General features: G+C 69.4%; 405 protein-coding genes, 4 tRNA genes, 40 pseudogenes and 2 riboswitches (2 of these 451 cut by a window edge). Of the genes and pseudogenes, 295 read left to right on the forward strand and 154 right to left on the reverse strand.

Annotated elements, in window-relative coordinates; translation table 11 throughout:
• Positions 1 to 449: the 3' portion of a dihydrofolate reductase family protein gene (locus BTZ20_RS04340; protein ID WP_077040510.1), read on the forward strand. 148 nt of this gene lie to the left of the window's left edge; 449 of the gene's 597 nt are visible here — the last part of the coding sequence; the start codon falls outside the window, past its left edge; it ends in the stop codon at positions 447 to 449.
• A gap of 48 nt (positions 450 to 497) precedes the next feature.
• On the opposite strand, the gene BTZ20_RS04345 is transcribed toward BTZ20_RS04340, so the two are convergent.
• From BTZ20_RS04345 to BTZ20_RS04355, 3 genes are all read right to left on the reverse strand, one after another.
• Complete coding sequence (locus BTZ20_RS04345; RefSeq protein ID WP_189636589.1) at positions 498 to 2870, reverse strand: serine/threonine-protein kinase; 2373 nt, start codon at positions 2868 to 2870, stop codon at positions 498 to 500.
• Between the two features lie 11 nt (positions 2871 to 2881).
• Positions 2882 to 3817: a glutamate ABC transporter substrate-binding protein gene (locus BTZ20_RS04350; protein ID WP_077040511.1), complete on the reverse strand. Its 936-nt coding sequence runs from the start codon at positions 3815 to 3817 to the stop codon at positions 2882 to 2884.
• An 89-nt stretch (positions 3818 to 3906) separates the two neighbouring features.
• Positions 3907 to 5262: a hypothetical protein gene (locus tag BTZ20_RS04355; RefSeq protein WP_223263629.1), complete on the reverse strand. Its 1356-nt coding sequence runs from the start codon at positions 5260 to 5262 to the stop codon at positions 3907 to 3909.
• Between the two features lie 168 nt (positions 5263 to 5430).
• Between BTZ20_RS04355 and BTZ20_RS04360 the strand changes: the two genes are divergently transcribed.
• On the forward strand, positions 5431 to 6324 hold the full coding sequence (locus BTZ20_RS04360; protein ID WP_077040513.1) for an NUDIX domain-containing protein: 894 nt from the start codon (positions 5431 to 5433) through the stop codon (positions 6322 to 6324).
• Positions 6325 to 6450: 126 nt separating this feature from the next.
• Positions 6451 to 7206, forward strand: coding sequence for a CPBP family intramembrane glutamic endopeptidase (locus BTZ20_RS04365; protein ID WP_083742519.1), 756 nt, complete (start codon positions 6451 to 6453; stop codon positions 7204 to 7206).
• Between the two features lie 8 nt (positions 7207 to 7214).
• Here BTZ20_RS04365 and thiE read toward each other — a convergent pair whose 3' ends face one another.
• Positions 7215 to 7922, reverse strand: coding sequence for a thiamine phosphate synthase (thiE, locus tag BTZ20_RS04370; RefSeq protein ID WP_077040514.1), 708 nt, complete (start codon positions 7920 to 7922; stop codon positions 7215 to 7217).
• Between the two features lie 26 nt (positions 7923 to 7948).
• Positions 7949 to 8059, forward strand: a riboswitch (TPP riboswitch).
• Here thiE and thiO point away from each other — a divergent pair.
• The 8 genes from thiO (at position 8056) to BTZ20_RS04410 (ending at position 14704) form a co-directional block, all read left to right on the forward strand.
• Positions 8056 to 9123, forward strand: a complete 1068-nt coding sequence (gene thiO, locus BTZ20_RS04375; protein ID WP_077040515.1) for a glycine oxidase ThiO — start codon at positions 8056 to 8058, stop codon at positions 9121 to 9123. (Overlaps the previous riboswitch by 4 nt.)
• Positions 9124 to 9130: 7 nt before the next feature.
• Positions 9131 to 9349 (forward strand): sulfur carrier protein ThiS, encoded by a 219-nt coding sequence (gene thiS / locus BTZ20_RS04380; RefSeq protein WP_027501293.1) that lies wholly within the window; start codon positions 9131 to 9133, stop codon positions 9347 to 9349.
• A complete protein-coding gene (locus BTZ20_RS04385) occupies positions 9342 to 10112 on the forward strand; it encodes a thiazole synthase (RefSeq protein ID WP_077040516.1) in 771 nt (256 codons plus the stop codon). Before thiS ends, BTZ20_RS04385 begins: the two co-directional genes overlap by 8 nt.
• Positions 10113 to 10220: 108 nt before the next feature.
• A complete protein-coding gene (locus BTZ20_RS04390; RefSeq protein WP_077040517.1) occupies positions 10221 to 11165 on the forward strand; it encodes an ABC transporter ATP-binding protein in 945 nt (314 codons plus the stop codon).
• Positions 11165 to 11959 carry an ABC transporter permease gene (locus BTZ20_RS04395; protein WP_077040518.1) on the forward strand — a complete coding sequence of 265 codons (795 nt, stop codon included), beginning with the start codon at positions 11165 to 11167 and terminating at the stop codon, positions 11957 to 11959. Before BTZ20_RS04390 ends, BTZ20_RS04395 begins: the two co-directional genes overlap by 1 nt.
• Before the next feature lie 108 nt (positions 11960 to 12067).
• A complete protein-coding gene (locus BTZ20_RS04400; RefSeq protein WP_077040519.1) occupies positions 12068 to 13549 on the forward strand; it encodes a M28 family peptidase in 1482 nt (493 codons plus the stop codon).
• A 39-nt stretch (positions 13550 to 13588) separates the two neighbouring features.
• The gene (locus BTZ20_RS04405; RefSeq protein ID WP_077040520.1) at positions 13589 to 14479 is read left to right on the forward strand and encodes an adenylate/guanylate cyclase domain-containing protein; all 891 of its coding nucleotides are present in this window, start codon (positions 13589 to 13591) and stop codon (positions 14477 to 14479) included.
• A gap of 45 nt (positions 14480 to 14524) precedes the next feature.
• A complete protein-coding gene (locus tag BTZ20_RS04410; protein ID WP_077040521.1) occupies positions 14525 to 14704 on the forward strand; it encodes a hypothetical protein in 180 nt (59 codons plus the stop codon).
• 57 nt (positions 14705 to 14761) lie between these two features.
• Here the strand turns inward: BTZ20_RS04410 and thiD are convergent, their stop codons facing one another.
• Positions 14762 to 15601: a bifunctional hydroxymethylpyrimidine kinase/phosphomethylpyrimidine kinase gene (gene thiD, locus BTZ20_RS04415; RefSeq protein WP_077040522.1), complete on the reverse strand. Its 840-nt coding sequence runs from the start codon at positions 15599 to 15601 to the stop codon at positions 14762 to 14764.
• Between the two features lie 10 nt (positions 15602 to 15611).
• The gene (gene thiC / locus BTZ20_RS04420) at positions 15612 to 17303 is read right to left on the reverse strand and encodes a phosphomethylpyrimidine synthase ThiC (RefSeq protein ID WP_077040523.1); all 1692 of its coding nucleotides are present in this window, start codon (positions 17301 to 17303) and stop codon (positions 15612 to 15614) included.
• A riboswitch (TPP riboswitch) is annotated at positions 17295 to 17402 on the reverse strand. Its footprint overlaps the gene before it by 9 nt.
• Before the next feature lie 155 nt (positions 17403 to 17557).
• Between thiC and BTZ20_RS04425 the strand changes: the two genes are divergently transcribed.
• From BTZ20_RS04425 to BTZ20_RS04435, 3 genes are all read left to right on the forward strand, one after another.
• Entirely contained in the window at positions 17558 to 17890 is a 333-nt protein-coding gene (locus BTZ20_RS04425) for a GNAT family N-acetyltransferase (protein WP_077040524.1), read from the forward strand.
• Positions 17891 to 18214: 324 nt separating this feature from the next.
• Positions 18215 to 18415 (forward strand): GNAT family N-acetyltransferase, encoded by a 201-nt coding sequence (locus BTZ20_RS29670; RefSeq protein ID WP_411269104.1) that lies wholly within the window; start codon positions 18215 to 18217, stop codon positions 18413 to 18415.
• 161 nt (positions 18416 to 18576) lie between these two features.
• The gene (locus BTZ20_RS04435; RefSeq protein ID WP_077040525.1) at positions 18577 to 19236 is read left to right on the forward strand and encodes a hypothetical protein; all 660 of its coding nucleotides are present in this window, start codon (positions 18577 to 18579) and stop codon (positions 19234 to 19236) included.
• A gap of 19 nt (positions 19237 to 19255) precedes the next feature.
• Here BTZ20_RS04435 and BTZ20_RS04440 read toward each other — a convergent pair whose 3' ends face one another.
• The gene (locus BTZ20_RS04440) at positions 19256 to 20428 is read right to left on the reverse strand and encodes a methyltransferase (protein WP_077040526.1); all 1173 of its coding nucleotides are present in this window, start codon (positions 20426 to 20428) and stop codon (positions 19256 to 19258) included.
• A 265-nt stretch (positions 20429 to 20693) separates the two neighbouring features.
• On the opposite strand from BTZ20_RS04440, the gene BTZ20_RS04445 reads away from it, so the two are divergent.
• The gene (locus tag BTZ20_RS04445) at positions 20694 to 21293 is read left to right on the forward strand and encodes a hypothetical protein (protein WP_077040527.1); all 600 of its coding nucleotides are present in this window, start codon (positions 20694 to 20696) and stop codon (positions 21291 to 21293) included.
• Here the strand turns inward: BTZ20_RS04445 and BTZ20_RS04450 are convergent.
• From BTZ20_RS04450 to BTZ20_RS04460, 3 genes are all read right to left on the reverse strand, one after another.
• Entirely contained in the window at positions 21290 to 22105 is an 816-nt protein-coding gene (locus tag BTZ20_RS04450) for an exodeoxyribonuclease III (protein ID WP_077040528.1), read from the reverse strand. The genes BTZ20_RS04445 and BTZ20_RS04450 overlap by 4 nt on opposite strands.
• A 78-nt stretch (positions 22106 to 22183) precedes the next feature.
• Complete coding sequence (locus BTZ20_RS04455) at positions 22184 to 23143, reverse strand: GNAT family N-acetyltransferase (RefSeq protein WP_077040529.1); 960 nt, start codon at positions 23141 to 23143, stop codon at positions 22184 to 22186.
• Complete coding sequence (locus tag BTZ20_RS04460; RefSeq protein WP_077040530.1) at positions 23136 to 23726, reverse strand: peptide deformylase; 591 nt, start codon at positions 23724 to 23726, stop codon at positions 23136 to 23138. The genes BTZ20_RS04455 and BTZ20_RS04460 overlap by 8 nt, the downstream gene beginning before the upstream one ends.
• A 214-nt stretch (positions 23727 to 23940) precedes the next feature.
• On the opposite strand from BTZ20_RS04460, the gene BTZ20_RS04465 reads away from it, so the two are divergent.
• From BTZ20_RS04465 to BTZ20_RS27090, 6 genes are all read left to right on the forward strand, one after another.
• The gene (locus tag BTZ20_RS04465) at positions 23941 to 24267 is read left to right on the forward strand and encodes a DUF3263 domain-containing protein (RefSeq protein WP_027501275.1); all 327 of its coding nucleotides are present in this window, start codon (positions 23941 to 23943) and stop codon (positions 24265 to 24267) included.
• Between the two features lie 38 nt (positions 24268 to 24305).
• Positions 24306 to 24875: a LytR C-terminal domain-containing protein gene (locus BTZ20_RS04470; protein WP_077040531.1), complete on the forward strand. Its 570-nt coding sequence runs from the start codon at positions 24306 to 24308 to the stop codon at positions 24873 to 24875.
• Positions 24876 to 24955: 80 nt separating this feature from the next.
• Entirely contained in the window at positions 24956 to 25696 is a 741-nt protein-coding gene (sodC, locus tag BTZ20_RS04475) for a superoxide dismutase[Cu-Zn] (RefSeq protein ID WP_077040532.1), read from the forward strand.
• A gap of 112 nt (positions 25697 to 25808) precedes the next feature.
• Positions 25809 to 26933, forward strand: a complete 1125-nt coding sequence (locus BTZ20_RS04480) for a glutamate--cysteine ligase (RefSeq protein WP_077040533.1) — start codon at positions 25809 to 25811, stop codon at positions 26931 to 26933.
• A gap of 77 nt (positions 26934 to 27010) precedes the next feature.
• Complete coding sequence (locus tag BTZ20_RS04485) at positions 27011 to 28297, forward strand: DUF5933 domain-containing protein (protein WP_411269139.1); 1287 nt, start codon at positions 27011 to 27013, stop codon at positions 28295 to 28297.
• Between the two features lie 183 nt (positions 28298 to 28480).
• Complete coding sequence (locus BTZ20_RS27090) at positions 28481 to 29629, forward strand: hypothetical protein (protein ID WP_189636590.1); 1149 nt, start codon at positions 28481 to 28483, stop codon at positions 29627 to 29629.
• Between the two features lie 73 nt (positions 29630 to 29702).
• On the opposite strand, the gene BTZ20_RS04495 is transcribed toward BTZ20_RS27090, so the two are convergent.
• On the reverse strand, positions 29703 to 30695 hold the full coding sequence (locus BTZ20_RS04495; RefSeq protein ID WP_077040536.1) for an ABC transporter substrate-binding protein: 993 nt from the start codon (positions 30693 to 30695) through the stop codon (positions 29703 to 29705).
• Between the two features lie 139 nt (positions 30696 to 30834).
• On the opposite strand from BTZ20_RS04495, the gene BTZ20_RS04500 reads away from it, so the two are divergent.
• Positions 30835 to 31146 carry a DUF6191 domain-containing protein gene (locus BTZ20_RS04500; RefSeq protein WP_077040537.1) on the forward strand — a complete coding sequence of 104 codons (312 nt, stop codon included), beginning with the start codon at positions 30835 to 30837 and terminating at the stop codon, positions 31144 to 31146.
• A 1-nt stretch (position 31147) separates the two neighbouring features.
• Here the strand turns inward: BTZ20_RS04500 and mnhG are convergent, their stop codons facing one another.
• From mnhG to BTZ20_RS04530, 6 genes are read right to left on the reverse strand one after another with little or no spacing between them, the layout of a single operon-like run.
• A complete protein-coding gene (gene mnhG, locus BTZ20_RS04505; RefSeq protein ID WP_077040538.1) occupies positions 31148 to 31489 on the reverse strand; it encodes a monovalent cation/H(+) antiporter subunit G in 342 nt (113 codons plus the stop codon).
• Complete coding sequence (locus BTZ20_RS04510; protein ID WP_027501268.1) at positions 31486 to 31746, reverse strand: monovalent cation/H+ antiporter complex subunit F; 261 nt, start codon at positions 31744 to 31746, stop codon at positions 31486 to 31488. Before BTZ20_RS04510 ends, mnhG begins: the two co-directional genes overlap by 4 nt.
• Entirely contained in the window at positions 31743 to 32330 is a 588-nt protein-coding gene (locus BTZ20_RS04515; RefSeq protein WP_077040539.1) for a Na+/H+ antiporter subunit E, read from the reverse strand. Before BTZ20_RS04515 ends, BTZ20_RS04510 begins: the two co-directional genes overlap by 4 nt.
• Complete coding sequence (locus tag BTZ20_RS04520; protein WP_077040540.1) at positions 32327 to 33955, reverse strand: Na+/H+ antiporter subunit D; 1629 nt, start codon at positions 33953 to 33955, stop codon at positions 32327 to 32329. The genes BTZ20_RS04515 and BTZ20_RS04520 overlap by 4 nt, the downstream gene beginning before the upstream one ends.
• The gene (locus BTZ20_RS04525; RefSeq protein ID WP_077040541.1) at positions 33952 to 34536 is read right to left on the reverse strand and encodes a Na(+)/H(+) antiporter subunit C; all 585 of its coding nucleotides are present in this window, start codon (positions 34534 to 34536) and stop codon (positions 33952 to 33954) included. The genes BTZ20_RS04520 and BTZ20_RS04525 overlap by 4 nt, the downstream gene beginning before the upstream one ends.
• Positions 34533 to 37361 carry a Na+/H+ antiporter subunit A gene (locus tag BTZ20_RS04530; RefSeq protein WP_077040542.1) on the reverse strand — a complete coding sequence of 943 codons (2829 nt, stop codon included), beginning with the start codon at positions 37359 to 37361 and terminating at the stop codon, positions 34533 to 34535. Before BTZ20_RS04530 ends, BTZ20_RS04525 begins: the two co-directional genes overlap by 4 nt.
• Before the next feature lie 188 nt (positions 37362 to 37549).
• Here BTZ20_RS04530 and BTZ20_RS04535 point away from each other — a divergent pair, with 188 nt between their 5' ends.
• The 6 genes and pseudogenes from BTZ20_RS04535 to BTZ20_RS04555 all read left to right on the forward strand — a co-directional run bounded on the left by BTZ20_RS04535 (position 37550) and on the right by BTZ20_RS04555 (position 42109).
• Complete coding sequence (locus BTZ20_RS04535) at positions 37550 to 37957, forward strand: NUDIX hydrolase (protein WP_027501263.1); 408 nt, start codon at positions 37550 to 37552, stop codon at positions 37955 to 37957.
• A 3-nt stretch (positions 37958 to 37960) separates the two neighbouring features.
• Positions 37961 to 38551 carry a hypothetical protein gene (locus BTZ20_RS04540; RefSeq protein ID WP_077040543.1) on the forward strand — a complete coding sequence of 197 codons (591 nt, stop codon included), beginning with the start codon at positions 37961 to 37963 and terminating at the stop codon, positions 38549 to 38551.
• Positions 38552 to 38735: 184 nt separating this feature from the next.
• A pseudogene (locus tag BTZ20_RS27690) lies at positions 38736 to 38908 on the forward strand (alcohol dehydrogenase); the annotation flags it as partial.
• 201 nt (positions 38909 to 39109) lie between these two features.
• On the forward strand, positions 39110 to 39382 hold the full coding sequence (locus BTZ20_RS04545; RefSeq protein WP_145982209.1) for a hypothetical protein: 273 nt from the start codon (positions 39110 to 39112) through the stop codon (positions 39380 to 39382).
• Between the two features lie 215 nt (positions 39383 to 39597).
• Positions 39598 to 41217, forward strand: coding sequence for a GMC oxidoreductase (locus BTZ20_RS04550; protein WP_077040545.1), 1620 nt, complete (start codon positions 39598 to 39600; stop codon positions 41215 to 41217).
• Positions 41218 to 41284: 67 nt separating this feature from the next.
• Positions 41285 to 42109, forward strand: a complete 825-nt coding sequence (locus BTZ20_RS04555) for an O-methyltransferase (protein WP_083742522.1) — start codon at positions 41285 to 41287, stop codon at positions 42107 to 42109.
• A 23-nt stretch (positions 42110 to 42132) separates the two neighbouring features.
• Here the strand turns inward: BTZ20_RS04555 and BTZ20_RS04560 are convergent, their stop codons facing one another.
• The 3 genes from BTZ20_RS04560 to BTZ20_RS04570 form a co-directional block, all read right to left on the reverse strand.
• Positions 42133 to 42918: a patatin-like phospholipase family protein gene (locus tag BTZ20_RS04560; RefSeq protein ID WP_077040546.1), complete on the reverse strand. Its 786-nt coding sequence runs from the start codon at positions 42916 to 42918 to the stop codon at positions 42133 to 42135.
• Positions 42919 to 43003: 85 nt separating this feature from the next.
• Positions 43004 to 43771 carry an SDR family NAD(P)-dependent oxidoreductase gene (locus BTZ20_RS04565; RefSeq protein WP_262982542.1) on the reverse strand — a complete coding sequence of 256 codons (768 nt, stop codon included), beginning with the start codon at positions 43769 to 43771 and terminating at the stop codon, positions 43004 to 43006.
• A 162-nt stretch (positions 43772 to 43933) separates the two neighbouring features.
• Positions 43934 to 45430: an MFS transporter gene (locus tag BTZ20_RS04570; protein ID WP_077040547.1), complete on the reverse strand. Its 1497-nt coding sequence runs from the start codon at positions 45428 to 45430 to the stop codon at positions 43934 to 43936.
• 157 nt (positions 45431 to 45587) lie between these two features.
• On the opposite strand from BTZ20_RS04570, the gene BTZ20_RS04575 reads away from it, so the two are divergent.
• The 3 genes from BTZ20_RS04575 (at position 45588) to BTZ20_RS04585 (ending at position 47622) form a co-directional block, all read left to right on the forward strand.
• Entirely contained in the window at positions 45588 to 46244 is a 657-nt protein-coding gene (locus tag BTZ20_RS04575; RefSeq protein WP_223263631.1) for a TetR/AcrR family transcriptional regulator, read from the forward strand.
• Between the two features lie 618 nt (positions 46245 to 46862).
• Positions 46863 to 47222: a CorA family divalent cation transporter gene (locus tag BTZ20_RS04580; RefSeq protein WP_077040549.1), complete on the forward strand. Its 360-nt coding sequence runs from the start codon at positions 46863 to 46865 to the stop codon at positions 47220 to 47222.
• A 31-nt stretch (positions 47223 to 47253) separates the two neighbouring features.
• On the forward strand, positions 47254 to 47622 hold the full coding sequence (locus BTZ20_RS04585) for a hypothetical protein (protein WP_077040550.1): 369 nt from the start codon (positions 47254 to 47256) through the stop codon (positions 47620 to 47622).
• A 102-nt stretch (positions 47623 to 47724) separates the two neighbouring features.
• Here BTZ20_RS04585 and BTZ20_RS04590 read toward each other — a convergent pair whose 3' ends face one another.
• Genes BTZ20_RS04590 through BTZ20_RS04600 form a run of 3 tightly spaced genes read right to left on the reverse strand, consistent with a single transcriptional unit; the run spans position 47725 to position 50425 of the window.
• Positions 47725 to 49029 (reverse strand): DUF3488 domain-containing protein, encoded by a 1305-nt coding sequence (locus BTZ20_RS04590; RefSeq protein WP_077040551.1) that lies wholly within the window; start codon positions 49027 to 49029, stop codon positions 47725 to 47727.
• Complete coding sequence (locus tag BTZ20_RS04595; protein WP_077040552.1) at positions 49026 to 50081, reverse strand: hypothetical protein; 1056 nt, start codon at positions 50079 to 50081, stop codon at positions 49026 to 49028. The genes BTZ20_RS04590 and BTZ20_RS04595 overlap by 4 nt, the downstream gene beginning before the upstream one ends.
• On the reverse strand, positions 50078 to 50425 hold the full coding sequence (locus BTZ20_RS04600) for a hypothetical protein (protein WP_077040553.1): 348 nt from the start codon (positions 50423 to 50425) through the stop codon (positions 50078 to 50080). Before BTZ20_RS04600 ends, BTZ20_RS04595 begins: the two co-directional genes overlap by 4 nt.
• Before the next feature lie 102 nt (positions 50426 to 50527).
• On the opposite strand from BTZ20_RS04600, the pseudogene BTZ20_RS04605 reads away from it, so the two are divergent.
• Positions 50528 to 51279: pseudogene (locus tag BTZ20_RS04605) on the forward strand (isocitrate lyase/phosphoenolpyruvate mutase family protein).
• Positions 51280 to 51370: 91 nt separating this feature from the next.
• On the opposite strand, the gene BTZ20_RS04610 reads toward BTZ20_RS04605, so the two are convergent.
• The 8 genes and pseudogenes from BTZ20_RS04610 to BTZ20_RS04645 form a co-directional block, all read right to left on the reverse strand.
• Positions 51371 to 51742, reverse strand: a complete 372-nt coding sequence (locus BTZ20_RS04610; RefSeq protein ID WP_077040554.1) for a DUF1801 domain-containing protein — start codon at positions 51740 to 51742, stop codon at positions 51371 to 51373.
• Between the two features lie 84 nt (positions 51743 to 51826).
• Positions 51827 to 52864, reverse strand: a complete 1038-nt coding sequence (locus BTZ20_RS04615) for a DUF3089 domain-containing protein (protein WP_077040555.1) — start codon at positions 52862 to 52864, stop codon at positions 51827 to 51829.
• A gap of 40 nt (positions 52865 to 52904) precedes the next feature.
• Positions 52905 to 55108 (reverse strand): annotated as a pseudogene (locus BTZ20_RS04620) (AAA family ATPase).
• A gap of 166 nt (positions 55109 to 55274) precedes the next feature.
• A pseudogene (locus tag BTZ20_RS04625) lies at positions 55275 to 56086 on the reverse strand (CDP-alcohol phosphatidyltransferase family protein).
• Between the two features lie 59 nt (positions 56087 to 56145).
• Entirely contained in the window at positions 56146 to 56859 is a 714-nt protein-coding gene (locus BTZ20_RS04630) for a phosphatidylserine decarboxylase (RefSeq protein WP_077040556.1), read from the reverse strand.
• A 155-nt stretch (positions 56860 to 57014) separates the two neighbouring features.
• Positions 57015 to 57476 (reverse strand): hypothetical protein, encoded by a 462-nt coding sequence (locus BTZ20_RS04635; protein ID WP_189636592.1) that lies wholly within the window; start codon positions 57474 to 57476, stop codon positions 57015 to 57017.
• Between the two features lie 58 nt (positions 57477 to 57534).
• The gene (locus tag BTZ20_RS04640; RefSeq protein ID WP_077040557.1) at positions 57535 to 58161 is read right to left on the reverse strand and encodes a response regulator; all 627 of its coding nucleotides are present in this window, start codon (positions 58159 to 58161) and stop codon (positions 57535 to 57537) included.
• A complete protein-coding gene (locus tag BTZ20_RS04645; protein ID WP_077040558.1) occupies positions 58158 to 59348 on the reverse strand; it encodes a sensor histidine kinase in 1191 nt (396 codons plus the stop codon). Before BTZ20_RS04645 ends, BTZ20_RS04640 begins: the two co-directional genes overlap by 4 nt.
• Positions 59349 to 59510: 162 nt before the next feature.
• Here BTZ20_RS04645 and BTZ20_RS04650 point away from each other — a divergent pair, with 162 nt between their 5' ends.
• Both BTZ20_RS04650 and BTZ20_RS04655 read left to right on the forward strand, forming a co-directional pair.
• Entirely contained in the window at positions 59511 to 60101 is a 591-nt protein-coding gene (locus tag BTZ20_RS04650) for a GlcG/HbpS family heme-binding protein (protein WP_077040559.1), read from the forward strand.
• 14 nt (positions 60102 to 60115) lie between these two features.
• Positions 60116 to 60868, forward strand: coding sequence for an ankyrin repeat domain-containing protein (locus BTZ20_RS04655; protein ID WP_077043482.1), 753 nt, complete (start codon positions 60116 to 60118; stop codon positions 60866 to 60868).
• Between the two features lie 3 nt (positions 60869 to 60871).
• On the opposite strand, the gene BTZ20_RS04660 is transcribed toward BTZ20_RS04655, so the two are convergent.
• Together BTZ20_RS04660 and BTZ20_RS04665 are read right to left on the reverse strand one after the other, a co-directional pair.
• Positions 60872 to 61339: an SRPBCC family protein gene (locus BTZ20_RS04660; protein WP_077040560.1), complete on the reverse strand. Its 468-nt coding sequence runs from the start codon at positions 61337 to 61339 to the stop codon at positions 60872 to 60874.
• A gap of 100 nt (positions 61340 to 61439) precedes the next feature.
• A complete protein-coding gene (locus tag BTZ20_RS04665; protein WP_077040561.1) occupies positions 61440 to 62606 on the reverse strand; it encodes a PQQ-dependent sugar dehydrogenase in 1167 nt (388 codons plus the stop codon).
• A gap of 204 nt (positions 62607 to 62810) precedes the next feature.
• On the opposite strand from BTZ20_RS04665, the gene BTZ20_RS27100 reads away from it, so the two are divergent.
• The 9 genes from BTZ20_RS27100 (at position 62811) to BTZ20_RS04705 (ending at position 70519) form a co-directional block, all read left to right on the forward strand.
• Entirely contained in the window at positions 62811 to 62969 is a 159-nt protein-coding gene (locus BTZ20_RS27100) for a hypothetical protein (RefSeq protein WP_189636711.1), read from the forward strand.
• 118 nt (positions 62970 to 63087) lie between these two features.
• Positions 63088 to 63438, forward strand: a complete 351-nt coding sequence (locus BTZ20_RS04670) for a GntR family transcriptional regulator (RefSeq protein WP_077040562.1) — start codon at positions 63088 to 63090, stop codon at positions 63436 to 63438.
• Positions 63435 to 64436, forward strand: a complete 1002-nt coding sequence (locus BTZ20_RS04675) for a DUF1648 domain-containing protein (RefSeq protein WP_077040563.1) — start codon at positions 63435 to 63437, stop codon at positions 64434 to 64436. Before BTZ20_RS04670 ends, BTZ20_RS04675 begins: the two co-directional genes overlap by 4 nt.
• Positions 64437 to 64492: 56 nt before the next feature.
• Positions 64493 to 64840 carry a UBP-type zinc finger domain-containing protein gene (locus tag BTZ20_RS26585; protein ID WP_077040564.1) on the forward strand — a complete coding sequence of 116 codons (348 nt, stop codon included), beginning with the start codon at positions 64493 to 64495 and terminating at the stop codon, positions 64838 to 64840.
• 52 nt (positions 64841 to 64892) lie between these two features.
• The gene (locus tag BTZ20_RS04685; protein ID WP_077040565.1) at positions 64893 to 65669 is read left to right on the forward strand and encodes a methyltransferase domain-containing protein; all 777 of its coding nucleotides are present in this window, start codon (positions 64893 to 64895) and stop codon (positions 65667 to 65669) included.
• 3 nt (positions 65670 to 65672) lie between these two features.
• The gene (locus tag BTZ20_RS04690) at positions 65673 to 66449 is read left to right on the forward strand and encodes an HAD-IIA family hydrolase (RefSeq protein WP_077040566.1); all 777 of its coding nucleotides are present in this window, start codon (positions 65673 to 65675) and stop codon (positions 66447 to 66449) included.
• Positions 66450 to 66611: 162 nt separating this feature from the next.
• The gene (locus BTZ20_RS04695) at positions 66612 to 67112 is read left to right on the forward strand and encodes a DUF6764 family protein (RefSeq protein ID WP_077043483.1); all 501 of its coding nucleotides are present in this window, start codon (positions 66612 to 66614) and stop codon (positions 67110 to 67112) included.
• Positions 67113 to 67334: 222 nt separating this feature from the next.
• Positions 67335 to 68960, forward strand: coding sequence for a chaperonin GroEL (gene groL, locus BTZ20_RS04700; RefSeq protein ID WP_077040567.1), 1626 nt, complete (start codon positions 67335 to 67337; stop codon positions 68958 to 68960).
• A 539-nt stretch (positions 68961 to 69499) separates the two neighbouring features.
• A complete protein-coding gene (locus BTZ20_RS04705; protein ID WP_077040568.1) occupies positions 69500 to 70519 on the forward strand; it encodes an alpha/beta hydrolase in 1020 nt (339 codons plus the stop codon).
• 102 nt (positions 70520 to 70621) lie between these two features.
• On the opposite strand, the gene BTZ20_RS04710 is transcribed toward BTZ20_RS04705, so the two are convergent.
• Positions 70622 to 71059: a phage holin family protein gene (locus tag BTZ20_RS04710; RefSeq protein ID WP_077040569.1), complete on the reverse strand. Its 438-nt coding sequence runs from the start codon at positions 71057 to 71059 to the stop codon at positions 70622 to 70624.
• A 182-nt stretch (positions 71060 to 71241) separates the two neighbouring features.
• Between BTZ20_RS04710 and BTZ20_RS28865 the strand changes: the two genes are divergently transcribed.
• The 3 genes and pseudogenes from BTZ20_RS28865 to BTZ20_RS04720 all read left to right on the forward strand — a co-directional run bounded on the left by BTZ20_RS28865 (position 71242) and on the right by BTZ20_RS04720 (position 73589).
• Positions 71242 to 71484, forward strand: a complete 243-nt coding sequence (locus BTZ20_RS28865; RefSeq protein WP_262982622.1) for a hypothetical protein — start codon at positions 71242 to 71244, stop codon at positions 71482 to 71484.
• A pseudogene (ppk2, locus tag BTZ20_RS04715) lies at positions 71409 to 72130 on the forward strand (polyphosphate kinase 2). Before BTZ20_RS28865 ends, ppk2 begins: the two are co-directional and overlap by 76 nt.
• 112 nt (positions 72131 to 72242) lie before the next feature.
• On the forward strand, positions 72243 to 73589 hold the full coding sequence (locus tag BTZ20_RS04720; RefSeq protein ID WP_077040570.1) for an anaerobic C4-dicarboxylate transporter: 1347 nt from the start codon (positions 72243 to 72245) through the stop codon (positions 73587 to 73589).
• Between the two features lie 111 nt (positions 73590 to 73700).
• Here the strand turns inward: BTZ20_RS04720 and BTZ20_RS04725 are convergent, their stop codons facing one another.
• Positions 73701 to 74735 (reverse strand): N-formylglutamate amidohydrolase, encoded by a 1035-nt coding sequence (locus BTZ20_RS04725; RefSeq protein ID WP_223263633.1) that lies wholly within the window; start codon positions 74733 to 74735, stop codon positions 73701 to 73703.
• Positions 74736 to 74780: 45 nt separating this feature from the next.
• Here BTZ20_RS04725 and BTZ20_RS04730 point away from each other — a divergent pair, with 45 nt between their 5' ends.
• Together BTZ20_RS04730 and BTZ20_RS04735 are read left to right on the forward strand one after the other, a co-directional pair.
• Positions 74781 to 75614: an alpha/beta fold hydrolase gene (locus BTZ20_RS04730; RefSeq protein WP_077040571.1), complete on the forward strand. Its 834-nt coding sequence runs from the start codon at positions 74781 to 74783 to the stop codon at positions 75612 to 75614.
• A gap of 131 nt (positions 75615 to 75745) precedes the next feature.
• Positions 75746 to 78151, forward strand: coding sequence for a serine/threonine-protein kinase (locus BTZ20_RS04735; RefSeq protein WP_083742525.1), 2406 nt, complete (start codon positions 75746 to 75748; stop codon positions 78149 to 78151).
• Here the strand turns inward: BTZ20_RS04735 and BTZ20_RS04740 are convergent.
• Positions 78120 to 80148: pseudogene (locus BTZ20_RS04740) on the reverse strand (prolyl oligopeptidase family serine peptidase). The gene BTZ20_RS04735 and the pseudogene BTZ20_RS04740 sit on opposite strands and share 32 nt — an antisense overlap.
• A 137-nt stretch (positions 80149 to 80285) precedes the next feature.
• Between BTZ20_RS04740 and BTZ20_RS04745 the strand changes: the two are divergent.
• From BTZ20_RS04745 to BTZ20_RS04755, 3 genes are read left to right on the forward strand one after another with little or no spacing between them, the layout of a single operon-like run.
• A complete protein-coding gene (locus BTZ20_RS04745) occupies positions 80286 to 81032 on the forward strand; it encodes a PaaX family transcriptional regulator C-terminal domain-containing protein (protein ID WP_223263634.1) in 747 nt (248 codons plus the stop codon).
• Positions 81029 to 82660, forward strand: a complete 1632-nt coding sequence (locus BTZ20_RS04750) for an acyl-CoA dehydrogenase family protein (RefSeq protein WP_077040572.1) — start codon at positions 81029 to 81031, stop codon at positions 82658 to 82660. Before BTZ20_RS04745 ends, BTZ20_RS04750 begins: the two co-directional genes overlap by 4 nt.
• A gap of 31 nt (positions 82661 to 82691) precedes the next feature.
• Positions 82692 to 84200 (forward strand): class I adenylate-forming enzyme family protein, encoded by a 1509-nt coding sequence (locus BTZ20_RS04755; protein ID WP_077040573.1) that lies wholly within the window; start codon positions 82692 to 82694, stop codon positions 84198 to 84200.
• 59 nt (positions 84201 to 84259) lie between these two features.
• Here BTZ20_RS04755 and BTZ20_RS04760 read toward each other — a convergent pair whose 3' ends face one another.
• Positions 84260 to 85288: an alpha/beta hydrolase gene (locus BTZ20_RS04760; protein WP_077040574.1), complete on the reverse strand. Its 1029-nt coding sequence runs from the start codon at positions 85286 to 85288 to the stop codon at positions 84260 to 84262.
• A gap of 253 nt (positions 85289 to 85541) precedes the next feature.
• Here BTZ20_RS04760 and lpdA point away from each other — a divergent pair, with 253 nt between their 5' ends.
• The gene (gene lpdA, locus BTZ20_RS04765; RefSeq protein ID WP_077040575.1) at positions 85542 to 86948 is read left to right on the forward strand and encodes a dihydrolipoyl dehydrogenase; all 1407 of its coding nucleotides are present in this window, start codon (positions 85542 to 85544) and stop codon (positions 86946 to 86948) included.
• 75 nt (positions 86949 to 87023) lie between these two features.
• On the opposite strand, the gene BTZ20_RS04770 is transcribed toward lpdA, so the two are convergent.
• Complete coding sequence (locus BTZ20_RS04770) at positions 87024 to 87422, reverse strand: winged helix-turn-helix transcriptional regulator (RefSeq protein ID WP_077040576.1); 399 nt, start codon at positions 87420 to 87422, stop codon at positions 87024 to 87026.
• Between the two features lie 136 nt (positions 87423 to 87558).
• Here BTZ20_RS04770 and BTZ20_RS04775 point away from each other — a divergent pair, with 136 nt between their 5' ends.
• Entirely contained in the window at positions 87559 to 88425 is an 867-nt protein-coding gene (locus tag BTZ20_RS04775; protein ID WP_077040577.1) for an SDR family oxidoreductase, read from the forward strand.
• A gap of 43 nt (positions 88426 to 88468) precedes the next feature.
• Here the strand turns inward: BTZ20_RS04775 and BTZ20_RS04780 are convergent, their stop codons facing one another.
• From BTZ20_RS04780 to ramB, 10 genes are all read right to left on the reverse strand, one after another.
• Positions 88469 to 90085, reverse strand: a complete 1617-nt coding sequence (locus BTZ20_RS04780; RefSeq protein ID WP_077040578.1) for an MFS transporter — start codon at positions 90083 to 90085, stop codon at positions 88469 to 88471.
• A 166-nt stretch (positions 90086 to 90251) separates the two neighbouring features.
• Positions 90252 to 90791, reverse strand: a complete 540-nt coding sequence (locus BTZ20_RS04785; protein ID WP_077040579.1) for a carboxymuconolactone decarboxylase family protein — start codon at positions 90789 to 90791, stop codon at positions 90252 to 90254.
• A complete protein-coding gene (locus BTZ20_RS04790; RefSeq protein ID WP_077043485.1) occupies positions 90788 to 91669 on the reverse strand; it encodes an SDR family NAD(P)-dependent oxidoreductase in 882 nt (293 codons plus the stop codon). The genes BTZ20_RS04785 and BTZ20_RS04790 overlap by 4 nt, the downstream gene beginning before the upstream one ends.
• Before the next feature lie 163 nt (positions 91670 to 91832).
• The gene (locus tag BTZ20_RS04795) at positions 91833 to 92543 is read right to left on the reverse strand and encodes a GntR family transcriptional regulator (protein WP_077040580.1); all 711 of its coding nucleotides are present in this window, start codon (positions 92541 to 92543) and stop codon (positions 91833 to 91835) included.
• Between the two features lie 2 nt (positions 92544 to 92545).
• Complete coding sequence (gene urtE, locus BTZ20_RS04800) at positions 92546 to 93253, reverse strand: urea ABC transporter ATP-binding subunit UrtE (protein ID WP_077040581.1); 708 nt, start codon at positions 93251 to 93253, stop codon at positions 92546 to 92548.
• On the reverse strand, positions 93246 to 94067 hold the full coding sequence (gene urtD / locus BTZ20_RS04805) for an urea ABC transporter ATP-binding protein UrtD (protein ID WP_077040582.1): 822 nt from the start codon (positions 94065 to 94067) through the stop codon (positions 93246 to 93248). The genes urtE and urtD overlap by 8 nt, the downstream gene beginning before the upstream one ends.
• Positions 94064 to 95164 carry an urea ABC transporter permease subunit UrtC gene (gene urtC / locus BTZ20_RS04810; protein WP_077040583.1) on the reverse strand — a complete coding sequence of 367 codons (1101 nt, stop codon included), beginning with the start codon at positions 95162 to 95164 and terminating at the stop codon, positions 94064 to 94066. The genes urtD and urtC overlap by 4 nt, the downstream gene beginning before the upstream one ends.
• Positions 95161 to 96045: an urea ABC transporter permease subunit UrtB gene (urtB, locus tag BTZ20_RS04815; protein ID WP_077040584.1), complete on the reverse strand. Its 885-nt coding sequence runs from the start codon at positions 96043 to 96045 to the stop codon at positions 95161 to 95163. The genes urtC and urtB overlap by 4 nt, the downstream gene beginning before the upstream one ends.
• A gap of 48 nt (positions 96046 to 96093) precedes the next feature.
• A complete protein-coding gene (gene urtA / locus BTZ20_RS04820; RefSeq protein WP_077040585.1) occupies positions 96094 to 97368 on the reverse strand; it encodes an urea ABC transporter substrate-binding protein in 1275 nt (424 codons plus the stop codon).
• 332 nt (positions 97369 to 97700) lie between these two features.
• Positions 97701 to 99113, reverse strand: a complete 1413-nt coding sequence (gene ramB / locus BTZ20_RS04825; protein ID WP_077040586.1) for an acetate metabolism transcriptional regulator RamB — start codon at positions 99111 to 99113, stop codon at positions 97701 to 97703.
• 114 nt (positions 99114 to 99227) lie between these two features.
• On the opposite strand from ramB, the gene BTZ20_RS04830 reads away from it, so the two are divergent.
• The 5 genes from BTZ20_RS04830 (at position 99228) to BTZ20_RS04850 (ending at position 103541) form a co-directional block, all read left to right on the forward strand.
• Positions 99228 to 99905 (forward strand): hypothetical protein, encoded by a 678-nt coding sequence (locus BTZ20_RS04830; RefSeq protein WP_077040587.1) that lies wholly within the window; start codon positions 99228 to 99230, stop codon positions 99903 to 99905.
• 464 nt (positions 99906 to 100369) lie between these two features.
• On the forward strand, positions 100370 to 101602 hold the full coding sequence (locus tag BTZ20_RS04835; protein ID WP_083742526.1) for a cytochrome P450: 1233 nt from the start codon (positions 100370 to 100372) through the stop codon (positions 101600 to 101602).
• Positions 101602 to 102465, forward strand: coding sequence for an MFS transporter (locus BTZ20_RS04840; protein WP_145982211.1), 864 nt, complete (start codon positions 101602 to 101604; stop codon positions 102463 to 102465). The genes BTZ20_RS04835 and BTZ20_RS04840 overlap by 1 nt, the downstream gene beginning before the upstream one ends.
• Positions 102456 to 102785, forward strand: coding sequence for a hypothetical protein (locus BTZ20_RS04845; RefSeq protein ID WP_077040590.1), 330 nt, complete (start codon positions 102456 to 102458; stop codon positions 102783 to 102785). Before BTZ20_RS04840 ends, BTZ20_RS04845 begins: the two co-directional genes overlap by 10 nt.
• Before the next feature lie 39 nt (positions 102786 to 102824).
• Positions 102825 to 103541, forward strand: a complete 717-nt coding sequence (locus BTZ20_RS04850; RefSeq protein WP_077043486.1) for an enoyl-CoA hydratase/isomerase family protein — start codon at positions 102825 to 102827, stop codon at positions 103539 to 103541.
• Positions 103542 to 103562: 21 nt separating this feature from the next.
• Here the strand turns inward: BTZ20_RS04850 and BTZ20_RS04855 are convergent, their stop codons facing one another.
• Positions 103563 to 104477 (reverse strand): MBL fold metallo-hydrolase, encoded by a 915-nt coding sequence (locus tag BTZ20_RS04855; protein WP_077040591.1) that lies wholly within the window; start codon positions 104475 to 104477, stop codon positions 103563 to 103565.
• A gap of 442 nt (positions 104478 to 104919) precedes the next feature.
• Here BTZ20_RS04855 and aceA point away from each other — a divergent pair, with 442 nt between their 5' ends.
• The 3 genes from aceA (at position 104920) to metE (ending at position 109605) form a co-directional block, all read left to right on the forward strand.
• On the forward strand, positions 104920 to 106209 hold the full coding sequence (gene aceA, locus BTZ20_RS04860; RefSeq protein WP_077040592.1) for an isocitrate lyase: 1290 nt from the start codon (positions 104920 to 104922) through the stop codon (positions 106207 to 106209).
• A 99-nt stretch (positions 106210 to 106308) separates the two neighbouring features.
• Entirely contained in the window at positions 106309 to 107205 is an 897-nt protein-coding gene (locus BTZ20_RS04865) for a 3-hydroxybutyryl-CoA dehydrogenase (RefSeq protein ID WP_077040593.1), read from the forward strand.
• Between the two features lie 105 nt (positions 107206 to 107310).
• Positions 107311 to 109605 (forward strand): 5-methyltetrahydropteroyltriglutamate--homocysteine S-methyltransferase, encoded by a 2295-nt coding sequence (gene metE / locus BTZ20_RS04870; protein ID WP_077040594.1) that lies wholly within the window; start codon positions 107311 to 107313, stop codon positions 109603 to 109605.
• Positions 109606 to 109724: 119 nt separating this feature from the next.
• On the opposite strand, the gene BTZ20_RS04875 is transcribed toward metE, so the two are convergent.
• The 3 genes from BTZ20_RS04875 to BTZ20_RS04880 form a co-directional block, all read right to left on the reverse strand.
• Entirely contained in the window at positions 109725 to 110990 is a 1266-nt protein-coding gene (locus BTZ20_RS04875; protein ID WP_077040595.1) for a cellulase family glycosylhydrolase, read from the reverse strand.
• A gap of 56 nt (positions 110991 to 111046) precedes the next feature.
• Positions 111047 to 111262, reverse strand: a complete 216-nt coding sequence (locus BTZ20_RS27695; RefSeq protein WP_223263635.1) for a hypothetical protein — start codon at positions 111260 to 111262, stop codon at positions 111047 to 111049.
• A 155-nt stretch (positions 111263 to 111417) separates the two neighbouring features.
• Complete coding sequence (locus tag BTZ20_RS04880; RefSeq protein WP_145982212.1) at positions 111418 to 112158, reverse strand: hypothetical protein; 741 nt, start codon at positions 112156 to 112158, stop codon at positions 111418 to 111420.
• 281 nt (positions 112159 to 112439) lie between these two features.
• Here BTZ20_RS04880 and BTZ20_RS04885 point away from each other — a divergent pair.
• A pseudogene (locus BTZ20_RS04885) lies at positions 112440 to 113479 on the forward strand (NAD(P)-dependent alcohol dehydrogenase).
• Here the strand turns inward: BTZ20_RS04885 and BTZ20_RS04890 are convergent.
• Positions 113446 to 114900, reverse strand: coding sequence for an FAD-dependent oxidoreductase (locus BTZ20_RS04890; protein WP_145982213.1), 1455 nt, complete (start codon positions 114898 to 114900; stop codon positions 113446 to 113448). The pseudogene BTZ20_RS04885 and the gene BTZ20_RS04890 sit on opposite strands and share 34 nt — an antisense overlap.
• Before the next feature lie 119 nt (positions 114901 to 115019).
• Positions 115020 to 115931, reverse strand: coding sequence for a LysR family transcriptional regulator (locus BTZ20_RS04895; protein WP_077040597.1), 912 nt, complete (start codon positions 115929 to 115931; stop codon positions 115020 to 115022).
• Positions 115932 to 116032: 101 nt separating this feature from the next.
• On the opposite strand from BTZ20_RS04895, the gene BTZ20_RS04900 reads away from it, so the two are divergent.
• The 3 genes from BTZ20_RS04900 (at position 116033) to BTZ20_RS04910 (ending at position 118459) form a co-directional block, all read left to right on the forward strand.
• Positions 116033 to 117091 (forward strand): YeiH family protein, encoded by a 1059-nt coding sequence (locus tag BTZ20_RS04900; protein ID WP_077040598.1) that lies wholly within the window; start codon positions 116033 to 116035, stop codon positions 117089 to 117091.
• Between the two features lie 130 nt (positions 117092 to 117221).
• Positions 117222 to 117788, forward strand: coding sequence for a type 1 glutamine amidotransferase domain-containing protein (locus BTZ20_RS04905; RefSeq protein WP_077043488.1), 567 nt, complete (start codon positions 117222 to 117224; stop codon positions 117786 to 117788).
• Positions 117789 to 118237: 449 nt separating this feature from the next.
• Positions 118238 to 118459 (forward strand): hypothetical protein, encoded by a 222-nt coding sequence (locus tag BTZ20_RS04910; RefSeq protein WP_077043489.1) that lies wholly within the window; start codon positions 118238 to 118240, stop codon positions 118457 to 118459.
• Positions 118460 to 118476: 17 nt separating this feature from the next.
• On the opposite strand, the gene BTZ20_RS04915 is transcribed toward BTZ20_RS04910, so the two are convergent.
• Positions 118477 to 119346, reverse strand: a complete 870-nt coding sequence (locus BTZ20_RS04915; protein ID WP_077040599.1) for a polyphosphate kinase 2 family protein — start codon at positions 119344 to 119346, stop codon at positions 118477 to 118479.
• Positions 119347 to 119476: 130 nt separating this feature from the next.
• On the opposite strand from BTZ20_RS04915, the gene BTZ20_RS04920 reads away from it, so the two are divergent.
• The 3 genes from BTZ20_RS04920 (at position 119477) to BTZ20_RS04930 (ending at position 122487) form a co-directional block, all read left to right on the forward strand.
• Positions 119477 to 121024: a flavin-containing monooxygenase gene (locus BTZ20_RS04920; RefSeq protein ID WP_077040600.1), complete on the forward strand. Its 1548-nt coding sequence runs from the start codon at positions 119477 to 119479 to the stop codon at positions 121022 to 121024.
• Positions 121025 to 121144: 120 nt separating this feature from the next.
• Positions 121145 to 121849 (forward strand): TetR/AcrR family transcriptional regulator, encoded by a 705-nt coding sequence (locus tag BTZ20_RS04925; RefSeq protein ID WP_189636594.1) that lies wholly within the window; start codon positions 121145 to 121147, stop codon positions 121847 to 121849.
• An 8-nt stretch (positions 121850 to 121857) separates the two neighbouring features.
• Positions 121858 to 122487, forward strand: a complete 630-nt coding sequence (locus tag BTZ20_RS04930) for a TetR/AcrR family transcriptional regulator (protein ID WP_189636595.1) — start codon at positions 121858 to 121860, stop codon at positions 122485 to 122487.
• 90 nt (positions 122488 to 122577) lie between these two features.
• Here the strand turns inward: BTZ20_RS04930 and BTZ20_RS04935 are convergent, their stop codons facing one another.
• From BTZ20_RS04935 to BTZ20_RS04960, 6 genes are all read right to left on the reverse strand, one after another.
• The gene (locus tag BTZ20_RS04935; RefSeq protein ID WP_077040603.1) at positions 122578 to 124047 is read right to left on the reverse strand and encodes an Ig-like domain-containing protein; all 1470 of its coding nucleotides are present in this window, start codon (positions 124045 to 124047) and stop codon (positions 122578 to 122580) included.
• Positions 124048 to 124163: 116 nt separating this feature from the next.
• Positions 124164 to 124883, reverse strand: coding sequence for a hypothetical protein (locus tag BTZ20_RS04940; RefSeq protein ID WP_077040604.1), 720 nt, complete (start codon positions 124881 to 124883; stop codon positions 124164 to 124166).
• Between the two features lie 751 nt (positions 124884 to 125634).
• Positions 125635 to 126990, reverse strand: a complete 1356-nt coding sequence (locus BTZ20_RS04945; RefSeq protein WP_223263750.1) for a glycoside hydrolase family 5 protein — start codon at positions 126988 to 126990, stop codon at positions 125635 to 125637.
• A 288-nt stretch (positions 126991 to 127278) separates the two neighbouring features.
• Positions 127279 to 128235, reverse strand: coding sequence for a LysR substrate-binding domain-containing protein (locus BTZ20_RS04950; RefSeq protein ID WP_077040605.1), 957 nt, complete (start codon positions 128233 to 128235; stop codon positions 127279 to 127281).
• Between the two features lie 46 nt (positions 128236 to 128281).
• Positions 128282 to 128632, reverse strand: a complete 351-nt coding sequence (locus tag BTZ20_RS04955; RefSeq protein ID WP_077040606.1) for a DUF4873 domain-containing protein — start codon at positions 128630 to 128632, stop codon at positions 128282 to 128284.
• A 51-nt stretch (positions 128633 to 128683) separates the two neighbouring features.
• Positions 128684 to 129424 (reverse strand): TetR/AcrR family transcriptional regulator, encoded by a 741-nt coding sequence (locus tag BTZ20_RS04960; protein WP_077043490.1) that lies wholly within the window; start codon positions 129422 to 129424, stop codon positions 128684 to 128686.
• 159 nt (positions 129425 to 129583) lie between these two features.
• Here BTZ20_RS04960 and BTZ20_RS04965 point away from each other — a divergent pair, with 159 nt between their 5' ends.
• The 6 genes from BTZ20_RS04965 to BTZ20_RS04990 all read left to right on the forward strand — a co-directional run bounded on the left by BTZ20_RS04965 (position 129584) and on the right by BTZ20_RS04990 (position 134679).
• The gene (locus tag BTZ20_RS04965; RefSeq protein ID WP_083742892.1) at positions 129584 to 130795 is read left to right on the forward strand and encodes a DUF445 domain-containing protein; all 1212 of its coding nucleotides are present in this window, start codon (positions 129584 to 129586) and stop codon (positions 130793 to 130795) included.
• A gap of 83 nt (positions 130796 to 130878) precedes the next feature.
• The gene (locus BTZ20_RS04970) at positions 130879 to 131307 is read left to right on the forward strand and encodes a helix-turn-helix domain-containing protein (RefSeq protein ID WP_077040608.1); all 429 of its coding nucleotides are present in this window, start codon (positions 130879 to 130881) and stop codon (positions 131305 to 131307) included.
• Positions 131304 to 132101 (forward strand): heparin-binding hemagglutinin, encoded by a 798-nt coding sequence (locus tag BTZ20_RS04975; RefSeq protein WP_077040609.1) that lies wholly within the window; start codon positions 131304 to 131306, stop codon positions 132099 to 132101. Before BTZ20_RS04970 ends, BTZ20_RS04975 begins: the two co-directional genes overlap by 4 nt.
• Before the next feature lie 74 nt (positions 132102 to 132175).
• The gene (locus BTZ20_RS04980; RefSeq protein WP_027501186.1) at positions 132176 to 132466 is read left to right on the forward strand and encodes a DUF2516 family protein; all 291 of its coding nucleotides are present in this window, start codon (positions 132176 to 132178) and stop codon (positions 132464 to 132466) included.
• A gap of 152 nt (positions 132467 to 132618) precedes the next feature.
• On the forward strand, positions 132619 to 133554 hold the full coding sequence (locus BTZ20_RS04985) for an AurF N-oxygenase family protein (protein ID WP_077043491.1): 936 nt from the start codon (positions 132619 to 132621) through the stop codon (positions 133552 to 133554).
• A 96-nt stretch (positions 133555 to 133650) separates the two neighbouring features.
• Positions 133651 to 134679: an alpha/beta fold hydrolase gene (locus BTZ20_RS04990; RefSeq protein ID WP_077040610.1), complete on the forward strand. Its 1029-nt coding sequence runs from the start codon at positions 133651 to 133653 to the stop codon at positions 134677 to 134679.
• Positions 134680 to 134728: 49 nt separating this feature from the next.
• Here BTZ20_RS04990 and purU read toward each other — a convergent pair whose 3' ends face one another.
• From purU to BTZ20_RS05005, 3 genes are read right to left on the reverse strand one after another with little or no spacing between them, the layout of a single operon-like run.
• A complete protein-coding gene (gene purU / locus BTZ20_RS04995; protein ID WP_077040611.1) occupies positions 134729 to 135616 on the reverse strand; it encodes a formyltetrahydrofolate deformylase in 888 nt (295 codons plus the stop codon).
• A gap of 23 nt (positions 135617 to 135639) precedes the next feature.
• Complete coding sequence (locus BTZ20_RS05000; RefSeq protein ID WP_077040612.1) at positions 135640 to 136470, reverse strand: class I SAM-dependent methyltransferase; 831 nt, start codon at positions 136468 to 136470, stop codon at positions 135640 to 135642.
• Between the two features lie 36 nt (positions 136471 to 136506).
• Positions 136507 to 137040 (reverse strand): GNAT family N-acetyltransferase, encoded by a 534-nt coding sequence (locus BTZ20_RS05005; protein ID WP_077040613.1) that lies wholly within the window; start codon positions 137038 to 137040, stop codon positions 136507 to 136509.
• Between the two features lie 80 nt (positions 137041 to 137120).
• Between BTZ20_RS05005 and deoC the strand changes: the two genes are divergently transcribed.
• Entirely contained in the window at positions 137121 to 137792 is a 672-nt protein-coding gene (gene deoC / locus BTZ20_RS05010; protein WP_077040614.1) for a deoxyribose-phosphate aldolase, read from the forward strand.
• Positions 137793 to 137825: 33 nt separating this feature from the next.
• Here the strand turns inward: deoC and BTZ20_RS05015 are convergent, their stop codons facing one another.
• Positions 137826 to 138527 carry a DUF2993 domain-containing protein gene (locus BTZ20_RS05015; RefSeq protein WP_077043492.1) on the reverse strand — a complete coding sequence of 234 codons (702 nt, stop codon included), beginning with the start codon at positions 138525 to 138527 and terminating at the stop codon, positions 137826 to 137828.
• A 160-nt stretch (positions 138528 to 138687) separates the two neighbouring features.
• Between BTZ20_RS05015 and BTZ20_RS05020 the strand changes: the two genes are divergently transcribed.
• Positions 138688 to 139287: a type IV toxin-antitoxin system AbiEi family antitoxin domain-containing protein gene (locus BTZ20_RS05020; RefSeq protein WP_223263637.1), complete on the forward strand. Its 600-nt coding sequence runs from the start codon at positions 138688 to 138690 to the stop codon at positions 139285 to 139287.
• A 13-nt stretch (positions 139288 to 139300) separates the two neighbouring features.
• Here BTZ20_RS05020 and BTZ20_RS05025 read toward each other — a convergent pair.
• From BTZ20_RS05025 to BTZ20_RS05045, 5 genes and pseudogenes are all read right to left on the reverse strand, one after another.
• Positions 139301 to 141096 (reverse strand): annotated as a pseudogene (locus tag BTZ20_RS05025) (acyl-CoA dehydrogenase).
• Positions 141097 to 141136: 40 nt separating this feature from the next.
• Positions 141137 to 141940: an SAM-dependent methyltransferase gene (locus BTZ20_RS05030; protein WP_077040615.1), complete on the reverse strand. Its 804-nt coding sequence runs from the start codon at positions 141938 to 141940 to the stop codon at positions 141137 to 141139.
• Between the two features lie 11 nt (positions 141941 to 141951).
• Positions 141952 to 142452 (reverse strand): DUF2505 domain-containing protein, encoded by a 501-nt coding sequence (locus BTZ20_RS05035; RefSeq protein ID WP_077040616.1) that lies wholly within the window; start codon positions 142450 to 142452, stop codon positions 141952 to 141954.
• Positions 142453 to 142499: 47 nt separating this feature from the next.
• On the reverse strand, positions 142500 to 143003 hold the full coding sequence (locus BTZ20_RS05040) for a DUF2505 domain-containing protein (protein ID WP_077040617.1): 504 nt from the start codon (positions 143001 to 143003) through the stop codon (positions 142500 to 142502).
• 50 nt (positions 143004 to 143053) lie between these two features.
• Positions 143054 to 143600: pseudogene (locus tag BTZ20_RS05045) on the reverse strand (DUF2505 domain-containing protein).
• Positions 143601 to 143622: 22 nt separating this feature from the next.
• Between BTZ20_RS05045 and BTZ20_RS05050 the strand changes: the two are divergent.
• Together BTZ20_RS05050 and BTZ20_RS05055 are read left to right on the forward strand one after the other, a co-directional pair.
• Positions 143623 to 144668 (forward strand): annotated as a pseudogene (locus BTZ20_RS05050) (UDP-N-acetylmuramate dehydrogenase).
• 129 nt (positions 144669 to 144797) lie between these two features.
• A complete protein-coding gene (locus BTZ20_RS05055; protein WP_411269140.1) occupies positions 144798 to 145964 on the forward strand; it encodes a L,D-transpeptidase in 1167 nt (388 codons plus the stop codon).
• Here the strand turns inward: BTZ20_RS05055 and BTZ20_RS05060 are convergent.
• Both BTZ20_RS05060 and BTZ20_RS27705 read right to left on the reverse strand, forming a co-directional pair.
• On the reverse strand, positions 145957 to 146574 hold the full coding sequence (locus BTZ20_RS05060; protein WP_262982543.1) for a LysR substrate-binding domain-containing protein: 618 nt from the start codon (positions 146572 to 146574) through the stop codon (positions 145957 to 145959). The two genes, BTZ20_RS05055 and BTZ20_RS05060, sit on opposite strands and share 8 nt — an antisense overlap.
• Positions 146526 to 146861 carry a LysR family transcriptional regulator gene (locus tag BTZ20_RS27705; RefSeq protein ID WP_223263639.1) on the reverse strand — a complete coding sequence of 112 codons (336 nt, stop codon included), beginning with the start codon at positions 146859 to 146861 and terminating at the stop codon, positions 146526 to 146528. The genes BTZ20_RS05060 and BTZ20_RS27705 overlap by 49 nt, the downstream gene beginning before the upstream one ends.
• Positions 146862 to 146933: 72 nt before the next feature.
• Here BTZ20_RS27705 and dapA point away from each other — a divergent pair, with 72 nt between their 5' ends.
• From dapA to BTZ20_RS05100, 8 genes and pseudogenes are all read left to right on the forward strand, one after another.
• A complete protein-coding gene (dapA, locus tag BTZ20_RS05065) occupies positions 146934 to 147884 on the forward strand; it encodes a 4-hydroxy-tetrahydrodipicolinate synthase (RefSeq protein ID WP_077040618.1) in 951 nt (316 codons plus the stop codon).
• Positions 147885 to 147985: 101 nt separating this feature from the next.
• A pseudogene (locus BTZ20_RS29675) lies at positions 147986 to 148192 on the forward strand (YbaB/EbfC family nucleoid-associated protein); the annotation flags it as partial.
• Positions 148193 to 148406: 214 nt separating this feature from the next.
• On the forward strand, positions 148407 to 148721 hold the full coding sequence (locus BTZ20_RS05075; RefSeq protein WP_077040619.1) for a WXG100 family type VII secretion target: 315 nt from the start codon (positions 148407 to 148409) through the stop codon (positions 148719 to 148721).
• 158 nt (positions 148722 to 148879) lie between these two features.
• Positions 148880 to 150637: a TNT domain-containing protein gene (locus tag BTZ20_RS27710; protein ID WP_223263752.1), complete on the forward strand. Its 1758-nt coding sequence runs from the start codon at positions 148880 to 148882 to the stop codon at positions 150635 to 150637.
• On the forward strand, positions 150624 to 150890 hold the full coding sequence (locus tag BTZ20_RS26590) for a hypothetical protein (RefSeq protein ID WP_145982214.1): 267 nt from the start codon (positions 150624 to 150626) through the stop codon (positions 150888 to 150890). Before BTZ20_RS27710 ends, BTZ20_RS26590 begins: the two co-directional genes overlap by 14 nt.
• 589 nt (positions 150891 to 151479) lie before the next feature.
• Entirely contained in the window at positions 151480 to 152967 is a 1488-nt protein-coding gene (locus BTZ20_RS28875; protein WP_077040621.1) for a PPE domain-containing protein, read from the forward strand.
• A 7-nt stretch (positions 152968 to 152974) separates the two neighbouring features.
• Positions 152975 to 153730, forward strand: coding sequence for an ESX secretion-associated protein EspG (locus BTZ20_RS05095; RefSeq protein ID WP_077040622.1), 756 nt, complete (start codon positions 152975 to 152977; stop codon positions 153728 to 153730).
• Complete coding sequence (locus tag BTZ20_RS05100) at positions 153699 to 154034, forward strand: hypothetical protein (protein WP_223263640.1); 336 nt, start codon at positions 153699 to 153701, stop codon at positions 154032 to 154034. The genes BTZ20_RS05095 and BTZ20_RS05100 overlap by 32 nt, the downstream gene beginning before the upstream one ends.
• 2 nt (positions 154035 to 154036) lie before the next feature.
• On the opposite strand, the gene BTZ20_RS05105 is transcribed toward BTZ20_RS05100, so the two are convergent.
• The 4 genes and pseudogenes from BTZ20_RS05105 to BTZ20_RS05120 all read right to left on the reverse strand — a co-directional run bounded on the left by BTZ20_RS05105 (position 154037) and on the right by BTZ20_RS05120 (position 159173).
• Positions 154037 to 155089: a DUF2804 domain-containing protein gene (locus tag BTZ20_RS05105; protein WP_077040623.1), complete on the reverse strand. Its 1053-nt coding sequence runs from the start codon at positions 155087 to 155089 to the stop codon at positions 154037 to 154039.
• A gap of 2 nt (positions 155090 to 155091) precedes the next feature.
• Complete coding sequence (locus BTZ20_RS05110; RefSeq protein WP_077040624.1) at positions 155092 to 155835, reverse strand: SDR family NAD(P)-dependent oxidoreductase; 744 nt, start codon at positions 155833 to 155835, stop codon at positions 155092 to 155094.
• Positions 155836 to 155918: 83 nt separating this feature from the next.
• Positions 155919 to 158232, reverse strand: a pseudogene (locus tag BTZ20_RS05115) (arylsulfatase).
• Positions 158232 to 159173, reverse strand: a complete 942-nt coding sequence (locus BTZ20_RS05120) for a TauD/TfdA dioxygenase family protein (RefSeq protein WP_077040625.1) — start codon at positions 159171 to 159173, stop codon at positions 158232 to 158234. Before BTZ20_RS05120 ends, BTZ20_RS05115 begins: the two are co-directional and overlap by 1 nt.
• A 512-nt stretch (positions 159174 to 159685) precedes the next feature.
• Here BTZ20_RS05120 and BTZ20_RS05125 point away from each other — a divergent pair.
• Genes BTZ20_RS05125 through BTZ20_RS05145 form a run of 5 tightly spaced genes read left to right on the forward strand, consistent with a single transcriptional unit; the run spans position 159686 to position 166040 of the window.
• Positions 159686 to 160879, forward strand: coding sequence for an ROK family transcriptional regulator (locus BTZ20_RS05125; protein WP_189636661.1), 1194 nt, complete (start codon positions 159686 to 159688; stop codon positions 160877 to 160879).
• Positions 160876 to 162480 carry an ABC transporter substrate-binding protein gene (locus BTZ20_RS05130; RefSeq protein WP_077040626.1) on the forward strand — a complete coding sequence of 535 codons (1605 nt, stop codon included), beginning with the start codon at positions 160876 to 160878 and terminating at the stop codon, positions 162478 to 162480. Before BTZ20_RS05125 ends, BTZ20_RS05130 begins: the two co-directional genes overlap by 4 nt.
• Positions 162481 to 162507: 27 nt before the next feature.
• A complete protein-coding gene (locus BTZ20_RS05135; RefSeq protein WP_077040627.1) occupies positions 162508 to 163467 on the forward strand; it encodes an ABC transporter permease in 960 nt (319 codons plus the stop codon).
• Complete coding sequence (locus BTZ20_RS05140) at positions 163464 to 164345, forward strand: ABC transporter permease (protein ID WP_077040628.1); 882 nt, start codon at positions 163464 to 163466, stop codon at positions 164343 to 164345. Before BTZ20_RS05135 ends, BTZ20_RS05140 begins: the two co-directional genes overlap by 4 nt.
• Positions 164346 to 164372: 27 nt before the next feature.
• The gene (locus tag BTZ20_RS05145; RefSeq protein WP_077040629.1) at positions 164373 to 166040 is read left to right on the forward strand and encodes a dipeptide ABC transporter ATP-binding protein; all 1668 of its coding nucleotides are present in this window, start codon (positions 164373 to 164375) and stop codon (positions 166038 to 166040) included.
• Positions 166041 to 166056: 16 nt separating this feature from the next.
• On the opposite strand, the gene BTZ20_RS05150 is transcribed toward BTZ20_RS05145, so the two are convergent.
• Complete coding sequence (locus tag BTZ20_RS05150; RefSeq protein ID WP_077040630.1) at positions 166057 to 167091, reverse strand: tocopherol cyclase family protein; 1035 nt, start codon at positions 167089 to 167091, stop codon at positions 166057 to 166059.
• Between the two features lie 47 nt (positions 167092 to 167138).
• Positions 167139 to 167540 carry a PaaI family thioesterase gene (locus tag BTZ20_RS05155; protein ID WP_077040631.1) on the reverse strand — a complete coding sequence of 134 codons (402 nt, stop codon included), beginning with the start codon at positions 167538 to 167540 and terminating at the stop codon, positions 167139 to 167141.
• 113 nt (positions 167541 to 167653) lie between these two features.
• On the opposite strand from BTZ20_RS05155, the pseudogene BTZ20_RS29680 reads away from it, so the two are divergent.
• Positions 167654 to 168258: pseudogene (locus tag BTZ20_RS29680) on the forward strand (cysteine hydrolase family protein).
• A 48-nt stretch (positions 168259 to 168306) separates the two neighbouring features.
• On the opposite strand, the gene BTZ20_RS05165 reads toward BTZ20_RS29680, so the two are convergent.
• The 3 genes from BTZ20_RS05165 to BTZ20_RS05175 all read right to left on the reverse strand — a co-directional run bounded on the left by BTZ20_RS05165 (position 168307) and on the right by BTZ20_RS05175 (position 171358).
• Positions 168307 to 168942 carry an HNH endonuclease gene (locus BTZ20_RS05165; RefSeq protein WP_083742531.1) on the reverse strand — a complete coding sequence of 212 codons (636 nt, stop codon included), beginning with the start codon at positions 168940 to 168942 and terminating at the stop codon, positions 168307 to 168309.
• Positions 168942 to 170252 (reverse strand): AAA family ATPase, encoded by a 1311-nt coding sequence (locus BTZ20_RS05170; RefSeq protein WP_189636596.1) that lies wholly within the window; start codon positions 170250 to 170252, stop codon positions 168942 to 168944. Before BTZ20_RS05170 ends, BTZ20_RS05165 begins: the two co-directional genes overlap by 1 nt.
• A 245-nt stretch (positions 170253 to 170497) precedes the next feature.
• A complete protein-coding gene (locus BTZ20_RS05175; RefSeq protein ID WP_077040634.1) occupies positions 170498 to 171358 on the reverse strand; it encodes a class II glutamine amidotransferase in 861 nt (286 codons plus the stop codon).
• A 53-nt stretch (positions 171359 to 171411) separates the two neighbouring features.
• On the opposite strand from BTZ20_RS05175, the gene BTZ20_RS05180 reads away from it, so the two are divergent.
• From BTZ20_RS05180 to BTZ20_RS05195, 4 genes and pseudogenes are all read left to right on the forward strand, one after another.
• Complete coding sequence (locus BTZ20_RS05180; RefSeq protein WP_077043497.1) at positions 171412 to 172236, forward strand: alpha/beta fold hydrolase; 825 nt, start codon at positions 171412 to 171414, stop codon at positions 172234 to 172236.
• 77 nt (positions 172237 to 172313) lie between these two features.
• Positions 172314 to 173665, forward strand: a pseudogene (mshA, locus tag BTZ20_RS05185) (D-inositol-3-phosphate glycosyltransferase).
• A complete protein-coding gene (locus tag BTZ20_RS05190) occupies positions 173662 to 174171 on the forward strand; it encodes a YbjN domain-containing protein (RefSeq protein ID WP_077040635.1) in 510 nt (169 codons plus the stop codon). Before mshA ends, BTZ20_RS05190 begins: the two are co-directional and overlap by 4 nt.
• Positions 174172 to 174303: 132 nt before the next feature.
• Positions 174304 to 175925 (forward strand): annotated as a pseudogene (locus tag BTZ20_RS05195) (AMP-binding protein).
• A 73-nt stretch (positions 175926 to 175998) separates the two neighbouring features.
• Here BTZ20_RS05195 and BTZ20_RS05200 read toward each other — a convergent pair.
• Positions 175999 to 177059: pseudogene (locus tag BTZ20_RS05200) on the reverse strand (DNA polymerase IV).
• A 48-nt stretch (positions 177060 to 177107) separates the two neighbouring features.
• On the opposite strand from BTZ20_RS05200, the gene BTZ20_RS05205 reads away from it, so the two are divergent.
• From BTZ20_RS05205 to BTZ20_RS05260, 8 genes and pseudogenes are all read left to right on the forward strand, one after another.
• On the forward strand, positions 177108 to 177875 hold the full coding sequence (locus BTZ20_RS05205) for a phosphoglyceromutase (RefSeq protein WP_189636663.1): 768 nt from the start codon (positions 177108 to 177110) through the stop codon (positions 177873 to 177875).
• Positions 177876 to 178035: 160 nt separating this feature from the next.
• Entirely contained in the window at positions 178036 to 179355 is a 1320-nt protein-coding gene (locus BTZ20_RS05210; protein WP_083742533.1) for a sensor histidine kinase, read from the forward strand.
• Positions 179352 to 180041: a response regulator transcription factor gene (locus BTZ20_RS05215; protein WP_077040637.1), complete on the forward strand. Its 690-nt coding sequence runs from the start codon at positions 179352 to 179354 to the stop codon at positions 180039 to 180041. The genes BTZ20_RS05210 and BTZ20_RS05215 overlap by 4 nt, the downstream gene beginning before the upstream one ends.
• 335 nt (positions 180042 to 180376) lie before the next feature.
• Positions 180377 to 182743 (forward strand): annotated as a pseudogene (locus tag BTZ20_RS27720) (AMP-binding protein); the annotation flags it as partial.
• A gap of 89 nt (positions 182744 to 182832) precedes the next feature.
• Positions 182833 to 193641: an amino acid adenylation domain-containing protein gene (locus BTZ20_RS29685; RefSeq protein WP_411269141.1), complete on the forward strand. Its 10809-nt coding sequence runs from the start codon at positions 182833 to 182835 to the stop codon at positions 193639 to 193641.
• Entirely contained in the window at positions 193539 to 204206 is a 10668-nt protein-coding gene (locus tag BTZ20_RS28900; RefSeq protein ID WP_189636597.1) for a non-ribosomal peptide synthetase, read from the forward strand. The genes BTZ20_RS29685 and BTZ20_RS28900 overlap by 103 nt, the downstream gene beginning before the upstream one ends.
• Positions 204170 to 207829, forward strand: coding sequence for a non-ribosomal peptide synthetase (locus BTZ20_RS28905; protein WP_077040640.1), 3660 nt, complete (start codon positions 204170 to 204172; stop codon positions 207827 to 207829). Before BTZ20_RS28900 ends, BTZ20_RS28905 begins: the two co-directional genes overlap by 37 nt.
• A 2-nt stretch (positions 207830 to 207831) precedes the next feature.
• Complete coding sequence (locus tag BTZ20_RS05260) at positions 207832 to 208836, forward strand: alpha/beta hydrolase (RefSeq protein ID WP_077040641.1); 1005 nt, start codon at positions 207832 to 207834, stop codon at positions 208834 to 208836.
• On the opposite strand, the gene BTZ20_RS05265 is transcribed toward BTZ20_RS05260, so the two are convergent.
• Together BTZ20_RS05265 and BTZ20_RS05270 are read right to left on the reverse strand one after the other, a co-directional pair.
• Positions 208833 to 209180, reverse strand: a complete 348-nt coding sequence (locus BTZ20_RS05265; protein WP_077040642.1) for a hypothetical protein — start codon at positions 209178 to 209180, stop codon at positions 208833 to 208835. The genes BTZ20_RS05260 and BTZ20_RS05265 overlap by 4 nt on opposite strands.
• A gap of 71 nt (positions 209181 to 209251) precedes the next feature.
• Entirely contained in the window at positions 209252 to 210055 is an 804-nt protein-coding gene (locus BTZ20_RS05270; RefSeq protein WP_077040643.1) for a hypothetical protein, read from the reverse strand.
• A gap of 66 nt (positions 210056 to 210121) precedes the next feature.
• Between BTZ20_RS05270 and BTZ20_RS05275 the strand changes: the two genes are divergently transcribed.
• On the forward strand, positions 210122 to 211075 hold the full coding sequence (locus BTZ20_RS05275) for a Ppx/GppA phosphatase family protein (RefSeq protein WP_077040644.1): 954 nt from the start codon (positions 210122 to 210124) through the stop codon (positions 211073 to 211075).
• Between the two features lie 29 nt (positions 211076 to 211104).
• Here BTZ20_RS05275 and BTZ20_RS27105 read toward each other — a convergent pair whose 3' ends face one another.
• Positions 211105 to 211251: a hypothetical protein gene (locus tag BTZ20_RS27105; RefSeq protein WP_189636598.1), complete on the reverse strand. Its 147-nt coding sequence runs from the start codon at positions 211249 to 211251 to the stop codon at positions 211105 to 211107.
• A gap of 441 nt (positions 211252 to 211692) precedes the next feature.
• On the opposite strand from BTZ20_RS27105, the gene BTZ20_RS26170 reads away from it, so the two are divergent.
• Both BTZ20_RS26170 and BTZ20_RS05285 read left to right on the forward strand, forming a co-directional pair.
• Complete coding sequence (locus BTZ20_RS26170; protein WP_145982215.1) at positions 211693 to 212508, forward strand: hypothetical protein; 816 nt, start codon at positions 211693 to 211695, stop codon at positions 212506 to 212508.
• Between the two features lie 12 nt (positions 212509 to 212520).
• Positions 212521 to 213393 (forward strand): sugar phosphate isomerase/epimerase family protein, encoded by an 873-nt coding sequence (locus BTZ20_RS05285; RefSeq protein ID WP_077043498.1) that lies wholly within the window; start codon positions 212521 to 212523, stop codon positions 213391 to 213393.
• 7 nt (positions 213394 to 213400) lie between these two features.
• Here BTZ20_RS05285 and BTZ20_RS05290 read toward each other — a convergent pair whose 3' ends face one another.
• Positions 213401 to 213817, reverse strand: a complete 417-nt coding sequence (locus tag BTZ20_RS05290) for a hypothetical protein (RefSeq protein WP_077040646.1) — start codon at positions 213815 to 213817, stop codon at positions 213401 to 213403.
• A gap of 107 nt (positions 213818 to 213924) precedes the next feature.
• Here BTZ20_RS05290 and BTZ20_RS05295 point away from each other — a divergent pair, with 107 nt between their 5' ends.
• From BTZ20_RS05295 to BTZ20_RS05330, 8 genes are all read left to right on the forward strand, one after another.
• The gene (locus BTZ20_RS05295; protein ID WP_077040647.1) at positions 213925 to 214608 is read left to right on the forward strand and encodes a MerR family transcriptional regulator; all 684 of its coding nucleotides are present in this window, start codon (positions 213925 to 213927) and stop codon (positions 214606 to 214608) included.
• A complete protein-coding gene (locus BTZ20_RS05300) occupies positions 214605 to 215489 on the forward strand; it encodes a thioesterase family protein (RefSeq protein ID WP_077040648.1) in 885 nt (294 codons plus the stop codon). Before BTZ20_RS05295 ends, BTZ20_RS05300 begins: the two co-directional genes overlap by 4 nt.
• A gap of 54 nt (positions 215490 to 215543) precedes the next feature.
• On the forward strand, positions 215544 to 216359 hold the full coding sequence (proC, locus tag BTZ20_RS05305; protein WP_077040649.1) for a pyrroline-5-carboxylate reductase: 816 nt from the start codon (positions 215544 to 215546) through the stop codon (positions 216357 to 216359).
• Positions 216360 to 216484: 125 nt separating this feature from the next.
• Entirely contained in the window at positions 216485 to 216718 is a 234-nt protein-coding gene (locus tag BTZ20_RS05310; RefSeq protein WP_077040650.1) for a helix-turn-helix domain-containing protein, read from the forward strand.
• A 221-nt stretch (positions 216719 to 216939) separates the two neighbouring features.
• Positions 216940 to 217041, forward strand: a complete 102-nt coding sequence (locus tag BTZ20_RS05315) for a 30S ribosomal protein bS22 (protein WP_003402602.1) — start codon at positions 216940 to 216942, stop codon at positions 217039 to 217041.
• Positions 217042 to 217286: 245 nt separating this feature from the next.
• On the forward strand, positions 217287 to 218351 hold the full coding sequence (locus BTZ20_RS05320; protein WP_077040651.1) for an NAD-dependent epimerase/dehydratase family protein: 1065 nt from the start codon (positions 217287 to 217289) through the stop codon (positions 218349 to 218351).
• Positions 218348 to 219361, forward strand: a complete 1014-nt coding sequence (locus tag BTZ20_RS05325) for a lysophospholipid acyltransferase family protein (RefSeq protein ID WP_077040652.1) — start codon at positions 218348 to 218350, stop codon at positions 219359 to 219361. The genes BTZ20_RS05320 and BTZ20_RS05325 overlap by 4 nt, the downstream gene beginning before the upstream one ends.
• 134 nt (positions 219362 to 219495) lie before the next feature.
• A complete protein-coding gene (locus tag BTZ20_RS05330) occupies positions 219496 to 221853 on the forward strand; it encodes an arylsulfatase (RefSeq protein ID WP_077040653.1) in 2358 nt (785 codons plus the stop codon).
• A 26-nt stretch (positions 221854 to 221879) separates the two neighbouring features.
• Here the strand turns inward: BTZ20_RS05330 and BTZ20_RS05335 are convergent, their stop codons facing one another.
• Positions 221880 to 222878 carry an HAD family hydrolase gene (locus BTZ20_RS05335; protein WP_077040654.1) on the reverse strand — a complete coding sequence of 333 codons (999 nt, stop codon included), beginning with the start codon at positions 222876 to 222878 and terminating at the stop codon, positions 221880 to 221882.
• A 148-nt stretch (positions 222879 to 223026) separates the two neighbouring features.
• Between BTZ20_RS05335 and BTZ20_RS05340 the strand changes: the two genes are divergently transcribed.
• The 18 genes from BTZ20_RS05340 to BTZ20_RS26610 all read left to right on the forward strand — a co-directional run bounded on the left by BTZ20_RS05340 (position 223027) and on the right by BTZ20_RS26610 (position 239533).
• Positions 223027 to 223287: a glutaredoxin family protein gene (locus BTZ20_RS05340; RefSeq protein ID WP_077040655.1), complete on the forward strand. Its 261-nt coding sequence runs from the start codon at positions 223027 to 223029 to the stop codon at positions 223285 to 223287.
• A 168-nt stretch (positions 223288 to 223455) separates the two neighbouring features.
• Positions 223456 to 224331 carry a redox-sensing transcriptional repressor Rex gene (locus tag BTZ20_RS05345; protein ID WP_411269105.1) on the forward strand — a complete coding sequence of 292 codons (876 nt, stop codon included), beginning with the start codon at positions 223456 to 223458 and terminating at the stop codon, positions 224329 to 224331.
• On the forward strand, positions 224328 to 225725 hold the full coding sequence (locus BTZ20_RS05350) for a glutamyl-tRNA reductase (protein WP_077040656.1): 1398 nt from the start codon (positions 224328 to 224330) through the stop codon (positions 225723 to 225725). Before BTZ20_RS05345 ends, BTZ20_RS05350 begins: the two co-directional genes overlap by 4 nt.
• Positions 225722 to 226738, forward strand: coding sequence for a hydroxymethylbilane synthase (gene hemC, locus BTZ20_RS05355; RefSeq protein WP_077040657.1), 1017 nt, complete (start codon positions 225722 to 225724; stop codon positions 226736 to 226738). The genes BTZ20_RS05350 and hemC overlap by 4 nt, the downstream gene beginning before the upstream one ends.
• Before the next feature lie 90 nt (positions 226739 to 226828).
• Positions 226829 to 228400, forward strand: coding sequence for a uroporphyrinogen-III synthase (locus tag BTZ20_RS05360; RefSeq protein WP_077040658.1), 1572 nt, complete (start codon positions 226829 to 226831; stop codon positions 228398 to 228400).
• 77 nt (positions 228401 to 228477) lie between these two features.
• Positions 228478 to 229452, forward strand: coding sequence for a porphobilinogen synthase (gene hemB / locus BTZ20_RS05365; protein WP_077043500.1), 975 nt, complete (start codon positions 228478 to 228480; stop codon positions 229450 to 229452).
• A gap of 16 nt (positions 229453 to 229468) precedes the next feature.
• Positions 229469 to 230020 (forward strand): hypothetical protein, encoded by a 552-nt coding sequence (locus BTZ20_RS05370; RefSeq protein ID WP_077040659.1) that lies wholly within the window; start codon positions 229469 to 229471, stop codon positions 230018 to 230020.
• Between the two features lie 5 nt (positions 230021 to 230025).
• Positions 230026 to 230457, forward strand: a complete 432-nt coding sequence (locus tag BTZ20_RS05375) for a hypothetical protein (RefSeq protein ID WP_077040660.1) — start codon at positions 230026 to 230028, stop codon at positions 230455 to 230457.
• Positions 230450 to 230938: a hypothetical protein gene (locus BTZ20_RS05380; protein ID WP_077040661.1), complete on the forward strand. Its 489-nt coding sequence runs from the start codon at positions 230450 to 230452 to the stop codon at positions 230936 to 230938. The genes BTZ20_RS05375 and BTZ20_RS05380 overlap by 8 nt, the downstream gene beginning before the upstream one ends.
• Entirely contained in the window at positions 230935 to 231180 is a 246-nt protein-coding gene (locus tag BTZ20_RS05385; protein WP_223263641.1) for a hypothetical protein, read from the forward strand. The genes BTZ20_RS05380 and BTZ20_RS05385 overlap by 4 nt, the downstream gene beginning before the upstream one ends.
• Positions 231181 to 231236: 56 nt before the next feature.
• Entirely contained in the window at positions 231237 to 231518 is a 282-nt protein-coding gene (locus BTZ20_RS05390; protein ID WP_072842629.1) for a metal-sensitive transcriptional regulator, read from the forward strand.
• A gap of 11 nt (positions 231519 to 231529) precedes the next feature.
• Positions 231530 to 231733: a heavy-metal-associated domain-containing protein gene (locus BTZ20_RS05395; RefSeq protein WP_077040663.1), complete on the forward strand. Its 204-nt coding sequence runs from the start codon at positions 231530 to 231532 to the stop codon at positions 231731 to 231733.
• Entirely contained in the window at positions 231730 to 233940 is a 2211-nt protein-coding gene (locus tag BTZ20_RS05400) for a heavy metal translocating P-type ATPase (protein ID WP_077040664.1), read from the forward strand. The genes BTZ20_RS05395 and BTZ20_RS05400 overlap by 4 nt, the downstream gene beginning before the upstream one ends.
• Positions 233941 to 234017: 77 nt before the next feature.
• Entirely contained in the window at positions 234018 to 235493 is a 1476-nt protein-coding gene (locus tag BTZ20_RS05405) for a flavin-containing monooxygenase (RefSeq protein ID WP_223263642.1), read from the forward strand.
• Positions 235494 to 235545: 52 nt separating this feature from the next.
• Complete coding sequence (locus BTZ20_RS05410; RefSeq protein ID WP_223263643.1) at positions 235546 to 236214, forward strand: response regulator transcription factor; 669 nt, start codon at positions 235546 to 235548, stop codon at positions 236212 to 236214.
• A gap of 29 nt (positions 236215 to 236243) precedes the next feature.
• Positions 236244 to 237533 (forward strand): sensor histidine kinase, encoded by a 1290-nt coding sequence (locus BTZ20_RS05415; RefSeq protein WP_145982217.1) that lies wholly within the window; start codon positions 236244 to 236246, stop codon positions 237531 to 237533.
• Positions 237534 to 237650: 117 nt separating this feature from the next.
• The gene (locus BTZ20_RS28910; protein WP_189636599.1) at positions 237651 to 238706 is read left to right on the forward strand and encodes a glycoside hydrolase; all 1056 of its coding nucleotides are present in this window, start codon (positions 237651 to 237653) and stop codon (positions 238704 to 238706) included.
• Positions 238619 to 239533, forward strand: a complete 915-nt coding sequence (locus BTZ20_RS26610; RefSeq protein ID WP_145982219.1) for a glycoside hydrolase — start codon at positions 238619 to 238621, stop codon at positions 239531 to 239533. The genes BTZ20_RS28910 and BTZ20_RS26610 overlap by 88 nt, the downstream gene beginning before the upstream one ends.
• A gap of 25 nt (positions 239534 to 239558) precedes the next feature.
• On the opposite strand, the gene BTZ20_RS05425 is transcribed toward BTZ20_RS26610, so the two are convergent.
• Positions 239559 to 241478: an acyl-CoA dehydrogenase gene (locus BTZ20_RS05425; RefSeq protein WP_077040667.1), complete on the reverse strand. Its 1920-nt coding sequence runs from the start codon at positions 241476 to 241478 to the stop codon at positions 239559 to 239561.
• Positions 241479 to 241640: 162 nt separating this feature from the next.
• On the opposite strand from BTZ20_RS05425, the gene BTZ20_RS05430 reads away from it, so the two are divergent.
• The gene (locus tag BTZ20_RS05430) at positions 241641 to 242618 is read left to right on the forward strand and encodes a DUF389 domain-containing protein (protein WP_077040668.1); all 978 of its coding nucleotides are present in this window, start codon (positions 241641 to 241643) and stop codon (positions 242616 to 242618) included.
• 4 nt (positions 242619 to 242622) lie between these two features.
• Here the strand turns inward: BTZ20_RS05430 and fahA are convergent, their stop codons facing one another.
• The 3 genes from fahA to BTZ20_RS05445 are packed head-to-tail and all read right to left on the reverse strand — an operon-like array spanning position 242623 to position 245851.
• Complete coding sequence (gene fahA / locus BTZ20_RS05435; protein WP_077040669.1) at positions 242623 to 243786, reverse strand: fumarylacetoacetase; 1164 nt, start codon at positions 243784 to 243786, stop codon at positions 242623 to 242625.
• Complete coding sequence (locus tag BTZ20_RS05440; RefSeq protein ID WP_077040670.1) at positions 243783 to 244661, reverse strand: hypothetical protein; 879 nt, start codon at positions 244659 to 244661, stop codon at positions 243783 to 243785. Before BTZ20_RS05440 ends, fahA begins: the two co-directional genes overlap by 4 nt.
• Positions 244658 to 245851: a homogentisate 1,2-dioxygenase gene (locus BTZ20_RS05445; protein WP_077040671.1), complete on the reverse strand. Its 1194-nt coding sequence runs from the start codon at positions 245849 to 245851 to the stop codon at positions 244658 to 244660. The genes BTZ20_RS05440 and BTZ20_RS05445 overlap by 4 nt, the downstream gene beginning before the upstream one ends.
• 128 nt (positions 245852 to 245979) lie before the next feature.
• Here BTZ20_RS05445 and BTZ20_RS05450 point away from each other — a divergent pair, with 128 nt between their 5' ends.
• The 13 genes from BTZ20_RS05450 to BTZ20_RS05510 all read left to right on the forward strand — a co-directional run bounded on the left by BTZ20_RS05450 (position 245980) and on the right by BTZ20_RS05510 (position 257684).
• Positions 245980 to 246405, forward strand: a complete 426-nt coding sequence (locus tag BTZ20_RS05450; protein WP_077040672.1) for a winged helix-turn-helix transcriptional regulator — start codon at positions 245980 to 245982, stop codon at positions 246403 to 246405.
• Positions 246406 to 246482: 77 nt separating this feature from the next.
• On the forward strand, positions 246483 to 246812 hold the full coding sequence (trxA, locus tag BTZ20_RS05455; RefSeq protein WP_077040673.1) for a thioredoxin: 330 nt from the start codon (positions 246483 to 246485) through the stop codon (positions 246810 to 246812).
• Positions 246813 to 246967: 155 nt separating this feature from the next.
• The gene (locus BTZ20_RS05460; RefSeq protein ID WP_223263644.1) at positions 246968 to 247828 is read left to right on the forward strand and encodes an MlaE family ABC transporter permease; all 861 of its coding nucleotides are present in this window, start codon (positions 246968 to 246970) and stop codon (positions 247826 to 247828) included.
• A complete protein-coding gene (locus tag BTZ20_RS05465; protein WP_077040674.1) occupies positions 247828 to 248673 on the forward strand; it encodes an MlaE family ABC transporter permease in 846 nt (281 codons plus the stop codon). Before BTZ20_RS05460 ends, BTZ20_RS05465 begins: the two co-directional genes overlap by 1 nt.
• On the forward strand, positions 248670 to 249884 hold the full coding sequence (locus BTZ20_RS05470) for an MlaD family protein (protein ID WP_077040675.1): 1215 nt from the start codon (positions 248670 to 248672) through the stop codon (positions 249882 to 249884). Before BTZ20_RS05465 ends, BTZ20_RS05470 begins: the two co-directional genes overlap by 4 nt.
• Positions 249884 to 250894: an MCE family protein gene (locus BTZ20_RS05475; protein ID WP_077040676.1), complete on the forward strand. Its 1011-nt coding sequence runs from the start codon at positions 249884 to 249886 to the stop codon at positions 250892 to 250894. The genes BTZ20_RS05470 and BTZ20_RS05475 overlap by 1 nt, the downstream gene beginning before the upstream one ends.
• Entirely contained in the window at positions 250891 to 251883 is a 993-nt protein-coding gene (locus tag BTZ20_RS05480; RefSeq protein ID WP_077043503.1) for an MCE family protein, read from the forward strand. The genes BTZ20_RS05475 and BTZ20_RS05480 overlap by 4 nt, the downstream gene beginning before the upstream one ends.
• The gene (locus tag BTZ20_RS05485; protein ID WP_077040677.1) at positions 251883 to 252947 is read left to right on the forward strand and encodes an MCE family protein; all 1065 of its coding nucleotides are present in this window, start codon (positions 251883 to 251885) and stop codon (positions 252945 to 252947) included. The genes BTZ20_RS05480 and BTZ20_RS05485 overlap by 1 nt, the downstream gene beginning before the upstream one ends.
• A 24-nt stretch (positions 252948 to 252971) precedes the next feature.
• Positions 252972 to 254051, forward strand: coding sequence for an MCE family protein (locus BTZ20_RS05490; protein ID WP_077040678.1), 1080 nt, complete (start codon positions 252972 to 252974; stop codon positions 254049 to 254051).
• A complete protein-coding gene (locus tag BTZ20_RS05495) occupies positions 254048 to 255328 on the forward strand; it encodes an MlaD family protein (protein WP_077040679.1) in 1281 nt (426 codons plus the stop codon). The genes BTZ20_RS05490 and BTZ20_RS05495 overlap by 4 nt, the downstream gene beginning before the upstream one ends.
• Positions 255325 to 255876 (forward strand): hypothetical protein, encoded by a 552-nt coding sequence (locus BTZ20_RS27735; protein ID WP_077040680.1) that lies wholly within the window; start codon positions 255325 to 255327, stop codon positions 255874 to 255876. Before BTZ20_RS05495 ends, BTZ20_RS27735 begins: the two co-directional genes overlap by 4 nt.
• Before the next feature lie 26 nt (positions 255877 to 255902).
• Positions 255903 to 256244 carry a hypothetical protein gene (locus tag BTZ20_RS05505; protein WP_223263645.1) on the forward strand — a complete coding sequence of 114 codons (342 nt, stop codon included), beginning with the start codon at positions 255903 to 255905 and terminating at the stop codon, positions 256242 to 256244.
• A gap of 120 nt (positions 256245 to 256364) precedes the next feature.
• Positions 256365 to 257684 (forward strand): SAM-dependent methyltransferase, encoded by a 1320-nt coding sequence (locus BTZ20_RS05510; RefSeq protein ID WP_077040681.1) that lies wholly within the window; start codon positions 256365 to 256367, stop codon positions 257682 to 257684.
• Here BTZ20_RS05510 and BTZ20_RS05515 read toward each other — a convergent pair.
• From BTZ20_RS05515 to BTZ20_RS05525, 3 genes and pseudogenes are all read right to left on the reverse strand, one after another.
• Positions 257681 to 258709, reverse strand: coding sequence for an SDR family oxidoreductase (locus BTZ20_RS05515; protein WP_077040682.1), 1029 nt, complete (start codon positions 258707 to 258709; stop codon positions 257681 to 257683). The two genes, BTZ20_RS05510 and BTZ20_RS05515, sit on opposite strands and share 4 nt — an antisense overlap.
• On the reverse strand, positions 258706 to 259344 hold the full coding sequence (locus tag BTZ20_RS05520) for a TetR/AcrR family transcriptional regulator (RefSeq protein WP_077040683.1): 639 nt from the start codon (positions 259342 to 259344) through the stop codon (positions 258706 to 258708). The genes BTZ20_RS05515 and BTZ20_RS05520 overlap by 4 nt, the downstream gene beginning before the upstream one ends.
• Positions 259345 to 259398: 54 nt before the next feature.
• Positions 259399 to 259865: pseudogene (locus BTZ20_RS05525) on the reverse strand (Lrp/AsnC family transcriptional regulator).
• Positions 259866 to 259984: 119 nt separating this feature from the next.
• Between BTZ20_RS05525 and hppD the strand changes: the two are divergent.
• Together hppD and BTZ20_RS05535 are read left to right on the forward strand one after the other, a co-directional pair.
• Positions 259985 to 261193 (forward strand): 4-hydroxyphenylpyruvate dioxygenase, encoded by a 1209-nt coding sequence (gene hppD / locus BTZ20_RS05530; protein ID WP_077040684.1) that lies wholly within the window; start codon positions 259985 to 259987, stop codon positions 261191 to 261193.
• A 75-nt stretch (positions 261194 to 261268) separates the two neighbouring features.
• Entirely contained in the window at positions 261269 to 261628 is a 360-nt protein-coding gene (locus tag BTZ20_RS05535; RefSeq protein ID WP_077040685.1) for a hypothetical protein, read from the forward strand.
• Between the two features lie 9 nt (positions 261629 to 261637).
• On the opposite strand, the gene BTZ20_RS05540 is transcribed toward BTZ20_RS05535, so the two are convergent.
• Positions 261638 to 263176 (reverse strand): ATP-binding protein, encoded by a 1539-nt coding sequence (locus BTZ20_RS05540; protein ID WP_223263646.1) that lies wholly within the window; start codon positions 263174 to 263176, stop codon positions 261638 to 261640.
• Positions 263177 to 263389: 213 nt separating this feature from the next.
• On the opposite strand from BTZ20_RS05540, the gene hemL reads away from it, so the two are divergent.
• The 8 genes and pseudogenes from hemL (at position 263390) to BTZ20_RS05580 (ending at position 272450) form a co-directional block, all read left to right on the forward strand.
• Positions 263390 to 264646, forward strand: coding sequence for a glutamate-1-semialdehyde 2,1-aminomutase (hemL, locus tag BTZ20_RS05545; RefSeq protein ID WP_262982584.1), 1257 nt, complete (start codon positions 263390 to 263392; stop codon positions 264644 to 264646).
• Between the two features lie 34 nt (positions 264647 to 264680).
• The gene (locus tag BTZ20_RS05550; RefSeq protein ID WP_189636600.1) at positions 264681 to 265349 is read left to right on the forward strand and encodes a histidine phosphatase family protein; all 669 of its coding nucleotides are present in this window, start codon (positions 264681 to 264683) and stop codon (positions 265347 to 265349) included.
• Positions 265346 to 265939 carry a TlpA disulfide reductase family protein gene (locus BTZ20_RS05555; RefSeq protein ID WP_077040687.1) on the forward strand — a complete coding sequence of 198 codons (594 nt, stop codon included), beginning with the start codon at positions 265346 to 265348 and terminating at the stop codon, positions 265937 to 265939. Before BTZ20_RS05550 ends, BTZ20_RS05555 begins: the two co-directional genes overlap by 4 nt.
• Before the next feature lie 5 nt (positions 265940 to 265944).
• A complete protein-coding gene (locus BTZ20_RS05560) occupies positions 265945 to 266778 on the forward strand; it encodes a cytochrome c biogenesis CcdA family protein (RefSeq protein WP_077043507.1) in 834 nt (277 codons plus the stop codon).
• Positions 266775 to 268460 carry a cytochrome c biogenesis protein ResB gene (locus BTZ20_RS05565; protein ID WP_077040688.1) on the forward strand — a complete coding sequence of 562 codons (1686 nt, stop codon included), beginning with the start codon at positions 266775 to 266777 and terminating at the stop codon, positions 268458 to 268460. The genes BTZ20_RS05560 and BTZ20_RS05565 overlap by 4 nt, the downstream gene beginning before the upstream one ends.
• Before the next feature lie 16 nt (positions 268461 to 268476).
• Positions 268477 to 269487 (forward strand): c-type cytochrome biogenesis protein CcsB, encoded by a 1011-nt coding sequence (gene ccsB / locus BTZ20_RS05570; protein ID WP_077040689.1) that lies wholly within the window; start codon positions 268477 to 268479, stop codon positions 269485 to 269487.
• 138 nt (positions 269488 to 269625) lie between these two features.
• Positions 269626 to 270651: pseudogene (locus BTZ20_RS05575) on the forward strand (MinD/ParA family protein); the annotation flags it as partial.
• Between the two features lie 149 nt (positions 270652 to 270800).
• Positions 270801 to 272450, forward strand: a complete 1650-nt coding sequence (locus BTZ20_RS05580; protein ID WP_145982220.1) for an NTF2-like N-terminal transpeptidase domain-containing protein — start codon at positions 270801 to 270803, stop codon at positions 272448 to 272450.
• A gap of 30 nt (positions 272451 to 272480) precedes the next feature.
• On the opposite strand, the gene BTZ20_RS05585 is transcribed toward BTZ20_RS05580, so the two are convergent.
• The 3 genes and pseudogenes from BTZ20_RS05585 to BTZ20_RS05595 form a co-directional block, all read right to left on the reverse strand.
• A complete protein-coding gene (locus BTZ20_RS05585) occupies positions 272481 to 272684 on the reverse strand; it encodes a hypothetical protein (RefSeq protein WP_077040692.1) in 204 nt (67 codons plus the stop codon).
• 136 nt (positions 272685 to 272820) lie between these two features.
• A pseudogene (locus tag BTZ20_RS05590) lies at positions 272821 to 274025 on the reverse strand (lipid-transfer protein).
• The gene (locus BTZ20_RS05595) at positions 274022 to 274504 is read right to left on the reverse strand and encodes a Zn-ribbon domain-containing OB-fold protein (RefSeq protein ID WP_077040693.1); all 483 of its coding nucleotides are present in this window, start codon (positions 274502 to 274504) and stop codon (positions 274022 to 274024) included. The pseudogene BTZ20_RS05590 and the gene BTZ20_RS05595 overlap by 4 nt, the downstream one beginning before the upstream one ends.
• 142 nt (positions 274505 to 274646) lie before the next feature.
• On the opposite strand from BTZ20_RS05595, the gene ligD reads away from it, so the two are divergent.
• Complete coding sequence (gene ligD / locus BTZ20_RS05600; RefSeq protein WP_077040694.1) at positions 274647 to 275621, forward strand: non-homologous end-joining DNA ligase; 975 nt, start codon at positions 274647 to 274649, stop codon at positions 275619 to 275621.
• A 19-nt stretch (positions 275622 to 275640) separates the two neighbouring features.
• On the opposite strand, the gene BTZ20_RS05605 is transcribed toward ligD, so the two are convergent.
• On the reverse strand, positions 275641 to 275853 hold the full coding sequence (locus BTZ20_RS05605; RefSeq protein ID WP_077040695.1) for a BldC family transcriptional regulator: 213 nt from the start codon (positions 275851 to 275853) through the stop codon (positions 275641 to 275643).
• Positions 275854 to 276015: 162 nt separating this feature from the next.
• On the opposite strand from BTZ20_RS05605, the gene BTZ20_RS05610 reads away from it, so the two are divergent.
• Positions 276016 to 276354, forward strand: coding sequence for a DUF4229 domain-containing protein (locus tag BTZ20_RS05610; protein WP_077040696.1), 339 nt, complete (start codon positions 276016 to 276018; stop codon positions 276352 to 276354).
• Between the two features lie 8 nt (positions 276355 to 276362).
• Entirely contained in the window at positions 276363 to 277448 is a 1086-nt protein-coding gene (locus BTZ20_RS05615) for a PLP-dependent cysteine synthase family protein (protein ID WP_077043508.1), read from the forward strand.
• Between the two features lie 33 nt (positions 277449 to 277481).
• Here the strand turns inward: BTZ20_RS05615 and BTZ20_RS05620 are convergent, their stop codons facing one another.
• A complete protein-coding gene (locus tag BTZ20_RS05620; RefSeq protein ID WP_077040697.1) occupies positions 277482 to 278177 on the reverse strand; it encodes a FadR/GntR family transcriptional regulator in 696 nt (231 codons plus the stop codon).
• A 196-nt stretch (positions 278178 to 278373) separates the two neighbouring features.
• On the opposite strand from BTZ20_RS05620, the gene BTZ20_RS05625 reads away from it, so the two are divergent.
• Positions 278374 to 280035 (forward strand): 2-isopropylmalate synthase, encoded by a 1662-nt coding sequence (locus BTZ20_RS05625; protein WP_189636665.1) that lies wholly within the window; start codon positions 278374 to 278376, stop codon positions 280033 to 280035.
• Positions 280036 to 280119: 84 nt separating this feature from the next.
• Here BTZ20_RS05625 and BTZ20_RS05630 read toward each other — a convergent pair whose 3' ends face one another.
• The 3 genes from BTZ20_RS05630 to BTZ20_RS27745 form a co-directional block, all read right to left on the reverse strand.
• Positions 280120 to 282009: an ABC transporter ATP-binding protein gene (locus BTZ20_RS05630; RefSeq protein ID WP_077040699.1), complete on the reverse strand. Its 1890-nt coding sequence runs from the start codon at positions 282007 to 282009 to the stop codon at positions 280120 to 280122.
• A 144-nt stretch (positions 282010 to 282153) separates the two neighbouring features.
• On the reverse strand, positions 282154 to 282435 hold the full coding sequence (locus BTZ20_RS27740; protein WP_223263647.1) for a cupin domain-containing protein: 282 nt from the start codon (positions 282433 to 282435) through the stop codon (positions 282154 to 282156).
• Positions 282408 to 282626, reverse strand: a complete 219-nt coding sequence (locus BTZ20_RS27745) for a hypothetical protein (RefSeq protein WP_223263648.1) — start codon at positions 282624 to 282626, stop codon at positions 282408 to 282410. Before BTZ20_RS27745 ends, BTZ20_RS27740 begins: the two co-directional genes overlap by 28 nt.
• Positions 282627 to 282810: 184 nt before the next feature.
• Here BTZ20_RS27745 and BTZ20_RS05640 point away from each other — a divergent pair, with 184 nt between their 5' ends.
• Positions 282811 to 283287, forward strand: coding sequence for a hypothetical protein (locus BTZ20_RS05640; protein WP_077040700.1), 477 nt, complete (start codon positions 282811 to 282813; stop codon positions 283285 to 283287).
• Between the two features lie 39 nt (positions 283288 to 283326).
• Here the strand turns inward: BTZ20_RS05640 and BTZ20_RS05645 are convergent, their stop codons facing one another.
• The gene (locus BTZ20_RS05645; protein ID WP_077040701.1) at positions 283327 to 283629 is read right to left on the reverse strand and encodes a hypothetical protein; all 303 of its coding nucleotides are present in this window, start codon (positions 283627 to 283629) and stop codon (positions 283327 to 283329) included.
• A gap of 115 nt (positions 283630 to 283744) precedes the next feature.
• On the opposite strand from BTZ20_RS05645, the gene BTZ20_RS05650 reads away from it, so the two are divergent.
• Both BTZ20_RS05650 and BTZ20_RS05655 read left to right on the forward strand, forming a co-directional pair.
• Entirely contained in the window at positions 283745 to 283960 is a 216-nt protein-coding gene (locus BTZ20_RS05650; RefSeq protein WP_027500706.1) for a hypothetical protein, read from the forward strand.
• Between the two features lie 4 nt (positions 283961 to 283964).
• On the forward strand, positions 283965 to 284540 hold the full coding sequence (locus BTZ20_RS05655; protein ID WP_077040702.1) for a Clp protease N-terminal domain-containing protein: 576 nt from the start codon (positions 283965 to 283967) through the stop codon (positions 284538 to 284540).
• A 23-nt stretch (positions 284541 to 284563) separates the two neighbouring features.
• Here the strand turns inward: BTZ20_RS05655 and BTZ20_RS05660 are convergent, their stop codons facing one another.
• Entirely contained in the window at positions 284564 to 284869 is a 306-nt protein-coding gene (locus BTZ20_RS05660) for a hypothetical protein (protein ID WP_077040703.1), read from the reverse strand.
• A gap of 72 nt (positions 284870 to 284941) precedes the next feature.
• Positions 284942 to 285487 carry a GNAT family N-acetyltransferase gene (locus BTZ20_RS05665; protein WP_077040704.1) on the reverse strand — a complete coding sequence of 182 codons (546 nt, stop codon included), beginning with the start codon at positions 285485 to 285487 and terminating at the stop codon, positions 284942 to 284944.
• Between the two features lie 67 nt (positions 285488 to 285554).
• Between BTZ20_RS05665 and BTZ20_RS05670 the strand changes: the two are divergent.
• Positions 285555 to 285937 (forward strand): annotated as a pseudogene (locus BTZ20_RS05670) (phage holin family protein).
• A gap of 67 nt (positions 285938 to 286004) precedes the next feature.
• Positions 286005 to 286463, forward strand: a complete 459-nt coding sequence (locus BTZ20_RS05675; protein ID WP_145982221.1) for a hypothetical protein — start codon at positions 286005 to 286007, stop codon at positions 286461 to 286463.
• Positions 286464 to 286481: 18 nt separating this feature from the next.
• Here BTZ20_RS05675 and BTZ20_RS05680 read toward each other — a convergent pair whose 3' ends face one another.
• Positions 286482 to 287351, reverse strand: a complete 870-nt coding sequence (locus BTZ20_RS05680) for a 1,4-dihydroxy-2-naphthoate polyprenyltransferase (protein ID WP_077040706.1) — start codon at positions 287349 to 287351, stop codon at positions 286482 to 286484.
• Between the two features lie 122 nt (positions 287352 to 287473).
• Here BTZ20_RS05680 and BTZ20_RS27750 point away from each other — a divergent pair, with 122 nt between their 5' ends.
• Positions 287474 to 288052, forward strand: coding sequence for a winged helix-turn-helix domain-containing protein (locus BTZ20_RS27750; protein WP_262982545.1), 579 nt, complete (start codon positions 287474 to 287476; stop codon positions 288050 to 288052).
• Complete coding sequence (locus BTZ20_RS05685) at positions 288007 to 290766, forward strand: ATP-binding protein (protein WP_262982546.1); 2760 nt, start codon at positions 288007 to 288009, stop codon at positions 290764 to 290766. The genes BTZ20_RS27750 and BTZ20_RS05685 overlap by 46 nt, the downstream gene beginning before the upstream one ends.
• A gap of 39 nt (positions 290767 to 290805) precedes the next feature.
• Here BTZ20_RS05685 and BTZ20_RS05690 read toward each other — a convergent pair whose 3' ends face one another.
• The gene (locus BTZ20_RS05690; RefSeq protein WP_077040707.1) at positions 290806 to 292254 is read right to left on the reverse strand and encodes an MFS transporter; all 1449 of its coding nucleotides are present in this window, start codon (positions 292252 to 292254) and stop codon (positions 290806 to 290808) included.
• A gap of 183 nt (positions 292255 to 292437) precedes the next feature.
• Here BTZ20_RS05690 and BTZ20_RS05695 point away from each other — a divergent pair, with 183 nt between their 5' ends.
• Positions 292438 to 292929, forward strand: coding sequence for a MarR family winged helix-turn-helix transcriptional regulator (locus tag BTZ20_RS05695; protein ID WP_077040708.1), 492 nt, complete (start codon positions 292438 to 292440; stop codon positions 292927 to 292929).
• A gap of 62 nt (positions 292930 to 292991) precedes the next feature.
• On the opposite strand, the gene BTZ20_RS05700 is transcribed toward BTZ20_RS05695, so the two are convergent.
• The 4 genes from BTZ20_RS05700 to BTZ20_RS05715 form a co-directional block, all read right to left on the reverse strand.
• On the reverse strand, positions 292992 to 293825 hold the full coding sequence (locus tag BTZ20_RS05700) for an ABC transporter permease (RefSeq protein ID WP_077040709.1): 834 nt from the start codon (positions 293823 to 293825) through the stop codon (positions 292992 to 292994).
• On the reverse strand, positions 293822 to 294820 hold the full coding sequence (locus tag BTZ20_RS05705; RefSeq protein WP_077040710.1) for an ATP-binding cassette domain-containing protein: 999 nt from the start codon (positions 294818 to 294820) through the stop codon (positions 293822 to 293824). Before BTZ20_RS05705 ends, BTZ20_RS05700 begins: the two co-directional genes overlap by 4 nt.
• A gap of 193 nt (positions 294821 to 295013) precedes the next feature.
• Positions 295014 to 296174 carry an o-succinylbenzoate--CoA ligase gene (gene menE, locus BTZ20_RS05710; protein WP_411269106.1) on the reverse strand — a complete coding sequence of 387 codons (1161 nt, stop codon included), beginning with the start codon at positions 296172 to 296174 and terminating at the stop codon, positions 295014 to 295016.
• Between the two features lie 4 nt (positions 296175 to 296178).
• Positions 296179 to 296637, reverse strand: a complete 459-nt coding sequence (locus tag BTZ20_RS05715) for a MarR family winged helix-turn-helix transcriptional regulator (RefSeq protein ID WP_077040712.1) — start codon at positions 296635 to 296637, stop codon at positions 296179 to 296181.
• A gap of 90 nt (positions 296638 to 296727) precedes the next feature.
• Here BTZ20_RS05715 and BTZ20_RS05720 point away from each other — a divergent pair, with 90 nt between their 5' ends.
• The 4 genes and pseudogenes from BTZ20_RS05720 (at position 296728) to BTZ20_RS27755 (ending at position 298715) form a co-directional block, all read left to right on the forward strand.
• Complete coding sequence (locus BTZ20_RS05720) at positions 296728 to 297075, forward strand: DoxX family protein (protein WP_077040713.1); 348 nt, start codon at positions 296728 to 296730, stop codon at positions 297073 to 297075.
• Positions 297076 to 297257: 182 nt separating this feature from the next.
• A pseudogene (locus BTZ20_RS28915) lies at positions 297258 to 297809 on the forward strand (DUF222 domain-containing protein); the annotation flags it as partial.
• 67 nt (positions 297810 to 297876) lie between these two features.
• Entirely contained in the window at positions 297877 to 298362 is a 486-nt protein-coding gene (locus tag BTZ20_RS28920; protein ID WP_262982585.1) for a 13E12 repeat family protein, read from the forward strand.
• On the forward strand, positions 298296 to 298715 hold the full coding sequence (locus BTZ20_RS27755; RefSeq protein WP_223263649.1) for an HNH endonuclease signature motif containing protein: 420 nt from the start codon (positions 298296 to 298298) through the stop codon (positions 298713 to 298715). The genes BTZ20_RS28920 and BTZ20_RS27755 overlap by 67 nt, the downstream gene beginning before the upstream one ends.
• Before the next feature lie 39 nt (positions 298716 to 298754).
• Here BTZ20_RS27755 and BTZ20_RS05730 read toward each other — a convergent pair whose 3' ends face one another.
• Together BTZ20_RS05730 and BTZ20_RS05735 are read right to left on the reverse strand one after the other, a co-directional pair.
• A complete protein-coding gene (locus BTZ20_RS05730) occupies positions 298755 to 299438 on the reverse strand; it encodes an SGNH/GDSL hydrolase family protein (protein ID WP_077043509.1) in 684 nt (227 codons plus the stop codon).
• A 5-nt stretch (positions 299439 to 299443) separates the two neighbouring features.
• Positions 299444 to 300892, reverse strand: coding sequence for an MFS transporter (locus BTZ20_RS05735; RefSeq protein WP_077040714.1), 1449 nt, complete (start codon positions 300890 to 300892; stop codon positions 299444 to 299446).
• Positions 300893 to 301019: 127 nt separating this feature from the next.
• On the opposite strand from BTZ20_RS05735, the gene BTZ20_RS05740 reads away from it, so the two are divergent.
• Positions 301020 to 301625 (forward strand): TetR/AcrR family transcriptional regulator, encoded by a 606-nt coding sequence (locus BTZ20_RS05740; protein ID WP_077043510.1) that lies wholly within the window; start codon positions 301020 to 301022, stop codon positions 301623 to 301625.
• Between the two features lie 101 nt (positions 301626 to 301726).
• Here BTZ20_RS05740 and BTZ20_RS26620 read toward each other — a convergent pair.
• The 7 genes and pseudogenes from BTZ20_RS26620 to BTZ20_RS05775 form a co-directional block, all read right to left on the reverse strand.
• Positions 301727 to 302026, reverse strand: a pseudogene (locus BTZ20_RS26620) (DUF3349 domain-containing protein); the annotation flags it as partial.
• Positions 302027 to 302038: 12 nt separating this feature from the next.
• Complete coding sequence (locus BTZ20_RS26625) at positions 302039 to 302353, reverse strand: DUF3349 domain-containing protein (RefSeq protein ID WP_077040715.1); 315 nt, start codon at positions 302351 to 302353, stop codon at positions 302039 to 302041.
• Positions 302354 to 302384: 31 nt separating this feature from the next.
• Entirely contained in the window at positions 302385 to 302660 is a 276-nt protein-coding gene (locus tag BTZ20_RS05755; protein WP_077040716.1) for a hypothetical protein, read from the reverse strand.
• Between the two features lie 21 nt (positions 302661 to 302681).
• Positions 302682 to 303902 (reverse strand): inorganic phosphate transporter, encoded by a 1221-nt coding sequence (locus BTZ20_RS05760; RefSeq protein WP_083742536.1) that lies wholly within the window; start codon positions 303900 to 303902, stop codon positions 302682 to 302684.
• Between the two features lie 284 nt (positions 303903 to 304186).
• Positions 304187 to 305772, reverse strand: a pseudogene (locus BTZ20_RS05765) (MFS transporter); the annotation flags it as partial.
• 101 nt (positions 305773 to 305873) lie between these two features.
• Positions 305874 to 306263 carry a VOC family protein gene (locus BTZ20_RS05770; protein WP_077040717.1) on the reverse strand — a complete coding sequence of 130 codons (390 nt, stop codon included), beginning with the start codon at positions 306261 to 306263 and terminating at the stop codon, positions 305874 to 305876.
• A 2-nt stretch (positions 306264 to 306265) separates the two neighbouring features.
• Complete coding sequence (locus BTZ20_RS05775) at positions 306266 to 306715, reverse strand: hypothetical protein (RefSeq protein WP_077040718.1); 450 nt, start codon at positions 306713 to 306715, stop codon at positions 306266 to 306268.
• Positions 306716 to 306902: 187 nt separating this feature from the next.
• Here BTZ20_RS05775 and BTZ20_RS05780 point away from each other — a divergent pair.
• Positions 306903 to 308041: pseudogene (locus BTZ20_RS05780) on the forward strand (alpha/beta hydrolase).
• 2 nt (positions 308042 to 308043) lie between these two features.
• Here BTZ20_RS05780 and BTZ20_RS05785 read toward each other — a convergent pair.
• Positions 308044 to 308937 (reverse strand): 1,4-dihydroxy-2-naphthoyl-CoA synthase, encoded by an 894-nt coding sequence (locus tag BTZ20_RS05785; RefSeq protein ID WP_077043511.1) that lies wholly within the window; start codon positions 308935 to 308937, stop codon positions 308044 to 308046.
• A gap of 92 nt (positions 308938 to 309029) precedes the next feature.
• On the opposite strand from BTZ20_RS05785, the gene BTZ20_RS05790 reads away from it, so the two are divergent.
• The 4 genes from BTZ20_RS05790 to BTZ20_RS05805 all read left to right on the forward strand — a co-directional run bounded on the left by BTZ20_RS05790 (position 309030) and on the right by BTZ20_RS05805 (position 312774).
• The gene (locus BTZ20_RS05790; protein WP_077040719.1) at positions 309030 to 309818 is read left to right on the forward strand and encodes a 2-phosphosulfolactate phosphatase; all 789 of its coding nucleotides are present in this window, start codon (positions 309030 to 309032) and stop codon (positions 309816 to 309818) included.
• The gene (locus tag BTZ20_RS05795) at positions 309815 to 310843 is read left to right on the forward strand and encodes an o-succinylbenzoate synthase (RefSeq protein WP_077040720.1); all 1029 of its coding nucleotides are present in this window, start codon (positions 309815 to 309817) and stop codon (positions 310841 to 310843) included. Before BTZ20_RS05790 ends, BTZ20_RS05795 begins: the two co-directional genes overlap by 4 nt.
• 66 nt (positions 310844 to 310909) lie before the next feature.
• On the forward strand, positions 310910 to 311356 hold the full coding sequence (locus tag BTZ20_RS05800) for a DUF6918 family protein (RefSeq protein WP_077040721.1): 447 nt from the start codon (positions 310910 to 310912) through the stop codon (positions 311354 to 311356).
• A 236-nt stretch (positions 311357 to 311592) separates the two neighbouring features.
• Positions 311593 to 312774 carry a GDSL-type esterase/lipase family protein gene (locus tag BTZ20_RS05805; protein ID WP_223263650.1) on the forward strand — a complete coding sequence of 394 codons (1182 nt, stop codon included), beginning with the start codon at positions 311593 to 311595 and terminating at the stop codon, positions 312772 to 312774.
• A 68-nt stretch (positions 312775 to 312842) separates the two neighbouring features.
• Here BTZ20_RS05805 and BTZ20_RS05810 read toward each other — a convergent pair whose 3' ends face one another.
• Positions 312843 to 313673 (reverse strand): siderophore-interacting protein, encoded by an 831-nt coding sequence (locus tag BTZ20_RS05810; RefSeq protein WP_077040722.1) that lies wholly within the window; start codon positions 313671 to 313673, stop codon positions 312843 to 312845.
• Positions 313674 to 313772: 99 nt separating this feature from the next.
• On the opposite strand from BTZ20_RS05810, the gene menD reads away from it, so the two are divergent.
• From menD to BTZ20_RS05845, 7 genes and pseudogenes are all read left to right on the forward strand, one after another.
• On the forward strand, positions 313773 to 315395 hold the full coding sequence (gene menD, locus BTZ20_RS05815) for a 2-succinyl-5-enolpyruvyl-6-hydroxy-3-cyclohexene-1-carboxylic-acid synthase (protein WP_077040723.1): 1623 nt from the start codon (positions 313773 to 313775) through the stop codon (positions 315393 to 315395).
• The gene (locus BTZ20_RS05820; RefSeq protein ID WP_077040724.1) at positions 315392 to 315862 is read left to right on the forward strand and encodes a DUF3592 domain-containing protein; all 471 of its coding nucleotides are present in this window, start codon (positions 315392 to 315394) and stop codon (positions 315860 to 315862) included. The genes menD and BTZ20_RS05820 overlap by 4 nt, the downstream gene beginning before the upstream one ends.
• Positions 315863 to 315948: 86 nt before the next feature.
• Positions 315949 to 317090: pseudogene (locus tag BTZ20_RS05825) on the forward strand (glycosyltransferase family 4 protein).
• Between the two features lie 58 nt (positions 317091 to 317148).
• The gene (locus tag BTZ20_RS05830) at positions 317149 to 317847 is read left to right on the forward strand and encodes a demethylmenaquinone methyltransferase (RefSeq protein WP_077040725.1); all 699 of its coding nucleotides are present in this window, start codon (positions 317149 to 317151) and stop codon (positions 317845 to 317847) included.
• A gap of 87 nt (positions 317848 to 317934) precedes the next feature.
• The gene (locus BTZ20_RS05835) at positions 317935 to 320319 is read left to right on the forward strand and encodes an ATP-binding protein (protein ID WP_083742538.1); all 2385 of its coding nucleotides are present in this window, start codon (positions 317935 to 317937) and stop codon (positions 320317 to 320319) included.
• Positions 320320 to 320608: 289 nt separating this feature from the next.
• Positions 320609 to 321268 carry an alpha/beta fold hydrolase gene (locus tag BTZ20_RS05840; protein ID WP_223263755.1) on the forward strand — a complete coding sequence of 220 codons (660 nt, stop codon included), beginning with the start codon at positions 320609 to 320611 and terminating at the stop codon, positions 321266 to 321268.
• Entirely contained in the window at positions 321265 to 321666 is a 402-nt protein-coding gene (locus tag BTZ20_RS05845; RefSeq protein ID WP_083742539.1) for a Zn-ribbon domain-containing OB-fold protein, read from the forward strand. The genes BTZ20_RS05840 and BTZ20_RS05845 overlap by 4 nt, the downstream gene beginning before the upstream one ends.
• A gap of 126 nt (positions 321667 to 321792) precedes the next feature.
• Here the strand turns inward: BTZ20_RS05845 and BTZ20_RS05850 are convergent, their stop codons facing one another.
• Positions 321793 to 323061, reverse strand: coding sequence for a hypothetical protein (locus BTZ20_RS05850; RefSeq protein WP_077043514.1), 1269 nt, complete (start codon positions 323059 to 323061; stop codon positions 321793 to 321795).
• Positions 323062 to 323206: 145 nt separating this feature from the next.
• Between BTZ20_RS05850 and BTZ20_RS05855 the strand changes: the two are divergent.
• Positions 323207 to 325566: pseudogene (locus BTZ20_RS05855) on the forward strand (ATP-binding protein).
• 194 nt (positions 325567 to 325760) lie between these two features.
• On the forward strand, positions 325761 to 326138 hold the full coding sequence (locus BTZ20_RS05860) for a Zn-ribbon domain-containing OB-fold protein (RefSeq protein WP_223263651.1): 378 nt from the start codon (positions 325761 to 325763) through the stop codon (positions 326136 to 326138).
• On the opposite strand, the gene BTZ20_RS05865 is transcribed toward BTZ20_RS05860, so the two are convergent.
• A complete protein-coding gene (locus BTZ20_RS05865; protein WP_077043515.1) occupies positions 326103 to 327311 on the reverse strand; it encodes a geranylgeranyl reductase family protein in 1209 nt (402 codons plus the stop codon). The genes BTZ20_RS05860 and BTZ20_RS05865 overlap by 36 nt on opposite strands.
• 195 nt (positions 327312 to 327506) lie before the next feature.
• On the opposite strand from BTZ20_RS05865, the gene BTZ20_RS05870 reads away from it, so the two are divergent.
• Both BTZ20_RS05870 and htpX read left to right on the forward strand, forming a co-directional pair.
• The gene (locus tag BTZ20_RS05870; protein ID WP_077040727.1) at positions 327507 to 328538 is read left to right on the forward strand and encodes a polyprenyl synthetase family protein; all 1032 of its coding nucleotides are present in this window, start codon (positions 327507 to 327509) and stop codon (positions 328536 to 328538) included.
• A gap of 114 nt (positions 328539 to 328652) precedes the next feature.
• Positions 328653 to 329525, forward strand: a complete 873-nt coding sequence (gene htpX, locus BTZ20_RS05875) for a zinc metalloprotease HtpX (RefSeq protein ID WP_077040728.1) — start codon at positions 328653 to 328655, stop codon at positions 329523 to 329525.
• 142 nt (positions 329526 to 329667) lie between these two features.
• Here htpX and BTZ20_RS05880 read toward each other — a convergent pair.
• A pseudogene (locus BTZ20_RS05880) lies at positions 329668 to 330158 on the reverse strand (YajQ family cyclic di-GMP-binding protein).
• Positions 330159 to 330311: 153 nt separating this feature from the next.
• Here BTZ20_RS05880 and BTZ20_RS05885 point away from each other — a divergent pair.
• The 11 genes and pseudogenes from BTZ20_RS05885 to rplA all read left to right on the forward strand — a co-directional run bounded on the left by BTZ20_RS05885 (position 330312) and on the right by rplA (position 334735).
• Positions 330312 to 330394, forward strand: a tRNA-Tyr gene (locus BTZ20_RS05885).
• Positions 330395 to 330540: 146 nt separating this feature from the next.
• Positions 330541 to 330612: transfer RNA gene (locus BTZ20_RS05890), tRNA-Thr, on the forward strand.
• A 40-nt stretch (positions 330613 to 330652) separates the two neighbouring features.
• Positions 330653 to 330725, forward strand: a tRNA-Met gene (locus BTZ20_RS05895).
• Positions 330726 to 330791: 66 nt separating this feature from the next.
• Complete coding sequence (gene rpmG, locus BTZ20_RS05900) at positions 330792 to 330956, forward strand: 50S ribosomal protein L33 (protein ID WP_027500669.1); 165 nt, start codon at positions 330792 to 330794, stop codon at positions 330954 to 330956.
• 86 nt (positions 330957 to 331042) lie between these two features.
• Complete coding sequence (gene hadA / locus BTZ20_RS05905; protein ID WP_077040729.1) at positions 331043 to 331498, forward strand: (3R)-hydroxyacyl-ACP dehydratase subunit HadA; 456 nt, start codon at positions 331043 to 331045, stop codon at positions 331496 to 331498.
• A complete protein-coding gene (hadB, locus tag BTZ20_RS05910; protein WP_077040730.1) occupies positions 331498 to 331926 on the forward strand; it encodes a (3R)-hydroxyacyl-ACP dehydratase subunit HadB in 429 nt (142 codons plus the stop codon). The genes hadA and hadB overlap by 1 nt, the downstream gene beginning before the upstream one ends.
• Positions 331927 to 332106: 180 nt before the next feature.
• Positions 332107 to 332179 (forward strand) — tRNA-Trp (locus BTZ20_RS05915).
• Between the two features lie 31 nt (positions 332180 to 332210).
• Positions 332211 to 332615, forward strand: coding sequence for a preprotein translocase subunit SecE (gene secE / locus BTZ20_RS05920; RefSeq protein ID WP_077040731.1), 405 nt, complete (start codon positions 332211 to 332213; stop codon positions 332613 to 332615).
• Between the two features lie 15 nt (positions 332616 to 332630).
• Positions 332631 to 333458, forward strand: coding sequence for a transcription termination/antitermination protein NusG (gene nusG / locus BTZ20_RS05925; RefSeq protein ID WP_083742542.1), 828 nt, complete (start codon positions 332631 to 332633; stop codon positions 333456 to 333458).
• A 59-nt stretch (positions 333459 to 333517) separates the two neighbouring features.
• Positions 333518 to 333946: pseudogene (gene rplK / locus BTZ20_RS05930) on the forward strand (50S ribosomal protein L11); the annotation flags it as partial.
• Between the two features lie 72 nt (positions 333947 to 334018).
• A complete protein-coding gene (gene rplA, locus BTZ20_RS05935) occupies positions 334019 to 334735 on the forward strand; it encodes a 50S ribosomal protein L1 (RefSeq protein WP_077040733.1) in 717 nt (238 codons plus the stop codon).
• A 61-nt stretch (positions 334736 to 334796) separates the two neighbouring features.
• On the opposite strand, the pseudogene BTZ20_RS05940 reads toward rplA, so the two are convergent.
• Positions 334797 to 336424: pseudogene (locus BTZ20_RS05940) on the reverse strand (MFS transporter).
• Between the two features lie 415 nt (positions 336425 to 336839).
• Between BTZ20_RS05940 and rplJ the strand changes: the two are divergent.
• The 17 genes and pseudogenes from rplJ to BTZ20_RS06025 all read left to right on the forward strand — a co-directional run bounded on the left by rplJ (position 336840) and on the right by BTZ20_RS06025 (position 359889).
• Positions 336840 to 337376, forward strand: coding sequence for a 50S ribosomal protein L10 (rplJ, locus tag BTZ20_RS05945; protein WP_027500661.1), 537 nt, complete (start codon positions 336840 to 336842; stop codon positions 337374 to 337376).
• A 120-nt stretch (positions 337377 to 337496) separates the two neighbouring features.
• Positions 337497 to 337883: a 50S ribosomal protein L7/L12 gene (gene rplL, locus BTZ20_RS05950; RefSeq protein ID WP_077040734.1), complete on the forward strand. Its 387-nt coding sequence runs from the start codon at positions 337497 to 337499 to the stop codon at positions 337881 to 337883.
• Positions 337884 to 338177: 294 nt separating this feature from the next.
• Positions 338178 to 339223, forward strand: a pseudogene (locus tag BTZ20_RS05955) (ABC transporter ATP-binding protein).
• A gap of 29 nt (positions 339224 to 339252) precedes the next feature.
• Positions 339253 to 340026 carry an MlaE family ABC transporter permease gene (locus BTZ20_RS05960; protein WP_083742543.1) on the forward strand — a complete coding sequence of 258 codons (774 nt, stop codon included), beginning with the start codon at positions 339253 to 339255 and terminating at the stop codon, positions 340024 to 340026.
• A gap of 3 nt (positions 340027 to 340029) precedes the next feature.
• Positions 340030 to 340890 (forward strand): MlaE family ABC transporter permease, encoded by an 861-nt coding sequence (locus BTZ20_RS05965; RefSeq protein WP_077040736.1) that lies wholly within the window; start codon positions 340030 to 340032, stop codon positions 340888 to 340890.
• Positions 340887 to 342251 (forward strand): MCE family protein, encoded by a 1365-nt coding sequence (locus tag BTZ20_RS05970; RefSeq protein WP_077040737.1) that lies wholly within the window; start codon positions 340887 to 340889, stop codon positions 342249 to 342251. The genes BTZ20_RS05965 and BTZ20_RS05970 overlap by 4 nt, the downstream gene beginning before the upstream one ends.
• Positions 342248 to 343315 (forward strand): MCE family protein, encoded by a 1068-nt coding sequence (locus BTZ20_RS05975; protein ID WP_077040738.1) that lies wholly within the window; start codon positions 342248 to 342250, stop codon positions 343313 to 343315. Before BTZ20_RS05970 ends, BTZ20_RS05975 begins: the two co-directional genes overlap by 4 nt.
• Positions 343312 to 344307: an MCE family protein gene (locus tag BTZ20_RS05980; RefSeq protein ID WP_077043517.1), complete on the forward strand. Its 996-nt coding sequence runs from the start codon at positions 343312 to 343314 to the stop codon at positions 344305 to 344307. Before BTZ20_RS05975 ends, BTZ20_RS05980 begins: the two co-directional genes overlap by 4 nt.
• Positions 344307 to 345593 carry an MCE family protein gene (locus BTZ20_RS05985; RefSeq protein ID WP_083742544.1) on the forward strand — a complete coding sequence of 429 codons (1287 nt, stop codon included), beginning with the start codon at positions 344307 to 344309 and terminating at the stop codon, positions 345591 to 345593. Before BTZ20_RS05980 ends, BTZ20_RS05985 begins: the two co-directional genes overlap by 1 nt.
• A gap of 14 nt (positions 345594 to 345607) precedes the next feature.
• Entirely contained in the window at positions 345608 to 346876 is a 1269-nt protein-coding gene (locus BTZ20_RS05990; RefSeq protein ID WP_189636601.1) for an MCE family protein, read from the forward strand.
• Entirely contained in the window at positions 346873 to 348120 is a 1248-nt protein-coding gene (locus tag BTZ20_RS05995; RefSeq protein WP_077040739.1) for an MCE family protein, read from the forward strand. The genes BTZ20_RS05990 and BTZ20_RS05995 overlap by 4 nt, the downstream gene beginning before the upstream one ends.
• A gap of 54 nt (positions 348121 to 348174) precedes the next feature.
• The gene (locus BTZ20_RS06000) at positions 348175 to 348783 is read left to right on the forward strand and encodes a hypothetical protein (protein ID WP_077040740.1); all 609 of its coding nucleotides are present in this window, start codon (positions 348175 to 348177) and stop codon (positions 348781 to 348783) included.
• A gap of 151 nt (positions 348784 to 348934) precedes the next feature.
• Entirely contained in the window at positions 348935 to 349741 is an 807-nt protein-coding gene (locus BTZ20_RS06005; RefSeq protein WP_145982224.1) for a hypothetical protein, read from the forward strand.
• 418 nt (positions 349742 to 350159) lie between these two features.
• The gene (gene rpoB, locus BTZ20_RS06010) at positions 350160 to 353666 is read left to right on the forward strand and encodes a DNA-directed RNA polymerase subunit beta (protein WP_077043520.1); all 3507 of its coding nucleotides are present in this window, start codon (positions 350160 to 350162) and stop codon (positions 353664 to 353666) included.
• Positions 353667 to 353786: 120 nt separating this feature from the next.
• Positions 353787 to 357746 (forward strand): DNA-directed RNA polymerase subunit beta', encoded by a 3960-nt coding sequence (locus tag BTZ20_RS06015; RefSeq protein WP_077040742.1) that lies wholly within the window; start codon positions 353787 to 353789, stop codon positions 357744 to 357746.
• Positions 357747 to 357865: 119 nt separating this feature from the next.
• Positions 357866 to 358069 (forward strand): hypothetical protein, encoded by a 204-nt coding sequence (locus BTZ20_RS06020; RefSeq protein ID WP_077040743.1) that lies wholly within the window; start codon positions 357866 to 357868, stop codon positions 358067 to 358069.
• A gap of 149 nt (positions 358070 to 358218) precedes the next feature.
• Positions 358219 to 359889: a 4Fe-4S binding protein gene (locus tag BTZ20_RS06025; RefSeq protein ID WP_077040744.1), complete on the forward strand. Its 1671-nt coding sequence runs from the start codon at positions 358219 to 358221 to the stop codon at positions 359887 to 359889.
• 18 nt (positions 359890 to 359907) lie between these two features.
• Here the strand turns inward: BTZ20_RS06025 and BTZ20_RS06030 are convergent, their stop codons facing one another.
• Complete coding sequence (locus BTZ20_RS06030) at positions 359908 to 360666, reverse strand: acyl-[acyl-carrier-protein] thioesterase (RefSeq protein ID WP_077040745.1); 759 nt, start codon at positions 360664 to 360666, stop codon at positions 359908 to 359910.
• A gap of 136 nt (positions 360667 to 360802) precedes the next feature.
• Between BTZ20_RS06030 and BTZ20_RS06035 the strand changes: the two genes are divergently transcribed.
• Positions 360803 to 361768, forward strand: coding sequence for an NADPH:quinone oxidoreductase family protein (locus BTZ20_RS06035; protein ID WP_077043521.1), 966 nt, complete (start codon positions 360803 to 360805; stop codon positions 361766 to 361768).
• Positions 361769 to 361785: 17 nt separating this feature from the next.
• Here the strand turns inward: BTZ20_RS06035 and BTZ20_RS06040 are convergent, their stop codons facing one another.
• Complete coding sequence (locus tag BTZ20_RS06040) at positions 361786 to 362274, reverse strand: SixA phosphatase family protein (RefSeq protein WP_077040746.1); 489 nt, start codon at positions 362272 to 362274, stop codon at positions 361786 to 361788.
• Positions 362275 to 362486: 212 nt separating this feature from the next.
• Between BTZ20_RS06040 and BTZ20_RS06045 the strand changes: the two genes are divergently transcribed.
• Both BTZ20_RS06045 and BTZ20_RS06050 read left to right on the forward strand, forming a co-directional pair.
• Positions 362487 to 362903 carry a MarR family winged helix-turn-helix transcriptional regulator gene (locus BTZ20_RS06045; protein WP_077043522.1) on the forward strand — a complete coding sequence of 139 codons (417 nt, stop codon included), beginning with the start codon at positions 362487 to 362489 and terminating at the stop codon, positions 362901 to 362903.
• The gene (locus BTZ20_RS06050) at positions 362900 to 364423 is read left to right on the forward strand and encodes a DHA2 family efflux MFS transporter permease subunit (RefSeq protein ID WP_077040747.1); all 1524 of its coding nucleotides are present in this window, start codon (positions 362900 to 362902) and stop codon (positions 364421 to 364423) included. The genes BTZ20_RS06045 and BTZ20_RS06050 overlap by 4 nt, the downstream gene beginning before the upstream one ends.
• Positions 364424 to 364528: 105 nt before the next feature.
• Here BTZ20_RS06050 and BTZ20_RS27110 read toward each other — a convergent pair whose 3' ends face one another.
• Positions 364529 to 364669, reverse strand: a complete 141-nt coding sequence (locus tag BTZ20_RS27110; protein WP_189636602.1) for a hypothetical protein — start codon at positions 364667 to 364669, stop codon at positions 364529 to 364531.
• A 275-nt stretch (positions 364670 to 364944) separates the two neighbouring features.
• Here BTZ20_RS27110 and BTZ20_RS06055 point away from each other — a divergent pair, with 275 nt between their 5' ends.
• Positions 364945 to 366063: an LLM class flavin-dependent oxidoreductase gene (locus tag BTZ20_RS06055; protein WP_077043523.1), complete on the forward strand. Its 1119-nt coding sequence runs from the start codon at positions 364945 to 364947 to the stop codon at positions 366061 to 366063.
• Positions 366050 to 366523 (forward strand): MarR family winged helix-turn-helix transcriptional regulator, encoded by a 474-nt coding sequence (locus tag BTZ20_RS06060; RefSeq protein ID WP_083742545.1) that lies wholly within the window; start codon positions 366050 to 366052, stop codon positions 366521 to 366523. The genes BTZ20_RS06055 and BTZ20_RS06060 overlap by 14 nt, the downstream gene beginning before the upstream one ends.
• Here BTZ20_RS06060 and BTZ20_RS06065 read toward each other — a convergent pair whose 3' ends face one another.
• Together BTZ20_RS06065 and BTZ20_RS06070 are read right to left on the reverse strand one after the other, a co-directional pair.
• Positions 366524 to 367462, reverse strand: coding sequence for an FAD-dependent oxidoreductase (locus BTZ20_RS06065; RefSeq protein ID WP_077040748.1), 939 nt, complete (start codon positions 367460 to 367462; stop codon positions 366524 to 366526).
• Positions 367459 to 367890, reverse strand: coding sequence for a PaaI family thioesterase (locus tag BTZ20_RS06070; RefSeq protein WP_411269107.1), 432 nt, complete (start codon positions 367888 to 367890; stop codon positions 367459 to 367461). The genes BTZ20_RS06065 and BTZ20_RS06070 overlap by 4 nt, the downstream gene beginning before the upstream one ends.
• Positions 367891 to 368088: 198 nt before the next feature.
• Between BTZ20_RS06070 and BTZ20_RS06075 the strand changes: the two genes are divergently transcribed.
• Positions 368089 to 368478 carry a hypothetical protein gene (locus BTZ20_RS06075; RefSeq protein ID WP_077040750.1) on the forward strand — a complete coding sequence of 130 codons (390 nt, stop codon included), beginning with the start codon at positions 368089 to 368091 and terminating at the stop codon, positions 368476 to 368478.
• A 23-nt stretch (positions 368479 to 368501) separates the two neighbouring features.
• Here the strand turns inward: BTZ20_RS06075 and BTZ20_RS06080 are convergent, their stop codons facing one another.
• On the reverse strand, positions 368502 to 369101 hold the full coding sequence (locus BTZ20_RS06080) for a class I SAM-dependent methyltransferase (RefSeq protein WP_077040751.1): 600 nt from the start codon (positions 369099 to 369101) through the stop codon (positions 368502 to 368504).
• 287 nt (positions 369102 to 369388) lie between these two features.
• Between BTZ20_RS06080 and BTZ20_RS06085 the strand changes: the two are divergent.
• A pseudogene (locus BTZ20_RS06085) lies at positions 369389 to 370632 on the forward strand (acyl-CoA dehydrogenase family protein).
• 78 nt (positions 370633 to 370710) lie between these two features.
• On the opposite strand, the gene BTZ20_RS06090 reads toward BTZ20_RS06085, so the two are convergent.
• Complete coding sequence (locus tag BTZ20_RS06090; RefSeq protein ID WP_077040752.1) at positions 370711 to 371787, reverse strand: class I SAM-dependent methyltransferase; 1077 nt, start codon at positions 371785 to 371787, stop codon at positions 370711 to 370713.
• Positions 371788 to 371902: 115 nt separating this feature from the next.
• Positions 371903 to 372363, reverse strand: a pseudogene (locus BTZ20_RS06095) (SRPBCC family protein).
• Between the two features lie 115 nt (positions 372364 to 372478).
• Here BTZ20_RS06095 and BTZ20_RS06100 point away from each other — a divergent pair.
• The 8 genes and pseudogenes from BTZ20_RS06100 to BTZ20_RS06135 all read left to right on the forward strand — a co-directional run bounded on the left by BTZ20_RS06100 (position 372479) and on the right by BTZ20_RS06135 (position 383400).
• Entirely contained in the window at positions 372479 to 372961 is a 483-nt protein-coding gene (locus BTZ20_RS06100; RefSeq protein ID WP_077040753.1) for a DUF309 domain-containing protein, read from the forward strand.
• Between the two features lie 1183 nt (positions 372962 to 374144).
• Positions 374145 to 374938, forward strand: a pseudogene (locus tag BTZ20_RS06105) (TIGR03084 family metal-binding protein).
• Complete coding sequence (locus BTZ20_RS06110) at positions 374935 to 376677, forward strand: acyclic terpene utilization AtuA family protein (protein ID WP_077040754.1); 1743 nt, start codon at positions 374935 to 374937, stop codon at positions 376675 to 376677. Before BTZ20_RS06105 ends, BTZ20_RS06110 begins: the two are co-directional and overlap by 4 nt.
• A complete protein-coding gene (locus BTZ20_RS06115) occupies positions 376674 to 377822 on the forward strand; it encodes an acyl-CoA dehydrogenase family protein (protein WP_077040755.1) in 1149 nt (382 codons plus the stop codon). Before BTZ20_RS06110 ends, BTZ20_RS06115 begins: the two co-directional genes overlap by 4 nt.
• Positions 377819 to 379417: an acyl-CoA carboxylase subunit beta gene (locus BTZ20_RS06120; RefSeq protein ID WP_077040756.1), complete on the forward strand. Its 1599-nt coding sequence runs from the start codon at positions 377819 to 377821 to the stop codon at positions 379415 to 379417. Before BTZ20_RS06115 ends, BTZ20_RS06120 begins: the two co-directional genes overlap by 4 nt.
• An 11-nt stretch (positions 379418 to 379428) precedes the next feature.
• Positions 379429 to 381441, forward strand: coding sequence for an acetyl/propionyl/methylcrotonyl-CoA carboxylase subunit alpha (locus BTZ20_RS06125; protein WP_077043525.1), 2013 nt, complete (start codon positions 379429 to 379431; stop codon positions 381439 to 381441).
• Positions 381438 to 382597: pseudogene (locus tag BTZ20_RS06130) on the forward strand (acyl-CoA dehydrogenase family protein). The gene BTZ20_RS06125 and the pseudogene BTZ20_RS06130 overlap by 4 nt, the downstream one beginning before the upstream one ends.
• 2 nt (positions 382598 to 382599) lie before the next feature.
• On the forward strand, positions 382600 to 383400 hold the full coding sequence (locus tag BTZ20_RS06135) for an enoyl-CoA hydratase family protein (protein WP_077040757.1): 801 nt from the start codon (positions 382600 to 382602) through the stop codon (positions 383398 to 383400).
• Between the two features lie 93 nt (positions 383401 to 383493).
• On the opposite strand, the gene BTZ20_RS28925 is transcribed toward BTZ20_RS06135, so the two are convergent.
• Positions 383494 to 383622: a hypothetical protein gene (locus BTZ20_RS28925; protein ID WP_257017258.1), complete on the reverse strand. Its 129-nt coding sequence runs from the start codon at positions 383620 to 383622 to the stop codon at positions 383494 to 383496.
• A gap of 153 nt (positions 383623 to 383775) precedes the next feature.
• On the opposite strand from BTZ20_RS28925, the gene BTZ20_RS06140 reads away from it, so the two are divergent.
• From BTZ20_RS06140 to tuf, 5 genes are all read left to right on the forward strand, one after another.
• Positions 383776 to 384444: a TetR/AcrR family transcriptional regulator gene (locus tag BTZ20_RS06140; protein WP_083742546.1), complete on the forward strand. Its 669-nt coding sequence runs from the start codon at positions 383776 to 383778 to the stop codon at positions 384442 to 384444.
• Between the two features lie 257 nt (positions 384445 to 384701).
• The gene (rpsL, locus tag BTZ20_RS06145) at positions 384702 to 385076 is read left to right on the forward strand and encodes a 30S ribosomal protein S12 (protein ID WP_027500620.1); all 375 of its coding nucleotides are present in this window, start codon (positions 384702 to 384704) and stop codon (positions 385074 to 385076) included.
• Positions 385076 to 385546, forward strand: coding sequence for a 30S ribosomal protein S7 (rpsG, locus tag BTZ20_RS06150; RefSeq protein ID WP_027500619.1), 471 nt, complete (start codon positions 385076 to 385078; stop codon positions 385544 to 385546). The genes rpsL and rpsG overlap by 1 nt, the downstream gene beginning before the upstream one ends.
• Before the next feature lie 134 nt (positions 385547 to 385680).
• Positions 385681 to 387783 carry an elongation factor G gene (gene fusA, locus BTZ20_RS06155; protein WP_077040758.1) on the forward strand — a complete coding sequence of 701 codons (2103 nt, stop codon included), beginning with the start codon at positions 385681 to 385683 and terminating at the stop codon, positions 387781 to 387783.
• Positions 387784 to 387890: 107 nt separating this feature from the next.
• Positions 387891 to 389084 carry an elongation factor Tu gene (gene tuf, locus BTZ20_RS06160; protein WP_077040759.1) on the forward strand — a complete coding sequence of 398 codons (1194 nt, stop codon included), beginning with the start codon at positions 387891 to 387893 and terminating at the stop codon, positions 389082 to 389084.
• A gap of 215 nt (positions 389085 to 389299) precedes the next feature.
• On the opposite strand, the gene BTZ20_RS26180 is transcribed toward tuf, so the two are convergent.
• The 6 genes from BTZ20_RS26180 to BTZ20_RS06185 are packed head-to-tail and all read right to left on the reverse strand — an operon-like array spanning position 389300 to position 391792.
• Positions 389300 to 389479, reverse strand: coding sequence for a hypothetical protein (locus BTZ20_RS26180; protein WP_145982225.1), 180 nt, complete (start codon positions 389477 to 389479; stop codon positions 389300 to 389302).
• On the reverse strand, positions 389458 to 389862 hold the full coding sequence (locus BTZ20_RS06165) for a hypothetical protein (RefSeq protein ID WP_083742548.1): 405 nt from the start codon (positions 389860 to 389862) through the stop codon (positions 389458 to 389460). Before BTZ20_RS06165 ends, BTZ20_RS26180 begins: the two co-directional genes overlap by 22 nt.
• Complete coding sequence (locus BTZ20_RS06170) at positions 389859 to 390851, reverse strand: DUF6286 domain-containing Asp23/Gls24 family envelope stress response protein (RefSeq protein ID WP_077040760.1); 993 nt, start codon at positions 390849 to 390851, stop codon at positions 389859 to 389861. The genes BTZ20_RS06165 and BTZ20_RS06170 overlap by 4 nt, the downstream gene beginning before the upstream one ends.
• Positions 390844 to 391023 (reverse strand): DUF2273 domain-containing protein, encoded by a 180-nt coding sequence (locus BTZ20_RS06175; protein WP_072750969.1) that lies wholly within the window; start codon positions 391021 to 391023, stop codon positions 390844 to 390846. Before BTZ20_RS06175 ends, BTZ20_RS06170 begins: the two co-directional genes overlap by 8 nt.
• The gene (locus tag BTZ20_RS06180) at positions 391020 to 391331 is read right to left on the reverse strand and encodes an Asp23/Gls24 family envelope stress response protein (protein WP_077043526.1); all 312 of its coding nucleotides are present in this window, start codon (positions 391329 to 391331) and stop codon (positions 391020 to 391022) included. The genes BTZ20_RS06175 and BTZ20_RS06180 overlap by 4 nt, the downstream gene beginning before the upstream one ends.
• Entirely contained in the window at positions 391331 to 391792 is a 462-nt protein-coding gene (locus BTZ20_RS06185; RefSeq protein ID WP_072750968.1) for an Asp23/Gls24 family envelope stress response protein, read from the reverse strand. Before BTZ20_RS06185 ends, BTZ20_RS06180 begins: the two co-directional genes overlap by 1 nt.
• 182 nt (positions 391793 to 391974) lie before the next feature.
• Between BTZ20_RS06185 and BTZ20_RS06190 the strand changes: the two genes are divergently transcribed.
• From BTZ20_RS06190 to BTZ20_RS06215, 6 genes are all read left to right on the forward strand, one after another.
• On the forward strand, positions 391975 to 392436 hold the full coding sequence (locus BTZ20_RS06190) for a hypothetical protein (protein WP_083742549.1): 462 nt from the start codon (positions 391975 to 391977) through the stop codon (positions 392434 to 392436).
• The gene (locus BTZ20_RS06195) at positions 392433 to 392921 is read left to right on the forward strand and encodes a hypothetical protein (RefSeq protein ID WP_083742550.1); all 489 of its coding nucleotides are present in this window, start codon (positions 392433 to 392435) and stop codon (positions 392919 to 392921) included. Before BTZ20_RS06190 ends, BTZ20_RS06195 begins: the two co-directional genes overlap by 4 nt.
• Before the next feature lie 55 nt (positions 392922 to 392976).
• Positions 392977 to 393678 carry an SDR family NAD(P)-dependent oxidoreductase gene (locus BTZ20_RS06200; protein WP_077043528.1) on the forward strand — a complete coding sequence of 234 codons (702 nt, stop codon included), beginning with the start codon at positions 392977 to 392979 and terminating at the stop codon, positions 393676 to 393678.
• A 156-nt stretch (positions 393679 to 393834) separates the two neighbouring features.
• Complete coding sequence (locus BTZ20_RS06205) at positions 393835 to 395034, forward strand: NAD(P)/FAD-dependent oxidoreductase (protein WP_077040761.1); 1200 nt, start codon at positions 393835 to 393837, stop codon at positions 395032 to 395034.
• A gap of 9 nt (positions 395035 to 395043) precedes the next feature.
• On the forward strand, positions 395044 to 395499 hold the full coding sequence (locus tag BTZ20_RS06210) for a Zn-ribbon domain-containing OB-fold protein (RefSeq protein ID WP_077040762.1): 456 nt from the start codon (positions 395044 to 395046) through the stop codon (positions 395497 to 395499).
• Complete coding sequence (locus BTZ20_RS06215) at positions 395496 to 396599, forward strand: thiolase C-terminal domain-containing protein (protein ID WP_077040763.1); 1104 nt, start codon at positions 395496 to 395498, stop codon at positions 396597 to 396599. The genes BTZ20_RS06210 and BTZ20_RS06215 overlap by 4 nt, the downstream gene beginning before the upstream one ends.
• 14 nt (positions 396600 to 396613) lie before the next feature.
• Here the strand turns inward: BTZ20_RS06215 and BTZ20_RS06220 are convergent, their stop codons facing one another.
• Positions 396614 to 397471: an alpha/beta fold hydrolase gene (locus tag BTZ20_RS06220; RefSeq protein ID WP_077040764.1), complete on the reverse strand. Its 858-nt coding sequence runs from the start codon at positions 397469 to 397471 to the stop codon at positions 396614 to 396616.
• A 99-nt stretch (positions 397472 to 397570) separates the two neighbouring features.
• On the opposite strand from BTZ20_RS06220, the gene BTZ20_RS06225 reads away from it, so the two are divergent.
• Genes BTZ20_RS06225 through BTZ20_RS06235 form a run of 3 tightly spaced genes read left to right on the forward strand, consistent with a single transcriptional unit; the run spans position 397571 to position 399721 of the window.
• Positions 397571 to 398050: a MarR family winged helix-turn-helix transcriptional regulator gene (locus BTZ20_RS06225; RefSeq protein WP_077040765.1), complete on the forward strand. Its 480-nt coding sequence runs from the start codon at positions 397571 to 397573 to the stop codon at positions 398048 to 398050.
• 33 nt (positions 398051 to 398083) lie between these two features.
• Positions 398084 to 398959: an SDR family NAD(P)-dependent oxidoreductase gene (locus BTZ20_RS06230; protein ID WP_223263652.1), complete on the forward strand. Its 876-nt coding sequence runs from the start codon at positions 398084 to 398086 to the stop codon at positions 398957 to 398959.
• A gap of 9 nt (positions 398960 to 398968) precedes the next feature.
• Positions 398969 to 399721: a glutamate racemase gene (locus tag BTZ20_RS06235; RefSeq protein WP_077040766.1), complete on the forward strand. Its 753-nt coding sequence runs from the start codon at positions 398969 to 398971 to the stop codon at positions 399719 to 399721.
• 9 nt (positions 399722 to 399730) lie between these two features.
• Here the strand turns inward: BTZ20_RS06235 and BTZ20_RS06240 are convergent, their stop codons facing one another.
• Together BTZ20_RS06240 and BTZ20_RS06245 are read right to left on the reverse strand one after the other, a co-directional pair.
• Entirely contained in the window at positions 399731 to 400354 is a 624-nt protein-coding gene (locus tag BTZ20_RS06240) for a TetR/AcrR family transcriptional regulator (RefSeq protein WP_077040767.1), read from the reverse strand.
• A gap of 135 nt (positions 400355 to 400489) precedes the next feature.
• Positions 400490 to 400861 carry an SPW repeat protein gene (locus tag BTZ20_RS06245; RefSeq protein ID WP_027500601.1) on the reverse strand — a complete coding sequence of 124 codons (372 nt, stop codon included), beginning with the start codon at positions 400859 to 400861 and terminating at the stop codon, positions 400490 to 400492.
• A 122-nt stretch (positions 400862 to 400983) separates the two neighbouring features.
• Between BTZ20_RS06245 and BTZ20_RS06250 the strand changes: the two genes are divergently transcribed.
• Positions 400984 to 401721: a DNA alkylation repair protein gene (locus BTZ20_RS06250; RefSeq protein WP_077040768.1), complete on the forward strand. Its 738-nt coding sequence runs from the start codon at positions 400984 to 400986 to the stop codon at positions 401719 to 401721.
• Positions 401722 to 401772: 51 nt separating this feature from the next.
• Here the strand turns inward: BTZ20_RS06250 and BTZ20_RS06255 are convergent, their stop codons facing one another.
• Positions 401773 to 402828 carry a ferredoxin--NADP reductase gene (locus tag BTZ20_RS06255; RefSeq protein WP_077040769.1) on the reverse strand — a complete coding sequence of 352 codons (1056 nt, stop codon included), beginning with the start codon at positions 402826 to 402828 and terminating at the stop codon, positions 401773 to 401775.
• Between the two features lie 169 nt (positions 402829 to 402997).
• A complete protein-coding gene (mftR, locus tag BTZ20_RS06260) occupies positions 402998 to 403639 on the reverse strand; it encodes a mycofactocin system transcriptional regulator (protein ID WP_077040770.1) in 642 nt (213 codons plus the stop codon).
• An 89-nt stretch (positions 403640 to 403728) separates the two neighbouring features.
• On the opposite strand from mftR, the gene mftA reads away from it, so the two are divergent.
• The 6 genes from mftA to BTZ20_RS06290 are packed head-to-tail and all read left to right on the forward strand — an operon-like array spanning position 403729 to position 410506.
• On the forward strand, positions 403729 to 403827 hold the full coding sequence (gene mftA / locus BTZ20_RS06265) for a mycofactocin precursor MftA (RefSeq protein ID WP_072750957.1): 99 nt from the start codon (positions 403729 to 403731) through the stop codon (positions 403825 to 403827).
• The gene (gene mftB, locus BTZ20_RS06270; protein ID WP_072750956.1) at positions 403812 to 404102 is read left to right on the forward strand and encodes a mycofactocin biosynthesis chaperone MftB; all 291 of its coding nucleotides are present in this window, start codon (positions 403812 to 403814) and stop codon (positions 404100 to 404102) included. Before mftA ends, mftB begins: the two co-directional genes overlap by 16 nt.
• 41 nt (positions 404103 to 404143) lie before the next feature.
• Entirely contained in the window at positions 404144 to 405361 is a 1218-nt protein-coding gene (gene mftC / locus BTZ20_RS06275; RefSeq protein ID WP_077040771.1) for a mycofactocin radical SAM maturase, read from the forward strand.
• 35 nt (positions 405362 to 405396) lie between these two features.
• Complete coding sequence (gene mftD / locus BTZ20_RS06280; RefSeq protein WP_077040772.1) at positions 405397 to 406572, forward strand: pre-mycofactocin synthase MftD; 1176 nt, start codon at positions 405397 to 405399, stop codon at positions 406570 to 406572.
• A gap of 23 nt (positions 406573 to 406595) precedes the next feature.
• The gene (locus BTZ20_RS06285) at positions 406596 to 408557 is read left to right on the forward strand and encodes a mycofactocin system FadH/OYE family oxidoreductase 1 (protein ID WP_077040773.1); all 1962 of its coding nucleotides are present in this window, start codon (positions 406596 to 406598) and stop codon (positions 408555 to 408557) included.
• A complete protein-coding gene (locus BTZ20_RS06290; protein ID WP_077040774.1) occupies positions 408554 to 410506 on the forward strand; it encodes a mycofactocin system FadH/OYE family oxidoreductase 2 in 1953 nt (650 codons plus the stop codon). Before BTZ20_RS06285 ends, BTZ20_RS06290 begins: the two co-directional genes overlap by 4 nt.
• Before the next feature lie 6 nt (positions 410507 to 410512).
• Here the strand turns inward: BTZ20_RS06290 and BTZ20_RS06295 are convergent, their stop codons facing one another.
• On the reverse strand, positions 410513 to 411082 hold the full coding sequence (locus tag BTZ20_RS06295; RefSeq protein WP_077040775.1) for a histidine phosphatase family protein: 570 nt from the start codon (positions 411080 to 411082) through the stop codon (positions 410513 to 410515).
• Between the two features lie 24 nt (positions 411083 to 411106).
• The gene (locus BTZ20_RS06300) at positions 411107 to 411712 is read right to left on the reverse strand and encodes a hypothetical protein (protein ID WP_083742551.1); all 606 of its coding nucleotides are present in this window, start codon (positions 411710 to 411712) and stop codon (positions 411107 to 411109) included.
• An 84-nt stretch (positions 411713 to 411796) separates the two neighbouring features.
• On the opposite strand from BTZ20_RS06300, the gene mftE reads away from it, so the two are divergent.
• From mftE to BTZ20_RS06350, 10 genes and pseudogenes are all read left to right on the forward strand, one after another.
• The gene (gene mftE, locus BTZ20_RS06305; protein WP_077040776.1) at positions 411797 to 412483 is read left to right on the forward strand and encodes a mycofactocin biosynthesis peptidyl-dipeptidase MftE; all 687 of its coding nucleotides are present in this window, start codon (positions 411797 to 411799) and stop codon (positions 412481 to 412483) included.
• A 25-nt stretch (positions 412484 to 412508) separates the two neighbouring features.
• Positions 412509 to 413906: a mycofactocin biosynthesis glycosyltransferase MftF gene (mftF, locus tag BTZ20_RS06310; RefSeq protein WP_077040777.1), complete on the forward strand. Its 1398-nt coding sequence runs from the start codon at positions 412509 to 412511 to the stop codon at positions 413904 to 413906.
• 3 nt (positions 413907 to 413909) lie between these two features.
• The gene (gene mftG, locus BTZ20_RS06315; RefSeq protein ID WP_077040778.1) at positions 413910 to 415406 is read left to right on the forward strand and encodes a mycofactocin system GMC family oxidoreductase MftG; all 1497 of its coding nucleotides are present in this window, start codon (positions 413910 to 413912) and stop codon (positions 415404 to 415406) included.
• 114 nt (positions 415407 to 415520) lie between these two features.
• Positions 415521 to 416759 (forward strand): transcriptional regulator, encoded by a 1239-nt coding sequence (locus tag BTZ20_RS06320; RefSeq protein WP_223263756.1) that lies wholly within the window; start codon positions 415521 to 415523, stop codon positions 416757 to 416759.
• A 116-nt stretch (positions 416760 to 416875) separates the two neighbouring features.
• Positions 416876 to 418398: pseudogene (locus BTZ20_RS06325) on the forward strand (aldehyde dehydrogenase family protein).
• A gap of 163 nt (positions 418399 to 418561) precedes the next feature.
• A pseudogene (locus tag BTZ20_RS06330) lies at positions 418562 to 419100 on the forward strand (DUF779 domain-containing protein).
• Positions 419101 to 419210: 110 nt separating this feature from the next.
• On the forward strand, positions 419211 to 420644 hold the full coding sequence (gene eat, locus BTZ20_RS06335; RefSeq protein WP_077040780.1) for an ethanolamine permease: 1434 nt from the start codon (positions 419211 to 419213) through the stop codon (positions 420642 to 420644).
• A pseudogene (locus tag BTZ20_RS06340) lies at positions 420641 to 422052 on the forward strand (ethanolamine ammonia-lyase subunit EutB). Before eat ends, BTZ20_RS06340 begins: the two are co-directional and overlap by 4 nt.
• Entirely contained in the window at positions 422049 to 422846 is a 798-nt protein-coding gene (gene eutC, locus BTZ20_RS06345) for an ethanolamine ammonia-lyase subunit EutC (RefSeq protein WP_077040781.1), read from the forward strand. Before BTZ20_RS06340 ends, eutC begins: the two are co-directional and overlap by 4 nt.
• Positions 422847 to 423007: 161 nt before the next feature.
• Positions 423008 to 424252 carry a haloacid dehalogenase-like hydrolase gene (locus BTZ20_RS06350; RefSeq protein WP_317616078.1) on the forward strand — a complete coding sequence of 415 codons (1245 nt, stop codon included), beginning with the start codon at positions 423008 to 423010 and terminating at the stop codon, positions 424250 to 424252.
• A 52-nt stretch (positions 424253 to 424304) separates the two neighbouring features.
• On the opposite strand, the gene BTZ20_RS06355 is transcribed toward BTZ20_RS06350, so the two are convergent.
• The 3 genes and pseudogenes from BTZ20_RS06355 to BTZ20_RS06365 all read right to left on the reverse strand — a co-directional run bounded on the left by BTZ20_RS06355 (position 424305) and on the right by BTZ20_RS06365 (position 427264).
• Positions 424305 to 425651 (reverse strand): MFS transporter, encoded by a 1347-nt coding sequence (locus BTZ20_RS06355; protein WP_077040782.1) that lies wholly within the window; start codon positions 425649 to 425651, stop codon positions 424305 to 424307.
• A 48-nt stretch (positions 425652 to 425699) separates the two neighbouring features.
• A complete protein-coding gene (locus BTZ20_RS06360) occupies positions 425700 to 426086 on the reverse strand; it encodes a carboxymuconolactone decarboxylase family protein (RefSeq protein ID WP_077040783.1) in 387 nt (128 codons plus the stop codon).
• A 174-nt stretch (positions 426087 to 426260) separates the two neighbouring features.
• Positions 426261 to 427264: pseudogene (locus BTZ20_RS06365) on the reverse strand (AraC family transcriptional regulator ligand-binding domain-containing protein).
• A gap of 244 nt (positions 427265 to 427508) precedes the next feature.
• On the opposite strand from BTZ20_RS06365, the gene BTZ20_RS06370 reads away from it, so the two are divergent.
• The 18 genes and pseudogenes from BTZ20_RS06370 to BTZ20_RS06445 all read left to right on the forward strand — a co-directional run bounded on the left by BTZ20_RS06370 (position 427509) and on the right by BTZ20_RS06445 (position 444665).
• Complete coding sequence (locus BTZ20_RS06370; RefSeq protein ID WP_077040784.1) at positions 427509 to 428483, forward strand: quinone oxidoreductase family protein; 975 nt, start codon at positions 427509 to 427511, stop codon at positions 428481 to 428483.
• 80 nt (positions 428484 to 428563) lie between these two features.
• Positions 428564 to 429411: pseudogene (locus tag BTZ20_RS06375) on the forward strand (TauD/TfdA dioxygenase family protein).
• Between the two features lie 58 nt (positions 429412 to 429469).
• On the forward strand, positions 429470 to 430525 hold the full coding sequence (locus BTZ20_RS06380; protein ID WP_027500576.1) for a 3-keto-5-aminohexanoate cleavage protein: 1056 nt from the start codon (positions 429470 to 429472) through the stop codon (positions 430523 to 430525).
• 80 nt (positions 430526 to 430605) lie between these two features.
• The gene (locus tag BTZ20_RS06385) at positions 430606 to 431199 is read left to right on the forward strand and encodes an RBBP9/YdeN family alpha/beta hydrolase (protein WP_077040785.1); all 594 of its coding nucleotides are present in this window, start codon (positions 430606 to 430608) and stop codon (positions 431197 to 431199) included.
• Positions 431196 to 431960 (forward strand): CoA transferase subunit A, encoded by a 765-nt coding sequence (locus tag BTZ20_RS06390; RefSeq protein WP_077040786.1) that lies wholly within the window; start codon positions 431196 to 431198, stop codon positions 431958 to 431960. The genes BTZ20_RS06385 and BTZ20_RS06390 overlap by 4 nt, the downstream gene beginning before the upstream one ends.
• Positions 431961 to 432036: 76 nt before the next feature.
• On the forward strand, positions 432037 to 432684 hold the full coding sequence (locus BTZ20_RS06395; protein ID WP_077040787.1) for a 3-oxoacid CoA-transferase subunit B: 648 nt from the start codon (positions 432037 to 432039) through the stop codon (positions 432682 to 432684).
• A gap of 43 nt (positions 432685 to 432727) precedes the next feature.
• Positions 432728 to 434299 (forward strand): long-chain-fatty-acid--CoA ligase, encoded by a 1572-nt coding sequence (locus BTZ20_RS06400; protein WP_077040788.1) that lies wholly within the window; start codon positions 432728 to 432730, stop codon positions 434297 to 434299.
• A gap of 62 nt (positions 434300 to 434361) precedes the next feature.
• Positions 434362 to 434718: an alpha/beta fold hydrolase gene (locus tag BTZ20_RS27760; protein WP_223263654.1), complete on the forward strand. Its 357-nt coding sequence runs from the start codon at positions 434362 to 434364 to the stop codon at positions 434716 to 434718.
• Positions 434719 to 434965: 247 nt separating this feature from the next.
• Positions 434966 to 435214 carry an alpha/beta fold hydrolase gene (locus tag BTZ20_RS27765; RefSeq protein WP_223263655.1) on the forward strand — a complete coding sequence of 83 codons (249 nt, stop codon included), beginning with the start codon at positions 434966 to 434968 and terminating at the stop codon, positions 435212 to 435214.
• 98 nt (positions 435215 to 435312) lie between these two features.
• Positions 435313 to 435831, forward strand: a complete 519-nt coding sequence (locus BTZ20_RS06410; protein ID WP_077040789.1) for a hypothetical protein — start codon at positions 435313 to 435315, stop codon at positions 435829 to 435831.
• 126 nt (positions 435832 to 435957) lie between these two features.
• Entirely contained in the window at positions 435958 to 437292 is a 1335-nt protein-coding gene (locus BTZ20_RS06415; protein WP_077040790.1) for an MFS transporter, read from the forward strand.
• Between the two features lie 159 nt (positions 437293 to 437451).
• Positions 437452 to 439089, forward strand: coding sequence for an AMP-binding protein (locus tag BTZ20_RS06420; protein ID WP_077040791.1), 1638 nt, complete (start codon positions 437452 to 437454; stop codon positions 439087 to 439089).
• A gap of 12 nt (positions 439090 to 439101) precedes the next feature.
• The gene (locus tag BTZ20_RS29690) at positions 439102 to 440154 is read left to right on the forward strand and encodes a hypothetical protein (protein WP_411269108.1); all 1053 of its coding nucleotides are present in this window, start codon (positions 439102 to 439104) and stop codon (positions 440152 to 440154) included.
• Positions 440154 to 440768 carry a helix-turn-helix domain-containing protein gene (locus tag BTZ20_RS29695; RefSeq protein WP_411269109.1) on the forward strand — a complete coding sequence of 205 codons (615 nt, stop codon included), beginning with the start codon at positions 440154 to 440156 and terminating at the stop codon, positions 440766 to 440768. The genes BTZ20_RS29690 and BTZ20_RS29695 overlap by 1 nt, the downstream gene beginning before the upstream one ends.
• Positions 440769 to 440853: 85 nt before the next feature.
• Complete coding sequence (locus BTZ20_RS06430; protein ID WP_077043531.1) at positions 440854 to 442356, forward strand: aldehyde dehydrogenase family protein; 1503 nt, start codon at positions 440854 to 440856, stop codon at positions 442354 to 442356.
• Positions 442357 to 442378: 22 nt separating this feature from the next.
• Complete coding sequence (locus tag BTZ20_RS06435; RefSeq protein ID WP_077040792.1) at positions 442379 to 443473, forward strand: NDMA-dependent alcohol dehydrogenase; 1095 nt, start codon at positions 442379 to 442381, stop codon at positions 443471 to 443473.
• A 199-nt stretch (positions 443474 to 443672) separates the two neighbouring features.
• A complete protein-coding gene (locus BTZ20_RS06440) occupies positions 443673 to 443936 on the forward strand; it encodes a GlsB/YeaQ/YmgE family stress response membrane protein (RefSeq protein ID WP_189636603.1) in 264 nt (87 codons plus the stop codon).
• Between the two features lie 57 nt (positions 443937 to 443993).
• On the forward strand, positions 443994 to 444665 hold the full coding sequence (locus tag BTZ20_RS06445) for a YoaK family protein (RefSeq protein ID WP_077040793.1): 672 nt from the start codon (positions 443994 to 443996) through the stop codon (positions 444663 to 444665).
• 124 nt (positions 444666 to 444789) lie between these two features.
• Here BTZ20_RS06445 and BTZ20_RS06450 read toward each other — a convergent pair whose 3' ends face one another.
• Complete coding sequence (locus BTZ20_RS06450) at positions 444790 to 445389, reverse strand: TetR/AcrR family transcriptional regulator (protein WP_077040794.1); 600 nt, start codon at positions 445387 to 445389, stop codon at positions 444790 to 444792.
• Positions 445390 to 445505: 116 nt separating this feature from the next.
• Here BTZ20_RS06450 and BTZ20_RS06455 point away from each other — a divergent pair, with 116 nt between their 5' ends.
• The 13 genes from BTZ20_RS06455 to BTZ20_RS06510 all read left to right on the forward strand — a co-directional run bounded on the left by BTZ20_RS06455 (position 445506) and on the right by BTZ20_RS06510 (position 461018).
• A complete protein-coding gene (locus BTZ20_RS06455) occupies positions 445506 to 447107 on the forward strand; it encodes a carboxyl transferase domain-containing protein (protein ID WP_077040795.1) in 1602 nt (533 codons plus the stop codon).
• Positions 447108 to 447112: 5 nt separating this feature from the next.
• Positions 447113 to 449158, forward strand: coding sequence for an acetyl/propionyl/methylcrotonyl-CoA carboxylase subunit alpha (locus BTZ20_RS06460; RefSeq protein WP_077043533.1), 2046 nt, complete (start codon positions 447113 to 447115; stop codon positions 449156 to 449158).
• Positions 449155 to 450318 carry an acyl-CoA dehydrogenase family protein gene (locus BTZ20_RS06465; protein ID WP_077040796.1) on the forward strand — a complete coding sequence of 388 codons (1164 nt, stop codon included), beginning with the start codon at positions 449155 to 449157 and terminating at the stop codon, positions 450316 to 450318. The genes BTZ20_RS06460 and BTZ20_RS06465 overlap by 4 nt, the downstream gene beginning before the upstream one ends.
• Positions 450315 to 450800, forward strand: coding sequence for a MaoC family dehydratase (locus tag BTZ20_RS06470; RefSeq protein ID WP_077040797.1), 486 nt, complete (start codon positions 450315 to 450317; stop codon positions 450798 to 450800). Before BTZ20_RS06465 ends, BTZ20_RS06470 begins: the two co-directional genes overlap by 4 nt.
• Positions 450797 to 451633, forward strand: a complete 837-nt coding sequence (locus BTZ20_RS06475) for an HpcH/HpaI aldolase/citrate lyase family protein (RefSeq protein ID WP_077040798.1) — start codon at positions 450797 to 450799, stop codon at positions 451631 to 451633. Before BTZ20_RS06470 ends, BTZ20_RS06475 begins: the two co-directional genes overlap by 4 nt.
• A 59-nt stretch (positions 451634 to 451692) precedes the next feature.
• The gene (locus BTZ20_RS06480; protein ID WP_077040799.1) at positions 451693 to 452889 is read left to right on the forward strand and encodes an acetyl-CoA C-acetyltransferase; all 1197 of its coding nucleotides are present in this window, start codon (positions 451693 to 451695) and stop codon (positions 452887 to 452889) included.
• A 53-nt stretch (positions 452890 to 452942) separates the two neighbouring features.
• The gene (locus tag BTZ20_RS06485; RefSeq protein WP_083742898.1) at positions 452943 to 453290 is read left to right on the forward strand and encodes a carboxymuconolactone decarboxylase family protein; all 348 of its coding nucleotides are present in this window, start codon (positions 452943 to 452945) and stop codon (positions 453288 to 453290) included.
• A 15-nt stretch (positions 453291 to 453305) separates the two neighbouring features.
• Positions 453306 to 455264, forward strand: a complete 1959-nt coding sequence (locus tag BTZ20_RS06490; RefSeq protein WP_077040801.1) for an acetoacetate--CoA ligase — start codon at positions 453306 to 453308, stop codon at positions 455262 to 455264.
• 203 nt (positions 455265 to 455467) lie between these two features.
• On the forward strand, positions 455468 to 456694 hold the full coding sequence (locus BTZ20_RS06495; RefSeq protein WP_077040802.1) for an ABC transporter substrate-binding protein: 1227 nt from the start codon (positions 455468 to 455470) through the stop codon (positions 456692 to 456694).
• A gap of 27 nt (positions 456695 to 456721) precedes the next feature.
• Positions 456722 to 459442 (forward strand): branched-chain amino acid ABC transporter permease/ATP-binding protein, encoded by a 2721-nt coding sequence (locus tag BTZ20_RS06500; protein ID WP_077040803.1) that lies wholly within the window; start codon positions 456722 to 456724, stop codon positions 459440 to 459442.
• Positions 459439 to 459573, forward strand: coding sequence for a hypothetical protein (locus tag BTZ20_RS28930; protein WP_262982547.1), 135 nt, complete (start codon positions 459439 to 459441; stop codon positions 459571 to 459573). The genes BTZ20_RS06500 and BTZ20_RS28930 overlap by 4 nt, the downstream gene beginning before the upstream one ends.
• Positions 459564 to 460175, forward strand: a complete 612-nt coding sequence (locus tag BTZ20_RS06505) for an ABC transporter ATP-binding protein (RefSeq protein ID WP_223263656.1) — start codon at positions 459564 to 459566, stop codon at positions 460173 to 460175. The genes BTZ20_RS28930 and BTZ20_RS06505 overlap by 10 nt, the downstream gene beginning before the upstream one ends.
• Positions 460176 to 460262: 87 nt before the next feature.
• The gene (locus tag BTZ20_RS06510; RefSeq protein ID WP_097211040.1) at positions 460263 to 461018 is read left to right on the forward strand and encodes a FadR/GntR family transcriptional regulator; all 756 of its coding nucleotides are present in this window, start codon (positions 460263 to 460265) and stop codon (positions 461016 to 461018) included.
• Between the two features lie 32 nt (positions 461019 to 461050).
• On the opposite strand, the gene BTZ20_RS06515 is transcribed toward BTZ20_RS06510, so the two are convergent.
• Positions 461051 to 461373 carry the end of a DUF6777 domain-containing protein gene (locus BTZ20_RS06515; RefSeq protein ID WP_223263657.1) on the reverse strand. Its footprint extends 730 nt past the window's final position, so only the last 323 of its 1053 coding nucleotides appear in the window; its start codon lies beyond the right edge, outside the window; it ends in the stop codon at positions 461051 to 461053.

Consider the following 461373-nt stretch of genomic DNA (forward strand, 5'->3'; position numbering starts at 1 on the left):
ATGCGTTGAGCAAGGCCGAGGCATTGCTGTTCGGGCGCCGGACGTGGCAGACGATGGCGGGGGCGTGGCCCGAGCGGGCGGGTGACCCGTTCGCCGACAAGATGAACGCCATCGCGAAGTACGTCGTGTCCGACTCCCTTGGCGAGGGCGAGCTGACGTGGGAGAACACCACGCGGATCACCGGCGACGAGGCCGTTGCCCGTATTCGGGAGCTGCGCGCGGCCGAGGGTGGCGACCTGGTGGTCATGGGCAGCCCCACCCTGGTGCGCACCCTCCTGCAGGAGGGCCTGGTCGACGAGCTCCGGCTCATGGTCATGCCGGTGCTGCTCGGTGGCGGGAAGACGATCTTCCCCGACGGCGGCAAGCTGAACAGCCTCGAGTTGGTCTCCACCGCCATCAGCCCCGCGGGTGTGCACGTCTGCACCTACCGGCCGGTCAGCGAGGGCTAGACCCGCCGCGGTCCCCGTCCGATCGGGCGGGGACCGTGCGATGCCCGCTCAGACCAGGCTCTTGGGCCGGATCGAGTTGGCGAGGTCCACGAGCGCGTACCGGTGTCTGCGGTCCTCGGCGTTGCGCGCGAGGGCCCGCAGCCCGGCCTCGGTGCCGGCACGCAGACCCCGTTCGGTGAACGCGACACCGAGGATCGGTTCGTGTTCGGATTTCGCGACGTGGCCGAGCAACACCCAGTCCAGCGCGGTGCCGAGGACAAGCGTGCGCATCTGCAGCGCCCGACCCTCGTTGGGCGGCAACGCATTCACCCGGCGGGCGGCCTCCCTGATCGCGGTCTCGCGGATCTCCTCGATCGGCCCGCCCGAGAGCAGCGTGAGCACCGAGGTCATCCGGGCGACGTTGAAATGCCGTGAGCTCGGCGGCACCTGATCGAGAGCCGCGATCGCGCCGGTGGTGTCGCCCTTGTCGGCCAGCTGCCTGGCGAGCCCGAAGGCGGCGCTGACCATGCTGCGGTCCGTGCGCCATACCGTTCGGTAGTACTTCTCGGCGAACCTGCGCCACTGCTCGGGCTGGTCGGTGTCCCAGTGCTGCAGAATGAGTTCCGCGGTGGCGGCCAATGCCAGCTTCGGGGCCATCTCGCCGGGGAGCGCCTCGAGCACGGACTCGAATTGGCTCATCGCCTGCTCGTACTCGGCACCGAGCAGGGAGGCCATGCCGCCGTACCAGTCGACCCGCCAGTTCGATCCCTTTGCCGAGCTGAGCGAACCGAGCACCCGAGACGCCTCGGTCGCGTCGCCGAGGTCGAGGTGCGCCTTCGCCTCGGCCAGCGCGATCTCGGCCGTGAACCCGGCGCTGCCGTCCACCGTTCGCTCGAGCCCGTTCGCCCTGGCGTGGCGGATGGCGTCCAGGGTCTGATCCGGCTCGGCGTGCACCGCGGCGGCGAGCAGGGCTGCGCTCGGGTCAGACGGGTTGATCAGAGGAACGGCAAGCGCGGCCGTGATGTCGCGCCCCGACATGGTCGGCTCGTGCTTGCGGCCGTCGACATAGACATCGGTCTGCCGCACCGCCTCCTCGGTCCCGAAGGTGGTGCGTTGCGGGCTGAACAGTTCGGAGAGCCCCGGACGCTCCTCGTTGGTCTGCTGGGCCAGGACCTCGCGCAGCACCCCGGTGAGCTGGCTGGCCATCTCCTCCGCGGAGCTGAACCGGTGGTCGGGATCGGCGGCGGTCGCCCGCAGCAACAGCCGATGGAAGGACTCGTACTCGGCGATCAGCGGTGCCTGCTCGGGATCAGGCAGACCGTCGAGGTATTTGCCCTTGGCGGAAGGCATCTGGAGGCTGAGCACGGCGAGGGTCCGGCCGACCGTGTAGATGTCGGAGGCGACGGTCGGACCGGTCCTGAGGATCTCCGGCGCCTGGTACCCGGGAGTGCCGTAGAGGTAGCCGTAGTCCTCGATGCCGGCGACCGCGCCCAGGTCGATCAGCTTGAGCTGATCGTCGGTGATCATGATGTTCTCCGGCTTGAGGTCGTTGTAGACCAGGCCAACCGAATGCAGGTAGCCGAGCGCGGGCAGGATCTCGAGCACGTACGCCATCGCCTGTTCGACCGGAATCCGTTCCGGCCGTTTGTGAGTGCTGAGTACGTCGCGGAGCGAATGCCCGGCAACGTACTCCATGACGATGTACCCCATCGGGCTGCCGTCGGGCCGCGGATGCTCGACGAAGTTGTAGATCTTCACGATGCTCGGATGCGCCACCTCCGCCAGGAACTGCCGTTCGGCGAGCGCGACCGCCTGCGCCTCGGCATCCCCGAAGTGCAGCAGGCCCTTGAGCACCACCCAGCGGTCGCTGACGTTGCGGTCGATCGCGAGGTAGATCCAGCCGAGCCCGCCGTGCGCGATACAACCCTGCACCTCGTACTGACCGGCGACCAGATCGCCGGAACCGAGCAGCGGGGTGAAGTCGAAGATGGTGCCGCAGGAGGGGCAGATGCCGGCCGATGCCCCAGGTTCGGAGTGGCCCTTGCGGCCGACCGGCTTCCCACATTTCCAACAGAACCGCTTGTTCTCCGGCACGACGGGATCGGCCATCACCGCGTCGGCGGGCTCGACGGCGGTGACCGGCGGGACCTCGACCAGCCCGGCGCCGAGGCGGCGGCGCACGCTCGTCCGCGACCGTTGCGAGCGACTCCCGCGCCCGGTGGTGCGGGCGGGCGCGGTCGATTCCGGTGCGGTCGCCTGGGTGCGGCCGGACGCTTCCGGTGCGGAGGCCTGGGTCCGGCCGGAGACCTCCGGCGCGGAGGCTTGGGTCCGGACCGACGGCTCCGGCATCGACGCCTGGGTCCGCATCGACCGCTCGGTCGACGCGATCGGCGGCTCCGGGACCGACGGCTCCTGTCCCGGATCTCCTTGCGTTCCAGCCATTGTCTCCGCTTTCAGTCCAGGTAGTGCGGGACCGGTGGGCCCGGCGACGGCCCGAGTACTCTCAGCCACCGATCGTAGATCCGATTCCAGGTGCCGTCTCGCCGCATCCGCTCCAGGCTGCCGTTGACCATCCGCACCAGGTCGTCGTCCGACTTGTTGATCCCGATCCCGTACGGTTCCGAGCTCAGGCTCTCGCCCACGATCTCCAGGTACGGGTCCTGTGCCGCCAGGCCGGCCAGGATCGAATCGTCGGTGCTCACCGCGTCGACCTGACGCTGCTGCAACACCACCAGGCAGTCGCCCCAGTTCGGGACCGTCACCACCGTCGCCTCGGGTTGCACCAGCTGGATGCGATCGACGGAGGTGGTGCCCTCGGCCGCGCAGACCCGCTTGCCCGCCAGATCGGCGGCGCCGGTGATGCCGGACCCCTTGACCGCGAGTACCCGCTGCTGGGCCTCGAAGTACACCGTGGAGAAGTCGACCTTCTCGCGGCGCTCGCACGTGATCGTCATCGTCTTGACCACCGCGTCGACCGTGCTGTTCATCAGCGCCGGGATGCGACCGGCCGAGGGCAGGATGCGGAACTCCACCCGGCTCGGGTCGCCGAGCAGGTCGCGCGCCAGTTCGCGGGCGATGTCGGCGTCGAAGCCCTCGATGGCGCCCGTCGCCGGATCGCGGAAGCTGAACAGGTTGCTGCCGGTGTCGAGACCGACGACGAGTCTGCCCCTTGCCTGGATCTCGGCGAGGGAGGCGCTCGGCGGTGGCGGCTCGGGTGGGCCGCCGGGGAGGGGACGCAGGCTCGCCGTGGGGTCCCCACAGTTCGCCGCGTTCGTCGGAGGCCCCGTCGGCGGCGGTGCGATCGTGGCCCCCTCGGGCAGGGGAGGTTCGGTGTAGCCGCCGGTGTCCGCGACGATGCCCGGCTGGGCCTGCGTGCAGCCGGCCGTCATCAGGGACGCGGCGACGAGCAGGGCGGCCCCAGCGGTCCGCCATCCCGGTCGCGCCGGACGCCGCCCGGCCGATCCGAATGCAGGTCTCGTCACTGGTACTCCCGAAGCCGTGGCCACAGGCCGACCCCGACACCGGCCGCGGCCACCGCAGAGAGCACGAGCGCACCGGTTCCGAGGCCGTACAGGGTCGAGTGGGCGCGGTCGATATCGGCGCGCAGCTCGCTGCGGGTCGTCATGATGGCGTCGTCGAGCGCGGCATCGGCCCTGGCGAAGTGTGCCGTCGAGTCCTCCTCGCCGGGGCCGGTGACCACGGCAGCCGCCCCGGCCCAGTCGCCGTTGTCGAGCAGGCGCTGCACCCGCTCGTGCGCGGCGGACCAGTCCTTCCCGGCCTCGGCGGCCTGGCTGACCAGATCGATGGCCACCTTCACGCGGCCGTCGTTCGGGTACTCGGCCAGGATCTCTTCGAGGCGTGCCAGGTGCGTCCCGAACGCCTCCGCATAGCCGCCCTTCACGTCGCGGCGGACGAGGCCGAGGGTCTCGTCGGCCCTTGCCTGCTGCGCGAGGATGCGCCCGGTGGTCAGCTGCATCAACGGTCGGGCGCCCTGCTCCAGGGCCCGTCCGGTGGACGTCGAGGAGATCAGCCCGGCGATCAGCAGCCACCCGAGCAGTGCCGCGATCGCGACGGCGGACAGGATCAGTCCCGGGTTCAGCATCCGCCGGGTCCATCCGGCGAGCAGGACCAGGCCGACGACGAGGGCGATCAGCGACAGCAGGAGCAGGCCGATCGCCAGCCAGGGCGGGGTGGCGAACTCGTCCTGGTTCTGCACGACGGCCTCCGCCTGCTGGCCGTGCAGTTCCTCGGCGATCGGGAGCAGGGTCGACTGCATCATGGACGAGGCCTCGCGCAGGTACGCGGTGCCGACGGGATAGCCGCTGCGGTTGTAGGACCGGGCCGTCTCGATCAGGCCGGTGTAGACCGGCAGCCCGGTGGACAGCTCGGTGAGCAGCCGCTGGCCCGACGCGTTCGTCTCGATGATGCCGCTCGACGCGCCGATCAGGTCGGCTGCCGCCTCGCCGATCGACTGCGTGTACCGGTCGCGGACCACGGTCGGTTCGATGCCGCCGAAGATGAACGCGGTGGTGGCCGCGGCGTCCGCGATCGAGAGGGAGCTGTAGAGGTTCTGGGTGGCGTTCGCCTGGGGCTCGACCTGGTTGAGCAGCGTGTCGAGGGTGCGCTGCCGGTCCGCGACCTGGATCGCGGCGACGGTGCCCGCGACCAGTGCCACCACGATCAGCGCGGTCCCGAGCGCGAGCAGCTTGGCGGGGGTCGTCCTGAGGAACTCGGACAGCCGGGTGTATCGGCCATGGGGATCGGCAGACCCGACGGACCGCGGCGCGAGATCATCGCCGAGCGGTTCCGTCGACGGTGCTTCCCGAACGGCCACCACGCACCCTTCCCAGCTGGCCCGGATGCCAGTCAAGGGGAGCATATAAGCAGTAACTGAGCTTTGTTGTGCGTGACTGGCCTAAGTTCGGTCGTGAACGAGTTGACGAGGCGCGAGGGACCGCGTGGGGTGCGACGTGGCCGGATGTGGGGCAGGTGAACGAAGTCGATGCGCGGTGACGGGGACGGCTGGGCCAAGAGCGATGACGGAATTCGGCATTGGGGCAAATTCGGCGCGGCGGGGCTGCTACTCCGCGCTCCCGCGGCCGACGGAACCCCGACCGTGCTCCTGCAGCACCGCGCCCAGTGGAGTCATCAGGGCGGCACCTGGGCGCTGCCCGGCGGTGCCCGCGACAGCCACGAGTCGACCGTCCACGCCGCCATCCGCGAGGCCGAGGAGGAGGCCGGTATCCCCGGCTGCGAACTGAGGGTCCGTGCGGAACGGGTGACCGCCAACGCCAGCAGCGGGTGGAGCTACACGACGGTGATCGCCGACGCGGCAGGTCCGCTGACGACGGTGCCGAACGGTGAGAGCACGGAACTGCGCTGGGTGCCCGAGGGCGAGGTGTCGGGGTTGCTGCTGCACCCGGGTTTCGCGGCGAGCTGGCCGCAGTTGAGGAGCACGCCGGTCCGGCTGCTGCTGGACACCGCGAACGTGCTGGGTTCGCGGCCGAACGGATGGTGGAGGGACCGGGCGGGGGCGACCGGCGAACTGCTCGCCGCGCTGGCGGCGACGCTGCCGAGGACCATCGAGCTGCCGGACGGCGGATTCGGCTGGCTGCCGCGGATCGAGGCTGTCCTGGAGGGTCAGGCGCGCACCGTCACGGCGGTGGACGCCCGGGTGCCCGTGCACGTGGCCGCGGGCAGCGGGGACGACGAACTGGCCCTGCTGGCGGGCACCGAGCTGGCGATGGCCGCGGGCGGCGGCATCGGCCACCCGGCCTTCGGCGGCGTCGATCAGCACCTGACCGCCGTGGTCACCGCGGACCGTGGGCTGCGCGAGCGCCTGCCGGAGACGGTCGTGCAGCTGTCGCCGTCGACCGTGCTGGGGTGGCTGGACTGAGTCGTGCCCTCCTGGCGGGTGGAAACCCAGGACAAAGTGGTTGCTTTGGTCGGCGCCATCGTTCGAATTCGTCTAGCTTTCAAGTGATCTGAGTCCTCTCGGTCCTAGCAGAAGCTGGAGCGCGATATGACCTACGACGACCCGACCGCGACAGGTGTCGAGGCGGCCCCGCCCGCTGCGACCCCGAACCCCGATTTCCCCTACTACAACGGGATTCCCCAGACCATCACCGGCAGGCAATGGTGGATCATCACGGGCGCCGTCGCGGTCGGGTTCTCATTCATCATGTTCTGGCCCTTCGGCGACGCCTGGAGTCACTGGGTTCCTGCCCTCGCGCTCCCCGCGATCCCGCTGCTCGTGCTGCGCCACTTCGCGCCGGACCACTGGACGGCGATCTTCCGCCGGGTCGGGGTCCGTGACGTTCTCCTGATGGTCGGGATCTTCGTCCTCAACTTCCTCGTGACCATCGGTGTCGGGGCGCTGCTGACGGCGTTCACGGACGCCGAGGCCAACCCAGGCGCCGACGGCCTCGCCGATGCGTCGACGACCGAACGGATCCTGTTCTTCATACAGGCCATCCCGCAGTTGCTCGGCGAGGAACTCCTGACGATCCTGCCTCTGCTGGGGCTCATGTACTACTTCTACACAAAGCTGAAGTGGTCGCGGAGGACCGCGATGATCCTGGGCTGGCTGATCACTGCGGTGATCTTCGGGGCCGTCCACCTGCCCACCTACGACTGGAACGTGGCCCAAGCCCTCATCGGTATCGGAATCGCGCGGCTGGTCCTGTCCCTCGCGTTCCTCATCACCAAGAACATCTGGGTTTCCACGGGCGCCCACATCCTCAACGACTGGGCGATCTTCGCAGGCAGCATGTCCTGACCGGGGTGCTAGCGGCGGACGGCGTTGCGGGACAGCGCTTCGGCCAGCGAACGGGCCGCCGCCTGTGGGTCGCGCGCCTCGGTGATCGCCCGCACCACCACGATGCGCTCGGCCCCGGCCTCGAGGATCTCGGGCAGCCGTTCCTCGTCGATGCCGCCGATCGCGAACCACGGGCGGGTCGGGTGCGAGTCGGCGGTCGAGCGGACCAGGTCGATGCCCGAGGCGGTCCGGCCGGGCTTGGTCGGGGTGGCCCAGACCGGCCCGGTGCAGAAGTAGTCGACGTCGTCCTCGATGGAGGCGAGCTGTGCCTGCGCGCGGCTGTGCGTCGAGCGGCCGATCACCACGTTCGGGCCGAGGATCCGGCGGGCGTAGTGCACCGGCAGGTCGCCCTGGCCGAGGTGCAGGACGTCGGCGCCCGCGGCCAGTGCCAGGTCGGCACGGTCGTTCACGGCGAGCAGCGCGCCGTGCCTGCGAGCGGCCGCGGCGAGCTCGGCCAGCGCGCCCAGCTCCTCCTGGGTCTCCATCGGGCCGAGCTTCCGCTCGCCCGCCGACCCCTTGTCGCGCAGCTGGATGATGTCGACGCCGCCGGACAGCGCGGCCTCGGCGAACTTCGCGAGGTCGCCTTTGTCGCGTCGAGCGTCGGTACAGAGATACAGACGGGCGGTGGCGAGGCGTTCTCGAGGGGTGAGGTGCCTGCCGGAATGCGAGGGGTGCACGCTCTCAACGGTAGTCTCTACGCAGAGAGAAGTGACACGGGAGTCCCGGCGAACGCGGGGCTGAGAGGGGGCCGCGAGCCCCGACCGTCATACCTGACCCGGATCATGCCGGCGCAGGGAGTGAGGTGGAGTAGTGAGCAGAACCGTCGCGGTGATCGGTGGCGGCGCGATCGGTCTGTCGATCGCGTGGCGTGCCGCCCAGGCAGGCTGGAGCGTCACCGTCCACGATCCGGCGCCCGCATCCGGGGCGTCGTGGGTGGCGGGCGGGATGCTGGCACCGCTGTCGGAGGGCTGGCCGGGCGAGGACGCGGTCCTGCAGGTCGGGGCAGCCTCGCTGGCCCGCTGGCCCGACTTCGGCGCCGAACTCGAGACCCTGTCCGGCGAAACGTTGTTCACCTCCCATGGCTCGCTCACCGTCGCGCTGGACGCGGCCGACGCCGCGGACCTGCGGACCGTGGCCGAGTGGATCGCCGGCCAGGGCTACGAGCTGGAACTGCTCTCGCGCGCGCAGATCCGGGCCGCTCAACCGTCGCTGGCCCCCAACATCCGGCTGGCCCTGCTCGCCGCCACCGAGTCCGCCGTCGACAACCGCGCGCTGATCGCGGCACTGCGGTCGGCCTGCGTCGCGGCGGGGGTGGAGTTCGTCGCCGAGGCGGTCACCGATCCAGGGGCGTTGGCCGCCGACCAGGTGGTGGTGTCCGCCGGCACCGCGTCCGCGCGGCTGTGGCCAGGGCTGCCGGTCCGGCCGGTCAAGGGCGAGATCCTGCGGTTGCACCGCAGGCCAGGGGTGGCGCCCGCCCCGACCATGACCATCCGCGGCAGCGTGCACGGGCGTCCGGTGTACCTGGTGCCGCGCGGCGACGGCCTGGTGGTCGGCGCGACCCAGCACGAGTCGGGGGAGGACACCCAGGTCACCGTCGCCGGGGTCCGCGACCTGATCGCCGACGCGCAGACGCTGATGCCGAGCATCGGGGAGTACGAGCTGCACGAGTGCGCCGCCGGACTTCGCCCGATGAGCCCCGACAACCTGCCGATCATCGGCCGGGTGTCGGACCGGGTGGTGCTGGCCACCGGGCACGGGCGCAACGGCGTGCTGCTGACCCCGCTGACCGCGGACGCGGTGGTCGCCGAGCTGGACGGCGCGCCGTTGGCGGAGGCCAAGAGCGCCTCCCCGGAACGTTTCACCTTCAACGATGAGTGAGGACTCGATGACGAACACACCGGTGAACATCGGGATCACCGTCAACGGCGAGGACCATCAGCTGTCCGAGCCGCTGACCGTGGCCCAGCTGCTGGAGCACCTCGGCCTGCCCAGCAAGGGCATCGCGGTCGCGGTGGATGGTGCGGTGTTCCCGCGGGCATCATGGGACACCCCGGTCGGCAAGGGCTGGGAGATCGAGATCCTGACGGCGGTGCAGGGTGGCTGAGCCGTTCGCCGCAGATCGTCTGACCATCGCCGGTCGCGGCTTCGGCTCCCGATTGATCATGGGCACCGGTGGCGCGGCGAACCTCGCGGTGCTGGAGGAGGCGCTGGTCGCGTCCGGCACGGAGCTGACCACCGTGGCGATGCGCCGCGTCGACGCGGCGGGCGGCACCGGGGTGCTCGACCTGCTCCGCAAGCTGGACATCGCCCCGCTGCCCAACACCGCCGGCTGCCGCGGCGCCGCCGAGGCGGTGCTCACCGCACAGCTCGGCCGGGAGGCGCTGGAGACCGACTGGGTGAAGCTGGAGGTCATCGCCGACGAGCGCACCCTCCTGCCCGATGCGATCGAATTGGTATCTGCCGCAGAACAACTCGTCGACGACGGATTCATCGTGCTGCCGTACACCACCGACGATCCGGTGCTGGCCCGGCGGCTCGAGGATGTCGGGTGCGCGGCGGTGATGCCGCTCGGTGCGCCGATCGGGACCGGACTCGGCATCTCGAACCCGCACAACATCGAGATGATCGTGGCGGCGGCCGGGGTCCCGGTGATCCTCGACGCGGGCATCGGCACCGCGAGCGACGCGGCGCTGGCCATGGAGCTCGGGTGCGACGCCGTCCTCCTCGCGACCGCGGTGACCAGGGCCAAGGACCCGGCGCTGATGGCATCGGCGATGGCGTCCGCGGTGACCGCCGGTTACCTGGCCCGTCGCGCCGGACGGATCCCGAAGCGGTTCTGGGCACAGGCGTCCTCACCCGACCTCTGACCCCGACCGACCGCCGCGCACCCTCAGGGTCGGGTCATCCCTAGGTATGACACGGGACGCGACCTGCGGGCGATGTGCGCGGGCCCGGACTGAGGAATCCTTCACGTCATGATTGAAGTGAGGGGTTTGACGAAAGAGTTCGGGCCCACGAAGGCGGTCGAAGACCTGACCTTCACGGTTCAGCCCGGCATGGTGACCGGATTCCTCGGACCGAACGGTGCCGGTAAGTCCACGACGATGCGGATGATCCTCGGCCTCGACCGGCCGACCGCGGGAACCGCGCTGATCGACGGCAAGCCGTACCACGACCTGAAGCAGCCGCTCCGGACCGTCGGCGCGCTGCTGGACGCGAAGTGGGTGCACCCCAACAGGTCCGCGAAGGCGCACCTGCAGTGGATGGCGGCGTCCAACGGGATCCCGATGTCCCGTGTCGACGAGGTGCTGCGGCTGGTGGGCCTGACCGAGGTCGCGGGCAAGAAGGCCGGCGGGTTCTCGCTCGGCATGTCCCAGCGGCTCGGACTGGCTGCCACCCTGCTCGGTGACCCGAAGGTCCTGCTGTTCGACGAGCCGGTCAACGGGCTCGACCCCGAGGGCATCGTCTGGATCCGAAAGTTCATGCAGCGCTTGGCGGCCGAGGGGCGCACGGTGCTGGTGTCCAGTCACCTGCTCTCCGAGATGGCGCTCACCGCGGAGCATCTCGTGGTGATCGGTCGGGGACGCCTGATCGCCGACACGACCGTCAAACAGTTCGTCGACCGGTCGTCCGAATCGACCGTGCGGGTGCGCAGCCCTCAGCTGGATGCGCTGCGGAGCGCGCTGACCTCGCAGGGGCTCACGGTCCGCGAGGACGGCACCTCCGAACTCGGTGGCGCGCTCATCGTGCTCGAGGCGACCACCGACGTCGTCGGCCAGATCGCGGGCGCCCAGGGAATCGTCTTGCACGAGTTGGCAGCCCAGCAGGGGTCCCTGGAGGACGCCTTCATGAAACTGACGGGGGACGATGTGCAGTACCACGCTGCAGGCGTCGACGAAGTGATGGGAGGGGCGCTCTGATGGGTGTCGTGAACGCAGAACGGATCAAGCTCACCTCGACCCGGTCGCCGTGGTGGTGCACCGTCGCGATCATCGTGCTCGGCCTCGGCCTGGCCGCGGTGATCGGGCTGAGCGCCAAGGCCAGTTACAACACCTTCCTGGACCAGATCGCGGAGGGCGAGAAGCCCGACTTCGAGCCGTTCCTGCCCACGCTCGCGGACGCGGTCGGCGGGGTGTCCGGGTTCGGCGTGCTGGTCCTGATGATCCTCGCGGCCCTCGCGGTGACGAGCGAGTACCGGTTCGGCATCATCCGCACCACCTTCCAGGCCGTGCCGAAGCGCGATTCCGTGCTCATCACCAAGGCAGGCCTGATCGGCGGCTTCGGTGCACTTCTGACCTTCGTGCTCACCTTCGGTGCTTACGCGATCGCGAAGGCGACGGCGGGATCCGATGCGGGTGCGGCGCTGAAACTGTCCGGGTCCGAGGCCTGGCGGGCGATCTACGGCGTGCCGATCTACGCCTTCCTGTGTGTGGTGCTCGCGGTCGCGGTCGGCACCCTGCTCCGGCAGTCGGCGGGTGCCATCGCGCTGCTGCTGCTCTGGCCGCTGATGATCGAGAACCTGTTCAGCCTGTTCGGGCGGTTCGGCGAGAACATCAAGCCGTTCCTGCCCTTCATGAACGCGAACAACTTCCTCGGTGCGCCGCAGGGCGTCGATTTCCACTGGGGACCGTGGGGCAGCCTGGTGTACTTCGCGGCCTTTGTCGCGGTGGTCTTCGGACTCGCCCTGTTCACCGTGAACCGCCGCGACGCCTGAATCCGCGGCCACACCACGAGCGTGCGCGCCCGGTACCCGATCTCGGGTACCGGGCGCGCACGTGTGTTTTGGGGCCGATCCGCCGCCGGCGCGCAGTACGCTCGGCAAATGCGACAGTCCATTCGGGCACGGGTCGGAGCATCTACCGCAGCAATGCTGGCCGGGATCGCGCTGGTATCCGGGTGCGGACGGGACGAGGAGGAGTCGCCGCCCGCACCGCCGGTCGACGGGCAGTCGCTGGCGGCGGCCGTCGGCGGCGACGCCGTCGCCGCGCACATGGAGGCGCTCGAGCGGATCGCCACGGACAACGGGGGCAACCGGGCCGCGGGGACCGCGGGCTACGACGCCAGCGTCGACTACGTCGCCGACCGGCTCCGGGATGCAGGCTTCGAGGTGTCCACCCCCGAGTTCGACGTGGACCGCTTCATCGCCGGGCCGGTGGAACTGCGGGCGGGGGATCGCCAGTTCACCGCCGGCACCCTGGAGTACTCGCCTGCGACGCCGCCGGAGGGGATCACGGCGCGGACCCTTGCCCTGCCGGACGACGGCAGCCCCGGCTGCGAGGCGACCGACTACGACGGGCTCGACGCCGCAGGCGCGATCGTGGTGGTCCGGCGCGGGGTCTGCCCGTTCTCGGCGAAGGAGCAGACGGCCGCCGATCGCGGCGCCGTCGCCATCGTCGTGGTCAACAACGAGGACGGCCCGCTGGCAGGCGGCACACTGGGGGAGGACACGGACCCGCGGATCCCCGCCGTGAGCGTGCCGGGCTCCGAGGGCTCGGCGGTCGCGGCCGCACCGGAGCTCTCGCTGAAGCTGGAGGCGGTCACCGAGGCCGCCAGGAGCCGAAACGTGATCGCGCAGACCACGACCGGGTCGACGGAGAACGTGGTGCTGGTCGGCGCGCACCTGGACAGCGTCGAGAAGGGCCCGGGGATCAACGACAACGGCTCCGGGTCGGCCGCGGTGCTCGAGACCGCGCTGCGGCTGGGCAGCGCGCCGAACGTGACGAATGCGGTGCGCTTCGCCTGGTGGGGCGCGGAGGAACTGGGCCTGGTCGGATCGGAGCGGTACGCCGAGGGGCTCGACGAGGGTGAACGCGAGGACATCGCGCTGTACCTGAACTTCGACATGCTCGGCTCGCGGAACGCCGGGTACTTCACCCTCGACGGCGACGATTCCGACCAGGACGGCGCCGGACCGGGACCTCAGGGTTCCGACGCGATCGAGCGAACCCTTGGCGGCTACCTCGCCTGGCGCGGGATCGTTGCGGACGGAACCGATTTCGACGGCCGATCCGATTACGGCCCGTTCATCGAGATGGGGATACCGTCGGGTGGGGTGGACAGCGGGGCGGACGAGCGCAAGTCCGAGGAGCAGGCACTGAAGTGGGGCGGCACCGCGGGCGAGACCTTCGATCCCGGCTACCACTCGCCGGAGGACACCCTGGCGAACGTGGACCGGGCGGCGCTGGCGCAGAACGCGTCGGCGGTGGCGTTCGGCGTCGGTACCTACGCGAACTCCATCGACGGCCCGGACGGGGTTCCAGCCCGGGCGGACCGGGCGAAGGCGCGGGAGGGCGCCGGACAATGACCCCGATAGTATCTGTGACTCTGAGTTACACTTTGGCCTGTGACTGAGGACCCCTCGACCTCGGGCGTCGACCCCACCGACGCGAGCGACCGCGGCGCCACGTCTGGGCGCTCCGCGGGCTCCGCGCCTGCGCGCCGCAGCAAGCCCGAGGCCGTCGCCCGGTGGGTCCGCGGGGTCAACACCCGACCGCAGGTGGTCGACGCGTTCCGCAAGGTCCGCCGGGCACTGCCGGGCGACCCGTCCTTCGGCGATCCGCTGTCCACGGCGGGACCCGGCGGCGTGCGGGCGATGGCCAGGGCGGCCGACCGGTTCCTCGACGACGGACCCGGTGCCTCCCGCGAGGTGAGCCTCGGTGCGCTCCAGGTCTGGCAGGCACTGCTCGAGCGGACCGGTCGCGGCCGTGGCCCGCGCGAGGTGACCATCGTCTTCACCGACCTGATCGGATTCTCGAGCTGGTCGCTCGGCGCGGGCGACGAGGTGACCCTCGAGCTGCTGCGGGAGGTCGCGAAGGCGGTCGAGACTCCGATCGTCGACCGCGGCGGCCAGGTGGTCAAGCGGATGGGCGACGGGCTGATGGCGGTCTTCGCCAGGCCGGACCGCGCCGTCGAGGCGATGTTCGCCGCCCGTGCCCAGCTCGCGGAGGTGGAGGTGGAGGGCTATCGACCGCGGATGCGGATCGGTGTGCACACCGGGTCGCCCCGGCAGATGGCATCCGACTGGCTCGGCGTGGACGTGAACGTGGCCGCTCGCATGATGGAACTCGGCGGGGACGGCAACGTCATCGTCTCCGAGACCACGCTGGCGGCGCTCGAGCCGGGGTTCCTCGCGGACCTGGGCGCTGCTGCCAAGCCCTACCGGCGGGGGCTGTTCGCCGCCCCGATGCGCGGGGTCCCGGACGGCCTGCGCATTTTCACCGTCCAGGCACGATGAGGTCGGGCATTGCCACCCGTGGCGCCGTCGGCGGACACTGGATGAATGGTTGACAGGGAGCAACGCACACCCTTTTACGGGGTGGTGATGATTCTCGCGGCGCTCGGGGCCTCGATGGCGGTCAGTTACTACGGGCCGGCTTGGTTCCGCGTCACGGTCTACATCCTCGCGGTGTTGGTGGTCCTGGTCGGAGGCGTCATGACCTTCAGGGACTACTCGCGCTGACGTTGCGCGTGCTGTGCGCGTCGCCCCGGTTCGGGAGGGGCGACGCGCACAGACGCGTCAGTGCAGGCGCCAGAGCGGGGAGACCGGACCGTGGCCGGCGCCCAGGTCGTATGACGCGGCCAGGCATCGCGTCACCCACTCCTTGCCGAACGCGACCGCCTCGGGCATCGAGTACCCGTTTGCCAGCGCGCACGCGATCGCCGCGGCCAGGGTGTCCCCGCCGCCGTGATCGTTCCCGGTGTCGATCCGCGGGCTGGTGAACTCGTGGAAGACATCGCCGTCGAAGAGCAGGTCGGTGCTCGAGGTCGAGGTGCGCAGGTGCCCGCCCTTGACCAGCGACCACTGCGCCCCGAGCCCGTGCAGCGCCTCGGCGGCCCGACGGGCGGAGACGTCGTCGACCACGTCGATCCCGGTGATGAGCCTGACCTCGTCCAGGTTCGGCGTCACCAGCGAGGCGATCGGGATCAGGGTGTGCCGGACCGCGTCGAGCGCCTCAGCGTGCAGCAGGGGATCGCCGTGCATGGACGCACACACCGGGTCGACGACCAGCGGCACCGCATGCCCGCGCCCGATGCCCACCTCACCACAGACCTCCGCGACGGCCTCGATGATCGCGGTGGACGCGAGCATCCCGGTCTTGGCCGCCCCGACTCCGATGTCGCCGACCACCGACCGCACCTGGTCGGCGACGATCTGCGGCGGGATCTCGTGGAAGCCGCTCACCCCGACCGAGTTCTGCACCGTCACCGCGGCGACGGCGACGCAGGCGTGCACGCCGCACATGGCCATCGTCCGGGAGTCGGCCTGGATGCCCGCACCGCCGCCGGAGTCGGTTCCGGCGATGGTGAGGACGCGGATCGGGGTCTGTCCGTCCGGGGTCAGCGGCAGCAAATTCACGCGTGCGAGCCTATCCACCGGCAGGAACGACGGGCAGGTAGACCTGGTTGCCGTGGTCCGCGAACTCCGAGGACTTCTCCGCCATGCCGTCGGCGATCATCCGGTCGATGTCCTCCTGCGTTTCGAGCCCGTTCTGCTCGGCGTACTCGCGCACGTCCGCGGAGATCCGCATGGAGCAGAACTTCGGCCCGCACATCGAGCAGAAGTGCGCGGTCTTCGCCGGCTCCGCGGGCAGGGTCTCGTCGTGGTATTCGCGGGCGGTGTCCGGATCCAGCGACAGCGCGAACTGGTCGCGCCAGCGGAACTCGAAGCGTGCCCTCGACAGCGCGTCGTCGCGCTCCTGGGCCCGCGGGTGCTGCTTGGCGAGGTCGGCGGCATGCGCGGCGATCTTGTAGGTGATGACGCCGACCTTCACGTCGTCCCGGTTGGGCAGGCCGAGGTGTTCCTTTGGTGTCACGTAGCAGAGCATCGCGGTACCAGCCTGCGCGATCATGGCCGCGCCGATCGCCGAGGTGATGTGGTCGTAAGCGGGCGCGATGTCGGTGGCGAGCGGGCCGAGGGTGTAGAACGGCGCCTCCTCGCACAGCTCCTCCTCGAGTCGGACGTTCTCCACGATCTTGTGCATCGGGACGTGCCCGGGGCCCTCGATCATCACCTGCACGCCATGGGATTTCGCGATCTTGGTCAGTTCGCCGAGGGTTCGCAGCTCGGCGAACTGTGCCTCGTCGTTGGCGTCCGCGATCGACCCGGGACGCAGCCCGTCGCCGAGCGAGAAGGTCACGTCGTATTCGCGCAGGATCTCGCAGAGTTCCTCGAAGTGTGTGTACAGGAACGACTCTCGGTGGTGTGCCAGGCACCAGGCCGCCATGATGGAGCCGCCGCGCGAGACGATCCCGGTGACCCGCTTGGCGGTCAGCGGAACGTACCGCAGCAGCACCCCGGCGTGCACGGTCATGTAGTCGACGCCCTGCTCGCACTGCTCGATCACGGTGTCGCGGTAGATCTCCCACGTCAGTGCGGTCGGGTCCCCGTTCACCTTTTCCAGTGCCTGGTAGATCGGCACCGTGCCCACCGGCACCGGCGAGTTGCGCAGGATCCATTCGCGGGTCTGGTGGATGTCCTTGCCGGTGGACAGGTCCATGATGTTGTCCGCGCCCCATCGGGTGGCCCAGACCATCTTCTCGACCTCCTCGGCGATGGAGGAGGTGACCGCGGAGTTCCCGATGTTCGCGTTGATCTTCACCAGGAACCGCTTGCCGATGATCATCGGTTCGGACTCGGGATGTTTGTGGTTCGCGGGGATGACGGCCCGTCCAGCGGCCACCTCCTCGCGCACGATCTCGGCCGAAACTCCTTCGCGGGCAGCGCAATAGCGCATCTCTGCGGTGATGATCCCGGCCCGGGCCCATGCCAGCTGGGTGCGTGCGAGATTGGGTCCGCCGCTGCCGCCGATGTCGACGGCCTCCGGCTTGACCCAGCCGTCGCGGGTCTTCGGGAGGCCTGCCTCGAGGTCGATGGTCGCCCGCGCGTCGGTGTACGGGCCAGAGGTGTCGTACAGGTCGAGGTGTTCGCCGTTGGTCAGGTGGACCCGACGGACCGGCACGGACAGCCCGTCGACGGTCAGGTACTGCTTGCTGCTGCCCTCGATGGGGCCGGTGGTGACGGTGGTGACGGTGGTTCCGGAAACAGAGGTGTCCCTCATGCGTGCTCTCCCTACGCCGGCATTACCCGGTCAGGTTCAACGGTCGACGGCCCTAGCCGTCCTCTCAGCCCGCTGGTGCGAGCCCCCGTGGGTTGTGTAGTTGTCGGGCACGACCCTAGGGCACCGCGCGTGAGCGGTCGAGCGCGGGCGGGCCGTGGAGACTTCTTGGCGCAAATCGCCGGCGCAGGAGCGACCGCGTGCCTATAGTGGCGTAAATCACATTGTGATTACGGATCGGGCAAGGAGACGGGCACATGATCACGGAATCGCCGACGGCAGAGGTGACGAACAATGCAGGTCAGAACCGGTTTGAGCTGAGGCTCAACGGGGACCTCGTCGGCATTCTCGGTTATTACGACTTGGACACACGGAGCGCGAAGCGATCCTCGGCAGCGACGCCGGTGGTCTCCTTCATGCACACCGTGATCGTCGAGGACTTCGGTCACCGGGGGCTCGCCGCGGTGATGGTGCGCCGGGCCCTCGACGCGGCGCGGGGCTACGGCTGGAAGATCCGGCCGGTCTGCACCTATCTCCAGCGATTCGTCGCGGACAACCCCGAGTACCGGGACCTCATCGTCCCCGTGTGAGAACTTCGGGTGCCGATTCGGCCACGATTCGATGGTGACTGGGCAACAAATCGCACCATCGGCCCCAAATCGGGCGACTGGGCCGGGGCGGGACTGCTTCCATGGTGAGGTGTCTCACATCTTCAAGCGACCTCCCGTCCCGGCAGCGGTGGTGACTGCGCCCGCCCCTGTCCTCGCGAACCCGGCGCTCGCGCGCGTCGTGGACAACCCCTCGCACGCCCGCTTCGACCTCTGGGTCGGCGACGAACTGATCGGCATCCTCGGCTATCGCGGCGGGGGGATTCGACCGAGTTCACGGGCGGGCGCGGGGAGGTGGTCGCGCTCATGCACACGGTCGTCAAGGAGGAATACGGCGGTCGCGGCTGGGCCGCCGTGCTGGTCGGCGACGTGCTGGCGCTGTCGAGGGAACGCGGTTGGCGGTTGCGGCCGGTCTGCACGTATGTGCAGCGCTACCTGGGCGCCCACCCGGAGGAACTGGACCTGATCGTCGACGAGGACTTCAGCCCGACCCCGAATTCGCCGTAGTCCGACACGGAGAGTGGCACTGACCCTATGCTTCCCCTGACCCGTGGCGGTCGGGGCTGGAAAACGGGCATCCGAAACAGATTTCGGCTTCCCCCGGCACCGCGGCTGCGGGCGTCATCTCATCGCTTCGCGTATCGACGCGCCGTGTAACTGGGGGAAGAATGACGATCGTTGCTGACGTGCGCGAGGGCGCCCAGGGCAGGTCGGCTCGAGCGGCCGGGATCCCGGCCGATGTCAGGGCGGGGACGGCCTCGCTGGCCGTCGCGCTCGGCGTCGCGGGGTTCGCACTTGCCTCGGTGGCCGTCGCGCCGCCCGCGCAGGCGGGCCCGATCCGGGAGTTCGCCAAGTTCGTCGCGACCCAGGTCGAGGCCAGCACCGCGCAGATCAAGCTCGAGTCCGGACGGTTCGTCCGGGACACCCAGACGAACGCCATCGCCGCGGTGAACGAGGCGGGCCGTGTCCTGGAGAACCTCCCGTTGCGCATCGAGGTCGACGGCGCGATCCAGGGCATCACCTATTCCATCGCCGAGGGCGGCAAGGTCGTGTCGGCGGTCGTCGACACCGCGATCGACGCCGGGGTCGTGGTGGCGGCGGAGGTCGTCAACCAGGCCGGTGCCTTCGCCGAGGAGTGCGTGAAGTCCGGCGTGAAGCCCGCGATCGCGGGAGCACTGTCCGGCGCCGTGACCGCGGCATCCGCCGCGGGTGTGGCCGCGGGTCCGGCCGGGCTGGTCGGCGGAGTGGCCGTGGGTGCCGCCTCGGGTGCGGTGACAGGCTTCGCGGGAGGCTGCGCGGACGGCCTGGTCAGGGAGCTCGTCCGCTAGGTGATCGCCGGTCCGCGCGTCAGTGCGCGCGGACCGCGAGTCGCCAGAGTGAGACGACCTCGGCAGCGCGGACGGCGGCCAGAGGGTCGCGTCCGTCCGTTCCGCGTCCCTCCGGGCGGGCGCCGCTCGCGCGCGGGTGCCTCGGCCGGGTGTCGGTGCGGCCCAGCACCGTCAGGCCCGCCTGCTCGAACTGGTCCGTCAGCTGTGCTCGTGTGCGCAGGCCGAGGCGCTCGGCCAGGTCGGAGAGCACCAGCCAGCCCTCGCCGCCGGGGTTGAGATGATCCGGCAGGCCCCGGATGAACTCGGCGAGCATGTGCCCCTTGCGGTCGAACACGCCCAGCTCGATCGAGGACGTCGGGGCGGCGGGCACCCACGGCGGGTTGCACACCACGAGGTCTGCCGTGCCGGCCGGGTACACGTCGGTGCGGACCAGCTCCACCCGGTCGGCGAGGCCGAGCCGCTGCAGATTGTCGGTCGCGCAGGCCACCGCGCGGGGTTCGATGTCCGTGGCCACCACCCGTTCGACGCCCCGACGTGCCAGCACGGCCGCCAGCACGCCGGTCCCGGTGCCGAGATCGAATGCCGTTCCTGCGGTGGGCAACTGCGCCTCCGCGACCAGGTCGACGTACTCGTTCCTGGTGGGAGCGAACACGCCGTAGTGCGGGTGGATCCGTGCCCCGAGGGCGGGGACCAGCACGCCGCGCCGCCGCCACTCGTGCGCGCCGACCGCCCCGAGCAGTTCCTGCAGGGAGGCCACGCTCGGCTCGGCCGCCTCGCCGTACGCCTCCCGGCACGCGTCCCTGATGTCGGGAGCGCGGCGGAGGTCGATGCCGAAGTCCGTGCCGAGTTCGATCAGGATCATGCTCAGGATGCGGGTGCGGTGCGCCCTGGCCTGCCGATGCCGGTGAAAGGTCACGGCGAGGTCGGGATCGGGCTTGACCTGCTGCCGGTCGAGCCGGCGCTTGAGCGCGTCGAGCAGTTGCCTGGCGCCGAGGAAGTCGCCGCGCCAGAGGATCGCGGTGCCCTCGGACGCGAGCCGCATCGCATCGTCGGCGCGGAGTTCGTCGCCGAAGGTCTCGACCTTCTTCGGCGGCTTGACGCTGCTGTTGGACCGCCACGGCGCCGCATGGCGTTCGCCGGCCTCGAACCATTCGACCTCGGTGCGGTGTGGCTGATCGCGCGGGGTCTCCACGGCGGACTCCTAGCGAATGGGGGCGGCGCGACGCCTGCGAAGCACGCCCGGACCGGGCGGACACGGTGGATGAATCGTAGACCGGGCGGGGGAGCGTCCGAAATTTGAGAGCACTGCTCTTGTTTTCTCCGGCATGGTGGTGAACACTGCTCATAAGAGAGAGCGCTGCTCTCGTAATTGAGGAGGCAAGCATGATCGACACGGCACAGCGGGTGGGTACCGATCGCGCACGGGTCGCGGCGGCGGCGTTGTTCGGTGTGGCGGGGTGCTGTTCCTGCTCTACCCCGCGGTCCGGCCCTACTCGGACTACCTGAACCAGACCACCATGGACGGCGCGCGGGCCTACGCGTCCGGTGCGTGGGTCGCGGCGCACTTCTTCGGGATGATCGGGTTCCTGCTGCTCGGCCTCGCCGTGCAGGCGCTGCGGGAGATCCTCCGCGGCACCGACGGGGACCGTGCCGGCATCGCCGCGACCGTGCTGACCTGGGTCGGGGTCGGCCTGACCCTGCCCTACTACGGCGCCGAGGACTTCGGCCTGCACGCGATCGGCGGGCGCGCGGTCGCGGACGGGACGCCCGAGTTGCTCGACCTGGTCGACGGCGTTCGCGGCGGCGGCACCCAGATGGCCATGTTCACTATCGGGCTGCTGTTGGTCGCCGCGGGCGCGGTCACCGCGGCGGTGGGGATCTGGCGGTCCGGGGCGCTGGCCCGATGGAGCGGGGTCCCGCTCGCGGTCGGGTTCGCCCTGTTCATCCCGCAGTTCTTCGGCAGCCCGTGGATGCGCGTCGCGCACGGGGTGCTCGTGGCGGCGGGCGCGCTGTGGCTGGCCGCCGAACTGCTGCGCGCTCGCCGCGTCTCCGGCTAGTCCAGCTCGACCACGACCGGGGCGTGGTCGCTGGCGCCCTTGCCCTTGCGCTCCTCGCGGTCGATGGACGCGCCGGAGACCCGTTCGGCCAGCGCCGGGGAGCCGAGCACGAAGTCGATCCGCATGCCCTGACGCTTCGGGAACCGGAGCTGCGTGTAGTCCCAGTACGTGTAGACGCCGGGGCCGGGGGTGAACGGGCGGGCGACGTCGGCGAAGCCCGCGTCCTGGAAGGCGTCGAAGGCGTCGCGTTCCGGCTGCGAGGTGTGCGTCTTGCCCTCGAACAGCGCCGGGTCCCAGACGTCCTCGTCGGTCGGTGCCACGTTCCAGTCGCCGACCAGCGCGATCTGGGCGCTGGGGTCCTGCGCCAACCACTTCGCGGCGTCGTCGCGCAGGGTGGCCAGCCAGTCCAGCTTGTACGCGTAGTGCGGGTCGCTGAGCTCGCGCCCGTTCGGCACGTACAGGCTCCACACCCGGACCCCGCCGCAGGTGGCGCCGATGGCCCTGGCCTCGACGACCGGGGTCGCGATGTCGAGAGTGTCCGCCGCGGGTTTGGCGAAGCCCGGCTGTCCCTCGAAGCCGACCTGCACGTCCTCGAGCCCGACGCGGGAGACGATCGCGACGCCGTTCCACTGGCTCAGTCCGACGTGGGCCACCTCGTAGCCGAGCTCGGTGAACCGTTCCGTCGGGAACTGGTCGTCACGGCACTTGGTTTCCTGGATCGCCAGCACGTCGGTGTCGGTGCGCACCAGCCAGTCCACGACCCGGTCGGTGCGGGCCCGGACCGAGTTCACATTCCACGTCGCCAATCGCATTCGAGGCAGCCTAGTGCGACGGCGACGGCGCCCCCCGGTGGGTCCGGAGGGCGCCGTCGTTCGTGGACACTCGTGCGGCTACCAGGCGGTGCCGGGTGCCGCCGCGTAGCGGTACCGGTGATGGTCGAGCATCCCCATCGTGCGGTACAGGGCGATCGCCGCCTCGTTGTCCGCCACCACCTGGATGTACGCGTGCGTCGCGCCCCGGTCGCGGCCCCAGCGGATCATCTCCGCGCAGATCAGCATCCCGAGCCCGCGCCTGCGGTGGGCGGGCGCCACCTCCACCGCGCTCAGTCCGACCCAGCGTCGGCCGTCGGGCGCCTCGGTCACGGCGGCCCGCGCGATGGCGAGCAGTTCGGTGCTCGGGCTGCCGAGCCGGCCGAAGCCGAGCTCGCCGTCGCGGACCGACCCGAGCACCTCCGGGGCACAGTCCGGCAGCTTTGCCCCGTTGTGGTCGTACAGCGGCAGCCACTGATCGTCCGGTTCGCCGGACACCGTCACCAGCGAATCGCCGTCGGGCAGCGTGAGGTTCGCGATCTCCGCGGCCATCACCAGCACCTCGTCCGAGGTCTCCCAGTCAGCGGGGGCGTTGCCGAGGCGGTCCGGCAGCAACAATCGCAGCGGCTGATCGCGGTCGGCGTACCACTTCTGCAGGCGCTCGAGGGTGTCGCCGCTGTAGAGGTCGCCGATCCGGTCGGCCTTCCCGAGGGGAGACGCCGAGTTGGCGCGGCCGGTGAACCCGCCGCCGGATCGGGCCAGCCAGCCATTGATCCAGCTCTGCTCGAGGCCGGGCCAGCCATCGGCGGCGGCCAGCTCGAGCGCGCGGATCTCGCGGCTCAGGATCGGTCGGGCACCGATCGACTTGAGCGCGACGACCTTGTCGGGGACGACCTGCACCACTCGTCCGTCAGGGGCGCGGACCACGACGGCCGGTGTGAGCGACACCAACTCCCCGATGATGTCGGTCAGGGGCTGCGGGTAGCCGGGCGGCAATTCGTATCGCAACACCACCCGGCTACCGAGCACGATGTCAGTCATCGTGGCCGAAGGGATCCTCGACCGTGCCCGGCACCCAGCTCTTGCCCGGGACGCCCCAACCGGAGCGCTTGATGATCTTTTTCGCGGCCCTGGCGTTGCGGCCGATCAGCACGTCGACGTAGAGGAACCCGTCGAGGTGTCCGACCTCGTGCTGGAGCATCCGGGCGAAGAACCCCGTGCCCTCGATCTCCACGGGCGAACCGTCGGCCTCGGTGCCGGTCACCTTGGCCCAGTCGGCGCGGCCGGTCGGGAACTGCTCGCCGGGAACGGAGAGGCAGCCCTCCTCGTCGTCGTCGGGGTCCGGCATGGTCTCGGGGATCTCCGAGGTCTCGAGCACCGGGTTGACCACGGCGCCGCGACGGCGGATCGAGTTCCCGTCGCCGTCGACGTCGGGGCAGTCGTAGACGAACAGTCGCATCGGGACGCCGACCTGATTCGCCGCCAGGCCGACGCCGTTCGCGACGTCCATCGTCTCGTACATGTCAGCGATCAGCTCGGCGATTTCCGCCGGCGATTCGGTGACGGGCCGCGTGGGCTCATGGAGCACCGGATCGCCCACGATCCGGATCGGAAGTATTGCCATTTGAGCAAGGATAGTGGGGCGCCCGTACGCGACGCGCCAGCACCGCAACCAGGCCGCGCCCGTGCGGATCATGGTTGAATAATCCCCGGAAGAACAGATATGTAATTCGTTGCCCGGTAATCGTGAAGCCAGCCGGGTCGTCGGGGAACTTTGGTTTCGATGCATCACGCGAGAGCAGTGGCGTTGGGCGAGAGCTCGAAGTTGAGGGAGTGAGATGGACGGGGCAGCGGCGCGTAACCGGAATTCCGAGCAGACCGACCCGCAAGACGCGAACGCGATCGGCGAGGACGGACTGACCCGCCGCGACCACGACATCCTGTCCTTCGAGCGCCAATGGTGGAAGTACGCGGGCGCCAAGGAAGAGGCCATCAAGGAACTCTTCGACATGTCCGCCACCCGCTATTACCAGGTGCTGAACGCGCTGGTCGACCGCCCCGAGGCCCTCGCAGCCGACCCGATGTTGGTCAAGCGATTGCGCCGGCTGAGGGCGAGTAGGCAGAAGGCGCGCGCCGCACGTCGCCTCGGATTCGACATCACCTAGGTGTCGGCGGACGCGGCGCGGGATCTAAGGTCATTCGAGTGAGCACTCCTGAGCAGCCACCGAGCGGACCGCCGCTGCGTGCGTTCGCGATGGTCCTGATTGCGCTCGCGATCGCCTTTGCCGGCATCGGCGCCATGGCGCTCTCCGGAAACGATTCCGAGTCGGAGCAGCCCGAGACCACCTCGAGCGTGGCGCGGGTGGCGGGCAACGGGGCCGCGTCGGTCACCTCCGCCAAGCCGCCTGCCGCGGTCACCTCGGCCAGGCCGCCCGCAGCGATCACGTCGACAACGGCTGCCGCCGCCACCACGACCGCGCCGGTGCTGGACAAATCGGCGGTGTCGGTCCGGGTGCTCAACAACAGTACGGTCAGCGGCCTGGCCGCGCAGACCGCCAGGACCATCGAGTCCGATGGCTGGACCGTCGGCGAGACCGGCAACTACAGCGACGGCTCCGTGAGCTCGACCACCGTGTACTACTCGGCTTCGTCGCCTGCGGAGAAGGCGGCCGCGACGGAGATCGCCGCGACGCTCGGGGTGTCCGCCGAGCCGCGGTTCCCCGGCATCACGAGCGCGTCGCCCGGCGTCATCGTGATCGTCACCGCGCCCTAGGTGGACGCACCAGCGGACGACCGTTCCGCGCGCCTGTCTATGATCAGTTCACTTCCAGCCCATCTAGAAGGAGCGGTTTGATGGCCCTGCTTACCCGACGCGACTCGCACCTCGGCGGTGCCGAGAATGCACGCCGTTCCGCCCGCGTGTCCTGGCGCGTCGTCGCCCCGATGGTCGCGATCGCGGCCGTTGGCCTCACCGCGTGCTCCAACGGCCAGGAGCCGAGCGACGTCCCCGGCACCACCCCTCCGGTGTGGACGGGAGCGTCCGCGCCGGGCCACGGCGCGGCAGAGGGTGGCCACGGATCGGCCGCCGAAGAGGGCGCGATCGCCGTCGAACTCAAGGACGCGAAGGGTGCCGAGGTGGGTACCGTCCACTTCACCGAGGGTGACGGGTTCGTCCAGGTCTCGGTCGAGGCCGAGCACCTCACCCCCGGCTTCCACGGACTGCACATCCACGAGGTCGCCAAGTGCGAGGCGAACTCGGTGGCGCCGTCCGGCGGCGCGCCCGGCGACTTCCTTTCCGCCGGTGGACATTTCCAGGCGGAGGGTCACACCGGACATCCCGCGAGCGGCGACCTGACCTCGCTGCAGGTGCGCGAGGACGGCACCGCGGAGCTGGTCACCACCACCGACACCGTGACCCTCGAGGACCTGCGCAACCACGGCAAGGGCACCGCGATCGTCGTGCACGCCGGTGCGGACAACTTCGCCAACATCCCGACGCGGTACACCCTCCCGGAGAACGCTCCGGTGCCGGACCAGGCCACGCTGGCCACCGGTGATGCCGGCGGCCGCGTCGCCTGCGGCGTCATCGAGTAGACACTGATCGCCCCGGACGACCCCTCACCGCCACGGTGGGGGTCGTTCTGGTGTTCGCCGGTGCAGGTCCCGGTGGCGGCGGCAGCCGGATCGCTGTGGTTGGATTCGCAGTGTGGGAGTCCACTTTGCCGGTTCGCCCCGGCCGACAATCGGCGTCGAGTGGGAGATCGCCCTGGTCGACAAGGCCACCCGCGATCTCTCGAACACCGCGGGACAGATCTTCGACGCGGCGCACTCCCTCGCGGGAGGTGAGTCTCCTCGCCTGCACAAGGAGCTGCTCCGCAACACCGTCGAGCTGGTCACCGGGATCTGCGACACCGTCGGCGAGGCGATCGACGACCTGAGCGAGACCCTGCACCTGGTGCGCCGGGTCGCCGACCCGATCGGCGTCGACCTGTTCTGTGCGGGCACCCATCCGTTCGCGGAATGGTCCACCCAGCAGCTGACCCGCAGCCCGCACTACGACGAGATGATCGAGCGCACCCAGTGGTGGGGACGCCAGATGCTGATCTGGGGTGTGCACGTGCACGTCGGGATCTCCTCGGCCGATCGGGTCTTCCCGATCCTCAACGCGTTGCTCGTGAAGTACCCTCATCTGCTTGCGCTTTCGGCCTCGTCGCCGATGTGGACCGGCGTGGACACGGGGTACGCCAGCAACCGGGCGTTGATGTTTCAGCAACTGCCGACGGCGGGTCTTCCGTTCCAGTTCGAAACCTGGTCGCAGTTCGAGGGATTCGCCCACGACCAGATCAAGACCGGCGTCATCGACAAGCTCGGTGGGCTGCACTGGGACATCCGGCCGGCACCGCAGTGGGGGACCATCGAGGTGCGCGTCTGCGACGGCATCTCCACCAGGACCGAGCTGGGCGCGATCGTCGCCCTCATCCACTGCCTGGTGGTGTACTTCGACCGCAAGCTCGACGCGGGCGAGGAACTGCCGGGCATGCCGCCGTGGCACGTGCAGGAGAACAAGTGGCGGGCCGCGCGGTACGGGCTCGACGCGGAGATCATCCTCGACGCCGACAGCAACGAGCGGCTGGTCACCGACGACCTGGACGATCTGCTGGAGCAGCTGATGCCGGTCGCGAGGACTCTCGGTTGCGCCGACGAACTGGCGCGGGTGGCCGACATCCCCCGGCGCGGCGCGTCCTACCTCCGTCAGCGCGACGTCGCCGCGGCCTCCGGCGGTGACCTGACCCTCGTCGTCGACTCCCTGGTGAACGAGCTCGACACGTAAGGCCGCGTTCATGCTCCGTTTACTATGTACCGGTGCTGATCAACGACTCACCGGTCTCCGGGACCGGTCGGCTCTCGTTGCGGTCGCACACCATCCTCATCTCGGCGGGCGTGGTCCTGGTCGCGGCCCTGGTCGCCCTGCAACTGGTCGCGATGCGCTACGGGTTCGAGGGACCGCTGCACAGCCTGGCCAAGGATTTCGTCGGTACCCCCAAGTCGATGTCGCTGCCGTGGGCGGGATTCGCGCTCGCGCTGGTGGGGCTCACGAACCCGCAGCGGATCCGCGCGCTCGCCGCCGCGGTCGTCCTCGACCTGCTGTTCGCGGCGGGTCGGTTGCTGTTCGACGGGCCCGTCGCCATCGGGAACGGCCCCACCCTCGTGCTGACCGGGATCGGGCTCTACGCGGCGGTGGCCTGGACCGGCGAACAGCGTCGTAGCGCGCTGCGCGGCGTCGGGCTCGGCGCGCTGCTGATCCTGGCCACCAAGGTCGGCGACGTCTGGCTGCAGATCACCGTGCTGACCCGCCCGCTGGTGCTCGACGAATACGTGCAGCTCGCCGACCGGGCGCTGGGCAATCCGTCCTGGGTGATGGGCGGCGTGGTCGATGCGCTCGGCAGCGTGGGCTACGAGGTGCTGCACTGGGTGTACATCGAGCTGCCGGTCGCGGCGATCGTCGTCGCCCTGTATCAGCTCCGCAACGGCTGGCCGTCGCACTACCTGGTGCGCACCTTCCTGCTCATCGGGCTGATCGGTCCGCTGTTCTACCTGCTCTTCCCCGTGGTCGGCCCGGACTTCGCGTTCGGCACCGCGGGTGCGGGCTCCCAGCTCGGCAACTACTGGCCCGCCGTGGTGCCGAACGTCGTCGACCCGGCGGCGATCCCGTTCGACAGCCCGGCGCCGCGCAACTGCATGCCCAGCCTGCACACCGCCTGGGCACTGGCGATCTTCATCCACTCGAGGGGCGGCCCGCGGTGGCTGCGCTGGGGCGGCGCCTTCTGGCTGGTGTGCACGCTGATGGCCACCCTCGGGTTCGGCTACCACTACGGCGTCGACCTGGTCGCAGGCGTCGTGCTGTGCCTGACCCTGGAGTCCGCGCTGCGCGATCCCGAGCGGGGCTGGGGCCGGTTCCGCGTGCGGCTCGTGGTCGGCGGGGCGGTCACGTTCGCGGCGCTGCTGCTCGGCTACCGGTACCTTGCGGTCGAGATCGCGGAGTACCCGCTGTTCTTCGGCCCGCTGATCCTCGGCGTCATGGGCGCGGTGGTGCTCGGGTTCTATGCGAGCTTCTTCGCCGCACCGGGGACCGCGCTCGGTCGGTGGGGCGGACGGGTCGAGGCAGACCCGGTTCCTGCGCACGCCGCGAGCTAGCGGACGAGGCCGCTCGGTGGGCCCGAACCGCGCCGCGGGCGGGGTACGGCTGCACGCCCCGGTGTCGGTCCGCTACGGTGACCTCGATTCGACGGACTGAGTGAGGAATTCGGCGGGCCGCAACCACAGGCGTCCCTTCCGGTTACCCGCGGGCCACTGTCGACGGGAAACGGTGGAGGACGCGTGCGGGAGTCAGTGGGAGTGACGCTCGGCAAGGAGGGCGTGCGAGCGGTCCTCATCGATACCGACGTGCCCGGTCTCGGTCCGGTGGACAGCCGCTTCGAGGACCGGGCCGGAGACGATGTCGGGCAGGCGGTCTGGGCCACCGAACAGATGGTGGACCGGGCCAGGCGGATCGGACTGAACCCGACAGCGGTGGGGATCGTCGCCGCCGACCCGGCGGCGGCGGACGCGATCAAGGCGAAGCTGGGCAGCGACGGCGTGCCCGCCGTCACGGTGGTCGGTGCGGCCGAGGCCCGGCTGGCCTTCCTGCGCTCGATACCCGAGTTGGCAGGCGCCCGTACCGCTCTCGTCCTGGCCGAGTGGCCGGGCGAGGTGCTCGCCCACGCGGTCGACCTGCGGTCCGGTGTGGCGCAGGCAGGCGGCCAGCGGGTGACAGCGGGGACGTTCAGCGAGGTGTCGTTCACCACCGCGCTGCTGGAGGACATGCGGTCGGATGCCCCGCGCGGCAAGGTCGCCGTCGTCGTGCTCGGAATCCGGCCGTCCGAGACGAGCGTGATCCGTTCCGCGGCCGGTGCGCTCGGCCTGGCAGCCGTTGTCCCGTATGCCGGCCGGTGGCATCTGGCGACCGGCGCCGCGATCAGCGCTGCGGAAGTCCAGACGTCCGTGCCCGCCGCGTTCGCGGCGACGGCGCCGGGGGAGGCGAAGGCGCTTCCCAAGGGGAAGGTGCTCGCCGGTGCGGCCGCGGTCGTCGCGGTCCTGCTAGCGGGTCTCACGGCCGTACTGGTGTCGCCTGCGCCGACATCGACGCAGGGACCGGTCGCGCCGGCCACACCCGAGCAGAACGATGTCTCCGAGTTGAAGTCTCCCGCCCTCCCCGGCGACCCGTGCGCGCGTGCAGGCGCACCCGGACCCACCACCCAGCCGGCAGCCTGGCGCGCGGGCGGGCTCAGCTATTCGGTGCGTTTGGTCAGCGACCCCGACCCGTCACAGCCCGACCCGGCCGACCTGCCCGCGCCCCACAAGCCGCGGGCGTCGGCCACGCCGGGTGCGCCGGGTGCGCCGGGTGCGCCGGGTGCGCCGGGAGTATCAGGTGCGCCGCGAACTCCTGGTGCGCCGGGGACCTCGCCCACCGACCCGTGTGGCCGCTGACCCGGGCTTGATCCGCACCGGATCTGGTGCCAGCCCACCGACTGGGGACGTGTGGTCGAGGTGATGTGAAACCTCAGCCGACCGCGGGGACGACGGTCGCCGGATCGTCATCGGTGGCGGCCGACAGCGCGGGGGTGGCGGCGTCGAGCAGGTACGGCTGGCTCAGCGGGCTGGCGAAACCGAGCGCCGCGGTGGCGTCGGTGCCGAACTCGCCGAGATACACGGTGCGATCCTCCTTCACGACCGGCAGCTGTGAGAACACCGGATCGGATGCGAGCTTCTCCTTGGTCGCGCCGAGAACGATCAGCGTCCGCTGGTCCAGCAGGTCCAGTCGTTCGGGGCTCACCGTGCCGGTTTCGGCGGGAGCGGTGAATCCGAGAGTGGTGAAGAACGCCGCGCGCGGATCCTCGGGTTCGAGGATGTAGAAGCCGTTGTCGAGCACCATCGCGACCGCGGCGGTGCGTCCGGCGAACTGCGGATTCGCGGCGGTGGCCGCGCCGAAGGCAGCGCGGACCTGGTCGCGCACCTTCTCGGCCTCGCCCTGCTTTCCGAGTGCCTTTCCGATGGCGTCGAGCTGGTCCTCCCACGACGCCGCCCGGCCGTCGGCGGGGCCACGTACGTCGCCGACGGTGGGCGCGAGCCCGGAGAGCGTGTCGTAGTCGTCCTGGGTGAACACGGCGTAGGTGCCGAGCAGGACGTCGGGGTCGGCCTCCGCGACCTTCTCGACGTCCAATTCCATGCCGCCGACCTCGGGGATGTCGGTCGCGTATCCCTGTGCCCACGGCCGCTGCTTGTAGTCGTATCCGGTGAAGGCGCGGGTCGCGACGGGAGCCTCGCCGAGGGCGAGCGCGAAGTCGAGGTCGTTGAACCCGACGGTGACGACCCGGTCCGGCCGCGACTCGATCGTCGTCGACCCGAACTTGTGCTCCACCGTGGCGGGGAAGGCACCGTCGGGGCCGGCGGACGCGCTGTGGGTGGCGTCGTCACTGCTGCACGCGGTCAGCGACGCGACACTTGTGAGGGCCAGGGTGGAGGTGAGAACCGATGCCCAGCGGGGAAATCGCACGATTCGGGACCTTTCGGACGGCTACTTTGGTGACCCTAACCTAACAATGGGAGGGGTGTCCTCTGGACGCGGGTCGCGCCCCTGTCCTGACCTCGCGGGTCGTCGGTAGCCTGGGCGAGAGCTGGAGAAGGGGACACGGATGCACGCAGCGGTGGCGATCGCCGCCCTGGTGGCGGCCTGTGTTCTTCTGGACCAGGTCGGTTTGTGGGCCGAGCGTCGCGGGTGGATCTATTGGCGCAAGCGCAGACCGCCGGTCGACGGCGGTGCGGTCACCGGCGCGTTCGGGGAGATCCAGTCGCTGCTGTCGCCCTCGCACCGGCACGTCGTCGACGAGCAGCGGACGCAGAAGTCACTGCGGCACGACGCCTCGAGCGGCGACGGCACCCGGATGCGGATCGACCTGGGCGGCGGCACGGTCCGGCTCGACCGGCCGCGCGGCCCCGGCGACTGAGCTACTCCGGCCCGTCCCGGCGGTCGAGGTCCCCGACGATGCCGAGCCCGTCGCGGCTGCGCTGCTCGCGGTAGGCCACCCGGCCGACCGTGTGCGCGATGACCGGTGCGGTCAGCAGGGTGAACAGCCCTACCAGCACCAGCATCCAGATGTCGACGTTGCCCCGCAGCCGGATCACCGCCCCGATCAAGACCAGCACCAGGCCGATCACCTGGGGCTTGGTCGCTGCGTGCATGCGGGAGAGGGTGTCCGGGAAGCGCACGATCCCGATGGCCGCGGTCATGGCGAGCAGCGCGCCCAGCAGGATGAGAACGGCTGCGACGACCTCGAGGACGGTGCTCACTGGTCGTCACGCACCCGGAACCGTGCCACGCTCACCGAGCCGACGAAGCCGACAAGGGAGAGCGCGACGATGGCGGGCACAAGCGTGGTGTCGAGGCTGTAGGCGGCCCACACCGCGAGCCCGCAGATGGCCACCGCGACCAGGGTGTCCATCGCGACCAGACGGTCCAGCGTGGACGGCCCGTCGAGCAGTCGGTACGAGGTCATCACGGCGGCCACCGACAGCATCACCCCGGCGATCACGAGCACTGTCGTCACGGCAGATCCTTTCGGTCGGTGGGCTTGAGCGCGGAGGGGTCGAAGACGGGGTTGTCCACGTGCCACGGCGAGGGCTTCCACTCCTCGTCGCGCTCGAACGAGGCGATGAACAGCCGCTCCAGCTGACGCACGGTCCGGTAGAACTGGTCGACGGCCTTGTCGGTGCCCACGTCGAGCACGTGCACGTACACCATCCGCTTGACCTGATCCACCTCCAGCACCATGGTGCCGGGGATCAGGTTGAGCACGTCGATGCACAGGGTCAGCACCAGGTCGGACTTGATGGCCAACCGGGCGCGCAGCACGCCGGTCACCGGGGGCGGACCGGGCCGCACCGCCAGCCAGGCCACCTGCGCGCTCGACTGCGCCGCGTACACGATGCAGAGCCCGACCAGCTTGGCGATCGACCACAGGTGGATCCGGCCCTCGACCGGTACCCGCGGCAGCGGGAGCAGCACCATGATCAGCACCCCGACAGCAAGGCCGCCGAGGACGTTCGCGACGCTGATGTTGCCCCACAGCAGGATCCACACCGTGGTCAGCCACACCAGGACCCCGGCGCGGAGCACCCCTTCCCGGTTCATCGCGTACCCCCCGTCGCGGCGGCCTGCTCGGCGTACCCGGGTCCGAGGACGGCGTCGATGTAGATCGAGCGGTCCCGCAGATCCGCGGCCGCGCGGTCGGTGATCGCGATGAACTGGCCGGCGAACACGGTCAGGGCCAGGCCGACCACGACCACGCCGATCGTGGGGATCAGCATCAGCGCGGGCATCCGGCCGACGTCGGCGCGGTCGTCGAAGGCGATGTCCTCCTCGGACTCGTCGATCAGGGCGGACGGGCTGACGTCGGCGAGGTCGCCCTCGGGGGCGTCGGCGCGCGAGCGCCAGAACGCCTTCGTCCACACCCGGGCCACCACGTACAGGGTGAGCAGGCTCGTGACGGTGCCGCCCGCGACCAGCACCCAGGACAACGCGCTCGGGTGGGCGACGCCTGCCTGCAGCAGGGCGACCTTCCCGATGAAGCCGGAGAACGGCGGGATGCCCGCCAGGTTCAGCGCGGGCACCAGGAACACCAGTGCCAGCACCGGGCTGGCCGCGGCCAGCCCGCCGAGCCGGCGCAGCGAGGACGACCCGGCCTGCCGCTCGATCAGGCCCACCACCAGGAACAGTGCGGTCTGCACGATGATGTGGTGCGCGACGTAGTAGATGGCGCCGGACAGGCCCTGCTGGGTGGACAGCGCGATGCCGAACACCATGTAGCCGATGTGGCTGACCAGGGTGAACGAGAGCAGCCGTTTGATGTCGGTCTGCGCGATGGCGCCGAAGATGCCGACCAGCATGGTGAGCAGGCCGCAGATCATCAGCACGTTGTCGAGCTCGCCCTGCGGGAACAGCAGGGTGTGCGCCCTGATGATCGCGTACACGCCGACCTTGGTGAGCAGGCCCGCGAACACGGCCGTGACAGGGGCGGGAGCGGTCGGGTACGAGTCCGGCAGCCAGGTCGAGAGCGGGAACACCGCGGCCTTGATGCCGAACGCGACCAGCAGCACGCCGAAGACCGCGGTCCTGGTGCCGACCGGGATGCCGTCGAGCCGGGTGGCCATCTGGGCCAGGTTGAGGGTGCCGGTGGCGGCGTAGGCGAGGGCGATGCCGACCAGGAAGATCAGCGAGGACACCATCGAGACCATCACGTAGGAGACGCCCGCGCGCACCCGGTCGGCGCTCGCGCCCAGCGTCAGCAGCACGAACGACGCGGCGAGCAGCACCTCGAACCCGACGTACAGGTTGAACAGGTCGCCCGCCAGGAACGCGTTGGAGATGCCCGCGGTCAGCGCCAGGTAGGTGGGTAGGAAGATCGACACCGGCTGACGTTCGGTGCCGTCGTGGATGCCCTGCCCGACCGCGAACCCCATGACGGTGAGCAGCACGATGCTCGAGACCACCAGCATCACCGCCGACAACTGGTCCACCACCAGGGTGATGCCGATCGGCGAGTCCCAGCCGCCGACCTGCAGCGTGGCGATGCCGTCCCGGTCGGTGAGGTAGAGCAGCAGGCAGGCGACGACCAGGCCGATCACGAGCGCGGACATCGTGACCGCGCGCTGGAACCGCGGCCTGCGGCCGCCGATGAGGGTGACCGCCGCGGCGAGCATGGGCACCAGCACGGGCAGCGGGATCAGGGTGTGGATCAGGTCGGGGGACAGGGTCATTCGCGATCACCGCCAGGAACCCGGATCGGTCCGTCGCCGTCCGGGTCGAACTCGTCGAAGTCGCCCTCGCGCAGGTCCTCGTAGCACTCGAGGTCCTCGAGATTCTTGAGCTGTTCGAGCGGGATCGGATTGCCCTTGTCGTCGAAGGCGTCGCCGCCGAAGGTGGAGTCACCGGTGATCGGGTCGTCGGAGCGGTCGTGATCCGGTGCCTCGGCGGGGCTGCGGCGGCGGATCACCTTGGTGTCCTCGGGGTCGTTCTCGACAGCGTCCTTGGTGTTGATCTTGTACGACCGGTAGGCAAGCGCCATCACGAACGCCGCGATGCCCATGGTGATCACGATCGCGGTCAGGATCATCGCCTGCGCCAGCGGGTCGGCCATGGTGTCGTACACCGCGTTGGTCCGCCCGACGATGGGAGCGCTGCCCGGGGGCCCGCCGACGGTGAGGATGAGCAGGTTCACACCGTTGCCGAACAGCAGCAGCCCCAGCAGCATCTTGGTGATGCTGCGCTCGAGCAGCAGGTACACCCCGCAGGCGATCAGCACGCCGACCACGATGAGGATGCCGAAGTTCGCGCTCATCGGGCGTTCACCTCGACCTCCGCGTCCAGACGCGCGCCGAGGCTGCGCAGCACGTCGAGCACGAGTCCGACGACGATCAGGTACACGCCGAGGTCGAAGAAGATCGCGGTCACCATCTTGATGTGGCCGAGCAGCGGCAGCGTGACCTCCAGGGTCGCGGACGAGAGCGCGGGGGCGCCGAGGAACAGCGACGCCATCGCGGTGCCCGCGGAGAACATCAGGCCGAGCCCGAGGATCTTGCCCGCGTCGATGGGGACCGCCTCGCCGAGCTCGTAGCGGCCGCCCGCCAGGTACCGAAGCACCAGTGCCAGGCCGGCGGTGAGCCCGCCCGCGAAGCCGCCGCCCGGCGCGTTGTGGCCGGAGAAGAAGAAGTAGACGGACAGCACCATCATCGTCGGGAAGATCATCCGGGTGGTGATCTCCAGGACCAGCGACCGGTGCCGGGGGTCGATCAGGTCGCCGCCGCGCAGCCAGGTGGTCTCCGAGCTCGACGCGGCTTCCTCGGCCCCCGGTGCGTCGGACACACGCGGTGCGGTGCCGAACCGTCGGGTCCGGAACACCAGCGAGGCGACGCCGGTCGCGGCGACCAGCAGCACCGAGATCTCGCCGAGGGTGTCCCAGGCGCGGATGTCGACCAGCAGCACGTTCACCACGTTCTTGCCGTTGCCGATCGTGTAGGCGGCCTCGGGCAGCTGCAGCGAGATCGGCGCGGTGTTGCGGGCGTTCATCGCGTACGCACCGAGCGCCGTGACGGTGGCGCCGACCGCAGCGCCGAGCAGGGCGCGCGGCACCTTGAAGCCGACCGACTGGCGCTCGTCGGTCTCGGCGGGCAGCTTGCGCAGCACCAGCACGAAGATCACCAGGGTCAGGGTCTCCACCAGGAACTGGGTCAGGGCCAGGTCCGGCGCGCCGTCGAGGGCGAAGATGACGCCGCAGCCGTAGCCGCCGACGCCGACCAGGATGACGCTGGCCAGGCGGTTGCGCATCACGGTCGCGGCGAGCGCGGCGGCGATCATGATCAGCCCGACCGCGAACTGGATCGGGGATTCCCACAGCCGCAGCCGGACCCCGGTGTCGGTGTTCAACACCAGCAGGATCGTCGGCAGCAGCACCAGGGTGACGAGGATCGACGCCTGCGTCAGCGGCAGCGAACCGCGCTGGGTGGTGCCGGTCAGCTTGATCGAGATGGTGTCCATCGCGCGCAGGGTTGCGTCGTACACGCGGTCGGCGTTGCCGAGCGGCGGATGCTCGAAGCGCAGCCGGCTGACCCAGCGGTGCGCGACGAACAGCACGGCGCCGCAGCCGATCACCAGCATGGTCAGGTACAGCGGCAGGCCGAAACCGTGCCACAGCGCGAGGTGGTAGTCGGCGTTCCCGTAGGCGGGCAGCGTCTGCGCGTACGGGCTGAGCAGGCGGTCCATCGCCGGAGCCGCCAGGCCTGCGGCCAGTCCGCCGACGGCGAGCAGGGCGGGGACGAACAGGAACAGCGGGCCTGCGGCGTGCATGCCCTGGACGGCCGGGCTCGGCCGCTTGAGCTGTTTGCGGCCGAAGGCGCCCCAGATGAAGCGGATGCTGTAGGTCACGGTCAGGATCGAGCCGGCGACGACCGTGGCGAGCACCAGGGTCCGCACGGGCGGGCTCAGCGCGCCGGTGGTGGCGATCGCCTCGAGGGCGCCCTCCTTGCCGACGAAGCCGAGGAACGGCGGTAGCCCCGCCATGCTGGCGGCGGCGAGGACCGCGATGACGCACAGCGCAGGGGCGCGCTTGCCCAGGTGGGCCAGCTTGCGGATGTCTCGGGTGCCGGTGGTGTGGTCGATGACGCCGACCACCATGAACAGCGCGGCCTTGAACATCGCGTGCGCGACCACCATGGTGATGCCTGCCAGCGCGGCGTTCCGGTCGCCGATCCCGACCAGGGTGATGAGGAAGCCCAGCTGGCTGACGGTGCCGAAGGCGAGGATCAGCTTCAGGTCGAAGGCCCGCAGCGACCGCCAGCCCGCGAGCAGCATCGACGCCAGCCCGAGCGTGATCACGGTGACCCGCCACGGCGCGGAGTCCGCGAACCCGGGCGCGAGCCGGGCGACGAGGTAGATGCCCGCCTTCACCATCGCCGCCGCGTGCAGGTAGGCGCTGACCGGTGTCGGGGCCGCCATCGCGCCTGGCAGCCAGAAATGCATCGGCACGATCGCGGACTTCGACAGCGCGCCGATGAGCACCAGCACAACGCCGACCCCGGCGAGCCAGCCGCCGGGCGGGTCGGCGAGCAGGTCGGAGATCAGGTAGCTGCCGCCGACCTGGCCCAGGATGAGGAAGCCGACCAGCATCGCGAGGCCGCCCGCGGTGGTCACCAGCAGCGCCTGGGTGGCGGCGCGGCGGCTCGACGCCCGCTCCGCGTAGTGCCCGACCAACAGGAACGAGAGCACCGTGGTCAGTTCCCAGAAGGTGTACAGGATGAGCATGTTGTCGCTGGTGACCAGGCCGAACATGGCGCCGGCGAACGCGACCATCTCGGCGGCGAAGATGCCGAGGCGGGGCTCGTCGTCGGTGAAGTACCGCGAGCAGTAGACCAGCACGAGGCTGCCGATCCCGAGGATCAGCGCGGACATGATCGCGGCGAGGGCGTCGAACCGCATGTCGATGTCCATCGACAGCCCGGGCGCCCACTGGATGTGCAGGCTCTGCTGGGTGCCCCAGTTCTTGATCACCCAGCCGAGGCTCGCCAGCGGCACCAGGGCCAGCGGGAGGAAAGCGTTGCGGCCCATCGCTCGCACCACAAGCGGCGCCAGGACGGCGGCGATCGCGTGGGCGAGCAGGACAGCAAGCAATGGGCACTCCGTCGTTTGTCGTGTGCGGCGGCGGGGTGTCAATACGCCCCGGAGGTATCCGGGGCTCGATGTCCGAGTTTAGTGGATGCCCGCCGTCCGAACGCAGGCGGCTTCGCCACCCGTGCGCGGTTGGCGAGTCCCTGGACTTGCTATGTGCGCACGGGCGCGTCAGCGCCTACGGTGTCCGCATGGCCGAGATCAGGACCGTCGCCCTCGCCCACATCCGGGACCGCCGCATGCTGCAGGCCCGCTCCGCAGGCAAGTCGGCCTTCTACATGGCAGGCGGCAAGATCGACCCGGGCGAAACCCCGGAAGAGGCTCTGCACAGGGAGATTCGTGAGGAGCTCGACGCGGGCGTCGTCGAGGGGACGCTCAGTACGCTGGGCGTGTTCGAGGCGGAGGCCTTCGGGCACCCGGCCGGGACCCGGCTGCACATGACGTGTTTCCTCGCGGACCTGACCGACGAGCCGACCGCGACGAGCGAGATCGCCGAGCTCCGGTACTTCACCGTCGACGAGTACGCCGCGATGCCCGAGACGGCGCCCGGTTCGCGGTTGGTGTTCGAGCGGTTGCAGGCGCTGGGCCTGGTGGACTGAGCCGTGATCTTCACCGCGGCGCACCTCGAGGGCATCAGGGCCGGCGCGGTGACGCTCGCGTTCCGGCGGTGGGACCGCGCGCGGGTGCGGGCGGGGTCGAGCCAGCGGACGGCGGTGGGGGTGATCGCGTTCGACGCGGTCGAGGAGATCATGCCCGCGGAGGTGTCGGACGCCGACGCCGAGGCGGCCGGGTTCCCGTCGGCCGAGAAGTTGCTCGCCTTCGTCGACAAGAAGGCACACGGTCCGATCCTGTACCGGATCGCGCTGCGCTACGGCGGCGCCGATCCGCGCCAGGCGCTGCGGGAGAACGCCGAGCTGTCCGGGGCCGAACTCGAGAAGCTGCGGCGGCGGCTGGCGCGGATGGACGCGAACGGGGCCTGGACCGAGGCCACCCTGCGCCTGATCGGCGAACGCCCCGCTGTGGTCTCGACCGAGCTGGCGGAGGCGATGTCGATGGAGCGGCAGCCGTTCAAGATCCGGGTGCGCCGGCTCAAGGAACTCGGGCTCACCGAGAGCCTGGAGGTCGGCTACCGGCTGAGCCCGCGGGGCAAGCGGGTGCTCGAGACCTTGTTCGCCGACGGCGCGGGCGCCTGACGATTCCCCTCCCACCCGCGGCCGGGAGGACTAGATTCCGAAGACGGACTCGCCTCGCTTGTCCCGTCGTTCCGTTCTGCGCGGTGCCGCGCTCGGCCTTGGCGCCGCGGCGTTCGGCCCGCTCGCCACCCACACCGCCGCGGCACAGGCCGCGCCGCCGGGCGGCAAGACCGCGATCGTCGTCGGCACCATCTTCGCCGGCTCCACCCCTACGACGACATCCCGCCCCTGCTGTCGATGTACAAGGTGGGCAAGCTGAACCTCGACGGCATGGTCACCAACCAGTGCCGACTCGAGGAGATCAACGACGGCTATCGAGACATGCTGGCGGGGTGCAACATTCGGCGAATCAGGCGGGCTTGGCGATTGGGGTCCACGCGGTGCCGGGCAGCGAGCTGTTCATTGTGTTTAACGAATTATTCAGTGCCGCAGCGTATATGGATTCGTGTATCAGACCGGCTTGTGGGCAGTAGGGTGACGCGCAGCGTATTCAGGATCGGCGAAAGCCGACGCTTGCGACGCGTCCCATCTGATCACCTGCTGAACGGAGCTTGATACATGCGCGGTCCAACGATCGGTCGTATCGCATCCATGGTCGTCGCGTCGGCCGTGCTCGCCGGTGGCCTCGCCGCCGGATCCGGCGTTGCGGGCGCCACCCTCGCCGAATCCACCCCGACCGCCGGTTCCCTCGGCGTCACTTCCGTGGCCGGATCCAACGCGGCGGCCGGATCCAGCGACATCGCCAACGATCTCCTTTTGGCTATCGAACTCGCGCTCAATCCGAACAGCTGTCTCCGCAATCCCAGCGGCTTCTGCTACGGAATGGGGTAGACCCGGAGCTCGATGTCGTCAACGGCGGCGGAGAGCCGAGCTGCCCGGGCAGGTTGTCTTCCAACAACACGTCTCTTCTCGGCTCGCCGAGAGCCCGGAGGCCGGCTACCGGCTGAGCCCGCGGGGCAGGCGGGTGCTCGACACCGTCTTCGCCGACGGCGCGGGCGCCTGACAATTCCCCTCCCGACCGCGGCCGGGAGGACTAGATTCCGAAGATGGACTCGCCTCGCTTGTCCCGTCGTTCCGTTCTGCGCGGTGCCGCGCTCGGCCTGGGCGCCGCGGCGTTCGGCCCGCTCGCCACCCACACCGCCGCGGCACAGGCCGCGCCGCCGGGCGGCAAGACCGCGATCGTCGTCGGCAGCGGGTTCGGCGGCGCGGTGGCCGCCCTGCGGCTGGGCATGGCGGGCATCGAGACCACGGTCCTCGAGCGCGGCAGGCGTTGGCCGATCGATCCGGCCGGCAACACGTTCGCCACGCTGGACGCGCCGGACGGCCGCGCGTCCTGGCTGCACGACCGGCCGTACATCAACCCACTGACCCAGCTGCAGCCGATCCAGCGCTACGTCGGCGTCGTCGACGAGGTCAGGGGCAACGGCATCAACTCGGTCTACGGGGCCGGCGTCGGCGGCGGGTCGCTGGTGTTCGGCACCTACACCCCGCAGCCGCGGCGGCGCGACTTCGAGCAGGTCTTCCCGCGGCAGATCGACTACGGCGAGCTGGACCGGGTGTACTACCCGCGGGCGCGGGCCTCGCTCGGCACCTCGCCGCTGCCCGCCGACCTGCTCGCCCACCCCGCCTACAAGGGCGCGCGGGCGTGGCTCGCCGACGTCGCGGACTACGGTGGCCAGCCGTCCTTCCACGACTTCTGCGTCGACTGGGACCTGGTGCGCGAAGAGTTGGCCGGGACGCGGCGCCCGTCGGTGACCGTCGGCGAGGGCCCGTACGGCATCAACTCCGGGGCGAAGAACAGCGTCGATCACAACTACCTGCCGAGGGCCGAGGCGACCGGCAACGTCACGGTGTTGCCGCTGCACGAGGTCATCGAGATCCGGGAGGTGCAGGGGCAGAACGGGTTCGAGGTCACCGTCAAGCGCATCGACGAGTACGGGGCCGTCCTCGAGCACAAGCGACTGGTCGCGGACTACCTGTTCATGGCGGCCGGCTCGTTCTACACCAGCGCGCTGCTGGTGACCGCGAAGGCGAAGGGCGCGCTGCCGAGGCTGAACGAGCACGTGGGCAAGGGCTTCGGCAACAACGGCGACTTCCTCATCTCGCGCACCCTGACGCACCGCGAGTACGGCGCCAAGCAGGCGGGCCCCGGCGTCGCGGCCCTCTACGACGACGACACACCCGACGGGACGGTCGCGATGTCGTGGCAGGCGGCGCCGTTCCCGGAGATCGCGGGCGGCAACACCAGCACCAACCTGATCCAGTTGATCACGAGCGAGCGGGGTTCCATCGACTACAACCCCGCGCTTGGCCGGGCCGAACTGAACTACCCGCACGGCGAGGCCGACAGCGATGTCGACGCCCGCGGGCGTCGGTTCGCGGGCCGGTTCCACGAACGGGCGGACGTGGCGCACGGGTACCCGGCGAACGGCATCCCGATCTACCCGCGGCTCGCCGGATTCGGCAGCGCCGCGACCTTCCACGGACTCGGCGGCATGGTGATGGGCCGGGCGTGCAACTACGAGGGCCGGGTTGCAGGCTACGACAACATGTACGTCGTCGACGGCTCGCTGATCCCCGGTTCCACGGCGCTGGTGAACCCGTCGCTGACTATCACGGCGGTCGCGGAGCGGTGCATGGATCACTTCCTGGCCGCCAACGGCTGAGGCGTGCACGGTTGCCGTGTGGCGGCGTGGGGTCGACGATTGAGCGGGGAGCGGCGAAGGGGATGAGATGACCTCGAGACCGGTGGTGGTTGCGACGTTCGCCGCCGCCTTCGTCGGTGCGGCGGTGATCGCCAACCGGCTGGCAGGCAAGCCCGTGCCGTTTCTGCGGTGGTCGGTGATCCGGTTCGCGCTCGGTGCCAGGCGCCTGCTCGGTGAGGGGCAGGTCGGTGACGGGCGGGAGGAGGCGCTGGCCGCGCACGTGCTGGCGACGGCCCGTCGCGGGGACCTCGACGACGTGATCCGCGCCATCGACGACTTCGCACACACCCGGAAGTTCCTGATGAACGTCGGCGACGAGAAGGGCGAGATCCTGGACGCGGCGGTGTGGCGCGCCCGGCCAGCGCTGCTGCTCGAGCTCGGGACGTACTGCGGGTACAGCGCGCTGCGGATGGCGCGGGTGATGCCCCCGGACGCAACGATCTGCACCGTCGAGATCAACCCGGCGAACGAGGCGATCGCCAGGCGGATCTTCGAGTACGCGGGAGTCGGCGAGCGCATCACCTCGGTGGTCGGGTCGATCGGAGACGGTGGCGAGACCGTGAAGCGACTGCGGGATGAGTACGGTATCGATACCGGCACAGTTGATTTCGTGTTCGTCGACCACCTCAAGAGCGCCTACCTGCCGGACCTGCTCCGCATCGTGGAGGAGGGCTGGCTTCATCCCGGCAGCCGGGTGGTCGCGGACAACGTCAGGTTCCCCGGTGCCCCCGACTACCTGGCCTACATGCGATCGGAGGAGGGCGGGCGGTGGCGGACCACGGAGCACCCCACCCACGTCGAGTACCAGCGGGTGCTCAGGGACCTGGTGCTCGAATCCGAGTACCAGGGGTAGCGGCGCCTGCGTGAGCGGGCTCCTCAGTCGGTGCCGCTCCACGGCCCACCGATGCGGTCGACGGCAGGCACCGCTTGCCGCAGTCCGGCCTCGAAGCACTTCTCCCAGGCCGACATGTCGTGCAGGTTGGGCCCGAAGGCGTCCAAGCTCGCCCGGTCGGGGGCGATGGCGAGAGGGGCGCCGCTGGGGTAGAGATGGCCCAGCGGCTCGATGACGACCACCGTGCCCGCGCCGGCCGCGAGGTCCGCGTCGGATCCGGCGCGGAAGGCGCCGTCCATGTAGCGGCGGCCGTTGATCGTGATGGGCGGGTAGAGGCCGGGCACCGCGTAACTGGATGCGACGGCCTGCACCAGCGACGCATCCCCGTGCCGATCCCATAGCGCGGGTTCGCCGGATGCCGTGTCGACCGCGGTGATCAGGAGGCGCTGTTCGGGCCAGTCGCGGGCGGTGATCAGGGCTGCGGTCCGGTCGAGATGGGTCTGTTCGGAGGGTACGTCGGCGGTGAGGGCCATCCGCCCGACCCGATGCAGCTTCTCGCCCTGCTCCAGAGCGGGGTCCTGGAGCGTCGCGAACACCTCGGTCAGCGTGCGAGGGTCGGCGGCGCCGTTCCCGGATCTGGTGAGGGTGGCAAGACGGGCCGGGTCCTGGCCGGTGGCGAGCAGCGCGGCGACGATCGCGCCCGCCGACGTGCCGATGATGAGGTCGGCACCGGCCAGGTCCACGCCCGCGCGCCGAAGGCCGACGGTGAGTCCGGCCAGCCACGCCGTACCGACGACGCCGCCGGGGCCGAGTACGAGTGCACGTTTCATGAGAAAGATCTTGCTACCTCAACCGCGGCTGAGGTCAAGGCGCGCGGCAGCCGATTCGCGTCGGGCCCAGTGTGTCTCGGGGTGATCAGCGTCGGGTGAGCGGCTCCACCCCGGCGAGCACGGCGCTCTCGGCGTACAGCGCCTCCTGCGCCGCGACGTCGCGGGCCCGTCGGCTGACCGGGTTCGGCCGCTGTGCGGTGAGGTATTCGCCCGAGCGGTCCCGGTATTCGGGGGAGAGCGCCAGTTCGGTGCCCAGTCGGCCGGCCCGGTCGGCGGAGATGAGGAACGGGCGGAGCGCGGCGTGCACGGGCCGCGGCAGTTCCCGGTAGATGTCGGAGTCGACGCCCCCCGGGTGCATCGCGTGGGTGCTCAGGCCGTCGGGCAGCCGCCGGGCGAGGGCGAAGTTGAACATCAGGTTGGCCAGCTTGGACTGTGCGTACGCGGGGAACGGCCGGTACTTCGAGCGGCCGCGGAACGTGTCGGGGTCGATGCGGCCGATGTTGTGGGCTACGGACGCCACGTGCACGATCCGCGCGTCGCCGGTCTGCTCGGCCGCGAGCCGCAGTTGCGGCAACAGCAGGTGGGTGAGCAGGAAGGGGCCGAGGTAGTTCGCGCCGAACTGCAGCTCGAAACCCTCGACGGTGAACTGCTGCTTGAGCGGGGAGGCACCGGCGTTGTTGATCAGCGCGTCGACGCGCTCGTGGCGCGCGGCGAGGTCCGTCGCGAATCGGTGGATGTGCTCGAACGAGCTCAGGTCGAGGGAGAGCACGTCGACCTCGGCGCCGGGGGTCCGGCGCACGATCTCGTCGCGGGCGGCCTCCGCCTTCGCCTGATTGCGGCAGGCCAGGCACACCGTGGCCCGCGGGCCGCCAGTTCGTGCGCCATCGCGAGGCCGATCCCGGAGTTGGCTCCGGTGACCACAACGGTTTTCGGCATCTGTGCTCCTTCTCGCCTGGGTGGCCACGGGCCGTGTCGGAGCGTAGCGGTCGAGCACGGCCCGTGGCGGCGATCCGGTTCAGTGCGCCATGGCCGGCTGCCCCTCGGCCGGGGCGGGCAGCAGACCGCGGGGGAGCAGGAACGCCGAGATCGCCGCGCCGACCACGAAAATCGCTGCGGCCCACCAGAAGGTCGTCGTGTAGCTCTGCACGGCGGCGAGGGCCGCGTTCTCCTGGGATGGCACCCGCCCGTTCATGAAGCTCGTAGCCGCGGTCGCGGCGACGGTGCTCAGCAGTGCGGTGCCGATCGATCCGCCGACCTGCTGCATGGTGTTCACCGTCGCGGAGGCGACCCCCGCGTCGTCTGGGTCGACGCCCGTGATGGCGCCCTGCATGCCGGGCGCGAACACCATGCCCATGCCGAGGCCGAGCAGCACCAGCCCCGGCAGGATGATCGTCACGTACGAGCTGTCGACCTCGATCTGGGCGAGCACTGCAAGCCCGACGGCGGCGACGACGAGGCCGGTGGTGATCAGCACCCGTGGCCCGACCCTCGGCAGCAGCACGGCGGTCGAGGTGGTCGCGGAGACCACCATGCCTGCGACCATCGGAAGGAAGGCGACGCCGGTGATGATCGGCGTGTACTGCAGCACCGTCTGCAGGTAGAAGGTGAGGAACAGGAACACCGCGAACATGCCGGAGCCGGTGATGAACATCGCCAGGTACGACCCGCCGCGGGTGCGGTCGAGGACGATTCGGAGCGGGAGCAGCGGGTGGGCGACGCGGGTCTCGATGACCACGAACGCCGCGAGCAGGAGGGCGCCTGCGACCAGCCAGGTGATGGTCATCGGGTCGGACCAGCCGTGGGACTCGGCGTGCGAGAACCCGTAGACGATGCCGAAGAGCGCGGCGGAAACCGTGATGGTGCCAGGGATGTCGAGCTTGGGCCGGTGCTCCGACCGGTGCGGGGCGATCATGAGGACCGCGCCGACCAGCGCCACGGCCGCGAACACGAGGTTGACGTACAGGCTCCAGCGCCACGACGTCCACTCGGTGAGGATCCCGCCGAGCAGCAGCCCGACCGCGCCGCCCGCCCCCGCGACCGCGCCGAAGACGCCGAACGCCTTGGCCCGCTCGTCCGGCTTGGTGAAGGTGGTGGCCAGCAGCGACAGCGCAGCGGGCGCGAGCAGGGCCGCGAAGACGCCCTGACCGGCGCGCGCGGCCACCAGCATCGGGAAGTTCACCGCCGCGCCGCCGAGCGCGGACATGCCCGCGAAGCCGACGAGGCCGATGACGAAGGTGTTCCTGCGTCCGAACAGGTCGCTGAGCCGGCCGCCGAGCAGTAGCAGGCTGCCGAAGGCGAGCGCGTAGGACGTGACGACCCACTGCCGGTCCGCGTCGGAGAAGCCGAGATCCTGCTGCGCGGCGGGAAGGGCGATGTTCACGATGGTCGCGTCGAGCACCACCATCAGCTGGGCCAGACCGATGACGGCCAGGATCAGCCAGCGCAGTCGGTGCTCCCGTGTCGTATCTCCTGGCCCGGTCTGCGGGCGATCGATCGTGGTCGTCGTGGTCATGAGCGAGCCTCGCCTCGTGGAGTGGTGGAGGTGGAAGTGGAGGAGTAATCTCCACTTAGGGAACGGTAGCACTAAGCGGAGGAGTTGTCTCCACTTAGTTTTCCGGCTACGACAAATCCCCTGATGGCAGATTTCGGGAATGGCAGAATCGACGATTGTGAGTACCGCCCCAGCAGCACGACCATTGCGCGCCGACGCCGAACGCAATCGACGCAAGATCCTCGACGCCGCGATGGAACTGTTCGCGAGCCGCGGCATCGACATCACCCTCGACGACGTCGCGCGGCACGCCAAGGTCGGTGTCGGCACCGTCTATCGGCGCTTCACCTGCAAGCAGGAATTGGTCGACGGCGTCTTCGAGCAGAGCATGGACCAGATCGCCGAGGCGGCCGAGTCGGCGCTGCGGCGCGAGGACCCCTGGGCCGCGCTGGTCGACTTCATCGGGCTCACCAGCGAATGGATGTCGTTGAGCAGGGGCCTCGGCGATGTCTTCTTCACCAACGATGAGGGCCGCGAGCAGGTCGCGTGCGCGCGGCAGCGGATCACACCGGCGATCCAGCAGCTCGTCGACCGGGCGAAGGAAGCGGGGACGCTGCGCCCCGAGATCCAGGTCAACGACCTGTTTGCGGTCAGCTGCATGCTCGACGCGGTCATCGACTTCAACCGGCCGGTCTCGCCCGAGACCTGGCGCCGCTACCTCTCGCTGGTACTCGACGGCATGCGCGCCGAAGGGGCCACGCGCGACCCGCTGCCGCTGGCGCCGCTGACCGACGAGCAGGTCGAGATGGCCAAGACCGCCCGCGCCCGCGGCTGAGCGGGCAGGCCGGGCCGTCGATTGCCGCGCCCAGCACCCACGGCTCGTTTGTCGAGGGGGCCCGCTGCGGCTCCGAGGGCGGCTGAGCTGTGATGATCGTGAATCGGACATGCTGTGCGAGATGCTGATTTTGGCATTGCTTTGCTCACCGTTTAACATATCTGCGGCGCGTGCCGAGCCCGTGCCCGAACTTGCGGGAGGTGGTAGGCGTGCCTGGTCTCAGATCTGAGGCGCATACGTCACCGGTTCCGTTACCGATCCCGCTCGACGCCCGGTAGCAACGCCGCGGTGCCGCGTGACGGCACCGTCGGACGCCCCGCGGCGTGGCGACTCGCGTGTACAGGCCCATCCTCCGGACCTTGTGCATTCGCCGATCGGTTGCGCGGTGCACGCGCCTCCCTAGCTTTTTCTAGACCACGCTCCTCGCGACACCGCCACGCGGTCGTGCCTGGGCTTTTGCTCACCCTCGACCGCCGGGCCGTGCGGCCTTGACGCGTGCCGTACCGCCTGACTTCAGCGAACACGTTCCCATCGAGGCATGGACCGGGGGATGCCCGCGCGCTGATCCTGCCGCGCACCGCATTGCCCTTCGGCATGCCGCGAAAAGAAGGATTACCTATGAGCAGCACGATGCCGACCAACGACTACGCGCAGCCGACTGCCGACCCGATGGCGCCGAGCGCCAAGAACGTGGAGCTGCTGCGCGACATCACCACTGAGTTGCGCGGACTGAACACGGAGATGGAGGAAATCTGCGATATCACTCAGGACCAGCTGAAGGTCACCGAGCAGACCCGCCGGGTGACCGCGTGGACCGCGGTCGCAGTGGTGCCCGGTGCGCTCGGGTCGCTGTACGGCTCGAACTTCGAGCACATGCCCGAGCTCAAGTTCTATTACGGCTGGCCGATCTTCCTCTGCGTTCTGGCGACCAGCGCGCTGGCCACCTACTTCGGGATGCGCCGCAAGGGCTGGCTGTGAGCCGGTTGTCGAGCACGGAAGGAGGAAACGCATGACCACGCAACACATCCCAGCCAATCTGCGCGGGCTGAGCGCCCGCGACCTGGAACAGCACAGCGCCGAGGAACTGCGCGCCTTTCTCGCGGGTGTCCGCGACTATCGGGTGGGGCTCTCGCGGCTGCACCGTAAATCGGTGGACCTGGTCATGGAGACAAGGCGCCAGCGGGTGGTCTCCGGGTGGCTCGCGGTGGGCCTCGTGCCCATCTCGTTCGGCGGGATCTACGCCGCGAACTTCAGCGACTTCGGCGGAATGCCGGAAACCAGGTGGCTGTACGGATGGCCCGTCTTCGTCGGCGTGCTCGCGATCATCTGCGCCACCCTGTACCTCGTGATGCGGCGCAGGGGCTGGATGAAGGTCTGAGGGAAGGCCGGTTCGCGGGGGCCCGTCGCCGCGATCGCCCGAACATGGCCTCGCGGTGGCGAGTGCGCAGCATGCTCCCCGCTGATGGCGGGGAGCATGCTGCTAGGGCGAGGGTGACGGGTCCCGCTGCCGGAGCCGGTGGACGGCCTCGGCGCAACCGAGAATCACCAGCGTCATCGCGAGGCTGAGGGCGAAGGGGTCGGGCGGCATCGGCTCGAATATCCCACGCGGAAGATCGTCGAACACGGACAGCGTGTCCCAGTGCCAATTGCCCTCGCCCTGCCCGGCGATGGTCAGCGCGCTCGGGACGAACAGGACGGACAGGCCGACCGGGATCGACGCCGCACACCGGGGCACGGCCGAGGCGAGCGCATAGCCGGCGATCGGCGCCAGCGCGAGGTACCGGATCCCCTCGACCGCCCAGGCGTCGTTTAGTCCGGCCAGCCCGGCCGCGGCGTTGACCGCGAGCAATACGAGCCCGAGAGTCGGTTTCGCCCAGCGACTTCCGACGGCGGCGCCCGCGACGAGCAGCGTCAGGAGGATTGCGATCCAGATCGGGTCGGGGCCGGTCGCCACCAGGAGGGGTGCGGACGCGGCAAGCACCGCGGTGGCGGTCAGCAGGAACACCCCGTCACGGCCGTCGAGCAGAAACGCGGCGATGACGATCGCCACCAGCAGCAGCGCGAGCATCGGAGCCGCGACGGACCAGTCGTTGCGGTGCTCGGCGAGGACGGCGTTGCTCGCCACACCGGTGACGACGACGATCGCGACGGCGTAGAGCGGACGCCGCGACGAGCCCGCAGGCTCTGTCGCGGAACCCCTCGCGAGCACGGCGCCCGCCACGCAGCACCCGAGCGCGGGCAGCAACAGCCACCACGGTGGATCGGTGAACATGGCTGCCTCGCTGATGGGGAGGCTGTAGGCCGTCCAGCCGAATGAACTGGACTCCACCGTCGGGTGCGCGGCTGGGTAGGCGAGCATGAATGCCGCGAACGCGCCCGCGGCGAGCGCGACAGCCGTGTACCTGTCGGCTGCCACCGTGGCCGCGCCGCCCATCGCCAGCCCCGCACCGATTCCGGCCAGATAGATCAGCGCTATCCCCGACTCCAGGTGATGTACATGGACATTCACGAGGGCGCCGAGGCCAAGCACCGTGAGTCCGGAGACCGCAACCAGATAGGCGCCTGCTCGGGAGCCGCGGCGTGCCATGGCCCCCGCGACCGCGACCGCGAGCACCACGCCCAGGGTGGCGGCCAGCGGCCGACTGGTCAGAACCAGTCGGAGCTGGCTCTCGCTCCCGGCGATGCCGGACTGCTCGGCCACCGGTGCGATCAGGGCCCAACCGGCGGTCGTGGCGACGAGAAAGGCCGCGGCGGAATCGAGGACGGTGACCCAGCGCCTGTTCACGCGGGATCCGGCTCGGGGGTGGCCGTCGGACGGGCCAGAGTGCGGATGCCGACCGCGCAGGCCAACACCGCGATCAGCAGGGCGATACCCGCGACCCGGTCGTCGTAGGCCGGGATGTCGACGAAACCAGCGCCGGTGAATGTCGGATCGGGCCGGACCGCCAGTGTCGGCCCGAGCGCCCCGGTCATCGGATTGCTGGTGAGGGGCGCATACCCACCATAAAACGAACCGCCATACCCGACCACGCCAGTGAAGACGGTGGCGGCCGAGTGAAAGACCATGGACACGAACGGAATCCCCAGCCCGACCGCGGCGAAGGCCGCGGTGCCGGGCAGCGACGACCCGAACGCCAGCCCCGCACCCACGCCGAGCACGGCCAGCCGCACCAGCAGCATCGGGCCGTCCTGGCCGAGATCGGGCCAGATCGCGCCGACCATCGGGATCGCGGCGACCACGAACAGGCCTCCGATCGTCGACCGCCACGTCATCGACACCCGCAGGCCGACCGCGACCGCGACCGCGCCGACGAGCACCGCCTGCCAGTGCTCGATGCCGGGGAACGGTCCTCCGAGATCCACCAGCACCGGCATCGAGGCCGCCGCGACGCCCGTTGTGGCCAACAGGAATCGGCCGCCTGCGACCTCGATCGTCTGCGCGGCGAACCAGGTGAGCACCAGGACCAGCACCATGGAGAGCCCGATGACGATCCACGAGCTGACCCGAGACGTGTAGTCCTGCCGGTCGATCCAATACAGCAGGGCGCGGTTGGCCAGCGCGATCGACGCCGCGGCCGTGACCGCGAGGCGCAGTTCGCGCCCGGTAGCGCGCTGGATCCTGGTGGAGCCGTCGGCAAGTGCCGCGGCAGCCGCGGCCAGCACCAGCGTCGGTCCGAGCAGCCACCAGGACGGTTCGCCGATCGTCGAGGTGGTCTGCGCAGGGAACACCAGCTCGAAGGCGCGGGCGGTGAGGAATGTGGCGAGCACGCCGAGGGTCAGCGCGAGCTGCCCGGCCCGCCGTCCCCACACCGTCGCCACCGCCGCGCCGAGGATCACGCCCCGGCCACAGTCTTGAGGTAGTGCAGGGCGATCAGCGCGTCGATGCCGCCGACGCCGGGGACCGCCAGGCGCGCGCCGATCAGAAGGACCGTCGCAATTGCGATCGCGATCCAGGCGATCCGACGGGATCCCTTGCGCTGCAGCAGGGCGTACGCGAGCACCGCGATGACGGCTCCCACCGCGACCCCGGTCGGCTGGCTGGAGACCCAGCGGCTCAGCTCGCGATCGGACGTGTAGACCGCCCAGCCGCCGCCCGGTGGATTGGTCAGCACGAACGCGGCCAGCACCCCGCCGAACAGGGCGGTCAGGGCCGAAAGGACTTCGCGGGGTTCGACGGGCATTTTTCGACGCTAACCGACCGCGCCCCGCCGCGGCGGCAACCGGGCGATCGTGGTCCCCGCATGCCAGGATCGTGACGACCGACTACGACGCGAGGAGCGCGCATGACTTCGATCAACGACAAGGCGACCACCCTGCTGCAGCTGCATCAGCCCGGCAATCCCGTGATCCTGCCTACGGTGTGGGACGCCTGGTCGGCAAACCTGGCCGCGGAGGGCGGGTTTGCGGCGCTGACGGTGGGCAGTCACCCGGTGGCGGACTCGATCGGCAAGCCCGACAACGAGGGCATGAGCTTCGAGGAGTTGCTGACCCGCGTCGCGCAGATCACCGCCGCCGTCGACGTTCCGGTCTCGGTCGACATCGAGTCCGGGTACGGGCAGACCCCGAACGATTGATCGCCGGGCTGATCGAGGTGGGCGCCGTCGGGCTCAACATCGAGGACACCGTGCACAGCGAGGGCGGCAGGCTGCGCGAGGCGCAGGAGCACGCGGACTTCGTCGGTGGTCTGCGCCGGGCCGCGGACGCTGCCGGGGTGCACATCGTCGTGAACGCCAGGACCGACCTGTTCATCAAGCAGGTCGGCGACGAGTCCGATCGCGTCGAGCGCGCGATCGCGCGGCTGAAGCTGGCCGCGGAGGCGGGCGCCGACTCGCTGTACCCGGTCGGGTTCCACAGCGACGAGGTGTACCAGCGGCTGACCTCGGAACTGCCGTTGCCGGTCAACGCGATCGCCGATCCGGTGCGCGGCGAGAAGGCCAGCTACGCCTCGCTCGGGGTCGGCCGGGTCAGCTTCGGCCCGCTGCTGCAGGCCGCGCTGGCGGTGCGTGCCAACCAGCTCCTCGCCCGCTGGATCTAGCTCGCGTCTCCTCGGCGGGGTAGTCCCGTCAACGACACCGGGCGTCGGACAGGTACGCGAGCAACCGTCCGACGCCCGGGTGTTCGCCGGCCTAGGCCGTGTTCAGTGCCACGGCCTCGTGAATGAGCGCGATGAACGCCTTGTCGTCGATCGTGTCGCCCTCATGGATGTCGATGGCCCGCCTGGTGTTGCCGTCGAGGCCGGTGTTGAACAGGCCCGACGGGTCGTCCAGTGAGGCTCCCTTGGTGAAGGTCACCTTGACGATCTTCTTGTATGTCTCACCGGTGCAGATCATTCCGGCGTGGTACCAGACCGGAACCCCTCGCCACTTCCATTCCTCGACAACATCCGGGTCGGCCTTCTTGATGAGAGTTCGGATGTGAGCGAGCATCTCGCCCCGCCAGTCACCGAGCTCCTCGATCCTCGCATCTATCAGCTGAGACGGATTCTCCATGGGTGCCATTCGCTCTCTTCATGGTTGGTGTCGCTCGCCGGTCATTCGAGTATCCATGCGGACCACCGTGAGCGCATCGCGACGCGCAGCGCGTCAGCGCGTGTAGACGGCGCTCTGGGCGCCGACGAGGTCGACCAGGTCCCGCTGCGCGATGTTCACGTCGAGCAGGTGCAGACCCCAGTTCTCCGTCGGGAGTGCGGGCAGCAGGGCGGCGCCCCGGCCCTCGACCATCAGCACGTGCGGTCCGTCGCCGTCGGTGCACCGGGCGCTGTAGGCATCCACCGGGCGCCCGGCGACCACGCCCCGGATCGGGGCATCGGCGTTGTCGTGCAGCGAGGCCGGATTGGTGCACAGCACCTCGTATTCGGGGCCGACCGGCAGATTCGCACGGGTGCCCGACGTCCCGGTGTTGCGCGGCGAGAGTCCGTAGCGGGTGTCGGGCGGCGGTGTCCGCGAGAACGCCGAATACGCGATGACGCACCCGGTCTGGCCGGGCTCGGTGCAGGCGGGCACCGAGTCGAAGTCGCCGCCGGCGGTCGCGCCCTTGCGGACGAGCACATCACCGCCGAGCAGCAGTGCCGAGACCAGCTGTGACTGGACGGGTTTCCCGTCGATGCGGTTGTGGATCAGCATCCGCAGCATTCGGGTGCCCTGCGAGTGACCCATCAGCACCACCCCGCGGCCGTTGTTGTGATGAGCCAGGTAGTCGTCCCACGCGCGCTCCACGTCGTCGTACGCGACATCGAGCGCGGCGCTGCGCTCCTGAGCCGTCCCTGTGAACAGCGCGCGCAGGGTGACCTGCCGGTACACCGGAGCCCACACGTTGCACTTCTCACCGAACGGCTCCGCCTGCATGCGGGCGACCGTGCGCAGCTCGGGTGAGGCGTCGAGGTTCGCGTTCACGGACTGTTGCAGCGACGCGGTGGGATACACGTAGAAGCAGTCGATCGGCGCGCCGGATCGTCCGCCGCACGGGTCGTCGGTCTGGCCGGGCCTGCACAGCCAGGTGGTCGCCGACTCCTGCGGCGGTGCGGCCGAGGCGTGCGGAGTCGCCAGTGCGACGGCTCCGACGAGCACGAGCAGTGTGGTGCAGGCGCGGGCGAGCGGGCGGAACGGGCGGCGGCTCGGCATGCTCACGGATGCTAGTCCCGTGGCCACCCGGCCGGTAGCCTCAACGATTCTCGGCGTACGCCGCGAGGTGTGCCACCTGCTCGGGGTCCAGGGAGGGCCGGACCGCCTTCCTCGCCGCGGCGACGTCTGCCGCGGTCACGTCCGCCGCGTCCACGCTGCGACGCATGGCGGCCAGCGCCGCCTCCCGCAGCAGCGCCGCGCAGTCCGCCGCCGAATACCCGTCGAGATCCTCGGCCAGCGCATCGAGGTCGACGTCCGCCTCGAGCGGGATCGACTTCCCTGCGGTCTTCAGAATCTGCTTGCGCGCCTCGGCGTCCGGCGGCGGCACGAACACCAGCCGCTCGATCCGGCCGGGGCGCAGCAGCGCCGGGTCGATCAGGTCCGGCCGGTTGGTCGCGGCGAGCACCACCACGTCGCGCAGCGGTTCGACACCGTCGAGTTCGGTGAGCAGCGAGGCCACCACCCGGTCGGTGACACCGGAGTCGGAGCTCTGTCCGCGGCGCGGGGCAAGCGCGTCCACCTCGTCGAGGAAGATCAGCGAGGGGGCCGAGTCGCGGGCGCGCTGGAACAGCTCACGCACCGCCTTCTCCGACGCTCCCACCCACTTGTCCATCAGCTCGGCGCCCTTGACCGCGTGCACGCTGAGCTGGCCGGAGCTGGCGAGGGCGCGGACCACGAAGGTCTTGCCGCACCCGGGCGGGCCGTACAGCAGCACCCCGCGCGGCGGGTCCACCCCGAGGCGGGCAAAGGAGTCCGGGTGCTGCAGCGGCCACAACACCGCCTCGGTGAGGGCCTGCTTGGTCTCGACCATGTCCCCGACGTCGTCGAGGGTGACGCTGCCGATCGCCAACTCCTCGGTGCCCGACCGCGACAGCGGGCGGATCACGTCGAGGGCGCCGACCAGGTCCTCCTGCATCAGGTTCGGGTCCTCCCCGCTGCTGCTGGCCCGCGCCGCGGCCCGCAGTGCCGCCTCCCGGACCAGGGCGGCGAGGTCGGAGGCGACGAAACCCGGTGCCCGCGCGGCGATCTCATCGAGCTTGAGGTCGGTGGTGGGGACCTTGCGCAGCATCAGCTCGAGCAGCGCCCTGCGCAGCCTGCCGTCGGGCAGCGCCACGGTGAGTTCGCGGTCGCACAGGTCTTGGCCGCGGACCCGGTCGTCGAGCGAATCGGGATGTGCGGTGGTCGCGACGAACGCGCAGCCCGGGGTGTCCACCGCGCGCCGCAGTTCGTCGAGGATGAGCGTGGAGACCGGTTCCGGCTCGGCGGGCAGCAGCGCGTCGATGTCGGTGATGAGCAGCACCCCGCGCTCGTGCGGCTCCCCGGCCGCGGCGCCGGTGAGGCGGGCAACCGCGTCCGACACCCGCTGCAGTCGGGTGGCCGAATCGAGTGCGCCGATACCGGGGCCGTCCAGCGCGACCACGGTGCGCTCGGCGAGTACCGCCCGCGCCAGCGTCGCCTTGCCCACCCCGCCGGGCCCGGTGATGAGCACGCCGAGATGTGGTGACGCCCCGAGCGTGTGCAGCAACTCCGGCTCGTCCAGTGCCAGCTTCAGCCACTCGCTGAGCTTGGCGGCCTGGGCGTCGACGCCGACCAGGTCGGCCACAGGAACGGGTGCGGGCGCCGGGACCGGGGCCGGTGCGGCGGGCCTCTCGACGGACGGCGCCGCGCCAGCACCGGGTACGGAGCCGTCGCTGCCCCAGCTGACCGCCGAATTGGGTTGCACGCTCACCGGTCCCGTGGGGTCGACGGATGTCACGGTGAGCAATTCCGAGGTCCAGGCGACACCGAAGGTCCGCGCCAGCGATTGCGTCGCGCCCGCGGTGCTGGTGCCGGGGCCGAGGTCGCGGGGAGCAGCGAGACCGTGTCGCCGACGGTGAGCACCTTGCCGAGCAGGGCCTGCCGGAGCGTGGTGTCGGGGATCGACGCCGTCGCGAGAGCCGATCCGTTGACGGTGACGGACCTGGCGCCGTACACCGTCACGGGTGAGAGCACCACGCGCGCATTCTCTTTGAGCCCGGCGTTGGAGAGGGTGACGTCGTCGAGCAGCGCGGTGCCGGTCGGAGTGGTGGCGGGCGCCAGCGCGACCACGGCGGCGGTGCGCCTGGCGCCGATCACGGCGATGCCGTCCCACTCGCGCAGCCCCAGCGCGGCCAGCGCCTCGGGGTGCAGTCGCACCACGCCGCGGCGGGCGTCGGAGGCGGAGGTGTTCAACCGGGCGGTGAGCGCGAGTTCCGGAGAGTTCACGTGGACCAGCCTAGTGCGCAGCCCAGGTCTGCCGGACTCCGCGCAGGTACCGACCGGTTCGCACCGGAAATGACGAGATCGCACAGCGGTTGGGTGTGCAACGGCTGTGCGATCTGGCGAAAAAGGGTGCGTCGTCGGCGTCGGTCACGCCGACGACGCGGCCGGGCTACCGGGGGCGGCGCAGTCCGAGGCGCGCGGCCGAGACCCGGCCGCGGTCGCCCGTTGGTGCCCGCCGGATCGCCCGTCGCTCGGCCGGTTTGACGTCCCACACCTCGGGGCGCGCGGCGACCCAGCGCTTGGAGCGGACCGCGAACGGGATGTGTACGAGGTACGCGAAGACCAGCACGATCATCAGGACGAACGGGTAGGTGACCAGGGCGGCCGCGACCAGCGCGACGACCACCAGCAGTGCCGCGGCCATCCGCTTCGGCACGGCGAAGGTCTTCATCGCGAGGGTGGGCACCCGGCTGACGATCAGCGCGGCGGACAGGATGGTCCAGACTGCGACCACGTAGAAGGACGACCACCAGCCCTCGCCCCACTGCACGAAGGCGGCGAGGGGGTCAGCGCGATCAGCGCACCCGCCGGGGCGGGCACGCCGACGAAGAACTCGCTCGCGTAGGCGGGTGCGGAGTCGTCGTCGAGCAGGGTGTTGAAGCGGGCCAGCCGCAGCACGATGCTCACCGCGTAGACGAGCGCGATGATCCAGCCTGCGCTGCCGCCGTCGAGCAGCGTCACGTACAGCACCAGGGCCGGGGCGACGCCGAACGAGATGGCGTCGGACAGCGAGTCGAGCTCGGCGCCGATCTTGCTGGTGGCGTCGAGCAGTCGGGCGATCCGGCCGTCCAACGAGTCCAGCACCGCGGCCGCACCGATCATCGCGAGGGCGATGCCGAGCTTGCCGTCGAGAGCGAACTTGACCGCCGACAGGCCGCCGCACAGCGCCAGGATCGTGATGGTGCTCGGCAGCAGGAACAGGCCGGACGCGGCCGTCCTCCTTGCCGTCACCGCCGCGGCGACGGTGCGCTTCGGCGTGTTCACGGGAGCTGGGCGAGGACGGTTTCGGCGCCGATGGCGCGCTGGCCCCGCTCCACCATCAAGGTGGTGCCCTGAGGGAAGTAGGTGTCCACCCGGGACCCGAACCGGATCAGGCCGTAGGTGTCGCCGATAGGGAGCCGGTCGCCGACCTTGGCGTCGCACACGATGCGGCGGGCCAGCAGTCCGGCGATCTGCACGACGGCGATCTCGTGACCGGCCTCGGTGCGCAGCAGCATCGAGTTGCGCTCGTTGGCGTCACTGGCCTCGGCGAGGTCGGCGGAGAGGAACTTGCCCGGCTTGTGGACCACGGCGAGCACCTCGCCCGCGACGGGGCTGCGCTGCACGTGCACGTCCAGCACGGACAGGAAGATGCTCACCCGGGGGACCGGGACATCGCCCATGTTCAGTTCGGCAGGCGGGACGGCGGTGTCGACGAGGGCGACCTCGCCGTCGGCGGGGGAGACCACGACGTTCGCGCGATTCGGCGGCACCCGGTGCGGGTGGCGGAAGAACGCTGCGCTTGCGCCCGCGGCCGCGAGACCCGCGCGGCGGACCCATTTGCGGTTGCGTCCGAGCAGCGCGACCGTCAGCGGCGCCACGACGAACGGGATCCCGGCCGGATGCAGCGGCGGAACCGTGTTGCGGACCAGTTCCGCGACGTGCGCGATACCGGTGGTTTGCGGGGTGCCAATCGGGATGGGGCGGCGGGCCACGGGCTCCTCTTACTGTTTCGTCTTGCTGTCCGGCGAGAACGTGCACCCGGGCGGCTGCGAGGCCGGGCTCGGGCACCCACAGGCTAGCCGAGACGGGCCAGGAAGGGGGACCCGGCCGCCGCTGAGCTGGGTGAACGGGTCCGCCGCCGGTTGTCTCACCCGGCCTGCGAGAGCCGTTCCCGCAGCCGGGCGATGCCGCCGCGGACGGTCGCGCCGTAGCCGTCGTCCGACAGCGTGGAGACGCACGCCTCCGCGCGTTCGAGGTGCGCCCGTGCCCGGTCGTCCTCGCCCAGCTTGGCGTAGTCGGCGGCGAGGTTCAGGTGCAGCGATGGATAGAAGCCCGCCACCTGCAGCGACGAGTGGTGTCGCTGGGCGCGCTCGTCGGTGAGGGAGTCCGCCGCCTCGAGCGCGCGCAGGTCCCAGTCGAGCTCGTCCGCCGGCTTGTCCTGCACGTCGGCCATGTAGTGGGCGATCGTGACGACGTGCAGCGGGTCCCCGTCGGGTCCGGTCCGTTCCCACAACGTCGCGAACGCCGCTCGGGCGCCGGCCCGATCACCGCCGTTCGCCAGTTCCTGCGCGGCCATGATGCCGGTCATGATCGGGTCCGCTTCGCTCATCGTCTGCCTTCCGTCGGGTGGGAGCACGACCGTAGGCCGGGCCACCGACAGCGGGCCGTCAGCGAATCCCGTCCCGGCGCAACGCGACCGAGACCGCCGCCGCCCTTGTGTCCACCCCGAGCTTGGCGTAGATGTGCGCGAGGTGCGTCTTGACGGTGGCCTCGCTGATGAACAGCCGCTTGCCGAGTTCCTTGTTGGTCAGGCCCTCGGCGAGCAGGGTGAGCAGTTCGGCCTCGCGTGCGGTGAGCGCCTCGTCGGGGCGTCGCATCTGTTGCAGCAACCGCGATGCCACCGGAGGCGACAGCACGCTCTGGCCGGCGACCGCCCCACGGATGGCGGCGAAGATCTCCTGCGGCGCCGAGTCCTTGAGGAGGTAGCCGATGGCGCCGGCGTCGATGGCCCTGACCACGTCGGCGTCGGTGTCGTAGGTGGTGAACACCAACACGGGCAGCGTGGGGCAGGCGGTGCGGATCCGGCGGATCGCCTCGACACCGTCGATGCCTGTGCCGAGCGCGAGATCCATCATCACCAGCCGCGGGGCGAGCTCCACGGCCATGTCCACGGCCTGCTCGCCGGAATCGGCCTCGCCGATCACCTCGATGTCGGGCTGCGAGTCCAGCAGGGCCCGCAGCCCCGCCCGCACCACCAGGTGGTCGTCGACCAGCATCACGGTCGTCGCGGTCATCGCTCGCCTCCGTACGGGATCTGGGCGGCGACGACGGTGCCCTCGCCGGGGGCGCTCTCGACGGTGAGCGTGCCGCCGAGCGCCTGCACCCGCTGCCGCATCGCGCGGAGGCCGAACCCGCCGGTCGGGGAATGGTCGCCGACGGCGTCGGCCGCGAAGCCGCGGCCGTCGTCGAACACATCGAGGGCGACGGCGCCGGGCAGGTAGGTCAGGGTCACCCCCAGAGTCTGCGCGTCCGCGTGCCTGGACACGTTCGACACCGCGCTCTGGGTGATCCGCAGCAGCGCGTGGCCGACCTCGGCAGGCAGCGCGGCAGGCACCCCGACCACCCGCAGCTGCGCCGCAGGGAAGTGCCCGCGCGCGGCACTGAGCAGCGCCGCGTCCAGGCTCTGCGTCTCGAGATTGGGGGAGGCGAGGTAGTGCACCAGGTTCCTGGTCTCGGCGAGGTTCTCGCGCAGCGACGCGGTCGCGGTCCGTACCTCCTCCCGCGCGGGTGAGTGCGGCTGGTCCCAGGCCAGGTCCGCGGCCTCGAGGTGCAGCAGGCTGCTGGTCAGGCCCTGGGTGACGGTGTCGTGGATTTCGCGGGCGAGCCGCTCGCGCTCGGACAGCACGCCCGCCGCGCGCTCGGTCTCGGCGAGCCGCGTCTTCGCTTCGGCCACCTGCTCGAGCAGCCGGACGCGTTCCCGGTTGTCCCGTTCGACCTGGCCGTACGCGATCACCACGAGCGCGCCGATGCAGATCGGACCGATCAGCACGGCCCACTCGGTGCGGCCGTTGAAGTTGAAGAAGGCGACGCTGGTCAGCACGGCCAGCGCCGCGACGATCGGGTACGCCAGCCTCCGGGGGAAGGCGCGGGTGCAGAGGAAGAACATCGGGAAGGCGCACCACGCGAAGCTCGGGGCCAGCCACACCAGCGCTGCCCAGGTGGTCAGCACCGGCCACACCCAGGGCTGCCAGGCGCCCGCCCGGCGGGACAGGACCACGGTCACCGTGTAGAGCGCGGCCAGCGCGACGATGAGGGCGGCGACGACGACGAACCGGCCGCTGACGCCGTGATAGGTCAGGTATCGGGCGGTCGAGGTCGCCAGGAGCACGTAGAACGAGACGTGGATCGCGACATCGATCGGTCCGCGGAAGTCCCGGTCGGCCGGGACCCGGTCGTCGTGGGCGCTGACAGGGCTGGACATCGGGTCGATCCTACGGAGCGGGCAGCGCCGCCGGATCGGCCATTCGGATGATCTGTTCGCCCCGGATGGCCGATCGGGAGACAGACGTCGGCCCGATGCGGGTGGGTGGGCCCGGCGGCGAGGCTGGAACCCATCAGCCCGACTACCGAAAGGCCCACCACGATGAACCTCTCCCGCCGACTGCCCAAGGCCCTCGCCGTCACTGTCCCGCTGGCGGCGGTCCTCGCCACCGCGGCCTGCGGCAGCGGGATCGACGAGAAGGCGGCGTCGGCCGCTCCTGTCACCACCGCGGCGGTCGCGGCGCCTGCCGAAGGCGACCAGGCCGCGAAGGGCACGGCGACCGCGAACCGGTTGACCGTCGGCACCGCAGGCGCGGCCGCGCAGGCCGCACTCGCGAAGTGCCAGGCCGACGGGCTCGGTTTCGTCACCGTGGCTGTGGTGGACCGCAACGGCAACGTGCAGGCGATGCTGCGCGGCGACAACGCCGCCCAGCACACCGTCGAGGCGGCCCGCCAGAAGGGCTACACGGCAGCGGCTTTCGGTGCCAACACCAGCGATCTGGCCGGTCGCGCCAAGGGTGACGGCGCCACCGTCGCGGACATCGACGGCACCCTGTTCCTGCCCGGCGGCGTCTCCGTGAAGGCGGGCAACGCGTCCATCGCGGGCATCGGCGTTGGCGGGGCCCCGGACGGCATGGCCGATCAGGCCTGCGCCGCGGCCGGTCTCGAGGCCATCGCCGGATCGCTGCGGTAGCGGTGTACGCCCACATGAGGCGCGCGTCGGCCGTCGTCGTCCTCGCCGCGGCGGTGGCCGCATGTGCCGCCTGCGCCGGCCAGGACCCGGCGGTCGGCGCCACGCCTGCCACCACTCGGGTCCCCGCGTCGGAACCCGCGCCCGCTCCGTCGCCCGAGATCAGGCCCGCCTCGACCCCGGAGCTGGAGCGGTCGCTGTTCGCGGCCGTCCGGGCGGATGACGCCGACGCGGTCCGCGCGGCGATCGAGGGCGGCGCTGCGTTGGAGGCGCGCGGGGACGGCGGCCGGACCCCGCTGGTGGCCGCGGCGAAGTCGAACTCGGTGAACGCGGCCCGGGTGCTCGTGGCGGCGGGCGCCGATGTGAACGCGAAGGACGACATGGAGGACTCGGCATTCCTGTACGCCGGGGCCGAGGGGTACGACGAGATCCTGGCGTTGACGCTGGCGCACGGCGCGGACGTGGCCGCCACCAACCGGTTCGGCGGCACCGCGCTGATCCCGGCGGCCGAGCACGGACACGTCTCGACGGTGCGGGTGCTGATCGGGGCGGGCGTGCCGGTGAATCACGTCAACGAACCCGGCTGGACCGCGCTCCAGGAGGCGGTCGTCTACGGCGACGGATCGGCCCGCTACGTCGACGTGATCGGGCAGCTGCTCGCGGCGGGCGCCGACCCCGCGATCGAGGACGCGGACGGCCGGACCGCCACGGAGAACGCGAAACGCCGCGACCAACGAACGGTCGCGGCGCTTCTCGGGGAAGAACGCTGACGGTCAGGCCCGCGAGGTGGCCGCCGCTTCCACGGTCGACTTGATCCGGGCGAGGGTGGTGTTCATGCCGGCCACCATGTCGATCTCGAAGTCGGCGGTGCCGCCCATCATCTTGTCGACGAGGAAGGACGAGATCTTGGTGGTGCCGGTCGGCGCCTCGCGACGCTCGGTGAGGCGGGTGCCGGAATCGGTGACCTCGAGCGCATAGGTCCAGATGGTGTGGTTCTCCACGACCCGCCAGGCGATCGCCTTGTTCGGCTCGAAGCGGACCACCTTCGAGGTGGTCGGCCAGACCAGCAGGCCCTTCTTGTTCAGGTTGAACGTCTTGGTGCCGTGGGAGACCTCGCCGAAGACGTGCATCCGACGGCATTGCGGGCTCCACTCGCCCATCCGCTTGAGGTCCGAGACCACGGCCCACACCGCGGCTGGGGGAGCGGCGATCTCGATGCTCGCTTCGAGGGTGTTCGTCACTGGGTTTCTCCGGTTCTACGAGGATTAGTGCTACGCATCGTTACGGATATCTTGCCGGATCGCGGCCGTTCGTCAAGGCCCGATCTCGGCGGGACCGTGGTCAGGGGCGTGGAGTCAGCCGGAGCACGACGTCGTCGCTGCCGTTGTCGGTGGTGACGAGCAATGTCCCGTCGGGCTGTCCGCTGACCGTGCGGATCCGGCCGTAGCGACCGTCGAGCAGGGCGGCCTGTCGCTCGACCCCGATGCCGTCCGGGGTGAGCCCCAGCAGCAGGACCTTCTCGCCCTGCTGCGTCCCGACCGCGAGCGCGCCCGACCAGTCGCCCCAGCCGGGGCCGAGGAGAAACGATCCGCTGGCCGTGGCGAGGGTGGGGGTTCCCGAGCTCCACACCGCCTCGCGGGCGCCGGGGACCCGGTCGGGGTCGGTCATCGGCACGGCCTCGATGTACCGGCCCGGTTCGAGGTCGGGTCTCCAACCGTAGTTGCCCGCGGGCACCAGCGCGTTCACCTCGTCGTCGCGGTGGGTTCCCTGCTCCACCGAGTACAACTGCCCGCTGCCGGGGCGGAAGCTGAGCCCCTGCACGTTGCGGTGGCCGAGGGTGTAGACGGGGCTGGCCGGATCGGGGTTCCCGGCCGCGGGGGATCCGTCGGTGTCGATGTGCAGCACCTTGCCTCCCAGTGAGTGCGGGTCCTGCGGGGTCGTGGGAATGGTGGCGTCGCCGGTGCCGACGAACAGGGTGCCGTCGGGTGCGGGGAGGATCCGGCAGCCCGCGTGCCGCCCGCCCGCGCTGGGCAGGCCGGCGAGCACCACGCCCGTCCTGGTCAGTGCTGTCCACTCCGGATCCACCGTCCAGGACAGCAGTCGGACGTCGGTTTGCCCGTCGCCTCGATGTCCCTGGCAGGTGAACACCCGGCGGTTGCTCTCGAACCCGGGGTCGAGAGCGATGCCCATCAGTCCGGTCTCCCTGGAGACGTAGAGGTCGGACAGATCGGCGGTCGGCCTGGTGACCGAGCCGTCGGGCCGCAGCGCCACGAAGCCGCCGCCGCGCTGCCCGGTCAGGATGGTGCCGTCCGGCGCGACCGCGACATCCCACGGTTTGTTCAGTCCGGTCAGGAGCTCGGTCACCTCGACGGTGGGCGGGGCGGCCGCGACCACGCTGCTGGCGGTGGAGGTGGCCCCGTCGGAGGTCTCCTGGGAGGTTGTGTCGGTGGCGGTCGCGCAGCCGGCGACGAGCAGGGCGAGGGCCAGCGCGGCGTATCGATCGCGCACGGGCCACCTCCGGATCTTCCGGCGATAGGAGCTGCTTCCAGGGTATCGCCGCCTGCGAACCGCCCCATAGGTCGCGGCGGTTGTATTGCGCGGCAAATCGGTGCCCATCAGGGGTGGATTTCGCTGTAATGCCGGGGGGATGATTGACGATGAAATTGGTATCCACGCAGTATTTGAACCAGGCAGACACCGGAGTGATCCGTCGTGAAGATCCCAGTCGTTCTCCAGCATGTGCGGCATGAATCCGTCCCGATCCTCGAATCGGCCCGGATGAAGGGTCGTCCCAAGTCCTGGCCGGGTGAACAGCTGGAGCGATTGCTGACCGACGGCGAGATCGAGGACATCGAGCGCGGTCGGTTCTGACCCGCCGCGCCGACGGCGAGCGTGCAGTGTCCGTCGCCCCTTCCCGGTGAGCGCGCACGTAGGTGCTCTCCCGCATGTCCAAGTTGTTCTATTGGAACTAGAACAATAGAATCAAAGCGTGCTGATACGAATCGACCAGACCGCGGCGGAACCGCTCTACGAACAGGTCGCCTCGAGCGTGCGCAGGGCCATCGCCGTCGGCGAGGCGGCGCCGGGCGAGCGACTCCCGGTTGCCCGCGACCTGGCGGCCTCGCTCGATCTCAATGTCCACACCGTGCTGCGTGGCTACCAACTGCTGCGCGACGAGGGCCTGATCGAGCTGCGGCGTGGGCGCGGGGCGGTGGTCACGGCCGACGCGACCACCCGCGGCCGGCTTCAGGAGGCGCTCCGCGAACTGGTCGCGGAGGCTCGTCGGATCGGCATGGGCGCCACCGAACTCACCGCACTCGTCAACAAGGAGATGCAATGACCACTTCGAACTCATTCCCAAGGGTCGGCTGGCTCCGGGCCCTCGCCGCAACAGTGCTGCCGCCCGCGCTCACCGCTGTGGGCGCGGTCTCCCTGATCGGGGCGTGGTCCGCTGAGCTGCCGGACCCGGTGGCCGTGCACTTCGGCCCTGGCGGCACGGCGGACGGGTTCGGCTCGGCGGGCGCCGCGCGGTGGTCGCCGCTGCTCGGCCTCGCGTTCGCGCTCGGCCTGTGCCTGTTGCTGCTCCTGCTGACCCGGCGGGACCTGCGGTCGGCTCGGGTCGGTGCCGCGGTGGGGTCGGGCACCGGCGCATTCGTGGCGGCCCTCCCTGTCGCGCTGCTCGCCCCGCAGCGCGGCCTGGCGGACGCCGCCGAGGCCTCGTTGAGTGGCTGGTGGATCGCGGTGCCCGCCGCGGCGGGCCTGGTCGCGGCCGCGATCGGGTACGCGGCGTCGCCAACGCCTGGACCCGCCACCGCACACCGGCCGCCCCGCGAGGACGCGCCGCGCATCGCGCTGTCGGACGGCGAGAAGGTCGCCTGGTCCGGGTCGGCGGCGATGCCGCCCTGGTTGGCCGTCGTGGTCGGTGTGGTCCCCGTTGCGGTGGTGCTGGGGCTGGTCGCCTTCGGATCGAGCTCGATCGTCCTGGTGCTGGTGGTCGCCGCGGTCTCGGCCGCGCTGATGGCCCTGGTGCTCGCGCCGGTTCGGGTCACGGTCGACGCCACCGGGCTGTCGGCCCGGACCCCGATCACAGGCAGGCCGACCCGCATCCCGCTCGACGAGATCGCGGAGGCCGACGTCGCCGCGGTCGGGATCCTGAACAGGTTCGGTGGTTTCGGCTACCGGGTGGGCCCCGACGGCACAGGGCTCATCGTCCGGCCAGGGCCCGCGTTGCGTATCACGCGAGGTGACGGTTCGCGGTTCACCGTCACCGTCGACGGAGCCGAGCAGGCCGCGGCGGTCCTCAACGCGCTCGCCGCCAAGGGGCGCGCGCGTCGCTGACTTCGCGGCATACTCGACCCCAGGGACCGAACCGTCGCACGCACGGGAGGATCACGATGACCGAGATTGCCGGGATCGATCCGGACGTCGCACCGAGTGGGCCGGGCTGCGCCGACTGCGATGCGGGCGGGGGTTGGTGGGTGCACCTGCGCCGATGTGCCCAGTGCGGGCACGTCGGGTGCTGCGACACCTCGCCGGGGCAGCACGCGACCGCGCACGCGGCGGCGACCGGGCACCCGTTCATCCAGAGCTTCGAGCCGGGCGAGGACTGGTTCTGGAACTTCCAGACCGAGCAGATGTACGACGGACCCGAGCTGGCCCCGCCGCGGCACCACCCGGTCGACCAGCCGGTGCCGGGCCCGGCGGGCCGGGTGCCCGCGGACTGGCAGGACCACGTCCATTAGCGCCGGCGGACCCGATCCGGACCGAGGGCCCTGGCCGCCGTCAGCGGGTGCCGTGCAGTGGGATCCGGCGCAGTACTCGCTGTTCGGGGCCGAGCGACGCCGGCCGTTCTTCGATCTGGTCGGGCAGGTCGGGGCCGTCGGCCCGCGCCGGGTCGTCGACCTCGGCTGTGGGCCGGGCACGCTGACCGCGACGCTGGCCGAGCGGTGGCCGACCGCCGAGGTGCTCGGCATCGACTCCTCGCCGGAGATGATCGCCGAGGCCCTCGCCGGCCGCCACCACGGACGCGTCGAGTTCGCGCTTGGCGACGCGGAGGACTTTTCCGTCGCGGGGGTCGACGTGCTGGTGAGCAACGCGCTGCTGCAATGGGTGCCGTCGCACCGCGAGTTGCTCGCTGGGTGGACGGCCGAGCTCGAACCCGATGGCTGGCTCGCCTTCCAGGTGCCCGCGAACTTCGGCTCGCCCTCGCACCGGTTGATGCGCGAGGTCGCCGAGTCACCGCGGTGGCGCGACCGACTCGGTGGAGTGCTGCGACACGACGGTCCGGTGGCCGAACCGGCCGAGTACCTCGAACTGCTGCTGGGCGCCGGAATGCGGGTCGCGGCCTGGCGGACCGAGTACCAGCACCTGCTGCCGGGGCCCGATCCCGTGCTGGAGTGGGTGCGCGGCACCGGATTGCGGCCGGTCCTCGATCGGCTGTCCGCCGACGAGACGGCGGACTTCGAGGCGGAGTACGGGTCTCGCCTGCGGCAGGCGTATCCGCGCGGTCCGTTCGGCACCGTCTTCCCCTTCCTCCGGACCTTCGTGGTCGCGCAGAAGCCTGGGGCGTGAACCGTGCCCGCGGTCGAGGGCGTGCTGTTCGACATCGACGGGGTGCTGGTCACCTCCTGGCAGCCGATCGCGGGCGGGGCGGAAGCCCTCGCCGCGGTGCGTGAGCGCGGGATCGCGCGCGCCTTCCTCACCAACACCACCTCCAGGACACGGGCCGAGATCGCGGCGGCCCTGCGCGACTGCGGCATGGCGGTGGATGCGGACGAGATCGTCACTGCCGCCGCGCTCACCGCCGAGCACCTTCGCTCGACGCACCCGGGGGAGCGCTGCCTGCTGATCAACCACGGCGACATCGCCGGGGACATGACGGACATCGAGTTCGACGCCGACCGGCCGGAGGTGGTGGTCCTCGGCGGGGCCGGGCCCGAGTTCGACCACGCCGCGCTGAGTCGGGTGGTGGACCTGATGCTCGACGGGGTGCCGGTGGTCGCGATGCAGGGCGGACTGACCTGGGCCACCGCGGAGGGCATCCGCATCGACACCGGGGCCTACCTGCCGGGACTGGAGGCGGCGGGCAACGCGCGGATCACCGTGGTCGGCAAGCCCTCTCCGACCGGGTTCCTGGCCGCCGCCGGGCTGATGGGGAGCAGGCCCGAGCGGACGGTGATGATCGGCGACGATCTCCAGAACGACGTGCTGGCGGCCCAGCGCGCCGGATTCATCGGGGTGCTGGTGCGTACCGGCAAGTTCCGGCAGTCCGTCCTCGAGGCGGCCGAGGCCGCTCCCCGGCATGTGCTCGACTCGGTCGCGGACCTCCCCGGACTGCTTGCCGAGATGTGATCGAGGCGGCCGGGGCCGCGGCCGACGCCACCCGGCTCGAGCCCCGGGAAACCGGTGCCGAATCGAGATATGTCGATCCGGTCGTGGGCGGGCAAGTCTTCGGTACCGTCGCGTCGGTATCCGTTCGTTCTGCTTTCGAGGAGTTCCGTGTCGATTCAGCTCATGCCCCGCGTCCACGCCCTCATTCCTTCGATCACCCGCGCGGGCGCGAGTCTGGGGGTCGGCATCGCGATCGCGGGTGGCATGGCGGTCGCCGGCTCCGGCATCGCCTCCGCCGCGCAGGTCGGTTGCGTCTCGCCGCCCTCGGCGAACGACATCAGGGTCATCGGTGACGCGAGCTGCGGCGCCACCGCGACCGTCGGGAACGCCGGGGCGACCGCGATGGACAGCGGCACGGCGGTGAGCGTGGCCAACGGTGGATCCGCGAACAGCGTCGCGACCGGTTTCGGTGTCGCGCTCAGTTCCTCGCGCGACGCGGGCGCCGCGCATGCGTACGCCATCGGCGGCGGCATCTCGCACTCGAACGCCTCGAACGGCCACACCACCATCGCGGTGGCGGGCTGGGGCTCGGGAGCGACCGCGGAGGCGTCCGGCGTCAAGTGCGTCGGCCCGCTGTCCTTCGCCGTGAACCTGAACACCGGCGCCGTCTGCGCGCTGCGCTGACCGACCCGTCCCGACCTTGCACTCGCCACACCTGAGTGCTAAAAAGGCACTTGGCACTCGCGTCATGTGAGTGCCAGGTCGGGACGGTGAGATCGGGATCCCATCGACACCCCTGGTCGTCCGTCGCGGGCGCCGAGCCTGGCCGTAGGCGTAAATGCGTCATGAGGCGACCCGACGAGCGGTCGCCTGGTGTGTCACCCCAATCCGGAGGATCACTTCGCAATGGCCAAGATCATCGCGTTCGACGAAGAGGCACGTCGCGGCCTCGAGCGTGGCCTGAACAGCCTCGCCGACGCAGTCAAGGTGACGCTGGGACCCAAGGGTCGCAACGTCGTCCTGGAGAAGAAGTGGGGCGCCCCCACGATCACCAACGATGGTGTTTCCATCGCCAAGGAGATCGAGCTCGAGGACCCCTACGAGAAGATCGGCGCCGAGCTGGTCAAGGAGGTCGCCAAGAAGACCGACGACGTCGCCGGCGACGGAACCACCACCGCCACCGTGCTCGCCCAGGCTCTCGTTCGTGAGGGCCTCCGTAACGTCGCGGCCGGCGCCAACCCGCTCGGCCTCAAGCGCGGCATCGAGAAGGCCGTCGAGGCCGTCACCGCCCGCCTGCTCGACACCGCCAAGGAGGTCGAGACCAAGGAGCAGATCGCTGCCACCGCCGGTATCTCGGCCGGCGACCCGTCCATCGGTGAGCTCATCGCCGAGGCCATGGACAAGGTCGGCAAGGAAGGCGTCATCACGGTCGAGGAGTCCAACACCTTCGGCCTGCAGCTCGAGCTCACCGAGGGCATGCGCTTCGACAAGGGCTTCATCTCGCTGTACTTCGCGACCGACGCCGAGCGTCAGGAAGCGGTCCTCGAGGACGCCTACATCCTGCTCGTGAGCTCCAAGATCTCCACGGTCAAGGACCTGCTGCCGCTGCTGGAGAAGGTCATCCAGTCCGGCAAGCCGCTGGTCATCATCGCCGAGGACGTCGAGGGCGAGGCCCTGTCCACCCTGGTGGTCAACAAGATCCGTGGCACCTTCAAGTCGGTCGCCGTCAAGGCCCCCGGCTTCGGTGACCGTCGCAAGGCGCAGCTCGCCGACATCGCCATCCTCACCGGTGGCGAGGTCATCAGCGAAGAGGTCGGCCTCTCCCTGGAGACCGCCGGACTCGAGCTGCTCGGCCGCGCCCGCAAGGTCGTCGTCAGCAAGGACGAGACCACCATCGTCGAGGGTGCAGGCGACGCCGACGCCATCGCCGGTCGCGTCAACCAGATCCGCGCCGAGATCGAGTCCTCGGATTCGGACTACGACCGTGAGAAGCTGCAGGAGCGCCTGGCCAAGCTGGCCGGTGGCGTCGCCGTCATCAAGGCCGGCGCTGCGACCGAGGTCGAGCTCAAGGAGCGCAAGCACCGCATCGAAGATGCCGTGCGCAACGCCAAGGCCGCAGTCGAGGAGGGCATCGTCGCCGGTGGTGGCGTGGCCCTGCTGCAGTCCGCCCCCGCGCTGGACGACCTGAAGCTCGAAGGTGACGAGGCTACCGGCGCGAACATCGTTCGTGTCGCCCTCGAGGCCCCGCTCAAGCAGATCGCGTTCAACGCCGGCCTCGAGCCCGGCGTCGTCGCGGAGAAGGTTCGCAACCTGCCCGCAGGCCACGGCCTGAACGCCGCGACCAACGAGTACGGCGACCTGCTCGAAGCCGGCATCAACGACCCGGTCAAGGTCACCCGCTCGGCGCTGCAGAACGCAGCCTCGATCGCGGCTCTGTTCCTCACCACCGAGGCCGTTGTCGCCGACAAGCCGGAGAAGGCCGGAGCGCCCGTTGGCGATCCGACCGGCGGCATGGGCGGCATGGACTTCTAGTCCACAGCCACACCAGTTCCACCCGGCGAGGCCCGGGTCACCCGATCAGGGTGGCCCGGGCCTCGCTCGTGGGCGGGGCCGCCTGAAGACACACGGTGTTCACCGGAGCGACCAACGTAGGTCACCGTTACGGACGCTCGGTCCACTATGTTCGTTACCTGTGGCGAGGGGTCACACGCAGTTTCTGCGGTAGGTCAATTCTTGGAGGATCACATGGGTTCCATCAGCACCATCATCTCGCTCTTCGAGCTCTACCAGCTGCTGAGCCAGTTCAGCTGATCCCCTAGATGGCGGCCGGACTCCCGTGTGGAGCCCGGCCGCCGTCTGCTGTGGGATCAGTTTTGCGATTCCGGAGACAGTCGTACGCCTTCCGGGTGAGACTGTCGGCGCGGGATCGCTGACCACGCAGGCGCTGTGCCTGCGTAAGATCACCCGCAGCAAGCCGAGGGTCCATGCGTACCTGCGCGTGGGCCCCCGTTCTGTAGAGAAGTACCGAACACCCACCGATCTCGGCCCATAGACAGTCAGGTGCAGCACACATGAGCAACCTTCGTCGATCCGGCGCCCGCAAGGCGCGGCTGGCAGCAGCCGCTGCGGCCCTGATGATCCTTCCCCTGATCGGCGCGGGCGGACTCGCCACCGCCGCACCCGCGGGCGAGCAGTCCGGCTCGAAGGTCGAGCGGGTCGAGGGCAGTGGGCGTCAGGTGACCGCGTACGTGTACTCGGCGTCGATGGACAAGACCATCCCGGTCAAGGTTCAGCGCCCGATGGACAGCAGCGTGCCGCGACCGACCCTGTACCTGCTCAACGGCGCAGGCGGCGGCGAGGATTCGGCCACCTGGCAGCGCCGCACGGATGTCGCGACGTTCTTCGCGGACAAGAACGTGAACGTGGTGACCCCGGTCGGTGGCGCCTTCAGCTACTACACCGACTGGCAGAAGGACGACCCGAAGCTCGGCAGGAACAAGTGGACGACCTTCCTGACCAAGGAACTGCCGTCGCTGATCGACTCCGAGTTCAAGACCAACGGCGTGAACTCGATGGCGGCCATCTCCATGACCGGCACCTCGGTGCTCAACCTGGCGATCGCGGCCCCTGGCCTCTACAAGAGCGTCGCGTCCTACAGCGGGTGTGCCGAGACCAGCACCGAGATGGGCCGGGCTTACATCAAGATGGTCGTCGAGTCGCGGGGCGGCGCCAAGGTCGAGAACATGTGGGGCGCGAAGAACGACGCGGCATGGGTGGCGAACGACCCGGTCGTCAACGCCGAGAAGCTGCGCGGGACCCAGCTGTACATCTCCTCCGGCAACGGCCTGCCAGGGGCGCACGACAACCTGGAGGAGACCGGTGGCATCTCCGGTCTTGCGAACCAGGCGCTGCTCGGCGGCGTGATCGAGGGCGCGACCCTGGTCTGCACCAACAACCTGTCCAAGCGGCTCGGTGAGCTCGGCATCCCGGCCGTCGTCGACTTCCGGCCGAACGGCACCCACTCGTGGGGCTACTGGCAGGACGACCTGCACAAGTCGTGGCCGATGCTGGCCGCGTCGATCGGTCTGTAGCAGACCCGACAGCTCAGGCGACAGTGACGGCGCCGATCCCGCGGAGTACGCGGGGTCGGCGCCGTCTTGTCGTCGGGGCGGGGTCTGCCCCCGGCGAGGTGATCAGTCGACCTGGTTACCGGAGGCCCTGTGCAGGCCCGAACTCATGGTCGACTCGAGCTTGTCGTCGAATTCGTCGTAGACCACCGAGCCGATCCAGATGATCAGCGTCGCCCACACCCAGGTCCAGAATCCCCGGATCTGGAAGTCGTTCGTCAGGAGCACCACGATGAGCAGGACGAGGTACGTCGCGACCAGGTTGACGACCCAGGTGTAGGCGCGCAGTCCCGGCACGGTGCTCAGCAGGCGGGCGATGATCGGCTTGACGAACAGCGTGGCCAACGTGAGCAGGATCGTGGCGACGATGAACCACAGGGGATAGGAAATGTGGAACGGGCCGAGGACCAGATCGGCGATCCACAGCACGACACCGTTCGCGATCAGCGCTGTCAGGATGCGGGGAATCCAGAGCTTGGTGGGGGTCGGACTCGAGGTGGTCATGTCGCCAGGATGAGCGTCGGCGACGGGTGCGATCGGGCTTTCGTTGCCGACTCAATTGATTGATGCATCGACGTTATCCGTCCGTTATTGGATCAGGTGGAATCGCGGAGCGCGCCGAGGCGCGGTGAAAGCGTTCATCTGGGCGACACCGCGTCGACGAGCAGGGGGGCTACCGTCCGCGGATGACCGAATTCGACCACCCAGTGGATCTCGCCGACACCTCCGCGTTCACGGTCCGGGACGACGATGACGACGACCCGATCCTGGTCAGCGCGGCGGACGGGCGGGCCGTCGACACCTGGCGCGAGGGTACCCGTACGAGGATCGGATGGAGCGCGCCGAGTACGAGATGGCCAAGAGGCTGCTGCAGATCGAGCTGCTCAAACTGCAGAACTGGTCCAAGGCGACCGGCCGCAGGCACGTGATCGTGTTCGAGGGTCGGGACGCGGCGGGCAAGGGCGGCACGATCAAGCGGTTCACGGAGCACCTGAACCCCGCGGCGCGAGGGTGGTGGCCCTCGAGAAGCCCTCCGCCCGCGAGCAGGGCCAGTGGTACTTCCAGCGGTACGTCGAGCACCTGCCCGCGGCCGGGGAGCTCGTCCTCTTCGACCGCTCCTGGTACAACCGCGCGGGCGTCGAGCGGGTGATGGGCTTCTGCAACGACGACCAGCACGCGCGCTTCCTGCGGCAGGCCCCGCTCTTCGAGCAGATGCTCGTCGACGAGGGGATCAGCCTCACCAAGCTGTGGTTCTCGGTGTCAAGGAACGAGCAGCGCACCCGGTTTGCGATCAGGCAGGTGGACCCGGTCCGGCAGTGGAAGCTCTCCCCGATGGACCTTGCGTCGCTGGACAAGTGGGAGTCGTACACGGCCGCCAAGGAGCAGATGATCAGGTTCACCGACACCGACATCGCGCCGTGGACCGTCGTGAAGAGCAACGACAAGAAGCGCGCCCGGATCAACGCCATGCGGCACGTGCTCAGCCGCTTCGACTACGAGAACCGGGACGACGAGGTGGTCGGAACCCCGGACCCGCGCATCGTCTGCCGGGCGCGAGACTCCTTGGGGGACTGACCGGCCCGAGCTCGGCGGGAGGTCCCACCGATTCCTTCGGGCACGCCGTAGCATCACCGGAACCAGTGTTTGACACAACAAACGTTTCCGTGGATGGACGAGGTGGACCTGCGTGGATGCGCTGAAGATCGCCCTGGAACTGATCGTCGTGCTCGGCTGCATCGTGATGGGCACCCGCTCCAGCGGTGTGGCACTCGGCCTGTGGGGCGGCGCGGGTGTGGCGGTGCTGGTCTTCGTGTTCCGGGAGGACGTGGGCAGCCCGCCGGTCGACGCGCTGCTGATCATCCTGTCGGTAGTGCTGGCGTCGTCGATGATGCAGGCGGCGGGCGGCATCGACTGGATGGTGACGATCGCCGCGAACCTGATCTCCAAGCGCCCCAAGCAGATCACGCTGATCGCACCGCTGGTCTCGTTCCTGTTCGCGGTGGGCGCGGGCACGTCGAACATCCTGTACCCGCTGCTGCCCGTCATCTACGACGCGTCGTACCGCAACGGCGTCCGGCCGTCGCGGCCGCTCTCGCTCTCCGTCGTGGCGACGGGTGTGGCCCTGGCCTGTAGCCCGGTCTCGGCGGCGATGGCGGCGATGGTCACCCTCACCGATGTGGCGCCGTACAACTTCGAGCTGATCGACATCATCAAGATCACGCTGCCCGCCGCGATCGTCGGCATCGTGCTGTCCTCGATCGTCGTGAACCGACTGGGCAAGGACATCGACGAGGATCAGGAGATCCAGGCCCGGATCGCGTCCGGTGAGCTCCTCGCGCCCTCGGCCGCATCCGCGAGCGGCCCGGGTGCGGTCGAGCTGAAGTCGACCACGCAGGGTCGCAATGCCGCCATCATCTTCCTGCTCGGTGTCGCGGCGATCGTGGTCTTCGGTCTGTTCAAGGGGATTCGCCCGGAGTCGGCGGACGGCTCGCCGATGGGCATGACCCCGATCATCGAGATGATGATGTTCGTGGTCGGCACGCTGATCCTGCTCGTGTGCCGCCCGGACGTGTCGGAGGTGCCTGGCTCGTCGGTGTTCAAGGCAGGCATGGTCTCGGCCATCGCGCTGTTCGGTCTGGCCTGGCTCACCGACACCTTCATCAGCGCCCACCAGGAGCTGATCACCAACACCGTCGGCGACTGGGTCGACGCCTGGCCCTGGATCTTCGCCCTCGGCGTCTTCCTGGTCTGTGTGCTCACCACCAGCCAGTCGACGGCGACAAGGACCATCGTGCCGATCGGCCTGGCGGCGGGACTCGCCCCCGGTCTGCTCACCGGCATGTGGGCGGGTGCCTTCGCGGGCATCTACCTGTTGCCCACCAACGGATCACAGATCGCGGCCGCCAACTTCGACGAGTCGGGCAGCACCAAGCTCGGCACCAAGCTGGTCGACCACTCGTTCTTCGTCCCGACGATCGTGTTGGCAGTCACCACCATCGCGGCAGGCATGGTGTTCGGGGTCGTCCTTGGCTGACCTCGGCCGGCTATCGGCGGGATCGGTAGCCGTCCCAGCTGGCCTTGCAGGCGTGGGCGAGCATGTCCACACGGTCGGCGTCCGGCGCCGGCCAGTCAACGCCGGGTCGCATCAGCTCAGCGGTGAGGTCGGGGCCGAGCAGGAACTCGCGCCTGAATTCCGCCTGGACCGCGCCGAGCGCCACCCCGCGGCGTCGGCCCGGGGCCCGAGTTCGCGGAATAGCGCACCCGCGGTGATGATCTCGTGGCTGCCCAGGTACGGCTGGTTCAACATGACGGCAGCCGGGTCGGCCACCTCGAAGCCCACCCGGTGCGCCTGCGCCAGCGCGCGGACGGCTTCCGGGGCCATGCTCACCGGGTTGTCGCCGCGGGGCTCCCCGCTCTGCGCCTTGCGCGGCTCGCCGCGGTCATCGCCGCGGTTCGACAACGCCACGACGTCGGGCAGCAGGTCGGCCTCGGCGCGCTCGACGTTCACCGCGCCGTCCCTTGTGGTGGTGTGGTTCATCGTGTCGTGGAAGGAGAGCGTGGTGAACTCGACCGGCCCGGTGGACTTCTCGGCGCGCTCGAAGGCGAGCGCCACCATCCGCTCGATGAGGTCGTCACGGGTCCGCTCGTAGACGTCGAGCCCGCGGGAGGCGACCTCGGCGAAGGTGTCGGCGAGCCGGTGCAGGCCCGCGTCGTCGGCCGGCTCGCGCAGCAAGGGGTAGAAGGAGAACGTCACCGGGCGGATGGCATCGACCCCACTCAGGTCGGCCTTGTTCCCCGGACCTGCGGCGCGAACCCGGGCGAACGCCTCACGCAGGGTGGCGTACAGGTCCTCGGGGCGTGCGCGGTTCGGGTCCCGCACCATCCGGGGATGGGGGTTCTCCACGTAGACGATGCGGGGGTCGATCTCCGCCCAGCGGCGTACCACCGGGCTGGTGGAGCAGTCGGTGAAGTCGAACTGCAACCGGCGGGTGAACTCGGGCGCGAGGAACTCGCCGAGCTCCTCGGGGATGGCCGACCCCGAATGTGGGCAACTGACAAGCAGATCGGCGTCGGCGAGCGCCTGGTCGAGGCTTCGACGGCCGCGGTCCGCGTAGAAGATCAGGTCGTCCGGGGCGAACACGGTGCCTGCGGGCAGGAACAGCGGATCAGCGGTTGCCATGTCCGAACCCTATCGGCAGGCGCCGCGGCGAGAGAGTATGGGACCGTGGACACCATTCCGATTCAGATGCCCGACGGCACCACCATCGCGGTACGGCTGTTCGCAGGCCGGGAGGCGGCGCCGGTGGTGGTGATCTTCCCGGGGCTCGGCGTGCCGGGCGGGTTCTACGATCCCGTCGCCGAGGCGCTGGTCGCACAGGGATTCAACGCGGCGGTCGGTGAGCTCCGCGGGCAGGGTGACAGCAGGCCCCGGCCGGGCGCGGACAGCAGCTACGGGTATCAGGAACTGGCGTCCGTCGACTATCCGGCCACCTTCGAGGTCGTGCGTGAGCGGTTCCCGGACAGCACCCCGTACCTGCTCGGCCACAGCATGGGCGGGCAGCTGGGGGTGATGTACGCGGCCAGGGCCAGGGGAAAGCTCGGCGGGCTGATCCTGGTGGCGTCGGGTTCGCCGTATCACCGCGGCCATGGGGTGGTGCGCGGCGCGGCGCTGCTTGCCGGATCGGCGGCGATGTCGGTGACGGCGAACGTCGCCGGGTTCTGGCCGGGGGACCGGGTGGACGTCGGCGGGTTCGGCAGGCAGTCGAAGGTGCTGATCGGGGACTGGTCCAGGTTCGCGCGCACCGGCGCCATCGAGCCAACGGGAGCCGACATCGACTACGAGGAGCGGATCGGCCGGCTGACCCTGCCGGTGCTGTCGATCTCCATGGAGGACGACGACCTGGCACCGCGGCAGGCGATCAAGAACCTGGTCGCGAAGATGCCGAAAGCGGATCTGACCACCTGGCATCAGCCGGAGCCGCTGGGCCACAACGGCTGGATCCGCAGCCCGGACAGCACCGTCGGCCGCATCGTGGAGTGGCTGCACGACCGCGCCTGACCCGCCGAGTGTGCAGTTGGCGTCCGTCCCACTCGGGCGATGTACCCGTAGCTGCACACTCGGCGGGGATACCCTGGATGTGATCACCACGACCCGTCCGCACCGTGCGGTCGGCTCGGAACCGATCCGCCATGGATGAACCCGTTCGCCCGAGTGACGCGACGATCGCAAGCGGGCCGCTGACCGAGGTGGCCCCCGGTACCGCCGTGCACGTGAGTTCGGCCGTCTCCGACTCGACCGGCACCCGCCCGGAATCGGGTCTCGTCGTCGACACCGGCGTGCGGCGCCTGGTCGCCGACTGGGAGGCGACAAGGTCCCCGTCCGATCTGTCGGACTACCTGCCGGACGCGGCCGCGATCCGGCGTGCGGCACTGATCGACCTGATCATGGTCGATCTCGAGTACCGGTGGTTGCGCGGTGGCCAGCCGAAACGAATCGCCGACTACTGCCGGGAGTTCCCCGAGCTGCTCGCGGAGCCGCTGCCGCCCGAGCTCGTGTACGAGGAGTACCGGGTGCGCCGCGCGAGCGGGGCGAACGTCGAGCCGGAGGAGTACCTGCGCGGCTTCCCTCAACAGGCCGACCGGTTCGAATGGCTGCGCGAGCACGATCTGCCGGGACATCGCGGCGCGCCCGTCCCGATCGACCTGCCCGAGAACACCGAGTTCGCGGTCGGGCAGCAGCTGGACGACTTCGAACTGATCGCGGAGCTCGGGCGTGGTGCGTTCGCCCGGGTGTTCCTGGCCAGGCAACTGTCGATGCTGCGCCCCGCGGCGCTGAAGATCTCCCGCAACGTCGGCAGCGAGCCACAGACCCTCGCCCAGCTCGACCACCCGTACATCGTCCGCGTCTTCGACCAGAGGCTGTTCGAGGACAGGCAGGTGCGGGTGCTGGTCATGGAGTACGTGTCCGGCGGCACGCTGTTGGATGTGGTCAAGCTGGTCCGCGCGACCCCGCCGGAGCGCCGGAGCGGTCAGCTCCTGCTCGATTCGATCGACAAGGTCCTCGCGAGCAAGGGGGAGATCGGGCCGAGCGAGTCGAGCGTGCGGGCCGAGATCGCGACGCTGTCGTGGCCGGAGACCGTGGCGTGGATCGGGCTGCGACTGGCCGACGCGCTCGAGTACGCGTGCGCCCACGGCGTGCTGCACCGCGACATCAAGCCGGCCAACGTGCTGCTGAGCGTCGAGGGTGTCCCGAAGCTCGCCGACTTCAACGTCAGCTCCAGCGACAGCGTCGACCCGGCGGGTCGGTCCGGCTTCGTCGGCGGGTCGGTCGCGTATATGGCGCCCGAGCAGTTGGCCGCCGTGTCCCCGGAACCGGCAGAATGCGCGGCGCCGATCGACACCCGCAGCGACATCTACGCGCTCGGCGTGATGCTGTGGGAGCTGCTGACCGGGGTCCGCCCGTTCGCGGACGCCCCCGCGGGCGGGTCGCAGGCGTCGCCGGGCGAGGTGCTCGCGATCCGGCGCCGCGGAGTCGATCCCGATGCCAGGACGCGGCTCCCGGATGACTGCCCGGCCGCGTTGCGCCGCGTCCTGATGACGTCACTCGCCTTCGATCCCGCCGACCGCTGGTCGAGCGGCCGCAAGCTGGCACGCCAGTTCGCGCTGTGCCTGGATCCGCACGCCCGCGACCTCGTCGATCCGCGTCCCGGGAGTTGGCGGTCGACGCTCTCGCGGTGGTCGCTCCCGATCCTGCTGGCGGCGATCGGCATCCCGAACCTGCTGGCCGCGGGCTACAACTATTACTACAACAAGGCGCTGATCATCTCCGAGCTCTCACCCGAGGCCCAGGCCCATCTCGAACAGGTCCACCTGCTGGTTGGCGGGCTGGCGTTTCCCCTCGGGGCCTTCCTCATCCTCTACTGGTGCCGGCTCGCGCTGATCGTCCCGCGCGGCCTGCGGAGGGGGCAGCGGTACGACGCCGAGGTCCTGGCCAGGGCGCGCACCGCGACCCTGAACCTAGGGCACCGCGCCGTCGTGGTGGCCTTCGTGCTCTGGGTGGTGGCCGGGGTCGCCTACCCGATCGCACTGCAGGCCGCGGCGGGCGGCATTCCGCCGCAGGCCTATTCGCATCTGATCGCGTCGCTCGCGGTCTGCGGGGCTGTCGCCGTCGCCTACCCGTTTTTCATCCTCACCTTCTACGCGGTGCGCTGTGTGTACCCGATCCTGTTGTCGCACGGTGAGATCGGCAGCGCCGACGGCCGCGACCTGCGGGCGCTCGGCCGGAGCACCACCCGCTACGTCGCGGTGGCGGCGTCGGTCCCGCTGCTGGGCGTCGCCGGGCTCAGCTTCGTCGGTGCCGAGCCCGGCAACACGGTCAACGCGACCGTCCGCGCGCTGTGCATCGGCGGCATCATCGCGTTCATCGGTGTGTACCAACTGTTCCGGTGGCTCGAGGGCGACCTGCGCGCCCTGACCCGGGTGGTGTCGTTGGGCGGTGCCCGCGGCTATGCCGCCGAGATCGAGGCGCCGGTGTCCGTTCAGACGCCCCGGCACGTGCGCCCCGTCAGCGCCCCAGTTGCGCCCAGAGGAACGTGAACGTCAGCGCCGTCTTGAACGCCAGCTGGGCGTTGTCGGAGGCGCCGCCGTGTCCGCCCTCGATGTTCTCGTAGTACCAGGTGCGGTGCCCTGCTCCTCGAGCCGCGCGGCCATCTTCCTGGCGTGGCCGGGATGCACCCGGTCGTCACGCGTCGACGTCGCGATCAGGACCGGCGGATACGACGCCTCCGCGTCGGTGTTCTGGTACGGCGAGTACCGGGAGATGTACTCCCACTCGTCGGGGTCGTCGGGGTCGCCGTACTCCGCCATCCAGGACGCGCCCGCCAGCAGCAGGTGATAGCGGCGCATGTCCAGCAGCGGAACCTGGCAGACGATGGCGCCGAACAGTTCCGGGTACCGGGTCAGCATCACACCCATCAACAGTCCGCCGTTGCTGCCGCCCTGGGCGCCCAGCTGGGCGGGGTGGTGATCCCGCGCTCGACGAGGTCGCGCGCGACGGCGGCGAAGTCCTCGAACACCTTGTGCCGCCCGGCCTTCAGTGCCTGCGTGTGCCACTCGGGCCCGTACTCGCCGCCGCCGCGGATGTTGGCGACCACATAGGTGCCGCCCCGCTCCAGCCAGGCCAGGCCGGTCGCCCCGCTGTACGACGGGGTCATCGAGTTCTCGAAACCGCCGTAGCCGTACAGCAGCGTCGGTCCGGGTGCGGCGTCCTTCCCGCGCACCACGAAGTAGGGGATCCGGGTGCCGTCCTCGGACACCGCGAAGTGCTGAGTGACTGCGAGCGAATCCGCGTCGAAGAACGAGGGCGACTGCTTGAGCACCTCGATCTGCTCGCCGACCGTGCCGTGCAGCAGCGTCGCGGGCGTGAGGTACCCGCTCGAGTTGAGGAAGAACTCGTCGCCCTCGACCGGATCCACGTCCAGGACGTCGGTGGTGGTGAGCTCGGAGACCCCTTCGAGCGGCACGTCCGTCCAGCCGCCGGGTCCCGGTGTCCGCACCCGCAGCCGGGTCTGCACGTCGGACAGCGTCACCAGCAGGAGGTGGTTGCGGGTCCACACGTACTGCTCGAGCGAGGTGTGCGCGTCGGGCGCGAAAAGCACCGTCAGGTCCCGAGATCCGGCGAGATAGTCCTCGTACCGGGCGGCCAGCAGGGTGCCGGCCTGGTACTCGTGCCCGGCGACGGACCAGGCGGACCTGGTGCGGATCAGCAGCCATTCCCGATGCACGGAGACGCTTGCGTCCTCGGGCGTCTCGATCCGCACCAGGGATCCGTCGTCCATCAGCTGGAAGCGCCGGGAGTTGTAGAAGTCGATGGACTGGTCGACGAAGCTGCGCTCGAATCCGGGGGTGCGGTCGTACCAGGCGGACACCGCGACATCGGTCTGCTCGCCCTCGAACACGGTGACGGCCTCGGCGATGTCGGTGCCGCGGGTCCAGCGCTTGGCGATCCGCGGGTAGCCGGAATCGGTGAGCGAGCCCGGCCCGAGGTCGGTGCCGACGTACACCCTGTCCACGTCGATCCAGCCGATGTCGGTCTTGGCCTCCGGCAGGAAGAAGCCGCCGTCGGACGGTTCGACGAAGCAGCGTCGCTCCAGATCGAACTCGCGGGTCACCGTGGCGTCGGCCCCGCCCCTGGACAGGCTGACCAGCGCGCGCTCCTGGCCGGGGCGCAGCACCTGCGCGCCGGACCACACCCAGTTCTCGCCGTCGCGTTCGGCGAGCTCGTCGACGTCGACCAGCACGTCCCAGTTCGGGGCGTCGGTGCGGTACTCGTCCATGGTCGTCCGTCGCCAGAGGCCGCGGACGTGCTCGGAGTCGCGCCAGAAGTTGTAGAGGTACTCGCCGCGGAGCCGGACGTACGGAATGCGGGCATCGGTGTCGAACACCGCCCGGATCCGCGTCTGCAGGTCCTCGAACCCGGCGTTCTCGGTGAACTCACCGGTGGTGCGGCCGTTGCGTTCGCGCACCCAGTCCAGCGCGGGCTCGGCCGTGACGTCTTCGAGCCAGAGGTAGGGGTCGTGCAGGTCGGAAGCCATTGTTCATTGATACCCTGACGTGCGGGTCCGCGCGCAGGAGGGGACCACGCGTCGGAAGGGGGTTCCCATTCGCGCCGCAGAGTGCTACAAATTCAAGACGGCTGTTTTGATTCTGCAACACGCAGCGAGGAGGTCCCGTGCCGGTTCGCACACTCGCCGAGCTCACGCCGCCGATGACCGCACGGTCCGTGGCGCTGAGCCTGCTGCTCGGTATGCGCCCGGCCCGGATGTCGGCGCGCGAGATCACCCGCACCGGGGAGATGTTCGGTGTCGCGCCGTCGACCATGCGCGCCGCGCTGTCGCGGATGGTGGCGGCCGGCGATCTGGTCACGACGGACTCGATGTACCTGCTCGGGGCCAGGCACCTGGAGCGGCAGGCCCTGCAGGAGGCGCTGGTCAACCCGCGGCGGGTCCCGTTCGACGGCCGCTGGGACCAGGTGGTCGTCGTGGTGTCCGGCCGCGAGGCCGCGGCGCGCGGCGTGTTGCGCACCACCCTCGCCGAGCACCGGTACGCCGAGCTGCGGGAAGGGGTGTGGATGCGCCCGGCCAACCTGACCGGACACGACCTGCCGCGGCTCGATGAGGTGCACCGGTTCGCCGCGGTCCCCGAGGATCCCGCCGCCCTGGTCGGGCAGCTGTGGGATCTCGACGCCTGGTCTGCCGAGGCCCGGATCATCCTCGCCGCCCTGTCGGTGCCGGAGCAGTCCCAGGAGCGGTTCATGGCCGCCGCTGCGGCCGTGCGGCACCTGCGTACCGACCCGGCGCTGCCCGACGAACTGCTCCCCGAGAACTGGCCCGCCGACGAATTGCGATGGGCCTACGACGATTACCGCGCCCAGTTCGCCGAACTGACCATGCGCGAGGAAGTGAAGGGCAAGCCGTGAAGACGCACGAGGTGACCAACCAGGTTCCGCCGCTGGTGGACTACGACACCGCCGGGCACCCGCTGTTCGACGAGATCCTGACTGCCGCCGGCGCCGCCGACGCGCTCGCCGAGGTACACGAGGTCGGCACCCTCGCCGGCAGCGCGTACGCCAAGGAACTCGGGGAGCGCGCCGAGGCGCACCCGCCGATCCTGCGCACGCACGACCGTTACGGAAACCGGGTCGATCGGGTCGACTACGACCCCGCCTACCACGACCTGATGAAGCATGCGATCGAGTTCGGTCTGCATGGTGCACCGTGGCGCGACGAGCGCGACAACGCACACTTGATCAGGGCCGCGAAGTTCACCGCCTGGCAGGTGACCGACGCCGGACACGGCTGCCCCATCTCGATGACCTACGCCGCCGTTCCGGCGCTGCGGGCGGACGAGAAGCTGTCATCCGAGTTCGAACCGCTGCTCGCCAACGACCAGTACGACCCGTCCGTCGCCCCGACCGCGCTCAAGCGTGGCCTGATCGCCGGCATGTCGATGACCGAGAAGCAGGGCGGCTCGGACGTGCGGGCCAACACCACCACCGCCACCCCGCACCAGGACGGCAGTTACCGGATCGTCGGGCACAAGTGGTTCACCTCGGCGCCGATGTCGGACATCCTGCTCACCCTCGCGCAGGCGCCCGGCGGACTGACCTGCTTCGTGCTGCCGCGGGTGCTGCCGGACGGCAGCATGAACGCCATTGCGCTGCAACGGCTCAAGGACAAGCTGGGTAACAGGTCCAACGCCAGCAGCGAGGTCGAGTACGACAACGCGATCGGGTGGCGGCTCGGCGAGGAGGGGCGTGGGGTCAGGACCATCATCGAGATGGTCAACATGACCCGCCTGGACTGCACGCTCGGTGCCGCGGCACTGATGCGCGAGGCGGTGGGGCAGGCCGCCCACCATGCCGCGCATCGCAGCGCGTTCGGCGGCCTGCTGATCGACAAGCCGTTGATGCGCAACGTGATCGCCGACCTCGCCGTCGAGGCGGAGGCGTCCACCACGGTCGCGCTGTGGCTGGCCTCGCAGACCGATGCCGCACTCCGGGGCGACGAGCGTGCCGGACTGCTGCGCCGCCTCGGCCTCGCCGTGTCGAAGTACTACGTCTGCAAGCGCGGTCCGGGCCACGCCGCGGAGGCATTGGAATGCCTGGGCGGCAACGGTTTCATCGAGGAGTCCGGGATGCCGCGGCTCTACCGTGAGGCCCCGCTCGGATCGATCTGGGAGGGCAGCGGCAACGTCGCCGCCCTGGACACCCTCCGCGCCCTTGCCAAGCAGCCCGAGGTCCTCGGGGTGTTCTTCGACGAGCTCGACGCCGCTGCCGGTGCGGACGCCCGGTACGACGCCTACGTCGCCGCGCTGAAGGCGCAGTTCACCGACCTCGAGGACCTCGAGTACCGCTCCCGCGTCGTGGTCGGCCGGCTGGCGCTGGCGCTGCAGGGCTCGCTGCTGGTGCGGGCGGGCAATCAGGCGGTCGCCGATGCCTTCCTCGCCACCCGCCTCGCCGGAGACTGGGGCACGGTCTACGGAACCCTGCCCACCGGCCTCGACCTCGCGCCGATCATCGCGCGCGTCGTCCCCGCCCCCGCGTAGTCCACACCGCTGCACGACCTTTCGGAGCATCATGCAACGCACACTCGGACAGCTGCTGTCCCGCCGCGCCTACCTCACCCCCGACAAGGAGGCGTGGATCGGCCCCGGCTACCGGTACACCTTCGCCGAGGTGGACCGCCGCGTCGACCTCCTCGCCATGCACCTGCGGTCCGCGGGCGTCGGGGCGGGCGACCGCATCGCGCTGCTCGCAAAGAACGGCGAGTTCCATGCCACCACGGTGTTTGCCGCGGCCCGGCTCGGCGCGATCGCGGTGGTGCTGAACTGGCGTCTGCCCGCGCCGGAGCTGCAGTACGTCCTCGCGGACTCCACGCCGGTCGCGTTCGTCTACGAGAGCGAGTTCGCTCCGGTGGTGGCGGAACTGGAGGGGGTACCTGCTGTCCGTGTGTGTTCCACGCCGAATCCGGTTGACGACTCCGCCGCCGACTACCGCGAGGTCACGAACCGGCCGTGGCAGCCGCTCGAATCCGGCACCACGCTTGCGTCCGCCGATCCGGTGGTGCTCATGTACACCTCGGGTACCACCGGGAAGCCCAAGGGCGCCATGATCTCCCACGACAACCTGCTCTGGTCCGCGCAGGGCTGCGCCGCGACCTTGGAATGGCACGGTGGGCATCGGTTCCTGCTGGTGGCGCCCATGTTCCACATCGGTGGGTTCAACCCGGTGGTCACCAACACCCTGCAGGGCACCCCGTGCGTGTTCCTGCCCGACTTCGACCCCGCGGTCGTGTGGGACACCATCGCCCGCGAGCGGATCACCACCATGATGGTGGTGCCGGTGATGCTGCAGGCGATGCTCGCGGTGGCCGCCGCGACCGAGGTCGACGCGTCGAGCCTGGTCAACGTCACCTGCGGTGGGTCCCCGGTCTCGGTGGACCTGATCGAGGCGGCCGGCGGGGCAGGGATCGCCGTGCAGGCGGTCTACGGGATCACCGAGTTCTCCGGTGCCCTGACCTACTGGACCCGCGAGATGGGCACGGACGCCGCGACCACGCAGGGCCGGGCGATGATGTTCGGCGAGATCAAGATCGTCGATGCCGACACCGGTCGGGACGTGCCGACCGGGACCGCGGGCGAGGTGTGGTGCCGCGGACCGATGGTGTTCACCGGCTATTGGAACAACCCGGATGCCACCGCGTCCGCGCTGATCGACGGCTGGTACCGCAGCGGCGACATCGGGCTCGTCGACGAGCGTGGCTTCCTGCACCTCAAGGACCGTCTCAAGGACATGATCATCAGCGGAGGGGAGAACATCTACCCCGTTGAACTCGAGATGGTGCTGGCCCGGCACGCGGCCGTACGGGAGGTCGCGGTCGTCGGTCGCACGGACGCCAGGTGGGGTGAGGTCCCTGTCGCGCACGTCGTCGTCGAGCCAGGGTGCGCGATCACCGCGGAGGAGGTGATCGCGTTCGGGCGCGAGCACCTCGCGTCCTACAAGACGGTCAAGGACGTGGTGTTCGTGGACGCGCTGCCGAAGAACTCTGTCGGCAAGATCCTCAAGCGGCAGCTGCGCGCCGCATAGCGCGTGAAAAGGGCCCCGCACCAGACGGTGCGGGGCCCTTCTCGGTCAGGCTCGGGGCGTCACAGGCCGATGGACTGGGCGAGCATCGGCCACGACTCGTGCAGGTCGTCCTGCCAGTAACCCCAGGAGTGGGTGCCCGCGGGGCGGAAGTCGAAGGTCGCCGGGATGCCCAGCTGGCCCAGCCTGCCCTGGAGGTTGTGCGTGCACTGGTTGACCGCGGCCTCGATCATGCCGCCGACGATCACCTGGTTGGCCAGCGTGTCGACCCTGCCGTTGACGGCGGGGTTGGCCAGGTTGTCGTGGTCGCCGGGCAGGCCGGTCGACGAGGAGACGAACAGCTGGATCCCGCGCAGCTTCTCGGCGTTGACGACCGGGTCGTTCTCGGCCCAGCCCGGGCCGTCGTACGGGCCCCACATGTTGGTGGCCTCGGCGCCGCCGCGGGACTCGACGACCGTGCGGACGTAGAACTTGCCCGCGTCCGTGCTGGTCTCCGCGCAGCCGCTGTAGGCGCCGACGCTCTTGTACAGCTGCGGGGCCGCGATCGCGAGGTTGAGCACCGAGGTGCCCGCCATCGAGATGCCGGCGATCGAGTTGACGCCGGTGGTGTCGAACGCGTCGTCGATGATCGGCGGCAGTTCCTTGGTCAGGAAGGTGGTCCACTTGTTGCGACCCAGCTTCGGGTCGTCCTGCTGCCAGTCGGTGTAGTAGCTGAAGGCGCCGCCGATCGGGGTGACCACGTTGACGTTCTTGTCGGCGAAGAAGCTCATCACGTCGGTCTGCTTCTGCCAGGTGGCGCGGTCCTCGCCGCCGCCCGCGCCGTTGAGCAGGTACAGGGTCGGGCGGGGCGCGCTGGTGTCGGCGGGGGTGATCACCTCGACCGGGATCACCTGGTCCATCGCCGCGGAGTACACGTACGCGGTCACCTTGCGGTCGGAGTTCTTCTCGATCCGCTCCAGCTTCGATCCGGACTCCGACTGTGCGGTGGCAGGCGCGGCGGGCGCGAGGGCGGGGCTCACCAGCATCGGCAACACGGTGAGCGCGATCGCCGCCGCGACGAGGCGGCCGCGGCGGGATGTCTGAGGACGCATGCGAGAAACCTTCACTGTTGATTCGTCGGTTCGCCGAACCCGGGCGTTACGCGATTCGGGCAAATCGGACGTCGTTCACCTGGCCACGTCGGACGGGGCCATCTTCATTTTTACCCGAGGGGTCAGGTCGCTAGCCACAGCGCCGCGTGAATCCGCAGGCAGGGCCGATCTCAGGGGGATTCTCGGCCGGCTACCGATGGGTAACCAGACCATGGCGGGACAGCGAATCGCCGCGGGTCTACCCTGAGCAATCGTGACCTCACACTATGACGTCGTTGTTCTCGGGGCCGGTCCCGGTGGGTACGTCGCTGCTATCCGCGCGGCACAACTCGGACTGAAAACCGCCATCATCGAAGAGAAGTACTGGGGCGGTGTCTGCCTGAACGTGGGCTGCATCCCCTCCAAGGCGCTGCTCCGCAACGCGGAACTCGCCCATATCTTCCACAACGAGGCCAAGACCTTTGGCATCTCGGGAGATGTGAGCTTCGACTTCGGGGCCGCCTTCACGCGGAGCCGCTCGGTCGCGGACGGCCGCGTCAAGGGCGTGCACTTCCTGATGAAGAAGAACAAGATCACCGAGTATGACGGTCGCGGCACCTTCACCGACGCCAAGACCATCTCGGTGGCCAAGTCCGACGGGACCACCGAGACCGTCACGTTCGACAACGTCATCATCGCGACCGGCACCACCACCCGGATGCTGCCCGGCACCGCCGTCAGCGCGAACGTGGTGACCTACGAGGAGCAGATCCTCACCAGCGAGCTGCCCGGCTCGATCCTCATCGTCGGCGCAGGCGCGATCGGCATGGAGTTCGCCTACGTCCTACACAACTACGGCGTGAAGGTGACGATCGTCGAGTTCCTCGACCGCGCACTGCCGATGGAAGACGCGGACGTCTCCAAGGAGATCGCGAAGCGCTACAAGAAGTACGGCATCGAGATCAAGACCTCGACCGGCGTGCAGTCGGTCACCGACAACGGCGCGGCTGGCGTCACCGTCACCATGGCCAAGAACGGCAGCGACGAGGTCGAGACCGTCGTCGTGGACAAGGTGCTGCAGGCGATCGGCTTCGCGCCGAACGTCACCGGCTACGGCCTCGAGAGCACCGGTGTCGCGCTCACCGACCGCGGCGCCATCGCCATCGACGAGCGGATGCGCACCAACGTGCCCGGCATCTACGCCATCGGTGACGTCACCGCGAAGCTGCAGCTCGCCCACGTCGCCGAGGCGCAGGGTGTGGTCGCGGCCGAGACGATCGGCAACGCCGAGACCCTCGAGCTGGGCGACTACCGGATGATGCCGCGCGCCACGTTCTGTCAGCCGCAGGTGGCCAGCTTCGGGCTCACCGAGGAGCAGGCCAAGGCGGAGGGGTACGACATCAAGGTCGCGACCTTCCCGTTCACCGCCAACGGCAAGGCCCACGGCCTGGCCGACCCGAACGGCTTCGTCAAGCTCATCGCCGACACGAAGTACGGCGAGCTGCTCGGCGGCCACCTGATCGGTCCGGACGTGTCCGAGCTTCTGCCCGAGCTGACCCTCGCCCAGAAGTGGGACCTGACGGTCAACGAGCTCGCGCGCAACGTGCACACGCACCCGACGCTGAGCGAGGCCCTTCAGGAGGCCATCCACGGCCTCGCGGGACACATGATCAACTTCTGACCCCAGCTCCGACCCAGAGGGGGGGCGTCCGGCCGTGTGCCGGACGCCCCCTCTGTCGTTTCGGCCGGAGCCGCGTCAGCGGGCGTCGTAGTGCGCCTGCGCCTCGGTGATCGTCGGCATCCGGGTTTCGACCAGGTGGATCAGGCTGGTCAGCTGCGCCGCGACCTCGGCGCCGAGGTCGGTGAGGCTGTACTCGACCTTCGGGGGAATGGTCCCGAGCACCTCGCGGAGCACCAGGCCGTCCCGCTCGAGCGCCTGCAGCGTCTGGGAGAGCATCCGCTCGCTGACCCCGTCCACGCGTCGCCGCAACGCGCTGAACCGGAACGGGCCCTCGGCCAGGGCCGCAAGGGCGAGCGTGCCCCACCGTCCGGTGATGTCCTGGAGAACCGGGCGCGAGGTGCAGCCACGGGCGAACACGTCGGATTCCAGGCTCGGGTCCGCGTCGGCAGGGCGCGGCAGGTCGGGGGCGGTCATGGACGCCAGGTTACTACCCGCCGATACCGCAGCGCTAACACTAAGGGTTGCACTTACGGAAAATAAGTGCATGATGGACGCAGACGGTTTGTTTGAAGCGTCAACTCAACTGACTCGCGACACCCAGGAGTGCACAATGACCATCGCCATCACCGGTGCCACCGGACACCTCGGCCGCCTCGTCGTCGATTCCCTGCTGGCGCGCGGAGCCGACGCTGGCGACCTGGTCGCCGTGGTCCGCGACCCGGCCAAGGCCGCCGACCTCGCGGCGAAGGGCGTGCAGGTGCGCGCGGCCGACTACACGGACCGGGCGGCACTCGAGAGCGCTCTCGCCGGTGTCGACAAGCTGCTGCTGATCTCGAGCAGCGAGGTCGGTCAGCGGCTACCGCAGCACACCAACGTCATCGAGGCGGCCAAGACCGCGGGCGTTGCGTTCATCGCATACACCTCCGTGCTCGACGCCGCGGACAGCGCGCTGACCCTGGCGCAGGAGCACAAGGCCACCGAGGAGGTCCTGGCCGCCTCGGGCATCGAGCACGCACTCCTCCGCAACGGCTGGTACTGGGAGAACTACACCACCGACCTCGCGGGCACGATCGAGCGCGGGGTGCTTGCCGGAGCCGCGGGCGACGGCCGGGTCGCGGCCGCCGCCAGGGCCGACTACGCCGAGGCCGCGGCCGTCGTGCTGCTCGCGGACGGCCAGGCAGGCAAGGTGTACGAACTCGGCGGCGACCAACGGCTGACGTACAGCGAACTGGCGCAGCAGATCTCGGAGGTCGTGGGCGCGAAGGTCGAGTACCAGGACCTCACACAGGAGCAGTACCAGTCGGTGCTCGAGGGCGCCGGGCTGCCCGCCCCGGTCGCGGCGATGCTCGCGGACTCCGACACCGGCGTGAAGACGGGTGCGCTCGAGACCACCAGCGGCGACTTGCAGGCACTGATCGGCCGCTCGTCCACCCCGGTCGCCGAGGTGCTGAGGCGCTCCGCGCCCGTGCGCGGTTGACGAGTCCCTGCACTCGTCAACCGCGCACAGGCGGCGCAGCCGCCTAGTGCATCCCGACCGGTGCCTCGTCGGGCAGATCGCCCTTCTTCGCGCGGACCAGCACGACCACCAGCGGAGTGATCACCGCGATCAGCGCCGCGGCCCAGCCGAAGACGTGCGCGTAGCCGGAGACCTCCGCGGTGAACGCGTACTCCTTGAGCGAGCCGATGAACTCCTGCACCGGTGCGGGCAGCGCCGCCAGTTCCTCCGCGGTCGGCGGCACGGCCGTGGCCAGGTCCGCCGGGATCGCGCTCGCGGGTAGGCCCGCGGGCGCGGTCGGGGCGGCATTGGCGGCACTCCACGCGGACTTCGCGGAGACGTAGATCGTGGTGAACAGCGCGGTGCCGAGCGCACCGCCGATCTGGATGGTGGCGTTCGCCAGCGCGCTCGCCGCCCCGGCGTCGTGATCCTTGACGCCGATCAGCGACAGGTTCTGCATCGGCACCATCAGCAGGCCGAGGCCGAACCCGAAGGTCGCCAGGCCCGGGAAGACGTGTGTCCAGTACGAGGTCTCCACCCCGATCTGCGTCAGCAGCGTCAGCCCGATCGCGGCGATCAGGGGCCCGGCGATCATCAGCGGCTTCGGGCCGATCTTGGTGCTCAGGTTGGCCGAGATGCCCGCGGCCATCACGATGAAGATCGCCATCGGCAGCGAGCCGAAGCCGGCGGCCACCGGGCTGAAGCCGAGCACGATCTGGAGGTAGAAGGTCAGGTACAGGGTGCCGCCGAGCAGCGCGGAGCCCACCAGCATCGAGCCGATGAACGCGGCGCCGCGGTCGCGGTGCCACGGCACCGACAGCGGCAGCAACGGGTTCGTGGAGCGCTTCTCCACCAGCACGAAGGCCGCAAGCGCGACCAACCCGAGGCCGATGAACCCGACGGTCTGCGTGGAGGCCCAGCCGTGCTTCTCCGCCTGGGTGAAGCCGTAGACCAGGGAGCCGAGGCCGATCGCGATGAGCACGGTGCCGGGGATGTCGTAGCTGGTGTCGCCGTGCGCCTTGGTCTCCCGGACGATCGGCGCGGTGACGGCGATCGCGAAGATCGCTACGGGGATGTTCACCAGCAGGCACCAGCGCCAGTCGACGTACTGGGTGAGGAAGCCGCCGAGCAGCAGGCCGATGGCGGCGCCGCCGCCGGAGATCGCGCCGAACACGGCGAAGGCCTTGGCGCGTTCCTTCTCGCCGATGAAGGTGGTGGTGAGGATGGCCAGCGCGGCCGGGGCGAGCAGCGCCGCGAACACGCCCTGCAGGGCGCGGGCGGTGAACAGCTGCATGCCGCTCTGGGCGAAACCGCCGATCGCGGATGCGATCGCGAAGCCGGCCATGCCGACCATGAACGAGCGCTTGCGCCCCCAGTAGTCGGCGACGCGGCCGCCGAGCAGCAGCAGCGCGCCGAACGCGAGCGCGTACGCCGTGACCACCCACTGGCGGTCGGAGTCGCTGATGCCCAGCTCGACCTGGGCGTCGGGCAGCGCGATCGAGACGATGGTGCCGTCGAGGACCACGGTGAGCTGCGCGAGCGCGACGATGCACAGCACCAGCCAGCGCCGTTCGTGGTTCGGGTTCTCGGTTATCGCGGATCCCGCGACATCGTCGTCGAGGTCTCGTGTGCCAGTGGACATGCTGAATTCCCGCCGTCAGGAGGCACGGACTCGCGTCTCGGCCCAAGAGGCCGGACGCTACCGACGGACGCAACCGACGGTCAATGAAAACGGCTGGTCGGGTTGTCATCGTCACATCGGGGCCGTCCGGGCTTGCCGTGGGCGCGCGCGTGTGAGCACAGCGGGGCTACCGGCGGAAGGTGTCCCGGTCGACTCGCAGGGTGCTGATGACCGTGGCCAGCATGTCGTACCGCTCGACCAGCAACACGAACTCGATCATTCCGCGCTCGTCGAAGTGCCCGGCCAGCGCGGACCAGGTGTCGTCGTCGAGGTCCTTGGTCTCGATCAGCGCGTCCACCGCGCTCAGGATCGCCCGGTGCCGCTCGCTCCAGCCCGGGGCCGACGGTCCGGCCAGCACCCGCTCGAGCAACTCGGGGGTCACCCCCGCCCGGCGCCCGAGCCTGATGTGGTGGTCCATCTCGTACTCGGACTCCCGCAGGTGCGCGACTCGCAGGATGATCAGCTCGGTCTCGTGCCGGGAGATCCGGCCGCCGGGCAACAGCCCGGAGTAGAAGTGCAGCCAGCCGCGGAAGGTCCCCTTGGTGCGGCCGAGGGTGCTGAACAGCTGTGCGTCGCTTGTGCCCCCGCCGACCGACAGCCCGCGCCACAGCACCCAGTTGATCGGGCCCAGCTCGCGCAGCCGGCCCGGGGTGATCCGCGGGCTCACCGGGCGCTGTCCGAGAGACGGAGCGGCAGCTCGGGTTGCGCGGTGGTGTACCTGGTGTGCTCGGTCCGCGCGATGGCCAGCGCCTGCGCCATGTGCGGCTGCGGCCGGAGCTCGACGATGCGCTGCGCCGCCATCCGGCAATGCAGCAGCCCGCCGACCCAGCCCGGTGCGTAGATCCGCTTGCGGCGCCGCGCGATTCCCTTCTCGAAGGCCGTGATCGCGACCTCGAGCGGGGACATCGCGGTGAACATCCCCGACCACTTGATCTTGTCCGCGGCGGCCGTGTCGAAGCCGATCGAGATCATGTCCGTGTCGATCTCACCCAGGTACCCGACGCCGACGCGGGTGCCGAGGTGGCGCATCTCCACCCGCAGCGTGTTGCCGAGCGCCTCCGCCGCGGCCGCCGTCGCGCTGTACGCCCCGAGCAGGGGGAGCTGCGCCCCGACGGCCCCGGAGGTGATGATCAGCGCGTACCCGTCGCGGTGTCCGATGTGTTCGCCCGCGGCGCGCAGGGTGTAGTAGGTGCCCATCAGGTTGACGTCGACGATGCGCCGCATGACGGCCGGGTCGCCGCCGAGCATCGGCAGCTGTGCCCCGACACCGGCGTTGGCGATCACCACGTCGAGCCCGCCCAGTTCGCCGACGATCCCGGCAACGGCCGTGTCGACCTGGGTGTGGTCGCGCACGTCGCAGTAGCGCCATGGCGCGTTCCCGCATGCCGTCGCCACCTGCTCGAGCAGCTCACGCTCGAGTCCCAGCAGGCCGACCTTCGCGCCATGGGCGTGCAGCCGCTTGGCGAGGGCGGCCCCGATGCTCCTGGCCGCGCCGGTGATCAGGACGCGGCGCCCAGCCAGCCCCTCCTCGAGACTTCTTGCCATCGCGTTCCACACCCTCTGTGTCCTTACTCAACGGTAGTAAAAACGCTACACCGGACGTCGCCGCGAGCGGCGCACATTCGTGGTCCGGCCGGTCCCGCCGAGTGTGCAGGTATCGGGGCATCGCCAGGGAGCGGGCGACGCCAGGTGCACGCCCGGCGGACGGCTACTCGCGGATCGCGCGGGCCATCGCGGAGCTGGCCACCGCCTGGCCGGTGCGCTCGACGACCAGGTCCCTGGACCGGATCAGGTGCAGGTGCAGTTCCCCGGCCGCGGGCCCCAGGTCGCCGGCGAGCAGGCCGCGCACGATCTTCAGGTGCGAGTCGATGGTGGCGCGGACGCGGTCCGGGGTCCACGGGTCCAGCCGGCGCACCGGGCGTAACTTGCTGTGCACCGAGTCGAGCGCCTCGCTCAGTGCCGTATTGCCCGAGGCCCGCAGCAGCGCTGTGTGGAAGGCCTCGTCGCTCGCGATGAAGTCCGGGCCCGGCGCAGGCGGCTCCGCCCGCATCCGGATCCAGCGCTCGAGCTCGGCGCGCAGGATGTCGTGCGCGTGTTCGAGCCTGCGGTCCTCGATGACCCGGTCGATGCCCCTCAGCTCCACGGTCATCCGGAGCTCGTACAGCCCGTGCAGGTCCTCGAACCTCGGGCGGTACGGGAACAGCCCGCCGTCCTCGCGGGCGACGAGCTCCTCTGACAGCAACCGGGCCAGGGCCTCCCGCACGGGGGTGCGGGAGACGCCGTACAGCTCGGCGAGGCGTTCCTCGCCCAGCCGGTCGAGCGGGCTGAACCGCCCGCAGACCAGGTCATCGCGGAGCGCCCGGTACACCTGCTCTCCCAGGTGTGAATGTTCCTGACGCGCCCGCGATCTCGGGGCCATGGTCAGATGGCCATCGCCGCGCGGACAGCGGACTCCGCGCCGGGCGAACGGACGCCGCGGCCGCCTTCGCCGGTCGAGGTGATCCGTCCGGATTCGAGCACGTGGTAGCTCTGCGCCGCCTGCAGGGCGAAGCCGATGTGCTGTTCGACCAGCAGCACGCCGAGACCGCCGCGGCCGGTGAGTTCGACGATGGTGCTCTCGATCTCGGCGACCACGGACGGCTGGATGCCCTCGGTCGGCTCGTCCAGGATGAGCATCCGCGGCTCGGTGATCAGGGCGCGGGCGATCGCGAGCTGCTGGCGCTGGCCGCCGGAGAGCAGCCCGGCCCGCCGGGTGAGCAGGCCCTTGAGGGCGGGGAACAGGTCGAGCGATTCGTCGATCAGGGCCCGTCCCCGCTTGCGACCGTCGGCCACGACCTGCAGGTTCTCCGCCGTGGTGAGCTGCCCGAAGGACTGCTGTCCCTGCGGCACATAGGCCAGGCCGCGGGCCACCCTGGCGCTGGGGCGCAGCTTGCTGACGTCCTCGCCGTCGAAGAGCACCTGGCCCGAGCTGATCTTCAGTAGCCCGACCGCGGCCCGGAGCAGCGTGGTCTTGCCCGCCCCGTTGTGTCCCATCACCGCGGCCACCCCGTCTGCGGGCACCTCGACGGTCACGCCGTGAACGACCTCGGTGCGACCGTAGCCGGCGCGAACATCCCTCAGCTCAAGCATTCTCGGTCTCCTTCGTGGCGGTGGACTCGGGCTCGGCGGCGGAGGCGGTGCCGAGGTAGACCTGCTGCACCTTCGGGTCGGCCTGGACCTGCTCCACCGTGCCCTCGGCGAGGACCTTGCCGGCGTGCAGCACGGTGACGGAGGTGGCGAACGCACGCATGAAGTCCATGTCGTGCTCGACGACGACGACCGTTCGCTCACCGCCGATGCGCCGCAACAGGTTTCCGGTCTCCTCGCGTTCGTCGTGGCTCATGCCCGCGACGGGTTCGTCGAGCAGCAGCACGTCGGCGTTCTGCACAAGCAGCATGCCGATCTCGAGCCACTGCTTCTGCCCGTGCGCGAGGATGCCCGCCGGCTTGTCACGCAGGTGGCCGAGGCCGGTGATCTCGAGTGCCTCCTCGATCCGCGGGCTGACGGAGCCGCGGCGGCGGAGCAGCGTCAGGGCCGAGCGGCCCGCGCCCGCCGCGATGTCGAGGTTCTGCAGGACGCTGAGCTGCTCGAAAACGCTTGCCGTCTGGAAGGTTCGGCCGACGCCGAGCCGGGCGATCTTGTGCACCTTCTTGCCGATCAGTTCCACACCGGATTTGGCGACCGAGCCGGTGGCGGGCACCAGGCCGGTGATCGCGTCGACCAGGGTGGTCTTGCCCGCTCCGTTGGGGCCGATGAGGAAGCGCAGGTCTCCCTGCATCAGGGTCAGGTCCACCCCGTCCACGGCGGTGAACCCGTCGAACGTCACCCGCAGGTCCCGGACCTCGAGGTACTGGCTGGACATGCCGGCGTTGCCGCCGAACACGGGAGCTGTCGCGTTGGTCATCGGGCCACCTCGAGTTCGGGAAGGGCATCGGGGGTCTCGTCACGGGGGGCGTCCGCGCGCGGTTTGCGGCGCCGGATCAGCTCGATCAGTCCGGCGACGCCCGCGGGGAAGAAGCCGACAACCACGATGAACAGCAGGCCTTGGGCGTAGATCCAGCCCGAGGGGAAGTTCTCGGACAGGGTGGACTGCGCCCACGCGACGCCGATGGCGCCGAGCACCGGACCGAGCAGGGTGGCGCGGCCGCCGATCGCGACGCCGATGAGGAACGCGATCGAGGGGACGATGCCGACGTCGGCGGGGGAGATGATGCCGACGATGGGGACGAACAGGGCCCCGGCGATACCGGCGAAGAAGGCCGCGACCACGTACGCGACGACCTTGATGTTCGCCGGGTCGTAGCCGAGGAACCGGACCCGCTCCTCCTGGTCCCTGACCGCGACCAGCAGTTCGCCGTAGCGGCTGTACATCAGCTGCCGGGTCAGCGCGACGACCAGGAGCAGCACCCCGGCGGCGATGAAGAACAGCATCCGCTTGTTGGCTGGGTCGTTGAGGTTGAAGCCGAAGAAGGTGCGGAACCTGTTGAGCCCGTTGCTGCCTCCGATCGATTGCTGGCCGACCAGCAGAATCGCGAAGGCGGCGGCGAGCGCCTGCGACAGGATGGCGAAGTAGGCGCCCTTGACCCGGCGCTTGAACACGCCAAGGCCGAGCACGAAGGCGACCAGTGCGGGCACCACGAGGATGGCGAGGACGGTCACCAGCGGCGAGGTGAACGGCGTCCAGTAGCCGGGCAGCTCGCTGATCCCGGCGATCTGCATGAAGTCGGGCACGTCGTTGCCCTTGAGCTCGGCGTCCGCGATCTTGAGGTGCATGGCCATCATGTAGGCGCCGAGCCCGAAGAAGACGCCCTGGCCGAGGGTGAGCATTCCGCCCCGGCCCCAGGCCAATCCGATCCCGACGGCGACGATGGCGAAGCAGAGGAACTTGCCGAGCAGGTTCAGCCGGAAGTCGCTGAGCACCGCCGGTGCGAGGCCGAACAGCACGAGGGCGGCGAGACCGAATCCGGCCAGCGGCCGCCAGCGGGTGAGCATGCCGGTCATACGAGACTCCTTGTCTTCACGGCGAACAGGCCCTGCGGGCGCACCTGGAGGAAGACGACGATGATCACGAACAGGATGACCTTCGCGATCGAGGCGGTCGTCGAGTACTCGATGTAGGAGTTGAGGATGCCGAGGGCGAACGCCGCGATCACCGCGCCCTTGATCTGTCCGAGGCCGCCGACCACCACCACCAGGAACGCGTCGATGAGGTAGTACTGGCCGACCGTGGAGCTGGTCGAGCCGATCAGGGTCAACGCCACACCGGCGACGCCCGCCAGGCCCGAGCCGATGAAGAAGGTGGTGATATCGGTTCTGCGGCTGGATATCCCGCTGGTCTCGGCGAGGTCGCGGTTCTGCACGACGGCCCGGATCCGCCGCCCCATCGGGGTGGTCTTGACCGCGACGGACAACACCGCAACGCAGACGATGGCGAGCACAAGGATGAAGATGCGGGTCTTCGGGACGACGGCACCGAGGATGTCGACGCCGCCGGACAACCACTCAGGGGCGACCACGTTGACGGCGGGTGCCCCGAAGATGTCGCGGGCGAGCTGCTGCAGGATCAGGCCAACGCCGAACGTCACCAGCAGGGTGTCGAGCGGGCGGTGGTACATCCGTTGCACGAGGGTCACCTCGAGCAGCACCCCCATGGCCCCTCCGACGAAGAAGCCGACGAGCAGAGAGATCAGCAGGGACGACCCCGCCGTCGAGAACACCTGTTGCACAACGTAGGCGGTGTACGACCCGGCCATGATGAATTCACCGTGGGCCATGTTGATGACGCCCATCTGGCCAAAGGTCAGCGACAGTCCCAGCGCTGCCAGCAGCAGGATCGACCCGATACTCAGGCCGGTGAACAACTGTCCGATCACGACATCCATGTCGAATGCCCGTCCTCTCTACTCTCTGTCGTCGGCTACTCGGGTCGGCTACTTGCTGGCCAGGCTCTCGGCCCAGGAGTAGCTGGTCAGGTACGGGTCGGGCTCGATCGGGCTGCCCGAGTCCCAGACGGTGTAGATGAGGCCGTCGGGCCGGATCTCTCCGATGCGGGCGGTCTTGGTGATGTGGTGGTTGTCGCCGTCGATCGTCACGAGACCCTCGGGCGCGTTGAAAGTGACTCCGTCAGCGGCGTTCTGGATGTCCTCGACGGCGAAGGAGTTGGCCTTCTCCGCAGTGTTCTTCCACAGGTAGACGGAGGTGTAGGCGGCCTCCATCGGGTCCGAGGTGGGCTTGGTGGCGCCGTACTTGGCCTTGTAGGCGTCGACGAACTTCTTGTTCTCCGGGCTGTCGATGGTCTGGTAGTAATTCCAGGCGGTGAGCTGGCCCGCGATGTTCTGCGCACCGATGCCTGCCACCTCCTCCTCGGCGATGGAGACCGAGACGACGGGCATGTCGGCGGCCTTGAGGCCGGCGTTGGTGTACTCGCGGAAGAAGGCGACGTTGGAGTCGCCGTTGAGCGTGTTGAACACGGCGTCGGCGTCCGCGGACCGGACCTTGTTGACGATGGTGGAGAAGTCGGTGGAGCCGAGCGGCGTGTAGTCCTCGCCCTTGATCTCGATGCCGTTGGCGGCGGCGTAGGCCTTGATCTCGCGGTTCGCGGTCTGCGGGAACACGTAGTCGCTACCGACCAGGTAGAGCGACTTCACGCCCTTTTCCTTCAGATAGTCCAGGGCCGGGATGATCTGCTGGTTTGTGGTGGCGCCGGTGTAGAAGATGTTCTTCGAGTCCTCGAGGCCCTCGTACTGGACGGGGTAGTAGAGGAGCGAGTTCTTGTCCTCGAACACCGGCAGCATGGCCTTGCGGCTCGAGGAGGTCCAGCCTCCGAAAACCGCTGCGACACAGTCGCTGCTGATCAGCTTCTCGGCCTTCTCCGCGAAGATCGTCGGCTCGGAGGCGCCGTCCTCGGCAACGATCTCGATCTTCTTGCCCAGCACGCCACCGGAGTTGTTGATCTCCTCGACGGCGAGCGCGATGGAGTCACGGACGGTGACCTCCGAGATCGCCATGGTGCCGGACAGTGAGTTCAGCGAGCCGACCTTGATGGTGTCACCGGAGGTGTTCACACAGGATTCGGCGGTGCCGGACGCGGCGGTCTCGTCGCCTGCCTTGCTGCCACACGCGCTGAGCACCAGGCCGACCGCGGCCAGGGCCGCCGGGGCAACGAGGGCGCGCTTGGAGATCGTGGTCCTACGAGAAACGGACATGTACAGCCTTTCCTTCGTCGGGGAGGCGGCCGCCGGACAGCGCGCGCCGCACACCGAACACGCCCTGTATCCGCGATGCGTATACAGGGCTGTATTCGTGTGAGCGCAGACGATATGGGCGCGTTGTTGCGCCTGAATGTCACTGCGTGACTTGTTTGTGTCCCGGATTACCGGCAGGTGAACAGGTCTGCCCGAGCAGCGGTTTCGTCGGCTCGGTCCGTCGCCGAGTGTGCAGTTTCGGGGGCATCGGTCGAGTGCGGCGTCGACAACTGCACACTCGGCGGGCGGCGCCGGTGAGGGTGGGCCATTGTGACGGTGGGTGGGGCGGGGAGTCAGCGGATGAGGTACGGCGACACCGAGCTGCGGTGCTCGTTGATGTCGAGTTCCTTGCCGAGCGGGGGGAAGGCGCGCTGCGGGCAGTTCATCCGCTCGCACACCCGGCAACCGGCGCCGATCGGGGTGGCGGCCGCCTGGTTGTCCAGGTCGAGGCCGTCCGCGTAGACGGTGCGGTGCGCGTGCCGGAGCTCGCAGCCGAGGCCGATGGCAAAGGTCTTGCCCGGCTGGCCGTATCGGGCCGCCCTGCGCTCGACGGTCCGCGCCACCCACAGGTAGCTGCGGCCGTCCGGCATCTGCGCGATCTGGGTCATGATCTTGCCGGGGTATCCGAACGTCTCGTACACATTCCACAGCGGGCAGGTGCCGCCGCTGGAGGAGAAATGGAAGCCGGTGGCGGACTGCCGCTTCGACATGTTGCCCGCCCGGTCGACGCGAACGAAGGAGAACGGCACGCCGCGGAGCTTCGGGCGCTGCAGGGTGGAGAGTCGATGGCAGATGGTCTCGTAGCTCTGGGAGAAGAAGGCGGACAACCGCTCGATGTCGTAGCGGAACTCCTCGGCGATGTCGTGGAACTGCGTGTACGGCAGCACGGTTGCCGCGGCGAAGTAGTTGGCCAACCCCAGGATGGCGAGCGACCGGGACGACTCCGAGGTGAAGTTGCCCTCGTCGACCATCTTGTTCAGCAGATCCCCGCACTCGAGATAGGCCAGCTCGGCGGCGAACTTGAACACCTTCTGCCCGCCGGACAGATGCGGGGAGATCTCCAGCACGCGGGACTCGGGGTCGTAGCGGTGCAGCACACCCTCGCCGAGGTCGATGCGCTGCACGATCTGCACGTCGTGCACGGTCTCGAGCCGCCTGGCGATCTCGCCCGCGACGTCCCCACGGTGGAAACGCATCCGGGAGGTGAGCTCCTCGGCGGCGGTGTCCAGCTCGTGCAGGTAGTTCTGCCGTTGATAGAAGTAGTCCCGCACCTCCTCGTGCGGCATCGTGATCGCCCCGCTACCGCTGCCGTCGCTGTAGCGGTCCTCGGTCGCCGCGGCCAGCTGCGCCGTGGTGTTGCGGTAGCGGCGGTGCATGTTCACGATGGCCTTGGCCAGGCTCGGATGCGCGGACACCATCTCCGCGATCTCCTGGGCATCCGAGTCGATGCCCATCTCCTGGTCGAGCGCGACCTCCCGCAGCTCGGCGATCAGCCGGGTGTCGTCCTGCGAGGAGAAGAAGGTGGTGTCCACCCCGAAGACCTCGGTGATCCGCAGCAGCACGGGCACCGTGAGCGGCCGCACGTCGTGCTCGATCTGGTTGAGGTAGCTCGCCGAGATCTCCAGCGTCTGGGCCAGGGCGGCCTGGCTCATGGCCCGCTCGGTGCGTAGCTGACGCAGTCGCGCGCCGACATAGGTCTTCGCCATTTCTCCAGGTTACGAGGGGTGCCGGGGGTTGGCAACAACGGGTTCGCAGGATTAGCTCCGCGCCAGGGGGCACGCGGGGCAGGAGGCGACGCGGCGCGCTGGGAGACTGGGCCGATGACGAACGACGTGCCCGCAGGCCTCGAGGTCGGGGCGAGCCTGGCCACCGCGATGCTCAGCCCCGTCTCGGGCGGGCTGCTGCGCACGTGGACCGAGGACGGGACCAGGCTGTGGAGCGTCGACGACCCGGACGGTCTCAGCGACCTGCTGGGGCGCGGGCTGATCGCTCGTACCTCCGTGCCGGACGACCGCTTCCGTGAGACGGTCCTCCTCGACGCAGAGGCGGGCACCCTGCTGGTGCAGGGTCGGTCCACCGGATCCGCCGAGGACGCTCAGACGCGGGCGTTCCGGCTGGGCGACCCCGTCCGCCCCGAGCGCAACCCCTGGACCGACCTCGATCACTTCCTGGCCGCCGCGGCGGCGTCCGCCGTCGCGCGAGGCGAGTACTGGGTGGTGGAGCTCGGCGGCTGGGATGCGCCGTCGGAGCCGTACTGCTTCTTCGGGGTCATCGACGACGCGGGGGAGCGGGTGGCGGTGATCGAGACGGCACCGGTGCCGCGGGACACCGGGGTCTGGCCGGAGGTGCCCGACGACGGCAGGCCAGGGACGTCGGTGTCCTCGCCCGCCTCGGAGGGCACCATCGAGGCCGCGGGGATCTTCGCGGTGACCGCCGTCGAGTCCTGGAGCGTCGCGCCGTGGGACGTGGCGTTGACCTTCGGGCACAGGGCGCCGTAGTCCGCCCCTCCGCTCGGCGACCGCTCGGTCGCATCCACACCCGCTTTTCCTGACCCTCGACCCGCCCGGACGCCGATGCCGCGCGGGTCGTCGCCGTGCGCGGATTCTGTTCTCTACCTTCGGAACTCGCAGTGAAGAGCTGCCCGTCCTCGCGTAGTTCACCGAACGACCCCTCGAGACGCCCGGATTCGGCCCGGTGATGGGTGGGTAGATCCGACACCTTGGGTACCTTCTGGTCCCCGCGCCGATGGCTCAATCTTGTTCATGTCACTTCGAGAACAGAAAGGAGGTAAGGAAATGCGTCGAATCAAGTTCACCGTCGCCGCTCTCGTCGGCTTTGTGCCGCGAAAAGCGCCGGGCATGTACGAATGGTCCTGACAATGTTTGACAGTGCGGGCGGTCGACTTCGATTTGGCCGCCCGCACTTTCATTGTGAGATATAAGATTTCATTGGGAGACGTAAAATGGCACAGCCACCACTCCTCGGGACATCTCGAGCGGCATTGGCGGAAACGTACGATCGTGGGCGGCTGGCCTTTCTGCTCGACGCCGCGGCGCTCGGTCCGATAGTCGAACTCTGGCCGGGGACTTTCCTCGTGTCGGGTCATCGCGAGGTACATGACGTACTTGTCGGATCCAATCGCAAGTTCTTGTCGACGCAGAACTTTCTCAGAAGCAAGGTGTCAGGCGACCTCGGATCCGAATCGGTGCAGCGGTGGATGAAGTCACGTAAGGCGGCCTCCGCGGCGTTGGCATCGCGCCAGCGACTCGAGGACCACCAAGTCGAACTCGCACGTGACACAAACGCGATCGTCGGGAGTTGGTCGGGGAGGACGGTCGGTGATCGAGAACTGATCGACACCTTGCAGATCCTCACGTCCGAGTCCATCACTCGGTACTGCTTCGGAACTCGAAACGCTGACGAGATTCCTGCTCTCGCACAAGAACTTCTCGATGCACTCTTCCCGATCACCGCGAGCCCTTTCGTCCTCCCCAGATGGTTGCGCTGGCGGCCCTCCGATCTGCGCGTCCGCAGGTCGCTACGCAATCTCGAATCGGCCGTGGCGAAACTGGCGCAGGCGCCCGGCGCGGACGGATTGTGTGATGACCTGCGATCCGCAGACCTCCCCCTCAAAGACGTTGTGCAGATGATTATTTCGACACTCCTGGCTGCGCATGGCGTCCCGGCGTCGGCCATCCTGTGGGGCATGGTCGAGCTCGGTGGGCGAACCGCCCTCCAAGAGCAGCTGCGAGGTGAGGGCGGTGCCGGTGCGCTCACGCGGGTGGTGTCGGAGACGCTCCGCCTGTGGCCGCCCTCGTGGATGTTGGGCCGTGACGCGGCCGAGGACATCCCTTTCGGGGACTGGGAAATGAAGGCGGGCAGCGTGGTGATGGTGTCGAGCTGGGTCACCCACCGGGTATCGCCCACCTTTGCGTCGACCGGTGGCGACTTCAGGCCCGAGCGGTGGGTCGACGCCGCGCCTGAGCGCGGCGAGTACATACCGTTCGGCGGTGGGCCGCGATGGTGCGTGGGCGCGAAGTTCGCGGAGCGGGAGATGTCGACCGTGTTGGGTGAGATCGTCCGAAGTTCCACGATGCGAATTCAGCTGTCCGGCGCCGAACTGAAGGTGAACGAGCGCAGAACCCTCACCCCCGAGGGCTTTTCGATGAGGTTCTACCTCCCGGACGGCTCGTGATGCGCGGAAGGCTCCGGTCCAGACTGGGGTTCGCCTTCCTTCTCGCCGGCCCCGTCGCAGATTCCGCCATCGTGGTGATAGCGGCAGGGCTCGTCATTGCGGCCGGGGGAGATGCGGCGCTCCTTGCCCTGGCCTTCGGCGCTCGATGCGTCGGAATTCTCGGAGCGGGGATCATTGCAGGCACGTTGGCGGACCGGCTCGACAAACGGGCGATCATTCTCTCGACTTACGCCGGTCGTTGCGCGCTGATTGCCGTACTTCCTGCGCTTGCGGGAGGACTTCACATTCTGCCCGTCATGATCGCCTTGGGCATGTGTAGTGGGCTGTCGCAGCCTGCCGCGGCAACCGCGGTCTATCTCTCGGTTCCACGCGACGATCGGGCGGGTCAGCTGGCGACCTGGCATTCGCTGAGCCTCACTGTGCAGGTGGTTTCGCCTGCGGCAGCGGCACTGCTCATCTCGGCCACCGGACCCACGATGTCAGCATTTCTGCTTGTCGCGGCCGTTGCGGTGGGTGCAACTGCCGCGGGTGCGGTCGCTCCGAGCCCGACGCGAACCGACGCCCCCTCGGGGCTGGTCCAGGACACGTGTGCGGGTTTCCGATTCATCAGGGACAGCCAGTGGCTGCGGACCGTGATCCTGGTGTCGGCGGCACAAACGGCGCTCCCGGTCCCGGCCTGGCTCCTGATCGTGAACGCGGGGTCGGGCGAGCGATGGTTCGCGGGCGCTCAGGGTTACCTCATGGCCCTGTTCGCGCTCGGTGGCATCGTCGCAACGAGGCTGCTGGGACGGCGGATTCCCTCTCGCGCAGCGCAGTCGGCGTTGCTGGCGCAGGGGCGATCTGCATCGGCCTGGTGGCGCTGAGCCTCTTTCCGCCGTTTGCCGTCATGGCAGGGGTGGCGCTCGTCGTCGGCGCCGCGATTCGATTGGGCAGCGTCTGGGCGGATGTCCTCGTCGCGACCCAAGTGCCCGAAGAGATGCTCGGACGGGTCGCCGGACTGGGCGCGACCCTCGCCAATGTGTGCATGCCGATCGGTTTCATGGTCGCAGGCGCGCTGCAGGCGCCACTCGGCCCTGCGATGACCGCGGGGCTCGCGGCCGCGGCGAGTGTGGCCATCACGGCCGTCGGTGTCATGCGGGTTTCGGCGCCTGCACAGGCTCTGCCGGTGCGGAGCACGGTCTGACATCCGGCGGTGGCCACGATCGGGGGCTATCGTCTCGCCATGCCTTATATGGAGCGCTCGGGAGACGTGTTCGTCCTCTACCTCGGAACCGAGGGTGAACGGGACGAGGAGAACGCGTTCAATCCGCGATGGCTCGACGAGACCGAGGCTCTGCTGGACGAGGTCGAAGCGAGTCAGGGCCCGGCCGCCCTGGTGACAACCGCGGTCGGGAAGTTCTATTCCACCGGCCTCGACACCGTCTGGGTCGCGCAGAACCTGGGTCAGCTCAATTCGTACATGGATCGTGTGCACGCGCTCTTCGCGCGGCTGTTGACCTTTCCGATGGCGACCGTCGCCGCGATGCCGGGCCACACGTTCGGCGGTGGAGCGATCCTGGCCACCGCGCACGACCATCAGGTGATGCGCGGTGACCGCGGGTTCTTCTGTCTGCCGGGCATCACGGTCGGCATCAGCTACACGCCGGGGGTTCTCGAATTGCTGACCGCACGTCTGCCCGGGCGAGCGGTGCACGCCGCGCTGACGAGCGGTCGCCGATACGGCGGGACCGACGCGCTGGCCCACGGACTCGTCGACGAGCTCGCAGCCGGGGACGACGTGCTCGCCAAGGCGGTCGGCCGTGCTCAGGGCCTGGTGCACACCCGCGGGCGCACGCTCGGCGAGATCAAGGGCTCGCTGTACGCGGGCGCCGTGGCCGCCCTCCGCACCCCGTCGGCCAGCTTGGAGACGCAGGAAGCGGCTGTGACGGCGCAAGGGTGACCACCAAGCGGTGACCGGCGGTCAGGCCCACGGGTCCTCACGGGCGAAGACGGTCGGGAAGCTCAGCGCCACGCCGTCCGCTTCGGCCAGCCGGGTGAGCACCGTCATCGTGCGGTCGAGGTCGTCGCCCGCGTAGGGGAGCGCGCGCAGTGGCTCGGACAGCGGCCGGGAGAAATCGTCCCAGTGGATCAGCACCGCGCGCCGGGCGCCGACCTCACGGACGGTCTCTCGCCAATAGTCCTCGATGTACTCCTCTGGCTGGATGCCGAGCTGCCCCACCCCGAGGTAGGCCACGTCGGCCCGCCTGCCCTCCAGCGCGCCCGGCACGTACCCCGCGCTGCCCTGCACGAGCAGCGACCTCCCGGAGGCCGGGTGGCCGACGATGATCGACCAGGCCTCGCCGCACCGGTAGGCCGACACCCTGCTCGGCGGAACGACCGGCTCGGTGATCTCGCCGGGAAAGCGATCGGGCGGGCAGTGATGTGACGCGATCATGGCGACCTCGAAGCCCCCGAGCCGCAGGCCGGCCCCGTCGGCGACGACCGCGATGCGATCGGCCTTCAGCCCGTGCCCGCGACCGATCGAGGCGGTGGACTCGCCGCCGACGAGCAGCCCACCGGTTCGTTCCGCGACGGCCGCGGAGTCCAGCGCGTGGTCGAAATGGGTGTGCACCGGGATGACCGCGTCGAGTCGGGTGACGGCCGCCCTGGAGAGAGCGGCGTCGATCCGGTCCGGGTCGGGGGCGATCCTGCCCAGCAGCACCCTCGGTAGGCCCGGCCTGGTGAAGAACCCGTCGGTCATGATCGCCGACGAGCCGTCGTCGAGGAGCAGGCTCGCGACGCCGAGAAACGTGACCGCGAGCCCGTCGGTCGCCGGGGTGAGGTCGAATCGATCGGCGTACCGGTTGATGTCGGGGCGTCCGAGCCGCAGTCTCATGCCGGCACGGTAGCCGGAGGCGTGGCGGGCGGCGCGGACCTCGTCGCGACGGTGCGAACGAGTCGTTCGGCGACCTGCGGGCGACGTGATTGCCCTCACAGCCGGGTCGGGTCCACCGTGATCGGGCCCCTGCACGGCCCTCCGTCGAGCCGGGATGTCGGCGCAACCGCGGCGGTTCGCGTGCCCCGAACAATCCGCAGGTCGGAACCTACTTGCCGGTAGATCACCAACCTACTTGCCGGTAGCCAAGCGCTCGCTTGGCCGGTATGAAGTTTGCAAAGTTAGCAACACCGGTTGAAAACCTAGCCAAGATTGGCATTAGCAACAGGTAGACGGCAGTTTTTGTGTATGCCACTCTCGTTAAGTACATACGAAGGGCCTGGCAAGGATGTGAAGCAGTACATCCGTACCGGACCAGCAGATACAAGAGAGTGGAGCCTCGATGTCGACCACCGGCACGCCGAAGACCGCAGCTGAGATCCAGCAGGATTGGGACACCAATCCCCGCTGGAAGGGACTCACCCGTAACTACACGGCCGAGCAGGTCGTCAAGCTCCAGGGCTCCGTCGTCGAGGAGGCCACCCTCGCCCGCCGTGGCTCGGAGATCCTGTGGGACCTCGTGAACAACGAGGACTACATCAACTCCCTCGGCGCCCTCACCGGCAACCAGGCCGTGCAGCAGGTGCGCGCCGGCCTCAAGGCCATCTACCTCTCCGGCTGGCAGGTCGCCGGTGACGCGAACCTCTCGGGTCACACCTACCCGGACCAGAGCCTCTACCCGGCCAACTCGGTGCCGCAGGTCGTCCGTCGCATCAACAACGCGCTGCTGCGCGCCGACGAGATCGCCAAGGTCGAGGGTGACACCTCCGTCGAGAACTGGCTCGCCCCGATCGTGGCGGACGGCGAGGCCGGCTTCGGTGGCGCGCTGAACGTCTACGAGCTGCAGAAGGCCATGATCGCGGCCGGTGTCGCCGGTTCGCACTGGGAGGACCAGCTCGCGTCGGAGAAGAAGTGCGGCCACCTCGGTGGAAAGGTGCTCATCCCGACCCAGCAGCACATCCGCACCCTGACCTCGGCGCGTCTCGCTGCCGACGTCGCGGACGTCCCCACCGTCGTCATCGCGCGTACCGACGCCGAGGCCGCCACCCTCATCACCTCCGATGTGGACGAGCGTGACCGCCCGTTCCTCGACGGCACCCGCACCGCCGAGGGCTTCTACGGCATCAAGAACGGCATCGAGCCCTGCATCGCTCGCGCCAAGGCCTACGCCCCGTACTCCGACCTCATCTGGATGGAGACCGGCGTGCCGGACCTCGAGGTCGCCAAGAAGTTCGCCGAGGCCGTCCGCAGCGAGTTCCCGGACCAGCTGCTGGCCTACAACTGCTCCCCGTCCTTCAACTGGAAGCAGCACCTGGACGACGCGACCATCGCGAAGTTCCAGAAGGAGCTCGGCGCGATGGGCTTCAAGTTCCAGTTCATCACCCTCGCGGGCTTCCACTCGCTCAACTACGGCATGTTCGACCTGGCGCACGGCTACGCCCGCGAGGGCATGACCGCCTTCGTCGACCTGCAGGAGCGCGAGTTCAAGGCCGCCGAGGAGCGTGGCTTCACCGCCATCAAGCACCAGCGTGAGGTCGGCGCCGGCTACTTCGACAGCATCGCCACCACGGTTGACCCCAACACGTCCACCGCGGCGCTGAAGGGCTCCACCGAAGAGGGCCAGTTCCACTAGGAACCCCCGCTTCACCTGCACGACCCGTCCCACCCACCGCGGGGCCCACAGCCCGGGCCCCGCGGTGTGGACGACTCCACTAGACGATGAGGAGCTGACGTGACCAGCGAAAAGATTCAGCGCGTCGGCGTGATCGGCGCAGGCATCATGGGCGCCGGAATCGCCGAGGTGTGCGCCCGCGCACATGTCGATGTTCTGGTGTTCGAGCAGACCCGCGAGCTCGCCGCGGCAGGCCGCGCCCGCATCCTGCGGTCGCTGGACCGCGGTGTGAGCAGCGGCAAGATCACCGAGCGCGAGCGGGAGCAGGCCGCCTGGCGGCTGCGCTTCACCTCCGATCTCGGCGACTTCGCCGACCGGCAGCTCGTCGTGGAGGCCGTCCTCGAGGACGAGAAGGTCAAGAGCGCGATCTTCGCCGAGCTCGACCAGGTCGTCACGGACCCGAACGCGGTGCTGGCGTCCAACACCTCCTCCATCCCGATCATGAAGCTGGGCATCGCCACCAAGGCGCCCGAGCGTGTGATCGGCATGCACTTCTTCAACCCGGTGCCCGTGCTCCCGCTCGTCGAGCTGGTCACCACCCTCAAGACCAGCGCCGCGGTCTCCGAGCGGGCCGAGCAGTTCGCCAGCGAGGTCCTCGGCAAGCAGGTCGTCCGTTCGGCCGACCGCTCTGGCTTCGTCGTCAACGCGCTGCTCGTGCCGTACCTGCTGTCGGCGATCCGGATGGTCGAGTCCGGTTTCGCGACCAAGGACGACGTGGATCGCGCGATGGTGCTGGGCTGCAACCACCCGATGGGTCCGCTGGCCCTGACGGACCTGGTCGGCCTCGACACCGTCAAGTCGATCGCGGACTCGATGTACGAGGAGTTCAAGGAGCCGCTGTACTCGGCGCCGCCGCTGCTGCTGCGCATGGTCGAGGCCGGCCTCGTCGGCAAGAAGTCCGGCGCGGGCTTCTATGAGTACGGCGAGAACGGTCGGAGCACGAAGAAAGCAAGCTAGCCAGCTTCACCAGTACGCACCTTCGGCGCCCGTGCGCGATTTTCACCCCTGCCGGGGTACCGATCGCGCACGGGCGCGAAGCGCATCGAGGGAGAGGTCGACACGATGTCCAACAGCGCCGCCACCTACGGCTCCAGCGTCCTGGGGTACCCCAGGATCGGGCCCCGACGCGAACTCAAGCGGGCACTCGAGGCGTATTGGCACGGGAAGTCCAGCCAGGCCGAGCTGATCGCCGTCGGCCGGGAGCTCCAGGAGCAGACCTGGAGCGAGCTGGCCGCGACCGGCCTGACGCAGGTCCCCGGCAACACCTTCTCCTACTACGACCACGTGCTGGACAACGCGCTGCTCTTCGGCGCCGTGCCCGGCCGGTTCGCCCCGCTCGAGGGCGAGCTCAACGAACTCGACTTCTACTTCACCATGGCCCGCGGCAGGCCCGACTTCCCGCCGCTGGAGCTGGTGCGGTTCATCGACACCAACTACTACTACCGCCAGCCCGAGCTCGACGAGCGCACCGTGTTCACCCTGCGCGCCGACGCGCTGATGGACGAGTTCGAACGGGCCAAGGCGCGCGGCATCGAACTGCGCCCTGTGCTCCTTGGCCCCGTCTCGCTGTTGCTGCTGTCGAAGGCGAGCGCCGATGCGGTGGACGACTTCTCGGTGCTCGACCTGCTGGATTCGCTGCTGCCGCAGTACGAGGCGCTGTTCGAGTTGCTCGCCAAGGCCGGTGCCACCTGCGTCCAGCTCGATGAGCCCGCCTTCACCCAGGACCGCACCCAGGAGGAACTGGCCGCGCTCGACAGGGCGTACACCACGCTGTCGCACGCGCCGCTGCGGCCGCGGATCCTGGTCACCGGTCCGTACGGGAATCTCGGTGAGGCCCTGCCGATCCTGGCCGCCACCAAGGTCGAGGCGCTCGGACTCGACCTGGTCTACGGCAAGGTCCCGGCCGACGAGCTGGCGAAGATCCCCGGCCTCAAGCGCAAGCGCATCTACGCGGGCGTCGTGAACGGCCGAAATGTCTGGCGGGCAGACAACCTCGTCACGCTCACCTACCTGTCCTCGCTCAAGGACGTGATCCCGGATCTGGTGGTCTCGACGTCCTGTTCGCTGATGCACGTGCCGTACGACGTGCTGGCCGAGTGGGAACTCGACGGCGACGTCGCGGACCGGCTCGCCTTCGCGAAGCAGAAGGTCGGCGAGGTGGTCTCGCTGGCCAAGGCGCTCACCGAGGGCCCGTCCGAGCGCTGGCGCAAGAAGCCGACGAAGGTGCATTTCAAGCAGAAGCACGAAGTGCGCCAACGGGTCTACGCCATCAAGGCCGAGGACCGCATCCGTGCTCCGTACGAGGTCCGTCGGCTGGCTCAGCAGGAGAAGCTGAACCTGCCGAAGGTGCCGGCGACGACTCTCGGTTCGTTCCCGCAGACCGACGCCGTCCGCCAGGCGCGGTACGAGCTGGGCCAGGGACGGCTGGAGTGGGCGGACTACGTCAAGCGGATCCAGGCCGAGATCGAGAGCACGATCCGGCTGCAGGAGGACATCGGCCTCGACGTCTTCGTGCACGGCGAGCACGAGCGCAACGACATGATCCAGTACTTCGCCGAGCTGATGGACGGATTCGCGTCCACGCACAACGGCTGGGTGCAGGCCTACGGCTCGCGCTGCGTGCGGCCGCCGATCCTGTACGGCGACGTCCGCAGGCGGGCGCCGATGACCGTGGAGTGGATCGGCTACGCGCAGTCGCTGACCGACAAGCCGGTCAAGGGCATGCTCACCGGTCCGATCACCATGCTGGCGCGCTCGTTCGTCCGGCAGGACCAGCCGTTGCACGAGACGGCGGACCAGTTGGCGCTGGCGATCCGGGATGAGGTGGCCGACCTGGAGGCCGCGGGCATCTCGATCATCCAGGTCGACGAGCCTGCGGTCCGGGAGCTGTTGCCGCTGCGGGCGGGCGGGCGCAAGGAGTACCTGGACTGGGCAGTCGACGCGTTCAAGCTGGCGACCGGCGGTGCCAAGCCGGAGACGCAGATCCACACGCACCTGACCTACACGACTCAGAAGTCGGTGGTGGACGCGATCGAGCGGATGGACTGCGACGTGACCGCGATCGTGGCGACCCGTTCGATCACCTGGGTGCTCGACGCCATCAAGGACCGCAAGCTCACCCACGGCGTTGGACCCGGTGTGTACGAGAGCCGTTCGGCCCGAATCCCGGACATCGACGAGCTCGACGAGCTGCTCACCGAGGCCTCGGAATCGGTGGAGCTGGACCGGCTGTGGGCCAATCCGGACGGCGGCCTCAAGACCAGGCACTACTGGCAGCTCGAGCCCTCGCTGCGGAACCTGGTGGCGGCCGCTCGGCGGTTGCGGCGCCGGGCAGCGAACGACGGCGCGAGCGCGTAGCGCGTCGATCCCGCGCACCCGCCGCCGCCCGTGAGGGGTCGCGGTAGTGGCGGGTGCGGCTCCTGCACGGAGGGCCCCGAACCGAGATCGGTTCGGGGCCCTCCGCGTCGGTGCACCCGTCAGGATCCCGTGCTCGACAGTGCCGACGATCCGCTCCACAGCGCCGACGATCCGCCCGACAACGCCGACGATCCGCCCGACGCGCTACCCGAGTCGCCCGGGAGGTTCTTCCCGTCGGAACCGGTTCCGTGGATACGCACCGTCACCTTCGCACCCGCGTCGGCCTCGACCGTCACGATGCGCGCGCCTGCCGGCGAGGTCACCCGGCCGCCCTCCGCCTCGGCGACGTAGCCGTCCGGGTACTGCAGGTCCGAGACGTAGATCTCGGTGGGCTTCGCCGCCGCTCGCGCGGTGTAGGCGTATTGGAAGTCGCCGCCGTCGGGATTGAACCGGAGCCGGCCCGGGGTGCCCGCGGTCGCACGGGGATAGGTGCGCACCAACTGAGCGCCGACCTCGCCGACGAACGGGTCATACCCGGCCACCGGCCCGATCGACGTGTACTGCCAGTAGTGCCAGCCGACGAACCGCTCGTCGGCCCTGGACGCGGTGGCCGCGAGCGTGTCCGGGTCGACGTCGCCGAACTCGGTGACCAGTATCGGGCGGCCGGTGCGGGAGCCGAGCGCGTCGATGTTGCCCCACGTCTTGTCGTGCTGGACCGGGCAGGCCGCCGTCGTCCAGTCGGGCAGCCCGCTGTAGATGCTCATCTGGCTGGGGATGCAGTAGTCGTGCACGGACAGCGCGATGTTCGGATCGGTGATGGCCGGCGTCGCGGGCGGGTTGCCGAGGTTGCTGGGCATCGTCTGGTTCCAGGTGACGTTCGGTTCCCAGTACACCGGCACGGTGGGGCTGGCGGACCGGATGCGGTCGGTGACGCGCTGCATCGCCGCCTGGTACTTCTTGTCGAAGCTCGGGCAGCCGCCTGGGAAGCAGGTCAGGAAGGGCGATCCCGGCCACGGTTCGTTCAGCACCTCGATGCCGAGGACGGCCGGGTTGCCCTGGACCTTCGTGGCCAGCGCCGCGAGGGCAGTGCCGAGGTGGTCGAGTACGCCGTTCTTGTTGGACCAGACCTCGTCCCAGCCGGCGTTCATGCTCGACATCAGGTAGTTCATCGGGAATCCGGGGTTCGGTTCGCCGGGGCCGGGCCTCGCCTCAATGGACCACTCCGGGAAACCGTTGCCGCCCCAGGGCTTGCTCAGGCTGTCCTGGTGGTTGTCGAGCAACACGTAGATGCCGCGGTCTCCGAGGATGTCGACTGTGTCGGCGATCCGGTTGATGTAAGCGGAGTCGATCTGGCCCCGCTCGGGCATCAGCCCGTCGAAGGACACGCCCAGGCGGACGGTGTTGAACCCGTGCCGGGCGAGCAGGTCGGCGTCGGCGGCGGTCAGTCCGTCCCCGGGGTGAGGTACGGCGCTTCCTTGTCGACGTTGTTCACCCCATGCATCAGCACCGTGCGCCCGTACCCGTCGACGAGAGATCGTCCCTCGACGCGGATCTGGCTGACCGGGGTCGGAGGCACTTCGTCGGCGAAGGCCAACGCGGGTGTAGGCGCGAAAAGTGTTCCGAGCACCGCGATTGTGGTCGCGAGTGATCTACGCATGAAACTCCTCCGGGAATAACCGACCCAGTTGGACATTTGTCCAACTGGCGAATTGTAGGGGAATTCCAGGTGTCCATGTTGCTTTTTTACGGTCCGGTCCGGTCCGGTGCGGCGGGTGCGGCGGGCCGCAATCGGACGGCAAAGCAGGGCCGTGCCTATCGGCCGGCTCCGCTCCCGGTCTCGATCAGCAACGGGATCCTGCCCGCGTAGTCGACAGGCAGATAGATCTCGCGGCTCCTCGTCCAGGCCTGGCCGGACAGTGGGTCATACTCGCCGGGCATCGAAATCCCCAGTGGCGCATAGGCGCGGAACCCGTTGGCCTCCGCGGTTCGGGTGGCCCGCCACTGGTGGTCTCCGAACGCCACCACGCCGGCGAGGTCGGTCGCCAGTGACGCGCCGCGCAGGGCGGCGACCTTCGCTGCGGCCCCATCGGTCGACAGATACGCGAGCGTCCCGTCGGGGCGAACGTCGGCCGCGATGGCCACGACGTCGTCCATGCCGTACTTGGTACGCAGGACATCCGCGATCGGCGTCTGTGCGTAGACCGGGACGTCCCGATCGCCGCGCGCCGCGACGACCGTGTCCGCGAGTGCCTCGTTGACCGGGCCCGGCTCGCCCTCCGTTCGCTCGGGGTCTGCCCCCGCCGGCATCCTGTTGCCGAAGCTGAAGGCGACGATCAGCGTGAACCGGTCGGCCGGCAGGGTCGGCACCGCCCACGCGTCGCCGGACCCCGTGCCGTCCTGGGACTGGCTCGACGCCGGCGCATCCGCGACGTGCGGTGTCTCGGCGGCGACTGCCGCGGGAACCGGCGCGGCGGCGAGCGCCAGCAGGAGCGCCCCCGTCGTCACGGATCGCGCGGGTACTCGCCGTGGTGGTCGCTGCTGGCTGGTCCTCATCGGTGAACACTCCTTCTCGTAGTCGGCATATCCGCAGTTCAGCGCATCGCGTCCGACAGACGGCCTCCGCTTGGAGGCAAATGCTAAGTGCTCACTAGGTCTTCTGGATGACATTCGAGAAGACCCGGCATGAACGTCTCCGATAGCTCGGTAGGGCCGGCTACGGCCGGACGTAGCTCGGTAGGGCCGGCTACGGCCGGACGCGGCTGAGCCTCGACCGCGAGACCTGAAATGAGGCAGGCACGTTGCGCGGAATCGGTTCGGCCTATAGAAACTTACGAATGCTCACAGTTTCCGCCTACGCCGCGACCAGTGCCGATGGACCGCTCGAGAAGGTCGGCATCGAGCGCCGGGACCTGGGTCCGCTCGACGTGCTCATCGAGATCAAGTACTCGGGCATCTGCCACTCCGACATCCACACCGCACGCAACGAGTGGGGCGGCACCCACTATCCGGTGGTGCCGGGCCACGAGATCGCGGGCGTCGTCGCCGCCGTCGGCTCCGAGGTCACCCTGCACGAGGTCGGGGACCGCGTCGGCGTCGGCTGCTTTGTCGACTCCTGCGGCGCCTGCGATGCCTGTGCGTCCGGGGACGAGCAGTACTGCACCAAACGCGTTGTACAGACCTATAACTCGCGTATCGGTGACGGCGAGTACACGATGGGCGGGTACTCCACCCACATCGTGGTCACCGAGGGTTCGTGCTCAGCATCCCGGACGGTCTCGCGCTGGACGTCGCCGCGCCGCTGCTCTGCGCAGGCATCACGCTGTACTCGCCGCTGCGGCACTGGGGCGCGGGTCCCGGCAAGCAGGTGGCGATCATCGGCATGGGTGGGCTCGGGCACGTCGGGGTGAAGATCGCCGCCGCGCTCGGCGCGGAGGTGACCGTGCTGAGTCAGACGCTGAGCAAGCAGGACGACGGCCTGCGCTTCGGTGCCCATCACTACTACGCGACGAGCGATCCCGCGACCTTCAAGGCGCTGCGGTCGAGGTTCGACCTGATCCTCAACACCGTCTCGGTGAACCTCGACATCGACCTGTACATGTCGACCCTCGCGGTCAACGGGGCGCTGGTGGAGCTCGGACTGCCGGAGAAGCCGATCCGGGTCAGCGGATTCTCGCTGGCGGCCAACCGGCGCAGCCTGGCCGGGTCGATGGTCGGCGGCATCGCCGAGACGCAGGAGATGCTGGACTTCTGTGCCGAGCACGGGATCGGCGCAGAGATCGAGGTGATCTCCGCGGACCGCATCAACGAGGCGTACGACCGGGTGGTGCGCAGCGATGTGCGCTATCGCTTCGTGATCGACGCCGGGACCTTCTGACGCATCAGGCGAAGGCGATCGACCCGCGCTGATCGGGTGAGGACCGGTGCCAGGACCCTCGGGTGAAAGATCCGGGCAGGCGAATCGATCATGTTCGCCACCCGCACGAATTGGACCAGCACCCGCGGATCGCGCGCCGCGAGCGCATGGACCCTGCCTAAGTACCAGTTCATGAATGCGGTACCGAATGGCGGATCACCGTGTGTTCCAGGCCAGTTCATGTCCTCTCCCGCGGCCATCCGCCACGGTGCTTCGAGCCTCCGCGGCACTCGCTTCCGGAAACGGTTGGCGATCGCATCGAGGCTGTCACCCTTGCGGACTCCCCGTTCGAGGCATTCTCGCAACGTCATCGCATCCAGGGCACTGGTCGTCATGCCCTGGCCGTAGATCGGGTTGAAGCTGCACAGACTGTCACCGAGCACGATCAGGCCGCCCGGGAAGCGTTGCATCCGTTCGTAATACCGGCGGGTGTTGGCGCGAAACCTGTACCCCACGCTCGGTGTCAAGGGCACCCCGTCGCGCATGAACGTGTAGATGTCGGGCGCCTCGAGGCTGCGCGCGAACTCGAGGAGTCCGTCGTCGTCGCGTGGGGGGTGGTCCCCGTTCCAGCCTCCGAGCATGACGATCCAGCGCTGATCTTCCACGGGGAACACGACGCCCAGCCGTTTCCCGTGTGGGGGCGTCGGCGCGATGATCAGTGCCTTCCACGGGTGGTCCTCGAGCGGCGGGCGGTCATAGAACCGCGTCGCGTATCCGACATCGACGTCGATGACCGACATCGCGGGTCGTTCGTACCCCAATTCCTCGAGCCAGCGCGGAGTCCCGGAACCGCGACCGCTCGCGTCGACCACCAGGTCGGCGGCGACGGTCTCCTCTGCGGCGCCTGCTCGGTGCGACTGGACCACCACCCCGGTGATCCTGCCTGCATCGGCGGCGAATCTCTTGACGTGGCATTGATCGACGAGACGGATGTTGGAGATCTGGCACACCCGCATGCGGATGTGCCATTCGAGGAACGGTCGCGTCTGACACGTGATGCGGATTCCGCTCGGTACTCGCAGTTTCCACACGCCGCGGTGGTACCAGGCGAAGTCCGTCGTCATCTCGACCTCGGCCGATCCGCCCGCGACCAGTTCGGCGGTGAGGCCGGGGAAGGACTCCTCCATCAGGGTCAGGCCCCGTTTCCAGATGCTGTGCACGTGGCGGCCCTGCGGCACCCCCGTACGCGGCTCGGCGTTGTCGGCCAGATGATCCTTCTCGAATATCGTGACCGTGCCGAAGTGGTCCGAAAGGACGCGGGACGCGAGCAGGCCGGCGATGCTGCCGCCGATGACGACGGCGTGGGTGTCGCGGCGGGCCGCGGTCTCGGTGCCTGCGGCCGCTCGGGCGACGCGGCGGCCAAGGACTGTGTGGTGATTCATGGTGGAACTCCCGTCAACCGGACACCCCCACCCTGATCCACGAACTCGAACCGGACCACGCCCCCTTGGGTGATCTTCCGGGACCCACGGGGTGATACAACGACCCCTAGGGTGCCGATTCAGCCGGCGCGCTCTTGTGCGGTCCTTCGTACGAGCCGCACGAGATCGCCTGCGGGACCGTCGAGTTGGCGAGGCGGTCGCCAGACGGCTCGGAGGGTCCGGCCGAGTTCGAGGCCGTCGACGTGGATCACCCGCAGCTCGCCGGTTCGCACCTGATCCTTGACCGCGAGCGTACTGAGGACGGCGGGTCCCACCCCGCCGAGCACGCTCGTCCGGATGGCGGCGGCACTGCCGAGTTCGAGGATCGGCTGCGCGCGCTCGTATTCCTGGAGGGCCAGGTCGAGTGTGGTCCTGGTGCCCGACCCGGGCTCACGGACCAGGAGCGAGGTGGCGGCGAGTTCGGCGATCGTCAGCGGCCGCCGTCGCCGGGTCCACGGGTGATCGGGCGGAACGACCACGACCAGTTGGTCACGAGCGACGGTGATGCTGTGCAGCGAGGGCGGGACCGAGGGGGATTCGACGAAACCGACATCGCAGGAGCCGTCGGCGACACAGTCGAAGACCTGAGCCGAGTTGCGGACCTGAAGATGGACTGTCACATCGGGATTCAATCCCCGGAACCGGCCCAACCATCCCGGCATCAGGTGCTCGGCCACGGTCATGCTGGCGCCGATGGTCAGTTCCGCCGAGCGCTCGGCGCGCATCCCCTCGGCGACATCGAGCAGTTGGCTCGCGTCGGCGAGGACTTGGCGTGCCCAATGGGCGATGACGGTCCCCTGGGGCGTCAGCGTCGAACCGGTCGGTTTGCGCTGCAGCAGGGGCATTCCGAACTGCCGCTCGAGTTGCTTCATGGATCGGCTGGCATTCGGCTGCGCGATGCCCGCGATCCGGCTGGCCGCGCTGAGGCTCCCGTGGTCGTCGACGCCGACGAGCAGTTCGAGGACGCCCATCTCGGGCCAACGGCGGGTCATACGCGCATGGTATGCCTAACGGGATCTCCATATCACTGTGATATGAGGTGTTGGTAAATCACCGGCTACCGTACTTAGCTCGGGTAACGGACAGTCGATACATGAGCACAGAACTGAGCGGGTCGAATCTCGTTCGCGATCGGGGAGCCGCGGATACGCCGCCCGTGCGGCCGGGCAATGAGCGGACCGATGTCCTTCCCGGCATCGCGCTCAGCGTGGTCGGCACGCTGGTCGCGATGGGCGTGGGGCGGCTCGTGCCGACCGTGAGCCCGATGCTGATCGCGATCGTGGCGGGGGCACTCGTGGCGAACCTGTTCACGATCGCGCCGCGGTTTCGCCCCGGGCTGGCCTTCTCGTCCAAGCGCCTGCTCCGGGTGGGCATCGCGCTGCTCGGGCTGCAGCTGATGTTCAGCGACATCCTCGGGCTCGGCTGGGGCGTCATCGCGGTTGTCGTGGCGATCGTGTGCCTCGGCATGGCCGGGACGATGTATGCGGGCAAGCTGCTCGGGCTGTCGTGGACCCAGCGGGTCCTGATCGCCTGTGGATTCTCCATCTGCGGCGCGGCGGCGGTCGCGGCCGCGGACGGGGTCATCGACGCCCGCGAGGAGGAGCTGCTCACCGCGGTCGCCCTCGTGGTCATCTTCGGAACCCTGATGATCCCGGCGATCCCACTCCTGTCGAGCGCCATGGGGCTCAGCGAGGAGGCTGCCGGCATGTGGGCGGGCGGTGCCATCCACGAGGTCGCCCAGGTGGTCGCGGCCGGAGGAGCGATCGGCGGGGCCGCACTGGCCGTCGCCACCGTCGTCAAGCTCGCCCGGGTGCTCATGCTCGCCCCGGTGATGGCCTACCTGAGCGTGCGCAGTCGGCGCCTGCCCGCCGGTGGCGCCGGTGCCGCTCAGCGCCCGCCGCTCGTACCGCTGTTCGTGCTGGCCTTCATCGCGTGTGTGGGGTTGCGGTCGACCGGACTGCTGCCCGGATCCGTCCTGGCCGTTGCCGGACTGGCGCAGACGGCGCTGCTCACCGCCGCGATGTTCGCCCTCGGCGCCGGGGTGCGCCTTGCGGTCATCCGGGACGTCGGCCCCCGTCCCTTCGTGCTGGCGAGCCTGTCGACCGTCTGGGTCGCGTCGATCGCGCTGGTGGGTGTCCTGCTGGTGAGCTGACACCAGGACCACCCCTGGTCGTAGCCCCGATCGAGCGCCATACTCGGTGCATGCCCGGGTGCGTTCGCTGCGGTGGCGGCTGCCCGGGGAGATCCGGGCGCCGCAGGCGAGCGCAGAAGGAGTCGGGGCGATGTCTAGGCAACTCGAGGGTCACCGGGTGGCGATCCTGGCGACAGACGGCGTCGAGCAGGACGAGCTGGTGGAGCCGCGCCGCGCGGTCGAGGAGGCGGGCGCCGCGGTCACGCTGATAGCCCTCGAGCCTGGGGAGATCCAGGCATTCCGTGCAGATGTGCAGCCGGCGGACCGTTTCCCGGTCGATCTGGTCGTCGCGCGCGCGAGCGTCGACGACTTCGACGGACTGATCCTTCCCGGCGGCACGATGAACCCGGACCGGCTCCGGGTCGACGACCACGCGGTCGCTTTCGTGCGGCACTTCGTGCACGTGGGCAAGCCGGTCGGCGCGATCGGACACGGTCCGTGGATGTTGCTCGAGGCGGATGTGGTCGGAGGTCGGACCCTGACCAGCTGGCCGAGCCTGCGCACCGACATCATCAACGCGGGCGGCAGCCACGTGAGCGAGAAGGTCGTGGTGGACCGGAACCTGGTCACCAGCCGCGGGCCTGCGGACCTGCACTGGTTCTGCGCGGCGATCGTCGGCAAGTTCACCCAGATGCCGCAGCCGGTCGAGCCCTTCTGACGCCTTGTCGAGGCGCGAGAACCGGGCGTAGCGTCGACACAAAGGTCGATCCTCGAGTAGAGGAGGAGTGAGCATGTTCCAGAATCTGTTCGCCGACATGAGGCTGAATATGTTCTCCGAGCAGCTACGACAGTTCCCGGGGCGGGTGCGTCGGTTCCCCGAGAAGCTGAGTCTGTTCTCCGAGTGGATTGGTTATGCCCTTGGACTCGTTGCCGTCCTCACGTTTGCTCTGAGCGTGGTCGCGGCGGCGTCGGGCTTCACCGGCTGGGCGATCGTGGCGGCCCTGGTATGCGTGGGTTGCGTGCTGATCGGTTCGAGCATCGTGAGCAGCGCCGTTGTCCACGATCGACGAGTGCACCAGCACACCCCCGCTTCCCGCTGCCCGGCGGCGACCGCTGGCCCGTGCGATGACGACAAGCGGCGACGCCGCCGGCCGAGAGGAGCCAGCGATGAGTCTGAACATTTTCGCCGGGTGGGTCGGCTTCGGCTGCGTCCTGCTCACCGCGCTCACCCTGGGGATGTTCCTGGTGGCGGCGGGGTCCGGTCACCCCGGCTGGGCCATCGTCGCCGGGTCGGCACTGGTCGTCGTGATCACGACGGCCGTGGCCGTGGTGGGCGGCACCATCCACCACGACCACAAGCTGGGCCGCGATACGCCGCACTTCCCTTGACTCCGTGAAGCGGAGGCTCAGGACTCGGCGAGCCGGGCCTTCTCCACCTCGATGTCGAAATCGGCGGGTGGCCAGTCCAGATCGAGCTTCTCCAGCGCGTCGATGAGCAATTCGGTGACGGCCAGCCTGCTGTACCACTTGCGGTCGCAGGGCACCACGTGCCACGGCGCGTGCTCGGTCGACGTCCGGTCGAGCATGGCCTGGTACGCCTTCTGATATTCCGGCCAGAAGCCGCGCTCGGTGATGTCGCCCGGGTTGAACTTCCAGTACTTGTCGGGCCGCTCGAGCCGTTCGGCCAGGCGGGCCTTCTGCTCGTCCAGCGACACGAACATCGCCACCTTGACGATCGTCGTACCGGCCTCGACCAGTTCCCGCTCGAACGTGTTGATCTCCTCGTAGCGCGGCTCCCACACCTCCGGCGGCACCAGGTTGTGCACCCGCACCACCAGCACGTCCTCGTAGTGGGACCGATCGAACACGCCGAGCTGTCCGTTCCTCGGCAGGGCCTTGCGGATGCGCCACAGGTAGTCGTGGCGCTTTTCCTCCGGGGTCGGGACCCCGAAGGAGGCGTGGTCGACTCCCTGCGGGTCCACGTGGCCGATCACGTGCCGGAGCATCCCGCCCTTGCCCGCGGTGTCCATACCCTGCAGCACCAGCAGCACCGAGCGGGTGTCGCCGGATCGTCCGTTGGCGTACAGCAGCTCCTGGAGGGCGGACAGGCGTGCGCCGCGCTCCTCGAGCAGTCGCTCGCCCAGCGCCTTGTCGCCGACGAAGCCGGGGGTGCCCTTGGTGACGATGTCGGCAACCCGGGTGTCCGGCGTCGCCCGCAGCGCCTGGACCGCGGGGATCTCCCAGTTGTCGGCTGGTTCCTTCGGAAGCTTGGCCATCTCGTGACTGTAGTCACGGCGCCGCGGGTTCGGGCAGCTCCGTCTGCGGCGTTTCGGCCCCGCGATGCAATGGTGAGCGCCGTCACGCGAGGTTAACCTGACGATAGGTACGGGAGAGTCGAGGTCGGACATGGCATCGCAGACGGGCGGCGCCCACGGCGGCGCGGCGACGACGCAGCATCGGTCCCGGGTGCTCATCATCGGCGCGGGTTTCTCCGGGATGGGCATGGCGATCCAGCTGCTGAAGGCCGGCCGCCCGGACTTCGTCATTCTCGAGAAGGCCGATGAGGTCGGCGGCACCTGGCGGGAGAACACCTACCCCGGCTGTGCCTGTGACGTGCCGTCGCACATGTACTCGTTCTCCTTCGAGCCGAACCCCGGCTGGTCCGAGCTGTGGTCCGGGCAGGCGGAGATCTTCGACTACCTGCGAGGCCTCGCCGACAAGTACGGGCTGCGTGCCAAGACCCACTTCGGTCGCACCGTCGACGGCGGCTACTGGGACGAGGGCGAGAACCGCTGGCACGTCCGCACCGAGGAGGGCGACGAGTACGTCGCGCAGTATCTCGTCGCCGGTGTCGGTGCGCTGCACGTCCCGAACATCCCCGACCTGCCAGGGATGGGGGACTTCGGCGGTGCCGCGTTCCACTCCGCTCGGTGGGACCACGACTACGACCTCACCGGCAAGCGGGTGGCGGTGATCGGCACCGGCGCCAGCGCCATCCAGTTCGTGCCCGAGATCGTCGACGCGGTGGCCGAGCTGCAGCTCTATCAGCGCACCCCGGCATGGGTGGTGCCGCGCAGGAACCTCTCGATCGGCACGCGCCTGCGCCGGGTCTTCGACCTGGTGCCGCCGGTCAGGAGGGCGTTCCGCAACGGCATCTACTGGGCGTCGGAATCGTTGGCGATCGGACTCAACGGCCACTCGAATCTGATGCGGCCGCTGGAGAAGATCGCGAAGAAGAACATCGCGCGCAGCATCGCCGACCCGGTGCTGCGGAGGAAGCTCACGCCTGAGTACCGGATCGGATGCAAGCGGATCCTGGGGTCCAGCGACTACTACCCGGCGTTGGCCAAGCCCAACGTGGAGATCATCACCGAGGGCATCGAGAGGGTCACCGAGTCCGGAATCGTGGCAGTGGACGGCGCCGTTCGCGAGGCAGACGCCATCATCTTCGGGACCGGCTTCCACGTGACCGACGGGTTCGACAGCGTGAACCTCGCGGGTGTCGGCGGGCAGGAACTGGTGCCGTACTGGAACGAGCACGGCATCCAGACGCACCTGGGGATCACGGTGGCGGGCTACCCGAACGCCTTCTTCCTTCTCGGCCCCAACACCGGCCTTGGGCACAACTCGGTGGTGTTCATGATCGAGCAGCAGATCCGATACGTGCTGGCGGCGATGGCGCTCGTCGACGGCAGCGGCGCGGAGGCGATCGCGGTGCGGCCGGAGGTGCAGGATCGGTTCAACCAAGACATCCAGGCCAAGCTGTCCAAGGGCGTGTGGACCAACGGCGGCTGCGTCAGCTGGTACCTCGATGCCAAGGGCGTCAACCGCACCATCTGGCCCGGGTTCACCTGGCAGTACTGGTTGCGCACCCGCAGGCTCGACCCGTCCGATTTCGAACTGGTCGGGACCGTCGCGGAGACCGCCGTGGAGGTCGCCGAGACCACCGGCTGAGGCCCAGCGGTTGGTAATATCCTGATCATGGATCGGTCACCGACCGATCCGGGAAATGCGCCCGCCGATGCGGGCGCATTGTCGTGAGTTCCCGAGTCCGCGATGCCGAAGGAGCCAGGCTTGCCGCCGACGCCCAGCGATGTGGTGCCGCCCGTCGCAGTGCACGAGGAGGGGCCCGCCCGGCGCGGACGGCCACCGCAGCCGGGATTGTCCGAGACCAGGCGCGAGCAGATCGTGTCCTCTGCGATCGAGGAATTCGCCGAGCGTGGCTACGAGGCGACGACCGCCGCGCAGGTGGCAAAGCGCGCGGGCGTTGGCCTCGGCACCGTGTACCGGTACTTCGACAGCAAGCGCGAGATCCTCGATCAGGTGATGGACCGGTGCCTGCGGGAACTGATCGACGTCGTCGATGCGCCAGCGCTGCTCGAGCCGCCGGAGACGCTGGAATCGCTGATCGCCCGGATCCGGGACCTCGCGGACGCGCTGTTCGGACTGGTCGAGGACTCCCCGAATGTCCTCAAGCTCCTGATGGTCGAGGCGAGTGCGATCGAGGACGAGCTCGGCAGGCGGGTGATGCGCGGCGAACAGGTGTTGGCCGGGATGGTCGCGGAGGTGCTCGAGCACGGGATATTGGGCGGCTGGCTGCGCAAGGATCTCGACCCGAACGCGGTGGGACATTCGATCATCGCCCTGACCTGGCCCGGTCTGCTGCGCGGACTGCGCGTGGGTCAATGTGCCGCCGACCGGGCGCGGTACACCGACACGATCGTCGCGCTTGTGTCTTTCGGCCTGTGCCGACCGGGTACGGACGGGCAGGCGAGGTGACCCACGGGGTGGGTGCCGACGACCGGGTCGCGGGCGGGCGCAGTGTGGAGCGGCGCCGCGAGCTGGTTCAGGCGGCCGCGCAGGTGTTCGTGGCGAACGGCTACGCGAACTGCGGTGTCGCCGACATCGTGGCCGCGCTCGGCGTCGGCCATGGCACCTTCTACAACTACTTCACCAGCAAGCGTGACGTGCTGGACGCGGTCGTTGACCGCGGTTTCGAACTGATCAGGGAGCGGATCGTCGACGACGCGCTCGGGCGGTCGGCGGACCTCGACGAGTTCTTCGACCGGTACCGGCGCATTGTCGATCGCATGCACGAGCTGGTGCGGCAGGAGCCGGAACTGATCCGCTTCGTGGTGTTCGAGGCGCCGTCGATCGATCCGGTCCTGATCGACCGGCTGCTCGGGGTGTTCGGAGAGTTCGGTGACGTCGCGGCGGAGTTCCTCACCTCCAGGGTGCGCAGCGGAGATCTGCCCGGCGCTGTGGACCTCGAGGTGGCAGGCGAGGCGATGGGCTCGATCCTGCTCGCCTCCGCGGTGTTCCCGCTGCACGGGCCTGCGACGGCTGAGGATCTGGCGGCGCCGCTCGTCGACTTCCTGCGCTCGGGTATCGGCGGGCCCGTCGTGGCCCAGCCCTGACGCCGGACGTCTTGCCGGTGGGCGGGTCGTGAAAAGGGGCTGTCCCCGGCCGAGGTGGCCGGGGACAGCCCCTTCACGGTGTGTCGGTTGTCAGGAGCCGAAGAGCGAGCCGAGGCTGCCTGCGTCACTGCCGGTTCCGGTTCCGGGGCCACCGGTGCCGTTGCCCGGTCCCACGATCACCGATTCCTGGTCGGAGGAGGCGTTGACGGTGCCTGCACCCGAGTACTCGGCGGTGATGGTGCGCTGACCTGCGGTGGCCGGGGTCCACGCGGTGGTGGCGGTGCCGTCAGCGCCGACCGTGCCGGTGCCGATGACGGTGCCGCCGTCCTTGAAGGTGACGGTGCCGCCTGCGTTGGCGGGGTTGATCTTGGCCGTGAGGGTGGTGGCGGTGCCGACGGCGGCGGCGCCGACCGGGTTGAGGGTGGTGGTCGAGTCGGTGTTGGTGGCGGGTGCCTCGGCCACGTTCACCTGCGCGGTGGTGTTCGATCCGACGACGCCGTCACGGCCGGAGAAGGTGGCGGTGAGGGTGTGTGCGCCTGCCGCTGCGGGCACCCACTGGTAGGTGACCTTGCCGTCGGCGCCGACCGGCAGGGTGGCGAGTGAGGCTGCGCCGTCGCGGAGTTCGACGGTGCCGCCTGCCGCGGCCGGGTTCACGGTGGCGGTGACGGTGGAGGCGCGGCCGACCTGGGCGCCGGTGATCGGTGCGAGCGCGATTGTGGAGGTGGCGTTCTGCTCGGCGACCTGCACGGTGATGGGCGCGGACTGCGAGGCGGTGGCGAACGCGGTGTCGGCGAAGTGCGCGGTGAGGGTGTGGCCGCCGCGGACGTTCGGGGTCCAGGCGAGGGTGGCGGTGCCGGCGCCGTCGAGGGTGGCGGTGCCGATCGGGGCGGTGCCGTCGCGGAATTCGATGGTGTTGCCCGCTGCGCCGCCGGTGACGTTGGCGGTGAGGGTGCTCGGCACGCCGACCCGGGCGCCGGTGACGGGTGCGAGGGTGGTCGTGGTGGCGGTCTTGGCCATGTTGAGCGACGGGCCCTTTTGGCCGTAGCCGCCGCTGCCGAGGGATCCGCCGTAGTCCATGCCGGTGGTCAGGGCGACGCCGCGGGGGCAGTTCGGGCCGACCTTGTAGTCGACGCTGTACTCCGGCGAGGCATGGAAGCCCGGACGATTCTGGACCACCCAGGAGGTGACGCCCCAGGAGGAGCGGACGTATCCGGTCCCGTTGCCCTCGTCGGCGTTGACGTCGTCCGTGTTGGTCGGGGAGCCGCCCATCTTCGCGGAGCCGGGGACGTAGGTCAGGCAGGACGGATGCCGGTCCTTGACGTTGTAGATGAACTCGTCGACCCAGCTGGTCCGGTCGAACTTCGTTGTCACGGTGATGGTGTCGCCGACGGCGGGGCTGGTGTTGCTGACCGTCCTTGTGAAACGGGAGCTGCCGTCGTCCCAGGTGATCGACGCGGGGGCCGCGCCTGCGACGCCCGCGCCGAGGAGGGCGAGTGCGCCGATGGCCAGAGTTGTTGCCGCGCCTGCGGCGACGCCGCGGGTGATCTCTCGTGATGTCATGGATTTCCTTCGGTAGCTGGTGCGCGACCGTCGACATCGACATCAAGGTCGCAGCGTTGGGGTGTGGGGGCCGTGTGCTCGGCGCCGCGGCGGTCGCGGCGCCGAGCAACCGGGGTCTAGCTGCCGTTGGTGATGACTCGTGTGATGGTGTCGCCGAGGACGTCGCTGATCGAGCCGGTGGAGCTCATCTGGCCTTCGGCGGAGCCGAGGCCCGCGCCGTCGAGGCTGCCGGTGACGGCCTCGCCGGGGTTTTTCGCGCGCGCGGTGAAGCACGAGGTGAGACCGGGCTTGCCGGTCCCGACGCCGACGGTGCCGCCGACGCCGATGCCGCCGCTGGTGACCTTCGTACCGGCCGCAATGTTGTCGGGGACCTTGTAGGTGATCTCGGCGGTGACCGGGTTGCCGGAGTTGACGAACCAGCCGGTGCTGTTCATGCTCCAGCCGCCGTCACCACTGGTCTGCGGGGTGACGGCCTCGGTGACCTGCCCCTGGGCGAAGTGGTAGGCCGTGACCTTCGCCGAGACCGGGGTACCGAAGCCGGCCGGCGGGTAGTCGGTGATGGAGTTGACGTACGGGTTACCGATGCTGGTGGTGCCGACCACGATCTTGTAGGTGACGTTGGTGCCGGCGGCCGCCTCGGCGGCCGAGACGGTCTTGTCGTATGTGTGGGTGATCCACACGGTGCTCCAGTCGTTCTTGGTGTCGTGGCTGGACTGGGCGCAGGCCGGGTCGGCGGCGCTCGCGACGCCCGCTCCTGCGCCGGCCATGAGCAGGCCGGCGGGGAGGGCGGTGGCGGCCGCGAGGGCGGCGATCCGGCGGACGGTGTTCGAAGACATGTTCTCCCTAGTTCTCGCTGTTGCGGTCACGACAGGGTGGTGGCCGCGTACTCTGCCCGACGCAGGGCCTGTCCCGGCGTCGCATCTACCTGGGCGCCCACCCCGGGAGTGCCGGGGCAGGACCTAATGGCGACCGCCTGCGTGGCGGTCAAAGGGGCCGGTGCACCTCGGGAGCGCACCGGCCCCGAGCCGTCAGCTCAGCGACTTCATGAAGGTCGCGATCGAGATGGTGCTTCCGATTGCGCCGAGCACAGTGAAGAGGGTTCCCATTGATTTCTCCTTGAACTTGATTCCTGAAATGCCGCGACCGCAACCAGGTTGCAGTTGCGGCCGCGACAATTTCTACCATGTCGACCCGGTGTCGTGTGAGTAAAAGGTCAATTGAATGGGGTCGAAGTTCGATTTGTTCCGTCGGGAGCCCGTCGGGGTGCGTGTTCGCCGCCGGAGATCGCTGCTTTCGCGATGCGGGAAGCGTCGTCGGCATTCGCCACAATCGCTATCGATCCAGCTCAGAGGAGCACTGTTCGCGACTTCGGTCCGGGAATCCCCGGCCGGGTTGAGTGGTCTGATCGCCGGTCTCGTTGGTGTTCTTTGCCGGATAAAGGGTTCGAACACTGTTTTCCGGCCCGGGTCTGGAATTCATGAAAAGTTCGACCGGGGCGGACCGTGGATTTAATGTGACCCGGTCCGCGATTTCATTCCATCGTGCGAAACCTGCCGATTTACATTCCCGGGCTCCGTGCGTCGTGATTCAGTGTTGGGTCACCCGATAGGCCCCCGCGGTGTTCCCGGTCAGGCGCCACCCACCGTCGACCTGGGTGAGGTCGAGATCGGTGACGCCGGTGGTGTCGAGGTCGGGGCGTTCGGCTCCGGGGTACCAGGCCTCGAGGCGTCCGGTGCCGGAGCCTGCGAACCCGGTCGAGGTCACCTCCTCGAGGTTGCCGGGGGCTGCCCGCGGGTAGGCGCGCGAGAGTGGGCGGGCGAAGCCCTCGACGAGGCCGAGCTGCGTGCCCGAGGGGCAGTCGATCTTGTTGAGGTTGCCTTGGGGCTTGTGGGTGTTGCCGTCGCGGACGGCGTGCGGGTCACCGCAGGCCTGGGTCCAGGACCACCAGGCTCCGCCGATCCGGTGCTCGTTCATGGCGTTGACGAATCGATCGACCTGGTCCGCGTCGGCGGCCGGGTCGCCGAACCAGCCCCATTCGCCGGTCCACAGCGGTGCCCCATATCGCGCGGCGCCGTCGAGCGCGAGCCGGAAGCCCTCCTCGATCGAGGGGATCTCGCTGCTCACGTTGATCGAACCGCTGTAGAGGTGGGGCGCGAACACCACGAGTGGATCAGCGACGTAGTGCGCCGGCGGCAGGGCGTCGAGACCGAAGGCGGACCAGATCGCGCTCGGCTCGAAGAACACCAGGTGCGCGAACCCGCCCTGCTCGGCCTGTCGGATCGCGGTGATCGCGCGCTGGTAGTACCGGCCGATCTGGTCGGCGGCGGTGATGGGGTCACGCAGTCCGGGGTTGGGCTCGTTGAGCAGGTCGTAGCCGACGACCGCCGGTTCATCCTTGAATTCGCCTGCCAGCCGAGCCCAGGTGTTGACCAGGTGGCCCTGGATGCCCTGGGTGTCGTCGTAGAAGTTCTGGAACGAGCGGGCCACGGCGGGGGAGCTCTCGCGGATCCCGCCGAGGGTGCAGGTGCTCCAGCCGTCGGTGAGGGTGGCCCAGGCCGGGGCGCCGTCCCATCCGACGCCGGGCTTGAGCGGCGAGGGGCAGGCCACGCCCTGGGGCGTCCCGACCGCCTTGCCCCATGCGTCCTGGTGCATGTCCAGCACGGTGTAGATGCCGTGGTCCTTGGCATCTCGCACGGCCTCGCGGATCCGGGCCACGTAGGCCACGTCGAATGCGCCGGGGGTGGGTTCGAGGGCGGACCACGCCACGGTCAGCCGAACGACGTTGAAGCCGAGTGTCGCCATGCGGGTGAAGTCGGCGCGTTCGAGAGGCGCGGTGGCCGGGAGCGCGGGGTCGTTTTGGGCGTAGTCGTTGAGCTGGTTGACGTTCGCCCCGCGCAGCAGGACGGTCCGCCCGGTGACGTCGGTGATGGCGCCGTCGGTCACCGTCAACCGGGGAGGGTCCAGTCGCTCGCGGGTGCGGCGGCGGCATGAGCGGGTACCTGCAGCACCGCGGCGGCGGCAACGACAACGGGTGCAGTCACGATGCGCATGAGGACTCGGGCCCGTGACCAGCTCATTCTCCACCCTTCATCGTGCGACGTTTAGACGTCCAAGGAACCCTAGGGTCGGGGAGCGCCGAACGGAAACACTCGTTCGCGACGTATTGACAAGCTGCGCTTGTCAATACGGCATGGAAGCGCTCGTTCCTGCCGTATTGACAAGCTGTACCCGTCAATACGGCAGGAACGTCGGCATCGTGCGGTCGACGAAATCCGGTTCGCTCAGCTTCGCGACGAGGTCGGGGCGGGTGTCGCGCACCCGCCGAGCGATGTCGATGAACGAGCACACCAGCGCCGAATCGTTGTCTCGGTGGCGGGCCACCGCGACCTCGTTGCGGGCGGCGTCGGCGATCGGTACCAGCGTCACCCCGGGATACGGAACCCAGCGGGCCGCGGCGACGGTCACCACGATTCCGACCCCGCCCGCCACCTTCTGATATTCCTCCAGCAACGTGGTCGAGCGGGAGACCACCGGCGCGGGTATGCCGTCTCGATGCGCATCGAGCTCCCAGAATGCGTTCCACACCGGATCGGTGCAGGCCGCGCCGAGCATGGGTTCGGCGAGGAGTTCGTCCGCGCGAACCGAGGAGTGACTGGCGAGTGGATGGTCGGGACGGAGCCCCGCCATGAGCGGCTCATCGAACAGGCGGACGAAGTCGATGCCGTCCGTCGAGATCGGGCGCCGCACGAACGCCACATCCACCGACCGGTCGGCGAGGCCTGCCGAGGGGTCGTCGTAGTTGAACTGACGCATCTCCACCGTGACGCCGGGATGGCGGGTGCGAAAGGCCGAGAGGATCGGCTCGGTCAGGATCAGCGCCGCGCCCTCGAGAAAGCCCAACACCAGGCGGGCCCGCTCACTGCGTTGCATCGATCGGGCCCGCTCGGCCGCGGCGTCCATGGCCGCGAGTATCGCGCTCGCGTCCTCGAGGAACGCGGCGCCTGCCGCGGTCAACGTCACGCTTCGGGTGGTCCGGGTCAGCAGGACCACGTCCAGATCCTGCTCCAGCTGCTTGATCTGCGCGCTGAGCGCCTGCTGCGCGATGTGCAGCCGCTGGGAGGCGCGGGTGAAATTGAGCTCCTCTGCGACGGCGACGAAGTACCTCAGCTGGCGGGTCTGCAGCTCCATGGCGCAAGAGTGTAGGTCGGCCGGGCCACGGAACAGGGGGGAACGGTCAGAGCAGGCCTTCGGTGTCCTCCATTGCGGCGAACGGCCTGCCCGACCGGCCCTCGATCATGTGGCTGCCCCAGAGGTCGATCGATGACACCGTCGCGATGCCCGAGCCCTCGGGGGTCTCGATCTCCAGCTCCGCGCCGGGCCCGACCGTCGCACCGTCGGGCATCGACTCCGCGAGCCGGCGGACCCGGCCCTGCCAGAGGTAGCGACCGCTGATCGGCTCGAAATGGCCGACCAGCTGGACGTCGAGCGCGAGGGTGGGATGCGCGCCGACCGTGACCAGTGCCCTGCCGGAGTACCCGTCCGGTTCGTCGTGGTCCTCGCCGGTCTCGGCGCTGAAGTCGCTCACCTCGTCAGGATACCTGTTACCTCAGGTAACACAAGATCGTTCAGTGGTCGTTCAAAGGCCCTCGGCGGCATCCCCGCGCAGCAGCGGGTGCGGATTGGCGTTGAAACGCGCGGGAGAGCCGGCGACCTCCGCGATCCCGGTGATCCCGCCCCACGTCATCATCGTCAGGTAGTCGATCAGGTTCTCCGCGGTCATCGACTTGTTGGAGATCCACCAGTGGGTGGCGAGCTGCACGGCGCCGACGATCCCGTAGGCCCACGGCAGCGACCCGCCGGAATCCATCTCCATCAGGCGCAACCGTTCGCCCAGGACGGCGGAGAGCAGCTCGGCGATCATCCGCTCCGATTCGGCGACGACGTCGCGGTTGCCGCCCGCGCTGTTCGCCATCACGTAGAGGTAGACCTCCGGATCTTCGGCGACGGTCTCGACGTACGCGGTGATCGCCATCCGCGCCAGCTCGTACTCGTCCATGTCGCTGCCGATCGCGGCATACATCCGCGGCGCGAGCACCGTCTCGACATAGCGCATCATGGTGGCGCTGGTCAGGTCGTTCTTGTCGTTGAAGTACCGGTACAGGACGGTCTTGGAGACGCCGATCTCGGATGCGATCTCGTCCATGCCGATGTCGCGCCCGCGTACCCGGATGGCCGCGATGGTGCCGTCGACCAGTTCCTCGCGGCGCGCGATCTTGTGTTCGCGCCACCGCCGCTTGCGGCCGTCCGGCTTCTCGGGCTTGGTCTCCGTCTCGGTCTGATCGGGGTCCTGTGCTGTTGGCACTGAGTTCTTGGGCACTGGGTTCGCCACATCCGTTCGGTTGATCTCCTGCACAGTTTAGGCGGGGGTTCGAGCAGGAGCCGACGATTGACCCGGCGTGGCCCGGAGTTTCGGCACAATGGGCTGGTGCAGTTGCTCACCGTCGATGACGCCGCCAAGAAGCGTGACCTCCGCCGGATGAAGGCCGTCGCCACGGGGTTCCTCGTCCTGGCCACCGTGGTGTACCTGGTGGCCCGCTGGCAGGAGACCAAGGGCGCGCCGGAATGGGTCGGCTATGTCCGGGCCGCGTCCGAGGCGGGCATGGTCGGCGCGCTGGCGGACTGGTTCGCGGTGACGGCGCTGTTCCGGCATCCGCTCGGGCTGCCGATCCCGCACACCGCGATCATCAAGAAGAAGAAGGACCAGCTCGGCTCGAACCTGAGCAGCTTCGTCGGGGAGAACTTCCTCGCACCCGACGTCGTGTCGCAGAAGGTGGAGGCCGCTCAGGTCCCGCTGCGGGTCGGCACCTGGCTGGCCGAGCCGGCGCACGCGACGCGGGTGGCCGCGGAGACGGCGACGATCCTGCGCGGGTTCGTCTCGGTGCTCCGCGACGAGGACGTCCAGCAGATCATCGACAGCACGATCGTCCGCAGGCTCGCCGAGCCGGCCTGGGGGCCGCCGATCGGCAAGGTGCTCGCGGAGTTGATCAAGGAGAACCGTCAGCTGCCGCTGCTCGACCTGCTCGCGGAGCGGGCCCATCAGTGGGCGCTGGGCAGCCAGGACACGATCGACCGGATCATCGACCGGGACAGCCCGGCCTGGTCGCCGAAGTTCGTCGACGCGCTGCTCGGCGAGAAGATCTACAAGGAGCTCGTGGAGTTCACTTGGAAGGTGCGCTCGAACCCGGAGCACGAGGTCCGGCTGGCCGCCAACCGCTTCCTCGTCGACTTCGCGAACGACCTGCAGAACGACCCGGCGACCATGGCCAAGGCCGAGAAGGTCAAGGCGGAGATCATGGGGCGCAAGGAGGTCACCGGTGCCGCCGAGGCGGCGTGGAAGGTGGCCAAGCGGATGATCCTCGAGTCCGTCGACGACCCGAACAGCACGCTGCGCGCCAAGACCCGCGACACCGTGATCCGGCTGGGGGAGCGGCTGCGCGACGATGCCGAACTGCGCACCAAGGTCGACGGCTGGCTCGACAGCGGGGTGCGGTACATCGCCGCGAACTACACGGAGGAGATCACCGGCGTCATCACCGAGACGGTGGCGCGCTGGGACGCGGAGGAGGCCAGCCGCAAGATCGAGCTGCAGGTCGGGCGGGATCTGCAGTTCATCCGGATCAACGGCACTGTGGTCGGTGCGCTCGCCGGGCTGACCATCCACACCGTCTCGCAGCTGTTGTTCACCTGACCGCAGCGCGCTGCTAACAAGAGTGCTTGCAATAGTTAGCACGCTCCCGTACCGTGGGATTCACCCACCAGGTAGGGAGTGTGATGTCCGACGAAACGCCGACCGGCGACAGTGCCGGTGACGTGGCCGCGCGGGTGGTCAGCTCCGCAGCACAGGACATCGGCAGCTTCATCAAGTCGCAGCGTGAGGCCGCGCAGGTGTCGTTGCGGCAGCTCTCGCAACTCGCAGGCGTCAGCAATCCCTACCTGAGCCAGATCGAGCGTGGGTTGCGCAAGCCCTCGGCAGAGGTGCTCGGGCAGATCGCGAAGGGACTCCGCGTGTCCGCGGAGGTGCTGTACATGCGGGCTGGATTTCTCGAAGATCGCCCAGCCAGTCCGGTGCGGGACGCCCTGCTCTCCGATACCTCCGTCACGGAGCGGCAGAAGCAGGTCCTCCTTGAAATCTACGAATCGTTTCGGCGCGAGAACAACCCGCGTCTCGACCCCCAGCCCGAAAAGGAGAACCAAGAATGACTGAACTCAAAGGTCTCGACAGCGTGAAGACCCCGTTGTACGCCGCGGTCGGCGCGGGCGACGTGGTCGTCCAGGCCGTCGCCGATGTCGTCGCCCAGGTGCGTTCGCGCGCCACCGCTGGCGGCGAGGAGGCCCTCACGGTCGACGCCGCCCGCGAGCGCTTCGAGAAGCTGACCGACGACCTCACCGAGGGCGTCGAGAGCCTCCGCGAGCGGCTGGCAGGCCTGCCGTCCGAGCTGCCCGAGGAGCTCGCCGAGCTGCGCGAGAAGTTCACCGCCGAGGAGCTGCGCAAGGTCGCCGAGGCGTACCTGAAGGTCGCGTCCGACATCTACACCTCGCTCGCCGAGCGCGGCGAGGAGACCGTCGAGCGGCTGCGCAAGCAGGCTGCCGTCGAAGAGGGCATCGAGCGCGCCGAGTCGGTGCTCGGCGATGCCGCCACCCTCACCGAGGAGGCGCTCGGCACCGTGGCCCGCCAGACCCGGGCCGTCGGCGAGCAGGCCGCGAAGCTGGCCGGCCGCGCCGCGGAGCGCATCAGTGACGTCGCCGACGAGGTCAGCGACGCCGTGACCGAGGCGGGCGAGAGCGTTGCCAGCCGGTTCGTCGGCGCGGGCGAGAAGGCCGAGTCCACCACCAAGACGGCCGCGGCCAAGGTCGACACGGCCGCCACCAAGGCGCCCGTGAAGAAGGCCCCGGCCAAGAAGGCTCCGGCCAAGCCGGCCGCCGCGGCGAAGCCCGCCGCGCCCGCGGCCAAGGCTCCTGCCAAGAAGGCCCCCGCCAAGAAGGCCACCAGCTGACAGTTCGCACAGCTGAATCGAGTTCGGCCCCCGCACATCACGGTGTGCGGGGGCCGAACTCGTAGGATGGATGCATGCCGACCGTCAACGGCCTCACCGGCCTGATCATGCTCGCGCTCCAGCTCGCCGCCATCGCGGCGGGCGTTTTCGCGGTCTTCCACGCGATCCGGCAGCGCACCGACGCCTTCACCGCGGTCGACAAGCTGAGCAAGCCGATCTGGCTGGGCATCCTGCTGGTCGCGCTGCTGGTGCTGCTGCTGCCCTTCGGGATGCTCTTCTGGATGATCGCCGTGGTGGCGATCTGCGTGTACCTGGTCGACGTGCGGCCGCGGGTCGACGAGGTCCAGCGCGGGCCGCGCTGGTAGTCGGTCGCCTCGCGCCGGGCGCCGATCAACGCCCCCAAATTGTCTGCGAATATCAGTTACATATAACCCTTGACAACGGTCATCCCCGCCACGCATTCTTGAGGTAAGTCGATACCGGCGCGCGTCACCGGATCCGATGCCGAGGAGTGGCGATGTCGATCATTCACGAACGCAAGGCCGTGAACAGGTCCGGATCACGCCTGGCCAGGGTGGGCGAGCGGCAGGACACGGCGAGCCGTCTACTGGCCTCGGCGGCCAGGAAGTCCTACGACCCCCTCATCGAGATCGACTGGGAGGCGCCCATTCCTGCGGGCCTCTACGGCATGACGCCGGAATGGTCCAGCCTCTACGGCACCGACCTCTGGGAGTCGATGACCGAGGAGCAGCGGATCACGCTCACCATGCACGAGGCCGCGAGCGTCGCAGGCACCGGAATCTGGTTCGAGATGATCCTCATGCAGATGCTGCTGCGCGACATCTACGGCCGCGACCCGTCCGAGCCGCACGTGCAGTTCGCGCTCACCGAGATCGCCGACGAATGCAGGCACTCGACGATGTTCGCCAGGTCGGCGCAGCGCTTCGGCGTCCCGTCGTACCGGCCCAAGCGGTGGATCCGCGAGTCGGCGCGCGCCTTCAAGGCGACGGCGTCCGGTTCGCTCGCCTACGGCGGCACGCTGTTCGCCGAGGAGATCCTCGACATGATGCAGCGCGACTTCATGAAGGACGAGCGGGTGCAGCCGCTCACCAGGACGGTGAGCAAGATCCACGTCCTCGAGGAGGCGCGGCACATCAAGTTCGCCCGCGAGGAGACCGTCCGGCGCGTCGACGGCATCTCCTGGTTCACCAGGGCGCGGGTCCGGTTGCTGCTCGGCGTGACCGCCTACTTCATCGTCACCAGCCTGGTCAACGACAAGGTGTACGAGGCCGCGGGGCTGGACCCCAAGCGAGCCCGCGAGGCGGCGAATGCGAACAAGCACTACCACGACATGCTCCGCGAGGGCAGCGCGAAGACCGTCGAATTCCTGAGCGAGGTCGGCTTGATCGGCGGGCCGTCGAAGCTCCTGCTGCGCCGGGCGCACATCATCTAGCGCCGCCGGGATCCGGCGCGACGCACGGCACCGTGTGACGTCCGGGTAGGGCGGCTTCCCAATCGACAACGAACAGCACATCACGGAGGTGGACAGGTGACGGCACAGTCACGGGGTTCGAAGCGACGGATCCTCGTCGGAGCGGCGGCCGGAGCGGCGATCATCGGTGTGGGCGCGGTCGTGCGCTCCCGGCGGACCAGGTCGAGCGCACCGTTCGTGGCCGAGCCGAATCCCGCGCTGAGCGATCCCGTGCACCGGCCCGAGACGATCTCCGTCACCTCGGCGGACGGGCACCCGATCCACGTGGTGGCCTACGGCGATCCCGAGGCTCAGCCCATCGTGCTCAGCCACGGCTGGACCTGCTCGACCGCCTACTGGTACCCGCAGATCAACGCGCTCGCCGACGACTTCCGCGTGATCACCTACGACCAGCGCGGACACGGGCGCACCGAGCTCGGTCGCAACCCGCTCAGCACCGACCTGCTTGCCGACGACCTGGCCGCGGTGCTCGAGGCCACCGTGACCGGCGACAAGAAGGCCGTCGTGGTCGGCCACAGCATGGGTGGCATGAGCATCATGTCGTGGGCCGGCAAGTACCCGGATCAGGTGCGCGCGAAGGCCCGCGCGGTGATGCTGGCGAGCACCGCGACCGACAGCCTGGTCGCCGAGTCCACGCTGATCCCGCTCTCGCAGCGGCTGCCGACGATCCCGCCGCCGGTGGGTCGGGTGCTGCTCGGCTGGCGTAGCTCGGTGCGGGTGGATATGCCCGCCACCCGCCGGGTCATCCAGTACGCGGCGATGGCGCCCGGGTCCACGCGCGAGGAGGTCGAGTTCTGCACCCGGATCGTGCTCGACTGTCAGGGCCGCACCCGCGGCGGCTGGGGTGCGGCGCTGAGCATGCTCGACATCCGCGCCGCGCTGGAGAACCTGCAGGTGCCGACCACGGTGCTGGTCGGGACCGCCGATCGGCTGACGCCGCAGTCGCATTCGCGCCGGATCTCGGACGTCCTGGACGAGGCCGGGCACCTGCAGCGCCTGATCCGGCTGCCCGCGATCGGCCACATGAGCACCGTCGAGGCCCCCGGCCCGGTCAACGACGAGATCCGCCGCCTCGCCCGACTGTGAGTCCTTCTGGCCCGTAGGGGGACCAAAAGGACTCACGGGCGCGGAGCGCCTAGCTGAAGACGACGGTCTTGCGGCCGTGCACGAGCACCCGGTCCTCCAGGTGCCAGCGCAGGCCACGCGCGAGCACCAGCTTCTCGATGTCGCGGCCCTGGCGCACCATGTCGCGGACCTCGTCGGCGTGGTCGACCCGGATCACGTCCTGCTCGATGATCGGCCCGGCATCCAGCTCGGCGGTCACGTAGTGGCAGGTCGCGCCGATCAGCTTCACGCCCCGTGCGAAGGCCTGGTGGTACGGGCGGGCGCCGACGAAGGACGGCAGGAAGCTGTGGTGGATGTTGAGCGCGCGCCCGGCCCAGTGCTCACACAGCTCGGCGGGCAACACCTGCATGAAGCGGGCCAGCACCACCGCGTGCGGGTCGTGGGCGTCGACCAGTTCGCGAACCCTGTTGAACGCCGGGCCCCGCTCGGCCGGGTCCTTCGGGAACGGCACGTAGTGGAAGGTCAGCCCGTGGGCCTCCACGACGGGCGCCAGGTCCATGTGGTTGCCGATGACCGCGCAGATGTCCGCCGGCAGCTCGCCGCCCGCGGCGCGGCCGAGCAGGTCGTGCAGGCAGTGTGCCTCCTTGCTCACCAGCAGCACGACGCGCTTGCGCTCGGACGAATCCTGCAGCGTCCACTCGGTCTCGGGGCCGAGTTCGGCGGCGACCGCGGCGAACGCCGTGCGGAGCTCGTCGATGCTCATGTCGATCGAGGAGGCGCTCACGGCCTGCCGGGTGAAAAACCAGCCACTGTCGGCGTCCGCGTGGTACGCGGCCTCGACGATGGATCCGCCGACCTCGGCGAGGAACGTGGAGATCCGGGCGACGATGCCGGTGCGGTCCGGGGTGCCGAGCGAGAGCACGAAACGGCGGTCGTCGTCGGTGGTAGGCGAGCTCATGGACCCAGTGTCGCAGGTACCGGTCAGCGGTCGACGACTGCCGTGGCGACCAGCGTGCCCAGGTCGAGCGTCTCGATGTCGCGTTCGGTGAGCAGCGCCAGGAACTCGAGCCGGATCGCCTCGACGGTGCCGGGGTCGAGGCCGACCAGGGTGCCGCGCAGCGCGCTGCCCAGCACCAGTCCCCATGCCAGCTCGGGGGTGGCGGGCAGCCAGTTGGACAGCTCGTTGATCTCGACGGCGGAGGTGCCGAAACCGGCGAGCCAGTTGCTCAGCGCGTCGGCGGTGTTCAGCTTCGCGAGAGGGTCGTCGCGGTTGTCGCGGGCACCGACGTCGAAGCCCGGCACGTGCCGCCCGACCGCGTCGAAGTAGGCCGCGGCGTAGTTCTCGAGGGCGCCGCGCCGCCAGGACGTGACGCCGACTCTGCCGCCGGGGCGGACCAGGTTCACCAGCCGGTTAACCGACTCGTCCATGTGCGGGAGGAAGAACACCCCGTAGGAGCTGGCCAGCGCGTCGTAACCGGCCTCTGGGACCGTGCTCGGCGGCTCCCATTCCGTGGCGTCCGCGTGCACGAAGTCGATGTTCTGCATGGCGCGGTCGGACGCGAGCAGCCTGCCCTCCTCCAGCAGGTCGTCCGCGAGGTCGACGGCGTGGACCAGGCCGCCCGGACCCACGGCGGCGGCCGCGGGCAGCGCCGACGCGCCTGCGCCACAACACACGTCGAGCACCGCGTCGCCCGGCCGCAGGCGCAACTGGAAGATCAGTGCCTGCCCGGCCGGGCCCCAGATCTGCGGGGTCAGCCAGGTGAACTCGGGCGCGCCTGCGTTGAACACGGCGGTCAGCTCGTCGGCGCTCATACCGACACCGTAGCCGCGGATCCGGTCACCGCGCCTTCACTCCTCGTAGAACGGCTCCGCGTAGCGGAATTCGCCCGCGAGGTCCGGGGTGTAGGCCGACAGCGGCCGAACCTGGAAGTGCGAGACCCAGTCCGGGACGCCGGGGTCGACGGACAGCGTCGACCCGGGCACGAACCCGAACCGCGGGTAGTAGTCGAGGTGTCCGAGCAGGGCGACAAGCGGTTCGTCGAGTGCGTCCGCCGCGCCGAGGGCGGCGTGCATCAGCGCGGCGCCGATCCCGTGGCCCTGGTGTTCGGGCGGCACCCCGATCGGACCGAGCGCGAGCGCGGGCCGACCGGCGACGGTGCCCCTGGTCAGGCAGACGTGGCCGCGGACCTCGCCGTCGATCTCGGCGACCAGGGACAGCGCGGGCAGCCACGCCTCGGACGCCCGCAACCTCGCGATCAGCCCGACCTCCATCGGCTCGCCCGCGGGCCGGGGCGCCCCGCCGGGCTCGTGCTCGGCGAAAGCGGCGCGGTGCACGGCCGCGATGGCCTCGACGTCGTCGGGGCGCTCGCGTCTGATCAACATCCCGGCAGTGTGCGGCGCCTCGGGTGGCGGCCGCAACCGGATTTCCCGGTCGGATACCGCGCTGTGCCAAGCTCTTCGGTATGCCTGACGCCCCGCTGACCCGAGACCGGGTCGCCCAGATGGTCGACCACACCCTGCTCAAGCCGGAGGCAACGCCCGCCGACGTCGACGCGCTGATCGCGGAGGCCCGCGACCTCGGCGTGTACGCCATCTGCGTGTCACCGTCGATGCTGCCGGTGCGGGCCGACGGGCTGGCCGTCGCCGCGGTGGCCGGCTTCCCGTCGGGCAAGCACCATTCCCTGATCAAGGGGGCGGAGGCGCGGCTCGCGGTGGAGCAGGGCGCGAGGGAGATCGACATGGTGATCGATGTGGGCGCGGCGGTCGCGGGCGACTACAACGCGGTGCTCGCGGACATCCTCACCGTGCGGGAGGGGATCGGCGACGCCACCGTGCTCAAGGTGATCCTCGAGACCGCGGCGCTGTCCGACGAGGCGATCGTCGAGTGCTGCCGGGCCGCCGAGCTGGCAGGGGCGAACTTCGTCAAGACCTCGACGGGCTTCCACCCGGCGGGCGGTGCCACCGCTGCCGCGGTGCGGTTGATGGCGGGCACCGTCGGCGGCAGGCTCGGCGTCAAGGCGAGCGGCGGGATCAGGACCGCGGACGCCGCGCGGGAGATGATCGAGGCGGGCGCGACCAGGCTGGGCCTGTCCGGTACCCGGGCGGTGCTGGACGGGTTCGCGGCGGCCGGATAGCGCGTACCGCCACCCGGCCACCGCGAGCGCGGATCACAGCAGGGAGCAGCCGCCGCCCGTGGACTGCGCCTCGGGGGAGGCCTCCGGCATCGTGTAGGCGCCGCCGGCCATCGACATCTGGAGTCCGCCGTCGGTGATGGTCAGCGAGGTCGGCGACATCCCGAGCGGGAGCGTCTGCAGGCTGTCGCCGAGCACGTCGACGATGCCGCTGACCAGGTCGGTGGGCAGCCCGAGGCCGAGGACCGAGGCCTCGACGGTCTCGATGTCGACCTTTCCGTCCACGACCTGTGGCCGGACGGTCAGCTCCGCGAGCCCGATGACCTGGAACGACAGCGTGCCCGCGGTCGGGTCGGCGGTCACGCCGGAGACCAGCTGGCCGAAGGGCTGGGCCTGGATGGTCGCGAGGATGCCGGCGGTGGACCAGTCCACGTCTGCGGTGGAACTGCCGATGGTGCCGCCGCCCGTGTCGGTCAGCTCGATGTCGTTGACCTTCGCCGTGACGTGCATGTCCTTGGCGGGGCCGAAGCTGGAGTCGTCGCTGGTGACCGTGATGTAGGGGACGTTCTTGTCGACCGCCTGCAGCAGCACCGGCTTCCAGCTCAACCCGACGTCGACCTGGGAGCCGAGCTCGCTCTCGAGCTGCTGGGCCATGCACTGCTTGACGTTGTGCCGGACGTAGAGCTCGGCCGAGATCAGGACCGCGACCAGCGCGGCGATCACGATGAGCACGATCAGCAGGGTGCGGTTGCGCTTCGGTCCGGAGTTCGCGGACCGGTACGAAGTGTTCGCGGGGAGGCCATTGCACGGATTCTTCCCCAGAAGTCTGTGGGGGATCTGAGAACGCGCTGCGAGAATTCCCTGTGATCCATGCCACAGTCGCACGTAGTGTGACGTCATGGACGACGGGGTCGTGCGGCGCCACGAGGAGCGCGAGCGGGGTCTGTTCGAGTGCGCGCTCGAACAGGCCGGGTATTTCACCGCCGGACAGGCGCGCACGCTCGGCTTTTCGCCGGGGGAGATCGGCCGCGCGCTCGGCGCGGGCGCGTGGGAACGCGTCGACAGGGACCTGTTCCGGTTGTCGCCGTGGCCGCACACCGACCTGGAGGACGTGGCCAGGCGGTGCGTCCAGTTACAGGGGGCCGTCGTCTCGCATCAGAGCGCGGCCGAGCTGTACGGACTCGGTCACCTGCACCCGCAGTTCCTGCACGTGACCGCAGGCGCGCCCGTGCACGTCCGGACCGACCGAGTCGCGGTGCACCGCGCCGACCTGGGGCCCGCCGACTGCGAACACACCGGCGCCTTCCTGATCACCACCCCGCTGCGGACGGTGCTCGACCTGGCCGAGGGTGGGGTCTCGCAGTGGGTGCTCGACGAGGTGGTCGGCGACGCGCTGGCCATCGGCCGCCTCGACCGGCCTGCGCTCGAGGCAGGCGCGGCGGGGCAGTCGGTCCGGGTCGAACGCCGGGTCGGCCGGGCGCTGTCCGCCTGGGCCTGACCCGGCGGGTCGATCAGAACCAGGCGTCCCGCATCTCCAGCGTGGTCCGGTCGAGCGAGGCGAGCAGCGCCAGCTGCGGGCCGGTCTTGGGCAGCTCGTACCGGAAGAAGTACCGGCCGGCCTGCCGCTTGCCGTCGTAGAAGTCGCCGGTCTTGCCCTCGCAGGCGAGCATCTGCTCGAGCCAGATCCACGCGACCACCACGTGCCCGACCGCCTCCAGGTAGACCGAGCTGTTGGCCATGGCCGCGTCGATGTCGCCGGACGCGAACAGTCCCGCGGTGACCTTGCCGACCTGGCCGAGCACCTCGCCGAGCTGTTCGGCCAGCTCCGCGAGTTCGCCGTCGGTCTCCGCTGCGTCCGCGATGGTCCGGCCGATGGACTCGCTCAGCAGCCGCAGGCTGATGCCGCCCTGCTGGGTGACCTTGCGGCCCAGCAGGTCCAGGCCCTGGATCCCGTGGGTGCCCTCGTGGATGGGGTTGAGCCGGTTGTCGCGGTAGTGCTGTTCGACGTCGTACTCGCGGGTGTAGCCGTACCCGCCGTGCACCTGGATGGCGAGGTCGTTCGCCTGGAGGCACCACTGCGACGGCCAGCTCTTCGCGATCGGGGTGAGGATGTCGAGCAGCAGGCCGATCCGGTTGCGCGCGGCGACGTTCTCGGCGATCCGCTGCTCGTCGACCATCCGCATGCAGAACATCTCCAGCGCCAACGCGCCCTCCACATAGGACTTCTGGGCCAGTAGCATCCGCTTCACGTCGGCGTGCTCGATGATCGGGACCGGCTTGGCGGCAGGGTCTTTCGCCGTGACCGGCCTGCCCTGCTCGCGCAGCCGGGCGTAGTCGACGGACTTGAGGTAGCCGGTGTAGCCGAGCGCCGTCGCGCCGAGGCCGACGCCGATCCGGGCCTCGTTCATCATGTGGAACATGTAGGACAGGCCCTTGTTGGCCTCGCCGACCAGGTATCCCACGGCGCCCGCCGCACCGCCGGGGTGTGGGTGCCGTCGCCGAAGTTCAGCACGGTGTTCGTGGTGCCGCGGTAGCCCATCTTGTGGTTCAGCCCGGCCAGCGTCACGTCGTTGCGTTCGCCGAGGCCGCCGTCGGACTCGACCAGCAACTTGGGCACGATGAACAGCGAGATGCCCTTGGTGCCCTCGGGCGCGCCCGGGATCTTGGCCAGCACCAGGTGGACGATGTTCTCGGCCAGATCGTGCTCGCCGCCGGAGATCCACATCTTGTTGCCGAACAGCCGGTAGCTGCCGTCGGGCTGCGCCTCGGCGCGGGTGACGATGTCGCCGAGCGAGGACCCCGCCTGCGGCTCCGACAGGCACATGGTGCCGAAGAACCTACCCGCGACGAGCGGCTTGGCGTAGGTCTCGATCTGTTCCGGGGTGCCGTGCGCGAGCAGCAGGTTCGCGTTCCCGATGGTCAGCATCGGGTAGGCGGCGGTGCCGACGTTCGCGGCCTGGAACCAGGCGAAGCAGGCGCCGGTGACCGTCGCGGGCAGCTGCAGTCCGCCTGCCTCGTAGGCCATGCCTGCGCCCATCAGGTCCGCCTTCACGAACGCGTCGAGGGCCTGCTTGGCCTCCGGGATGATGGTGACCCGGGTGCCGTCGAAGCTCGGCTCCTGCTCGTCGCCCTTCTTGTTGTGGGTGGCGAAGTGCCGGGTGGCGAGCTGCTCGCTGAGATCGAGCACCGCGTCGAAGGTGTCGCGGGAATGGTCCTGGTAGCGCGGGTCGTCCGTCAGCGCCTCGACGTCGAGCCATTCGTAGAGCAGGAAGTCGAGATCTCTCCGCGACAGCAGGGTCGAACGCATTCTCACAGGTCCCTTCGCAGGTGCTTCGGTCACGACAAGGCTAGATCGCCGGGGCGACCAGCGACCACGGGACCGTCAGCACGCAGTCGCGGAGCCGTCGGCGGGGGACCTCCACCGGCACACCCTGCTGCCGCAGCAGCTGGGCGGCGGCCCGCCAGCGCACCCGCGGACCGAACGGGGCGTGCGGGGCCGCCGTCGCCCATGCCCGATCCGCCGACTGCAGCAGCTCGTACACCGGCTCCCCCGGCACGTTGCGGTGGATCAGGGCCTTCGGCAGCCGTTCGGCGATGTCGCTCGGCCGCTCGATGTCGAACGGGTCCCAGGCGAGGGTCAGCGACAGCGGGCGGTCCGCGTCGAGCAGCACCCAGGCACAGCGCCTGCCCAGCTCGTCGCAGGTGCCGTCGATCAGCAGGCCGCCGGGGGCCAGCCCGGACTGCAGCTTGGCCCAGGCTCCGGCGACCGCGTCCTCCGGGTACTGGCGCAGCACGTTGAACGCGCGGATCAGCACCGGGCGCAGCCCGGCCAGCTCGAAGCCGCCGCGTGCGAAGCTGACGCCGTCGCGGGCCTCGACCACCCGCGCGGGATCGATCTCCAGGCCGACCACCCGGATGTCGCGGCGGACGGTGCGCAGCCGCGACGCCAGCTCGAAGGTGGTGTGGGGGCGGGCGCCGTAGCCGAGGTCGACGACCAGCGGGTCGGCGGCCGCGTGCAGCGTGTCGGCGACCGCGGCCCGGTGCATCAGCCAGCGGTCGCTGCGGCGCAGCCGGTTGATGCCGGTGGTGCCGCGGGTGATGACGCCGTCCGGTTTGCCGGAACCCGTTCGGGTTCCGCTCGGGCGGGACATGACGTTCGGTTTTACTGCTCGGCGAGCCAGTCCGCGGTGACCTGGGCTTCCGTGCGGAACAGGTCGACGAGGTTGACCAGCATCAGCTGCTCGAGCTTGCCGCCGACGAAGGGGATGAACACCTTCGCCTCGGACGAGGTCCGAAGGGTGGAGCCGGTGTCGGTGCCGAACAGCGCCATGGTGCCGCTGAGGCTGCCGGGGCCGGCCGGGATGGAGGCCGAGTAGGTGCCGGTGACCTCGTCGCCGAAGACGCTGTAGTGCTCCTTGCGGGTGATCACCATGTCCTTCTTCATCACGGTCTGCGCGATGTCGGGCAGGGTGTCCCGCGGAATGATGTGGTGGAAGACGAGGTCGATGCCGTCGTCGCCGACCTCGAAGCTCTCGACGTGATTGTCGGAGAACTTGCGGAGCTCGACCATCCGCGCCTCCCAGTAGTCCCGGTTCGTCAGCGCGGAGTACACCTTCTCGGCGGGATGGGTGTAGCGGGCGGAGTAGTCGATGCGTCGAGCCATGACCCGCAGGGTACCGGCTCGGGCTCGGCGCACCGACAACACCCGCGTCAGCTGTTGGCGGTGATCCACTCCTCGACGACTTCCTGGTCCTTCGCCAGGATGCCGAGGATCTGCTCGGACACCAGGCCCTCGATGGTGCCGCCGATCAGGCGCACGCTGACCTCGACATCGCCCTCGACGGTCAGGGTGGAGCCCTCGGCGGTGTCGACCAGGGTCGCGGTGCCCGAGGCGTTGATCGGGATGCCGGTGGCGGTGGTGTTGAAGGTGCCCTCGGCCTTGCCGTCGGTCAGCGGGCCCCACACCTCGCCACGGGTGATGGACAGTTCGCCCTTGAGGATCTTGGAGACGACGCCCGGCAGGGCGGCCTTGTCGATGTCCTGGGCGAGGGCGACGTCGATGGTGCCCTCACCGGCGGTGAGGTGCGCGAGGGTGAGGCCCTTGTCTGCGCCCTGCTCGACGCGGTTGCGCCAGAATCCTTCGTCGGTGAGCGTGCGGTGGACCTCGGCGGCGGGGCGGGTGTAGTTGGCGGTGAACTCAATTCGGCGTGACATGCCCCGCAATTTACATTGGTATCACCCATGTCACACCTGCCCCATCCGGATCAGCCGTTGGCGGCGATCCAGCCCTCGGTGAACCCGTGCTCGGCGTCGAGGAGTTCGACGACCTGCTCGGCGATGACGGCCTCGATCTTGCCGCCGATCAGCGGCAGCTTCACCTCGATCCGACCGTCGAGCGTGATGGTCGCGCCGGTGCCCGCGGGGCAAGGGTGAGGGTGCCGGTGACCTCGCCGGGCAGCCCGTCGACCCGCGCGCTGAACGTGCCGGTGGCGCGCCCGCCGTCCAGGGCGCCCCAGGTCTCGGTCCGGGTGATGATCAGGTCGCCCGGGCGGATCTTGGACACGATCGGGGCAGGTGCTCGGCCGGGATGGCCTGCGCCATCTCCACGTCGATGGTGCCCTCGCCGGTGACGACATGACCCAGCTCGGCGCCCTCGCCGCCGACCTCGGCCAGGCGGTCGCGCCAGTACCGCTCGCTGGTCAGGGCCCGGTGCACCTGATCGGCGGGTTGAGGGTAGGACGCGGAATGCGGAATGCTGCGGGCCATGTTCGGCAGGCTACCGTTTGACCCCGTGCAGGCATTGAGTGACATCGCGGCGGAGTTCGGTGCCGAGCTGAGTGAGGGCGTGCCGCTGTCGCGGTTCACCACGCTGCGGCTCGGCGGGCCCGGACGGGCGATGCTTACCTGCCGCGACACGGACGCGCTTGTCGGTGTGGTGCGCGCGCTCGACGCGGCGGGCACCCCACGCTCATCCTCGGCGGCGGGTCCAACCTGGTGATCGCCGACGAGGGCGTCGACGCAGTCGTGGTGCGGGTGGCCAACGACGCGATCCGACTCGGCCCCGACTCGGTGCTGGCCGAGGCGGGCGCCGTATGGGACGACGTCGTCGCGCGGACCGTCGAGGCGGGCCTCGGCGGCCTCGAGTGCCTGTCCGGTATTCCCGGGTCCGCGGGCGCGACGCCGGTGCAGAACGTCGGTGCCTACGGCGTGGAGGTCGGCACACTGCTGCGGCGGGTGCAGCTGCTGGACCGGGCGACCGGGGAGGTGCGGTGGGTGACGCCGGACGAGCTCGGCCTCGGCTACCGGACCAGCGTGCTCAAGCACTCGGACGCGGCGCTGGCGCTGGCGGTGGAGCTGGACCTGCGCCCCGACGGACTGAGCGAACCGCTGCGGTACAGGGAGCTGGCACACGCAATGGGTGCAGAGGAGGGCGAGCGCCGTCCGGCGGCGAAGGTCCGGGAGGTGGTCCTGGGGCTGCGCGGGGGCAAGGGCATGGTCCTCGACCCGGCCGACCACGACACCTGGAGCGCCGGGTCCTTCTTCACCAATCCCGTGCTCGCCGACGATCGGCTGCCTGCGGTGCTGGCCGCCATCGCCGCGCGGCTGGGCGGCGATGTGCGGGTGCCGCAGTTCCCCGGCGACACGGGCACCAAGCTGTCGGCCGGCTGGCTGATCGAGCGCGCCGGTTTCACCAAGGGGCACCCGGGTGCGGACGCGGCGGCGCGGCTGTCCACCAAGCACACGCTGGCCCTGACGAACAGGGGGAGCGCGTCGACCGAGGACCTGTTGGCGCTGGCCAGGGAGGTGCGGGACGGGGTGCAGGAGGCGTTCGGGGTCCGGCTCGAACCGGAGCCGGTGACCGTGGGCTGCACCATCTGACCAGGCCTTCCCCAGGCCTTTCCCAGGTCGCGCGGTCGGCGCGGCGTGGGCCACATCGTCCGCGCAGGTACCGTGGCCTGCGTGGTAATCCAGCGTGTTCGGACGAATAAGGTCCGCGGGTTCTCGTCGATAGCCGTGTTGCTCGCGGCGGTCGCGGTGCTCGCGGGCTGCACCATCGGCGGCGGCGGGGGCGGGAACCCGGTGGCGGCGAGCGGACCGGTCGCGGCGGTCACCCAGGTCCCCGCGGCGGGCGCCGAGGACGTCAGCCCGACGGCGCCGGTGTCCGTGACGGCGGCGCGCGGCACGCTGCAGGGGGTCGCGCTCACCAACGAGGCGGGCAGGCCCGTGCAGGGCGTGCTGTCCCCGGACAAGACCACCTTCACCGTCTCCGAGCCGCTCGGCTACGGCGCGCGCTACACCTGGTCCGGCAGGGCGGTCGGCTCCGACGGCAAGACCGTGCCGGTGGAGGGTTCCCTCACCACGGTGACCCCGCAGTCGACGACGTCCGCGAACACGAACATCGCGGACGGTCAGCAGGTCGGCATCGCGGCGCCGATCATCCTCAAGTTCAGCGACCACGTCGAGGACAAGGCCGCGGTGGAGAAGGCGCTGACCGTGACCACCACCCCGCCGACCCCCGGGTCATGGGCCTGGCTGCCCGACGACAACGGGTCTCGCGCGCACTGGCGCCCGCAGAACTACTGGGCGCCCGGCACGACGGTGAACCTCGCGGCCAACCTGTACGGCGTCGACTACGGGGACGGGGCGTACGGCGCCGAGGACCTGAGCCTGAACTTCACCATCGGGCGCAGCCAGATCGTCAAGGCGGACGCCCCGAGCCACCGCATGCAGGTGGTGCGGGACGGCGCGACGGTGATGGATCTCCCGGTCAGCTACGGCGAGGGCAACGAGGACCGCAACGTGACCCGCAGCGGCGTCCACGTGGTCAGCGAGAAGCACGAGGACTTCCTCATGTCGAACCCGCCCTTCTACGAGAACGTCCGCGAGCGGTGGGCGGTGCGCATCTCCAACAACGGCGAGTTCATCCACGCCAACCCCGAGACCACCGGCGTGCAGGGCGCGGCCAACGTGACCAACGGCTGCATCAACCTCTCCCTGAGTGATGCCCAGGAGTACTTCGGCACCGCGCTGTACGGCGACCCGGTCGAGGTCACCGGTACCCGGATCCCGCTGTCCGCCGCGGACGGCGACATCTACGACTGGGCGATCGACTGGGCCGCGTGGCAGGAGATGTCGGCGTTGCCTGCCGGTGGCGCGGCGGTTCCGGTCAGCTGACGTCGGCGCCGGGGAGTAGCTCGGCGACCACGGCTCGGATGGCCGGGCTCGCGTCGGCGCTGCGCCTCCACGCGGCCGAGACCTCGCGCATGGGCGGCGGCTGAAGGACGCGGGTGACGAGGTCGTCGCCGAGCGCGGGCCGTGCGAGGCGGGGAACCAGGGCGATGACCTCGCCTGCGGCGACCAGTGACAGCTGGGTCGCGAAGTCGTCGACGAGGTGGCGGACATCGGGTTCGCCGGGCTGGTCCGCGACCAGGCGCCGGAACCACTGGTGACACACGGTGCCGGGTGGACTGGTCACCCAGGCCTGGCCGACGACGTCCGCGCTGCTCAGCGGCTGCCTGGCGGCGGCGAGCGGGTGGCTGCGGTGCATCACCAGGTCGCCGAGGTCGGTGTGGAGATGCCGGTGGGTCAGCGATGACGGCAGCCGGGGCGAGAGCCCGTCGGCGTCGTGGATGATCGCCAGGTCCGCCGTGCCAGCCGCGACCGAGTGCAGAGCCTGGTCGGGGTCCTGCTCGGTGACCTGCAGGTACAGGTCGGGGCACTCGGCGGCCAGGTTCGTCAGGTGCGGGGCCAGGAGTCCGCGGATGGCCGTGGAGAACGCGGCCACCCGCAACACCCCGGTGGGGTGCCGTCGGCGACGGAGCGGGCCGCCTCGGCGCAGCGTTCCAGGGACTGGAAGACCTCGGGGGCGGCGTCCAGCAGCGCCTGACCGGCCGGGGTCAGCACGACACCGCGCCCGGCTGGCGCGAGCAGCGCGACGCCGACCTGGCGTTCGAGGCGCTTGATCTGCTGGGAGACGGCCGAGGCGGTGAACCCGAGCTCGTCCGCCGCCCTTGCGATGGTCCCGAGCGCGGCGACCGACCGCAACGCGCCCAGCGACCCGACATCGATCATGAAGCCAGGTTACGCATTATTAGCAAAAAAGCATCGCTGGACCGATGGAAATGGGGTGGGCAGGATCGCCTCATGACCCATTCCCGTGAGACTGCCCAGGCGTTGTTCGGCTCGAACCTGGTCGCGATGGTGACCCCGATGCGGCCCGACGGCCCCGTCAGCGAGCAGGGGGTCGCGAGCCTGGTCGGCCACCTCCTGGCCACCGGATGCGACGGGATCGTCGTGGGCGGCACCGCGGGCGAGGTGCCCACGTTGACCGCGGCCGAGATGGTCGACCTGGTGTCGGCGGTGGCCGACCGGGCCAGGGGCCGGGCCCGGGTGATCGCGGGCGTCGGCACCTACGACACGGCCGCGAGCGTCGAGCGGGCGCGCCAGGCCGAGGCCGCTGGCGCCGACGCCCTGCTCGTCGTCTGTCCGTACTACTCCCGGCCGACCCAGGCCGGGGTGGTGGCCCACTGCCTGGCCGTCGCCGATGCCACCGACCTGCCCGTGATGCTCTATGACGTCCCGGCGCGCGCTGGTATCTCCATGGAGCCGGACACGCTGATCGAGCTCGCCCGGCACCCGCGGATCCGGGCGGTGAAGGACGCCAAGGAGGACCTCTTCGACGCCATGGCCGTCATGGCCACCACGTCGCTGGCCTACTACTGCGGCAGCGACGAGCTCAACCTGCCCTACCTGTCGATCGGGGCGTGCGGCGTGGTCAGCGTGGTGGGCAACATCGTCGCCGACCGGAACGCGGAGCTGATCCGAGCCGTCCGGAGCGAAGACCTCGAATCAGCCCGGGACATCCAGCGTTCCCTGCTCGGCCTTACCGAGGCCGTGATGCGGACCTCGCAGGGCGCCATCATGGCCAAGGCGGCGCTGGCCGAACTGGGCATCATCCCGCACGCGACGGTCCGCATGCCTCTGCTCGAAATGCCGTCGGCGGACCTCGCCAAACTCCGAACAGCGCTCGCGGCGATCTGTATTCGAGGTGGAACCGAATCCGCCCGCGCCGCGTCTAGAAGGGTGACGGGCTGAAGCTGCGGCCCTTGTGATGCTGTGGGGTACGGGTGCGGGATCCGGGTGCGCGCGAGGAATTGCGCGCCCGCAACGAGGCGTTGCGGGTTCAGATCGACGGCATGCTCGAGGACCTTCACCGCCGGTCGGACCTGTTGTCCCTGGCGCAGTCCGAGGTCGCGGCGTTGCGGGTGGAGGCGCGCACGCCGGACGGACTGGCCACGGTCACCGTCGATTCGGCCGGTGCGGTCGTGGGTGTCGACCTCGCACCCGAGGCGTTCGCGAGGTCCACACCGTCCCGGCTGGGAGAGGCCATCGCAGCCGCCGCCCGCGATGCGGCGGCGACCGCGCGCCGCCGCGTGCGGGACCTGATGGCGCCGGTGTCGCAGGCGGGCGTCGATCTTCCCGACCTGCCCGACCTGATCCCGGGTGCGCCGAGCCTGCGGAACCTGGTGCCCGCGGCGCCGGGGTGGCCGTGGCCGACGGGGACTCGGAGGAATCCGGGTGGGAACCCGGGGCGTCCATCCTGCGCGGGGCTGACCAGTGAGCCGCCCGGTGTGGGTCGACCCGGACGGGCTGCGGTCCGCCGCACCGCGGTTCGAGGCGGTCGCCGACGCGCTGGACCGCACCCGGACCCAGCTGTCCGGCGCGCTGCAGGCCGAGGGCGCGAGCTGGGGCTCCGACGAGACCGGGGCGGCCTTCGCCGAGGGCTACGTGCCCGGCGCCGATTCGGCGGTGGACGGGCTGCTCAAGGTCGCCGAGGCGATGCGGGCGATCGCGGGCGCGGTCACCGAGACCGCGGACGCCTTCGACGGTTCGGACCGGGGATTCGCGGGCAGCCTCGGCGGACCGGCCTGATGGGGATCCAGATCCCGGGGTGGCTCCGCGGTGTCGCCTCGATCGCGGTGGGTGCGGACTGGCCGGAGGCTGACGAGACCTCCCTGCGCCGGCTGGCCGACGCGTGGGACTCGGCCTCGTCAGCGGTGGAACTGATCGCCCAGGACGGCGACGCCGCGATGGCCAAGGCGCTCGAGGCCGTGCTCGGCGACGTCAACGCGGCCATGGCCCAGTACTGGGAGAACTTCGACGGTGTCGACGGGGCCTTCCGGTCCCTGATGGCGCTGTGCGATCAGCTGTCCGAATCGTGCGACACCACCGCCACCGACGTCGAGTATGCGAAGCTGACGATCATCGCGGCGCTGGCGCTGCTGGCGGCCGAGCTCGCGGCGCTCGCCGCCGCGGCCATCCCGACCCTCGGCGCGAGTACCGCGGCGATCCCCGCCGCCCAGATCGCCACCCAGGTCGCGGTGCGGATGGTGGTGCGGCAGCTGATCATGAAGTTGCTCCAGCACGCCGCACTGAGCGCCGCGCAGAATGTGTTGCTGGATGGCGCAATCCAGTCGCTGCAGATCCTGCAGGGCAACCGGGACCGGCTGGACACGGGCAGCCTGACGTCCGGCGCGATCGAGGGCTTCGTCGAGGGCGCGGTCTCCGGCGGGGTGAGCCGGTTCGGTTCGGGGTCACCGCTCGGGCAGATCGGCACGGAGACGATTTCCGGGGCGGCCGGGTCCGCGGCCAGCGCGGCGGCGTCGGGTGAGGGTGTGTCCTGGCAGGACCTCGCGTCGGGCGCGATCGGCGGCGGCGTCGGGGCGGCAGGAGGCGGGGACACCGCCACGCGCCCCACCTCGTCGGTCGACGCGCCCCGCTTGTCGCCAGTGGAGACGCCCGCGAGCACGGTCCCCAGTTCGGCCGACGCCGGGCCGCGCCCTGGTTCGGTCGCGGATGCACCGTCGGCAGGGCAGCCCCCACGCACCGGCGGATTGAACATGGGGATCACGGAACCGACGGCCGGTGGCGGGGCGGGAACCGTCGCGGCAGCCCCGGCGGTGAGGGCGGGCGGGTTGAACATGGGCACCGCCGTTCACCAGCCGACGGAGGCAAGTCCGCATTCCGCATCGTCGCCTGGTCATGGACAGCCTCCATTCGATACGTCTGATGAATTGGACGCGCCGTCGGACGACGTGGGGTTCGACGGACGAAGCCCCACAGATCCTGAGCCTGCATTCGAGAGCTATCCACTTCCAGTCCAAGAGATCAACGCCCCAGACGACTATTTGGAATCGGCCACGGGACTTCCGCCCGCGGGCGTGATCGAGGCTGGAGAAGCCACACTCGGTGACCATCCCCTGCTGCATTTGATCGATTCGAGTGAAATCGAGGCGGTTCATTCGCGGCAGGATCTTCAAGACCTGGTCCTCGAGAATCGGGGACTACTCCAGTCGGATCCGCACGTTCAGGAATTGATCCCCGAGGGTTGGAATCCATACGGCTCGTTGGTAACCAGGGATCAATGGCTAGAGGCGCACTGGCCCGGAGATGAGGATCATCCGCCAGGAACAAGGACAGACGCCCGGGGTACACCGATGATCGCGGGATGGCCGGATTCCGGCCTCCACCCTGATGGGTTCTCTTCGCCCGATGAGAGGCGTCCGGTCGTCCTCCAACCCGGCGAGACGATGGACAGATTTGGATCGCCATACGGGCGGTTCGCTTCGCCGCCGGGCGTGCCGTTTCCGGAGCGGGGCCTTCCCTTTACCTCGCTCGACCAGGGCTATCATCAGTATCAGGTTGTTCGGCCAATTCCGGTGTTCATGGGTCGGATCGCCGAAGCGATGGCGCAACCCGGTGGTGGAATCCAGTACCACACAACTCATTCGATCGTGGATCTGATCAACGCAGGTTACTTGAGAGAGGTAGTAAGTGAAGAGTTCTGAATTGATCGAAGCGCTCGAGTTGGCCGGGATTCGTGTTCCGGTGGTGGTCAATGGGATGACCCATGACTCTTTCTCGGTTTCCGAAACGCCCGCCGGTCAGTGGGAAGTGTTCTACAGCGAACGCGGATCAAAGTATGACCGGAAGGTCTTCAATTCAGAGCACGATGCATGCTTGTATTTCTTCGATTCCCACGGCGGAGTGGATGCCGCAATATCCAGGCTGCGTGCTCTTTCCAAACCTGATGCAATGTGACGAGAGGTCGATTGCGTCCGGTGAAACGGAGGCTCGCTTGCGTGGGCACGCAGGATTTCGTCTGAGCGTCGTCTGATTGCTCACGTGGTCTGAACGCGCAGGCGGTCACCGATCTTTGGGGCTGTTCGGGGATTGGTGGGGATAGGACGCCGTCCCGCAGTAGTGGCTGGACCAGATTGGCCCCTCCTCCTGGGTGTCTGCACAGATCTTCCCAGCAGACCACGGAACCGGTTGGCGCTTCGGTGCGTCTATTCCAGGTAAGCCGTGAGAACTGGGCCGGGCGGGAAGTATCGCGCACACGGGGTGGACGCGGGCTGCGAAAGTGCGGCCTGCGGCGCATTGATACTGCTCGGGACAGCTTCGGGGCGGTGGCCGGCGAGGCAGCTATGGAGGGGTGAGCTGCCTCGCCGGGTTTGTCATGACCCGGATGGAACCGATGGGGACGGTGCTGCGTCTATCTAGGGAGGACCGGTGTCGGTCGGGACCAGTGGGGGAGTGTCGGTGCGGATGAGGTTCGGGAGCCAGGTCGCCGTTGGCGCGGCCTGTGGTGCGTTGACCACGATGTTCAGCACGGCGAGGGGGATCTGAGATGTCGATTTTGCCGAGCCTGGACGAGCTGAAGGGGTCGATGGGGGACCTGGCCACGGGCGCGCTGGATGACCTGAGCGATCTGGCGCGCGACCCCGGCAACAAGATCATCGATGTGGTGTCCGGCTACGACCTCGATGAGCGTGACCGCGTCGAGGGTCGGCAGGAGGCAGGCAACACCGAGCGCTCTGACCTCTACGGCCAGCAGGAGAGCCTCAAGGCCGAGTTCGGTGGCGGCTACGAACCGCCGTCCGTGGTGCCCGACAGCTTCGATTCGATGTCGCACGAGGCCATCAAGTCCGCCGTCGACGCGATGAGCGCGGATCCGATCCGGGCGAGCGCCGAGGGCTGGGCGAAGATCGGATCCTCGCTCGGCGAGGGCCTCGCCGAGTTCAAGGACTTCATCTCGAAGGAGATCGACGGCAAGTGGCAGGGCGTCGGGGCCGAGGCCGCGGTGGCTGCCACGGCGGCCTACGTTGCGGATTCCGACAAGCTTGCGGTGGCGGGCCAGCTGGTGGGGACCAAGGTCGCCGAGGCGGCGACAGGGATCTCGCAGGTCAAGGCGACCATGCCGGCCGTCGAGGCCATCTCCGCTCTCGAATCCCTCGTCAACGTCGCGCTGCCCTCGGTCGGGATGGTGAAGCAGCTGGTGCACGGTAAGGACGAGGCCCGCCAGCAGGCGATCCAGATCATGAAGACCGTCTACATGCCGGTGATGCAGCAGGCCGACACCAACGTCCCGGTCCTCCCGAAGCCGAAGCCGAAGGTGACAGACGGTGGGGACGACGGCACGTTCTCGCCGCGCCGCGATACGGGCACAGGCGGGCCGTCCGGCTACAACCCCTCCGGCTACACCGGACCGGGGGATGCCCCGGCCGCCCCGCCGCGGCAGGGCGTCGGGGACGATCCCTCGACCGGATCGCCCGGCGCCGACCCCTACGACCCGAACGCGGGCACGAACCCGCTGTCGCCGGACGGATCCGGCGCCGACGGGTCGAATTCGCCCTTCGCGCAGACCGATCCGTCCTCCGCATGGACCGCTCCCGCGGCCGCGGGCGGCACCGACGCGACCGGCAGCGGTCTGGGCGCCGGCACAGGCACAGGCACGGGCACCAGCAGCGGATCCGGCGGCCATGGCGCGGCGGGCTCCGGATCGGGGCTCGGCGCGGGCGGTGGGTCCGGCGCGTCCTACGGTGCGGGCGCGGGCGGAGGCCTTGGCGCGACCGGCGGACTGGGCGGCTCCTCGCGTGGCCGCGGCGGCGGGGTGGGCGTGCCCGGCGCGGCCGGTGGGCGGCGGGCACGGGTGGGGCCGGAGGCGGCGCGGCGGGCGCCGCGGGCCGTCCTGGCGCGATGGGCGGCGGCATGGCGCCGGGCGGCGCCCGCGCGAACGGCGATGACGACACCGAACACAAGACGCCCAGCTATCTCGTCAACGTCGACAACGGCAACGAACTGGTGGGCAGGCTGCCGAAGGTCGCGCCGCCGGTGATCGGCGGATGAGCGACGGTCGGTGGCGCCTGACCGCCCTCGAGTTCACGGTCCTGTGGGAGCGATTCGGCCGGGACCGCCTGCCCTACCCGTTCCAGTTCCGCGGCACCGCGGCCACGGACGAGGAGTTCCGGGCGGACCGACAGGCGGCGGCGCAGAAGGTCGTCCCGATGCTCGACGAGGGCCTGTACGAGGCGTTGGTCGCGCTGGCCGAGCCGGTGGTCCGGATCGAGCTGTGCGGGTTTCGTGGCGCCGGGCTCGAATCGATGATCAGGATGCACGCCGGGATCCGGCAGTCCATCGCGGCCGTGGCCGTTCAGCTGCCGGGTGCCGACCTGCACGCGGGCGCTGACGTCCTGCTGGCATCCGCTCCCGTCACACAGGTGGGAACATTTGTGGCCCAATCGATCCCGTCCGTCGCTGCGGGTCGACGTCGGGGCGTGTCGGTGCCCCGGTCGGCGACGCCGGTGAGCGGTTCCCTCATGCAGTCGGCGAGCCGGGCACGCGGAAACGAGGAACGGGACGAGTTCTTCCTGCGCCCGCGCACGGGGCTGGGCGAGATCACGGTCTTCGCGGGCCCCGCCTACGACAACCGGCCGACCGGCGACGGCCAGGGCTTCCACTGGATGGACTTCGCCGACGACGGGCGCTACCTCGTGCGGGGGTCCGACATCGTGAGCGCGCTGCCCGCTCGCGGCGAGGACATCGCCGCCGAGGTGCAGCGGCTCGTCGGTGTCGCGCGCGCGGGCGCAGTCAGCCGATGAGTCCGATTCGGGCGAACAGGACCGGCCCGAGGCGGCCGGCGGGTCGCCGAGCTTCCGGGACCGGTTCATCTGCCTCGAACTGCGCTTCTCGCTGGGAATCGAGGAGACCACCGGGCGACACTATCTGGCCATTCCCGCGGCCAACGGGGTCGCGGAGGCGGAGGAGTTCTACGAGATCGACGGGGCGACGCACGAGCGCTTCGCCGCCGACCCGGGGTCGGCGGCCGAGTTCATCCGCCGCTGCCGGAACCGGGAGCTGGACGCGCTGCTGATCCTCGACCCGGGGCCGCCCCGCGGCGCCTGAGCTCACCAGCGGTTGCGGACCTCCTCCGCGAAGCCGAGCAGGTTCGCGACCTCGATCGTGCTGCCGTCGTCGAGGACGACGTGACCGCTGAAACGCCCGAACACCTGGTGCTGGATGGAGCGCAGGACCAGGAGATCGGTGCTGGCAGCACGGTCGAGGATCGGCTCGAACGTCATCTCGAACCGGCCGTCGTTGCTGGTGAAGGTCCACGGTGCGCCGTCGAACGTGCCCGCCGGGAGGTGGAAGGTCACCTCGTCCAGCTTGTGCGCGCGACCGTCGACGAACACCATGTTCTCGGTGGCCGCGGAGGTGTCGCCGAAACCGTGACCGATGTTGAACCCGAACGGCTTTCCGTCCACGAGACCGGAGGCCGACCCCCAGTACCAGGTGTTGTCGTAGGTCCAGACGCCGCGGCCCCAGTCGAACACGCCGAACGCCGACCGGGGGTCGAACGCGAACGACCGCCCGCCGACGACGACCTCGCCGCTCGCGGCCAGGCAGTTGATCTTCTGGTTGTAGTAGAAGGCCTTGGGCGCCTTGTGGAACGGGGTCGCGACGACCATTCGGTCGGGAGCGGAGCCCGCGGAGCGACCAGAGGACACAGCCGCCTGCTGCGCGAGCAGCAGCTCACCGCTGAGTCCGCGACCGCCGTCGAACCCAGGGTGGTCGATCGAGAGCAATCGGCCACCCTTGGTGTGCCGGAACGAGATCCGCAGACCCTTGTGTGAGGCCACCACGTCGCCGGTGTCGGCGCTGGCGGGCAGCGCCATCGAGCCCATCGGGAAGGGCAGCATCACGTTCTCGGTCACCTCGGCACGAGCCCCGAGGTCGAGCCACGACACCCCGAGCAGGCCCATGTAGCCGTTGTCCGCGACCGTCAGCGCGAGGCCGACGTCCTGCGTGAGCACGCAGTAGTAGTCCCACTCCTTGACCCGGAACCGGGGCGCTGCGACGGCCGCCCGGTCGTACCGACGGACCTCGGCCGTGGACCAGCCCGCCTCGGCGAGCCTGCCGCGCTCGTCGAGCAGCGGGCCCGCGGTCAGCTCGTGCTGCACGGCTAGGTGCGCGAGAAGCGTCCGGGGCTGGCCTGATCGCGGGGTTTGATGATGATCTGGTCGAGGTTCACGTGCGAGGGGCGGGACGCGACGAACCCGATCACCTCGGCCACGTCCGCGGCGACCAGGGGCGTGATGCCCTCGTAGACCTTCTTGGCGCGGTCCTCGTCGCCGTGGAAGCGGACCAGGGAGAACTCGGTCTCCACTGCGCCGGGGGCGATCTCGGTGAGCCGCACCGGCTGGCCGAGCAGTTCGCCGCGCAGCGTCCGGTGCAGCACCGCCTGGGCGTGCTTGGCCGAGGTGTAGCCGGATCCGTTGTCGTAGGCCTCGAACGCGGCGACCGAGGTGATGGTGACGATGAGTCCGTCGCCGGAGGCGATCAGCTTCGGCAGCAGGGCCTTGGTGATCCGCAGGGTGCCGAGGACGTTGGTCTCCCACATCCAGCGCCAGTCGTCCAGGTCCGCCTCGAGGACCGGGGCCAGGCCCTTGGCGCCGCCCGCGTTGTTGACCAGCACGTCGACCCGCGGCAGCACCGCGGCGAAGGCGTCCACCGAGTCCTCGTCGGTGACGTCGAGCTCGAGTGCGGTGCCGCCGATGTCCTCGGCCAGCTTCTCCAGGCGGTCGAGCCGCCGCGCGCCGACAACCACGTGAAACCCCTGCGCGGCGAGCGTCCGCGCGGTGGCCTCACCGATTCCGGAGCTCGCTCCCGTGACGACGGCGACTTGTGCATCAGGCGAGATGGTCATGGGCTCAGCCTAGGCGCCTGCGGCGCCCGTGCGCGGTTGGCGGGTCCCTGGACTCGTCAACCGCGCACGGGCAGCGGAGCTGCCTAATCGGCGGCGTACTCGGCCTCGCGTTCGATCCGCTCGATGTCCCCACCCGGCACCTGGACGGGGCCAGGCGTGTAGGTGACCGCACGCAGCGCGCCGGTGTACCGGAACGGGCCGCGACGCTCGCGCAGGTCCCAGGACACCGGACCGCGGGCGTCCACCCCCACCGAGATGCCGGTCCACGGGGCCATGCCGACCAGCTGCACCTGCCCGAGCAGGTTCCCGGCGGGGGCGCCGTCGACCCGGACGGTGAAGTCCCAGCGGAGCCGCGGGGTGACCGTCGCGGAGACCTCGATCCGGCGGGCGCCCACCGGCACCGGACCGGCGTCGACGGAGGCGTACCGGCCGTAGCTGTTCAGCCCGAACACGAGGTGTCCGTCCTCGATGTACAGCAGGTAGCCGCCCTGTGGGTCGCCGTGCGCCACCAGCACGCCCTCGTCGCCCGGCGCGAATCCGGATCCACCCAGCTCGGCGGTGATCTCGAAGTCGCGGAAGGCGATCAGCTTCGAGGACCGATAGCGCTCCAGGGGCGGGGTGCCCGCCAGGAGCCGGACCGGCCGCGACAGCGCCTGCTCCGCGGGCCTGCGGACGGCGAGCGCGCCGCCGTTCAGCAAGGGGAACACCGTGTTCGCCCAGGCCGCCTCGTCCCAGGCCGCAGCCAACTCGTCGACCTTCTCCGGAAACCGGTCCGCCAGGTCGTGTAGTTCGGTCGGGTCGGTCCGGACGTCGAACAGCTGCCAGCGGGGGCATCCACGTCCGAGCCGGGGTGCAGGGCGAGCAGTTTCCAGCCGTCGCGGTAGTAGCCGCGGTTGCCGGTCATCTCGGTGTACTGCTCGGTGTGCGAGGACGCGGCGGCCCCGTCGCGCAGCACCGCGGAGGCGTCCACCCCGTCGAACTCCTTGGCCGGCAGTCCGCCCCGCACGGTGGGGGGTTCGATGCCGACGAGCCCGAGCAGGGTCGGCGCGAGGTCGGTGACGTAGGTGAACTGTTCGCGAATGCCGTTGTCGCCGTCCTGCTTTCGCAGTCCGTCCGGCCACGACAGCACGAACGGCACCCGGACACCGCCGGCGAAGGACTGCCCCTTGTAGAAGCGGAACGGGGTGTTCGACGCCTGGCCCCAGCCCGCGGATAGTGCACGCCGAGCTTCGCGGTCCCGATCAGTTCCTCGTCGTGCGGCACGTCGCCCACCCAGTCCGGGTCGGTGACATGGGCGAACTGGGAGAAGTAGGACCGGGTGCCCTCGGGCCCGCCCTCCGCGGTGCCGCCGTTGTCGGAGGTGAACACCACGATGGTGTTGTCGAGTTCACCGAGTTCCTCGATGGTGTCGAGGATCCGCCCGACGCTCTGGTCGACGCTGTCGACCATGCCCGCGTACACCTCCATGTAGCGGGCGAAGCGGCGCTGCTGCTCCGGCGTCAGCGAGTCCCATTCGGGCACATCGAATCCGGCCTCGGAGTTGCGGGGCGCCTGCTCGGTCCCCGGCGGGAACAATCCCTGCGCGAGCTGCGCCGCGAAGCGGCTCTCGCGGAGCGTATCCCAGCCCTCGGCATAGCGGCCGCGGTACTTCGCGACGTCCGCGGGCTTGGCCTGGAGTGGTCCGTGCATGGCCACGTGTGCGAAGTAGAGGAAGAACGGCCTGTCGGCATCGTGGGCGCGCAGGTCCTTGAGGTATCCGATGGCCTTGTCCGTCAGATCGTCAGTGAGATAATAGTTTTCGGGGTACTCATCCACGTCGACGGCGGAGTTGTCCGACACCAGCTGATTGGGATGGTAGAAGGAATTGAGGCCCTCCAGGGACCCGTAGTAGCGGTCGAACCCGCGCTGCGTGGGCCAGGAGTCGCGATTCGCGCCGGGGCGCATGTTGGCGTCGCGCACCAGGTGCCACTTGCCGACGGCGTAGGTGGCGTAGCCGCCTGCCCTCAGGATCTCGGGCAACGTGAGCACGTCGTCGGCCAGTTCGAGGCGCAGACCCGGGTAACCGGGATCGGCATTGGCGACGAAGCCGTAGCCGGCCCGGTGCGGATTGAGCCCGGTGAGCAGCGCCGCGCGCGACGGTGAGCACAGCGGGGTGGTGTGGTAATTCGTCAGCCGCACGCCCGAGGCGGCGAGGCGATCGAGGTTGGGCGTGTCGATCTCGGAGCCGAACGGCCCGATGTCGCTGTAGCCCATGTCATCGATCAACACGACGACGACGTTCGGTGAACCCGGGGCGGCCGAGGGGACGGGCGCCCAGGACGGGGTGGAGTCGTCGGTGGTCCGGCCGATCCGGCCGGTGAACCCCTCATAGCCCCTGGCGTGCGGCGGGACGGTCATCAGCTCGCGACCCGCACCGGCTGGTCGATGGTCGAGTAGTGCGAGGCGTCGCCGGTGACGATGCGGCTGCGCTCGCCGTGGGTGTTGACCGGGACGTCGCCTGCGAGGGTGATCCGGGTGAGGCGACGGCGCTGACCGTCGTAGTCGCCGACGGCGTAGTGCTGGGTGGCGCGGTTGTCCCAGATCGCGACGTCGCCGTCCTCCCAGTTCCAGCGGGTGGTGTTCTCCAGCTTGGTGACGCGCGCCTGCAGCAGCTGGAACAGCGCCTGCGACTCGGCGGTGCCGAGGCCGACGAAGCCCTTGACGAAGTGGCCGAGGAGCAGCGAGCGCTCACCGGTCTCCGGGTGCACGCGCACGACCGGGTGCTGGGTCTCGTAGTAGGTGGACTGGAACTCCCGGATGTACTCCTCACCCTTGCCGTCGACGGACGCGGCGGTGCTCGCGGCGTAGTCGAAGAGATTGGTGTGCGTCGCCCACAGGTTCTCCACCAGGGCCTTGAGCGGTTCGGGCAGGGTGTCGTAGGCGGCGACGGTGGACGCCCAGGTGGTCGAGCCCCCGTAGGAGGGCAGCACCTCGGCCCGCAGGATCGAGGCCTTCGGGATGCGGTCGACGAAGGTGACGTCGGTGTGCCAGCTGCTGGCGCTGCCGTACTCGGAGTCGATCGGCAGGACCCGCTCACCGCGGGAGGTGACGGTGGGGTGCGCGGTGGTCGGCTCGCCGAGCAGCTGGGCGAAGGCGTACTGGGAGTCCTCGTCGAGGTGCTGCTGGCCGCGGAAGAAGATCACCTTGTGCTCGAGCAGGGCCTGCCGGATCAATGAGACGGTGGCCGGATCGAGGTCGCCGCCGAGGGTGACGCCGTCGACGCGGGCGCCGATGTGGGCGCCGAGCTTCGCGACGGAGGCTCCCGTCGCGGTCGTCTGGGTTTCGAAATCGATTGACATGATTGGCCTTTCGTAGTCTGACGGGGCTCGCTGTGGTGCGTGTGCCAGGCAACCAGCGATGCCCGCGGTGGCCAAGGGTTTCCGTCATGCTGATCGCAACCGTGTTCGGGATCGTCGCCCCGACGGGTATTTCCCCTCGGCTGGTGGAGAATTCGGCAAGGTGTTAGCTTGGCGCCATGAACTCCGGCAGGCCTCACCCCATGCGGGTCACCTATGTGACCGCCGCACTGGGCTCACGGCTGCCCCTGGCGCGGGAACTCTGTTGTTCCCCTCGCGGTATCTCTCGCTAGTCCGCGCTGCCACTTCCTCGTATCTCGACGCCTGATCCCAGGACGCCCGTGTGGGCGTCCTTGCGGTCGGTCTCGCGCCGTTTGGCCTGGTCAGCGCTCGCCCACACCGTGTAGGTCTGTTCCCGCCAGGGACGAAGCGCAAGGAATTCGCGTGTCCATCACCAGCTTGTCGTCCGCGGCCGTCCTCACCCGGCCGATCTCCCGTCCCCCGCCCGCGCCCAGATCGTGCCGCCGGAACTGCGCGTCGCCGACGCCCCCGCCGCGGCCGTGTTCCGGGTGGCCTGCGCCCGCGGGCCGATCGCCCGTGACATCGCGGCGAAGATCACCGGCCTGTCAACGGCCACGGTGAACCGCCAGGTCTCGGCGTTGCTCGCCGAGGGTCTGCTGCGTGAACGCGCGGATCTCACCGCGTCGGGTGCGGTGGGTCGACCCCGGGTGCCGTTCGAGGTCAACCACGAGCCCTACCTCACCATCGGTATCCATATCGGTGCGGTGGTGACCGGGATCGTGGCCAGCGACCTCCGGGGAAAGATCCTCGGCTCCGTCGAGGTGCCCACACCGGCAGGCCCACAGGACCGGGCGCTCTCCCAAATCTCGCGCAGCGCAAAGTTGTTCGCCTCCAGATGGCATCGTCGCAGGCCCCTGTGGGTCGGGGTGGCACTCGGCGGCCGGGTGGACGCGACCACGGGCCGGGTCGACCACCCGCGGCTCGGCTGGCTGGGCGCCCCCGTCGGCGCCATCATCGGTGAAGGGTTGGGGCTGCCGGTGTCGGTCGCCGCGCACGTCGAGGCGATGGCGGCGTCGGAGCTGCTGCTCGCCCCGCAGCGCCCCGGTGACAGCGGAACCGACGGGACCAGCCTCTACTTCTACGCCCGCGAGACGGCGGGAGTGGCCGTCACCATCGACGGCCGGGTGCACACGCCCTCGTCCGGCCCCGGCTCGATCGTGCACCTGTCCACCGGTTCCTCGGCGCTGTGCGCCTGCGGTGCCCGTGGCTGCCTCGAGGCCACGGTCAGCGACCGCGCCACCATCGCCGCGGCGAAGGAGGCGGGCATCCTCACCGAGACCGATGAACGGCCCGCCATCGCCGCCGTCTACCGGGCGGCGGCCGCGGGTTCCATTCCGGCGCACGAACTCCTGGTCGAGCGTGCCCGGGTGCTCGGCCGCACCGTTGCGATGCTGCGTGACCTGTTCAACCCGGACCGAGTGATCCTCGGCGGCCAGGCCTTCACCGAGTATCCGGCCGGAATCCCGCACGTCGCCGAGGCGTTCGCGCGCACGTCGAGCCTGGCCCGCAAGGACATCCGGATCACCGGGTTCGGCAACCGCGTCCAGGAGTTCGCGGCAGGCGTGGTCTCGCTCAGCACCCTCTACTCAGATCCACTCACCTCCATTCGAAGGGTTGTCTCCCAGTGAGCTCCTCAGTCAACCGGTCGACCGTCGACCGTCGCACCTTCTTCCGTGGCGCGGGCCTGACCGCCGCCGCCATCTTCGGGACCGGGCTGCTGGGGGCCTGCTCCTCCGCGGTCGACGAGCAGCGGGCGGGGGCGGCCACCGGCGCGTCCGGCGCACCGGTGCGCGGTGGCACCCTCAAGACGGGCATCACCGCGGACGTGATCCCGGCGACGTTCCTGACCAACACCAGCGGCGCCACCACCGTGATCGGGCTGGCGTACGACACCCTCGTCCGCTATCCGCACGACAAGGTGGAGCCGCAACCTCGGCTGGCGAAGTCGTGGCAGCTCGCCGCCGAAGGGCTGTCGCTGACCCTGGACCTGCGGGACGACGTCACCTTCCACAGCGGTCGCCCGTTCACCTCGAAGGACGCGGAGTTCTCCCTGCGCACCTACGCGGACCCCAAGTGGACCGCTCAGCTGCGCAGCACCGCGGCCGCGATCACGGCGTTCGACACCAGCGACCCGCACCGCCTGGTGCTGACGCTGGCGCATCCGCTCGGGAACATCTTCGACCTGCTCGACACCGTGCCGATCCTCGACAGCGAGTCCATCGACAAGCTCGCCGCTGGCGACGCCTTCATCGGGACGGGGCCGTTCAAGCTGGTCTCGCGCACGCCCAACAGCGCGCTGGTGTTCGAGCGCAACGAGCACTACTGGATCCCGGACCGGCCCTTCCTGGACCGGGTCGAGGTCTCGGTGATCCCCGACTCGCAGGCGCTGCTCAGCTCGCTCAAGTCCGGCCAGGTCGCGGTTGCGGGCGGACTGAACTACCGCGACACCGAAACCCTCGGCGAGACAGCGGGATTCCAGGCGGTGTCGCTGGAGGGGGCTGAGCTGCAGGTGTACGTGGGGGCGAACGTCACCCACCCCGCGCTCGCCGATGTCCGGGTGCGGCAGGCGATCGCGTACGCGATCGATCGGGACCGGGTGATCTCGGAGGTGTTCCGGGGCTCCGGCTACCCGGTGAACCTGCCGTGGCCCAAGAGCTCGCCCGCCTACGACGAGTCGAGGAACACGACCTTCACCCGGGACGCGACCAAGGCGCGGGCCATCCTGGCCGGGGCGGGGATCGCGATCCCGACCCTGCCCCTGACCTACCAGGCGGGGAATCCCTTCTACGAGGCGACCGCGCAGATCGTGCAGGCGAACCTCGCCGAGATCGGCATCCCGGTCGAGCTCGACCCACAGGAGGGCGCGACCTTCGTCAAGGCGCTGATCGGCGGCACCATCCCGGCCCTGTGGGTGACGTTCCATTCGTGGGCCCAGTACGTTCCGTCCACGCTCACCGTCAGTGCGTACCCGTTCAACGCGCTCAAGAACTCCTCGCACTACGAGAACCCGGCCTACGTCGACGCCGCGGGCGCGGCGTGGCGGGTCACGGACGGCACCGGCGCGGAGGCGAAGGACAGGTACCGGGCGGTGAGCGACCAACTGCTCGACGGGCTGTTCCTGGTGGAGATCGGCGTGGTGCTCAACCAACTCACCGCGGCGCAGAGGGTGCAGGGCATCGACTGGACCAAACGCTCCGAGATCGTCTACACGGACACCTATCTGGCCTGACGGCCCCGACCGAGAGGAGCCCGCATCATGATGCGATACCTCGCGCGCCGGCTGCCGTCGGCCGTTGCGGTGCTGCTGCTGGCCTCACTGCTGATCTTCTTCGTGCTGCGGCTGGTCCCCGGCGATCCGGCGAGCAGCCTGGCCGGGCCGGATGCCTCCGCGGAATCCATTGCCGCGATCAGGCATTCGCTCGGATTGGACCGGTCGATCCCGGCTCAGTACGTGTCCTGGATCGGCTCGGTGCTGACCTTCGACCTGGGCAGGTCGTACGTGATCGGTGGCCAGATCTCCGATCTGGTCCTCTCCGGTCTGGTCAACACCGTCGTGCTCGCCGTGACCGCGCTGGTGCTCGCGGTGCTGGTCAGCCTGATCCTCAGCGTCGCGGCCGTTGTCTGGCCGAAGCGCTGGCTGACCAGCGCGGTCGCCGGGTTCAACACCCTCGCCGTTGCGCTGCCGCCCTTCGTCAGCGGCGTGCTGTTGGTCCTGGTGTTCGCGGTGCTCGTTCCTGTGCTCCCCTCGGGTGGGGTTCCGCCGCAGGGGTTCTGGGTCAGGCCCGACATCTCGGTGCAGTACCTGCTGCTGCCCGCGGTGTGCCTGGCCCTGCCGGTGGCCGCCGCCCTGACCCGGTTCCTCACCGAGTCGCTTCGCACCGAGCTCGGTCAGCCGTACGTGCTGACCGCACGGGCGCTCGGCGTCTCGCGGTGGAATCTCGTCACCCGCAGCGCACTGCGCAACGCACTCCCCACCATGGTGACCGCGCTGGGTCTGCAGACCGGGCAGTTGCTCGGTGGTGCTGTGCTGGTCGAGGCGATCTTCGCCTGGCCAGGGATCGGGCAGCTCATCGAACAGGGCATCAGCCGCCGCGACTACCCGGTGGTCCAGGTGCTGCTGCTGCTCTCGGTCTCGGTGTTCGTGCTCGTCCAGCTGGTCACCGACGTCGTGCACGCCTACCTGGATCCGCGGATCCGGATCGGGGGAACCTCATGAGCGTCACCCCCATCGAGGACCCGGCGGTCGCCGACCGGTCACTGCCCGAGCCGGCGCCCGAGCACAGACACCCCGCGTTGGCCGCGCTGATCCACGGACAAGGACTGCTCGGCCTGGTGCTGGTGGTTGCGGTGGCGGCGGCGGGACTGCTGGCCCACTGGATCGCACCCTTCGGGCCGAACGAGCAGATCGCCGGGGCGAACCTCCTCGGCCCCGGCGCCGAGCACTGGTTCGGCACCGATCAGGTGAATCGGGACGTCTACTCCCGGGTGCTGCACGGCATCCGGATCAACCTCGAGATCATCGTGATCGCGGTGCCGATCGGGGCGCTGGTCGGCGCGCTGCTGGGTCTGGCGTCGAGCTTGCACCCGGTGACGGACGTGATCGCCCAGCGTGCCTTCGACGTGGTACTCGCCTTTCCCGCGCTGATCCTGGCGATCGCGCTCGCCGCGATCGTGGGACCCGGCGCGGTGACGGTGATCGCAGTGATCGTGGTCGTAGAGATCCCGATCTTCGGACGGATGATCCGCACCCAGGTGCTGCGGATCCGGGAGTTGCCGTACGTCGAGTCGGCGGAGGTCATCGGGGCCGGTCGGTGGTGGGTGCTGCGCACGCACGTGCTGCCGAACGCGCTGGAGCCGCTGGCCGTGCAGCTGGCGCTGTCCATGTCGGTGGCGGTGTTCGTGGAGTCCGCGATGAGCTTCGTCGGCATAGGCGTTCGGCCACCTGAACCCTCGCTCGGGTCGATCATCGCCGACTCCGTGCCCAATCTCGACGCCAACCCGGCTTTCGCCATCGGCCCACTGGTGGTGGTGGCGGCGCTGGTGCTCGGGTTCCTGCTCATCGCCCAGGCGCTCGGATCCGCGCGTCGGGCCTGACACGCCACGACATCTCAGGAGTAGACGATGACCCAGACAGACCCGATCCTCGTAATCGAGGACCTGAGTATCCGTTTCGGCGCGACGGGTGACCCGGTGGTGGACAGGCTGAACCTGACCGTCGGCCGCGGTGAGATCCTCGCCCTGGTCGGTGAATCCGGTTCCGGAAAGTCCATGACCGCGAAGGCGGTGCTCGGGCTGCTGCCCGACAATGCCGAGGCGAGCGGGTCGATCCAGCTCGGCGGCGCCCAGGTGGTCGGGGCAGGGGAGGACACGCTCGTCCGGCTGCGCGGGACAAGGGCGGCCATGGTGTTCCAGGAACCGCAGACCGCGCTGAACCCGGTGCAGAAGGTGGGCTGGCAGATCGCGCAGGCCCTGCGGGCGCACGGGAAGGTCGGCCGGGCGGAGGCCAGGGCACGGGCCATCGAACTGCTTCGCCTGGTGGAGATCCCGGATCCGGAACGGCGCATGGACTGGTATCCGCACCAGCTGTCCGGCGGTCAGAAGCAGCGGGTCGTGATCGCCCTTGCGCTGTCCGGGGACCCGGACCTCCTGATCGCGGACGAGCCGACGACCGCGCTGGACGTGACGGTGCAGGCGGAGATCCTCGACCTGCTGCGCGGCCTGCGGACCGAGCGGGGTGCGGCGATCCTGCTCATCACCCACAACATGGGGGTGGTCGCCGACATCGCGGACCGGGTGGCGGTGATGCGCCGCGGCGAACTGATCGAGGAGAGCGGTGTGCACGAGCTGTTCTCGGCGCCGCGGGAGAAGTACACGACGCAGCTGCTCGCGGCGGTGCCGCGGCTCGGGGACACCGCGGGCCCGGTCGGCCCTGTGCCCGCCGAGCCGGTCCTGGTGGTGCGCGACCTGGACGTGGTGTACCCGGCGAGGCTGGGCAACAAGGAGTTCCACGCGCTGCGCGGTGTGGGGTTCGAGGTCGGCGCGGGTGAGGTGCTGGGCCTGGTCGGCGAGTCGGGCTCTGGCAAGACGACCCTGGGGCGCGCGGCGCTGGGAGTGGTGCGGGCCACCACGGGGGCGGTCGTGTTCGACGGGACGGATCTCGGCACGGTGTCCCGCAGGGACCTTCGTGGCCTGCGAAAGGGGATGGCGCTGGTGCACCAGGACCCGGCGGCATCGCTGGACCCACGCCGGAGCATCGGGGATTCCGTGGCGGAGCCGCTGGTCGTGCATCGAGCGGCGTCCGGCGCACTGCTGCGCGCCCGGGTGGGCGATCTGCTCGAAGCGGTGCGACTGCCGCGCTCGTTTGCGGACCGGCGGCCTGCCGAACTGTCCGGCGGGCAGCGACAGCGGGTTGCGCTCGCGAGGGCCCTGGTGCTGGCGCCGCGGTTGCTGGTCGCGGACGAGCCGACCAGCGCCCTCGACGTGTCCGTGCAGTCGGAGATTCTCGACCTGTTCGCGGACCTGCGCGAGGAGTTCCGGTTCGCCTGCCTGTTCATCAGCCACGACCTCGCTGTCGTGAACCGGGTGGCGGACAGGGTCGCCGTGCTCCGTGGTGGTGAACTGGTCGAGATCGGCTCCACGGCAAGCGTGTTCGGCGACCCTCAGCAGGACTACACCCGCGGGCTGCTCGGCGCGGTGCCGGTCCCGGACCCGGTGGAGCAGCGTCGCCGCCGAGCAGACCGGACGGCGTCCGACCCGCGACCGGTGCGGGCGCTGTCGGCAGCCAGCTGAGTCGCGCGATCGCCGGTTACCGGGCGCACGGTGGCGCGTCGGTGGCCTCCGGCGCGGCGCCGCGCCGGTCCGCCTCGGCCCTGGCGCGCGCCAGCCCGCCGTGTTCCAGCGCCGCCACGGCCGACTCGCCGGACCAAACCGTCCGGTGCCCCCGGCGGACCGTCACCGACATCCGCGCACCCAGGTGTTCCAGCGCGCCGGGGACGTTGCGCCGCTCGGCGGGCAGCGGAACGGGTAGGACGTGGGCGTCGCCGAGCGTCCCGTGACCCTCGATGTCCACGCTCCAGCGCGGGCTCCGGCCGCGGAGCGTCCAGTGCTCGTCGGTCACCTGGGCGCGGACGGGGGAGATCGCCGGATCGCCGAGGCGCAGCAACCGTCCGTCCGGCAGCAGGACCACGACGGCGGTCACCTCGGTGCGGAGCGGTCCGGCGCTGACCTGGCCGCCCGCGAAGGCGACGCACACTTGCGGCTCGGTGAAGCCCTGTGCCTGGCCCCACCACCAGGAATCAGGGAATCCGCCCCTGCCCCAGTTCTTCTCGGCGTACACCTGGGCCCCGGTGAGGTCCCACTCCTCGCCGCCGAGCACCGCGGTTCCCTCTGCGCGCCCGCCGAGCAGCCAGGGGTGCCAGTACTGGTTGAGCGCCGGGATCGTCTGGAAGACACTCGAACCGCCGAGGACCCGTCGTGGCCACGGCCTCGGATGTGTGATCCGCACGTCGAGCCTGGCGTCGGGACCGAGGTCCACCCGTAGCCGGTCGGGTTCGCCGCGGAACGCGTCCCCGGCGGCGGCGCCGAGCCGGTGGGGGTCGGCGGCCGCGACCGGATGCGCGGCGGTCCGCAGGAAACCGCCCGGGTGTGCGGCCAGGCCCAGGGTGGCCCAGCTCCCGTCGGCGGCCCGGTTGATCCCGCACAGCGCGATCACGACCCGGCCCGACTCCGGCTGGGTGAACCGCCAGAAGTAGCCCTCCATGGCGACGCCGTGGGCGGCCAGGGGATCGCCGAACGGCAGGTCGGCCCCGGTGGCGCGGTAGGCGTCGAGCAAGCGCGACATCGCCCAACGGTAGCCGGGACCGACCCCGTCAATGGGCGGGTTGGGGCTCAGAAACCGGAGTCGCCCACGACGGCGTGCGACTGGGTGACCTGTGAGACCAGCCTGCCGTCGTCGTCGGTGAGGTCGATCGAGACCAGGATCGTCTTGCGGCCGACGTGCAGCGGGCGGGCCGCGGCGGTGACGACGCCGCGGCGTACCTGCCGCGCGTACACAGCGTTCGAGGCCGTCGTGACCCGCGCGGCGCCCGACGGGATGTTGAGGAACGCGGACACGGCGCCGACGCTGTCCGCGAGGGTGGTCAGCGCCCCGCCGTGCATGATGTGGTCCGCGGTGGTGAGGTCCTCGCTCCACGCCAGTCGGCCTACGACCTCGCCAGGGGTCGCCGAGACCAGCTCGATTCCCGACTTCACCGCGAACGGCATGGTTGCCAGCAGCTCGTCAAGCTTCATGGCTCGATGCTAGACCCGCGGCCCACCGTCGAGGTGGCGATACGGTGATGCAGTGAGCACTCTCGAGGAGCGACTCGACCCCTGGATCGCCCCGCATCTGAACCGCCTCCGCCCTGCTCGTGGTCGATACCCAACGTGACTTCGTCGACGGCGGATCGAGTCCGGTCCCCGGCACCACGCAGGTGCTGCCCGCGATCGCGCGCCTGCTCGAGGCCTACCGGGCCGCGGGGCGCCCGATCGTGCACATCGTGCGGCTCTACGCGGGCGACGACGTCGACCTGGTCCGACGGTCCGCCATCGCCGCGGGCGCACGGATGGCGAGCCCGGGCACCGTCGGGTCGCAGATCGTCCCGAGTTCGGCGCCCCGGACCTCGACCCGGACCTGCTCCTGCGCGGCGGGCTGCAGCAGGTCACGCCGACCGAGGTCGTGCTGTTCAAGCCGCGCTGGAGCGCGTTCCACCGGACGGAGCTCGAGTCGCACCTGCGCGAGCGCGGCGTCGACACCGTGGTGGTGGCGGGCTGCAACTATCCGAACTGCCCGCGGGCCACCATCGTCGACGCGAGCGAGCGAGACCTCCGGGTGCTCATCGCGGCCGACGCGATCTCGGGCGTCGACGACCGGCACCTCGAGGAGGCCGGACGGATCGGCGCGGTGCACGCCACGGCGGCGGAGATCGTCGCGGCGCTGGGAGAGGTATGGCGCTGGGAGAGGTATTAGGCGCACTCAAGTGTGGAACTACCGATGCGGTGCGCCAAGCTAGTCCTGCTAAATAGGCACCGCCAGTTGAACTAGGAGACTCTTGACTGAGTTCTTATACGGTCCGGAATGGAAGTCCTCGTGAATAATCTCCAATAAAACACTCTTCACATCTTGGCCCTCGGCATTTGTCCATCGCTCAATATAGCTCATGACGGTTTCGATTCGTCGTCGACGCTGGGTAATCAGATCATTTCTGTAGAGCTTTAGCTTTTGTACCGAAATGAGGCCGCGATCGGAACCTGGCTTCGCCATGACGAGATCGCCAAAAAAGACGAGGTGATCTTCGGGGTGATCAATAAATGGATTCAGTAACGGTACCAGTTCGGAGTAGTAATCTTTTTTGCTGAGGTTGCACTGTTCGCAAGCTAATGTGAGGTTGTCCCATGCAACGACCTTCTCGGGGAAAATCGATCGCGGATCTATATGCTCGACGTGGCCGGAGTGAATGGCCTTCATCTCGGAGTCGCAATAAGCGCATCGGTCGGTTGTTTCCTCGGCGACCCCTTCTTTGATTTGTTTGTGTCGCCAACGAGAGGGTAAATTCTTTTCGCCGGCTGCAGCGAGTCGGACGTACTCATCTGTCCATTCCTGTGCCTTGCTGTTTAGAACTGCCGGCTTGGCTAGTTTGTCAAGCTTACGCATTACTGGTCTTTGCCCTTTGGCTCAAGAAACAGTTCGAGCGCGATTGGTAGTTCTTCCCCCAGTCCTTCATTTTCCAGTTCTGCCTTGAGTCGCCGAACTGATTGTCCGGTGGGTGGAGTTGCCAGAAATCGTCGCATGATGCTGTTGAAACGGTCTTCTGCCCAGATGGGTGTGGTGCTCTCAAGTCCGAGCACCTCAACTAGTGTGCGTTCGGCCGACTGTGCTTTGTTTGTGAAGTCTAGTTCGGCCGATTCCACCATGTTGTCGTCGTTGTATCTCAGTACGTAAACCTTGGCTTCTTTGGCGGCCGTCACGATGAACGGACTGTGTGTTGCGACAATAAAGCTGACGTTCGGAAACGCCTGCATAAGGCTGGGTATCAGGGTTCGCTGGAGGGATGGATGAAGGTGGTTTTCGGGCTCATCAAAGCACACTGTGAACTGTGCGGAGCCGTGCGATCGAAGATAAATCTGCCATGATAGTTCGAACAGTGCACTAATTCCCCCGGAGATCGAATCGATTGCAAATCGGCCCGTCTCGGTTTCAACAACAATTTCGGGCGGCTCCGCAACAAGTCGTTTAAAGCGCAGGCTCTTAGGTAGCAATAGATGTAGGACATCTTGAAACCCCATCCAGACGGCGCGCGCATTGTCGTCTGGAATCACTGACGAGTTTCCTTCGCCGTAGATTGCGGCAGCGAGTAGTGCTTCCTTCATTCGTAGCATTGCTGACTTGTCGCTTCGGTGCCCTAGTACTGCAGACCTTATCTCACCGACGTATTCTTGAAAGATCTGTTCTGTCTGTGCAAATGTCGCGGGTATTGTTGATATCTGTTGATATGAGCCAGGGCTGCGATGAGACGACAGATAGATTCCATCTACGTGCTTCTGGGGATCGATTGTAAGGCTGTACTGGATAGAATGGCTGTTCTCGGGTACGTTGATCTTTGAGACGGGGCCATTGTCGCGGTAGGAAAGTGCTCCTACGGTTACTTCGGGTGGCCGTCCGGGCTGGTTTGGGTAGCTTTGGCGCTGGTAAAGCATTTCTCTGAGTATCTCGACGCGGTCGGTGTCAGTCGATTCGAGAATCGCTTCCAAGTAGATGGCATCGAGATTATGGATGTCTGGAGAATAGGACGATTCACCATGTCCCCACTTTGTTGGCGCGGCAAGGAATTGACTGTGCCAGCTGAAGTGGTTGCCCAGAATGTTGAGTATCGTGGTCTTCCCGGCGCCGTTGGCGCCAGTAAGCACTGTTAGTTGCTGATTCAAATCAATATCAACGAGGCCGAACTGGCGAAACCCGGACAATGTCAATCGTTGAAAACCGTCTGCTCTGTCGGGCTGGGGTAGTAGCCATGTCCGAATGCCATGACGGGCATGTTACTGGTGTTGCGCTGTAGTGGCCCGTGAGGACTTCGAATGCGATGAGCCGCAGGCCAACTGCCGGGCATGACGGCGGTGGTCTCCTGCGCTGGCGGGCTTCTTTGTGCATTGTTAGCGGCTGGGAATGCGGTGCCCGATTTGTGGCGTGTAGCGGTGCATCTTGCATGGGCTCAGCGGCTCGCCTGCGACGCGGCGGCGGTGGCGCCGAGGTCGGCCAGCGTGAGCGGGTGCGCGGGCGGGCGGTCGAGGATCACGGTGCTGTCGATGTTGAGCTCCGCATCGACGTGCAGCAGTTCTCCGGACGCGAGCGGCCGCCACGCGGGGTTCTCGTCCATCCGCTCGCTGGCAACCACCACCGCGGGCGCCGAGGCCAATTCGCCGGACCGGACCCGGACGGTGCCCGCCGGGCTGGCGTGCTCGAGGTGGCGGCCGGTGTCCGGCGCGCGGCTGAGCACCAGGAGCTGGTGGGTGTCGGGGTAGCGCAGCGCCCACAGCTCCGTCGGGGTGGTCAGCAGGATGTTGACGGCGAAGATCGGCAGGTGCTCGGCGACCCAGCGGGCGGCCTCGGTGATGCCCGCGGTGACGTCGCCGCCGTGGCCGTCGATGTGCTTGGTGATCAACGCGAAGAAGCGCTCGGAGTCGGTCTCGCCCGCGACCGCCGACCGGTACGACCCGAGCTCCTCGTCCAACCGGGGCAGGTCCTCGATCACGCCGTTGTGCGCGAAGATGCGCCCGCTCATGCTGAAGGGGTGGGTGTTGACCATCGCGAGCCCGCCGGTGGAGGCGTGCCGGATGTGGGCGACGAAGGTCTCGGATCGGCGTTCCCTCGCCTCCGTCGCGAAGCTCGCGTCCGCGTAGGCGGGCAGCGGTTGCTTCTCCACGAGCGGTTCGCCGGCCGCGGTGAAGGTGCCGAGGCCGGTGCCGTCGGGATCGCGTCGGCTCTGCACGGCCAGACTGTCCGCGGCGTCGAGCAGCCAGAACGTGGCCGTGACCCGTGACGGTGCGCTGGTCATCCCGAACAGGCGGCACATGTACTGAGTATGCGCTTCGAACCCGTGGGTGCCGGGGGCGCAGAATGGCCGGCATGGCTATCCGGGAAACCGTCAGCGTCGACGGCACGTCCATCGTCTACCGCGTCGAGGGTGACGCCGCCGCGCGTCCGCTGGTGCTGCTGCACGGTTGGGCGCAGTCGCTGCGGTGCTGGGGCGACGGCGTGCTCGACGCGCTGTCAGCCAAGTACCGCGTGATCGCCGTCGACCTGCGCGGACACGGCTACTCCGGTGCGCCCGCCGACGGATACGACGACCCGAAGATCTGGGCGTCGGACGTCGAGGCGGTGCTCGCCGCCGAGCGCATCGAGTCCGGTGCGGTGCTGCTGGGCTGGTCCTACGGCGGCCTGGTGATCTGCGACTACCTCGCCGAGTTCGGCGAGACCGTTGTGGACGCGATCGTGCTGGTCGGCGCCATCACCAGCATCGGGCCCGGGCAGAGGGGCGGCCGCGTCGGATCGTCGATGCGCGCGGCCATCCCGGCCGCGATGTCCGAGGACCCGAGCGAGTCGATCCGCGCGCTCGGCAGCTTCGGCACCGCCCTCACCGGCCCTGCCGAGGGCAAGGGCGTCGCCTCGCAGGCGCTGTTCGGGGCCAGCCTCTCGACGCCGCCTCGGGTGCGCGCGGCGCTGTTCAACCGCGCGGTCGGCCACGACGAGCTGCTCGCGGGACTCACCGTCCCCGCGCTGATCCTGCACGGCACCGCGGACACCGTCGTCGACGTGTCCGCCGCCCGGCATGCGGCCGAGCTGATCCCGGCCGCCACCGCGTCGTACTGGGAAGGCTGCGACCACGGGCCGTTCGTCGAGGACCCACAACGCTTCGTCGCCGAGGTCAGCGAGTTCGTCGACGGGCTGTGACGCGGCAAGGGGGCGCGACCGAGGGTGCTGTCGGCCGGGTCGCCGCCGACGTCCTCAGGTCGGCTTCGCCGCGCGTGATTGCCACAGGGCAAGATGGAGCCGTGACCCCAGCGCAGAATCATCGGTTGCGGAGGGTGGCCGTTCTCTCGGTCCACACCTCTCCATTGGCGCAGCCGGGGACCGGTGACGCGGGCGGCATGAACGTGTACGTGCTCCAGACGGCGCTGCAGCTCGCCCGCCGAGGGGTGGAGGTGGAGATCTTCACCAGGGCCACCTCCTCCGCGGACGCGCCGGTGGTCGAGGCCGCGCCGGGGGTGCTGGTCCGCAACGTCGTCGCGGGCCCGTTCGAGGGTCTCGACAAGCACGACCTGCCCACCCAGCTGTGCGCGTTCGCGGCCGGGGTGCTGCGCGAGGAGGCGCACCACGAGCCGGGGCACTACGACCTGGTGCACTCGCACTACTGGCTCTCCGGCCAGGTCGGCTGGCTGGCCCGCGACCGCTGGGGCGTCCCGCTGGTGCACACCGCGCACACCCTCGCCGCGGTCAAGAACGCCGCACTGGCGGACGGGGACGTCCCGGAGCCTGCCGCGCGCCAGATCGGCGAGCAGCAGGTGGTGGCCGAGGCCGACCGCCTGATCACCAACACCGCGGACGAGTCCAGGCAGCTGATCGACATCTACGGCGCGGACGCAGGCAAGATCGACGTGGTTGCCCCCGGCGCGGACCTGTCCCGGTACCGGCCGGGTGATCGCGCGGCGGCGCGGGCCGAGCTGGGGCTGAACCCGAACGAACTGATCGTGACCTTCGTCGGCCGGATCCAGCCGCTCAAGGCGCCGGACGTGCTGCTGCGCGCCGCGGCCGCCCTGATCGAGCGCGAGCCGGCGCTGCCGCTGCGGATCGTGGTCGTCGGCGGGCCCTCGGGCACCGGGCTGGACCGGCCCGATTCGCTGATCGACCTGGCCGCCTCGCTTGGCATCACCGCCAGGGTCACCTTCCTGCCGCCGCAGCCGCCCGAGCGGCTCGCGCAGGTGTACCGCGCGGCGGATCTGGTTGCGGTGCCGAGCTATTCGGAGTCCTTCGGACTGGTCGCGATCGAGGCGCAGGCCTGCGGGACACCGGTCGTCGCGGCCGATGTCGGGGGACTGGGGGTCGCCGTGCGGTCAGGAGAGACCGGGCTGTTGGTGCCCGGTCACCGCACCGACGACTGGGCCGATGCCCTGCATTCGCTGCTCGCGGATCCCGGCCGGCTGGCCGAGATGGCGCGCCGCGCGCCGCTGCACGCGGAGGACTTTTCCTGGGAGCACACCGCCGACGGGCTGCTCCAGAGCTACAAGCGGGCGAACGCCAGCTACCGCAGGCTGCCCGAACACGCGCCGCGCCGCGGCCGCGGACTGTGGAAGCTGCGCCGAATGGGGGAGTGCGGGCGTGACCGACATCGCGAAGCTCATCGACGCCGAACTGGCCGAGCGGGAGCTCGAGTACACCCGCAAGGGCGAGGGTCAGTTCGTCGTCGAACTGCCCGGCGAGCGCAAGCTCAAGACCACCTGCCTGCTCACCGTCGGCGCGCACGGCGTCCGGGTCGAGGCCTTCGTCTGCCGCAAGCCAGACGAGAACTTCGAGGGTGTCTACCGGTTCCTGCTCCGTCGCAACCGCAGGCTGTACGGGGTGAGCTACACGATCGACAAGATCGGCGACATCTACCTGCTCGGGCAGATCTCCACTCACGCCGTCACCGGGTCGGAACTGGACCGGGTGCTCGGTCAGGTGCTCGAGGCCGCGGACGACGACTTCAACACCCTGCTCGAGCTCGGTTTCGCCACGTCGATTCGGCGGGAGTGGGACTGGCGGGTCTCGCGCGGTGAGTCGCTCGTGAACCTGCAGCCGTTCGCGCACCTGATGTCCGCTGACCAGGTCAGAGCGGCCGGCACCGACTGAGACGGGGCGCCGCGGGTCGGGGTAGGGTTCGGCGATCCTGTGACGGCTGTCACAGGTGTGATAACTATTTCTATCTGTCACAGTTATCTGGTTCGTCAACCCTGTCGCCGCACCACTCGAGGAGAGGCCCCCGTGAGCTTCAAGAGCCCCTATCCCGACGTCGAGATCCCGAACCTGAGCGTCTACGACTTCCTGTTCGGTCAGGTCTCGGACGCCGACCTGGACCGGCCCGCGCTCATCGACGGCGGCTCGGGCGCGGAGACCACCTACCGCGCGCTCATCGGTCAGGTCGACGCCGTCGCGGGCGCGCTGGCGGCACGCGGCCTGGCCGTCGGCGACGTCGCCGCGCTGCATTCGCCGAACGTCCCGGCGTTCGCGTCCGTGTTGCACGGCATCCTGCGTGCGGGCGGCACCGCAACCACGATCAACGCCCTCTACAACGCCGAGGACATCGCCAAGCAGCTCACCGACTCCAAGGCGACCTTCCTCTTCACCGTGTCGCCGCTGCTGCCGCAGGCGCGGGCGGCCGCCGAGCAGGTCGGCATCCCCGCCGACCGGGTCATCGTGCTCGACGGCGCCGAGGGGCACCCGTCGCTGCGGGACCTGCTGACCCAGGGCGCCCCTGCCCCGAGGTCAGCTTCGACCCGGCCACCCACCTCGCGGTGCTGCCGTACTCGTCGGGCACCACCGGCCGCCCCAAGGGTGTGATGCTGACCCACAGGAATCTGGTGGCGAACGTCTGCCAGATCCATCCGCGGATGGGCATCAGCGCCGACGACCGGATCCTGGCCGTGCTGCCCTTCTTCCACATCTACGGGCTCACCGTGCTGCTCAACGCGGCCCTGTACGAGCGCGCGACCCTGGTCACGATGCCGAAGTTCGACCTCGTCGAGTTCCTGCGCAACGCCTCCGAGCGCAAGTGCACCTACATCTTCGTTGCGCCGCCTGTGGCGGTCGCGCTGGCCAAGCACCCGCTCGTCGACCAGTACGACCTCTCGTCCGTGCACACCATCTTCTCCGGTGCGGCGCCGCTCGACGAGGAGCTGGGCAAGGCCGTGGCGAACCGGCTGAACTGCCGCGTCCGCCAGGGCTATGGCATGAGCGAGCTGAGCCCCGTCAGCCACGCGATCGCGCTCGAGGACGACCACGTCCCGCTCAGCTCGGTCGGCAAGCCGATCGCGAACACCGAGAACAAGCTCGTCGACCCGGCCACCGGCGAGGAGGTCGACCTCCCGACCACGGGCGTCAGCGCGCCGGGCGAGCTGTGGGTGAAGGGTCCGAACGTGATGGTCGGCTACCTCGGCAACGACGCCGCGACCGCCGAGACCCTCGACGCGGACGGCTACCTGCACACCGGTGACATCGCCACCGTCGATGCGGAGGGCGTCGTGTACATCGTCGATCGGCTCAAGGAGCTGATCAAGTACAAGGGCTATCAGGTGCCGCCCGCCGAGTTGGAGGCGCTGCTGCTCACCCACCCGCAGATCGCCGACGCGGCGGTGATCGGCGTGCTCGACGGTGAGGGCGAGGAGGTCCCGAAGGCGTTCGTCGTCCGTCAGCCCGATGCCGAGCTCTCCGGGGACGAGGTCATCGCGTTCGTGGCCGAGCGGGTCTCGCCCCACAAGAAGGTCCGCATCGTTGAGTTCATCGACGCGGTGCCGAAGTCGGCGGCGGGCAAGATCCTCCGCAAGGACCTGCGTGCGAGCGAAGCGACGCGGGTTAGGCGCAGCGCGAGCGAGGCATCGGCAGGCTAGGGGCTTCGATCGTCACGACATGCGCGCGGTGGCACTCGGTGCCGCCGCGCGCATGTCGCGTTTTCGGGACCGGCTAGCTCTCGGTGGAGGGCGGGGTCATCTCGAGCCGGACACCGAGGAGTCGGACCTCGCGATCGTGATCGAGTCGCCCGGTCAGCGCCGCGGCGGCGTCCGCGATGACCGCCGGGTCCAGCGTCGGCTCGGCCAGCGGTGCCCCTGTGGTGTGGGTGTCGAACGGTGCGTACCGAACCTTCAGCGTGACCCGGACCGCCGCTCGCCCCTCCGTCCGCAGGTCCTCGGCGACCCGCTCGGCGAGCAGCCGTACCTCGGCCGCCACCTGCTCGGGGTCGGTGAGATTGCGCTGAAATGTCGTCTCCCGGCCGTGGCCGCGCGCCACCAAGGGTTCCGCGGTGACCGTCTCGCCGCCGAGGCCGCGGCCGAGCCGGTGCAGCCACGGTCCGGTGGTCGGGCCCATGGCGGCGGCGAGCTCGGTGTCGGCGGCGTCGGCCAGCTCGCGGACGGTGTGGATGCCGAGGGCGGCAAGCTTTTTCGCGGTCTTGCTGCCGATTCCCCACAGTGCGACCGTGCCGCGTTCGCCCATGACGTCGAACCAGTTGTCCGCGGTCAGCAGGTACACACCCCTCGGCTTGCCAAAACCGGTCGCGATCTTGGCGCGCAGCTTGTTGTCGCCGATGCCAACCGAGCAGTGCAGCTCGGTCGCCTCGAGCACGGCGGACTGGGCGGCGCGGGCGAAGCCGACCGGGTCCTCGGTGGCGACGCCGAGGAACGCCTCGTCCCAGCCCAGCACCTCGACGACCGCGTCCAGCCCGCGCAGGGTGTCCATCACCCGCTGCGAGGCGGCGGTGTACGCCTCGCCGTCGACGGGAGGAACACCGCGTCGGTGACCTCGCGCGTGGCGAGCCTGCGCGCGGCGACCCGCAGCGGCATCCCCGAACCGATCCCGAACTCACGGGCCTCGTACGACGCCGTGGAGACCACGCCGCGCTCGGTGGGGTCGCCGCGACCGCCGACGATCACCGGCCTGCCGCGCAGTTCCGGCCGTCGCAGGACCTCGACGGCAGCGACGAACTGGTCGAGGTCGACGTGCAGCACCCACCGCCTGCGTGTGCCCATTCACTCAGTCTGCGTCCGGAGCCTTCCCCGTGTGGGGCGCATGTCAGGATTGTGGGCATGAGTACCGGAACCCTTGTGCTGCTCCGCCACGGCGAGAGCGAATGGAACGCCATGAACCTGTTCACCGGCTGGGTGGACGTGCCGCTCACCGACAAGGGCATCGGGGAGGGCAAGAGGGCGGGTCAGCTCCTCAAGGAGCACGACGTGCTGCCCGACGTGCTGTACACGTCCCTGCTCCGCCGGGCGATCAGCACCGCGAACATCGCCCTCGACGCCGCCGACCGGCACTGGATCCCGGTCGTGCGGGACTGGCGTCTGAACGAGCGGCACTACGGCGCGCTGCAGGGCAAGAACAAGGCCCAGACCAAGGCCGAGTACGGCGACGACCAGTTCATGCTGTGGCGTCGCAGCTACGACACGCCGCCGCCGCCGATCGAGGCGGGCACCGAGTACAGCCAGGACGCCGACCCGCGCTACGCGGGCCTCGACGAGGTCCCGCTGACCGAGTGCCTGCTCGACGTGGTCAAGCGCCTCATCCCGTACTGGGAGGAGACGATCTCCGCGGACCTCAAGGCGGGCAAGACCGTCCTGATCACCGCGCACGGCAACTCGCTGCGCGCGCTGGTCAAGCACCTGGACGGCATCTCCGACGAGGACATCGCCGGGCTGAACATCCCGACCGGCATCCCTCTGCGCTACGACCTCGAGGTCGCGGCGGACGGCAGCCTCACCCCGCTCAACAGGGGCGGCACCTACCTCGACCCGGAGGCCGCCGCCGCAGGCGCCGCCGCGGTCGCCAGCCAGGGCGCGAAGTAGCAGTTCCGATGTCGGCCCGGGTCCCCGTCAGCGCCATGACGGGGATTCCGGGCCAACACCGGGTGAACGGCCGGAGAACGGGGTGCCGCGGGGCCATGACGTGCGGTGAAATGCCTCCACCCTGCGTCCGCCAGGCTTTACGCGACCGTACGATTGCGCTGTGAGTGTTGTTCAGGCCGTGTTCCTGGCCGTGGTCGCCGCGTTCGGCGGATACCTGGTCGGCGGGGTACTGGTCCCGTTCCTGAAGAATCGATTCTCCAGGCGCGAAGCCGAACAGGCCGGCCTGACCATGTCGCAGGTCCTCGACCTCATCGTGCTGGCCTCGCACAGCGGCATCGCGGTGGTGGACCGGTTCCACGACGTGGTGCTCTTCAACCCTCGCGCCGAGGAGCTGGGCCTGGTGCGCAACCGCACCGTCGAGGAACGGGCCTGGCAGGCGGCGAATCAGGTGCTGACGACCGGGGTGCCGGTCGAGATGGACCTCAGCATCAAGAACCCGGCGCGCGGCCGGAACAAGATCGCGGTGCGCGGGGTGGCCCGGCTGCTCAGCGAGCAGGACCGCCGGTTCGTCGTGCTGTTCGCGGACGACGACTCCGAGCAGGTCCGCATGGAGGCCACCCGCCGCGACTTCGTCGCCAACGTCAGCCACGAACTCAAGACCCCGGTCGGCGCCATGGGCCTGCTGGCCGAGGCGCTCCTCGAGTCCGCCGACGACCCGGAATCCGTGCGGCACTTCGGCGAGCGGGTGCTCAGCGAGTCGAAGCGGCTGGGGAACATGGTCAGCGAACTCATCGCGCTCTCCCGCCTGCAGGGCGCGGAGAAGCTGCCCGACCTCGAGGTGGTCGACGTGGACGAGGTGGTCGAGGAGGCCATGCGCCGTTCGCGGCTCACCGCCGAGGCGGCCGGGATCACGGTCACCGCCGACCGGCCGAGCGGACTCGAGGTGCGGGGCGACCGGACCCTGCTCATCACGGCGCTGTCGAACCTGGTGGAGAACGCGATCGCGTACTCGCCGCAGGGTTCGCCGGTGTCGGTGAGCCGGTCCAGGCGCGGGGACAAGGTCGCGATCGCCGTCACCGACCGTGGGATCGGCATCGCGAGCGAGGACCAGGAGCGGGTGTTCGAACGCTTCTTCCGCGTCGACAAGGCGCGGTCCCGGTCCACCGGCGGCACCGGGCTCGGTCTCGCGATCGCCAAGCACGTGGCCGCGAACCACAACGGCTCCATCACGCTGTGGAGCAAGGTCGGCACCGGGTCCACCTTCACGCTGCACATTCCGTGGCACGAGGAACTCTCCGACGACGCCGATGACGCTCCGGTGAGGAGCGCGATCTCGGGTGCCGGGGTCCAGCTCAGGTCCGCGCCCATCGCGGACGCACCCCCCGCCGCGGACGAGACGTCCACGGCGAACAAGACCGCATCGATCGATCACGAAGTGACGCAGCACGAGGCTGCGCCGAGTCTGGAGGCAAACCGGTGACGAATGTGTTGATCGTGGAGGACGAGGAGTCGTTGGCCGACCCGCTCGCGTTCCTGCTCCGCAAGGAGGGGTTCGAGGCGACGGTGGTGGGGGACGGACCGTCCGCCCTCGCCGAGTTCGACCGGTCCGGCGCGGACATCGTCCTGCTGGACCTGATGCTCCCCGGGATGAGCGGCACCGACGTGTGCAAGCAACTCCGGGCGCGCTCCGGCGTTCCGGTGATCATGGTCACCGCCCGCGACAGCGAGATCGACAAGGTCGTCGGCCTGGAACTGGGCGCCGACGACTACGTCACCAAGCCCTACTCGGCCAGGGAACTGATCGCCCGGATCCGGGCGGTGCTGCGGCGCGGCGCCGAAAACGACTCCGACAACGATGCCGACGACGGCGTGCTCGAGGCGGGCCCGGTGCGGATGGACGTCGAGCGCCACATCGTCCAGGTCAACGGCGACACGGTCATGCTCCCGCTCAAGGAGTTCGACCTCCTCGAATACCTGCTGCGCAACTCCGGCCGGGTGCTCACCCGCGGTCAGCTCATCGACCGGGTGTGGGGCGCCGACTACGTCGGCGACACCAAGACCCTCGACGTGCACGTCAAGCGCCTGCGGTCGAAGATCGAGGCCGATCCGGCCAAGCCCGAGCATCTGGTCACCGTGCGCGGGCTGGGGTACAAGCTGGAGGGCTGACGCCGTTTTGCCGGTGAAATCCGGGGCGAGTTGACTGCACAGTCTTGTTATGTAACCCTAACCTTATCCAGTCCGTCGTTGGCTGGTGCCAGAGCAGTGAATGTCGGGGCCGGTGTCTGCAATCAGACCCGACCGACGCCGTGGGGGTTGCTGTCTCGACTGTGTTGTACGCCCCGCGTGGTGGCTCGCGTTCTGTGACGTGAGTTCGCGCGCCCCACGAAGGATCTGTATTGGAACCGGCCGAGTCCGTCGCTGCCCCACGCGTCCGTTTTGAGGCGAACGACGGATTTGTCGGGATCTCCGATCCGTTCCCGCTCTCGCCCGCTCAGCGCGGCATGTGGTTCGCCCAGCACCTCGCGCCGGACGTGCCGCTCACCATCGCCCAGTACGTGGAGGTGGACGGTGCGCTGGATATCGACGCACTCCGGCGGGCAAGCCAGGCCGCGGCGCGCGAGTTCGGGACCGGAATGCTCCGGATCGTGGAACTCGACGCCGAGCCACACCAGGTCGTCGACTTCGCGCTGAGTGACGACGTCGGGCACCTCGACTTCCGGTCGGAGACCGACCCCGCCGAGGCCGCGCGCGCGTGGATGCGCGCCGAGTACTCCACCCCACTGGATTTGCTGTCGGACCGGTTGATCAAGGCAGCCGCCCTCCGCATCGGAGACGGCCACTACTACTGGTACTGCCGCATCCACCACATCGTCCTCGACGGCTTCGGCGCGATGACCTTCATGAACCGGGTGGCCGAGCTGTACACGGCCTCGGCCCTGGGCACCGACGCGCCGCCCGCGCTCGCGGGGGACCTGCGTGCGGTCGCCGAGGCCGAGTCGGTGTACCGGAAATCCTCGCGCTTCCTGCGCGACCGCGAGTACTGGTCGGCCAAGGCGGACGGCCTGCCGCCCGCGATCCGCCTCGCGGGGCGGCCCGCGCCTGTCGAGGCGCAGTCGCTGGTCGTCGGCGGCACGTCGACCGAGGCGGGCCCGATGCAGGGCCGAGCCGGTGCGGCGTTCACCCCGACCGCGGTCGCCGCGATGGCGGCCTATCTGTCGCTACTGACCGGGGCGCAGGACGTGGTGCTGAGCCTGCCGGTGTCCGCACGCACCAGCGCGCTGCTCCGGCGCTCGGGCGGCATGGTCTCGAACGTCGTCCCGCTGCGGGTGCACATCGCACCGGAGACCACCGTCGGCGAGCTGACCGCGGCGATGCAGCTGGAACTGACCGGTGCCCTCCGTCATCAGCGGTACCGGCACGAGGACATCCGGCGCGATATCGGTGCCACCGCCGAACGCGGCTTCTTCGGGCCCGCGATCAACATCATGAACTTCCACTCGGAGATCCGGCTCGGCGCGCTCACCGGGCGGTTCCACGTGCTCAGTACCGGGCCCGTCGAGGACCTGTCGGTCAACATCTACCCGGCCGTCGCGGGCACCAGTTCGCGCATCGACTTCGAGGGAAACCCGAACCTCTACAGCGAGCGGGATCTCGCAGGGCACCGCGACCGCTTCCTGGCCCTGCTCGCACAGTTCCTCGGTGCCGACCCGGACCGGAGGGTATTCGACCTCGGCGTGCTGACCAGCGCCGAGCGCGAGTTCCTGGTTCCCGCACACGGCCCCGAGGCGCCTGCCCCTGCGCTGCTGCACGATCTGTTCGCCGCCGGGGTGCAGGCCAACCCCGACGGTGCCGCGCTGCACAGCGGTGACCACACCCTGACCTATCGGGAGCTCGACGCGCGGGCGAACCGGCTGGCCCGCGCGCTGCTCGCCCGCGGTGTCGGACCGGACGACTTCGTCGCGGTGTCGCTGCCGCGGTCGATCGAGTCGATCGTGGCGGTGTGGGCGATCGCGAAGACCGGCGGCGCGTTCGTCCCGGTCGACCCGACCTACCCGGCGGAACGCATCGCCCACATGGTCACCGATTCGGGCGCCGAGGTCGGGATCACGGACCGCGCGGGCGCGGGCGCGCTGCCGGGCTCGGTGGACTGGCTCTCGCTCGACGATCCGGAATTCGATGCCGGGTGCGCGCTGCTGTCCGCTGCACCGGTGACCGACACGGACCGGCCCGCTCGGCTGACCGTCGCGCACCCGGCGTACATGATCTACACCTCCGGATCGACCGGTGCCCCGAAGGGCGTCGTCGTGACCCACGCGGGTCTGGCTCCCTTCGCCGCTGCGGCTCGGCCGGAGCTGGGTGTGAACACAGCATCGCGGGTGCTGCGGTTCTCCTCGTCGAGCTTCGACGCGTCGGTCTTCGAGATGGTGCAGGCGTTCAGTGCAGGCGCCGCCATGGTGATCGCGGCGCCCGAGATCTACGGCGGCCAGGAGCTGACCGCGCTGCTGCGGTCCGCACGCGTCACCCACATCATCTCGGCGCCCGCCGTGCTCGGCACCGTCGACGCCTCGTCGCTGGACGCGCTCGAGGCCGTCGTCGTCGGCGGCGACGTCTGCCCGCCGGAACTGGCCGACCGGTTCGGCGCCAGGTGCCGCTTCTACAACACCTACGGTCCGACGGAATCGACGATCATCATCACGTCGAGTGGCGCCCTCGCGGGCGGTGCCGAGGAGGCGGCGGAGGCCCGGGCCGTCACCATCGGCTCGCCGATCCAGGGTGCGCGGGCCGTGGTGCTGGACCGGTGGCTGCGCCCCGTCCCTGCAGGTGTACCGGGCGAGCTGTATCTCGGCGGGCCCGGCCTGGCCCGCGGCTACCACCGCAGGCCCGACCTGACGGCCGCCCGCTTCGTCGCCGATCCGTTCGGGGACGGGGCGACCGGCTGTACCGGACCGGCGACGTGGTGCGCTGGGAGCGCGGCGACGATGGGTGGTTCGCGCTGGAATACGTGGGGCGCAGCGACTTCCAGGTTCAGGTGCGGGGGTTCCGCATCGAACTCGGCGAGATCGATGCGGTGCTGTCCGCGCACGAGTCGGTGGACTTCGCCATCTCGGTTGCCCATCAACGGGATCCCGGCGGTTCGGTCCTCGTGTCCTACGTGCGGGTGCGGCCGGGGCATTCATTCGACGCCGCCGCGCTGGCCGCCTTCGCCGGGGAGTTCCTGCCTGCGCACATGGTGCCCTCTCTGATCCTTGCGTTGGACACGGTGCCGCTCACGCCCGCGGGCAAGGTGGACCGGGCCGCGCTGCCCGATCCGGACTTCCGTTCGGGCGCAGTGTCGTTCCGTGCGCCCTCGACCGCCGCCGAACAGGTCATCGCGGACGCCGTCGCGGCGGTCCTGCACGTCGACGCGGTCGGTGTTGACGAGTCGTTCTTCGCCATGGGTGGCGACAGCATCATCGCGATCCAACTGGTCTCGCGGGTCAAGGCCGCCGGTCTGCTGATCACGCCCCGCGAGGTGTTCGAGCGCAAGACCGTTGCCGCACTCGCCGAGGTGGCCCGCCGGGCCGACGACGAGCAGCGCGTCCGGTTGGAGGAACTGCCCGGCGGTGGAGTCGGCCCGCTGCCGATGACCCCCATCGCCAGAGGCGTCCTCGAGCGGGGCGGAGACATTGATCGCTTCTATCAGGCCGTCGCCCTCACCGCCCCCGCCGATCTCGACGAGGAACGCCTGCGTCGCGTCGTTGCCGCCGTCCTCGACCACCACGATCTGCTTCGTTCGCGCCTGGACGGGGGCGACCTCGTGGTGGCGCCCGCAGGCACCGTCGTATCCGAGGGGCTCGTCACCAGGGTGCGGACCGCCGCGCGGCCGGGAAGCGAAGAGTTCGACGCCGAGGTCGCCGCGCAGTGCGAGGCCGCGGTCGGCAGGCTCGACGCGAGTGCCGGGGTGATGCTGCAGGTGGTCTGGGTCGACTCGGACTCCGTGCCGGGCCGGATTCTCGTGGTGGCGCATCACCTGGTGATCGACGGGGTCTCCTGGCGAATCCTTGTTCCCGACTTCGCCGTTGCGTGGGAACAGGTCTCGGCCGGCCAGGCGCCCGCGCTCGCGCCGGTGGAGACCTCGGCGCGCCGCTGGGCCCACGGCCTCACCGAGGTGAGCGCGCGACCCGAGCTGCTCGAGGAGCTCGGCGCCTGGCGCCGCATCCTCGACGCTCCGACCCCGCTGCTGGGTTCGCGCCCCCTCGACTCCACCGTGGACACGGGCGCCACCGTGCGCCGGGTGCCGGTGGAGCTCTCACCCGAGGTGACGGCCACCCTGCTCACCACCCTGCCGACGATCTACCGGGGCGGCGTCAACGACGGCCTGCTCACCGCGCTCGGTCTCGCCGTCGCGGCCTGGCGGCGCGGCGCCGATGGCGACGGCACGTCGCTGCTGCTCGCCCTCGAGGGGCACGGTCGTGAGGAGGATCTGCTCGCCGGCGCTGACCTCTCGCGCACGGTCGGCTGGTTCACCACCAGCTACCCGGTTCGGATCGGGCTGGACGGGGTCGACGTCGACGACGCGCTCACCGGGGGACCGGCCGCGGGCCGCGCGATCAAGGCGGTCAAGGAGCAGCTGCGCACGGTGCCCGGCAGCGGCGCGGGCTTCGGGCTGCTGCGATACCAGCGCGAGGACACGGGCGCGGAGCTGGCGCAGCTCCCTGCGCCGCAGGTGGGCTTCAACTACCTCGGCAGGATCGGCACCGCGGAACTGCCTGCCGAGCTGCGCGAGCGTGGCTGGATCCCGGTCGACGACGCTGGCCTGAACGACGGCAGCGGCGCCGGGATGCCTGTGTCCGTTGCGCTCGACATCAATGCGGTTGTCAGCGACGGCTCGGCGGGCGAGCAGCTCTCGGCCACCTTCGCTTTCCCCTCCGGGGTGCTCACGGAGTCGGAGGTGTCGGCGCTGGCGGCGCTGTGGCGTACCGCGCTCGAGGGGCTCGCCGCGCACGCGAGGAGTGCATCGGCGGGCGGGCTCACCCCCTACGATGTGCCGCTCGTCGCGGTGGACCAGGCCCAGATCGAGGCATGGGAGCGCAGCTCCGGTGCGCTGGAAGACATCTGGTCCCTCGCCCCGCTGCAGTCCGGTCTGCTCTTCCACGCAGGGTTGATGGCCGACTCGGTCGACGTGTACACCGGTCAGATCGTGCTCGACCTCGGCGGCGAGGTGGACGCGGCCCGGTTTGGTCGCGCCGCCCAGCGGCTGCTCGAGCGTCACGCCGCCCTGCGCGCCGGATTCGTCTACGACGCAGACGGCACTCCCGCCCAGTTGGTGCGGGCGACCGTCGTCGTGCCGTGGCACCAGGAGGACTGTGCCGCTGAGGTTTTCGGTGACCGTGTGCGCGCGGTCGCGGAGGCGCAGCGGCTCGAGGCCTTCGACATGGCGGCGGCCCCGCTGCTGCGATTCGTGCTCGTCCGCTCCGACGCTCGCGCGTCGCTGGTGATCACCAACCATCACATCCTGTTCGACGGCTGGTCGATGCCGCTGTTCGTCAAGGACCTGCTCGTCCTCTACGCCACCGATGCGCCGCTGCCGATCCCGGCGCGCCCGTACCGGCGCCATCTCGAGTGGCTCGCCGCGCGCGACCGAGAGGGCGCGGTAGCGGCGTGGTCACGGGCCCTCGAAGGGGCAACCGAACCGACCCGGCTCGCGCAGGGGCGGCCCGAGGCCCTGTCGACCCCGCTCGAGGTGGACGTCCCGGTCCCGGCCGAGCTCGCGGGCGAGGTCGCGGCCCTGGCCCGCGGCTGCGGCGTCACCGTCAACACCGTGATTCAGGCCGCGTGGGGAATCATGCTGTCCCGCTACCTGTCCCGCGAGGATATCGTCTTCGGCGCCACCGTCTCCGGACGCCCGGCCGAGCTGCCCGGCGTCGAGGAGACGCTCGGCCTGTTCATCAACACCATCCCGGTCCGACTGCGGTTGAGGGACACCGACACGGTTGCCACCCTGCTCGATCGCCTGCAGTCCGAGCAGGCGCGCCTGCTCGAGCACCATCACCTGGGAATAACGGAGATCCAGGCCGCGACCGGGATCGGAGTGGACTTCGACACGCTGACCGTGTTCGAGTCCTACCCGATCGATCGGGCGGGATTCGACGAGACCACCGACATCGCAGGCATGCGGGTGCGCGGCATCGACGTCGCGGACGCCACGCACTACCCGGTGACGCTCGTGACTGTGCTCGAACCCACGCTGCGGCTGACCCTCGAATACGCGCCCGACGTATTCGCGGGCGACGAGATCGACCGGATGTCCGGCCGGCTCGCCGGCGTGCTCGCCGCGATGACCTCGGACGCCGGGCTCGCGGTCCGCGACCTCTCCCTGCTCACCGCGGGCGAGCGCGAGCTCACCGTGCGGGCCTGGAACGACACCGACCGCGATCACGACGACGCGACCTTGCCGTTGCTGCTCGACGCCGCCGCGGCCCGCAGACCCGACGCCGCCGCGCTCACCTTCGCCGGCCACACCGCCACCTTCGCCGAATTCGACGCGGACGTGAACCGCCTTGCCCGCTGGCTGATCTCGCGCGGTGTCGGCCCGGAATCCGTGGTGGGCGTGGCGATGCACCGCTCGTCCGAGCAGATCGTCGCGATCCACGCCGTGGTGCGTGCGGGCGGCGCCTACCTGCCGATCGACCCGCAGCACCCCGAGTCGCGCACCTCATACGTGCTGGACAACGCGGCACCGGCGCTGGTGCTCACCGCGGGCGAGACGCTCCAGGGCGCCGCGCCCGTCGTGTCCCTTGCGGATCTGGATCTGTCCGGACTGGACCCCAGCCCGATCGTCGACGGCGAGCGAACGGCGCCGCTGCGCGCCGATCACCGCGCATACGTCCTCTACACCTCCGGTTCGACCGGCAGGCCCAAGGGCGTCGCCGTCACGCATCGCGCGATCGTCAACCGGCTGCGCTGGATGCAGGACAGTTACCCCATAGACGGGCGTGACGTGGTGGTGCAGAAGACCCCCGCCACCTTCGACGTCTCGGTGTGGGAACTGTTCTGGCCGCTCGTGACCGGGGCCCGGCTCGTCGTCGCCGAGCCTGACGGGCATCGGGACCCGGGATACCTGTCGGCGTTGATCCGCGAGGAGGGCGTCACCACCGCGCACTTCGTCCCGTCGATGCTGGAGGTGTTCCTCGAGCACGGCGACACCGCGGCCTGTGGATCGCTGCGACAGGTGTTCGCGAGCGGCGAGGCGCTGCCCCGTACCGCGGTGGTGCGCTTCCACGAGCGGCTCGACGCTCACCTGCACAATCTCTACGGCCCCACCGAGGCCGCCGTGGACGTGACCTTCCACGAGACCGACCCGGCGACGCCCGGCCCGGTCCCGATCGGTGCACCGGTGTGGAACACGCGGGTGTACGTGCTCGACGCGCGGCTCCGCCCGGCGCCGATCGGGGTCGCCGGTGAGCTCTACCTCGCCGGAGTACAGCTGGCCCGCGGCTATGTCGGCCGGCCCGACCTGACCGCGGACCGGTTCGTGGCGAACCCGTTCACGCCGGGGGAGCGGATGTACCGCACCGGTGACCTCGTGCACTGGAACACTGCGGGAGAGCTGGAATACCTGGGCCGCACCGACTTCCAGGTGAAGCTGCGCGGACAGCGGCTCGAACTCGGTGAGATCGAGGCGGTGCTGCAGTCCGCCCCCGGCGTCGGGTCGGCCGCCGTCGTGGTGCTCGGCACCGGTGAGACGGCGAGGCTGGTCGGCTACGTCACCACCTCGGGCACCGAGCAGCCGGACCTCGACGCCGTGGCCGCGCACGCGGCGGCCGAGCTGCCCTCCTACATGGTGCCTTCGTCCTTCGTCCCGCTCGACGCGATGCCGCTCGGGCCAACCGGCAAGCTGGACCGCCGCGCCCTGCCCGAGCCCGCGCTCGCCGCGGCGGCCTTCGAGGAACCGCGCACGCCCGCCGAGCGCGCCGTGGCCCGGATCTTTGCCGAGGTGCTGGACCGTGAGCGGGTCGGCGCCACCGACGGCTACGTCGAACTGGGCGGCAACTCGCTCACCGCGACCAGGGTGGTGGCCCGGGTCAACGCCGAATTCGGCATCAGCCTCGGCGTGCGGGAACTGTTCGACGCACCAACGGTTCGCGCGCTCGCTGCAGCCGCGACGGCCGCCCGGCCGGACACCGCGCTGCCGGAACTGGTGGCCGGGGAACGCCCGGACCAGCTGCCGCTCTCGCCTGCCCAGCACCGGATGTGGCTGCTGAACCGGTTCGATGCGGCCTCGGGTGCCTACAACATCGCGGTGGCGCTGCGGCTGTCCGGCGACCTCGACCCGGCCGCGCTCGCGGCCGCCGTCGCGGACGTCGTGGACCGGCACGAGGTGCTGCGCACCGTCTACCCCGACACCGGGCACGGTCCGCGGCAGGCGATCCGGCCCGCCGCCGAGTCGATTCCGGACCTGACGCCGCGGCCGATCGACCCCGACGAGCTGACCGCCGCGGTGACCGCACTGGTCGCGGCCGGGTTCGACGTCACAGCCGAGGTGCCGCTGCGGGCGCAGCTGCTGCGGGTGACCGAGCGCGATCACGTGCTGGTGCTGGTCGTCCACCACATCGCCGCCGACGGCTGGTCGATGCGGCCGCTGGCCCGGGACGTGATGGCCGCGTACGTCGCCCGCGCGCAGGGCCTTCCCCCGGGCTGGTCGCCGCTGCCGGTGCAGTACGCCGACTACGCCCTGTGGAAGCACGAGGCGCTCGGCGCCGAGGGCGATCCGTCCTCGCGCGCGGCGGGTCAGCTCGTGTACTGGACCGGCGCGCTCGCCGGCCTGCCCGAGCGGCTGGAGCTACCCACCGACCGCCCGCACCCCACCGTCGCCTCGCATCGCGGCGCGACCGTGGACGTCACCATCGACCCCGAGATCCACACGGCCGTCACCGAACTGGCTCGATCGCACCGCGCCACCCCGTTCATGGTCTGGCACGCGGCACTGGCAGTGCTGCTCGCGCGCTTGTCCGGCACCGCCGACATCGCGATCGGCACCCCCGTCGCGGGACGCGGCGAGCAGGGCCTCGACGACCTGGTCGGCATGTTCGTCGGGACCCTGGTGCTGCGCACGCCCGTCGACGCGGGCGCCGCCTTCACCGATCTCCTCGGCGCGTGCCGGGACACCGACCTCGACGCGTACGCGCACGCCGACCTTCCGTTCGAGCGGCTGGTCGAGGTGCTCGCCCCGACCCGCAGCACCGCGCACCATCCGCTGTTCCAGGTGGTGCTCTCCACCGACGACGTCGCCGAGACGAGCCTGGAGCTGCCGGGGATCACCGCCACCGCACTGCCTCTGGACGCCGCGATCGCCAAGTTCGACCTGCACGTGGCCGTGGCGGGCGACCGGGTGACCTGGACGTACGCCACCGATCTGTTCGACGCCGACACCGTCGCGGGCCTCGCCGACCGGCTCGGCCGGATCCTGCGGGCCGTGGCCACCGATCCGTCCGCGGTCGTCGGCGACATCGATCTGCGCAACGAATCCGAGCGGGCGGTGCCCACCGCCGCCGCGGCGATCCCGACCCGCACGCTGCCCCAGATCCTGCGCGACGCGGTCGCGGCCGCGGGCGGCGGTACCGCCCTGGTCGGCGCCGACGGCGCGCTGTCCTACCGGGAGCTCGACGCCAGGTCGGACCGCCTGGCCCGGGCATTGATCGGTCGCGGTGTAGGTCCGGAAACCGTTGTCGCGATGGCCGTCCCGCGGTCAGAGCGCTCGGTGCTCGCGGTGTGGGCCATAGCCAAGACCGGGGCGGCCTTCGTGCCGGTCGACCCGACCTACCCGGCCGATCGGATCGCGCACATGCTCGCCGACTCCGGCGCGAACCTCGGGCTGACCGACGCGGGCACGGTCGACGCGCTGCCGGTGACGGTGGACTGGCTGCGGGTCGAGGACCACGCGGACGGCGGATCGCCCGCACTCTCGGGCGCTCCGATCACCGACGCCGACCGCACGGCGCCGCTGCGGGCGCATCATCCCGCCTACGTCATCTACACCTCCGGGTCGACGGGCGTGCCCAAGGGCGTCGTCGTCACCCACGCGGGGCTCGCCGCGCTCGCCGCCGAACAGGTGCAGCGCTACCGGCTCGACAACACCAGCCGCACCCTGCATTTCGCGTCGCCGAGTTTCGACGCGTCGATCCTCGAACTGCTCATGGCCGTCGGTGCTGGCGCCGCGATGACCGTGGTGCCGTCCGGCGTGTACGGCGGTGGGGAGCTGGCAGCCGTCATGCGGGAGACCGGCGTGACGCACGCGTTCGTGACCCCGGCTGCGCTGGCCACCCTCGACCCCGCCGAACTGCCTGACGTGCACACCGTGATCGTCGGCGGCGAGGCCTGCGACCCGGCGCTGGTCCGGCGCTGGGCGCCGGGTCGGCGGATGTTCAACGCCTACGGGCCCACCGAGTCGACGGTGATGGCGACGCTGTCCGGGCCGATGAGCTCGGGCGATCCGGTGCGTATCGGCGGACCGATCCGCGGCACCACCGCCCTGATCCTCGACACCCGCCTGCACCCGGTGCCTGGCGGGGCGATCGGTGAGCTGTACCTGGCGGGCGACGCCCTCGCCCGCGGCTACCGCGGCCGCGCCGGGCTGACCGCCGAGCGCTTCGTCGCCGACCCCCACGGCTCCGGCACCAGGCTGTACCGCACCGGAGACCTGGCCCGCCTCGCCCGCTCGGGCGAGCTCGAATACCTGGGGCGCTCCGACCATCAGGTGAAGGTGCGCGGGTTCCGGATCGAGCTCGGCGAGATCGACGCCGCGCTCTCCTCCCACACCGACGTCGAGTTCGCGGTCACCGTCGCGCATCGCGCCGAGTCCGGGACGACCGTGCTCGTCGCCTACGTGACGGCGGCGCGCGAACTCGACACCCGCGGGCTGCTCGCGCACGTCGGACGGCTGCTTCCGGCGTACATGGTGCCTGCCGTCGTGACGGTGCTCGACGAGATCCCGACCACCCCGGCGGGCAAGGTCGATCGCCGAGCCCTGCCGGAGCCCGTGTTCGACGCCGCCCCGCACCTCGAACCCCGTTCCGCCGCCGAGCGACTCGTTGCCGGCGTCGTCGCCGAGGTCCTCGGCGCCGACCGGGTCGGCGCACTGGACGACTTCTTCGCCCTCGGCGGTACCTCGCTCTCCGCGACGCGGGTGATCGGCCGGCTCAACGAGACCGCGGGCACCGCGCTCGCCGTCCGGACGCTCTTCGAGGCACCGACCGTCGACGCGCTCGCGGCCGCGCTCGAGGCGGCCGAGCGCACAGATCGACCCGCGCTGGCGGCGGGACCGCGCCCGGAGCGGATCCCGCTCTCGCCCGCGCAGTCGCGGATGTGGATCCTCAACAGGTACGACCCGGAGTCCGTCGCGTACAACATCCCGCTGGTGCTCCGGCTGACCGGTGAGCTCGATTCCGACGCGCTTGGCGCGGCGGTCCGTGACGTCCTCGAGCGCCACGAGGCGCTGCGCACCGTGTTCCCCGAGGACGCCGACGGACCAGTCCAGCTGGTTCTCGCCGCGGATGAGACGCCGCTGGTCCTCACACCCTCCTTCGTCGGCGACGAGGCCGGACTCCGCGCGGCCGTGCTGGCGGAGCTGTCCGGCGGATTCGACGTCACCACGTCGATCCCGCTGCGTGGCAGCCTGTTCCGACTGTCCGACACCGAGCACGTGCTGGCCGTCGTGGTGCACCACATCGCGGCGGACGGTGCGTCGCTGGCACCGCTGGCCCGCGACCTGGTCGCCGCCTACACGGCGCGGGCCGCCGGATCGAAGCCGCAGTGGGCTCCGCTGCCGGTGCAGTACCCCGACTACGGCCTGTGGCAGCACCGGCTGCTCGGCGAGGAGGCCGACCCCGCCTCGCGCGCAGGCGAACAGGCGCGCTACTGGCGTGACCGGCTCGCCGGTGCGCCCGAACTGCTCGAGCTGCCGACGGACCGTTCGCGGCCGGTGGTGGCGTCCCTGCGCGGCGACACCACCGCGTTGCCACTGGACGTCGAGCTCACGGCGGCCCTCGCGGCCCTCGGTCGCGAGCGCGGGGCCACTCTCTTCATGGTGGTCCACGCGGCGTTGGCCGTGCTGCTGGCGCGCCTCGGCGCCACCGACGACGTGGTGGTCGGCACCCCGATCGCGGGCCGCGGGGAGCGGGCGCTCGACGACCTGGTCGGGATGTTCGTCGGCACCCTCGCCCTGCGCGCCCGTGTCGACCACGGCCGCGGCTTCGAGGATCTGCTCGAGCGGGTGCGCGAGGGCGACCTGGCCGCCTACGAGAACGCCGATCTGCCCTTCGAGCGGCTGATCGACCTGCTGCAACCGGTCCGGTCCCAGGCATACGCCCCGATCTTCCAGGTGGCGCTGTCGCAGGAGCAGGACGGTCTCACCGAGCTTGCCCTGCCGGGATTGACCATCGCGGCAGAGGATCTCGGGATCGTTCCGGCGAAGTTCGACCTCCAGCTCACGCTGCGTTCGGAGGCGGGAGCCGAGCTGCCGACCGCGATCGTGTGGACCTACGCCACCGACCTGTTCGACCGCGCCACCGTGGACACCTTCGCCTCGATGCTCGGACGCATCCTGCGCGCCGTCGTCGCTGACCCGTCCGCCGTGGTCGGCGACATCGACCTGCTCGGTGACAGCGGCGCGGCAGACGTTGCGGCGCTGTCGGGTCCGCGGGCCGTGGCCGCACGGACCCTGCCCGAGATCGTGACCGCGGGTGTCGGCCGGGGCGGGACCGCACTGGTCTCCGTGGCGGGCGAGATGTCCTACGCCGAGCTGGACGGCCGCTCGAACAGGCTGGGGCGGGCGCTGATCGCCCGCGGCGCGGGCCCCGAGACCGTGGTTGCGATCGCCCTGCCGCGCACCGCCGACGCCGTCGTCGCGATGTGGGCTGTCGCGAAGACCGGCGCCGCTTTCGTGCCCGTCGACCCCACCTACCCGGCCGAGCGGATCGAGCACATGCTCACCGATTCCGGTGCCGACTTGGGCTTGACCGACCGCGCCACGGTCACCGGGCTGACCGATACGGACACCGCGCCCGGTCTGCCCGGTTCGGTGCACTGGGTTCCCGTCACCGACGCGCAGGGGGAGTCGGACGCACCGATCGCCGACGCCGACCGGATCCGGCCGCTGCGCGCCGAGCATCCCGCGTACCTGATCTACACGTCCGGGTCCACGGGAATGCCGAAGGGCGTCACCGTGACCCACACCGGCCTTGCCGCCTTCACCGCGGATGCCCGGCCGGAGCTGGGCACCTCCGCGTCCTCGCGGGTGCTGCGGCTGTCCTCGGCCAGCTTCGACGCCTCCCTGTTCGAGATGATCCAGGCGTTCAGCGCAGGCGCGACCATGGTGGTCGTCCCGCCGGAGGTGACCGGCGGCGACGAGCTCACCGAGCTGATGCGCGCACAGCGCGTGAGCCACGTGCTCACCGCGCCTGCCGCGATGACCACCGTCGACCCCTCGGTGCTCCCAGACCTGCGGACCGTCGTGGTCGGTGGCGAGGTGTGCCCGCCGCAGCTCGTCGAGCGGTTCGGCCCCGGGCGCCGGTTCGTCAACAGTTACGGCCCCACGGAGACCACCATCGTGGTGACGATGGGCGCCGCCCTGTCCCCGGCGACCAGATCTCCATCGGCACACCGCTCGACGGCGCCCAGGCTCTGGTGCTGGACCCGCGGCTGCGGCCGGTGCCTGCCGGTGTCACGGGTGAGCTGTACCTGTCGGGCCCCGGGCTGGCCCGCGGCTATCACGGCCGCCCAGCTCTGACGGCCGAACGCTTCGTCGCGCACCCGGTGGTCGCGGGCGAGCGCCTCTACCGCACCGGGGACCTGGTGCGCCTGACGGCGGGCGAGCTGCACTACGTCGGCAGGGCCGACGCGCAGGTGAAGCTGCGCGGCCTGCGGATCGAACTGGGCGAGGTCGAGGCCGCACTCTCCCGGCATCCCGGCGTGCGGGTCGCGGCGGCAACCGTGCACCGGCACCCGACACTGGGCGAGCAGCTCGTCGGCTATGTCGTCGCGGGCGACGGCGGCGTGCCCGACGCGGCCGAGATCCTCGCTGCGGCGTCGGTGGTGCTGCCGCGCGCACTGGTCCCGGCCGCGGTGGTGGCCATCGAGCGCCTGCCGCTGACCCCGGCGGGCAAGGTGGACCGGAAGTCGCTGCCCGCCCCCACCTTCGAGTCCCGGGCCGACTACCGCGCGCCGTCCACCGAGTCGGAACTCGTGGTGGCCAGGGTGATCGCGGAGGTGCTCGGAGCCGAGCGGGTGGGCGCCGACGACAGCTTCTTCGACCTCGGCGGGAACTCGCTGTCGGCGACCCGCGTGATCGCGCGGCTGCGCGAGCACGGCGCCGCTTCGCTCGGCGTGCGCGCGCTGTTCGATGCTCCCACCGTCGCCGGACTGGCCGCCGCACTCGATGCGGCGACCGCGGATCCCGGTGCGGCCGCACCGGTGCTGCGGGCCCGCCCGCGTCCCGAGCGGATCCCGTTGTCCCCGGCGCAGAACCGGATGTGGTTCCTCAACCGATTCGACACCGCGTCGGCGGCGGACAACCTGCCGTTGGCGGTTCGCCTGTCCGGCGTCCTCGATGCCGCCGCGCTGGGGGCGGCGGTGCGCGACGTCCTCGAGCGGCACGAGTCGCTGCGCACCCGGTACCCCGATTCCGGGTCGGGACCGCACCAGGAGATCCTGCCCGCGGCGTCGATCGACCTCGACCTCACGCCCGTTCCGGAGACGGAACAGCGGGTGCTGCATCGGATCCTGGAACTCGCGTCCGAGGGATTCGATGTTGCGGTGGAGGCGCCGCTGCGGGCCGCGCTGTTCGTCGTCGGACCGGACGAGCACGTCCTGACGGTTGTCGTGCACCACATCGCGGCAGACGGATTCTCGCTCGCACCGCTGGTCAGGGACGTGATGGTCGCGTACGCGGCCAGGTCGGGTGGTGCCGCACCGCAGTGGCCGCCGCTCGCGGTCCAGTACGCCGACTACAGCCTCTGGCAACGAGAACTGCTCGGCGACGAGAGCGATCCCGGCTCGGAGATCGCCCGGCACATCGCCTACTGGCGGGCCGAGCTCGACGACCTGCCCGACCTGCTCGCGCTGCCCGCCGACCGCTCGCGGCCGTCGCGACAGTCCTACCGCGGCAGCGAGTTCCACTTCTCGATCGCCACCGACACCCACCGGCGGCTGCAGGAGCTGGCGACCGCGCGCGGCGCGAGCCTGTTCATGGCGACGCACGCCGCCTTCGCGCTGCTGCTCGGACGGCTCTCGAACAGTGCCGACATCGCGATCGGTTCGCCCATCGCGGGTCGGGGCGAGCAGTCACTGGACGACGTCGTCGGCATGTTCGTCAACACCTTGGTGCTGCGGACCCGCATCGACGTTGCCGAGCGCTTCGAGGAGTTGCTCAGCCGCACGCGCGAGTCCGACCTGGGGGCGTTCTCGCACGCGAACCTGCCCTTCGAGCGGCTGGTGGAGGTCCTCGATCCGAACCGGTCGACCGCAAGGCATCCGCTGTTCCAGGTGGCGCTGTCCTTCCAGAACCTCACGCCGACCAGCTTCACCCTGCCCGGGCTCGAGGTCACCCAGGTCGAAGCCGATCTGCAGGCGGCGAAGTTCGATCTGCACCTGACGATGACAGAGCAGCCCGAGGGCGGGATCGCCGCATCGCTGACGTACGCGACGGACCTGTTCGACGAGTCGACCGTCGCCGGGTTCGCGGAGCGGTTCGTCCGGGTGCTGGAGGAGGTGTCGGCGGATCCGACGGTCGTGGTCGGGGACGTGGACGTGCTCGCCGACCTCGAGTGGCGTGAGCTGGTCGAGGCTCGGAATCTGACCGAACACGGCGTCGCGGACGGGTTGTTGCTCGACGGGTTCGAGGCCGCGGCAGCGGCGACGCCGGACGCAGTGGCCGTGGTCTTCGAGGGCGAGTCCCTGACCTACCGGGAGTTCGCCGGCCGGGTGAACCGCCTGACGAGGTTCCTGATCGGCGAGGGCGTCGGCCCGGAGTCGTTGGTGGCGTTGGGGATGCGCCGTTCACTTGATCTGGTGGTGGGCATGTACGCGGTGGTCGCTGCCGGTGGCGGGTACGTGCCGGTCGACCCCGATCACCCGGCCGAGCGGATCGGGTACATCCTGGAGGCGGCCGATCCGGTGTGCGTGCTGTCCACCGAGCGAGACGCTGTCGAGGTCGTGGGGGAGAGGTCTGTCTTCCGGATCGACACCCTCGATCTCGTGGGGTATTCGGCGGAGGCGGTGACCGATGCCGACCGGCTTTCCGCCCTGCGCCCGGACGCCGTCGCGTACGTGATCTTCACGTCCGGTTCCACGGGCAGGCCGAAGGGCGTCGCGGTCTCGCACCGGGCGATCGTCAACCAGATCGCCTGGATGCAGGCCGAGTACACGCTGGATTCCTCGGATGTGTACCTGCAGAAGACGGCCACCACATTCGACGTCTCGCTGTGGGGGTACTTCCTGCCGCTGCGCCTGGGCGCGACGCTGCTCCTCGCGACTGCCGACGGTCATCGGGATCCGGGCTACCTCGCCGAGATCATTCGCGAGCACTCGGTGACGGTCACGGACTTCGTGCCCTCGATGCTCGCGGTGTTCGCCGGGGCGGTGGAGGCTGATGCTCTGCGGAGCCTTCGGCACGTGTTCGTGATCGGTGAGGCGTTGCCGGCTGCGACGGTGCACGACTTCGCCCGTGTCTCGGGTGCGCGGGTGCACAACCTGTACGGGCCGACGGAGGCGGCGGTGTCGATCACCTACGCCGACGTCACGGAGACCCCTGCTGGTGGTTCGGTGTCGATCGGTGTGCCGGAGTGGAATTCGCGGGTCTACGTGCTGGATTCGCGGTTGCATCCGGTGCCCGCTGGTGTGTCGGGTGAGCTGTATCTGGCCGGTGTGCAGCTGGGCCGCGGATATCACGGTCGGGTGGATCTGACGAGTGACCGGTTCGTGGCGGATCCGTTCTCCACGGACGGCGAGCGGATGTACCGCACCGGTGACCTGGTGCGGTGGCATGGTGACGGTGGTCTCGAGTACATCGGGCGCACCGATTTCCAGGTGAAGTTCCGCGGTCAGCGGATCGAGTTGGGTGAGATCGAGACGGCGTTGCAATCGCGCGAGGGTGTGCTCGGTGTCGCGGTCCTGGTGGTTCCGACGGCGACCGGTGATCGCCTCGTCGCGTACGTGGTCCCCGCACCGGGCGAAGTGCTCGATGCCGCGGATCTGAAGGTTCACGCCTCCGCCTCGCTGCCGAGCTACATGTTGCCCGAGGCGATCGTGCTGCTCGAGGAGTTCCCGCTGAACACCTCAGGCAAGCTGGACCGGAAGGCGTTGCCCGCACCGGTGTTCGAGGCCCGTCGGTTCCGCGCTCCGTCCACCCCGACCGAGCTGATCGTCGCGGGTGTCTTCGCCGAGGTCCTCGGGATCGAGCGGGTCGGCATCGACGACGACTTCTTTGCACTCGGCGGCAACTCGCTGATCGCGACGCAGGTCGCAGCAAGGCTGGGGCAGGCCCTCGATACCCGCGTCCCGGTCCGGGAACTCTTCGATTCCGCCACGGTCGAGGCGCTGTCTGTTCGGATCGGTTCGCACGCCGGGTCGGGTGGCCGTCCCGCACTGCGCCCGCAGCCGCGGCCGGACCGGATTCCGTTGTCCCCGGCCCAGTCCCGCATGTGGTTCCTCAACCGGTTCGACCCGGACTCCGCCGCGTACCACCTCCCCGTGGTGCTGCGACTGTCCGGCGAGCTGGACACCGACGCACTGCAGGCCGCAGTCGGCGACGTGGTGGCCCGCCACGAGGTACTGCGCACGGTGTACCCGGAGGCCGACGGAGCGGCGCACCAGCGGGTGCTCGATCCGCAGGCGAACGTGCCGGACCTCGGACCCGTCGACATCGACGAGGCACGGCTGCACGGCGCCGTGACCGAGCTGGTCCTGACACCCTTCGACGTGACCGTCGAGGTGCCACTGCGCGCGCGCCTGCTGCGACTCGGCGACGCCGACTTCGTCCTGGCCATGGTGGTGCACCACATTGCCGCGGACGGGTTCTCGCTGGGCCCGTTGACCCGCGACGTGATGCTCGCCTACGCCGCCCGGGTCGACGGCCCGGCCCCGTCCTGGGCGCCGCTGCCGGTGCAGTACGCCGACTACACCATCTGGCAGCGGGCGGTGCTGGGGTCCGAGACCGACCCGTCGAGTGCGGCGTCCGGCCAGCTCGCGTACTGGCGTACCGAGCTCGACGGCCTGCCCGCGGTGCTCGAACTGCCGTTGGACCGGCCGCGTCCGGCGGTGGCGTCGAACCGCGGCGGCAGTGAGTCGTTCACCATCGATACGCGGCTGCACGCCGCGGTCGAGGCACTGGCCGCGGTCCACGGCGCCAGCCCGTTCATGGTCGTGCAGACCGCGCTTGCGGTGCTGCTGTCGCGGTTCGGCGCTGGCGATGACATCGCGATCGGCACCCCCGTCGCGGGCCGTGGCGAGCAGGCGCTCGACGACCTCGTGGGCATGTTCGTCGGCACCCTGGTGCTGCGCACCCGAATGCGCGGGCAGGACAGCTTCGCCGATCTCCTCGGCCGGGTCAGGGAGACGGACCTGCGGGCCTTCGGCAATGCCGACGTGCCGTTCGAGCGGATCGTGGAGGCCGTCGATCCCGTTCGTTCGCAGTCGTATTCGCCCCTGTTCCAGGTGAGCCTGGCGTTCCAGAACCTGGCGCAGCGGAACCTCGAGCTCGGTGAGCTGCGGATCGAAGCGTTCGACATTCCGATGACCACCACCCAGTTCGACCTCGACTTCGTGTGCATCGACCGGCACGACGAGGACGGCGAAGCCGCGGGCATCGACGTGCAGCTGACGTACGCCAGCGACCTGTTCGACGGGTCGACCGCGCGCCGGCTGGCGGACGGACTCACCCGGATCCTCGCCTGCGCCGTCGCCGAGCCGCACACCGCGGTGGGCGATCTGGAGGTCGCCGGGCCCGCCGAGCGGCTCGCGATGCTCGAGGCATGGAACCAGACGTCCCGGCCGATGGTGGACGGCACCCTCGCGGACCTGCTCGACGCGCAGGTCGCTGCCCGTCCTGATGAGGTCGCGGTCGTGTTCGACGGGGATGCGCTGACCTACCGGCAGTTCGACGGCCGGGTCAACCGCCTGGCGCGCCTGCTGATCGGTCGAGGCGTCGGCCCCGAGTCCCGGGTGGCACTCGTCCTGGACCGGTCGTTCGAGATGCTGGTGGCGATGCACGCCATCGTCAAGGCCGGCGGCGCCTACGTGCCGATCGATCCCGAACACCCGGCCGATCGCATCGCCTACGTGCTCGACTCCTCGGCACCGGAACTCGTGGTGAGTACCGCTGCCCGGGCCGCGACGCTGCCCGGCGACCCGCGTGTGGTCGCGATCGACGACGTCGACCTGGAGGTGTTCGCCGATTCGCCGATCGCGGACGCCGAACGGCTGCGGCCGCTGCGCGCGGCCAACACCGCGTACGTGATCTACACGTCCGGGTCGACCGGTCGGCCCAAGGGCGTCGCGGTCGGGCACGCCGCGATCGTGAACCAGTTGCGGTGGCTGGCAGATGAATACGAGATCGGTGCGCAGGACAGGATCATGCAGCGCGCGCCGATCACCTTCGACGTGTCCGTGTGGGAGTGCTTCCTGCCGCTCACTGTCGGGGCCCGGTTGGTGGTCACCCGGCCGGGTGGACACCGCGAGCTGGACTATCTCGCCGCGGTGATGCTCGAACACCGCATCACGGTTGCCGAGTTCGTGCCGTCGGTCCTGACCGCGCTGCTCGCCGAGGGGCTCGGCCACGCGCTCGGTTCGCTGCGGCACCTGTTCGCAGGCGGCGAGGAGCTGTCCGCCGAACTCGCCGAGGCGCTGCGCCCGCACCTGCCCGGCGCACTGCACAACACCTACGGCCCCACCGAGGCCGCGATCACCACCACGTTCCACGAGGTGGACGGTCCGGCCCCTGCGAACGTGCCGATCGGCGTGCCGGTGTGGAACACCCGCGCCTACGTCCTCGACGCACGCCTGCGGCCGGTGCCCATCGGAGTCGCCGGAGAGCTGTATCTGTCGGGAGTCCAGCTGGCGCGTGGCTATTTCGGTCGGCCCGACCTCACCGCGGACCGCTTCGTGGCCAACCCGTTCTCGGGCGCCGGTGACCGGATGTACCGCACCGGCGACCTGGTCAAGTGGGATGTTGCCGGGGCGAGCGAAGCGACGGGGGATGTTACCGGCACGCTGGTCTACTTGGGCCGCACCGATTTCCAGGTGAAGATCCGCGGGCTGCGGATCGAGCTCGGTGAGATCGAGTCGGCGCTCGCCGCGCAGCCAGGGGTCGCACAGGCCGCGGTGTCGGCCATCGACGACCGGTTGATCGGGTACGTCGTCGGGGCGGGCGCGCAGGCCGATCCGTCCGCGCTGAGAGCGGCGCTCGCCGGGCGGCTGCCCGGGTACATGGTGCCCGCCACCATCCTGGTGCTGGACGAGTTCCCGCTGGGCACGGCGGGCAAGCTCGACCGAAAGGCGCTGCCGCGGCCGGTGTTCGAGGCCGCGGAGTTCCGGGCGCCGACCACCGAGTCCGAGATCCTGGTCGCCGCTGTGTTCGGGGACGTCCTCGGTGCCGACGCGGTCGGCGTGGACGACAGCTTCTTCGACCTCGGCGGCAACTCGCTGTCCGCGACCCGGGTGATCGGGCGGGTCAATGCGGTGACGGGCGCCACCCTGGCGCTGCGTACCGTGTTCGAGGCCCCGACGGTCGCCGCGCTCGCCTCGGCCGTCGACGCGGCGCGACGCACCGACCGCCCCGAACTGGTGGCGCTCCCGCGCCCCGACCGGATCCCGTTGTCGCTGGCCCAGACCCGGATGTGGTTCCTCAACCGGTTCGACCCCGAGTCCCCGGCGTACACCATCCCGCTCGCGATCCAGCTCGCGGGCGACCTCGATGTCGAGGCCCTGACCGCCGCGGTTCGCGACGTGCTCGAGCGGCACGAGTCGCTGCGCACGGTCTACCCCGACGACGGGGACGGCCCCGTCCAGGTGGTGCTGCCCGCCGACCGCGTCGAGCTCGACCTGACCCCGGTGGAGATCGCCGAGCAGGACCTGCCCGAACGCGTGCGGGAGATCCTCGGCCGCGGCTTCGACGTGGCGGCCGAGGTCCCGATCCGGGGCGCGTTGCTGCGGCCGTTCTCGATGGAGGGCTCGGAGCACTCCGCCCCGCAGCACGTGCTCGTCCTCGCCGTGCACCACATCAGCGGCGACGGGGTGTCGATGGGCCCGCTGGCCAGGGACGTGATGGCGGCGTACATCGCCCGTGCGGCCGGGCAGGCGCCGTCGCGGGCGCCGCTGCCGGTGCAGTACGCGGACTTCGCGATCTGGCAGCGTGTGCTGCTCGGCGAGGAGTCGGACCCCGGTTCGGTGGCGGCCTCGCAGATCGGGTTCTGGAAGCAGACGCTGGCCGGGCTGCCGGATCTGCTGGAGTTGCCGACCGACCGGCCGCGGCCCGCGGTCGCATCGTATCGGGGCGATTCGGTGGAGTTCGCGATCGATGCCGAGGTGGTCGCGGCCGCAAGGGAAGTCGCTCGCACGCACGGCGCATCGGTCTTCATGGTGTTGCACGCCGCGTTCGCGGTGCTGCTGTCGCGGTTGTCCGGCGGCGAGGACATCGCCGTCGGTACCCCGGTCGGGGGCCGCGGCGAGGCCGCGCTGGACGAGCTGGTCGGCATGTTCGTCGGCACCGTGGTGCTGCGCGCCCGGGTCGACCGGTCGGAGCGGTTCGCCGACCTGCTGGACCGGATCCGCGAGGGCGACCTCGCGGCGCTCGGCAACGCCGACATCCCGTTCGAGCGTCTCGTCGAGGTGCTCGCGCCTGCCCGCGCTCAGTCGCACTCGCCGCTGTTCCAGGTGGCCCTGGCCTACGAGCACCGCGAGGACACCGCCTTCGAGCTGCCGGACCTCACCGTCGGTGCGTACCCGTTCCGGGCCGAGGTCGCACACTTCGACCTGGCCCTCACCCTGACCGAGGTCGAGGACCGAGACGGCGGCCTGTCCGGATCGCTGCGCTTCGCGACCGATCTGTTCGATACGTCGACGGCGGCCGACCTGGCCGCCCGGTTCGTCCGCGTGCTGTCGGCGGCGGTGGCCGAGCCACGCACCGTCGTGGGCGAACTGGAACTGCTCGATCCCGCCGAGCTCGCCGAGCTGATCCCGGTACGCGGCCTGCCCGCCGCGCGGCCCCGTCGTCTGGCCGATCTCATCGCGGACGCGGTCACCGCGAATCCCGATGGCACGGCTCTGCTCTGGTGCGAGCGATCCTGGACCTACCGGGAGGCCGACGAGTGGTCGGATCGGTTGGCGCGGGTGCTGGTTGGGCGGGGGGTCGGTCCCGAGGACTTCGTGGCGCTGGCCCTGACGAGGTCGGCGGAGTCGGTGCTGGCGGTGTGGGCGGTGGCGAAGACCGGTGCGGCGTTCGTGCCGGTGGATCCGACGTACCCGGCCGAGCGGATCGCACACATGCTCGCCGATTCTGGCGCGGTGCTTGGCATCACCACCGCGGCGGACGGCGCCGGCCTGCCTGCCGGCCTCGACTGGCTGCGACTCGACGAGACCGACACGGGGGCGCCCGCACGATTCGAAGCAGCCACCCTCGTCGGGGCTTCGCTCGCGAATCCGGCGTACATGATCTACACGTCCGGTTCGACGGGGAAGCCGAAGGGTGTGGTGGTGACGCACGCAGGCCTGGCGAACCTGGCGGCGGAGCGGCGCGAGCACTATCGGGTGACGGCGGATTCGCGGTTCCTGCACAACACCTCGCCGAGTTTCGACATGGCGGTGGGCGAGATGATCTCGGCGCTGTCGGCGTCCGCGACCCTCGTCATCACCCCGCCGGCCACCCCGGTCGACGAGGTCGCCGAGCTGATGCGGGACCGGCGGGTCACCCATGCGCTGATCACGCCGGCGATGCTGGCGTCGATGGATCCGCACGGTCTCGAGGACCTCGCCGTGCTCGGCGTCGGCGGTGAGGCCGTCGGTGCCGAGCTGGTCGCCCGGTGGCAGCCGGGCAGGACCATGCTCAACGGGTACGGCCCGACGGAGGCGACGGACATCTCGACCGTCGCGGACCTGATCGCAGGCAGGCCGGTGACGATCGGGCGGCCGGTCCGTGGCTTCGAGGCCCTCGTGCTGGACGCCCGGCTTCTCCCGGTACCGGTCGGGGTGTCCGGTGAGCTCTATGTGGCCGGTCCCGCGCTGGCCCGCGGCTATCACGGCAGGCACGCGCTGACCGCCGAGCGGTTCGTCGCGAATCCCTATGGTGCGCCCGGTGATCGGATGTACCGCACCGGTGACGTGGTGCGCTGGACCGGCGGCGGAGCGACTCATCCCTCGGGTGACCCGCTGGAACTCGAATACTGCGGACGCAGCGATCACCAGGTGAAGATCCGGGGTCATCGGATCGAGCTCGGCGAGATCGACGCGGTGCTGGTCGTGCAGGACGGTATCGACTTCGCCATCACCCTCGGGCGGGTGACGCCTGCGGGGGATACCGCACTGGTCTCCTACCTGGTTCCGCAGCCGGGTCAGGTGGTGGTGCCGACGGAGGTGACCGCCCGGCTCGCCGAGTCGCTGCCGCGGTACATGGTGCCGTCGGCGGTCGTGGTGATCGACGCGCTCCCGTTGACGCCGACCGGGAAGCTGGACGAGAAGGCGCTGCCGACACCGGAGTTCGCGTCTCACACCGCGGAGTACCGCGAGCCGGGTACCGCGGCGGAGCGGATGGTGGCCGGGGTGTTCGCCGAGGTGCTCGGGATGGACCGGGTTGGCGCCGACGACGACTTCTTCGAGCTCGGCGGCAACTCGCTGTCCGCGACGCGGATCGTCGCCCGGATCGGTTCCGACGCAGGCGTGGCACTGGCGGTGCGGACGCTGTTCGACGCGCCCACCGTGGCCGGCCTTGCCGATGCGCTCGAGTCGGCCCGCCGGATCGACCGCCCGGCGTTGACGCCGGCCGCACGCCCGGACCGGATCCCGTTGTCGCTGGCTCAGACCCGGATGTGGGTGCTCAACCAGCTGGCGCCCGATTCGGTGGCCTACAACATCCCGCTGGCGATCCGGCTCGACGGCGCACTGGACGTCGACGCGTTGGGTGCGGCGGTGCGGGACGTGCTCGAGCGGCACGAGACGCTGCGCACGGTCTACCCCGACGACGGGGACGGTCCGGTCCAGGTGGTTCTGCCTGTCGATGCCGTCGAACTCGATCTCACCCCGTCGGCGTCGACTCAGATGCGCTGCGCGGGGTGGTCCTGCGGACCATGGCCGAGGGATTCGACGTGAGCGTCGCCGTGCCGCTACGGGGGCGTCTGCTGCGCGTGCGCGATGACGAACACGCACTCGTGATCGTGGTTCACCACATCGCGGGGGACGGCATCTCGATGGGGCCGCTGGCCAGGGACGTGATGGCGGCGTACGTCGCCCGTGTGGCGGGGCAGGCTCCGTCGTGGGCGCCGCTGCCGGTGCAGTACGCGGACTTCGCGATCTGGCAGCGCGCGGCGCTCGGCGAGGAATCGGATCCGGACTCGGTGGCAGCGCGGCAGATCGGGTACTGGAAGCAGGCACTGGCCGGGCTGCCGGATCTGTTGGAGCTGCCGACCGATCACCCGCGGCCGGCGATCGCCTCGCACCGTGGCGACTCCGTGCGGTTCGAACTGGACCCCGACACCGTCGCTGCGGTGACGAAGCTCGCTCGCGCGCACAGTGCGACCTCGTTCATGGTGCTGCACGCCGCGTTCGCGGTGCTGCTGTCCCGGCTGTCCGGCGGCGAGGACATCGCCGTCGGCACCCCGGTCGGGGGCCGCGGCGAGGCTGCGCTGGACGAGTTGGTCGGCATGTTCGTCGGCACCGTGGTGCTGCGCGCCCGGGTCGACCCCGCCGAGAGCTTCGCGACGATGCTGGGCCGGATCCGGGAGGGCGACCTCGCGGCGCTCGGGAACACCGACGTCCCGTTCGAGCGGCTCGTCGATGTGCTCGCCCCGGTGCGGACGCAGGCGCACTCGCCGCTGTTCCAGGTCGCGTTCGCGGTCGAGCACCGCGGTGAGTCCACCTTCGAGCTACCGGGACTGACCGTGTCCGCGTTGCCGTTCGAGGCGCACGCCGCCCAGTTCGACCTCGCGCTCACCCTCGTAGAGGGCGCGGAGGGGGAGACCATGACCGGTGGTCTCACCTATGCCACGGACCTGTTCGACCGCGCCACGGTGGTCGCCATGGCGGAGCGGTTCGTCCGGGTGCTCACCGCGGCGCTCGACCGGCCGCTGACCCCGGTCGGCGATCTCGATGTGCTCGACTTCGCCGAGACCGGCGCGCTCGCGCCGGTGCGCGGCCTGCCCGCCGCGCGGCCCCGTCGTCTGGCCGATCTCATCGCGGACGCGGTCACCGCGAATCCCGATGGCACGGCTCTGCTCTGGTGCGAGCGATCCTGGACCTACCGGGAGGCCGACGAGTGGTCGGATCGGTTGGCGCGGGTGCTGGTTGGGCGGGGGGTCGGTCCCGAGGACTTCGTGGCGCTGGCCCTGACGAGGTCGGCGGAGTCGGTGCTGGCGGTGTGGGCGGTGGCGAAGACCGGTGCGGCGTTCGTGCCGGTGGATCCGACGTACCCGACCGAGCGGATCGCGCACATGGTGTCGGATTCCGGTGCGGTGCTGGGTATCACGCGGTCGGTCGAGCGTGAGGGGCTGCCGGGGTCGGTGTCGTGGCTGACGTTGGACGAGCTGGACCTGGACGCGGACTCGGTGGCGCCGGTTGACTTCCGTGAGGCTTCGCTCGCGAATCCGGCGTACATGATCTACACGTCCGGTTCGACGGGGAAGCCGAAGGGTGTGGTGGTGACGCACGCAGGCCTGGCGAACCTGGCGGCGGAGCGGCGCGAGCACTATCGGGTGACGGCGGATTCGCGGTTCCTGCACAACACCTCGCCGAGTTTCGACATGGCGGTGGGCGAGATGATCTCGGCGCTGTCGGCGTCCGCGACCCTGGTCATCACGCCGCCCTCGATTCTCGGAGGCGAGGACCTGTCGAACCTCATGCGCGAGCGGGGGGTCAGCCACGCGCTGATCACGCCGGCGATGTTGTCGTCGATGGACCCCGCCGGGCTGGCGGACCTCCTGGTGCTCGGCGTCGGTGGCGAGGCGTGCAACGCGGAGCTGGTGGCGCGATGGCAGCCGGGCCGGACCATGCTCAACGGGTACGGGCCAACCGAGGCGACCGACATCTCCACCGTGGGTGATCTCGAGGTGGGGCGTGCGGTCACGATCGGTGTCCCGGTGCGTGGCTTCGAGGTGATGGTGCTGGACGCGCGGCTGCGTCCGGTGCCGGTGGGGGTGTCCGGCGAGCTCTACGTGGCCGGTCCCGCGCTGGCCCGCGGCTATCATGGCAGGCACGCGCTGACCGCCGAGCGGTTCGTCGCGAATCCCTATGGTGCGCCCGGTGATCGGATGTACCGCACCGGTGACGTGGTGCGCTGGACCGGCGGCAGCGGAGCAGCAGGAGAGATGCCGTTCGTCGGCGAGCTCGAGTACAGCGGGCGCAGCGACCATCAGGTCAAGATCCGTGGCCATCGCATCGAGCTCGGCGAGATCGATGCGGCGATGCAGGACCATCCGGACGTCGAGTTCGCGGTGACCCTTGGCCGCCGGATGCCGAACGGGGACGCGGCGCTCGTGTCCTACCTCGTCGCGCGTGGCGGTGCGGCGCTCAGTCCCGACCGGGTCACCGCGTTCGTGTCGGAGTTCCTGCCGCGGTACATGGTGCCTGCGGCGATCGTCGAGATCGAGGCGGTCCCGCTGACGCCGACCGGAAAGCTGGACGAGAAGGCGCTGCCGACACCGGAATTCGCGTCCCGTGTGGTGCGCTACCGGGAGCCGGGCAGCCCGACCGAGTGGGCGGTCGCCGAGGCGTTCGCCGCGGTGCTCGGCGCGGACCGGGTGGGCGCGGATGACGATTTCTTCGATCTCGGCGGCAACTCGCTGTCGGCGATGCGGGTGCTCACGCACCTGCGGTCGGCGCTGGCGGCGCCGGTGTCGCTGCAGTGGCTTCTGGTCGATCCGACCCCGGCCTCGATAGCGGCGCGGATCGACGCATCGGATGGGCAGGCGGGCGACTCGGGTCTCGACATCGTGTTCCCGATCCGGGAGACGGGGACGGCCGAGCCGGTGTTCTTCGTCCACCCGATCGTCGGGTTGTCCTGGTGCTATACGGGATTCGCCGCACACATCGGCGCCGAGCGCCCGCTGTACGGACTCCAGGTGCCGGGTCTGCTGAGGGAGGAGGCGGAGCCTGAGTCGATCGACGAACTCGCCGCCCGCTACCTCCAGGAGGTCCAGCGGATCCAGCCGCAGGGCCCCTACCATCTCGTCGGCTGGTCGCTCGGCGGCGTGATCGCCCAGGCGATGGCCGTCGAGCTGCAGACGGCGGGGGAGCGGGTCGGCTCGCTGGTGCTGCTCGACAGCTACGCGGTTCCGGTGGGTGACCCGGGCGAACCGGTCCGTCCGGACGACCTGCTCGCCGGGCTCGGGATCGCGTCCGACGATCTCGGTGACCTCGACCCCGATCTGTTCGACCTCGCTGCGGTGCAGGGCCTCATCGACGGCGGATCGCTACCGGGACTGACCGGCGAACATGCGCGCCGGCTGTTCGCCGCGGCCGAGCGCAACGACGCGTTGATGGGTCGCCATCGCCCCGGAGTGTTCGACGGTGATGTGTTGGTGTTCACGGCCGCGGCGGATCCGGCGGGCGCTGCCGACACCTGGCGCCCGTTCGTGACGGGCGAGATCGACGAACACCCGGTCGAGGCGACGCACTGGCAGATGACATCCCCGTCGGCGATGGAGGCGATCGGGCCGGTGCTCGGCGACCACCTCGACGACGACCTCAGACAGACCAAGAGATTGGAGATCGACCGGTGAGAATGCGGAGTGCGGTGGCGGTCCTTGCCGCCGCCATCGTGATGGGGCTGGCCGCGGCGCCCGCGGCGGCTCAGGCCCCCGGTCCGGCGACACCGGTTGGCGCGGCGCTCGACCACATAGAGAAGGTCAGCGATCAGCGCTGGAACGTCTTCGTGCACTCGCCCTCGATGGACGAGGTGGTGGAATTGCAGGTGCTGCGCCCTGCGGACACCAGCGTTCCGCGCCCGACGCTGTACATGCTCAACGGCGCGGGCGGTGGCGAGGACGGCGCGAACTGGACACGCCAGACCGACATCGTCGACTTCTTCGGCGACAAGAACGTGAACGTCGTCATCCCCGTCGGCGGGTACATCAGCTACTACACCGACTGGCGCCGCGACGATCAGGAGCTCGGCCGCAACCAGTGGCAGACCTTCCTCACCCGGGAGCTGCCGCCGGTGCTGGACGCGGCGCTCGGCGCCAACGGGGTCAACGCGATCGGCGGGCTGTCGATGTCGGCGGGTTCGGTCCTCGACCTGGCCATCCAGACGCCAGGGCTCTACCGCGGCGTCGCCTCGTACAGCGGCTGCGCGATGACCAGCGACCCGGTCGGGCAGGCGCTGGTGCGCGTCGTGGTCGAGGGCGCGGGCGGCGGCGACACCCGCAACATGTGGGGTCCCACCGACGACCCGGAATGGGTCCGGCACGACCCCTACGTCAACGCCGAGAAGCTGCGCGGGCTCGAGCTGTTCATCTCGAGCGGCAGCGGGCTGCCGGGCCCGTTCGAGGAACCGGGCGCGACGCGGCCCGCCGCCTCACCGCCGTTGGAGGACCAGATCGTGGTCGGTGGGGCGATCGAGGCCGCGACCAACCACTGCACCCAGCGGCTGGTGCACCGGCTCGGCGAGCTCGGGATCCCGGCCGAGGTAGACCTGCGGCCGACGGGCACCCACTCGTGGGGATATTGGCAGGAAGCCCTGCACCGATCGTGGCCGGTACTGGCCCGCGCGCTCCGGCTCGAAGGCTAGAAGGGGTTGTAGACCCAGATCGGGCGGATCGGGTTGGCGAGCAGTTGGAGGTCGTGCGCGACGTTGTTCGTGTCGTACTGCTTGCACTCGTGGATTTGGGCGTAGTGGCCGTCGCCGCGGCACTCGATCTTTCGGGTGGCGCCGTACGGACTGAGGATGATCGGCTTGTAGGTGTTCGGGCCGATCAGCGCACCGGCATCGAGGGGCGCGACGAAGTAGTCGGTCCGGTCGCGAACCGCGTTGAAGCCGTACGGGTCGTCGGGCTCCGCGGCCGACGCGCCCGGGGCCAGCGCCAGCGCGGTGCCCACGACCAGTGCGGCCGTTGCCAGTGTGCGAGTGAACATGTGCGACCCCTTGTGACGGGGAGGGCTGATGCACCCTCCTGATCCGTTATCGGGACAACGCAGACCGATCGTTACGTTCGAGGAGCCTGGTCCGACTTCGCCTTCGCCTGCGCGGCGGTGGTCGCCGGGTGCACGGCGATCAGGCCGAGCCCCGCGCGGCGACGGCAATGCTTGGCCAGCTCCTCGTAGGCGGGCTTGCCGAGCAGCTCCGTCAGCTCGGGGGCGTAGCTCTGCCACACCGGCTTCGAACCGACGTGCGCGTCGGGCGATCCGGAGCAGTACCAGTGCAGGTCCTCGCCGCCCTCGCCCCAGCCCCGTCGGTCGTACTCGGTGATCACGGTCTTGAGGATCTGCGAGCCGTCCGGCCGCTCCACCCAGTCCTGGGTGCGACGGACGGGCAGCTGCCAGCAGACGTCCGGCTTGACCTCGAGCGGCTCGATGCCCTTGCGCAGCGCCATCGAATGCAGCGCGCAGCCGATCCCGCCCTCGAATCCCGGCCGGTTGAGGAAGATGCAGGCGCCCTGGTACCGCCTGGTGCGCAGCGCGGGCTCGTCGTCGAGGTCGTCCTCCTCGACGTAGCCCTTCTTGCCAAGGCCCTTCTCCATGAACTGCCAGTCGCGCTTTGTGAGCAGCTTCACTGACCGGTCGAGCTTGGCCTTGTCGTCGGAGTCGGAGAGGAAGGCGCCGTGCGAGCAGCAGCCGTCGTCCGGACGTCCCGGCACGGTGCCCTGGCACGCGGGGGTGCCGAACACGCAGGTCCAGCGCGAAAGCAGCCAGGTCAGGTCCGCCACCACGAGATGTTCGGCGTTGGCGGGGTCCACGAATTCGATCCACTCGCGGGGGAAGTCGGGGTCGACTTCCGGCGTCGGCTCCATCTTCGAATCGGGCGTGGTGTTGCCTGCTGTCACAAGTCTCGACGGTAGACCCAGTACCGTGGTCACGTGCGGTTAGGGGTACTCGACGTCGGAAGCAACACGGTTCATCTACTCGTGGTGGATGCCCACAGGGGCGCTCACCCGACGCCGATGAGCTCCACCAAGTCGACGCTGCGGCTCGCCGAGAACACCGACGACCGCGGCGACATCACCGCGGGCGGGGCCGACAAGCTGGTCGCGGCGGTGCGGGACTTCGCGAGCATCGCCTCGACCTCCGGATGCGGCGAGCTGATGGCCTTTGCGACCTCGGCGGTCCGCGACGCCACCAACTCCGAGGCGGTGCTGGCCCGCGTCCGGGACGAGACGGGGGTGGCGCTCGAGGTGCTGTCCGGCGTCGACGAGGCCCGGCTGACCTTTCTCGCGGTGCGGCGCTGGTACGGCTGGAGCGCAGGCCGGATCATGAACTTCGACATCGGCGGCGGCTCGCTGGAGCTGGCCTCCGGTGGCGACGAGGACCCGGACGTCGCGTTCTCCCTCCAGCTCGGTGCCGGACGGTTGACCCGGGACTGGTTGCAGGCCGACCCGCCCGGCAAGCGCAGGGTGGCGGTGTTGCGCGATTGGCTCGATGCCGAGCTGGTCGAGCCTGCCAAGGCCCTGCGTGCCGCGGGCGCACCGGATCGGGTGGTCGGGACCTCCAAGACGTTCCGGTCCCTGGCACGACTCACCGGGGCCGCGCCCTCCGCCGCCGGACCCCGGGTACAGAGGACACTGACTGCCAGCGGTCTTCGCCAACTGATCGCGTTCATTTCTAGGATGACGACGTCGGACCGCGCAGAATTGGAGGGTGTGAGCTCGGACCGATCCCAGCAGATCGTGGCGGGCGCACTGATTGCGGAGGCAAGCATGCGGGCACTGTCGGTGGACTCGCTGGAGATCTGCCCCTGGGCTCTGCGTGAGGGGCTGATCCTGCGGAAGCTGGATACCGAGATGGGCGGAGAACTGGTGGTGAGTGCGCGATGAGCGAAGGATCCGAGGACACCGGGCAGGTCTCAGTTGCCGAGCTGCTCGCCAGGAACGGCCAGCAGGTCGAGTCCCGCGGTGGACGTCGCCGTAGGGGAGTGGCAGGCGGCGGGATCAGCGTCGCCGAACTGACCGGCGAGATCCCCGTCGTCAGGCCTCCCGAGGATTCGCGGCACACGATTCCCGAGGTGCCCGAGGTATCCGTCGCGCCGCCCGCGCCCGTCGCGCCGCCCGCGCCCGTCGCGCCGCCCGCGCCCGTCGCGCCGCCCGAACCCGTTGCACCCCCGCACCCGCGCCGGTCACGCCGCCAGCACCAGCCGTCACCCCGTCGCCTCCCGCCCAGCCCCGGTCCCGGCGCGCCGACCGGACTCCGGTGCCACCGGTCGTCGCGCGGTACACCGTCCCCGAGAGGGAGCGCCCCACGATCCCGCCGGTCCCCGAGCCGCCGAAGGTCGAGGAGCCGAGGGTCGAGGCACCGAAGTTCGAGGCTTCGAAGGTCGAGCCGAAGTTCGAGGCGCCGAAGTACGAGCGAGTCGCGCCCCCATCCGCCCCCGTCACACCGCCCCCACGCCCGCGCCCCCGCGGCTCCGGCCCCCGTGATGCCGTCGCAGTACCGCGTGACCGCCACGCCCGATGTCACGTCCCCGGCCACCGCGGCCGCCCTGCCGCCGCAATACCGGTCCGGCGCCCTCGATCAGGTCGACGCCCAGCCCACGCAGGCCGAGAAGCCGAAGACCTCCATGCGTGCGCCGATCGCGGAGCAGCCGAAGACCGCGGCCATGCCGGTGGCGGAGGCTCCATCCGCCCCGCGTCCCGGTTTCGTCCCGTACACGCCCATCCGTGAGCCGGCACTGCTGTCCGGGTCCAGCCTCGAGGGCGACCTCATGCGGCAGGCCAGGGCCGCGGGCACCGCCCGTCGAGAGACGCTGGAGGAGGCAAGGGCGCTGGTGCACGTCACCGGCGAGATCCCGCGGATCGTGGTGCCGAAGACGTCCACGTTCAAGGAACAGGCATTCAGGGAATCGGCGCCCGAGGACCCGGTGCGCGAGGACCCGGTGCGCGAGGGCGCGGCGCGCAAGGACTCGGCGCCCGGGTCCGCGGAGTCGGAGGACCTCGCGGATCGGGAGCCGGACGAAGCGTTCGAGGACGCGCCCTCCGATCGAGACGACAAGCACGCGGCCCGCGAGTGGGCGGTCTTGATCGGTCAGGGCATCGTCGCCCTGCTGGTCGGTGGGCTGCTGTTCAAGGGCTTCGAGAAGCTGTGGGACGTGCTGCCCTGGGTGGCGCTGGTCCTCGCGGTGCTGGTGATCGCCGGCCTGGTGGCGGTGGTCCGGATCCTGCGGCAGACCGACGACATGGTGAGCCTGCTGATCGCGATCATCGTCGGTGTGTTCGTGACGATCGGTCCGCTCGCCTTCCTGCTCACGACCTGACCGAGGGTGGCGATGGACGGCACTCGAACCGGGACACGCAAGATCCTCGTCGGACTCTCGACTGCCTCGGTCTATCCGCAGAACACCGAGGCGGCGTTCGAGTACGCCGCCGAACTGGGGTACGACGGCATCGAATTGATGGTCTGGGCGGAATCGGTGAGCCAGGATCTGGACGCGGTCAAGGCGCTGGTCCGGAAGTACGCCGTCCCCGTGCAGGCCGTGCACGCCCCGTGTCTGTTGATCTCGCAGCGGGTGTGGGGCGCGGACCCGGCCGCCAAACTGGAGAAGTCGGTCCGCGCCGCCGAGGCACTCGGCGCGCGCACCGTGGTCGTGCACCCGCCGTTCCGTTGGCAGCGGAAGTACTCCGAGGGTTTCGCAGACCAGGTGCGCGAACTCGAGGAGCGCAGCGACGTCGCGGTCGCGGTGGAGAACATGTTCCCGATGCGCGCGGATCGCTTCTGGGGCAAGCGCGCGAAGTCGGCCGAACGGCTCGAGAAGAGGGGCGGGCCAGGCCCGGGTGTGTCCGCCTTCGCGCCGAGCTACGACCCCACCGACAGCGATCACGCGCACTACACGCTCGACCTCTCGCACACCGCGACGGCGGGCATGGACGCCCTCGCCCTGGCCGGGCGGATGGGTTCGGGCCTGACCCACCTGCACCTGGCGGACGGGCGGGGCGCGTCGGTCGACGAGCACCTGATCCCCGGGCACGGCAATCAGCCGTGTGCGCAGTTGTGCAGGCACCTCGTCGACAGCGGCTTCGACGGCCAGGCAGTGCTGGAGATCAACACCCAGAACGCGCGCACCCAGGCCGAGCGGTCGTCGATGCTCGCGCAGTCGCTCGCCTTCGCCCGCGAACACCTGTCGGTGAGCGCCCGGTCATAGGCGGTGGTCAGAGCGCGCCGACGCCCGCGGTGATCACCGTGATCCCCGCGACGATCAGCCCCGCAACCAGCACCCCGAAGCCGATCCACACCGATCGCATCCAGGCGTTCGGGCGTACGGGGTCAGCGCCGATCACGGAGAAGAAGAACCCGGCGGGGACGAAGATCGCTGCTGAGAGCACGAGGATCGAACCCGAGGCCGACCACCCAGGCGAGACGCCCGCGGCCTGGGTGAGCAGGGCGACCACGAGACCGAGGGTCACGAGGACCCCGGCGTGCGCGTGCCCGGCGCGGAACATCGTTTTCTGCAGGGCGTTGGCACCTTGCTTCCCGCTGACGATCCGGAGCATGAACGTGCCGCCGAAGGCGATACCGACGACGGTGAGAAGGGTGACGCCGACGACGATCGTGAGGATGGGGTCCATGGCGGGTCTCCTGGGTCGAGGGGTACTCTCGGATTGCCTGGATAGCGTTACTATCCAGTGATTGGATAGTAGAAGTATCCAATGTATCCGTCAACCGGGAGGACCCGATGCGCGTCTCCGAGCTCGTCGAGCGGTCGGGTCTTCCGCTGGCGACGATCAAGTACTACCTGCGTGAGGGCGTCCTGATGTCGGGCGAACCGACCAGCGCGACCCAGTCCAGCTACGGTCCGGAGCACCTGCGGCGGCTCGCGCTGATCAAGGCGCTGGCGGGGGCGGGGCTGCCGATCCACAAGATCCGCGCGATCATCCGCCTGACCGACGAACCCGTCGACGGGCTCTACGAGACCCTCGGGCGGGCGGTGGCCACGCTGCCGCCCTATCCCGACGACGCCGCGGACGCCGAGGCGCGCGAGCAGCCCCGGGCCCGTCGCCTGCTCGAACGGCTGGGGCAGGTCTACGACCCGGCCTTCCCCGCGGTCGGCCAGCTCGAGCGGGCGCTGAAGGCGGTCGAGGACGTCGGCATCCCGATGACCGACGAACGCATCGATGCCTATGGCAGGCACATCATGGGGATCGCGGAGGTCGACCTCGCGCTGATGCCGACCGGATCCACCCAGGCGGCCGTCGAGTACGCCGTGCTCGGCACCGCGATCTACGAGCCCGTGATCGCCGCGATGCGCAGGCTCGCCCACCAGGACATCGCTTCCAGGAGCTTGCCGCCGGCCGGAATCGCTCCGCCGGCCGGAGACATTTCAGTGAGTGCGCAGGACCCCCGAGAGGAAACCCGATGACCCAGCCCGCCACCCTCACCTCGACCCGCCCCTTCGCGGACCTGACCACGCTGACGGACCTGGGCGGCGGTGCCTTCGCCGCGCTGATCGACCCGATCTGGACCATCGGACCGAAGGTGCACGGCGGCTGCATGATGGCCCTGTGCGCGGCCGCCGCGCGCCAGGTGATCCGGGCGCCGCGCGAGGAGGCGGGCGCGGCCCGACCCGTCGACACGACTGCCATGCAGCCGATCGCGGTCAGCGCCAGCTACCTCAACGCACCCGACCCCGGCGAGGTGCGGCTGATCACCACCGTGCGCAAGCTCGGCAGGCAGGTGTGCCTGGTCGATGTGGACCTGATGCAGGGTGAGAAGGTCGCGGTGTCCGCGGCGGTGACGCTCGGCGTGCCGGACGTCGCCGACCCGCGGCATCAGGAGCCCCTCGCGTTGGCCGATCTGCCCGCCGCGCCACCTTCCGACGCGGTCCACATCACCCCCGACCATCCGATGGGGCAGATCGTGCACGTCGCGAAGGGCTGCGACCTGCGGGTCGATCCGTCCGCCGCGCTGTTCCTGTCCGGGCAGCAGGGTGACCCGGTGAACCGGATGTGGGTGCGCCCGTTCGCCGAGGACGAGGTCGACACCGACGTCGCGGTGCTGTTCGCCCTGATGACCGGCGACATCAGCGCCCCGGTGACGATGAACCGCGGCATGTTCGGATGGGCGCCAACCGTCCAGCTGACCACCTACCTGCGCCGGCTCCCCTCGCCGGGATGGCTGCGGGTGATGGCCAGCGCCACCGTGCTGGGCGACACCTGGTTCGAGGAGGACCATCTCGTCCTCGACGAGGCCGGGCACGCCGTGGTGCAGAGCCGTCAGCTGGCCATGATCCCGAAGGGCTGACAGGGGCCGGACCTCCGTCGCGGCCCCCGACGGCTGCATGGCAGGCTTGCGGGCATGACGAGAATTGCAGTGATCGGTGGCGGCAGGATCGGCGAGGCGCTGATCGCGGGTCTGCTTCAGGCGGGTCGCGCGCCGAAGGATCTGGTCGTCGCGGAGTCCTTCCCCGCGCGGGCGGCCGAGCTGACGGGCCTGTTCGGGATCCGGGCGACCACGATCGCGGATGCCGCCGAGGGTGCCGATGTCGTGGTCATCGCGGTCAAGCCGAACGACGTCGACTCCGTGATGGCCGAGCTGACGTCGGTCGAGCTGGACGGCGACCGCGAACAGCTGGTGGTCACGCTGGCGGCAGGCCTGCCGACCTCCCGGTACGAGGCCAAGCTGCCCGCCGGGTTCCCGGTGGTGCGCGTGATGGCCAACACGCCGATGCTGGTTGGCGAGGGGGTCAGCGCGATCGCCGGTGGGCGGTACGCGAAGGCGGAGCACCTCGCGCTGGTCACCGACATCCTCGCGTCGGTCGGCAAGGTGGTCGCGGTCGCGGAATCGCAGATGGATGCGGTGACCGCGGTGTCCGGGTCCGGGCCCGCCTATTTCTTCCTGATCGCCGAGGCGATGGTCGACGCGGGTGTCGGCCTCGGCCTGACCAGGGCCACCGCGACCGAGTTGGTCGTGCAGACGATGCTCGGCTCGGCGGCCATGCTCGACCGGTCCGGCGAGTCCGCTGCGGATCTGCGTGCCGCCGTGACATCACCGGGTGGCACCACCGCGGCCGCATTGCGCGAGCTCGAGCGGGGTGGGGTCCGGACCGCGTTCTACGAAGCGCTGGTGGCGGCGAAGAGCAGGTCCGCCGCTCTCGGTGGAGGTACCGAATAGATATTGGTACTCCACACCCGTCGCTGTAACCCCATCCGTCCCGCTAAGCTGATTACAGCACGTGCGTGTCTGTTCCGCCGGAGGGGAAGCCGGCGGCGCGAGACGTGCCGGAGGTATGTGGATTAATGGTGTCTACAAGTAAGTCGAAGGGGTCCAACCCCGACGGTCAACCCATGGTCGGCGGCACGCAGTTTCTCACCGTCGCCGAGGTGGCGGCGCTGATGCGGGTCTCCAAGATGACGGTGTACCGATTGGTGCACAACGGCGAGCTGCCCGCGGTGCGGGTGGGCCGGTCATTTCGAGTGCATGCGAAGGCGGTGCACGACTACCTGGAAACCTCGTATTTCGACGCGGGCTGAACCGGTCCTGACGTCCCTCGGATGCAGTATCCGGGGGATAACGGAAGCTCGGTTTCTGTGGAGCGAGGCCGCACCGGTACGATGATCACTTGTCGTGCCAGCCAGCCGGTGTCATCAGGCGCTGGGTTAGCAGATACGAGGCCGAGCGCCAGATTCGTAACGCACGCGTACGTCACCGGCGTGCGCAGGACCGCTAGAGAAGAACGTGAGGGACACCCGCCATGGGTTCAGTGATCAAGAAGCGACGCAAGCGCATGTCGAAGAAGAAGCACCGCAAGCTGCTTCGTAGGACGCGAGTGCAGCGTAGGAAGCTCGGTAAGTAAATCGCCGAGTTCGCAGGTGTGGGACCCAGTCCCTCCGATGCCCGTCACCGACAGGTGGCGGGCATCGCTGCATTCGGGGGCGACTAGGCGTACGTCCAGCATCGGGAGGATGAATATTCTTCCTTCGGGGTCATAAAATTGCAGGTAAACAGGTGTTTCGTACTCGTTAAGAGTCGTGCGGTTCTGGCCGGGTGTGGCTAGGCTCGCAGGTATGGCCCGACAGGCAGGGGTGGGGTGTGGAGGTAATGAGCGACCGCGGAGTGCAGCCGCCCGGTGTGGTGCTGGTGACCGGCGCCAGCCGGTTCCTCGGTGGATACCTGGTGGCAAGGCTTGCGCAGAATCCGAACATCGAGCGGGTCATCGCCGTTGACGCCGTGTCGCCGAGCAAGGACATGCTGCGGCGGATGGGACGCGCGGAATTCGTCCGGGCCGACATCAGGAACCCGCTCATCGGCAAGGTGATCCGCAACGCCAGGGTCGACACCGTGGTGCACGCCTCGTCGATCCCCAAGGCCCCGAAGTCCGGCAGCAGGGCCGCCATGAAGGACATGAACGTCCTCGGCGCCATGCAGTTGTTCGCGGTGTGCCAGAAGTCTCCGGACGTCCGCAAGGTGGTGGTGCGCTCGTCCGGTGCGGTCTACGGCGGTAGCGCGCGGGACCCGGCGAAGTTCACCGAGGAGATGAGTGCCCGCACGCCCCCGCGCGGCGCGTTCGCCCGCGACATCATCGAGATCGAGGGATACGCGCGCAGCCTCGGGCGTAGGCGGCCGGAGATCGCGGTCTCGTTGCTCAGGATGGCGCCGCTGATCGGTCCGCGGATGAGCGGGCCCGTGTCGCGGTACCTGAACTCGCCGGTGGTGCCGACGGTCCTCGGCCGCGATCCCCGGATGCAACTCCTGCACGAGGAGGACGCGCTGGCCGCACTCGAGCGCGCCACGGTCTCCGGTCCCGCGGGAACCTTCAACATCGCGGCCGACGGCGTGGTGATGCTCTCCCAGGCGGTCCGGCGGGCGGGTGGCCTCGCGGTGCCGGTGCCCTCGCAGCTGTTCCGGACCATAGGGCGGGCGCTGATGGGACCCTCGATGCGGGACTTCACCAAGGAGCAGCTCGACTACTTCCACTTCGGCTGTGGTTTCGACACCGGCCGGATGCGGGCGGAACTGGGCTTCGAGCCGCGGTGGACGACGATGCAGGGACTGGACGATCTGATCAACGGGGCCGGGATCAGCCCGATGATCAGCGAGGACTGGCTTCGGTCGGTCGAATCACGGGTGCAGCAGTTGGTCGGAGTCGGGGGAGAGCAGCGATGAGTGATGTGGCCAAGGTGATCCCGTTGCACGACGCCGCAGGGCGCCGGGCTCGGCCTGCGCCTGCCGTGCCGCAGGGCGGCGAGGCCCTGCCCGAGCCGCGCCCGCTGTTCGGTGTCCCGCAGCAGGCGTCGCCGTCGCTGCCCGGTGTGGTGCTCGAGTCGGCCAGGGACCTGGTGGCCGACCCGGTGGTCGCGATCGCGGAGTTCCTCCGCCGCAGGCTCACCGGCGACTACCAGGTCGACGAGTTCGGATTCGACCCGCATTTCACCGAGAACGTCTGGCTGCCGATACTCCGGCCGCTGTTCGACAGCTGGTTCCGCGTCGAGGTGCGCGGAATCGAGAACGTGCCCTCCGAGGGTGGTGCGCTGGTGGTCGCGAACCACGCGGGCGTGGTCCCCATCGACGGGCTGATGACCTCGGTGGCGATGTTCGACCACCATCCGGCGCATCGCCCGCTGCGGATGCTCGCAGCCGATCTCGCCTTCGAGATGCCGGTCGTCGGCAACATCGCGCGCAAGGCCGGACACACCCTGGCCTGCAACCCGGATGCCGAGCGGCTGTTGCGGACCGGCGAGGTGGCTGCGGTCTTCCCCGAGGGATTCAAGGGGATCGGCAAACCGTTCAGCGAGCGGTACAAGCTGCAGCGCTTCGGCAGGGGCGGGTTCGTCAGCGCGGCGCTGCGCACCGGCGCCCCGATCGTGCCGTGCTCGATCGTCGGCTCGGAGGAGATCTACCCGAAGATCGGCGACCTCAAGTCGCTGGCGCGGCTGCTGGGGATGCCGTACTTTCCGGTGACGCCGTTCTTCCCGCACCTGGGTCCGCTGGGACTGATCCCGCTGCCGTCGAAGTGGTACATCGAGTTCGGTGAGCCGATCCAGACCGACTCCTACGACGCGGTGTGCGCGGAGGACCCGATGGTGACCTTCGAGCTGACCGACCACGTTCGGGAGACCATTCAGCAGACCCTCTACCGGCTGCTCGCTCAGCGCCGCAACGTGTTCCTGGGCTGAATCGGGAGTTTCGTCCGGGATCGGTTGCCCGGCAAGTGAACCCGCGTCGCGGCCGCCGGTTCCCCTTGCTGGCCTGGTGATCGCCCTGTCGTTGTGCTTTGGTGGGACAGGGGGGCTCGACAGGGAGCCACGCCATGGCCAGGTCATTCCGCGGGATCACCAACCTCGACATTCGCGACTCGGTTCCCGACTGGGGCCCGTACGAACAGCCGAGGGCGCCGCAGGGCGCACCGAACGTGCTGTACATCGTGCTCGACGACCTGGGTTTCGGGGCGCTGAGTTGCTACGGCGGCCCCATCGAGACGCCGAACATCGACCGGATCGCGGCAGGAGGGCTGCGCTACAGCCAGTGGCACACCACCGCCCTGTGCTCGCCGACCCGCTCCTGTCTGCTCACCGGCCGTAACCACACCGTCAACGGCATGGGCTGCATCAGCGAGGCGTCGATCGGGTTCCCCGGCGCCAACGCCCACGTCCCAGGGGAATGCGCCACCCTCGCCGAGGTGCTCGTCGAACGCGGTTACAGCACCGCGATGGTCGGCAAGTGGCACCTCTGCGCGGCCGACGAGATGAACCTGGCCTCGAGCAAGGCGAGCTGGCCGATCGGCAGGGGCTTCGAGCGGTTCTACGGATTCCTCGGCGGCGAGACCAACCAGTGGCACCCGGACCTGGTCCACGACAATCACCCGCTGGAGCCGCCCGCCCGGCCGGAGGAGGGCTACCACCTCGGTGTCGACATCACCGACAGGGCGATCGAGTTCCTCGACGACGTGAAGACGATCGCGCCGGACCGGCCGGTGTTCCTCTACTACGCGCCCGGCTGCGCGCACGCCCCGCACCACGTGCCGCACGAGTGGGCGGACCGCTACCGCGGCCGGTTCGACGCAGGTTACGAGGCGATGCGTGACGAGATCCTGGCCCGGCAGAAGGAGATGGGCCTGGTCCCGCCGGAGGCCGAACTCCCGCCGCTCAACCCGATCGGCACCCCTGAGTCCCGCCGCGGACCAGACGGCCAGCCGTTTCCGATGCTGGACCACACCCGGCGCTGGGACACGCTCTCCGACGACGAGAAGCGGCTGTTCGTGAGGATGGCCGAGGTGTACGCCGGCTTCGTCTCGCACTGCGACGACCAGATCGGGCGCCTGCTGGACTACCTCGAGGACATCGGGCAGCGCGACAACACCATGGTCGTGCTGGTCTCCGACAACGGTGCCAGCGGCGAGGGCGGTCCCGACGGCTCGGTCAACGAGAACAAATTCTTCAACGGCGTGCCCGACGACCTGGCCGAGAACATGGCCATGCTCGACGAGCTGGGCGGATACCGGACCTACAACCACTATCCGAACGGCTGGGCGATGGCATTCGACACCCCGTTCAAGTTGTGGAAGCGCTACTCGTTCAATGGCGGCACCTGCGATCCGTGCATCATCTCGTGGCCTGCGGGGATCGCCGCCCGAGGCGAGATCCGTGACCAGTACCACCACGCCATCGACCTGATGCCGACGGTGCTCGACTGTCTCGGCATCGAGATGCCGGACACGGTCAAGGGGTACACCCAGCACCCGATCCAGGGTGTGAGCATGCGCTACAGCTTCGATACCGCAAGCATCCCCAGCGCTCGGCACACCCAGTTCTATTCGATGCTCGGCACCCGTGGCATCTGGCACGACGGCTGGAAGGCCGTCACCACCCACCCGGCGATCAGCGGGTGGGGTCACTTCCAGGACGACACCTGGGAGCTCTACCACACGGACGTCGACCGCACCGAGCTGCACGACCTCGCGGACACCGAGCCGGGCAGGCTCGCGGAACTGATCGGACTGTGGTTCCACGAGGCGGGCGCCAACCGGGCGCTGCCGCTCGACGACCGGTACCCGGTCGAGATCCTCATGACGCCGCGCCCGCGGCCTGCCCCGCTCCGCACCAGGTACGTCTACCGGCCCGGCGGCGCCGCCGTGCCCGAGTCGGTGGCGGTGGCAGTTCGCAACCGCTCGTACTCGCTGGGGGCGCTCGTCGGCCTGCCGTCCCCAGGCGCCTCGGGGGTGCTGTTCAAGCAGGGCGGCCGCTTCGGCGGGCACGCGCTCTACGTCCGGGACAACCGGCTGCACTACGTCTACAACTTCCTCGGCAGCGAGCAGCAGCTGATCAGCGCAACCGAGGAGCTGCCCATCGGCGACCGCGTGATCCTCGGCGCCTCGTTCGACAAGGACGGCGAGGACCCGCCGGGTACCGCGCGAGGCCTGCTCAGCCTCTATTACGGCGACCGGAGGGTCGGGGAGGGCCGGATCCGGACCCAGCCGGGCGTGTTCGGTCTGGGCGGCACCGGGCTCACCATCGGCCGCGACGACGGCGAACCGGTCACCGACGACTACCCGGGCGCCGCGCCGTGGGCCTTCGCAGGCGGCACGCTGAACCGGGTGGTCGTGGACGTCAGCGGCGAGGCCTACATCGACCTCGAGCACGCGGCCGCGGCGATGCTGTCGAGGGAATAGCGGAACAGCGGCTCCGCACGGTTGCGTCAGTGCTTGCGGCGGCTGATCACGGCGGCCAGCGCGCCGCCAACCGCGCCGAGCGCGAGCGCGGTCGGGACGCCGATCTTCGCCGCCTTCCGCCCCGTGCGGTAGTCGCGGATCTCCCACCCTCGGTTGCGCGCGACCTCCTTGAGGTCGGCGTCCGGGTTGATGGCCACGGCGGTGCCGACGAGCGAGAGCATCGGCACGTCGTTGTGGCTGTCCGAGTACGCCGTGCAGCGCTTGAGGTTCAGGCCCTCGCGCACGGCCAGGGTCCGGACCGCGTGCGCCTTGCCCGCGCCGTGCAGGATGTCGCCGACCAGCCTTCCGGTGAACTTGCCGTCCTCGCTCTCGACGACGGTGCCAAGCGCGCCGGTCAGCCCGAGCCGCTTCGCGATGACCTGGGCCAGTTCCACCGGGGTCGCGGTCACCAGCCACACCTGCTGCCCGGCGTCGAGGTGCATCTGCGCCAGCGCCCTGGTGCCCGGCCAGATCTTGTCGGCGATCAGCTCGTCGTAGATCTCCTCGCCCAGGCGGGAGAACTCCGCGGTCTCGCGGCCCGCGATGAAGGCCAGCGCGCGTTCCTTGCCGCTGGCGACGTCGTCGCTGTTCTCCTTGCCGGTCACCCGGAACTTGAGTTGCTGCCAGCCGAACCTGGCCATGTCGGCGAGCGAGATGTACTTGCGGGCGGCGAGGCCCCGGGCGAAGTGGATGATCGAGGCGCCCTGGACCATGGTGTTGTCCACGTCGAAGAACGCCGCTGCGGTCAGGTCGAGCGGCACGCCGCCCTCGGTGCCGCCGGTGCCGAGTTCGCCGCCAGCCACGGCTTCGCTCGTCGCCGCCTCGTGCAAGGCGATGGCGGCGTCCGCGCTGGCCTCGCCTGCGAGGCTGGCCCGCAGCTGGGCGTCGCTTGGCCCCAAGGGGTTCCTGCCGCGTCGGCGGGGACGCTTGGCGTCGAGCCAGCCGGCGCCCACTCCCGAGCCGGTCGGACCAGATCGACCAGGCACTCATACCTCCTGTGTTCGTCCAACTGCGGCCCACCCTATCCCCAGCCTCGGGGGCGCACCGGGTGGATCGCCGCCCGCGTGGCCGCTGTGACTTGCGTCTCCGCGGGCGGCCCGCGGAAGCCGCAGGTGACGGTGGCACAGTGGACCCATGGCCGACCCCGCACACACCATCACCCTGCTGACCCGGGCCGGCTGCGGCTCCTGTGACGTAGCGCGCACTCAGCTGCTGCGCTTGTGTGAGGAATTCGGCGTCGAACTCGAATCGGTCGACGTCGACGTGGCCGCGGCGACCGATCCCGAGCTGCGCGCCGAGTACGGCGACCGGCTGCCGGTCGTCCTGCTCGACGGCCGTGAGCACAGTTACTGGGAGGTCGACGAGCCTCGGCTGCGATCGGATTTGACAATCTGAGGCCGACCTGACACCCCTCGCATCCGGACGCCGCGCAGGTCGCAGCGGGTGAATCCGGAATCCGGCGACTTTGTGCATGGGTTCACAAGCAGTTACCGTGGTGTGAACAGTCCCCCCGGATCAGCGTGAGAACCGGCCATGTGCATGGCCGGACGAGGAGCCACCAACGTGACCGAACAGCACCAGCCGCATGGGTTCTCTGCCCGTGGCGTCGCAGGGGCTGAGAACGCGTCCCGTTCAGGGACCGACAGCACAGTCCGTTCGGGGACCGACAGCGCAGTTCGTCCCGGTGCCGACGTCGCCCGCGCGGACACGACGGTTCGGGACCTGCCGCAGGCCACCGTCACCCGGCTCGCCACCTATCTGCGGGTCCTCGGCGTGATGGCCGACGACGGCACGCTCATCGTCTCCAGCGAGGAACTCGCGACCGCGGCCGGTGTCGGCTCCGCGAAGCTGCGCAAGGACCTCTCGTTCCTCGGCCCGAACGGGGTCCGCGGCGTCGGGTACGACGTCACCAAGCTGCGCGCCCGGATCGAGGCCGCGCTCGGACTGGACCGCGGCCACCAGGTGGTGCTGGTCGGCGTCGGCAGCCTGGGGCAGGCCCTTGCCCGTTACGGCGGGTTCGGCCGTCGCGGATTCACGATGGTCGGCCTGTTCGACCGAAATCCCGACCGGATCGGCAGTACCGTCGACGCGCTGACCGTTCGCGACGTCGCCGAGCTCGAGGCCGCGTGCCGCGAGCTGGACGCAACCATCGGGGTCATCGCGACCCCGGACGAATCTGCCCAGGAGGTGTGCGACCTGCTGGTGAATGCCGGTGTGCGCTGCATCCTGAGCTTTGCGGCCTCGCCGCTCGATGTCCCGAAACACGTCGAGATCCGCCGAGTGGATCTCGCCGTGGAGATGCAGGTGCTGTCCTTCCACAGCGCCCGCAACGCCGAAACCGAGCCCGCTGCGGCCTCGGCGGCGGTGGGGCTCCGCACGGCACGCTCGGCTTCGTCAGGCTCGGGTTCGACAACGAATGGATCGGTGATGGCACCGTGAGTGTTCTCCTGGTCGGGATCTCGCATCGCAGCGCTCCCGTCTCCGTCCTCGAGCGGGTCGCCATCGGCGACACCGATCGGCCGAAGCTGATCGACAAGATGATGAGCTCGGACCATGTCTCCGAGGTCATGATCGTCTCCTCCTGCAACCGGGTGGAGATCTACGCGGTTGTGGACGCCTTCCACGGCGCGCTCTCCGACGTGGGCGAGTTGCTGGCCGGGCACTCCGGTATGGACCTGCCGGACCTGACCAAGCACGCATACGTGCGCTACAGCGAGGCGGCAGCCGAGCACCTGTTCGCGGTCGCCAGCGGCCTCGACTCGATGGTCGTCGGCGAGCAGCAGATCCTCGGCCAGATCCGGACCGCCTACGCGATCTCCGACAACCAGCAGGCCGCGGGCCGGGTGCTGCACGAGCTGGCTCAGCAGGCGCTGCGGGTCGGCAAGCGGGTGCACTCCGAGACCGGGATCGACCGCGCGGGCGCCTCGGTGGTGTCGGTAGCCCTCGACCGCGCCGCGGACCTGCTCGGTGACGGGCTCGCCGGGCGTACCGCCGTCGTGGTGGGCGCGGGCTCGATGGGTGGGCTGTCCGTCGCGCACCTGACGCGGGCCGGGATCGGGCGCGTCATCGTCGCCAACCGCACCAGGGAACGGGCCGAGCGCCTCGCCGACACCGTGCGGGCCTCCGGGGTGGACGGCGCGACCGTCGACCTGGCCGACCTGCCGTCCGCGCTCGCCGAGGCGGACGTGATGGTGACCTGTACCGGCGCGGTCGGTGCCGTGGTCACCCTCGCCGACGCGCACGTCGCGCTGGCGAAGCGGGACTCCACGCAGCGGCCGCTGGTGATTTGCGACCTCGGGCTGCCCCGCGACGTGGAGCCCGCGATCGCCGGACTGCCCGGCGTGAGCATCTTCGACATGGCGGCCCTGCAGCGCGATCCGGCGGCAGGCGCGGCCGCCGCGGACACCGAGGCGGCCCGCGAGATCGTCGCAGGCGAGCTCGCCACCTACCTGGCCGGACAGCGTCTGGCCGAGGTCACCCCGACCGTCACCGCCCTCCGCCAGCGCGCCGCCGACGTGGTGGAGGCCGAGCTGCTGCGGCTGGACTCGCGCCTGCCCGGGCTTGAGGATCCGCAACGCGACGAGGTCGCGCGCACCGTGCGTCGCGTCGTCGACAAGCTGCTGCACGCGCCGACCGTCCGGGTCAAGCAGCTGGCCAGTGCCCCCGGCGGCGACTCCTACGCGGCCGCGCTGCGTGAGCTGTTCGAGCTGAGCCCCGGGTCAGCCGAGGCCGTCGCGACGCCGATGGAGATGCGCGCGGTCGAACTCGCTGACGATTTCACGGCAGGCCACGAGGCCGAGGCGATGGACGTATGGAAGGGGATGCAGTCATGAGTGCAACCACCGCATCCACCAGGGACACCACCGCGGAGCAGGCCCCCGCGGCCACTCTGCGCATCGGCACGAGGGGCAGCCTGCTGGCCACCACTCAGGCCGGCACCGTCCGGGACGCACTGATCGCCGCGGGCCACCCCGCCGAGCTGGTGATCGTCAAGACCGCGGGCGACCAGTTCTCCGGCCCGGTCGAGAAGATCGGCGTCGGCGTGTTCACCGCCGCGCTGCGCGAGGAGCTCGCCGCCGGACACGTCGACATCGCCGTGCACTCGTTCAAGGACCTGCCCACCGCCCCCGACGAGCGCGTCGTCATCGCCGCCGTGCCCGGACGCGAGGACCCGCGCGACGCGCTGGTGGCGCGTGACGGGATGGTGCTCGGTGAGCTGCCCGCGGGCTCCCGGATCGGGACCTCCGCGCCGCGGCGCATCGCCCAGCTGCGGGCCCTCGGACTCGGCCTGGACATCCAGCCCTTGCGCGGCAACCTCGACACCAGGATCGGCAAGGTCGCCGACGGCGAGCTCGACGCGGTCGTCGTCGCGCGGGCGGGGCTCTCGCGGATCGGCAGGCTCGACGTGATCACCGAGTCGCTGGAGCCGGTGCAGATGCTGCCCGCCCCAGCACAGGGCGCGCTTGCCGTCGAATGCCGCGCGGGTGACACCGCGCTGATCGCCATTCTCGCCGAGCTGGACGACGCGAGCGCCCGCGCCGCCGTCACGGCGGAGCGCGCGCTGCTGGCCGAGCTCGAGGCCGGATGCACGGCCCCGGTCGGCGCGATCGCGGAGATCGTGGAGTCCATCGATGACGACGGCCGGGTGTTCGACGAGCTGTCGGTGCGCGGCTGTGCGGCCGCGCTCGACGGCTCCGATTCGATCCGGGCCTCGACGGTCGGACCGCCGGATCGCGCCGAGGAACTCGGTCGCGAGGTTGCCCGCGAACTGCTCGACCTGGGCGCCCGCGCCCTGATGGGCCCGGCGACCGAGCGCGAGACGGAGGGCGGACCGACCGATGAGTGAGTCATTGCCGTCGGCGCGCTCTTCGAAACCGCGCGCCCATTCCCATGTCCCTGACATTGCTCGACACATGAACGCACTGGAGAACAACCGATGAGCCGAGTCCGCAAGAACACCCCCGGACGGATCCTGTTCGTGGGCTCCGGCCCGGGCGACCCGGCGCTGCTCACCGTCCGGGCGCGGGACGTCCTCGCCGCCGCCACCCTGGCGTTCACGGACCCCGACGTCGACAAGGGCGTCACCGCGCTTGTCGGCACCGGACTGCTGGTGAAGGGCGAGGAGATCGACCCCGAGAACCCGCCGTTCGAGGTGCGCCCCGCGCTCGGCGAGCCGGCCGAGGTCGCCAAGACCCTGGTGGCCGAGGCCAAGAACGGGCACGACGTGGTCCGCCTGGTCTCCGGCGACCCGCTCACAACCGATTCGGTGATCGCCGAGGTCACCGCGGTGGCGCGGACCCAGGTGCAGTTCGAGATCCTGCCGGGCCTGCCCGCAGGCTCCGCGGTGCCGAGCTACGCGGGCATGCCGCTCGGCTCCGGTCACACCGAGGTCGACGTGCGCGGCGAGGTCGACTGGGCCGCGCTGGCCGCGGCGCCGGGACCGCTGGTGCTGCACGCCACCGCGGGTCACCTCGCGGAGACCGCGAGCGAGCTGGTCGAGAACGGCCTGGCCCCACAGACGCCCGCCGCGATCACCGTCCGCGGCACCACCTGCCAGCAGCGCACCGTCGAGGCCACCCTCGCGACGCTGAACGAGGCCGGCTCCGAGCTGGTCGGTTCGCTGATCGTGACCGTCGGCAAGGTGGTCAGCCAGCGCAGCAAGATGTCCTGGTGGGAGTCGCGCGCCCTGTACGGCTGGACCGTCCTGGTGCCGCGCACCAAGGAGCAGGCCAGCGAGATGAGCGATCGCCTCGTCACGCACGGCGCCATCCCCATCGAGGTGCCCACGATCGCGGTCGAGCCGCCGCGTAGCCCCGCGCAGATGGAGCGCTCGGTCAAGGGCCTGGTCGACGGCCGCTACCAGTGGGTGGTCTTCACCTCCACCAACGCGGTGCGTGCGGTCTGGGAGAAGTTCGAGGAGTTCGGACTCGACGCCCGCGCGTTCTCCGGCGTCAAGATCGCCTGCGTCGGCGAGGCCACCGCGGACAAGGTGCGTTCGTTCGGCATCAACCCCGAGCTGGTGCCGTCCGGGGAGCAGTCCAGCGAGGGCCTGCTGGCCGAGTTCGCGCCTTACGACGACGTGTTCGATCCGGTCAACCGGGTGCTGCTGCCCCGCGCCGACATCGCCACCGAGACCCTGGCAGAGGGGCTACGCCAGCGCGGCTGGGAGATCGACGACGTCACGGCCTACCGCACCGTCCGGGCGGCGCCGCCGCCGGCCGAGACCCGCGAGATGATCAAGACCGGTGGGTTCGACGCGGTCTGCTTCACCTCGTCCTCGACTGTGCGCAACCTGGTCGGCATCGCGGGCAAGCCGCACGCCCGCACGCTGGTGGCGTGCATCGGGCCGAAGACCGCGGAGACCGCGATCGAGTTCGGCCTCCGGGTCGACGTGCAGCCCGAGACCGCTCAGGTCGGCCCGCTTGTGGAGGCGCTCGCAGAGCACGCCGCCCGGCTGCGTGCCGAGGGTGCGCTGCCGCCCCCGCGCAAGAAGTCCCGTAGGCGCTAGGCGCTGACGCGCCCGTGAGTCCTTCTGGTCCCGATGCGGGCCAGAAGGACTCACAGGCCCGACGAAGGAGGGCATCCATCTTTCCCGCCGAACGTCCCCGACGCCTGCGCGCCACCCCGGCGCTGCGTCGCCTTGTCGCCGAGACCTCGCTGGAGCCACGGCATCTGGTGCTGCCGATGTTCGTTGCTGATGGCATCGACGAGCCGCGCGAGATCAGCTCGATGCCGGGCGTCTTCCAGCACACCCTCGACTCCCTGTCCCGCGCCGCCGCCGAGGCGGTCGAAGCGGGTGTCGGCGGGCTGATGCTCTTCGGTGTCCCCCGGACCGAGGACAAGGACGCCAACGGTTCGGGTGCGACCGATCCGGACGGCATCCTGAACCGGGCCCTGCGCGTGCTCCGCGCCGAGCTGGGCGACTCCACCGTGATCATGGCGGACACCTGCCTCGACGAGTTCACCGATCACGGCCACTGCGGGGTGCTCGCGGCGGACGGCCGGGTCGACAACGACGCGACACTGACCCGCTACGTCGACATGGCGGTCGCGCAGGCCGAGTCCGGGGCGCACCTGCTCGGGCCGAGCGGAATGATGGACGGACAGATCGCCGCGATCCGCGAGGGTCTCGACGACGCGGGCCATCAGGACACGGGCATCCTGGCGTACTCCGCCAAGTACGCGTCCGCCTTCTACGGACCCTTCCGCGAGGCCGTCGGGTCGTCGCTGTCCGGGGATCGCCGCACCTACCAGCAGGACGCCGCCAACCGGCGCGAGTCGCTGCGCGAGGTCGACCTGGACCTGGACGAGGGCGCGGACATGGTGATGGTGAAGCCGGCCATGTCGTACCTCGACGTGCTGCGGGAGGTCGCCGACATGTCCACGGTTCCCGTTGCGGCCTACCAGATCTCGGGTGAGTACTCGATGATCACCGCCGCCGCGCAGAACGGCTGGATCGACCGCGACGCCGCCGTGCTGGAGTCGCTGCTCAGTATCCGTCGCGCGGGTGCGGACATCGTGCTGACCTACTGGGCCGCCGAGTTCGCAGCCCGGTTGTGATGGTTACGGTGGTGTCATGACCGCCCCATGGCCGCCAGCGCCCCCGACCGGCCCCGTCGCGCAGGACCCGCGACCCGCGGCGCCCGTCGACGTGGGTACCGCCTTCCAGTTGCTGTGCGGGGTCGCCGCTCTCGGTGTGGTGAACCTCTTCGCCACCCTCGCGATGGTGGCCGCGGATCGGAAGACCTTCGCCGATCAGCTGATCAAGGACGTGCACGCCCAGGATCCGACGGTGGAGATCAGCACCTCGGCGGCCGAGGGTCTGCTGCTGGTCGGGCTCGGCGTCACCGCGCTGCTCGGGCTGGCGCTGACCGGCCTGTACCTGCTGTTCGTGTTCAAGATGCGCAGCGGCAGGAACTGGGCCCGGATGCTGGTCACCATGATCGGCGTGACGATGGTCTTCTTCGCGATCCCCGCGCTGTTCGGGCTCGGCGCCGGTGGCGGCGTTGCCGGGATGGTCGCGGGCGGGGCGGGCATCCTGCAGGCGGTGCTGTCCGTCGGTGCGGTGATCCTGATGCACCGGAGCGAGTCGAACCGGTACTTCGTGCCCGGACCGAAGGCGCAGTAGCCGTCGTGGGTGACGCGCGGGCCCGTCCTCGCCCTGTCGATGTCGCGTACTGGCTGTGGCTGGTCTGTGCGGCGCTGCTGGTGCTCTTCGGGCTGCTGGCCCTGACGTCTCCCGGCACCGCCATACGGGAGGAACTGGTGGCGCGCGGTGCGAACCCCGACAGCGTGGACGAGTTCATCGTGCTGCTGCGTGGCTCCGGCGCCGTCTCGCTGCTCACCGGGCTCGGCGTCGGGCTGATGGCGGGGCCGACCAGGGCGGGGGATCCGCGTTTTCGGCGGGCGGTCGTCGCGCTGTCGGCGGTGTTCTTCGTGCTGCAGCTCGGGCTGCTGGCGACCGGTCTCGGTCAGGTGCCGACGCTGCTGGTCTCGCTGCTCGCGCTGGTGGCCGGCGTGCTCATCTATCTGAGGTCCTCGGCGGAGTGGTTTGCCGGTGAGTGACGCGGCCGAGCCGATCCTGTTCGAGGAACCGGGCGGACGGTGGTGGCTGGTCGCACTCGGCCCTGCGCTGTGCCTGGTCGTGCTCGTCGTGGAGGCGATCATCGGTTCGGGTGTGCACTGGCTCGGGTTGGTGCTGTTCTCCGTGCTGCTCGCGGGGTTGGTCTCCCTTCAGGTGGTGGCGGCCCGGCGGCACGCGAGTGTGCTGCTCACCCCGGCGGTGCTGCGCAACGGCGCCGAGACGCTCGAGGTGGCCGATATCGCCCTGGTCCTGCCCGAGGCGGATCCGTTCGCCGAGGATCTGGAGCCGTGGGAGACCGCCCCCTCTCTCGGCGAGCTGTCCGGGGTGCCGCGACGCCGCACCGCGATCGGCTTGCGGCTGCGGGACGGCTCGGTGGTGCGGGCGTGGGCGCGGGACGGTGACGGGTTGCGGACCGAATTGGAGCTGCTGGTGGCGGACGAGGCGGAGGACGGTGAGCGGTGAGCGAACGGATGACGCGGATCGTGGAGCTGGGCCTGGCGGTGCTCGCGACCGCGGCCGCGGTCTGGTGCTGGAATCGGGGCGTGCAGACCTCGGACTTCGCGCCCGCGATGGACGGTGCGCCCGCGTTCACCGGCACGCACTACTCGGGCACCTGGATCGGGGCGGCGACCGCGCTGGTGATCGTGGCCGGCTTGTTGGTGATCGATGTGGTCAGGAGGCGGGACCGCGGCGGACCGCAGTGACCGGTCGAACAGCGGCCCACCCTGGCAGCTAGTACCCACGGGGGTATGGTAGGGGCATGAACGGATACTCCCCGGAGAAGGACGACCTCCTCAAGCGGCTTCGCCGCATCGAGGGACAGGTCGCGGGCATCTCGCGGATGGTGGACGACGACCGGTACTGCATCGACATCCTGACCCAGGTGTCGGCGGCAACGAAGGCGTTGCAATCGGTCTCGCTGAAACTGATGGACGCGCACCTCGCGGGCTGCGTCGTCGAGGCGGCCAAGAAGGGCGGCCCGGAGGCCGACGCGAAGGTCAAAGAGGCCTCGGACGCGATCGCCCGCCTCGTCCGGTCCTAGGAGAGGCACTGATGCAGACCACGTACACCGTCACGGGCATGACCTGCGGGCACTGCGTCGCCTCGGTCACCGAGGAGGTCGGCGCCATCGCCGGTGTCACCGAGGTGCTCGTGGACCTGGCCACCGGAGCGGTCCGTGTGACCAGTGAGTCCGAGCTCGACCCGCAGGCCGTCGCCGAGGCGGTCGAAGAGGCGGGCTACGAGCTGGCGCCATGACCGCCGCCGGCCGTGGCGCGCTGGACACCGTCGACGTCGCGGAGCGCGAGCTCGACCTCGATCTCGGCGGGATGACGTGCGCCTCCTGCGCGAACCGGATCGAGCGCAAGCTGGCGAAGATCGACGGTGTCCGCGCCACCGTCAATTTCGCCACCGAGCGGGCCCACGTTCGCTATCCGGCGGGCGTGCAGCCCGCCGAACTGGTGTCCGCGGTCGAGTCTGCGGGGTATTCCGCGGCCGTGTCGATGCCTGCGGGCCCCGCCGCTGCCGGGCCCGCGGAACCGGCGCCGGATCACCTCGGCAGCCGCCTGGCGATCTCGGCGGTGGCGGCCGTCCCGGTCGTCGCGCTCTCGATGATCCCGGCGCTGCAGTTCGACTACTGGCAATGGGTGGCGCTGGCGCTGACCACCCTGGTGGTGTTCTGGGGCGGCTATCCGTTCCACCGGGCGGCGCTGACGAACGCCCGTCACGGCAGCTCGACGATGGACACGCTCGTCTCGCTCGGCACCCTTGCCGCGTACGGATGGTCGTTGTGGGCGTTGGTGTTCGGTACCGCGGGGCAGATCGGGATGACCCACGAGTTCACGCTGCGGTTGGGCGCGCACGACCCGTCGGGACAGATCTATCTCGAGGTCTCCGCCGCGGTCACCGTCTTCCTGCTCGCGGGCCGGTACGCGGAGTCGCGGGCCAAGCGCCGCGCGGGCGCCGCGCTGCGGGCGCTGATCGAGGTCGGTGCCAAGGACGTGGCGGTGCTGCGAGCCGACGCCGAGCTGCGAATCCCGGTGGGCGAGTTGCGGGTCGGGGACCGATTCGTGGTGCGGCCGGGGGAGAAGATCGCCACCGACGGACGGGTGCTCGAGGGCGCCGCTGCCGTGGACGCGTCGATGGTCACCGGTGAGTCGGTGCCGATCGAGGTCTCCGGCGGCGATGCCGTCGTCGGCGGCACCGTGAACACCAACGGGCGACTCGTGGTGCGGGCCGAGCGGGTCGGCGCCGACACCCAGCTGGCCCACATCGCCGCGCTCGTCACCGAGGCGCAGAACGGCAAGGCGGCGGTCGCGCGGCTCGCGGACCGGGTGTCGGCGGTGTTCGTCCCGGTGGTGCTGGTCGTCGCGGCGGCGACGCTGACGGGCTGGCTGGTCACCGGGCACGCCGCGACGGAGGCCTTCACCGCCGCGGTCGCGGTGCTCATCGTGGCCTGCCCCTGTGCGCTCGGACTGGCCACGCCCACCGCGCTCTTGGTGGGGACCGGGCGCGGCGCCCAGCTCGGAATCCTGATCAGGGGGCCCGAGGTGCTCGAGCAGACCAAGCGGATCGACACCGTCGTGCTGGACAAGACCGGCACCGTCACCACGGGCCGGATGACGCTCGACCAGGTGGTCGCGGTGCACGGCGAGAGCCCCGATCGAGTGCTGGCGCTTGCGGCCGCGGTGGAGGGCGCGTCGGAACACCCGGTGGCCCGGTCGATCGCGGTGGCGGGTGGGCCGGCGCCGTCGGTGACGGAGTTCGAGAACCGCCCCGGCATCGGCGTCGTCGGACTGGTCGAGGGGGTCCGGGTCAGCGTCGGGCGGCCGGACGGCCCGATCCCCTCGGAGCTGCGGTCGGTGTTCGAGGCCGGGCGCACCACCGTCGCGGTGGCCTGGGGCGGGGAGATCCGCGGCGCCATCACGGTCGCCGACGCCGTCAAGCCCACCAGCGCGGAGGCGGTCGCGCAGATCGTGGCGCTCGGCATGACCCCCGTGTTGTTGACCGGCGATCGCGCAGAGGTCGGGCACGCGGTGGCGCGGAGCGTCGGCATCGACCGGGTGATCGCGGAGGTCCTGCCCGCCGACAAGGTAGCGCACGTGGCGGGCCTGCAGCGCGACGGCGCCGTCGTCGCCATGGTCGGCGACGGCGTGAACGACGCGGCGGCGCTCGCCACCGCGGACGTCGGGCTGGCGATGGGAACCGGGACGGACGCCGCGATCGAGGCGGGCGATCTGACCCTGGTGCGCGGCGACCTGCGCTCGGTGCCGCAGGCGATCCGGCTCTCCCGGGCCACGCTCGGCACCATCAGGGCGAACCTGTTCTGGGCGTTCGCCTACAACGTCGCGGCCATCCCGCTGGCCGCGCTCGGCCTGCTGAACCCGATGATCGCAGGCGCGGCGATGGCGCTGTCCTCGGTGTTCGTGGTGGGGAACAGTCTGCGGTTGCGCAGATTCCGCTGACACCCGGCCCTGCCGATTTGCGCTGACCCCACGCCAACTTGAACACTGTTCAAGTTAGCGTGAGGGCAGGGAGATCGGTGAAACAGGCAGTGACAGGTCATGGCGAGGTCCGGCACACCCGGGTGTTGGTCATCGGGGCGGGCTTCGCCGGGCTCGGCATGGCGGCAGGCCTGACCCGAGCGGGTCATGACGACTTCATCGTGCTCGAGAAGGCCGAGGACGTCGGCGGCACCTGGCGGGAGAACACCTACCCCGGCTGCGAGTGCGACGTGCCGTCCGCCCTGTACTCGTACTCCTTCGAACAGCAGGCGTGGGGCGGTGTCCGGGCATCGCAGCCGGAGATCCTCCACTACCTGCGCAAGGTGAGCGTCAAGTACGGACTCCGGGACAAGATCGAATTCGGCGTCGAGGTCGAGCGCGGTCACTGGGACGAGGTCAACGGGCGGTGGCACCTGTTCACCACCACCGGACTGGAGTTCGTGGCGCAGTACCTGGTGGTCGGCACCGGAGCGCTCCATCTGCCCAAGGTGCCGAAGACGCCGGGGGCCGCGTCCTTCGGCGGGCCCGCGTTTCATTCGGCGCGATGGGACCACAGCGTCGACCTCACAGGCAAGCGGGTCGCGGTGATCGGAACCGGCGCGAGCGCGATCCAGATGGTGCCCGAGCTCGCGGCCGCGGCCGGCTCGGTCCAGCTGTACCAGCGCACGCCGCCCTGGGTGTTGCCGCGCCGGGAGGCCGGGCGGCTCACGCGTGCGGTCGGGCGGGTGCCGGTGCTCCGCGGACTCGTCAGGAGCATGACCTACTGGAACGCCGAACTCCTTGCCGTCGGTCTCAACGGGCACCCCGCCCTGACCCGGCCGATGGAGTGGCGGGCGAAGCGGCACCTCCGCCGTCAGGTCCCGGACCCCGCCCTCCGGGCGAAGCTCACCCCGGACTACCGGATCGGCTGCAAGCGAATTCTGCGCTCCGACAGCTACTTCCCGGCGCTGGCCCGGTCTGGCACGGAGCTGATCGCGGACCGGATCGCCGAGATCACGCCGGACGGGATCGTCACCGCGGACGGGACGAGGCGCGCGGCGGACGTCATCGTGTACGCGACCGGATTCCGGGTGGCCGGCTCGCTGGCGCGGCTGCCCCTCGCCGGTCGCGACGGGGTCACCCTGCAGGAGCGGTGGATGCGGGACGGGATCAGGACCCATCTCGGCATCTCGGTCTCGGGCCTGCCCAACGCGTTCTTCCTCACCGGGCCCAACACCGGGCTGGGGCACAACTCGGTCGTGTTCATGATCGAGTCACAGGTGCGGTACGCGCTGCGGGCGATGGAACTGGTCGACCGAGAGCGTGCGAGTGCCCTCGACGTCCGCGCGGACGCGCAGGCCGCCTTCCACGACGACCTGCACGCGCGCCTTGGCACCGCGGTCTGGAGCACGGGTGGGTGCTCGAGCTGGTACGTCGACGCCAACGGAACCAACCACTCTGTGTGGCCGGGATTCTCGTGGCAGTACTGGTTGCGGACCCGGCGGGTGAGCAGGCGCGACCACCATCTCCTCTGAGGTCGACCGGCGACAGTCGTGGCCGGGGCCGACCGATGTCGGGCACGATGGGGTGATGATCCTTGTCGTCGACGACGATTCCTCGGTGCGCGAGGCTGTCGTGACAGCGCTCGAACTCGATGGACACGAGGTGCGGTCGGTGGGCGACGGGAGCGCGGCGCTGGCGGCAATCGCGCAGGACACCTTCGCGGCGATGGTGCTCGACGTCATGATGCCCGGTGTCGACGGCCTGGCGGTGTGCCGGCTGCTGCGGGGGCAGGGCGATCGGATCCCGATCCTGGTGTTGACGGCCCGCTCCGAGGTGGGAGACAGGATCGCCGGGCTCGACGCGGGCGCGGACGACTACCTGCCGAAGCCCTTCGACATCGATGAACTCGCGGCCCGGGTGCGGGCGCTGCTGCGCCGAGCGGCGCCCCCTGAGCCGGCCGTGGAATTCGGGGACCTCACGATCGACCCGGAGGGCCGGCGCGGCGTCCGTTCGGGTCGGAGCATCGAATTCACGCAGACCGAGTTCGCGCTGCTCGAGCTGCTGATGGCCAATCCCGGTCAGACGCTGACGCGGGAGGTCATCACCGACCGGGTCTGGGGGCACGACTTCGGGCCCCAGTCCAATTCGCTGGCCGTCTACGTCAGCTATCTCCGCACGAAGCTGGAATCGGGCGGCGAGCCGCGCATCATCCAGACCGTACGCGGACTCGGCTATCGGTTGGCGCCGCCGTGACGCGGGGCCGACTGCCGCTGCGGACGCGCATGGCGATCGTCACGTCGCTCGCGGTGGCGGCGGTGGTGCTCGCCTGTGCGGCCGGGGCCTACTGGATCTCCTCCCGCGAGGTGTACCGGAGCCTGGACCTCGGGCTGATCAGGGAGGCGACCGCGCTGCAGCTGCAACTGCACGCGGGCAAGGATCTGGGTGATGGGACCGAATGCGCGACGCTCGCCTCGCCCGCGTGCTTCGAGGTGCTCGAGACCGTGGACGAGCGGCCCGTCGTGCTGCCGGAACCGGAGGGCGTCGACGCCGTCATCAGGGGCGAGTCGGATCCCTTCCTGACGAACATCGATCTCGTGGGCCTGCCCGGTCGGATGTACGTGACCCCGCTGCTGGACGGCGGTGCGCTGTTGGTCGCCGTCCGCGCCGATCAGCAATTCCGGGCGCTGGACCGGATCGCCCGGTTCCTGGCGTTGCTGTGCGGCATCGGCATCGTGATCAGCGCCGCGCTCGGCTACGCCGTGGCGCGCTACTCGCTGCGTCCAGTCGCCCGACTCTCCCGCGAGGCGCAATGGGTAGCGAAGGAACGTGATCCGAGTCGGGAGATCGTCGTGGACGGGTCCGACGAACTGGCGCAGCTCGGCGAATCGATCAACACCATGCTGCGGGCCCTCGACGACGCTCTCCGCGCTCAGCGTCAGCTCGTCTCCGACGCCTCGCACGAGCTGCGGACACCGCTGACGGGAATCATCGCGAACGCCGAGCTGCTGGCGCGAGGCGACGGGTTGACCGACGAGCAGCAGACCAGGGTGCGGGCGGCGCTGGCCCGCAGCACCGCCGACATGCGCACGCTGATCGACGACATCGTCGGCCTCGCACAGGGATCCGAACCGGACATCGCGACCGAGGACGTGGCGTTCGACGATGTCGTGGCGGAGGTCGTCGAGGCCGCCCGCGCGCACCGGCCGGAGATCGACTTCCTGGTCTCGGTCAGTGCGCACACCGTGCACGGAACCCGCGCGCGGCTGGCGAAGCTGGTCTCGAACCTGGTCGACAACGCGGCCAAGTTCAGCGCCGCAGGCGGCGCGGTCGACATCACCCTGGCGGAGGGCGTCCTCACGGTGCGCGATCACGGCCCCGGCATCGACGAGGCGGACCTGGGTCTGGTCTTCGAGCGCTTCTACCGATCGGCGCGCTCGCGGGGCACCGCGGGGTCCGGGCTCGGTCTCGCCATGGCGCAGCAGATCGCCCGAGCGCACGGGGCGGTGATCACCGCGGCAAACGCACCCGACGGCGGTGCGCTCTTCACGGTGCGGTTGCCACCCTCCCGGTGAGCCCGTCTGCCGCTCGGCGCGCTGCTCTGATCTTCCTCTAACGTTCGGCGCCTACCTTCGCCGGTCATGAGAGCACTGAAATCGACTCGAGCTGTCGCGACGGCAACGGTGGGGGCCGTGGCATTGGCACTCGCGGCAACGGGATGTTCTGCAGGGCAGTCTGATTCGTCGATCCGCGTGGACGGGAGCTCGGTGATCGTGCCGATCGACGGCGGTGAGGCGCGGGTCGATGTGAACGACCTGACCGTTCGCGGCCCCGTCGAGCTGTCCGCCGCCGCGGCGACGGACCTGGGCACACCAGGGGAGATCTCGGTGGACGCCGACCGCGCGCACTGGTCATATCCCGAACGCGGTCTCGACGTCACGGCGACCGCGCGCGACGGTCGGCTCGTCGTCGACATGACCGGCCGCGGCGATCAGGAGCTGGCCTGGCCGGTGACGGGCGCCGGTGCGCGGGACCTGCAGCTGCCGCGGGGTGAGGGGCTGAGCATCCCGGTCGACGACGCCTTCTGGAACGACCCCGACACCGGCCTGGTCGGGGAGGAGGGCGAACGGCTGCAGGACCTGACCATGCCGTTCTGGGGATACAGCGCAGGCGCCCTCGGCGCGAGCTACCTGGTCCCGACCGACATCGGCACCACCCTCGGGTTCAGCTCGGTGGACGGCCGGCTGCGCGGCACGTCCGTGCACGAGTTCAGTGAGGCCAGGGGCACCGGCACGTACACCGTGGCACTGTCGGTCACCGACGGATCGCCGGTGGCAGCGGCGAAGGACTACCGCGCGCTGCTGCTGCAGCAGGGCGGCCTGCGCACCCTGAAGCAGAAGATCGCCGAGAACCCGGACACCGCGAAGCTCGTCGGCGCCTTCCACGCCTACCTGTGGGGCGACGGCCGCACTCCCGAGTCGATGCGCAGGCTGGAGGAGCTCGGCCTCTCGAGGATGTGGCTGGGCTACGACTCGGACGAGCAGCCGATGAGCCGGGAGGCCGTCGAGACGGCAACGGCCGCGGGCTATCTCGTCGGCCCGTACGACACCTTCGGCAACGCGCAGGACCCGGCGGGCGAGGTCGACAACCCGTCGTCTCGATGGCCCGACGGGGTGTGGCCGGGGACTGCGTCGTCGACGAGAACGGCGAGCGGGTGGGCGGATTTGGCGGCCGGGGCTGTTATCTGAGCTCCCAGGCGCTGGCCGCGCGCCCGGATCTGCTGGCGAGTCGGGTCGCCGCGAAGGTGGACAACGGCGCGACCAGCTACTTCCTCGACGTCGATGCGACGGGTGAGGTGTTCGACGACCACAGCCCCGACCATCGGATGACCCAGGCCGGGGACCGGCAGAACCGCCTCGATCGCATGGGGGTGATCGGCGAGGACCTGGTGCTGGGATCGGAGACGGTCGGGTCGTGGGCCAACGGCGTCGTGTCCTTCAGTCACGGCTCGAGCACCCCGGTGCTGAACGACCTCTGGAAGGTGGAACGGGACAAGGCGACGTGGGGTGCGTACTGGGGGAAGAACGGACCGGCGGCCTTCTTCAAGCCGGTCGAGTTGCCCGCGAAGCTGCGAACCGGGATGTTCGACCCGAAGTACCGTGTGCCGCTGTACGAGACGGTGCTGCACGATTCGGTTGTCAGCACGGATCGGTGGGAGCTGTCCTTCAACAAGCTGCCGTCGGAGCAGACCACCCGCGCTCTGCTCGCGATGCTCTACAACACCCCGTTGAACTACGCCCTGAACGCACAGACCATCGCGGAGGAGGGGCCGCGGATGGCGACCATGCAGAAGTTCTTCGCCACCATCCAGGAGGCCGCCGGGACCGAGCCGATGACCGACTTCCGCCGGCTGACCGAGGACCGCTCGGTGCAGCGGACCACCTTCGGCGACGGAACGCTCGAGGTCACTGCGAACTTCGGCGATCACGCATTCGAGGATGCCGACCTCGGCGCGGTACAGCCGGGCTGTGTGACCGCATCGATCGGCGGCGAGGTGACGTCGCTGTGTCCGTGACAGGACGCCGTCGCCGGGCCGCCGATCAGCCGCCCAGCATCGCCGCGCCGAGGGTGGACTCCGGCACCGCGAACCCCTCGATCAGTGTCAGGGCGTGCGGGCGCAACGTCCGACAGCGTTCGTTGACGCCGCGGGTCACCGCCTTCGCGCGCTCGACGGACAGGTGCCGGTGCTCCATGAACCAGGCCTTGTCGTCCTCGATGACCGTGAGCGCGTACAGGTCACACAGGTCACCGAGCAGGTCGGCTGCCGTCTCGTCCTCGCACGAGTCGATGCCTGCGACGAACGCCTCGAGCACCACCCGGTCGATGTGCGCCTCGGCCGCGCGCAACACGTGGTCCTGGACGGAGTTGAAGGCGTCGAACGGGTCGTCCTCGCGCTTCTGCGCGCCCTGCAGCCGCCGGGCCGCCGTCGACAGCAGGTATTCCTCGCGGTCCTCGAACATCTTCAGCTGGGTGCCCCGGTTGAACAGGCTGCCGTCCTCCTCGTTGTCCTGCCGGGTGTCGAGGATGGTCTGGATGATCTGCTGGGCCGCGGTGCGCGTCTTGACCAGGTCGGAGACGGTGGTGGCCGCGAAGCGCATCCAGTCGACGGGACTCATGCCGCGGACCTCGTCGGCGTACGAGGTGAGCAGCTCCTTCGCGACGAGCTGGGTGAGCACGTGGTTGTCGCCCTCGAAGGTGGTGAACACGTCGGTGTCCGCCTTGAGCGCGACGAGCCGGTTCTCGGTGAGATAGCCTGCGCCGCCGCAGGCCTCGCGGCATTCCTGGATCGCGCGGGTGGCGTGCCAGGTGTTGGCGGCCTTGAGCCCGGCGGCCCTGGCCTCCAGCTCGCGCTGCTCCTGCGGGTCCACCTCGTCCGCGGTCTGGATGTCGTGCAGCCTGGTCACCAGCTGGTTCTGCGCGAAGTGCAGCGCGTAGGACTTCGCGATCAGCGGCAGCAGCCGGCGCTGGTGCACCAGGTAGTCCATGATGAGGACCTCGTCGTCGCTTTTGGGCTTGTCGAACTGCCTGCGCTGCAACGCGTATCGGGTCGCGATGCTCAGCGCCACCCGGGCGGCGGCGCCCGCGGCCCCGCCGACGGTGACGCGGCCGCGGATCAGGGTGCCCACCATGGTGAAGAAGCGCCGGTTCGGGTTCTCGATCGGGGAGGAGTACGTCCCGTCCTCAGCGACGTCGGCGTACCTGTTGAGCAGGTTCTCTCGCGGCACCCGCACCTGCTCGAAGACGATCCGGCCGTTGTCGACCCCGGGCAGCCCGCCCTTGTGTCCGCAGTCGGAGGTGGTGACCCCCGGCAGGTCGGCGCCGTCCTCGCCGCGGATCGGCACCACGAAGCAGTGCACGCCCCGCGACGTCGCCTCCTCGCCCGGTGCCGCGGTGATCAACTGGGCGAACACCGCTGCCATCCGGGCGTGTTGGGCCGCACCGCCGATGTAGTCCTTGCGGGAGGACGGGGTCGGGGAGTCGATCACGAATTCCTGCGTGGCCGGGTCGTAGGTCGCGGTGGTCTCGAGTGCCTGGACGTCGCTGCCGTGGCCGGTCTCGGTCATCGCGAAGCAGCCGAGCAGGTCGAGGTCGATCAGCGGCTTGACGTAGGCCGCGTGATGGCTTGCGGTACCGAGGTTCTCGATGGCGCCGCCGAACAGGCCCCATTGGACGCCTGCCTTGACCATGAGCGAGAGGTCCGACATGGCGAGCATCTCGATGCTCGTCACCGCGGCGCCGACGTCGCCGGTACCACCGTGCGCGGCCGCGAAGCCGTTGGCCGCGTATCCGGACTCGGCGAGAATCCGCATCTGCTCGAGCGCCTTGGCCCGCGCGGCCTGGAGGTCCGGGGTGAAATGCGGCGCGAACTCCTCGCGGGTCAGGTCCACCCGGACCTTCTCGCGCACCTCCCGCCACTGCCCGTCGAGTGTGGTCCGCAGGTGGTCCGCTGTGGTGGCCATGGTTCCGACGGTAGCGCAGCGGCCGCGGTCGTGCGTGAGCGTCGCGGTGCGTTGCCTGGCGCGTGGCGCGGGTCGGAGGTGAGCCCCGGAGGGCGCCCGCCGCCCTATGCTGACCTGGCCAGGTCAGGTCAGGGTCGAGAAGCCGAACGTGCGAGGACGACGATGATCACGCTGATACCGGACAACCAACGCCGCAGCCTCGACGAGCTCGGCGATCGTTTGGACCTCGAGGTCGGCGATGTCATCGCCAAACGCTCGGCCTACTGGCTGATGTTGCTGCTGTCGGCGACCATCGCCGTCGCCGGGGTGATCAGCGACTCCACCGCCACCGTCATCGGCGCGATGATCGTGGCGCCGCTCTCGACCCCGATCCTGGGCATCGGGCTCGGCATCGTCACCGGGCGGGCCGGTGCGGTGGGCCGGAGCATGCTGTACGTCCTCGTCAGCGCCATTGCCGTCGTCGCGCTCGGCGCGCTGATCGCGCAGCTTCTCCCGAATCCCACCAATGTGCTGACCAATTCGCAGGTGACGGGACGCACCTCGCCGACGCTGATGGATCTGCTGGCCGCGATCGCGACCGGGTTCGCCGGGTCGATCGCCATCGCCCGCCGCGACGTCGGCGACGTGCTCCCCGGCGTGGCGATCGCCATCTCGCTCGTGCCGCCGCTGGGAGTGGTCGGGGTCTGCCTCGGGTCGGGTGCACCGTCCCTCGCCGCCGGGGCGCTGGTGCTGTTCCTCTCGAACGTGCTGGCCCTCGTCACCGCGTGCACGGTGGTCCTCATGCTCGCGGGCTACGCGCGTGACGCGGCCGAAACCTCCGGTGCGGCTCGGCGCAGCCGCGCCTACCTCGCCATCGGCGCGGCCTTCGTCGTCGTGTCCGTCCCGATGGTGCTCAATTCGCTCTCGAGTCTCTGGGCGAGCCAGGTGCGTGATGCCACGGAGCAGTGGCTCGGCGGCACCCCGTCCGCCGAGGTCGGCACGGTCACGATCCAGTCGGACACCGTCGTCGTCGACGTGACGAGCCCGTCCGACCTGCCACCGATCGACGAACTCCAGGGCTCGGTCGACGAGATCGTCCCCTGGAACCCGGCCGTCGTGGTGCAACACACCGTCGGTCAGCGAGTCGAGGGCGACGGGTAGCGGCTCACCTCGTGCGCGGCACCGCGGGCAGGATCGTCCCGGTCACCTCGCCGAGCGTGAATCGTCCGCCTGCGGGGGAGGGCGCGGTGGCCGCGATGGTCACCACGTCGCCGTCCTCGAGGAAGGCGCGGGTGCTGCCGTCGGCCAAGGTGATCGGTTCCCGGCCCGAGTCGGTCAGCTCGATCAGGGAACCGACCTGGTCGCGTCCCGGGCCGGAGACGGTCCCCGAGGCGAACAGGTCACCGGTGCGCAGGCGGGCGCCGTTGGCGGTCAGGTGCGCCAACATCTGCGCAGGTGACCAGTACATCCCGCGGTAGCGGGGCCGGGAGACGACCTGCCCGTTCAGCTGGACCTCGAAATCGATGTCCAGACCCCAGTTCTCGGTGTCGCGCAGGTAGTCGAGCGGCTCCGGGTCCTGCGCCCCGATGGGCAGCCGGGCCGCCTCAAGCGCGGCCAGGGGTACCACCCACGGCGAGATCGAGGTGGCGAAGGACTTGCCGAGGAAGGGGCCGAGCGGCACGTACTCCCAGGACTGCAGGTCGCGGGCGGACCAGTCGTTGAGCAGGACGACGCCGAAGACGTGATCGGCGAAGTCCGCTGTCCGGACGCAGGTTCCGAGATCGCTCGGGGTGCCGACCACGAACGCGAGCTCGACCTCGATGTCGAGCCTGCGGGTCGGACCGTCGGTTGGCGTCGACTCGTCCGGGGCCTTGCGCTGGCCGGTGGGTCGCACGATGGCGGTGCCGGACGGTACGACGGTGCCCGCGCGGCCGTGATAGCCGATCGGCAGGTGCTTCCAGTTCGGCGGTAGCGGCGGCTCGCCGGGACGGAACATCCGGCCCAGGTTGGTGGCGTGCTGCTCGGACGCGTAGAAGTCCACGTAGTCCGCTACGTCGAACGGCAGGTGCATGTGCGCCTCGGACAGCGGGTGCAGATACGGCCGGATCCGCTGTCGGTTCGCCGGGTCCGCCACCAGCTCGGTGATCTCGGCGCGTACCTCCGCCCAGCGCGCGCGACCGAGGGCGAGGAAGGCATTGAGGGTGGTCGACCGCAGCGCGGCCTCGTCGATGACGGAGGTGAGGTCGAGCACCTGGTCGCCGATCGCGACGCCGATGTGCCGGTGCAGGGCGTCGGTGGAGAACACGCCATACGGGAGGTGTTCGGTCATTCCTGGGTCCCTCCGAGTCCGAAAGTGGCAGGGCCGCCGCCCGATCGGGTGGGCGCGAGGCCGAGCCGGACCGCCTCGAGCATCGGGGTCTCGGTGTCGCAGGACCCGAAACAGGTCAGCACCGCCCGGGCAGGCACCGGGTCGTGCAGCGCGCGGGCGACCCCGCGCAGCCGGTCCCGGTCCTCGTCGGCCAGCATCGCGGCGGTCTCCGCGGCCGATCCGGATCGAGCGGTGTCCGCGGCCAGCACCAGGTTGAGGAACCCGTGATGGGTGATGCCGGTCGCCTGGTCGGTCTGCCGGATCGCGTGGTGCAGCCCGGCGGTGGCCTTGGCGGGCACTCCAGCGCCCGCGGCCGTCACCAGCGCGGCGGCCAGGGCGGCCGGCGTCGGGAACAGTCCGGCGTCGGTTCCGCCGCAGCGCAGCTTCACCCCGAGCGGCGCCCCGTCTCCGGCCCGGCGCTCGGCCAGCGCGGAGATCACCCCTGCGGTGTCGGCGAAGGTCGCCGGCTCCACGAAAAAGGGCACCGCCGCTGTCGCGCCCCCGGCGGCATCGATCAGCGCAGCCAGGTCGCCGGGGCCCGCCGTCAGCCTCGACTCGATGCCCACCAGCTCGGCCCCTGGGGAGTGGTGCAGTGCCGCAAGGGTATCCGCGAGCGAGGGCACGTCCGCGGTGACCAGCAGTGCGAACCGGTCGTCGGCGTCGAGGTGACCGAGCAGCTCGAGGATCCGGGACGCGGGACACACGAACCGGTGCGTCAGCATCGGTTGTCCGGACGTGAGGTCGCGGCGGTGGCGTGTCACCGCCGCCGCCATGTCGAGCCCGGCGGGTTCGAACAGGCCTGCGTCGTCGACGAGGTGCGCGAGTAGGGCGGTCATGACGACGGCCCCCGGCCAGACCAGGACCAGGCGTAGGCGGGATCCTCGACGGCCAGCCCGCCCTCGCCGAGCGCGAGCGGCCGGAAGGTGTCGACCATGACGGCGAGCTCGTCGAAGAACTCGGCGCCGATACTGGCCTCGGCCGCCCCCGGCTGCGGTCCGTGTGCGATTCCGCCGGGGTGCAGGGAGATCGAGCCGCGGCCGATGCCCGAGCCCTTGCGCGCCTCGTAGTCGCCGTCGACGTAGAACATGACCTCGTCGGAGTCGACGTTGGAGTGGTAGTACGGCACCGGAATGGCGAGCGGGTGGTAGTCGACCTTGCGCGGCACGAAGTTGCAGATCACGAACCCCGCGCCCTCGAACACCTGATGGGCGGGCGGGGGCTGGTGCACCCGGCCGGTGATCGGTTCGAAATCGGCGACGTTGAAGGTGTACGGGTAGAGGCAGCCGTCCCACCCGACCACGTCGAACGGGTGGGTGGGGTAGACCAGGCGGGTGCCGACGAGCCCGGTTCCTCCGCGGTGTTTGACCAGCACCTCGACGTCGGTGGCGTCGCGGAGCAGCGGCTCGGTCGGCGCGTGGAGGTCGCGCTCGCAATAGGGCGCGTGCTCGAGCAACTGCCCGAAGCGCGACAGGTACCGGTGGACGGGCCCGATGTGGCTGCTCGATTCGATCGCATACGCGCACAACGGTTCACCGGGGTTCGGCAGCCACCGATGAGTGGTGCCGCGCGGGAGCAGGACGTAATCGCCCCTTCGGGCGCTCAGCGACCCGAACACGGTCTCGACGGTGGCGGATCCGGCTTCGACGAAGACGCACTCGTCGCCGACGGCGTTCCGGTACAGCGGCGAATCCAGCTGCGCCGCGACGTAGGAGATCCGGACGTCGTCGTTGCCGAGCACGAGGCGTCGACCGGTCACGGGGTCGGTGTCCCCTTGGCTCCGAGCCAGCTCGTGGAGTTTGAGGTGCCGTGACCGGAGGGGGTGATTGAGCGTCAGCGACTGGTCGGGGAGTTCCCATGCCGTCGAGTCGACGATCGCCGAGGGGGTGCCGAGGTGGTACAGCAGCGCGGAGTCGGAGGAGAAGCCCTCCTCGCCCATGAGTTCCTCGCGGTAGAGGTCGCCGCCGGGCGTGCGGAACTGCGTGTGGCGCTTCGGCGGCACCTGGCCGACCTGGCGGTAGAAGGGCATGGCGTTCCTCCCGGCGTCGAGCTGCGGTCCGCCCCCTCAGACCGGTGATGTGATGCGGATCACATCCGTCGCCACTATATCGCCGCGGGTCTGGCAGATAGCTAAGTCCTGGGTCTAGACTCAGCACCGTGACATGCACACTCTCCGAAACCCTCGCCGTGGTCGGCGAGCGGTGGGCCCTGCTGATCGTTCGCGAGGTCGCGCTCGGCCTCCGCCGCTTCGACGAGCTCCGGGCCGCCACCGGCGCTCCGCGCGGGGTGCTGTCGGACCGCCTGCAGCGGCTCATCGCCGCGGGCGTGTTGGCCACAAGGGACTACCGGGTCCCTGGCAGCCGGGCCAGGCAGGAGTACGTCCTCACCGATGCCGGGCTTGACCTGCTGCCGGTGCTGGCCGCGTTCTCCGACTGGGGGGAGAAGCACCTCGCCGACGGCGGGGTGCCCGAGGTGGTCTACCGGCACACGGGCTGCGGCGGCCGGGTGACCGCGCGCCTTGTGTGTGAGTGCGGCGGGGATGCGGACGTGCACGACCGAGTTATCGCCCAGGTCAACCGCTGAGTCCGACGCTCGATCCCGCAGCAGATATCGAGACAGCAAGTACCGAGACAGCAAGTACCGAGACAAAGGAGTGCTCCATGTCCCTGGCCACCACCACCGATGCCGCCTTCGCCGCCGACGTGCTCTCGTCCGAGACGCCCGTCCTCGTCGAGTTCACCGCGAGCTGGTGCCCTCCGTGCAAGATGGTCGCGCCGGTCCTCGAGCAGATCGCCGACGAGGAGGTCGGTCGCCTCGCCGTCATAGCCTTGGATGTCGACGAGAACCCAGGGATCGCCAGGGAGTATCAGGTGATGAGCATGCCGACCATGGCATTGTTCATCGGCGGAGACGTGGTTGCGACGATGGTCGGCGCCAAGCCCCGCGCGGCGATCATGCGGGCGCTGGAGCCGCATCTGCCTGCCGCCTGACCCTCGGCGGAACCCTGGCCGCTGCCGCCGTCCGGTAACTTACTGAAAAGTAACCTTACTCAGAAGTCAGGAAACCTGTTACGCTCACGACCCTGTGATGGGCGCCACGGGGGCGGCGCTCGCGAGGCTCGAGTCACACGCGAGGCGGGAGCGGGATGGCGGCGACTGAAGACCCGGCGGTGGTGCTCGCCGTGCCCGCCGAGGCGGAGCCGGCCGCGGCGCAGGACAAGCCGAACATGTTCGCGCATTTCTCCGCGGAGATGGGCCTGCTGTTCGTGTTCGCCGTTCGGGTCGCCCTCGCCGCGCTGACCAGCGTGCGCCGCCGCAGGTTCGCCTGGCGCGAATGCGTCGACCAGATGTGGTTCCTCGCCCACGTCACCACGGTCGCCTCGGCACTGGTGATGATCCCGCTCGGCGTGGGGGTCGCGCTGCAGATCGGCTCGCTGGCCGACCAGATCGGCGCGGGGGCCTACAGCGGCGCGGTGGTGGCGTTCCTCATCATCGGACAGGCGGGCCCGCTGGTCTGCGCCCTGATCATCGCGGGCGTCGGCGGATCCGCGATCTGCGCGGACCTGGGCGCCAGGACCATCCGCGAGGAGATCGACGCCCTCGAGGTCCTCGGACTGCCGGTGATCGAGCGGCTCGTCGTGCCGCGGATGATCGCGATCGCCGTGGTGTGCGTGCTGCTCAACTCGATCGTCCTCGTCATCGGGCTCGGCGCGAGCCTGCTCGTGCACGTGCTCATCTTGGACGGCAATTCCCAGAGCTTCCTGCGCAACGTCGTGCAGTTCAGCCAGCCCGCGGACTTCGTTGTCTCCGGACTCAAGGCGGTGGCCTTCGCCCTCATCTCGGGAATCGTCGCCAGCTATCGGGGCCTGACCGTGAAGAAGGGCGCGCAGGGCGTCGGGGATGCCGTCAACGAGACCGTGGTGCTCTCGTTCATCCTCGTGTTCATCGCGAACCTGGCGATCACCCAGTTCTATCCGCTCTTCGTCTCGGTGAAGGGTGCCTACTGATGCACCTTCCCGTCGCGATCCGCACCAGGCGATTCGGTCAGCGGACCGTCGCGCTGCTCGCCCGGCTCGGCGAGCAGCTCACCTTCTACGCCCAGGTCGTCGCCGCCGTCCCCGCCACGATCGTCCGCTACTGGCGCGAGGTCATGCGCCTGATCGCCCAGATCGCGTTCGGGTCGGGCACCCTGCTGGCGGGCGGGGGCAGCGTCGTGGTCATCTTCGCGATCTCCTTCTTCGCGGGTTCGCAGATCGGGCTCGAGGGCTACCGCGGGCTGAACCTGGTCGGGCTCGCCCCGCTGTCCGGGGTCATGTCGGCGATCGCGAACACCAGGGAGGTGGCGCCGCTCGTCGCCGCGATCACCCTGGCGGCCAAGGTCGGTACTGGTTTCACCGCCCAGCTGGGCGCGATGCGGATCTCGGACGAGATCGACGCGCTCGACGTGATGGCCATCCCGTCGCTGCGCTACCTGGTGACCACACGGGTGCTCGCGGCCATGATCGCGGTCATCCCGCTCTACCTCGTCGGCCTCTTCGCCTCGTACATGGCGACGGCCCTCGCGGTGGTCGGCGTCAAGGGACAGTCGGAGGGCACCTACGGCTACTACTTCAGCCTGTTCCTCTCCCCGAACGACATCTGGCTCTCGCTGGTGAAGGTGCTGGTGTTCGCGGTGGTGGTGACGTTGGTGCACTGCTACTACGGGTACACCGCCACCGGCGGGCCGGAGGGCGTCGGCCGGGCCGCAGGCCGGGCGCTGCGCACCAGCATCGTGTTCCTCGCCTTCACCGACGTCGCCATGACCGTCGCGCTGTGGGGGCTCAAGCCGCAGGTGCCGGGGCTGACCGGATGAGCCTGCGGTCGACGGTCCTCGGCGGCGGCACGGCCGCACTCGCACTGCGCGGCGCGCTCGCGGTGCTCGTGTTCGGCGGTGCCTACGTGTTCCTGTTCGCTTGGGGAGCAAGGACATTCGAGTCGCCTGCCCGGGTCACCGCGACCGTCCCGGCGAGCGCAGGCGCGTTGAAGGTGGACTCGGCCATTCAGTACCGCGGGGTGAACGTGGGCCGGGTCGAGCGGATCGACGCGGGTACCAGGGACTCGCTGATCACCCTCGGATTCGACGAGGAGGAGATGGCGAGCATCCCCGCCGATGTCCAGGTGCGGCTGATGCCGCGCACGGTCTTCGGCGACTACTACGTGGACCTGGTGTCGCCGGAATCCGCGGACCGAACCGCCTCGGCCCCGTCCCTGCGGCCAGGCGACACCGTGCAGGCGGACCAGTCGGAGGCCGCCGTCCAGCTGTACCAGGCGTTTTCGCGGATCTACGAGTTGGTCGGCGCGATCGACCCGGCCGACCTCAACGCCGCGCTGACCGCGGTGGCCACCGCGCTCGACGGCGAGGGCGCCCGGCTGGGGGAGTCGCTCGACGCGCTGCACCGGACGCTGGTCGCGTCGGAGCCGGTGCTCGACGGTTTCGGTGACGACCTCGACGACATCGCCGAGCTGGCAGGCGAGCTCGACGCAGCGGCGCCCGATGTGCTCGCCACCCTGGACAACTCGATCACCGTGTCCCGGACCATCGTGGAGAAGCAGCAGGGCCTGGCCGCCCTGCTCGCGGCGGGCACCCGCACGGCGGAGGAGGCCACCGCCGCAGGCGACAACCGGGATCGCATCATCACCCTCGTCGACGACACCGACGGGCTGCTCGATTCGCTCACCGCCAGGCCGGGGCAGATCACCACCGTCTATCAGGGCCTGCAGAACCTGGTGACGACGCTGCCGCCCGCCGTCGCGAGCGGGCCCTGGCTGAACTCCGACCTCACGCTCTCGGCCAAGGACCTGCAGCCGTACTGGAAGGCGCAGTGCCCCAAGTACGGTGACCTCGAGGGGCCGAGCTGCACGCAGACGGCGCCCAACCCGCTGGCGCCGCTGTTCGGCGGAATCGTTGGTCCGGTGGGCAGCCCCGCGGAGAAGTCGCAGATCTCCCGATTGTTCGGGACCAGCGGCGATCTCGAGTCGGTGATGGCCGGGCCGATCCTGCGCGGTACCACGGTGGTGCGCTGATGTCGGTCCGGTCCAGTCTCATCCGCTTCGCTGTCTTCGCCGCGCTGTCGCTTGCCAGCACTCTCGTCGTGTTCAGCACGCTCATCAACCCCGTCGCCGGGGCCTCGTCCGAGTATCGGGCGGTGTTCACCGACGGCACCGGGCTGGTGCCGGGCAGCGACGTGCAGATCTCCGGCGTGCGCGTCGGCCGGGTGAACGGCGTCGACCTGGTGGACAACCAGGCGGTGGTGACCTTCCGGATGGAGGCCGACCAGCGGATCCCGATCGACGGCAGGGCCGTGGTCCGCTACGCCGACCTGCTCGGGGCGCGCGCGGTGACCATCGAACCCGGACCGAGCGGTCCGATGACGTCCGAATTCCTCTCGCCCGGTTCGACGATCCCCGTCGAGCGCACCCAGCCGGCGCTGGACCTGACCTCGGTACTCGGCGGATTCCGCCCGCTCTTCGACGCGCTCGACCCAGCCGGGGTGAACCAGCTCGCGACCGAGATCGTCCGGGTGTTCCAGGGGCAGGGCGCCACCATGGAGAGCCTGCTGCGCCGCACCGTCGCCGTCACGGAGAACCTCGCCTCGAAGGACGCGATCATCGACGAGCTGATCGCGAACCTGGGCGGCGTGCTGAAGGTGACCGTCGACAATCGCCCGAACTTCGTCGAGCTGATCGACTCGTTGAACACGCTCGTCGGCGGGCTGGCCGAGGACCGCGACCAGATAGCCGACGCGCTGGATTCGGCAGGGGCCCTTGCGAACAACCTGGCTGGGGTCTTCGACCAGGTGGAGCCCGACCTGGCGCCGACGCTGCGCTCGCTCGACGCGGCTGCGGACGTCGTGGTCGCGAATCAGACCTCCCTGCACGACGGCACCGTCGCCTTCGACCAGCTGTTCACCGAGCTCGGTGTCGCCGCGAGCTACGGCAGCTGGGTCAACATCTACCTCTGCAATGTCCGGTGGAGCGCCCTCGACCGGTCGGTGTCGCTCGAGGGACCGCAGCGATCGGCGGTGTGCCGATGAACTGGTTGACGGTCAAGCACCCGGCCAGGGCCGGGGTGGTCTGTGTGTTCGTCGCGCTTGCGGTCATCGCGGCCGCGCTCGCCGTCCCCAAACTGATCCTGTCGCTGCGGACCGGCGAGTACCACGCCCTTGTCGCCAACGCGACCGGGCTCGCGCCCGCGGACACCGTCAATGTCGCCGGCGTGCCCAGCGGGGTGGTGACCTCGATGACCGTGCGCGGCAACACCGTCGACGTCGGCTTCCGGTTGGACGACGGCGTCGTGCTCGGCGACCGGACGTCGGCGGAGATCAAGATCTACACCCTGCTCGGCCGCCGATCCCTCGACATCGTCCCCGCGGGCCAGGGGCGGATGGCGCCGGGCTCGACCATCCCCCTCGAGCGGACGAGCGTCCCGTTCACGCTCGACGACCTGGGCCGTGGCGCCGAGAACACCACCGAGAACCTCGATCTCGAGCAGCTGCGGGCGATGGTCGAGACGATCGGGCAGGTCGCCCCCGACGACCCCGAGCTGATCGGGCGGTCGCTGGAGGGCATCACGACGGTGAACGAGGCCGTCACCCGTAACTCGGAGTCGATCGGAGCGCTGCTGAGCAGTGCGCAGGCCACCACGCAGACCCTGGTCGACCAGAAGGACACCCTGGTGACCCTGTTGGGCAACGCCGAACTGCTCACCAGCACGCTGGCCGACCGCCGCGCCGTGATCGGGTCGCTCATCGCCGACATCAACCGGCTCACCACCGCGGCGAGCCAGTTCCTCGGCGAGAACCAGCCCCTGCTGGACTCCGTGCTCACCGAACTCGATGCCGTCACGGCCGTCCTCACCGAGAACGAGCAGACCCTCACGACCCTGCTCGAGAACTTCGCGCCCAGCGTCCGCTACATCACCAACGCGACGGGCAACGGGAACTGGCTCGACCTGAACTCCCCGTCCACCCTGATCGGCGACAACTGGCTCTGCGTGTCCGGACTCGTCCAGGGGTGCAAGTGATGAGGCGGGCCATCGGATGGCGCATCGGTGCCCTCGCCGCAGTGGTGGGGGTCGCGGCGGGGCTCGTCGCATTTGTCGTGCGGCCCGAGGCGACGATGACGATCACCGCCGAGTTCGCGCAGACGGACGCCGTGTTCCCCGGCAACCGGGTGACAGTGCTCGGCGTGCCGACCGGGCGGATCGAGACGGTCACGCCTGCGGGCTCGCGCGTGCGCGTCACGATGAGCCTGCCTCGGGGGACGAAGATCCCGGCGGACGCGCAGGCCTGGGTGATGTCGCCGTCGGTGGTCAGCGACCGCACCGTGGAGCTCGACCCCGGCTATGTCGACGGTCCGAGCCTGCCGGACGGAGCGGTGATCCCGATCGAGCGCACGCACTCTCCGCTCTCATGGGATCAGCTGACCCGGTCGGTCAACGAGCTCACCCTGGCCCTCAACCCCGAGGCGGCCGCACCGGGTGCGGGGATCGGCGACCTGCTGCACACCACGGCCAACGCGCTCGAGGGGAACGGTCAGCCCTTCCACGACGCCGTCACGACGATCACCCAGGCCACATCGGTGGTCGCCGGGAAGTCCGCGGACATCACACAACTCGTCGACGGTCTTGGCGTCCTGGTGCAGGCGATCTCCGACAACCAGGGCACCGTCAACTCGCTCGTCGACTCGATCACGGTCACCGCCGACGAGTTCTCCGGACAGCGTGACGACATCACCGGTGCGCTGTCCGCTCTGACCGAGCTGCTCGGACAGGTCTCCGCGCTGCTGTCCGTACACGGCGCAGGCCTGACCTCCGATGTCGCCCAGCTGGCCCAGCTCACCGGCGCGATCGCGACCAAGCAGAACCAGCTCGCGGAGATCCTCGACACGGCGCCAACCGGATTCGAGAACGTGTCCAACCTCGTGACCGACGACGGCAGGGCCCGGGTCAGGCTCAACGTGTCGACCAATCTCTCGCAGTTCCCGGCGACGAAGGCGCTGTGCGAGAAGCTCCCGATACCGATGTGTCGGGGGCGGGGCTGGTCAACCCGATCGAGATCCCACCGAACCTCGAGGGCACCGACCTGAGCTACCTGTTCGCGGGGGCAAGTGATGGCCAGCGTGATCCGTTGTGCTGCAGGGCTCTTCGCGGCTGTCGCGCTGTCCGGGTGCGGTGCCAACTTCCAGCATCTCCCGGTGGGGCGCGAGGTGGACGGCCCGTCGTACCCGATCGCGTTCGAGTTCACCGACGCCTCGCTGCTGCCGGTCGGCGGTGAGGTGCGGATCGGTCAGGCCGTTGTCGGCCGGGTGAGCTCGATGACCGTGGAGCGGTTCCAGGCCGTGGTGCGGGCCAACATTCGCGAGGACATCCGGCTGCCGGTCGGGACCACCGCCCGCATCGAGCTGACCACCCCCATCGGGGATGCGTTCGTCAATCTGAGGGTTCCGGACCAGGGCGACGCGCGGACCATCCCGGCGGGCGCGACGATCGATGCCTCCGAGACCGCGCGCGGACCGGACGTCGCGCAGTTGCTCTCCGTCGTGGGAACGATGCTCAACGGCAGCGGGATCGCACAGGTCAAGACGATCGTGGAGGAGTCGAACCAGATTCTCTCCGGCCGCGAGGACATGATCCGGGACCTGTTGGGGCGGGTGGACCGCCTGCTCGGCACCCTCGACGGCAGGAGGGATTCGATCAACGGGGCCATCGATTCGCTCAATCGGTTGTCCGCGACGGTCTCGGCCGAGAGCGCGACCATCGACCAGGGCCTGCGGGCGGCCGCGCCCGCCGTCGACGTGCTCACCGAGCAGCGGCAGGCGATCATGACGCTGCTCGACACGTCGCACGCGCTGAGCGTGCAGACGAACGCGGTGCTGGAGCAGTCCGGCGATCAGATCGTCGACATCGTCGGCAACCTCACCCCGATCCTCGACCAGTTCGCGGCGATGGGCCCGACGCTCTCGGACACGATGGGCAAGCTCGAGGGCGCGCGGGACCTGGTGCTGCGCGCCGCCCCCGGCGACTACGTCAACATCGACCTGAACGTCGACCTAGGGGCTTCGGTGCGCGGACTGCTCAGCGAGGTCATCCCGGGGGCGGCGCCGCCCGTGCCCGCGCCGCCAGCGGCCATGCCCGCATCCCATCCGGCGGTCGAGGGCCTGTCCCAGCTCGTGACGGGCGGCACGCGATGAAGAAGCGCACCGTCTACTTCGAGATCGTCGCCTTCCTGGTCCTCGCCGTGGTGAGCACCGTCTACGTGGTCAAACAGGTCGGCGGACCGGATCCGCTCCGCGGGTCCTACGAGGTCACGGTGCAGATGGACAACAGCGCCGGGATCGCGGAGGGCTCGGAGGTCGCCTACCGCGGAGTCACCGTCGGCAAGGTCGCCGCCGTCGAGTTGGCGCCGGATCGGTCAACGGTCGACCTCACCCTGTCGCTGCGGCGAAACGCCGAGATCCCCGCCGACTCGCACGCGGCGGTCGCCCAGGACACGGCGGCGCCCGTCCTCAAGGTGCAGCTGTCCTCGGATTCGGACGTGGGCCCCTTCCTGGGACAGGGCTCCCTGATCCCCAGGGAGCAGACCAGCATCCCGGTCCCGCTCGGCACCGTGATCACGAACTTCAACGCGATCGCGGACACCGTGGCGCCCGCTGACCTGCAGTCGCTCGCCAAGGAACTCGGCGACGGTCTGCGCGGGGTGGGCCCGGACCTGCGGAAGACGGTGGAGAACTTCGACTCCATCGTGTCGATGATCGAACTGAACCAGCCGAAGATCGTGTCGATGGTGGACAGTTCGCGGGACCTGTTCGAGGCGAACGAGCAGAATGTGCGGGCCCTCCCACAGATCGCGGCGTCGCTGCGGCAGATCACCGATCAGGTGCGCGAGTCGGATCCCGAGATCCGCGAGCTGCTCGACGAGACGCCCGCGATCCTCGCCGATCAGGTGGTCCCGTTCCTGGCGCAGAACCGGGAGCCCTTCACGCTGCTGCTCGCCAATTCGCTGGTCTCCTCGCAGATCGTCGCGGCTCGAATGCCCGCAGTCGATGCCTTGCTGGTCGCCGTCCCGAACGGGTTCACCAAGCTCGGCAGCATCGTCCGCGACGGTCGCGCCCAGCTCGACCTTGTGACCGCGGTGGGACCGGTGTGCTTCTACGACACCGAGCGGCGGTCGGTGCAGGACACCACCGCTCGCGAGCTGAACCGGGACCAGTACTGCACCGACGAGTCGGGCCGGGTGCAGAAGCGTGGCTCGCAGAACGTGCCGCGCCCGGACTCGCCTCCGGCGCCGCCGCAGTCGGACTCGGCCGGGGGAGTGCGGGAGTTCGCGGGCGTCGCCTCCTACGACCCGGCGTCGGGTCGGATCCCGGCGGGCGACGGCACAGCCATTCGAATGGGCCTGGCAGGCGGGCAAACACAGATCCTCGGTGACCAATCGTGGGCAGCTCTACTACTACAGGGAACGCAATGAGTGACAGCGAGACAACCACAGTCGAACCAGCCGTCGAGCCGGACGCGGAGAACGTTCGGCAGGAAAAGGGCCGGCGCCTCACGCGACGCGCGCTGGCGGCGATCGCCGCCGGGGTGGTCCTGCTCGGCCTGCTCGGCTGGGGTTCGTACACGATCTGGGCGGACCACCAGCAGGAGCAGGCCAGGACGGAGGCCCTCGACGCGGGTCGGCGATTCGCCACCGATCTGGCGACGTACAGCTTCGAGAACCTCGACAACAACCTGTCCGTGGTCCGGGGGAACTCGGTGGGCGAGTTCGCCGGGCAGTACACGCAGGTGGCGTCGAACCTCAAGGACATGATCGTGCAGTACAAGGCCACCTCGTCGGCCGAGATCATCGCGGCAGGACTCGCCGAGACCGGCCGCGACAGCGCGGAGGTGGTCGTGTTCCTCGACCAGACGGTCACCAATTCCAACTCACAGGAACCGAGGGTGGACCGGAACCGCATGCAGCTCTCCCTCGTCCGCGACGGCGGCGAGTGGAAGCTCGCCAACGTCCAGTTGCTCTAGCCGTATCCACACACCCAGGAGGACAGATGAGTCGCAGAAAGCGTAGGGCAGCACAGGCTCTGGTGGCAGGAAGGGAGCCGAAGAACCCGGTCGTGATCCGGGCCCGCAGCGCGGACAGCATCCCCGCGCGGGTGCTCGGGGTGGCCCTGGCTGGCACCGGCGCGGCGCACTTCACAGCTCCGCGCGCGTTCGACGGGCTGACCGCGAAGGCCTTTCCCCGCCAGACGCGGCAGTGGACCTACCGCAACGGCGCGACCGAGCTGCTGCTCGGACTGGCGATCGTCTACCGCCGGACCCGGGTCCTTGGCTCGGTCGGCCTGTTCGCCTACACCGCCTGGCTCGGCGGCCAGCTGGCCCGCCGCCGCTGAGCCGTGGCCGCCGAGTGTGCACCTACCGGGGAATCGGCCGAGTGGGAGTGTCGGGAGGCGCACACTCGTCGGACGTTTTAGGGTGAACGGGACCGGAGTGCACACCTCATTGGAGGCTCGATGAGTGCGACGCGTACCGAACCGGGCTCGAGAACCGCTGCCGCGCGGCTGTTGTCGGCATTCGAGACGATCGCGGGTGGCCAGCTCCCGGTGCGGGTGCGGTGCTGGGACGGGTCCGTCGCGGGCTCGGCGGATGCCGAGGTCACGGTCGCCTTCCGGAACCGCCGGGCGCTGCGCCGGATCCTGTGGTCCCCCAACGAACTGGGGCTCGGCCGGTCCTATGTCGCGGGCGACATGGAGATCGACGGGGACATCTTCGCCCTGCTCGATGGTCCGGAGGTGATCGAACGGGTCGCCCGCCGCGACCTGCGCACGCTCGACCGTGCCGGAATCCGGCAGGTCGTGTCGAGCTTCCTGCGGCTCGGTGCGGTGGGGCCGCCGCCTGCTCCACCCGCCGAGGAGATCGGCAGGCGGCGCGGGTCCAAGCACAGCAAGGCGCGCGACGCCGCCGTCATCTCGCATCACTACGACGTCGGAAACGACTTCTACCGACTGTTTCTCGGCCCGAGCATGGTCTATTCCTGCGCCTACTGGACCGACCCCGACGGCGGCACCCTGGAGCAGGCGCAGCGGGCGAAGCTGGAGTTGATCTGCCGCAAACTCGAACTGGCCCCTGGCATGCGCCTGCTCGACGTCGGCTGCGGCTGGGGCTCGATGGCCATCCACGCCGCACGCGAGCACGGGGTGAGCGTGGTCGGCGTGACGATCAGCAGGCAGCAGCACGAGCTCGCCACCGCCCGCGTCGAGGAGGCGGGGCTGTCCGACCGGGTGCAGATCCGGCTCCAGGACTACCGGGACGTCGACGACGGCCCGTACGACGCGATCTCCAGCATCGGGATGTCCGAGCACGTGGGCGACTCCCGGCTGGACGAGTACGCGAACCGGTTGACGAGCCTGCTGCGGCCAGGGGGACGCCTGCTCAACCACGCGATCGCCTCCGTCGCGCCGCTGGTCACCGAGAAACGCCCGAAGCCGACCTTTGTCGACCGCTACATCTTCCCGGACGGGGAACTGTTGCCGCTCAGTCACGTTGCCGGCGCGCTGGAGCGGGCCGGCCTCGAGGTTCGGGACTCCGAGGCGCTGCGCGAGCACTACGCGCTCACCCTGCGCCGGTGGGTCGACAACCTACGCCGCGACTGGGACGAGGCGGTGCGCCTGGTCGGCGCGGCGCGGGCGCGGACCTGGCTGCTGTACCTGGCGGCGAGCGCGCTGTCCTTCGAGCGGGGCCGGATCACCATCCACCAGGTGCTCGCCGTCCGCACCTGCGCCACCGGTGTCAGCGGGATGCCGCTGACCCGGCGGGAGTGGTTGGTGGACTAGCGAACCGGGGTCGGAGCCGCGATGTGCTTCCCGAAGTCGCTCGCGACGAGGTAGTCGACCCAGGCTCGGATGGCCTGCGGCAGGGGAGGTGTCGTCAGTCCCGCCCGCTCGGCGAGTGCCCGTGCGGATTCCGTCGGGTATCGGTCGGCGGAGAGGAAGCCGAGCGTCTCCGGATCCGCTCCGGTCAGTCGCGCGGGCAGCCGCCGGATCACCGCGACCGGCACGTGGAATCGAGGCGGGCGCACGCCGAGGTTCCGCGCGACGTCGCGGAGCAGCTCGCCCAGCAGCGGCGTGTCTTCGTCGAGAACCCACAGTGCCGCACCGGGTTCCGCGTGCTCGGGCACGGCGGCGAGGAACCGGGCGAAGTAGTCCGCGGTGACCACAGGGACCCAGACGTCCTTGCCGCCGGGGATCGCCGGGAGCTTGCCGCGGTGGAGATCGCGGACCATGTCGGCCAGCCCGATGAACTGGGTGGTCTCGCCGGACTCGGAATCGCCGATGACCGTCGACGGGTTGACGATCGCGTACGGGATGCCGTTGGCCTCGGCGTGATCACGCACGGCGTGGTCGGCCTCGATCTTGCTGGCCTCGTAGGCGCCCTTGTCGCGGTAGAGCGTCGCGTTCACGGTGGCGCCCGCAACGCGATACCCGCTGATGTGCACGAACCGTCGCAGCTGCGGCAGTTCCTGCGCCCAGCGCAGCGCGGCGACGGCCCCGTCGACGTTGACCGCGCGGGCCTCGGTCTCGGTGAGCCCGAAGGCGAACCGGCCACCCAGGTTGTAGACGTCGCGCACGGTGGGCAACGGGTCGAGGCCGAGGTCGGGCGCGGTCAGGTCCCCGTCGACGACGGTCAGCAGCTCGGTGTTCCCGCCGTGGGCCGCCACCCAGCCGCGGAGTTCGTCGCCGCGTTCGGCCGCGTTCCTGACCATGGCGGCGACGTGCCTGCCCTGGCGGGTGAGTTCGGGGATCAGCCACCGGCCGATCAGCCCGGTGGAGCCGATGACGAGGGTGTCGGGCGTGCTCATGAGGCCTCCAGTGTGTTCGGGTCGCTGCGCGGGCTCCGCGCCGGTGTGTTCGTGTCGCTGCGCGGGCTCCGCGCCGGTGTGTTCGGGTCGCTGTGCGGGCTCCGCGCCAGGAGTTTCCGGACGGCGCGGATCGCCGCGTCGATGGGTTCGCGGGACCGCCGGACCCGGCCGACGAGGAGTGAGCCCTCGATGAGGGCGAAGACCTCGGTGGCCAGCGCGGCGTCGCCGAGGAGGTCCGCGAGGGAGGCCTCCCAGTCGGCGTAGATCTCGGCGCACACCCCGCCGAGTGGGTCGGTGCCCGCGGTCTCGAGGGCGACCGTCGCGATCGGGCAACCCTTGGTGAAGTCGGAGGCGACCTGCCGGTCGGCGAGCGCCTCCAGGATCCGGGCGATGACATCCGCGGGCGAGCCGCCGAGGGAGCCGGCCATCAGGTCGTCGAGGGTGCCCGCGCTCTGCCGGAGCGCGGCCTCGACCAGCTCGTCCTTGCCGCCCGGGAAGTGGAAGTAGAGCGAACCGCGCGGCGCCCCGCTTCGTTCGAGCACCTCGGTGACGCCGGTCGCCGCCACGCCCTTCTCCTCGACCGCGGCCGCCATGACCGTGATCATCCGCAGCCTGGTCTCCTCGCCCTTCTTCATGAGGCCAATATAGACCGGTCTACATATTTTTGCGAGTGGTGGTGCCCGGCGGGGTCAGCGCACCGCGGCCCGCACCAGCGGCAGGTGGCGAAGCGGGATCTGGTTCTCCAGGGCGATCACCGTGGACGACCGCAGCACGTTCAGTCCGTCCACGATCTGGTTGATCACCCGCTGCAGGTCCGAATGTGTCCGCGCCACCACCCGGATCAGCACGTCGCCCGCGCCGGTGGTGGTGTGGGCCTCGAGCACCTCGGGGATCGCGGCGAGGTGCTCGACCACCGCGCGGTGCCCCTGCCCTGGACGATCTCCAGCGTGGCGAACGCGGTGACAGGGAACCCGAGGGCCTCGGCATTGAGGGTCGGTGCCAGGCTCTCGATCACGCCCTCGCGTTCGAGGCGGGTCAGCCGGGCCTGCACTGTGCCGCGGGCGACGCCCAGCCGGCGGGACGCCTCCAGCACCCCCACCCGCGGCTCGGCGTGCAGGAGCTCCAGCAGATCGGCGTCGAGGCGATCGATGCTCATCGGTGCGCTCCTGGTCACTTTGTCCAACAATTCACCGTCGCGCTCCAGCATTCTGTACATATTGAGCAGCGTCAATCCTCATCGTTGCGCAGGTAAGGGGCCGAGGTCACAGTGAAGTCATGACCATCGCGGACATTCGGTTGACCCCGCGCGAGCGCGCCGCGCATCTGCGCGCGAACGATCTGCACCGGCTCGTCGGGCTGGTCGAACACGACGACGCGGCCGACCCCTTCCCCGTGGTCGGGATCGACGCGGTGGTGTTCGTCTGCGGCAACGCCACCCAGAGTGCCCACTACTTCGTCTCCACCTGGGGCATGACCCTGGTCGCGTACGCGGGGCCGGAAACCGGTCAGCGCGACCACAAGTCGTTCGTGCTCGAGTCCGGCTCCGTCCGGTTCGTCCTCGAGGGGGCGGTCAGCCCCGACAGCCCGCTCGCCGATCGGCACCGCCGAAACGGTGACGGCGTGGTGGACCTGGCGCTGGAGGTGCTCGATGTGGACCGCTGCATCGAGCGGGCGCGGTCGCAGGGCGCCACGGTCCTCGAGGAACCGCACGACGTCACCGACGAGTTCGGCACGGTGCGCCGCGCTGCCATCGCCACCTACGGCAGCACCAGGCACACCCTCGTCGACCGCAGTCGCTACGACGGGGTGTACCTGCCCGGATTCGCTCCGCGCAGTTCGGGATTCGTCCGCCGCCCCGGTGCGCCCGAGTGTCTCGTCCAGGCGCTCGACCATGCCGTCGGCAACGTCGAGATGGGCCGGATGGATCACTGGGTGCGCTTCTACAACCGGGTCATGGGCTTCACCAACATGGCCGAGTTCGTCGGGGACGACATCGCAACCGAGTACTCGGCGCTGATGTCCAAGGTCGTCGCGAACGGCAACCACCGGGTCAAGTTCCCGCTCAACGAGCCGGCGCCGGGAAAGAAGAAGTCGCAGATCGACGAGTACCTCGAGTTCTACGGCGAACCCGGCTGCCAGCACCTCGCCCTTGCCACCAGCGACATCCTGCGTACCGTCGACGCGCTGCGCGCGGAGGGCGTCGAGTTCCTGGACACCCCCGACGCCTACTACGACGACCCCGAGCTGCGGGCCCGGATCGGTCGGGTGCGGGTGCCAGTCGCCGAGCTCAAACGCCGCGGCGTGCTGGTGGACCGGGACGAGGACGGCTACCTGCTGCAGATCTTCACCAAGCCGCTCGGTGACCGGCCGACGATGTTCTTCGAGCTGATCGAGCGGCACGGCTCGCTCGGCTTCGGCAAGGGCAACTTCCGGGCCCTGTTCGAGTCGATCGAGCGCGAGCAGGCGGCGCGCGGAAACCTCTGACGCGCCGTTGCCGTGACCGGATCGGTACTCGTTGCGCTGGCGAACCGTGCACGAGTCGTGTTCTATCGACTACTTATGAGCTCAGTCACCCGTATCGTCGCCGGAACACTCGGAGCAATCGCCATCGCCGCCGGTACGGCCGCGACGGCCACGGCCGCCCCCGCGGCGTCCGCCGCCCCGTACACCCTGCTGGTCGACGGCAGTCACACCGAGTACCAGGTCAACCCGGTGCTCACCGAGGACGACGTGCTGAACACCAACAAGGACTTCACCTCGGTGCCCGGCGTCCGCGCGCACAGCATCGACGGCAGGAACTTCTCCTTCTACCGGCTCGTCGACGGCGCCAGGATCGGGATGGTCCGGATCAACGAGGTCTGCCTGCCGACCGGCGTCTGCCACGGTCTGATCGTGGACAGCCCCAGCCCGGTCTTCTGAGGCGGGTCCTCACTCCGCCCAGGTCGTCGGCACGTCGCCGCCGCCCTCGGGACTGACCCGGGTACCCACCTGGGCGAGCAGCGGCACCGGCGCGATCGGCCCGGCGAACAGCGCCTGGCCGAGCCCGAACCCGGTCGCGCGGTGCAGCATCGGCGCGGGCACATGTGAGAACAGGGTGCTCAGGTCGTCGATGTCGGCGGCGCCGTTCATCCGCATCAGCACCAGGTTGTCGCACTGCGAGACCACGTTCGGGTGCACCTTGCCGGGCCGCTGGGTGGCGACGAACAGGTGCAGACCGAACTTGCGGCCCTCGCCGGCGATCAGCGCGCCGAGGTCCGCGGTCGCCGCCAGCAGCGGGTCCTCGGTGGTGGCAGGCAGCACGTTGTGCGCCTCGTCGATGACGAGCAGCACCGGCTCGCGGTCCCGGCGGCCTGCCCACCGCCTGCCGAGGATCGCCAGCGCGACAGCCGTCCGCTCGTCCGGACGCGACAGGCTCCCGATGTCGACGACGATGCAGCGCGCGCGGCTCACGTCGTACTCGATCGCGGAGCGCTCGTCGCCGCGCCGCCACAGGTCCCACTCGCCGATCCGGAGGTTGCCGATCCGGGCGGCCAGTCGCTCGGTGTCGTGGTGGGCGGCGGCAGCGGCCTCCAGGTCATCGACGGAGTACGGCGCCGTCAACGTTTCGGTGACCTGTCGCAGCGCACGGAAATCATCGAGGTCGCGGATCGGGTCCATCCGCAGCAGCAGCGCCTGGACGTCGAGGTCGAGGTCGCTGAAGTCCAGGCACAGTGTGTGCGCGGCGCCGTAGCCGCGGGCCCGTGCCACATGCACCCCGGCCGCGATCTCACGGTGCCGCGTGGCGGCGGGCGAGCAGTCCTCGGGGTCACAGGACCCGAGGAACACGTGATCGGAGTTCGGGTCGAGCACCATGATCGGCAGCTCGGTCGAGCCGAGCAGTCGTTCGAGCAGGCCCCCGGTGGTGTAGGTCTTGCCAGAGCCGGACTGCCCGCACATGAAGGTGTGGCGCGCGAACCCCGTCGATCGCAGTCGGGCCGGGACGTTCGACGCCTGCCGCAGCACCCCGATCTCGATGGAGGCGGCGGTCCCGGTCAGGCCCCCGGCGATCAGGCCGACCTCGTCCTCGGTCGCGGGCCGGATGGGGCGCTCGCCGAACGGCTCGACCGCATGCCGCTCGAGGAAGAAGTCACCGTCGAACTCGCCTAGCGTGGTCGCGTTGCCGCTGAGCGAGCGCATCATCGGACGGGCACTGGCCGCGACGACGCCGAGCTTGGCCATCTGGTCGCGCACGGCGAAGTCGAGCTGCGGGCCCTCCCGCTCGACCATGCGGACCTCGCGCACCTGGACCGCGACCCGGCGCGCGCCCTCGAACTCGATGACCGCGAACCCGCCGACCTCGACGCCGGTCTCGACGGGGGCCATGAAGGAGACCTCCCTGCCGTCCGAGGACACGGCGACCCGGGCGGCCTGGAAATGTTCGTAGAGCTCGTGTCGGTGCGCCTGCAGCGCGTCCAGCATGGGTTCCATGCCGAACATCCTGACATCACGCCCGGAGGCCCGCTGCGCTGTGATGTCGGTCCCCTCCGCTGTGACCTCGGTCGCTCCGCAGGCTCCTCTCCTACACCCTGTCGTTGGCAAATTCTCGCGAACTGGGACACTGGAGGCCGTGACTGCTCCCACCAGCGCCTCTTTCAGCCCGCCAGCACCTCCGCGCAGCTCTTCGAGCGGGCAGGCGTCGTCATCCCCGGGGGCGTCAACTCCCCGGTGCGGGCGTTCCAGTCGGTGGGCGGCACTCCCCGCTTCATCGCCAAGGCGTCCGGCTGCACGCTCACCGACGTGGACGGCAACGACTACGTCGACCTCATCTGCTCGTGGGGACCGATGATCCTCGGGCACGCGCACCCGGCGGTCGTCGAGGCCGTGCAGAAGGCCGCGACCACCGGACTCTCGTTCGGCGCCCCCACCGAGGGTGAGATCGAGCTCGCCGAGGCGATCGTCGACCGGGTCGGTCCCGTCGAGCAGGTCCGCCTCGTGAACTCCGGCACCGAGGCCACCATGAGCGCGGTCCGGCTGGCCCGCGGGTTCACCGGCCGCACCAAGATCATCAAGTTCTCCGGCTGCTACCACGGCCACGTGGACGCCCTGCTCGCCGACGCGGGTTCCGGCGTCGCCACCCTCGGCCTGCCCACCTCGCCCGGCGTCACCGGCGCGCAGGCCTCCGACACCATCGTGCTGCCCTACAACGACCTGGACGCGGTCGCGCAGGCCTTCGCCGCGAACCCCCAGCAGATCGCGTGCGTCATCACCGAGGCCGCGGCGGGCAACATGGGCGCCGTCGCGCCGAAGCCCGGGTTCAACGAGGGTCTGCGCCGGCTGTGCACCGCGCACGACGCGCTGCTGATCATGGACGAGGTGATGACCGGATTCCGCGTCAGCTCGGCCGGTTGGTACGGGATCGACGGCGTCGCGGGCGACCTGATGACCTTCGGCAAGGTGATGAGCGGGGGACTGCCCGCCGCGGCCTTCGGCGGCCGCGCCGACGTGATGGGCCACCTCGCGCCCGCGGGCCCGGTGTACCAGGCGGGCACCCTGTCCGGTAACCCCGTCGCCGTCGCCGCGGGCCTCGCCAGCCTTCGCGCCGCAGATCAGAGCGTGTACGACGCCCTCGAACGCAACTCCGCGACCCTCGGCCGGCTGCTCGGCGACGCCCTCACCGAGGCAGGCGTGCGGCACCAGGTGCAATTTGCAGGCACCATGGTGAGCGTGTTCTTCGCCGACCGCCCGGTCACCAACTATGCGGAGGCGAAGGCGAGCGACACCTGGCGCTTCCCCGCCTTCTTCCATGCGCTGCTCTCCCGCGGCGTCTATGCGCCCCCGAGCGCCTACGAGGCCTGGTTCGTCTCGGCGGCCCTCGACGACGCCGCGTTCGACCGTATCGCCGCCGCGTTGCCGGCCGCAGCCAAGGCGGCCGCGGCCGCGCAGGCACCCACCACCTAGATCCAGCAACCCCTAGATCACGGAGCCAATCCACGTGAGCACCTTGCAGCAGACGCCGACGCCCGACCCCGCCGAGTCGCGCACCATCGTGCACGTCCTTCGTCACGGCGAGGTGCACAACCCGAAGGGCATCCTGTACGGCAGGCTGCCCGGCTACCGGCTGTCCGTGACCGGCCAGGCGCAGGCCCGCACGGTCGCATCGGTGCTCGCCGACCACGACATCACCCACGTCGTCGCCTCGCCGCTCCAGCGCGCGCAGGAGACCGCGTCGCCGATCGCGGGCGAGCACGGACTGACCCTCGTCACCGACGACAACCTGATCGAGGCGGGCAACGACTTCGAGGGCCTCAAGGTCTCGGTCGGCGACGGTGCCCTGCGCAGGCCGCGGCACTGGTGGAAGCTGCGCGACCCGTTCACCCCGTCCTGGGGCGAGCCGTACCTGCAGATCGCGCACCGCATGCTCGCCGCCGTCAACACCGCGCGCGTCGCCGCCGTCGGACACGAGGCCGTGTGTGTCAGCCACCAGCTGCCCGTGTGGACGCTGCGCCGGTTCCTGCAGGGCGAGCGGCTCTGGCACGACCCGCGGCACCGCCAGTGCGGGCTGGCCTCGCTGACCTCGCTGGTCTACGAGGGCGACACCCTGGTCGACATCGTCTACTCGGAGCCCGCGGGCGCATCCGATCCGAGGGTGACCGGGGCATGAGGCGGGTCGCCCGGGTGGCAGCCGCGGTGCTGGCGGTCGCCGCCGTCACCGCCGGCTGCGGCACCGGCACCGACGCCGTCGCGCAGGGCGGCACGTTCGACTTCGTCTCGCCCGGCGGGCAGACGGAGATCTTCTACGACCCGCCGAGCGAACGCGGCACCATCGGCAACATCTCCGGGCCCGACCTCATGGTCGAGGGCAAGACCACGTCGCTGTCGGATTTCGAGGGCCAACCGGTGGTCATCAACCTCTGGGGCCAGTGGTGCGGGCCGTGCCGCGGTGAGGCCGACGACCTCGAAAAGGTCTACGAGAACACCAAGGACCTCGGCGTCGCCTTCCTCGGCATCAACGTCCGGGATCTGCAGCAGGACAAGGCCCAGGACTTCGTCACCGACAACAAGGTCGGCTATCCGTCGGTCTACGACCCGTCGATGCGCACGCTGACCGCGCTCGGCGGTAAGTTCCCGACGAGCGTCATCCCGTCCACCCTGGTGCTCGACAAGGAACACCGGGTCGCGGCGGTGTACCTCAAGGTGTTGCTGGCGGAGGATCTCCAGCCGGTGGTGGAGAGGGTTGCGCGGGAACAGTGAGCACCATGAACGACGCCGTCCTTGCCGCCGGGATCGGTGAGGCCTTCGGCAACACCGCGGCCTCAGGGCCGCTGCTGCTCGCATTCGGCGCCTGCATGCTCGCGGGGCTGGTGTCCTTCGCCTCGCCGTGTGTGGTGCCGCTGGTGCCGGGCTACCTGTCCTATCTCGCCGGGATCGTCGGCGCGGACGCACCCGCGGTGACCGCGGCCGAGGCGGGCGCCCTCAAGACCGAGACCGACACCAGGTCCGCCGCGCGTCTGCGGGTCGCGGGAGCCGCCGGGCTGTTCGTGCTCGGGTTCACCGTGGTCTTCGTGCTGGCGACCGCATCGGTTTTCGGCCTGATCTCCGCCCTCACCGTCAACCGGGAGGTGCTGCAGCGGGTCGGCGGGGTGATCACCATCGCGATGGGCCTGGTGTTCATCGGGCTCGTGCCCGCGCTGCAGCGGGACGTGCGCTTCGAGCCGCGTCGGGTGTCCGGGCTGATCGGCGCGCCGCTGCTCGGCGCGGTGTTCGGGCTCGGGTGGACGCCGTGCCTCGGACCGACCCTCGCCGGGGTCCTGTCCGTTGCGGCGGGCACCGAGGGTGCGACTGCGGCGAGGGGCGTTGCCCTGATCGTGGCGTACTGCATCGGCCTCGGGCTGCCGTTCGTGATCCTGGCGTTCGGCTCGGTGAGCGCGCTGCGCGGGGTGGGCTGGCTGCGCCGCAATGCGCGCGCCATCCAGATCTTCGGCGGCCTGATGCTGGTGGCGGTGGGCGTCGCCCTTGTCACCGGCGCCTGGGACGTCTTCGTTGGTTGGGTTCGTGACGCGTTCATCTCGGAGGTGACGTTGCCGATATGACGGTGACAGAAGACAGGCCGGCCTCGACGCCGCCGCGGCGCCAGTCCCTCGCCGGACGAGGTGTCGCGCTGGTGCGCAACACCTGGCGCGGCCTCACCTCCATGCGGACCGCGCTGGTGCTGCTGTTCCTGCTTGCATTCGCGGCCATCCCCGGCGCGCTGCTGCCGCAGCGCAGCCTGAACGCGGGCAAGGTCGACGAGTACATCGCGAACCGGCCCACCCTCGGTCCGCTGATGGACAAGCTGGAACTGTTCGACGTGTTCGGCAGCTTCTGGTTCACCGCCGTGTACGTGCTGCTGTTCGTGTCGCTGGTCGGATGCATCACCCCCCGTTGCTGGGAGCACTACAAGGCGCTGCGCACCAAGCCGGTCGCGGCGCCGCGCAACCTGGCCCGGCTCCCGCACCACGCCGAGGTCACCGTCGCCGACGAGCCGGAGGCCGTCGCGGCCCTGGTCCGCGGGCAGCTGCGCGGCTGGCGGACGGTCACCCGCACCGGCGACGAGCTGCGCGCGGGCAAGCCCGGCGAGGTCACGGTGTCGGCGGAAAAGGGCTACCTGCGCGAGGCGGGCAACCTGCTCTTCCACCTGTCCCTGGTCGGCCTGCTCGCCGCGATCGCCATCGGCAAGCTGGTCGGCTACGAGGGCAACGTCGTGGTGATAGCCGACGGCGGCCCGGGTTTCTGCACCACCTCGCCGGCGGTGTTCGACTCGTTCCGGGCCGGTAACACCCAGGACGGCACCGGCATGACGCCGCTGTGCGTGAAGGTCAAGGACTTCAAGGCCGACTACCTGGACAACGGCCAGGCCGAGATGTTCACCTCCAACATCGAGTACCAGGCAGGCGACGACCTGGCGAACAACACCTGGCGCGAGGAGCGGCTGCAGGTGAACCATCCCCTGCGGGTCGCGGGCGACCGCGTGTACCTGCAGGGCCACGGCTACGCACCGACCTTCACCGTGACCTTCCCGAACGGGGAGACACGCACCGAGACGCTGCAGTGGCGTCCCGACGACGCGACCACGTTCCTCTCGAGTGGGGCGATGCGATTCGACCCGCCGGGCGGGATGTACCCCGATTCCACCGAGCGCCGCAAGAACCAGATCGGCATCGAGGGTCTGTTCGCGCCGACCGCGCTGTTCCACGGCAACCTGCTGGCCTCGAGCTTCCCCGCGATGACCGATCCGGCCGTCGCGATCGACATCTACAAGGGCGACACCGGGCTCGACACCGGCAACCCCCAGTCGCTGTTCTCGCTCAGCAAGGAGCTCGTCAACCAGGGCCGGATGGCCAAGCAGGACCGGGTCAACCTGCGGCCGGGCGAGAGCGCGACCCTGCCGGACGGCACCAAGGTGCAGTTCGACGGGGCCAAGGAATTCGTCAACCTCCAGGTCTCGCACGACCCCGCGCAGCAGTGGGTACTGGTGTTCGCGATCTCGATGATGGCGGGCCTGCTGGTGTCGCTGCTGATCAAGCGGCGCCGGATCTGGGTGCGTGTGTACCCCGCCGATCCAGATGCCGACACGGTGTCGGATACATTGGATCCGCATCGACGACGTACCGTAGTAGAGCTGGGCGGCCTCGCCCGCACCGACCAGGCCGGTTGGGGCGACGAGTTCGACCGGTTGAGCAGCCGTCTGCTCGCGGACCTCAACACGAAGATCACCTCGGAGAACCGCGCCTGAGGCGCAGGAGAAAACCATGCCGATCAACGAGACCATTGCCCAGTACAGCGACTGGGCGTTCGAGTCTGCGTTCGCGATCTACGTCCTGGCCTTCGTGCTGCTGATCGCCCAGTACGCGACAGCGCGGGCCAACGAGGTCCAGGCCCGCGAGGCCCGCGAGCTGGTGGCCGCAGGCGGTGCCGGCATCAGCGTCTCCGCGGGTGGCGTCACCGCGCCCGCGGCGCCGTCCGTGCCGGGCAAGGTGGTCGAGGCGCCGCGTAAGCCGTGGTCCGAGCGGCTCGGCAACATGGCTCTTTCGCTGCTGGTGGTCGGCGTCGCGCTGCACATCGGCTCGATCGTGCTCCGCGGCTTCGCGACCGACCGGTTCCCGCTCGGCAACATGTACGAGTTCGTCACGATGGCGACCGCGGCCGCGATGCTGATCGGGTTGGTGCTGCTGCGCAAGCAGACCTACCGCTCGCTCTGGGTGTTCGTGCTCGTCGTGGTGATCCCGCTGATGTTCATGGCCGCGACGGTGCTCTACGCGGACGCTGCCCCTGTCGTGCCCGCGCTGCGGTCGTTCTGGCTGCCCATCCACGTCACCATCGTGGCCACCGGCAGCGGCATCTTCCTGGTCTCCGGCGTCGCGAGCCTGATGTTCCTGCTCCGGATGCGGCAGCCGAAGGGCGAGGAGGGCGACGGCTTCTGGGGCAAGGTCGCGGAGCGACTGCCCGACGCGCAGACCCTCGACCGGCTGGCCTACAAGACCACGATCATCGCCTTCCCGCTGTTCGGTGCAGGCGTGATCCTCGGCGCCATCTGGGCCGAAGCGGCCTGGGGCCGGTTCTGGGGCTGGGATCCCAAGGAGACGGTGTCCTTCATCGCCTGGGTGATCTACGCCGCCTACCTGCATGCGCGGGCGACCTCCGGCTGGCGGGACACCAGGGCCGCGTGGATCAACATCGCCGGGTTCGTCGCGATGCTGTTCAACCTGTTCATCATCAACATGGTGGTCTCCGGCCTGCACTCCTACGCCGGTCTGACCTGATTCTCCGATAGGAACCAGACCGCGCGGCCTGCTATTGTCCAGCGCGGACTCGGCGCTGGGGCGAGTTCGGGGGAAGTCAGCAACAGGGGGAGTGCCGCCGTGGCGCAGAACAACGTCGGTTCGTGGGAGTCCGTGAGTCCGGAGACGGCAGAGCCGTCTGGGCCGTCCGCGCAGGCCGGGCCCGCGGCCGCTCAGCAGGCGCCCGAGCGACACCACGCCGTCTCGGCCCGTGACCTGTCGACGTCGCTGCTGCTCAAGCAGGTCAAGCCGGCCCCGACCTCGGGGTGGCGCAGGGCGCTCTACCAGCTGTCGGGCCGGTACATCAACGTCGGCAACAGCGCCAAGGAGCAGCGTCGCCTGGAGCTGACCAAGCAGGTCAACCAGCCGCTGCAGGGCTGCTACAAGATCGCGCTGCTCAGCCTCAAGGGCGGCGTCGGCAAGACCACGACGACCGCGACGCTCGGTTCCACCTTCTCCTCGCTGCGCGGCGACCGGGTCATCGCGGTCGACGCGAACCCGGACCGCGGCACCCTGAGCCAGAAGATCCCGCTCGAGACGCCCGCGACCGTGCGCAATCTGCTGCGCGACGCCGACAGCATCGAGAAGTACAGCGACGTCCGCGGGTACACCTCGCAGAGCGGGCATCGCCTCGAGGTGCTCGCCTCGGACAGCGACCCGGCGGTCTCCGAGGCATTCAGCGCCGAGGACTACTCGACCACCATCGACATGCTCGAGAAGTTCTACTCGATCGTGCTGACCGATTGCGGCACCGGACTCATGCACTCGGCGATGCAGACCATTCTTGAGGAGGCCGACTCGCTGGTCGTGGTGAGCTCGGGGTCCGTCGACGGCGCCCGCAGCGCGTCGGCGACGCTGGACTGGCTCGATGCGCACGGCTACGCGGATCTGGTGAGCAAGTCGGTGGCTGTGGTCAATGCCGTGCGCCCGCGGTCGGGCAAGGTGGACCTCGCGAAGGTCGTCGAGCACTTCGAGCAGCGCTGCCGGGCGGTTCGGCTGATCCCGTTCGACCCGCACCTGGAGGAGGGCGCCGAGATCGACCTCGACCGGCTCCGCCCGCAGACAAGGAACGCACTGCTCGAGCTGGCCGCCGCGGTCGCCGCGGACTTCCCGATGTCGAGCTTTGCGATGCAAGATCGGCTCTGACACATACGATTTGCTCGTGATCGGGCCGTGAGCATCGCGTGACCCGACCCTGAAGCTCAGCCTCAGCGTTCGCGCAACGTCACCCAACTGTGGCGGACTTGTGACCCCGTGTTCGCTGCGATAACGGGATGCGGGCGGATGATCGGAACATGCGCGCGGTCCGGCACAAGCTTCGGATGTGGAACGGCATTGCCTTGGCCACGGCACTCTCCCTTGCGGTCGGGGTGGTGAGCGGGTTCTTCGATGAGCCCAAGACCGACCCCGAATCCGTGGTCGAGCGCTTCGCCGCGGCCCTCACCGAGGGTGACATCGGCGAGGCCGCCGAGTTGACCTCTTACCCGGCGGCAGCCGAGGCGGCGATCACCCAGGCCTTCGACGGCCTGCACGCCGAGAAGGCCACGTTCGACGTCAACCAGTACATCCCGCTCGGTGACGACGCCGGGATCTTCAACGCGACCGCGGACTGGAGCTTCGGCGACGGAAAGAGCTGGCAGTACAACATCGATGGCCGCGTCAGGAAGCTCAGCATCGGCTGGCGGGTCTCGTGGCAACCGCAGACCCTCGCGCCTGGGCTGGGGCACGGCCGGACCCTCCGCTACGACCGCACGGACGCCGCGCCCCCGCGGGTGTTCGACATCGCCGGGAACCTGATGATGACCGAGCAGCGCATCAACACGGTCACCCTCGACCCCGGCGCCATGCCCGACCCGGTGTTCAGCACGAACAGGCTGGCAAAGGTCATCGAGCCGGTCGCGCCGCTCATCACCGGGCCAACGTTGATGCAGGAACTGGCCGCGACGCCGGGCCAGCGGATCACCGCGGTGAGCCTGCGCGACGACGACTTCGCGGTGCTCGAGGACGACCTGCGGGCCGTCCCCGGCGTCGTGATCGACCAGAGACTCAAGCTGATCAGCAACGACCGCCGGGTCTCAGGGCCGATGGTCGACGCCATGCGTAACGTCTGGCAGCTCAACCGAGACGCGACCGCGGGCTGGGCGGTGCACGCGGTCGACCCCGACGGCACGTTGATCCGGCAGACCGGATTCCAGGGGCCGCCCGGGCCCGACATCCGGTCCACCCTCGACCCGCGGGTGCAGCTGGCCGCGGAGGAGGCGGTGGTCAGCGTCGGAACGCCCGCGGTCATCGTGATGATGCAGCCCTCCACCGGCGCGGTGCTGGCGGTCACCCAGAACAATCAGGCCGCGGAGATGGGCCCGGTGGCGTTCACCGGGCAGTTCCCGGCCGGGTCGGCCTTCGATCTGGTCGGCGCCGCGGCCACCGCGCAGAACACCGACATCCAGCACGCCGCCCGCCAGCTCGGCCTTGGCATGGACTACGAGATGCCCGGCCTCGAACAGCGGACCGACGACCTCGACGGCAGAGGCGCCAACCTCATGCGGACTGAGTCGGGACCCGACACGGACAAGCAGGTGAAGGTCAGCCCCCTCGGAATGACCCTTGTCGCGGCCTCGGTCGCCCGCGGATCGACCGCAGTGCCGGTGATCGCCGCAGGTCAGCCGGCCACCACCGACGAGTCGCCCGCGCCGATGCCGCGGGAGGTGAACGACCGGCTGCGCACGATGATGTGGGAGAACGTGCACCGCGGGCCCGCCTCGATGCTGGCCGAGCACGGCGACCTGATCGGGATGACCGGTTCGTTCGAAGACGACCGGTGGTTCTACGGGGCGAAGGGCGATCTGGCGTTCGCGGTCTTCGTCAAGGACGCGGACGGTTCGGACCAGGCCGTGAAGATGACGAGCAAGCTGTTCAAGGAGATGGCGAAGCCGCCGACTCCCTGATCGCCGCATTCCTGATCGCTGGCGTCCCGTTCACTCCTTGGGGTCGACCGGGCCGCTCTCGGGGTTCTCGCCCGTGGTGGGGTGGGCCCGACGGTTCATCCGCCACAAGAATTCCGGGTCGTCGTCCGGACCGAGAACACGTCCCGCGGGCGGCGCGGAGGTATCGGGGCCGAAGGCCTTCCACAACAGCACCGCCAGTATCACCAGCGCTATCAGCGTCACCAGATAGATCACGACGCACCTCCTTGCTTCGAGCGTAGCCGCGTCCCGGCGCGGCGGCACCATTGTCTGAACACGCGAACGGGCGGTCGCCGGGCAGGTCTGTCAACCGATGCTCCGATGACCGCCCGTTCGTGACAGGCGTGTGATGTCAGGCCGAGACGATCACCGAGGAGCCGTGGCCGAACAGGCCCTGGTTTGCGGTGATGCCGATGCGGGCGCCCTCGACCTGACGACCCTCAGCCTGTCCGCGCAGCTGCCAGGTCAGCTCGCAGACCTGCGCCAGCGCCTGGGCGGGCACGGCCTCGCCGAAGCAGGCGAGGCCGCCGGACGGGTTGACCGGGATCCGGCCGCCGATGGTGGTCTCGCCCGCGCGCAGCAGGTGCTCGGCCTCGCCGCGCTTGCACAGCGCGAGGTCCTCGATCCAGTCCAGCTCGACCGAGGTGGCCAGGTCGTAGACCTCGGCGACGTCGACGTCCTCCGGCGAGATGCCGGCCTCCTCGTACGCCGCGTAGCCGATCGACTCCTTGAAGGTCCGCTCAGGAGCGGGCACCGCTGAGGCCGAGTCGGTGGAGAAGTTCGGCATGTCCATGATGGTCTGCGGGAAGGTCGGCGTGACGGTCGAGATCGCCTTGATCCGAACCGGTTCCGCGATACCCATCTTGCGGGCGTACTCCATCGAGGTGAGGATGATCGCCGCGCCGCCGTCGGAGGTCGCGCAGATGTCCAGCAGATGGAGGGGGTTGGACACCACGGGGAGGCCAGCACGTCAGCCGCCGTGACCTCCTTGCGGTAGCGGGCGTTCGGGTTGTTCAGGCCGTGCTTGGCGTTCTTGACCTTGACCGCGGCGAAGTCCTCCGCGGTCGCGCCGTACAGGTCGATGCGGCGGCGCGCATTGAGCGCGAAGTACGCCGGGTTGGTCATGCCCATCAGGCGGAACCGCAGCCAGTCCGGGTCGTCCCAGCGCTCGCCTGCGACGGGCGCCAGGAAGCCCTTCGGGGTGGTGTCGGCCCCGACGACAAGGGCTACCTCGCTCAGGCCGGCGAGGATCCGCGCCCGGGCGGTGTCCAGGGCCTGGGCGCCGGTGGCGCACGCGGCATACGAGGTGGCGACGCGGGCGCCGTTCCAGCCGAGGGCCTGGGCGAAGGTCGCGCCCGCGACGTATCCGCCGTAGCCGTTGCGGACGGTCTCGCCGCCGACGATGAAGTCGACGTCCTGCCAGTTCACGCCGGAGTCGGCGAGGGCGGCACGGGCCGCCGCGACGCCGTACTTGACGAACGACTGGCCCCACTTGCCCCAGGGGTGCATGCCAACGCCGAGGATCGCGACGTCATTGTTGGATCCTGCGCCGCTCATGCCTGTGCTCCGTTCGCGTTCGTGTCGGTGGTGGTCGGCTTCCAGCGCCAGATGGTGCGCACGCCGGTCTCGTCCGTGTAGAGCGGCTCGACGACCAACTCGACGTCGTCGCCGACCTTCAGGTCGTCGACACCGAAACCGTCGGCCACCTGCCCGAGCACGACGAGGCCCTCCGGCAGCTCGACCGCGGCGAGCGCGAACGGCACGTACGGGTCGGTGGCCGGGATGTACGGGGCGGGCGGCTGGTACTGGGCGTCGGTGTACGACCACACCTTGCCGTGGCGGGAGAGCTCGACGTCCTCGAACTCCTCGCCCGAGCAGGCCGGGTTCTTGCAGAAGGTGGTCTCCCGCGGGAACGAGATCGTGCCGCACGACTGGCACGAGGTGCCGATCAGGGCCGGTGCCGGGCCGGTGGTGAACCAGCCCGCTACCGCTGGTGTGACGCTGTCGCCGGCGGCCTGTGTGGCGGTGTCGCTCATGCAAACCTCATCTGCTGTCGAGCCTGATCGGACGGTCGGGACCGGTGCCCGAAGTAGAACGTGTTGCAGTATCGCACGGGATCGGCGATGTCGAGGGCGAGATCCCGCCCAGCGGGCGTCCGATCCGGATACGTTGTGAACCATGGCTGCCGGCAAGGGCGGGAGTCCGGCCGTCGAGATCGAGGTCGACGGCCGGGTGGTGCGTGTCTCGAACCCGGATCGCGTCTATTTTCCCGCAACCGGAGCGACAAAGCTCGATCTCGTCGAGTACTACCTGTCCGTCGGAGACGGCATCGTGCGCGCGCTCTACGAGCGGCCGTGCATGCTGCACCGGTTCCCCGAGGGACTGGCGGGGGAGAAGGTGCACCAGAAGCGGATCCCGCGCGGCGCGCCGTCCTGGCTGGAGACGGTCCGCCTGCATTTTCCGCGCTACGACAGGTATGCCGACGAGCTGTGCGTCACCGAACTGGCCGCCGTCGCCTGGGCGGTGCAGATGAGCACGGTCGAGTTCCATCCATGGAACAGCCGTCGCGGTGACACCGAGAAGCCCGACGAATGGCGGATCGACCTGGATCCGATGCCGGAGTGCGACTTCGGCCGTGTGCGCCGGGTCGCGGCCGTCGTGCACGAGGTGCTCGACGAGATCGGCGCGACCGGATGGCCGAAGACGTCCGGCGGGCGCGGCCTGCACGTCTACGTCCGGATCGCGCCGGAGCACAATTTCGGTGACGTCCGGCTGGCGGCGCTTGCGTTCGCGCGGGAGGTCGAGCGGCGCGCGCCCGACGAGGTGACGACGACCTGGTGGCGCAAGGATCGGGACCCGGCGGCGCTGTTCGTCGACTACAACCAGAACGCCCGCGACCACACGATGGCCGCGGCGTATTCGGTGCGCGGTGTCCCGGACGCGCGGGTGTCGGCGCCGCTGCGCTGGGACGAGGTCGACGATGCGCGGCCCGAGGACTTCACCATCGGCACGATGCCCGCCCGATTCGCGGAGCTCGGCGACCTGCACAAGGGAATCGACGACGCGACGTTCGACATCGCGCCGCTGCTCGAATGGGCCGAGCGCGATGCGCGCGAGGGGGCTGCCGTGCCGCCCGAACCCGAGCGGCCGTGAGGCGGAGGGCCGGGCTCGGTCAGCGGGTGGTGGCCTCGGTGGTCAGCGACTGCAGCAGCTCCATCACCTCGGACTCGCGGAATCGGCGGTGACCGCCGGGGGTGCGCAGGGAGCCGAGGCGTCCGGCGTGAGCCCATCGGGTGACCGTCTTCGGGTCGACGTGGAACAGGGCGGCAACCTGACCTGGGGTCAGCAGCGATTCCTGGGCGGCGCGGAACGACGGGGCGCTCATCGAGAATCCTCCATGCGCTTGTGCGGTACGAACGTGCGGACATCCTGGCACCCGGTGCCCCGAGTACTCGAACAATCCCGATTTGGTAAAGCGGAGGTAATTCGCAAATCGGATAAGTCCGGCACCCGGGGTCGGTGATCGGCGGGTCGGTAACCTGGGAGCGTGACTGATTCCTCGCAGAACCCCGCCCCGTCGAACGCCAAACGCTCGCTGGCGCGGGATCTCGGTCTGTACACCGTCGCCCGGCTGGGCCTCGTCGTCCTGATCGCGGCGATCATCCTCGGGGTCAGTGCGCTGCTGAACGTCGACGTGCCGCTGCTGGTGGCGCTGATCTTCGCGGTGATCATCGCGCTGCCGCTCTCGCTCGTGCTGTTCGGCAAGCTGCGTACCCGGGTCAACGAGGAGATCTCCGCGGTGGACGCCCAGCGCAGGGCGGACCGCGACGATCTGCGGGCCAAGCTGCGCGGCGACGGATCCGGTGACGCAGACGGCCGCAAGTGACCGCCGCGATGGGGGTCGTCGACCACAGCGCGCCAAGGGACTGGGTGGACAACGCGGTTCGGCTGATCGACGCCGATTCCCAGCGGAGTGCGGACACCCACCTGCTGCGCTATCCGCTGCCTGTCGAGTGGAACATCCAGCTCTATCTCAAGGATGAGTCCACCCACATCACAGGAAGCCTCAAGCATCGGCTGGCGCGGTCGCTGTTCCTGTACGCCATCTGCAACGGCTGGGTGACCGAGGGCACCACGGTGATCGAGGCGTCGTCGGGGTCGACCGCGGTCAGCGAGGCCTACTTCGCGAAGCTGCTGGGCCTGGACTTCGTCGCCGTGATGCCGCGGAGCACCAGTCCAGCGAAGATCGCGCTCATCGAGGCGCAGGGCGGCAGCTGCCACTTCATCGATCGTCCTTCGGAGATCTACGCCGAGGCGAGCAGGCTCGCGTCCCAGTGCAACGGCCACTACATGGACCAGTTCACCCACGCGGAGCGGGCCACCGACTGGCGCGGGAACAACAACATCGCCGAGTCGATCTTCCAGCAGATGACGCTAGAGCAGCATCCGATCCCGGACTGGGTCGTGGTCGGCGCGGGCACCGGCGGCACCAGCGCGACCATCGGGCGATACATCCGGTACCGCAGGCACGCCACCCGGCTGCTGGTGGTCGATCCCGAGAACTCCGCGTTCATCGGTGGTTACGAGACCGCGTCGGCCGCGTACGAGACCGGAATGCCGTCGCGGATCGAGGGCATCGGCAGGCCGCGGGTCGAGCCCTCGTTCGTAGGGCAGGTCGTGGACCGGATGGTGCCGGTGCCGGACGCGGGGTCGATCGCCGCCGCCCGGCACGTCAGCGAGGTCCTCGGCCGACGGGTCGGCGGGTCCACCGGGACCAACGTGTGGGGCGCCTTCGGCGTGATCGCGGAGATGCTGGCCGTCGGCCGCACCGGCAGCGTGGTGACCCTGCTCTGCGACGGCGGGGAACGGTACGCGGGAACGTACTTCAACGACGAGTGGGTGCGCGGCGAGGGTATGGACCTGACCGGGCCGACCGCGGTGCTGGAGGCCTTCGCGGCCACCGGGCGCTGGTCCGCCTGACGTCCCTTCGCCGGGTCCTGCCGATCGCCGCTTTCAGCCGGGCGTCCGGACCGCCGCGAGCATCGCGCCGAGGTGCTCGCGGCTGCCCCGGACCGCGGCCTCCTCGTCGCCCGCCGCGATCGCCTCCACCAGGGCGAGGTGCTCGTCCGAGTTCGGTTCCCGGTCCGTCTCGCGGAGGTTCAACAGCTCGATCATCTCGACCAGCGCCTCGGTCAGCCGTGGCACGAAGGTCTCGAACAGTTCGCTGAGAACCCGGTTGTGTGCGGCCGCGACCACCGCGCGGTGGACCGCGATGTCGGCCTCGACGAAGGCGTGATGATCCGCCGTCACGGCGGCCGCGCGCAGCTCGAGTGCGCGCCGCATCGCCGTCATGTCCCGCGCGGTAGCGCGCTGCGCGGCCAACCGGGCGGCCTCGACCTCGATCGCGTTGCGCACCTCGACGACCTCGGCGATGGCCTCGGCGCGGAGCACGCCGTCCCAGCCGTCGGTGGGCAGCGGTTCGGTGCGCTCGACGAACACGCCCGCGCCCTGCCGTGACCGCAGCAATCCCTGTCCGGAGAGCATCCGGAGCGCCTCGCGGACGGTGGATCGGCCGACGCCGAGTTCGGCTGCGAGGGTGGTCTCGCCCGGCAGTTTGGCGCCGACCGCCCATTCGCCCGCGCTCAGTCGCGCCAGCAGCAGTTCGGCTGTCTGGTCGGCGAGCAGGTTTCGACGGGGCGCTGCGACCACGCAAACTCCTCAGGTTGTCAGACAAGTTGATTTCGTCTAGCTTAGCCGACGTGGCTATTCGCGGACTGCTCCTCGGACGCCGCGGCGGGGTCTGACCGGACCGGCTCCCCGCCGCGGGGTTCGGCCGTGCCGGTCGATCGATCTCGATCCGCACAGGAGACCCGCCGTGAACTGGAACCCCCAAGCCCCGTCCCCGATGCCCTCGCACCGCTACCGGCCATACACCGACCGGGTGCCGGTGCCGCTGACCGAGCGCACCTGGCCCTCGAATCGGACAACCGTCGCGCCGCTGTGGGTGCCTGTCGACCTGCGCGACGGCAACCAGGCGCTGGCCGAGCCGATGGACCCGGCCCGCAAGCGCCGCTTCTTCGAGCAACTGATCACCATGGGCTACAAGGAGATCGAGGTCGGTTACCCCTCCGCCAGCCAGACCGACTTCGACTTCGTCCGCGACCTCGCAACCCTCGGGCTGGTGCCCGACGACGTGACCATCGTGGTGTTCACCGCCGCCCGCGCCGACCTGATCGAGCGAACCTTCGAATCGGTGCGCGGGTTGCCGAATGTGGTGCTGCACATGTACACCGCGACCGCGCCGACCTGGCGGTCGGTCGTGCTCGGACGCGATCGAGATGAGCTGCACCGCTTGATCTTCGACGCGGCGCAGGACGTGGCCCGGTACGGCGATGCCGCGACGGGTACGCGCTTCGAGTTCTCGCCCGAGGTGTTCAACCTGACCGAGCCGGACTTCGTCCTCGAGATCTGCAACAGCCTCACCGAACTGTGGGACGCCGACCCGGACCGGCCGGTGATCCACAACTTGCCCGCGACGGTGGAGATCGCCACCCCGAACGTCTACGCCGACCAGATCGAGTACATGCACCGCCACCTGTCCAGGCGGGACTCGGTGATCCTCTCGGTGCACCCGCACAACGATCGCGGCACCGGCGTCGCCGCCGCGGAACTGGCGGTGCTGGCGGGCGCCCAGCGGGTGGAGGGCTGCCTGTTCGGCAACGGTGAACGGACCGGCAACGTGGACCTGGTGACGCTGGGGCTGAACCTGCACGCTCAGGGCGTCGACCCGATGATCGACTTCTCCGATCTCGACGCGGTGCGGCGAACGGTGGAGCACTGCAACAGGATCGACGTGCACCAGCGCCATCCCTATGGCGGCGACCTGGTGTACACCGCGTTCTCGGGCACTCATCAGGACGCGATCAAGAAGGGCTTCGCCCACCACCGCGCCGCGGCGCGGGCTGCGGGGACGGATCCGGACCGGGCGCCGTGGGACGTGCCCTATCTGCCGATCGACCCCCGTGACGTCGGCCGCGACTACGAGGCCGTGATCCGGGTGAACAGCCAGTCCGGCAAGGGCGGCATCGCGTACCTGCTGCAGAGCGGCTACGGCATCGACCTGCCCAGGGGCCTGCAGATCGACTTCGCGCGGCGGGTGCAGCGCGCCGCCGACGACAGCGGGGTCGAGGTGACCGCGCAGCAGCTGTGGGACCTGCTGCTCGCCGAGTACGGAAACCACGGTGAGCTCGCGCGGTGGACGGTCGAGCACCGGGAGGACGGTGATGAGCTGCGGATCGAGGCCACGGTGGGCGGCGCGCCCGTCGTGGGGGCCGCGACCGCGAGCGGACCCGTCGAGGCGCTGACCAGGATCCTGTCCGAGCACGGGCGAGAGGTGGAGGTGCTGAGCCTGGCGGCGCAGTCGGTGGGCGAGGGCAGCGCCTGCCGGGCGATCACGTTCGCGCAGTGCCGAATCGATGGGACCACACGGTGGGGCGTTGGGCTCGATTCCTCGGTCACCGCGTCGGCGCTCGAGTCGGTGCTGGCCGCGGTCACCGCGACCGGATAGGGATAGGGATAGGGATAGTTCCGGCCCGATCCGAACACCGGGACCGGGCAGGCCGTGATCGTCGACCGCGGCCTGCCCGGACCCTCAGCTCGCGGTGACCTTCGCGTCGGCGTCGGTGTCCGCGAACTGGGTGCGGTACAGCTCCTCGTACCGTCCGCCTGCGGCGAGCAGCTCGTTGTGGGTGCCGCGCTCGAGGACCCGGCCTTCCTCGATGACCAGGATCTGGTCCGCGGCCCGGATGGTGGACAGCCGGTGCGCGATCACCACCGAGGTTCGGCCGGCCAGGGCCTCGCCGAGTGCTGCCTGCACCGCTGCCTCCGAGGTGGAGTCCAGGTGCGCGGTGGCCTCATCGAGGATCACCACCCGCGGGTGCGCGAGCAGCAGGCGGGCGATGGTCAGTCGCTGACGCTCGCCGCCGGAGAGGCGGTATCCCCGCTCACCGACGACGGTGTCCAGCCCGTCGGGCAGGGCCGCGATCAGTTCGGTCAGGCGGGCCCGGCCGAGCACCTCCCACAGCTCCTCCTCTGTCGCCCCCGGCCGGGCCAGGAGCAGATTCGCCCGGATCGACTCGTGGAACAGGTGCCCGTCCTGGGTGACCATCCCGACCGCGCCGCGGATCGACGCCGCTGAGAGCTCCCGCACGTCCACCCCCGACAGCCGGACGGCGCCGGAGTCGGCGTCGTAGAGCCGGGGCACGAGCTGCGCGATGGTCGACTTGCCCGCGCCGGACGAGCCGACCAGCGCGACCATCTGGCCCGGCTCCACGCGGAACGACAGCTCGTGCAGGACCTCGACACCGCCGCGGTTGTCGAGCTGCGCGACCTCCTCGAGCGAGGCCAGCGACACCTTGTCCGCGGACGGGTACGCGAAGCGCACCTTGTCGAACTCCACCGACACCGGCCCGTCCGGCACAGGAAGCGGGTTCGGCTTCTCGGCGATCAGCGGCTCGAGGTCGAGCACCTCGAAGACCCGCTCGAAGCTGACCAGCGCGCTCATCACCTCGACCCGTGCGCTCGCGAGGGCGGTCAGCGGGGCGTACAGCCTGGTCAGCAGCAACGCAAGGGCCACAACCGAACCCGCGTCGAGCTGACCCTTGAGTGCGTAGAAGCCGCCGAGTCCGTAGACGAGCGCGAGGGCCAGGGCGGAGACGAGGGTCAGTGCGGTGACGAAGGCGGACTGCACCATCGCGGTTCGCACCCCGATGTCGCGCACCCGGCCCGCGCGGGTGGCGAACTCGGCGGACTCCTCGGCGGGACGGCCGAACAGCTTGACCAGTGTTGCGCCGGGAGCGGAGAACCGCTCCGTCATCTGTGTGCTCATGGTCGCGTTGTGGTTCGCGGCCTCGCGCTGCAGGTGCGCCATCCGGGATCCGATCCGGCGGGCGGGCAACACGAAGACCGGCAGCAACAGCAGCGAGAGCACGGTGATCTGCCAGGAGATGCTGAGCATCACGACGAGGGTCAGGGTGAGGGTCACCAGGTTCGCGACGACGCCGGAGAGGGTGTCGCTGAACGCCCGCTGGGCACCGATGACGTCGTTGTTGAGACGGCTGACCAGCGCCCCGGTCCTGGTGCGGGTGAAGAACGCGATCGGCATCTTCTGCACGTGGTCGAAGACCGCGGTGCGCAGGTCGAGGATCAGGCCCTCGCCGATGCTGGCGGACAGGAAGCGGTTGTACAGCGCGAGGCCCGCCTCGACGATCGCGATCAGCGCGATCAACACCGCGAGCTCGATCACGACGCTGGTGTCGGAGCCGTTGACGATGCCGTCGACCACGCGACCCGCCAGCACCGGGGTGGCGACGGCGAGGGCGGCCGTGACGACGCTGATCAGCAGGAACTTGGCGAGCTTGCGGTGGTGCGGCTTGGCGAAGCCGAGGATTCGACGGACCGTCGCCATCGAGAAGGGCCGCTTCTCGTCGTGGGAGTTCATCATGCGGTACATCGAGCTCCACGCGACGGATTCCATGCTCATGGTGGACCTCTCGGGTTGGTTTGTGACCGGTGCAACGCTACGGAGGGGGTCCGACATACCCGGATTTCCCGCCCGTCTGCACCGACCGTAAAACCTCGAGTGAACTTGAGGTCAAGCCGGTGTGCCGGTCACAGCCGAGGGTCCTCAGGGGCAGTGCGCGGGCGCGTCCTGGGAGAAGGGTTCGTCGTCGGGGAGCAGATACGTCACGAGCAGGACCACCGGCTCCGTTCCCAGGTTCAGTCCGACGTGGTCCCCGCCGGGGTCCTCGGTGACCCACGAGCCGGCGGGGGAGGACTGGCGGGAGCAGTCGGCGAACACGCGGGTCAGCGTGCCTGCGGCGACGATCCCCTGGACGTGGCCGTTGTGGTGGTGCCACCCCGTGCTGCCGCCGGGGGCGATCACGATCCGGCGCAGGGTGCCCTCCACCTCGCCGGGGACCGGCGGGTGCCCTGGCGGCGGCGGGGGAGCAACGACGGGTTGAGTTCGAGCTCGGCGAGGTCCTCCGCGGTCACGCCCGACGGCGGCGTGGCCAGTGCGGGAGCGCCGACACTCACCGCGCACAGTGTGGCGAGGGCGGCGGGTACGGCCAGTCGGGCGAACTTGGTCACGGCAGTCATGTCCGGATCCGTTCGGTTCGGAGAACCGGGGCGGCGGCGGGGCGGGATTGCCCGCGGCACGGCTCTCGCCTGTATCGATGGTCCCGCAGTCCGGCTGATTCCGCGACGGAACGGGCAGGTCGATGGTCCAGGCGTGCTGGAGGAACTCGTCGCATCTGGAACAGGTTCTAGCTAGGATTCGTCCATGCGCACCAGTCGAGTTCTCGCCCTGTCAGTCGCCGGAATCGCCACTGCGGTGGCCGTCGCGGTGATCGCGGCCGGGCCCGCGACCGCCGGTCCGGCCGTGTCGGCGGACCCAGCGCGGGTCGACACCGAGCGCGAGGCGGTGGCCAGGGCCTACATCGACGCGCTGATCTCGCACGATGCGTCCGCCGTGAAGTTCGCCCCCGACGCGACCCGGGTCGAGGCCGGGCTCAAGACCGGCTTCAACGGCCCGCAGATGACCAGGGATCTCGAGCACGGCCCGCAGTATCGGGTGATCCGCGGCATCAGGGATCTGCGGATGTCCGAGTCCGGCGACGTCGTCACCACCACGTACCTGCTGGACGCCGGCGTCGGCGATGTGCGCCTGATGACCGTCGAGATCACCGAGACCTTCGAGGTCCCGGACGGAACCATCCATGCCATCGTCGCGCACATCAAGCCGAAGTCGCTCTTCTGAGCGGACCGCAGGTCGGCTGATGGGCCCGTCCGGCCGGACTCAGCCCTTGCTGATCAGCTGCGAGGCGAGGGCGGTGCCCGCGGCCACCGCGCCAACAGACGGCCACGCGCCGATCTTCTTCGCCAGCGGATGCGAGGCGCCGAACGCGCCGAGGTAGGTGGCGAGCAGCGCGGCGCCCCGCGCGGGCCCCGAGCCCCGTACCCAGTTGGTGGTGCACACGGCGCCGACCGCGGCCAGCACGGCGCCGCCGAGCGGGCGGTTGCCGGTCTGCTGGGCGACGGCGAATCCGCCGACGAGTCCTCCTGCGGCGAGCGCGGATACGGCGGTCTTGGGCAGTGCCATCGGTGATGCTCCTCGGGTCGACGTCAACTCATCACCAAGGTAGCCGCTGTCCTGTCGCGGCCCATCGTGTCAACTCTGCTTGACACCTTCGGGTTGTCAATTTAGATTGACAAACATGACCGAAGCAACGGATCTGGCGGCCGCGGCGGGCAGCCCCGACCCCAAGGTGGGCCTGCGGGCGGTGCTCGCACTGCGCAGGCTCCTCGAGCGACTGGAGACAATTCAGGTCCAGAACGCCCGCAGGCAGGGCTGGTCCTGGCAGGCCATCGCCGACTCGCTCGAGGTCAGCAGGCAGGCAGTTCACCAGAAGCACAACAGGAAGGGCAGGTAGCGGGATGTTCGAACGGTTCACGACCGAGGCGCGCACCGCGGTGATCGGGGCGCAGGCGGAGGCCAAGGCGCTCAAGGCGCCGCAGATCGGCACCGAGCACCTGCTGCTCGGAGTGGTCGCTGCGGCGGCAGGCACACCGCTGGGGTGCACGCTCGACGACGCCGGACTCACTCTCGAGGCGACGCGTGCCGCGGCAGCCGAGGCGCGAGGCGGCCAGGCGCTCGGCGCGGAGGACGCCGAGGCACTCAGGTCGATCGGCATCGATCTCGATGCGGTGCGGGAGAGCCTCGACGCCGGCTTCGGTGAGAACGCCCTCGATCGTGCGGAACCGGGCGAGCGGCGCGGCTGGTTCGGCCGGCTGGTCGGCGGTCACGTCCCGTTCACGGCGGCGTCGAAGAAGGCCCTCGAGCTCTCGCTCAGGGAAGCCCTGGCGCGCAAGGACGACCGCATCGGTGCCGAACACATTCTGCTCGGCATTCTCCGCGGCGACGACGCGGGTGCCCGCGACGTGATGGCGGCGCAGGTCGACCCGGGCGAACTGCGCAGGAAGATTCTCGAACTGCTGGACCGCGCGGCCTAGGGCCCTGGGGGCGCCCTGCCCGGTCAGAAGCTGCCTGCCGCCTCGACCGGCTCCAGGACCTCGATCTTCGGTGGGCCCTGGACGCCCGCAGCCGCCGTGACCCGGGCGACCTTGTCGTTACCGTCGAAGAATCGCTGGAAGCCCTCCGCGCTGTCCCACTCGTCGACCACGACCAGTCCGCCCGAGTTCGCCGCGAACCGGTGATGTCGGGCACCGAGTCCCTTCGCGTCGCCGCTGATCTCGTCGAGCAAGGCGGCGTTGTCGGCGAGTGACTGCTTGGCCGCAGACACATCCGCGACGTCGAAGTGCAGGATGACGACCACGCTCATGATGGCTCCTCGTGCCCCCGGCGTTGCGCCGCCCGGGTCGTCCGCGTGCGCGAACCCGGCCGGGGCCCTCCCTCAGTCAGTATCGCGCCGGTCCGGCCGCGGCGGAAGTGTCGATCCCACGATGCGCCGCATGGTCACCCGGGGCCAGGCGTCGAGGCCGTGTTCCGCCTCACGCCTGCGGATGGACCTCAGCCCGGGCGTCAGCTCGTCGGCGGGCACCACCAGGAACCCCAGCCGCTCGTAGTACGGGGCATTCCAGGGCACCTCGGTGAATGTGGTGAGGGTCAGCCAGGGGAGGTCTCGCTCGGCGGCCCAGCGTTCGACCTCGTCGATCAGCGCCGCCCCCAACCGCCGCCCGGCGTGGGTGGGGTCGACGGACACCTGCTCGACGTGGGCGGAGCCGTCGACCACAAGGGCGAGCGCATAACCGATCGGGGTGTCGTCGTCCGTCGTCGCGACCCAGGCGCGGCCCTCGCGCTGATACTCGGCCAACTCGCTCACCGCGGGCGGGGCGTCGTCGGCCACCGCGTCCATCCCGACGGAGCGGAACGGAACGCCCGCGGCGATCTCGATGGCGGGCAGGTGGACGAGGTCTGTGGCGGTGGCCGAACGGATCACCCGTCCTTTCTAGCCGCTTGGCCGCCGCCGCGCCGCCCGCTTCTCTCCGGTGTGCCAGCATGCACGCATGACTTTGCTGATTCGTCTGGCGATCAACGCGATCGCGATCTGGCTGGCCTCCTCCTGGGTGACCGGCATCGACATCGCCACCTCCGACGGGGGACGGGCAACGACATCCTGGTGATCCTGTTCATCGCGTTCGTGTTCACCGTCATCAATGCCTTCATCAAGCCGCTGGTGCAGCTGCTGTCGCTGCCCCTGTTGATCCTCACCCTCGGCCTGTTCACCCTGGTGATCAATGCGCTGATGCTCATGCTCACCTCGTGGATCACCGAGACGACCGAGTTCGGCATCTCCGTGGACGGGTTCTGGACGGCGGTCTGGGGCGCCCTGATCATCTCGATCGTGAACTTCGTGCTCACCGCGGTGGTGCCCTCGGCGAAACGCTGAGGCAGCCGAAGCCGATACGAACAGGACAGGCGTCAGGCGACGGTCGTGCGTCAACCCGGGAGGCCCCGTGAACTTTCGACAGTTGGCAGTGTCGGCCGCGGTGGGGGTGACGGCGCTCGCACTGGGCGCGGGCCCGGCGGCGGCAGCGGATTCCGGCAGCGCGGGTAGCGCCGGCAGTGCGGGGATCGGGGACCTGCGGGTCAGCGTCGGCTACGGCTGCCGCACGACGGGCACCGGCCCCGCGGACTGGCGCACCTCCGCGCACGTCTTCACGACGGTCACCAATGTCGGGTCGGCGCCGGTGCGCGGGGTCGGGACCTCGGTGTGGATTCCGTTGACGTACTCGGTGACGAACCATGCCGCCGAGATCGCGCCGGGCCAGACGGTGGTCTACGACAACGACACGTTCTCCACCGCGCTCATCCTCAACCCCGTGGGCGCGACTGCGTTCGGAGTCGGGTTGGACGCGAACCCGTTCGACAACCTGTACGCCGGGGCCGCGCCGTTCGTCTGCTCGGCGCTCTAGCGCGCCCCTCGGCTCAGATCAGCCAAGGCCGAGCGCCAGCGCGGTGGTCGCGCCCCAGACCAGCATCGCCAGCCCGGTCCCGGCCAGCGCCGGGATCAGGGCCAGGCCCTGCCCGCCGGAGCGCACGGGGGCATTGGCCTTGACCGCCAACGGAAGTGCGAGCAGTCCCACCAGCGCCCACGGGGTGCGGGCCACCAGGGCCAGGGTCATCACGAACGGCACCACCAGCAGTGCCAGGTGCAGGGTGCGGGTGCCCCGGTCGCCGAGCCGCACCGCGAGGGTGCGCTTGCCGGACTCGGTGTCGGTCGGGATGTCGCGCAGGTTGTTCGCCACCAGCACCGCGCTCGAGAACGACCCGACCGCGACGGCCGAGACCGCGCCCGCCCAGTCGATCCGCTCCGCCTGGACGAACTGGGTGCCGAGCACGGCGATCAGCCCGAAGAAGACGAATACCGCGACCTCGCCGAACCCGCTGTACCCGTAAGGATTCCTGCCTCCGGTGTAATACCAGGCGCCTGCGATACACAGCGCGCCGACCAGGATCAACCACCAGGCCGAAGTCAGTGCGAGCACCACCCCGACCACCCCGGCGAGCGCGAAACAGGCGAAGGCCGCTCGTTTCACGGCGGCGGGCGAGGCCAGCTTCGAGCCGACCAGTCGCAGCGGCCCGACCCGGACGTCATCGGTGCCGCGGATTCCGTCGGAGTAGTCATTGGCGTAGTTCACCCCGACGATGAGCGCCACCGAGACCACCAAGGCCAGCACGGCCTTCCACCACACCGCGCCGTCGAGGGAGGCCGCGGCGCCGGTACCGACCAGCACCGGGGCGATCGCGTTCGGCAGGGTGCGCGGTCGGGCACCCTCGATCCACTGCGAGACAGAAGCCATGAGGCGATCCTTGCACCTACCCACATTCCGCACGCGGACCGCCGCTCCGATTAGCATTGTCGCCGGTGCAACCCGATACGAGCGACTCCGCAGTGACCGCTGATCCCCGGCCACTGATTGTCGTGTCCCTTTTGGGTGATATCTCGACGCGCCGGGGCGGTGAGCTGGTGCCGTTGCCGGGGGCAAGGGCGCGCAGCCTGCTGGTGGCGTTGGCCTGCAGGCCCGGCCGCAGCCGCAGCGCCCAGGCCCTGATCGAGGACGTGTGGGGAGACACCCCGCCGCGTTCGCCGATCAATGCGCTGCACACCCAGATCTCGCGGTTGCGTGGGGCACTGCCCGAGGGAGCGATCGAGATGGGACCAGCCGGGTATCGGCTCGACCTCACCCGTGCGCAGGTCGACCTCACGCTCGCCCGGATGTGGGAGCAACAGGCACAGCAGCTGATCTCCGAAGGTGATCCGCGCCGGGCCATCGACACGATCCGCCGGGCCAAGGCGCTGTGGCGCGGCGAACCCGGCGCGGACCTGCCTGCGGGCGAGCTCGCGCGGGAGCTGGTCGACGAGGGGCTGGCGCGACTGGCCGCGTTGGATGCGGTCGAGGTCGTCGCGCTCATCGAGGGGGTGAACTGGGTGGCGCGCTTCCGCTGGCAGAGAAGATGGCAGCGCGCGCACCGCTCGACGAGCGCGCGCACGAACAGCTGATGGTGGTGCTGAACGGACTCGGCCGCGCGAACGACGCGCTGGAGGTGTTCGCCGGACTCCGCGGCAGGCTCGCGGACCGACTCGGCACCGACCCCTCGCCTCGGCTGGTGCGGCTCAATGCCGCTGTGCTGAGCGGGGAACTGCCGGTACGTGCGCTCCCGGCGGACGCGGCGCCGGAGCCCGCCCGCACCGCGCCCCGGCCTGCCCTGATGGCGGTCGGCCTGCGCGCGGCGCCGAACGCGCTGCTGGGACGCGAGGCGGACCTGGACGCGATCGAGGACCTGCTGGCGACCTCTCGGGTGGTGACGGTGCTCGGTCCCGGTGGAACCGGTAAGACCCGAGTCGCGCACGCCCTCGGCGCGCGGGCCGCGGAGCGGGTTCCTGTCGCCCTTGTCGAGCTCGCGTCGCTGCGCAGCGGCGAGGACGTGGTCACGGCCATCAGCGGCACGCTCGGGCTCAGCGAGGCCGAACTCACCCCAGGCGCCGCGTTGAACAGGGCTCGTATCTACGACGCCCGCGATCGGCTCCGGGAGGCGCTGTCGGCCCGGCCGACGCTGTTGATCCTGGACAACTGCGAGCACCTGATCGACGATGTCGCGGAGGTGGTGGCCGACCTGGTGGCGGCCAGCGTGAACCTGACCGTGCTGGCCACCAGCCGGGCCCCGATGGCGATCACAGCCGAGGCCGTGTACCCGTTGCCGCCCCTGCTGATCGACGAGTCCGGTTCGCCCGCAACGGATCTGTTCCGGGCTCGCGCACTTGCCGTGCGTCCGGCGGCCCGGCTCGATCCGGCGGAGGTCGCGCGGCTGTGCCGGACGCTCGATGGACTGCCGCTCGCCATCGAGTTGGCGGCCGCCCGGGTCCGCACGATGAGCGTGGCGGAGATCAACGCCAGGCTCGACGACAGGTTCGCGCTGCTGCGCTCCGGTGACCGGACCTCGCCGGAGCGGCACCGCACCCTGCGGGCGGTGATCGAGTGGAGCTGGAATCTGCTCGAACCGGACCAGCAGGCCGCGCTGCGCCGATTGTGCAGGTTCCCTGCGGGTTTCACCCTCGCCGCGGCCGTCGGGGTGGCGCAGTGGGGCGAGGTGTCCGATATCGCCGATGCCCTCGACGGATTGGTGAACCAGTCGATGCTCTCGGTCGTCGAGGGCGCGGATTCCTCGGCGCTGCGCTACCACATGCTCGAGACGGTGCGGGAATTCGGCGACGGACAGTTGGCGGGCGCGGACGAGTCGGGCGAGGTCGCTGCCCGCACAGTCGCCTGGGCGCAATCGTTCTGTCTGGATGCGGTGCGGGACTTCCTCGATGGCGATCAGGTCGCCACCGCCCTCCGGATCGAGGCCGAGCACGACAACCTGCTCGCCGTGCTGCGCCACACGCTGTCCGTCGGTGACGGGGTGGGCGCATTGACCGTGTTCCCGGTGCTGGGTGTCACGTGGTCCTTCCGCGGTGCCCATTCCGAGGTGATCGCACTCGCACCGCGGGTCCTCGAGATCGACCCGAGGCGGTACCGCCAGGAGTTGCTGTCGGGGAACTGCCTGGCGCTGACCTACCTGGTCATCGTCGGTCACACCGCGTTCGTCGGTGTCAGTCGGGCGCTGGCCGTGACCCGGCTCAGGCTCCGGGCGGTCCTGGCGTCTAGGACGGACATCGACGAGGCGGTGCGGATGAACGCCTCGCTGGTGATCATGCCCGTATCGGGAAAGGGGCTGGCCCGCAAGCTCGCTCGTGCGATCCGGTCCGAGAACCCGTCGGCACGGTCGTCGGCGTACATGGCGCGGGCCAACCTGCGGGAGAACAGCGGCGACCTGTACGGCTCCTGGTCCGACGCCACGGCGGCCAGGGAGATCGCGGAGGCGGGCGGAGACGTCTGGGGTATGGCGATGGTGCTGCAGCACCTCGGCAGCCTGGCCGGGCAGTCCGCGCGATACGGGGAGGCGGTCGGGTACTACCGGCGGGCCGCCGAGCTGCTCTGGGACCTGCACGCGTACGAGGAGAGCACCACGCTGCGCAGCTATATCGGGGCCGCGCTTGTCGGGGCCGGTCGGGTCGAGGAGGCCCGACGGGAACTGGTGGCGGGCGGGTCGGCCGTCGAGGAGGTGGAACTGTCCATCGCGGGGGATCGGTCGACGTTCGGCCTTGGCGATGCCAGACAGAGCGCGGGCGCGATCGCAGCGGCGATGGCGGAGGTGGACCTGGCCGAGGGCTCGGTGGATGCGGGGCTGCGCGGGTACCGGCACGCGCTGGAGTTGGTCGGCTGGGAGAACGCGGGGGTGACCCCCGATCCGTTCGGGTTCATGCTGCTGGCGGCGGTGGTGGCCGCGCACGCGCTTGCGGGTCGCGGCGACGAGATCGCGGACCTGGTGGACACATACGCGGGGATGGTGATGACACACCTCGGTCCGGACGGTTACCCGGATCTTCCGCAGACCGGCGGGGTGGCGTGTGCGGTTGGCAGCTTCGACATCGCGACCGGGCGGGACCCCGAGGGCGGGTTGCGGATGATCGCTCTGTCTACCAGGGTCGCCGCCCGACAGGACTTTCCGTCGATGCAGTCGTCGCGACACCTGGGCATGGCACGACAGGCGCTCGGCGCGGAGCGGGTGGACGCGGAACTGGCACGGGTCGAGCGGATGCCGCGGCGCATCGCGCGTGACGAGATCCTCGTGGCGCTGCGTGACCGTACGGATGGGGAGAGAACGTCCTTGTGAATCGGCTGCCCGCGCCTTGGCGCGGGCAGCCGATGACGGTCAGGCCTTCGACAGCTCGTGTGGTTCGGCTGCGGTGGGGCTCGGCGCCGCGGTGCTCGCACGGCGTGCGGGGATGGCCACCGTAACGGCGGCGGCGACGAGGGCGACCGCGCAGCCGATCAGCAGGCCGGTCCGGAACCCGTTCTCGGTGGGCAGGGTGTAATCCCCGACCTGGACGCTCATCTGGGCGAGCACCACGCCGACGACGGCCGCGGCCATCGAGGTGCCGAGGGAGCGCATGAGGGTGTTGAAGCTGTTGGCCGACGCGGTCTCGGACAGCGGCACCGCCCCCATGATCAGCGCGGGCATCGCCCCGTAGGCGAGCCCGATTCCTGCGCTGCAGATGCAGACCACCACCAGTAGGCCCCAGGTCGAGCCCATCAGCAGCATTGAGGACCCGTAACCCGTGGCGATGACCAGGCTGCCCGCCAGCAGGGTGATCTTCGGTCCGCGGGCAGTGGAGAGCCGGGCGCCGAGGGCGGCGACCAGCATCATCACCAGGCCACCGGGAGCCATCCACAGGCCCATGGCCAGCATCGACTGGCCCAGGCCGAATCCGGTGGACTCGGGCAGCTGCAGCAACTGCGGGATGATCAGCGACTGCGCGTACATCGCGAAGCCGATCACGACGCCGACGATGTTTGTCAGCAGCACCTGCCGCCGAGCGGTCACCCGAAGGTCGACCAGCGGGTCCACGGTGCGCAGCTCCCACCAGCCCCAGGCGAGCAGCACAAGGACGGCGGCGACGATGAGGCCAACGGTGGTGCCGCTGGTCCAGCCCCAGACGGCGCCCTTGGAGACGGCGGAGAGCAGGCACACCAGGCCGACGCCCAGCCCGAGTGCGCCGAGCAGGTCGAAGCGGCCGCCCGCGCCCAGCACAGGGGTGCCCGGCACGAACCGCCAGATCGCCACCGCGACCAGGACACTCAGGGCGGTGGCGCCCCAGAACAGTGCGCGCCAGCTGGTGCCCTCGGCCACGGCAGCGGCGAGCGGCAGGCCCACCGCGCCGCCGATTCCCATGGACGCGCTCATCAGGGCGATCGAGGAGTTCAGGCGCGCGGGCGGCACCAGATCCCGGAGGGCACTGATACCAAGCGGGATCATGCCCATCCCGATGCCCTGCAGGGCCCGTCCGGCGATCATCGGCAGCACGGACGACGCCACAGCGCAGAGCATCGAGCCGGCGATCAGTGGTACCGAGCAGACCAGCAGCATGCGGCGCTTGCCGTACAGGTCCCCGAGTCGTCCGGTGACCGGGGTCGCGACCGCTCCGGCCAGCAGCGTCGCGGTGATCACCCAGGAGGCGTTGGACGCGGTCGTGTCGAGCAGGCGCGGCAGGTCCCCGATCAGGGGGACGACCAGTGTCTGCATGAGCGCGGCGACGATGCCGGTGAAGGCAAGCACCCCGACCAGGCCATTCGGGTTGACGGTGGGGCTCGGACCTGACACGGACAATCTCCTCGATTTCACGGAAGCACTGGATGTGCTCGATACACAGAGAATGCACAATACACATCAATTGCATAATGCAAATCCCCTGCATCGTGGATGCGATGGGTATCGTGCAACCGAGGCGACTCCCGCTCTGGAAGCCCGGACCGGCGGGCGACACGGGGATCGACGGAAGGCCGCATGGACAAGCCCACGCACTTGATCGAATTCGAGACGATGCTGCTCGGGCGGCATCTCAATCTGCACAACCCGCGGCCCCGGCGCGACGAGTATCAGCTCGACCGCAGCGCGTACACCCTGCTCAGCCGGATCAGCATGGGCGGACCGATGTCCATCGGGGAGTTCAGCGATGCCTTCGGGCTCAATGCCTCGACGCTGCACCGCCAGACCTCCGCCATGTTGAATTCCGGGCTCGTCGAACGCATCCCGGACCCCGATGGCGGCATGGCCCGCAAATTCGCCATCACCGCCGAGGGGGAGCGTCGCCTCGAGGCGGAACGGTCCTACAACGTCCGCGCGCTGGGGAGCGTGATGGCCGACTGGGCGCCGGAGGACGTGGAGGCGTTCGCCGGGTGGCTCAAGCGATTCAACACCGACATCGAGCGACTTGCCGGGCGGCCGTGGCCGCGCCCGGGGAACTCGGGAACTGCCGAGGCGAGCGATTCGGAGTAGCCGCGACACGAAAGATCCGTACCCCGAACGGGATACGGATCTCTCGGGTGGAAACGCCGTGGCTAGGTCTTGCGCATGTAGGTTCGGACGGTCAGCGGCGCCATCACCGCGACGATGATCGCGGCACCGAGCAGTGCCCACACGACCTGGATGCCGAAGTGGCCGTCATTGGCCAGATCGCGCACCGCGGTCACCAGGTGCGAGACCGGGTTCACGTTCACGAAGGCCTGCATCCAGCCGGGCATGGTGTGGGAGGGCACGAACGCGTTGGACATGAAGGTCAGCGGGAACAGGATGAGCATCGAGATGCCCTGGACCGACGAGGCCTTGTTCATCAGCACGCCCATCAGCGCGAAGATCCAGCTGATGGCGAACGCGCACACCATCACCAGCAGTCCGGCCGTGACGACGCCGATCACGCCGCCGCCCGGTCGGTAGCCCATCGCCAGGCCCATGGCGAAGGTGATGGTGGTGGCGATGAAGTAGCGGACCATGTCCGAGAGCAGCGCGCCCGCGAGCGGCGAGATGCGGGCGATGGGAAGGGATTTGAATCTGTCGAACACGCCCTTGTCCATGTCCTCGCGCAGCTGGGTGCCGGTCACGATCGAGGCCGTGATGACGGTCTGCACGAGGATGCCGGGAATGATGATCGGCAGGTAGGACTTGACGTCGCCGGAGATGGCGCCGCCGAAGATGTAGGTGAACATCACCGTGAAGATCAGCGGCTGGATGACCACGTCGAACAGCTGCTCGGGATTGTGCTTGAGCTTGATCAGGCCGCGGTGGGCCATGGTGATCGACTGTGCGACGGTCTCGCTCAGGCTGATCGACCGAGCCGCGGGCGGAGGCCCGGGATGGGTGCTCCTGGTGTCGGGCGCGAGGGTGGCGGTGGTCATGCGACGCTCCGTTCGGTGTCGGACTCGGCTGCGGCGGAATCGGATTCGTCGGTTCCGTGGCCGGTGATGGTGAGGAAGACCTCGTCGAGGCTGGGCTTGCTGACCGTGATCTCGTCGACCGCGATCCCGTGCTCGCGCAGCCGGATCAACAGTTCGGGGGTGACCGACGGATCGGTCAGCGGGGCGGTGAGCCTGCCCGCCTCCGGGGTGATCGCGACCTCGACGCCGAGCGACTCGGCGAGCAGCGATCGGGTCTGCTCGACGCGCGTCTTGTCGACGAGCTTGAGCTGCAGCGCGGACATTCCGACCGAGGCCTTGAGTTCGTCGGCGGTGCCGTCGGCGATGACCTTGCCGCGGTCGATGACCGCGATCCGGTCGGCCAGTTGGTCGGCCTCATCGAGGTACTGGGTGGTGAGCAGGACGGTGGAGCCCTCCGCGACGAGCTGGCGGATGGTCTCCCACATCTGGGCGCGGGTGCGCGGGTCGAGGCCGGTGGTGGGCTCGTCGAGGAACAGCAGCGGTGGGTGCGCGATCAGGCTGGCGGCCAGGTCGAGGCGCCTGCGCATGCCGCCGGAGAAGTTCTTCAGTGGCTTGGTTGCGGCCTCGACGAGGTCGAACTCCTCCAGCAGTTCGGCGGACTTGCGGCGGGCGTCCGATCGGGACAGGCCGAGCAGCCTGGAGAAGATCATCAGGTTCTCGGTGGCGGTGAGGTCCTCGTCGACGGACGCGTACTGGCCGGTGACCCCGACCAGGGAGCGGACGGCGGTGGGTTCGCGCACCACATCGTGGCCGAAGATCCGGGCCTCCCCACCGTCGGGTCGGAGCAGGGTGGCGAGCATCCGGACGGTGGTGGTCTTGCCCGCGCCGTTGGGGCCGAGCACGCCGTAGACGGAACCGGTCGGGACGGTGAGGCTGACGCCGTCGACGGCCGTGGCGTCGCCGAATCGCTTGACCAACCCAACCGCTTCGATGGCGGGGGGAACCGAGAGGTTCATGCGGTGTCCTTTCGTGGAATTCGAATGACACAACAGTGCGGGGCCGCCCTTGCACGGGTCTTGCGTCACGCATGCGGGGACTGTCGCGGCGCGACCAATGGAGGCTGTCGCGGTGTGAGGCCGGTGACTCAACCCTGGTCACGACCTGGTGTGCACGGTCCTCATCGGGATCGCATCACGCCGAACGGGAGCGCTATCCCGTCGCGCGGCCGGTGAACCGCTCGGCCAGTGCCCGACGGTCCACCTTGCCGGGTCCGCGCAGCGGCAGCGCAGGCATCAGGTGCAATTCGCGGGGCGCCGCGGTCGGGTCCACTGTCCGCTCGACGTGGGCGCGCAGATCCTCGAGAGTGGGTGCGGTGCCCGCGACAGGCACGACCGCCGCCACCACGCGCTGGCCGAGCCGCGCGTCGGGTACCCCGAACACCGCGCATTCGGCCACCGCGCGATGGGTGGACAGGGCCGCCTCCACCACCTGCGGGACGACCGTCAGCCCGCCCGTGGAGATCGCCTCGTCCAGTCGGCCCGTGATCGACAGCACGCCGTCCGACAGCAGGCCCGCATCGTCGGTGCGGAACCAGCCCGGTTCCGCGAACGCCGGATGGTCGGGCAGCCCGCGATACCCCGAGGCCAACACCGGTCCGCCCAACAGCACGCGGGAGTCCTCGATTCGCACCCGTACCCCGTCGAGCGGTACCCCGTCGTACACGCAGCCACCGCAGGTCTCGCTCATCCCGTAGGTACGAACAACCGTGATGCCCGCGGTGCGTGCCCGTTCGAGCACCGGCGCCGGGGTCGCGGCACCACCGAGCAGCACCGCGTCGAGTTCGGCCAGCGCGGCAGTGGCCGCCTGATGCTCGAGCGCCTTGATCAACTGGGTCGGCACCAGCGAGGTGTAGCGGCGCGGCCCGGTCATAGCCGCGATCGCGCCCGGCAGCATGGCGGGCTCGAAACCCGTTGCGACGTCGACTATCACGGGCTCGGTGCCGGCGAGCAGGCCGCGCAACAGCACCTGGATCCCCGCGATGTGGTGTGCGGGAAGTGCCAGCAGCCACGACCCAGGACCGCCGAGGCGGGCATGGGTGGCTTCGCCGCTGGCGCGGAGCGCAGCGGCGGTGAGCAGGGCCCCCTTAGGGGTCCCGGTGGTCCCCGAAGTCGCGACGACCAGAGCGGTTGATCCGTCGATCGGCTCACCCGGGCGCAGGGCATCGGTCAGGCGCCGGATCTCGCGGTCGTCGCCTGCGGGCACGGGGAGCAGCGCCGGGCCGTCGCCCCCGAGCGCGCGTTCGAGCCGGGGGAGTGCCTCGCGGGTGGCCGGGCCGGATCGGATGGGTAGGACCTCGAGCGTGCCGGTCACCGACTCAGTCCTCGGAGCACTCATGCTGCACGGACGCCACGTCGACCCGGTCGAGCATGGTCCGCAGCGACGCGAGCTCGCGCTCGGAGAAGGCGGCAAACAGTTCGCGTTCGGCCTCGTTCAGCGCGGAGTCGACCTTCAGGAGCGCCGCCGTGCCCGCCTCGGTGATCTCCACGATGTGTCGCCGCCGGTCGGCGGGATCGCGGCGGCGCTCGGCCAGGCCATCGCTCTCCAGTTCGTTGAGGATCGCGACGAGTTGGCTGGGGTCGACCTCGAGCATGTCGGCGAGCGCTCGCTGGCTCACCGGGCCGGTGCCGAGGTGCATCAGGGTCATCGCGTGGCGCGGGTGCAGTCCGGTTACCCCGAGGGCGCCGCGAATCCGGGCGCTGGTGGCCTCGCCGCGCCAGGCGAGGAGGAACCCGAGGCGGTCGGTGGGGGTGCCGTCGACCCGTTCTGCAGCCATTCAGTCACCGTATCAGCACCTCCATTTTGGAGAGTCATCAATCATTGTTACTCTTCAACGATCTTTGCACGTTGATCATTGGAGGTTCTCATGTTCATCGCCTATGCCGTCATCGCTGTGGTCCTTGCCCTGGCCCTCAGTACCTCGGCGTTTCTCACCTTCACCCGCAACGAGAAGCTGGTCGGGGGCTTCGCGGAACTCGGCGTCCCCGATGCCTGGTTGCCGCGTCTCGCCCTCGCCAAGGCCGCGGGCGCCGCCGGGTTGTTGATCGGGCTCGTGGTGCCGGTGATCGGCGTGGCGGCGGCGATCGGGGTCGCCCTGTACTTCCTCGGCGCCGTCGTCGCGCACGTGCGCGCCCACGACTATGCGGTCGCGCCCGCGGTCGTGCTGGGGCTGGCGGCAGTCGCCGCGGTGGCGCTCCGGATCGCCTCTGCGTGAGGCGCGATCCTCGGTCGAGCGAGTGTGTCGGACCCCGGCGGTAGAATTCGAACATGAGTTCGATCGATGGGGTCGGGGCTGCGGGGCAGGTGCAGGAACACCTGTCCACGATCGCCGACGCCGTCGAGGGACTGTGCGACAGCGATCTGACCGGGCTCTCCGACGCCGAGCTGACCGACACCATGCGCCGGCTGGAGAAAACGCTGCGCCGGGCCTCGGCGATCGGCCACAACCTGATCGTCGAAACCGTCGAACGTTCCCTACCCGGCACGCTCGGCCACAAGTCCGTCAACAAGCTGCTCATCGCCGTGCTGCGAATCTCGGCCGCCGACGCCTCCGCGCGGGTCACCGCAGCAAAATCGCTGGGCACCTGGCATGCGCTCTCCGGCGAGCAATTGCCCGCGGACCTGCCCGAAACCGCTGCCGCGCAACGCGACGGCGACATCGGCGCCGACCACGCCCGCGCGATACGCGAGGTCATCCGCAAGATCCCGCACGCCGTCAGCAGCTCCGACGTCACCGCCGCGGAGGAGATCCTCGCGGAACTGGCGCGCTCGGCAACACCAGAGGACGTCGAGAAGGCCGGACACAACCTGCTCGCGCACCTGAACCCCGACGGCGACCTCACAGACGAGAAGGATCGCAAGCGTCTGCGGGGGATCCGGTTGGGTCGCCAGGACCAGAACTTGATGACCCCGATCTCCGGACACCTCGACCCCGAAACCCGCGCATTGCTCGACCCGATCGCCCCCAAGCACTTCGTGCAGGGAGGTGCCCCTCGCCAAGTGGGCGCGACCGGGCGTGAACAACCCCGACGACCCCGAATCGCCCACCGGCGCCGCCGAACACCCAAACCTCGACCACGACGCACTCGCCGCGGCCGCGGGCCGCGACACCCGCACCGCCGCACAACGCAACCACGACGCAGTCAAGGAAGCACTACGCGCCCTCCTCGGTTCCGGCATCCTCGGGTCGCACCGCGGCCTTCCGGTGACGACGATCCTGACGATGACAATCGATCAACTCGAACAAGGGACGGGTGTGGTCACCACCGCGTCCGGGGGGATCGTCCCGATCAAGGACGCCCTCAGGCTCGCCGAACGGTCACATCCGGTACTCGTGCTCTTCGACCGCAACGGCCGACCACTACACCTCGGACGCTCGAAACGCCTCGCCACCGCCGACCAACGTCTCGCGATGGGGGCACCTCCCTGCACGAAGTGCTTGGGGGAATTGCCGCCGACGGCGGCTGCACCCGGCCCGGCTGCGACGCCCCCGCCACGATGACCGCCGTCCACCACATCCACGACTGGTCCAAGAGCGGCACCACCGACATTGGCGTCCTCACCCTCGGATGCGACGGCTGCCACGCCCTCATCCACGACGGACCCGGCGGCTGGCAAACCACCACCGCACCCAAGGGCGCCGAAAACCCCGGACGAACCCAATGGATCCCACCACCGCACATCGACCCCGAGCAGAAACCCCGCATCAACCACCGCCACCACCCGAAAGAACTCCTCGACCGAGCCCTACGAAAAGCCAACGCCCGCAGGGGGACCGGCATGCGCAGGCGGAATGAGTCATGGCCGCGGAGAGATGCCAGCGGCGAAGGGCCGGCCGCAGACGGTTTCCCGTAGCGGCCGGCCGCGACCAAACCGAGCGGGCCTCTCAGGTCGTCACGCCGAGAGCGGAGTTCGTGCGAGGCGGTCGTGAAGCGCCCGCACCATTTCCGACGCCACCACGGCGTACCCACTCATCGTGAAATGGATCTGATCCGCGCTCATCAGATCCGGCCGCAGGCGGAGCGGGTGCTCCCACAGGTCGATGAGGACCGCGTCATAGCGAGCGGCCAGGGCGCGGGTGACGTCGTTGAGATGGGCGATGCGATCGCGCATGGGCCGAAGCCGCTTGTCGAGGAAGACGTCGGCCAGCGCGAGCGTGGAAATCTGTGCGCCGGACCGGTGTATCGCCGCGAACGCGGTCTCGAGGTTGCGGGCCATCGCGTCGAGGTCGGCGTCCGGCAGCCACAGGTCGTTGCCGCCGAAGGTGATGTGCACCAGGTCTGGGTCGAAGTCGAGCACCGTCTGCAGTTGCTCGTCGAGGACCTGCGCGCTGGTCGCGCCCATTCGCCCGGTGTTGAGGTAGGACACGTCCGGTCGCGCCGACCGCAGTCCCGCCGCGACGCGGTCCGCCCAGGCGGCGGTCTCGTAGCCGGGGCTGGGATCGCCGATGCCCTTCGCTATCGAGTCGCCCATGACCGCGAACCGCGACCAGGGAGCATCGGTCAGCAGGGCGCGGATCTCGCCGGCGTCGAGGCACGTCGGATCAGTCGCCTCGGTTCGGATGATGTTGTGGCTCATCGCTGTCACTCCTTGCTCTCGGCGAGAATCGTGGTGCCGGTGTCGGTGCGGACCGCCCGCTTCTCGGTCAGGCCGGCGGCGAGGATTCCGGCGGCCACCGCAGTGATCGCGCAGGCGAGAAAGAGGAGGTGGAAACCGGCCAGCGCCTCGCCCGGATGGGCGGCGAGGACCGAGGCGAGCACGCCAACGCCAAGCGCGCCGCCGACCTGGCGGGACATCAGGTTCATCCCGACCCCCGACGCGAACTGCTGAGGCGGAAGGGAACTCGCCGCGACGGTGCCGAGGACCGTGACGAGGAAACCGATGCCGCCGCCACCGAGGAGGGAGGCGGGAGCCCAGACGGACCACAGGTGCGGCGTTGCGCCGAACGCATCGGTGCTCGCCCAGAATGCCGAGCCCGCGAACATCAGTGCGCCCAGCACCCCCACCAGGCGTAGTGCGTTGGCAGAGCCGATCCGGCCGGCCACCGTCGCCGTCACCATGGCGGCCACCGCGCCGACGCTGAGCGCCGCGGCGGACTGCAGGACGGTGTACCCCCAGATCGCGTCGAGGAACAGGGGGCCGGCCAGCAGCCAGGCGAACATCGCCGCACCGAACACGAACGAGGTGGCGTTGGTGAGGGCGTATCGCCGATTGCGCCACAGGTCGACCGCGATCGCCGGACTCGGATGCCGCCTGGACCGGACGAGGGCGACGACCACGAGGACCAGCCCGGTGCCGACGGTGAGGAGCGTCGCAGGCGATGTCGTACCCCAGCTCTGCCCCTCGGTCACGCCCGCCACCACCGCGCCGATGCCGAGCGCCGCGGCGAGGGTCCCCACGATGTCGGGGACGGCCGGTGCTCCGACTCCCTGGTGCGCGGGCTCGCGGGTTCGGAGGCCCGCGGCGAGCGCCACCAGGGCCGCCGCGATCGGAATGTTGATGACGAACACGGCGCGCCAGCCGAAGGACTCGACGAGAGTGCCGCCGATCGCGGGGCCGACCACCGCCGCCAATCCGCCTGCGGCGGACCAGGCGCCGATCGCGGCGGTGATCCGGTCGGGGGCGGTGATGGCCAGCACCAGTGCGAGTGCGGCCGGGATCATCAGCGCGGCGGTCGCGCCCTGCAGGACTCGGCTGCCGATCAGCCACGGCGCGCTCGGTGCGACCGCGCACAGCAGCGAGGTGACGGCGAACCCGACCAGGGCGACGAGGAAGATCCGCCGACGGCCCAGGCTGTCGGCGAGTCGGCCTGCGGGCGTCAGGAGTGCCGCGAATGCCACCGCGTAGCCGCTCACCACCCAGGTGAGCGTGGTCGGGGCGGCGGTGGTGAAGTCCCTGGCGATCGCCGGGAACGCGATGTTGACGACGGAGAGGTCGAGGAAGGCAACGAAGGTTGCGCTGCAGGCGATCAGGAGAGCGATGCGGGAGGACGCCCGCGCCGGAGAGGGTGCCTGCTCGGACACTTCGGTCATGGTGGGTTCCTTTCGGAGGTGGTCCGACGAGGGGGTGACCGGGGAAAGAAAACGCACGATCGTTCGTGTAGATATTGAACGTACGACCGTTCGTGCAATTTGGCAAGAACTCGTGGAGAATGGAGCGATGGTGGATACGGCTCAGACTTCCGACCAGCGGTTGATCAAAGGGGCGCTGGCCCGCGCATCGATCGCCCGGCACGCGGCGGATGTCGCCTCGGTCGAGGGGTTGACGGGTCTGAGCATCGGCAGGCTCGCCACCGATCTCGGGCTGAGCAAGAGTGGCGTCGCGACTCTCTTCGGCAGCAAGGAGAACCTTCAGGTCGCCGCGGTGCAGTCGGCCAGGGAGGTGTTCATCGAGCACGTCGTCCGGCCGAGCCTGAAGGAGCCCCGCGGCATGCCTCGGCTACGGGCTCTGATCGACCGTTGGTTCGACTTCGTGTCGGCGCCGGTGTTCCCCGGCGGCTGCTTCCGGGTCGCGACCGTCTCCGAGTTCGACAGCAGGCCTGGGCCAGTGCGTGACGCGATCGCGGCCGATCAGCGGGACTGGCGCGAGCTGCTCACCCGCGAGATCAGGCGGGCCCAGGACCAGGGTGCGGCGCAGGGGAAGGACGCCGCGGCGCTGGCCTTCGAGATCGAAGCGCTGCTGAGCGCGGTCAACACCGCGCTACGGATGGGGGAATCGGAGGCGGCGCCGATCGCCCGCGGGATCATCGACGGGCTGATCGCTTAGCCGGACTCCGGGGGAGTGTCCCCGTCCGCCGACGCCCCGTCGCCGGTGGCCGACTCGGCGTCACGGTCGAGCGCGCGCAGGGTCGCTGCCCCGTTCGCCCCGTCACCGGGTCCGTCGGCGAGCGGCCAGCCGCCGGCCGCGAGGTGTGCGCGCACGCGCTCCACATCGGATTCGATGGGCATCTCGTCCGTGACCTTGGTGATGAGCACCTGGATGTCGATCTTGTCGATCGGCGGCGGGAACTGCTCGACCAGTGCGTCGGTGACCGCATGGACCTCTTCGTCGGACAGACGCCTGCGGAGCAGGGCGATCAACGGGATGTAGTCCTGTTCGGGCACACCGTTGGGATACCCGGCACGCAGCCACCCGAGTATCGAGGTGAGGAACGGTGGAAGGGCCACGGCGGTGTGTCCCTACGGCTCGTCGCCGAGCTGCCACCCGGCCGCGGCGAGCACGGACCGGACCCGGGCGATGTCGTGATCCGACGGGGCCTCGTGGGTGATCTGTTCGATCAGTTCGCCGATCTCGGCGCGGGTGACGGTCGGGTCCTCGCCTTCGCCCCGCGATTCGGCGAGCGCGACGGCCACATCCTTGATCTGCTCGGCGGTCAGCTCGTGGTGCAGTAGGGCCACCAATGGGATGCGGTCCTTCGGCGGGACACCCTGCGGGTACCCGGCCTGCAGCCAGGTCAGTACGGACAGTGGGAACGCTGGTTTTGCTGAGGTCACGAAATGTTGCCTCTCGACTCGTGGGCCGACGCTAGAAGATCTCGATGCCGAACGTGTGGCTGAGGAAGCCCTGCATGACGAACAGGATTCCGGTGATGATCGCCACGACCACCACGGCGAAGCATGCACCGGCTGCGATGACGGCAGCCGGCTTGCGGGTGGTTGTCGCCGTGGCGGGATCGGTGGTGGAACCGGAGTCCAGTGCCCGCAGGCCGAGCGCGAAGATCGCGGGCAGGCCTGCGCCGAGCAGTAGCCCCACCGCGACGACCTGCCACAGCGAATCGACGGTTTTCGAGAGAAGATCCATGTTGCTGTTTTCCTCAGGCTGTCACGTTGTCGCGCGGGGCAGGCTCCGCAGCCGGTGCGGGCGCGGGGGTGGGGTTCGCCGTCGGCGGCCCGGGATGTCCTCGGCGGGGATCAGGCCGCCGTCCCATTCCGCGTTGACGTTGCTCGAGTCGATCGGCTGCCTGCGCGAACGCGCATACATCCAGCCCGCCAGCAGCAGCAGGATCGCGAAGACCGCCAGCACACCGGGCAGGCCGCCGATCAGCTGCGCGATGCCCCAGCACACGGCGCCGACAAGCGCGGCCGACGGCAGGGTGATCAGCCAGGCGACCGCCATTCGGCCCGCGACACCCCAGCGCACCTCGGCGCCGCGGCGACCGACGCCGGTACCCATGATCGAGCCGGTGGCGACGTGCGTCGTGGACAGCGGCAGACCCAGGTGGCTGGAGGTCAGGATGATGGCGGCCGATGACGCCTCCGCGGCCATGCCCTGCGGCGCCGCGATCTCCACCAGGCCCTTGCCGAGGGTGCGGATCACGCGCCAGCCGCCGAGGTAGGTGCCGAGGGCGATCGCGACCGCGCAGCTCAGCTTCACCCAGAACGGCATGTCGGAGTCGGCGTTGAGGGTGCCGTGGGCGACCAGCGCCAGGAAGATCACGCCCATCGTCTTCTGCGCGTCGTTGGTGCCGTGTGCGAGGGACACCAGCGATGCGGAGCCGACCTGGCCGAGCCGGAACCCGGAATCCTTGGTCTCGTCGCTGACGCCGCGGGTGATCCGGTAGATCAGCCAGGTTCCTGCTGTGGCGACGAGGCCGGCGACGACCGGCGCCAGCAGTGCCGGGATCACCACCTTGCTCAGCACGCCGCCCCACTCCACGCCGTTCATCCCGAGGGAGGCGAGGGCCGCGCCGATCAGGCCGCCGAACAGTGCGTGCGAGGAACTCGAGGGGATGCCGAACAGCCAGGTGGCCAGGTTCCAGATGATTCCGCCGACAAGTCCGGCGAAGACGATGAACAGCAGATCCTCGCCGCCGACGGAGTTGAGGTTGACCACGCCCTTCGCGACGGTGGCCGCGACCTCCACCGAGAGGAACGCGCCCACCAGATTGAGGATTGCGGAAAGCGCAACCGCGACTTTGGGTTTGAGTGCCCCGGTCGCAATCGACGTCGCCATCGCGTTGCCGGTGTCATGGAAGCCGTTGGTGAAGTCGAACCCGAGGGCTGTGACAACTACGACAAGAAGAACGATGAGTTCCGCGTTCACGGCCTCGATCCTCCGTTACGAACGCGTAAAAGTCGAGTCTGTACCCGCTGTTCGCGCGTGCTTTCGAGCGCGCAGCGCCGCCGCCCGTCGGGCCAGGTCCTGGCGGTTCGGGCGGGCCTCGAACGGCGCGCGCACCGCTCTGTCGGCACGCGAACCGTCAGAGTCGGGAACGAAATGTGTCGAAGCTCACCGGGTCGGACCGATCGGATCGCCGAGGCGCATGCACCGGGCCAGGACCCATCAGTCCTCGTGCCGCGGTGGGCCGTCCGACCCGACCGGTTCACGGGGATGTTCGCGGTGAAGAACAGCGCGAGGACGGCCAGGAGCGCGGCGAGGCCGCATGCCACCCGCAGCGCCTCCAGTCGTGCGTCCGCGTTGACCGCGAGAACGGCGTCGGCGGTCGGGCCGCTCACCCCGGCCTCGTCCATCGCCGCGGTCAGCTGGGTGTCGGACAGGAACGGGACTCCGGCGGCCAGCTCGGTGGTGGCCTGCTGCTGCACCGCGACGGGCACGTCGGGGTTGTCCTGGATTCCGTCGACGGTCGCGGCGCTCAACGTCGTGATGAGCACGGCGCCGATCAGAGCGGTCCCCAGCGACGCGCCGAGGTTGGTCGCCGTGTTCTGCAGCCCGCCGACCTCGGCGCTCTGCGAGTCCGGCACCGCGGACACGGTGACCGCGCCGAGCTGGGACGCCAGCGCGCCAAGCCCGAGTCCCATCAGGAGCATCGGGACGGAGACGATCGCGGCGTTCGCGCCGGGGTCCAACCCGGCGACGAGGACCAGGATCCCGACGATCATCGAACCGAGACCGCACCGCACCACCCGGCGGGGTGCGGCGCGGGCCAGAGCTTGGGTATGCCCGCCGCGGCGAGCAGGAGCGCCACCGAGAGCGGGAGCAGACGCAGACCGGTCTGCAGTGAGTCGAGTTCGAGGACCACCGAGAGGAACAGCGGGACCGCGAAGAAGATCCCGGCCTGCACCATGAACTGCGCGAAGAACATCGTCAGGCCGCCGCTGAGCTGACGGTTCTGCAGGAGCCGTGGATCGAGCAGTGGCTCGGCGCCCGCCTTGGACAGGCGGGTTTCCCAGAGCAGGAACACATAGACGACCAGTAGTCCGGCGAGGATCAGCCACAGGGTCGCGGACACCCCCATCAACTGGACGCCGTCGGGCGTTGGCCGGATCCAGCCCCATTCGCTCGAGCGGAGCACACCGAACACCAGCATGCCCAACCCCAGCACCGACAGGGCCGATCCCGCCAGGTCGAGGTGCACCTTCGTCGGCGGGGTGTCCTCGATCCTCCTGAGCACCAACAGGATCAACACGACGATGACGACCTCGCCGAGGAAGACGTAGCGCCAGGACGCGTACGTGGTGACCGCGCCGCCGATGAGGGGGCCCGCGGCGACGGCCATCGCCCCGGCCGCGGCGACCAGGCCGTAGGCCGCGGGGCGACGTTCCGCCGGGAAATTGCTCGCCACCAGGGCGACGATCGCGGGCATGATCAGCGCTGCGCCGACGCCCTCCAGGAGGGACCAGCCGATCAGCAGCACGCCCAGGTTCGGTGCCACGGCTGTGGTGAAGGACCCCGCTGCGTAGATGACCAGCCCGATGCCGAATGCACGGCGACGGCCCAGGATGCTGCCCACCTTGCCACCCGTGATCATCAGCGTGGCCATGACGAGGGTGTAGAGCGTGATGGCCGTCTGGATCCCGGTGATCGTGGTGTTCAGATCGGCGGCCACGGTGGCCATCGAGACGTTCATGACGGAGCTGTCCAGCGTCATCAGGAACTGGCCGGAGGCCAGCACAGCGAGCACAAGGCCGCTGCCAGTTCGGGTGGAGGACGTGCGCCGAGCAGCTGTGCTCATCGGTGACCTCGGGGTCGACGGGTTCCGCGTCCACGAATCGTCCGCTGCGCGGCGCCGGTCGTCAACGGCGCCGCGCCGAGAGATCCGGTCACACAACCGAGCTACGGGGCCGGGCGGCCGTCCCTCCGGATCGGATGGTCCGCCGGGATCTGCACCAACACGATCGGGACGCCGTCGGGGTCGGCGATCCACAACTCGTGCAGGCCCCACGGTTCCTGCCGCGCCTCCCGGACGATCTGTACGCCCTTGAGCACCAGTTCCGTCTGCGTGGCAGTGAGGTCGCGAACCTGAAACCAGAGGGCGCCGTCGAATCGGGTGCTCACCCCGGATGCACCGTGGGCGGCGACCTCGATCAATCCCTGCCCGGCGAAGAACACGGTGCCGCCCGGATACTCGCGCGCGACCGCAAGCTCAAGGGTCTGCGCGTAGAACGCCAGCGTGGTCGGATAGTCGGCCGGCCGCAGGATCGTCCGGCTGCTCAGAATCTCCATGCTCACTCCTGCTCCGCGGGGCGGGCCTCGTGGCCTGGCCTGCCCGGTGTCCGTCTGCGCTGTTTCATCTCCGCCTCGTACAGGTGCCTGCGCCCGCCGAGCAGTTCCTCGCGCACCGCCCGCTCGTGGTCGCGGAATTCCGACCAGTAGTCGTCGTCGAACTCCTCCACCACCTGAAATGTCCAGCGGCCCGCCAGCACGTTGCGGCCGACCAGCTCCTCCAGGAGCTTGTCGGCCCGCTCCCCGTGGCCGGCCGCGCGCAGCATATCGACCGCCTCGGCGAGCTGCAGGTGCGCGTGCCCGATGAGTTGGTGAAACCCGTACAGGTGCCCGCGGGCCCGCTCGACCGTCTCGAGGGCCTCGGAGACCCGCCCGGCGGCGGCGATCTCGGCGTCAGTGACACCGTCGGGCCGACGGTGTTCGGGTGCAGGCTCTTCGCGGTCGACGCCCATGCGTTCAGTGTGCCCGATCCGGCGTCGATCGCGGGCGCGAGATTCGTGACAGAGGCGAACGAATTCCCCTGCGCGGCCCACCCGAACGCGGTACCGTCTCGGCGATCGGTGCCGTCGCCCAGGAGGCCGGCGGTCCGGGCCGTCTGGTGCCCGTATCCGATCGACACCATCGAGGCTGGGGGAGTCCATGAATTTCGCGTGTCGTCGTCCTGTGTGGGGCCGGGCAATGGGTGCGGCCCTGGTCGCGGTAGCGGTGATGGCCGGGGCGGGCGAGGCCGTCGCGGCGCCGGGCACGGGCAGCGACTCGGGCAGCGCGGGCAGTTCGGGCAGCTCGGACTCGGGCAGCGCGGGCGGCAGCTCGGACTCGGGCAGCGTCACCTCCGGATCGACCATGCCCGAGTGGGGGCGCGACGATCCGGGGCCGTTGCCCCCGCTGCGCGACGACATCGTCACCCCCGCGATCGTCTCGGAGAAGTTCACCTCGGAGCGGGTCGCGCGGTTCGTCATCGCCTCGCCCGCGCTGCACCGTGAGGTCGGCGTTGACGTGCTGCTGCCCGCGGACGGCAGCGTCCCGCGGCCCACGCTGTACATGCTCGAGGGCGTCGATGCCGGCGAGAGCCAGAGCGCGTGGATGTTCATGACCGATGCCTCGAAGTTCTTCGCCGACAAGAACACCAACGTGGTCCTGACCAACGGCGGCGTCGCCAGCCTCTACACCGACTGGGACAAGCGCGATCCGAAGATCGGGCTGCACAAGTGGGAGACCTTCATCGCCGAGGAGCTGCCGCCACTGATCAACGCCCGGCTGAAGACCAACGGCGTCAACGCGATCGCGGGCACCTCGATGGGCGCGCAGGGCGCGATGATGCTCGCGCACCGGCACCCCGACCTGTACCGCGGCATCGCGGTCTTCAGCGGGTGCTACTCGACCACCGATGACGTCGGCCGGCTGAGCACGCAGGTCACGGTCTCCTCACGCGGCGGCGACCCGGCCAACCTGTGGGGCGTGCCCGGTGGTCCCGAGTGGGCAGCGCACGACACGGTGCGTAACGCGGAGGCGTTGCGCGGCAAGCCCATCTACATGTCGGTCGGCACGGGAATCCCAGGCAAGCACGAGGGGCCCGGCACCGACGCCGAGCGGTTCGTGGTCGGCGGGCCATCGAGGCCGCGGCGAACCAGTGCACGAAGCGGCTCGACCGAAAGCTGCAGGAGCTGGGCATCCCGGCCACTGTCGACTACGAGGCCACCGGTGTCCACGCCTGGGCCTACTGGAAGGACCGGCTGCCCAAGGCGTGGCCCACGTTGCGGCAGGCGCTCGGGCTCTAGGCCTAGAAGTACCAGGGGTACGGGGACCAGTCGGGATCGCGCTTCTCCAGGAACGCATCCCGGCCCTCGACGGCCTCGTCGGTCATGTAGGCCATCCGGGTGGCCTCACCGGCGAACAGCTGCTGGCCGACCAGGCCGTCGTCGGCCAGGTTGAACGCGTACTTGAGCATCCGCTGCGCCTGTGGGGACTTGCCGTTGATCTTCTCGGCCCACTCCAGCGCGACGTCCTCGAGCTCGGCGTGGTCGACGACCTTGTTGACCGCGCCCATCTGATGCATCTGCTCGGCGGTGTACGCCTCACCGAGGAAGAAGATCTCGCGGGCGAACTTCTGCCCCACCATCTTCGCGAGATAGGCGCTGCCGTATCCGCCGTCGAAGCTGCCGACGTCCGCATCGGTCTGCTTGAACCGGGCGTGTTCGCGGCTGGCCAGGGTCAGGTCGCAGACCACGTGCAGCGAGTGCCCGCCGCCTGCGGCCCAGCCGTTGACGAGGCAGATCACCACCTTCGGCATGAAACGGATCAGGCGCTGCACCTCCAGGATGTGCAGCCGACCCGCGCGCGCCTTGTCCACGGTGTCGGCGGTCTCACCCGCGGCGTACTGGTAGCCGCTGCGTCCGCGGATGCGCTGGTCGCCTCCCGAGCAGAACGCCCAGCCGCCGTCCTTGGGGCTTGGACCGTTGCCGGTCAGCAGCACCGCGCCCACATCGGAGGTCATCCGGGCATGGTCGAGGGCGGCGTACAGCTCGTCGACCGTGTGCGGCCGGAACGCATTGCGCACCTCCGGACGGTTGAAGGCGACGCGGACGGTGCCCTGCGTGATGTGCCGGTGATAGGTGATATCGGTGAGGTTCTCGAACCCGGGAACCGGACGCCACAGCTGCGGATTGAAGGTCACGATCGCCAAGGATAGGCCCCCGCCCGACCGCGAGGCGCTGATGGTGGTGTTGCTGCCGGGCCGCCCCTGAGGTCAGGTGCGAGGATGACGGCATGCTTCCCGCTCACCGTCAGGGTGCGTACCGACTCCGGTTCGACTGGGGGCCCGCGGGCGCCGCTGCGCTGATCGAGGACTGCGACGTCGCAGTCGTCGTCGACGTGCTGTCGTTCACCACGACGCTGACCGTCGCGCTGGACGGCGGCGTGAGCGTCTACCCCTATCGATGGGACCCCGCGTCCGCCGCCGGCTACGCCGCCGAACGCGGGGCGACCGTTGCGGTCGGCCGATCGCGCGCGGTGCCCGGTGACGTGAGCCTCTCGCCCGGGTCGGTCCGGGCAGCCTTCGGCCCAGGCCGGCTCGCGGATACGCGCGGGAACAGGCTGGTGCTGCCGTCCCCGAACGGATCCGCGCTGTCCTTCGGGCTGGCCGAGGCCGGGGTCGAGGTGGTGGGGGCCTCGCTGCGCAACGCCACTGCCGTGGCGCGCTGGCTGTCGGCTCGGGGCGGCGCGGCGTGGCCGCCCCGGGTGGCCGTGATCGCGGCGGGGGAGCGCTGGCCGGATGGGGACATCCGCCCTGGCCTGGAGGATCTCTGGGGTGCGGGCGCGGTGCTCCGTGCGCTCGGGGCGCTCGGCGAGGAGGCGGCGTCTCCCGAGGCCCGCGCGGCCGCCGAGGCCTTCGCCGCGGCCGAGGGTGACCTGTGGGACAGGCTGCGTGACTGCGCGAGCGGCCGAGAGCTCGTCGACAAGGGATTCGGTGACGATGTCGACATCGCCGCCGAGCTCGACACCAGCGCCGTGGTCCCGCTGCTGCGGGGCGAGGCGTTCGTGGACGCCGCGTCATGAGCGGCGAACCGGTACCGCTGCCGCCACTCTCCGAGCTTCGCGAGGGCGCCGTCGTGGTGAGCCTTCCGATGCGAGTCCGCTTCCGCGGCATCACCACTCGCGAGGTGCTGCTGTTGCGCGGGCCCGCAGGCTTCGGCGAGTTCGCCCCCTTCCCCGAGTACGCCGACGCCGAGGCCGCCTCCTGGCTGCGCTCGGCGATCGAGGCCGCCTGGCTGGGCCCGCCCGCGCCGTTGCGCGCGATGGTGCCCGTCAACGCGACCGTGCCCGCCGTGGAGGCGGCGCGGGTGCCCGAGATCCTGTCCCGGTTCCCCGGCGCGGGCACGGCGAAGGTGAAGGTCGCCGAGCGAGGGCAGTCGCTCGCCGAGGACCTGGCGCGGGTCGAGGCGGTCCGTGCGCACATCGAGCACGTGCGGGTCGACGCGAACGGCGGGTGGAGTCTCGACGAGGCCGAGGAGGCGTTGCAGGCGCTGTCCTCGGACGGACCGCTCCAGTACGCGGAGCAGCCGTGCGCCTCCGTCCCCGAATTGGTCGAATTGCGTAGGCGCCTGGCCGATCACGCGGCGGCCTCTGGTCGCGCACGGGTGCGGATCGCCGCGGACGAGAGCATCCGCCGGGCGGAGGATCCGATGAGGGTCGTACGCGCGGGTGGTGCTGACGTGGCGGTGGTCAAGGTTGCGCCTCTCGGCGGCATGCGGGCACTGCTGCGTCTCGCTGCTGAGTTGGCGGGGCACGGTGTGCCGGTAGTGGTCTCGAGCGCGCTGGACTCCGCGGTGGGGATGGGTGCGGGGCTGGCGGCGGCCGCCGCGCTGCCCGAGTTGGAGTACGCCTGCGGGCTCGGCACCGGCGGACTGTTCGAGGCCGATGTCGCGGCACCACGCGCGATGGTGGACGGGGCGCTGCCTGCCTCGGCGGTCGTACCGGACCCGGAGCGGGTGGCCGGGCTGCTGGCCTCGCCGGAGCGCACACGGTGGTGGCTCGCGAGGCTCGAGCGGTGTCACGGGCTGCTCTCGGCGGACGCTGAGTAAGCCGGTTGGGCTCCGCGTCGTATAAGGTCTGGCGCGACACCCAAGTCAACATCGGAGGCATTGAAAGTGGTTGCAGCACTGAATGACACCCTTCTCGACCCGTCCCGGCTGCCCGCCGTGGTCGCGGACGTGCAGGAGCTGATCGACGCCGAGGTTTCGGAGAAGACGGGCGCCTCGGGCCTCGCGGTCAAGGGCGGTTACGGAGCCGTGAAGAAGGTCGGACCGTCGATCGTGCCGGAGGCCGTCGAGGGACTGCTGCCGGGATTCATCTCCCGCCTCGAGCCGTTCTGGCAGGACTTCGGCGCGGCCGGTGGCGCCGGTTTCGGTGACTTCCTCAGCGCGCGCAGCGAGCAGGTCGCGGACGCGCTGCTCGGCGTGACCGACGAGAAGATCGAGGGCACCAGCAAGTCCGCCATCAAGAAGGTCTACTCGACCATGCGCCCGTCGGCGAAGAAGAACGTCATCGAGGCGCTGCCGCGTCTCGGTGCGCTCGTGGAGAAGCACGCAAGCTAGTCACCACGCCACAGTGGTAGTCGGTGGGCCGGATCCCTGGGGGATCCGGCCCACCTGTCGTATGTGGGCTCGGTGCCGTCGAGTCGTCGCCGAAGTGTTTAACGCAAAAATTGCGATTACCCGGCGGTAGCAAGCGGGCCCGTGCCAGACTCCCTCGCGTCACCGGCCGGCGACCAACCCATGTACGAATGCGTGCCTGTCCCCGTAAGGACAGGTGTGCCCATCCCCAGGAGCCCGTGTTGGTCGAAACATGCCACAAATCTGCCGCCGGCCGCAGCGCCAGGAGTCTGCTCGCCGCCCTGCTGGCGGTACCCCTGGCCGCCGCCGGCCTGTCGGTGTTCGCTGCGCCCGCCGCGGCTGCGCCCGCCGGGCCGACGGCGAGCGTGTCGATGGGTGACAGCTACATGTCGGGGGAGGCGGGCCGGTGGAAGGGCAACAGCCTCACCACCTCCGGTAGCCGCGACGGCACCGATCGGGCCTGGACGGGCAGCGGTTACGACCCCACCCGCGTGTACGGCAGCACCTATGCCAGCGGCTGCGACCGCTCCGATTCGGCCGAGGTGAACAGCGCCACGTCCGTCGCGCAGACCAGGATCAACCTGGCCTGCTCCGGCGCCGTCACCGCCAACGTCTTCCGCGCCTCCAACGGCGGCCAGGCCTTCAAGGGTGAGGCCCCGCAGGCCGATCAGCTGGCCGCGGTCGCCGCGGCCAACAAGGTCAAGCTGATCACCCTCTCGATCGGCGGGAACGACCTCGGATTCGCCGACGTCATCTCGACCTGTGTTCAGGACTACCTGGTCTGGTACTCCTATTGCAACGACGACCAGCAGGCGGCGGTGGACGGCAAGATGAATGCCGCGATGGACGGCGTCGCCAAGTCCATCGACGAGATCCGGGCCGTGATGTCCGGCGCCGGCTACGCGGCCGCCGACTATCGCGTGGTGCTGCAATCCGCGCCCTCGCCGACCCCTCGCGCGGCAGATAACCGGTACTCGGAAAGCGGCTGGGCGCGCGCGAACACCGGCGGCTGCCCGCTCTGGGACGGCGACGCCAACTGGGCCCGAGATTCCTTGGTGCCGCAGATTTCCAACCGCCTCGCCGGTGTCGCTGCTGCGAAGGGTGTGCAGTTCCTCGACCTCGGCGATGCCTTCGACGGGCATGAGGTCTGCGCCAAGGCAGCCAAGCAGGTGAGCGCCTCGGCGCCGCCGTCAGGGGCGACCAGCGAGTGGATGCGCTGGCTGGACATGGGGTGGACCACCCAGGGCAACCGTCAGGAGTCGATGCACCCGAACTACTTCGGCCAGCTCGCGCTCGGACGCTGCATCGACCTGCTGTACGCCAAGCCGAGTGGCAACTTCACCTGCCGCAACACGGCTGGGCAGGACCACAACGGGATGTTCCTGACCGGGCGTCCATAGGCACTTCGCGCCTGTGAGTCTTTCTGGCCCTTCACGGGGCCAGAAAGACTCACAGGCGGCGCAGCCGCCTAGGGTGCGGACTTCCCGTGGCGCCAGTAGCCGGTGAAGGCGATATCGGACTTGGGCACCTTGCGGTCGTTGACCAGATGCCGTCGCAGGCCCGTCGACAGATCGCTCTCGCCCGCGACGAACGTGTACGACGGCCCCGTGGGCAGCTCCGCCTGCCGCACCGTCTCCAGGGCGAGGACCCCTGGCCGATCGTGCGGGTCGGAGCGGACCAGCCAGTGCAGGTTCACGCCCTCGGGCGTCGCCACCTGCTGGGCGTCCTCGGCGTGCGGGATCTCCACGAAGACCTCGGCGCGCAGATCGGCAGGCGCGGAGCCGAGGATGCCCATGATGGCGGGCAGCGCGCTCTCGTCGCCGACCAGCAGCTGCCACTGCGCTTCCGGGGTCGGGTTGTAGATCAGGCCCTCGTCGAGCAGCGCGACCTCGTCCCCTGGGGTCGCCGACCCGGCCCACGCCGACGCCGGCCCGGTGTCGCCGTGCGAGACGAAATCGATGTCCAGCTCGGGGATGTTCTCACCGAACACCGCCTCGTCCGCGCCGCGGAATCCGCGGACCGTGTAGTTCCGGACCACCGGACGGGTGCTCTTGGACATCGCCAGGTACTGGGCGTACCACAGGTTGCTGGTCGCGCTCGGCACCCGCAGCGTGGTCTGGCCCTGCTGCGGGATGAACATGCGGAACCACTGATCGAACCCCATGGGGGTGAAGCTGCGCAGCTCCTCGCCGCCGATGGTGACGCGGATGAAGTTGGGGCTCACCTGTTTGCTGCCGAGCACCCGGGCCCTGGTGATGTGCCGGTCCTCGGGTTTGACGAACTTGCTGCGCTTGGCCATGGTCTCGTTCCTCGCGGGGTGGTTAGCTCAGGCAATCCTAACTGACGGTGTGCCCGGACCGCCGCCCGTCGGCGGGTGGCCGTCTGACACCCTGGAACCGTGAATCCGTCCACAGCCCAGGCCACCGCCGTCGTCGACGAATTGATCCGCGGCGGGGTGCGCGACGTGGTGCTCTGCCCGGGTTCGCGCAACGCGCCGTTGGCCTTCGCGCTGCAGGCCGCGGACACGGCCGGGCGGCTGCGGCTGCACATGCGGATCGACGAGCGCACCGCCGGATTCCTCGCGGTCGGCCTGGCCATCGGTAGCGGGCACCCGGTGCCGATCGTGATGACCTCCGGCACCGCCGTGGCGAATCTCGGCCCCGCGGTGCTGGAGGCGAACTACGCCCGGGTCCCGCTCGTGGTGCTCAGCGCGAACCGCCCCTACGAACTGCTCGGGACGGGCGCCAACCAGACCATCGAGCAGCTGGGCCTGTTCGGTAGTCAGGTGCGGGCCACCATCAGCCTCGGCCTCGCCGAGGAGGGCGTCGACCAGAACAGCCAGTGGCGCTCGGCGGTCTGCCGGGTCCTGGCCGCTGCCAGGGGCGCACGGTCCGGCAACGCGGGACCGGTGCATTTCGACGTGCCGCTGCGGGAGCCGCTGGTGCCCGGCGCACATGTCCAGGGCCCGGTGCCGGAGGGCAGGCCAGACGGCGCCCCGTGGACGACCACCACGCACGCGACCCTCGACGTGCCGCTCGAACTGGACCTGACGCCGGACACCGTGGTGATCTCGGGCCACGGTTCGGGTCATCGTCCGGAGCTCGCCGGCCTGCCGACGGTCGCCGAGCCGACCGCGCCGATGCACGGCATCCCGCTGCACCCGCTGGCACTGCCCCAGCTCAAGCCCCGGCAGGCGGTGATCACCGGCAGGCCGACGCTGCACCGTCCGGTGGCAAAGCTGCTCGCCGATCCCCGGGTGTCGGTGTTCGCGCTCACCACCGGCCCGCGCTGGCCCGACGTGTCCGGGAACGTGCTGGCCACCGGCACCCGCGCCGTCGTCTCCGGCGCCCCCGACGCGGCCTGGCTCGAGCGTTGCAGGCACCTGACCGAGCATGCGGACAAGGCTGTGCGGCAACAGCTCTCGGCGCATCCGAAGCCGACCGGTCTGCACGTGGCCAAGGTGGTGATGGACGCGCTGGGCGAGGGCGACCAGCTGCTGCTCGGTGCGTCCAACCCGGTGCGGGACGCGGCCCTGGTCAGCTATCCGCGGCCGGGCGTACGGGTGTTGTCGAACCGTGGTGTCGCGGGTATCGACGGCACCGTGTCGACGGCGGTGGGCGCGGCGATGGCAGCCCCGGGGAAGGACACCCGCACCCTCGCGCTGATGGGCGATCTGACCTTCCTGCACGACGCCTCCGGCCTGCTCATCGGCACCGGGGAACCGCGGCCGCGCGACCTCACGATCGTCGTGGCCAACGACGACGGCGGCGGCATCTTCGAACTCCTCGAGCAGGGCGACCCGCAGTACGCGGGTGTCTTCGAGCGGGTGTTCGGCACCCCGCACGGGATGGACCTGTCCGCGCTCTGCGCCGCCTACCGGGTAGAGCACCATGCGGTGAACCCCGAGCAGTTGGCTGCGGCGCTGACCGAGCCGAACACCGCGGGGATCAGGGTCCTCGAGGTCGCGACCGAACGTTCCGGGCTGCGCGAACTGCACGCCGCGGTAAGGGCGCAGCTGTGACGCCGACGGTGGCGGGCCGGGTCAGGAAGGGGATCCTGGTCGTCGCGATCGGGATCTCGGTCCTTGCGGTGCTGCTGGTGGTCGCGGCCTGGCGCAACGACCTCACGATCGAGTCCGACAAGGGTGTCGCCACCGCCGAGGTGCTCTCCGCGGGCCGGTTGCGCTCGGCGATCAGCTTCGTCACCCCGGACGGTGTCACCAAGAACCCGCGGCTCGGCGTGTTGTACCCGACCGAGCTGATCGTCGGCCAGCGGATCGACGTCGAGTACGCGCGGTCCGATCCGGACCTGGTCCGAGTGTCCGGTCGCGACGTCCGGGTGGCGCTGGTCCCGGCCGGGTCGGTGATCGCGGTGACGTGGCTGATCGCCCTGCCCGCGCTGTGGCTGGTCCGGCGGCGCACGGCGGCCGAGCCGTCTCAGAGCACGGCGGCCGAGCCGCCTCATGTTGCGGCGGCCCCGCCCCACTGACCGGGTAGCCCAGGTTTCGCCGGAACTTCGCCGCCTGGACACCTCGGCCTTCCCGTCCCGGCCCGCGCGGCGCGGACACTGGGCTGGTGCGAGTAGCCATCGTCGCGGAGTCGTTCCTGCCGAACATGAACGGGGTCACCCACTCGGTGATCCGGGTGCTCGAGCACCTCAGGCGCCACGGACATCAGGCGCTGCTGGTGGCCCCCGACAGTGTCGCGGGCCGCCCGGCCGCGCCCACCTCACACGACGGGTTCCCGGTGTACCACGTGTCCGCCGTGATGATCCCGCGGGTCAGCTCCCTTCCCGTCGGCATCCCGCAGCCGGGGATCACCTCGGCGCTGCGGTCCTTCGACCCGGATGTGGTGCACTTGGCATCGCCCTTCCTGCTCGGAGCAGGCGGGTTGGCCGCGGCCAACCGGCTCGACGTGCCCGCCGTCGCGGTCTATCAGACCGATGTGGCGGGTTTCGCGCAGAGTTACGGCCTCGGACTGACCAGCAGGGCGGCGTGGCGGTGGACCCGCCGCCTGCACCGCGGGGCCGCCCGCACCCTCGCCCCGTCCACGGCCGCCGTCGAGGCGCTCGAATCGCGAGGTGTGCCACGGGTGTTCCGCTGGGGTCGCGGGTGGACACCACGCGGTTCGCGCCTTCCCGGCGCAGCACTGAGCTGCGGGCGAGCTGGTGCGACGCCGACCGGCTGGTGATCGGGTTCGTCGGACGGCTGGCCCCGGAGAAGCACGTCGAGCGGCTGGCCGTGCTGGCCGCCGACCCCGGCCTGCAGCTGGTGATCGTCGGCGACGGGCCCGAACGGGCGAGGTTGCAGCGGCTGATGCCGTCGGCGGTGTTCACCGGGCAACTCGGGGGAGACGAGCTGGCCAACGCCTACGCGAGCCTCGATCTGTTCGTGCACCCGGGCGAGCACGAGACCTTCTGCCAGGCGGTGCAGGAGGCCCTGGCCAGCGGTGTTCCGGTGATCGGTCCGGACGCAGGCGGACCACGCGATCTCGTCGCGCACTGCAGCAACGGTTATCTGCTGCCGGTCGAGCGCTTCGAGGAGCTGCTGCCCAGTGCCGTGATCGCGCTGCGGGACCGGGCCACACGCGCCCGGTTCGGAGCGTCAGCCCGGAGGTCGGTGCTGCACCGCACGTGGTCCTCGGTGTGCGGCGAACTGCTGGGCCACTACGCGGACGTGACGGGCTCGCGCGGTGTCCCGGCGCAGCGCTCGGCCTGAGCCACCCCCACGCGAACTGGGCGCGAGGCATCCGGCGCGCGCCTGTAACGTCAACGGTGTGGCAACAACACACGGGTCTCGGGCCTCACTCGAGAAGGCCCCGCACGAGGTCGCGTCCATGTTCGACGGCGTCGCGAAGCGTTACGACCTCACCAACACGATCATCTCCTTCGGGCAGGACCGCACCTGGCGCAAGGCGACCCGGGCAGCACTCGACCTGAAGCCGGGGGAGCGGGTGCTGGACCTGGCGGCGGGCACCGGGGTTTCCACCGTCGAGCTCGGGCGTTCCGGCGCCTGGGTGGTGGCCGCAGACTTCTCCAAGGGCATGCTGAAGGCCGGCGCCGACCGTCGGGTGCCGATGGTGGCGGGCGACGCGATGGCACTGCCGTTCGCGGATGCGGTATTCGACGCCGCGACCATCTCGTTCGGTCTGCGCAACGTCTCCGACTTCGAGGCAGGTCTGCGGGAGATCGCCCGGGTGACGAAGCCCGGCGGCCGGCTGGTGGTCAGTGAGTTCTCCACCCCGACGTTCGGCCCGTTCCGCACGGTCTACATGGAGTACCTGATGAAGACCCTGCCGGTGGTGGCGCGCGCGGTGAGCAGCAACCCCGACGCCTACGTGTACCTCGCGGAGTCGATTCGGGCCTGGCCAACGCAGGAGGAGTTGGCCCTCAAGATCGAGGCGGCCGGCTGGAAGAACGTGCAGTGGCGCAACCTCACCGGCGGCGTCGTGGCGTTGCACCGCGCCGAACGGTAGTCCTGCCCACGGCAACCCGCCCGTCGGAACGATCGCGGCGGGTAACGTGGAAAGCGCAGGGGACCGTGTGATGAGAGTGACGCTTCGATGCCGCCCACCGTGCAAGGCAAGGTCGGGAACCTGCCCCTCGAGCTGACCAGTTTTGTCGGCCGTCGCCACGAGGTGACCGAGGCGCGACGGCTGCTGTCCGAGTCCCGTCTGGTGACGCTCACCGGGATCGGCGGGGTCGGCAAGACCCGGCTGGCACTGCGAGTGGCCGAGGATTCCCGGCGTGCTTTCGACGACGGGGTATGGCTCGTCGAACTGGGTGAGGTGTACGACCCGACGCTGGTGCCTGCCACGGTGGCCGCTGGGCTCGGACTTCGGGATCAGCTCGCCCACCTTCCCGAGGAGGTGTTGGCGGACCACCTCGCCACTCGCCGCCTGCTGCTGGTGCTCGACAACTGTGAGCACCTGGTCGAGGCGGTCGCAGCCCTGGCGGAGTCGTTGCTGGAGGCCTGCCCCGAGGTGCGCATTCTCGCGGCGAGCCGGGAGGCCCTCGGCATCAGCGGCGAGGCTGTGTTGCGGGTGCCGCCGCTGACTGCCCCGAGCAGCGACGAGACGCCCTCGTTGCAGGGCCTTCCCAGATATGACGCGGTCGCACTGTTCGCCGAGCGGGCCGCGGCCGCGGTACCCGAGTTCACCCTCACCGAGGACAACCGGCACGCGGTCGCCGGGATCTGTCACCGGCTGGACGGCCTGCCGCTGCCGATCGAGTTGGCGGCGGTGCGACTGCGCGCGATGACGGCAGAACAGGTTCTGCAGCGGTTGACCAATCGTTTCCGGTTGCTGAACCTGGGAAGCCGTGGCGCCCCGACCCGTCAGCAGACGTTGTGGTCCAGCATCGAGTGGAGCCACGAGCTGTGCTCGGTCCGGGAACAGGACCTGTGGGCCCGGCTGTCGGTGTTCGCGGGCGGCTTCGAGCTCGACGCCGCGGAGGGGATCTGTGCGGGGGATCTGTCCTCGGACGACCTGCGCGACGTCCTGGCCTCGTTGGTCGACAAGTCGATCCTGATCCGCGAGGAGCAGGGTCCCGCGGTGCGGTACCGGCTGCTCGAGACCCTCCGCGCCTACGGGAACGAGAAGTTGCGGGAATCCGGTGACCGCGACGGGCTGCATCGCAGGCACCGGGACTGGTACGCGCGGTTGGCTCACACAGCCGAGGCCGAGTGGATCGGGCCGAATCAGGTGTCGTGGATCGGCCGTCTGGAGCGGGAGACGTCGAACCTGCGCGAGGCGCTGCAGTTCAGCCTGACCGCACCCGGCGACGCGGAGGCCGACGCCTGCCTGCGGATGGTCAATTCCCTGTACCTGTACTGGATCTGCCGCGGGCTGATCAGCGAGGGCAGGCGCTGGCTGGATCGCGCGCTGGCGCGATCGGGCGATCGACGCACGGCGGATCGGGTGCTCGCGCTGTTCGGGGGCAGCGTCATGACGGGCATGCAGCAGGAATTCGCCACCGCCGCCACCCTCGTGGAGGAGTGCGGCGTGCTCGCCGAGGAGCTGGGCGATCCGATGCTGCGGGCCGCCGCCGGGTACGCGACCGGTTTCCAGTCACTGTTCAGCGGCCATCTCAAGGGCGCGCGGCGTTCGTTCGAAGACGCACTGCAGACGAGTCGGCCGACCGGCGAACTCCAACGGGCGATCGGGTGCCTGCTCGGGTTGGCGGTCGCCAGCGGGCTGCTCGGCGACGAGGACCGGTCGGTCGCCTGCTACGAGCAGGTGTTCGCCGTCACGGCACCGCGCGGCGAGTCCTACTATCGCGCGTACGCACTGTGGGGGCTCGGCCTAGCGGCCCTGCACCAGGGCGACGTGACCCGGGCGGCCGCACAGCTGGCGCAGGCCCTGCGCCTGATTCGACGGGTCAACGACCCGATCATCGCCACGTGGTGCCTCGAGACGATGGGGTGGATCGCGGCGATCGAGGACGCGCCGGACCGGGCCGCCGTACTGCTGGGGGCCGCCAACGCGCTGGCGAAAGCGGAGGGGGGCATCACAGTCACACTGCCCAACCTGCTCAGCCACCACGCGGAGTGCAAGCAGCGGGCACGAGCGGCACTCGGCGATCGAGCCTTCGAGGAGGCGCGGCGCCGCGGCAGGGGGATGGATTTCCGCGAGTCGATCGGCTACGCGCTCGGTGAACGCCGCCCCGCCGGGCCGCCAGCGGTGGAGGAGGCGGTGAGCCTGACCCGGCGTGAGATGCAGGTCGCCGAGCTGGTCGCGCAGGGCCTCACGAACAGGGCGATCGCCGAGAAACTGGTCATCTCGCCGCGGACCGCCCAGGGACATGTCGAGCGGGTGCTGGCCAAGCTCGCGTTCACCTCGCGCACCCAGATCACCGCCTGGTATCTCGAGCGGACGCGCGAGCAGGAGCCGGACGCGCAACGGGGGCTTGATCAGAAACAGGTATGTCTCCGGGTAGTTCCGCCCTGACGGTCAACGGGCGCAAGCGGCAATGTGTGCTGGGTCATATCCGCGACCGCGAAGCCGAGGCCCTCGATGTTGCAGCACCCGACAAGCCACCCGTACGTTGTCAGCGAGGCGAGGAATACCAGCTGGAAGAACACCCTCGTCGAGGGTCGGGCGGCGACCTATGCGGTCGCGGGTGCGGGCGCTCCTGTCGTGTTCCTGCACGGGTACGCGCTGACCCCCGCGCGTACGACCGCGCACTGCTGCGGATGGCGGCTCAGGGAGTGCGGGTGTTCGCGCCCTCACTTCCCGGATTCGGCGGCACCGCGGAGCTCCCCCGGCTGAGCAAAACCTGGCCGGGTACGCGCGCTGGCTGGGCGGGTTCCTCGACTCGATCGGTATCGCGGGACCGGTGACGCTCGTCGGCCATTCGTTCGGAGGTGGGGTCGCGATCCAGTCCGCACACGATCTCGGGGCAAGGGTGTCACGGCTGGTGCTGGTCAACTCCGTGGGCGGGGCCGCATGGTCCCCCGGTGGTGGTGACGTGCGCCCGATCGGCGAGCGTCCCCTGTGGGCCTGGGGCGCTGCGGCCACCGGCGACGCCCTCGCCATTCGGCCGTCCGTCGCGGGCCTGCTGGCGATCACCGCGGACGCGGTGGGCAACGTGCTGCGCAATCCGCTCGCGATGTGGCGCCTCTCGCATCTGGCCCGAAACGCGGACCTGCGCGGCGAACTCGACGAGCTGGCGGAGCGCGGCCTTCCGGTGACGCTGCTCTGGGGCGGCGACGACACGTTCATCCCGCGCGCCAGCTTCGAATCCCTCCGCATCGCGCTCCGCAATCCCACGGTCGTCACCGTCGCGGGCAACCACGGCTGGCTGATCGACGACCCGCACGGATTCGGCACCGCGATGGCGACCGTGTTCGGCGCGGAGCAGACGCAGCCGCACACACCCGCGGCGGTGACGTTGTGACGGCCGCGGGCGGGACCCACCTGTGGGCAGGCCTGTCCGCGCGCACGCTGATGATCCGGCGCTGCGAGTGCTGTGAGCTGCTCCTCGCGCCGGTCGCGGTGACCTGCTCCTCGTGCGGGAGCGACCACCTGTCGCGGGTGCCGTCGACCGGGCTCGGGTCGATGGTGACCTGGAAGCTGGCCGACCGTGCGCGGGCCGGTGCGGACGACGACGCCCTGCCATCCATGCTGGCCGTCGTCGCGCTCGACGACGGGCCCTGGATCTGCAGCTGGATCGAGGGTGAGATCGCGGTGCGCCCCGGCCGCCCGGTCCGGGTGGAGTTCGACCACCTCGAGTCCGACGAGCGGTACCCGGTGTTCCACGGCTGCCAACACGCGCCTGCCGTGCGAGTCGCCTGACACGGCGGCCGACTTGCAGCGAAGGCCATCTGGACACGCCACTGTGCTTTGCGAATGCCAGGTGTGTCAGCACTTCCCGTCAAAGTAGGAGTAGCCGCAACTGCGCAACCGGATTTCGACCGGACATCACCCTGGCGCCTCGGCTGACGATTGTTCCATCGGGCGTCGTTGCAACCAGGCAATGGTGATTCCGGAGACCACCACTGTGGCCACCGCGACTCCGGTCGAGACCCACAGCCAGGAGTCCGAAGACAACCCGTTGTGCGAGGTCCTCAACGGTGCGTACAAGGTCCAACCGAATCGAGCCATCAACGGCACGGAGACAGCAGCCGGCGCCGCCAGGGAGATTGCGGTAGCGGCCGCGCTCGACGGCAGGCACGCCACCACCGTGAACGCGGCTGCCAACGGCAGCACCAGCACTGTGGCACCAGTGTGCAGCGTGTCCCATGGTTGTTCCTCGAACACGGCAGTCGCCGCGACAACAGCGAGCGTGGCGACACCTGCCAGGGGGTGCGGCCATCGTCGTCCACACACCGCGCCGAGCACGACCAGCACCGCAGCAATGAGCAGAGATGCCAACGAATCGGTGGACCATTCGAGACTCCGGTAGGAAGTTGCAATGACTGCCAGAGCGGCAAGCAGCACCATCCCGTTGCGGCGAGGAAGCAACAGCGAACCGACAACAAATACTGGGACTACCGCAAGCCCGAACAGCCATGTGGAGCTCATTGAGCCGACGACGCGGACGAACGACCAGTGAAGCAGCAAGCCAACCACCGGCACGGCCACACCGACCGCGAGTACGCGGACCCGCCCATCGGTCAGTGCCGGCTCCGACACACCGAAGGCGCCGCGCCGAAGCGCGATGAACAACGCGACCGCGGTCATCGCGAGCAGACCCAGCATGAACACATCGGCAGGCACGGCGGAGGCTGGCAGGTAGTCGGCATAGCGTCGAGGGGATGGCGATCGGTAGCGCTCGAGCGGCACGGCGAGGAGAACACCTGCGAGTGCGCCGGTTGCCAATGCAGTCTGGAGCACTGGACGCGCTTGTGTGTCGCACAGTCCGGCGAGTGCTCCCAAGATCAAACCGGCACCGATGGCATGGGGATAGAGCTCCCACCGTCCTGATCCGGGCAACGACGACATGACGGCCAGCAACACGAGCCCCAGCGTCGCGGTCCACGCCAGGGCGGGACGACTGCGGACGAGAACAACCGCAACAACCGCGGTGATGGCGCCGAGGGTCGCGCCGGCGGCGGCGCTGTAGATCAGCACGTCCGCTCGGCCGCTATCGGTGACGACGGCGAAGCTGCCGGACATCGTCGAGGCCAATGCGATGGTGGCAGCGAACCCACCAACCAGAAGGGACACCACTGCAGCCGAACGGTTCATGTACTGGAGCATGGCCCACCGCGTTCGGGAACCGCTGGCTTGTCCCGAGTTCGCATCCCTGGCTAGTCATCTAGCGTCGCGTTTCGCTGATCTTCGCTGCAAGTCGACAGCGTCCCCCTGCGACCCCGCTCCGGGGTAGCGTCGATTGGGCAGGGGACCGTGTGTTGAGAGTGACGGTTCGATGGCTACCGCTGTCCGGGGCAAGGTCGGGAACTTGCCGCTCGAGCTGACCAGTTTCGTCGGCCGTCGCCGCGAGGTGACCGAGACGAGACGGCTGCTGTCTGTTTCGCGCCTGGTGACGTTGACCGGGATCGGCGGGGTCGGCAAGACCAGGCTCGCGCTCCGGGTGGCCGAGGACTCGCGGCGGTCGTTCGAGGACGGGGTCTGGCTGGTCGAGCTCGGCGAGCTGCAGGAAGAGGCCCTTCTGCCCGACCTGGTGGCCGCGACGCTGGGGCTGCGGGAGCAGTCGACGAATCGCACGCAGGACTCGCTGGCGGAGTACCTCGCCGATCGACGGCTGCTGCTGGTGCTGGACAACTGTGAACACGTACTCGATGCGGCCGCGGGGCTCGCCGAAGCGTTGCTGCGGCGCTGCCCGGACCTCCGGATCCTGGCGACCAGCCGCGAGCCGTTCGGCATCGGAGCGGAGGCCTTTCTGCGGGTGCCGCCGCTGTCGGTTCCGGATCCGGATCGGCGCTCGTCCGGGCGCGGGTTGGCTGGGGGCGACGCCGTGGCGCTCTTCGCCGAACGGGCGTCCGCCGCGGTCCCGGAGTTCGGGCTCACCGAGGACAACCAGGTCGCGGTGGCCCGGATCTGCCAGCGGTTGGACGGGCTGCCGTTGCCCATCGAGTTGGCCGCGGGGCGCCTGCGGGCGATGTCTGCGGAACAGATCCTGGACCGGTTGAACGATCGCTACAGCCTGCTGACCGGGGGTAGTCGCGGCGCGCCGACGCGGCAACAGACGCTGCGCCTGTGTATCGACTGGAGCCATGAGCTGTGCACCGAGCGGGAGCGGATGCTGTGGCGGCGGATGTCGGTGTTCACCGGTGGTTTCGAGCTCGACGCGGCGGAGGGCATCTGCGCAGGGGACCTGAGCCCGGACGACCTGCTGGACGTGGTGGCCGCGCTGGTCGACAGGTCGATCCTGATCCGGGAGGAAGCGGGCGCCGTGGTGCGCTACCGGCTCCTCGAGACGCTCCGAGAGTACGGCCGTGAGAAGTTGGCGGAATCCGGTGAACACGCCTCGATGCGGCGACGGCACCGGGACTGGTACCAGCAGCTCGTGATCCGCGTGGAGGCCGAGTGGATCGGTCCGCTGCAGGTGGAATGGATGGCACGGCTGGGGCGGGAGCAACCGAACCTGCGCGAGGCGATGGAGTTCTGCCTGGCCGAGCCGGGGGAGGAGGCGGCAGGCCTCCGCATCGCCAATGCCCTCTCCCTGTTCTGGTTGTCCAGGGGCCTGCTCGGAGAGGGCAGGCACTGGCTCGATCAGTTCCTCGACCGCCAGGAGGGGCAGCCGACCGTGGAGTGGGTGTGGGGCTGTACGCGGACAGCGTGCTGGCCGGCAACCAGGGCGACATCGAGGCGGGCGCGGCGCTGGTCGAGCGGGCGCGCGAGGTCGCCGAGATCCTCGACGACGCCCGGGCTCGCGCGCTCGCCACCCTCGCCGTCGGGCAGCTCGCGGTGTGCAGCGGAGACATGCCGCTGGCCGTCTCCTCCCTGGAGGAGATCGTCGACGCTTTCCACACGGGCCGGGAGCTGGTGCTGCGGCTCGCGACGCTGCTCGGCCTCGCGCTGGCGTGCGGGCTGCTCGGGGACACACCGCGCTCGATCGCCTGCCAGGAGGCGGCCCTCGAGATCACCCAGTCTCGCGGCGAGTCGGTGTACCGGGCCTACTCGCTCTCCACCCTCGGGCTCGCGTTGTGGCAGAGCGATCCCCGGCGGGCGGCCGGGCTGCTCGAGCAGGGTCTTCGGCTCAGCCGCGTCGTGGACGATGCGCTCGGCTCCGCGATCTGTGTCGAGGCGCTGGCCTGGGTCGCCGCGGGCGATCGGCTCGCCAGGCGCGCGGCCGTGCTGTTCGGCATCGCCCACTCGCTGTGGCGGGTCGTCGGCAGCGCCGGGGTCGTCATCCCGCCCCTGCACGCGTACCACGAGGAGTCGGAGCGGCAGGTCCGCAGCGCGCTCGCCAAGCGCGCCTACGAGGCGGCCTTCGAGCAGGGCGTGAACCTGAGCTTCGATGACGGCATCGCGTACGCGCTGGACGAGCAACTCCAGGGGGTGCCGACCGAGGGCGCCGCCTCGGCCCTGACCCGACGTGAGCGACAGGTCGCCGATCTGGTCGCGCAGGGCCTGACGAACAGGGCGATCGCCGAGCAACTGGTGATCGCCCCGCGCACCGTCGAGGGCCACGTCGAGCACGTTCTCGCCAAGATGGGCTTCACCTCCCGCGCGCAGATCGCCGCGTGGGTCGTCGAGCAGGCGCAGGTCGAATCCCGACCGCTCTGACGATCGCGTCGGGGGTCGGTCAGCGGAGAAAACAGGTACCTACCCGGGTGGTTCCACCGTCGCCGGGGACCCAGGCAAAAGGGACACTTTGAGTCGTCATCAGCTCCAGGAAGCCGAGGTCCCCGATGTTCGAGCAACAGGTGCAGTGCACATCCACAGGTGCGAGAAGTGTCCGGATCCGGCGGCGGGCTCTGATGATCCTGCGCTGCGAGGCGTGTGCCACGCTGCTGGCGCCCGAGGAGACGGCGTGCACCTCCTGCGGCCGGGATGAACTCGAGCGGGTGCGGGCCGCGGGCACGGGGACCGTGGTGTCGTGGACGGTGGTGGACTGTTCGTCCGTCGACCTCCCACTGGCCCTGGTGCCGTGCACGCTCGCGATCGTCGAGCTCGACGAGGGTCCCTGGATCTACACCTGGATCGAGGGGAGCTGCCGGTGCATCCGGATCGGTCGGTGCGGGTGGAGTTCCGGCTGGCGGAATCGGGGGAGCGGTTCCCCGTGTTCGCCGTTCGGCAGGCTGTCGCAGAACGAGCCTCGATCAGCTGAACGGTGGCCGGGAATCGAGTCGCAGTGAGGACGACCCCGACGCCCGCCACGCCCGCGCCGTCAGGTCGCGATCTGCGTCGGTCACGAGATTGCCCATGACCCGGACCGCGATCGTCATCAGTGCACGCGAACGCATCGCCAGCGGCCCGGAGGCAGGCAACACCCGGGGGACCGTGAGCAGGCCGGCGAGCCGACGGGCGATCGAGAAGGCCTGCCCGTACCGCTCCCGCAGCAGGGTCGGCCACAGCTCGGTGAGGTCCGGGGCCCCGAGCACCTCGGCCACCATCGAGCCCGTCTCCAGGCCGTAGTCGATGCCCTCGCCGTTGAGCGGGTTCACACAGGCCGCGGCGTCGCCGATGATCGCCCAGTTGGTCCCCGCCACCCCGGACACCGCCCCGCCCATCGGGAGCAGCGCCGATGCCACCGCGCGCACGGGGCCGTCGAGCCGCCACTCGTCGCGGCGCTGTTCCGCGTACAGCTCGATCAGCGGTCGGAGGGCGCCAGGCGCGGGCCGCTTCGCGGTGGCCAGGGTGCCGACGCCGAGGTTGACCTCGCCGGTGCCGAGCGGGAACACCCAGCCGTAGCCGGCCTGCAGGGTCCCCTCGCGGTCGCGCAGTTCGAGATGCGAGGTGATCCACGGGTCGGTGCTGCGGGCCGAGCGGACATAGGCGCGGGCCGCCACCCCGTACGCGGTGTCGCGATGCCACTCGCGGCCGAGACGTTTGCCGAGGGTGGAGCGCACGCCGTCGGCGACGATGAGGTGCTCGCATCGGACCGTGCGTGGCCCCTCGGCCGTCTGGAGGGTGACCGACCGCACCCGGTTTCCGTCCCGGTCGGCGTCAACGGCCTTGGCGCCCTGAACCATCCGGGCACCCGCGTCGAGCGCGACCTGTCGGATCCGGTCGTCGAGTTCGGTTCTCGGGACGGCGCTGCCGGTACTCGGCAGTGAGCCGCCGGGCCACGGCAGCTCCAGCTCCTGCCCGAACCCGTTCAGCCGCAGGCCGCGGTTGGTGGCGCGGGTGGCGAGCCAGTCGCCGAGGCCGAGGTGGACGAGTTCCGCCACGGCGCGCGGGGTGAGTCCGTCGCCACACGTCTTGTCTCTCGGGAAGGTGGCGGAGTCGGCGAGCAGCACCTCGCGGCCAGCGCGCGCCGCCCATGCCGCTGCCGCGGAACCGGCGGGACCTGCGCCGATCACCACCACATCGGCGTGCGCAGGGACGTCATCGGGCGCCTCGGAACGGGCGGCGGAGGGATCGGGGTCGACAGGCGATGGCACCACCCCAGTATCTTCTCAGGCCGGGGTCGACCGCTGTGGTCAGCCCGACGGGCCGCGAACCCGATAGGTTCACTACCGTGACAGTTATGGCATCGGTTGCTGGGCATCACGCGAGACGGGATGGGTACTGAGATCGTGAGCACGAGCGAAGCGATGGGCACGGTCGTTGCCGGCGTGGATCTGGGGGATCCGGCGCTGGCCGAGGTGGTGCGTGGGGGTCTCGCCGACGTCGAGAGCCTGCTGGTGAGTGAGCTCTCGGATGGCGAGGATTTTCTCACCGAGGCGGCGCTGCACCTGGCGAAGGCGGGTGGCAAGCGGTTCCGGCCGCTGTTCACCCTGCTGACGGCGCAGCTGGGCCCCAATCCGACGGACCCGGCGACCATCACCGCGGCCACCGTCGTCGAGCTGGTGCACCTGGCCACGCTCTACCACGACGACGTGATGGACGAGGCGACGATGCGCCGGGGCGCCCCGAGCGCGAACTCGCGATGGGGCAACTCCATCGCCATCCTGGCGGGCGACTACCTGTTCGCACACGCCTCCCGGCTGGTGTCCACGCTCGGACCCGAGGCGGTTCGGATCATCGCCGAGACCTTCGCTGAGCTCGTCACCGGGCAGATGCGGGAGACCATCGGCGTCAAGGAGCAGCAGGACCCCGTCGAGCACTACCTGAAGGTGGTGTGGGAGAAGACGGGATCGCTGATCGCGGCCTGCGGTCGGTTCGGTGGCACCTTCTCCGGCGCGAGCGCCGATGACGTCGTCCGCCTCGAGCGGCTCGGCGACGCGGTGGGCACCGCCTTCCAGATCTCCGACGACATCATCGACATCTCCTCGGTCGCCGCGCAGTCCGGCAAGACCCCTGGCACCGACCTGCGTGAGGGGGTGCACACCTTGCCGGTGCTCTACGCGCTGCGCGAGGAGGGCCCCGACGCCGATCGACTGCGGGTGCTACTCGACGGCCCGGTCACCGACGACGATGCCGTCGCGGAGGCGCTGGCGTTGCTGGAGCGTTCCCCCGGGATGGCGGCGGCCAAGGCCAAGCTGGCGGAGTACGCCGCCTCGGCGCACGCGCAGCTCGCGGAGCTGCCGCAGGGGCCGGCGAACGACGCGCTCGGTCGACTGGTGGATTACACGATCGCGCGGGTCGGCTGACGGTAACGTCTCGGCTCGGGTCCACGTGGCTCGCCGACGCGCTGCGTGCAGGGGAACGTCCCTCCGGGCTCTTTCGTTGATCAACTGAGTGTCCGGCGAGAAAAGGGGCCCAACGTGCACCGGTATTCCAACGGGTTGAAGACCTTTGCGTTGCTGGTGGGGATGTCCGCGCTGATCGTGTTCATCGGGGCGCTGTTCAACAACAGGAGCATCCTCATCTTCTCGATCGTCCTCGCGGTCGGGATGAACGGCTACGCGTACTTCAACAGCGACAAGCTGGCGCTCAAGGCCATGCACGCGCAGCCGGTCACCGAGGTCGAGGCGCCGGTCATCTACAAGATCGTGCGCGAGCTGGCGACAACGGCGCACCAGCCGATGCCCCGGCTCTACATCAGCCCGACGGCCGCGCCGAACGCCTTCGCGACGGGTCGCAACCCGCGCAACGCGGCGGTCTGCTGCACCAGCGGCATCCTGCAGATCCTCGACGAGCGGGAGCTGCGGGCCGTGCTCGGCCACGAGCTCTCGCACGTGTACAACCGCGACATCCTGATCTCCTCGGTCGCGGGTGCGATGGCCGCGGTCATCTCGGGCCTGGCCAACATGGCGATGTTCGCCTCGATGTTCGGCGGCCGCGGCGAGGGCAGGCCGAACCCGTTGGCGCTGCTGCTCGTCTCTTTGCTCGGTCCGATCGCGGCCTCGGTGGTGAAGATGGCGGTCTCGCGCTCCAGGGAGTACCAGGCCGACCAGTCCGGGGCGGAACTCAGCGGTGATCCGCTGGCGCTCGCGTCGGCGTTGCGCAAGCTGGAGCGCGGCGTTGAGGCCGCCCCGCTGCCACCGGAGCCGAAGATCGCCGCACAGTCGCACATGATGATCGCGAACCCGTTCCGGGCGGGCGACAAGATGAGCCGGCTGTTCTCCACCCACCCGCCTATGGCGGAGCGGATCGACCGCTTGGAGAAAATGGCGGGCCGACGACTGCCCGAGTGACGGATATCGCTGGGGGACAAGGTCGTTCGCTGACCATTCCGGGTGACTGTCGATCGGCCCCTGGTTCCGGGCTCCCGCCGACGCAGAGGGGACCGCGCGGCCGATGCGGCCGTCGCGGTCCCCTCGATGCTGTGTCGGGTGATCAGCGGTAGTTGACGAACTGCAGGGCGATGCCGAAGTCCTCGCCCTTGAGCAGCGAGATGATGGCCTGCAGGTCGTCACGCTTCTTGCTGCTGACGCGGAGCTCGTCGCCCTGGATCTGCGCCTTGACGCCCTTGGGCCCTCGTCGCGGATCTTCTTTGAGATCTTCTTCGCGTTCTCGGTGGTGATGCCCTGGACCAGGGTCCCGGTCAGCTTGTAGATCTTGCCCGACTGCGCGGGCTCGCCTGCGTCGAAGGCCTTGAGCGAGATGTCCCGGCGGATCAACTTCTCCTTGAACACCTCGAGCGCCGCCTGCAGCCGCTCCTCGGTGTCGGCGGTCAGGGTGATCGCCTCCTCGCCGGACCAGTCGATGCTGGCGCCGGTGTTGCGGAAGTCGAAGCGCGTCGACAGCTCCTTGGCCGCCTGGTGCAGCGCGTTGTCCACTTCCTGCCGGTCAACCTTGCTCACCACATCGAAGGACGAATCCGCCACGGCAACTCCCTTGTTCATCGTGCGTGGGCCTGCGCCCACGCGTGAGAACCCCACGATAACCACACGGTTTGCATTTACCCGCCTGGGTCGAGGTATTCTCTCTCCGCACCAGAGAAGACCCGGATCGTCTCGGATCTACACTGGATGTCACCCGGCAGATTGCCCGAGCGGCCAATGGGAGCGGACTGTAAATCCGTCGGCTTATGCCTACGTAGGTTCGAATCCTACATCTGCCACAACCGGGTCCCGGTGAGCGCAAGCTCGCCGGGGCTCGTTGATTACACGGAAGGAAAGAGCGCCTGACCTGCGGGTTTGGCACTCGGCCCCGCCGCTGTGTAATCTCTTGAAGGCTTCAACGCATGAACGAAGTGCGCGGAAGCATGCCCCCTTAGCTCAGTCGGCAGAGCGTTTCCATGGTAAGGAAAAGGTCAACGGTTCGATTCCGTTAGGGGCTCGCTGGATTGGGTGTCCATAGACTGGCACCGATGCACCGAGGCGGTGTAGCTCAGTTGGTAGAGCAAACGACTCATAATCGTTGTGTCGCCGGTTCAAGTCCGGCCATCGCTACACAAGTGGACACATAGAACACTCCCTGATTGACCCCGATCAGATTTATCCGAAAGAAGGCATCCCGTGGCCTCGACTGACGTTCGGCCCAAGATCACCTTGGCCTGCGAGGTATGCAAGCACCGCAACTACATCACCAAGAAGAACCGTCGTAACGATCCCGATCGTCTCGAGATCAAGAAGTTCTGCCCGAACTGCGGAACGCATCAGGCGCACCGCGAGTCGCGCTAGTACTCTTCGAGACGACGCGGAGATCGTAGGGGTCGGTTCCCGGCTTCCTGGCCTAGCTGCGTCCCAAGCAGATAGGTTGCGTTGCGGTGAAGTTGAGTTCTGATCTCGTTGGCCTGCATCACAGGTTCAGCGACTACTACGAGGTCGGCCGTGAGAAGGTGCGCGAGTATGCGCGCGCCGTCAAGAGCGACGACCCGGTCTACCGCGACGAAGCGGCCGCCAGGAAGATCGGCTACGACACCCTGGTGGCCCCGCTGACCTTCATTGCCGTCTTCGGCTTCCTCGCGCAGGAAGAGTTCTTCAAGGCCCTGGATGTCGAGCTGGATCTCAGCCGGGTTCTGCATACCGATCAGCGCATCGTGTACCACCGTCCTGTCAAGGTCGGCGACCGTCTGTACTGCGACGTGTACGTCGACTCGATCCGAACGATGGGCGGTAGCGACATCATCGTGACCCGCAACGAGATCACCGATCAGGACGGCCAGGTCGTCCAGACCCTGTACACCACGTTGGTCGGTCGGCACGCCGAGGAGGTCGAGTGATGTCCGTTCGCGATTTCGCGGAGATCTCCGTCGGTCAGGAACTGCCCGAAGAGACCGTGCCCCTGACCAGGTCTGACCTGGTGCAGTACGCAGGCGTTTCCGGCGACCCGAACCCCATCCACTGGGATGACGCGACCGCGCAGAAGCTCGGCCTCCCCTGTGCGGTTGCACACGGGATGCTCACCATGGGCATCGGCGCCGGCTATGTGACCTCCTGGCTCGGCGATCCGGGTGCGGTCACCGAATACAGCGTTCGTTTCACCAGCCCTGTCGTCGTGCCCAACGACGGCAAGGGTGCCGTGATCGTCCTCACCGGCAAGGTGAAGTCCATCGACGAGGAGACCCGCTCCGCCGTGGTCGCCATCGTCGCCAAAGTGGACGACAAGAAGATCTTCGGTCGCGCTACCGCGACCGTGCGCTTCGGCTGAGTAACCAGCCGATTCGGTTTGTTCGACTACCGTGCAGTACACTGAGATTTCTGGGATCAACCAGCCCTGCGCGCTGCCCTACGTGCCCATTCGGGCCGCTGAGGGTAGCGCGCGTGTTGTGTGATCACGGAGAGGTTGATCGGTCCGGATCATGATGATCGGGACGCGTCGGTCAACCAGAGGGGCGTAGCTCAACTGGCAGAGCAGCGGTCTCCAAAACCGCAGGTTGCAGGTTCAAGTCCTGTCGCCCCTGCCCCGGATGTCAGCGACTGAGAGGAACGACGGTGAGCGAGGATCGCGGAAAGGCCGATAACGCGGCGGGGTCTCCGGACGTCGACGCCACCGCGGCCGGCGCGAGTGATTCAGCTCCCGTCGCCTCTCGTCCGACTGGAAAGCGTCCGGGTCGTCGTACCCATGCCGCCGCGACCGAGTCGCAGGCCGCGAAGGTCGCAGGCACCCCCTTGGCCACGAAGGCCAAGCCGGAGAAGCCGCGCAAGGAGAATCTCTTCAAGCGCCTGAGGAAGTTCCTCCGTGAGGTGATCGCGGAACTCCGGAAGGTGATCTGGCCTAACCGCAAGCAGATGATCACCTACACCACCGTTGTACTGGCGTTCGTGGCCTTCATGGTCGCGTTCATCAGTGGATTGGACCTGGCGTTCCGTGAGGGCGTCAGTTGGCTGTTCGGCTGAGGCCGGACACCGAACGTGACGAGAGGAAGCGAGTGCGCCAGTGAGCACCCCGAGAACGACGCAATTGAGGCTGCAGCCGCAGAGCATGTTGCCGATGACGCGGTCGCCGCGGAGTCCGCTGACGCGGCAGTCCTCGGCGAGGGTGACGCTCCCGAGGCCGACGCCCCCGTCGAAGAGGCAGCAGCCTCCGCAGACGACGCCATCGCAGCCGACTCCGAGGAGCCGGTCGATCCCGTCGCCGAGATGAAGGCCGCGCTCCGCCGCGCGCCCGGCGACTGGTATGTGATCCACTCGTACGCCGGGTACGAGAACAAGGTGAAGACCAACCTCGAGACCCGCGTGCAGAACCTGGACGTCGGCGACTACATCTTCCAGGTCGAGGTCCCGACCGAAGAGGTCACCGAGATCAAGAACGGCCAGCGCAAGCAGGTCAATCGCAAGGTGCTGCCCGGCTACATCCTGGTCCGGATGGAACTGAACGACGAGTCGTGGGGCGCGGTCCGCAACACCCCCGGTGTCACCGGCTTCGTCGGCGCCACCTCGCGGCCGTCGCCGCTGACCATCAACGAGGTCGTCAAGTTCCTGATGCCGCAGGAGGGCGCGAAGAAGCCCGTCGCCGCTGCCGCCGGAACCGGCGAAGCCGCAGCCTCCGTCGCGAAGCCCCTCATCGAGGTGGACTTCGAGGTCGGTGAGTCGGTCACCGTCATGGACGGCCCGTTCGCGACGCTGCCCGCCAGCATCAGCGAGGTCAACGCCGAGCAGCAGAAGCTCAAGGTCCTCGTGTCGATCTTCGGTCGCGAGACGCCGGTCGAGCTGTCCTTCACGCAGGTCGCGAAGATCTAGCCACAAAACTTGCACTGCAGTAGCAAGACACACACAAGAAATTAGGAACGAAAGATGCCCCCAAGAAGAAGAAGCTCGCCGGGCTCATCAAGCTTCAGATCCAGGCCGGTCAGGCTAACCCTGCCCCGCCCGTGGGTCCCGCGCTTGGTCAGCACGGCGTGAACATCATGGAGTTCTGCAAGGCCTACAACGCGGCCACCGAGTCGCAGCGCGGCAACGTGATCCCCGTGGAGATCTCCGTCTACGAGGACCGGACCTTCGACTTCAAGTTGAAGACCCCGCCCGCCTCGCGACTGCTGCTCAAGGCCGCAGGCGTGCAGAAGGGCTCCGGCGAGCCGCACAAGACCAAGGTCGCCACGGTGACCATGGACCAGGTGCGCGAGATCGCGAAGACCAAGCAGGAAGACCTCAACGCGAACGACATCGAGCAGGCCGCGAAGATCATCGCCGGCACCGCACGCTCGATGGGTATCACCGTCGAGGGCTAAGCAGCTCCAGATCGCGTGGGAGGGCCGGCCAGGCCCGAAACCACAACTGAACCATTAGTAAGGACAGAACACATGGCAAAGCGCAGCAAGGCGTACCTCGCCGCCGCCGAGAAGGTCGACCAGGCCAAGCTCTACAGCCCACTGCAGGCTGCGAAGCTCGCCAAGGAGACCTCCTCCACGAAGATGGACGCGACCGTCGAGGTCGCCGTTCGACTCGGCGTCGACCCCCGCAAGGCGGACCAGATGGTTCGCGGCACCGTCAACCTCCCGCACGGCACCGGTAAGACCGCCCGTGTGATCGTGTTCGCCGTCGGCGAGAAGGCCGCCGAGGCAGAGGCCGCCGGTGCGGACGCGGTGGGTGCCGAGGACCTGATCGAGCGCATCCAGGGCGGTTGGCTGGACTTCGACGCCGCGATCGCGACCCCTGATCAGATGGCCAAGGTCGGCCGCATCGCCCGCGTCCTCGGACCGCGTGGCCTGATGCCGAACCCGAAGACGGGCACCGTCACCGCCGATGTGACCAAGGCCGTCAACGAGATCAAGGGCGGAAAGATCAACTTCCGCGTCGACAAGCAGGCCAACCTGCACTTCGTGATCGGCAAGGCGTCCTTCGACGACGCCAAGCTGGTGGAGAACTACGGCGCCGCGCTGGACGAGATCCTGCGTGCGAAGCCGTCCTCCGCGAAGGGCCGTTACGTCAAGAAGGTCACGGTTTCGACCACCACCGGACCGGGCATCCCGGTGGACCCGAACCGCACCCGCAACCTCCTCGAGGATGCTGCAGAGTAAGACAGCTCGACAAGAAGGCCGGTACGGATCTCCGTACCGGCCTTCTTCGTGTCTGCGGTCCCTACGCCCGTGGGTCTGTCTCGTCCTTCCGCCAGGCGAGCAGGACGGCGTTCTCCTTCGACGGCGCCCATGGCAGGAAGATCGCGACGATGATCGCGCAGACCACGACCGCGCCGGTCGCGACGAGGGAGGCGGTCTGCGAGCCCTGCAGTACCGCCGATTTCATCGCCGTGATCAGGTTCTCCCGCTGCGGTTCGAGCATCGTCGGGATCTCCCGCTTGCGGATCTCCAGGACGCTGAGGACGGTCGCCCGCGCGAAGCCCTTCTCGTCGTCGTTCATCAGCATCGCGGGCACCCGGTCGATGATCGGTGAGATCTTCGTCGAGTAGTACGAGGCGACGATGGACCCGAGCACCGCCACGCCGAGGGTGCCGCCGATCTCGCGGGTGGTGTCGTTGACGGCCGAGCCGGCACCGGCCTCATCGAGGGGAGCGAGGACATGATCGATTCGGTGGCCGGGCCCTGGACGATCGCCAGGCCGAGCGCCATCGAGACCATCGACGGCAACACGTCGGCGAGGTAGGTGCTGTCGACGTCGACAGCACCGCCGAGGTAGAGCCCGAGCCCGGTCAGGAGCAGACCGAAGACGATCACCGCTGTGGTGCCGATGCGTTGCGCGAGCAAGGTGGCGATGGGCGCGCCGACCGCCACGCTCACCGCGAAGGGGAGCGAGGCGATCCCGAACTCGAGCGGGGTGTACTCGCGCACTCCCTGGAAGTACTGGGTGATCAGGAACAGGAATCCGAACATCGAGAAGTACGCGATCGCGATCGCCAGTGCGGGCAGCGAGAACCTGCGGATCCGGAACAGTCGCATGTCGAGAATCGGTGTCTGGGCGCGCAACTGCCACCAGACGAACGCACCGAGAAGCACCGCCGCGGCCGCGATCCCACCGAGGGTGGCGAGGCTGAGCCAGCCGTAGCGGGGGGCCTCGATGATCGACCAGACCAACAGCGTGATGCCCGCGATGGACAGCACGATCCCGGGGAGGTCGAGTCGGCCGACGACGGCGGCCTTGGACTCCGGGACGAGGAGCAGCGTCGCGATGATCGCGACCCCGGCGACGGGGACGTTGATCCAGAACACCGAGTGCCAGGAGAAGTGTTCGAGCAGCCAGCCGCCGGACATCGGTCCGATGGCGATGGCGAAGCCGGCCATGGCGGTCCAGGCCGCGATGGCCAGTGCACGCTCGCGGGTGTCGGTGAAGATGTTGATGATCAGGGCCAGGGTCGCGGGGAAGACCGCGGCGGCGAACACGCCCATGGCGGCCCGAGCGGCGATGACCTGCCCGAGGGTCTCGGCGTTGGCGCCGGCCACGGACATCACTCCGACGCCGATCAGGCCGATGATCATGATGCGTCGGCGGCCGTACCGGTCTCCGAGGTTGCCGCAGGCCAGCAGCAGGCCGGCGAAGGTGAGGGTATAGGCGTCGACCACCCACTGCAGTCCGCTCACCCCGGTGTGGAGTTCGACGCCGATCGAGGGCAGTGCGACGTTGACGATGGTGTTGTCGAGAACCACCAGTAGTTCCGCGAGGCAGATCACGGCGAGTGCCGCGAATCGCCCTGCGCGCGAGGAGATCAGCTCGACCCTGTTGTCGGGTGGGTTGGTGCGTTCCAGCGTGGTCATGGGTTGTGACGGTACTCGCTATGTGTAACTCCATATAACAGTCAATTTGCGACTGGTCCGTCACTCCGGGGGTGCAATGTGATGCCTGTCACGATCAGCAACTCGGGGGATGGCTCGTTTTGGATGGTCACGCCCGTTCGGGTACTCTCTCCGGAAGAGTTCGATCTATTTCGAGTTCACCCCAAGAAGTTCTACCCAAGACCGTTGGTCACCGATGTCGCGAGGCATTGGTTGAAGGTTCGGGACACAGCCCGACGGCCCACGCAGGAGGACGAGGTAGGGGAGTGGTGGGCCTTCGCGCGAGCTGGGCCAGGATCTCTTCGTAACGCCCCGTGTGCCTGCACCGGGGCGTTTTGCATTGTCACGGCCGCATCCCGAGGGTGCACCAACACGATGTCACGAGAGGAGGCGAAGTATGGCAAAGCCCGAAAAGGTCTCCGCAGTCACGGAGATCACTGAGCAGTTCAAGGGTTCGACTGCCGCCGTGATCACCGAATACCGTGGTCTGTCGGTGACCAGTCTGACGCAGCTGCGACGCGCGCTCGGAGCAGGCGCAACCTACTCCGTCGCCAAGAACACCCTGGTCAAGCGCGCCGCCGCAGAGGCGGGCGTCGAGGGCCTTGACGACCTGTTCGTCGGACCGACCGCCATTGCGTTCATCAAGGGCGAGCCGGTTGACGCAGCGAAGGCCATCAAGGCCTTCGCGAAGGACAACAAGGCGCTTGTCATCAAGGGCGGCTACATGGATGGCAATGCGCTGTCCGTGGACGAGGTCAACAAGATCGCGGACCTCGAGTCCCGCGAGATCTTGCTGGCCAAGCTCGCCGGCGCGATGAAGGGCAACTTGGCAAAGGCCGCTGGCCTGTTCAATGCCCCCGCCTCGCAGATGGCCCGTCTGGCCGCTGCGCTGCAGGACAAGAAGGCCGCGGAAGGCTCCGCAGCCGAAAGCTGATCCGCACGAGACCGGACGGGCGCCCTCGCGGGTGCGAACAAGGTCTTGCGTATCACGTACCAAACCACTCCCACCTCGTCGCGGATCAGCGACATGGGACTTACAGGAAGGACCGCCATCATGGCGAAGCTCACCACCGAAGAGTTGCTGGACCAGTTCAAGGAGCTCACCCTCCTCGAGCTCTCGGAGTTCGTGAAGGCGTTCGAGGAGACCTTCGAGGTCACCGCTGCTGCGCCGGTCGCCGTTGCCGCCGCCGGTGCCCCGGCCGCCGCCGCGGACGCCGCTGAGGAGCAGGACGAGTTCGACGTCGTCCTCGAGTCGGCCGGCGACAAGAAGATCCAGGTCATCAAGGTCGTCCGTGAGGTCGTCGCGGGCCTGGGCCTGAAGGAGGCCAAGGACCTCGTCGAGGGTGCGCCGAAGGCGATCCTCGAGAAGGTTGCGAAGGATGCGGCCGAGGCCGCCAAGGAGAAGCTGGTCGCCGCAGGCGCCACCATCTCCATCAAGTAAGACCGCCGCGTAACAACGCAGCGCTCACGCTCGACAAAAGGGCCGTTCCCCGTAAGGGGAGCGGCCCTTTTTGGTGCCCGGATTCCGAACCGCGAGGGGCGTCGAAGTGGACGGTTGTTCAGCGTTGACGGGATGCATCGATGCAGTTCAGAGGGGATGAATCGGACATGGAGGGGCCGGATTGCACCCGAACCCTACTCATGAGTAGCATTCAGCGTCACAGGTACCACTTCGATGCGATAGAGTGACCCAACCCACATTGGGTCAGTGTGTCGAAAAGCGTGGAGGTTTTCGGTGGGAGTAGAGGTAGTAGTCGAGGGACTCACCAAGTCGTTCGGCTCGCAGAAGATCTGGCAGGACGTCACCCTGACGCTCCCCCGGGGGAAGTCACGGCCCTGCTCGGCCCGTCCGGTACGGGCAAGTCGGTGTTCCTGAAGTCGCTGATCGGCCTGCTCCGTCCGGAGCGCGGTTCCATCGTCATCGACGGCACCGACATCCTGGAGTGCTCCAGCCGAGAGCTCTACGAGATCCGGAAGATGTTCGGTGTGCTGTTCCAGGACGGTGCGCTGTTCGGGTCGATGAACCTCTTCGACAATGTCGCCTTCCCGCTGCGTGAGCACACCAAGAAGTCCGAGTCCGAGATCCGCAACATCGTGATGGGCAAGATGGAGCTCGTCGGACTCATCGGTGCCGAGAACAAGCTCCCCGGCGAGATCTCCGGCGGTATGCGCAAGCGCGCCGGACTGGCGAGGGCGCTCGTGCTGGACCCGGAGATCATCCTGGTCGACGAGCCCGACTCGGGTCTCGACCCGGTCCGCACGACTTACATCAGCCAGCTGCTGATCGACATCAACTCGCAGATCGACGCGACGATCCTGATCGTGTCGCACAACATCAACCTCGCGCGCACCGTGCCGGACAACATCGGCATGTTGTTCCGCAAGGAGCTCGTCATGTTCGGCCCCCGCGAGGTGCTGCTCACCAGCGACGAGCCGGTGGTCAAGCAGTTCCTCAACGGCAGCATGCTCGGCCCGATCGGCATGTCCGAGGAGAAGGACGAGGCGCAGATGGCGCAGGAGCAGGCGATGGTCGATGCAGGCCACCACCACGGCGGCGTCGACGACGTCGAGGGCATCGTCCCGCAGATGAAGGCCACCCCCGGTATGCCGTTCCGTCAGGCCGTCGCCCGCCGTCAGGAGCGCGTCCGCCAGATCATGCACACGTTGCCGCACAATGCCCAGATCGCGATCCAGGAGAGCCTTGACACCGAGGACAACACTCAGGTGATTCCCGCATATGACGACTCCGGCATGGAGACGTCTTCCTGGGGACGCGGGTAGCACGCGCCGATGGGGGTACCAAGAGCACGCTGCTCAGTCCGCTGACGGCCGCGTTGACACAGGCCGGGTTGATATTTCAGCTCTTCGTCGATGTCGTGCGGAACACGTTCAGGAAGCCGTTCCAGTTCCGGGAGTTCATCGAACAGGCCTGGTTCATCGCGAGCGTGACGATCCTGCCGACAGCGCTGGTCGCGATCCCGTTCGGCGCGGTGGTGTCACTGCAGACCGGATCGCTGATCAAGCAGCTCGGCGCCGAGTCCTTCACGGGTGCCGCCAGCGTGCTGGCGGTGATCCAGCAGGGCAGTCCGATCGTGACCGCGCTGCTGATCGCCGGTGCGGCCGGCTCGGCGGTGACGGCCGATCTCGGGTCGCGCACCATCCGTGAGGAGATCGACGCCATGGAGGTGCTCGGTATCAACCCGGTCCAGCGCCTCGTGGTCCCCCGCGTGCTGGCGATGATCCTGGTGGCGGTGCTGCTCAACGGGCTGGTCTCGGTGGTCGGCATCGCGGGCGGGTACTTCTTCAATGTGATCCTCCAGGGCGGCACCCCCGGCGCCTACCTGTCCTCCTTCTCCGCGCTCGCGCAGTTGCCGGACCTCTACATCGCGGAGGCGAAGGCCGCCGTGTTCGGTGTCATCGCGGGCGTGGTCGCGGCCTACAAGGGCCTGCACCCCAATCCAGGGCCGAAGGGCGTTGGCGAGGCCGTGAACCAGACGGTCGTCATCACCTTCTTGCTGCTGTTCTTCGCCAATCTGATCCTCACGATGGTGTACCTGCAAGTCGTTCCTGCCAAGGGGGCTTAACCCATGACGATCGCCAAGGGTCGCGGCGACCGGACACTGATGCGTGCGCGCAAGGTGACTCGCGCGCCGCTGCACGTTCTCGATCGCGCCGGCGACCAGATGTCCTTCTATGCCAGGGCAATCGGCTGGATTCCGCGGACGCTCACGCACTACGGCCGAGAGGTCCTCCGGCTGCTCGCCGAGGTCACCTTCGGCAGCGGTGCGCTGGCCGTCATCGGCGGAACGATCGGCGTCATCGTGATGATGTCCGGCTTCACCGGCGTCGTCGTGGGCCTGCAGGGGTACGCGGCGCTCGAGCAGCTCGGCAGTTCCGTGCTGACCGGCTTCCTGTCCGCGTACGTCAACACCCGTGAGATCGCCCCGCTCGTCGCGGCCCTCGCGCTGTCGGCAACGGTTGGCTGTGGCTTCACCGCCCAGCTCGGTGCCATGCGTATCTCGGAGGAGATCGACGCGCTCGAGGTCATGGCGGTGCCGAGTGTGCCGTTCCTGGTCACCACCCGGATGATCGCCGGGTTCATCGCGGTCGTGCCGCTCTACATCGTCGGTCTGATGGCCGCATATCTGGCGTCGAGGCTGATCAACACCGTCTTCAACGGGCAGTCGAGCGGGTCGTACGACCACTACTTCAACCTGTTCCTACCGCCGGTGGACGTCCTCTGGTCCTTCGGCAAGGTGCTGGTCTTCGCCTTCGTGCTGATCATGATCCACTGCTACTACGGCTACAACGCATCCGGCGGACCGGCGGGCGTCGGCGTCGCCGTCGGCCGGGCCGTGCGGACCGCGATCGTGACGATCGCGGTGCTGGACTTCTTCCTCAGCCTCGCCATCTGGGGCACCACGACCACAGTGAGGGTGGCCGGATGACCGACGGTGGTTCGGCGCTGCGCCGACGCATTCTGGGCCTGGCCTTCTTTCTCGTTCTCGCGCTGTTCCTGGTGTTCACGATCGGGGTGTACAACAAGTCGTTCAAGGAGGTCGTGAAGGTCAACCTCGTGACCGACTCGGTCGGCAATTCGCTGCCAAGTCACGCGGACGTGAAGGTGCGCGGGTTGATCGTGGGTGAGGTGCGTTCCGCCTCGACCGAGGACGGCAAGGTCACCTCGGTCCTGGCGATCGACCCCGACAAGGCCGAGCTGATCCCGTCCAACGCGACGGCGCGGTTGCTGCCGAAGACGCTGTTCGGTGAGCGGTACGTCTCGTTGATCGTGCCGACGGGTGACACCGCAGCCCCGATCTCGCAGGGCGACACGCTGCTCCAGGACAAGAGCGGCAACGCGATCGAGGTCGGCGAACTGCTCGACGGGCTGCTGCCGCTGCTGCAGGCCGTTCCGCCGCAGGACCTGGCGAACACCCTCGGTGCGCTGTCGCAGGCCCTCGCCGGGCGCGGCAACGACATCGGGTTGAGCATCGAGCGACTCGAGACCATCTTCGCCGGGGTCAACACGGAGCTGCCGAACCTGCAGGAGGGCCTGCGCGGTCTCGCGGACTTCTCGCAGACCTACTCGGAAGCCGCTCCCGACCTGATCAACGCGTTCGACAACCTGCGGACCACCGGCGCGACCGTGGTCCAGCAGCAGAACCAGATCCGGGCACTGATGTCCTCGGTCACGGCCACCGCAGGCAGCACCGCGGACTTCCTGGAGGTCAACAAGGACTCGCTGATCTCCATCGCGGCGGACTCGCGGGAGGCCCTCGAGGTCCTTGCGGCCGCATCGCCGACCTTCGGCTGCACCTTCTCGCAGTTCGTGCCGATCGTGGAGAGCGCGAGCGCCATCCTCGGGCTCAACCCGGACGGCAGCCTCCAGGACCACCCGGGCGCCCGCGCGGCCACGGTGTTCGTCAACCCGAAGGGGCGTTACCTGCCGAACCAGGACGAGCCGCGGCTCTTCGACAACCGCGGCGCCAAGTGCTACGAGCCGGCGGCGCCCGGCTACAAGTTCGGCCAGTACCCGGGCGGCTCGTACAACGACGGTTCCTACCAGGTGCCGTCGCGCAACCCGGGCCCCTCGTTCGTGCCGTCGCCCGCCGCGCCGCAGTACTCGGTGGTCCCGAGCCCGGCGGCCGGGCAGAACACGCCCGCCGCGTACACCGGATCGACACTCGAGCAGGACACATTGGCAGTCATCTACGGCGAGGGCACCGGCACCCTGCCGGAGGCGGTGCCGGGTTGGGCGACGCTGCTTGGCGCGCCGGCACTGAGGGGAACGGAGGTGAGTGTCCGATGAGAGGTCTCGCGGCTCCCCTGATCAAGCTCATCATCTTCGCCGTCGTCACCGTGGTGGCGACCGCGACGCTGGCCTTGACCATCGCGAACACCAGCGGTGGCGGTGGCACCAAGTTCAACGCGATCTTCACGGACGTCGCCTCGCTCAACAAGGGCGACGAGGTCCGGATCGCGGGTGTCCGGGTCGGACAGGTCGACGAGATCGCGATCGTCAACGAGCGGGAGGCGAAGGTCCGGTTCTCGCTGACCGACCGCGACTGGCTCCCGGCCAGCTCGACCGCCACGATCCGCTACCGGAACCTGGTCGGCCAGCGCTATATCGCGCTGGAGCAGGGCGAGGGCGCGCAGGGCATGAAGCTGTCCGGCGGCGCGACCATCCCGATCGAGCGCACCAAGCCCGCGGTCAACCTGACGACCCTCTTCAACGGCTTCCGGCCGCTGTTCCAGACGCTCAGCGCCGACGACGTGAACAAGCTGTCGTTCCAGATCATCCAGGTGTTCCAGGGCGAGGGCGGCACGATCTCCGAACTGGTGCGCAACACGGCAAGCCTGACCAACACCATCGCGGACAAGGACCGAGTGATCGGCGACGTGATCAACAACCTCAACGGGGTTCTCGAGACCGTCAACAAGCATGACGAGGAGCTGAGCTCGTTGATCGTCAACACCGAGCAGCTCGTCACGGGGCTGGCGAATGATCGCGGCGTTGTCGGGAGTGCGGTGACCTCGCTCGCCGGGCTGGCAGATGCCACCGCGGACGTGCTCGAACCGACAAGGCCGTCGATCCAGGGCTCGGTGTCCGCGCTCAACACGTTGGCGGGAACGCTGAACGCACAGAGCGACGACGTGAACAAGATCCTGGCCACCCTGCCGGTGAAGCTGGACAAGCTGTCCCGCATCGCGAGCTACGGGTCGTGGTTCCAGTTCTACCTGTGCGGACTCGACATCGTCGCGGGTCCCGGCGAGTCGCCGTACCTCAACCTGCCGACGGGACTCCCGACCGTCAATCAGCCGATCTACACCAACTCCGCACCGCGGTGCTCGGCGAACGGGGCCGGACAGTGAAGCAACGTCGTAGCCCAGCCGCCATCGGCGCGCTCGGCATCGTGGTGGCGCTGCTCGCCACGGTGTCGGCCTTCTTCCTCGACGACCTGCCGATCATCGGTGCCGGTGCCACCTACCGGGCCCAGTTCACCGAGGCGGCCGGGCTCAAGCCGAGCAACGAGGTCCGCATCGCGGGCGTCAAGGTCGGCAAGGTGACCGCCGTCGAGCTCGACGGTGACAAGGTCGAGGTGGCGTTCAAGGTCAAGGATGCCTGGGTGGGCGATCAGACCACCGCGTCGATCCAGATCAAGACGGTCCTCGGACAGAAGTACCTGGCCCTCGACCCCCGCGGATCCGACACCCTGGACGCCAGGGACACGATCCCGTTGGAGCGCACCACCTCCCCGTACGACGTGCTCGACGCGTTCGGCGACGCGACAACCACGCTGGACGCGATCGACACGCCGCAGCTCGCGCAGAGCATGCAGACGCTGTCCGAGGCGTTCTCGGAGACGCCCGCGGACATCCGGGCCTCGCTCGACGGGGTGACGCGGCTGTCGAAGACCATCGGTAGCCGGGATGAGGAGCTGCGCAAGCTCTTCGCCGCGACCGCGGACACCTCCAAGGTGCTCGCCGACCGCAACGCCGAGTTCACCAAGCTGATCGGCAGCGCAGGCCTGCTGCTCGGCGAGCTGAACAGCCGTCAGCAGGCGATCTCCCAGCTGCTCACCGGCACCCAGCGGCTCTCGCAGCAGCTGACCGGTCTGGTCAAGGACAACGAGGCGCAGATCGGTCCCGCACTCGACCAGCTCCGCGGCGTCGTGCAGATCCTGCAGGACAACAACGACAATCTCGACCGTGCGATCAAGCTGTACGCGCCGTTCACCCGGCTGTACGCGAACATCGTCGGCAACGGTCGTTGGTTCGACCAGGTGGTCGTGAACCTGACGCCGCCCGCGCTCCCGCTCATCCCGGGTTACCGAGATCCCGTTCGAACCATTGGGGGCAACTGATGACCGGCGTGACCTCGGGAAGGATGCAGAAGTTCAGCAGCCGCCAGATCGTGGCCACCGCGCTGGTACTGGTGGGGCTGCTGGTGCTGGGATTCGGCGGTTGGTGGCTGCTGACCCGAGCGGGGACCACCAAGATCACCGCGTACTTCGACAAGTCGGTCGGCATCTACGACGGCTCGGACGTCCGGGTGCTCGGCGTGAAGGTCGGCTCGGTGAACGAGGTCGAGCCACTGGGTGACCAGGTCCGGGTCACCATGCGCGTCGATCGCGGGGTGAAGATCCCCGAAGATGCCAAGGCCGCGCAGATCACCCCGTCGGTGGTGTCCGACCGGTACATCCAGCTCGCCCCCGCGTACTCGGGCGGCGAGGTGATGGAGTCCGGCGACACCATTCCCCGCGAGCGGACCGCGACCCCGGTCGAGGTCGATCAGCTCTACTCGAGCATCGACGAACTGTCGAGGGCGCTCGGGCCGGAGGGGGCGAACAAGGAGGGCGCGCTGTCCGAGTTCGTCGACACCGCGGCCAAGAACCTCGACGGCAACGGTGAGGCGCTCGGCGCCACCATCACCGAGCTGTCCAAGGCGGCGGAGACCCTCAACCTCAACCGGGGCGACCTGTTCGAGACGATCCGGAACCTGCAGACCTTCGTCAGCGCGCTTGCGGCGAACGACGAGCAGGTCCGCCAGTTCAACTCCCAGCTCTCCGATCTCAGCGGCTTCCTGGCCGGGGAACGGAAGAACCTCGGCGACGCGCTGAACCAGCTCTCCTTCGCGCTCGGTGACGTGGCGGTGTTCGTCCGCGACAACCAGGAGGCTGTCACGAGCAACGCGGAAGGATTGGTCCAGGTGACGCAGACCCTCGCCGACAACCGGCAGGACCTGGTCGACGCGTTGACCACCCTGCCGATCGCCATCAGCAACGTCGTGAACTCGTACGACGCGGAGTCAGGAACGCTGGCCTCGAGGGTGAACCTGCCCGAGACGCAGGACCCGTTCGGGACCCTGTGCAAGCTGATCGACCTCGGCAAGCTGATGCCGGGCGACCCGAAGTTCGACGCTCTCGGTCGCCAGATGGCGCCGCTGATCCAGAACTGCAAGATGATCATGGACCAGGTGACCGCGGGCGTGAAGACACCGTCGTTGAACCTGCCCTTCGGCATCCTCAGCGGCGACAACCTCCAGCGGCCCTCGCAGCCCGGTACGGTCCCAGGAAACGTCTCGCCCCGACTCGGAAACTCGCAGGCCCCCGGCCTCAGCGACCAGAACATCCCGCGGGGTGGCCAGTGATGCAGGAACGGTCAGTGAAGCGCTCGGTTGCGATCGGTGTCGGCGCATGCGTCGTCGCGTTGACGGTTGCGGGTTGTGGCTCCAAGGGCATCTACGGCATTCCGCTGCCCGGTGGCGCCGACCTCGGCAGCGACCCGATGCACCTGACGGTGGAGTTCGATGACGTGCTCGACCTGGTGCCCCAGTCCACCGTGAAGGTCGACGGCGTCCCGGTCGGGCGGGTGCAGAGCATCGACGTCCCGGACGACGGTTGGACGGCGGCCGTCGGTGTCGTCGTCGATTCCGCTGTCGATCTGCCGGCGAACGCGCTCGCGTCGGTGCAGCAGACCAGCCTGCTCGGTGAGAAGTTCATCGAACTCAAGGCCCCGCCCGTCAACGCCGACGCGGCCCGGCTCACGGACGGGTCGACGATCCCCGTGGACCGGACCCGACACGCCACCGACATCGAGCAGGTGCTCGGCGCGCTGTCGCTGCTGCTCAACGGCGGCGGGGTCGCCCAGTTGCAGCCGATCATCCACGAGCTCACCACGGCCCTGGACGGCCGCGAGTCCAAGGCGCGCAGTCTGCTCGACCAGGCGAACACGCTGATCGACGGGCTGAACAAGCAGCGCGACGACATCACCAGGGCGCTCGACGGGCTCGACACCCTCACCGGTCGGGTCAACGAGCAGACCGATCAGATCGAAAAGATCCTCGCGGAGATCCCTCCCGCGGTGCAGGTCCTGAACGAGCAGGAACCGCAGTTCATCCAGATGCTCACCCAGCTGGACCGGCTCGGGCAGGTCGGTACCGATGTGCTCGTCCAGTCCAAGGACAACCTGATCGCGGACCTGCGCGCGCTGCGGCCGACCCTGCAGGCGCTCGCCGACTCGAGCGAGGATCTGGTGACCGTGCTCCCGCTGATCCCGACGTTCCCGTTCCCGGACGGTGCGGAGAAGGTCATCCACGGCAACTCGATGAACCTCTTCCTCTCGCTGGACATGCGACTCGGCCAGCAGTTCGAGGCGCTCGGGGTGGGACTGCCCGACCCGGTCTACGTTCCGCCGCCGCCCGGATACGGCGGATACGTCCCGAAGGTGGACCCGTCGAACCCGTACTACAACGGGAACGGACCGCGGCCCGGCTGGCCGACGGTCTCGATCCTGCCGTTGCCGCCGATCGTCCCGAAGCCCGCGCCCGCTCCTGGCGCCCCCGTGGCGCCCGGCACCGAGCCGGTCGCTGAGAAGAAGGACCAGAATCCGCTGAGCGGTCTGCTCGACAAGCTGGGAGTGGGTGGACGATGAGGTCGGCTTTGGTGCGCTGGCAGTTGGTGGCGTTCTCGCTGGTCGCGATCCTCGGCCTGCTCTACGTCGGCGCGAAGTACGTGCGCCTCGACAATCTGCTGGGATTCGGCCAGTACACGGTGCAGGCGGACTTCGCCGACTCCGGTGGCATCTTCACCAACGCCGAGGTCAGCTACCGCGGCGTGCCGGTCGGCACGGTGGGGGACCTGCACCTCACCGACGACGGCGTGCTGGTCGACCTGAAGATCAACACCAGCGCCCCGGAGATCCCGTCCTCGGCCAAGGCCGTGGTGGCGAACCGGTCGGCGATCGGTGAGCAGTACGTGGACCTGCAGCCGAGCAGCGACGAGGGCCCGTACCTGGAGGACGGATCGTTGATCGTTCGCCAGGACACGGCCACCCCTGTGCCGGTGGAGGAGGTGCTGGCGAGCACGAATGCGCTGGTGCGTTCGGTGCCACTGAAGGCGCTGAACACCACGGTCACCGAGCTGGGCAAGGCGTTCAACGGCAAGGGCGACGACCTGCAGGTACTGGTGGATTCGCTCAACACCCTCTCTCAGGAGGGGATCGACAACCTGCCGCAGACGCTGACGCTGATCCGGGACACCCGGACCGTGCTCGACACCCAGTCGGAGCAGTCCTCGGCGATCCGCCAGTTCAGCAGCGACCTGGACCTGGTGGCCGCCCAGCTCCGGGCCAGCGATCCGGACCTGCGGCGCCTCATCGAGACCGGCACCGCCGCGAGCGACGAGGTCGGTTCGCTGATCGATTCGGCAGGCCCGGCCCTGACCACCGACCTGGACAACCTGGCACTGGTGACGGCTGCACTCGGTCCGCGGACGCTGGCGCTCAACGCCCTGCTGATGTTCCTTCCGGGACTGGCTGCGGGAGCGAGCACCGCGGCACCCGGCGACGGCACCCTGCACCAGGGCCTGTTGTTGGAGACCAACAACCCGCCGCCGTGCACCCAGGGCTACGAGGGGACGCACGAGATCCTCGCGCAGATGAAGCGGGAGAACCCCGACTTCGACCCGACCCGCGACGAGTTCCCGCTGAACATGAACGCCAACTGCACCACGCCGCTGGGCAGCGTCACCGGCGTGCGTAGCGCCAACCGGATCGTGTACGCGGACCCGGCCACTCCGCAGCCGTGGGACAACAAGCCAAAGGTCGATCCGGACAAGCTCAACCTCAACCCGATCGCGACGCAGCTGGCGCCGCTGCTCGGCATCACCCCGAAGTGATGCATTTCCGGCGGAGCCGAGCACAAGTTACCAAGTAGTAGGGTAGAAAACGTGATGCGTAGCACGAAACTGCTGAAGCCTGCTCTCGCTGCGGTGAGTGTGCTCGCCATCGGGGCCCTCGTGGCCGCCGTCTGGTTCGGGTTCGGTTGGGGCCATGCCCTGTTCTCGGACAAGCCCGCGGCCGCCGCCCGCGACGATGCGCTGACCGGCGCGCGTCAGGCGGCGATCAACTTGAACACCGTCGACTCGGGGAATCTGGACCAGACGTTCGCGAACATGGAGTCGTCGATCACCGGCGACGAGATGCTCAATGCGCTGGCCGAGACCAAGGATCAGATGGCCGAACAGGTCAAGCAGACGGGCGCGAAGAGTGAGGCGCACGTGCTCGACGCCGCGCTCACCGCGATGAGCCGTGACGAGGGCACCGCGAACTCGCTCGTCGTGCTCACCACGACCACGACCTGGCCGAACAAGCCGACCAGCAAGGTCAAGATAACGATGCGAATCGGTCTGACCGATGTCGACGGCGTCTGGAAGGCCTCGAAGGTAGAGAACGTCGGCCAGCCTCTCGCCATGGACCCTGGCACCCCGGCACCCGCCCCGGCCCCGGCGCCGGTGCCCGAAGGGGCCCCTGCCCCCGCTCCCGAGTCCGGCGGACAGTAGGGCCTCGGCCCCGCACCAGCGGCAATCCGGCAGCGGAACAGCTAAGGAGTAACGAACAGTGCCCCCACGTCGTCGCACCACCAGTGCGCCCCAGCCCAAGGGGCGTCGCCCCCGCGTGGCCGGTACCGGGTCCGGTACGCCCCGCGGACCCGTGAGCGAACCCGAGGCCATCGCGCCCGCGAGTTCGGCCGCGACCGAGACCGAGGTCGCTGCAGCGGGCCCCGATGTCGTCAGCCCGCCCGCAGGGGCGCCTGTCGCCGCCGCAGAGGCCACGGGCGACACGGAAGCCACCGCAGCGGTAGTGGCCGACGAGAGCGGCGAGAGTGCCGCGACCGAGCCTGAGCAGGCGCCGAAGACGATCAACCGGACCAGTTCCCTGCGCCCGCGGGCGACAGGGGCGGCGGACGCCGGCGCGTCGTCCGCTCCCGAGGCCGCGGTGGACGAGCCTGTGGTCGACCAGGAAATGGTCAGGGCGGGCTGGAAGCGGGTCACGACGATCGGCCTGGTGGCGCTTGGTCTCGGTGTCTTCGCGCTCGTCGCCGCGTTCCGGCCCGGTGCCGACGTCCCGAACCAGGCCTGGGTCGACACCTCGGAGACCTCGAAGGTCACGGCCGACGCGAAAAATGCGATTCAGACGCTCTACACGTACAAGTTCGACACGGTCGAGCAGGACTTCGAGAACGCGCGGGCGGTCCTCGACGACGCCATGCGCGAACAGTTCGACAAGACCGCCGCGGTCACCAAGGACGCCGTCGTCCAGACGAAGACGGCAACGAACGCCGAGGTCACCGACATCGGCCTGAAACTGCTCTCGGACGACCGCGCCGAGCTCGTGGCCAGCATGAACGTGAGTGCGACCAACGACGGTGCGGCGCAGGGGAGCGCCCAGGGACCGCTGTCGGTGACCATGGCGAAGTCCGGCGACCACTGGGTGATCACGGACATCCGGGACCGCTGATCGGGGCTCGGATCGGGTGTCCCGGCGGTGTCCGATCGGCAAATCGCCGGGACGTGTCTTGACGCGGCGGGGTTGAGGCGTCACTCTAATGGCGAGACATGCGAGATCGCTCCTTCTGTAGGGGCGGGTCCGTGCAAGATCGCGTCGGCGCAAATGGAGGCACCGGGCGCGAGGGATTGCACGGACGCCAGGCTTGGGCACCGTTTGGGCTGCCCTGTCCAGTTGTATTCTGCGTCGACTTCGGGTACCTTTGGACGTTGCGCTGGCTGCCTCCTGTCCACCTCTCCACCTCACCGCCTGTGAAGCGTTCGCTTCCTGCGTCTGTTGGCGAGTTTCGTTCGGGTTGTGACCAGCGAATTCGCCCCACATGAAGAAGCAGATACAGCGGCGGTCGCGCAGCACGAGCGGCCCGCGTGAGGTGCTGGAAGGACGCATCTTGGCAGTCTCTAGCCAGACCAAGGCAAATGCCGGAATCCCCGGAGCCCCGAAGAGGGTCTCGTTCGCGAAGATTCGCGAACCTCTCGAAGTTCCAGGGCTACTTGATCTACAGACGGATTCTTTTGAATGGTTGATCGGATCGCCTGCATGGCGTGAGCGGGCAGCGGCCCGCGGCGACGGCAGTGTCACCGGCGGTCTGGAGGACATCCTCACCGAGCTGTCCCCGATCGAGGACTTCTCGGGATCGATGTCGCTGTCCTTCTCGGACCCGCGCTTCGACGAGGTCAAGGCCTCGACCGATGAGTGCAAAGACAAGGACATGACCTACGCGGCGCCCTTGTTCGTCACCGCGGAGTTCATCAACAACAACACCGGCGAGATCAAGAGCCAGACGGTCTTCATGGGTGACTTCCCGATGATGACCGACAAGGGCACCTTCATCATCAACGGCACCGAGCGCGTCGTCGTCTCGCAGCTCGTTCGCTCCCCGGGCGTCTACTTCGACCACTCCGTGGACAAGGGCACCGAGAAGGACCTGCACAGCGTCAAGGTGATCCCCGGCCGTGGTGCGTGGCTGGAGTTCGACGTCGACAAGCGCGACACCGTCGGCGTCCGCATCGACCGCAAGCGTCGTCAGCCGGTCACCGTGCTGCTCAAGGCCCTCGGCTGGACCACCGAGCAGATCACGGAGCGCTTCGGCTTCTCCGAGATCCTCATGGCCACCCTGGAGAAGGACAACACGGCAGGCACCGACGAGGCGCTGCTCGACATCTACCGCAAGCTGCGTCCGGGCGAGCCGCCCACGAAGGAGAGCGCGCAGACCCTGCTGGAGAACCTGTTCTTCAAGGAGAAGCGCTACGACCTCGCCCGCGTGGGTCGCTACAAGATCAACAAGAAGCTGGGCCTGAACCACGGCCAGCCGATCACCGCGTCGACCCTCACCGAGGAAGACATCGTCGCGACGATCGAGTACCTGGTGCGCCTGCACGCCGGTGACACCGCGATGACGGCGCCCGACGGCGTCGAGGTCCCGGTCGAGGTCGACGACATCGACCACTTCGGCAACCGTCGTCTCCGCACCGTTGGCGAGCTGATCCAGAACCAGATCCGGGTGGGCCTGTCCCGCATGGAGCGCGTGGTGCGCGAGCGGATGACGACCCAGGACGTCGAGGCGATCACGCCGCAGACCCTGATCAACATCCGTCCCGTCGTGGCCGCGATCAAGGAGTTCTTCGGAACCTCCCAGCTCTCGCAGTTCATGGACCAGAACAACCCGCTGTCGGGCCTGACCCACAAGCGTCGTCTGTCGGCGCTCGGCCCCGGTGGTCTGTCCCGTGAGCGCGCCGGCCTCGAGGTGCGAGACGTGCACCCGTCGCACTACGGCCGCATGTGCCCGATCGAGACCCCTGAGGGCCCGAACATCGGCCTGATCGGTTCGCTGTCGGTGTACGCGCGGGTCAACCCGTTCGGCTTCATCGAGACCCCGTACCGCAAGGTCGTCGACGGACAGGTCACCGACCAGGTGGACTACCTGACCGCCGACGAGGAGGACCGCCACGTCAAGGCCCAGGCCAACGCCGCGGTCGACAAGGACGGTCGCCTGACCGAGGACCGCGTCCTCGTCCGCACCAAGGGCGGCGAGGTCGAGCTGATCCCGGCCGAGGACGTCGACTACATGGACGTCTCGCCGCGACAGATGGTCTCCGTCGCGACCGCGATGATCCCGTTCCTCGAGCACGACGACGCCAACCGCGCCCTGATGGGTGCGAACATGCAGCGTCAGGCAGTGCCGCTGGTCCGTTCCGAGGCGCCGCTGGTCGGCACCGGCATGGAGCTGCGCGCCGCGGTCGACGCGGGCGACGTCGTCGTCAGCGAGAAGACCGGCGTCATCGAGGAGGTCTCGGCCGACTACGTCACCGTGATGGCGGACGACGGCAGCCGCAAGACCTACCGGATGCGCAAGTTCGCCCGCTCGAACCAGGGCACCTGCGCCAACCAGCGTCCGATCGTGGACGAGGGCGACCGGGTCGAGGCCGGCCAGGTCATCGCCGACGGTCCCTGCACCGAAGCCGGTGAGATGGCGCTCGGCAAGAACCTGCTCGTCGCGATCATGCCGTGGGAGGGCCACAACTACGAGGACGCGATCATCCTGTCGCAGCGCCTCGTGGAAGAGGACGTCCTGACCTCGATCCACATCGAGGAGCACGAGATCGATGCCCGCGACACCAAGCTCGGTGCCGAGGAGATCACTCGCGACATCCCGAACGTCTCGGACGAGGTCCTCGCCGACCTCGACGAGCGCGGCATCATCCGCATCGGTGCCGAGGTCCGTGACGGCGACGTGCTGGTCGGAAAGGTCACGCCGAAGGGCGAGACCGAGCTGACCCCGGAGGAGCGCCTGCTGCGCGCAATCTTCGGCGAGAAGGCCCGCGAGGTCCGCGACACGTCCCTCAAGGTCCCGCACGGTGAGAACGGCAAGGTCATCGGCATCCGCGTGTTCTCGCGCGATGACGACGACGATCTGCCCCCCGGTGTCAACGAGCTGGTCCGCGTCTACGTGGCCCAGAAGCGCAAGATCCAGGACGGCGACAAGCTCGCCGGCCGACACGGCAACAAGGGTGTCATCGGCAAGATCCTCCCGCAGGAGGACATGCCGTTCCTGTCCGACGGCACCCCCGTCGACATCATCCTGAACACCCACGGCGTGCCGCGTCGTATGAACATCGGTCAGATCCTGGAAACCCATCTGGGTTGGATCGGCAAGACCGGCTGGAACGTGCAGATCGCCAGCGACGGTAGCCGCCCGGACTGGGCTTCGACGCTGCCCGAGGAGATGCTCTCGGCCCCGGCCGACAGCAACATCGCCACCCCGGTGTTCGACGGTGCCAAGGAAGACGAGCTGACCGGTCTGCTTGGCGCGACCCTGCCGAACCGCGACGGCGAGCAGATGGTGGGCCCGGACGGAAAGGCCACCCTGTTCGACGGCCGCTCCGGCGAGCCGTTCCCGTACCCGGTCTCGGTCGGCTACATGTACATCATCAAGCTGCACCACCTCGTCGACGACAAGATCCACGCTCGTTCGACCGGTCCGTACTCGATGATCACCCAGCAGCCGCTCGGCGGTAAGGCCCAGTTCGGTGGCCAGCGCTTCGGTGAGATGGAGTGCTGGGCGATGCAGGCCTACGGTGCGGCGTACACGCTGCAGGAGCTGCTCACCATCAAGTCGGATGACGTGGTCGGCCGCGTGAAGGTGTACGAGGCCATCGTCAAGGGCGAGAACATCCCCGAGCCGGGCATCCCCGAGTCGTTCAAGGTGCTCCTCAAGGAGCTCCAGTCGCTCTGCCTCAACGTGGAGGTGCTGTCCTCGGACGGCGCGGCCATCGAGATGCGCGACGGCGACGACGAGGATCTCGAGCGTGCGGCAGCGAACCTGGGCATCAACCTGTCCAGGAACGAGGCGGCGACCGTGGACGATCTCGCGAACTAGGTGTTTGGTCCCCGGGCCACGTCGTTGATGTGGCCCGGGGGCGTAGCCCACATTTGAATTTGGCAGACAGGTAGGCGCTGAGAAGCGCACACCATAATCCCTCTGGGGAAAGGAAGTTACGTGCTCGACGTCAACTTCTTCGATGAACTCCGCATCGGCCTTGCCACCGCTGAGGACATCCGTCAGTGGTCGTTCGGCGAGGTCAAGAAGCCGGAGACCATCAACTACCGCACGCTCAAGCCCGAGAAGGACGGCCTCTTCTGCGAGAAGATCTTCGGCCCCACCCGGGACTGGGAGTGCTACTGCGGTAAGTACAAGCGCGTCCGCTTCAAGGGCATCATCTGTGAGCGCTGCGGCGTCGAGGTGACCCGCGCGAAGGTGCGCCGTGAGCGCATGGGCCACATCGAGCTCGCCGCTCCTGTGACCCACATCTGGTACTTCAAGGGCGTGCCGAGCCGTCTCGGTTACCTGCTGGACCTGGCGCCGAAGGATCTCGAGAAGATCATCTACTTCGCCGCCTACGTGATCGTCGCGGTCGACGACGAGCTCCGTCACAACGAGCTCTCCACCCTGCAGGCCGAGATGGAGGTCGAGAAGAAGTCCGTCGCCGACCAGCGCGACGCCGACCTCGAGGCCCGCGCCCAGAAGCTCGAGGCGGACATCGCCGAGCTCGAGGCCGAGGGCGCCAAGTCCGACGTGCGTCGCAAGGTCAAGGACGGCGGCGAGCGCGAGATGCGTCAGCTCCGTGACCGTGCGCAGCGCGAGCTGGACCGGCTCGAGGAGATCTGGACGACCTTCACCAAGCTCGCCCCGAAGCAGCTCATCGTCGACGAGGGCCTCTACCGCGAGATGGTGGACCGCTACGGCGAGTACTTCACCGGCGCGATGGGCGCGGAGTCCATCCAGAAGCTGATGGAGAACTTCGACATCGACGCCGAGGCGGAGATCCTCCGGGAGACCATCCGCAGCGGCAAGGGTCAGAAGAAGCTGCGCGCGCTCAAGCGCCTCAAGGTCGTCGCGGCCTTCCAGTCCACCGGCAACTCGCCGATGGGCATGGTCCTCAACGCCGTGCCGGTGATCCCGCCGGAGCTGCGCCCGATGGTCCAGCTCGACGGTGGCCGGTTCGCCACCTCGGACCTGAACGACCTGTACCGCCGCGTGATCAACCGCAACAACCGCCTCAAGCGACTGATCGACCTCGGCGCCCCCGAGATCATCGTCAACAACGAGAAGCGGATGCTGCAGGAGTCCGTCGACGCGCTGTTCGACAACGGCCGTCGTGGACGTCCGGTCACCGGTCCGGGCAACCGCCCGCTGAAGTCCCTGAGCGACCTGCTCAAGGGCAAGCAGGGTCGTTTCCGTCAGAACCTGCTCGGCAAGCGCGTCGACTACTCGGGCCGTTCGGTCATCGTCGTCGGCCCGCAGCTCAAGCTCCACCAGTGCGGTCTGCCGAAGCTGATGGCTCTCGAGCTGTTCAAGCCGTTCGTGATGAAGCGCCTTGTGGACCTGAACCACGCGCAGAACATCAAGTCGGCCAAGCGCATGGTCGAGCGTCAGCGTGCCCAGGTGTGGGACGTCCTCGAAGAGGTCATCGCCGAGCACCCGGTGCTGCTGAACCGTGCACCCACGCTGCACCGCCTCGGCATCCAGGCCTTCGAGCCGCAGCTCGTCGAGGGCAAGGCCATCCAGCTGCACCCGCTGGTGTGTGAGGCCTTCAACGCCGACTTCGACGGTGACCAGATGGCCGTGCACCTCCCGCTGTCCGCGGAGGCGCAGGCCGAGGCCCGCATCCTGATGCTGTCCTCGAACAACATCCTGTCGCCCGCGTCGGGTCGCCCGCTCGCCATGCCGCGTCTGGACATGGTGACCGGTCTGTACCACCTGACCCGTCTGGACGAGGGTGTCGTCGGCGAGCTCGTCGCTGCAGGCAAGGATCGTCCCGAGGTCGGCGCCTACTCGTCGCCCGCCGAGGCGATCATGGCCGTCGATCGTGGCGCGCTGAAGGTCCAGGCCCAGATCAAGGTCCGCCTGACCACCCAGCGTCCGCCGCGCGAGCTCGAGGACGAGCTGTTCCCCGACGGCGGCTGGAACTACGGCGACGGCTGGATCGCCGAGACCACCCTTGGTCGCGTGCTCTTCAACGAGCTGCTCCCCGCGGACTACCCGTTCGTGAACGAGCAGATGCCGAAGAAGCGTCAGGCGACGATCATCAACGATCTCGCCGAGCGCTACCCGATGATCGTGGTCGCGCAGACCGTCGACAAGCTCAAGGACGCCGGCTTCTACTGGGCGACCCGTTCGGGCGTCACGGTCTCGATCTCCGACGTCCTTGTGCCGCCGAGCAAGTCCGAGATCATGGACAAGTTCGAGGGCCAGGCCGAGCAGATCGAGAAGAAGTACCAGCGCGGTGCCCTCAACCACACCGAGCGCAACAGCGCCCTGGTGAAGATCTGGTCCGAGGCCACCGACGAGGTCGGTAAGGCCATGGAGGCCTACTTCCCCGACGACAACCCGATCCCGATGATCGTGAAGTCCGGCGCCGCCGGCAACATGACGCAGGTTCGGTCGCTCGCCGGTATGAAGGGCCTGGTGACGAACCCGAAGGGTGAGTTCATCCCGCGTCCGATCAAGTCTTCCTTCAAGGAAGGCCTGACCGTTCTCGAGTACTTCATCAACACGCACGGCGCCCGTAAGGGTCTGGCAGATACCGCGCTGCGTACCGCCGACTCGGGTTACCTGACCCGTCGTCTGGTGGACGTCTCGCAGGACGTCATCGTTCGCGAGACGGACTGTGGCACCGAGCGCGGCATCGTCACCACGATCGCGGAGAAGCAGGCCGATGGCTCGCTGATCCGGGATGCACACGTGGAGACCAGCACCTACGCCCGCACGCTTGCCGCGGACGCGGTCGACGCCAACGGCACGGTCATCGTCGAGCGCGGCGCCGACCTGGGTGACCCGGCCATCGACGCACTGCTCGAGGCTGGCATCACCGACGTGAAGGTGCGCTCCGTGCTCACCTGCACCACCGGCACCGGCGTCTGCGCCACCTGCTACGGCCGCTCTATGGCGACCGGCAAGCTGGTGGACATCGGTGAGGCTGTCGGCATCGTCGCCGCCCAGTCCATCGGTGAGCCGGGTACCCAGCTGACCATGCGTACCTTCCACCAGGGTGGTGTCGCAGGCGAGGACATCACCGGTGGTTTGCCGCGTGTCCAGGAGCTGTTCGAGGCCCGCGTCCCCAAGGGCAAGGCCCCGATCGCCGACGTCACCGGACGGGTGCAGCTCGAGGACGGCGACCGCTTCTACAAGATCACCATCGTCCCGGACGATGGCGGCGAAGAGGTCGTCTACGACAAGCTGTCCAAGCGTCAGCGTCTGCGCGTCTTCAAGCACGACGATGGTTCCGAGCGCCTGCTGGCGGACGGTGACCACGTCGAGGTCGGCCAGCAGCTCATGGAGGGCGCTGCCGATCCGCACGAGGTGCTGCGCGTCATGGGCCCGCGTCAGGTGCAGATCCACCTGGTCAACGAGGTTCAGGAGGTGTACCGGAGCCAGGGTGTGTCGATCCACGACAAGCACATCGAGACGATCGTTCGTCAGATGCTGCGTCGCGTGACGATCATCGACTCCGGCGCCACCGAGTTCCTGCCCGGTTCGCTCACCGAGCGTTCCGAGTTCGAGGCGGCCAACCGTCGCGTCGTCGCCGAGGGTGGTGAGCCCGCAGCCGGTCGTCCGGTGCTCATGGGTATCACCAAGGCCTCGCTGGCGACCGATTCGTGGCTGTCGGCGGCGTCCTTCCAGGAGACCACTCGCGTGCTGACCGATGCGGCCATCAACTGCCGCTCGGACAAGCTGATCGGTCTCAAGGAGAACGTCATCATCGGCAAGCTGATCCCTGCTGGTACCGGCATCAACCGTTACCGGAACATCCAGGTTCAGCCGACCGAAGAGGCCCGCGCCGCGGCCTACGCCGTGCCGTCGTACGACGATCAGTACTACAGCCCCGAAGGCTTCGGCACCGGGACCGGAGCTGCTGTTCCGCTCGACGACTACGGCTTCAGCACCGATTACCGGTAAGCGCTTCCTGCGCCTGTGAAACGGCCCCCGCCCCAGCAATGGGTGCGGGGGCCGTTTCGCGTCTACTGTTGGAGGGACATTCCCCGGCATCGGTTCGGGCGACCACCACGGAGGATTCGATGGCAGGCAAGGGTATCGACCGCTCGAAGGCGCAGTCGGCGCTCGAGGTGGTCCGCGAGAATCCGGCGATCTCGTTGGTTGCCGCTGCGCCCGCGATCGTGATCTTCGGGGTGGCCTGGTGGCTGCTCGGCTTCGGCTGGGCACTGATCTTGGCGATCCTGCTCGGCGTGGCCGTGGTGGCGGGCAAGAAGTTCCTCGGCTGACACGCTGTCAGGTCCATTGTCGCGCCCGCGACCTGCCCGAATCCGGTCGGGAGCGGGGCAGCGCGACTATCCTCTGATCCTCTGTGACTTTGCTCGCAACAGCCGGGTATTGTCGCAGGAACAGGTTCTAGTTTTGGAGGAGGCCGACAGTGGCGTTCGTGATCACCCAGCCTTGTTGCAACGACGCTAGCTGCACCGAGGTGTGCCCGGTGGACTGCATCCATCCGACGCCGGACGAGCGCGGATTCAAGTCGACCGAGATGCTCTACATCGATCCGGAGACCTGCATCGACTGCGGGCTCTGCGTCGATGCGTGCCCGGTGGACGCGATCTTCCGCGACGACGACCTGCCCGAGGCGATGGCGCGGTACTCGAAGATCAACGCCGACTACTTCGCGGGCACCGAGATCGAGTACGCGGATCCCGCCCCCTCGCTGAAGTTCCCCAAGACCGACCAGGAACCCTTCCGCGTCGCGATCGTCGGCGCAGGGCCGTCCGGCTTCTACGCCGCCCGCGAACTGCTCTCCTTCAAGCGCTCGGGCATCGAGGTCGACATGTTCGACCGCCTGCCGACCCCGTGGGGCCTGGTGCGCGCTGGCGTGGCGCCCGACCACCCGGAGACCAAGGCGGTCACCGATGTGTTCGCGGAGGTCTCGCGGCGTCCCGGCTTCCGGCTGCACCTGAACGTGGAGGTCGGCAAGCACCTCACCCACGAGGACCTGATGGAGCACCACCACGCGGTGCTCTACACGGTCGGTGCACCGAGCGACCGGCACCTCGGAATCCCCGGTGAGGACCTGCCCGGCAGCCTCGCCGCCACCGAGTTCGTCGCCTGGTACAACGGGCACCCCGAGTACGCGGACCACACCTTCGACCTGTCCGGCACGCGCGCGGTCATCGTCGGCAACGGCAACGTCGCGCTCGACGTGGCCCGTCTCCTGGTCACCGACCCGGACAAGCTGGCCCGCACCGACATGGCCGAGCACGCGGTGGAGGCGCTGCGCGGCAGCGCCGTCCGTGAGGTCGTGGTGCTGGGCAGGCGCGGACCCGTCCAGGCGGCGTTCACCAGCCCGGAGCTGCTGGCGCTCGGGCAGATGCCCGACGTGGACGTGATCGTCGACCCGGCCGAGCTCGAGCTCGACAGCCACAGCGCGGCCGAGGTCGCGGAGAACCCGGCCAAGCGGCTGAAGATGGAGATCCTGCGCGAGTACGCGGAGCGCCCCCTTGCCGGCCACGAGAAGCGGATCGTGCTGCGGTTCCTGGCCTCGCCGGTCGAGATCCAGGGCGACGACCACGTCAGCGGTGTCGTCGTGGCGCGCAACGAGATGGTCGAGGGGCCCGACGGCACGCTGCGGGCGAGCAGCACCGATCAGACCGAATTGCTCGAGACCCGCATGGTGCTGCGCTCGGTCGGCTACCGGGGCGTGCCCGTCGCGGACCTGCCGTTCGACGACGCGCGCGGCACGATCGCGAACGTCGCGGGCCGGGTCACCTATCCGGAATCCGGCGAGCCGATGCCGGGCACCTACACCGCCGGCTGGATCAAGCGCGGGCCCTCCGGCGTGATCGGCACCAACCGGCAGTGCGCGCACGACACCATCGCGCTGGTCATCGAGGACCTCGCCGCGGACCGGCTGTCCGCGCCCAAGGGCGACCGCGAGGCGCTCGAGGCGCTGCTGGCGGACCGTCAGCCCGAGGCGCTGGACTGGGCGGGCTGGAAGGCGATCGACGCCCGGGAGCGAGAGCTCGGCAAGGCGTCCGGTCGGCCGAGGGTGAAGCTGCTCGACCTCGCCGAGATGGTGGCGATCGCCAAGAAGTAGGGTCCGCCGGTCGGCGGCTCAGTAGTGGTCGATGCCCGAGACCCGGGCAACGGCCTTCACCTCGCCGCCGACCAGGAACCACAGGCTCATCGACTCGGCGTCCTGCCTGCAACGGACGTGGACGTCCTCGCCTGCCGTGATGGGCGCGTTGTACTCGAGAACGGCGCGGTGCGGGGCGGCGAACAGGTCGGGCCGTGCGACGAGATGATCCTCGACGGCGTGCCAGTACGCCGCGTTGTTCACGTGGCCCATCGGGTCCAGGTCGGTCGAGCGCAGGTGGAATCGGGCGTCGGTGCCGTCGTCCTCCGGCGGCGGCCCGGCGAGCCACGGGCGCCATTTGAGCCGGTGCTCGTCGGTGGTCCGCGACAGCAGGGCGATGCCCTTGTCGCTGATCCGGGTCGGCATCCCGGTGTCGGGGCTGATGTTGATCCAGAAGCCCTCGGTCTCGATCAGCGCGCCCTTCTCGCTGGTGAGCTGCACTCGCATCGCCGACCATCGGGTCGAGAGGCCGGAACACCAGCGGCGCAGATGGATCCGGTCCGGCCACAGCGCGGGTCGGACGACGTCGATCACGGTTCGCCGCACGATCCACAGCGGGTCGAGATCGGCGAGTTCGGAGGCGTCCAGGTTGTCGGACCCGATGTCCTGCAGGTACCGGGTGATGCCGTCGAACCGGAGCCGGTTGTCGGGCGCGACGTCGCCCGTCCGGACCGGCCACGAGGTGGCGAACCCCAGCCCGTCGGCGGGGGGAACGGCGAGCGGCTGATCGAAGTCCAAGACTGCGCTCCTCTGCGGTGATCACCGGCGTGACGCGAACAGTATCTTTCCCGCGCAGGCGCGGCGAGACAAGGACTAGCGTCAGGGCTTCGGATCGCAGAAGAGATGCGATGGCGCGCGAACACGGAGGTCTGTGGTGAAAGCAGTTGTGGTCTCGGAGTTGACCGGGCCCGCCGGGATGGCCCTGCAGGAGGTGCCCGAGCCGGACGCGACGGGCAAGGTGCTGATCGACGTGCGCGCGACAGGGGTGTGCTTCCCGGACCTGCTCATCAGCTACGGCAAGTACCAGCTGCGGCCGGAGCCGCCCTTCATCCCCGGCGCCGAGGTGGCCGGGGTGGTGGTGTCCGCCCCTGACGGCAGCGGATTCGCGGTCGGGGACCGCGTGCTGGCGATGTCCGATCTCGGTGGCTACGCGGAGCGGGTCGCGATCGCGGCCTCCCGGGTGATGCCGATACCGGCCGATCTGAGCTTCGAGGAGGCCGCCTCGCTCATCATCAACTATCAGACGATGGAGTTCGCCCTGTCCCGGCGAGCGAGCCTGGTTGCGGGCGAGACGGTGGTGGTGCTCGGTGCCGCGGGCGGTGTCGGCACCGCGGCGATCCAGTTGGCGAAGGCGCACGGCGCGAAGGTGATCGCGGTGGTCCGACGGGCGGGGGCCGACGAGTTCCTCCGCGAACTCGGCGCGGACGAGGTGGTGGCGCTCGACGAGGGCTGGGCGGCCCGGGTGGGCGAGCTGACCGAGAACCGCGGCGCGAACGTTGTGGTCGATCCGGTCGGCGGCGACGCCTTCGACGATGCCGTTCGGGTGTTGGCGCCGGAGGGCAGGCTGCTGGTGATCGGGTTCGCGGGCGGCGGTATCCCGTCCGTGAAGGTGAACCGGGTGCTGTTCCGCAACATCAGCATCGTTGGTGCCGCCTGGGGTGAGTTCCTGCGCACCGACCCAGGGGCGCTGGCGCGCACCCACACGGATCTCACCGAACTGGTCGGGAAGGGCCTGCGGCCGCTGGTCAAGGCCCGGTATCCGCTCGCCGACGCGGCCCGCGCGCTGGCGGACCTCGAGGCCGGTCAGGTGCTCGGCAAGGCGGTGCTCGTCCGCGAGTAGCGGGCTCTCAGCGCTGCTCAGCGCGGGATGTGGAAGTCGGTCAGGCGCGCGGGTGAGTCGAGGAGGTCGGCCCAGGACCCCGTCACGGCCAGGGTCGCGATGGCCGAGGTCGGGAAGCGGTCCGCGATCCGTTCGGCGAGCGGGCCACCCGGATCGAGCGCGAGTGCCGTGTCCGGGATGCCGGGCTCGTGCCCGACGACGAGCAGGGTCCGCACGGCCGGGTCGGTGCTCGCGATCTCGCGCCGCACCTCGGCGGCACTCGCCCCGTAGAGCGTGTCGGCGTAGCGGGCCGGAGCATCGATGCGGCTGGCCGTGAGGGTGAGCCTGGTCCTGGCGGACGTGGAGCAGAGCACCGCGTCGACCGGGGGCTGGGTCAGACGGATCCAGTCACCCGCCATCCCGGCCTCGCGTTGTCCGCGCGGCGCGAGCGGCCGCTCGTGGTCGGCCACGCCGTCGGGGTAGGCGGACTTGCCGTGCCGGAGCAGGATCAGGACCTTCGAGGGCATGTCCCGACAGTAGCGACCCGAACGGCGGGCGGAAATTCGATTGCCCGGTGACCGGCGGCCGTGGTCGGATCCTTCTGCGGGGGCTCAAGGCTCGGCGGCGGACGTGATGCCCTTCACATTAATATCGTTTGGGCAATAGTTGCGCGATCGCTACTATTGCACGAGTGGCCGCTTCCCCCGAAGACCTGTATCAGGCACTCGACGAGTTCATCATGCGGCTGCTTGGGGTGGGGGAGTCGGAGTCCATGGACAAGCTGATCGCCGTGGACCTGTCGTTCTCGCAGGTGCGAACTCTGTTCATGCTGGCGCAGCACGGCAAACCGGTGGCGATCAACGAGGTGGCCGAGCGACTACGCCTGTCCGTCGCGGCCGCGGGTCGCAACATCGACCAGTTGGTCAACCAGGGTCTCGTGGAGCGCCGCGAGGATCCGAAGGACCGCCGTATCAAGAGGATCTCGTTGTCGGAGGCCGGTCGAGCCATCGCCTCCGGCCACATCGACAGCAAGAAGGGCGAGTTGCGCGCGTTCGCGGCCCGCCTGTCGGACTCGGACCGTGACCGGCTGTACGAGTCGCTCAAACCCATTCTCGCGGGAGATGTTCTGCGAGCCAATTGTCAGGAGAACCCATGACGACGCCGACACCTCCGGGCGCCCCCGCGGCCTCGGACAAGATCGACGGCGCAGTTCTGAAGATCGCCAGCGTGGTGGTGATCGGTGCCATCATGTCGATCCTCGACGTGACGGTCGTGAGCGTGGCGCTGCCGACGTTCATGTCCGAGTTCAACGCGACCTACGCAACCGTCGCCTGGACCATGACCGCCTACACACTGGCCCTGGCGACCGTCATTCCCGTGACGGGGTGGGCGGCTGACCGATTCGGCACCAAGCGCCTCTACATGACGGCGCTGGTGCTGTTCGTCGGTGCCTCGGTGCTGTGCTCGATGGCATGGAACATCGAGTCGCTGATCGGCTTCCGGGTCCTGCAGGGCCTCGGCGGCGGCATGCTGATGCCGCTGGGCATGACGATCATGACCAAGGCCGCGGGTCCGCACCGCGTCGGCCGTGTCATGGCCGTGCTCGGCATCCCGATGATGCTCGGACCCATCTGTGGACCGATCCTGGGTGGCTGGCTGATCGAGAGCGCCAGCTGGCACTGGATCTTCCTGATCAACCTGCCGATCGGCATCGTCGCCCTGACCGCCGCGTTCGTGCTGCTGCCCAAGGACGACCCGAGCCCGTCCGAGTCCTTCGACTTCCTCGGCATGCTGCTGCTCTCGCCCGGCCTCGCGCTGTTCCTGTTCGGTGTCTCCTCGATCCCGGAGACCGGAACCGTTGCGGCCACTCGGGTGCTGGTCCCGGCGGTGATCGGACTGGCTCTGATCATCGGCTTCGTGTTCCACGCGCTCCGTGTCGACCACCCGCTGATCGACCTGCGCCTGTTCAAGAACCGCAAGCTGACCATCGCGGTCATCACCTCGACGATGTTCGTGATCGCGTTCATGGGTGCGGGGCTGCTGTTCCCGAGTTACTTCCTGCAGGTTCGCGGTGAGACCACCCTCACGGCCGGTCTGCTGCTGGCCCCGCAGGGCATCGGCGCGATGCTCACCATGCCGTTGGCGGGCACGCTCGTCGACAAGATCGGTCCCGGAAAGATCGTGTTGTGCGGCCTCTCCCTGATCGCCGTTGGCATGGCGGTGTTCACCCAGGTCGGCGCCGACACCTCGTACGTCGTGCTCCTAGGCGCCCTGTTCGTGATGGGCCTCGGCATGGGCTGCACCATGATGCCGATCATGACGGCGGCGATGCAGACGCTGACCAACGAGACCGTTGCCCGCGGTTCGACGCTGATGAACATCGTCCAGCAGGTCGCGGGCTCGGTCGGTACCGCGACCATGTCGGTGGTGCTCACCAACCAGATGCTGTCGCGCCCGCTGGCCGGACCGGCCATCGCGGCCGGGCAGGATCCGTCGATCGCGGAACAGATGCCGCCCGGAGCGGTGGAACAGGGCCTGAACGCCGCTGCGGACGCGTTCGGCAACACCTTCATGGTGGCGCTGGTGCTGCTCCTGCTGACACTGATCCCGGCGTTCCTGCTGCCGAGGAGCAAGCCCGCGGCCCCGGTCGATGCGACCCAGGTGATGGCTCACTGAGTAAGAGGGCAACCGACTCTCACGACGATGGCCCGCACTCCCGAGGGGGAGTGCGGGCCATCGTCGTTTCGTACCCCGGGCGCTAGGTCGCGGCCGCGGGACGGATCAGGACTCGAATCCGGCTGCGCCGCCGCCGTTCGCGCCGCCGCCGGCACCGCCGCCGATGGTGCCGCCGAGCGAGCCGCTGTCGAACTCGCCACCGAACATCGACGAGAACAGGGACGAGAAGAGGGCAGAGAAGGACATGAGTACTCCTGTCGCGTGGTGAGCGACGCCGGTCGGCGTCGAGTCCCATTGGTACGCCGGACACCCGGCCGATCGGCGAGAGTGATGGCGGATTAGGGGGTGAATAGGGGATCCAGATCGGGGCAGGCAGACGGCTGCCCCGGTCGGCCCGGCATCCCCTATCCAGGTCCCCCGGGGGCTGCGCGGGGAGGAATACCCCGGACCCCGGCGCGGTTGGAAGTTCATGCAAACGTATTGAAATAATGGACGTGTCCATCCAGCTCGAGGGAGTCACCATGCAGATCGGAATCTTCAGCGTCGGGGACGTCACGCCGGACCCCACCACGGGGCGGGCGCCGACCGAGCACGAGCGCATCAAGGCGATGACGACCATCGCCGAGCATGCGGAGGATGTGGGCCTCGACGTCTTCGCGACAGGCGAGCACCACAACCCGCCGTTCGTGCCGTCCTCCCCGACGACCATGCTCGGGTTCCTCGCCGCCAAGACCGAGAAACTGATCCTGTCCACCTCGACGACGCTGATCACCACCAACGACCCGGTGAAGATCGCCGAGGACTACGCGATGCTGCAGCATCTCGCCGACGGCCGCGTCGACCTGATGATGGGCCGCGGCAACACCGCGCCCGTGTACCCCTGGTTCGGCAAGGACATCCGCGAGGGGATCCCGCTCGCGCTGGAGAACTATCAGCTGCTGCGGCGGCTGTGGGACGAGGACGTGGTGAACTGGCAGGGCCGGTTCCGCACCCCGCTGGAGGGTTTCACCTCCACGCCGCGTCCGCTCGACGGGATCGCACCGTTCGTCTGGCACGGCTCGATCCGCAGCCCGGAGATCGCCGAGATCGCGGCGTTCCACGGCGACGGCTTCTTCGCGAACAACATCTTCTGGCCGAAGGAGCACTACATCGCGCTGATCAACCTGTACCGCGAGCGCTTCGAGCACTACGGGCACGGCAGCGCCGACCAGGCCATCGTCGGCCTCGGCGGACAGGTGTTCATGCGCAAGAACTCGCAGGACGCGGTGGCGGAGTTCCGACCCTACTTCGACAACGCGCCGGTCTACGGTCACGGACCCTCGCTGGAGGAGTTCACCGATCAGACGCCGTTGACCGTCGGCACCCCCGAGCAGGTGATCGAGAAGACGCTGGCCTTCGCGGACTATTTCGGCGACTACCAGCGCCAGCTGTTCCTGGTCGACCACGCGGGCCTGCCGCTGAAGACGGTGCTCGAGCAGCTCGACCTCCTCGGCTCCGAGGTCGCCCCGGTGCTGCGCCGCGAGTTCGCGGCCCGGCGCCCCGCCCACGTACCGGAGAACCCGCCGACGCACGCGAGCCTGCTGGCACAGCGGAACGGCCGCGTCGGCACCCTCGAGGCGTCGACCGATGCCGCCCACTGAACCGCCCGTCGGCGGGCGGCCGCGCAGCACCACCGAGCTGGCCGCCGACGCGTGGGAGGCGTTGTTCCGTGCCCAGGTGGCACTGATGCGGCGGTTCGAGTCGGCCGATGCGTGGGATCCCCTCGGCCGCCGCGAGTACGACGTGCTGTTCACGCTGAGCCGCCGCCCGGACGCACGGGCCCGGCTGCACGAGCTGAACCGGGAGATCCTGTTGACCCAGCCGTCCCTCAGCCGCATGGTCGAGCGACTCGAGCAGGCCGGGCTGCTGGACCGGCTGCCGGATCCGCACGACCGGCGGGGCACGATCGTGGCGCTCACGGAGCAGGGGAGCGCCATGCAACGCAGCATCGGCAGGCGGCACGCCGCGCAGATCCGGCGCCACGTGGGCACCGCGCTCGACCGAGACGAGCTCGCGGAGCTCGAGCGGTTGACGACGAAACTGCGACTGGCGCAACAGTAGTCAGGCTCGGCCCGCCAGGGCGGCCACCTCCCGCGCGCAGCCCCAGGAGAGGGTCACCCCGGCGCCGCCGTGCCCGTAACAGCAGATGATCCGGCGCGCGCCGGGTAGTGCCTCCAGTCGCACCGAGGGCCGGGTCGGACGAAGGCCGACGCCGCGGGAGAGGATCGGCGCGCCTCGCAGCTCGGGCACCAGGTCGTAGCACCGCTCGAGGATCGCGCGTTCGGTCTCGGGATCGACGGCCGTGTCGACGGACCCGGGCTCGGCGGTGCCGCCGCACACCACGTCCTCGAACCGCGGCACCACGTAGGCCATTCCGTCCGGGTTGTCGTCGTCGATCAGCCAGTCGGTCAGCCCGGGGTTGGCCACGCGCACCACCTGACCCCTCAGCGGGAGCAGCGGGGCGTCCCCGGTCAGTGCGGCCGACCGCAGGCCTGCCGCGACCACGATCAGCTCGCCGGTGACCTCCGCGAGGTCGTCGACCCGCCTCCTGATCATCCGAACGCCCGCGGCTTCGCACCGGCGGGCCAGCCACGGCAGGTAACGGCCCATGTCGATGACCGGGACCGTGCAGCGCACCCCGCTCGTCACGCCGGACGACAATTCCCCGCCCGCAATCACCCGATGCCCCGGCACGGCCGGGGTCCACCAGCGGTCCGGCGCAGCGGATCGCTCGAGCACCGTGCCGGTTCGCATCGCCACGCCTGTAGAGGAGTCCGCTGCGAGGCAGGCGAACACCTCCGCGGACTCGGTCGACCAGCGCAGCACCGCGTCGGCGGGTGCCGCCTCGTAGGGGAACCAGATCGCCGCGGCGACCGCGGAGGTCGTCTCCGCTATCGGATCGGCCGTCAGCACGGTGACGTCGTGTCCGGCCCGCGCGAGTTCGAGTGCGCAGGTCAGTCCGATCACACCGCCGCCGATCACGGTGGTGTCGGTGCTCATGCGGAGGTGGTGGTCCGGCCGAGGTCGATGACCGAGGCGGTGCCCTGGGCGGCGGCGCAGAGCACCGGCCCGTTCTCGGTGTCCGCATAGATCTCGCAGCGGCACAGTGCCTGCCTGCGGCCCGAACTCACCGCCGTCGCCTCCGCGCGCAATGCGGTGCCCATCGCGGGACGGAGGTAGGTGATGGTGAACCCGGAGGTCACGATCCTCGGGCCGAGCACGCTGCCGGCCGCGAAGGTGAGCGCGTTGTCCGCGGCGTAGGAGAGCACACCGCCGTGCACGAACCCGTGCTGCTGCAGCAGTTCCTGGCGGATCGGGATCGTGAGGGTGGCGGCGCCGTCGGTGAAGGCGGACAACCGGGCGCCGACCAGGGTGCTGAACGGCTGCGCGGCCAGGGTTTCCGCGGCCTCGTCGAGAGAAAGGGTCACGAGCAATCACTCCAGGTGTCGGTGACGAATCACGTGTGGTGCGTGAATGCGATGGTGCCATGTCGACGGCTCCCCGGTCCGCCGGGGAAAAGTCGGGGAAAACCGGTATCCCGCGCACCGGCGAGGCACACGGACGGTGTCGGCGGCCCGCGTTACCGTCGTAGAGACGCCACACCGGAAGACGGAAGAAGGCGCAAGATGGGCACTGAATTCGGTCCCACACACCAGCCAGGCGAGCCCGTGGATTCGGGCGACTCGGAGCACACCGGGGAATGGCACTTCTATGCGGTGGTCGGAACCACCGTGCAGGGTAGGCACACCCTCGCCAGGTTCGGCCCGAGGCCGACCGCGCTCGACGCGCTCCGGCTCGCGATCCACGCCGTCAACCACACGGCGTTCTCACTGCTCGAGCAGGGCGTGAACGGCGACCCGTGTGCGGACATCCGCCTGCTGGAGCGGCTACCGATCACGGAGTTCACCATCGAACGCCACCACCGCACGACGCGGGTGGCCGATCGGCGCTGGGCGCTGACCGGGCGTAAGCACCATCGGAAGACCAGCAGGCGAGACCGGCCCGCGGTGGCCTGACGGCGCGGTCGACGCCCGATCACTCAGGACCGGGCGAGGTGGAACCAGCGCGGGTTTCCCCGTCGGACCGGTCGCGGCAGCACCCCGGTGTCCGCGACGTCCGAGATCAGCCGCCACCCGGCGAACGTGCGCTCCACCTCGGCGCGGTCCGTGCCACGGGGGAGGGGTCCCCGTCGGCCGGGGCCGAAAGCGAACATGAGCAGGCTCGCCCCTGGCTCGGTGATCCGGGTGAGCTCGTCGGCGTAGTGCTCCCGCTCGCAGGCGGTGAGACCGTGAAAGCACCCGATGTCGAGCACGAATCGATATCCGCGGCCGACCGATTTCTCGAGTTCGGTGACATTGCCGAGCACGAACGTCACCTCGACCCCGGCCTCCTCGGCCCGCGCCCGGGCGCGGGTCACCGCCAGCGGCACGGCGTCGATTCCGGTCACCCGCCAGCCACGGCGGGCCAATTCGATGGTGTGGGAGCCGGTACCGCACCCCGCGTCGAGGGCCTTCCCAGGCGGCCCCGCCTGCGCGTCCTGGCCGTCGAGGAACGCTGTCAGCTGCGTGCCGATCGACTGGCCAGCCCACTCCCACGGTGTGAGGCCGAGCCGGTAGGCCAGCCGGTACCAGGCGGTCACGCCTGCCTTCTCGGTCCCGACGCGTCGATGATGGGCACGGCGGGTTCGATTCGGGGTTCGGCCATCGCGGATCCTCTCGCCGGTGCCAGTGTGCTCCCCGGAAAATCGGTCTGTCCAGGGTCGACGGTGGCGCCCGCGGTCGCCGTCGGGTCCTGGCGCGTGCGGCAGGATGCTGTCAGAAAACAAGAACGTGTTCTATATTTGGGGGAGAGTGTCCGCGCAGTCGCGGCGCCGTCTTCGCGTGCCGCACGTTGCGCACGATCCGCCGATCAATGGGAGTTCCCGACATGTACGAGTGGTCTGACACCGACCTGATGTTCCGCGACGCCCTGCGTGGCTTCATCGAGAAGGAGATCAAGCCGCACGTCGACAAGCTCGAGAGCGGCGAGCTGCCCCCGTTCGAGATCATCAGGAAGATGTACTCGACCTTCGGCATGGACGAGATGGCGAGCGAGGCGCTCGAGAAGGCCTTCGCGAAGGAGGAGGCGCGCGAGCGCGGCGAGACCGTCCCGAGTCCGGCGAGAAGGGCGGCGGCTTCAGCGGCGCAGGCAGCATGGGCGTCATCCTCAACAGCGAACTCGCGGGCGTGAGCCTCGGCCTGGTCGCGTCGATGGGCGTGAGCCTCGGCCTGACGGTCGGCACGCTGCGCAGCCGCGGAACGCTGGCGCAGAAGAAGCGCTGGCTGCCCGAGCTCGTCACGATGGAGAAGGTCGGCGCGTGGGCGATCACCGAGCCCGACTCCGGCTCGGACGCGTTCGGCGGCATGAAGTCCTACGTCCGCCGCGACGGCGAGGACTACATCCTCAACGGCCAGAAGACGTTCATCACCAACGGCCCGTATGCCGACGTGACCATCGTCTACGCCAAGCTCGACGAGGGCGATTCCTCCGTGGACCGCCGCGACCGCAAGGTGCTCGGCTTCGTGCTCGACAAGGGCATGGAGGGCTTCACCCAGAGCCCGCCGTTCAAGAAGATGGGCATGAACTCCTCGCCCACCGGCGAGTTGTTCTTCGACAACGTGCGGATCAGCAAGGACAGGCTGCTCGGCGAGACCGAGAACCCGGCAAAGGGCGACGGCAAGGAGAGCGCCAAGGAGTCCTTCGCGGCCGAGCGCATCGGCATCGCCTCCCTCGCGCTCGGCATCATCAACGAGTGCCACCGGCTGTGCATCGACTACGCCAAGACCCGCAAGCTGTGGGGCAAGGAGATCGCTCAGTTCCAGCTCATCCAGCTCAAGCTGGCCGAGATGGAGGTCGCCCGGATCAACGTGCAGAACATGGTGTTCAACGCGATCGAGCGCACCGCCGCAGGCAACAAGGTGACCCTCGCCGAGGCATCGGCGATGAAGCTGTACTCCTCGCGCGCCGCCACCGAGGTCGCCATGGAGGCCGTTCAGCTGTTCGGCGGCAACGGCTACATGGCCGAGTACAAGGTGGAGCAGCTCGCGCGTGACGCGAAGTCGCTGATGATCTACGCGGGTAGCAACGAGATCCAGGTGACGCACATCGCGAAGGGCCTGCTCGGCGCCTGACCCAGCGCAGCGCCGGCGAACTCGCGCCCGATCCTTCCTCGCCGCCGTCACCGATCTCCGGTGGCGGCGGCGAGGTCGTCAGGCCGTCAGTTGGTAGAAGCGCCAGAACCCGAAGCCGTCGATCGGGAGCATCTCGAATCCGGTGAATCCCGCCTCGAACGCATAGCCGCGCAGGGTGTCCGGCCGCATGACGGTTCCTGTGGCGGCGGTCGGCCGGTGGCTCATTCCGTCCGGCAGGCAGATGAGCAGGCTGAAGCCGTACATCAGTCGCTCGGTCTCGTCACCGGGAGGGTCGAAGGAGTCTGCGACCGCCTCGTCCATGATGACGACGCGGCCCCCGGGGACCAGCGACTGCCTGGCAGCGGCCAGCACCCCGACGGGGTCGGGCATGTCGTGCACGCACTCGAAGGCGAACACGCAGCGGAAGGTGGACGCGGGTAGCCGGGCGGCATCGCCGCAGTGGAAGGCGATGCGCGAGGCGACGTCCGGGTTCGCGTCGCCGTTGCTCGAGGCCAGCCGCGCCGAGGCTGCGTCGATGTCGAACCCGTCCACGGTGGCAGCCGGGTACGCCCTGGCGAGTGCGATCGTCGACCAGCCGCCGCCGCAGCCCAGGTCGGCTATCCGGGTATCCGGCTCGCGCAGCAGCGCGTCCAGGTCGGGAACCGACCGCAGGGCCTCGGGCAGGGCCCGCTCGTACCAGGGGCGGTTCATCTCGGCCTGCGATTCACGGGCGTCGGCTCCGTACTGCGCCCAGCCGACCCCGCCGCCGGATCGATACGCCTCGAGCAGCGCGGGCATCTGTTCGGCCGCGGCGCAGAGCATCCGGGCCAGCGGCGCGAGGTAGGCGAGGCTGGATCCGTCGGTGAGCACCTCCGCCGCAGCAGGCGGCAACGTGAACCGTCGGGGTCCGTCGGACTCCACGTCGATCAGACCGCTGACGGCCTGTTGCTCCAGCCATTCCCGCGCGTACCGAGGATGGGTGTCGGTGCGGGCGGCGAGTTCTTCCGGCGTCGCCGGGCCGTCGACCCGCAGGCTCCGGTACCAGCCGAGGCGGTCGCCGAGGTGGATGGACAGCAGATCGACGGTGCCGAGTGCGGCCTCGACGAGGCGTTGGGCGAGAGCGTCGGCCTCGGCGACCGGTTGCGTTGTGGACATGAGCCCTCTCTCGCGTCTCGGAGACGACGGATGCGTCCCCCGAGGACCATCGTCGTCCGCGCGTGGCGCGCTGTCACCGTTCGTTCGCCGGGTGAAGCAGGCGGCGGAGGCAGGATCAGCCCGTGGCGTCGGTTCGCGCGAGCTCCTCGACCCGGCGCCGCAGGGTGGACTCGGTGTGCCTGATGGCCGTTCCGACGATCGGCTCGACGATCTTCGCGAGCACCTTGCCCGCGAGTCCCCCCGGCAGCGAGTACTCGAAGTCCACCGTCATCTCGGTGCTGTCGTCGCTCGCCGGGGTGAATCGCCACGTCGACGAGTTCGAGATCCCGTCGACCGAGGCCAGCGTGATCAGCCGGTCCCGTTCCCACTCGGTGATCGTGACCCTCGAGTTCAGGGCCTTGGGGCCGAGCTGCATGGTGGCGTCGAAGGTGGCCCGAGTCCCTGGGTCTGCTCGCCCACCGGCTCGAACCGGGTCACCCCGAACATCCACGCCGGCACATTCCTGTAGTCGTCCACATAGGCGAATCCGGCGTGCACCGGAACCTTCGCGACCGCGGTGATGTGAATGGTGCCCATGTCTCTCCTCGTACCGACGTCGGCCCTGTCGGCCTACGTAGACGGTACTAGCTTTCACAGTTACCTGGACACGGGTTCGACTGTGAGTTTCATCGGCTTCACTACAGTTGGAGGCATGCAGCAGCGTGAACGGGACGGCCGGGGCAGGCCGCTCAATGCGCGCCCCCGCGACGGGTTGGGGAGGCCGTTGCCGCGCGGCGCAGAGGGCGTCGCGCGGGTGCCGGAGGAGGTCCTGCTGACGCCTGCGGAGGCGATTGCGGAGGCCCAGCGCCTGCTGGATGCGAGCATGCCGTTCCATGCACACGAGGTGCTCGAGGGTTCGTGGAAGGCGGCGCCGGATTCCGAACGCGAACTCTGGCAGGGGCTTGCTCAGCTCGCGGTGGGTCTGACGCATCTGTTACGCGGCAATATCGTTGGCGCCCAGTCGCTACTGCGTCGCGGCCAGGACCGGATCCGCGGGTTCGAGACGGGCGCTCCGTACGGTCTCGACGTCGCCGGCCTGGTGGCCTGGTCGCAGGGCGTACTGGACGGGCTGGCGGGCGCGGGTTCGGAGATTCCGGTGCCGAGTACACCGCGGCTGCTGCGCCAGGGGAGCTGACTGGTCGCCCGGCTGGTGCGCGGGTCCGCGCGCTCGGCGCGCAGACCCGCGCGTGTCGATCAGGGGAAGGTGCTGCCCGTGGGGCCGGTGCTGCTGCCGACGAAGTTTCCGTCCGCGGTCGTCGTCTCGGCGGGGCCGACGAGGTCCAGCAGGGTGGTGATCAACGCGCTCAGGTTCATTGCTCGGCTCCTGGTGTTTGTCTCATGTACTGGGGACGCGCCGTAGAACCGGGCGCGCGTCCAGTTCTACCGCACGCGCCACGGGTGTGGGATCGATTCCGCAATCCGTGTCCGTTGCTCCGAAATGCGTTGCTGTGGAGTGGATTCAAGATCTGAATTAGTTGACCCCGGGCAGCACTGTGGGGGCCGCCGAGTCGCCGGCAGCCCCCACAGTGTGCTCACATGACTACTCGCTGGAGCCGCCACCCGCGGTCTCCGAGGACCCGAGGATGCCGAAGACGGTGCTGAGGGCGCCGAAAAGAGTGGAGAGTTCGGACGAAGACGGCATGAGTGCTCCCTGTGTTCTCGATGGTGATGCGCCGAGAATTGCGCGCGCGTGCTTGTAGTTCTACCCGACGAGATCTCGGTCAGGTCACAAACTGGCAACTATCGTGACCCACATCTCATTTTCTGGGTTCAACGTCGTCCGCGGGTCGCCCGTGCTATCGGATCAGCTGCCGATGGGGAGCTGAAAGCCGAAGGGCAGGCCGATGGTGCTGCCGGTGAAGTTGTCCTGCGGCTGCGGGGCGAACAGGGTGGCCAAGTCGATCGCGGGCATGGATGTCTCCTCGGGTCGATGGATGAAAGTGCGCCCCAGTGCTCGGCGCGCACCAGTTCTACCGCATGGGATGCCCCCGATGGAGTGAAATCGCACGACCATTATTTGCACGTATTCGATTGTGGCGCAATGTAGTTCGTGGATCTAATGTCCGTCTGTGCGCAGAATGGGGCGACCGGGTGCGGCGGCCGCGAATCGCCGAGGAGTTGGCGGCGCCACAAGCAAACTGGACGCTCGCCTTGCTTTCCGAGCATCAAACCCCATCGACGCGTGTCGGGTGCGAGAATCGCAGGAAAATCTCTTGGCGTTCGTGCCGGGTCTGCCGGTGAGTCAATAACAAGCAAGCGTGCTTGATTTTTATGGCGGACGGTGTGATGCTGGTCGCAGCACTTCTCGAGGAGAATTCATGGCCGATCTGAGTACCACCATCGGAGACCTGCGGGTGGAGGGCGATCAGCTCGACGCGCTGGTCGCGAGTCTGACCGACGAACAATGGGCGGGCCCGACGCCCGCCAAGGGCTGGTCGATCGCCCACCAGATCGGGCACCTGGCCTGGACGGATCGCACCTCGCTGATGGCGGTGACCGATCCGGAGGGCTTCGCCGAGTCGCTCGCCGAGGCATGGAAGAACCCCTCGGGTTCGTCGACGAGGCGGCCGAGGTCGAGGCCGCCCGGCCGTCCGCCGAACTGTTGGCGGACTGGCGCACCGGTCGGACCGCACTGGCCGAGGCGCTCGCCGCGGTGCCGAGTGGTACCAAGCTGCCTTGGTACGGCCCGCCGATGAGTGCGATGTCGATGGCCACCGCCCGCCTGATGGAGACCTGGGCGCATGGGCAGGACGTCGCCGCGGCGCTCGGCGTCTATGTCCCGCCGACCAACCGCCTGCGCAGCATCGCGCATCTCGGTGTGCGCACCCGTGACTTCGCGTACGCAGTAAACGACCTGACCCCGCCCGCGGAGGAGTTTCGGTTCGAGCTGACGGCCCCGGAGGGTGACGACATCTGGACATGGGGCCCCGACGACGCCGCGCAGCGCGTCACCGGCCCCGCCGCGGACTTCTGCCTGCTGGTCACCCAGCGGGCGAACCCGGCGGATCTGGACCTGACCGCGGTGGGACCCGATGCCACCGCGTGGATCGCAATCGCCCAGGTCTTCGCCGGCCCACCCGGCGCGGGCCGTGACCCGAAGGTGGACGCATGACAAACCCGGTCCGGATCGGAAACTGTTCCGGCTTCTACGGAGACCGCATCTCGGCGATGCGCGAGATGCTCGAGGGCGGCGAACTCGACTACCTCACCGGCGACTACCTCGCCGAGCTGACGATGCTGATCCTCGGTCGCGACCGGATGAAGGATCCCGCCAGGGGCTATGCCAAGACGTTCCTCCGCCAGGCCGAGGACTGCCTGGGGCTGGCGCTGGACAAGGGCGTCAAGATCGTCGCGAACGCGGGCGGGCTGAATCCGGCCGGGCTGGCGCAGGCGCTGCGCGAGGTGAACGAGCGGCTCGGCCTCGGCGCGGTCATCGCCCATGTCGAGGGTGATGACCTGATCGCCAGGGCGGCGGAGCTGGGGCTCACCGGTGCGCAGGGCGCGCCCGCGCCGCTGACCGCCAACGCCTATCTCGGCGCGTGGGGCATCGTCGAATGCCTCGGCGCGGGCGCGGATGTCGTGGTCACCGGCCGGGTCACCGACGCGTCGGTGATCGTCGGACCGGCAGCGGCGCACTTTGGTTGGGGGAGAACAGATTTCGACCAGCTTGCCGGAGCCGTCGTGGCCGGGCACGTGATCGAGTGCGGCACGCAGGCGACCGGGGGCAACTACTCCTTCTTCACCGAGATCGCCGACATGGGGCGCCCCGGTTTCCCGATCGCGGAGATCCACGCGGACGGATCCTCGGTCATCACCAAGCATGCGGGCACCGGGGGCGCGGTCAGCGCAGGCACCGTCACCGCTCAGCTGCTCTACGAGATCACCGGCGGCCGCTACGCCGGACCGGACGTCACCACCCGGATGGACTCCCTCGAACTCTCTTCCGACGGACCCGACCGGGTTCGTATCAGCGGGGTGCGGGGTGAGGCGCCGCCGCCGACGCTGAAGGTGTCCCTCAACGCGTTGGCCGGGTTCCGCAACGAGTTCACGATGATTCTCACCGGTCTGGACATCGAGGCGAAGGCCGAGCTCGCCCGCACCCAGTTCGAGGCGTGGATGACCACCAAGCCGGCCGAGATGACGTGGACCCTCGCGCGTACCGATCACCCCGACGCGGACACCGAGGAGACGGCGAGCGCGTTGCTGCGCTGCGTCGTTCGCGATCCGGATCCGAATGTCGTCGGTCGAGCCTTCTCGTCCGTGTCGGTCGAGCTCGCGCTGGCCAGCTACCCGGGCTTCAGCCTGACCGCGCCGCCGTCGAACGGACAGCCGTACGCCGTGTTCACCCCCGGGTACGTCGACGCCGCCGAGGTGCCGCACACCGCGGTCCTGCCCGATGGCACCAGGATCCCGATCGCCCCGAGCGGGCCGACTCTGGAACTGGCCACGGTGGCTGATCCCGAACTGCCGCAACCGTTGCCGGCGACGCCGACGATCCGTGTGCCGCTCGGTACGATCGCGGCCGCCCGCAGTGGCGACAAGGGTGGCAACGCGAACGTCGGAGTCTGGGTTCGCACCGACGAACAGTGGCGATGGCTGGCCAACACGCTCACTGTCGAGGAGCTCGGGCGGCTGCTCCCTGAGGCGGCGGGGCTGCCGGTGACCCGCCACCTGTTCCCGAAGCTGCGCGCGGTGAACTTCGTCATCGAGGGCATCCTCGGGGCGGGCGTCGCCTCGCAGGCCCGATTCGATCCGCAGGCCAAGGGCCTCGGGGAGTGGCTGCGTGCCAGGCACATCGACATTCCGGAAGAACTTCTGCTCGGTAGCGAACCCCTGGGAGGAACACTGTGAGCGTGTGGACCACCGACGAGCGAAAGGCGTTGCGCGAGACGGTTCGCCGATTCGCCGAGCAGGACGTGCTGCCCCACCTCGACGATTGGGAGCGACACGGCGAACTGCCGCGTGAGCTGCACAAGAAGGCGGGCGCGCTCGGGCTGCTCGGCGCCGGGTTCCCCGAGACGGTCGGCGGATCCGGCGGCGACCTCGTCGACGCCGTGACCATCTGCGAGGAGATGCACTACGCGGGCGGGTCGGGCGGGCTGTTCGCCTCCCTGTTCACGTCGGGCATCGCGTTGCCACACCTCGTCGCGGCCGGCGACGAACGTCAGATCGACCGCTGGGTGCGGCCCACCCTCGCGGGCGAGCTGATCGGCTCGCTGGCGATCACCGAGCCCGGTGGTGGCTCGGACGTGGGGCACCTGCGGACGAAGGCGGTTCGGGACGGCGACCACTTCGTCGTCAACGGGGCAAAGACGTTCATCACCTCCGGCTGCCGCGCCGACTTCGTGGTCACCGCCGTCCGCACCGGCGGGGAAGGGGCGGCCGGAGTGTCGCTCCTCGTCATCGAGAAGGGCACGCCCGGCTTCGAGGTCACGCGCAAGCTCGAGAAGATGGGCTGGCTGGCCTCGGACACCGCGGAGCTGTCGTTCGTGGACGCCCGGGTTCCGGCGGAGAACCTGGTCGGCGCCGAGAACAGCGGGTTCCAGCAGATAGCGCAGGCCTTCCTCACCGAACGGATCGCGCTTGCCGCCCAGGCGTACTCGAGTGCCCAGCGATGCCTGGACCTGACCCTGCAATGGTGCCGGGACCGGGAGACGTTCGGCAGGCCGTTGATCAGCAGGCAGTCGGTGCAGAACACCGTCACCGAGATGGCTCGTCGGGTCGACGTGGCGCGGGTGTACACCCGCGCGCTCGTCGAACGCTCGCTGGAATCGGATCAGGATTTCATCGCCGAGGTCTGCTTCGCGAAGAACACCGCCGTGGAGGCGGGCGAGTGGGTGGCGAATCAGGCGGTGCAGTTGTTCGGCGGTCTCGGCTACATGCGGGAAAGCGAAGTCGAAAGGCAATACCGGGACATGCGAATCCTGGGGATCGGCGGTGGCACCACCGAGATCCTCACCGGATTGGCGGCAAAGCGATTGGGGTATCAGTCATGACGGTTCTCAGGTCCACGCTCGACACCGGGTCGGAGGTGTACGCGACCGCGGTGGAGACGATGAACGCCAAACTCGCCGAGCTCGAGACCGAGCACGCCAAGGCGCTGGCAGGCGGCGGCGAGAAGTACGTGGAGCGGCACCACAAGCGAGGCAAGTTGCTCGCCCGTGAGCGGATCGAGCTGCTGATCGATGCGGATTCGCCGTTCCTGGAGCTGTGCCCGCTCGCGGCGTGGGGAAGCGACTTCCCGGTCGGCGCGAGCACGGTGGTGGGCATCGGCGTCGTGGAGGGGATCGAGTGCCTGATCGTCGCGAACGACCCGACCGTCCGCGGCGGTACCAGCAACCCGTGGACACTGCGGAAGGGCTTCCGGGCCAACGACATCGCGATGCAGAACCGCCTGCCGGTGATCTCGCTCGTCGAGTCCGGTGGCGCGGACCTGCCGACCCAGAAGGAGGTGTTCATCCCGGGCGGGCGGATGTTCCGCGACCTCACCCAGCTCTCCGCGGCCGGGATCCCCACGATCGCCCTGGTGTTCGGCAACTCGACCGCCGGTGGTGCCTACATCCCGGGCATGTCCGATCACGTGGTGATGATCAAGGAGCGGTCCAAGGTGTTCCTCGCCGGCCCACCGCTGGTGAAGATGGCCACCGGCGAGGAGTCGGACGACGAGTCGCTCGGCGGCGCCGAGATGCACGCGCGCAAGTCGGGTCTGGCCGACTACTTCGCGGTCGACGAGCAGGATGCGATCCGCATCGGCCGAAGCATCGTCAAGCGGCTGAACTGGAAGAAGGAGGGGCCGGCGCCCCGGGCCGAGGTGATCGAGCCGCTGGCGGACCCGGAGGAACTCCTGGGCATCGTCCCGGCTGACCTGAAGATCCCGTTCGACCCGCGCGAGGTGATCGCCCGCATCGTCGACGGATCCGATTTCGACGAGTTCAAGCCGATGTACGGCTCCTCGCTGGTCACCGGCTGGGCTGAGCTGCACGGCTACCCGGTCGGCATCCTCGCGAACGCCCGTGGCGTGCTCTTCAGTGAGGAAGCCCAGAAGGCCACCCAGTTCATCCAGTTGGCGAACCGTTCCAACACCCCTCTGCTGTTCCTGCACAACACGACCGGGTACATGGTCGGCAAGGAGTACGAGGAGGGCGGGATGATCAAGCACGGCTCGATGATGATCAACGCCGTCGCGAACTCGAAGGTGCCGCACATCTCGATCCTGCTCGGCGCCTCCTACGGAGCCGGCCACTACGGAATGTGCGGCCGGGCCTTCGATCCCCGATTCCTGTTCGCTTGGCCGAGTTCGAAGTCCGCGGTGATGGGCGGCGCACAGTTGGCAGGCGTCATCTCCATCGTCAGCAGGGCCTCCGCGGAGGCCCGTGGACAGGCGTTCGACGAGGAAGCCGATGCAGGCATCCGCGCCATGATCGAGAACCAGATCGAGGCCGAATCGCTGCCGATGTTCCTGTCCGGTCGGCTGTACGACGACGGCGTCATCGATCCGCGTGACACCCGCACGGTGGTGGGAATGTGCCTGTCGGCCATTGCCTCCGCCCCGATCCAAGGCACCGAGAACTTCGGCGTCTTCCGCATGTGAGGCAGACCGTGATGACTTCCCCTAACGCTTCGTTCGGACCGGCGATCCAGTCCGTTCTGGTGGCAAACCGCGGCGAGATCGCGCGGCGGGTGTTCGCGACCGCGCGTCGGACCGGCGTCGGCACCGTCGCGGTGTTCTCCGACGCAGACGCGGCAAGCCCGCACGTGGCCGAGGCCGATGCGGCGATCCGGCTCCCGGGCAACACCCCGGCCGAGACCTACCTTCGGGCCGACCTCATCATCGACGCGGCGCGTGCCGCGGGTGCCGACGCGATCCACCCCGGTTACGGATTCCTCTCGGAGAACGCGGGATTCGCGCAGGCAGTCGAAGACGCGGGCCTGACCTGGATCGGCCCGCCGGTCAAGGCAATCGAGTCGATGGGCTCCAAGGTCGAATCCAAGAAGCTGATGGACGCCGCGGGCGTTCCCGTCCTGGCCGAGCTCGCTCCCGACGAGGTCACCGAGGCACACCTGCCTGTCCTGATCAAGGCGTCGGCCGGTGGCGGCGGACGCGGCATGCGCGTGGTGCGCGAGTTGTCCACGCTGGCAGGCGAACTGGAGGCGGCTCGACGCGAGGCACAGTCCGCCTTCGGTGATCCGACGGTGTTCTGCGAGCGCTACCTCGAGACCGGCAGGCACATCGAGGTTCAGGTGATGGCCGACAAGCACGGCACGGTGTGGGCGGTGGGCGAGCGCGAGTGCTCCATCCAGCGCAGGCACCAGAAGGTCGTGGAGGAGGCCCCGTCGCCGCTGGTCGAGCGGACCCCCGGCATGCGTGAGCGGCTCTTCGAGGCATCGCGGCTGGCGGCGAACGCGATCGGCTACGAGGGCGCGGGCACCGTCGAGTTCCTGGCGGACGAGCGCGGCGAGTTCTTCTTCCTCGAGATGAACACCCGGCTGCAGGTCGAGCACCCGGTCACCGAGTGCACCACCGGACTCGACCTGGTGGACCTGCAGCTTCAGGTCGCCGCTGGCGTCGCGCTGCCTGCCGACTCCCCGGCGCTGCGCGGACACTCGATCGAGGTCCGGCTCTATGCCGAGGACCCGGCGAAGAACTGGCAGCCGCAGAGCGGGACCGTGCACCGCATCGAACTCCCCGGCACGGTGGAGGAGTTCGCGGTCCTCGACCGGCAGGGCGTGCGACTGGACTCCGGCGTGGTGGCCGGCTCTGTCGTCGGGGTGCACTACGACCCGATGCTCGCCAAGGTCATCTCGTTCGCGCCGACCCGAGGACAGGCCGCGCAGCTGCTCGCCTCGACGCTGGCCCGCACCGCGCTGCACGGCCTGCGGACGAACCGGGATCTGCTGGTGAACATCCTGCGGCACCCGGCCTTCCTGGCGGGGGACACCGACACCGCCTTCTTCGACACCCACGGGCTCGACACCCTGGCGCGGCCGCTGGCCGATCCGGATGCCGAGGCGCTGTCCGCGCTGGCGGCGGCGTTGGCCGATGCCGCGGCGAACCGGGCGGCGGCGCGCGTCGACGGCCGGATCCCGAGCGGGTGGCGGAATCTGACGTCGCAGCCGCAGCTCAAGCAGTACACCAGCGCGTCGGGGGAGTACGACATCCGCTACCTGCTCGGGCGTAGCGGCCTTCGCGCCGAGGGCTTCGAGCACGTCTCGTTGGTGTCCGCCACCGCGGACGCGGTGGTGCTGGAAATCGCAGGCATGCGCCGGACCTTCGACGTCGCCCGGTACGGCGACGAGGTGTTCGTCGACTCGCCGCTCGGGCCCGTCGCCCTGACCGCGACCCCACGGTTCGTGGATCCGGCGACGATCGTCGCGGCGGGTTCGCTGCTCGCGCCGATGCCGGGCGCGGTCATCCGCCTCGGTGCCGCGCAGGGCGATTCGGTCACGCTCGGCCAGCCGATCGTCTGGCTCGAGGCGATGAAGATGGAGCACACCATCACCGCTCCCGCGTCGGGTGTGCTCGTGGAGCTCCCGGTTTCGGTCGGCCAGCAGGTCGACGTCGGGTCTGTCCTTGCCATTGTTGAACCTGAAGAGACGGAAGAGGAATCGGCATGAGTTTTATCGAGAGCGACGAGCAGAAGGCGCTGCGCGCGGCGGTGTCCAAGCTCGGCGAGCGCTTCAACTACGTCGACTACGTGCTGCCGCGGTCGCGCAGGGGTGAGCCGCTGACCGAGCTGTGGAACGAGGCGGGCAAGCTCGGCTTCCTCGGGGTCAACCTGCCGGAGGAGTACGGCGGCGGGGGAGCGGGCATCTACGAGCTCGCCCTGGTGCAGGAGGAGCTGGCCGCGCACGGCGCGGGACTGCTGCTCGTCGTGGTCTCGCCCGCGATCTGCGGCACCATCATCGGTAAGTACGGCACCGATGAGCAGAAGCAGCAGTGGCTCCCTGGCCTGGCCGACGGCAGCAAGATCATGGCGTTCGGGATCACCGAGGCCGATGCGGGCTCCAACTCGCACCAGATCTCGACCACCGCCCGCCGCGACGGCGCCGACTGGATCCTGACCGGGAGCAAGATCTTCATCTCGGGTGTGGACCAGGCGGACGCGGTGCTGATCGTGGCGCGGACCGAGGACCACAAGACCGGCAAGCTCAAGCCTGCGCTGTTCATCGTGCCGACCGACACCGAGAACTTCGTCAAGACGCCGATGGAAATGGACATCATCGAGCCGGACCACCAGTTCACGCTGTTCCTCGACGAGGTCCGGGTGCCGGGTGAGGCGTTGGTCGGATCGGAGGACGCCGCACTCATGCAGCTGTTCGCCGGCCTGAACCCGGAGCGGATCCTCGGCGCGTCGATGGCGATCGGCGTCGGCCGGTACGCGATCGAAGCCGCGGTGAAGTACGCGAAGGAGCGCACCGTCTGGAAGACCCCGATCGGGGCGCATCAGGGCATCGCGCATCCGCTCGCCCAGGCGAAGATCGAGCTGGAGCTGGCCAAGGTGATGATGCAGAAGGCCGCGTTCCTCTACGACAGCGGCGACGATTTCGGCGCGGCCGAGGCCGCGAACATGGCGAAGTACGCGGCGGCCGAGGCGAGCATCAAGGCGCTCGACCAGGCCATCCAGACGCACGGTGGTGCCGGGCTCAGCAAGGAGTACGGACTGGCCGCCATGCTCGGGCCGCCCGGATCGCGCGGGTGGCGCCGGTGAGCCGGGAGATGATCCTCAACTTCGTCTCCCAGCACTCGCTCGGGCTGCCGAGGTCGTACTGACCATGACGGTTCCCGAGACGAGCGCGCCGTACGTCCGCTCCGAGGTCGCGGGCGGGTTCGCCACCGTCACCCTGGACTCGCCGCACAACCGCAACGCGATCTCGTCGCGGTTGGTCGGCGAACTCCGGCAGGCGCTGGCGGCCGCGGCGGCCGACGACTCGGTCCGCGCGGTGGTGCTCACCCACACCGGCGGCACCTTCTGCGCGGGCGCGGATCTGTCGGAGGCGGGCGGAGCATCGGATGCCGACCCGGCGGAGCTGGCGGCGGGGCGCACGGCTCAGATGACCGAGCTGCTGCGGGAGTTCCTCGAACTGCCGAAGCCGATCGTCGCCCGCATCGACGGTCACGTCCGTGCCGGCGGCATGGGGCTGGTCGGCGCGTGCGACATCGCGATCGCCGGTCCGTCGAGCACCTTCGCGCTCACCGAGGCGCGGCTGGGGCTGGCGGCGTCGATCATCTCGCTCACGGTGCTGCCCAGGATGACCTCCCGGGCAGCCGGCCGGTACTTCCTGACCGGCGAGAAGTTCGGTCCGGCCGAGGCGGAACGGCTCGGCCTGATCACCATCGCGTCGGAGGATGCCGCGGTGACCGTTGCGGAGGTCTGCGCGGAGCTCGCGCTGGCGTCCCCGCAGGGACTGGCCGAGTCGAAGCGGCTGACCACCGCGCGGATGCTCGCCGACTTCGACCGTTACGGTGAGGAGCTCGCCGCCCAGTCGGCGAGACTGTTCGGATCGCCGGAGGCCGTCGAGGGCATGACCGCCTTCTTCCAGCGCCGCCCGCCTGCCTGGGCGCCGAGCGAATAGCAAGGACGTCGAGGAGTAAGTGGTGGCCGGATACGACAGGACCCGCGCTCGAGGAGTCGAGCGCGGGTCCTGTCGGGTGTTACGAAAAGGCGATCAGGCCTTGGGGTTGACGAGCCCGTCGACGGAACCGACGAGGGTGCCCAGTCCACCGGTGAGGTCGCCGATCGCGCCGGCGAAGGTGCTGATGGCGTCGAATGCGGAAGCGAATTCTGCAGAACCCATGATGTGCTCCTTGGTTGTGTTCGGTGATTCTCATAGGGGCGCATCAGGTGCACCGGGAACCTTCGTACCGGCAGGTAACGGCTGAGGCAAGGCGTTTGTGGCGAAGATAACGTAAAGATAACGGGAATTTACATTGGGGGCGGGAGGTGCCGGATGCGTGAACCGCAGCAGGATCGAAGCCGGCTGACGCGGCAGCGGTTGCTCGAGGCGACCATCGATTGCCTGGCCGACCAGGGCTGGGCCGCGACCACGGTCGGTGTGGTCGCCAAGCGCGCGGGGGTCTCCCGCGGCGCCGCCCAACACCATTTCCCGACGCGCGAGGACCTGATCACGGCCGCGCTCGAGTTCATGTTCGACAGCCGGATGGAGGCGGCCCGGCTGGAGGCCACCGGCCTGCCTGCCGGGCCCGGTCGCACCGAGGCGATCGTCACCCGCCTCGTGGAGTACTACACCGGCACCCTGTTCAAGGCGGCCCTGCAGGTGTGGACCGCCGCCGCCTCGGACGCGGCACTGCGGGAGCGGGTGCTGCCGCTGGAGGAGAAGTTCGGCCGGGTCGCGCACCGGACGGCCGTCGCCATGCTCGGGGTGGAGGACGGCGACCTCATCGCGCACCGGTGGGTGCAGCTCACGCTCGACCTGGCGCGCGGGCTCGGCCTGGCCGATGTCCTCACCGACGACTCCAAGCGGCGGGCCGAGCTGATCAAGCAGTGGGCCGCGGATCTCGATTCGGTCCTGCACCGCCGGCGCTCGGGGACCAGGAACCGGTGGCCCTGTCGTGACCCGGCGCGGGCCGTTACCACCGATCGACTCGCTTTGACCTGAAGGCGCGCCGCCGGGTATCGTTGTGGGTCGTGCCCGGCCTGCCCGGGTCGATTTGTGTGCCTAGCAAGGTAAGGCCGCGCGCGCGCTCTCCTCAGAGACGAGCATTCGGCTGCCTGTGTGGGGGTATGCGACACGCCCGACCTCGGGGTCGAGGGACGGGTGAGGAGCAGCGTTTTCTTGCTCCAACTGCTAGATCCCTAATTACACAACGGCCAGGCCTGCCCAGCGCAGGTCGGTCGACAGAAGAAAGCCGGTATATGCCAACCATCAACCAGCTGGTCCGAAAGGGGCGTCGCGACAAGGTCGCGAAGCTCAAGACCGCTGCCCTGAAGGGAAGCCCGCAGCGTCGTGGTGTGTGCACCCGCGTGTACACCACCACCCCGAAGAAGCCGAACTCCGCGCTCCGTAAGGTCGCGCGTGTCCGCCTGACCAGCTCGGTCGAGGTCACGGCGTACATCCCCGGTGAGGGTCACAACCTTCAGGAGCACTCGATGGTGCTCGTCCGTGGCGGTCGTGTGAAGGACCTCCCGGGTGTTCGCTACAAGATCATCCGCGGCTCCCTCGACACCCAGGGTGTCAAGGGTCGCAAGCAGGCACGCAGCCGCTACGGCGCCAAGAAGGAGAAGAGCTAATGCCACGTAAGGGCCCCGCTCCCAAGCGCCCGCTGATCAACGACCCCGTTTACGGGTCGCCGCTGGTCACGCAGCTCGTGAACAAGATCCTGCTGGACGGCAAGAAGTCCACCGCCGAGCGCATCGTCTACGAAGCCCTCGAGCAGGCGCGTGAGAAGACCGGCACCGATCCGGTCGTCACCCTCAAGCGCGCGCTGGACAACGTCAAGCCCGCCCTCGAGGTGCGCAGCCGCCGTGTCGGTGGCGCCACCTACCAGGTGCCGGTCGAGGTTCGCCCCGGCCGCTCCACCACGCTGGCCCTGCGCTGGCTGGTGACCTTCTCGCGTGCACGTCGTGAGAAGACCATGGTCGAGCGTCTCGCCAACGAGCTCATGGATGCCAGCAATGGCCTCGGTGCAGCCGTGAAGCGTCGCGAGGACACCCACAAGATGGCTGAAGCCAACAAGGCGTTCGCGCACTACCGCTGGTGATCTGGCGCCGGGGCGGCACTTAACGTGCCGCACCGGCGTTGCCACTATGTGTCGGTTCCTCACGGGCCGGCTGACAACACAAAAAGACGTGGTCCGCGAAGGACCGACACGAGCTACGAGCGGGGAAGAATCCTGTGGCACAGGAAGTGCTGACCGACCTGAACAAGGTCCGCAACATCGGCATCATGGCGCACATCGATGCCGGCAAGACCACCACCACCGAGCGCATCCTGTTCTACACCGGTGTCAACTACAAGATCGGTGAGACGCACGACGGTGCGTCGACGACGGACTGGATGGAGCAGGAGAAGGAACGCGGCATCACGATCACGTCTGCCGCCGTGACCTGCTTCTGGAACAACAACCAGATCAACATCATCGACACCCCGGGCCACGTCGACTTCACGGTCGAGGTCGAGCGCTCGCTGCGCGTGCTCGATGGCGCCGTCGCCGTCTTCGACGGCAAGGAGGGCGTCGAGCCCCAGTCCGAGCAGGTCTGGCGTCAGGCCGCCAAGTACGACGTTCCGCGCATCTGTTTCGTCAACAAGATGGACAAGATGGGCGCGGACTTCTACTTCACGGTCCAGACCATCATCGACCGCCTCGGCGCGAAGCCGCTGGTTCTGCAGCTGCCGATCGGTGCCGAGGACGACTTCGACGGCGTCGTCGACCTGGTCGAGATGCGCGCCATCACCTGGCGTGGCGTGGTGCCGACGGGTGCCGAGCCGACCATCGAGGAGATCCCCGCGGATCTGGCCGACAAGGCCGCCGAGTACCGCGAGAAGCTGCTCGAGACCGTTGCTGAGTCCGACGAAGCTCTCATGGAGAAGTACTTCGGCGGCGAGGAGCTCACGGTCGAGGAGATCAAGGGCGCCATCCGCAAGATGACGGTCAACTCCGAGCTGTACCCGGTGCTGTGTGGCTCCGCGTTCAAGAACAAGGGCGTTCAGCCCATGCTCGACGCGGTCATCGACTACCTGCCGACCCCGCTGGACATCGGCGAGGTCGAGGGCCACGCGCTGAACAACGACGAGGAAATCCTCACGCGCAAGCCGAGCAAGGAAGAGCCGTTCTCGGCCCTGGCCTTCAAGATCGCCGCGCACCCGTTCTTCGGCAAGCTGACCTTCGTTCGCGTCTACTCCGGCCGGATCGATCCGGGCGCCCAGGTGCTCAACGCCACCAAGGGCAAGAAGGAGCGCATCGGAAAGCTCTTCCAGATGCACGCCAACAAGGAGAACCCGGTCGACGAGGCCGTGGCCGGCCACATCTACGCCATGATCGGTCTGAAGGACACCACCACCGGTGACACCCTCTGCGATCAGGCCAACCCGATCGTGCTCGAGTCCATGAGCTTCCCGGACCCGGTCATCCAGGTCTCGATCGAGCCCAAGACCAAGTCCGACCAGGAGAAGCTGGGCACCGCGATCCAGAAGCTGGCCGAAGAGGACCCGACCTTCTCCGTCGAGCTCGACGAGGAGACCGGCCAGACCGTCATCGGCGGCATGGGCGAGCTCCACCTCGACATCCTCGTCGACCGCATGCGTCGCGAGTTCAAGGTCGAGGCCAACGTCGGCAAGCCGCAGGTCGCGTACCGCGAGACCATCACCAAGGCGGTCGAGAAGCACGAGTTCACCCACAAGAAGCAGACCGGTGGTTCGGGTCAGTTCGCAAAGGTGATCATCGCGCTCGAGCCCTTCATCGGCGAGGAAGGCGAGCCCTACACCTTCGAGAACAAGGTCTCCGGCGGCCGCGTCCCGCGTGAGTACATCCCGTCCGTCGATCACGGCGCGCAGGATGCCATGCAGTACGGCGTGCTCGCCGGCTACCCGCTGGTGAACCTCAAGCTGACGCTGCTCGACGGCGCGTACCACGACGTCGACTCGTCCGAAATGGCCTTCAAGGTTGCCGGTTCTCAGGCACTGAAGGAAGCCGCCCGCAAGGCCGGTCCGGTCATCCTCGAGCCGCTCATGGCTGTCGAGGTGACCACGCCCGAGGAGTACATGGGCGACGTGATCGGCGACCTCAACTCCCGCCGTGGCCAGATCCAGGCCATGGAGGAACGCAGTGGTGCCCGTGTCGTGAAGGCGCTGGTTCCGCTCTCGGAGATGTTCGGCTACATCGGAGACCTTCGGTCGAAGACCCAGGGTCGGGCGAACTTCTCCATGGTGTTTGATTCCTACGCAGAGGTTCCCGCGAACGTCTCGAAGGAAATCATCGCCAAGGCGACCGGCGAGTAACACCAGCTGGGAGCACGACCGCTGGCGAGTTTCACCAGCTGAGCACGACCAAGTAATAACCAACCGCACTGCTGCATAGCGCAAGCACGAATACAGGAGGCCATCAAGTGGCGAAGGCGAAGTTCGAGCGGACGAAGCCGCACGTCAACATCGGGACCATCGGTCACGTTGACCACGGCAAGACCACGCTGACGGCGGCGATCACCAAGGTCCTGCACGACAAGTTCCCGGACCTGAACGAGGCCTCGGCCTTCGATCAGATCGACAAGGCGCCGGAGGAGAAGGCTCGTGGTATCACGATCAACATCTCCCACGTCGAGTACCAGACGGAGAAGCGCCACTACGCGCACGTCGACGCCCCGGGCCACGCGGACTACATCAAGAACATGATCACGGGTGCGGCGCAGATGGACGGCGCCATCCTCGTGGTTGCGGCCACCGATGGCCCGATGCCGCAGACCCGCGAGCACGTGCTGCTCGCCCGCCAGGTTGGTGTTCCCTACATCCTGGTCGCGCTCAACAAGTCCGACATGGTCGACGACGAGGAAATCCTCGAGCTCGTCGAGATGGAGGTCCGCGAGCTGCTGTCGTCGCAGGAGTTCGACGGCGACAACGCGCCCGTCGTGAAGGTCTCGGCGCTCAAGGCGCTCGAGGGCGACGCCAAGTGGGGCGAGAGCGTTCTCGAGCTCATGCAGGCCGTCGACGACTCGATCCCGGACCCCGTCCGTGAGACCGACAAGCCGTTCCTCATGCCCGTCGAGGACGTCTTCACGATCACCGGTCGTGGCACCGTCGTCACCGGTCGTATCGAGCGTGGCGTGGTCAACGTCAACGAAGAGGTCGAGATCGTCGGCATCAAGGAGACGGTCACCAAGACCACCGTCACCGGCATCGAGATGTTCCGCAAGCTGCTCGACTCCGGCCAGGCGGGCGACAACGTCGGTCTGCTGGTTCGTGGCATCAAGCGTGAAGATGTCGAGCGTGGCCAGGTCGTCGTGAAGCCGGGCACCACCACCCCGCACACCGAGTTCGAGGGCAACGCCTACATCCTGTCCAAGGACGAGGGCGGCCGCCACACGCCGTTCTTCAACAACTACCGCCCGCAGTTCTACTTCCGTACCACGGACGTTACGGGCGTCGTGACCCTGCCCGAGGGCACCGAGATGGTCATGCCCGGTGACAACACCGAGATGTCCGTCAAGCTGATCCAGCCGGTCGCCATGGACGAGGGCCTGCGGTTCGCCATCCGTGAGGGTGGCCGCACCGTTGGCGCCGGTCGCGTCACGAAGATCAACAAGTAGGCATTGCCCTACACGATCAACAGGTGACCTGGCGTCACCAGTTGATCTAGCAGTACCAAGCCGAATGGCGTTCACTCCCTCGGGAGGGGGCGCCATTCGGCGTTTCTGGGGACCTGAGCCGGGCCAGGCGGGAGTTACCTCCCCGCCCAGGGCAGGCCTGTACGACCCGGCACCCGATCCGGGCGGGGCAACCCCGGGATGGCGAAGAGGGCCGGTCAGCCAGGGAGATCGGCGCGGTCGAGGTGCAGCAGCACCTGCGTGGCGACGGGGGCATCGGGCAGGGCCGCGGCCATGGACCTGGCAAGGGACTCGGCGTCGCGGGTGAACTCGGCGATATCGACCGCGGGGTCGGCGATCACCGTCACCCGCAGGGTCAGCAGACCGCGATCGTCCACGGCGGCGGCCCGCACGGACCGGACCCCTCCAGGGTGGACAGCTCCGAGGCCAGCCCGACCGCCATCGGCCCGAGGTCGACCGAAAGGTCGGAGTCGCCGAGGACGTCCCCGATCTGCACCGTCGAGGTCCGGCCGCGCCGGAGGTTGATCACCAGCAGCGTGACCCCTGCCACGAGGCTGGCGACGCAGGCGACGCCGAGCAGCGTCGGCCACCAGTCCCTGGTCGGGATCGCCGCGTACTCGGCCCGATCGAATCTCCGCCAGAGCTCCTGGGACACATCGAGGTCCATGTTCCAGGTCAGGGCCAGTGTGCCCGCCGCCACCAGGGCGAGGCCGGCGCCGAGAGCTATCGACCGGTCGATGACCGAGGTGCGGCGCCTCACCCTCGCACCTTGCCGATCCGCACGCGCAGCGGCCGGGGTGTGGCGAGCGTGGCCAGCCCCGGCTCCACCGCGTCGCGCACGGCCGATTCGAGCGCGGGGGCCGCGACCTCACCATCGGGGGAGATGCGGACGGTCGTCCGCTTGCCGTCGACGATGGTCTGCACCGACCGGACACCCGCCACCGTGCGTGCCTGCGCGCTGCACATCCTGGCCACATCGGTTGGACGCACCCACACCACCGCAGATCCCGCGTCGCCGAGCGGCAGATGGGTACGGATCCGCGGTTTGACAGCCACGAAGATCAACGTCAGGCCGGCGAACACGGCCGCGACCGCTGCTGGCGCCATCCACGGCTCCCAGTGCTGGCGTGCGGACCACTCGATCGAATTGCGCAGCCACGCGGCGGGAGCGATGACCTCGTGCGCGATCAGGAACTCCCGTCCGGTCAGCACCGCGAGCACCAGCAGCGCGCAGGCGAAGAGCAGCGCGACCGGGGCTGCCGCGGGCCGGGTGATCGGTGCCCGCGACGGGACAAGGGGTGCCAGGGCGGCGCCGGGCGCCGCGAACTGCTGGCTGTCGACCTCGGCCCCCTCCGGTGCTGCGGTGGGCACCGCCGCGGCGACGACGACGTGCAGCTGGTCCATGGGCAGGCCGCTGAGGGCGGCGATTCGATCGCCCACCTCGCGGTGTACCTCGCGGGAGAGCAGGGCGATCGGGCACGGCCATGCGACCGCGATGTACAGCGTGACGGCCACCGACTCGGTGCCCATCGACACCTCTGCTCGCGGCAGGTCGCGGCCGGTGAGCCGGGAAAGGCCGCCGCGCTGGCGGACCACACCCGGTACCTGGAGGGCGGCCGCCACCGCGATCCGCGACACCGCGCGATCCTTGATGATCAGCTGGCCCCTGGTGCTGCGCTCCTCGTCCAGGTCGGCGTCCGCGGTGAGTTGCCGGGTCGCTCCGCCCGCCTCGCTCGTGCCGTCAGCCACGGCCCCGGCTCCGCAACAGCGCGCCCAGATCGACGTGCCCGTCGCGGTGGGCCCCGATGGCCATACCGAAGCCGCCCAACAGCACGGCGAACACGAAACCGCTGAAACCACCGAGGATTACGGCGATCGCCAGCAGCAGACCGGCGATCAGACCGACGACTGTGCTGTTCATGGCGCTGTCCTCTCCGTGAGTACGTCTTCGACCGTGACATCGACAGGGACGTCGAGCATCGGGACGAGTGCCGCGCGGACCCGCTCCGCCGTCTCGATGACGTGCGCCGGATAGCGCACGCTGATGTGGATGGCGCAGGAGTCGTCGCCGAGCGCGACACCGAGCACCCGCCTGCCCGGCAGGTAGGTTGCGACCTCGCCGAACATGCCGCTGTGCAGCCCGGCGACCCCTGGTACCGCGAGCACCGCGTCCGCGATCAGCTCGGCGGGCTCCGACTCCGGGTCGCTACGCAGGCTCCGCTCCGGTATCACTGGACTCTCGGTCTGCCGTCGGTCTCGCCCGGCTGCTCGTTCTCGTCGAACAGGACGACGTCGTAGACGGTGATGTTGACCTCGGTGACCTCGAGCCCGGTCATCCGTTCCACGGCCGCGATCACGTTGCGCCGGATGCCCGCCGCCAGCTCGTGCAGCGCGACGCCGTACTCGGCGACGATGCCGATGTCGATGGCGGCCTGCTTCTCGCCGACCTCGACGGCGACGCCCTGGCCGTGGTTGACGCGGGCGCCAGGGATCCGGTCGCGCAGCGCGCCGACAACGCGGGCGGTGCCGCCGCCGACGTCGAACACGCCGCTGATCTCCCGGGTGGCGATACCGGCGATCTTCGCCACGACCGCGTCGGCGATGATCGTGCGCCCCTGCGAGCTCACCAGCTCGGTGGTGGAGGTGCCGTATTGCACTGGGGCGATGCCCCTGTTCGGATCGGTGGTCACGCACTCAACTCTAGTGAGTGTGGGCGCGCTGCGACGCCCGTGCGCCGATTCACCTAACGTGGAGCAGTCCACCGCACCGTCGACGAAGGAATTGACCCGATGGCAGGAGTTCAGGATGCGGATCCCGCGGGGGCGCGTCGCCCGCTGTCGCGACCGGATCCCGGCCGCGGGGAGCGCTCGCGGTGGGAACGGCGTTGCTCGCCGTGGTCGCCGTGCTGCTGGCGACCGCGTGTGGAGTCATGCTCTGGCAACACAGTTCGGCGTCGGAGCTGCAGTCCGAACGGGAGACCTATCTGCGGGTCGCCAGGGAGGGCGCGCTGAACCTGACCACCATCGACCACAACAATGCCGAGGCCGACGTGCAACGGGTGCTCGACGGCGCGACCGGCGAGTTCTACGACGATTTCGATCGGCGATCGCAGGGTTTCATCACGGTGGTGCGGGACGCCAAGGTGACCAGTGTCGGTGAGTCGGCCGCCGCCGGAATCGAGACGGAGGCGGCGGATTCCGCCACGGTTCTGGTGCAGGTCGCGTCGCGGGTCAGCAACGGAACGGGGGCGCAGGACCAGCAGCGCGTCCAGCGGCTCCGGGTGACCGTCGATCGGGAACAGTCGAAGATCTCGAGGGTGGAGTACCTGTCGTGAGCGCGCAGCGAAGGCTGATGTTCGGTCTGACCGCCGCGGCCGCGGTGCTGGCGGCGCTGGCCGGATTCCTGTACTTCGCCCAGTACCGGCCGGACCAGCGGGTGGACGATCGGGCAAGGGCCGAGGTCCAGCAGGCTGCGGCGGACGGCGCGAAGGCGCTCCTGACCTACACGCCGGAGACCGTCTTCGCGGACATGGCGGCCGCGCGCGAGTTGCTGACGGGGGAGTTCAGGGACTACCACGACCGGCTCGCGCAGGGGGTGATCGTGCCCGCGGCGACGGACAAGAAGATCACCGCGACCGCCACGGTCACCGGGACCGGACTGACCTCCCTTGCCGACGACAGCGCCGAGGTGCTGGTGTTCCTCGAGCAGTCGACGACGTCCGCGGCGGAGCAGACTCCGGTCGACACGAGCGTCGGTGCCGAGGTGGCGCTGCGGAAGGTGGACGGTCGCTGGCTGATCTCCGAGTTCGACGCGAGGTGATCGGGCCCGCGCGCGAGAGTTCAACCTCGACAACAACTCTGGAAGGATGCGGACCATGACCGAATCAGGACGGAGCGTGCTCCTGACCGGCGGCACCGGCGGGCTCGGGGTCTCGGTCACCACGAGGCTGCTCGCGGACGGGTGGCGCGTGGTGGTTCCGTGGATCGCGGAGAAGGAACTCGAGCGTCTGGATTCGCACCCGAGGCTCGTCCTCACCCGCGCCGACCTGTTCGACCCGGCGGGTGTCGCCGAGGTGGCGGCCCTGGCGGGAGGCGACGAGCAGGCGCCGTTGCGCGCGGTGGTGAACCTGGTCGGCGGCTTCGCGAGCGGCCCGCGGGTCCACGAGAGCCCGATCGAGGACTTCGAGGCGATGCTGCGGATGAACCTGCGCCCGCTGTACCTGTGCACCCAGGCGGCGCTGCCGTTCATGATCGACGCGGGGGGCGGGTCGGTGGTCGCGATGTCCACCAAGGCGGCTTTCGCGCCCTTCTCAGGTGCGTCGGGCTACGTCACGTCGAAGGCCGCGGTCTGGGCTTTCATCAGCGCCCTTGCCGTTGAGTACCGCGACGAGGGCATCCGGGCGAACGCGGTGTTGCCCTCGGTGATCGACACCCCCGGCAACCGGGCGAGCCAGCCAGGGTCGAGCCGCAAGGGCTGGGTCGCACCCGAGGCGATCGCCGAGGTGATCGCGTTCCTGATCGGCGAGTCCTCGGCCGCGATGACCGGCGCCCAGGTCCCGGTTCCCGGGGTCGGCTGAGCGTCTTCGCGCCGTCCCTGTCGCCCGGCGCGATCTCGGGGTGTGGCATTCCTCGGCTCCTTAGGGCACGCTATCTAGAACACGTGTCAGTTTGGTATGAAGTGTGCGTGGCCCACCTGGGCGCACAACGATCCATCGGGTGAGAGGTTGAGCGGGATGAGCGTTGGACGGGTCGTCGTCGTCGGTGCCGGGTTGGCCGGTCTGCGGACCGCCGAGGAACTGCGGCGGGCGGGCTTCGACGGCGAACTGATGCTGATCGGCGCGGAACCCCACCTGCCCTACGACCGGCCCCCGCTGTCCAAGGAGGTCGTCCGCGGCGAGCGCGACGACGTCACCCTCAAGCCTGCCGAGTTCTTCGAGGAGCAGCGCATCGAGCTGCGCCTCGGCGCGGCCGCGACCGGCGTCGACACAAGCGCCCGCACCGTGACCCTCGCCGACGGATCGACCGTCGACTACGACCACTTGGTGGTGGCCACCGGGCTGGTCCCGCGCCGGATCCCCGGGCTCGCCGAACTGGGTGGCGTGCACGTGCTGCGTTCGTTCGAGGATGCGATGGCGCTGCGTTCCGAGCTAGCCGCCGACCGGACCGCCCTCATCGTCGGGGCCGGGTTCATCGGGTGTGAACTCGCCGCGAGCATGCGCGCGCGCGGCATGAACGTCATCCTGATCGAGCCGCAGCCCACCCCGTTGGCCTCCGTGCTCGGCGAGCGGATCGGTGGCCTCGTGGCCAGGCTGCACCGCGAGGAGGGCGTTGACCTGCGTACCGGGGTCGGCCTCACCGCCCTGCTCGGCGAGGGCCGGGTCACCGGCGCCGTGCTCTCCGACGGCACCGAGGTCGCGGCCGACCTTGTGGTCATCGGCATCGGCTCTGTCCCGGTCACCGAGCTGCTGGACGGCTCGGGCGTGCAGGTCGCCGAGCCCCGCGCGGGCGGCGGCGTGCTCGCCGACGAGTGCGGCAGGACCAGCGACCCGAACGTGTGGGCGGTCGGTGACGTCGCCGCATGGCGCCATCCCGAGGGTCATCGGCGGGTCGAGCACTGGACCAGTGCGGGTGACCAGGCAAAGGCACTGGCCCTGGCGTTGGTCGGCGCAGATGCGCCCACCGGACCCGGCCAGGTCCCGTACTTCTGGAGCGATCAGTACGACATCAAGATCCAGGCGCTCGGCGAGCCGTCCGCAACGGACACCGTGCACCTGGTCCGCGACGACGGCCGCAAGTTCCTCGCGTACTACGAGCGCGACGGCGTTCTCGTCGCCGTGGTCGGCGGCGGTCTCGCGGGAGCGGTGATGAAGACCAGGGCGAAGATCGCGAGTGGCGTGCCGATCACCGAGGTGATCGAGGCTGCGGGCGTCTAACGTGAATGTATGGTCCATGACCAGCGGGCGCTGCCTGAGCTGACGGATCTGACCGCCGCGCACTGGACGTCGGGCGCGTCCGGACGGTTGTCGGTGCGGCGGTGCGTGCACTGCCTGCGTTGGTCGTTCCCGCCGTCGCGGTGCTGTAGGCATTGCTGGTCGGCCGACTTCACGGTCGAGCCGGTCACGGGAAAGGGCGTGCTGCTCACCTGGACCGAGGTTCACGAGGAGCGGAGCCTGCGGAGTGACCCGGGAACACAGCCGAGCCCCTACCTTGTCGCCGTGGTCGAGCTCGAGGAGGGGATCCGGCTGTTGCTGGGCCTGACCGGGACCGAGCCGGGCGCCCTGCGCGTGGACACGCCGATCCGGTTGTACTTCGAACATCTCGGCGGCGACTTCTGGCTTCCGTTCGCGGAGATCGAGGAGCTGGAGCTGCCGGAGGATCGGCTGGAGGCAGTGTCGTGATCACCCGCGGGGCCGTGGTCAGCGGGATCGGCCGGGTGCCCCGCGGAGCCGACTCCGCTGATGTTCGAGTCGCAGCCATGGCCGCCCGCGGCGCGCTGGCAGATGCGGGCCTGACCGGTGGCGCTGTCGACGGGCTCGTCACCTGCGGGCTGCCGGACGTGGTCGACGTCGCGGACGCCCTCGGCCTCGAACTCTCCTGGCGCACAGCGGAATCAGATCGGCTCGGCGTGCTGGCCGCGGTCTCGGCCGCGGTGGCGGCGGTGATTTCCGGCCTTGCCACCCACGTGCTGTGTATCGAGGCGAGCGACCCGCCGTCGCCCGCGCGGGCCGCCGCACGGCGCTTCGCCGGCAGGCCGTCGGTGTCCGGGTGGGCTCAGTGGCACGAACCCTATGGGGCCGGAACGGAGCTGGTGACGACCGCCCTCGCGGCACGCAGTTACATCGAGGCGTTCGGGCTCACCCGGGTCGAGTTGGCCCAGATCGCGCTGACCGCGGGCCGAAACGGTGGGCGGGGCCTCGGGCTTCGGGAGTACCTGGACGCCCCGATGCTGGCCGACCCGCTCTGCGAGTACGACCGCGCGCTCCCCGCGGGAGGGGCGGTGGCCGTGCTGATCAGCCCGGGCGAGCTGGCGGAGGATCTGCCCGGCCCCGCGGTCACGGTCGAGGCCGTCGCGGCGGCGCGGAACGTGAGCCCGCTGTGGGAGCAGCGTGCCGATCTGACGGGGATGGCGATCCACGATGCCGGCGAAAGGCTCTGGGAGGATACCGAACTCGTCCCCGAGAATGTGGACGTCGCACTGTTCGAGGACGAGTTCAGTTTTCTGGCGCTGATGTGGCTGGAGGCGCTCGGGTTCTGTGCGCCGGGGGCGGCGGGCGCGTTCGCCGCCGGGGGGCAGCGGATCTCACGAGCGGGCGCGCTACCGCTCAACCCGCACGGCGGCCAGCTGGGGCTGGGACGATCGGCAGCGCTGGAGCTCGTCGCGGAGGCGGTGTCCCAGCTACGGGGCGAGTCGACCGCCCAGCTCGACGGCCCGCCCGAGGTGGCCGTCGTCGGCATCGGCGGCGCGACCGTCGCGGGCTGCATGCTGCTGGTGCGCTGACGCGAGAAGAGCAGTCAGGAAAGGAAATCCGCGAGGATCGTGGTCAGCTCGTCCGGTTCGTGGCCGGGCAGGCTGTGGTGACTGCTGTCCGGCAGGACCTCGATCCGGACGTCCGGCAGGGTTCCGCGCGCCGCCGCGGCCACCCGATCGATATCGATCGCCCGCGAATCCCGGGCGAGCGCAACGAGGGTCGGGACCCGCAGCTCGCCGAGCGCGGTCGTGGACGGCCGCTTCGGTAGCACGGTCCGCGGCCGCGGGGATCCCGAGGCGCCGAGCGCGTAGACGGTCAGCCAGTCCGGGTCGATCGCCCTCCCACCCGTCTCCCACTCGATGAATCGCCGGACTCGGCTCTCGTTGGGGCGCAGCAACATCGGGAGCGCTCGCAGCACATAGCCGGCCCGCAGTCCGGAGAAGCAGTTCGACGGGTCGAGCAGGGCGAGCCGGTCCACCCGATCCGGGTGGCCGAGAGTGTAGGCGAGGGCCATCCACGCGCCGTAGGAGTGTCCGATCAGCGTGGCCCGCGGCACGCCGAGCTCGGCGCGCACGGCATCGAGCCACGTCATCAGGTCTGCGGGCGTGCGGGGTCGCCGGTCGCCGGGCACGCTGCGTCCGACGTCCCCGATCAGGTCCGGGGCGTACACCCGGTGCGTCCGGCCGAGCGCGGTCGCGACCGCGAACCAGGCGGTCGAGGTGGCGCCGCCGCCGTGGAGCAGGAGAACCGGAGGCGCCCCTGTCGGTCCGCAGGCGTGGACGCGGGTGACGCCGAATTCGGAGGTGGTCTCCAGGACCGTCACCCCGCCCCAGCGGGCGAGAACCGTGTCGTAGGCGGCGTCGAACCGGCCTTTCGTGCGGATCTGCGTGTCGTCGTCCATGGACCGCCCCCGGTTTCTCTCGGTATCAGATAATCTCGATGATTGAGATAATTGCTTATCGAGAGATATGTTTCAAGGAGTGATCGTGGGAGCAGGGCAGTGAGCGCGACCGACGACCCAGGCGCGGCACTGCAGCTCGTGCACGAGCTGCGCAGGCTGACCGTCGAGCTGGACCGGTTCGGCGCCGCGTTCGCGAGCCGCAACGGCCTGCACGCGACCGACCTCCGCGCGCTCATCGCGCTGCTCGATGCCGACCGGGCCGGGATCGCCGCGACGCCGGGCTGGCTGGGCGGGCAGCTGGGCCTGGGCTCGGCGGCGACCACCGCCCTGCTCGACCGGTTGGAACGGGCGGGCCACATCGGCAGGACACCGGACCCGGGCGACCGCCGCCGGGTGCTGCTGCGGGTGCAGGAACAGGCGAAATACCTGGGCTGGTCGTTCTTCGGACCGCTGATCGGGCGCATGATCGCCTCGGTCGGGGAGTTCGACGAGGCCGAGCTGGCCGCGGTGACCCGATTTCTCGGGGCGATGAACGAGGCGGTCGGATCCGCGGCGGGCGGCACCGAGGGGAGCCGTTGACATCCGGTCCGTGGCCGGAGAAGGCTCGGATCCATGGAAGCGTTGCGAGGCCGCGTCGCGGTGCTGACCGGGGCGACCGGTGGGCTCGGCCCCGTTATCGCCCGCGCGCTCGCCGGTGAGGGCATGGATGTCGTGCTGACCGGCAGGCGGGTGGACGCCCTCGACGCCGCGGTGCTGGCCCTGCGGGCGACCGGGGCGCGGGCGGACTCGGTACCGGCCGACCTCGCGGACCTGGATGCGACCGGGGCCCTGATCGAACGCGCCGAGCGATCCTTCGGCCCGATCGACGTCCTGGTCAACAATGCAGGCGTCGAGAACGTCGCGGCGTTCACCACGCTCACTCCCGAGGAGCTGAGGGCGATGGTCGACGTCAACCTCTCGGCGCCGATGTTGCTCACCAGATATGTACTGCCGGGCATGCTGGAACGCGGGCGCGGCCACGTCGTGTTCATCAGCTCGATGGCGGGCAAGTTCGGGCCGGCTTTCTGCGAGCCGTACGCCGCGACCAAGGCGGCCCTGATCGGGCTCACCCAATCGCTGCGTGCCGAGTACGGGCAGTCGCCGGTCGGATTCTCCGTGGTGTGCCCGGGATTCATCGGCGGCGACGGGATGTACCAGCGGATGGTCGAGCGCGGTTTCCGATCCAACCGGTTGATCGGCGAGACCACCACGTCGAAGGTGGCGGGCAAGGTGGTGAGGGCGATCCGGCGTGACCTGCCCGAGGTCATCGAGAGTGGCGCGCCGATCCGCCCGCTGCTGTCGTTCGCCGCGCTGGCCCCCGTCTCGCGGAGCGGATCGCGGGAAGGTCGGCGTCAACGAGATGTTTCGGCGCCTGAGCGAGGAGCGTGGGAGGACCGGATAGCGCGGGTCGGTGGGATGGGGGACGGCCCGTCAGCGGCGTCGGGATAGATTTGTCGGGTGATTGTTGCGCTTATCGACTCCGGCCTGGGGCTGCTGCCGACGTCGGCCTGGCTGCGGCGTCTCCGCCCCGAACTGGACCTGCTGCTCTCACTCGACCCGGACGGCGCGCACTGGGGGCCCAAGCCCGAGCAGTGGGTGATCGATCGCGTGGTCGGGGCGGCCGAGCACGCCGTTGGCCTGGGCGCCGAGGTCGTCGTGCTGCCCTGCAACACCGCAAGCGTGACCGCACTCGACCATGTCCGGGACCGGCTGGGCGACGCGATCCCGGTGATCGGGACCGTTCCCGCGATCAAGCCGGCGGCGGCGGCCAGTCGCTCGGTCGCGATCTGGGCCACCGCGGCCACCACCGCCAGCCGGTACCAGGCCGACCTGATCGAGCGGTTCGCCAACGGCACAGCCGTGGTCGGGGTGGCGTGTCACGGGCTGGCCGAGGCGATCGACCTGGGCGACACCGACCTGGCGAAGCAGGCGATCGCGGACGCCGTGGCGCGCACCCCGGCGGACTGTGACGGGGTGGTCCTCGGCTGCACGCACTATCCGCTGATGGCCGAGGAGATCGCGGACCAGCTGCCCGCAGGGGTCACCCTCTTCGACAGCGCGGAGGCCGTCGCCGCCCAGACGCTCCGGCGCATCGACGCGCTCGGCAGGGACGCGAGCGGAAGCGGCTCGGTGAAGGTGCTGCTCAGTGGCAGGCCGGGGGAGCTGCCCGAAGGCGCCGCGGCTTTCGAGGCCGGCAGGCTGCTCGGCTAGCTCGCGTCGCTATGCCCCGGCGGTGCCGAGCTGTTCGAGGCCCGCGGCCACAACGCGAGCGACGCCACCCAGATCCTCGCGGTGCTCACGGGCGCCGTCGAGATCGCGGAGCCGGTCGATGCTGGCGACAGAGAACATCGCGGCCACCCAGGTGGTCGCGCAGGAATCGAGTACCCGAGCGGACACCGCCACCGGCGAGCTCGCGCGCAGGACTTCGACGGTCGCATCGTGCAGGTAGGTGCGGAATCGTCGCAGGTGCGCGCGAACCGCGGGGTGGGTCTCCGCCTCGCGCCAGATGATCACCCGCATCACCGAGGAGTGGTGGTCCCTGAGGTTGAGCGCGGCCTCGAGGTTGACCAGTGTGGACTCCGGTTCGCCGGTGACCACCAGCCCGGCGACGTCGGCCAGCGGTTCCGCGGGCAGTCGCTCGGCGATGAGCGTGGTGAGGATCGCCGACTTGGTCGGGAAGTAATAGAAGACCAGGCCCTTCGGCACGCCCGCCTGCTTCGCGATGGCCGCGGTCGAGGTCGCGTCGAAGCCCGACTCGGCGATCAGCTCCTCGGCGGCGTCGAGGATCAACTCCCTCGCGTCACCGTCCACGCTTGCGGTCCGGCGTTGGCGCGGACCTGGCATTCGGTTGCCTCCACACGTGTTTCGTCAGGCGCGATCGTCCGACCGAGCCCGGATATCCGACCGGCTGGAGCGAGGCGGACGGCCTTCGCTCCAGCTCGGGACTGTTGTTTGATTCTGTCAGGGATCGACGGTCCGTCAGTGATGCGTCGCCAATCCGCCGCCGTGTCCGATGTGCAGCCTCGAGCCCTCCGGCATCGCGGCCATCGCCGTGAGCACCGTCAGCACTCCGCCGATCCATGAGGTCCAGGCGGCGCCTGCCATGTCGGCGAAGCCCATCACCCACGGAGAGAGGAACATCAGCACGCCGAGAACGCCCATCGCCCACGGGAGCGCCGGCATCTCTGCCGACATCATGTGCGCCAACCCGGCGACCGCCACCAGTGCACCCAGCACGATCATCGACCACATCGCGGCGTCGTTCGTGTCCATCCACAGCGGGGACAGCGCCACGACCACGCCGATCACCACGGCGGCCCAATCCTGCCACCGAGCCATTGCTGCCTTCATTTCCTGCCTCCTCGACGAGGGAACCCCGCTACCTCAGGTATAACCCTGATTGACCGGCCGATCAATAGCTGTGGGGCGTCGGTTCGGATTCGCCCGCCCCTGCAGTCTGGCAAGGTCGGGGCATGGACGATGCGGAGGCAGTGACCAGGGCGTTGGCGCAGGTGTCGAGCCCGGCCGACGGCGTCGAGCTGCAGCGGTTCTTCAAGACAGGGCCGGGCGAGTACGGCGAGGGTGACGTCTTCATCGGTGTTCGGGTGCCCGCCACCCGAACGGTGGCGAAGCGGTTCGCGGACCTGCCGTTGCCCGAGGTCGACGCGCTGCTCGACAGCGAGGTGCACGAGCACCGCCTGGCCGCGCTGGTGATCCTGAACGGCCGGTTCACGCGGGCCTCCGGGGTGCGGACGCGCGATGAGGCCGAGCGCGAGCGGATCGCCGATTTCTATCTGGCCGCCGTGCTCCGGGGTCGGGTGAACAACTGGGACCTGGTCGACACCTCGGCGGTGACGGTGCTGGGCGGTTGGTTGTTCGACCGGCCGCGAGACCTGGTCCACGAGCTCGGCGCGGACCCCGATCTGTGGCGGCGCCGGGTGGCACTGCTGACGACGTTCGGATTCATCCGCCGAGGCGACGCGACCACCACTCTGGAGCTGGCGGCGCGCCTGCTCGAGGACCGGCGCGACCTCACCCAGAAGGCGCTCGGCTGGATGCTGCGCGAGGTCGGCAAGCGGGTGGACCGGCAGCTGCTCACGGGGTTCCTCGACGAGCACGCCGCCGCGATGGGCGCGACCGCGCTCAGCTACGCCACCGAGCACCTGGACGCGGACACCCGCGCGCGGTACAGGCGGCTACGCCGCCCGTGAGCGCTCGACGAGTGTGGGGACTCGGTAACCGCGCACGGGCGGCGAAGCCGCCTAGAACTCGATCTTGAGGTGGTCGGTGACCGGGCGGGCCTGGCAGCCGAGGATGTAGCCGGCGGCGATGTCCTCGGGGTCGAGGATCTCGCTGTTCTCCATCTCGACCTTGCCCTCGAGCACGGTGCAGGCGCAGGACCCGCACTCGCCCTCCTGGCAGGAGTACGGCACGTCGAGACCCTTCGACAGCATGATGTCGACGAGGGTCTGCTTGCGCGGCCAGCTCATCGTGTGGGTCTCGCCGTCGAGCTGCACCTCGACGGTGGCGGCGTCCGCGGCCTCCTCCTCGGTGACCTCTTCGAGCGCCACGTCCTGGAACGGGTCACCCGCGAGCGAGTTGAACACCTCGGCGTGCACCGAGGTGCGCGGGACGCCCGCCTCGGCGAGCGCCTTGTGCACCGTGTCCATGAACGGGCCGGGGCCACACATGAACGACTCGAAGCCGCCGAACGGCTTGGCGAGGGTGGCGAACTGGTCGGGCGTCGGCAGGCCCTGCAGGGACTCGAGCCAGTGCACGACGGTCAGGCGGGTCGGGTACTGGGCCGCGAGGCCGCGCAGCTCGTCGGCGAAGATGACCGACTTCTCGTCGCGGTTGGCGTAGATCAGCACCACCTTGCCGGTGCCCTCGGTGAGCGCGGACTTGAGGATCGAGATCACCGGGGTGATCCCGCTGCCCGCGCCCCAGAGCAGGAAGTCGTGGTCGAGCGACTTGGGGGTGAACACGCCGGACGGGGGCAGCACCTCGATGGTGTCGCCTGCCTTGACGTTGTCGCACAGCCAGTTGGAGCCGTACCCGTCGATGGTCCGCTTCACGGTGACCTTCGGCTCGGCGTCGCTGAACGGCGAGCTGGCGAGCGAGTAGCAGCGGGCCACGGAACCGGTCTGGTCGCTGGGGATGCGCAGGGTGAGGAACTGGCCGGGCTTGTAGTCGAACTTGCCGCGATGCTCGTCCGGGACGGTGAAGACCAGCGACCGGGCGTCGGAGGTCTCCTCGACGACCCCGGAGACGGTGAGGACAACCGACCTGGAGCTGTGCGGCATGTCAACGGTGGTCATCGCGGCGGATCCTCTCGGGGTGAATCTGGAACGTGTTCTAGTTTTCAAATGTAGCAGGAAAACATGCAACCAGGTGGATCGTAAATTGCAGAGGGGCGATCCCGATAATCGGGATGGGGCAGCTCAGGGATGGTCGGCTGCGCCACCCCGGGCGTGGCGATCGGGCTGGTCAGTCGCGTGTGGCAGCGGAGGCGCCGAGCCCGTGGGAGAGGACCTCGCTCCCGGTGCGGAGCAGATCCGGCAGCTCGAGGGAGTCGTCGGTGAGCCACTGCTCATAGGCCGAGAGGGCGATGCCGAGGACCATCCAGCCGATCGTGCGGGGCAGGTGGTCGCCGGGTCGGCAGCCCATCCGGTCGGCCACGTAGTCGGCGATCACGCCGCGCCAGCCGTCGTACATCACCATCGAATACGCCTGCAGCGCCGGGGCTTGCAGGATTATCTCCATCCGCTTGCGATGCAGCGCGGCCACGGCGGGCGGGAAGCTGTTGAACTCGAGCAGCGCCGAGGCGAGGCCCTCGGCCAGCGGGATGTCGCGGGGGAGTTCCGCGAGCTGCTCGCGCATGTTCGCCAGATGCAGGTCGAAGTCGCCCCACGGCACCGCGTTCTTGGAGGGGAAGTAGCGGAAGAAGGTGCGCCTGGCGATACCGGCGGCCTCCGCGATCTGATCGACGCTGGTCTCCTCGAAACCGTGCTCGGCGAACAGCTCGATGCCGATATTGCTGATCCGATCGCGCGTCGTCGACGGCCGACGACCTATGCGACCTGCGGGTTTGTTATCGGCCTGCGTCAATTTCCCCTCCGGACCTTTCATTGTGCACTCGATGCCATTAGTGTGGTGAGCCGAGTCACAGCGAACCGATCGCCGTGACTGACGCCAACCCTGACACAGGAGGTATGTAGATGTCTGAGCATCGCGAAAGCGTCGTTGCCGGGACCGAGCTCGTCGAGGAGGCCTTGGTCGAAGAGGTCTCGATCGACGGCATGTGCGGCGTGTACTGACCGTGGATCTCGACACCGGGTGGAAGCTTCACCCGCAGGTGGCGCTGCGCCCCGAACCTTTCGGGGCGTTGCTCTACCACTTTGGGACCAGGAAGCTCTCGTTCCTGAAGAACCGCACCATCGTCGAGATCGTGCGGGCCCTGCCCGACCATCCCGACGCCAGGACCGCCATCCGCGCGGCGGGTATCGACGAGGCGCAGGTGGACACCTACGCCCGTGCGCTCGCCACGCTTGCCGATTCGAAGATGATCGTGCCCGGCGCGTCCGCGGCCTGAGCTCGCCTGATCCGCCACCCCACTTCTCGAGGACACAGCCCATGACCTCCATGCTCGATCGCCCCGCACCCGCCCCGGTCGGCCGGCTCGTCGACCAGTTCGAACTCGGACTCGACGCGCCCATCTGCCTCACCTGGGAGCTCACCTACGCCTGCAACCTCTCGTGTGTGCACTGCCTGTCGTCCTCCGGCAGGCGCGATCCGCGCGAGCTGAGCACCGAGCAGTGCAAGTCCATCATCGACGAGCTGCAGCGGATGCAGGTGTTCTACGTGAACATCGGCGGCGGCGAGCCCACCGTCCGCTCCGATTTCTGGGAGCTCGTGGACTACGCCACCGAGCACCAGGTCGGCGTCAAGTTCTCCACGAACGGTGTGAAGATCGACAAGAAGGTCGCCGCGCGGCTGGCGGCCAGCGACTACGTCGATGTGCAGATCTCCATCGACGGCGCGACCGCGGAGGTCAACGACGCGGTTCGTGGCCCCGGTTCCTTCGCGATGGCGGTCCGTGCGCTCGAGAATCTCGCCGAGGCGGGCTTCAAGGACGCCAAGATCTCCGTCGTCGTCACCCGCCACAATGTCGGCCAGCTCGACGAGTTCAAGGCGCTCGCCGACAAGTACGGCGCGACGCTGCGGATCACCCGGCTCCGGCCGTCCGGCCGTGGCGCCGATGTCTGGGACGAGCTGCACCCGACGCAGCCGCAGCAGCGCGAGCTGTACAACTGGCTCGTCGCGAACGGCGAAGGGGTCCTGACCGGCGACTCGTTCTTCCACCTGTCCGCCTACGGCGACGCGCTGCCCGGCCTGAACCTGTGTGGTGCCGGACGGGTGGTGTGCCTGATCGACCCGGTCGGCGACGTGTACGCGTGCCCCTTCGCGATCCACGAGCAGTTCCTCGCGGGAAACATCGTGGCAGACGGCGGTTTCCAGCACGTGTGGCAGCACTCCGACCTGTTCACCGAGCTGCGTTCCCCGCAGACCGGCGGCGCGTGCAGCAAGTGCGACCACTACGACTCCTGCCGCGGCGGCTGCATGGCGGCCAAGTTCTTCACCGGCCTGCCGATGGACGGCCCGGACCCGGAGTGCGTGCAGGGCTACGGCGAGGCCGCGCTCGCGGGCACCCGCGGCGAGATCCCCAAGTCGAGCGTCGACCACTCCCGCACCGGGAACCGTCGCACCCCGAGGGCACCCGTCCCGCTGCAGCTGATGGTGCGCCCGCCGGCCAAGGTCTGCGACGAGAACCCCCTCGCGGGAATGAATTAACGAGACTTGTTCACCTCAGTAGAAAAGGTTCAGTGATGGCCAAGAATGCCTGGTTCGAAACCGTTGCCGAGGCGCAGCGGCGGGCCAAGAAGCGGCTGCCGAAGTCGGTGTACGGCGCGTTGATCGCCGGTTCGGAGCAGGGCCTGACCCTCGACGACAACACCTCTGCCTTCGGTGAGCTCGGATTCGCCCCGCACGTCGCGGGGCTGTCGGACAAGCGTGATCTGTCGACCACCGTGATGGGACAGCCGATCTCGATGCCGGTGCTGATCTCGCCGACCGGCGTGCAGGCCGTGCACCCCGACGGCGAGGTCGCCGTCGCAAGGGCCGCCGCCGCCCGCGGCATCGCGATGGGGCTGAGCTCGTTCGCGAGCAAGTCGATCGAAGAGGTGACGGCGGCCAACCCGCAGACCTTCTTCCAGATGTACTGGGTCGGCAGCCGGGAGGTGCTGCTGCAGCGCATGGAACGGGCGCGCGCGGCCGGGGCGACCGGGCTGATCATGACCCTGGACTGGTCGTTCTCGCACGGACGCGACTGGGGCAGCCCGGCGATCCCGGAGAAGATGGACCTCAAGGCCATGGTCCGGTTCGCACCCGAGGCCATCACCCGGCCGAAGTGGTTGTGGGAGTTCGCGAAGACCGGCCGGGTGCCGGACCTGACCACCCCGAACCTGGCCGCGCCCGGCGAGCAGCCCCCGACCTTCTTCGGCGCGTACGGCGAGTGGATGGGCACGCCGCTGCCGTCCTGGGAGGACGTCGCATGGCTGCGTGAGCAGTGGGGCGGTCCGTTCATGCTCAAGGGCGTGATGCGGGTCGACGACGCCAAGCGCGCGGCCGACGCGGGCGTCACCGCGATCTCGGTGTCGAACCACGGCGGCAACAACCTCGACGGCACCCCCGCACCGATCCGGGCGCTGCCCGCGATCGCGGAGGCCGTCGGAAGCGAGATCGAGGTGCTGCTCGACGGTGGCATCCGGCGCGGTAGCGACGTCGTCAAGGCGGTCGCCCTCGGTGCCCGCGCGGTGATGATCGGCCGTGGCTACCTGTGGGGCCTTTCGGCCAACGGCCAGGCAGGTGTCGAGAACGTGCTCGACATCCTCCGCGGTGGAATCGATTCGGCGCTACTGGGTCTCGGGCACTCGTCCGTGCAGGACCTGACCGCCGCGGACATCGTCATCCCGCCGGGATTCGCCCGCCCGCTCGGCCTCTGAGCCAGGTGTAGGCGTCGCAGGTCGTGACGCAGCGGTTGCTCGAAGGACTCACCCTGGCCGGGCGCACCGCCCGGTCCAGGGTGCTGTTCGGGCCCCATGAGACGAACCTGGGCAGCGACCGTGCCCTGTCCGGGCGTCACGTCGCGTACTACGAGCGACGGGCGCGCGGCGGCGCCGGCATCCTCGTCACCGAGGTCGCCTCGGTGCACGCCGACGACTGGCCGTACGAGCGGGCGCCGCTGGCCGCGGACTGCGGTCCCGGCTGGCGGGACATCGTGGCCGCGTGCAGGCCGCACGGGACGCTGGTGCTGGCCGGACTCGGCCACACCGGGCTGCAGGGCTCGAGCGCGCACTCGCAGTCGGCGCTGTGGGGTCCCTCGCGCGTGGCCGACGTCGTCACCCGCGAGCTGCCCATGGAGATGGAACGGGCCGAGATCGACTCGCTGATAGCGGGATTCCGATCGTCCACGGCCTCGGCCATGGATGCCGGGATGGACGGGGTCGAACTCGACGCGGGACCGCGGTCGCTGCTGCGGCAGTTCCATTCCGGGCTGACCAACCTGCGCGGCGACGGATACGGCGTGGACCGGCTCAGGCTCACCCGCGAGGTGATCGAGGCGGTCCGCGGCGAGCTCGGTCCCGACCGGGTGCTGTCGCTGCGGCTGAGCTGCGACGAACTCGCGCCCTGGGCGGGGATCACCCCCGAGATCGCCGCACGGCAGGCCCGCGAGTTGGCGGAATCGCTCGACCTGCTGGTGGTCGTCCGCGGCGGTCCGATGTCGGTGGAGGCATATCGGCCGGACGCACACACGGCGCCGGTGTTCAACGTGAAACTGTGTTCGTCGATCCGTGCGGCGGTGGCGGGCGCGGTGCCGGTCGTGCTGCAGGGCAGCGTGATCGAGGCCGGACAGGCGGAGCGCGCGCTCGCGGACGGCGTCGCCGACGCAGTGGAGATGACCCGCGCACAGATCGCCGAACCGGACCTGGTGGTCAAGGCGCGCCGCAGCGGCGAGGCCCGGCAGCAGGCCGAGGCCGCGCCGCGGCCGTGCCTGCTCTGCAACCAGACCTGTCAGGTCCGCGACCCCCGCAATCCGATCATCACCTGCGTCGGGAATCCGTCGTCCGGGCACGAGAGCATCGATCCCGACGAGGGGTCGCCTGCCCCGGAGCCGGGTGACGTCCTGGTCGTCGGTGGCGGGCCCGCGGGGCTCGAAGCCGCGCGAGTGCTGGCGTTGCGCGGCCACCGGGTCACGCTCGCCGAGCGCGGTTCCCGGCTCGGCGGCATGCTGCGGGTCGCCGCGGTCGGTTCCGGTCGCGACTCGCTCGCGACGTTGGTGGACTGGCTGGAGTCCGAATGCCGCCGGCTGGGCGTCCACGTCGAGACCGGCCGGGCGATCACTGCCGAGGAGATCGACGCGGCGAGATCCGCGGGCCACGCGGTGATCCTGGCGACAGGAAGCGTGCCGAACCCGTGGCCCGGTGACCGCCACGCGAGCGTCGAGATCGTGGGTCCTCCGGAGGTGTTGGCCGGAAAGCCGTTGCGGGACGGTCCGATCCTGGTGTTCGACCCGGTGGGGGACCAGGTCGCCGTCGCGGTCGCCGAATGGCTCGTCGCCCGCGGCCGCGAGGTGTCCATCGCGACACCGGACCAGGTCGTCGGCGTTCAGTTGGGCCGGACCGGCGACCTCTCCGCCGCCAATGCCCGGCTGCAGCGGGCAGGCATCGCGCGCCACCTGAGCATGACCGTTCGCTCGATCGCCGCGGGCGGTGTCCTGTTGGAGAACGTCCACACAGGCGAGCGGAGGCTGCAGGCCGCCGCTACCCTGATCGACTGCACACACCGACTTCCCGAGGAATCCCTGGTCCGGCCGTCGGTCGCATCGGTCCGGATCGGGGACTGCCTGGCGCCGCGAACCGCAGCAGAGGCGATCCGGGAGGGCCGGGTTGCGGCAGCGGTGGCCTTTCGCCGGGATGTGCGGCTATGAGTCACCGACACCTGCTGACCCCGTTGCCCCTTGGGCGGCTGACCGTGCGTAACCGGGTGGTGTTCTCGGCACACCTGACCAACAGTGCCCGCGGCGGACTGCCCACCGAACAGCACATCGCGTACTACGAGGCGCGCGCCAAGGGCGGAGCGGGCCTGATCATCACAGAGGAACACAGCACGCACCCGTCGGACTGGCCGTACGAGAAGCTGATCCAGGGGTACCGGGCCGAGGTGATCCCGCACTACCGACAGCTCACCGACGCGGTGCACGCCCACGGTTCGGTGATCCTGGCCCAGCTCAACCACAACGGCGGGCAGGGTTCCGGGATGTACTCGCGGCAGCCGGTTCTTGCGCCGAGCCCGGTGGCGGACCCGCTGTTCCGCGAGGTGCCGAAGGCGGTCGACCCGGCCGAGATCGAGGAGCTGGTCGCGGGATTCGCAACGACAGCGGAGCACTGCAGGCGCGGTGGCTTCGACGGCGTCGAGATCCAGTGCTCGCAGGCATCGATCGTGCGGGCCTTCCTCTCGCCCGACACAAACCGGCGCACCGATCGGTACGGGGGCACCCTGGCGAATCGTGCCCGATTCCTGCTCGAGATCGTGGCGTCGGTGCGCGCGGCACTCGGACCCGAACCGGTGCTGGGCGTGCGGTTGACCGGCGAGGAGCTGATCGAGAACGGCATCCATCTCGACGAGGCGGTCGAGGTCGCCGCGATGGTGGAGGCCTGCGGGCAGGTCGACTACATCAACACCTCGATCGGCATGGCGACACAGACCCTGCACCTGATCGAGGGCTCCATGGCGGTGCCGCGCGGGTACGCCCTGTTCATCCCGAACGCGATCCGCAGACGGGTGACGCTGCCGGTGATCGGCGTCGGCCGGTTCACGGACCCGCAGCAGGCGGATCTCGCGATCGAGGAGGGCCATTGCGACCTGATCGGGGTCGTGCGCGGGCAGATCGCGGACCCTGATTTCGCGGCGAAGGCCGCGGCTGGACGATCCGGCGAGATCCGGACCTGCCTGTCCTGCAACCAGGAATGCATCGGCAGGGTCGGTCTGGGCCGCTGGCTAGGCTGCGTCGAGAATCCCAGGGCAGGAAGGGAATCGGTGTCGCTGCCGATGCCCCGACGGCGCGGCCTGCGGGTGTGCGTTGTCGGTGGCGGACCGGCCGGGTTGCAGGCTGCGGCCACCGCCGCGCAGCGCGGTCACCGGGTGACGCTGTTCGAGCGGGACGCCCGCACCGGCGGCCAGGTCCGCGTCGCGGCGGGTGCGGCGGGCCGGGCCGAGTTCGGCGAGCTGGTCCGGAATCTCGAGGCGGAATGCGCGCGATCCGGGGTCGAGGTCAGGACCGGCGTCGACGTGGACGCGAATTTGCTCCGGTCGCTGGCGCCCGACGCGGTGATCGTCGCGACCGGGGCCCGGCCGCGACGGCCGGTGTGGGCGGGCGCGTCGGCGCGGGTGGTGGACGTACGGGACGTGCTCGAGGGCCGGGTCGAACCAGGCGGCCGGGTGCTCGTGATCGACGAGCTGGGCTTCCATCAGGCGACGTCGGTCGCCGAATCGCTGGCCGAGCGTGGCTGTGTGGTGACGGTTGCGACCAACGGCATGATCGTCGGCCAGGACCTGGGCCTCACGCTGGACATGGAGGGATGGCAGCGCAGGGCGCACCGTAAGGGCATAGCGCAGCTCACGGAACTGGTGCCGATGGCGGTCTCCGACGCGCCTGGGGAGGGGGTGAGGGTCGCGCTGCTGCATCATCCGACCGGGATCACCTCCGAGTCGGAGTTCGACTGGGTGGTGTGCGCGGTGCACCAGCAGCCCGAGGACCGACTCTGGAAGCAGTTGTCCGGCAGCGAGTTCGAGGTTCACCGGATCGGTGACGCGCTGACCCCGCGGCGAGCGGACGCGGCGGTGCGGGAGGGCCACCGGGTGGCCGTCGCGCTCTGACGGGTGTCAGATGCCGGTGGCGCGGTCGCCCGGCAGCAGGCGTTGCGGCAGCTGGCTGAACACCCAGCCTTGCGCGCCGCTCCGGGTGAGCAGCCAGATCACGTCGAAGCGGTCCTCGGGCCACGGGTCGGGCGGTGTGGAATCGACCTCGCCGAGCGCATCGACGATCTCGGGGAGGTACTCGCGCTGCCAGGAGATCAGGACCGGGCCGGGGGTGCGCAACACCCGCTTGGCGAGTGCCTTGACGTCGGACCGACCGAAGTCGGTGTCCACCTCGAGGCCGAGCTTGTCGGCGAGCGGCGAGATCGTCTGCAGGGAGCGCTTGCTGCCGTCCTTCTTGCGCGGCGTCGAGGCGAAAAGGGACCGCGGGCGCACCAGCCCGGTGGGTGGCAGGCCGTCGTCGGGCGCGAAGAGCGCGGCGAGTGCGGTGGCGCGTTGCCAGCCGACCGGGGTGAGCGATTCGTCGCACCGGGTGCCGGCGCGGTCCACGCCGAAGGGTGGCTCGTCGCCCTCCGGTCGTTCCGCATGCCGGATCAGCATGATCGTCGTCGCACGCATCGCCTCGTTTTCGGCCATGGAGTCATCCTGCCGTTCGGCCGGTCAGTCCGCCTGCTGGTTCCCGGTATCGGCGGCCGCGGCGTACTGGAGCAGGCCCCAGGAGAACTGCGCCTCGCAGGCCGCACCGTCCGGAGTGGTGAAGGCGGCGGCCGCATGGCTGGCGACGGCACCGCCGGACATCCGGTAACAGACCGGGGAGCAGGCCGACTCGACGTCGTCGATGACCAGCAGCCACGGTCGTAGGTCAGCCACCGAGGCGATGGCGGGCGCGGCCGAGTCGGCCATCCTGGCCAACCGCTCGTCGACGACGTCCCCGCCCGGCCCGAAGGTGATCTGGAACTGCAGTCCGGGCCACAGCGGCATCGGCCAGGCCTCGACGGCCAGCTCGCCGACCATGGGCACCGTGCGCGAGCTCACCTCGGCGGGCTTGCCGAGGGCGAGTCGATACCGCGCCGCGCCACCGGGGAAGCCGCCCCGCAGGCCGCGCTGCCACTGGGCGTGCGCGGCGCGCAGGTCGGTGGCGCTCTTGCCGAGGTTCTTGAGGGCTGCCCCGACCAGGGCCGGCTGATGGTCGTGCATCCGGCGGAGCAGCATGAGTTCGAAGTTGACGACGCCAAATCCTTTGAGCGGCATTCGGTCCAGCGTCACGTCATCCTCCAGCCGAGGGTCCTGTGGTGACACCGATCGTAGTCGCCGGATCGCAGGCGACTCCCGCCGGAATAGCATCGGTGCATGCCAATGGACCTCGCGGGCGCGACCTGGCCCGACATCGACGCCGACGCGCCCGCCATCGCGGTGCCGGTCGGTTCGGTCGAGCAGCACGGGCCGCACCTGCCACTGGACACCGACACCCGGATCGCGGTCGCGGTGGCGCGGTCGCTGCCCGGCATGACGGTCGCCCCCGCCATCGCCTACGGGGCCAGCGGTGAGCACGAGGGCTTCGCGGGAACGGTCTCGCTGGGCGCGTCCGCGCTCGAGGCGGTGGTCGTCGAGTACGGGCGTTCGGCGTGTCGCTGGTCTCCGCGCGTGTTGCTGGTGAACGGGCACGGCGGCAACGCACCCACCCTCGCCAAGGCGGTCGCGTTGCTGCGCTACGAGGGCAGGGATGTCGCCTGGCTGCCCTGCGCGGTGCCGGGGGCCGATGCCCACGCGGGGCGCACTGAAACCTCCCTGCTGCTGCACCTTTCGCCAGGTGACGTGCGGATGGACAGGGCGCAACCGGGTGTCACCGAACCGATCGGTGCGCTGATGGACCGGTTGCGGGCAGGAGGGATCGCGTCCGTCAGCGCGAACGGGGTGCTCGGCGATCCGACAGGGGCGAGTGCGGCCGAGGGTGAACTGATGTTCGAGCAGATGCTGGCACGTTGTGTTGCGGCGGTGTTGCGATGGCAACCAGATGGCAAAGGCATGTTGCGGTGAGAGCAGATCCGAATACGATCACCTGATGCGCCAAGCTCGACTGCCCGACGGATTCGGGGTGAGAATCGATCCCAAGGTGCGCACCTTCTCGGGTGGACGGGTACTGATCGGGGGTTCCCCGACCCGGATGCTCAAGCTCGCCCCGACCGCGGCGGCGATGATCGGTGACGGGTACCTCAAGGTCGTCGACACCCAGTCCGCACAGGTTGCCCGGCACCTCCTCGATTCCGGCGTGGCAAACCCCCGGCCGATGAGCTCGCCGTCGAATCAGGACGTCACGGTCGTCATCCCCCTGCACAACAACATCACCGGATTGAATCGACTGCTGCCCGCGCTGCGCGGACTCTCGGTGATCGTCGTCGACGACGGCTCCGACGATCCGGTGACGACTCCGCCGTGCTGCGACGGGCGGGCCGACGTGCGGGTTCTCCGGCATCCGACAGCGCTCGGGCCTGCTGCCGCCCGCAACACCGGAATGGCCGCCGCGACAACGGAGTACGTTGCCTTCCTGGATTCCGACGTAGTACCCCGGCTCGGCTGGCTCGAGGCGATGCTGGGCCACTTCAGTGACCCGGCGGTAGCGATGACCGCACCGCGGATCGTCGCGCTCGAGCCGGATGCGGGCGCGATCGGCCGCTACGAGCACGCTCGATCCTCCCTCGACCTGGGGCGCAAGGAGGGCGCGGTGCGGGCGGGCAGCCCGGTGTCCTACGTGCCCAGTGCGGCGATGCTGGTGCGCAGGCGCGCGCTCGAGGAGTGCGGTGGCTTCGACGCGGAGATGCATGTGGCCGAGGACGTCGACCTCTGCTGGCGGCTGCACGCGGCCGGCTGGCGGCTGCGCTACGAGCCGATCGCCAATGTCGCTCATGATCACCGCGTCTCGTTCCGGAAGTGGTTCGGGCGCAAGCTCTTTTACGGTACCGGTGCGGCTCCGCTCGCGCTCCGGCACGAGGGGCTGGTGCCGCCTGTCGCGATGTCGCCCTTGACGCTGCTGGCCGTCCTGCTCGCCGCGACCTGCACCAGGCTCGGCCTCGCCGGCTCCCTGGTCGCGCAGCTCGTCACCGTCATCCGGCTGCGGCGGACGTTCCGGGAGCTCGACCAGCCCACCCGGATCTCGGTGATCCTCACCGCGCAGGGCTTCGCGGGCGGGGTCTGGCAGCTCGCGTCCGCGATGTGCAGGCATTATTGGCCGGTGACGCTGCTGGCCGCATTGGTCTCGTCCCGAGTCCGCCGCGCCCTGCTGGCGGTGGCCGTGGCCGAGGGCCTCGCGGACTGGTACACGCACCGCGAGCCCGGAGGGCTGGGGCCGGTGCGGCACACCGTGTTCAAGCGGATGGACGACATCGCCTACGGCACCGGGCTCTGGCGCGGGGCGATCACGGAGCGCAGCCTCGCCGCGCTGAAGCCCCGACTGCGGGGCTGACCGGTGCCGGTCCCCGATCCGGTGGCCGATGTGATCGTGGTGGGCGGCGGGTCCAGCGGGTGCGTCGTTGCGGCGCGCCTGAGCGCGAACCCCGATCGCGAGGTGCTGTTGATCGAGGCGGGACCCGGTTCGAGCGATCCAGGGCCGCTCGGGCTGCTGCCGGTCGGACCGCGGAGCGATGTTGCCGCGACATATCCGGTCGAATTGCGGCCTGGGCGCGTCGCGACCATCTCCCGCGGCCGGGTCCTCGGTGGGTCTGGGGCGGTCAACGGCGGCTACTTCATCCGCGGCACCGAATCCGACTTTCGGAGCTGGCCGGAGACGTGGTCGTATTCCGAAGTGCTGCCGTACTTTCGGAAGCTCGAGACGGACCGGTCGGGGGACCCTCGCTGGCACGGTGACGACGGACCGATGCCGGTGACCCGGATCGGTCGGGAGGACATGCATCCGGTCAGCGCCGCCTTCCTGGACGCCTGTGAGGCGGAGGGGTTCGGGTACGCCGCGGATCTCAACGAACCGAACGCGGAGGGCGCCGGTCCTGTGCCGCTCAATGCGGTCGCGGGACGGCGGATCAGCACCGCATCCGCATACCTCGAACCGAATCTCGGCAGGCCGAACCTGCGGGTGCGGACCGACGCCGTCGCCCGCCGCGTGGTGTTCGACGGCGTGCGGGCGGTGGGAGTCGAGGCCGAGATAGCCGGTGAGCGGCGCCTGCTGGGGGCCCGTCAGGTGGTGCTGTGTGCGGGCGCCATCGGTACTGCCCATTTGTTGATGCACTCTGGAATTGGTCCGGCACAACATCTTTCGGGACTCGACCTGCCGGTGGTCGCGGATCGGCCCGGCGTCGGACGCGACTTCGGTGACCATCCCGAGGTGACACTCGCCTACCGTCTTCGCCTGCTCGGTCCGAGGAACGAGCACACCGCCGTCCTGGAAGCGGTGTTGGAGGCGGACGGCATCGAGGTCCGCCCGTACACCGCGCCGTTCGCGGAGATCATTCCCGGCGCGGCAGACGCGGAACCACGGCTCGGGGTGGCGCTGATGCGCCCGGACAGCAGGGGCGAACTCACCCTGCGATCGTCCGACCCTGCGGACCCACCGGTCATCCGGTACCGGTACCTCGCGTCCGCAGCCGACCGGGCGGCGATGCGGTCCGGCCTCGATCTGGCGCGGGGGTTGCTGACCTCGGCGGCGTTCGGGCGGGTGGCCGCGGACCCGGGGGCGGGGTCGCCGATCGAGCCGTTCGAGAACCTCGGCACGTCCCTACACCTGTCCGGAACCTGCCGGATGGGGTCGGAGGCCGATCGCGACGCCGTCGTGGACGACCGCTGCCGGGTGATCGGCGTGGACGGGGTCCTGGTCGCCGACACCTCGGTGATGCCCGCGGTGACCTCGCGCGGCCCGCACGCGACCGCGGTGATGATCGCGGAACGGGTATCCGCCCTGATCGAGGACGGCACGAGTCCCACACATGATGCCCAGGGAAGTGGCAGAGTGTGACCGGCGTTACAGTTGGTGGGACGTCACGGAGGAACTCGATTGACCAGAGCAACGCACGGCAACCCCTGGATTGCCGTACGGCCGGGCGATGATGTCGCGCAGCTGGCGCGGCTGATGTCGTCTGCCCACAGGTCGTTCGTCGACGGTGGACCGGGACAGTCCGTCGATCCCACGGGCGCCGGGCACGACCCGGTCCGGTCGGTGGTGCTCGATTCGTGGTTGCGCAGCCGGAACAAGGGCGTGAACCCAGATGCCGTCGGCGACGGCGTCGACCTCGACGGTATAGAACTGGAGCGGTACCGCTCCGCGCATCCGATGGCGCTGATCCGTCCCGTGGTCCGCAAGCTGTTGGTCGACGATGCCGCCGACACCGGCCTGCTCGTCGCCATCAGCGACGCCGAGGGGCGCCTGCTCTGGGTGGAGGGTGACTCGCAGGCCAAGGACCGGGCGCTCGCGATGAACTTCGTCGAGGGCGCCGACTGGAGCGAGGACCGCGTCGGCACCAATGCCCCTGGCACCGCGCTCGCACTCGACCACTGCGTACAGATCTTCGAGGCCGAGCACTTCAGCCGTACGGTCCATGATTGGAGCTGCTCCGCGGCTCCCGTGCACGACCCGATGAGCGGCCAGATCCTCGGCGCCATCGACATCACCGGCGGACCGCGGGTGGCGGTGCCCGAGGTGCTCTCGTTGATCCGGGCCACCGTCGCCGCGGCCGAGTCCGAGCTCCGCCTGCACCTGCTGAACTCGCCCAGGCTGCTCGGCAACGCCTCACCGCGTCTCCAGGTGCTCGGATCCGAACGGCCGACCCTCGTGCGGGACGGCGACCGGACGAGCCTCTCGCAGCGACACGCCGAGATCCTGCTGCTGTTGGCCGAACATCCCGAGGGGCTCAGTTCCGACCACCTCGCGGTGCTGCTCGACGAGTCGGAGCTGGACTCGGTGACCATCAGGGCGGAGATGTCGCGGCTGCGCAAGGTGTTCGGGGCCGCGGGTCTCGGCTCCCGTCCGTATCGGTTGCTGACCGAGCTCGGCTCGGACGTGCAGGAGGTCCGTCACGCGCTCGATCGAGGTGACGCGGCCGCCGCTCTGCGCGTCTATCGCGGTCCGGTCCTGCCCGGCTCGGTCGCGCCCGGGGTCGAGGAGATCAGGGCGGACCTGCGCGGCCGCATGCGCGCGGCGCTGCTGCGGGCGGGCGACCAGGGCCTGCTCGCCAAGTGGACGAGCACGGTCGATGGTCGCGAGGACACCGGCGCGTGGGCCGCCTACCTGTCCTCGATGGACCGTCGATCGCCGATGTATGACCAGGTCAAGTCGAGGATCGAGACGCTCGACCGGCGGCTGGGAGTCTGAGTTCCACCGGACGCAACGTTCTTGCAACCCTCGCAATCCTAGTGTTCTGAATCACACCCCATGGCGACACTCGCGTCGCCGGCAGGGGAGAGACAGCACACCACGAGGAGCCTTCGATGACCGTGTACGCCCGTCCGGGTTCACCCGATTCCGTCATGTCCTTCCAGTCCCGCTACGACAACTGGATCGGTGGACAATGGGTGCCGCCCGTCAAGGGTCAGTACTTCGAGAACCCGACCCCGGTCACCGGTCAGCCGTTCTGCGAGATCGCCCGTGGCACGGCCGAGGACATCGAGCTCGCCCTCGACGCCGCGCACGCCGCAGCCCCGGCCTGGGGCAAGACCTCGGTAGCCGAGCGCGCGGTCATCCTGAACAAGATCGCGGACCGGATGGAGCAGAATCTCGAGTCGATCGCGCTCGCCGAGTCCTGGGACAACGGCAAGCCGATCCGTGAGACCCTGAACGCCGACATCCCGCTGGCCATCGACCACTTCCGCTACTTCGCGGGTGCCATCCGGGCGCAGGAGGGTTCGCTCTCGGAGATCAACAGCGACACCGTCGCGTACCACTTCCACGAGCCGCTCGGTGTGGTCGGCCAGATCATCCCCTGGAACTTCCCGATCCTGATGGCCGTGTGGAAGCTGGCGCCCGCACTGGCCGCCGGAAATGCGATCGTGCTCAAGCCCGCGGAGCAGACCCCGGCGTCGATCCTGCACCTGATCGGCATCATCGGCGACCTGCTGCCCGCGGGCGTGCTCAACATCGTCAACGGCTTCGGCACCGAGGCGGGCAAGCCGCTCGCCTCGAGCCCGCGGATCAAGAAGATCGCCTTCACCGGCGAGACCACCACCGGCCGGCTGATCATGCAGTACGCGTCGCAGAACCTGATCCCGGTCACCCTGGAGCTCGGCGGCAAGAGCCCGAACATCTTCTTCTCCGACGTGCTCGCCGCCAACGACGACTACCAGGACAAGGCGCTCGAGGGCTTCACCATGTTCGCGCTCAACCAGGGCGAGGTGTGCACCTGCCCGTCCCGCGCGCTCATCCAGGGCGAGATCTTCGACGAGTTCCTCGCGATGGCGGCCGTCCGCACCAAGGCGGTGCGGCAGGGTGATCCGCTCGACACCGAGACCATGATCGGCGCGCAGGCCAGCAACGACCAGCTGGAAAAGATCCTGTCCTACATCGAGATCGGCAAGGCCGAGGGCGCGCAGCTGGTGACCGGTGGCGAACGCGCCGAGCTCGGTGGCGACCTGTCCGGCGGCTTCTACGTGCAGCCGACGGTGTTCACCGGCAACAACAAGATGCGGATCTTCCAGGAGGAGATCTTCGGGCCGGTGGTGTCGGTGACGTCCTTCAAGGACTACGACGAGGCCATCGAGATCGCCAACGACACCCTGTACGGCCTCGGTGCCGGGGTCTGGTCCCGCGACGGTGGGGTGGCCTACCGCGCCGGCCGTGACATCCAGGCAGGCCGGGTGTGGACGAACACGTACCACCAGTACCCGGCGCACGCGGCGTTCGGCGGCTACAAGCAGTCGGGCATCGGCCGCGAGAACCACCACATGATGCTCGACCACTACCAGCAGACCAAGAACCTGCTCGTCAGCTACGCCCGCAGGCGCAGGGCTTCTTCTGACCCACAGGCTCGGGGCTTCTCACGGCCCGAGCCCCCGAACCACGGCGCCCGCCAATGCCCCCTGCGGCGGGCGCCGTGACCATGACGCGGCGCCCGCTCATCCCCCGAGGCGGGCGCCGTGTCTCCACTTCTCGCCGAGACGGAGGTCCCCATGGCCGACCCGATGACGGTCCCCGGCCGCATCGTCGCGACCGCGGCGGCGATGGATCTGCTCCGTCGCCTCGGCATGGTCCACGGACCCCTGATGATGCACCAGTCCGGCGGATGCTGCGACGGCTCGGCCCCGATGTGTTATCCCGCAGGCGAATTCATCGTCGGAGACCGTGACGTCCTGGTCGGGCTGCTCGACCTGCGGCTCGGTGTCGGCGAGGTGCCGAGCTCGGTTCCCGACGGTGACGACGCGGTGCCCGTGTGGATCTCGGGCACACAGTTCGCGGCCTGGCAGCACACCCAGCTGGTGCTGGACGTGGTCCCGGGGCGCGGCTCGGGGTTCAGCCTCGAGACGCCGGAAGGGGTGCGCTTCCTGAGCCGGGCCCGCGCGTTCACCCCGAGGAGAACAGCGCGCTCGCCCAGGCCGAACCGGTCACCGGGCAGAGCTGGGAAGACGGCAGGCGGCCCGAGCCGCCCGCCGAACCCCAGGTGGTCGCCGAGGCCGTCGACGCCTGTCCCGTCCCTGGCGGCCCGAGAGCTGATCAGTCGTAACCCCGTGGACATCAATCCATGACGTTGGTCTTCAACACTATGCGCAGCCGCGCCGCCCCTGGTGGCGCCGCCGTGGCCGTGTGATCATTCACTAGGAGAAGGAGGTCGCCATGGCGATCACCACCAAGAAGCCCTCGCACGAGGACTTCCACAACGAGGACAGCGAGTACCTCGCGAAGCGGACACTCAAGTCGGGCTCCGCCGGCTGGTTGCTGCTGGCCGGGCTCGGCGTGAGCTACGTGATCTCCGGTGACTACGCCGGGTGGAACAACGGGCTGGCCGAGGGTGGCTTCGGTGGTCTGCTCATCGCGGGCATCGTCATCGCGGGCATGTACCTGGCGATGGTGCTCGGCATGGCCGAGATGTCCTCTGCGTTGCCCGCCGCGGGCGGTGGCTACACCTTTGCCAGGCGAGCGCTCGGGCCGTGGGGTGGATTCGCAACCGGCACAGCGATTCTCATCGAGTACGCGATCGCGCCCGCCGCGATCGCCACCTTCATCGGTGGCTACGTCGAGTCGCTGAACCTTTTCGGGATCACCGACGGCTGGTGGGTCTATCTCGCGGTCTATGCCATCTTCATCGGCATCCACCTCACCGGTGCGGGCGAGGCGCTGAAGGCGATGTTCGTGATCACCGCGATCGCGCTGGTCGGTCTGGTCGTGTTCGCGGTGTCCGCCTGGGGCCTGTTCGACGCGAGCAACCTGACCGATATCGCGGCCGACCCCGACGCGGCGGGCAGTTCCAGCTTCCTGCCCTTCGGCTGGTTCGGAATCTGGGCCGCGGTGCCGTTCGCCATCTGGTTCTTCCTTGCGGTGGAGGGTGTTCCGCTCGCGGCGGAGGAGGCCCGCGAGCCGGAGAAGAACGTGCCGAAGGGCATCATCATCAGCATGCTGCTCCTGATCATCACCGGGGCGGCCGTGCTCTTCCTCGCCACCGGCGCGCTCGGTGCCGAGGCCCTGTCGACCTCGGGCAATCCGCTGGTGCAGGCGCTCGGTGACGGCGGAGCGGCCAAGGCCGTCAACTACATCGGACTGGCGGGCCTGGTCGCCAGCTTCTTCTCGATCATGTACGCCTACTCTCGCCAGACCTTCGCGCTCTCGCGCGCCGGGTACCTGCCGACAAGGCTCTCGGTGACCAACTCTCGCAAGGCCCCGACCCTCGCGTTGATCGTCCCCGGCGTCATCGGCTTCATCCTCTCGCTCACCGGCGAGGGCGCGATGCTGCTCAACATGGCGGTGCTGGGCGCGGCGGTCAGCTACGTGCTGATGATGGTCAGCCACATCGTGCTCCGTAAGCGCGAGCCGGGCATGGCGCGTCCGTACCGAACCCCTGGCGGCGTCGTCACGACATCCTTCGCGCTGGTGATCGCCATCGCGGCGGTGATCGCCACCTTCCTGGTCGATCCGACGGCGGCGATGTGGACCGTGGTCGCGTTCGGCGCCTTCATGGCCTACTTCGGCTTCTACAGCCGGCACCACCTGGTGGCCAACTCGCCCGATGAGGAGTTCGCGATTCTCGCGAAGGCGGAAGAAGAACTGGAATGACGCGCTACAGCCAGCAGATCGGCGGTACCACCCACACCTTCGACGGGCTCGTCGAGCTGATGGCGAAGGCGACCCCGCTGCGCAGCGGCGACGAGCTGGCCGGATGCGCGGCCGCCTCGGATGCCGAGCGTGCGGCCGCGCAGTGGGCCCTCGCCGATGTCCCGCTCGACCGGTTCCTGCACGAGCTACTGGTGCCGTACGAGACCGACGAGGTCACCAGGCTGATCATCGACTCGCACGATCGCGCTGCGTACCAGTCGATCTCGCACCTGACGGTCGGGGGTCTGCGTGACTGGCTGCTCGAGGTGGCCGCGGGTGACGGCGCGGCCGCCACGCTGCGGGCGGTCGCGCCGGGTCTCACGCCGGAGATGGTGGCGGCGGTCAGCAAGATCATGCGGAACCAGGACCTCATCGCGGTCGCGCGGGCGGCCGTTGTCACCGCCGGGTTCCGGACCACGGTCGGGCTGCCCGGCAGGCTGAGCACCCGGCTGCAACCCAACCATCCGACCGACGACCCGCGAGGCATCGCGGCCGCCACACTGGACGGGCTGCTGCTCGGCTGCGGAGACGCGGTGATCGGGATCAACCCCGCAACCGACTCGCCGCACGCCACCTCCGACCTGCTCCACCTGCTCGACGAGATCCGGCAGCGGTTCGAGATCCCCACCCAGTCCTGCGTGCTCTCCCACGTCACCACCACGATGGAACTCATCGAGGCGGGCGTGCCGGTGGACCTGGTGTTCCAGTCCATCGCGGGCACCGAGGGAGCGAACGCGAGTTTCGGTGTCACCGTGCCCCTGCTGCGGGAGGCCAACGCCGCGGGCCGCTCGCTCGGGAGGGGCACCGTCGGCAACAACGTCATGTACCTCGAGACCGGCCAGGGCTCGGCCCTGAGTGCCGGTGCCCACCTCGGCACCGGCGGCAGACCCGTGGACCAGCAGACGCTGGAGACACGTGCGTACGCGGTGGCCCGCGACCTCGAACCGCTCCTGGTCAACACGGTGGTCGGGTTCATCGGTCCGGAGTACCTGTACGACGGCAAGCAGATCATCAGGGCCGGCCTGGAGGACCATTTCTGCGGGAAGCTGCTCGGGCTGCCGATGGGCGTCGACGTCTGCTACACCAACCACGCCGAGGCCGACCAGGACGACATGGACACCCTGCTCACCCTGCTGGGTGCGGCGGGGACGGCGTTCGTCATCGCGGTCCCGGGGCGGACGACGTGATGCTCGGCTATCAGAGTCTGAGCTTCCACGACGCGCTGTACGTCCGGCAGGTGCTGGGGCTGCGTCCGGCCCCGGAGTTCGAGGCCTGGTTGCACCGGCTCGGCATGACAGACGCGGCGGGCCGGGTGCTCCCGGTGGATGCGGCGGCCTCACCGCTGCGCGCACTGACGGGGGCGCTGTGAACCTCGAGAAGCGTGCGGGCACGGCACGGACCGAAACGGATCCACAGGACTTCTGGGAGGAACTGCGGCTCAGCACCCAGTCGCGGATCGGGCTCGGCCGGGCGGGGGACTCGCTACCGACCGACCGCGTGCTCGAGTTCCGTGCCGCGCACGCCGCGGCCCGCGATGCCGTGCACCTACCGTTGGACGCCGACGAGCTGACCCGGCAGGTCGAGGCGGTCGGTCTCGGCAGCCCCGTGCGGGTGACGAGTCGGGCAGGCAGCCGTGCCGAGTACCTGCGCAGGCCCGATCTCGGACGACTGCCTGCCGATCTGGCGGGCGTACCGCACAGCGGCGCTGATCTGGGATTCGTTCTCGGGGACGGGCTTTCGCCTCGCGCCCTGATGGATCACGGTGCCGCGCTGCTGGGGGCGCTGGCCGAGGAACTCTCGGACAGGTTCTCGCTCGCGCCGCCGGTGATCGCGACGGAGGCGCGGGTGGCGCTCGGCGACCACATCGCCGAGGCGATGGGGGTGCGCACCCTGATCGTGTTGATCGGGGAGCGGCCGGGATTGTCGGTGGCGGACAGCCTCGGCATCTACCTGACGCACCTGCCCCGTCCCGGCCGCACCGATGCCGATCGAAACTGCGTCTCCAACATTCACCCGCCGGAGGGGCTCGGCTACGCCCAGGCCGCAAAGGTGGTGGCGGGCTTGGTGTCCGGTGCCCGCAAGCTGGGACGCTCCGGCGTCGACCTCAAGGACACCTCGCGGTCAGACGCGTTGTCCTCCGGAGAGGTCCTGACCCTCGACTGATCTGCTCGGCCTCCGGTCGAGAGGTTCTCCCTTCATCGCCGCTGTGTACCGGCGTGACTTCGTGTGCCGGTGCGCTTCCGCGCGCCCGCATCCTTCGAGAAAGAGGATTCCTGGTGAAGTCTTTCCCTACGCGCGCAGCTTGGGTGTGTGCCCTGTCCGGCGTGATCGCGTTGACCGCATCCTGTTCGTCCGGCGGTGACGGCGCTGCCGCTGCCGCGCCCGACACCAGCAGCTGCGCCGCCCTCGACACGGGGCTCGAATGGTTCGGCGAGAACCGGCAGCAGCTGGACCGCATGATCGCGGAAAAGGGCAGCTGCGGCGTCGACGGAGACGCCGCGAAGGGCGCCCCGCTCGCGCTGTTCGACTGGGACAACACCGTGGTCAAGAACGACATCGGCAGCGCGACCGCCTACTGGATGATCAAGAACGACAAAATTCTTCAGCCCGAGGGCGCAGATTGGGCAACGACGAGCCGATTCCTGACCCCGGATGCGATCGCGGCACTCGGGTCGGCGTGCGGCATCGGGGTGGCGCCCGGCGGTCCGCTGCCGACGAGTTCCGATCTCGACTGCGCCGACGAGATCGTCGCCGTGCTCGACGACGAGACCACCTCCGGGAAGCCGGCCTTCGCCGGGTACGACCATCGGCGGACGAAGCCCGCGTACGCCTGGGCGGTTCAGTTGATGGGTGGTCATACGGTCGACGAGGTGACCGAATATGCCAGGGCGGCGCGAACGGAGAATCTGGCCGCCCCCGAGGGAGCCGAACAGACCGTGGGAACCACCGAGGTCGACGGGTACGTGAGGTACTACCCCCAGATCGCGGACCTCGTGAAGGTGTTGCGCACCAATGGCTTCGATGTGCGCATCATCTCGGCGTCGGCGGAGCCCGTGGTGCGGGTGTGGTCGGAGGAACTGGGCCTGGCGCCCGAACGGGCGATGGGGGTCCGTCCCGTCGTCGAGAACGGTGTCCTCACGAGGCACCTCGAGGGCTGCGGCGGCGTGGCCGACGGCGAGGACTCGGTCATCCCGTACATCGACGGCAAACGGTGCCAGGTCAACGAGGTCGTGTTCGGGGTGAACGGCCCCGCGGCGTTCGATCAGTTGCCCGCCGATCGGCGCCAGGTCTTCGCGGCAGGCGACTCGGTGACCGACGTGACGTTCCTCGGGGACGCGACCGGCGCGCGCCTGGTGATCAACCGCAACAATGCCGAGCTCATGTGCAACGCCTACGACAACAGCGACGAGCGGTGGCTGGTCAATCCGATGTTCCTCGACCCGAAGGACCGTGCGGAGGAGCCCTACCCTTGCTCGACCAAGGCCTACACCGCTGCCGACGGCGGCAAGGGAGCGGTCCACCGGGTCGACGGATCGGTGATCGAGGACCAGGTGGACTCCGTCTACTGACGTGTGAACGCCGCGAGTGGGGTCGGTTCGGTGAACCGACCCCACTCGGCGGTCAGGCCGCTGCGGCGGCGCTCTGTGCCGCGAGCTTCTGGAGCCCGGCAGGGTAGAGGCGCTTGCCCACGACAAGCGCGACTATCGCGAGGACATACACCAGGGGCGACAGCTGCAGGGCCTCGAGCAGGCCAAGGCGATCGGCGAGGATGCCGATGACGAAGGGGCCCAATGCCAGGCCGAGGACATTGTTGGCCACGGTGAGGGTGCCGAGTGCGGACGACCGCACCGACGGGTGGGTCAGGCTGGCCACCATGGCGGCCGACGGGCCCGAGGATCCCGCTGCGAAGAAGGCTCCGATTCCCAGCAGGACCAGCTGCGGGGCCCCGGTGTCCAGGCGAAGTCCCAGTCCGAGCGCGAGGAAAGAGATCAGGCAGAAGGCGACGGCGCTGGACCACTTCCTGGCCGGGTTGGTCCTGCTGACCCGGTCGGTGATGATGCCGCACACGATCATCCCGGTTCCGATGAGCAACACGAACACCGATGCGATCGCGCCCGCCTTGTCGGGCGCCATGCCGTAGTACCGGTTGAAGAAGCTGGGGGTCCAGGCGAGCAGGACCGCGGCGGTGAACATCTGCAGGCCGCCGCCCAGATACGCGCACCACACAGCGGAATTGGTGAACAGGCTCGACACCGGGACCCGGATGGTGCTCCCGGTGGTACCGACCGTCGCGACGTTCTGGTCGGCGGCGTGCTCCGCCAACCGGCGTTCGGTGACGAGCGCACGGAACAGGGCGACGAGCAGGAGGCCCAGCACCGCCATCGCGGCAAAGGACCAGCGCCAGCTCATGTGCACGGCGATGACACCGCCGAGGGACACGCCGACAACCGAGCCGAACGAGCCCCCGGCCATGAAGGCGCCGCTCAGCGTGGAATGAACGCGCGGCGCGAAGACGCCGAGCACAACGGCGATCCCGACGCTCCCGTAGGCGGCTTCGCCGACACCGACGAGGAAGCGGGCGGCCAGCATCTGTTCGTAGTTGGATGCGACCGCACACAGCAGCGTCGCGATGCTCCACAGCGTGGCCATCAGCACCAGGCTCTTCACCCGGCCCCATCGGTCGGCCAGGAGGGAGAGCGGCAGCGTCAGCAGGCCGACCATCAGTGCGACGATGCTGGTGAGCGACGCGAGCTGGGAATCCGACAGGGCCCAGTCGGCCTTCAGGAACGGAAAGACGGCGCTGAGTACCTGGCGAGACATGTAGTCGGACAACAGCAACGCGAAGGTGAGGGCGAAGACGAGCCAGGGGTAGTACGAGCGCCGGCTGCGGCGGACGGCGGTCGTCGCGGAGCTCGGCGGATCGGTGGCTGCGATCTCGAGTTCGGGCGTGGTGGATGTCAGTCCCATGGATGCTCCTGGGGTGCGGCGGGAGGGGGGAGGGTATGGGGCCGGCGCTCAGCTGGCGGCGCGGCGTGACTCGTACGCGTCGAGTTCCTCAGCGAGGATCGGCACGCCGAGATTGCAGGCGTGGATCCCGAGGACGCTCACCATTTCGAGGACGGTGAGGATCTCCTCCCTGGACACGCCGAGCTCGAGTGCGGCACGGATGTGCCGACGAACTCCAGGCGCGTACATGTGGGTTGCGGCGGCATCGATGGCGATGCTCAGCAGTTCGACGAACTCGGGTGTGAACACCCCACGCCGCACGGGCGTGGCGTTCATCGCCATGAACTGCTCGGTCCACTCCGGATCCCACTGGGACAAGGTGTCCCACAGTGGATTCCAGCTTCCGGCCTGCTTCATTCGGTCGAGCGTCGGAGTGGGTATCGGCTCAGCGGTCATGGTGGCTCGTTTCACGGAGAACGAATCGGGTGTGATGCAGGCGATCCGCCTGGCCCGATAGTGGCCTGCATCACGTTACGTCGCTCGTGAGCCGAATAATTGCCCGTGCGGGACGGGATTCTTTGCATTTCGGGACATGTGCACTGGGGGGTCGCGGGTGGATCCGAAACCGACCTAACCCTCGGTTTGTTTGCGCCAATCGCGGGGCTCATGCCGAACTGCTGATGGAACCACCGGGAGAAGCTGCTCGGTGTCGAGAAGGCGAGCAGCTCGGAGATCTCGGTGAACGAGTAGCGGCGGCCGGCGACCATGCGTTTCGCGAGTTCGGCCCGGGTGGAGTCGACGACCGAGGTGAAGGTCTGTCCCGACTTCGCGAGGTGCCGATGCACCGTGCGACGGTCGACGCCGAGGCTGCGCGCGACCTGCTCGATCGAGCAGCGTCCGCTCGGCAGCAGGAGTTCGACGAGTTCGCGTACGCGATTGGTGAGCGTGGGTTCCTCGGGCGTGGTGAGCGTGTCGAGGAACTGTTTCGCGTAGGAGCGCAGCAATGGGTCGGACAGCCTGTTCGGCTCGTCCAGATCGCCTGTGTAGGTGATGATTCCGGTGAACTCGCTGTTGAAGTGCAGCGGCGCGTCGAAGACCTGGCGGTGCGTCGTGTCGTCGGCCGGTCGGTCGTGTTCGAAGCTGACGGACACCGGATGCCACCGCTCGCCCAGTAGATGCCGCAGCAGCTGGTGGGTCACCGTGACCGCCAGTTCGACGGACTGCCGGACCGGTACGGGTTCGCCGGGATCGATGCTGATGCGGATCGTGGCCAGGCCGTCGCGCTCGGACAGCCGGATGTGCAGCGCCTCGTTGTAGGTGTGCTGGTACCGGATCAGCATCCGGAGCGCGCTTCGGGCGTCCGGCTCGTCCCGGATGCTGACGCTCAGTGGGCCGAGGGTGGACAGGCGCCGCCGCTCGGCCAGCTTCAGGGCGAAGTCCTGGCGACCCGAGCTCGCCGCGGACAGCTCGAGGAGGCGGGCGACCGAGGCCGCGGGCACCCAGCGGTCCTGCAGGTCCAGCCCGGCCGGGTCGAGCCCCACGCTCCTGAGCAGCTGCACCGGGTCGAGCGACAGGGCCCGGCTCAGTTCGATGTAGCCGGTCAGTGAGGCATACCGGGCGAGCGGCTTCGCCATGCGCGCCACCTTCCGTCTCGGGTGTCCCGCTCGGTGCCCGCGGTGGGGTGTCCCGAACGGGAAACAAATATGTCCCGTCAGGATAAGTGTGAACCCCATCGCATGGCTACTGTTGTGTCAGCTGAGTCACACCGGATGCGTCGATCGCCTCCGGTTGCGGGCCCCGCGAAGGGCACATCGACCGCTGCGCCAGGGCGCAGCGAGATGCCCGCCCAGGGGTGGAACCACGATCAAGGAGAAGGCAATGGCAAAGGCGATCCGCTTCTACGAAACCGGCGGCCCGGAGGTTCTGCGGTGGGAATCCGTGGAGGTCGGCGACCCGGGACCGGGTGAGGTGCGGGTCCGCCACGGAGCGGTCGGCCTGAACTTCGCCGACACCTACTTCCGCACGGGGATGTATCCCGCGCCCCTGCCCGCAGGCATGGGTGTGGAGGGTGCGGGCGTGGTGGAGGCGGTCGGTGCCGGTGTCACCGACTTCCGGGAGGGTGACCGCGTCACGTACACGGGTAGCCCGCTCGGTGCGTACAGCACCGAGCGCGTGATGCCCGCCGCACACCTCATCGCACTTCCGGACGGGATCGAGTTCGAGACCGCGGCCGCGATGACCATGCGCGGCCTCACCACCGCGTACCTGCTTCGCCGGATCCATCCACTGAAGGCAGGCGACACGGTTCTGCTGCACGCGGCCGCGGGCGGAGTCGGGCTGATCTTCTGCCAGTGGGCGAAGTTGCTGGGGGTCAACGTGATCGGCACGGTGTCGACCGACGAGAAGGCGGCGGTCGCGCGTGCTCACGGGTGCGGAGAGGTCATCGTCTACACGCGGGAGAACGTCGCCGAGCGGGTGCGTGAGCTCACCGGCGGTGCGGGCGTGCCGGTGGTCTACGACAGCATCGGGGCATCCACGTTCCAGACCTCGATCGACTCGCTGGCCAGGCGGGGTCTACTGGTGGCCTTCGGAACCGCATCCGGTCCGATCCCGCCGATCGATGCCATGCAGCTCGCGGTCAAGGGGTCGCTGTTCGTGACCCGGCCCGCGCTCGCCGACTACATCGCCGATCCGGCCGAGCGGGCGGAGCTCGCGGGCGAACTCTTCGGTCATGTTGCGGCCGGCCGCATCTCCATCGAGATCAACCAGCGTTACGGGCTCGAGGACGCCGAGAAGGCTCATCGCGACCTGGAGGCCGGTATCAGCATCGGCTCCTCGGTCTTCTCGGTCTGAATCTTCAATACGTAGAGGAGAGCGTCATGACCACAACCATCGACCGCGTGACCGGTCGAACCGACATCGCCGCCGTGGCGATGGATGCACGCCCGCTGACCTGCAGCATCGGTGCGGAGATCCTGGGCGTCGATCTCGCCGACGTGGCACGCGACGACCGGCGCTTCGCGGAACTGAAGTCGCTGCTGCTCGAGCACAAGGTGCTGTTCTTCCGGGACCAGAACATGAGCCGGGCCGAGCACGTGGCACTCGCCGAGCGGTTCGGGTCGCTCGAGGACCACCCCGCACTCGGCAGCGACCCGGACCACCCGGGCCTGGTTCGGATCTACAAGGACCTCGACAGCCCGCCGGAGCGGTTCGAGAACGCTTACCACTGCGACGCGACGTGGCGGGAGAACCCGCCGATGGGCTGCGTGCTGCGGTGCATCGAGGGACCCGAGGTCGGCGGCGACACCATGTGGGTGAACATGGCGCTGGCCTACGAGCGGCTGCCCGAGCACGTCAAGGAGCAGATCGAGGGCCTGCGGGCACGGCACAGCATCGAGGCGACCTTCGGTGCGCGGCTGCCGATCGAGCAGCGACTCGAGTTGAAGGAGCGCTTCCCGGACGCCGAGCATCCGGTGGTGCGCACGCACCCCGAGACGGGGGAGAAGATCCTGTTCGTCAACTCGTTCACCACCCACATCACGAATTTCCACACCGCCGAGAACGTGCGCTGGGGCATCGATTACGCGCCCGGGGCCGGTGAACTGCTCCGCTACCTGCAGAGCCAGGCCTCCATCCCGAGTACCAGGTGCGGTGGCGGTGGACGCGCAACAGCGTGGCGATCTGGGACAACCGGTCGACGCAGCACTACGCGGTCCAGGACTACTGGCCCGCGGTCCGAAAGATGGAGCGCGCGGGCATCGTCGGCGACCGTCCCTTCTGATTCAGGCGAATTCTCTTCCACTCCAGGCTCTTCCAGCCCAATCGACAGGAGAAATGACATGCACTTTCACGACGACGCGCTGTTCCCGGAGAACCAGGACAAGCTGGTCATCACCGTTGCGCCGTACGGCCCGGAGTGGGCGGTCGAGGACTTCCCCGAGGACCTGCCCCTGACGATGGACGAGCACGTCCAGCAGGCCGTCGACTGCTTCGAGGCCGGCGCCACCGTGCTGCACATCCACGTCCGCGAGGAGGACGGCAAGGGCTCCAAGCGCCTTTCGAAGTTCAACGAGCTCCTCGGCCGCCTCCGCGAGGCCGTCCCGGAGATGATCCTGCAGGTGGGCGGCTCGATCTCCTTCGCGCCCGAGGGCGACGGTGCGGACGCGAAGTGGCTCTCCGACGACGTGCGGCACATGCTCGCCGAGCTGGACCCGAAGCCGGACCAGGTCACCATCGCGATCAACACCAGCCAGATGAACATCATGGAGCTGATGACCCCGGGCGACATCAAGGGCACCTCCCTGGAGAACGCCGAGCTGTCCGCGACCTACCGCGAGATGACCGTTCCCGCCGGCCCGGAGTGGGTCGAGGAGCACCTGCGCCGCCTGCAGGCCGCAGGCATCCAGCCGCACTTCCAGCTCTCGAGCATCCCCCAGCTCGAGACCGTGGAGCGCCTGATCCGCCGCGGCGTCTACACCGGCCCGCTGAACCTGACCTGGGTTGCCATCGGCGGCGGTTTCGACGGCCCGAACCCGTACAACATGATGCAGTTCATCAACCGGGTCCCGGACGGCGCCTGCCTGACACTGGAGACGCTGATGCGCAGCGTGCTTCCGGTGAACACGATGGCCATCGCGATGGGTCTGCACCCGCGCTGCGGCAACGAGGACAACCTGTGGGCGCCCAGCGGCGAGGTCAAGATCACCTCCGCCGAGCAGGTCCGCCAGCTGGTGCGCGTCGCCAACGAGCTCGGCCGCGAGGTCGCCACCGCCAAGGAGGCCCGCGACATCTACCGGATCGGCGAGACCTACGCCGACGCCGACGAGACCCTCGCCCGGCTCGGCTACGCGCCGAACCGCAAGCCCGGACAGGTCGGGTTCACCCAGCACGCCTGAGCAGCGCGTCCCGCGCCTGTGCGTGATCTGTACCCCGACCGGGGTACAGATCACGCACAGGCGGCGTAGCCGCCCGAGATATGGAGTCCACTTTGAACAGCATCGCCGATCCGACCGTGGTGATCGTGCCCGGTCTGCGCGACCACGTCGCCGACCACTGGCAGACCCTGCTCGCAGACAAGCTCGACCGAGTGCGCACGGTGCCGCCGCTCGAACACGACAAGCTCAGCCTGAGTGCGCGTGTCGCGGCGCTCGACGCCGTACTGAGCGAGGTCTCGGGGCCCGTCGTCCTGGTCGCCCACAGCGCGGGCGTCATGATCACGGTGCACTGGGCCCAGCAGCCGACCCGGACGATCCAGGGTGCTCTGCTGGCCACCCCCGCCGACCTGGAACAGCCTCTACCCGAGGGCTACCCGGTGCTCGAGGACCTCGAGCGCAACGGCTGGAACCCCATCCCTCGCCGCCGGCTGCCGTTCCCCAGCATCGTCGCCGCCAGCAGCAACGACCCGCTCGCGAGCCACCGGCGGATCGCGGGAATGGCCGAGACGTGGGGCAGCCGGCTGGTCGACCTCGGCGACGTCGGACACCTCAATCCCGCTTCCGGCTACGGGTATTGGCCGGAGGCCGAGGAGCTCCTCCTCGAGCTGACGGGTGCGAAGCAGGTCGCCTCGTGACCCGGGTGTTCGTCTCGGCCGCGGAGGCGGTCGCCGACATCGGCAGCGGCGCCTCGTTGGCCGTGGGCGGATTCGGCCTGTGCGGGATCCCCGACGCGTTGATCGCCGCGATCGCGGACGGGTCGGCGACCGATCTGGAGGTCGCCTCGAACAACTGCGGAACAGACGGCCACGGGCTCGGTCTGCTGTTGGAGCAGAAGAGGATTCGTCGGGTCATCGCGTCGTACGTCGGCGAGAACAAGGAGTTCGCCCGGCAGTACCTGGCCGGGGAGTTGGAGGTCGAGCTGTCGCCGCAGGGCACGCTGGCCGAGCGGCTCCGCGCCGGTGGTGCCGGTATTCCGGCGTTCTTCACCCCTGCGGGGGTCGGTACCCCGGTGTCGGAGGGTGGGCTGCCGTGGCGCTACGACGGCGACGGATCGGTCGCGGTGGCATCCCCGCCGAAGGAGGTCCGCGAGTACTCGGGCAAGCGGTACGTGCTCGAGGAATCGATCACCACCGATTTCGCATTGGTGCACGCGGCGATCGGGGACACCGAGGGCAACCTGGTGTTCAACATGGCGGCACGCAACTTCAACCCGCTCGCCGCGATGGCGGGCCGGGTGTGCATCGCGCAGGTGGAGACGCTGGTGCGGCCCGGTGTGCTGGATCCGGCGCAGGTCCATCTGCCGGGGATCTTCGTCGACCGCATCGTCGCAACGGGCGTGCAGGACAAACAGATCGAGAAGCGCACGGTGACGGCGCGGAAGGTGGCAGTGGTATGACCGTGTTGCCCGGTTCGGCCCTTCCGTCCGCTCCTCGCTCGTTCCTCGCTGCGATGCTCCGAAAGGACCTTCCCTCATGACCTCGACCCTGACAGTGGTCGGCTGGACCCGCGAGCAGATGGCGGCCAGGGCCGCGGCAGAGCTTTCGGCGGGCGAGTACGTCAACCTCGGCATCGGACTGCCGACCCTGATCCCGAATCACCTCCCGCCCGGGCTCGAGGTGGTCCTGCACAGCGAGAACGGGATCCTCGGTACCGGGGCATATCCGGACGAGGACGGAGTTGACGCGGATCTGATCAACGCGGGCAAAGAAACAGTGACCGTGAAGCCAGGCGCCTCGTTCTTCGACTCCGCCCTGTCGTTCGGGATGATCCGCGGTGGGCACATCGACACCGCGGTGCTCGGCGGGATGCAGGTGTCCGAGACCGGCGACCTGGCGAACTGGATGGTGCCCGGCGCGATGGTCAAGGGCATGGGCGGCGCGATGGACCTCGTCCACGGTGCCCGCAGGGTTCTCGTGCTGATGGAACACACCGACCGGTCGGGTGCATCGAAGATCGTGCGCGAGTGCACGCTGCCGCTCACCGGTCAGGGCGTGGTGCACCGGATCATCACCAACCTCGCTGTTCTCGATGTCACCGAGGCGGGTCTGGTGTTGCGCGAATGCGCACCCGGCGTGACGGAGGAGTCGGTGCGCGCGGCCACCGACGCGCCGCTCGCATAGGCCACCGACCACCTCCATCACGACAACCGAAAGTGAGTTCAGCGTGCTGAACCTGTCCATGCTCCTGGAAGACTCCGCCCGCCGATACCCCGACCGGGCGGCCCTTGTCCTCGACGGGGAGCGACTGACCTACGCGCAGCTCGACGCCCGTGCGAACCAGGTGGCGAACCTGTTGACCTCGCGGGGCATCGAGCCGGGAGACCGGGTCGCGCTCTCCTGCCCCAACCTGCCGCAGTTCCCGATCGTCTACTACGGGATCCTCAAGGCCGGCGCGGTGGTGGTCCCGCTCAACGTGATGCTCAAGGGCCGCGAAATCGCCTACCACCTTGCCGATTCGGGTGCGAAGGCGTACTTCTGCTTCGAGGGCACAGCGGACCTGCCGATGGGCGAGTTCGGCCGTGCCGGGTTCGACGCGACGGACCGGTGCAGGCAGATGTACCTGATCACCGCGGAACCCGGCGCTGTGGCACCGGTCGACGGCGTCACCACCCTTGCCGCCGCGCTGGAGGGCATGTCGCCGGAGGTGGAGTCGGTGGTCCGTGAGGCGGGCGACGCCGCGGTGATCCTGTACACCAGCGGCACCACTGGCAAGCCCAAGGGCGCCGAACTCACCCACTCCAACATGGTGATGAACGCGGCGACGGCGAATCGGCTGTTCGACAGCAACCCGGTCCGGCACGACAACTACCTGGTGACCCTCCCGCTGTTCCACTCCTTCGGGCAGACCGTCACCATGAACGCGGGCCTGTCGGTCGGTGCCACCCTGGTACTGCTGCCCCGATTCGAGGCCGCCGCGGCCCTGCGTCTGATGGTCGACGAGGCCATCACCGTGTTCGCGGGGGTTCCGACCATGTACTGGGCCCTGCTCGGCGCGCTCGACGACACAGTGGACGTCGACCGGATCGCGGGCACCATCCGCCGCGCCATCTCGGGCGGTGCGGCGCTGCCCGTCGAGATCCTGACCCGATTCGCCGAGAGATTCGGCGTGCAGATCCTCGAGGGGTACGGGCTGTCCGAGTCATCCCCGCTGGCCCTCTTCAGCGACCCCGAGCGGGACCCGCGTCCCGGATCGATCGGTGTGCCGGTCTGGGGCGTCGAAGCGCGGTTGATCGACGACAACTGGAACACCGTGTCGGGCGCCGACGAGGTCGGGGAGATCGCACTGCGGGGGCACAACATCATGGCGGGCTACCTCGATCGCCCCGAGGCCACCGCCGAGGCCATGCACAACGGATGGTTCCGGACGGGCGATCTCGCCCGCCGCGACGCCGACGGCTTCTACTACATCGTCGACCGCGCCAAGGACCTCATCGTGCGTGGCGGGTTCAACGTCTACCCGCGTGAGATCGAGGAGGTCCTGCTGACCCATGAGGCCGTCTCCCTCGTCGCCGTGATCGGCGTGCCACACGAGAGCCACGGCGAGGAGATCAAGGCGTTCGTCATCCTCGAGCCGAACGCGCAGATCACCGAGAGCGAACTGATCACCTGGTGCAAGGAACAGATGGCGAGCTACAAGTACCCGCGCTCGGTCGAGTTCGCCACCGTCCTGCCCATGACCGCCACCGGCAAGATCCTCAAGCGCGAACTCGCGGGGATGTCCGAACCCGCGCGCTGATCCAGCCGCGTGTACCGACACCGCCCTCACGGCGGTGCCGGGCGCTTCCTATGGTGTGAGGCGTGAATGAAACCATCGAGTTCCGCGGCGGAGCGGGGACCATCGCCGCCGACCGCTGGACGTCGGACGACGGGCTGGCAGGCCGCGGTGCGGTCCTGATGCTGCACGGCGGCGGTCAGACCCGTCACTCATGGAACCGGGCCGCGGCGACCCTGTCGCGCGACGGCTGGACCGTCTACACCCTCGACGCGCGCGGTCACGGCGACAGCGATTGGGCGCCGGACGGCGACTACCGGGTCGACGGCCTGGTCGACGACCTGCGCGGCGTCATCGACCAGCTCGGCGAGGCGCCGGTGCTCTTCGGGGCCTCCCTCGGCGGGATGACCGGGTTGATCGCGGAGGGGAGAACCCCGGACTGATGCGTGGCCTGGTCCTTGTCGACATCACGCCCAAGGTGGAACCCGAGGGCGTCAGGCGGATCGCCGACTTCATGCGGGGCAATCCCGACGGATTCGCCAGCCTCGACGAGGTCGCCGACGCGGTGGCCGCATACCAGCCGCACCGCACCAGGCCGTCGAACATCGATGGGCTGCGCCGGAACGTCCGGGAACGGTCGAACGGTCGCCTGTACTGGCACTGGGATCCCGCATTCGCCCGGCCGGGGGAGTGGGCGACGTCATCACCTCCGACCATCACGGCCGGATGGTCGCGGCGGCGAGGGCCGTCGAGGTGCCCACGCTGCTTGTGCACGGCGGCAAGTCGGACATCGTCAGCACCGACGGGGTCGAGGAACTGCTCGGGTTGATCCCGCACGCCACCGCGGTCAACGTCTCGGCCGCGGGTCACATGGTCGCGGGGGACGACAATGCCGTGTTCACCATGGAGGTCGGCGGCTTTCTCGACGGCCTGGCGTAAGTGTTGACGCCGGTGACGGTCATCCAAAAGGATGTAGCTCGCCCCTGACCCTCGGGCGGTCACGACGCCCGGTTCCGGGCACCAAAAGGAGATACGCAATGGCCTTTGCAGGCAATGTCGATGAGCTGGCTCTGTTGCAGTCGGTGCGACTGAAGGGTTCGGTGTCGGCACCGGTACTGGCCGTGCAGCTCGGGGTCACCGAGTCCTCGGCGCAGGCCGCGCTCGATGCGCTTGTCGCGGCGGGCCGCGCCTCCGATTCCGGCGACGCCGGGGTCTCGCTCACCGACGCGGGGGTGAGCGAGCTCGAGGATCAGCTCGACGCCGAGCGCGTCTCCATCGACGAGGACCTGTTCGCGGAGGTCGTCGAGCGCTTCGAGCCGCTCGACGAGGAATTCGCCGAGCTGACCGAGGACGACGTCGACTCGCTCGTCGACCTGGACCGCCGCGCGTCGGACGTGTTCGACGACGTCTCCGCGTACGTGCCCCGACTGGCCAGGTACCAGGAGCTGCTCGCGGATTCCCTCGATCGGGTGAAGTCGGGCGATTCGTTCTCGGACACCTACGCGGTGGTGTGGTCGGAGCTGCGCCGCGAGATTCTCAGCGCCTCCGCACAGTAGCCCGAAAGTGGCGTGGCTCACGCCACCCCCTTTCGGGGTAGTCGTCACGTGAGCCACGTCACTACCTTTCCTCGCAGTCGGTGACGCCCAAACCGGGCATCACTCTTGGCTCGAGAAGAGGAACACATGACGACAGTGTCGCCAGTAGAAGGAACGGTGATCGCCGCGCCCCCGCGCACCAGCGTGCGCCGGGTGGCCATCGCGAGTTGCATCGGCACCACCATCGAGTTCTACGACTTCTTCATCTACGGGACGGCCGCGGCGCTGGTGTTCCCGAAGGTGTTCTTCCCGGCATTGGGGTCGACAGCAGGAACGGTCGCCTCGTTCGCGACCTTTGCCGTCGCGTTCATCGCCCGGCCCGTCGGCGCGATGCTGTTCGGCCACTACGGCGACCGGATCGGCCGCAAGAAGACCCTGATCTCGACGCTGCTCCTGATGGGCATCTCGACCCTGCTCATCGGTCTGCTGCCGAGCGCCTCCACGATCGGGGTCGCGGCCCCGCTGATCCTCGTGCTGCTCCGTTTCGGGCAGGGCTTCGCGGTCGGCGGCGAGTGGGCAGGCGCGACGCTGTTGACCGCCGAGTACGCACCGCCGGGCAAACGCGGCCTGTACGCGATGTTCCCGCAGCTCGGCCCCGCCATCGCCTTCATCCTCTCCAGCAGCACCTTCCTCATCACAGGGGCCGTGCTCGGCGACTCGAACGAGACCTTCCTGAACTGGGGTTGGCGTGTGCCGTTCCTGTTCTCCATCGTCCTGGTCGGCATCGGCCTGTACATGCGCCTCGCCATCGAGGAGACCCCGGTGTTCCGCGCCAACCAGGCGCAGCGGGCACTCGACGGGCCGGATGCGGCCCCCAGGACCCTGCCGTTCCTCGACGCGTGGCGCTACCAGCGCAAGGAGATCCTGCTCTCCGCAGGCGCCCTGGCCACGCTGTTCGCCTTCTTCTACCTCGGCACGGCCTTCCTCACCAGCTACGGAACCAAGACGCTCGGCTTCAGCCGTCCGTTCGTGCTGATGGTCGGCATCGCCTCCGCCGTCGTCTTCGGCATCGCGATCATCGTCTCCGCGCTCTACTCGGACCGGATCGGTCGCCGCAAGGTGATCATGGCGTCCTGCGTCGCCGCGCTGGTCTGGGCGCTTGCCCTGTTCCCCATCCTCGACACCGGATCGCCCGTCGCGTTCGTGATCGGCATGTTCGGCACGCTCGCCATCTTCGGCGTCGCCTACGGCCCCTGCGGTGCGCTGCTGCCCGAGATGTTCCAGACGCGGTACCGCTACACCGGCGCGGGCCTTGGCTACAACCTGGCGGGCGTGCTCGGTGGCGCCATCCCGCCGCTGATCGCCGCGCCGCTCGCCTCCACCTACGGCAGCTTCGCGATCGGTCTGATGCTGGCCGGACTGTCGGTGCTGAGCTTCTTCTGCACCAAGGCCCTTGTCGAGACCAAGGACCACGCGCTCTAGCCACCCGCGGGCGGGGTGTCCGGACCTTGGACAGTTACGGTCACCCCGCACCATCGACTATGTCGTAGGTCACATCCGCACGAGTAGGTTCGACCACGGGAGGGCTCGCACCGGCGGGCCCTCCCCGAGGCGCTCACCGGCGCCCAGGAGAGGAATCACATGAGCACCACACTGCCCAGCTACGCCTCGGGAGTCTGGGATGCCCCCATGCTGGGCGACACCATCGGGGACAACTTCGATCGGACGGTCGCGGCGCACGGCGACCGCGACGCGCTCGTGGACCGGCCCTCGGGCAGGCGATGGACCTACGCCGAGCTCGCCGCCGACGTGAACGGTGTCGCGGCTGGCCTGCTGCAGCGCGGGGTCGGCATGGGCGACCGGGTGGGCATCTGGGCCCCGAACTGCCCGGAGTGGACGCTGATCCAGTTCGCCACCGCGAAGATCGGCGCGATCCTGGTGAACATCAACCCCGCCTACCGGTCGCACGAATTGCAGTACGTGCTCGAGCAGGCGGGCATCAAGATGCTGGTCGCCGCGGCGAGCTTCAAGAGCTCCGACTACGCCGGGATGATCGAGACGGTCCGGCCGCAGTGCGCCGACCTGGAATCGGTGATCCTGCTCGGCAGCACGGATTGGCAGGCGCTGGTCGCGGATGGGACCGCAGCCCAGTCCGCCGACCCGTCGAGGCTGGCGACGGCGCAGTCCAAGCTCTCCGCGGACGACCCGATCAACATCCAGTACACCTCGGGCACAACGGGATTCCCGAAAGGTGCGACACTCAGTCACCACAACATCCTCAACAACGGATTCTTCGTCGGCGAGCTGTGTCACTACACCGAGGCGGACCGGGTGTGCATCCCGGTGCCGTTCTACCACTGCTTCGGCATGGTGATGGGCAACCTCGCGTGTACCACCCACGGCGCGACCATGGTGATCCCCGGCCCCGCGTTCGATCCGAAGGCCACCCTCGAGGCCGTGCAGGCCGAGCGGTGCACCTCCCTGTACGGGGTGCCGACGATGTTCATCGCCGAGCTCGCCGATCCGGACTTCGCGAGCTACGACCTGTCGAGCCTGCGCACCGGGATCATGGCCGGTTCGCCGTGCCCGGTCGAGGTGATGAAGCAGGTGATCGAGCAGATGGGGATGGCGGAGGTGTCCATCTGTTACGGCATGACCGAGACCTCGCCGGTCTCGCTGCAGACCCGCTCCGATGACACGATCGAGCAGCGGGTGTCCACCGTCGGCCGGGTGGGTCCGCACCTGGAGGTCAAGATCGTCGACCCGGCAACGGGGCTGACGCTGCCCCGGGGGCAGGCGGGCGAGCTGTGCACGCGCGGCTACTCGGTGATGCTCGGGTACTGGGAGAACCCGGAGAAGACGTCCGAGGCCATCGACACGGCCCGGTGGATGCACACCGGCGACATCGGGGTGATGGACGCCGACGGCTACGTCGCCATCACCGGCCGGATCAAGGACATGGTGATCCGCGGCGGCGAGAACATCTATCCCCGTGAGATCGAGGAATTCCTCTACTCACATCCGGACATTCTCGACGCCCAGGTGATAGGTGTGCCGGACGCGAAGTACGGCGAGGAACTGATGGTGTGGATCCGGATGCGTGAGGGCGCGCCGGAGCTGGACGCGGACTCGGTGCGGGCCTTCTGCACGGGGAAGCTGGCGCACTACAAGATCCCGAGGTATGTCCATGTCGTGGACGAGTTCCCGATGACGGTGACCGGAAAGATCCGCAAGATCGACATGCGCGAGCAGTCCGCCCAGCTGATCGGCCAGGGCTAGGCGGGCCGGCCGATGAACCCCGGCGAGACGAGCGGGCGGGAACCGGTCCGGCCCGAGATAGCGCTGTCCTGGAAGCGATCCGCGCTGAGTGGCGTCGGCCCGGGGGACGGGTTCGACGCGGACCCGGCGACCGACCTGGACCTCTCCAGCCGGCTACTGCGGGCCGCGCGCCCGATCCTCGACGAGGTCGCGATCCAGATCGCGGGCACCGGGCTGTGCCTCCTGCTCGCCGACCGGGACTGCCGGATCGTGGCGCGGGTGTTCGACAACCATCAGGTCGAGCGGAAGATGGAGAAGCTCGGTGCGGTGATCGGCTCGCGGTTCGGTGAGGACACCGCGGGCACCAACGCGATCGGTACCCCGGTCGAGGTGCGGCGCGGGATCGTCATCAACGGGGAGGAGCACTACCTGGAGCGCCTGAAGGGGCTGAGCTGCTACGGGCATCCGATCCTGCATCCGGTGACGCACCGGGTCGAGGGAATCCTGGACATGACCTGCATTGCCCCGCAGGTCAACTCGCTGTTCGCGCCTTTTCTGCAGCGCGCCGCGGCGGACATCGAGCGGCGCCTGCTCGAGGGTTCGCGGGCGTCGGAGCAGCGGTTGGTGGACGCGTTCCAGCGGGTCTCGCCGCAACGCCATGTCGCCGTCGCCGCGATCGGCGAGGACATCCTGCTGAGCAACCGGACCGCGCTCGATCTCCTCGACGTGGCCGACCACGCCGCGCTGCGCGGGCTCGCGGCCGACCTGCTGCCGGACCAGTCCCGCACGGTGAATCTCGAACTGGCCTCCGGCCAGCTGGCGAAGGTGCAGGCCGACCGGATCGCCGGAACGAACGGGGCACACTGTTTCTGGTCGAGCAGGTGCATCGACCACACGTACCGATCCGGCGCCGTGCCGACCGTGCGGGGGTCGTGGACCGGGCGCGATCGGAGTTGCGACGGGTGCGCGCGACCGCCGAGTCCGTTGCGATCGTCGGCGAGTCCGGTTCGGGCCGCACCACGGCCGTGCGCGATCTCGCAGGCGTCGACACCGTGCGCTGGACGGATGCCTCGCGGATACCGATAGTGGGGCAGGGTCGATGGTTGTCGGCGCTGCTGGAGCAGGCATCGACGTCGGGTGGTGTGCTGGCCGTCGAACACGCGCACCTGTTGCCCGCGTCGATACTTCCCGTGGTCACGGACCTCCTGGTCGCCGAGGGTGGACCTCGGATGGTGCTGACGAGCAGTCCGATCGAGGATCTTCCCCCGGCGGCAGCGGCGATGATCGCGCGGTGCCCCGAACGCATCGCGGTGCCTCCGCTCCGTCAGCGGCTCGGCGAACTGCCGGAGATCGCCCAGGCGATGCTCGACGAGATCGAGCCCGGGCTGAGCCTGACCTCGACCGCGCTCGAGGCGCTGGTGGCGGGGGAGTGGCCGGGCAACCTGACCGAGTTGCGGGTGGTGCTCACCAGGACGGCGCGCGACCGTACGAGCACCAGGCTCGGGCTCGCGGATCTGCCCGACGCGTACCGGACCAGCTCGCGCGTCTCGCGCCTCGCGGGCCGCGAGCGTGCGGAACGCCAGGCGATCATCGATGCCTTGCAGGAATGCGGCGGAAACAAGGTGCATGCCGCCGCGAAGCTCGGAATCAGCCGTAGCACACTGTATTCGAGAATCCGTGCGCTCGAGGTGACGCCCTAGGGCTGTCCGGAAGTCGCACAGTTATCCGCATCGGAACCGGCGAAGTATGGCGTGCATCACACACCAACTCTCGCAGGAGGAACCGATGACGGCGATCGCCGATTTCCCGCTCAAGTCCGAGGTGCAGGGGTTCTTGACCGGCGGCCCGAAGAAGCTGCTGATCGGCGGCGAATGGACCCCGGCCGCCTCGGGTCGCACCTTCCCGACCTACGACCCCGCGACCGGGAACGCACTGACCGAGGTCGCGCACGGTCAGGCCGAGGACGTCGACCGGGCGGTTCGCGCCGCGCGGGCGGCGTTCGACGACGGCCCGTGGCCCGGGATGAAGCCGAACGAGCGCGAGCGGCTGCTCTGGCGCGTCGGTGACATCCTCAGCGAGCGGGCAGAGGAGTTCGGTCAGCTCGAGGCGCTAGACAACGGCAAGTCGGCGGGCATCGCGTCCGCGGTCGATGTCGCCTGGGCCGCGGACGTGTTCCGCTACTACGCCGGCTGGGCAACCAAGATCGAGGGCAGCACGGTCAACGTGTCGATGCCCTTTGCACCGGGTGCCCAGTTCCACGCCTACACGCTGCGCGAGCCGGTGGGCGTGTGCGGGCTGATCGTGCCGTGGAACTTCCCGCTGCTGATGGCCTCGTGGAAGCTGGCGCCGGCACTCGCGGCAGGCAACACGGTCATCCTCAAGCCCGCCGAGCAGACGCCGCTGACGGCGCTGTTGCTCGGTGAGGTGTTCCAGGAGGCCGGCTTCCCGCCCGGCGTCGTGAACATCATCAGTGGATTCGGCGACGCGGGCGCCGCGCTGTCCGCGCACGACGACGTCGACAAGATCGCCTTCACCGGCTCCACCGAGGTCGGGAAGAAGATCGTCGATGCCGCCAAGGGCAACCTGAAGAAGGTCTCGCTCGAACTCGGCGGCAAGAGCCCCAACATCGTCTTCGCGGACGCCGATTTCGATGCCGCCGTTGAGGGTTCGCTCAATGCCTGGCTGTTCAACCACGGTCAGTGCTGCGTCGCCGGGACGCGGCTGTTCGTCGAGGACAAGATCTTCGACGAGTTCACCCATGCGGTCGCGGACGCGGCGAGTCAGGTGAAGATCGGACCCGGTCTCGACCCGGCGACCCAGCTGGGCCCGCTCGTCTCGCAGGAGCAGTTCGACAAGGTGACCGGCTATCTGCGCGAGGGTCTCGCGGACGGCGCCCGGGCGCTGACCGGCGGCAAGCGGTGGGGCGAGACCGGCTACTTCGTCGAGCCGACCGTCTTCGTGGACGTCAAGCCGGAGTTCAGCATCGTCCGCGAGGAGATCTTCGGCCCCGTGGTCGCGGCGCTGCCGTTCAACGCCGAGGCAGGCGTCGCCGCTGCCGCGAACGACTCGATCTACGGCCTGGCAGCGGGAATCTGGACCCGCGACATCTCCAAGGCACACCGCACCGCGCGGCAGATCAAGGCCGGCTCCGTGTGGATCAACCAGTACAACGGCTTCGACACCGCGATGCCCTTCGGCGGATACAAGCAGTCCGGCTGGGGCCGCGAGCTGGGGGCGGCCGGACTCGACGCCTACACCATCACCAAGTCCGTCAACATCGCGCTCTGACAACAACTTACGAGGAGAAACCATGAAGACGACCGCAGCCGTGCTCCTGGAGCCCGGAAAGCCGTTCGAGTTGATGGAGCTCGAACTGGACGGACCCGGTCCGGGCGAGGTGTTGATCAAGTACACCGCCGCGGGCCTGTGCCACTCGGACCTGCACCTGACGGACGGCGACCTGCCGCCGCGCTATCCGATCGTCGGTGGGCACGAGGGATCGGGGATCATCGAGGAGGTCGGGCCGGGCGTCACGAAGGTCAAGCCCGGCGACCACGTGGTGTGCAGCTTCATCCCGAACTGTGGCACCTGCCGCTACTGCTCGACGGGCAGGCAGAACCTGTGCGACATGGGCGCCACCATCCTGGAGGGTTCGATGCCGGACGGCACCTTCCGGTTCCACTCCAAGGGAACAGATTTCGGTGCCATGTGCATGCTCGGCACGTTCGCCGAGCGGGCCACCATCTCGCAGCACTCGGTGGTCAAGGTGGACGACTGGCTGCCGTTGGAGACCGCGGTGCTCGTCGGCTGCGGGGTCCCCTCGGGGTGGGGAACCGCGGTCAACGCGGGCAACCTGCACGCGGGTGACACCGCCGTCATCTACGGCATCGGCGGCCTGGGCATCAACGCCGTGCAGGGCGCGGTCAGCGCGGGCTGCAAGTACGTGGTCGTCGTCGATCCGGTGGCCCTCAAGCGCGAGACCGCGCTGAAGTTCGGCGCCACCCATGCCTTCGCCGACGCGGCGAGCGCCGCCGAGAAGGTGAACGAACTGACCTGGGGCCAGGGCGCCGATGCCGCCCTGATCCTGGTCGGCACCGTGGACGAGGAGGTCGTGTCCGCGGCGACAGCGGTGATCGGGAAGGGCGGCACCGTCGTCATCACGGGGCTGGCCGATCCGGCGAAGCTCACCGTGCAGGTGTCCGGCTGCGACCTGACGCTCAACCAGAAGACCATCAAGGGCTCGTTGTTCGGGTCCATGAATCCGCAGTACGACATCGTCAAGCTGCTGCGGCTCTACGACGCGGGCCAGCTCAAGCTCGACGAGCTGATCACCACGCAGTACCGCCTCGAGGACGTCAACAAGGGCTACGAGGACCTGCGCAGCGGCAAGAACATCCGCGGGTGATCGTGCACGCCTGACCGGTGGACGCCGGTTCCCTCGACCGGCCCGCGCCCGGCGGTACCCCGCTCTCCTGACCGCAGGAGAGCGGGGTACCGCCCGTCTGGGGCCGTAAGGGTTCCTACTGCGACGTCACCGTGTCACTATCAAGATCGACAACCCAGCACGCGCTCGCGCGACTGAGGTGGCACGAGAGGAGCCCATAATGATCGGCGACATCATCGGCACCATCATCTTCGGCGCGGTCATCGGCGTGCTCGCACGCTTGGTGATCCCTGGCAAGCAGGCAATGGGATGGGTCATCACCGTCCTGCTCGGCATCGCCGGTGCACTCATCGGGTACTGGATCTGGGACATGATCAGCGACACCGGCGACACGTCGGGCATCGACTGGTGGCGCTGGATCATCAGCATCGCGGCAGCGGCCGCGCTGGCCCTCGGCTACACCGCGTTGACGAGGAAGCAGTAGCCGCGACCGGCGTGCCACCGTGGCGTCGGCGTCCGCTCCGATCCGGGTAGCGACTCGGTGGTAGTGGACGTCGGCCGCCGGACGTTTGTCTTCGCGGTGCTGCTCGCGGCCCTTGCCGGGTACGTCGATGCCATGGGGTACATCACCCTTGGCGGGTTCTTCGTCTCGTTCATGAGCGGGAACTCCACCCGCATGGCTGTCGGTGCGGTCGACGGCCACTGGCACGTCGCGGCGGTCGGCGCCGCGGTCATCGGGCTGTTCGTGCTCGGCGTGGTGCTGGGGTCGGTGCTGGGGCGGATTGCTCGCGCACGCCGCAGATCGGTGGTGATGTGCCTCGTCGCGGGCCTGCTGGTGGCGGCGGTGACGGCCTCGGCCCTCGGCCCGCGGCAGGTCGTCATCGCCGCGCTGGCACTGGCGATGGGGGCCGAGAACACCGTGTTCGAGCGGACCGGCGAGTCGTCGATCAGCCTCACCTACATGACCGGCACGCTGGTCAAGCTGGGGCAGCGCATCGCAGCGGCGCTGACCGGCGGGCCGCGGTGGGAATGGGTGCGGTTCGCCGGGCTGTGGCTCGGCCTGGTGCTCGGGGTGGCCGCTGGCGCGGCGGTGCACCGCGGGGTCGGGCTGGCCGGACTGTGGGCGGCGGTCGCGTTGGCTCTGCTGCTCGCGGTGCTGTTCGCGCGCGATCGGCTCAGCGCGGAGCGTGACATCCCATCGATCGGGCCGTAACCCGTAGCCGGCCCGCGCACGGCTTTTGTCGAGGACGCACAGGGTTTGGCCACCCAAAGGGGGTGCGACCTTGTGAAGGGGAGTGCGTCCGTTTGCGAGGGCGGCGAGGGCGGCGAGGTCGGCCTCAGACCCCGGGCGCGAGTGCCGCCGCCGTCATCGCGCGCAGCACCGCCCGGGTGTGGGCGGGAGCGGACGGGTTCACGCTGTGCGGGGTGGAGTTGATCAGGCCGAACGTCGCGTGCGCCTTGATCCGGGCATCCGACTCGGCCAGCTCCGGGTCGAACTTCCGCAGGACCTCGACCCACACCTCGACGTAGCGGCGCTGGAACTGCCGGACCTGCCTGCGCTCGGCCGCAGGCAGCGACTCCAGGTCGCGGTCCTGCACGCGAATGAGGTCGGGCTCGCCGAGCGCGAAGTCGAGGTGGAACTCGATCAGGCCCGCGAGCGCCTCGTCCGCGGTCGAGGCCGCGTCGGCGACGGCGATACCGCCCTCGAGCAGGCGACGGCTGATGTCGACCAGCAGCTCGACCAGCAGCGCCTCCTTGTTGGGGAAGTGCCGGTAGACGGCGGGGCCGCTGATCCCGACCGCGGATCCGAGGTCCTCGAGACGAACCCCGGCAAAACCACGCTCGGCGATAAGGCGGGCGGCCGCCTGCAGGAGCTGCCGACGGCGATCGGCCTTCGCGCGACCGCGCTTGGTCAGCGCCGAATCGTCGGTTGTCACGTCGGCACCTCCCTTCAACCTGTGGGTCTGGACAACTCAGTTAATCATAGTTATCTTAGATTCGGTTATTGGCAATTAACTGACCGCGAACCGATCTGAGCAGACAGGGCGACGACATGACCATCGACGGGGAGCGCAACCGGGGCGAGCACGTACGCCTGGTGACCGAGCTGCGCGAGCGGCTCGCGACCGCTGCGCTCGGCGGCAGTGAGCAATCGCGACAACGCCACGTGAGCAGGGGCAAGCTGCTGCCGCGCGAGCGGGTGGACACCCTGCTTGATCCGGGCAGCCCGTTCCTCGAGTTCTCGCCGCTGGCCGCGAACGGCATGTACGACGACGAGTGCCCAGGCGCCGGTGTGATCGCCGGTATCGGCCGGGTCTCCGGCCGCGAGTGCGTCATCGTGGCCAACGACGCCACCGTCAAGGGCGGCACCTACTACCCGATGAGCGTGAAGAAGCACCTGCGCGCGCAGGAGATCGCGCTGCAGAACAACCTGCCGTGCCTCTACCTGGTCGACTCCGGCGGCGCCTTCCTGCCCCGTCAGGACGACGTCTTCCCCGATCGCGAGCACTTCGGCCGCATCTTCTTCAATCAGGCCAACCTGAGCGCCAAGGGCATCCCGCAGATCGCGGCGGTGATGGGCTCCTGCACCGCGGGCGGCGCCTATGTCCCGGCGATGAGCGACGAGGCCGTCATCGTGCGCAACCAGGGCACCATCTTCCTCGGCGGCCCGCCGCTGGTGAAGGCGGCGACCGGCGAGGTCGTCACGGCCGAGGACCTGGGCGGCGGTGACCTGCACTCGAAGGTCTCCGGCGTCACCGATCACCTCGCCGAGGACGATCAGGACGCGCTGCGCATCGTGCGCCGGATCGTCGCGACCTTCGGCCCGCGCACGGACCGGCCCTGGGACGTGATCCCGACGGTCGAGCCAACCGCACCGCAGGAGGAGCTCTACGACGTCGTCCCGACGGACCCGCGCACCCCGTACGACGTGCACGAGGTGATCACCCGGATCGTGGACGGCGGCGGCGTCGGCGGTGCCGACAAATCGCACTTCCAGGAGTTCAAGGCCGAGTACGGCAAGACCCTGGTCACCGGCTTCGCTCACATCCACGGGCACCCGGTCGGCATCGTCGCCAACAACGGCGTGCTCTTCGCCGAGTCCGCGATGAAGGGCGCCCACTTCATCGAGCTGTGCGACAAGCGCAGCGTGCCGCTGGTGTTCCTGCAGAACATCGCCGGGTTCATGGTCGGCCGCGACTACGAGGCGGGCGGCATCGCCAAGCACGGCGCCAAGATGGTGACCGCGGTGGCGTGCGCGCGCGTCCCCAAGCTCACGGTGGTGATCGGCGGCTCCTACGGCGCGGGCAACTACTCGATGTGTGGACGCGCCTACTCGCCCCGGTTCCTGTGGATGTGGCCGAACGCGCGGATCTCGGTGATGGGCGGCGAGCAGGCTGCCTCGGTGCTGGCCACCGTCCGCAGCGACCAGCTCGACGCCTCGGGCAAGCCCTGGTCGGCCGAGGACGAGGAGTCATTCAAGGCGCCGATCCGGGCGCAGTACGAGGCCCAGGGCAACCCCTACTATTCGACCGCCCGACTGTGGGACGATGGAATCATCGACCCCGCGGACACCAGAACTGTTCTAGGACTGGCACTTTCGTCGTGCGCTCAGGCGCCGCTCGAGCCGGTCTCCTACGGCGTCTTCAGGATGTGAGTGAGATGACTGAATTTTCCACCGTTCTCGTCGCCAACCGCGGCGAGATCGCGGTCCGCGTCATCCGCACCCTGCGTGCCATGGGCATCCGCTCGGTGGCGGTGTACAGCGAGGCGGACGCAGGCGCACGACACGTGCGCGAGGCCGACACCGCGGTCCTGCTCGGACCCGCGGCGGCGCGCGAGAGCTACCTCGACATCGCGAAGGTGGTCGACGCGGCGAAGCGAACGGGTGCCCAGGCAGTGCACCCCGGCTACGGATTCCTCTCCGAGAACGCGGCCTTCGCGGCCGCCCTCGAGGACGCAGGCATCGCCTTCCTCGGGCCCTCCGCCCGGGCCATCGAGGTCATGGGCGACAAGATCACCGCCAAGAACGCGGTGGCCGAGTTCGACGTCCCGGTTGTGCCCGGCATCGCCCGGCCCGGACTGACCGACGCCGAGCTGATCGCCGCGGCCGAGGACATCGGCTACCCGGTTCTCGTGAAGCCGTCCGCGGGCGGCGGCGGCAAGGGCATGCGCCTGGTCGAGGAGCCGGACAAGCTCGCAGGCGCGCTGGCCAGCGCGCGTCGCGAGGCCGCATCCGCCTTCGGCGACGACACCCTGTTCCTTGAGCGGTTCGTGCTGCGCCCCCGGCACATCGAGGTGCAGATCCTCGCCGACACCCACGGCAACGTCGTGCACCTCGGCGAGCGCGAGTGCAGCCTGCAGCGTCGTCACCAGAAGGTCATCGAGGAGGCGCCATCGCCGCTGCTCGACGAGGCCACCCGAGCCCGGATCGGCGAGGCGGCCTGCAACACCGCGCGGAGCGTCGACTACACCGGCGCAGGGACCGTGGAGTTCATCGTCTCCGCGGACCGCCCCGACGAGTTCTTCTTCATGGAGATGAACACCCGCCTGCAGGTCGAGCACCCGGTCACGGAGATGGTCACCGGGCTCGACCTGGTCGAGTGGCAGGTCCGGGTGGCCGCAGGCGAGAAGCTCGGCATCTCCCAGGACGAGATCACCATGACCGGCCACGCCATCGAGGCCCGCGTCTACGCCGAGGACCCCGCCCGCGGCTTCCTGCCGACGGGAGGACTGGTCCTCGACGTCGTGGAGCCGTCCGGCCCCGGTATCCGGGTTGATTCGGGCCTGCGGGCGGGCACCGAGGTCGGCAGCGACTACGACCCGATGCTGTCGAAGGTCATCGCGCACGCCGCCGACCGCGCCGGGGCGCTGCGCAAGCTCGACCGGGCGCTCGCCGACACCGCGGTTCTCGGCGTGGTCACCAACATCGACTTCGCGCGGTTCCTGCTCGCGGACCCAGACGTCGTCGCGGGCGCCCTCGACACCGGCCTGCTCGACCGCAGGCTCGAGGACTATGTCGCGGCCGACGCCTCGGACGTGCAGTTCGTCGCTGCGGGCGCGTACCGGTGGCTGACGCGCTGGCCGCAGGGCGCCCAGGCCGACCTGTGGGAGCGGCCGACCGGCTGGCGCGTCGGTACCCCGGCGCCGACCAGCATCCGCCTCGCCTCGCCTGCCCGTACCGACCACGTTCGGATCGTCGGCACGCCCGGCGATGCGCTGGTGTCGATGGAGGACGGTGAAACACGAAGGCTGACCGCATCATTGGACGGTTCCACGTTGTCCGTCGCGGTGGACGGACTGCGGGCGAGTTACCTGGTGGCGGCCCACGACGGTCACATCTGGCTCTCGGGCTCCGACGGGACCGCGGTCCTGCGCGAGGTTCGGGAGGTCAGCGTCCGCACGGGTGACGCGCACGCGGGGGAGGCCGAGATCACCAGCCCGATGCCGGGCGCGGTCATCGCGGTCGGTGTGGAGCACGGCGCGACCGTCGCCGCGGGTACCGCGGTGGTCGTGGTCGAGGCGATGAAGATGGAGCACTCGCTGACCTCTCCCATCGACGGCACCGTCGAGCTGCTCGTCGCGGCGGGCGACCAGGTGAAGGTCGACCAGATCCTCGCTCGCGTGATCCCGCACGCACCCGAAACATCCGATAACTCAGGACAACCCGAACTCGCAGAGACGACCACGAAGGGCGCCGCGTCATGACCGATTACCTCTCCTCCGGATCGCTGCCCGACGAGTACCAGCAGCTCGCAAAGGTGGTCCGCGACTTCGCGCAGACCGTCGTCGCGCCGGTCGCAGCAGAACACGACGCGAACCACACCTTCCCTTACGAGGTCGTCGCGGGGATGGCCGAGCTGGGCCTGTTCGGCCTGCCCTTCTCCGAGGAGTACGGCGGACAGGGCGGCGACTACTTCGCGCTCTGCCTCGCCCTCGAGGAGCTCGGCAAGGTAGACCAGTCCGTGGCCATCACCCTGGAAGCGGGCGTCTCGCTCGGTGCGATGCCGATCTACCGCTTCGGTAACGAGGCGCAGAAGCAGGAGTGGCTGCCGCAGCTCACGAGCGGCAAGGCGCTGGCCGCGTTCGGCCTCACCGAGCCGGGAGCGGGCAGCGACGCAGGCGGCACCAGGACCACCGCGAAGGAAGACGGCGGCGACTGGATCATCAACGGCAACAAGCAGTTCATCACCAACTCCGGCACCGACATCACCCGCCTGGTCACCGTCACCGCGGTCACCGGCGAGAAGGAGAACGGGAAGAAGGAGATCTCCACCATCCTGGTGCCGACCTCCACGCCGGGATTCACCGCGGAGCCGGCGTACAACAAGGTCGGCTGGAACGCCTCCGACACCCACCCGCTGACCTTCCAGGATGTTCGGGTGCCGCAGGAGAACCTGCTGGGCGAGCGCGGGCGTGGCTACGCGAACTTCCTGCGCATCCTCGACGAGGGCCGGATCGCGATCGCGGCGCTGAGCGTCGGTGCCGCGCAGGGCTGCGTGGACGAATCGGTCAAGTACGCCAAGGAGCGCGAGGCGTTCGGCAAGCCGATCGGCGCCAACCAGGCCATCGCCTTCAAGATCGCGCGGATGGAGGTGCGCGCGCACGTCGCCCGCACCGCGTACTACGACGCGGCCGCACTCATGCTGGCGGGCAAGCCCTTCAAGAAGCAGGCCTCCATCGCCAAGCTGATCGCCAGCGAGGCCGCGATGGACAACGCCCGCGACGCCACCCAGATCTTCGGCGGCTACGGCTTCATGAACGAGTACCCGGTCGCCCGCCACTACCGGGACAGCAAGATCCTCGAGATCGGCGAGGGCACCACCGAGGTGCAGCTGATGCTGATCGCGCGCGAGGCCGGGCTGTGAGCCAGCCGGACCGCAAGAGGGTCGTCCAGCGCGGGCTCTGGTTCGAGGAGTTCGAGACCGACGTCGTCTACGAGCACCGCCCCGGTCGCACCATCACCGAGGCGGACAACGTCCTGTTCACCACGCTGACGATGAACACCCAGGCGCTGCACCTGGACGCCGCGTTCAGCGAGCAGTTGCCGCCGTTCAACCAGCGGCTGGTGAACTCGATGTTCACGCTGTCCACCCTGGTCGGCCTGTCGGTCGCGCAGCTCACCCAGGGCACGATCGTCGCGAACCTCGGGTTCTCCGAGATCTCCTTCCCCAAGCCGCTCTTCCACGGCGACACCATGTACGCCGAGACGGTGATCACCGACAAGCGGGAGTCGAAGAGCAGGCCGGGCGAGGGCATCATCACCCTTGCGCACACCGCGCGGAACCAGCACGGCGACGTGGTGGCGATCGCGGTCCGTAAGACGCTTGTCAGGAAGAGGCCGTCATGACAGCGAATTCCGGTCACTCCTCGGGGTGGGCACCGCCCGGCCCGGCCTGGCTCTTCTGCCCGGCGGATCGGCCGGAGCGCTACGCGAAGGCCGCGGCCGCCGCGGACGTCGTCATCCTCGACCTCGAGGACGGGGTCGCCCCCGCGGACAAGGCGGCCGCCCGACGCGCGCTGATCGACACCCCGCTCGACCCCGAGCGCACCGTGGTGCGGATCAACGCGGCTGGCACCGAGGATCAGGCGCTCGACCTGGAGGCGCTGCTGCAGACCCGCTACCCGAGGGTGATGCTGCCCAAGTGCGAGTCGGCGGAACAGGTGCGCTCACTCGCCCCGCGCGAGGTGATCGCCCTGATCGAGTCCCCGCTCGGCGCCCTGACTGTTGCCGAGTCCGCACAGGTCGCGAACGCGATCGGGGTGATGTGGGGCGCGGAGGACCTGGTCGCGGCGCTCGGCGGGAACGCGAGCCGCCATACCGACGGCTCCTATCGCGATGTGGCCAGGCACGTGCGCTCCTGCTCGCTGCTGGCGGCCAAGGCACACGGCCGGTTCGCGCTGGATTCGGTCTACCTCGACATCAAGGACCTCGATGGTCTGCGCGCGGAGTCCCTCGACGCCGTCGCGGTCGGGTTCGACGCCAAGGTGGCCATCCATCCGAGTCAGGTCGCCGTGATCCGGTCCGCCTACGAACCCAGCGCGGAGGACCTCGCCTGGGCGCGCAGGGTGCTCGCCGCGGTGTCGGAGGAGCGCGGGGTCTTCGCGTTCGAGGGGAAGATGGTGGACGCGCCGGTGCTTCGGCACGCGGAGGCGATCGTGCGCCGGAGTGAATCGTTGTGAACAGTTCAGTCGCCGAGAAATCTGAAGGTGCTGAGAAATGTGAAGGGAACAGCAAGCTGATGTCCGAGTCCACTGTCATCGTCGCCGGAGCCCGTACCCCGATGGGGCGGCTCCTCGGTTCGCTGAAGGGATTCTCCGGGTCCGATCTCGGTGGCATCGCGATCAAGGGTGCCCTGGAGAAGGCGGGGGTCGCGCCCGAGAGCGTCGAGTACGTGATCATGGGCCAGGTGCTCACCGCGGGCGCCGGCCAGATGCCCGCGCGGCAGGCGGCCGTTGCGGCGGGCATCCCGATGGACGTGCCCGCGTTGTCGATCAACAAGGTGTGTCTCTCGGGTGTCGACGCGATCGCGCTGGCCGACCAGCTGATCCGCGCAGGCGAGTTCGACATCGTGGTCGCCGGTGGCCAGGAGTCGATGAGCCGCGCACCGCACATGCTCGAGAAGAGCCGCGAGGGCTTCAAGTACGGAGACGTGACCATGCGCGACCACATGGCGTACGACGGCCTGCACGACATCTTCACCGACCAGCCGATGGGGCTGCTGACCGAGCAGGTCAACCAGCAGGAAGCCACCCACATCACCCGCGAGGAGCAGGACGCGTTCGCGGCGGCCTCGCACCAGAACGCCGCACGCGCCTGGAAGAACGGCCTGTTCGACAACGAGGTCGTGCCGGTGGAGATCCCGCAGCGCAAGGGCGATCCGATCGTCTTCGCCGAGGACGAGGGAATCCGCGCCGACACCACCGTCGAGTCGCTGAGCACGCTGCGCCCGGCGTTCAGCAAGGACGGCACGATCACCGCGGGCTCGGCGTCGCCGATCTCCGACGGTGCCGCCGCCGTGGTCGTGATGAGCAAGGCCAAGGCGCAGGAGCTGGGCCTGAGCTGGATCGCGGAGATCGGCGCGCACGGCGTCGTCGCGGGCCCCGACTCCACCCTGCAGTCGCAGCCCGCGCGCGCGATCGCCAAGGCCTGCGCGAAGGAGGGCATCGCACCAACCGATCTCGACCTCGTCGAGATCAACGAGGCCTTCGCGGCCGTCGGCATCGCGTCCACGCGCGAGCTCGGCCTCGACCCGGCCAAGGTCAACGTCAACGGCGGTGCGATCGCCGTCGGGCATCCGCTCGGCATGTCCGGCGCGCGGATCGCCCTGCACCTGGCGCTGGAACTGGAGCGCCGCGGCGGCGGCGTCGGCGCGGCCGCGCTGTGCGGCGGCGGCGGCCAGGGTGACGCCCTGATCATCCGGGTCCCGAAGAAGTGACAGGCGAGGGCGACGGCCGGTTCGATGCCGGCCTCGCCGTCCGGCGTGAGGTGATGGGCGACGACTTCGTCGACCGCGCGCTGACCCGCGACCTCGGCACCGACAGCGAGGCGATCCAGCGGCACATCACCGAGACGGTCTGGGGTTCGGTCTGGACCCGCGACGGCCTGAGCCGGCGGGACCGCAGCCTGCTGAACCTGGGCATGCTGACGGCGCTGCGCGCGGAATCGGAGCTGCGCGGGCACGTCCGAGGCGCACTCCGGAACGGCCTGAGCCGCGAGGAGATCACAGAGGCGATCATCCACACCAGCGGGTATTGCGGCGCGCCTGCCGCGCTCGCCGCGATGCGCGTGGTGCAGGAGGTCCTCACCGAGGACCTCGGGCCGAAACAGACTGACTGAGAGAGGACGAACCGCATGGAATCGCTTCAGCCGCAGTGGGAACCGACACGCGACGACGTGCGGAACGCCCGGGTCACCGATTTCGCCTCATGGGTGGGGCGGGAGTACTCGGTGTCCGTGCCCGACTACCACTCGCTGTGGCGATGGTCGGTCGAGCATCTCGACGATTTCTGGCGCTCGGTCTGGGACTACTTCGGGCTCAGGTCCGCGACGCCGGTCGGCGAGGTGCTCGCCCAGGACCGGATGCCCGGTGCGGTGTGGTTCCCCGGGGTCCGGCTCAACTACGTGGACCAGGTGCTGCGCAACGAGCGCTCGGACCGGCCCGCCATCGTCTACTCCGGTGAGACGGCCGCCGAGGACGTCACCCTGTCCTGGGCGGATCTGCGCAGGCAAGCGGGTGCGCTGGCCGCGACCCTGCGGGCGAACGGCGTCGGTCCGGGCGACCGGGTGGTCGGCTACCTGCCGAACATCCCGGAGACCGTCGTCGCCTTCCTCGCGACGGCGAGCCTCGGCGCGATCTGGGCGGCCTGCGGCCAGGACTACTCGGCCCCCGCCGCCTTGGACCGGCTGGGCCAGCTCGAACCGTCGGTGCTGATCACCGCGGACGGCTACCGCTTCGGCGGCAAACAGCACGACCGCCGCGACTCGATCGCCGAACTGCGGGCCGGGATGCCGAGCCTGACGGCGACCGTGCTGGTTCGGCGACTCGGTGCGGCCGCCGACTCCGAGGACGGTGAGCCCGAGGGCGTCGTGTCCTGGGCGGCGGCGACCGCAGGCGAGGCACCGCTGGAACCGGTGGACGTCGACTTCGACCATCCGCTCTGGGTGGTGTTCTCCTCGGGCACCACCGGCCTGCCGAAGGGGATCGTGCACGGGCACGGCGGCGTGCTCCTCGAGCACCTGAAATCGGTTGCCCTGCAGATGGACATCGGGCCCGAGGACACCTTCTTCTGGTACACCAGCCCGAGCTGGATGATGTGGAACTTCCAGGTCGCCGGACTGCTGGTCGGCGCCACCATCGTCTGCTTCGACGGCAACCCCGGGTACCCGGACGTCGATTCGCTGTGGGCGCTCACCGCGCGGCACCGGGCCACCGTGCTCGGCACCAGTCCGGGCTACGTGCTCGCCTGCGCGAAGGCGGGCGTGGTCCCGCGGCGCGACCACGACCTGAGCGCGCTGCGCACGGTGGGGATCACCGGATCGACCCTGCCTGCGTCGTCCTCGCTCTGGATCGCCGAGAACGTTGGTGTGCCAGTGGCTTCCATCACCGGCGGCACGGATGTGGTCTCCGCATTCATCGGCGGCGCGCGCACCGTCCCGGTCTGGCCGGGCGAACTGTCCGCGCCCTTTCTCGGGGTCGCGCTCGAGGCCTACGACGAGGGCGGCGTGCCGATCCGCGGGGATGTCGGGGAACTGGTCATCACCAAGCCGATGCCGTCCATGCCGATCCGATTCTGGAACGACCCCGACGGAAAGCGGTACCACGACGCGTACTTCGACGACTTCCCCGGAGTGTGGCGGCACGGCGACTGGATCACCATCACCGAGCGGGGCAGCGTGCTGATGCACGGCCGCTCGGACTCGACGCTCAACCGCAACGGGATCCGGATGGGCAGCGCCGACATCTACCAGGCCGTCGAACGCCTGCCGGAGATCGCCGAGGCGCTCGTCATCGGGGCCGAGCAGCCCGACGGCGGGTATTGGATGCCGCTGTTCGTGGTGCTCGCGGACGGGGCGGTGCTCGACAGCGCGCTCGAGGACCGGATCAAGTCGACGATCCGTGAGCAGGCATCCCCGCGGCACGTGCCGGACGAGATCATCGCGGCGCCAGGCGTCCCGCACACCCGCACCGGCAAGAAGCTGGAGGTGCCGATCAAGCGGATGTTTCAGGGCGCAGACGCGGACCGGATCCTCGATCGGAGCGCGATCGACGCCCCCGAGCTCATCGACTGGTATCTCCAGCAGAGGCGCTGACCTGGGCAGGAGATAATTGCGTCTCATCATGTAACTGAATTTTTGTGAAGTTCGCCATATTTTGCATCGCGTTCCCATACGCTGCAGCCAAGGCGGGCGGCAGCGGGGTTTCACGACCGAGAGCGAGCGGGTAACCGCAGCTCACGGGGTGGATCCGGCGCTGGCGTCCGAGATGGAAGCTGCCCACATGCAAAGGACGCGCCGTGAACTTCAAGAGAATCGCCCCCGCGATCGCCGCTCTCGCGACCGCAAGCCTGGTCGCTGCGGGCTGTAGCAGCGACAGCGGCGCAGACGCGGCCGACAGCGCTGCGACCGGTGATCCGATCAAGGTCGGTCAGATCGTGCCCATCGAGGCGCCGGGCCTCGGGTCCGCCACCTACGCCGCGGCCACGGTCGCGTCGGTCGACGCATTCAACGAGCGGGGCGGCGTGAACGGACGCCCGCTGGAACTGCTGCAGTGCGACTCCATGGGCGATCCGAACAAGGAGGTCGACTGCGCGAACAAGATGGTCTCCGAGGGGGCCGTCGCGACCCTCGCCGACTTCACGCCTGCCTCGTCCGAGGCGACGTCGAAGATCCTGTTCGACGCCGGCATCGCCCGAGTCGGGCTGAACCCGGTGAACATGTCGGAGTTCATCGCCACAAATATCTACACCCCTTTCTCCGGCTCGCTGCTCAACCTGTACGGGATGATCGACATCCTGGTGGCGCAGGGTAAGACCAAGCTCTCGCTGATGCGCCCCGACCTCCCGGTCACCGCGCAGCTGGTCGGGCTGCTGACCCCGGCGGTACAGGCCAAGGGCGCCGAGATCGTCAACGACGTCGCGGTGGGCGCCGGCGCGACCGACTACACCCAGTTCATCGCCGCGGCCGAGCGCAATGACGCACAGGGCGTGATCATGGCGCTCGGCGCGACCGACGCCAACCCGATCGCCCAGGCATTCGAGCAGCTCGGGTCGAAGCTGACCTTCGCGCTGGGGACGGCGGGCTTCACCCAGGCCGACCTGCAGGACCTCGGCACCTTCGCCACCACCTCGACGTACACCAGCCCGACCCCCGCGCCCTCGTCGAGCACCGCGGACTTCCCCGGCCTCAAGGAATTCCTGGCGGACATGGACAAGTCCGGCAAGGAGGAGCTCGAGCTGCAGAACCTCACCGGCGATGCGGTGAACCCGTGGTTGTCGGTGCGCGCGTTCGGTGAGGTGGCAAAGAACCGGACGGAGATCGACGCCGCGAACATCTGGAAGGGGTTCGAGAACGCCAAGGACATCGACATGGCCGGGCTGATCCCGGCCTGGACTCCGGGAGCGGTGGAGCAGTTCGGGATCTTCCCGCGGATCTCGAACTCGATGATGTACAAGATGTCGTTCGACGGCGACGTGCTGGTCACCGATCCCACGCAGTACGACCTGCGCACCCCCACCGCCTAGTTCACGCCCCACCATGGAGATTGACGAATGACTGAGTTCTTGCAGTTCGCGATTCTCGGCCTGGGAGCGGGATCCGCCTACGCGCTCCTGGCGCAGGGGATCGTGCTGGTCTACCGCGGATCCGGGGTGGTGAACTTCGCCCAGGGCGCGATCGCCATGGTGGGGGCCTACATATGCCTGGAAACCCTTCGGCGTGACCATGACTGGGGTCTGCTGCCGGCTTTCCTGGTGGCAGTGGTGGTGGCCGGACTGATCGGCCTGGCATTTCAGCTGCTGGTGTTGCGGTGGCTCGCCAATGCAGCGCCGATCGTCCGGCTGGCCGCCACCCTCGGCCTGATGGTGATCCTGCAGGCGGGGGTGCAGCAGTACTACGGCAGTACGTCGATCCGGGTGCGAACCTTCCTGCCCGACGAGGCGTATCGCTGGGGCGGTGTTGTGGTGCAGCAGGATCGGATGATCCTGTTGGGTATCGCGGTGGCGTCGACGGCGGCGCTGTGGGCGTGGACCAAGTTCACCCGGGTGGGCCTGGCCATCACCGCGGCCGCCGAGCACGAGCGCGCCGCCGCCGCGCTCGGCTGGTCCCCGCAGCGCCTTGCCGCGCTGACCTGGACGGTCGGCGGCGCGCTCGCCGGTGCCGCCGGAATCCTGGTGGCGCCCTTGACCGGGCTCACCCCGTCGGCCTTCGTGGTGATCGTGACGGTCTCGGCGCTCGCCGCGGCCCTTCTCGGCGGCTTCCGCTCCTTCCCGCTCACCCTGCTCGGCGGTTTGCTGCTCGGCGTCGGCGAGAGCCTGGTCGTCCTCTACCAGGAGGACCTGCGGGATCTTCTCGGGATGGAGACCCTCACCGGCATCAACCGGGCGGTGCCGTTCTTGGTGATCCTGGTGGTGCTGGTGGTGCGGGGGAAGGGGCTGCCGTTGCGCAGCCATGTCTCCGAGCGGCTGCCCACGCTCGGTTCCGGCGAGATCCGTTGGCCGCTCGTCGTCCTCGGGATCCTGGTGGCCGTTGGCGTCATCCTCAGCGGCGGCGATTGGCTGCGGTCGCTGACACTGACGCTGGCCGCAGCGGTGTTCCTGCTCTCGATCGTGGTGCTGACCGGTTACGCCGGCCAGCTCTCGCTCGCCCAGTACACCGTCGGCGGCCTGGGGGCGCTGTTCGCCGCGCGACTCGTCGGCGAGGCCGGCTGGTCGCTGATACCCGCGGCACTGGTGAGCGTGCTCGCCGTGATCGCGATCGGTGTGGTGTTCGCGCTCCCGGCCTTGCGCACGCGGGGCGTGAACCTCGCGGTGGTCACCCTTGGGCTCGGGTTCACCATCCAGGAGATGGTGTTCAACAACCCGACCTTCACCGGTGACAAGCTCGAGGGCTCGGTGAAGATCCACCGGCTGAGCCTGTTCGGACTCGACGTCACGCCGAGTGTCCATCCTGAGCGGTGGGCGACGGTGTGCCTCGTGGCGTTGGTCGTCTGCGGCCTGATGGTCGCGAACCTGCGGCGCTCGCGCACCGGGCGACGGCTCATCGCCGTGCGCACCAACGAGCGGGCCGCGGCCTCGCTCGGCATCAGCGTGTTCGGGGTCAAGATCTACGCTTTCGCGCTCGCGTCCGGCCTGGCCGCGGTGGCCGGCATCCTCCTGGGCCTGCGCAACACCGCCGTCACCTACCTCGAGTTCAACGTGTTCGCGTCGATCAACGCCGTGGTCCAGGCGGTGACCGGCGGCCTCGGGTTCGTCACGGGTAGCCTCATCGGCTCGCTCATGGCGCCCGGCGCCCTCTTCAGCCGGCTGCTGTCCGGATTGGCCATCGCCGCGCTGCTCGGAGGCGTGATCCTCATCGTCACCCTGCTGACCAACCAGAACGGCATCGCCGACATGATCTCCCGCGGGATCCGGAAGGTCCCCTGGCGGGGCGCGCTTGCGACGCGCCGCACCCAGGGCCGTGGTCAGGAACTCTCTGCGGAATCGCCGACCGGTTCGGTCACTCCGACGCCGCTGGCGGTACGCGGTCTGACGGTCAGGTTCGGCGGCGTGACAGCCGTCGACGGCGTCGATCTCGACATCGCGCCCGGACAGGTGGTGGGTCTGATCGGGCCAAACGGCGCAGGCAAGACCACCGTGATCGACGCGATCACCGGATTCGTCAGCCCCACGTCCGGACAGCTCACGCTCGGCGACCAGGACATCACCGACTGGTCCACCGCGCGGCGGTCCAAGGGCGGCCTCCGCCGGTCCTTCCAGTCCCTCGAACTGTTCGAGGACGTCACGGTCGGCGAGAACATCCACGCCGGCGCCGACGAGTCGACTTGGCGCACGTGGCTCACCGACCTGGTCCGCCCTGGCCGTCACCCGCTCTCGCCGAGCGCGTCGACGGTCGTGCGGGACTTCGAGCTGGAGAAGGACCTGGACGTGTTGCCGAGCGAGCTGTCCTATGGTCGGCGCCGACTGGTGGGCATCGCCAGGGCGGTCGCCTCCGCTCCGTCCGTCATCCTGCTCGACGAGCCGGCGGCCGGGCTGGACGACGCCGAGGGCCGGGAACTCGCGGTCGCCATCCGGCACCTGGCCGTGCAGCGCGGGGCGGGGGTGCTCCTCATCGAGCACGACATGGGCCTGGTGATGTCCACCTGCGATCGGATCGTGGTGCTCGAGGCAGGCAGGGTGATCGCCGCGGGCACGCCGGACGAGATCGCCGCCAGTTCGGCGGTCCGCGACGCCTACCTGGGCACAGAAGACGAGACGACGGAGGCAACGCGATGACCATCACCCAGGAGAAGGCGGTGCCGTCCACGACGGTGCTCGAATGCCACGGTCTCAGCGCCGGCTACGGCGGGACCGTGGTGTGCCGCGGCCTCGACATCACCGTGCGTTCGGGGAGGTCGTGGCGCTGATCGGAGCCAACGGCGCGGGCAAGTCCACCACGATGCTGACGGTGGCAGGCGAGTTGGCGCCGATCTCGGGCCGGGTGTCCGTGCTCGGTTCCGACAAGAAGGCATCGCTCGCCACCCTGGCGCGGCGCGGCCTGAGCTATGTCACCGAGGAGCGGTCGGTGATCATGGGGCTGACGGCCGCGGACAACCTGCGGCTGGCGGGCGTCAAGGCCGATGCCGCGTGCGCGATCTTCCCGGAACTGCGTGCGCTGCTCGGGCGACCGGCAGGCCTGTTGTCCGGCGGCGAGCAGCAGATGCTCACCCTGGCAAGGGCGCTGGCCAGGAACCCGAAGCTGCTGTTGGCGGACGAGCTGTCCCTCGGGCTGGCACCGCAGATCGTGGCGCGGCTCCTCGACGTGGTGCGGGCGGCCGCCGACACCCAGAACCTCGGCGTGTTGCTGGTTGAGCAGCACGTTCGTCAGGTCCTGCGGGTCGCGGATCGCGTGTACGTGATGCGCCGCGGCCAGGTGATGCTGGCGGGTACGGCCGCCGAGATCGGCGCGGACCTCGACGCGGTTCAGCGGGCCTACCTCTCTTCGGGTGAGCCGGGGGAGAGCGGTTAACAAGCAATTCGGTCAACTCTTGTACCCTTGGTCGGTCATCCGTCCTGGTCAGCGCGGGGCGTGACCCAACAGGAGCGAGGGGTGCGAGTGACGTCCGGTACGAAGTCGACGGTGGTCCGGGTGCCGAAGGCCGGGGAGTTGGTGGCAGCCAACCTGCGGCGTCGGATCATCACCGGCGAACTCAACGTGGGCGACCCGTTGCCAAACGAGGCCGTGCTCATGGAACAGTTCGGGGTGTCGCGGCCGACCCTGCGTGAGGCCTTCCGGATCCTCGAATCCGAATCGATCATCACGGTGCTGCGCGGCGCGCACGGTGGCGCGAGGGTCTTGGCGCCCGACGCATCGGTTGCCGCGCGGTACACCGGCCTGCTGCTGCAGTACCAGGGCACACCGCTAATCGACGTGTACCGGGCGCGCGCATCGCTGGAGGTGTCCGCGGTGGGAATGCTGGCCGAGGGCAACCGCGGCGAGGCTCTCGCGACCTTCGCGGAACTGATCGAGGCGGGTGCCGACCTCGTGGAGGACTCCGCCGGGTTCGCGCGCCACGACGTCGACGTCCACCAGGCGCTGATCGACCTCGCCGGGAACCAGACGCTCGCCGTGCTCGGCGGGATGCTGGTGCACATCATCGACGCGCACAACGCCCTCTTCATCGCCTCGCACGGAGGCGGCAACGAGCGGCCCGCCGCCCGTGCGGCGCATCGTGCCTACCTCAAACTGCTCGGACTGCTGCGCGAGGGCGATGCCACCGCCGCTCAGGAGTTCTGGCGCAAGCATCTCGACGCGATCGAGAAGTACATGATCGGCGACACCGAGACGACCCTCGTCGAGGTGTTGTCGTAGCTCGGTAGACCGGAGGGATCAGGGCACCGGGATCACCAGCGGCGGCAGCCCGGGGATCTGGACCTGGATCTGCGGCGGCGGCGGTGGTGGTGGGGCCACGGGAACCGGCGCGGGCGGCGGTGGTTCCGGCGCGGGTGGGGGCGGTGCGGGCGCCGGTGGTGGCTCGGGCGCCGGGGCGGGCGCCTGTCTCTGGACGGGTGGCGGCGCGACCGCGAGTGGCTCGAGTTGTGCCACGGGCGGAGGCGGCGGGGCCTGCGGTCCAGGGGTGGCATCGGGGGCGGCGCGCCGGGTCGGTCCGCGGCCTGCTGTGGTCCCGCCCCGATCGGAACGGCCGCGAGGCCACCGGTCATCAGGT

The sequence above is a fragment of the Rhodococcus sp. MTM3W5.2 genome (assembly GCF_001984015.1).
In the GTDB taxonomy this organism is placed as follows: Bacteria; Actinomycetota; Actinomycetes; order Mycobacteriales; family Mycobacteriaceae; genus Rhodococcus_G; species Rhodococcus_G oryzae.

Coding starts and splice junctions, on each gene's coding strand:
- BTZ20_RS04345 (WP_189636589.1), bottom strand. CDS start 2,870: ATGGCTGGAACGCAAGGAGATCCGGGACAGGAGCCGTCGGTCCCGGAG.
- BTZ20_RS04350 (WP_077040511.1), bottom strand. CDS start 3,817: ATGACGGCCGGCTGCACGCAGGCCCAGCCGGGCATCGTCGCGGACACC.
- BTZ20_RS04360 (WP_077040513.1), top strand. CDS start 5,431: ATGCGCGGTGACGGGGACGGCTGGGCCAAGAGCGATGACGGAATTCGG.
- BTZ20_RS04365 (WP_083742519.1), top strand. CDS start 6,451: ATGACCTACGACGACCCGACCGCGACAGGTGTCGAGGCGGCCCCGCCC.
- thiS (WP_027501293.1), top strand. CDS start 9,131: ATGACGAACACACCGGTGAACATCGGGATCACCGTCAACGGCGAGGAC.
- BTZ20_RS04390 (WP_077040517.1), top strand. CDS start 10,221: ATGATTGAAGTGAGGGGTTTGACGAAAGAGTTCGGGCCCACGAAGGCG.
- BTZ20_RS04395 (WP_077040518.1), top strand. CDS start 11,165: ATGGGTGTCGTGAACGCAGAACGGATCAAGCTCACCTCGACCCGGTCG.
- BTZ20_RS04400 (WP_077040519.1), top strand. CDS start 12,068: ATGCGACAGTCCATTCGGGCACGGGTCGGAGCATCTACCGCAGCAATG.
- BTZ20_RS04410 (WP_077040521.1), top strand. CDS start 14,525: ATGGTTGACAGGGAGCAACGCACACCCTTTTACGGGGTGGTGATGATT.
- thiC (WP_077040523.1), bottom strand. CDS start 17,303: ATGAGGGACACCTCTGTTTCCGGAACCACCGTCACCACCGTCACCACC.
- BTZ20_RS04425 (WP_077040524.1), top strand. CDS start 17,558: ATGATCACGGAATCGCCGACGGCAGAGGTGACGAACAATGCAGGTCAG.
- BTZ20_RS29670 (WP_411269104.1), top strand. CDS start 18,215: ATGCACACGGTCGTCAAGGAGGAATACGGCGGTCGCGGCTGGGCCGCC.
- BTZ20_RS04435 (WP_077040525.1), top strand. CDS start 18,577: ATGACGATCGTTGCTGACGTGCGCGAGGGCGCCCAGGGCAGGTCGGCT.
- BTZ20_RS04450 (WP_077040528.1), bottom strand. CDS start 22,105: ATGCGATTGGCGACGTGGAATGTGAACTCGGTCCGGGCCCGCACCGAC.
- BTZ20_RS04455 (WP_077040529.1), bottom strand. CDS start 23,143: ATGACTGACATCGTGCTCGGTAGCCGGGTGGTGTTGCGATACGAATTG.
- BTZ20_RS04460 (WP_077040530.1), bottom strand. CDS start 23,726: ATGGCAATACTTCCGATCCGGATCGTGGGCGATCCGGTGCTCCATGAG.
- BTZ20_RS04465 (WP_027501275.1), top strand. CDS start 23,941: ATGGACGGGGCAGCGGCGCGTAACCGGAATTCCGAGCAGACCGACCCG.
- sodC (WP_077040532.1), top strand. CDS start 24,956: ATGGCCCTGCTTACCCGACGCGACTCGCACCTCGGCGGTGCCGAGAAT.
- BTZ20_RS04500 (WP_077040537.1), top strand. CDS start 30,835: ATGCACGCAGCGGTGGCGATCGCCGCCCTGGTGGCGGCCTGTGTTCTT.
- BTZ20_RS04515 (WP_077040539.1), bottom strand. CDS start 32,330: ATGAACCGGGAAGGGGTGCTCCGCGCCGGGGTCCTGGTGTGGCTGACC.
- BTZ20_RS04520 (WP_077040540.1), bottom strand. CDS start 33,955: ATGACCCTGTCCCCCGACCTGATCCACACCCTGATCCCGCTGCCCGTG.
- BTZ20_RS04525 (WP_077040541.1), bottom strand. CDS start 34,536: ATGAGCGCGAACTTCGGCATCCTCATCGTGGTCGGCGTGCTGATCGCC.
- BTZ20_RS04535 (WP_027501263.1), top strand. CDS start 37,550: ATGGCCGAGATCAGGACCGTCGCCCTCGCCCACATCCGGGACCGCCGC.
- BTZ20_RS04545 (WP_145982209.1), top strand. CDS start 39,110: ATGCGCGGTCCAACGATCGGTCGTATCGCATCCATGGTCGTCGCGTCG.
- BTZ20_RS04550 (WP_077040545.1), top strand. CDS start 39,598: ATGGACTCGCCTCGCTTGTCCCGTCGTTCCGTTCTGCGCGGTGCCGCG.
- BTZ20_RS04555 (WP_083742522.1), top strand. CDS start 41,285: ATGACCTCGAGACCGGTGGTGGTTGCGACGTTCGCCGCCGCCTTCGTC.
- BTZ20_RS04560 (WP_077040546.1), bottom strand. CDS start 42,918: ATGAAACGTGCACTCGTACTCGGCCCCGGCGGCGTCGTCGGTACGGCG.
- BTZ20_RS04570 (WP_077040547.1), bottom strand. CDS start 45,430: ATGACCACGACGACCACGATCGATCGCCCGCAGACCGGGCCAGGAGAT.
- BTZ20_RS04580 (WP_077040549.1), top strand. CDS start 46,863: ATGAGCAGCACGATGCCGACCAACGACTACGCGCAGCCGACTGCCGAC.
- BTZ20_RS04585 (WP_077040550.1), top strand. CDS start 47,254: ATGACCACGCAACACATCCCAGCCAATCTGCGCGGGCTGAGCGCCCGC.
- BTZ20_RS04600 (WP_077040553.1), bottom strand. CDS start 50,425: ATGCCCGTCGAACCCCGCGAAGTCCTTTCGGCCCTGACCGCCCTGTTC.
- BTZ20_RS04610 (WP_077040554.1), bottom strand. CDS start 51,742: ATGGCACCCATGGAGAATCCGTCTCAGCTGATAGATGCGAGGATCGAG.
- BTZ20_RS04615 (WP_077040555.1), bottom strand. CDS start 52,864: ATGCCGAGCCGCCGCCCGTTCCGCCCGCTCGCCCGCGCCTGCACCACA.
- BTZ20_RS04635 (WP_189636592.1), bottom strand. CDS start 57,476: ATGAGCGAAGCGGACCCGATCATGACCGGCATCATGGCCGCGCAGGAA.
- BTZ20_RS04640 (WP_077040557.1), bottom strand. CDS start 58,161: ATGACCGCGACGACCGTGATGCTGGTCGACGACCACCTGGTGGTGCGG.
- BTZ20_RS04645 (WP_077040558.1), bottom strand. CDS start 59,348: ATGTCCAGCCCTGTCAGCGCCCACGACGACCGGGTCCCGGCCGACCGG.
- BTZ20_RS04650 (WP_077040559.1), top strand. CDS start 59,511: ATGAACCTCTCCCGCCGACTGCCCAAGGCCCTCGCCGTCACTGTCCCG.
- BTZ20_RS04655 (WP_077043482.1), top strand. CDS start 60,116: ATGAGGCGCGCGTCGGCCGTCGTCGTCCTCGCCGCGGCGGTGGCCGCA.
- BTZ20_RS04675 (WP_077040563.1), top strand. CDS start 63,435: ATGACCACTTCGAACTCATTCCCAAGGGTCGGCTGGCTCCGGGCCCTC.
- BTZ20_RS26585 (WP_077040564.1), top strand. CDS start 64,493: ATGACCGAGATTGCCGGGATCGATCCGGACGTCGCACCGAGTGGGCCG.
- BTZ20_RS04695 (WP_077043483.1), top strand. CDS start 66,612: ATGCCCCGCGTCCACGCCCTCATTCCTTCGATCACCCGCGCGGGCGCG.
- groL (WP_077040567.1), top strand. CDS start 67,335: ATGGCCAAGATCATCGCGTTCGACGAAGAGGCACGTCGCGGCCTCGAG.
- BTZ20_RS04705 (WP_077040568.1), top strand. CDS start 69,500: ATGAGCAACCTTCGTCGATCCGGCGCCCGCAAGGCGCGGCTGGCAGCA.
- BTZ20_RS04710 (WP_077040569.1), bottom strand. CDS start 71,059: ATGACCACCTCGAGTCCGACCCCCACCAAGCTCTGGATTCCCCGCATC.
- BTZ20_RS28865 (WP_262982622.1), top strand. CDS start 71,242: ATGACCGAATTCGACCACCCAGTGGATCTCGCCGACACCTCCGCGTTC.
- BTZ20_RS04725 (WP_223263633.1), bottom strand. CDS start 74,735: ATGGCAACCGCTGATCCGCTGTTCCTGCCCGCAGGCACCGTGTTCGCC.
- BTZ20_RS04735 (WP_083742525.1), top strand. CDS start 75,746: ATGGATGAACCCGTTCGCCCGAGTGACGCGACGATCGCAAGCGGGCCG.
- BTZ20_RS04755 (WP_077040573.1), top strand. CDS start 82,692: ATGCAACGCACACTCGGACAGCTGCTGTCCCGCCGCGCCTACCTCACC.
- BTZ20_RS04760 (WP_077040574.1), bottom strand. CDS start 85,288: ATGCGTCCTCAGACATCCCGCCGCGGCCGCCTCGTCGCGGCGGCGATC.
- BTZ20_RS04770 (WP_077040576.1), bottom strand. CDS start 87,422: ATGACCGCCCCCGACCTGCCGCGCCCTGCCGACGCGGACCCGAGCCTG.
- BTZ20_RS04775 (WP_077040577.1), top strand. CDS start 87,559: ATGACCATCGCCATCACCGGTGCCACCGGACACCTCGGCCGCCTCGTC.
- BTZ20_RS04780 (WP_077040578.1), bottom strand. CDS start 90,085: ATGTCCACTGGCACACGAGACCTCGACGACGATGTCGCGGGATCCGCG.
- BTZ20_RS04790 (WP_077043485.1), bottom strand. CDS start 91,669: ATGGCAAGAAGTCTCGAGGAGGGGCTGGCTGGGCGCCGCGTCCTGATC.
- BTZ20_RS04795 (WP_077040580.1), bottom strand. CDS start 92,543: ATGGCCCCGAGATCGCGGGCGCGTCAGGAACATTCACACCTGGGAGAG.
- urtE (WP_077040581.1), bottom strand. CDS start 93,253: ATGCTTGAGCTGAGGGATGTTCGCGCCGGCTACGGTCGCACCGAGGTC.
- urtD (WP_077040582.1), bottom strand. CDS start 94,067: ATGACCAACGCGACAGCTCCCGTGTTCGGCGGCAACGCCGGCATGTCC.
- urtC (WP_077040583.1), bottom strand. CDS start 95,164: ATGACCGGCATGCTCACCCGCTGGCGGCCGCTGGCCGGATTCGGTCTC.
- urtB (WP_077040584.1), bottom strand. CDS start 96,045: ATGGATGTCGTGATCGGACAGTTGTTCACCGGCCTGAGTATCGGGTCG.
- urtA (WP_077040585.1), bottom strand. CDS start 97,368: ATGTCCGTTTCTCGTAGGACCACGATCTCCAAGCGCGCCCTCGTTGCC.
- ramB (WP_077040586.1), bottom strand. CDS start 99,113: ATGGCGAAGACCTATGTCGGCGCGCGACTGCGTCAGCTACGCACCGAG.
- BTZ20_RS04830 (WP_077040587.1), top strand. CDS start 99,228: ATGACGAACGACGTGCCCGCAGGCCTCGAGGTCGGGGCGAGCCTGGCC.
- BTZ20_RS04835 (WP_083742526.1), top strand. CDS start 100,370: ATGGCACAGCCACCACTCCTCGGGACATCTCGAGCGGCATTGGCGGAA.
- BTZ20_RS04840 (WP_145982211.1), top strand. CDS start 101,602: ATGCGCGGAAGGCTCCGGTCCAGACTGGGGTTCGCCTTCCTTCTCGCC.
- BTZ20_RS04850 (WP_077043486.1), top strand. CDS start 102,825: ATGCCTTATATGGAGCGCTCGGGAGACGTGTTCGTCCTCTACCTCGGA.
- BTZ20_RS04855 (WP_077040591.1), bottom strand. CDS start 104,477: ATGAGACTGCGGCTCGGACGCCCCGACATCAACCGGTACGCCGATCGA.
- aceA (WP_077040592.1), top strand. CDS start 104,920: ATGTCGACCACCGGCACGCCGAAGACCGCAGCTGAGATCCAGCAGGAT.
- metE (WP_077040594.1), top strand. CDS start 107,311: ATGTCCAACAGCGCCGCCACCTACGGCTCCAGCGTCCTGGGGTACCCC.
- BTZ20_RS27695 (WP_223263635.1), bottom strand. CDS start 111,262: ATGCGTAGATCACTCGCGACCACAATCGCGGTGCTCGGAACACTTTTC.
- BTZ20_RS04880 (WP_145982212.1), bottom strand. CDS start 112,158: ATGAGGACCAGCCAGCAGCGACCACCACGGCGAGTACCCGCGCGATCC.
- BTZ20_RS04890 (WP_145982213.1), bottom strand. CDS start 114,900: ATGAATCACCACACAGTCCTTGGCCGCCGCGTCGCCCGAGCGGCCGCA.
- BTZ20_RS04895 (WP_077040597.1), bottom strand. CDS start 115,931: ATGACCCGCCGTTGGCCCGAGATGGGCGTCCTCGAACTGCTCGTCGGC.
- BTZ20_RS04900 (WP_077040598.1), top strand. CDS start 116,033: ATGAGCACAGAACTGAGCGGGTCGAATCTCGTTCGCGATCGGGGAGCC.
- BTZ20_RS04905 (WP_077043488.1), top strand. CDS start 117,222: ATGTCTAGGCAACTCGAGGGTCACCGGGTGGCGATCCTGGCGACAGAC.
- BTZ20_RS04910 (WP_077043489.1), top strand. CDS start 118,238: ATGAGTCTGAACATTTTCGCCGGGTGGGTCGGCTTCGGCTGCGTCCTG.
- BTZ20_RS04915 (WP_077040599.1), bottom strand. CDS start 119,346: ATGGCCAAGCTTCCGAAGGAACCAGCCGACAACTGGGAGATCCCCGCG.
- BTZ20_RS04920 (WP_077040600.1), top strand. CDS start 119,477: ATGGCATCGCAGACGGGCGGCGCCCACGGCGGCGCGGCGACGACGCAG.
- BTZ20_RS04935 (WP_077040603.1), bottom strand. CDS start 124,047: ATGACATCACGAGAGATCACCCGCGGCGTCGCCGCAGGCGCGGCAACA.
- BTZ20_RS04940 (WP_077040604.1), bottom strand. CDS start 124,883: ATGTCTTCGAACACCGTCCGCCGGATCGCCGCCCTCGCGGCCGCCACC.
- BTZ20_RS04950 (WP_077040605.1), bottom strand. CDS start 128,235: ATGGAGCTGCAGACCCGCCAGCTGAGGTACTTCGTCGCCGTCGCAGAG.
- BTZ20_RS04965 (WP_083742892.1), top strand. CDS start 129,584: ATGAAGGCCGTCGCCACGGGGTTCCTCGTCCTGGCCACCGTGGTGTAC.
- BTZ20_RS04970 (WP_077040608.1), top strand. CDS start 130,879: ATGTCCGACGAAACGCCGACCGGCGACAGTGCCGGTGACGTGGCCGCG.
- BTZ20_RS04975 (WP_077040609.1), top strand. CDS start 131,304: ATGACTGAACTCAAAGGTCTCGACAGCGTGAAGACCCCGTTGTACGCC.
- BTZ20_RS04980 (WP_027501186.1), top strand. CDS start 132,176: ATGCCGACCGTCAACGGCCTCACCGGCCTGATCATGCTCGCGCTCCAG.
- BTZ20_RS04985 (WP_077043491.1), top strand. CDS start 132,619: ATGTCGATCATTCACGAACGCAAGGCCGTGAACAGGTCCGGATCACGC.
- purU (WP_077040611.1), bottom strand. CDS start 135,616: ATGAGCTCGCCTACCACCGACGACGACCGCCGTTTCGTGCTCTCGCTC.
- BTZ20_RS05000 (WP_077040612.1), bottom strand. CDS start 136,470: ATGAGCGCCGACGAGCTGACCGCCGTGTTCAACGCAGGCGCGCCCGAG.
- BTZ20_RS05005 (WP_077040613.1), bottom strand. CDS start 137,040: ATGTTGATCAGACGCGAGCGCCCCGACGACGTCGAGGCCATCGCGGCC.
- deoC (WP_077040614.1), top strand. CDS start 137,121: ATGCCTGACGCCCCGCTGACCCGAGACCGGGTCGCCCAGATGGTCGAC.
- BTZ20_RS05020 (WP_223263637.1), top strand. CDS start 138,688: ATGGACGACGGGGTCGTGCGGCGCCACGAGGAGCGCGAGCGGGGTCTG.
- BTZ20_RS05030 (WP_077040615.1), bottom strand. CDS start 141,940: ATGTCCCGCCCGAGCGGAACCCGAACGGGTTCCGGCAAACCGGACGGC.
- BTZ20_RS05035 (WP_077040616.1), bottom strand. CDS start 142,452: ATGGCTCGACGCATCGACTACTCCGCCCGCTACACCCATCCCGCCGAG.
- BTZ20_RS05040 (WP_077040617.1), bottom strand. CDS start 143,003: ATGTCACGCCGAATTGAGTTCACCGCCAACTACACCCGCCCCGCCGCC.
- BTZ20_RS27705 (WP_223263639.1), bottom strand. CDS start 146,861: ATGATCGATGTCGGGTCGCTGGGCGCGTTGCGGTCGGTCGCCGCGCTC.
- dapA (WP_077040618.1), top strand. CDS start 146,934: ATGACCCATTCCCGTGAGACTGCCCAGGCGTTGTTCGGCTCGAACCTG.
- BTZ20_RS27710 (WP_223263752.1), top strand. CDS start 148,880: ATGGCCAAGGCGCTCGAGGCCGTGCTCGGCGACGTCAACGCGGCCATG.
- BTZ20_RS28875 (WP_077040621.1), top strand. CDS start 151,480: ATGTCGATTTTGCCGAGCCTGGACGAGCTGAAGGGGTCGATGGGGGAC.
- BTZ20_RS05095 (WP_077040622.1), top strand. CDS start 152,975: ATGAGCGACGGTCGGTGGCGCCTGACCGCCCTCGAGTTCACGGTCCTG.
- BTZ20_RS05110 (WP_077040624.1), bottom strand. CDS start 155,835: ATGACCATCTCGCCTGATGCACAAGTCGCCGTCGTCACGGGAGCGAGC.
- BTZ20_RS05120 (WP_077040625.1), bottom strand. CDS start 159,173: ATGTCAATCGATTTCGAAACCCAGACGACCGCGACGGGAGCCTCCGTC.
- BTZ20_RS05135 (WP_077040627.1), top strand. CDS start 162,508: ATGATGCGATACCTCGCGCGCCGGCTGCCGTCGGCCGTTGCGGTGCTG.
- BTZ20_RS05140 (WP_077040628.1), top strand. CDS start 163,464: ATGAGCGTCACCCCCATCGAGGACCCGGCGGTCGCCGACCGGTCACTG.
- BTZ20_RS05145 (WP_077040629.1), top strand. CDS start 164,373: ATGACCCAGACAGACCCGATCCTCGTAATCGAGGACCTGAGTATCCGT.
- BTZ20_RS05150 (WP_077040630.1), bottom strand. CDS start 167,091: ATGTCGCGCTTGCTCGACGCCTACCGCGCCACCGGGGCCGACCTGCCG.
- BTZ20_RS05155 (WP_077040631.1), bottom strand. CDS start 167,540: ATGAAGCTTGACGAGCTGCTGGCAACCATGCCGTTCGCGGTGAAGTCG.
- BTZ20_RS05165 (WP_083742531.1), bottom strand. CDS start 168,942: ATGCGTAAGCTTGACAAACTAGCCAAGCCGGCAGTTCTAAACAGCAAG.
- BTZ20_RS05175 (WP_077040634.1), bottom strand. CDS start 171,358: ATGTGCCGCCTGTTCGGGATGACCAGCGCACCGTCACGGGTCACGGCC.
- BTZ20_RS05180 (WP_077043497.1), top strand. CDS start 171,412: ATGGCTATCCGGGAAACCGTCAGCGTCGACGGCACGTCCATCGTCTAC.
- BTZ20_RS05260 (WP_077040641.1), top strand. CDS start 207,832: ATGCGGAGTGCGGTGGCGGTCCTTGCCGCCGCCATCGTGATGGGGCTG.
- BTZ20_RS05265 (WP_077040642.1), bottom strand. CDS start 209,180: ATGTTCACTCGCACACTGGCAACGGCCGCACTGGTCGTGGGCACCGCG.
- BTZ20_RS05270 (WP_077040643.1), bottom strand. CDS start 210,055: ATGGAGCCGACGCCGGAAGTCGACCCCGACTTCCCCCGCGAGTGGATC.
- BTZ20_RS05285 (WP_077043498.1), top strand. CDS start 212,521: ATGGACGGCACTCGAACCGGGACACGCAAGATCCTCGTCGGACTCTCG.
- BTZ20_RS05290 (WP_077040646.1), bottom strand. CDS start 213,817: ATGGACCCCATCCTCACGATCGTCGTCGGCGTCACCCTTCTCACCGTC.
- BTZ20_RS05295 (WP_077040647.1), top strand. CDS start 213,925: ATGCGCGTCTCCGAGCTCGTCGAGCGGTCGGGTCTTCCGCTGGCGACG.
- BTZ20_RS05300 (WP_077040648.1), top strand. CDS start 214,605: ATGACCCAGCCCGCCACCCTCACCTCGACCCGCCCCTTCGCGGACCTG.
- proC (WP_077040649.1), top strand. CDS start 215,544: ATGACGAGAATTGCAGTGATCGGTGGCGGCAGGATCGGCGAGGCGCTG.
- BTZ20_RS05310 (WP_077040650.1), top strand. CDS start 216,485: ATGGTGTCTACAAGTAAGTCGAAGGGGTCCAACCCCGACGGTCAACCC.
- BTZ20_RS05315 (WP_003402602.1), top strand. CDS start 216,940: ATGGGTTCAGTGATCAAGAAGCGACGCAAGCGCATGTCGAAGAAGAAG.
- BTZ20_RS05320 (WP_077040651.1), top strand. CDS start 217,287: ATGAGCGACCGCGGAGTGCAGCCGCCCGGTGTGGTGCTGGTGACCGGC.
- BTZ20_RS05325 (WP_077040652.1), top strand. CDS start 218,348: ATGAGTGATGTGGCCAAGGTGATCCCGTTGCACGACGCCGCAGGGCGC.
- BTZ20_RS05330 (WP_077040653.1), top strand. CDS start 219,496: ATGGCCAGGTCATTCCGCGGGATCACCAACCTCGACATTCGCGACTCG.
- BTZ20_RS05340 (WP_077040655.1), top strand. CDS start 223,027: ATGGCCGACCCCGCACACACCATCACCCTGCTGACCCGGGCCGGCTGC.
- hemC (WP_077040657.1), top strand. CDS start 225,722: ATGAGTGCAACCACCGCATCCACCAGGGACACCACCGCGGAGCAGGCC.
- BTZ20_RS05360 (WP_077040658.1), top strand. CDS start 226,829: ATGAGCCGAGTCCGCAAGAACACCCCCGGACGGATCCTGTTCGTGGGC.
- BTZ20_RS05370 (WP_077040659.1), top strand. CDS start 229,469: ATGACCGCCCCATGGCCGCCAGCGCCCCCGACCGGCCCCGTCGCGCAG.
- BTZ20_RS05390 (WP_072842629.1), top strand. CDS start 231,237: ATGAACGGATACTCCCCGGAGAAGGACGACCTCCTCAAGCGGCTTCGC.
- BTZ20_RS05395 (WP_077040663.1), top strand. CDS start 231,530: ATGCAGACCACGTACACCGTCACGGGCATGACCTGCGGGCACTGCGTC.
- BTZ20_RS05400 (WP_077040664.1), top strand. CDS start 231,730: ATGACCGCCGCCGGCCGTGGCGCGCTGGACACCGTCGACGTCGCGGAG.
- BTZ20_RS05415 (WP_145982217.1), top strand. CDS start 236,244: ATGGCGATCGTCACGTCGCTCGCGGTGGCGGCGGTGGTGCTCGCCTGT.
- BTZ20_RS26610 (WP_145982219.1), top strand. CDS start 238,619: ATGGCCCGACGGGGTGTGGCCGGGGACTGCGTCGTCGACGAGAACGGC.
- BTZ20_RS05425 (WP_077040667.1), bottom strand. CDS start 241,478: ATGGCCACCACAGCGGACCACCTGCGGACCACACTCGACGGGCAGTGG.
- BTZ20_RS05430 (WP_077040668.1), top strand. CDS start 241,641: ATGATCACGCTGATACCGGACAACCAACGCCGCAGCCTCGACGAGCTC.
- fahA (WP_077040669.1), bottom strand. CDS start 243,786: ATGACCGAACACCTCCCGTATGGCGTGTTCTCCACCGACGCCCTGCAC.
- BTZ20_RS05440 (WP_077040670.1), bottom strand. CDS start 244,661: ATGACCGCCCTACTCGCGCACCTCGTCGACGACGCAGGCCTGTTCGAA.
- BTZ20_RS05445 (WP_077040671.1), bottom strand. CDS start 245,851: ATGCCCTTCTACCGCCAGGTCGGCCAGGTGCCGCCGAAGCGCCACACG.
- trxA (WP_077040673.1), top strand. CDS start 246,483: ATGTCCCTGGCCACCACCACCGATGCCGCCTTCGCCGCCGACGTGCTC.
- BTZ20_RS05460 (WP_223263644.1), top strand. CDS start 246,968: ATGGCGGCGACTGAAGACCCGGCGGTGGTGCTCGCCGTGCCCGCCGAG.
- BTZ20_RS05465 (WP_077040674.1), top strand. CDS start 247,828: ATGCACCTTCCCGTCGCGATCCGCACCAGGCGATTCGGTCAGCGGACC.
- BTZ20_RS05470 (WP_077040675.1), top strand. CDS start 248,670: ATGAGCCTGCGGTCGACGGTCCTCGGCGGCGGCACGGCCGCACTCGCA.
- BTZ20_RS05475 (WP_077040676.1), top strand. CDS start 249,884: ATGTCGGTCCGGTCCAGTCTCATCCGCTTCGCTGTCTTCGCCGCGCTG.
- BTZ20_RS05480 (WP_077043503.1), top strand. CDS start 250,891: ATGAACTGGTTGACGGTCAAGCACCCGGCCAGGGCCGGGGTGGTCTGT.
- BTZ20_RS05485 (WP_077040677.1), top strand. CDS start 251,883: ATGAGGCGGGCCATCGGATGGCGCATCGGTGCCCTCGCCGCAGTGGTG.
- BTZ20_RS05490 (WP_077040678.1), top strand. CDS start 252,972: ATGGCCAGCGTGATCCGTTGTGCTGCAGGGCTCTTCGCGGCTGTCGCG.
- BTZ20_RS05495 (WP_077040679.1), top strand. CDS start 254,048: ATGAAGAAGCGCACCGTCTACTTCGAGATCGTCGCCTTCCTGGTCCTC.
- BTZ20_RS27735 (WP_077040680.1), top strand. CDS start 255,325: ATGAGTGACAGCGAGACAACCACAGTCGAACCAGCCGTCGAGCCGGAC.
- BTZ20_RS05505 (WP_223263645.1), top strand. CDS start 255,903: ATGAGTCGCAGAAAGCGTAGGGCAGCACAGGCTCTGGTGGCAGGAAGG.
- BTZ20_RS05510 (WP_077040681.1), top strand. CDS start 256,365: ATGAGTGCGACGCGTACCGAACCGGGCTCGAGAACCGCTGCCGCGCGG.
- BTZ20_RS05515 (WP_077040682.1), bottom strand. CDS start 258,709: ATGAGCACGCCCGACACCCTCGTCATCGGCTCCACCGGGCTGATCGGC.
- BTZ20_RS05520 (WP_077040683.1), bottom strand. CDS start 259,344: ATGAAGAAGGGCGAGGAGACCAGGCTGCGGATGATCACGGTCATGGCG.
- hppD (WP_077040684.1), top strand. CDS start 259,985: ATGACCATCGCGGACATTCGGTTGACCCCGCGCGAGCGCGCCGCGCAT.
- BTZ20_RS05535 (WP_077040685.1), top strand. CDS start 261,269: ATGAGCTCAGTCACCCGTATCGTCGCCGGAACACTCGGAGCAATCGCC.
- BTZ20_RS05540 (WP_223263646.1), bottom strand. CDS start 263,176: ATGGAACCCATGCTGGACGCGCTGCAGGCGCACCGACACGAGCTCTAC.
- BTZ20_RS05555 (WP_077040687.1), top strand. CDS start 265,346: ATGAGGCGGGTCGCCCGGGTGGCAGCCGCGGTGCTGGCGGTCGCCGCC.
- BTZ20_RS05560 (WP_077043507.1), top strand. CDS start 265,945: ATGAACGACGCCGTCCTTGCCGCCGGGATCGGTGAGGCCTTCGGCAAC.
- BTZ20_RS05565 (WP_077040688.1), top strand. CDS start 266,775: ATGACGGTGACAGAAGACAGGCCGGCCTCGACGCCGCCGCGGCGCCAG.
- ccsB (WP_077040689.1), top strand. CDS start 268,477: ATGCCGATCAACGAGACCATTGCCCAGTACAGCGACTGGGCGTTCGAG.
- BTZ20_RS05580 (WP_145982220.1), top strand. CDS start 270,801: ATGCGCGCGGTCCGGCACAAGCTTCGGATGTGGAACGGCATTGCCTTG.
- BTZ20_RS05595 (WP_077040693.1), bottom strand. CDS start 274,504: ATGAGCGACACCGCCACACAGGCCGCCGGCGACAGCGTCACACCAGCG.
- ligD (WP_077040694.1), top strand. CDS start 274,647: ATGGCTGCCGGCAAGGGCGGGAGTCCGGCCGTCGAGATCGAGGTCGAC.
- BTZ20_RS05605 (WP_077040695.1), bottom strand. CDS start 275,853: ATGAGCGCCCCGTCGTTCCGCGCCGCCCAGGAATCGCTGCTGACCCCA.
- BTZ20_RS05615 (WP_077043508.1), top strand. CDS start 276,363: ATGGGGGTCGTCGACCACAGCGCGCCAAGGGACTGGGTGGACAACGCG.
- BTZ20_RS05625 (WP_189636665.1), top strand. CDS start 278,374: ATGCCCTCGCACCGCTACCGGCCATACACCGACCGGGTGCCGGTGCCG.
- BTZ20_RS05630 (WP_077040699.1), bottom strand. CDS start 282,009: ATGAGCATGGAATCCGTCGCGTGGAGCTCGATGTACCGCATGATGAAC.
- BTZ20_RS27745 (WP_223263648.1), bottom strand. CDS start 282,626: ATGACTGCCGTGACCAAGTTCGCCCGACTGGCCGTACCCGCCGCCCTC.
- BTZ20_RS05640 (WP_077040700.1), top strand. CDS start 282,811: ATGCGCACCAGTCGAGTTCTCGCCCTGTCAGTCGCCGGAATCGCCACT.
- BTZ20_RS05645 (WP_077040701.1), bottom strand. CDS start 283,629: ATGGCACTGCCCAAGACCGCCGTATCCGCGCTCGCCGCAGGAGGACTC.
- BTZ20_RS05650 (WP_027500706.1), top strand. CDS start 283,745: ATGACCGAAGCAACGGATCTGGCGGCCGCGGCGGGCAGCCCCGACCCC.
- BTZ20_RS05655 (WP_077040702.1), top strand. CDS start 283,965: ATGTTCGAACGGTTCACGACCGAGGCGCGCACCGCGGTGATCGGGGCG.
- BTZ20_RS05660 (WP_077040703.1), bottom strand. CDS start 284,869: ATGAGCGTGGTCGTCATCCTGCACTTCGACGTCGCGGATGTGTCTGCG.
- BTZ20_RS05680 (WP_077040706.1), bottom strand. CDS start 287,351: ATGGCTTCTGTCTCGCAGTGGATCGAGGGTGCCCGACCGCGCACCCTG.
- BTZ20_RS05685 (WP_262982546.1), top strand. CDS start 288,007: ATGGCAGCGCGCGCACCGCTCGACGAGCGCGCGCACGAACAGCTGATG.
- BTZ20_RS05695 (WP_077040708.1), top strand. CDS start 292,438: ATGGACAAGCCCACGCACTTGATCGAATTCGAGACGATGCTGCTCGGG.
- BTZ20_RS05700 (WP_077040709.1), bottom strand. CDS start 293,825: ATGACCACCGCCACCCTCGCGCCCGACACCAGGAGCACCCATCCCGGG.
- BTZ20_RS05705 (WP_077040710.1), bottom strand. CDS start 294,820: ATGAACCTCTCGGTTCCCCCCGCCATCGAAGCGGTTGGGTTGGTCAAG.
- BTZ20_RS05715 (WP_077040712.1), bottom strand. CDS start 296,637: ATGGCTGCAGAACGGGTCGACGGCACCCCCACCGACCGCCTCGGGTTC.
- BTZ20_RS05720 (WP_077040713.1), top strand. CDS start 296,728: ATGTTCATCGCCTATGCCGTCATCGCTGTGGTCCTTGCCCTGGCCCTC.
- BTZ20_RS05730 (WP_077043509.1), bottom strand. CDS start 299,438: ATGAGCCACAACATCATCCGAACCGAGGCGACTGATCCGACGTGCCTC.
- BTZ20_RS05735 (WP_077040714.1), bottom strand. CDS start 300,892: ATGACCGAAGTGTCCGAGCAGGCACCCTCTCCGGCGCGGGCGTCCTCC.
- BTZ20_RS05740 (WP_077043510.1), top strand. CDS start 301,020: ATGGTGGATACGGCTCAGACTTCCGACCAGCGGTTGATCAAAGGGGCG.
- BTZ20_RS05755 (WP_077040716.1), bottom strand. CDS start 302,660: ATGGATCTTCTCTCGAAAACCGTCGATTCGCTGTGGCAGGTCGTCGCG.
- BTZ20_RS05770 (WP_077040717.1), bottom strand. CDS start 306,263: ATGGAGATTCTGAGCAGCCGGACGATCCTGCGGCCGGCCGACTATCCG.
- BTZ20_RS05775 (WP_077040718.1), bottom strand. CDS start 306,715: ATGGGCGTCGACCGCGAAGAGCCTGCACCCGAACACCGTCGGCCCGAC.
- BTZ20_RS05790 (WP_077040719.1), top strand. CDS start 309,030: ATGCTTCCCGCTCACCGTCAGGGTGCGTACCGACTCCGGTTCGACTGG.
- BTZ20_RS05795 (WP_077040720.1), top strand. CDS start 309,815: ATGAGCGGCGAACCGGTACCGCTGCCGCCACTCTCCGAGCTTCGCGAG.
- BTZ20_RS05810 (WP_077040722.1), bottom strand. CDS start 313,673: ATGGCCAAGCGCAGCAAGTTCGTCAAACCCGAGGACCGGCACATCACC.
- BTZ20_RS05835 (WP_083742538.1), top strand. CDS start 317,935: ATGCCGCCCACCGTGCAAGGCAAGGTCGGGAACCTGCCCCTCGAGCTG.
- BTZ20_RS05850 (WP_077043514.1), bottom strand. CDS start 323,061: ATGAACCGTTCGGCTGCAGTGGTGTCCCTTCTGGTTGGTGGGTTCGCT.
- BTZ20_RS05860 (WP_223263651.1), top strand. CDS start 325,761: ATGATCCTGCGCTGCGAGGCGTGTGCCACGCTGCTGGCGCCCGAGGAG.
- BTZ20_RS05870 (WP_077040727.1), top strand. CDS start 327,507: ATGGGTACTGAGATCGTGAGCACGAGCGAAGCGATGGGCACGGTCGTT.
- hadB (WP_077040730.1), top strand. CDS start 331,498: ATGTCCGTTCGCGATTTCGCGGAGATCTCCGTCGGTCAGGAACTGCCC.
- rplA (WP_077040733.1), top strand. CDS start 334,019: ATGGCAAAGCGCAGCAAGGCGTACCTCGCCGCCGCCGAGAAGGTCGAC.
- rplJ (WP_027500661.1), top strand. CDS start 336,840: ATGGCAAAGCCCGAAAAGGTCTCCGCAGTCACGGAGATCACTGAGCAG.
- rplL (WP_077040734.1), top strand. CDS start 337,497: ATGGCGAAGCTCACCACCGAAGAGTTGCTGGACCAGTTCAAGGAGCTC.
- BTZ20_RS05965 (WP_077040736.1), top strand. CDS start 340,030: ATGACGATCGCCAAGGGTCGCGGCGACCGGACACTGATGCGTGCGCGC.
- BTZ20_RS05970 (WP_077040737.1), top strand. CDS start 340,887: ATGACCGACGGTGGTTCGGCGCTGCGCCGACGCATTCTGGGCCTGGCC.
- BTZ20_RS05975 (WP_077040738.1), top strand. CDS start 342,248: ATGAGAGGTCTCGCGGCTCCCCTGATCAAGCTCATCATCTTCGCCGTC.
- BTZ20_RS05985 (WP_083742544.1), top strand. CDS start 344,307: ATGACCGGCGTGACCTCGGGAAGGATGCAGAAGTTCAGCAGCCGCCAG.
- BTZ20_RS05995 (WP_077040739.1), top strand. CDS start 346,873: ATGAGGTCGGCTTTGGTGCGCTGGCAGTTGGTGGCGTTCTCGCTGGTC.
- BTZ20_RS06000 (WP_077040740.1), top strand. CDS start 348,175: ATGCGTAGCACGAAACTGCTGAAGCCTGCTCTCGCTGCGGTGAGTGTG.
- BTZ20_RS06020 (WP_077040743.1), top strand. CDS start 357,866: ATGGCAGGCAAGGGTATCGACCGCTCGAAGGCGCAGTCGGCGCTCGAG.
- BTZ20_RS06040 (WP_077040746.1), bottom strand. CDS start 362,274: ATGCCCTCGAAGGTCCTGATCCTGCTCCGGCACGGCAAGTCCGCCTAC.
- BTZ20_RS06045 (WP_077043522.1), top strand. CDS start 362,487: ATGCGGCTGCTTGGGGTGGGGGAGTCGGAGTCCATGGACAAGCTGATC.
- BTZ20_RS06050 (WP_077040747.1), top strand. CDS start 362,900: ATGACGACGCCGACACCTCCGGGCGCCCCCGCGGCCTCGGACAAGATC.
- BTZ20_RS27110 (WP_189636602.1), bottom strand. CDS start 364,669: ATGTCCTTCTCTGCCCTCTTCTCGTCCCTGTTCTCGTCGATGTTCGGT.
- BTZ20_RS06055 (WP_077043523.1), top strand. CDS start 364,945: ATGCAGATCGGAATCTTCAGCGTCGGGGACGTCACGCCGGACCCCACC.
- BTZ20_RS06060 (WP_083742545.1), top strand. CDS start 366,050: ATGCCGCCCACTGAACCGCCCGTCGGCGGGCGGCCGCGCAGCACCACC.
- BTZ20_RS06065 (WP_077040748.1), bottom strand. CDS start 367,462: ATGAGCACCGACACCACCGTGATCGGCGGCGGTGTGATCGGACTGACC.
- BTZ20_RS06075 (WP_077040750.1), top strand. CDS start 368,089: ATGGGCACTGAATTCGGTCCCACACACCAGCCAGGCGAGCCCGTGGAT.
- BTZ20_RS06090 (WP_077040752.1), bottom strand. CDS start 371,787: ATGTCCACAACGCAACCGGTCGCCGAGGCCGACGCTCTCGCCCAACGC.
- BTZ20_RS06100 (WP_077040753.1), top strand. CDS start 372,479: ATGCAGCAGCGTGAACGGGACGGCCGGGGCAGGCCGCTCAATGCGCGC.
- BTZ20_RS06110 (WP_077040754.1), top strand. CDS start 374,935: ATGACAAACCCGGTCCGGATCGGAAACTGTTCCGGCTTCTACGGAGAC.
- BTZ20_RS06120 (WP_077040756.1), top strand. CDS start 377,819: ATGACGGTTCTCAGGTCCACGCTCGACACCGGGTCGGAGGTGTACGCG.
- BTZ20_RS06125 (WP_077043525.1), top strand. CDS start 379,429: ATGACTTCCCCTAACGCTTCGTTCGGACCGGCGATCCAGTCCGTTCTG.
- BTZ20_RS06135 (WP_077040757.1), top strand. CDS start 382,600: ATGACGGTTCCCGAGACGAGCGCGCCGTACGTCCGCTCCGAGGTCGCG.
- BTZ20_RS28925 (WP_257017258.1), bottom strand. CDS start 383,622: ATGGGTTCTGCAGAATTCGCTTCCGCATTCGACGCCATCAGCACCTTC.
- BTZ20_RS06140 (WP_083742546.1), top strand. CDS start 383,776: ATGCGTGAACCGCAGCAGGATCGAAGCCGGCTGACGCGGCAGCGGTTG.
- rpsL (WP_027500620.1), top strand. CDS start 384,702: ATGCCAACCATCAACCAGCTGGTCCGAAAGGGGCGTCGCGACAAGGTC.
- rpsG (WP_027500619.1), top strand. CDS start 385,076: ATGCCACGTAAGGGCCCCGCTCCCAAGCGCCCGCTGATCAACGACCCC.
- BTZ20_RS06175 (WP_072750969.1), bottom strand. CDS start 391,023: ATGAACAGCACAGTCGTCGGTCTGATCGCCGGTCTGCTGCTGGCGATC.
- BTZ20_RS06200 (WP_077043528.1), top strand. CDS start 392,977: ATGACCGAATCAGGACGGAGCGTGCTCCTGACCGGCGGCACCGGCGGG.
- BTZ20_RS06205 (WP_077040761.1), top strand. CDS start 393,835: ATGAGCGTTGGACGGGTCGTCGTCGTCGGTGCCGGGTTGGCCGGTCTG.
- BTZ20_RS06210 (WP_077040762.1), top strand. CDS start 395,044: ATGGTCCATGACCAGCGGGCGCTGCCTGAGCTGACGGATCTGACCGCC.
- BTZ20_RS06220 (WP_077040764.1), bottom strand. CDS start 397,471: ATGGACGACGACACGCAGATCCGCACGAAAGGCCGGTTCGACGCCGCC.
- BTZ20_RS06230 (WP_223263652.1), top strand. CDS start 398,084: ATGGAAGCGTTGCGAGGCCGCGTCGCGGTGCTGACCGGGGCGACCGGT.
- BTZ20_RS06240 (WP_077040767.1), bottom strand. CDS start 400,354: ATGCCAGGTCCGCGCCAACGCCGGACCGCAAGCGTGGACGGTGACGCG.
- BTZ20_RS06245 (WP_027500601.1), bottom strand. CDS start 400,861: ATGAAGGCAGCAATGGCTCGGTGGCAGGATTGGGCCGCCGTGGTGATC.
- BTZ20_RS06250 (WP_077040768.1), top strand. CDS start 400,984: ATGGACGATGCGGAGGCAGTGACCAGGGCGTTGGCGCAGGTGTCGAGC.
- BTZ20_RS06255 (WP_077040769.1), bottom strand. CDS start 402,828: ATGACCACCGTTGACATGCCGCACAGCTCCAGGTCGGTTGTCCTCACC.
- mftR (WP_077040770.1), bottom strand. CDS start 403,639: ATGAAAGGTCCGGAGGGGAAATTGACGCAGGCCGATAACAAACCCGCA.
- mftA (WP_072750957.1), top strand. CDS start 403,729: ATGTCTGAGCATCGCGAAAGCGTCGTTGCCGGGACCGAGCTCGTCGAG.
- mftC (WP_077040771.1), top strand. CDS start 404,144: ATGACCTCCATGCTCGATCGCCCCGCACCCGCCCCGGTCGGCCGGCTC.
- mftD (WP_077040772.1), top strand. CDS start 405,397: ATGGCCAAGAATGCCTGGTTCGAAACCGTTGCCGAGGCGCAGCGGCGG.
- BTZ20_RS06290 (WP_077040774.1), top strand. CDS start 408,554: ATGAGTCACCGACACCTGCTGACCCCGTTGCCCCTTGGGCGGCTGACC.
- BTZ20_RS06295 (WP_077040775.1), bottom strand. CDS start 411,082: ATGGCCGAAAACGAGGCGATGCGTGCGACGACGATCATGCTGATCCGG.
- mftE (WP_077040776.1), top strand. CDS start 411,797: ATGCCAATGGACCTCGCGGGCGCGACCTGGCCCGACATCGACGCCGAC.
- mftF (WP_077040777.1), top strand. CDS start 412,509: ATGCGCCAAGCTCGACTGCCCGACGGATTCGGGGTGAGAATCGATCCC.
- BTZ20_RS06320 (WP_223263756.1), top strand. CDS start 415,521: ATGTCGTCTGCCCACAGGTCGTTCGTCGACGGTGGACCGGGACAGTCC.
- eat (WP_077040780.1), top strand. CDS start 419,211: ATGGCGATCACCACCAAGAAGCCCTCGCACGAGGACTTCCACAACGAG.
- BTZ20_RS06355 (WP_077040782.1), bottom strand. CDS start 425,651: ATGGGACTGACATCCACCACGCCCGAACTCGAGATCGCAGCCACCGAT.
- BTZ20_RS06360 (WP_077040783.1), bottom strand. CDS start 426,086: ATGACCGCTGAGCCGATACCCACTCCGACGCTCGACCGAATGAAGCAG.
- BTZ20_RS06370 (WP_077040784.1), top strand. CDS start 427,509: ATGGCAAAGGCGATCCGCTTCTACGAAACCGGCGGCCCGGAGGTTCTG.
- BTZ20_RS06380 (WP_027500576.1), top strand. CDS start 429,470: ATGCACTTTCACGACGACGCGCTGTTCCCGGAGAACCAGGACAAGCTG.
- BTZ20_RS06385 (WP_077040785.1), top strand. CDS start 430,606: ATGGAGTCCACTTTGAACAGCATCGCCGATCCGACCGTGGTGATCGTG.
- BTZ20_RS06395 (WP_077040787.1), top strand. CDS start 432,037: ATGACCTCGACCCTGACAGTGGTCGGCTGGACCCGCGAGCAGATGGCG.
- BTZ20_RS06410 (WP_077040789.1), top strand. CDS start 435,313: ATGGCCTTTGCAGGCAATGTCGATGAGCTGGCTCTGTTGCAGTCGGTG.
- BTZ20_RS06415 (WP_077040790.1), top strand. CDS start 435,958: ATGACGACAGTGTCGCCAGTAGAAGGAACGGTGATCGCCGCGCCCCCG.
- BTZ20_RS06420 (WP_077040791.1), top strand. CDS start 437,452: ATGAGCACCACACTGCCCAGCTACGCCTCGGGAGTCTGGGATGCCCCC.
- BTZ20_RS29690 (WP_411269108.1), top strand. CDS start 439,102: ATGAACCCCGGCGAGACGAGCGGGCGGGAACCGGTCCGGCCCGAGATA.
- BTZ20_RS06430 (WP_077043531.1), top strand. CDS start 440,854: ATGACGGCGATCGCCGATTTCCCGCTCAAGTCCGAGGTGCAGGGGTTC.
- BTZ20_RS06435 (WP_077040792.1), top strand. CDS start 442,379: ATGAAGACGACCGCAGCCGTGCTCCTGGAGCCCGGAAAGCCGTTCGAG.
- BTZ20_RS06440 (WP_189636603.1), top strand. CDS start 443,673: ATGATCGGCGACATCATCGGCACCATCATCTTCGGCGCGGTCATCGGC.
- BTZ20_RS06455 (WP_077040795.1), top strand. CDS start 445,506: ATGACCATCGACGGGGAGCGCAACCGGGGCGAGCACGTACGCCTGGTG.
- BTZ20_RS06460 (WP_077043533.1), top strand. CDS start 447,113: ATGACTGAATTTTCCACCGTTCTCGTCGCCAACCGCGGCGAGATCGCG.
- BTZ20_RS06465 (WP_077040796.1), top strand. CDS start 449,155: ATGACCGATTACCTCTCCTCCGGATCGCTGCCCGACGAGTACCAGCAG.
- BTZ20_RS06475 (WP_077040798.1), top strand. CDS start 450,797: ATGACAGCGAATTCCGGTCACTCCTCGGGGTGGGCACCGCCCGGCCCG.
- BTZ20_RS06480 (WP_077040799.1), top strand. CDS start 451,693: ATGTCCGAGTCCACTGTCATCGTCGCCGGAGCCCGTACCCCGATGGGG.
- BTZ20_RS06485 (WP_083742898.1), top strand. CDS start 452,943: ATGGGCGACGACTTCGTCGACCGCGCGCTGACCCGCGACCTCGGCACC.
- BTZ20_RS06490 (WP_077040801.1), top strand. CDS start 453,306: ATGGAATCGCTTCAGCCGCAGTGGGAACCGACACGCGACGACGTGCGG.
- BTZ20_RS06500 (WP_077040803.1), top strand. CDS start 456,722: ATGACTGAGTTCTTGCAGTTCGCGATTCTCGGCCTGGGAGCGGGATCC.
- BTZ20_RS28930 (WP_262982547.1), top strand. CDS start 459,439: ATGACCATCACCCAGGAGAAGGCGGTGCCGTCCACGACGGTGCTCGAA.